At 53.1% G+C, this 461373-nt stretch carries 436 protein-coding genes, 5 tRNA genes, 4 pseudogenes and 1 other annotated feature (1 of these 446 only partly in view); of the genes and pseudogenes, 193 read left to right on the forward strand and 252 right to left on the reverse strand.

Features of this window, described 5'->3' with window-relative positions; genetic code table 11:
* Nucleotides 1-89 precede the first annotated feature (89 nt).
* Nucleotides 90-560, reverse strand: a complete 471-nt coding sequence (locus tag LBW88_RS04890) for a phenolic acid decarboxylase (protein ID WP_224932003.1) — start codon at nucleotides 558-560, stop codon at nucleotides 90-92.
* Nucleotides 561-1375: 815 nt separating this feature from the next.
* Here LBW88_RS04890 and LBW88_RS04895 point away from each other — a divergent pair.
* Entirely contained in the window at nucleotides 1376-1585 is a 210-nt protein-coding gene (locus tag LBW88_RS04895; RefSeq protein WP_224932001.1) for a CsbD family protein, read from the forward strand.
* A 1023-nt stretch (nucleotides 1586-2608) separates the two neighbouring features.
* Here the strand turns inward: LBW88_RS04895 and LBW88_RS04900 are convergent.
* Nucleotides 2609-3205 carry a helix-turn-helix transcriptional regulator gene (locus LBW88_RS04900; RefSeq protein WP_224932000.1) on the reverse strand — a complete coding sequence of 199 codons (597 nt, stop codon included), beginning with the start codon at nucleotides 3203-3205 and terminating at the stop codon, nucleotides 2609-2611.
* A gap of 43 nt (nucleotides 3206-3248) precedes the next feature.
* On the opposite strand from LBW88_RS04900, the gene LBW88_RS04905 reads away from it, so the two are divergent.
* The gene (locus tag LBW88_RS04905) at nucleotides 3249-3938 is read left to right on the forward strand and encodes a B3/4 domain-containing protein (protein WP_224931999.1); all 690 of its coding nucleotides are present in this window, start codon (nucleotides 3249-3251) and stop codon (nucleotides 3936-3938) included.
* Between the two features lie 562 nt (nucleotides 3939-4500).
* On the opposite strand, the gene LBW88_RS04910 is transcribed toward LBW88_RS04905, so the two are convergent.
* Nucleotides 4501-5055 carry a TetR/AcrR family transcriptional regulator gene (locus tag LBW88_RS04910; RefSeq protein ID WP_224931998.1) on the reverse strand — a complete coding sequence of 185 codons (555 nt, stop codon included), beginning with the start codon at nucleotides 5053-5055 and terminating at the stop codon, nucleotides 4501-4503.
* A gap of 132 nt (nucleotides 5056-5187) precedes the next feature.
* Between LBW88_RS04910 and LBW88_RS04915 the strand changes: the two genes are divergently transcribed.
* The 6 genes and pseudogenes from LBW88_RS04915 to LBW88_RS04940 all read left to right on the forward strand — a co-directional run.
* Complete coding sequence (locus LBW88_RS04915; protein ID WP_265112688.1) at nucleotides 5188-6273, forward strand: alkene reductase; 1086 nt, start codon at nucleotides 5188-5190, stop codon at nucleotides 6271-6273.
* A 72-nt stretch (nucleotides 6274-6345) separates the two neighbouring features.
* Nucleotides 6346-7128: an SDR family NAD(P)-dependent oxidoreductase gene (locus LBW88_RS04920; protein WP_224931997.1), complete on the forward strand. Its 783-nt coding sequence runs from the start codon at nucleotides 6346-6348 to the stop codon at nucleotides 7126-7128.
* 134 nt (nucleotides 7129-7262) lie between these two features.
* Nucleotides 7263-8081, forward strand: a complete 819-nt coding sequence (locus LBW88_RS04925) for an oxidoreductase (protein ID WP_224931996.1) — start codon at nucleotides 7263-7265, stop codon at nucleotides 8079-8081.
* Nucleotides 8082-8083: 2 nt separating this feature from the next.
* Nucleotides 8084-8494 carry a hypothetical protein gene (locus LBW88_RS04930; RefSeq protein ID WP_224931995.1) on the forward strand — a complete coding sequence of 137 codons (411 nt, stop codon included), beginning with the start codon at nucleotides 8084-8086 and terminating at the stop codon, nucleotides 8492-8494.
* Nucleotides 8491-9513 carry an NADP-dependent oxidoreductase gene (locus tag LBW88_RS04935; RefSeq protein WP_224931993.1) on the forward strand — a complete coding sequence of 341 codons (1023 nt, stop codon included), beginning with the start codon at nucleotides 8491-8493 and terminating at the stop codon, nucleotides 9511-9513. Before LBW88_RS04930 ends, LBW88_RS04935 begins: the two co-directional genes overlap by 4 nt.
* A gap of 957 nt (nucleotides 9514-10470) precedes the next feature.
* Nucleotides 10471-10614 (forward strand): annotated as a pseudogene (locus LBW88_RS04940) (IS110 family transposase); the annotation flags it as partial.
* A gap of 46 nt (nucleotides 10615-10660) precedes the next feature.
* Here the strand turns inward: LBW88_RS04940 and arsH are convergent.
* Nucleotides 10661-11359 carry an arsenic resistance NADPH-dependent reductase ArsH gene (arsH, locus tag LBW88_RS04945; protein ID WP_224931992.1) on the reverse strand — a complete coding sequence of 233 codons (699 nt, stop codon included), beginning with the start codon at nucleotides 11357-11359 and terminating at the stop codon, nucleotides 10661-10663.
* 85 nt (nucleotides 11360-11444) lie between these two features.
* Between arsH and arsR the strand changes: the two genes are divergently transcribed.
* Genes arsR through arsC form a run of 3 tightly spaced genes read left to right on the forward strand, consistent with a single transcriptional unit; the run spans nucleotide 11445 to nucleotide 13538 of the window.
* Nucleotides 11445-11765: an As(III)-sensing metalloregulatory transcriptional repressor ArsR gene (gene arsR / locus LBW88_RS04950; RefSeq protein ID WP_224931991.1), complete on the forward strand. Its 321-nt coding sequence runs from the start codon at nucleotides 11445-11447 to the stop codon at nucleotides 11763-11765.
* A gap of 45 nt (nucleotides 11766-11810) precedes the next feature.
* Nucleotides 11811-13103, forward strand: coding sequence for an arsenite efflux transporter membrane subunit ArsB (gene arsB, locus LBW88_RS04955; protein WP_224931990.1), 1293 nt, complete (start codon nucleotides 11811-11813; stop codon nucleotides 13101-13103).
* A 9-nt stretch (nucleotides 13104-13112) separates the two neighbouring features.
* Entirely contained in the window at nucleotides 13113-13538 is a 426-nt protein-coding gene (arsC, locus tag LBW88_RS04960) for a glutaredoxin-dependent arsenate reductase (RefSeq protein ID WP_224931989.1), read from the forward strand.
* A gap of 106 nt (nucleotides 13539-13644) precedes the next feature.
* Here arsC and LBW88_RS04965 read toward each other — a convergent pair whose 3' ends face one another.
* From LBW88_RS04965 to LBW88_RS04975, 3 genes are all read right to left on the reverse strand, one after another.
* Nucleotides 13645-15225 (reverse strand): DnaT-like ssDNA-binding domain-containing protein, encoded by a 1581-nt coding sequence (locus LBW88_RS04965; RefSeq protein WP_224931988.1) that lies wholly within the window; start codon nucleotides 15223-15225, stop codon nucleotides 13645-13647.
* A 94-nt stretch (nucleotides 15226-15319) separates the two neighbouring features.
* Nucleotides 15320-15655: a hypothetical protein gene (locus LBW88_RS04970; RefSeq protein ID WP_224931987.1), complete on the reverse strand. Its 336-nt coding sequence runs from the start codon at nucleotides 15653-15655 to the stop codon at nucleotides 15320-15322.
* 83 nt (nucleotides 15656-15738) lie between these two features.
* Nucleotides 15739-15978: a helix-turn-helix transcriptional regulator gene (locus LBW88_RS04975; RefSeq protein ID WP_224931986.1), complete on the reverse strand. Its 240-nt coding sequence runs from the start codon at nucleotides 15976-15978 to the stop codon at nucleotides 15739-15741.
* 105 nt (nucleotides 15979-16083) lie between these two features.
* Here LBW88_RS04975 and LBW88_RS04980 point away from each other — a divergent pair, with 105 nt between their 5' ends.
* Both LBW88_RS04980 and LBW88_RS04985 read left to right on the forward strand, forming a co-directional pair.
* Nucleotides 16084-16722, forward strand: a complete 639-nt coding sequence (locus tag LBW88_RS04980) for a helix-turn-helix domain-containing protein (RefSeq protein WP_224931985.1) — start codon at nucleotides 16084-16086, stop codon at nucleotides 16720-16722.
* A 378-nt stretch (nucleotides 16723-17100) separates the two neighbouring features.
* Complete coding sequence (locus LBW88_RS04985) at nucleotides 17101-17337, forward strand: hypothetical protein (RefSeq protein WP_224931984.1); 237 nt, start codon at nucleotides 17101-17103, stop codon at nucleotides 17335-17337.
* Nucleotides 17338-17381: 44 nt separating this feature from the next.
* On the opposite strand, the gene hchA is transcribed toward LBW88_RS04985, so the two are convergent.
* Nucleotides 17382-18230 (reverse strand): glyoxalase III HchA, encoded by an 849-nt coding sequence (gene hchA, locus LBW88_RS04990; protein WP_224931982.1) that lies wholly within the window; start codon nucleotides 18228-18230, stop codon nucleotides 17382-17384.
* 363 nt (nucleotides 18231-18593) lie between these two features.
* Here hchA and LBW88_RS04995 point away from each other — a divergent pair, with 363 nt between their 5' ends.
* The 9 genes from LBW88_RS04995 to LBW88_RS05035 all read left to right on the forward strand — a co-directional run bounded on the left by LBW88_RS04995 (nucleotide 18594) and on the right by LBW88_RS05035 (nucleotide 24859).
* Nucleotides 18594-18857 carry a CRISPR-associated protein Cas4 gene (locus LBW88_RS04995; protein ID WP_224931980.1) on the forward strand — a complete coding sequence of 88 codons (264 nt, stop codon included), beginning with the start codon at nucleotides 18594-18596 and terminating at the stop codon, nucleotides 18855-18857.
* Nucleotides 18858-19048: 191 nt separating this feature from the next.
* On the forward strand, nucleotides 19049-19333 hold the full coding sequence (locus LBW88_RS05000; protein WP_224931978.1) for a hypothetical protein: 285 nt from the start codon (nucleotides 19049-19051) through the stop codon (nucleotides 19331-19333).
* 571 nt (nucleotides 19334-19904) lie between these two features.
* A complete protein-coding gene (locus LBW88_RS05005; protein WP_224931976.1) occupies nucleotides 19905-20261 on the forward strand; it encodes a pentapeptide repeat-containing protein in 357 nt (118 codons plus the stop codon).
* A gap of 341 nt (nucleotides 20262-20602) precedes the next feature.
* Nucleotides 20603-20896 carry a host nuclease inhibitor GamL gene (gene gamL / locus LBW88_RS05010; RefSeq protein ID WP_224931974.1) on the forward strand — a complete coding sequence of 98 codons (294 nt, stop codon included), beginning with the start codon at nucleotides 20603-20605 and terminating at the stop codon, nucleotides 20894-20896.
* Complete coding sequence (locus LBW88_RS05015) at nucleotides 20893-21717, forward strand: PD-(D/E)XK nuclease-like domain-containing protein (protein ID WP_224931972.1); 825 nt, start codon at nucleotides 20893-20895, stop codon at nucleotides 21715-21717. Before gamL ends, LBW88_RS05015 begins: the two co-directional genes overlap by 4 nt.
* Nucleotides 21710-22819 (forward strand): RecT family recombinase, encoded by a 1110-nt coding sequence (locus tag LBW88_RS05020; RefSeq protein WP_414004077.1) that lies wholly within the window; start codon nucleotides 21710-21712, stop codon nucleotides 22817-22819. The genes LBW88_RS05015 and LBW88_RS05020 overlap by 8 nt, the downstream gene beginning before the upstream one ends.
* Nucleotides 22819-23073 (forward strand): ANR family transcriptional regulator, encoded by a 255-nt coding sequence (locus tag LBW88_RS05025; RefSeq protein WP_224931970.1) that lies wholly within the window; start codon nucleotides 22819-22821, stop codon nucleotides 23071-23073. Before LBW88_RS05020 ends, LBW88_RS05025 begins: the two co-directional genes overlap by 1 nt.
* Before the next feature lie 151 nt (nucleotides 23074-23224).
* Complete coding sequence (locus LBW88_RS05030) at nucleotides 23225-23500, forward strand: hypothetical protein (protein WP_224931967.1); 276 nt, start codon at nucleotides 23225-23227, stop codon at nucleotides 23498-23500.
* A gap of 165 nt (nucleotides 23501-23665) precedes the next feature.
* On the forward strand, nucleotides 23666-24859 hold the full coding sequence (locus tag LBW88_RS05035) for a YadA C-terminal domain-containing protein (protein WP_224931965.1): 1194 nt from the start codon (nucleotides 23666-23668) through the stop codon (nucleotides 24857-24859).
* A gap of 191 nt (nucleotides 24860-25050) precedes the next feature.
* Here LBW88_RS05035 and LBW88_RS05040 read toward each other — a convergent pair whose 3' ends face one another.
* Together LBW88_RS05040 and LBW88_RS05045 are read right to left on the reverse strand one after the other, a co-directional pair.
* Nucleotides 25051-25308 (reverse strand): YrhK family protein, encoded by a 258-nt coding sequence (locus tag LBW88_RS05040; protein WP_224931963.1) that lies wholly within the window; start codon nucleotides 25306-25308, stop codon nucleotides 25051-25053.
* Nucleotides 25309-25321: 13 nt separating this feature from the next.
* Nucleotides 25322-25996: an SOS response-associated peptidase family protein gene (locus LBW88_RS05045; RefSeq protein WP_224931961.1), complete on the reverse strand. Its 675-nt coding sequence runs from the start codon at nucleotides 25994-25996 to the stop codon at nucleotides 25322-25324.
* Nucleotides 25997-26293: 297 nt separating this feature from the next.
* Here LBW88_RS05045 and xisR point away from each other — a divergent pair, with 297 nt between their 5' ends.
* Nucleotides 26294-26509 (forward strand): excisionase family protein, encoded by a 216-nt coding sequence (gene xisR, locus LBW88_RS05050; RefSeq protein ID WP_224931959.1) that lies wholly within the window; start codon nucleotides 26294-26296, stop codon nucleotides 26507-26509.
* Between the two features lie 2 nt (nucleotides 26510-26511).
* Nucleotides 26512-27750, forward strand: a complete 1239-nt coding sequence (locus tag LBW88_RS05055) for a site-specific integrase (RefSeq protein ID WP_224931957.1) — start codon at nucleotides 26512-26514, stop codon at nucleotides 27748-27750.
* A gap of 77 nt (nucleotides 27751-27827) precedes the next feature.
* On the opposite strand, the gene LBW88_RS05060 is transcribed toward LBW88_RS05055, so the two are convergent.
* Together LBW88_RS05060 and LBW88_RS05065 are read right to left on the reverse strand one after the other, a co-directional pair.
* On the reverse strand, nucleotides 27828-28886 hold the full coding sequence (locus LBW88_RS05060; RefSeq protein ID WP_224931955.1) for a DNA cytosine methyltransferase: 1059 nt from the start codon (nucleotides 28884-28886) through the stop codon (nucleotides 27828-27830).
* A 25-nt stretch (nucleotides 28887-28911) separates the two neighbouring features.
* Nucleotides 28912-30747 carry an ATP-dependent nuclease gene (locus LBW88_RS05065; RefSeq protein WP_224931953.1) on the reverse strand — a complete coding sequence of 612 codons (1836 nt, stop codon included), beginning with the start codon at nucleotides 30745-30747 and terminating at the stop codon, nucleotides 28912-28914.
* Between the two features lie 306 nt (nucleotides 30748-31053).
* Between LBW88_RS05065 and ttcA the strand changes: the two genes are divergently transcribed.
* Nucleotides 31054-31992: a tRNA 2-thiocytidine(32) synthetase TtcA gene (gene ttcA / locus LBW88_RS05070; RefSeq protein ID WP_224931951.1), complete on the forward strand. Its 939-nt coding sequence runs from the start codon at nucleotides 31054-31056 to the stop codon at nucleotides 31990-31992.
* Nucleotides 31993-32043: 51 nt separating this feature from the next.
* On the opposite strand, the gene LBW88_RS05075 is transcribed toward ttcA, so the two are convergent.
* The 3 genes from LBW88_RS05075 to LBW88_RS05085 form a co-directional block, all read right to left on the reverse strand.
* Nucleotides 32044-32190: a hypothetical protein gene (locus LBW88_RS05075; RefSeq protein WP_224931949.1), complete on the reverse strand. Its 147-nt coding sequence runs from the start codon at nucleotides 32188-32190 to the stop codon at nucleotides 32044-32046.
* A 308-nt stretch (nucleotides 32191-32498) separates the two neighbouring features.
* On the reverse strand, nucleotides 32499-33482 hold the full coding sequence (gene zntB, locus LBW88_RS05080) for a zinc transporter ZntB (RefSeq protein ID WP_034821343.1): 984 nt from the start codon (nucleotides 33480-33482) through the stop codon (nucleotides 32499-32501).
* Nucleotides 33483-33693: 211 nt separating this feature from the next.
* Nucleotides 33694-35313, reverse strand: a complete 1620-nt coding sequence (locus LBW88_RS05085; protein ID WP_224931947.1) for a peptide ABC transporter substrate-binding protein — start codon at nucleotides 35311-35313, stop codon at nucleotides 33694-33696.
* A gap of 209 nt (nucleotides 35314-35522) precedes the next feature.
* Here LBW88_RS05085 and mpaA point away from each other — a divergent pair, with 209 nt between their 5' ends.
* Complete coding sequence (gene mpaA / locus LBW88_RS05090) at nucleotides 35523-36236, forward strand: murein tripeptide amidase MpaA (protein ID WP_224931945.1); 714 nt, start codon at nucleotides 35523-35525, stop codon at nucleotides 36234-36236.
* On the opposite strand, the gene ycjG is transcribed toward mpaA, so the two are convergent.
* Nucleotides 36205-37191: an L-Ala-D/L-Glu epimerase gene (gene ycjG / locus LBW88_RS05095; RefSeq protein WP_224931944.1), complete on the reverse strand. Its 987-nt coding sequence runs from the start codon at nucleotides 37189-37191 to the stop codon at nucleotides 36205-36207. The genes mpaA and ycjG overlap by 32 nt on opposite strands.
* Before the next feature lie 154 nt (nucleotides 37192-37345).
* On the opposite strand from ycjG, the gene tpx reads away from it, so the two are divergent.
* A complete protein-coding gene (gene tpx / locus LBW88_RS05100) occupies nucleotides 37346-37849 on the forward strand; it encodes a thiol peroxidase (protein WP_224931943.1) in 504 nt (167 codons plus the stop codon).
* A 74-nt stretch (nucleotides 37850-37923) separates the two neighbouring features.
* Here the strand turns inward: tpx and tyrR are convergent, their stop codons facing one another.
* From tyrR to pspA, 7 genes are all read right to left on the reverse strand, one after another.
* On the reverse strand, nucleotides 37924-39489 hold the full coding sequence (tyrR, locus tag LBW88_RS05105; RefSeq protein ID WP_224931942.1) for a transcriptional regulator TyrR: 1566 nt from the start codon (nucleotides 39487-39489) through the stop codon (nucleotides 37924-37926).
* A gap of 213 nt (nucleotides 39490-39702) precedes the next feature.
* On the reverse strand, nucleotides 39703-40776 hold the full coding sequence (locus LBW88_RS05110) for a YcjF family protein (protein ID WP_224931941.1): 1074 nt from the start codon (nucleotides 40774-40776) through the stop codon (nucleotides 39703-39705).
* Nucleotides 40773-42170: a YcjX family protein gene (locus LBW88_RS05115; protein WP_224931940.1), complete on the reverse strand. Its 1398-nt coding sequence runs from the start codon at nucleotides 42168-42170 to the stop codon at nucleotides 40773-40775. Before LBW88_RS05115 ends, LBW88_RS05110 begins: the two co-directional genes overlap by 4 nt.
* A complete protein-coding gene (gene pspD / locus LBW88_RS05120) occupies nucleotides 42151-42399 on the reverse strand; it encodes a phage shock protein PspD (RefSeq protein ID WP_224931939.1) in 249 nt (82 codons plus the stop codon). The genes LBW88_RS05115 and pspD overlap by 20 nt, the downstream gene beginning before the upstream one ends.
* A gap of 57 nt (nucleotides 42400-42456) precedes the next feature.
* On the reverse strand, nucleotides 42457-42804 hold the full coding sequence (gene pspC / locus LBW88_RS05125; protein ID WP_224931938.1) for an envelope stress response membrane protein PspC: 348 nt from the start codon (nucleotides 42802-42804) through the stop codon (nucleotides 42457-42459).
* On the reverse strand, nucleotides 42801-43028 hold the full coding sequence (pspB, locus tag LBW88_RS05130; protein ID WP_224931936.1) for an envelope stress response membrane protein PspB: 228 nt from the start codon (nucleotides 43026-43028) through the stop codon (nucleotides 42801-42803). The genes pspC and pspB overlap by 4 nt, the downstream gene beginning before the upstream one ends.
* Before the next feature lie 59 nt (nucleotides 43029-43087).
* The gene (gene pspA, locus LBW88_RS05135; RefSeq protein WP_224931934.1) at nucleotides 43088-43753 is read right to left on the reverse strand and encodes a phage shock protein PspA; all 666 of its coding nucleotides are present in this window, start codon (nucleotides 43751-43753) and stop codon (nucleotides 43088-43090) included.
* Between the two features lie 163 nt (nucleotides 43754-43916).
* Here pspA and pspF point away from each other — a divergent pair, with 163 nt between their 5' ends.
* The 8 genes from pspF to LBW88_RS05175 all read left to right on the forward strand — a co-directional run bounded on the left by pspF (nucleotide 43917) and on the right by LBW88_RS05175 (nucleotide 53158).
* Nucleotides 43917-44915, forward strand: coding sequence for a phage shock protein operon transcriptional activator (gene pspF / locus LBW88_RS05140; protein ID WP_224931932.1), 999 nt, complete (start codon nucleotides 43917-43919; stop codon nucleotides 44913-44915).
* Nucleotides 44916-45553: 638 nt separating this feature from the next.
* Nucleotides 45554-47176 (forward strand): ABC transporter substrate-binding protein SapA, encoded by a 1623-nt coding sequence (gene sapA / locus LBW88_RS05145; RefSeq protein WP_224931929.1) that lies wholly within the window; start codon nucleotides 45554-45556, stop codon nucleotides 47174-47176.
* A 2-nt stretch (nucleotides 47177-47178) separates the two neighbouring features.
* The gene (gene sapB / locus LBW88_RS05150) at nucleotides 47179-48144 is read left to right on the forward strand and encodes a putrescine export ABC transporter permease SapB (RefSeq protein ID WP_224931927.1); all 966 of its coding nucleotides are present in this window, start codon (nucleotides 47179-47181) and stop codon (nucleotides 48142-48144) included.
* Nucleotides 48131-49021 carry a putrescine export ABC transporter permease SapC gene (sapC, locus tag LBW88_RS05155; RefSeq protein WP_224931926.1) on the forward strand — a complete coding sequence of 297 codons (891 nt, stop codon included), beginning with the start codon at nucleotides 48131-48133 and terminating at the stop codon, nucleotides 49019-49021. The genes sapB and sapC overlap by 14 nt, the downstream gene beginning before the upstream one ends.
* Nucleotides 49021-50016, forward strand: coding sequence for a putrescine export ABC transporter ATP-binding protein SapD (gene sapD, locus LBW88_RS05160; protein ID WP_200570279.1), 996 nt, complete (start codon nucleotides 49021-49023; stop codon nucleotides 50014-50016). Before sapC ends, sapD begins: the two co-directional genes overlap by 1 nt.
* 2 nt (nucleotides 50017-50018) lie before the next feature.
* Nucleotides 50019-50822 (forward strand): putrescine export ABC transporter ATP-binding protein SapF, encoded by an 804-nt coding sequence (sapF, locus tag LBW88_RS05165; RefSeq protein WP_224931924.1) that lies wholly within the window; start codon nucleotides 50019-50021, stop codon nucleotides 50820-50822.
* Nucleotides 50823-50962: 140 nt separating this feature from the next.
* Nucleotides 50963-51751 carry an enoyl-ACP reductase FabI gene (gene fabI / locus LBW88_RS05170; RefSeq protein WP_007892455.1) on the forward strand — a complete coding sequence of 263 codons (789 nt, stop codon included), beginning with the start codon at nucleotides 50963-50965 and terminating at the stop codon, nucleotides 51749-51751.
* A 285-nt stretch (nucleotides 51752-52036) separates the two neighbouring features.
* Complete coding sequence (locus LBW88_RS05175; protein ID WP_224931922.1) at nucleotides 52037-53158, forward strand: CMD domain-containing protein; 1122 nt, start codon at nucleotides 52037-52039, stop codon at nucleotides 53156-53158.
* Here LBW88_RS05175 and LBW88_RS05180 read toward each other — a convergent pair.
* Both LBW88_RS05180 and LBW88_RS05185 read right to left on the reverse strand, forming a co-directional pair.
* A complete protein-coding gene (locus LBW88_RS05180; protein ID WP_224932035.1) occupies nucleotides 53155-54051 on the reverse strand; it encodes a LysR family transcriptional regulator in 897 nt (298 codons plus the stop codon). The genes LBW88_RS05175 and LBW88_RS05180 overlap by 4 nt on opposite strands.
* Before the next feature lie 251 nt (nucleotides 54052-54302).
* Complete coding sequence (locus LBW88_RS05185; RefSeq protein WP_224931920.1) at nucleotides 54303-55892, reverse strand: PTS transporter subunit EIIC; 1590 nt, start codon at nucleotides 55890-55892, stop codon at nucleotides 54303-54305.
* Between the two features lie 246 nt (nucleotides 55893-56138).
* Between LBW88_RS05185 and LBW88_RS05190 the strand changes: the two genes are divergently transcribed.
* The 5 genes from LBW88_RS05190 (at nucleotide 56139) to pdeR (ending at nucleotide 65191) form a co-directional block, all read left to right on the forward strand.
* The gene (locus LBW88_RS05190) at nucleotides 56139-58448 is read left to right on the forward strand and encodes an FdhF/YdeP family oxidoreductase (RefSeq protein ID WP_224931918.1); all 2310 of its coding nucleotides are present in this window, start codon (nucleotides 56139-56141) and stop codon (nucleotides 58446-58448) included.
* Nucleotides 58449-58574: 126 nt separating this feature from the next.
* Nucleotides 58575-60509, forward strand: coding sequence for an exoribonuclease II (locus tag LBW88_RS05195; RefSeq protein WP_224931916.1), 1935 nt, complete (start codon nucleotides 58575-58577; stop codon nucleotides 60507-60509).
* Between the two features lie 184 nt (nucleotides 60510-60693).
* The gene (locus LBW88_RS05200; protein ID WP_224931915.1) at nucleotides 60694-62760 is read left to right on the forward strand and encodes a carbon starvation CstA family protein; all 2067 of its coding nucleotides are present in this window, start codon (nucleotides 60694-60696) and stop codon (nucleotides 62758-62760) included.
* The gene (locus tag LBW88_RS05205; protein WP_224931913.1) at nucleotides 62753-63049 is read left to right on the forward strand and encodes a YbdD/YjiX family protein; all 297 of its coding nucleotides are present in this window, start codon (nucleotides 62753-62755) and stop codon (nucleotides 63047-63049) included. The genes LBW88_RS05200 and LBW88_RS05205 overlap by 8 nt, the downstream gene beginning before the upstream one ends.
* Nucleotides 63050-63205: 156 nt before the next feature.
* Complete coding sequence (pdeR, locus tag LBW88_RS05210) at nucleotides 63206-65191, forward strand: cyclic di-GMP phosphodiesterase (protein ID WP_224931911.1); 1986 nt, start codon at nucleotides 63206-63208, stop codon at nucleotides 65189-65191.
* 12 nt (nucleotides 65192-65203) lie between these two features.
* Here the strand turns inward: pdeR and LBW88_RS05215 are convergent, their stop codons facing one another.
* The 3 genes from LBW88_RS05215 to araD all read right to left on the reverse strand — a co-directional run bounded on the left by LBW88_RS05215 (nucleotide 65204) and on the right by araD (nucleotide 68122).
* Nucleotides 65204-66070: a crotonase/enoyl-CoA hydratase family protein gene (locus LBW88_RS05215; protein ID WP_034821448.1), complete on the reverse strand. Its 867-nt coding sequence runs from the start codon at nucleotides 66068-66070 to the stop codon at nucleotides 65204-65206.
* A gap of 140 nt (nucleotides 66071-66210) precedes the next feature.
* Nucleotides 66211-67194 carry a 2-keto-3-deoxygluconate transporter gene (gene kdgT, locus LBW88_RS05220; protein WP_224931909.1) on the reverse strand — a complete coding sequence of 328 codons (984 nt, stop codon included), beginning with the start codon at nucleotides 67192-67194 and terminating at the stop codon, nucleotides 66211-66213.
* Between the two features lie 229 nt (nucleotides 67195-67423).
* Nucleotides 67424-68122 (reverse strand): L-ribulose-5-phosphate 4-epimerase, encoded by a 699-nt coding sequence (gene araD, locus LBW88_RS05225; protein ID WP_224931907.1) that lies wholly within the window; start codon nucleotides 68120-68122, stop codon nucleotides 67424-67426.
* Between the two features lie 316 nt (nucleotides 68123-68438).
* On the opposite strand from araD, the gene osmB reads away from it, so the two are divergent.
* On the forward strand, nucleotides 68439-68657 hold the full coding sequence (gene osmB / locus LBW88_RS05230; protein ID WP_034821457.1) for an osmotically-inducible lipoprotein OsmB: 219 nt from the start codon (nucleotides 68439-68441) through the stop codon (nucleotides 68655-68657).
* 68 nt (nucleotides 68658-68725) lie between these two features.
* Here the strand turns inward: osmB and yciH are convergent, their stop codons facing one another.
* From yciH to pgpB, 5 genes are all read right to left on the reverse strand, one after another.
* A complete protein-coding gene (gene yciH / locus LBW88_RS05235; RefSeq protein ID WP_224931905.1) occupies nucleotides 68726-69049 on the reverse strand; it encodes a stress response translation initiation inhibitor YciH in 324 nt (107 codons plus the stop codon).
* On the reverse strand, nucleotides 69049-69756 hold the full coding sequence (pyrF, locus tag LBW88_RS05240; RefSeq protein ID WP_224931903.1) for an orotidine-5'-phosphate decarboxylase: 708 nt from the start codon (nucleotides 69754-69756) through the stop codon (nucleotides 69049-69051). The genes yciH and pyrF overlap by 1 nt, the downstream gene beginning before the upstream one ends.
* A 196-nt stretch (nucleotides 69757-69952) precedes the next feature.
* Entirely contained in the window at nucleotides 69953-71122 is a 1170-nt protein-coding gene (gene lapB / locus LBW88_RS05245; RefSeq protein ID WP_224931901.1) for a lipopolysaccharide assembly protein LapB, read from the reverse strand.
* Nucleotides 71123-71128: 6 nt separating this feature from the next.
* A complete protein-coding gene (locus LBW88_RS05250) occupies nucleotides 71129-71434 on the reverse strand; it encodes a LapA family protein (protein ID WP_038646699.1) in 306 nt (101 codons plus the stop codon).
* A gap of 127 nt (nucleotides 71435-71561) precedes the next feature.
* Nucleotides 71562-72326 (reverse strand): phosphatidylglycerophosphatase B, encoded by a 765-nt coding sequence (gene pgpB, locus LBW88_RS05255; protein ID WP_224931899.1) that lies wholly within the window; start codon nucleotides 72324-72326, stop codon nucleotides 71562-71564.
* 229 nt (nucleotides 72327-72555) lie between these two features.
* Here pgpB and ribA point away from each other — a divergent pair, with 229 nt between their 5' ends.
* Entirely contained in the window at nucleotides 72556-73149 is a 594-nt protein-coding gene (gene ribA, locus LBW88_RS05260) for a GTP cyclohydrolase II (RefSeq protein WP_034821474.1), read from the forward strand.
* A gap of 39 nt (nucleotides 73150-73188) precedes the next feature.
* On the opposite strand, the gene acnA is transcribed toward ribA, so the two are convergent.
* The 4 genes from acnA to topA form a co-directional block, all read right to left on the reverse strand.
* Entirely contained in the window at nucleotides 73189-75870 is a 2682-nt protein-coding gene (gene acnA, locus LBW88_RS05265) for an aconitate hydratase AcnA (RefSeq protein ID WP_224931897.1), read from the reverse strand.
* 619 nt (nucleotides 75871-76489) lie between these two features.
* A complete protein-coding gene (locus LBW88_RS05270) occupies nucleotides 76490-76648 on the reverse strand; it encodes a YmiA family putative membrane protein (protein WP_071845610.1) in 159 nt (52 codons plus the stop codon).
* Nucleotides 76649-77140: 492 nt separating this feature from the next.
* Entirely contained in the window at nucleotides 77141-78115 is a 975-nt protein-coding gene (gene cysB, locus LBW88_RS05275) for an HTH-type transcriptional regulator CysB (protein ID WP_034821485.1), read from the reverse strand.
* Nucleotides 78116-78307: 192 nt separating this feature from the next.
* Nucleotides 78308-80905: a type I DNA topoisomerase gene (gene topA, locus LBW88_RS05280; protein WP_224931895.1), complete on the reverse strand. Its 2598-nt coding sequence runs from the start codon at nucleotides 80903-80905 to the stop codon at nucleotides 78308-78310.
* 370 nt (nucleotides 80906-81275) lie between these two features.
* Between topA and LBW88_RS05285 the strand changes: the two genes are divergently transcribed.
* On the forward strand, nucleotides 81276-81524 hold the full coding sequence (locus LBW88_RS05285; RefSeq protein WP_224931894.1) for a DUF2498 family protein: 249 nt from the start codon (nucleotides 81276-81278) through the stop codon (nucleotides 81522-81524).
* A 27-nt stretch (nucleotides 81525-81551) separates the two neighbouring features.
* Here LBW88_RS05285 and sohB read toward each other — a convergent pair whose 3' ends face one another.
* A complete protein-coding gene (gene sohB / locus LBW88_RS05290) occupies nucleotides 81552-82598 on the reverse strand; it encodes a protease SohB (RefSeq protein WP_224931893.1) in 1047 nt (348 codons plus the stop codon).
* A 174-nt stretch (nucleotides 82599-82772) separates the two neighbouring features.
* On the opposite strand from sohB, the gene LBW88_RS05295 reads away from it, so the two are divergent.
* Both LBW88_RS05295 and cobO read left to right on the forward strand, forming a co-directional pair.
* Nucleotides 82773-83537: a YciK family oxidoreductase gene (locus LBW88_RS05295; protein ID WP_224931892.1), complete on the forward strand. Its 765-nt coding sequence runs from the start codon at nucleotides 82773-82775 to the stop codon at nucleotides 83535-83537.
* Nucleotides 83534-84121 (forward strand): cob(I)yrinic acid a,c-diamide adenosyltransferase, encoded by a 588-nt coding sequence (gene cobO, locus LBW88_RS05300; protein ID WP_224931891.1) that lies wholly within the window; start codon nucleotides 83534-83536, stop codon nucleotides 84119-84121. The genes LBW88_RS05295 and cobO overlap by 4 nt, the downstream gene beginning before the upstream one ends.
* 35 nt (nucleotides 84122-84156) lie before the next feature.
* Here cobO and rluB read toward each other — a convergent pair whose 3' ends face one another.
* Nucleotides 84157-85245, reverse strand: coding sequence for a 23S rRNA pseudouridine(2605) synthase RluB (rluB, locus tag LBW88_RS05305; protein ID WP_224931890.1), 1089 nt, complete (start codon nucleotides 85243-85245; stop codon nucleotides 84157-84159).
* Nucleotides 85246-86065: 820 nt separating this feature from the next.
* Here rluB and LBW88_RS05310 point away from each other — a divergent pair.
* Nucleotides 86066-86722 (forward strand): serine protease, encoded by a 657-nt coding sequence (locus tag LBW88_RS05310; RefSeq protein WP_224932033.1) that lies wholly within the window; start codon nucleotides 86066-86068, stop codon nucleotides 86720-86722.
* Here LBW88_RS05310 and LBW88_RS05315 read toward each other — a convergent pair whose 3' ends face one another.
* Both LBW88_RS05315 and rnm read right to left on the reverse strand, forming a co-directional pair.
* Complete coding sequence (locus LBW88_RS05315; RefSeq protein WP_045814395.1) at nucleotides 86723-87343, reverse strand: L-threonylcarbamoyladenylate synthase; 621 nt, start codon at nucleotides 87341-87343, stop codon at nucleotides 86723-86725.
* A gap of 12 nt (nucleotides 87344-87355) precedes the next feature.
* Nucleotides 87356-88240: an RNase RNM gene (rnm, locus tag LBW88_RS05320; protein ID WP_224931889.1), complete on the reverse strand. Its 885-nt coding sequence runs from the start codon at nucleotides 88238-88240 to the stop codon at nucleotides 87356-87358.
* Nucleotides 88241-88394: 154 nt separating this feature from the next.
* Nucleotides 88395-88499: a sequence feature (Trp leader region), on the forward strand.
* Between the two features lie 24 nt (nucleotides 88500-88523).
* Between rnm and LBW88_RS05325 the strand changes: the two genes are divergently transcribed.
* The 5 genes and pseudogenes from LBW88_RS05325 to trpA all read left to right on the forward strand — a co-directional run bounded on the left by LBW88_RS05325 (nucleotide 88524) and on the right by trpA (nucleotide 95090).
* Complete coding sequence (locus LBW88_RS05325; protein WP_224931887.1) at nucleotides 88524-90086, forward strand: anthranilate synthase component 1; 1563 nt, start codon at nucleotides 88524-88526, stop codon at nucleotides 90084-90086.
* Nucleotides 90086-91679 (forward strand): annotated as a pseudogene (gene trpD, locus LBW88_RS05330) (bifunctional anthranilate synthase glutamate amidotransferase component TrpG/anthranilate phosphoribosyltransferase TrpD). Before LBW88_RS05325 ends, trpD begins: the two are co-directional and overlap by 1 nt.
* 1 nt (nucleotide 91680) lies before the next feature.
* Nucleotides 91681-93048, forward strand: a complete 1368-nt coding sequence (gene trpCF, locus LBW88_RS05335; protein ID WP_224931885.1) for a bifunctional indole-3-glycerol-phosphate synthase TrpC/phosphoribosylanthranilate isomerase TrpF — start codon at nucleotides 91681-91683, stop codon at nucleotides 93046-93048.
* Nucleotides 93049-93093: 45 nt separating this feature from the next.
* Nucleotides 93094-94287 carry a tryptophan synthase subunit beta gene (trpB, locus tag LBW88_RS05340; RefSeq protein WP_224931883.1) on the forward strand — a complete coding sequence of 398 codons (1194 nt, stop codon included), beginning with the start codon at nucleotides 93094-93096 and terminating at the stop codon, nucleotides 94285-94287.
* A complete protein-coding gene (trpA, locus tag LBW88_RS05345; protein WP_224931881.1) occupies nucleotides 94287-95090 on the forward strand; it encodes a tryptophan synthase subunit alpha in 804 nt (267 codons plus the stop codon). The genes trpB and trpA overlap by 1 nt, the downstream gene beginning before the upstream one ends.
* Before the next feature lie 45 nt (nucleotides 95091-95135).
* On the opposite strand, the gene LBW88_RS05350 is transcribed toward trpA, so the two are convergent.
* Nucleotides 95136-95465, reverse strand: coding sequence for a hypothetical protein (locus LBW88_RS05350; protein WP_224932031.1), 330 nt, complete (start codon nucleotides 95463-95465; stop codon nucleotides 95136-95138).
* Nucleotides 95419-95880: a hypothetical protein gene (locus LBW88_RS05355; RefSeq protein ID WP_224932041.1), complete on the reverse strand. Its 462-nt coding sequence runs from the start codon at nucleotides 95878-95880 to the stop codon at nucleotides 95419-95421. Before LBW88_RS05355 ends, LBW88_RS05350 begins: the two co-directional genes overlap by 47 nt.
* Here LBW88_RS05355 and LBW88_RS05360 point away from each other — a divergent pair.
* Nucleotides 95825-96139, forward strand: coding sequence for a BON domain-containing protein (locus LBW88_RS05360; protein ID WP_224931879.1), 315 nt, complete (start codon nucleotides 95825-95827; stop codon nucleotides 96137-96139). The two genes, LBW88_RS05355 and LBW88_RS05360, sit on opposite strands and share 56 nt — an antisense overlap.
* 60 nt (nucleotides 96140-96199) lie before the next feature.
* On the opposite strand, the gene ompW is transcribed toward LBW88_RS05360, so the two are convergent.
* Nucleotides 96200-96832, reverse strand: a complete 633-nt coding sequence (ompW, locus tag LBW88_RS05365; protein ID WP_097116991.1) for an outer membrane protein OmpW — start codon at nucleotides 96830-96832, stop codon at nucleotides 96200-96202.
* Nucleotides 96833-97172: 340 nt separating this feature from the next.
* Between ompW and LBW88_RS05370 the strand changes: the two genes are divergently transcribed.
* The 3 genes from LBW88_RS05370 to yciA are packed head-to-tail and all read left to right on the forward strand — an operon-like array spanning nucleotide 97173 to nucleotide 98976.
* Nucleotides 97173-97907 (forward strand): YciC family protein, encoded by a 735-nt coding sequence (locus LBW88_RS05370; RefSeq protein ID WP_100700643.1) that lies wholly within the window; start codon nucleotides 97173-97175, stop codon nucleotides 97905-97907.
* 59 nt (nucleotides 97908-97966) lie between these two features.
* Nucleotides 97967-98506, forward strand: a complete 540-nt coding sequence (locus LBW88_RS05375) for a septation protein A (RefSeq protein ID WP_224931877.1) — start codon at nucleotides 97967-97969, stop codon at nucleotides 98504-98506.
* 53 nt (nucleotides 98507-98559) lie between these two features.
* Nucleotides 98560-98976, forward strand: a complete 417-nt coding sequence (gene yciA / locus LBW88_RS05380) for an acyl-CoA thioester hydrolase YciA (protein ID WP_224931875.1) — start codon at nucleotides 98560-98562, stop codon at nucleotides 98974-98976.
* A 53-nt stretch (nucleotides 98977-99029) separates the two neighbouring features.
* On the opposite strand, the gene tonB is transcribed toward yciA, so the two are convergent.
* The gene (gene tonB, locus LBW88_RS05385; protein WP_224931873.1) at nucleotides 99030-99752 is read right to left on the reverse strand and encodes a TonB system transport protein TonB; all 723 of its coding nucleotides are present in this window, start codon (nucleotides 99750-99752) and stop codon (nucleotides 99030-99032) included.
* A gap of 205 nt (nucleotides 99753-99957) precedes the next feature.
* On the opposite strand from tonB, the gene LBW88_RS05390 reads away from it, so the two are divergent.
* Both LBW88_RS05390 and LBW88_RS05395 read left to right on the forward strand, forming a co-directional pair.
* Nucleotides 99958-100254, forward strand: a complete 297-nt coding sequence (locus LBW88_RS05390; protein WP_039334626.1) for a YciI family protein — start codon at nucleotides 99958-99960, stop codon at nucleotides 100252-100254.
* A gap of 3 nt (nucleotides 100255-100257) precedes the next feature.
* On the forward strand, nucleotides 100258-100428 hold the full coding sequence (locus LBW88_RS05395) for a hypothetical protein (protein ID WP_166936081.1): 171 nt from the start codon (nucleotides 100258-100260) through the stop codon (nucleotides 100426-100428).
* Between the two features lie 16 nt (nucleotides 100429-100444).
* On the opposite strand, the gene LBW88_RS05400 is transcribed toward LBW88_RS05395, so the two are convergent.
* Complete coding sequence (locus LBW88_RS05400; RefSeq protein ID WP_224931870.1) at nucleotides 100445-100618, reverse strand: YciY family protein; 174 nt, start codon at nucleotides 100616-100618, stop codon at nucleotides 100445-100447.
* A 163-nt stretch (nucleotides 100619-100781) separates the two neighbouring features.
* Between LBW88_RS05400 and cls the strand changes: the two genes are divergently transcribed.
* On the forward strand, nucleotides 100782-102242 hold the full coding sequence (gene cls, locus LBW88_RS05405; protein WP_224931868.1) for a cardiolipin synthase: 1461 nt from the start codon (nucleotides 100782-100784) through the stop codon (nucleotides 102240-102242).
* A 37-nt stretch (nucleotides 102243-102279) separates the two neighbouring features.
* Nucleotides 102280-102609, forward strand: coding sequence for an HI1450 family dsDNA-mimic protein (locus LBW88_RS05410; protein ID WP_196761379.1), 330 nt, complete (start codon nucleotides 102280-102282; stop codon nucleotides 102607-102609).
* 53 nt (nucleotides 102610-102662) lie between these two features.
* Here the strand turns inward: LBW88_RS05410 and oppF are convergent, their stop codons facing one another.
* The 7 genes and pseudogenes from oppF to LBW88_RS05445 form a co-directional block, all read right to left on the reverse strand.
* Nucleotides 102663-103667, reverse strand: coding sequence for a murein tripeptide/oligopeptide ABC transporter ATP binding protein OppF (gene oppF, locus LBW88_RS05415; protein WP_224931866.1), 1005 nt, complete (start codon nucleotides 103665-103667; stop codon nucleotides 102663-102665).
* Complete coding sequence (locus LBW88_RS05420; protein WP_224931864.1) at nucleotides 103664-104683, reverse strand: ABC transporter ATP-binding protein; 1020 nt, start codon at nucleotides 104681-104683, stop codon at nucleotides 103664-103666. The genes oppF and LBW88_RS05420 overlap by 4 nt, the downstream gene beginning before the upstream one ends.
* A gap of 11 nt (nucleotides 104684-104694) precedes the next feature.
* Nucleotides 104695-105602, reverse strand: a pseudogene (gene oppC, locus LBW88_RS05425) (oligopeptide ABC transporter permease OppC).
* A gap of 15 nt (nucleotides 105603-105617) precedes the next feature.
* Nucleotides 105618-106538, reverse strand: coding sequence for an oligopeptide ABC transporter permease OppB (gene oppB, locus LBW88_RS05430; RefSeq protein WP_038646657.1), 921 nt, complete (start codon nucleotides 106536-106538; stop codon nucleotides 105618-105620).
* Between the two features lie 81 nt (nucleotides 106539-106619).
* Nucleotides 106620-108257 carry an oligopeptide ABC transporter substrate-binding protein OppA gene (gene oppA, locus LBW88_RS05435; protein ID WP_224931860.1) on the reverse strand — a complete coding sequence of 546 codons (1638 nt, stop codon included), beginning with the start codon at nucleotides 108255-108257 and terminating at the stop codon, nucleotides 106620-106622.
* Nucleotides 108258-108416: 159 nt separating this feature from the next.
* On the reverse strand, nucleotides 108417-110051 hold the full coding sequence (locus LBW88_RS05440; RefSeq protein ID WP_320442530.1) for an ABC transporter substrate-binding protein: 1635 nt from the start codon (nucleotides 110049-110051) through the stop codon (nucleotides 108417-108419).
* A gap of 575 nt (nucleotides 110052-110626) precedes the next feature.
* Nucleotides 110627-111274 (reverse strand): YchE family NAAT transporter, encoded by a 648-nt coding sequence (locus LBW88_RS05445; protein ID WP_034828826.1) that lies wholly within the window; start codon nucleotides 111272-111274, stop codon nucleotides 110627-110629.
* 444 nt (nucleotides 111275-111718) lie between these two features.
* On the opposite strand from LBW88_RS05445, the gene adhE reads away from it, so the two are divergent.
* Nucleotides 111719-114397 (forward strand): bifunctional acetaldehyde-CoA/alcohol dehydrogenase, encoded by a 2679-nt coding sequence (adhE, locus tag LBW88_RS05450; protein WP_224931859.1) that lies wholly within the window; start codon nucleotides 111719-111721, stop codon nucleotides 114395-114397.
* 51 nt (nucleotides 114398-114448) lie between these two features.
* On the opposite strand, the gene tdk is transcribed toward adhE, so the two are convergent.
* Entirely contained in the window at nucleotides 114449-115069 is a 621-nt protein-coding gene (tdk, locus tag LBW88_RS05455) for a thymidine kinase (RefSeq protein ID WP_224931857.1), read from the reverse strand.
* A 415-nt stretch (nucleotides 115070-115484) separates the two neighbouring features.
* On the opposite strand from tdk, the gene hns reads away from it, so the two are divergent.
* Entirely contained in the window at nucleotides 115485-115892 is a 408-nt protein-coding gene (hns, locus tag LBW88_RS05460; protein WP_224931855.1) for a histone-like nucleoid-structuring protein H-NS, read from the forward strand.
* A gap of 97 nt (nucleotides 115893-115989) precedes the next feature.
* Here the strand turns inward: hns and LBW88_RS05465 are convergent, their stop codons facing one another.
* The 5 genes from LBW88_RS05465 to rssA form a co-directional block, all read right to left on the reverse strand.
* Complete coding sequence (locus tag LBW88_RS05465; RefSeq protein ID WP_224931853.1) at nucleotides 115990-116997, reverse strand: NAD-dependent epimerase; 1008 nt, start codon at nucleotides 116995-116997, stop codon at nucleotides 115990-115992.
* Nucleotides 116998-117011: 14 nt separating this feature from the next.
* Nucleotides 117012-118352, reverse strand: a complete 1341-nt coding sequence (locus LBW88_RS05470) for a UDP-glucose dehydrogenase family protein (RefSeq protein ID WP_224931851.1) — start codon at nucleotides 118350-118352, stop codon at nucleotides 117012-117014.
* Between the two features lie 23 nt (nucleotides 118353-118375).
* Nucleotides 118376-119284 carry a UTP--glucose-1-phosphate uridylyltransferase GalU gene (galU, locus tag LBW88_RS05475; protein ID WP_224931849.1) on the reverse strand — a complete coding sequence of 303 codons (909 nt, stop codon included), beginning with the start codon at nucleotides 119282-119284 and terminating at the stop codon, nucleotides 118376-118378.
* Between the two features lie 193 nt (nucleotides 119285-119477).
* On the reverse strand, nucleotides 119478-120494 hold the full coding sequence (rssB, locus tag LBW88_RS05480; RefSeq protein ID WP_224931847.1) for a two-component system response regulator RssB: 1017 nt from the start codon (nucleotides 120492-120494) through the stop codon (nucleotides 119478-119480).
* Between the two features lie 102 nt (nucleotides 120495-120596).
* The gene (gene rssA / locus LBW88_RS05485) at nucleotides 120597-121502 is read right to left on the reverse strand and encodes a patatin-like phospholipase RssA (protein ID WP_034828813.1); all 906 of its coding nucleotides are present in this window, start codon (nucleotides 121500-121502) and stop codon (nucleotides 120597-120599) included.
* Between the two features lie 96 nt (nucleotides 121503-121598).
* On the opposite strand from rssA, the gene LBW88_RS05490 reads away from it, so the two are divergent.
* The 5 genes from LBW88_RS05490 to xthA all read left to right on the forward strand — a co-directional run bounded on the left by LBW88_RS05490 (nucleotide 121599) and on the right by xthA (nucleotide 124248).
* Nucleotides 121599-122054 carry a YchJ family protein gene (locus LBW88_RS05490; RefSeq protein ID WP_224931845.1) on the forward strand — a complete coding sequence of 152 codons (456 nt, stop codon included), beginning with the start codon at nucleotides 121599-121601 and terminating at the stop codon, nucleotides 122052-122054.
* Between the two features lie 57 nt (nucleotides 122055-122111).
* Nucleotides 122112-122960 carry a formyltetrahydrofolate deformylase gene (gene purU / locus LBW88_RS05495; protein WP_034828882.1) on the forward strand — a complete coding sequence of 283 codons (849 nt, stop codon included), beginning with the start codon at nucleotides 122112-122114 and terminating at the stop codon, nucleotides 122958-122960.
* Nucleotides 122961-123104: 144 nt separating this feature from the next.
* Nucleotides 123105-123189: transfer RNA gene (locus LBW88_RS05500), tRNA-Tyr, on the forward strand.
* Nucleotides 123190-123234: 45 nt separating this feature from the next.
* Nucleotides 123235-123319: transfer RNA gene (locus tag LBW88_RS05505), tRNA-Tyr, on the forward strand.
* A gap of 116 nt (nucleotides 123320-123435) precedes the next feature.
* On the forward strand, nucleotides 123436-124248 hold the full coding sequence (gene xthA, locus LBW88_RS05510) for an exodeoxyribonuclease III (protein WP_224931843.1): 813 nt from the start codon (nucleotides 123436-123438) through the stop codon (nucleotides 124246-124248).
* A gap of 32 nt (nucleotides 124249-124280) precedes the next feature.
* Here the strand turns inward: xthA and LBW88_RS05515 are convergent, their stop codons facing one another.
* The 4 genes from LBW88_RS05515 to LBW88_RS05530 all read right to left on the reverse strand — a co-directional run bounded on the left by LBW88_RS05515 (nucleotide 124281) and on the right by LBW88_RS05530 (nucleotide 128270).
* Nucleotides 124281-124577 (reverse strand): YnjH family protein, encoded by a 297-nt coding sequence (locus tag LBW88_RS05515; protein WP_224931841.1) that lies wholly within the window; start codon nucleotides 124575-124577, stop codon nucleotides 124281-124283.
* Nucleotides 124577-126499: a DNA topoisomerase III gene (locus LBW88_RS05520; protein ID WP_224931839.1), complete on the reverse strand. Its 1923-nt coding sequence runs from the start codon at nucleotides 126497-126499 to the stop codon at nucleotides 124577-124579. The genes LBW88_RS05515 and LBW88_RS05520 overlap by 1 nt, the downstream gene beginning before the upstream one ends.
* Before the next feature lie 22 nt (nucleotides 126500-126521).
* A complete protein-coding gene (gene selD / locus LBW88_RS05525; RefSeq protein ID WP_224931837.1) occupies nucleotides 126522-127565 on the reverse strand; it encodes a selenide, water dikinase SelD in 1044 nt (347 codons plus the stop codon).
* A gap of 153 nt (nucleotides 127566-127718) precedes the next feature.
* On the reverse strand, nucleotides 127719-128270 hold the full coding sequence (locus LBW88_RS05530) for an NAD(P)H nitroreductase (RefSeq protein WP_100700669.1): 552 nt from the start codon (nucleotides 128268-128270) through the stop codon (nucleotides 127719-127721).
* 169 nt (nucleotides 128271-128439) lie between these two features.
* Between LBW88_RS05530 and sppA the strand changes: the two genes are divergently transcribed.
* The 3 genes from sppA (at nucleotide 128440) to pncA (ending at nucleotide 132023) form a co-directional block, all read left to right on the forward strand.
* On the forward strand, nucleotides 128440-130299 hold the full coding sequence (gene sppA, locus LBW88_RS05535) for a signal peptide peptidase SppA (RefSeq protein ID WP_224931835.1): 1860 nt from the start codon (nucleotides 128440-128442) through the stop codon (nucleotides 130297-130299).
* Between the two features lie 85 nt (nucleotides 130300-130384).
* Nucleotides 130385-131398, forward strand: a complete 1014-nt coding sequence (gene ansA / locus LBW88_RS05540; RefSeq protein WP_224931832.1) for an asparaginase — start codon at nucleotides 130385-130387, stop codon at nucleotides 131396-131398.
* 16 nt (nucleotides 131399-131414) lie between these two features.
* A complete protein-coding gene (gene pncA, locus LBW88_RS05545) occupies nucleotides 131415-132023 on the forward strand; it encodes a bifunctional nicotinamidase/pyrazinamidase (RefSeq protein WP_224931830.1) in 609 nt (202 codons plus the stop codon).
* A 35-nt stretch (nucleotides 132024-132058) separates the two neighbouring features.
* Here the strand turns inward: pncA and LBW88_RS05550 are convergent, their stop codons facing one another.
* Together LBW88_RS05550 and msrB are read right to left on the reverse strand one after the other, a co-directional pair.
* On the reverse strand, nucleotides 132059-132340 hold the full coding sequence (locus LBW88_RS05550) for a YeaC family protein (protein ID WP_200570059.1): 282 nt from the start codon (nucleotides 132338-132340) through the stop codon (nucleotides 132059-132061).
* A 2-nt stretch (nucleotides 132341-132342) separates the two neighbouring features.
* Nucleotides 132343-132753 carry a peptide-methionine (R)-S-oxide reductase MsrB gene (msrB, locus tag LBW88_RS05555; RefSeq protein WP_224931828.1) on the reverse strand — a complete coding sequence of 137 codons (411 nt, stop codon included), beginning with the start codon at nucleotides 132751-132753 and terminating at the stop codon, nucleotides 132343-132345.
* 338 nt (nucleotides 132754-133091) lie between these two features.
* Here msrB and gapA point away from each other — a divergent pair, with 338 nt between their 5' ends.
* On the forward strand, nucleotides 133092-134090 hold the full coding sequence (gene gapA, locus LBW88_RS05560; RefSeq protein ID WP_034828788.1) for a glyceraldehyde-3-phosphate dehydrogenase: 999 nt from the start codon (nucleotides 133092-133094) through the stop codon (nucleotides 134088-134090).
* 74 nt (nucleotides 134091-134164) lie between these two features.
* Nucleotides 134165-135040, forward strand: coding sequence for a D-hexose-6-phosphate mutarotase (locus tag LBW88_RS05565; RefSeq protein ID WP_224931827.1), 876 nt, complete (start codon nucleotides 134165-134167; stop codon nucleotides 135038-135040).
* Nucleotides 135041-135061: 21 nt separating this feature from the next.
* Here LBW88_RS05565 and LBW88_RS05570 read toward each other — a convergent pair whose 3' ends face one another.
* Entirely contained in the window at nucleotides 135062-135910 is an 849-nt protein-coding gene (locus LBW88_RS05570) for an aldo/keto reductase (protein WP_224931826.1), read from the reverse strand.
* An 84-nt stretch (nucleotides 135911-135994) separates the two neighbouring features.
* Nucleotides 135995-136744, reverse strand: coding sequence for a MipA/OmpV family protein (locus LBW88_RS05575; protein WP_224931825.1), 750 nt, complete (start codon nucleotides 136742-136744; stop codon nucleotides 135995-135997).
* Between the two features lie 407 nt (nucleotides 136745-137151).
* On the opposite strand from LBW88_RS05575, the gene yeaG reads away from it, so the two are divergent.
* The 6 genes from yeaG to LBW88_RS05605 all read left to right on the forward strand — a co-directional run bounded on the left by yeaG (nucleotide 137152) and on the right by LBW88_RS05605 (nucleotide 145881).
* Nucleotides 137152-139086, forward strand: a complete 1935-nt coding sequence (yeaG, locus tag LBW88_RS05580; RefSeq protein ID WP_224931824.1) for a protein kinase YeaG — start codon at nucleotides 137152-137154, stop codon at nucleotides 139084-139086.
* A gap of 91 nt (nucleotides 139087-139177) precedes the next feature.
* Nucleotides 139178-140455 carry a YeaH/YhbH family protein gene (locus LBW88_RS05585; protein ID WP_224931823.1) on the forward strand — a complete coding sequence of 426 codons (1278 nt, stop codon included), beginning with the start codon at nucleotides 139178-139180 and terminating at the stop codon, nucleotides 140453-140455.
* Between the two features lie 230 nt (nucleotides 140456-140685).
* On the forward strand, nucleotides 140686-142413 hold the full coding sequence (locus LBW88_RS05590) for a potassium/proton antiporter (RefSeq protein ID WP_224931822.1): 1728 nt from the start codon (nucleotides 140686-140688) through the stop codon (nucleotides 142411-142413).
* Nucleotides 142414-142490: 77 nt separating this feature from the next.
* Entirely contained in the window at nucleotides 142491-142724 is a 234-nt protein-coding gene (locus LBW88_RS05595) for a DUF1480 family protein (protein ID WP_224931821.1), read from the forward strand.
* Nucleotides 142725-143102: 378 nt separating this feature from the next.
* The gene (wbaP, locus tag LBW88_RS05600; protein ID WP_224931819.1) at nucleotides 143103-144569 is read left to right on the forward strand and encodes an undecaprenyl-phosphate galactose phosphotransferase WbaP; all 1467 of its coding nucleotides are present in this window, start codon (nucleotides 143103-143105) and stop codon (nucleotides 144567-144569) included.
* Nucleotides 144570-144687: 118 nt separating this feature from the next.
* Nucleotides 144688-145881 (forward strand): multidrug effflux MFS transporter, encoded by a 1194-nt coding sequence (locus LBW88_RS05605; RefSeq protein WP_224931817.1) that lies wholly within the window; start codon nucleotides 144688-144690, stop codon nucleotides 145879-145881.
* Here the strand turns inward: LBW88_RS05605 and dadX are convergent.
* Together dadX and LBW88_RS05615 are read right to left on the reverse strand one after the other, a co-directional pair.
* On the reverse strand, nucleotides 145874-146944 hold the full coding sequence (gene dadX / locus LBW88_RS05610) for a catabolic alanine racemase DadX (protein WP_224931815.1): 1071 nt from the start codon (nucleotides 146942-146944) through the stop codon (nucleotides 145874-145876). The two genes, LBW88_RS05605 and dadX, sit on opposite strands and share 8 nt — an antisense overlap.
* Before the next feature lie 21 nt (nucleotides 146945-146965).
* Nucleotides 146966-148267 carry a D-amino acid dehydrogenase gene (locus tag LBW88_RS05615; protein WP_224931813.1) on the reverse strand — a complete coding sequence of 434 codons (1302 nt, stop codon included), beginning with the start codon at nucleotides 148265-148267 and terminating at the stop codon, nucleotides 146966-146968.
* A 501-nt stretch (nucleotides 148268-148768) separates the two neighbouring features.
* On the opposite strand from LBW88_RS05615, the gene LBW88_RS05620 reads away from it, so the two are divergent.
* Entirely contained in the window at nucleotides 148769-150304 is a 1536-nt protein-coding gene (locus LBW88_RS05620; protein ID WP_224931811.1) for a SpoVR family protein, read from the forward strand.
* Nucleotides 150305-150341: 37 nt separating this feature from the next.
* Here the strand turns inward: LBW88_RS05620 and fadR are convergent, their stop codons facing one another.
* Entirely contained in the window at nucleotides 150342-151061 is a 720-nt protein-coding gene (gene fadR, locus LBW88_RS05625) for a fatty acid metabolism transcriptional regulator FadR (RefSeq protein WP_045816077.1), read from the reverse strand.
* A gap of 316 nt (nucleotides 151062-151377) precedes the next feature.
* On the opposite strand from fadR, the gene dsbB reads away from it, so the two are divergent.
* Entirely contained in the window at nucleotides 151378-151911 is a 534-nt protein-coding gene (dsbB, locus tag LBW88_RS05630) for a disulfide bond formation protein DsbB (protein ID WP_224931808.1), read from the forward strand.
* 39 nt (nucleotides 151912-151950) lie between these two features.
* On the opposite strand, the gene LBW88_RS05635 is transcribed toward dsbB, so the two are convergent.
* The 3 genes from LBW88_RS05635 to LBW88_RS05645 all read right to left on the reverse strand — a co-directional run bounded on the left by LBW88_RS05635 (nucleotide 151951) and on the right by LBW88_RS05645 (nucleotide 153664).
* The gene (locus tag LBW88_RS05635) at nucleotides 151951-152397 is read right to left on the reverse strand and encodes a YcgN family cysteine cluster protein (protein ID WP_224931806.1); all 447 of its coding nucleotides are present in this window, start codon (nucleotides 152395-152397) and stop codon (nucleotides 151951-151953) included.
* A 65-nt stretch (nucleotides 152398-152462) separates the two neighbouring features.
* Nucleotides 152463-153122, reverse strand: coding sequence for a fumarylacetoacetate hydrolase family protein (locus tag LBW88_RS05640; protein ID WP_034828748.1), 660 nt, complete (start codon nucleotides 153120-153122; stop codon nucleotides 152463-152465).
* 266 nt (nucleotides 153123-153388) lie between these two features.
* Nucleotides 153389-153664 (reverse strand): YcgL domain-containing protein, encoded by a 276-nt coding sequence (locus LBW88_RS05645; RefSeq protein WP_058959843.1) that lies wholly within the window; start codon nucleotides 153662-153664, stop codon nucleotides 153389-153391.
* Nucleotides 153665-153817: 153 nt separating this feature from the next.
* Here LBW88_RS05645 and minC point away from each other — a divergent pair, with 153 nt between their 5' ends.
* Genes minC through minE form a run of 3 tightly spaced genes read left to right on the forward strand, consistent with a single transcriptional unit; the run spans nucleotide 153818 to nucleotide 155647 of the window.
* Nucleotides 153818-154528 (forward strand): septum site-determining protein MinC, encoded by a 711-nt coding sequence (gene minC, locus LBW88_RS05650; RefSeq protein WP_224931804.1) that lies wholly within the window; start codon nucleotides 153818-153820, stop codon nucleotides 154526-154528.
* 33 nt (nucleotides 154529-154561) lie between these two features.
* Complete coding sequence (gene minD / locus LBW88_RS05655) at nucleotides 154562-155374, forward strand: septum site-determining protein MinD (RefSeq protein WP_084934493.1); 813 nt, start codon at nucleotides 154562-154564, stop codon at nucleotides 155372-155374.
* 3 nt (nucleotides 155375-155377) lie between these two features.
* Complete coding sequence (minE, locus tag LBW88_RS05660) at nucleotides 155378-155647, forward strand: cell division topological specificity factor MinE (RefSeq protein WP_100700693.1); 270 nt, start codon at nucleotides 155378-155380, stop codon at nucleotides 155645-155647.
* Nucleotides 155648-155701: 54 nt separating this feature from the next.
* Here minE and rnd read toward each other — a convergent pair whose 3' ends face one another.
* The 5 genes from rnd to LBW88_RS05685 form a co-directional block, all read right to left on the reverse strand.
* Nucleotides 155702-156823 carry a ribonuclease D gene (gene rnd / locus LBW88_RS05665; protein WP_224931803.1) on the reverse strand — a complete coding sequence of 374 codons (1122 nt, stop codon included), beginning with the start codon at nucleotides 156821-156823 and terminating at the stop codon, nucleotides 155702-155704.
* A 98-nt stretch (nucleotides 156824-156921) separates the two neighbouring features.
* Nucleotides 156922-158598: a long-chain-fatty-acid--CoA ligase FadD gene (fadD, locus tag LBW88_RS05670; RefSeq protein ID WP_224931801.1), complete on the reverse strand. Its 1677-nt coding sequence runs from the start codon at nucleotides 158596-158598 to the stop codon at nucleotides 156922-156924.
* Nucleotides 158599-158805: 207 nt separating this feature from the next.
* A complete protein-coding gene (locus LBW88_RS05675; protein ID WP_224931799.1) occupies nucleotides 158806-159402 on the reverse strand; it encodes a Slp family lipoprotein in 597 nt (198 codons plus the stop codon).
* A 59-nt stretch (nucleotides 159403-159461) separates the two neighbouring features.
* On the reverse strand, nucleotides 159462-160160 hold the full coding sequence (gene tsaB / locus LBW88_RS05680; RefSeq protein ID WP_224931797.1) for a tRNA (adenosine(37)-N6)-threonylcarbamoyltransferase complex dimerization subunit type 1 TsaB: 699 nt from the start codon (nucleotides 160158-160160) through the stop codon (nucleotides 159462-159464).
* Between the two features lie 52 nt (nucleotides 160161-160212).
* Nucleotides 160213-162123: an ATP-dependent DNA helicase gene (locus LBW88_RS05685; protein ID WP_224931795.1), complete on the reverse strand. Its 1911-nt coding sequence runs from the start codon at nucleotides 162121-162123 to the stop codon at nucleotides 160213-160215.
* A gap of 123 nt (nucleotides 162124-162246) precedes the next feature.
* Here LBW88_RS05685 and LBW88_RS05690 point away from each other — a divergent pair, with 123 nt between their 5' ends.
* Nucleotides 162247-162591, forward strand: a complete 345-nt coding sequence (locus LBW88_RS05690) for a RidA family protein (protein ID WP_224931793.1) — start codon at nucleotides 162247-162249, stop codon at nucleotides 162589-162591.
* Between the two features lie 12 nt (nucleotides 162592-162603).
* Here the strand turns inward: LBW88_RS05690 and LBW88_RS05695 are convergent, their stop codons facing one another.
* The gene (locus tag LBW88_RS05695; protein ID WP_224931791.1) at nucleotides 162604-162795 is read right to left on the reverse strand and encodes a YoaH family protein; all 192 of its coding nucleotides are present in this window, start codon (nucleotides 162793-162795) and stop codon (nucleotides 162604-162606) included.
* Between the two features lie 110 nt (nucleotides 162796-162905).
* On the opposite strand from LBW88_RS05695, the gene pabB reads away from it, so the two are divergent.
* The 4 genes from pabB (at nucleotide 162906) to LBW88_RS05715 (ending at nucleotide 168172) form a co-directional block, all read left to right on the forward strand.
* Nucleotides 162906-164264, forward strand: coding sequence for an aminodeoxychorismate synthase component 1 (pabB, locus tag LBW88_RS05700; RefSeq protein WP_224931790.1), 1359 nt, complete (start codon nucleotides 162906-162908; stop codon nucleotides 164262-164264).
* Nucleotides 164265-164834: a CoA pyrophosphatase gene (locus LBW88_RS05705; RefSeq protein ID WP_224931789.1), complete on the forward strand. Its 570-nt coding sequence runs from the start codon at nucleotides 164265-164267 to the stop codon at nucleotides 164832-164834.
* A gap of 191 nt (nucleotides 164835-165025) precedes the next feature.
* Nucleotides 165026-166390 (forward strand): L-serine ammonia-lyase, encoded by a 1365-nt coding sequence (locus LBW88_RS05710; RefSeq protein WP_224931788.1) that lies wholly within the window; start codon nucleotides 165026-165028, stop codon nucleotides 166388-166390.
* A 219-nt stretch (nucleotides 166391-166609) separates the two neighbouring features.
* Complete coding sequence (locus LBW88_RS05715) at nucleotides 166610-168172, forward strand: EAL domain-containing protein (RefSeq protein WP_224931787.1); 1563 nt, start codon at nucleotides 166610-166612, stop codon at nucleotides 168170-168172.
* A gap of 499 nt (nucleotides 168173-168671) precedes the next feature.
* On the opposite strand, the gene LBW88_RS05720 is transcribed toward LBW88_RS05715, so the two are convergent.
* Nucleotides 168672-170237 carry a TerC family protein gene (locus LBW88_RS05720; RefSeq protein ID WP_224931786.1) on the reverse strand — a complete coding sequence of 522 codons (1566 nt, stop codon included), beginning with the start codon at nucleotides 170235-170237 and terminating at the stop codon, nucleotides 168672-168674.
* 511 nt (nucleotides 170238-170748) lie between these two features.
* On the opposite strand from LBW88_RS05720, the gene manX reads away from it, so the two are divergent.
* The 4 genes from manX (at nucleotide 170749) to LBW88_RS05740 (ending at nucleotide 173983) form a co-directional block, all read left to right on the forward strand.
* Nucleotides 170749-171714: a PTS mannose transporter subunit IIAB gene (manX, locus tag LBW88_RS05725; RefSeq protein WP_224931785.1), complete on the forward strand. Its 966-nt coding sequence runs from the start codon at nucleotides 170749-170751 to the stop codon at nucleotides 171712-171714.
* Between the two features lie 57 nt (nucleotides 171715-171771).
* Complete coding sequence (locus LBW88_RS05730) at nucleotides 171772-172572, forward strand: PTS mannose/fructose/sorbose transporter subunit IIC (protein ID WP_224931784.1); 801 nt, start codon at nucleotides 171772-171774, stop codon at nucleotides 172570-172572.
* A gap of 14 nt (nucleotides 172573-172586) precedes the next feature.
* Nucleotides 172587-173432 (forward strand): PTS mannose transporter subunit IID, encoded by an 846-nt coding sequence (locus tag LBW88_RS05735; RefSeq protein ID WP_224931782.1) that lies wholly within the window; start codon nucleotides 172587-172589, stop codon nucleotides 173430-173432.
* A 92-nt stretch (nucleotides 173433-173524) separates the two neighbouring features.
* Nucleotides 173525-173983, forward strand: coding sequence for a DUF986 family protein (locus tag LBW88_RS05740; protein ID WP_224931780.1), 459 nt, complete (start codon nucleotides 173525-173527; stop codon nucleotides 173981-173983).
* On the opposite strand, the gene rlmA is transcribed toward LBW88_RS05740, so the two are convergent.
* The 4 genes from rlmA to LBW88_RS05760 form a co-directional block, all read right to left on the reverse strand.
* On the reverse strand, nucleotides 173980-174786 hold the full coding sequence (gene rlmA, locus LBW88_RS05745; RefSeq protein ID WP_224931778.1) for a 23S rRNA (guanine(745)-N(1))-methyltransferase: 807 nt from the start codon (nucleotides 174784-174786) through the stop codon (nucleotides 173980-173982). The genes LBW88_RS05740 and rlmA overlap by 4 nt on opposite strands.
* Before the next feature lie 139 nt (nucleotides 174787-174925).
* Complete coding sequence (gene cspE / locus LBW88_RS05750) at nucleotides 174926-175135, reverse strand: transcription antiterminator/RNA stability regulator CspE (RefSeq protein WP_034828712.1); 210 nt, start codon at nucleotides 175133-175135, stop codon at nucleotides 174926-174928.
* Between the two features lie 83 nt (nucleotides 175136-175218).
* Entirely contained in the window at nucleotides 175219-175293 is a 75-nt protein-coding gene (locus LBW88_RS05755; RefSeq protein WP_128599124.1) for a DUF2627 domain-containing protein, read from the reverse strand.
* Between the two features lie 1003 nt (nucleotides 175294-176296).
* Nucleotides 176297-176572, reverse strand: coding sequence for a YebO family protein (locus LBW88_RS05760; RefSeq protein WP_224931775.1), 276 nt, complete (start codon nucleotides 176570-176572; stop codon nucleotides 176297-176299).
* A gap of 217 nt (nucleotides 176573-176789) precedes the next feature.
* Here LBW88_RS05760 and LBW88_RS05765 point away from each other — a divergent pair, with 217 nt between their 5' ends.
* Entirely contained in the window at nucleotides 176790-177026 is a 237-nt protein-coding gene (locus LBW88_RS05765) for a YobH family protein (RefSeq protein WP_224931772.1), read from the forward strand.
* 36 nt (nucleotides 177027-177062) lie between these two features.
* On the opposite strand, the gene kdgR is transcribed toward LBW88_RS05765, so the two are convergent.
* Complete coding sequence (gene kdgR / locus LBW88_RS05770) at nucleotides 177063-177854, reverse strand: DNA-binding transcriptional regulator KdgR (RefSeq protein ID WP_224931770.1); 792 nt, start codon at nucleotides 177852-177854, stop codon at nucleotides 177063-177065.
* Between the two features lie 193 nt (nucleotides 177855-178047).
* Here kdgR and LBW88_RS05775 point away from each other — a divergent pair, with 193 nt between their 5' ends.
* Complete coding sequence (locus tag LBW88_RS05775) at nucleotides 178048-179430, forward strand: MFS transporter (protein ID WP_224931768.1); 1383 nt, start codon at nucleotides 178048-178050, stop codon at nucleotides 179428-179430.
* A gap of 53 nt (nucleotides 179431-179483) precedes the next feature.
* On the opposite strand, the gene htpX is transcribed toward LBW88_RS05775, so the two are convergent.
* The 4 genes from htpX to LBW88_RS05795 form a co-directional block, all read right to left on the reverse strand.
* Nucleotides 179484-180365: a protease HtpX gene (gene htpX / locus LBW88_RS05780; protein WP_038646563.1), complete on the reverse strand. Its 882-nt coding sequence runs from the start codon at nucleotides 180363-180365 to the stop codon at nucleotides 179484-179486.
* A gap of 219 nt (nucleotides 180366-180584) precedes the next feature.
* Nucleotides 180585-182624, reverse strand: a complete 2040-nt coding sequence (gene prc / locus LBW88_RS05785) for a carboxy terminal-processing peptidase (RefSeq protein WP_224931766.1) — start codon at nucleotides 182622-182624, stop codon at nucleotides 180585-180587.
* 19 nt (nucleotides 182625-182643) lie between these two features.
* Nucleotides 182644-183324 carry an RNA chaperone ProQ gene (gene proQ, locus LBW88_RS05790; protein ID WP_224931764.1) on the reverse strand — a complete coding sequence of 227 codons (681 nt, stop codon included), beginning with the start codon at nucleotides 183322-183324 and terminating at the stop codon, nucleotides 182644-182646.
* 96 nt (nucleotides 183325-183420) lie between these two features.
* Nucleotides 183421-183921, reverse strand: coding sequence for a GAF domain-containing protein (locus tag LBW88_RS05795; protein WP_224931762.1), 501 nt, complete (start codon nucleotides 183919-183921; stop codon nucleotides 183421-183423).
* Between the two features lie 217 nt (nucleotides 183922-184138).
* On the opposite strand from LBW88_RS05795, the gene yebS reads away from it, so the two are divergent.
* The 3 genes from yebS to rsmF all read left to right on the forward strand — a co-directional run bounded on the left by yebS (nucleotide 184139) and on the right by rsmF (nucleotide 189485).
* On the forward strand, nucleotides 184139-185383 hold the full coding sequence (gene yebS / locus LBW88_RS05800; RefSeq protein ID WP_224931761.1) for a membrane integrity lipid transport subunit YebS: 1245 nt from the start codon (nucleotides 184139-184141) through the stop codon (nucleotides 185381-185383).
* Nucleotides 185352-187985 carry a PqiB family protein gene (locus LBW88_RS05805; RefSeq protein ID WP_224931759.1) on the forward strand — a complete coding sequence of 878 codons (2634 nt, stop codon included), beginning with the start codon at nucleotides 185352-185354 and terminating at the stop codon, nucleotides 187983-187985. Before yebS ends, LBW88_RS05805 begins: the two co-directional genes overlap by 32 nt.
* A 75-nt stretch (nucleotides 187986-188060) precedes the next feature.
* A complete protein-coding gene (gene rsmF, locus LBW88_RS05810; RefSeq protein ID WP_224931757.1) occupies nucleotides 188061-189485 on the forward strand; it encodes a 16S rRNA (cytosine(1407)-C(5))-methyltransferase RsmF in 1425 nt (474 codons plus the stop codon).
* A 2-nt stretch (nucleotides 189486-189487) separates the two neighbouring features.
* On the opposite strand, the gene LBW88_RS05815 is transcribed toward rsmF, so the two are convergent.
* Nucleotides 189488-190135, reverse strand: coding sequence for a metallophosphoesterase (locus LBW88_RS05815; RefSeq protein ID WP_224932028.1), 648 nt, complete (start codon nucleotides 190133-190135; stop codon nucleotides 189488-189490).
* Between the two features lie 464 nt (nucleotides 190136-190599).
* Here LBW88_RS05815 and LBW88_RS05820 point away from each other — a divergent pair, with 464 nt between their 5' ends.
* Together LBW88_RS05820 and LBW88_RS05825 are read left to right on the forward strand one after the other, a co-directional pair.
* Nucleotides 190600-190860, forward strand: coding sequence for a DUF3761 domain-containing protein (locus tag LBW88_RS05820; protein ID WP_224931755.1), 261 nt, complete (start codon nucleotides 190600-190602; stop codon nucleotides 190858-190860).
* Between the two features lie 62 nt (nucleotides 190861-190922).
* A complete protein-coding gene (locus LBW88_RS05825; RefSeq protein WP_224931754.1) occupies nucleotides 190923-191201 on the forward strand; it encodes a DUF6388 family protein in 279 nt (92 codons plus the stop codon).
* A 42-nt stretch (nucleotides 191202-191243) separates the two neighbouring features.
* Here the strand turns inward: LBW88_RS05825 and LBW88_RS05830 are convergent, their stop codons facing one another.
* From LBW88_RS05830 to copC, 5 genes are all read right to left on the reverse strand, one after another.
* Complete coding sequence (locus LBW88_RS05830) at nucleotides 191244-191411, reverse strand: hypothetical protein (RefSeq protein WP_167540447.1); 168 nt, start codon at nucleotides 191409-191411, stop codon at nucleotides 191244-191246.
* Between the two features lie 108 nt (nucleotides 191412-191519).
* A complete protein-coding gene (locus LBW88_RS05835; protein ID WP_224931753.1) occupies nucleotides 191520-191846 on the reverse strand; it encodes a hypothetical protein in 327 nt (108 codons plus the stop codon).
* Nucleotides 191847-192316: 470 nt separating this feature from the next.
* Nucleotides 192317-192664: a YebY family protein gene (locus LBW88_RS05840; RefSeq protein WP_224932027.1), complete on the reverse strand. Its 348-nt coding sequence runs from the start codon at nucleotides 192662-192664 to the stop codon at nucleotides 192317-192319.
* Nucleotides 192665-192693: 29 nt separating this feature from the next.
* Nucleotides 192694-193575 (reverse strand): copper homeostasis membrane protein CopD, encoded by an 882-nt coding sequence (gene copD / locus LBW88_RS05845; RefSeq protein ID WP_224931752.1) that lies wholly within the window; start codon nucleotides 193573-193575, stop codon nucleotides 192694-192696.
* 3 nt (nucleotides 193576-193578) lie between these two features.
* Nucleotides 193579-193956 (reverse strand): copper homeostasis periplasmic binding protein CopC, encoded by a 378-nt coding sequence (gene copC / locus LBW88_RS05850; RefSeq protein WP_034828681.1) that lies wholly within the window; start codon nucleotides 193954-193956, stop codon nucleotides 193579-193581.
* Between the two features lie 153 nt (nucleotides 193957-194109).
* Between copC and LBW88_RS05855 the strand changes: the two genes are divergently transcribed.
* The gene (locus LBW88_RS05855; protein WP_084934460.1) at nucleotides 194110-194340 is read left to right on the forward strand and encodes a DNA polymerase III subunit theta; all 231 of its coding nucleotides are present in this window, start codon (nucleotides 194110-194112) and stop codon (nucleotides 194338-194340) included.
* Between the two features lie 7 nt (nucleotides 194341-194347).
* Nucleotides 194348-195016 carry an exodeoxyribonuclease X gene (exoX, locus tag LBW88_RS05860; RefSeq protein WP_224931751.1) on the forward strand — a complete coding sequence of 223 codons (669 nt, stop codon included), beginning with the start codon at nucleotides 194348-194350 and terminating at the stop codon, nucleotides 195014-195016.
* Here exoX and LBW88_RS05865 read toward each other — a convergent pair.
* Both LBW88_RS05865 and LBW88_RS05870 read right to left on the reverse strand, forming a co-directional pair.
* Nucleotides 195010-197073, reverse strand: a complete 2064-nt coding sequence (locus LBW88_RS05865; RefSeq protein WP_224931750.1) for a prolyl oligopeptidase family serine peptidase — start codon at nucleotides 197071-197073, stop codon at nucleotides 195010-195012. The two genes, exoX and LBW88_RS05865, sit on opposite strands and share 7 nt — an antisense overlap.
* A 117-nt stretch (nucleotides 197074-197190) precedes the next feature.
* Complete coding sequence (locus LBW88_RS05870) at nucleotides 197191-197832, reverse strand: tellurite resistance TerB family protein (RefSeq protein ID WP_224931749.1); 642 nt, start codon at nucleotides 197830-197832, stop codon at nucleotides 197191-197193.
* A gap of 161 nt (nucleotides 197833-197993) precedes the next feature.
* On the opposite strand from LBW88_RS05870, the gene purT reads away from it, so the two are divergent.
* Entirely contained in the window at nucleotides 197994-199172 is a 1179-nt protein-coding gene (gene purT, locus LBW88_RS05875) for a formate-dependent phosphoribosylglycinamide formyltransferase (protein ID WP_224931748.1), read from the forward strand.
* Between the two features lie 102 nt (nucleotides 199173-199274).
* Here purT and LBW88_RS05880 read toward each other — a convergent pair whose 3' ends face one another.
* From LBW88_RS05880 to zwf, 3 genes are all read right to left on the reverse strand, one after another.
* Nucleotides 199275-199913 carry a bifunctional 4-hydroxy-2-oxoglutarate aldolase/2-dehydro-3-deoxy-phosphogluconate aldolase gene (locus tag LBW88_RS05880; RefSeq protein ID WP_034828669.1) on the reverse strand — a complete coding sequence of 213 codons (639 nt, stop codon included), beginning with the start codon at nucleotides 199911-199913 and terminating at the stop codon, nucleotides 199275-199277.
* 196 nt (nucleotides 199914-200109) lie between these two features.
* Nucleotides 200110-200553, reverse strand: a complete 444-nt coding sequence (locus tag LBW88_RS05885) for a hypothetical protein (protein ID WP_224931747.1) — start codon at nucleotides 200551-200553, stop codon at nucleotides 200110-200112.
* Nucleotides 200554-200735: 182 nt separating this feature from the next.
* Entirely contained in the window at nucleotides 200736-202211 is a 1476-nt protein-coding gene (gene zwf, locus LBW88_RS05890; RefSeq protein ID WP_224931745.1) for a glucose-6-phosphate dehydrogenase, read from the reverse strand.
* Nucleotides 202212-202584: 373 nt separating this feature from the next.
* On the opposite strand from zwf, the gene LBW88_RS05895 reads away from it, so the two are divergent.
* The 3 genes from LBW88_RS05895 (at nucleotide 202585) to LBW88_RS05905 (ending at nucleotide 206320) form a co-directional block, all read left to right on the forward strand.
* Entirely contained in the window at nucleotides 202585-203430 is an 846-nt protein-coding gene (locus tag LBW88_RS05895; protein ID WP_224931744.1) for a MurR/RpiR family transcriptional regulator, read from the forward strand.
* 117 nt (nucleotides 203431-203547) lie between these two features.
* Nucleotides 203548-204990, forward strand: coding sequence for a pyruvate kinase (gene pyk, locus LBW88_RS05900; protein ID WP_224931742.1), 1443 nt, complete (start codon nucleotides 203548-203550; stop codon nucleotides 204988-204990).
* Between the two features lie 94 nt (nucleotides 204991-205084).
* Nucleotides 205085-206320, forward strand: a complete 1236-nt coding sequence (locus tag LBW88_RS05905; protein ID WP_224931740.1) for an MFS transporter — start codon at nucleotides 205085-205087, stop codon at nucleotides 206318-206320.
* A 24-nt stretch (nucleotides 206321-206344) separates the two neighbouring features.
* Here the strand turns inward: LBW88_RS05905 and lpxM are convergent, their stop codons facing one another.
* The 3 genes from lpxM to znuA form a co-directional block, all read right to left on the reverse strand.
* Nucleotides 206345-207322, reverse strand: coding sequence for a lauroyl-Kdo(2)-lipid IV(A) myristoyltransferase (gene lpxM / locus LBW88_RS05910; protein WP_224931738.1), 978 nt, complete (start codon nucleotides 207320-207322; stop codon nucleotides 206345-206347).
* Nucleotides 207323-207449: 127 nt separating this feature from the next.
* Nucleotides 207450-208778 carry a murein DD-endopeptidase MepM gene (gene mepM / locus LBW88_RS05915; RefSeq protein WP_224931736.1) on the reverse strand — a complete coding sequence of 443 codons (1329 nt, stop codon included), beginning with the start codon at nucleotides 208776-208778 and terminating at the stop codon, nucleotides 207450-207452.
* 14 nt (nucleotides 208779-208792) lie between these two features.
* The gene (gene znuA / locus LBW88_RS05920; protein ID WP_224931734.1) at nucleotides 208793-209764 is read right to left on the reverse strand and encodes a zinc ABC transporter substrate-binding protein ZnuA; all 972 of its coding nucleotides are present in this window, start codon (nucleotides 209762-209764) and stop codon (nucleotides 208793-208795) included.
* A gap of 77 nt (nucleotides 209765-209841) precedes the next feature.
* Here znuA and znuC point away from each other — a divergent pair, with 77 nt between their 5' ends.
* Entirely contained in the window at nucleotides 209842-210597 is a 756-nt protein-coding gene (gene znuC / locus LBW88_RS05925) for a zinc ABC transporter ATP-binding protein ZnuC (protein ID WP_224931732.1), read from the forward strand.
* The gene (gene znuB, locus LBW88_RS05930; protein ID WP_224931730.1) at nucleotides 210594-211379 is read left to right on the forward strand and encodes a zinc ABC transporter permease subunit ZnuB; all 786 of its coding nucleotides are present in this window, start codon (nucleotides 210594-210596) and stop codon (nucleotides 211377-211379) included. Before znuC ends, znuB begins: the two co-directional genes overlap by 4 nt.
* 80 nt (nucleotides 211380-211459) lie before the next feature.
* Here the strand turns inward: znuB and ruvB are convergent, their stop codons facing one another.
* From ruvB to aspS, 6 genes are all read right to left on the reverse strand, one after another.
* On the reverse strand, nucleotides 211460-212464 hold the full coding sequence (ruvB, locus tag LBW88_RS05935) for a Holliday junction branch migration DNA helicase RuvB (protein ID WP_224931728.1): 1005 nt from the start codon (nucleotides 212462-212464) through the stop codon (nucleotides 211460-211462).
* Between the two features lie 8 nt (nucleotides 212465-212472).
* On the reverse strand, nucleotides 212473-213087 hold the full coding sequence (gene ruvA / locus LBW88_RS05940) for a Holliday junction branch migration protein RuvA (RefSeq protein WP_224931727.1): 615 nt from the start codon (nucleotides 213085-213087) through the stop codon (nucleotides 212473-212475).
* Nucleotides 213088-213293: 206 nt separating this feature from the next.
* Nucleotides 213294-213821 carry a crossover junction endodeoxyribonuclease RuvC gene (ruvC, locus tag LBW88_RS05945; protein WP_224931726.1) on the reverse strand — a complete coding sequence of 176 codons (528 nt, stop codon included), beginning with the start codon at nucleotides 213819-213821 and terminating at the stop codon, nucleotides 213294-213296.
* Between the two features lie 37 nt (nucleotides 213822-213858).
* Entirely contained in the window at nucleotides 213859-214602 is a 744-nt protein-coding gene (locus LBW88_RS05950) for a YebC/PmpR family DNA-binding transcriptional regulator (RefSeq protein ID WP_224931725.1), read from the reverse strand.
* 325 nt (nucleotides 214603-214927) lie between these two features.
* Nucleotides 214928-215359 carry a dihydroneopterin triphosphate diphosphatase gene (gene nudB / locus LBW88_RS05955; protein WP_224931724.1) on the reverse strand — a complete coding sequence of 144 codons (432 nt, stop codon included), beginning with the start codon at nucleotides 215357-215359 and terminating at the stop codon, nucleotides 214928-214930.
* Nucleotides 215359-217140 carry an aspartate--tRNA ligase gene (gene aspS, locus LBW88_RS05960; RefSeq protein WP_224931723.1) on the reverse strand — a complete coding sequence of 594 codons (1782 nt, stop codon included), beginning with the start codon at nucleotides 217138-217140 and terminating at the stop codon, nucleotides 215359-215361. The genes nudB and aspS overlap by 1 nt, the downstream gene beginning before the upstream one ends.
* A gap of 233 nt (nucleotides 217141-217373) precedes the next feature.
* Between aspS and LBW88_RS05965 the strand changes: the two genes are divergently transcribed.
* The 3 genes from LBW88_RS05965 (at nucleotide 217374) to cmoB (ending at nucleotide 219966) form a co-directional block, all read left to right on the forward strand.
* Nucleotides 217374-218195: a DUF72 domain-containing protein gene (locus tag LBW88_RS05965; RefSeq protein ID WP_224931722.1), complete on the forward strand. Its 822-nt coding sequence runs from the start codon at nucleotides 217374-217376 to the stop codon at nucleotides 218193-218195.
* A 77-nt stretch (nucleotides 218196-218272) separates the two neighbouring features.
* Nucleotides 218273-219001: a carboxy-S-adenosyl-L-methionine synthase CmoA gene (gene cmoA / locus LBW88_RS05970; RefSeq protein ID WP_224931721.1), complete on the forward strand. Its 729-nt coding sequence runs from the start codon at nucleotides 218273-218275 to the stop codon at nucleotides 218999-219001.
* The gene (cmoB, locus tag LBW88_RS05975) at nucleotides 218998-219966 is read left to right on the forward strand and encodes a tRNA 5-methoxyuridine(34)/uridine 5-oxyacetic acid(34) synthase CmoB (RefSeq protein WP_224931720.1); all 969 of its coding nucleotides are present in this window, start codon (nucleotides 218998-219000) and stop codon (nucleotides 219964-219966) included. The genes cmoA and cmoB overlap by 4 nt, the downstream gene beginning before the upstream one ends.
* 3 nt (nucleotides 219967-219969) lie before the next feature.
* Here the strand turns inward: cmoB and LBW88_RS05980 are convergent, their stop codons facing one another.
* Nucleotides 219970-220590: a LysE family translocator gene (locus LBW88_RS05980; RefSeq protein WP_224931719.1), complete on the reverse strand. Its 621-nt coding sequence runs from the start codon at nucleotides 220588-220590 to the stop codon at nucleotides 219970-219972.
* 175 nt (nucleotides 220591-220765) lie between these two features.
* Here LBW88_RS05980 and LBW88_RS05985 point away from each other — a divergent pair, with 175 nt between their 5' ends.
* Nucleotides 220766-221863 carry a glycerol dehydrogenase gene (locus LBW88_RS05985; protein WP_224931718.1) on the forward strand — a complete coding sequence of 366 codons (1098 nt, stop codon included), beginning with the start codon at nucleotides 220766-220768 and terminating at the stop codon, nucleotides 221861-221863.
* Between the two features lie 41 nt (nucleotides 221864-221904).
* Here LBW88_RS05985 and LBW88_RS05990 read toward each other — a convergent pair whose 3' ends face one another.
* Entirely contained in the window at nucleotides 221905-222765 is an 861-nt protein-coding gene (locus LBW88_RS05990) for a hypothetical protein (RefSeq protein ID WP_224931717.1), read from the reverse strand.
* A gap of 169 nt (nucleotides 222766-222934) precedes the next feature.
* Nucleotides 222935-223687: a copper homeostasis protein CutC gene (gene cutC / locus LBW88_RS05995; RefSeq protein WP_224931716.1), complete on the reverse strand. Its 753-nt coding sequence runs from the start codon at nucleotides 223685-223687 to the stop codon at nucleotides 222935-222937.
* 85 nt (nucleotides 223688-223772) lie between these two features.
* Here cutC and LBW88_RS06000 point away from each other — a divergent pair, with 85 nt between their 5' ends.
* On the forward strand, nucleotides 223773-224912 hold the full coding sequence (locus tag LBW88_RS06000) for a MalY/PatB family protein (protein WP_224931715.1): 1140 nt from the start codon (nucleotides 223773-223775) through the stop codon (nucleotides 224910-224912).
* Here LBW88_RS06000 and LBW88_RS06005 read toward each other — a convergent pair.
* On the reverse strand, nucleotides 224909-225463 hold the full coding sequence (locus LBW88_RS06005; RefSeq protein ID WP_224931714.1) for a VOC family protein: 555 nt from the start codon (nucleotides 225461-225463) through the stop codon (nucleotides 224909-224911). The two genes, LBW88_RS06000 and LBW88_RS06005, sit on opposite strands and share 4 nt — an antisense overlap.
* Before the next feature lie 319 nt (nucleotides 225464-225782).
* Here LBW88_RS06005 and LBW88_RS26480 point away from each other — a divergent pair, with 319 nt between their 5' ends.
* Complete coding sequence (locus LBW88_RS26480) at nucleotides 225783-225905, forward strand: hypothetical protein (RefSeq protein ID WP_007889544.1); 123 nt, start codon at nucleotides 225783-225785, stop codon at nucleotides 225903-225905.
* Between the two features lie 168 nt (nucleotides 225906-226073).
* Nucleotides 226074-227804 carry an arginine--tRNA ligase gene (gene argS / locus LBW88_RS06010; protein WP_224931713.1) on the forward strand — a complete coding sequence of 577 codons (1731 nt, stop codon included), beginning with the start codon at nucleotides 226074-226076 and terminating at the stop codon, nucleotides 227802-227804.
* A gap of 36 nt (nucleotides 227805-227840) precedes the next feature.
* Here argS and flhE read toward each other — a convergent pair whose 3' ends face one another.
* The 10 genes from flhE to LBW88_RS06060 form a co-directional block, all read right to left on the reverse strand.
* Nucleotides 227841-228245 carry a flagellar protein FlhE gene (gene flhE / locus LBW88_RS06015; RefSeq protein WP_224931712.1) on the reverse strand — a complete coding sequence of 135 codons (405 nt, stop codon included), beginning with the start codon at nucleotides 228243-228245 and terminating at the stop codon, nucleotides 227841-227843.
* Nucleotides 228246-228247: 2 nt separating this feature from the next.
* The gene (flhA, locus tag LBW88_RS06020; protein ID WP_224931711.1) at nucleotides 228248-230335 is read right to left on the reverse strand and encodes a flagellar biosynthesis protein FlhA; all 2088 of its coding nucleotides are present in this window, start codon (nucleotides 230333-230335) and stop codon (nucleotides 228248-228250) included.
* Nucleotides 230328-231479, reverse strand: coding sequence for a flagellar biosynthesis protein FlhB (gene flhB / locus LBW88_RS06025; RefSeq protein WP_224931710.1), 1152 nt, complete (start codon nucleotides 231477-231479; stop codon nucleotides 230328-230330). Before flhB ends, flhA begins: the two co-directional genes overlap by 8 nt.
* Before the next feature lie 87 nt (nucleotides 231480-231566).
* Nucleotides 231567-232388 carry a uroporphyrinogen-III C-methyltransferase gene (gene cobA / locus LBW88_RS06030; RefSeq protein ID WP_224931709.1) on the reverse strand — a complete coding sequence of 274 codons (822 nt, stop codon included), beginning with the start codon at nucleotides 232386-232388 and terminating at the stop codon, nucleotides 231567-231569.
* Nucleotides 232389-232399: 11 nt separating this feature from the next.
* The gene (locus LBW88_RS06035; protein ID WP_224931708.1) at nucleotides 232400-235003 is read right to left on the reverse strand and encodes a nitrate reductase; all 2604 of its coding nucleotides are present in this window, start codon (nucleotides 235001-235003) and stop codon (nucleotides 232400-232402) included.
* Nucleotides 235000-239067: a nitrite reductase large subunit NirB gene (gene nirB / locus LBW88_RS06040; protein WP_224931707.1), complete on the reverse strand. Its 4068-nt coding sequence runs from the start codon at nucleotides 239065-239067 to the stop codon at nucleotides 235000-235002. Before nirB ends, LBW88_RS06035 begins: the two co-directional genes overlap by 4 nt.
* 10 nt (nucleotides 239068-239077) lie before the next feature.
* Nucleotides 239078-239866 (reverse strand): ABC transporter ATP-binding protein, encoded by a 789-nt coding sequence (locus LBW88_RS06045; protein ID WP_224931706.1) that lies wholly within the window; start codon nucleotides 239864-239866, stop codon nucleotides 239078-239080.
* A 10-nt stretch (nucleotides 239867-239876) separates the two neighbouring features.
* Complete coding sequence (gene ntrB / locus LBW88_RS06050; protein WP_224931705.1) at nucleotides 239877-240752, reverse strand: nitrate ABC transporter permease; 876 nt, start codon at nucleotides 240750-240752, stop codon at nucleotides 239877-239879.
* A gap of 11 nt (nucleotides 240753-240763) precedes the next feature.
* Complete coding sequence (locus LBW88_RS06055; protein WP_224932026.1) at nucleotides 240764-242017, reverse strand: CmpA/NrtA family ABC transporter substrate-binding protein; 1254 nt, start codon at nucleotides 242015-242017, stop codon at nucleotides 240764-240766.
* A gap of 267 nt (nucleotides 242018-242284) precedes the next feature.
* Nucleotides 242285-243505 (reverse strand): nitrate regulatory protein, encoded by a 1221-nt coding sequence (locus tag LBW88_RS06060; RefSeq protein ID WP_224931703.1) that lies wholly within the window; start codon nucleotides 243503-243505, stop codon nucleotides 242285-242287.
* A 479-nt stretch (nucleotides 243506-243984) separates the two neighbouring features.
* On the opposite strand from LBW88_RS06060, the gene LBW88_RS06065 reads away from it, so the two are divergent.
* From LBW88_RS06065 to LBW88_RS06100, 8 genes are all read left to right on the forward strand, one after another.
* Entirely contained in the window at nucleotides 243985-244476 is a 492-nt protein-coding gene (locus LBW88_RS06065; RefSeq protein ID WP_224931701.1) for an SH3 domain-containing protein, read from the forward strand.
* Between the two features lie 85 nt (nucleotides 244477-244561).
* A complete protein-coding gene (gene icmH, locus LBW88_RS06070) occupies nucleotides 244562-245776 on the forward strand; it encodes a type IVB secretion system protein IcmH/DotU (protein WP_224931699.1) in 1215 nt (404 codons plus the stop codon).
* The gene (tssM, locus tag LBW88_RS06075) at nucleotides 245776-247890 is read left to right on the forward strand and encodes a type VI secretion system membrane subunit TssM (protein ID WP_224931697.1); all 2115 of its coding nucleotides are present in this window, start codon (nucleotides 245776-245778) and stop codon (nucleotides 247888-247890) included. The genes icmH and tssM overlap by 1 nt, the downstream gene beginning before the upstream one ends.
* A 13-nt stretch (nucleotides 247891-247903) precedes the next feature.
* Nucleotides 247904-248602: a type VI secretion system-associated protein TagF gene (gene tagF / locus LBW88_RS06080; protein WP_224931695.1), complete on the forward strand. Its 699-nt coding sequence runs from the start codon at nucleotides 247904-247906 to the stop codon at nucleotides 248600-248602.
* A 33-nt stretch (nucleotides 248603-248635) separates the two neighbouring features.
* Entirely contained in the window at nucleotides 248636-249751 is a 1116-nt protein-coding gene (gene tagH, locus LBW88_RS06085) for a type VI secretion system-associated FHA domain protein TagH (protein ID WP_224931693.1), read from the forward strand.
* Nucleotides 249748-250524, forward strand: coding sequence for a PP2C family protein-serine/threonine phosphatase (locus tag LBW88_RS06090; protein ID WP_224931691.1), 777 nt, complete (start codon nucleotides 249748-249750; stop codon nucleotides 250522-250524). The genes tagH and LBW88_RS06090 overlap by 4 nt, the downstream gene beginning before the upstream one ends.
* 14 nt (nucleotides 250525-250538) lie before the next feature.
* Nucleotides 250539-251489, forward strand: a complete 951-nt coding sequence (locus LBW88_RS06095; protein ID WP_224931689.1) for a hypothetical protein — start codon at nucleotides 250539-250541, stop codon at nucleotides 251487-251489.
* A 65-nt stretch (nucleotides 251490-251554) separates the two neighbouring features.
* On the forward strand, nucleotides 251555-252976 hold the full coding sequence (locus tag LBW88_RS06100) for a serine/threonine protein kinase (protein ID WP_224931687.1): 1422 nt from the start codon (nucleotides 251555-251557) through the stop codon (nucleotides 252974-252976).
* Here the strand turns inward: LBW88_RS06100 and LBW88_RS06105 are convergent, their stop codons facing one another.
* Together LBW88_RS06105 and chaB are read right to left on the reverse strand one after the other, a co-directional pair.
* Nucleotides 252977-253645, reverse strand: a complete 669-nt coding sequence (locus LBW88_RS06105; protein ID WP_224931685.1) for a gamma-glutamylcyclotransferase — start codon at nucleotides 253643-253645, stop codon at nucleotides 252977-252979.
* A gap of 238 nt (nucleotides 253646-253883) precedes the next feature.
* Complete coding sequence (chaB, locus tag LBW88_RS06110) at nucleotides 253884-254114, reverse strand: putative cation transport regulator ChaB (RefSeq protein ID WP_038646446.1); 231 nt, start codon at nucleotides 254112-254114, stop codon at nucleotides 253884-253886.
* A 367-nt stretch (nucleotides 254115-254481) separates the two neighbouring features.
* On the opposite strand from chaB, the gene chaA reads away from it, so the two are divergent.
* Complete coding sequence (chaA, locus tag LBW88_RS06115; protein WP_224931683.1) at nucleotides 254482-255573, forward strand: sodium-potassium/proton antiporter ChaA; 1092 nt, start codon at nucleotides 254482-254484, stop codon at nucleotides 255571-255573.
* Between the two features lie 68 nt (nucleotides 255574-255641).
* Here chaA and kdsA read toward each other — a convergent pair whose 3' ends face one another.
* The 6 genes from kdsA to hemA are packed head-to-tail and all read right to left on the reverse strand — an operon-like array spanning nucleotide 255642 to nucleotide 260953.
* Entirely contained in the window at nucleotides 255642-256496 is an 855-nt protein-coding gene (kdsA, locus tag LBW88_RS06120) for a 3-deoxy-8-phosphooctulonate synthase (protein ID WP_100700770.1), read from the reverse strand.
* 27 nt (nucleotides 256497-256523) lie between these two features.
* Nucleotides 256524-257333, reverse strand: coding sequence for an invasion regulator SirB1 (sirB1, locus tag LBW88_RS06125; RefSeq protein ID WP_200569818.1), 810 nt, complete (start codon nucleotides 257331-257333; stop codon nucleotides 256524-256526).
* Complete coding sequence (locus tag LBW88_RS06130) at nucleotides 257330-257728, reverse strand: SirB2 family protein (RefSeq protein WP_224931681.1); 399 nt, start codon at nucleotides 257726-257728, stop codon at nucleotides 257330-257332. The genes sirB1 and LBW88_RS06130 overlap by 4 nt, the downstream gene beginning before the upstream one ends.
* Nucleotides 257729-257742: 14 nt before the next feature.
* Nucleotides 257743-258573: a peptide chain release factor N(5)-glutamine methyltransferase gene (gene prmC, locus LBW88_RS06135; RefSeq protein ID WP_224931679.1), complete on the reverse strand. Its 831-nt coding sequence runs from the start codon at nucleotides 258571-258573 to the stop codon at nucleotides 257743-257745.
* Nucleotides 258573-259655: a peptide chain release factor 1 gene (gene prfA, locus LBW88_RS06140; RefSeq protein ID WP_224931677.1), complete on the reverse strand. Its 1083-nt coding sequence runs from the start codon at nucleotides 259653-259655 to the stop codon at nucleotides 258573-258575. Before prfA ends, prmC begins: the two co-directional genes overlap by 1 nt.
* 41 nt (nucleotides 259656-259696) lie before the next feature.
* Entirely contained in the window at nucleotides 259697-260953 is a 1257-nt protein-coding gene (gene hemA / locus LBW88_RS06145) for a glutamyl-tRNA reductase (protein ID WP_224931675.1), read from the reverse strand.
* Between the two features lie 217 nt (nucleotides 260954-261170).
* On the opposite strand from hemA, the gene lolB reads away from it, so the two are divergent.
* The 4 genes from lolB (at nucleotide 261171) to LBW88_RS06165 (ending at nucleotide 265133) form a co-directional block, all read left to right on the forward strand.
* Nucleotides 261171-261794: a lipoprotein insertase outer membrane protein LolB gene (gene lolB / locus LBW88_RS06150; RefSeq protein WP_224932025.1), complete on the forward strand. Its 624-nt coding sequence runs from the start codon at nucleotides 261171-261173 to the stop codon at nucleotides 261792-261794.
* Nucleotides 261791-262648 (forward strand): 4-(cytidine 5'-diphospho)-2-C-methyl-D-erythritol kinase, encoded by an 858-nt coding sequence (gene ispE / locus LBW88_RS06155; RefSeq protein ID WP_224931673.1) that lies wholly within the window; start codon nucleotides 261791-261793, stop codon nucleotides 262646-262648. Before lolB ends, ispE begins: the two co-directional genes overlap by 4 nt.
* Nucleotides 262649-262785: 137 nt before the next feature.
* Nucleotides 262786-263733, forward strand: a complete 948-nt coding sequence (gene prs / locus LBW88_RS06160) for a ribose-phosphate diphosphokinase (protein ID WP_034824282.1) — start codon at nucleotides 262786-262788, stop codon at nucleotides 263731-263733.
* Nucleotides 263734-263957: 224 nt separating this feature from the next.
* Nucleotides 263958-265133, forward strand: a complete 1176-nt coding sequence (locus LBW88_RS06165) for a sensor domain-containing diguanylate cyclase (protein WP_224931671.1) — start codon at nucleotides 263958-263960, stop codon at nucleotides 265131-265133.
* Here the strand turns inward: LBW88_RS06165 and ychH are convergent.
* Entirely contained in the window at nucleotides 265130-265405 is a 276-nt protein-coding gene (ychH, locus tag LBW88_RS06170; protein WP_034824286.1) for a stress-induced protein YchH, read from the reverse strand. The genes LBW88_RS06165 and ychH overlap by 4 nt on opposite strands.
* A gap of 259 nt (nucleotides 265406-265664) precedes the next feature.
* On the opposite strand from ychH, the gene pth reads away from it, so the two are divergent.
* From pth to LBW88_RS06190, 4 genes are all read left to right on the forward strand, one after another.
* Nucleotides 265665-266252, forward strand: coding sequence for an aminoacyl-tRNA hydrolase (pth, locus tag LBW88_RS06175; protein WP_100700780.1), 588 nt, complete (start codon nucleotides 265665-265667; stop codon nucleotides 266250-266252).
* A gap of 111 nt (nucleotides 266253-266363) precedes the next feature.
* Nucleotides 266364-267455, forward strand: coding sequence for a redox-regulated ATPase YchF (ychF, locus tag LBW88_RS06180; RefSeq protein ID WP_224931669.1), 1092 nt, complete (start codon nucleotides 266364-266366; stop codon nucleotides 267453-267455).
* Between the two features lie 406 nt (nucleotides 267456-267861).
* Nucleotides 267862-268839 (forward strand): DUF1852 domain-containing protein, encoded by a 978-nt coding sequence (locus LBW88_RS06185; RefSeq protein ID WP_224931667.1) that lies wholly within the window; start codon nucleotides 267862-267864, stop codon nucleotides 268837-268839.
* Between the two features lie 27 nt (nucleotides 268840-268866).
* Nucleotides 268867-269895, forward strand: a complete 1029-nt coding sequence (locus LBW88_RS06190; RefSeq protein WP_224931665.1) for a methionine synthase — start codon at nucleotides 268867-268869, stop codon at nucleotides 269893-269895.
* Between the two features lie 100 nt (nucleotides 269896-269995).
* On the opposite strand, the gene LBW88_RS06195 is transcribed toward LBW88_RS06190, so the two are convergent.
* From LBW88_RS06195 to LBW88_RS06215, 5 genes are all read right to left on the reverse strand, one after another.
* Entirely contained in the window at nucleotides 269996-271414 is a 1419-nt protein-coding gene (locus LBW88_RS06195) for a 6-phospho-beta-glucosidase (RefSeq protein ID WP_224931663.1), read from the reverse strand.
* A gap of 202 nt (nucleotides 271415-271616) precedes the next feature.
* On the reverse strand, nucleotides 271617-273050 hold the full coding sequence (locus LBW88_RS06200; RefSeq protein ID WP_224931662.1) for a 6-phospho-beta-glucosidase: 1434 nt from the start codon (nucleotides 273048-273050) through the stop codon (nucleotides 271617-271619).
* A 30-nt stretch (nucleotides 273051-273080) separates the two neighbouring features.
* Nucleotides 273081-273413, reverse strand: coding sequence for a PTS lactose/cellobiose transporter subunit IIA (locus tag LBW88_RS06205; protein ID WP_224932024.1), 333 nt, complete (start codon nucleotides 273411-273413; stop codon nucleotides 273081-273083).
* Nucleotides 273414-273421: 8 nt separating this feature from the next.
* A complete protein-coding gene (locus LBW88_RS06210) occupies nucleotides 273422-274738 on the reverse strand; it encodes a PTS sugar transporter subunit IIC (protein ID WP_224931660.1) in 1317 nt (438 codons plus the stop codon).
* On the reverse strand, nucleotides 274738-275058 hold the full coding sequence (locus LBW88_RS06215; protein ID WP_224931658.1) for a PTS sugar transporter subunit IIB: 321 nt from the start codon (nucleotides 275056-275058) through the stop codon (nucleotides 274738-274740). Before LBW88_RS06215 ends, LBW88_RS06210 begins: the two co-directional genes overlap by 1 nt.
* A 294-nt stretch (nucleotides 275059-275352) precedes the next feature.
* Here LBW88_RS06215 and LBW88_RS06220 point away from each other — a divergent pair, with 294 nt between their 5' ends.
* The 3 genes from LBW88_RS06220 (at nucleotide 275353) to gap (ending at nucleotide 278493) form a co-directional block, all read left to right on the forward strand.
* The gene (locus LBW88_RS06220; protein WP_224931656.1) at nucleotides 275353-276375 is read left to right on the forward strand and encodes a LacI family DNA-binding transcriptional regulator; all 1023 of its coding nucleotides are present in this window, start codon (nucleotides 275353-275355) and stop codon (nucleotides 276373-276375) included.
* Between the two features lie 51 nt (nucleotides 276376-276426).
* Entirely contained in the window at nucleotides 276427-277404 is a 978-nt protein-coding gene (locus tag LBW88_RS06225) for a GlxA family transcriptional regulator (RefSeq protein WP_224931654.1), read from the forward strand.
* 78 nt (nucleotides 277405-277482) lie between these two features.
* Nucleotides 277483-278493 carry a type I glyceraldehyde-3-phosphate dehydrogenase gene (gap, locus tag LBW88_RS06230; RefSeq protein WP_224931652.1) on the forward strand — a complete coding sequence of 337 codons (1011 nt, stop codon included), beginning with the start codon at nucleotides 277483-277485 and terminating at the stop codon, nucleotides 278491-278493.
* 66 nt (nucleotides 278494-278559) lie between these two features.
* Here the strand turns inward: gap and phoA are convergent, their stop codons facing one another.
* Nucleotides 278560-279966 (reverse strand): alkaline phosphatase, encoded by a 1407-nt coding sequence (gene phoA / locus LBW88_RS06235; protein ID WP_224931650.1) that lies wholly within the window; start codon nucleotides 279964-279966, stop codon nucleotides 278560-278562.
* A gap of 243 nt (nucleotides 279967-280209) precedes the next feature.
* Between phoA and LBW88_RS06240 the strand changes: the two genes are divergently transcribed.
* Nucleotides 280210-280297 (forward strand) — tRNA-Ser (locus LBW88_RS06240).
* A 62-nt stretch (nucleotides 280298-280359) separates the two neighbouring features.
* On the opposite strand, the gene LBW88_RS06245 is transcribed toward LBW88_RS06240, so the two are convergent.
* A complete protein-coding gene (locus LBW88_RS06245; protein WP_224931649.1) occupies nucleotides 280360-281235 on the reverse strand; it encodes a LysR family transcriptional regulator in 876 nt (291 codons plus the stop codon).
* Between the two features lie 92 nt (nucleotides 281236-281327).
* On the opposite strand from LBW88_RS06245, the gene LBW88_RS06250 reads away from it, so the two are divergent.
* From LBW88_RS06250 to LBW88_RS06270, 5 genes are all read left to right on the forward strand, one after another.
* Entirely contained in the window at nucleotides 281328-282332 is a 1005-nt protein-coding gene (locus LBW88_RS06250; protein WP_224931647.1) for a nitrilase family protein, read from the forward strand.
* A 108-nt stretch (nucleotides 282333-282440) separates the two neighbouring features.
* On the forward strand, nucleotides 282441-283319 hold the full coding sequence (locus tag LBW88_RS06255; RefSeq protein ID WP_224931645.1) for a retroviral-like aspartic protease family protein: 879 nt from the start codon (nucleotides 282441-282443) through the stop codon (nucleotides 283317-283319).
* A gap of 360 nt (nucleotides 283320-283679) precedes the next feature.
* Nucleotides 283680-284933, forward strand: coding sequence for an MFS transporter (locus tag LBW88_RS06260; RefSeq protein WP_224931643.1), 1254 nt, complete (start codon nucleotides 283680-283682; stop codon nucleotides 284931-284933).
* On the forward strand, nucleotides 284920-285972 hold the full coding sequence (gene allD / locus LBW88_RS06265) for an ureidoglycolate dehydrogenase (protein WP_224931641.1): 1053 nt from the start codon (nucleotides 284920-284922) through the stop codon (nucleotides 285970-285972). Before LBW88_RS06260 ends, allD begins: the two co-directional genes overlap by 14 nt.
* Nucleotides 285973-285982: 10 nt before the next feature.
* Nucleotides 285983-286813, forward strand: a complete 831-nt coding sequence (locus tag LBW88_RS06270; RefSeq protein ID WP_224931639.1) for a bifunctional allantoicase/(S)-ureidoglycine aminohydrolase — start codon at nucleotides 285983-285985, stop codon at nucleotides 286811-286813.
* Between the two features lie 60 nt (nucleotides 286814-286873).
* On the opposite strand, the gene phoH is transcribed toward LBW88_RS06270, so the two are convergent.
* The 5 genes from phoH to putP all read right to left on the reverse strand — a co-directional run bounded on the left by phoH (nucleotide 286874) and on the right by putP (nucleotide 293577).
* Complete coding sequence (gene phoH, locus LBW88_RS06275; protein WP_224931637.1) at nucleotides 286874-287662, reverse strand: phosphate starvation-inducible protein PhoH; 789 nt, start codon at nucleotides 287660-287662, stop codon at nucleotides 286874-286876.
* 575 nt (nucleotides 287663-288237) lie between these two features.
* Nucleotides 288238-289518, reverse strand: a complete 1281-nt coding sequence (gene efeB / locus LBW88_RS06280) for an iron uptake transporter deferrochelatase/peroxidase subunit (protein ID WP_224931636.1) — start codon at nucleotides 289516-289518, stop codon at nucleotides 288238-288240.
* Nucleotides 289519-289520: 2 nt separating this feature from the next.
* Nucleotides 289521-290639: an iron uptake system protein EfeO gene (gene efeO, locus LBW88_RS06285; RefSeq protein WP_224931634.1), complete on the reverse strand. Its 1119-nt coding sequence runs from the start codon at nucleotides 290637-290639 to the stop codon at nucleotides 289521-289523.
* A 54-nt stretch (nucleotides 290640-290693) separates the two neighbouring features.
* Nucleotides 290694-291527, reverse strand: a complete 834-nt coding sequence (gene efeU, locus LBW88_RS06290) for an iron uptake transporter permease EfeU (RefSeq protein ID WP_224931632.1) — start codon at nucleotides 291525-291527, stop codon at nucleotides 290694-290696.
* 565 nt (nucleotides 291528-292092) lie between these two features.
* Complete coding sequence (gene putP, locus LBW88_RS06295; RefSeq protein WP_224931630.1) at nucleotides 292093-293577, reverse strand: sodium/proline symporter PutP; 1485 nt, start codon at nucleotides 293575-293577, stop codon at nucleotides 292093-292095.
* A 443-nt stretch (nucleotides 293578-294020) separates the two neighbouring features.
* Here putP and putA point away from each other — a divergent pair, with 443 nt between their 5' ends.
* A complete protein-coding gene (putA, locus tag LBW88_RS06300) occupies nucleotides 294021-297965 on the forward strand; it encodes a trifunctional transcriptional regulator/proline dehydrogenase/L-glutamate gamma-semialdehyde dehydrogenase (RefSeq protein ID WP_224932023.1) in 3945 nt (1314 codons plus the stop codon).
* A gap of 90 nt (nucleotides 297966-298055) precedes the next feature.
* Here the strand turns inward: putA and LBW88_RS06305 are convergent, their stop codons facing one another.
* From LBW88_RS06305 to LBW88_RS06360, 12 genes are all read right to left on the reverse strand, one after another.
* On the reverse strand, nucleotides 298056-299138 hold the full coding sequence (locus tag LBW88_RS06305) for an acyltransferase family protein (RefSeq protein WP_224931628.1): 1083 nt from the start codon (nucleotides 299136-299138) through the stop codon (nucleotides 298056-298058).
* A gap of 409 nt (nucleotides 299139-299547) precedes the next feature.
* Nucleotides 299548-300636, reverse strand: a complete 1089-nt coding sequence (locus LBW88_RS06310; protein ID WP_224931626.1) for an acyltransferase family protein — start codon at nucleotides 300634-300636, stop codon at nucleotides 299548-299550.
* A 236-nt stretch (nucleotides 300637-300872) separates the two neighbouring features.
* Nucleotides 300873-301625: an L-cystine ABC transporter ATP-binding protein TcyN gene (gene tcyN / locus LBW88_RS06315; RefSeq protein ID WP_224931624.1), complete on the reverse strand. Its 753-nt coding sequence runs from the start codon at nucleotides 301623-301625 to the stop codon at nucleotides 300873-300875.
* Complete coding sequence (tcyL, locus tag LBW88_RS06320; RefSeq protein ID WP_224931622.1) at nucleotides 301622-302290, reverse strand: cystine ABC transporter permease; 669 nt, start codon at nucleotides 302288-302290, stop codon at nucleotides 301622-301624. Before tcyL ends, tcyN begins: the two co-directional genes overlap by 4 nt.
* A complete protein-coding gene (gene tcyJ, locus LBW88_RS06325; protein ID WP_224931620.1) occupies nucleotides 302290-303090 on the reverse strand; it encodes a cystine ABC transporter substrate-binding protein in 801 nt (266 codons plus the stop codon). Before tcyJ ends, tcyL begins: the two co-directional genes overlap by 1 nt.
* 201 nt (nucleotides 303091-303291) lie before the next feature.
* Nucleotides 303292-304278, reverse strand: a complete 987-nt coding sequence (locus tag LBW88_RS06330) for a D-cysteine desulfhydrase (RefSeq protein WP_224931618.1) — start codon at nucleotides 304276-304278, stop codon at nucleotides 303292-303294.
* Between the two features lie 131 nt (nucleotides 304279-304409).
* Entirely contained in the window at nucleotides 304410-304913 is a 504-nt protein-coding gene (gene fliZ, locus LBW88_RS06335; RefSeq protein WP_224931616.1) for a flagella biosynthesis regulatory protein FliZ, read from the reverse strand.
* A 49-nt stretch (nucleotides 304914-304962) separates the two neighbouring features.
* The gene (locus LBW88_RS06340) at nucleotides 304963-305685 is read right to left on the reverse strand and encodes an RNA polymerase sigma factor FliA (RefSeq protein ID WP_058959860.1); all 723 of its coding nucleotides are present in this window, start codon (nucleotides 305683-305685) and stop codon (nucleotides 304963-304965) included.
* Between the two features lie 143 nt (nucleotides 305686-305828).
* A complete protein-coding gene (locus LBW88_RS06345) occupies nucleotides 305829-306797 on the reverse strand; it encodes an HNH endonuclease signature motif containing protein (protein ID WP_224931614.1) in 969 nt (322 codons plus the stop codon).
* Nucleotides 306798-307054: 257 nt separating this feature from the next.
* A complete protein-coding gene (locus LBW88_RS06350; RefSeq protein ID WP_224931612.1) occupies nucleotides 307055-307417 on the reverse strand; it encodes a cell envelope integrity TolA C-terminal domain-containing protein in 363 nt (120 codons plus the stop codon).
* Between the two features lie 34 nt (nucleotides 307418-307451).
* Nucleotides 307452-308150 (reverse strand): hypothetical protein, encoded by a 699-nt coding sequence (locus LBW88_RS06355; protein WP_224931611.1) that lies wholly within the window; start codon nucleotides 308148-308150, stop codon nucleotides 307452-307454.
* 42 nt (nucleotides 308151-308192) lie between these two features.
* Entirely contained in the window at nucleotides 308193-308552 is a 360-nt protein-coding gene (locus LBW88_RS06360; protein WP_224931609.1) for a hypothetical protein, read from the reverse strand.
* A 550-nt stretch (nucleotides 308553-309102) separates the two neighbouring features.
* Between LBW88_RS06360 and LBW88_RS06365 the strand changes: the two genes are divergently transcribed.
* The 7 genes from LBW88_RS06365 to LBW88_RS06395 all read left to right on the forward strand — a co-directional run bounded on the left by LBW88_RS06365 (nucleotide 309103) and on the right by LBW88_RS06395 (nucleotide 316463).
* Nucleotides 309103-309813 (forward strand): hypothetical protein, encoded by a 711-nt coding sequence (locus tag LBW88_RS06365; protein WP_224931607.1) that lies wholly within the window; start codon nucleotides 309103-309105, stop codon nucleotides 309811-309813.
* 331 nt (nucleotides 309814-310144) lie between these two features.
* A complete protein-coding gene (locus tag LBW88_RS06370) occupies nucleotides 310145-310678 on the forward strand; it encodes a fimbrial protein (protein WP_058959866.1) in 534 nt (177 codons plus the stop codon).
* 48 nt (nucleotides 310679-310726) lie between these two features.
* Nucleotides 310727-311410, forward strand: a complete 684-nt coding sequence (locus LBW88_RS06375) for a molecular chaperone (RefSeq protein ID WP_224931605.1) — start codon at nucleotides 310727-310729, stop codon at nucleotides 311408-311410.
* A gap of 56 nt (nucleotides 311411-311466) precedes the next feature.
* A complete protein-coding gene (locus tag LBW88_RS06380; RefSeq protein WP_224931603.1) occupies nucleotides 311467-314019 on the forward strand; it encodes a fimbria/pilus outer membrane usher protein in 2553 nt (850 codons plus the stop codon).
* 12 nt (nucleotides 314020-314031) lie between these two features.
* Nucleotides 314032-315087 (forward strand): fimbrial protein, encoded by a 1056-nt coding sequence (locus LBW88_RS06385; RefSeq protein ID WP_224931601.1) that lies wholly within the window; start codon nucleotides 314032-314034, stop codon nucleotides 315085-315087.
* 526 nt (nucleotides 315088-315613) lie between these two features.
* Complete coding sequence (locus LBW88_RS06390; RefSeq protein WP_224931600.1) at nucleotides 315614-315943, forward strand: type 1 fimbrial protein; 330 nt, start codon at nucleotides 315614-315616, stop codon at nucleotides 315941-315943.
* A 160-nt stretch (nucleotides 315944-316103) separates the two neighbouring features.
* On the forward strand, nucleotides 316104-316463 hold the full coding sequence (locus tag LBW88_RS06395; RefSeq protein ID WP_224931598.1) for a hypothetical protein: 360 nt from the start codon (nucleotides 316104-316106) through the stop codon (nucleotides 316461-316463).
* A 609-nt stretch (nucleotides 316464-317072) separates the two neighbouring features.
* Here the strand turns inward: LBW88_RS06395 and fliB are convergent.
* Both fliB and LBW88_RS06405 read right to left on the reverse strand, forming a co-directional pair.
* The gene (gene fliB / locus LBW88_RS06400; RefSeq protein ID WP_224931596.1) at nucleotides 317073-318275 is read right to left on the reverse strand and encodes a flagellin lysine-N-methylase; all 1203 of its coding nucleotides are present in this window, start codon (nucleotides 318273-318275) and stop codon (nucleotides 317073-317075) included.
* Nucleotides 318276-318442: 167 nt separating this feature from the next.
* Nucleotides 318443-320158, reverse strand: a complete 1716-nt coding sequence (locus LBW88_RS06405; protein ID WP_224931594.1) for a FliC/FljB family flagellin — start codon at nucleotides 320156-320158, stop codon at nucleotides 318443-318445.
* Between the two features lie 336 nt (nucleotides 320159-320494).
* Here LBW88_RS06405 and fliD point away from each other — a divergent pair, with 336 nt between their 5' ends.
* The 3 genes from fliD to fliT are packed head-to-tail and all read left to right on the forward strand — an operon-like array spanning nucleotide 320495 to nucleotide 322701.
* Entirely contained in the window at nucleotides 320495-321925 is a 1431-nt protein-coding gene (gene fliD / locus LBW88_RS06410; protein WP_224931592.1) for a flagellar filament capping protein FliD, read from the forward strand.
* A gap of 15 nt (nucleotides 321926-321940) precedes the next feature.
* Nucleotides 321941-322348 carry a flagellar export chaperone FliS gene (fliS, locus tag LBW88_RS06415; protein ID WP_224931590.1) on the forward strand — a complete coding sequence of 136 codons (408 nt, stop codon included), beginning with the start codon at nucleotides 321941-321943 and terminating at the stop codon, nucleotides 322346-322348.
* The gene (gene fliT, locus LBW88_RS06420) at nucleotides 322348-322701 is read left to right on the forward strand and encodes a flagella biosynthesis regulatory protein FliT (protein WP_166932217.1); all 354 of its coding nucleotides are present in this window, start codon (nucleotides 322348-322350) and stop codon (nucleotides 322699-322701) included. Before fliS ends, fliT begins: the two co-directional genes overlap by 1 nt.
* Nucleotides 322702-322773: 72 nt before the next feature.
* Here fliT and yedD read toward each other — a convergent pair whose 3' ends face one another.
* Nucleotides 322774-323241, reverse strand: coding sequence for a lipoprotein YedD (gene yedD / locus LBW88_RS06425; RefSeq protein ID WP_224931588.1), 468 nt, complete (start codon nucleotides 323239-323241; stop codon nucleotides 322774-322776).
* Nucleotides 323242-323389: 148 nt separating this feature from the next.
* On the opposite strand from yedD, the gene LBW88_RS06430 reads away from it, so the two are divergent.
* Nucleotides 323390-323713: a DUF6388 family protein gene (locus LBW88_RS06430; RefSeq protein WP_224931586.1), complete on the forward strand. Its 324-nt coding sequence runs from the start codon at nucleotides 323390-323392 to the stop codon at nucleotides 323711-323713.
* 197 nt (nucleotides 323714-323910) lie between these two features.
* On the opposite strand, the gene iraP is transcribed toward LBW88_RS06430, so the two are convergent.
* Nucleotides 323911-324204 (reverse strand): anti-adapter protein IraP, encoded by a 294-nt coding sequence (gene iraP / locus LBW88_RS06435; RefSeq protein WP_058959875.1) that lies wholly within the window; start codon nucleotides 324202-324204, stop codon nucleotides 323911-323913.
* A 172-nt stretch (nucleotides 324205-324376) separates the two neighbouring features.
* On the opposite strand from iraP, the gene LBW88_RS06440 reads away from it, so the two are divergent.
* The gene (locus LBW88_RS06440; protein WP_038646364.1) at nucleotides 324377-324616 is read left to right on the forward strand and encodes a DinI-like family protein; all 240 of its coding nucleotides are present in this window, start codon (nucleotides 324377-324379) and stop codon (nucleotides 324614-324616) included.
* A 19-nt stretch (nucleotides 324617-324635) separates the two neighbouring features.
* Here LBW88_RS06440 and LBW88_RS06445 read toward each other — a convergent pair whose 3' ends face one another.
* The 4 genes from LBW88_RS06445 to LBW88_RS06460 all read right to left on the reverse strand — a co-directional run bounded on the left by LBW88_RS06445 (nucleotide 324636) and on the right by LBW88_RS06460 (nucleotide 326324).
* Nucleotides 324636-324902 (reverse strand): hypothetical protein, encoded by a 267-nt coding sequence (locus LBW88_RS06445; protein ID WP_224931584.1) that lies wholly within the window; start codon nucleotides 324900-324902, stop codon nucleotides 324636-324638.
* A gap of 127 nt (nucleotides 324903-325029) precedes the next feature.
* A complete protein-coding gene (locus LBW88_RS06450; RefSeq protein WP_224931583.1) occupies nucleotides 325030-325542 on the reverse strand; it encodes a hypothetical protein in 513 nt (170 codons plus the stop codon).
* A gap of 82 nt (nucleotides 325543-325624) precedes the next feature.
* A complete protein-coding gene (locus tag LBW88_RS06455; protein WP_224931581.1) occupies nucleotides 325625-325954 on the reverse strand; it encodes a hypothetical protein in 330 nt (109 codons plus the stop codon).
* Nucleotides 325935-326324, reverse strand: a complete 390-nt coding sequence (locus LBW88_RS06460) for a hypothetical protein (RefSeq protein ID WP_224931579.1) — start codon at nucleotides 326322-326324, stop codon at nucleotides 325935-325937. The genes LBW88_RS06455 and LBW88_RS06460 overlap by 20 nt, the downstream gene beginning before the upstream one ends.
* Before the next feature lie 144 nt (nucleotides 326325-326468).
* On the opposite strand from LBW88_RS06460, the gene LBW88_RS06465 reads away from it, so the two are divergent.
* Nucleotides 326469-327116, forward strand: coding sequence for a helix-turn-helix domain-containing protein (locus LBW88_RS06465; protein WP_224931577.1), 648 nt, complete (start codon nucleotides 326469-326471; stop codon nucleotides 327114-327116).
* A 57-nt stretch (nucleotides 327117-327173) separates the two neighbouring features.
* Here the strand turns inward: LBW88_RS06465 and LBW88_RS06470 are convergent, their stop codons facing one another.
* The gene (locus tag LBW88_RS06470; RefSeq protein ID WP_224931575.1) at nucleotides 327174-327422 is read right to left on the reverse strand and encodes a hypothetical protein; all 249 of its coding nucleotides are present in this window, start codon (nucleotides 327420-327422) and stop codon (nucleotides 327174-327176) included.
* Nucleotides 327423-327667: 245 nt separating this feature from the next.
* Between LBW88_RS06470 and LBW88_RS06475 the strand changes: the two genes are divergently transcribed.
* Nucleotides 327668-328879: a diguanylate phosphodiesterase gene (locus LBW88_RS06475; RefSeq protein ID WP_224931573.1), complete on the forward strand. Its 1212-nt coding sequence runs from the start codon at nucleotides 327668-327670 to the stop codon at nucleotides 328877-328879.
* 461 nt (nucleotides 328880-329340) lie between these two features.
* Here LBW88_RS06475 and LBW88_RS06480 read toward each other — a convergent pair whose 3' ends face one another.
* Both LBW88_RS06480 and fliE read right to left on the reverse strand, forming a co-directional pair.
* The gene (locus tag LBW88_RS06480) at nucleotides 329341-330048 is read right to left on the reverse strand and encodes a YnfC family lipoprotein (RefSeq protein ID WP_224931571.1); all 708 of its coding nucleotides are present in this window, start codon (nucleotides 330046-330048) and stop codon (nucleotides 329341-329343) included.
* A 109-nt stretch (nucleotides 330049-330157) separates the two neighbouring features.
* Nucleotides 330158-330469, reverse strand: a complete 312-nt coding sequence (gene fliE / locus LBW88_RS06485; protein WP_224931569.1) for a flagellar hook-basal body complex protein FliE — start codon at nucleotides 330467-330469, stop codon at nucleotides 330158-330160.
* A gap of 358 nt (nucleotides 330470-330827) precedes the next feature.
* On the opposite strand from fliE, the gene fliF reads away from it, so the two are divergent.
* The 15 genes from fliF to LBW88_RS06560 all read left to right on the forward strand — a co-directional run bounded on the left by fliF (nucleotide 330828) and on the right by LBW88_RS06560 (nucleotide 344740).
* Nucleotides 330828-332552: a flagellar basal-body MS-ring/collar protein FliF gene (fliF, locus tag LBW88_RS06490; protein ID WP_224931567.1), complete on the forward strand. Its 1725-nt coding sequence runs from the start codon at nucleotides 330828-330830 to the stop codon at nucleotides 332550-332552.
* Nucleotides 332549-333541 (forward strand): flagellar motor switch protein FliG, encoded by a 993-nt coding sequence (gene fliG / locus LBW88_RS06495; RefSeq protein ID WP_058959881.1) that lies wholly within the window; start codon nucleotides 332549-332551, stop codon nucleotides 333539-333541. The genes fliF and fliG overlap by 4 nt, the downstream gene beginning before the upstream one ends.
* Nucleotides 333534-334235 (forward strand): flagellar assembly protein FliH, encoded by a 702-nt coding sequence (gene fliH / locus LBW88_RS06500; RefSeq protein ID WP_224931565.1) that lies wholly within the window; start codon nucleotides 333534-333536, stop codon nucleotides 334233-334235. Before fliG ends, fliH begins: the two co-directional genes overlap by 8 nt.
* On the forward strand, nucleotides 334235-335599 hold the full coding sequence (gene fliI / locus LBW88_RS06505) for a flagellar protein export ATPase FliI (protein ID WP_224931563.1): 1365 nt from the start codon (nucleotides 334235-334237) through the stop codon (nucleotides 335597-335599). Before fliH ends, fliI begins: the two co-directional genes overlap by 1 nt.
* 23 nt (nucleotides 335600-335622) lie before the next feature.
* Nucleotides 335623-336066 (forward strand): flagellar export protein FliJ, encoded by a 444-nt coding sequence (gene fliJ / locus LBW88_RS06510; RefSeq protein ID WP_224931561.1) that lies wholly within the window; start codon nucleotides 335623-335625, stop codon nucleotides 336064-336066.
* Nucleotides 336063-337337, forward strand: a complete 1275-nt coding sequence (locus tag LBW88_RS06515) for a flagellar hook-length control protein FliK (RefSeq protein ID WP_224931560.1) — start codon at nucleotides 336063-336065, stop codon at nucleotides 337335-337337. The genes fliJ and LBW88_RS06515 overlap by 4 nt, the downstream gene beginning before the upstream one ends.
* Nucleotides 337338-337467: 130 nt before the next feature.
* Nucleotides 337468-337953, forward strand: coding sequence for a flagellar basal body-associated protein FliL (gene fliL / locus LBW88_RS06520; protein ID WP_224931557.1), 486 nt, complete (start codon nucleotides 337468-337470; stop codon nucleotides 337951-337953).
* A gap of 4 nt (nucleotides 337954-337957) precedes the next feature.
* On the forward strand, nucleotides 337958-338965 hold the full coding sequence (fliM, locus tag LBW88_RS06525; RefSeq protein ID WP_200569675.1) for a flagellar motor switch protein FliM: 1008 nt from the start codon (nucleotides 337958-337960) through the stop codon (nucleotides 338963-338965).
* The gene (gene fliN, locus LBW88_RS06530; RefSeq protein WP_200569673.1) at nucleotides 338958-339365 is read left to right on the forward strand and encodes a flagellar motor switch protein FliN; all 408 of its coding nucleotides are present in this window, start codon (nucleotides 338958-338960) and stop codon (nucleotides 339363-339365) included. Before fliM ends, fliN begins: the two co-directional genes overlap by 8 nt.
* 2 nt (nucleotides 339366-339367) lie before the next feature.
* On the forward strand, nucleotides 339368-339763 hold the full coding sequence (gene fliO / locus LBW88_RS06535; protein ID WP_224931555.1) for a flagellar biosynthetic protein FliO: 396 nt from the start codon (nucleotides 339368-339370) through the stop codon (nucleotides 339761-339763).
* A complete protein-coding gene (fliP, locus tag LBW88_RS06540) occupies nucleotides 339763-340494 on the forward strand; it encodes a flagellar type III secretion system pore protein FliP (protein WP_224932022.1) in 732 nt (243 codons plus the stop codon). Before fliO ends, fliP begins: the two co-directional genes overlap by 1 nt.
* A gap of 40 nt (nucleotides 340495-340534) precedes the next feature.
* Complete coding sequence (gene fliQ, locus LBW88_RS06545; RefSeq protein ID WP_100700840.1) at nucleotides 340535-340804, forward strand: flagellar biosynthesis protein FliQ; 270 nt, start codon at nucleotides 340535-340537, stop codon at nucleotides 340802-340804.
* Nucleotides 340804-341592, forward strand: coding sequence for a flagellar biosynthetic protein FliR (gene fliR, locus LBW88_RS06550; RefSeq protein ID WP_224931553.1), 789 nt, complete (start codon nucleotides 340804-340806; stop codon nucleotides 341590-341592). Before fliQ ends, fliR begins: the two co-directional genes overlap by 1 nt.
* Before the next feature lie 629 nt (nucleotides 341593-342221).
* The gene (rcsA, locus tag LBW88_RS06555; protein WP_224931551.1) at nucleotides 342222-342857 is read left to right on the forward strand and encodes a transcriptional regulator RcsA; all 636 of its coding nucleotides are present in this window, start codon (nucleotides 342222-342224) and stop codon (nucleotides 342855-342857) included.
* A 176-nt stretch (nucleotides 342858-343033) separates the two neighbouring features.
* The gene (locus LBW88_RS06560; protein WP_224931549.1) at nucleotides 343034-344740 is read left to right on the forward strand and encodes a methyl-accepting chemotaxis protein; all 1707 of its coding nucleotides are present in this window, start codon (nucleotides 343034-343036) and stop codon (nucleotides 344738-344740) included.
* 81 nt (nucleotides 344741-344821) lie between these two features.
* On the opposite strand, the gene dsrB is transcribed toward LBW88_RS06560, so the two are convergent.
* Nucleotides 344822-345016, reverse strand: coding sequence for a protein DsrB (dsrB, locus tag LBW88_RS06565; RefSeq protein ID WP_224931547.1), 195 nt, complete (start codon nucleotides 345014-345016; stop codon nucleotides 344822-344824).
* Nucleotides 345017-345083: 67 nt separating this feature from the next.
* Nucleotides 345084-345242, reverse strand: a complete 159-nt coding sequence (locus tag LBW88_RS06570) for a YqaE/Pmp3 family membrane protein (protein WP_100700845.1) — start codon at nucleotides 345240-345242, stop codon at nucleotides 345084-345086.
* A 318-nt stretch (nucleotides 345243-345560) separates the two neighbouring features.
* Between LBW88_RS06570 and yodD the strand changes: the two genes are divergently transcribed.
* The 3 genes from yodD to LBW88_RS06585 all read left to right on the forward strand — a co-directional run bounded on the left by yodD (nucleotide 345561) and on the right by LBW88_RS06585 (nucleotide 348198).
* A complete protein-coding gene (gene yodD / locus LBW88_RS06575) occupies nucleotides 345561-345794 on the forward strand; it encodes a YodD family peroxide/acid resistance protein (protein WP_200569665.1) in 234 nt (77 codons plus the stop codon).
* A gap of 362 nt (nucleotides 345795-346156) precedes the next feature.
* Nucleotides 346157-346954 (forward strand): mannosyl-3-phosphoglycerate phosphatase-related protein, encoded by a 798-nt coding sequence (locus tag LBW88_RS06580; RefSeq protein WP_224931545.1) that lies wholly within the window; start codon nucleotides 346157-346159, stop codon nucleotides 346952-346954.
* A gap of 23 nt (nucleotides 346955-346977) precedes the next feature.
* Nucleotides 346978-348198 carry a glycosyl transferase gene (locus LBW88_RS06585; protein ID WP_224931543.1) on the forward strand — a complete coding sequence of 407 codons (1221 nt, stop codon included), beginning with the start codon at nucleotides 346978-346980 and terminating at the stop codon, nucleotides 348196-348198.
* Here the strand turns inward: LBW88_RS06585 and dgcQ are convergent.
* The 6 genes from dgcQ to LBW88_RS06610 all read right to left on the reverse strand — a co-directional run bounded on the left by dgcQ (nucleotide 348195) and on the right by LBW88_RS06610 (nucleotide 352255).
* Nucleotides 348195-349847 carry a cellulose biosynthesis regulator diguanylate cyclase DgcQ gene (gene dgcQ / locus LBW88_RS06590; RefSeq protein WP_224931541.1) on the reverse strand — a complete coding sequence of 551 codons (1653 nt, stop codon included), beginning with the start codon at nucleotides 349845-349847 and terminating at the stop codon, nucleotides 348195-348197. The two genes, LBW88_RS06585 and dgcQ, sit on opposite strands and share 4 nt — an antisense overlap.
* Nucleotides 349848-349978: 131 nt before the next feature.
* The gene (locus LBW88_RS06595) at nucleotides 349979-350158 is read right to left on the reverse strand and encodes a YodC family protein (protein ID WP_034824498.1); all 180 of its coding nucleotides are present in this window, start codon (nucleotides 350156-350158) and stop codon (nucleotides 349979-349981) included.
* Between the two features lie 180 nt (nucleotides 350159-350338).
* The gene (locus LBW88_RS26485; protein WP_255253243.1) at nucleotides 350339-350473 is read right to left on the reverse strand and encodes a hypothetical protein; all 135 of its coding nucleotides are present in this window, start codon (nucleotides 350471-350473) and stop codon (nucleotides 350339-350341) included.
* 36 nt (nucleotides 350474-350509) lie between these two features.
* A complete protein-coding gene (locus LBW88_RS06600) occupies nucleotides 350510-351421 on the reverse strand; it encodes a DUF808 domain-containing protein (protein WP_224931539.1) in 912 nt (303 codons plus the stop codon).
* 11 nt (nucleotides 351422-351432) lie between these two features.
* Nucleotides 351433-351708, reverse strand: a complete 276-nt coding sequence (locus LBW88_RS06605; protein ID WP_034824504.1) for a hypothetical protein — start codon at nucleotides 351706-351708, stop codon at nucleotides 351433-351435.
* A 70-nt stretch (nucleotides 351709-351778) separates the two neighbouring features.
* On the reverse strand, nucleotides 351779-352255 hold the full coding sequence (locus tag LBW88_RS06610; RefSeq protein ID WP_224931537.1) for a very short patch repair endonuclease: 477 nt from the start codon (nucleotides 352253-352255) through the stop codon (nucleotides 351779-351781).
* Nucleotides 352256-352382: 127 nt separating this feature from the next.
* Between LBW88_RS06610 and dcm the strand changes: the two genes are divergently transcribed.
* Both dcm and LBW88_RS06620 read left to right on the forward strand, forming a co-directional pair.
* Nucleotides 352383-353783, forward strand: a complete 1401-nt coding sequence (dcm, locus tag LBW88_RS06615; protein WP_224931535.1) for a DNA (cytosine-5-)-methyltransferase — start codon at nucleotides 352383-352385, stop codon at nucleotides 353781-353783.
* 122 nt (nucleotides 353784-353905) lie between these two features.
* Nucleotides 353906-355507, forward strand: a complete 1602-nt coding sequence (locus LBW88_RS06620; RefSeq protein WP_224931533.1) for a methyl-accepting chemotaxis protein — start codon at nucleotides 353906-353908, stop codon at nucleotides 355505-355507.
* Nucleotides 355508-355553: 46 nt separating this feature from the next.
* Here the strand turns inward: LBW88_RS06620 and LBW88_RS06625 are convergent, their stop codons facing one another.
* Both LBW88_RS06625 and LBW88_RS06630 read right to left on the reverse strand, forming a co-directional pair.
* Nucleotides 355554-355802, reverse strand: coding sequence for a hypothetical protein (locus LBW88_RS06625; RefSeq protein WP_200569651.1), 249 nt, complete (start codon nucleotides 355800-355802; stop codon nucleotides 355554-355556).
* 76 nt (nucleotides 355803-355878) lie between these two features.
* Nucleotides 355879-356577, reverse strand: coding sequence for a phosphohydrolase (locus tag LBW88_RS06630; protein WP_224931531.1), 699 nt, complete (start codon nucleotides 356575-356577; stop codon nucleotides 355879-355881).
* Nucleotides 356578-357166: 589 nt separating this feature from the next.
* Between LBW88_RS06630 and LBW88_RS06635 the strand changes: the two genes are divergently transcribed.
* The 7 genes from LBW88_RS06635 to LBW88_RS06665 all read left to right on the forward strand — a co-directional run bounded on the left by LBW88_RS06635 (nucleotide 357167) and on the right by LBW88_RS06665 (nucleotide 361985).
* Nucleotides 357167-357847, forward strand: coding sequence for a hypothetical protein (locus LBW88_RS06635; RefSeq protein ID WP_224931529.1), 681 nt, complete (start codon nucleotides 357167-357169; stop codon nucleotides 357845-357847).
* Nucleotides 357848-358016: 169 nt separating this feature from the next.
* On the forward strand, nucleotides 358017-358784 hold the full coding sequence (gene mtfA, locus LBW88_RS06640) for a DgsA anti-repressor MtfA (RefSeq protein ID WP_224931528.1): 768 nt from the start codon (nucleotides 358017-358019) through the stop codon (nucleotides 358782-358784).
* A 103-nt stretch (nucleotides 358785-358887) separates the two neighbouring features.
* A tRNA-Asn gene (locus tag LBW88_RS06645) sits at nucleotides 358888-358963 on the forward strand.
* Nucleotides 358964-359234: 271 nt separating this feature from the next.
* Nucleotides 359235-359579 carry an XRE family transcriptional regulator gene (locus LBW88_RS06650; protein WP_224931526.1) on the forward strand — a complete coding sequence of 115 codons (345 nt, stop codon included), beginning with the start codon at nucleotides 359235-359237 and terminating at the stop codon, nucleotides 359577-359579.
* Nucleotides 359564-359875, forward strand: a complete 312-nt coding sequence (locus LBW88_RS06655) for a HipA N-terminal domain-containing protein (protein ID WP_200569643.1) — start codon at nucleotides 359564-359566, stop codon at nucleotides 359873-359875. The genes LBW88_RS06650 and LBW88_RS06655 overlap by 16 nt, the downstream gene beginning before the upstream one ends.
* Nucleotides 359872-360894: a type II toxin-antitoxin system HipA family toxin gene (locus LBW88_RS06660; RefSeq protein WP_224931523.1), complete on the forward strand. Its 1023-nt coding sequence runs from the start codon at nucleotides 359872-359874 to the stop codon at nucleotides 360892-360894. Before LBW88_RS06655 ends, LBW88_RS06660 begins: the two co-directional genes overlap by 4 nt.
* Nucleotides 360895-361091: 197 nt before the next feature.
* A complete protein-coding gene (locus LBW88_RS06665; RefSeq protein ID WP_224931521.1) occupies nucleotides 361092-361985 on the forward strand; it encodes a sugar phosphate isomerase/epimerase family protein in 894 nt (297 codons plus the stop codon).
* A gap of 28 nt (nucleotides 361986-362013) precedes the next feature.
* Here LBW88_RS06665 and LBW88_RS06670 read toward each other — a convergent pair whose 3' ends face one another.
* The 12 genes from LBW88_RS06670 to LBW88_RS06725 all read right to left on the reverse strand — a co-directional run bounded on the left by LBW88_RS06670 (nucleotide 362014) and on the right by LBW88_RS06725 (nucleotide 375660).
* Nucleotides 362014-362931: a 2-hydroxyacid dehydrogenase gene (locus LBW88_RS06670; RefSeq protein WP_224931520.1), complete on the reverse strand. Its 918-nt coding sequence runs from the start codon at nucleotides 362929-362931 to the stop codon at nucleotides 362014-362016.
* Nucleotides 362932-362966: 35 nt separating this feature from the next.
* Nucleotides 362967-364289 carry an MFS transporter gene (locus tag LBW88_RS06675; protein ID WP_224931519.1) on the reverse strand — a complete coding sequence of 441 codons (1323 nt, stop codon included), beginning with the start codon at nucleotides 364287-364289 and terminating at the stop codon, nucleotides 362967-362969.
* Between the two features lie 144 nt (nucleotides 364290-364433).
* Nucleotides 364434-365270 (reverse strand): sugar phosphate isomerase/epimerase family protein, encoded by an 837-nt coding sequence (locus LBW88_RS06680; protein WP_224931517.1) that lies wholly within the window; start codon nucleotides 365268-365270, stop codon nucleotides 364434-364436.
* Nucleotides 365271-365500: 230 nt separating this feature from the next.
* Nucleotides 365501-366178: a PKHD-type hydroxylase YbiX gene (gene ybiX, locus LBW88_RS06685; RefSeq protein WP_224931515.1), complete on the reverse strand. Its 678-nt coding sequence runs from the start codon at nucleotides 366176-366178 to the stop codon at nucleotides 365501-365503.
* A gap of 47 nt (nucleotides 366179-366225) precedes the next feature.
* Entirely contained in the window at nucleotides 366226-368505 is a 2280-nt protein-coding gene (locus tag LBW88_RS06690; RefSeq protein WP_224931513.1) for a catecholate siderophore receptor Fiu, read from the reverse strand.
* Nucleotides 368506-368866: 361 nt separating this feature from the next.
* On the reverse strand, nucleotides 368867-369034 hold the full coding sequence (locus LBW88_RS06695) for a hypothetical protein (RefSeq protein WP_224931511.1): 168 nt from the start codon (nucleotides 369032-369034) through the stop codon (nucleotides 368867-368869).
* 135 nt (nucleotides 369035-369169) lie between these two features.
* Nucleotides 369170-370582: an EmmdR/YeeO family multidrug/toxin efflux MATE transporter gene (locus LBW88_RS06700; protein WP_224931509.1), complete on the reverse strand. Its 1413-nt coding sequence runs from the start codon at nucleotides 370580-370582 to the stop codon at nucleotides 369170-369172.
* Between the two features lie 120 nt (nucleotides 370583-370702).
* The gene (locus tag LBW88_RS06705; protein WP_224931507.1) at nucleotides 370703-371452 is read right to left on the reverse strand and encodes an ABC transporter ATP-binding protein; all 750 of its coding nucleotides are present in this window, start codon (nucleotides 371450-371452) and stop codon (nucleotides 370703-370705) included.
* Nucleotides 371445-372320 carry an ABC transporter ATP-binding protein gene (locus LBW88_RS06710; protein ID WP_224931505.1) on the reverse strand — a complete coding sequence of 292 codons (876 nt, stop codon included), beginning with the start codon at nucleotides 372318-372320 and terminating at the stop codon, nucleotides 371445-371447. Before LBW88_RS06710 ends, LBW88_RS06705 begins: the two co-directional genes overlap by 8 nt.
* The gene (gene livM, locus LBW88_RS06715; protein WP_224931503.1) at nucleotides 372313-373596 is read right to left on the reverse strand and encodes a high-affinity branched-chain amino acid ABC transporter permease LivM; all 1284 of its coding nucleotides are present in this window, start codon (nucleotides 373594-373596) and stop codon (nucleotides 372313-372315) included. The genes LBW88_RS06710 and livM overlap by 8 nt, the downstream gene beginning before the upstream one ends.
* A 10-nt stretch (nucleotides 373597-373606) precedes the next feature.
* Nucleotides 373607-374521, reverse strand: coding sequence for an ABC transporter permease subunit (locus tag LBW88_RS06720; RefSeq protein WP_045832249.1), 915 nt, complete (start codon nucleotides 374519-374521; stop codon nucleotides 373607-373609).
* Nucleotides 374522-374601: 80 nt separating this feature from the next.
* Nucleotides 374602-375660, reverse strand: a complete 1059-nt coding sequence (locus tag LBW88_RS06725) for a branched-chain amino acid ABC transporter substrate-binding protein (RefSeq protein WP_160868152.1) — start codon at nucleotides 375658-375660, stop codon at nucleotides 374602-374604.
* 402 nt (nucleotides 375661-376062) lie between these two features.
* Here LBW88_RS06725 and LBW88_RS06730 point away from each other — a divergent pair, with 402 nt between their 5' ends.
* A complete protein-coding gene (locus tag LBW88_RS06730; RefSeq protein WP_224931501.1) occupies nucleotides 376063-377511 on the forward strand; it encodes an AMP nucleosidase in 1449 nt (482 codons plus the stop codon).
* Nucleotides 377512-377559: 48 nt separating this feature from the next.
* Here the strand turns inward: LBW88_RS06730 and LBW88_RS06735 are convergent, their stop codons facing one another.
* Both LBW88_RS06735 and LBW88_RS06740 read right to left on the reverse strand, forming a co-directional pair.
* Entirely contained in the window at nucleotides 377560-378117 is a 558-nt protein-coding gene (locus LBW88_RS06735) for a hypothetical protein (protein WP_224931499.1), read from the reverse strand.
* 258 nt (nucleotides 378118-378375) lie between these two features.
* The gene (locus LBW88_RS06740) at nucleotides 378376-379674 is read right to left on the reverse strand and encodes an NCS2 family permease (RefSeq protein WP_224931497.1); all 1299 of its coding nucleotides are present in this window, start codon (nucleotides 379672-379674) and stop codon (nucleotides 378376-378378) included.
* Nucleotides 379675-380092: 418 nt separating this feature from the next.
* Between LBW88_RS06740 and LBW88_RS06745 the strand changes: the two genes are divergently transcribed.
* Nucleotides 380093-380839, forward strand: coding sequence for a response regulator (locus tag LBW88_RS06745; protein WP_224931495.1), 747 nt, complete (start codon nucleotides 380093-380095; stop codon nucleotides 380837-380839).
* Here the strand turns inward: LBW88_RS06745 and LBW88_RS06750 are convergent.
* The 6 genes from LBW88_RS06750 to LBW88_RS06775 form a co-directional block, all read right to left on the reverse strand.
* On the reverse strand, nucleotides 380776-381828 hold the full coding sequence (locus LBW88_RS06750; RefSeq protein WP_224931493.1) for a carbohydrate kinase family protein: 1053 nt from the start codon (nucleotides 381826-381828) through the stop codon (nucleotides 380776-380778). The two genes, LBW88_RS06745 and LBW88_RS06750, sit on opposite strands and share 64 nt — an antisense overlap.
* A gap of 1 nt (nucleotide 381829) precedes the next feature.
* A complete protein-coding gene (locus LBW88_RS06755) occupies nucleotides 381830-382690 on the reverse strand; it encodes a ketose 1,6-bisphosphate aldolase (RefSeq protein WP_224931491.1) in 861 nt (286 codons plus the stop codon).
* 11 nt (nucleotides 382691-382701) lie between these two features.
* Entirely contained in the window at nucleotides 382702-383385 is a 684-nt protein-coding gene (locus tag LBW88_RS06760; protein WP_224931489.1) for a D-lyxose/D-mannose family sugar isomerase, read from the reverse strand.
* Between the two features lie 51 nt (nucleotides 383386-383436).
* Nucleotides 383437-384375 carry an ABC transporter substrate-binding protein gene (locus tag LBW88_RS06765; protein WP_224931487.1) on the reverse strand — a complete coding sequence of 313 codons (939 nt, stop codon included), beginning with the start codon at nucleotides 384373-384375 and terminating at the stop codon, nucleotides 383437-383439.
* Between the two features lie 81 nt (nucleotides 384376-384456).
* Nucleotides 384457-385440 (reverse strand): ABC transporter permease subunit, encoded by a 984-nt coding sequence (locus tag LBW88_RS06770; protein ID WP_224931485.1) that lies wholly within the window; start codon nucleotides 385438-385440, stop codon nucleotides 384457-384459.
* A 10-nt stretch (nucleotides 385441-385450) separates the two neighbouring features.
* Complete coding sequence (locus LBW88_RS06775; RefSeq protein WP_224931483.1) at nucleotides 385451-386956, reverse strand: sugar ABC transporter ATP-binding protein; 1506 nt, start codon at nucleotides 386954-386956, stop codon at nucleotides 385451-385453.
* A 145-nt stretch (nucleotides 386957-387101) separates the two neighbouring features.
* Here LBW88_RS06775 and LBW88_RS06780 point away from each other — a divergent pair, with 145 nt between their 5' ends.
* Nucleotides 387102-389687, forward strand: a complete 2586-nt coding sequence (locus LBW88_RS06780; protein WP_224931481.1) for an ATP-binding protein — start codon at nucleotides 387102-387104, stop codon at nucleotides 389685-389687.
* Here LBW88_RS06780 and phnE (LBW88_RS06785) read toward each other — a convergent pair.
* The 14 genes and pseudogenes from phnE (LBW88_RS06785) to phnF form a co-directional block, all read right to left on the reverse strand.
* A complete protein-coding gene (gene phnE / locus LBW88_RS06785; RefSeq protein ID WP_224931479.1) occupies nucleotides 389641-390525 on the reverse strand; it encodes a phosphonate ABC transporter, permease protein PhnE in 885 nt (294 codons plus the stop codon). The two genes, LBW88_RS06780 and phnE (LBW88_RS06785), sit on opposite strands and share 47 nt — an antisense overlap.
* Nucleotides 390522-391385, reverse strand: coding sequence for a phosphonate ABC transporter, permease protein PhnE (gene phnE / locus LBW88_RS06790; RefSeq protein ID WP_224931478.1), 864 nt, complete (start codon nucleotides 391383-391385; stop codon nucleotides 390522-390524). Before phnE (LBW88_RS06790) ends, phnE (LBW88_RS06785) begins: the two co-directional genes overlap by 4 nt.
* A 259-nt stretch (nucleotides 391386-391644) precedes the next feature.
* Nucleotides 391645-392571, reverse strand: coding sequence for a phosphonate ABC transporter substrate-binding protein (gene phnD / locus LBW88_RS06795; protein WP_224931477.1), 927 nt, complete (start codon nucleotides 392569-392571; stop codon nucleotides 391645-391647).
* A 26-nt stretch (nucleotides 392572-392597) separates the two neighbouring features.
* The gene (phnC, locus tag LBW88_RS06800; protein ID WP_224931476.1) at nucleotides 392598-393428 is read right to left on the reverse strand and encodes a phosphonate ABC transporter ATP-binding protein; all 831 of its coding nucleotides are present in this window, start codon (nucleotides 393426-393428) and stop codon (nucleotides 392598-392600) included.
* A gap of 78 nt (nucleotides 393429-393506) precedes the next feature.
* Nucleotides 393507-394277 (reverse strand): annotated as a pseudogene (gene phnP / locus LBW88_RS06805) (phosphonate metabolism protein PhnP).
* Nucleotides 394274-394810: a ribose 1,5-bisphosphokinase gene (gene phnN / locus LBW88_RS06810; RefSeq protein ID WP_224931475.1), complete on the reverse strand. Its 537-nt coding sequence runs from the start codon at nucleotides 394808-394810 to the stop codon at nucleotides 394274-394276. Before phnN ends, phnP begins: the two are co-directional and overlap by 4 nt.
* Nucleotides 394810-395946: an alpha-D-ribose 1-methylphosphonate 5-triphosphate diphosphatase gene (gene phnM / locus LBW88_RS06815; RefSeq protein WP_224931474.1), complete on the reverse strand. Its 1137-nt coding sequence runs from the start codon at nucleotides 395944-395946 to the stop codon at nucleotides 394810-394812. The genes phnN and phnM overlap by 1 nt, the downstream gene beginning before the upstream one ends.
* Nucleotides 395943-396647 carry a phosphonate C-P lyase system protein PhnL gene (phnL, locus tag LBW88_RS06820; RefSeq protein WP_224931473.1) on the reverse strand — a complete coding sequence of 235 codons (705 nt, stop codon included), beginning with the start codon at nucleotides 396645-396647 and terminating at the stop codon, nucleotides 395943-395945. Before phnL ends, phnM begins: the two co-directional genes overlap by 4 nt.
* 18 nt (nucleotides 396648-396665) lie before the next feature.
* Nucleotides 396666-397427, reverse strand: coding sequence for a phosphonate C-P lyase system protein PhnK (phnK, locus tag LBW88_RS06825; protein WP_039332167.1), 762 nt, complete (start codon nucleotides 397425-397427; stop codon nucleotides 396666-396668).
* The gene (locus LBW88_RS06830; protein WP_224931472.1) at nucleotides 397417-398265 is read right to left on the reverse strand and encodes an alpha-D-ribose 1-methylphosphonate 5-phosphate C-P-lyase PhnJ; all 849 of its coding nucleotides are present in this window, start codon (nucleotides 398263-398265) and stop codon (nucleotides 397417-397419) included. The genes phnK and LBW88_RS06830 overlap by 11 nt, the downstream gene beginning before the upstream one ends.
* The gene (locus tag LBW88_RS06835; protein WP_224931470.1) at nucleotides 398258-399334 is read right to left on the reverse strand and encodes a carbon-phosphorus lyase complex subunit PhnI; all 1077 of its coding nucleotides are present in this window, start codon (nucleotides 399332-399334) and stop codon (nucleotides 398258-398260) included. The genes LBW88_RS06830 and LBW88_RS06835 overlap by 8 nt, the downstream gene beginning before the upstream one ends.
* Nucleotides 399334-399909, reverse strand: a complete 576-nt coding sequence (gene phnH / locus LBW88_RS06840) for a phosphonate C-P lyase system protein PhnH (protein ID WP_224931468.1) — start codon at nucleotides 399907-399909, stop codon at nucleotides 399334-399336. Before phnH ends, LBW88_RS06835 begins: the two co-directional genes overlap by 1 nt.
* Nucleotides 399909-400355: a phosphonate C-P lyase system protein PhnG gene (phnG, locus tag LBW88_RS06845; RefSeq protein WP_224931466.1), complete on the reverse strand. Its 447-nt coding sequence runs from the start codon at nucleotides 400353-400355 to the stop codon at nucleotides 399909-399911. Before phnG ends, phnH begins: the two co-directional genes overlap by 1 nt.
* On the reverse strand, nucleotides 400352-401068 hold the full coding sequence (gene phnF, locus LBW88_RS06850) for a phosphonate metabolism transcriptional regulator PhnF (protein ID WP_224932021.1): 717 nt from the start codon (nucleotides 401066-401068) through the stop codon (nucleotides 400352-400354). The genes phnG and phnF overlap by 4 nt, the downstream gene beginning before the upstream one ends.
* A 311-nt stretch (nucleotides 401069-401379) precedes the next feature.
* On the opposite strand from phnF, the gene LBW88_RS06855 reads away from it, so the two are divergent.
* Nucleotides 401380-403545, forward strand: coding sequence for a putative bifunctional diguanylate cyclase/phosphodiesterase (locus tag LBW88_RS06855; protein WP_224931463.1), 2166 nt, complete (start codon nucleotides 401380-401382; stop codon nucleotides 403543-403545).
* Between the two features lie 121 nt (nucleotides 403546-403666).
* On the opposite strand, the gene LBW88_RS06860 is transcribed toward LBW88_RS06855, so the two are convergent.
* From LBW88_RS06860 to LBW88_RS06965, 22 genes are all read right to left on the reverse strand, one after another.
* Complete coding sequence (locus tag LBW88_RS06860; protein WP_224931461.1) at nucleotides 403667-404512, reverse strand: oxidoreductase; 846 nt, start codon at nucleotides 404510-404512, stop codon at nucleotides 403667-403669.
* A gap of 85 nt (nucleotides 404513-404597) precedes the next feature.
* Nucleotides 404598-406577 (reverse strand): hydantoinase B/oxoprolinase family protein, encoded by a 1980-nt coding sequence (locus LBW88_RS06865; RefSeq protein WP_224931459.1) that lies wholly within the window; start codon nucleotides 406575-406577, stop codon nucleotides 404598-404600.
* Between the two features lies 1 nt (nucleotide 406578).
* Nucleotides 406579-408627 (reverse strand): hydantoinase/oxoprolinase family protein, encoded by a 2049-nt coding sequence (locus LBW88_RS06870; protein ID WP_224931458.1) that lies wholly within the window; start codon nucleotides 408625-408627, stop codon nucleotides 406579-406581.
* A gap of 18 nt (nucleotides 408628-408645) precedes the next feature.
* Nucleotides 408646-409092, reverse strand: coding sequence for a GNAT family N-acetyltransferase (locus LBW88_RS06875; protein WP_224931456.1), 447 nt, complete (start codon nucleotides 409090-409092; stop codon nucleotides 408646-408648).
* Nucleotides 409093-409415: 323 nt separating this feature from the next.
* The gene (locus LBW88_RS06880; protein WP_045815175.1) at nucleotides 409416-409928 is read right to left on the reverse strand and encodes an Lrp/AsnC family transcriptional regulator; all 513 of its coding nucleotides are present in this window, start codon (nucleotides 409926-409928) and stop codon (nucleotides 409416-409418) included.
* Nucleotides 409929-410069: 141 nt separating this feature from the next.
* Entirely contained in the window at nucleotides 410070-411386 is a 1317-nt protein-coding gene (gene gabT / locus LBW88_RS06885; RefSeq protein WP_224931454.1) for a 4-aminobutyrate--2-oxoglutarate transaminase, read from the reverse strand.
* Nucleotides 411387-411501: 115 nt separating this feature from the next.
* Nucleotides 411502-412635: a M20 aminoacylase family protein gene (locus tag LBW88_RS06890; RefSeq protein WP_224932020.1), complete on the reverse strand. Its 1134-nt coding sequence runs from the start codon at nucleotides 412633-412635 to the stop codon at nucleotides 411502-411504.
* A 7-nt stretch (nucleotides 412636-412642) separates the two neighbouring features.
* On the reverse strand, nucleotides 412643-413569 hold the full coding sequence (locus LBW88_RS06895; RefSeq protein ID WP_224931452.1) for a 2-hydroxyacid dehydrogenase: 927 nt from the start codon (nucleotides 413567-413569) through the stop codon (nucleotides 412643-412645).
* Nucleotides 413569-414414 carry a GNAT family N-acetyltransferase gene (locus LBW88_RS06900; RefSeq protein WP_224931450.1) on the reverse strand — a complete coding sequence of 282 codons (846 nt, stop codon included), beginning with the start codon at nucleotides 414412-414414 and terminating at the stop codon, nucleotides 413569-413571. Before LBW88_RS06900 ends, LBW88_RS06895 begins: the two co-directional genes overlap by 1 nt.
* Nucleotides 414415-414527: 113 nt before the next feature.
* Nucleotides 414528-416192, reverse strand: coding sequence for an ABC transporter ATP-binding protein (locus LBW88_RS06905; RefSeq protein WP_224931448.1), 1665 nt, complete (start codon nucleotides 416190-416192; stop codon nucleotides 414528-414530).
* Nucleotides 416189-417040, reverse strand: a complete 852-nt coding sequence (locus LBW88_RS06910) for an ABC transporter permease (RefSeq protein WP_224931447.1) — start codon at nucleotides 417038-417040, stop codon at nucleotides 416189-416191. The genes LBW88_RS06905 and LBW88_RS06910 overlap by 4 nt, the downstream gene beginning before the upstream one ends.
* A complete protein-coding gene (locus LBW88_RS06915) occupies nucleotides 417040-417993 on the reverse strand; it encodes an ABC transporter permease (protein ID WP_224931445.1) in 954 nt (317 codons plus the stop codon). Before LBW88_RS06915 ends, LBW88_RS06910 begins: the two co-directional genes overlap by 1 nt.
* A gap of 27 nt (nucleotides 417994-418020) precedes the next feature.
* Entirely contained in the window at nucleotides 418021-419625 is a 1605-nt protein-coding gene (locus LBW88_RS06920) for an ABC transporter substrate-binding protein (protein ID WP_224931444.1), read from the reverse strand.
* A gap of 104 nt (nucleotides 419626-419729) precedes the next feature.
* Nucleotides 419730-421007 carry an NAD(P)/FAD-dependent oxidoreductase gene (locus LBW88_RS06925; RefSeq protein ID WP_224931442.1) on the reverse strand — a complete coding sequence of 426 codons (1278 nt, stop codon included), beginning with the start codon at nucleotides 421005-421007 and terminating at the stop codon, nucleotides 419730-419732.
* 10 nt (nucleotides 421008-421017) lie between these two features.
* Nucleotides 421018-421686: a haloacid dehalogenase type II gene (locus LBW88_RS06930; RefSeq protein ID WP_224931440.1), complete on the reverse strand. Its 669-nt coding sequence runs from the start codon at nucleotides 421684-421686 to the stop codon at nucleotides 421018-421020.
* A gap of 32 nt (nucleotides 421687-421718) precedes the next feature.
* Nucleotides 421719-423188 (reverse strand): aldehyde dehydrogenase family protein, encoded by a 1470-nt coding sequence (locus LBW88_RS06935; RefSeq protein ID WP_224931438.1) that lies wholly within the window; start codon nucleotides 423186-423188, stop codon nucleotides 421719-421721.
* Between the two features lie 396 nt (nucleotides 423189-423584).
* Nucleotides 423585-425042, reverse strand: coding sequence for an NAD-dependent succinate-semialdehyde dehydrogenase (locus LBW88_RS06940; RefSeq protein WP_224931436.1), 1458 nt, complete (start codon nucleotides 425040-425042; stop codon nucleotides 423585-423587).
* 310 nt (nucleotides 425043-425352) lie between these two features.
* Nucleotides 425353-426312, reverse strand: coding sequence for an HTH-type transcriptional regulator Cbl (gene cbl, locus LBW88_RS06945; protein ID WP_100700908.1), 960 nt, complete (start codon nucleotides 426310-426312; stop codon nucleotides 425353-425355).
* Between the two features lie 187 nt (nucleotides 426313-426499).
* Entirely contained in the window at nucleotides 426500-427417 is a 918-nt protein-coding gene (nac, locus tag LBW88_RS06950; protein WP_224931434.1) for a nitrogen assimilation transcriptional regulator NAC, read from the reverse strand.
* A 680-nt stretch (nucleotides 427418-428097) separates the two neighbouring features.
* Entirely contained in the window at nucleotides 428098-429120 is a 1023-nt protein-coding gene (locus LBW88_RS06955) for an ABC transporter permease (RefSeq protein WP_224932019.1), read from the reverse strand.
* A 23-nt stretch (nucleotides 429121-429143) separates the two neighbouring features.
* Complete coding sequence (locus LBW88_RS06960) at nucleotides 429144-430628, reverse strand: sugar ABC transporter ATP-binding protein (protein WP_224931433.1); 1485 nt, start codon at nucleotides 430626-430628, stop codon at nucleotides 429144-429146.
* Nucleotides 430629-430660: 32 nt separating this feature from the next.
* Nucleotides 430661-431584 carry a sugar ABC transporter substrate-binding protein gene (locus tag LBW88_RS06965; RefSeq protein ID WP_224931431.1) on the reverse strand — a complete coding sequence of 308 codons (924 nt, stop codon included), beginning with the start codon at nucleotides 431582-431584 and terminating at the stop codon, nucleotides 430661-430663.
* Nucleotides 431585-432091: 507 nt separating this feature from the next.
* On the opposite strand from LBW88_RS06965, the gene LBW88_RS06970 reads away from it, so the two are divergent.
* Nucleotides 432092-432167, forward strand: a tRNA-Asn gene (locus LBW88_RS06970).
* A gap of 205 nt (nucleotides 432168-432372) precedes the next feature.
* Here the strand turns inward: LBW88_RS06970 and LBW88_RS06975 are convergent.
* From LBW88_RS06975 to LBW88_RS07010, 8 genes are all read right to left on the reverse strand, one after another.
* Nucleotides 432373-433704 carry an MFS transporter gene (locus LBW88_RS06975; RefSeq protein ID WP_224931429.1) on the reverse strand — a complete coding sequence of 444 codons (1332 nt, stop codon included), beginning with the start codon at nucleotides 433702-433704 and terminating at the stop codon, nucleotides 432373-432375.
* A gap of 628 nt (nucleotides 433705-434332) precedes the next feature.
* Nucleotides 434333-434635, reverse strand: coding sequence for a helix-turn-helix domain-containing protein (locus LBW88_RS06980; RefSeq protein WP_224931427.1), 303 nt, complete (start codon nucleotides 434633-434635; stop codon nucleotides 434333-434335).
* Nucleotides 434636-434639: 4 nt separating this feature from the next.
* A complete protein-coding gene (locus LBW88_RS06985; protein WP_224931425.1) occupies nucleotides 434640-434993 on the reverse strand; it encodes a type II toxin-antitoxin system RelE/ParE family toxin in 354 nt (117 codons plus the stop codon).
* 171 nt (nucleotides 434994-435164) lie between these two features.
* Nucleotides 435165-436469 carry an NtaA/DmoA family FMN-dependent monooxygenase gene (locus tag LBW88_RS06990; protein ID WP_224931423.1) on the reverse strand — a complete coding sequence of 435 codons (1305 nt, stop codon included), beginning with the start codon at nucleotides 436467-436469 and terminating at the stop codon, nucleotides 435165-435167.
* A gap of 11 nt (nucleotides 436470-436480) precedes the next feature.
* A complete protein-coding gene (locus LBW88_RS06995) occupies nucleotides 436481-437680 on the reverse strand; it encodes a M20 family metallopeptidase (RefSeq protein WP_224931421.1) in 1200 nt (399 codons plus the stop codon).
* Between the two features lie 276 nt (nucleotides 437681-437956).
* Nucleotides 437957-438613, reverse strand: coding sequence for a methionine ABC transporter permease (locus LBW88_RS07000; protein ID WP_224931419.1), 657 nt, complete (start codon nucleotides 438611-438613; stop codon nucleotides 437957-437959).
* Nucleotides 438594-439721 (reverse strand): methionine ABC transporter ATP-binding protein, encoded by a 1128-nt coding sequence (locus tag LBW88_RS07005; RefSeq protein WP_224931417.1) that lies wholly within the window; start codon nucleotides 439719-439721, stop codon nucleotides 438594-438596. The genes LBW88_RS07000 and LBW88_RS07005 overlap by 20 nt, the downstream gene beginning before the upstream one ends.
* A 9-nt stretch (nucleotides 439722-439730) precedes the next feature.
* Complete coding sequence (locus tag LBW88_RS07010; RefSeq protein ID WP_224931415.1) at nucleotides 439731-440558, reverse strand: MetQ/NlpA family ABC transporter substrate-binding protein; 828 nt, start codon at nucleotides 440556-440558, stop codon at nucleotides 439731-439733.
* A gap of 212 nt (nucleotides 440559-440770) precedes the next feature.
* Between LBW88_RS07010 and LBW88_RS07015 the strand changes: the two genes are divergently transcribed.
* The 3 genes from LBW88_RS07015 to LBW88_RS07025 all read left to right on the forward strand — a co-directional run bounded on the left by LBW88_RS07015 (nucleotide 440771) and on the right by LBW88_RS07025 (nucleotide 443716).
* A complete protein-coding gene (locus tag LBW88_RS07015) occupies nucleotides 440771-441412 on the forward strand; it encodes a TetR family transcriptional regulator (RefSeq protein WP_200538234.1) in 642 nt (213 codons plus the stop codon).
* 74 nt (nucleotides 441413-441486) lie between these two features.
* Entirely contained in the window at nucleotides 441487-442869 is a 1383-nt protein-coding gene (locus LBW88_RS07020; RefSeq protein ID WP_224931413.1) for a D-arabinono-1,4-lactone oxidase, read from the forward strand.
* 19 nt (nucleotides 442870-442888) lie between these two features.
* Entirely contained in the window at nucleotides 442889-443716 is an 828-nt protein-coding gene (locus LBW88_RS07025; protein WP_224931411.1) for a glycosyltransferase family 8 protein, read from the forward strand.
* Between the two features lie 38 nt (nucleotides 443717-443754).
* Here the strand turns inward: LBW88_RS07025 and LBW88_RS07030 are convergent, their stop codons facing one another.
* Nucleotides 443755-444783 (reverse strand): LLM class flavin-dependent oxidoreductase, encoded by a 1029-nt coding sequence (locus tag LBW88_RS07030; protein WP_224931409.1) that lies wholly within the window; start codon nucleotides 444781-444783, stop codon nucleotides 443755-443757.
* 217 nt (nucleotides 444784-445000) lie between these two features.
* Between LBW88_RS07030 and LBW88_RS07035 the strand changes: the two genes are divergently transcribed.
* Nucleotides 445001-446050, forward strand: coding sequence for a fatty acid desaturase (locus tag LBW88_RS07035; protein ID WP_224931407.1), 1050 nt, complete (start codon nucleotides 445001-445003; stop codon nucleotides 446048-446050).
* Entirely contained in the window at nucleotides 445947-446732 is a 786-nt protein-coding gene (locus LBW88_RS07040) for a phosphate/phosphite/phosphonate ABC transporter substrate-binding protein (RefSeq protein ID WP_414004076.1), read from the forward strand. The genes LBW88_RS07035 and LBW88_RS07040 overlap by 104 nt, the downstream gene beginning before the upstream one ends.
* Nucleotides 446733-446852: 120 nt before the next feature.
* Here the strand turns inward: LBW88_RS07040 and LBW88_RS07045 are convergent, their stop codons facing one another.
* From LBW88_RS07045 to fusA, 8 genes are all read right to left on the reverse strand, one after another.
* On the reverse strand, nucleotides 446853-448193 hold the full coding sequence (locus LBW88_RS07045; protein ID WP_224931404.1) for an LLM class flavin-dependent oxidoreductase: 1341 nt from the start codon (nucleotides 448191-448193) through the stop codon (nucleotides 446853-446855).
* A gap of 12 nt (nucleotides 448194-448205) precedes the next feature.
* Nucleotides 448206-449810: a dipeptide ABC transporter ATP-binding protein gene (locus tag LBW88_RS07050; protein ID WP_224931402.1), complete on the reverse strand. Its 1605-nt coding sequence runs from the start codon at nucleotides 449808-449810 to the stop codon at nucleotides 448206-448208.
* Complete coding sequence (locus LBW88_RS07055) at nucleotides 449807-450640, reverse strand: ABC transporter permease (protein WP_224931400.1); 834 nt, start codon at nucleotides 450638-450640, stop codon at nucleotides 449807-449809. Before LBW88_RS07055 ends, LBW88_RS07050 begins: the two co-directional genes overlap by 4 nt.
* A complete protein-coding gene (locus LBW88_RS07060) occupies nucleotides 450637-451629 on the reverse strand; it encodes an ABC transporter permease (RefSeq protein ID WP_320442532.1) in 993 nt (330 codons plus the stop codon). The genes LBW88_RS07055 and LBW88_RS07060 overlap by 4 nt, the downstream gene beginning before the upstream one ends.
* Before the next feature lie 13 nt (nucleotides 451630-451642).
* Nucleotides 451643-453256: an ABC transporter substrate-binding protein gene (locus tag LBW88_RS07065; RefSeq protein ID WP_224931396.1), complete on the reverse strand. Its 1614-nt coding sequence runs from the start codon at nucleotides 453254-453256 to the stop codon at nucleotides 451643-451645.
* A gap of 29 nt (nucleotides 453257-453285) precedes the next feature.
* Complete coding sequence (locus LBW88_RS07070; RefSeq protein ID WP_224931395.1) at nucleotides 453286-453801, reverse strand: GNAT family N-acetyltransferase; 516 nt, start codon at nucleotides 453799-453801, stop codon at nucleotides 453286-453288.
* A 218-nt stretch (nucleotides 453802-454019) separates the two neighbouring features.
* Nucleotides 454020-455633 carry an ABC transporter substrate-binding protein gene (locus tag LBW88_RS07075; protein ID WP_224931393.1) on the reverse strand — a complete coding sequence of 538 codons (1614 nt, stop codon included), beginning with the start codon at nucleotides 455631-455633 and terminating at the stop codon, nucleotides 454020-454022.
* A 259-nt stretch (nucleotides 455634-455892) separates the two neighbouring features.
* On the reverse strand, nucleotides 455893-457992 hold the full coding sequence (fusA, locus tag LBW88_RS07080) for an elongation factor G (protein ID WP_224931391.1): 2100 nt from the start codon (nucleotides 457990-457992) through the stop codon (nucleotides 455893-455895).
* A 213-nt stretch (nucleotides 457993-458205) separates the two neighbouring features.
* Here fusA and LBW88_RS07085 point away from each other — a divergent pair, with 213 nt between their 5' ends.
* Nucleotides 458206-459117, forward strand: a complete 912-nt coding sequence (locus LBW88_RS07085) for a ketopantoate reductase family protein (protein ID WP_224931389.1) — start codon at nucleotides 458206-458208, stop codon at nucleotides 459115-459117.
* A gap of 105 nt (nucleotides 459118-459222) precedes the next feature.
* On the opposite strand, the gene LBW88_RS07090 is transcribed toward LBW88_RS07085, so the two are convergent.
* Nucleotides 459223-459993, reverse strand: a complete 771-nt coding sequence (locus tag LBW88_RS07090; protein WP_224931387.1) for a YdcF family protein — start codon at nucleotides 459991-459993, stop codon at nucleotides 459223-459225.
* Nucleotides 459994-460092: 99 nt separating this feature from the next.
* Between LBW88_RS07090 and LBW88_RS07095 the strand changes: the two genes are divergently transcribed.
* The gene (locus tag LBW88_RS07095) at nucleotides 460093-461160 is read left to right on the forward strand and encodes a LacI family DNA-binding transcriptional regulator (protein ID WP_224931385.1); all 1068 of its coding nucleotides are present in this window, start codon (nucleotides 460093-460095) and stop codon (nucleotides 461158-461160) included.
* 55 nt (nucleotides 461161-461215) lie between these two features.
* Here LBW88_RS07095 and tmaR read toward each other — a convergent pair whose 3' ends face one another.
* On the reverse strand, nucleotides 461216-461373 hold the 3' portion of the coding sequence (tmaR, locus tag LBW88_RS07100) for a PTS system regulator TmaR (protein WP_034824689.1). Its footprint extends 163 nt past the window's final position; only the last 158 of its 321 coding nucleotides appear in the window; its start codon lies beyond the right edge, outside the window; the stop codon is at nucleotides 461216-461218.

Here is a 461373-nt window from a genome sequence, read left to right on the forward strand (position 1 = left end):
CTGCGAAATTCAGGGGAATGCTGTTTACGGGGCTTTTTGCTGGTTGATACTGTTTTTGTCATGTGAGTCACCTCTGGTTGAGAGTTTACTCACTTAGTCTCGTGTCCACTATTCGCGGGTAGGATCACTCTGGCAAATTCGGGAATAACAACGTAAGGATAAGCCGGCCCCTCGTCACGGAATCGATGCATATCTTCAATGAATTCATTCTGGTAACAAATTGTTTTTTCGGGATGCTGTCCTTCTCCAGCTATCCATTGCGGGAAGAAAATTGTGCCATGAATGACCTTCCTTTTGATATCGAACAGCAAACTTACGCAGGTACCCGTGGGCTCGTGCCAGTCAACTTTGAAAATACCTGGTGCAAACTGGACTGCATTCATTTTTTGATTCGTTACCCAGCGCCCCCCTACAAGTCCCTGATGAATGCGGTAGTCGCAGGTATTGTTATTCCGCGCGTACCACTCATATTTCCAGCCGTTGTCATAAGTATAAACAAAATGAGTTCCAACAAATTCAGACAGGTCTTCAGAAACATCTTCATATACTTGTGCAGTCATTTATAAGCCCTCCAGTCTGTAGATTGTTAACATTAGACCTGATAGTTGATACTTTCCAGGCTTTGAAACGTAAGAATGCCTCTGCTTCGTGAGTATTACATTTATTCTGCTGGGAAATTTCGCTCTCCACAGCGCTAGTCAATGCGTAAATGTCACCCAACACTAGCGTGCTAGTCTCCGTTCGTAACAACCATCAGGCGGGTCAGATAAGTAAAAGTTAAAAAATGGCCTGCCCTCAGTGTCAAGTGCAACGATCGCCAGTAACATTGAGAACAATATGTAGACGACGCGGTATAGATAGAGGGGTTAACATAAGACATTATCAGCAGATATGACAATCAATTGACAGTAAATGAGTTTGCCGCATCGTTTTGGTGCTCGTTGTCGCTGATTTTCCAGTTAGGGGGCCAGTATTTTCTCCAACTGATTTGGTCAGTACTCCACCCTATCCACTACCATAAGAGTGACAAATTCATTCAGACTGTATTGATATGGGATACAGTAAAGTCAGATACCGATCATGCTGACCACACTGCGTAAGCTTATTGATGTTTCCCAGTCAGCGAACATAACAAATTTTTCCGAGCAGTCCACTGCCACGTTGGTAATCTGTTTCCGCCGTTCCCCGATTTAACGTGCATTTATTCACCCCTTCTGCAGAATTAGTGATGAACATAACTTGCTGTTCGTAATTTGCGATTATTCTGTAAATGTGAGCGGGGATAAAACAGGATGCCCTATATGAACAATACTGATATCTGGATAGGCTGTCCGACGGCAGTCAGTGCGAAAGTAAAAATAATAGGGTGACCTGCATGAACGAAGATCGCATCAGTGGTAACTGGAAGCAGTTCAAAGGTAAAGTCAAGGAACAATGGGGCAAACTCACCGATGACGACATGGACGTAGCTGAGGGGAAACGCGACCAGCTCGTAGGCCGTATTCAGGAACGCTACGGCTATGGTAAGGACCAGGCAGAAAAAGAACTCAAAGACTGGGAAGACTCAAACCAGTTTAAATGGTAGACACTTTTATCTTCATAAAAAACCGGCTATTTACCGGTTTTTAATGCAAACTTTACAAGTTGTAAGCCATTTTATTTTTGATCTAAGATGAGGCGTCACAGCCGTCTATTAGATAAATCATTCTGCATATGTTTAATATGTGCCGACCGATGGCTGCGGAAGTGAAGTCGGCAGCGCGCTGCAGCGCGAGCATGAGGATGTTGCAGGTTGGTGTATCCGGGCGACGCTAAGCGCCTGGCCGGAGGTATACATGGTACCGATAAATATACGTCCCACTGTAGCAGACATATCGCCGCATCCCTTTGCATGAAGTAGCCAGTTTCCAATTGGGGCAGGACAAACGTAATAGAATTTTGGCTCAGGCATAACCTATCCTTTTGCTGTGTGTAAAAGATAATCTTCTGCGTTCTGGATTCTGACGCATACGGTCATTTTCAGAATACCCGCATAAAGGTTGTGCGCAAATGCTGTAGGTAGTCATTTCGGAATCACACGTACTGAATACTCAAGCACTAGCCTTGTAAACGTGCTGCCTTTCGCCTGTAAAGTTTAATAATATTGATGAGATATAGCTGATTCATAGATTCAAAGGTAAAATACTATGATGATTAACCTTTACATTCATATATATAGGTTTAAAAGATAGGATTCTGGACTTAAAGCGATGGTTATCTTAGATTAATTATCTTCTAGTGCTATTATCAATCTCTTAATTCATCATCAATGAATATCTGGTTAGATTTTCACTTGAAACTGAATTCAGCCCTTCCGGTGGTTATCAGTAATTGCCATGCAAGGTTGGCCTGAATTATCAGATAAATTCAACTCATTGATTTAATGAAATAAAAACACGAAACATCTCCCTTATTCAACTTTCTGACGGGCACTTTCTGCCAAATGAGGGCACTGAGGAGCCGGCTTAAAAAGGCTTGCTACACAACATTACCCAACTGCTAAGTTTGATGAGTTGCTCAGATGAAGAAGCCAGAAGAGTTAGTGCTAAGGGTAAGTGATCGAAGCATCTCATCTTATTTTCTCGCTCACTGTCATGGTGAACCTGAGCAGATCGCTTCCTACACATCCGTAGCTATGCGGCAAATCAGTTCTGGCTATAACTGAACATCCTTCTTTAACATTATGATGTTCCTCCCCTAAGGTGAGTAAAAGAGCCCCTTTCACAACGTGTATCAGTTCGCACGTGCCGTCAGAATGCCCCGGTGAGTCGAAAATCTCACCAGGATACATCTTCCACTCCCATAACTCGATCATTTCCGGCCCGCTTGTACCAGCTAGCAAACGTGCGGTTCCTCCGTTGTCTCCCTTCCAGAGGCAGGGAATATCCTCTGAAGCAATAAGATGCGCGTTGGGTTTGCTGGCGACATTGACGATATCTGCCACTGAGACACCCATCGCCGCTGCCAGCTTGCAGAGTATTGCGATGCTGGGGTTAGCCCTGCAGGCTTCAATTTCAACGAGCATTCCCTTGCTCACACCTGCGAGACGTGAGAGTTCATCAAGTGACATTTTTTTCTGACTACGGTACTGCTTCAGCGAAGTTGAAAGCGCCTCATTTATTTCGGAAGCATCTGTGCCGGTCGTTATATTGACTTTTTTGTTCATTGGTCATTATTATGTTCTAAAGCGGTCATTACAGGATTATCCAATGTTTAAAGCTCATCCGTCAATCAGTCCCGACATTGCCCTTCTGGCTCCCGGCTTCCGCGCTCTTAGCATCAGCGTAACTACTGCACCGCTGATTAACGCCAGCTATGGAGAAGAAGCGCTTTCTAGAGCCTGTGAAGATGTACTCAACGGACTACCTGTGTGGGCTGAATCGCATCTCAATGCATGGTCTGAAACATTCCGCGCCTTCGGCGCAAAGCCCAACCGTACGCCTTGTTCTGCCGAAGCCCTGCGAAAGCGTGTTTTACGCGACAGATCAATGCCAGCGCTGGACCCGGTAGTCGACCTGTATAATGCCGTCAGTCTGCGCTATGCCATTCCTGTGGGGGGGGAAAATATAGGACGCTATTCTGGCGCACCGCGTCTTATTATTTCAGACGGCAGTGAGCGCTTTGACACGTTAAAAGACGGTGCTCCATTTGTAGAAACCCCCGAAGCTGGAGAGGTTATCTGGTGTGACGATATTGGCGTCACCTGTCGTCGTTGGAACTGGCGTCAGGGAATAAGAACGCGTCTTAGCTCTTCAGATAAACATATGTGGTTTATCCTTGAAAGCCTGCCTGAAATGCCGATTGAAGCCCTGCACGAGGCTGGAAAAATGCTCACAGACGGATTGGAAGTTATGATGCCGGGAATAAGGTTTAATGTTTCGTTAATTGAAACGTTTTAGGCTAACGGTTAAATCTCGCGCGGCAGTTAAGCTGCATTCAATGAGTTATCATTGGCGAACGCGTGCAATTGCTGGATGGAAGAAAAGCGGAGAGCTCACATGATTCTCGCTAAATAATCGAATCCATTATGTGCATCTGCCTTCAAAATCTCCAAGTTTAAGTCCGGGGTGTCTATGACTTAATTTCGCTCATGGTGAAATCCTGCACTTCGTCCAGGTTGGCTACGAGTGCAAAAAGCCTATTTAGCAATTAAAGCAGCCACACCATTGCCATCACCAATAACATGACTACCAAGCGGATTGGGGATGCTCCACATGCTCATCACGTTATGTTATCAAGGCCAGCGTAAGTTATGAGTGGTTGAACCTGGACTTTCTGCACAAAGTGAATGCGAGAGAAATCACCTTCCGTTTTTCACTTACTGCGGAGCTTGTCATACGCACAAGTCTGCTCAGTGCCAAAGCCAGGATTAATCAGGTATTACGGCTACTCTGCAACTCTTCACGCGGGATGTCTTTTATGTTTGGGCCGTTTAAACGTGAACGGCTCAGTCAGATAAATTTATTTCTCCGGGCAGAATGAATCCTTATGGAGAAGACGCATGCGGCACACGTCCAGAATTTCATCAGCAAGAGCGGAATTATCTGGGCAGGCTCGGGATAGTACCAAGGCACCGACAAGATGCGCCATAGTATTTATCAGGTCTGCACGCGTTTCACGTTCACTTTCTAAGACTGCCAGCTGACGTTCAATTCCTGCCGCATACGTCTCCCTGATTGATTCAGACTGCCTGGCTGTATCTGCACCCAGTGCCGACATGACACAGCCCCCTCCCATGTCATCGCGATGAGGTCGTGAGAGGTAGTATTCAACAAATTTATCCCGGTCCACGCCTGTTGTGCTTTTAGCAGAATGCATGAAACCGCAGCTCATCGCCTCCGACATCAGGTCAGCCTTGGAACCAAAGTGTTTATAGAACCCGCCATGGGTTAAGCCGGCCGCAGACATAAGTTCAGCGACACCAACTCCATCGAAACCGCGCTCACGAAAAAGTTCTGAAGCCGTTTCGACAATACGTGTCCGGTTTTCCCGAACCTGTTCTTTTGACACTTTCATGCTTTGCTTCACCTCTCAAAAATAGGATCTAAGTATACATTGATGATGATCATAATCAAACCAGTTGACTTTATAGATTATGATCATCATCATTAAGTTGACTTCTACCCACCACTTAGCAAGAGAATAAATATGACGACATTGTTTCAACCTTATGATCTTGGGCCAATAACACTTGCCAATCATATCGTGATGGCACCGCTGACGCGTAACCGGGCCGGAGCCGGTTTGGTTCCCAACGAACTGACGGCGACGTACTATGCCCAGCGCGCAACAGCAGGCTTATTGATTACTGAAGCCACGCAGATTTCAGCACAGGCGCAGGGCTATCAGGACACGCCGGGCATCTACACACAGGCTCAAATTGACGGCTGGCGCAAAGTGACTGATGCGGTGCATGCAAAAAGTGGGCGCATATTTGTACAGTTATGGCACGTAGGACGAATTTCACATGTCGATTTACAGCCGGGTGGCGCTGCGCCGGTCGCCCCGTCCGCAATCCGTGCCGAGACTAAGACCTTTGTGAACAATGGGTTTGCTGACGTCTCTGAACCACGAGCGCTCGAACTGCATGAAATACCGGGAATTATCGACGATTTCCGAAAAGCTGCTGCCAATGCCATTGCCGCCGGGTTTGACGGCGTTGAGATCCACGGTGCGAATGGTTATCTGCTGGAACAATTCCTGAAAGATGGCGCAAACCAGCGTACTGATGAATACGGTGGCTCTGTCGAAAATCGTGCACGCTTGCTGCTGGAAGTCACGGCGGCCGTAAAGGATGAGATCGGTGCAGAACGCACTGGTGTACGCATTTCACCGGTTTCACCTGCTAATGCGATTTCGTGCAGTGATCCGCAGCCACAATATGACTACCTCGCTGAACAACTTAATGCCTTAGGTATCGTGTATCTCCATGTGGTTGAAGGTGCTACGGGCGGCCCGCGTGATGTATCACCGTTCGATTACGACTCCTTGCGTCTGCGCTTTAAAAACACCTGGATCGGCAACAATGGCTATGACCTGGCGCTGGCGTCCACTCAACTTGAGCAGGGCAAAGCCGATTTGTTCGCGTTTGGCCGCCCGTTCATCTCCAATCCGGATCTGGTCGAAAGGCTGAGGACGGGCGCACCTCTGGCCCCACTCAATCCTGAAACACTTTATGGCGGTGGCGCGCAAGGGTACACCGATTATCCGTCGCTTGCCGAGGCAAGCAAGTAGATCTGTGGGTGTCACGGTTCTACATACATCGCACGTTACGAATTCTTTTTACAATTAATAGAGAAGATCAACATGACTAAAGCTTCAGCTCTCATTACAGGTGCATCCACGGGTATTGGTGCTGTTTACGCTGAACGGTTTGCCCGTCGGGGGCACGACCTTGTTCTGGTTGCTCGAGACACAACGAAGTTAGAAATGCTGGCCGATCGTCTGCGACAGAAAAATGGCATTTCTGTTGATGTTTTGCCTGCCGACCTTACACAAGCGAGTGATTTAGCCCTGGTCGAAGCCCGCCTGCGTGAAGACACGCAGATTGGCATTCTTATTAATAATGCGGGTATCGCGCAGTCCGGCAGTTTTACAGATCAGACGCCTGAATCGATTGAAAGCCTTATCGCGCTTAACGTCATCGCCCTGACGAGACTTGCCAGTGCTGTGGCACCAAGGTTTGTGCAAGCGGGTAAAGGCTCGATCGTAAATATCAGTTCCGTCGTAGGCCTGGCCCCGGAATTTGCAATGACGGTTTACGGCGCAACCAAAGCCTTTGTGCTTTTCCTGTCCCAGGGAATGAATGTGGAACTGTCGTCAAAGGGCATTTATATCCAGGCGGTGCTCCCTGCAGGCACTTACACTGAAATCTGGGACCGCGCGGGGATCGATATCAGTAACTCGGCAAGATTTATGGAAGTGGGCGAGTTAGTGGATGCCGCACTGGTTGGTTTTGATCGCCGCGAGCTCGTCACCATCCCGCCGTTACACAATGCTTCACGCTGGGACACCCTCGATGCTTCGCGTCAGGCTCTGCTTTCTGACATCAAACAAGATGAAGCTGCCGAACGATATAAAACACTTTAGTCAATGAGATGCACTCTGCAGGACGGTCTTTTGGCTGTTCTGCAGAGAAGTAAACCCGTTAAAAATCCCCCTTACAACGTGTCGTCTCATCAGCGATGAGAAGCCTCAAACACACCATGAAGGCCCTATTCAGCATGACAAAAAAACGTGTGGCGCTGGTTACCGGCGCGTCCTCAGGTATCGGCGAAGCGTCGGCTATAAAACTTTTAGCGGCGGGATATACGGTATATGGCACAAGCCGGCGTGGCTCCCTGGCGGGAAAGCATCCGTTTCCGTTACTGACGCTTGATGTGACAGACGACGCTTCTGTCAGGGTCGCCATTGAGGAATTGTTGCGTCTGGAGGGGCAAATCGATCTTCTCGTGAACAATGCAGGCTTTGGGATCGCGCCAGCGGCTGCGGAAGAAAGTTCTGTCGAACAGGCCAGGCATATGTTCGACACCAACTTTTTGGGCATGGTCAGGTTGACGCGGGCTGTGATCCCTCACATGCGCCGTCAGGGCAGCGGACGCATTATTAACATTGGCTCGATACTTGGGGTCGTTCCGTTTCCGTATGTGGCACTTTATGCTGCCAGTAAGTATGCGGTCGAGGGGTATACGGGGGCGCTGGATCATGAATTGCGCACGCAGGGTATCCGGGTGTCTGTCATCGAACCTGCTTACATGAAAACACAGTTTGAAGCCAATAATATAGAGCCAGATGCCAGGCTTGAAGAGTATGACCAGATCCGGGCTAAGCTGGCTAAAGTGCTTAACAAAGCAATGGCCGAAGCGGAAAGCCCGGAGGTGGTGGGTGACGTAGTGGTTAAAGCGGCTCAGGCTTTACATCCGAAGGTGCGCTACACAGCGGGAACACTGGCCGGAAAATTGAATTTTATCCTCAGGTTCGCGCCTGCCTCATTACTGGATAGGGTCGTGCGCAAAAGTCTTCAGCTGGATGCGAAGGAGTAAAAATGAAATTTTCTCAACTGGCTGTTCTGACTGCAGTGTTGTTTTTCATCTTTGCCACGGTATGGATGTTTTTCCCGGAACAGCTTTTAACACAGTGGGGAATTGAACCAAAGCCGGGTACTCGCGTTATTTGTCGCCGCTCGGCCGCATTTTTTGCAGGAATAAGCGTCATGTGTTTCCTGGCAAGAAACGCCGGGCCTTCCCCTGCCCGTTATGCTCTGGCTGCGGGTATCAGCACAATAGCGATTATTTCAGCCGTGCTGGGCATCGCTGAATGGCGTGAAGGGCATGTTAGCGGGAAGATCCTTTTTGCCGTGTTAATCGAGCTGTTTCTGGGCGCCGCCTTTTTACTCAGCAACAGGGCTCCTGTGAAAAATATTACTGGCAAATACCAAAGGGTAAAGAACAAATGAAAAACAGGACGATGAAAGCCTTTACGTTTAAACGTTATGGTAAATCCCCTAACCCGGGATTCGACGACGTAGATTATCCTTCTCCCGGCGCTGATGAAATCCTGGTAAAGGTACACGCGGTTGGCCTTAACCCGATTGACAACATGATCCCCACCGGAATGTTTAAGCCGGTATTGCATTTTCAGCTCCCTGCAACGCTGGGCAGTGATTTGGCCGGGGTCGTCGTTGCAGTGGGGGCTCGCGTGACCCGTTTTACCCCGGGCGACGAAATTTTTGCCAGTATTTTCGATACGGGAATTGGCTCCCTGGCCGAATTTGTTGTGGTTCCTGAAAGTCTCGCGGCCATTAAACCGGCAAATCTGGATTTTGTTCAGGCAGCTTCACTTCCGATGGTGAGCCTCACATCCTGGCAGGCGTTCACAGAGCGAGCGAATCTGCAGCCTGGACAGAAGGTTTTCATCCCGGCAGGTTCCGGAGGAATTGGGAGCTTTGCGATCCAACTGGCTAAGCACCTTGGTGCGAAGGTAGGAACAACAACAAGTTCAGTGAATGTCGAGTGGGTAAATCGTCTTGGCGCAGATGAAGTAGTCGACTATAAAAATCAGGAATTTGAAAACCTACTGAGTGGCTACGATATTGTTCTGGGCACTGTCAGAGGGGATGTAATTGAAAAGTCCACTCAAATTCTTAAACCTGGCGGAAAGATTATTTCTCTCATCGGGCCGTTAGATCCCGCGTTCGCACAGGCCCGGGGATTGAACTTTTTACTGCGTTTTGTGTTCGGGCTGATGAGTCGTAAGATTGTACGTCTTACGAAAAAACGAAGCCTGACCTATTCATTTCTCTTCGTTCGACCTGACGGCGCTCAATTAACTCATATTAGCAAACTCACAGAAGCGGAACACATCATCCCTGTGATCGACAAGGTTTTTCCCTTTGCAGCGACAAAGGATGCTCTTGACTATCTTGCCCGGGGACATGCGAAGGGCAAAGTGGTCATTAAGATCCAGGAATCATAACAAGTGAGATTTGAATCACTTCAAAGTGTAATTCTCAGGGTGCGAATGACTATATTTTACTCATGGCTGATCTTATCCAGCGCGCATATTTGTTCATTCTCATATTGAGCTTACTAGCGTTTAAAGCAGCCACACCATAGACACTCTTAAAAAAAAATCAGTGCCAAGAGGATGTGGCTGATTCAAAGCCGCAGCCCCGGGTGCCTCCCGGTAAGCCCTTGAATGGTCAAACCGACTTGTGATGATTACACACAGCGATAGCTGAGAGAACCATTTGCACCCCACCGCTGAGGGGGATTAGCTGCAACATGTAGACACTATCATCAAAGCCAAGCGGGAAAATCCTAAAAGACAGATTTTGCTGTTGCTTAAATTATTTGATGAGTTTTCATTGCTTATATTCCCCCCCGCTTTTCTGCTAAACCTGAGCAGTCCTGTCTGCATATGCGGGTTGGAAGGCTATTGCTATTCGCTTACGTCGAACATCGCCTAAATGCCTGTCCGCTCTTTCTAAAAGGAAGCGCATAATCCTTCCCTTGACCCATCCGGTATTTGATAATCTGCACTGGGCATGATGGTGATGTCGCGTTGTGATGAGGAGCCCTTGCGCCCTCGCCTCTCCAACAGCGAACATTACCAAGCCTGAGTAATTATTGACGCTGAATGTGGTTATATTTCTTCAGATATATAATCAGTCGGACAACTGCGCTTCCGCTTTGTGCCAAATATAGTCATTCGAGCCCTGAGAGTTACACTTCTAAGTGATTCAGGGTATGCGCTTATTGGTTACGAATATTGTGCCAGAATCATGTGATTTGATGATTGCCGCTTTGCTTTCGAACCAGTAAGTGCTCCACGTTCGCTAACGAATACTCAGGGCATGCAGAACAACTGCTGACTATATTTCTTTCGAAGAATGTGGAATGCATACCATTCCCCGGTTAAAAGGAGTTGGTGATGACTGCTGTAGATCAGTTTGCTGCTCATGTTGGTCTGGACTGGGCGGATAAAAAGCACGATGCCTGCGTTCAGCTCAAAAACGGTGAGCGCACGTTCCATGTGATTAACCATTCGCCGGAAGCTCTTGATACCTGGCTTAGCGGACGTTGTTGAGTTCACTCAGGAGGGGGGCACGATACAAGCAACTCTATATTTTCTCCTGATTGACGCGGGCTGACAGTTCCTGATGGCTTTCCTTGCGTTCGCTGTAACGATCGGCAAGGTACTCCGTATGACCTTTCAGCAGCAGCGTGATTTTAAACAGCTCTTCTGCCACATCCACGATGCGGTCATACCAGGATGATGGTTTCATTCGCCCGTTTTCATCAAATTCCTGCCAGGCTTTCGCCACGGAGGACTGATTCGGGATGGTGAACATGCGCATCCAGCGTCCCAGAATACGCATCTGATTGACGGCATTGAAGGACTGAGAACCGCCACATACCTGCATGACCGCCAGCGTTTTTCCCTGGGAAGGACGAACAGCGCCCTCTGACAAAGGGATCCAGTCAATTTGCGCCTTCATTATTGCGCTCATCGCCCCGTGACGCTCCGGGGAACTCCAGACCATACCATCACACCATCTCACCAGTTCGCGTAGCTCCTTCACTTTAGGGTGAGTTTCTGGTGCATCATCAGGCAGAGGCAAGCCGGACGGGTTAAACGTTTTGACCTCAGCACCCATAGCAATAAGCAATCGACCCGCTTCCTCGGCAGCAAAACGGCTGTATGAACGTTCACGTACTGACCCATACAGAATCAGGATACGTGGTGGTGTCGGATGCTGAAGCCGCTCAGCGATCTGCCTGTCGAAACACTCAGCATTCAGGGCTGGAAACTGATCCATTTTTTCTTCCTCTCTAAAATCGATAATGTTTAAACCAATACATATGTTTTATCATATGTGTATTCTAAGTTTACCGGAAAAGAAAATGCTACAGCCTGTTCAGCTTTTCAAAATTCTGTCAGACGAAACCCGTCTGGCTATCGTGATGCTTCTCAGGGAATCGGGCGAGATGTGCGTGTGTGACCTTTGCGGGGCCACCTCCGAGTCGCAGCCCAAAGTTTCCAGGCATATGGCAATTCTGCGGGAGGCTGAGCTCGTTCTGGACCGTCGGGAAGGGAAATGGGTCCATTACCGACTTTCTCCACATATGCCCGCATGGGCAGCAGAAACCATCACGACATCCTGGCACTGCCTGCGGGAAGACGTTCGTCAGTGGCTGGATAAATCAGCGCCATCATCCTGTTGAGATGAATCGAACACATTCTTTTAATCATATGTGATGGAGTCGGAAATGTTACTGGCAGGGAGTATATTTTTACTGACATTGATCCTGGTTATCTGGCAACCCGGGGGACTCAGTATTGGCTGGAGCGCCAGCATTGGTGCTGCGCTGGCCTTGGTATTTGGTGTTATCCATATGGGTGATATTCCGGTGGTCTGGAATATCGTCTGGAACGCAACCGCGACTTTTATCGCGGTAATTATCATCAGCCTGCTGCTTGATGAGTCAGGTTTTTTCGAATGGGCTGCGCTGCATGTCTCCCGTTGGGGCAACGGACGTGGTCGTCTGTTGTTTATCTGGATTGTCCTGTTGGGTGCAGCTGTAGCGGCACTGTTTGCTAACGATGGGGCTGCGCTTATCCTGACCCCCATCGTCATCGCCATGTTGCTCGCGCTGGGGTTCAGCAAACGGACAACGCTGGCCTTTGTCATGGCCGCCGGGTTTATTGCCGATACCGCCAGCCTGCCGCTTATCGTGTCGAATTTGGTGAACATCGTCTCTGCTGACTTCTTCCGGCTTGGCTTTACGGAATACGCATCCGTCATGCTTCCCGTTGATATTGCTGCCATCGCCGCCACTCTGGGTATGCTGCATCTGTTTTTCCGCCGGGATATTCCTGCAACCTACAACGTCACTCTACTGAAAACACCTGCCAGTGCGATTAAAGATCCCGCAACCTTCAAAGCCGGTTGGGTTGTTCTGGTTCTGTTGCTTGCCGGGTTCTTTGTGCTTGAGCCTCTGGGGATCCCCGTCAGCGCTATTGCAGCCGTTGGCGCTGCAGTGCTGTTCGCCGTTGCGAAAAAGGGTCATGCCATTAATACCGGAAAAGTGCTGCGCGGTGCGCCGTGGCAGATCGTTGTGTTCTCACTGGGTATGTACCTGGTGGTCTACGGCCTGCGCAATGCTGGCTTAACGGAGTACCTTTCCGGGGTTCTGAATATGCTGGCAGATAAGGGACTGCTGGCGGCAACGTTTGGCACGGGTTTCCTGACTGCATTCCTGTCATCAGTCATGAACAATATGCCAACCGTTCTTGTTGGAGCACTGTCGATTGACGGAAGCACGGCGTCCGGCGTCATCAAGGAAGCGATGATTTACGCCAACGTGATTGGCTGCGATTTAGGCCCCAAAATCACGCCAATAGGCAGTCTGGCGACCCTTTTGTGGCTGCACGTCCTGTCGCAGAAAAATATGACCATCAGCTGGGGGTATTACTTCCGCACGGGTATCATCATGACCCTGCCTGTGCTTTTTGTCACTCTGGCCGCGCTGGCGCTGCGGCTCTCTGTCACTTTGTATTGAGATACTGATATGTGCAACATAACCATCTATCACAACCCGGCCTGTGGCACGTCACGTAATACGCTTGAGATGATCCGCAACAGTGGCAATGAGCCCACCATTATTTATTATCTTGAAACGCCCCCGGCTCACGGTGAACTGGTTAAACTTATTGCAGATATGGGGATCACAGTCCGTGCTCTGTTGCGTAAAAACGTGGAGCCTTACGAGCAATTAGGACTTTCAGAAGAGACTTTCAGCGATGAGCAACTGATTGGTTTTATGCTCGAACACCCCATTTTAATTAACCGTCCCATCGTCGTGACTCCTCTTGGAACCCACCTGTGCAGACCTTCCGAAGTCGTACTGGATATACTGCCGGAGCCTCAGCAAGGAGCATTCACGAAAGAGGATGGTGAAAAGGTCACTGACGAAACGGGGAAGCGGGTTAAGTAATCTATTCACTTCATATCAGCGGGCACCTGTTTACTTGATGCAGGCGTCCGCTCTTAGCTCCGAGCGGACATCCAGTTCAATTCTTCACGAGGCTTTATCCAAAAGTTCAGCCCCCTCTGAAACCCTCTGGTATCTCATAATCAGCACTGGGAATTATGGTGATGTCGCGCTGTGCTGAGTAACGCTTACGCCCTCGCCTCCGCCCTACTGACAGGCAACGCCCAAGCTTGAATTCCCATTGCTGCTGGGTGTGCTCTGCCTGCCCTGCGGCCCAGTAGCCGACAAACTCAGTCAGCTCAGCTTCGTCGGGGTCAGATTTAAGCTCAATACCAATCCGCTGTACCGTACTCAAAAAATCTGCTGAGGGTTTCCATCCGGGGTGCATCGGGAAGGCAGCCATTGGGGGGGCGGTACGCGCTGGCTGCTGCGGAGTGTTTCGGCTGAACTGCTTGCGGGTCAGGCAGACGGATTCATTGCCAAGTCTTAGGAGCGTCAGGCTCTGCGTGACGCTTAGCTTCGCGTTGAACTGATTTTCTCTCAGCCGTTTCTTTGCCTGCCCTACCCGTTTCCGCTGCGGATTGGGATGGGTTGCGCCAGTGAAAATTTTACCTGTCTGGCAGCAAGTGGTTTTGGTCTGGAGGTTATCCACAGGGCGGAAATTTTCCTCGCGCGCGGTGTGTGTTTTTTTAGGTTTAGATTTTAATATTTTAGATCTTAAAAAACCAAAACGGGTGTGTGCGCGCGAAGGTATAACACGCGAGGAAATTTCCGGCCGCGTGAAGCGGTTTTGGCTAAGCGTTACGGCAGAATCACGCGGCGTTATGCCCCGCGTTACGCTGTCCGTTATGCCCTGCGTTACGCTCGAATCGTGAGCCGTTACGCTGTCCGTTATAGCCTGCGCTACGCCTGAACCCCGCGCCATTGCAGGTTCCGTCAGGCCTGCCGTTAAACCTGAACTTACTGACATATCGGTGGCCTTATTGCTCTGCGTAACACCTGAACCCACTACCGTTACGGTCTCCGTTATGCTTTGCGTTACGCCATGCGTTACGGTTTTCGTTACGTTACGCGATGAGTCCGAGCGCATGGTGTTATGGTTGCATGTGACCTCGTAGGCAACACCTTCGATAACAATCGAACCGAAACGGGTTATGCCATTATCCTCACGAACCAGGTTAGGTATGGCGATTGCGCGAGTCCGTTTAGTGCAAGGTGAGCGATACCCGACCGTAAGACATCCGGAGAGGCATTTCTTCATTTTCAGTCTCTCCCTGTACGCTTTCTGCCTTCTTGCACCTGGGGACTTTTTTACGTCCACCACCTTTTGATCTTCAGAGATTCCCGCCAGAGTGATGCACTTTTTCTTCTTGTTATAAACAGCCCAACCCGACGCAATCATGGCTTCGCCAAAACCAGGGTAATCAGCCAGGCTGTCCAGATAGCTGGGGTCTGCATTATGAAATACCCCCTCATGCGCGAACTCCTTCGCCGCGTTCCAGATGATAATGAGTGAGGTGATAGCAACAGAACGCGATATGTTTCGCGTCATCATCGCAGATTGCTGGCTGCCGACCGCAACTGCCAGCCCAGCACTTCCATCGGTGGGGTTTTCAAGCAGGGAAGCTAGTTGATTAATCTTGGGATGCGTTTTTAACGTAGATGTCATCTTAATGAGTGAACTGGACATGGCGGACCTCTGGTTTCAAAACTGTTTTACACTGCCGGTGCCACCCGGCATAATTGATTTGGCTTTAGTGAAAGCTAAGCTATGTAGTTCTGCACTAAACCCCGGTACTGTTCCCGCAGTCCGGGGTTTTCCCTTTTGTGCGCTCAAGTTCGAACTCCGCAAACTGGATGGCAACTGTTAGCAACCATCTGTACTGTTCAAGCGGCACCTTCATTTCCCCATTCAGAACGAAGTCCTCCACCCCGCTGGCCGCAAGAGTTTCCATGATCTCTGGGTATTTCTCCGTACGCCTTAAAACTGTTGAATCAGCAACATTCAGTCGTCGGGCCACTTCTGTCTGACGAGTGTTTAATAATGCTTTATGTGCTGAAGTCAAAAGGCGCCTGCTGGCACACAAGTAGATTGTGTTTTTGCTTGAGTTTGCATTCATGGTTGGTTTATTTTCTCCATAGAAATCACATAATTAAATTTAAAAATTTAGTTTTGCCCGTGTAACAAAAAGTAAATATTTCATTAGGTTATGTTCGCTTCAATTGAATTGCTTGCATCTGAGGGAGGTGGAAATATGTCATCAATCGAACACTCACACCCAAGTTTGGTTAGTCCATTAACAATTTTTCTGCAGTCGTTAAGGCTAGGTGTACGAATACTTAGCTCATAATTAGCCAAACGAGATGTCCCCCAACCTATAGTCTTTGCGAGCTGAGCTTGGGAAACTCCAATTTGTTTTCGCATCGTTGCGATCTGGTTCATTTTAGATCCTATGATTAAAAAACACACTCTCATTAGACACAATTCGTGACCATTGGTCAAATCGATCCTATACTGAGTTCACGATATGTGAATAAGCGGAATACCATGTCAAACAACATTGGTGAAAGAATAAAAGAAAAGCGTGAAGAGCTTGGGGTAAGTCAGGCTGAGTTGGCGAAACTATGTGGTTGGCCTACTGCCTCAAGGCTAGGTAATTACGAATCTGGAACAAGGAGAGTTAGCGCAGAGGATGCGGCAGTTCTAGCAGAAGTGCTCAAAGTGACCCCGTCATATCTTTTGTTTGGCGACGCTGGTTCAGTTATCTATAGTAATTTTGAGTATCCAATATGTAACGCTGTCAACCTACTCAGTCCAGCAGACTCAACTTTTAACAAGTCTAATTTAGAGAAACTACAATCGACAGTGAAAGCTGGACAACAGGCTTTTTGGTTTGAGGTCACGGGGCATTCAATGACATCCCCTCTTGGACTGAAACCAAGCTTTCCTGATGGAATGATGATTCTTTGTGATCCAGACATTCCACCTACTCACGGAGACTTCTGTTTGATTGAACTCAAGCAAGAAAGGGAAATTGCGTTTAAAAAGTTTTCCAAGGAGGATGGTCAAGTTTGGCTTGAACCTCTCAATACATCACCGCGTTACCAGACATTGCCTTTAAGTGATTCCATAAGAGTTATTGGTAAAATTCTTTCAGCATGCTGGCCCCCCAGATTCTTCATTTAACTATCCCAACATCAAAAATCGGTCCTAAATGGCCGATTTTTTTTTGATCAAATTCAATGGCATACACAGATTAAGTCAAATGATCACATTTATTCTTTATTTTAGACCACGATATGTGTATATTAACGCTCATGGTGAAATTATCACCATTAGTGATAGTCACCCTTTCTGTCGCTATGAGAATTTAAATGACGTTTTATCTGACCGGCGCGGTTTTACGCCGGACTCAAGCGCACGGAGCTGCTCGAGTTGAACGGCACGTAATTGTCGGGCGGGAGGAGTGCAGGAGCGCGAGATCCCGAAGCGGAAAAACCCACCTTCATCTCAACAAACGAGATGGCATTGTTCAGTGCCATTCCCTTTGTTGACGGAGGTTTCATGAAAAAGACCAAAGTGAAATGCCCTGTGTGCGGGATTGAGTTTGATCCACGCATTCCTTTTAAACACATCAACGAGCACCACCAACACGCCAGCGACCACGAACTTGCCCGGATAAGGGATGCGCGGCGCAGCTGCTATGGCCAGCCCAAACCAGCCAGGCAGGTGTCGGCTAGTCTTCGTCCTTCCTCGATGATTATTAAGCGCCATCAAATTAAAAAAATTACAGCGCGTTGATAAGCTTGGCTGCCCTGACTTCGGTAGAGGACAGCCTTTTAATATTATTTATTTGATTTTAACAACTCCTCAGCAGCCAACTTTCCAAGGGCATTAGCAGCATATGGGCTATCACCTGTAAGTACTTTTCGGTCCTTATGAACCGCACCCTTAATATCGTCGTTAATTATTTTCAACCCTAACTGCTTCAATCTGTCTCCGAAATACCACTTGAGGTGCCCTGGCATGTAACCCATATCCGGTGTCTGTTTGTCGGTGGCATCCGGAAAGGCGCAGATTTCATACCCCGCTAACGGGTTGGCACCATCAGCCAGAGACATAAAAGCGGCGGGTCCATGGCAGATGGAAATCAAATGCTTGTCTTTATTTAACGACCATTTGATCAGCTCAGCGACATCTTCACTTTCCGGTAGGCCAATCAAAGCGCCATGACCGCCGGGTATGAAGATTGCTGCATATCTGTCTTCTGCATCGAGAGTTCTCATGACCTCTCTTAGTTTTAATGGTGAGCGGAACTTAGACAGGTATCGATTGTAAAATCCCATTACCGCCACATCTTCCTCAGGCATTGCCCAGTGTTCAAACTTAACCATCTGACCTGAGAGAGTCGCGATATCGCATTCGAACCCTGCTTTATGCAGATGATACATAGGGAGCAGCGTCTCTACGGGATGGTTGCCTGTAGAAAATAGCGTTTCATTATCCAGAGGCAGGTAACGTTCATCAGCGCAAATAACCAGTACCCTCTTTGAGCCGCTATAGGGCGTGTCGTAATCAGCATCGCTTAAGTCTGACGTAGAACTGGTGAACTGGTCTCGCGAAAAAGAAGAAGGGAAAAATGCCCCCTGCTCTGCTACATCCGGAACGGGATATTTACTGAGTTCTGCTGACATATTAATCACCTTTTCAATCAAAGAAGAATTAAGTCTAGGCTAAGCACCATCTTTCCCGATAAGGGGATTCTGAAAAACATGCTGTGCTGCATAACCATGTATTGATGCATTTATTCAGGAAACTGAAAACCATTATGAATAAACTTGTTTATGCAGTGTATCCGAAGGACCCTAATATGTTGTCTTTAAGTGCGGGGCCAACCTGACTGGTCCATTATCTGGTTAGTAACCAGGTATTTTGCACCAATCCCGCCTCGTGCGGGATTTTTTTTGATATTACCCCACCCACCAAACGTCATGAGTACACAGATCCAGCCCCTCATCACTCATTGCCACTTCATTCAGTCATCGTAGGAGATTTGTATGGAACATAAAGAAGCAGCCGTTTGCATTTTACAGGGTGTCGAAAATATCGAATGCTCTATTGGGTCGATGATGAGACATCTCGAACTATTTATTCAAATGGGACTTCTTAGTGAAGATGAATACGAAAAGGTTGCGAAAATCATCAATAAAATTCTAAAAGAATTGATTACTGAATTAAGCGACCCGGAACTTAACCAGCACCCGGAATTTATCCCACACTGTGCGTCGTGCTCTTATCATGAGGACGAGCAACCCACGTGACATAGTTCATTGCCACCTCCTGGCTTCAGGAAAAAACATTCCAGCCCCACCACCGTGGGGCTAATTAATTTTGTTAAGTAAAAAATAAGGACATCTCAACCCCCTCCCTGAAACATTTCGTGACATTCCACGCGCGCCATTATCTCCGGGAATGAATATAAAAGCCTGTAATTCAACAAGGAGAACATAAAGTGAAACATCGAAACGCCGCGGTGCAGATTATGAACTCAATCAGTGAAATTGAGAGGGTTTGCAAAGATTTAATGGTGAATCTAGCAGTGTATAAGAGTAATGCAAAAATCAGTGAGGATGAATCCAATCTGGTTACAAAAACGATTCTCGCCACCCTCAACATATTGCATTCAGAATTAGTGGAGGCAGTAGTTAAAGAACACCCTGACCTTATCCCTGCATGTAAAGAGTGCTCAGGCCAGGACTACTTTGAGGGTGATGCCACTGATAAGGAGACTAATTAATCTGAGTAAACCCACCTTTTAAGCCGCTAATAGCGGCTTTTTTCAGGGAGTTATACATGAAACAAGAACGACCGCCGAAACATATAAGAGAAAAGGCCGATATCCTGATTTCAAAATATCGCGATCATTCGGTCACTCCCAGAAAGACTTACAGGCGAGGTTATCTGACTCTGAATGTTACACCTGGGTGGCGACTGCTATCTAAAGATAAAGGTCAGACGTGGTTGTTATTAAGTCACGCAGACTACGACAAGATACTTTAATTGCCACTCCATTAACTGAGACTTACGATGAAAAAAATAAATTTGCAATAACGGAAGATATACAACACTTACGATAGTGAACTCATTTTTTTACCTCAAAAGACATGCTGATAGTGCTATTGCCGCAGTAAATACTGCTCCTAATGCAATTGTTAACACAGCAGGTTTATTTGTTTTACGCACCACACTTGAGGGAGAAACTGACGAGATAAGGAAGGCTAGCGTCAAAGCGCATGAGGTCGCTGAAAAGTATCACAGAATGTTCTAACAGATTTAGCCCCATAAACTTTCAGATTAAAGGTGATAATATGGACTCAATTAAATTATTGAAAATTTTAAACTCACACGAAAGCTGGCTTAAAACTCGCGGTCGGCAGGGTGTCAGAGCCAACCTTAGCTTCCAGAACTTACAAAGCATGTCCTTAGAAGACAGAAATCTGACAGGAGCGCTAATTATCGGCTCTAACTTGAAGGCGGCAAACCTCAAAAACGCAGTGATGAAATATGCTTTTATCTCTCATACAGACATGAGAGGTGCAAAGTTAACAAATGCAGACTTTAGCCATGCAGCACTAATTAAAATAAAAGTCTTTTCTGATGAACTGGAAAAAGCAAAACTTTCTGGCGCTCATCTGTGCCATCTGGAAGCTGAGGATACTAACTAAAAGTCGTTTGAAAAAAAACAAAACGACTTTCATCGTTCTCACGAATGTCCAATTTTGTGAAAAGTAATCTCCCCATATCTTATTCCAACGTTTTTATCAGCAGACGTTAACATTCCAATTAAAAGGTATGAACCCATGTTGCCAAGTCATTTAATTGAAGGCAGCGTCAAGGCTCACCCGTTTGACGCAATACGTTCAATTGAATTCGCCAATCAAAATATTCTGACAGGGGACAATATCAGAATCTCTCCTCTGCCAGCCCTCACCTCTTCACCACATCGTCCGCTCTTACAGAGAGGTTTAGATCGCCTAGTTGAAATTATCCTTCAGGAAGGTCAACCATGATTCCTTATATCCAGCTCGAACGTCACAAAGATAAGCTCGACCAGGAAGAGCAAGCTGCCATCAAAAAAGAACAATGGATTGATGATGAAACCGATCGCTTGATGCAGCATTTCCCGGGCGCTCTGACTGAATTCTGCCACTGGCGTTTACATCCCGACGTCATGATTTGTTGCTATGGGTCTAAGGCAGATGAAGTTTTTAATGACTTTATTTACCAGTTAGCCCATTTGCAGGCGATTGAGAATTATATCCTACAGGTAGAACTACGTTGGGAGGAATCTGACAGATGACACCCGGCATTTATCATGGCCTCAGTAATGAGGCCTATCACTCAGGCCCGGGCGTGAGTAAATCACAACTGGATGACATCGCTATAGACCCGTCCTTTTATCGCTGGCGACAAAAGGCCCCAATAGATGATGACAAGAAATCTGCGCTCAACATGGGCAGTGCTCTTCACTGCCTGCTGCTGGAGCCTGATGAGTTCGACAAACGCTTTATCATTGCTCCGGAGTTTAATCGTCGGACAAATCAGGGAAAAGCAGATGAGCAGGCGTTTCTAAAGGAAGTTAGCAACATGGGCATGACCGTTTTAGATGCTGAGCAGGGTCGAAAACTCACTTTGATGCGTGAAAGTGTTCTGGCGCACCATGGTGCCCTTTTCTTCCTGGAGTCTGAGGGCCACTGTGAGTCGTCAATCTATTGGAATGATCCGGAGACTGAAGAGCTCTGTCGCATACGACCTGATAAATTTCTGACAAACACTCCAACCCTGATTGATATAAAAAAAGTCTGCGATATGTCGCGCTTCTCCAGACACATCGAAGAGTTCCGTTATCACGTTCAGGATGCGTTTTACAGAGAAGGGTTTCTCAAACACTTTGGGGAATATCCAGAGTTTGTCTTTATAGCCGTCAGCGAAAGCATCGACTGTGGCCGCTATCCGGTCCACACCTACGTTCTGGATCAGCATGACATTGCTGTAGGTCAGGCGCTCTTCCGTAAAAATCTCAACACCTACCATCAGTGCCGCCTCACTAATGAATGGGGTGGCATCGAAATAATCAGTCGCCCTGACTGGGCCCGTAAACAGGATAACTTCAATGACTAATCAAACGACTTCCCAGAAAGATAGCGCTCCTGTCATGGCGGGAACCGCCGCCACCATTTTTAGCCCTGATGCTCTGGACAAGTTACTTCGCTTTGCTGAAGTCATGGCTAACGGCAGAGTAACTGTCCCAGCTCATCTGGCTGGCAAACCTGCTGACTGTCTGGCGGTAACCATGCAGGCTGCTCAATGGGGTATGAATCCCTTCGCCGTCGCGCAGAAAACTTTCACCATCAACGGCACACTCGGTTATGAAGCCCAGTTAGTAAATGCGGTGGTGACGACGATGGCTCCTACTCGTGACCGTCTCCATTACGAGTGGTTTGGCTCATGGAATAACATTATTGGGAATTTCACTGAAAAAACCTCTACTAAGGGCAATAAGTATATCGCTCCTGCATGGAGTCTGGCCGATGAAGCAGGTTGCGGTGTGCGTGTCTGGGCCACGATGAAGGGTGAAGACGAGCCCCGCGTGCTTGAGCTCTTGCTTTCTCAGGCACAAGTGCGGAATTCCACGCTGTGGGCTAGCGATCCGAAGCAGCAGCTCGCCTATCTCGCGGTTAAGCGCTGGGCCCGCCTTCACTGTCCAGATGTCATTTTGGGTGTTTACACACCTGATGAGCTGGAACACGTATCTCCTGCAGAGCGCGATGTAACACCTGATAAAGCCTCCAGTCTAAACACCCTTATTAACCAGTCTGTAAATATTGGTGAAACACAAGTTAAGGGGAACGAGAAAACGGACAAGTTATCTGCAACACCAGGCGAACTGCTATCCGGACAGGGTGCAGATTCTTATAAATCAGAGAGTGTGGGTCCCTTGAATTCGCATGAGTTACATGGAGAAGCTTGCAATCAGTCTGGCAAGCCCCCTTCTCCTGGTGAATCCGATCAATCTAAGCGACTAAGAACACCTGATGAGCTACTTGCGGACTTTAGTGAAGCGGCAATTAAAGTATCGACGATTGATGAACTGGCCAGGTGCTATGCCTATGCATCGAAAGTTCTGGAAGGTTCCCCTTCGATTCTGGAGAAGGCAACAGAAGTTTTTCTTATCCGCAAAGCTGAGCTGGACGAAGCCAAATCTAAATCAATGAAACAATAATGTTCATCGATGAGGTCAGCATGATCACAAAGTATACGCATTTTCGTCGTTTCAGAATTATCAAATACAAGAATGTTGCCGAAGCCGCTGCCAGGTCTGAAAGAAACGGTCTCTACGCCCAGGCAGCAAAATTATGGCTACGGGCAGCGAGCATGGCATTAAATCAGGTAAATCGTATGTGGGCAGAAAACAGAAGTGACTTTTGCCTCAGAAAATCACTTAGTGATTTATCTGAAAAATCAGCCCCCCAATAAAATCACAATTCTATTAAATTTAAAAAATTCAGTTTAATGACTTCACCCACCATATAAGTGATGTTAGGTTTCACTCTGCAAAGCAATTAGAAACTAATGACACAATAGATTTGCCACGCTATTGAATTATCGCTCATAATCGGAAAAAATCATGAAGAACGAATTACTGCATTATATAGAAAAGCGTTTCATGGATGAAACAAACAACCCTATGGAGCACTTGGTTTATTTTATAGCAAAGCTGTCTCTGACGGCTAAACCGGTCGCATGGCGAGTGAGGCGACCGGGAAGTGAAGACATGATTTTTAATTGCCATAAAGGTGCCATTAATTTCATGAAAAAGCATGGCAATAACAATGACAGTATAGTGCCACTTTTTGAGGCGCTCAAAATTGACACCTCTGACAAAAACGCAAACTCGAGGTGACAGCATTTTATGCAGCACCTAGGGTAATGTAATAAATCGATGATAGCAATTATCAACAACACACAAGGTAATTTTAAAATCATTAGAAATTACGTAACAAATCACCAAATACTACACACGTCATACCAATAGTTCTCACCCATTTTATAATAGGGAAATCAAACCATGCCAGTAATGAACCCGAAATTAGCCTCAGGCGTAAATTACTCAATGAATAATATCAGGAATATTATAACATTAATGGGAGGTGTATTTTATCTAATTCCTTTCCATTTACAAGCTTACGAAATACACATAGATTACAGTCATAAATCAGAAATAGAAAAGATAAACAAAAACATCAACGAGATTTCGAACAATAAATCCCTGATAGATGGCAATAAGAAACTAATAAGCAATAACAATAATTTAATAAAACAAAACAACAATGACATTAGGGAAAACGCATCCAACATCGCCAATAATCTAACGATCACTGACGCAAACGGACATAGAATAATGGAGAACCTAAAACTGATTAGCGATACAATTGATCAAGTCAACAAAAACCAACAGAACATATCTTCAAATTTCAATCACACCACTGAAAATCGTCAAATGATTGATAAGAATTCCAATAGCATTAGCGACAACCGAAACGCTATAAATTCTAATACTAATAGCATTATTGAAAACCACAAACTCATTGATTCAAATGCAATAAACATGACTAAAAATAGAAAAAAAATCAACAACAACATTCTTGATATTAGCAACAATCGTAAACTAATCGACTCCAACACCAACGACATCAATATCAATCAAAGAAAGATCGCACATAACAAATTGAATATTGATAAAAACCGCTCCGATATTGACGCCCATTCCAAAACTTTGAAAGAGCATGATAAATCCATTCTTTCTAATAAAAAGGACGCAGCAATTAATCGTAAAAATATTGTAAGAAATAAGAATAGAATAGAAATGAACACTCATGACATCATCAAAAACAGAGATGATATATCACATGCTGATGGGCTAATATTTGACAACACGCAGAGAATAGATGAGCTTAGACATTCTCATCATATATTTGAACAAAAAACAGAAGCAAAATTTGCGGCTGTGGATAAGCGTATTGGAGAAAACCATCACAAGGCAATGGCGGGAATAAGCTCAGCGATGGCCATGTCTGCAATACCTTTTGTGGAGGGTAGGCGATTCAGCCTTGGGCTGGCCGGAGGAACCTATGGCGGTCAGGGTGCAACAGCCATGGGAGTGAAATTAAGAGTCAACCAGCGTTTTAACGCCAGCACATTTGCCAGCCTGGACACTACAGGCCATATGGGTATGGCAGCGGGTGTTTCATATGGCTGGTAACACATGAACAAAAGCCCCCTCCCGGGGAAGGGGGCTTCGACCTGACCAGCAAAATGAATGATTGAACTGGATTTGAAAAAACCTGTCAGGTAAATTAATTTTATGCAGGTAAGGTTGCGGATCAATATCATTTTTTTATTAAAAACGCTCCCTTTATTCTGCAACTCTTGTCGCCAGTATAACAATGTGGCTCAGTAAGTACGCTTGCGCACTCGATCAACATGTATCAGTTCAATCAGTGTGATTGCTGGCCGGAGAAGTAACTGCAAGCTCCCGGCAACAAACAGCCAGGTACCGTCTGTCATCATTGACTCATAAAAGAAGAAAATGCTACCCGTTAAAAACCATAACGCGATGAGCAGGTCATTGAATGCCCCCAGCGCGCGATAACGCCTTTCAATGATGATGTGATCTGGACCTATGTCTATTTCTGCTGCTCGCTTTAGCATCCCCTCTCCGGCGTTAGCCTGTTTCAATCTGTCTGATAAGCGTAGCACCCTGATTGTGAACGTTACCGACTCGGGTTGTAACAGGATGCCAGGTAAATTCCTTTTCTGGCAGAGCGGCATCATGCGCGATTTCCTGCGCTCGCTCAGGCGTGGTTCCTTTGCTTAACCATTCGCATACAGCATCAGCCGTCAGGACCAGTGGCCGCCTGTCATGGATATCCACCATGCCTTTGTTGCTGGCGGCAGTTACGATGACGAACCCCTCATTTCCATGGTCTTTATCGTAAGGCGCTTTACCGATGGCGGCGAAGAACAGGGGTTCTTTCTTCTTGTGATAAATCAGGTAGGGCTGTTTCTTTTCCCCGTCCCGTTTCCATTCGTACCAGGCATCAGCAGGCACAATGGCACGGCCATGGTTCCAGAGCGGTTTGAACATGCGCCCCGTTGCAGCGGTTTCACCGCGGGCGTTGATGAGCGGCTGCTTGTCCCACCATTCGGGACCGTAGCCCCAGTAAACCGGATCAAAGTGCAACTCGCCTTCTCTTTCGTTGAGCAGCAATACCTTAGTCCCCGGGGCAACGTTAAACCGCCCTATCGGCTCCGGATCATAGAGAATTTCCTCAGGCGTCAGCCCAAGGGATTCAAAATACTCGTCTCTGCTGCTGTACTGCGCAAATCGTCCACACATAAGCACCTCCAGTTTTAAGGATAGGCGTTATTGCCTGTGGTAGTGAATACCACAGCAGATTTGCTGATCACTAAGGAGAATGGGCTGGCTGGATATGATGTTTACTGCATTAGATATAATCCTAAATTTTCTATTGATATTCAGAACACAACTGACTCATCTTCCTTTACTCATTTCTGAATTTTTTCATTCCGGGGGATAATAGCGGCCTTTTTGTCCTCCCTTCCCCAAATCACTTTTCCTTAATGCTAGTTGCTGCGGGTAATGGCAAATATCAAAAATCCATTGAGATATCGTATGACTCAGATCGTATTTAATGAAGAGTGGGTAGTAGAAAAGAAACTCACTGAACGCACCGGGCTTGGAAGCCGTCAGATTGAAAATTATCGTCAGGAGTGTTGGATAGAAGGTGTCCATTTCAAACGCGTTTCGCCGAAAGGCAATCATGCGAGTAAGCGCGGGACAACCTGGTACAACTATCCCCGGATTAACAAATTTATTCAGGATTCATGATAATGGCTGCTTTACCTACCGGCGTGGAAATCAGAGGTAAAAGTCTCTGCATCTGGTTTATGTACCGTGGTAAAAGATGCCGGGAGCCTCTGAAAGGCTGGACGAACACGCCAGCCAATATCAAAAAAGCCGGTAGTCTTCGCGCCATTATTGTCAGTGAAATTAACTTAGGAGAATTCGATTACCACAGACGCTTCCCCTCATCGCTTAGAGCGCGCAAGGTCGTTACCACACTCTCGATAAATACGATGGGTGAGCTGTGCGATGCCTGGGTCAGAATTAAAGAAACGGAACTGACCGCCAACACCATGCGTAAAACCAAATCGCAGCTGAAGACGTTATTGCACATCGTAAATGCTGACACGCCCATATCTGCCATAAGACACAGCGACATCCTGAATTACCGCCTTGAACTTCTGAACGGCACAACTTTATACAACCACAATAACCGTTCCAACAGGATCGGCCGCTCCGTGCGTTCGGTAGATAACTATATCTCCCTCCTAAATTCGATTCTTCGCTTTGCCTATATCTCGGGTTTCATCAAAAATAAACCATTCGAGGGTATTAAGAAGCTGCAAAAGTCCCGACCTAAGCCTGATCCTCTTTCCAGGGCAGAGTTTGATCTGCTGATGCAAAGCGAAACGGGACAAAGCCAGAACATGTGGAAATTCGCCATTTTCTCTGGCGTTCGCCATGGTGAGCTGGCCGCACTCGCCTGGGAGGATGTAGATTTCGAGAATGGGACGATTCACGTACGCCGCAACCTGACTTCCATGGGGCTTTATGGTCCGCCCAAAACGCGTGCCGGCATCCGCTTGATAAAGCTTCTGCAACCCGCAATTGATGCGTTAAAGGCACAACGTCCCCTCTCTGAGCATCAACCTAAGACTACAATTGTGATCCATCATCGTGAGTATGGTAAGACGGAAAAGCAGAAAGTGCGTTTCGTTTTTATCCCGCGAGTGAAGAACGGAAAGCAAAAACCGGGATATTCCTTATCAAGCATTGGCGCGCGCTGGGAAGCCGCTGTAAAACGTGCTGGAATTCGTCGCCGTAATCCGTACCATACGCGACATACTTTTGCCTGCTGGCTTCTGTCAGCTGGCGCTAACCCGTCATTCATAGCGAATCAGATGGGGCATGAGAACGCGCAGATGGTGTTTGAAATCTACGCGACATGGATTGAAGAGATGAATGGTGAGCAGGTTGATATGCTTAACAGCAAATTGGTATTTTGAAGCACAGCGCCATTAGAAACTTGAGTAAAAGACTCTATAGTTAAGGCTCGAAAACTCTTAAAAATCCCAAGTCTTATCTACTCATATTTATTTTTATTTTTTTCAACCAATTGGAGAATGTGCTTTCCTATTGCTTCTGACATTTTTGGCGGTACAGCATTGCCAATTTGTCTTGCTTTAGATTGCATTCCTCCTACAAATTTATAATGATCAGGAAATGTTTGTAAACACGCAGCTTCACGAACAGTCAAAGCCCTGTTTTGGTCTGGATGTCCAAAACGCCCATTTGAATAGCTAATACACTTAGTGGTTAATCCGCTTGCCGGTTTGTCCCAACTTAAACGCCCATATACATCAGTATGACCTTTGTGCTTCTTATGGCATTCAAGTAATAAATGTGCTGGCCATGACTCCCTCCCACCACCTTCAGGGGTACATTGAATGCGTTGGAGGTTTTTTTCAGATAGTTTTGCCGCAATATGGTCTTTAATATGAGCGTGACTCTCTCCCGCCCCAATGGGCGGTAGATGGCTAATCCATTCTCTAACTGTTGAATAAGGATTTTTGCCATCACCATGAGTTTTTTCAGGCAAAGACACCTCATAATCTTTTGCAGCTAATAAAACCAGACGTTCCCTAGTTTGAGGCACTCCAAACCAAGAAGCGGGTAGAACCTTATAGTCAAAATTATAACCAAGGTAACTTAGCGTTTTCAGAAAATCATTAAAAGTGCCTTCGCTTTTGTCAAATTTTTGCATACCAGGTACATTCTCAACAAAAACGAAATCTGGAACATTTTTTTTGACGAATCGTGCAAACTCTTTCAAGAGGTCTAATCTAGGATCATCATTCTTTTTATTAGAGTTTTGTCTTGAGTATGGTTGACATGGTGCACAACCTGAAAAAAGCACTGGACAATTTTCTGCTACTTGCTCTTTAAATCTTGCTAATATGTCTTCATCTACACTTCTGATGTCTGCATTAATAAATGTTGAGTTTGGAAAATTTTCACTGAATGAAGCGGCTGCGTCTGCATCAAAATCGAGCCCAAAAACCACATCAAAACCAGCCTGATGAAAACCTTGACTTGTTCCGCCGCAACCTGAAAAAAAATCGAACACTTTGATTTTATTCATTTTATTGTCCTCTGCACTTCGAAATCTATTCAATAATACCACGGTCTAAAGCTTGTGCCAGCGACTTTCTAATCTGCTTGAAAACCACATGTTCATAATCAATTGTTGTGAGCAAAATGTTTTGAACAGCAAACACATCTGCGCCTGATATTTCATCTTTTTCTTTACCTATAATTTTCTGGCTTAAGAATTCTATTTTGTTTTTATTGACATCTTTATCTTCTAAATCCCATTCATTTTCATTGATTATAGATAAATATTGTTGATTTTCACATTCTGATATTAAAAACTCTTCAGGAGTGTTCACAGGTAAATAATGAACTTTTTTGAAAGCATATTCCAGCACTGCACGCTGACTCTTTTTAAGCTCGTCTTTATTTACCCCATCCCTGTTTCCACTTGCATTAACTGTAAGTTCACAGTCAAAATACTGCTTCATTGTTGTTACTAAGTCTCGATCAGAAATCTCTTCAATTTTCTTCGGTTTTAATTTCTTGTTCTTATCACCATCGAGTAGAAATAAAATATCCTTCCTGTCAACTAAAGAATAAGTCGGCAAATGCTTGCTTAAAATAGTTTCTGCACCACCAGGTATATATATGATGTTGAATGATTTCCTTAACCGTTCATCATTCCTTATGGCGCGTTTAACTAATTCTGCCGCAATTTTATCCTCTGTAATTATCGTTCTACATGACAAATCATGGCCAAGTTCGACAAACGCTTCGTCTGCAGAAATATTTTGTGCAATTTTAGATGTTTCAGTTTTCAAATCATATATAAAAAGCTTGATGGATTCCTTAGGTAAGAAATTCACTATAGTTGGAGAGTGTGTTGAAATAACAACCTGATGTTTCTTTTCGGAGACTATTTCGAAAATAATTTCCATTGCTCTTTTCTGAGCCCCTGGATGTAATGACACTTCTGGCTCGTCTAACAAAACAAGGGAATTAGGCTTTGCATTAAAAAGACTGATAATTAGAGAAACCACTGCAAACTCACCACTACCTGCATATGCTTCTGTATAGCTCAGTTGATCTGTGGATAATAAAGCAGTACCACCTCTAGCGCCCCAAAACCGATGCTCCAGGAATCTTATGTTTTGATAATCACGACCTAAAACATAAGATACTGCTTCAATCATCTTTGGATTTAAAGTGATATTTCTAACAATTGTTTCTTTATTCCACAACTTTAATGACTTAAGATTTTCATCGAAAGCTTTTTTAATATATTTAGACTTCCCTCTTATAAACTCTTGCTTGGTAATTAACTTCCCACTTTTTTTCTTCCGCACCTTATAATCAGAATGATACATGCATCTATCATAAGCACTTAGTTCGGATCTAAAGTCTAGAAATACCAATGGTTTTCTAATTTTATTAAATCTAGTAGCATTGCCCGTTTTCAATGCAACTTCGGCTTGGCTCTCCATGTCATCACCTACCAACGGCCTGCTCGTCTCCCAATAATCCAAAGTTTGTTTAGTAGCATTTACCCGAGTCTGCAGAATTTCAACCTCTTTATCAAATTCATTTTTATAACCATATATATATCTAGGTTTTAAAGATGAGCCATCTGTAAGTTGCAATTCAGGAAATACGTCTGTTTCAGTTGTAAACCAATATCGAGTAATGTTTTTACCATTTGGGCATCCAAACAGCGCTTTGATTACTGAACTTTTGTTGGTTCCATTTTGCCCAACCAATACAGTTATCGGAAATTGAAAATCAATCCTTGCATTACGTTCTAAATTTTTGAAATAAGGAAATCTGACATGAGTAATAAAGGATTCAAACTCTCCATTAGCAAAGCTTTTTTTTAATTTTCTTACCATGTCCTTATGATCTTTATCATTCATATGTAAATCCTTGATAAGTATTCAAATGAAAAAAATTGAGCAATAAGAATAATTGCAGTTAGAATTCCGTTTGTCTGATGAGCGATGATTATTTCATCAATTTGAGAATTGTGCTTCATAAAAGACAATTGACTAGAATTTACTCGAGGTTTATCGCTCAGGCAAGATGTCAACATCATGTAATTATGACTGACAACTGTCAAAGTAAAACGTACTATATGTTCAATGATTCGCTTATAGACGCTCATCGCCACTACCTAGGGCGTGTTGCCCTTTAGGTGCCCCTTAAGCAATGCAAAATCCAAAATGATCGATATAAATCAAGAAGTAACGAAGAAAGAACAATATAACCTGAACAAGCTTCAGAAGCGTCTGCGTCGTAACGTGGGCGAAGCCATTGCTGATTTCAACATGATTGAAGAAGGCGATCGCATCATGGTTTGCCTGTCAGGTGGTAAAGACAGCTACACCATGCTGGAAATTTTGCGCAATTTGCAGAAGAGCGCGCCGGTGAACTTCTCACTGGTGGCGGTCAATCTCGACCAGAAACAGCCAGGATTCCCGGCGCACATTCTGCCCGCGTATCTGGAAGAACAGGGTGTCGAGTATAAGATCGTTGACGAAGATACTTACTCCATCGTTAAAGAGAAGATTCCGGAAGGCAAGACCACCTGTTCGCTCTGTTCACGTTTGCGTCGCGGGATTCTTTACCGCACCGCCACCGAATTGGGCTGTACCAAGATTGCGCTGGGCCATCATCGCGACGATATCCTGCAGACAATGTTTCTGAACATGTTCTACGGCGGCAAAATGAAAGGCATGCCACCGAAATTGATGAGTGATGATGGCAAGCATATCGTCATTCGTCCGCTGGCCTATTGTCGCGAAAAAGACATCATTCGCTTTGCCGAAGCGCGTCAGTATCCGATCATTCCGTGCAACCTGTGCGGATCACAGCCGAACCTGCAGCGTCAGGTCGTTGCCGATATGCTGCGCGATTGGGATAAACGTTATCCTGGCCGTATTGAAACCATGTTCAGCGCGATGCAGAACATCGTGCCATCGCACATGGCGGACATTAATTTGTTCGACTTTAAAGGCATTCAACACGGTGATGAAGTGGTCGACGGCGGTGATATTGGCTTCGATCGCGAAACCCTGCCGGTCAAACCCGCTGGCTGGCAGCCGGAAGAAGAGGATGCATCCGCATCAAGCGTGCGCCTGGATGTGCTAGAAATTAAGTAATCATCAGTGATTCAAATTAAGGCGCAGCGCTTCGGCTCTGCGCCTTTTTTATTACCGATGCGGAGGTGGATCGATAATGGGCGGAAACTCAGGATCGTGTGGAGGATCCGGTTCCGGAATCGGCTGCGGATGAGGAATCGGCTCTGGAATCGGTGGCGGATCGGTTGGGATAGGTTCGCTGGCAATAAATGCTTGCATGCCCTGCTCCTTGTCGCTGAATGTCCTTTAAGCATAGGAAAGGAAAAGCGACCAAGCCAAGCGGGCAAAAAAAAAGCCGGCGGATTAGCCGGCGTTGTACGAATCAAATGTGCTATGCAGTAATTCTAAAAAAGGAAGTAAGACAATATGGAGCGCAACGCCCATCGCTTGACGTTGCATTCACCTGCGAGAGAGAGTTTGCCCCTGTTAGGTGATCCACTTATTGATATCGATCAGGTTTTTCCCGCTTTTCTACTTGTGGCATCTTATTTAACAGCGGGTTTACGCTTTATAACGTAGTACTTACACTACAACCAGTTACGCCGTTTGAGCCATATCGCCACGCCCACTACCATCACCAGCAGCAACACGCAGAAAGCCGTAAAGCCCAGCGGCCAGCTACCACCGGGAATACCGCCAAGGTTGACGCCAAATAAACCGGTCAGGAAAGTGGCAGGCAGGAAAATCATCGCCATCAGCGACATGGTATAGGTACGGCGGTTCATTGATTCAGCCAGCAAAGACGCGACTTCATCGGCCAGAATGCCGGTACGCGCCACGCCAGCATTCAGATCGTCCAGCCCGCGCCCCAGACGATCGGCCACGTCCTGCATACGGCGGCGATCGTCATCATTCATCCACGGCAGCTTTTCACTCGCCAGTCGGGCATAAACGTCACGCTGCGGCGCCATATAACGGCGCATTACAATGAGCTGTTTCCGCAGCAGCGCCAGTTCACCGCGTGCAGGCACCTGCTGATCCATTAACGCATCTTCCAGCTCAATGATTTTATCGTGCATTTCTTCGATAAACTCGCTGGCGTGATCGGTGAGCGCATCACAAACATCCACCAGCCAGCTGCCGCCATCCACCGGACCATTGCCGTTTTGCAAATCGGCCAGCACTTCATCAATGGCGTAGACTTTGCGACGGCGCGTAGAAACAATCACTTTGTCGTTGATAAACACGCGCATGGCAACGAGTTGATCAGGTCGTGAATCGGCGTTGTGATTGACGCTGCGCAGCACAATCATAAAACCGTCGCCTAAGCGCGTCACGCGAGGACGCATGCTGTCGCCCGCTAACGCATCGCGCACGGAATCGGGGATCAAAGGGGTATTTTGCAGCCACTCGGCACTTTGGCGTTGCGTGTAGTTCAGATGCAGCCAGCACGGACGTTCACAGTTGATGACATCTTTATCTTCAATCGGGATAACTCCGCCTTTACCATCCAACTGGCAGGAGATAATCGCATCCGAAACTTTTAATGCTTTTCCTTCAATGACGTTCACTGACTCGCCTCACTATCAAAATCAATACGATACAGTCTAGCGTGGCGCAGACGAGTTGCAATCATCAGGCTGTGAGCAAAGATGACAAGGAAGCGGCTAGCGCCAGAGAAACATGAGCAGCCGCGGTGCAATGGAATGCGCCTCCTTACCCGTTGAACCGGTTAAGAAGCACGCACTCAATCACGCCGCTCTGCTGATGTACGCGGTTAAATCAATGCTTTTCGATCCACAGCTCGCGGCTGTAGGCGACATCTTCCGGGTTAGTGATTGGATATCCTTTCACAAACGGCTTGATTAGACGTCCGTTGGTGTATTGATAGATCGGTGCGATAGGCGCCTGATCGGCAATGATCTGCTCCGCTTTGTTGTAGTCGGTGTTCCGCGCAGCCACGCTGGTTTCCATACTGGCCTTATTCAGCACCGCATCATAATCCGCGCTGTGAAAACGGGCGATATTACCAGTGTGTGTTGAGGTCAGCAGACTCAGGAAAGTGGAAGGCTCATTGTAATCCCCGACCCATGACGCGCGAATCACGTCAAAGCTACCGCTGTTACGGCTGTCAATGTAGGTCTTCCACTCCTGGTTTTGCAGCGTAACGTCAACACCAAGATTTTTCTTCCACATTGAGGCCACGGCGATCGCGATCTTCTGATGGCTTTCCGAGGTGTTGTACAGCAGCGTCAAATGCAGCGGTTTGCCAGGACCGTAGCCAGCGGAAGTCAGCAGCGCTTTTGCCTGTGCGTTCAACTCCTGCTGGCTGTGCTGTTGCAGATAACTTTGCTGTGGCGTAAACCCTGCGGTGACGTCCGGTGTAAAGTGCCAGGCCGGTTTTTCCCCCGTTCCTAACACTTTCTCAGCGATGATGCGGCGATCGATACTCCATGACAGCGCTTTACGCACGCGCACATCGGCGGTTGGACCCTTTTCCGTGTTAAAGGCGTAGTAATAGGTGCCCAGCTGATCCGGCGTATACACCTGGCCCGGCAGCTCTTTTTTCAGCAGCGCATACATATTTTTCGGGAAGGATTCGGTGATATCGATATCGCCCGCGCGGTAACGTTTTGTGGCGCTGGACTCTTCGTTAATAGGGATGAAGGTCACTTTGGTCAGGACAGAGTGGCTGTTATCCCAGTAGTGTTGATTACGCACCAACACGATTTTTTCGTTCACCACACGGTCCTGCAATTGATAGGCCCCGTTGCCCACTAATTTACCAGGTGCCGTCCAGCTATCAGGATTTTGCTCAATCACCTTTTGCGGCACCGGATACATCGCGGCATTCGCCACCATGCTCGGGAACCACGGCACTGGGCGTGACAATGTCACCTTCAGATGATTGGCATCGGTGGCTGTGACACCCAGCTTATCGGCACTCATTTGCCCTTTCGTAATGGCATCCGCGTTTTCGATGCCACTTAGCGCGGCAAACCACGCAAAGGGAGAACTGTTTTTGGGTTCGACCAGGCGTTGCCAGCTATAGACAAAATCCTGCGCGGTGACCGGTTCGCCATTAGACCAGCGCGCATCTTTACGCAGCGTGAAAATCCAGGTTTTGTTGTCGTTGCTATGCCAGCTTTCGGCCACGCCCGGCACGATTTTGCCGTGTGCGTCCTGATTGGTCAGCCCTTCGAACAGATCGCGCATCACCTGAATTTCCGGCAGGCCCACGGCTTTCATCGGATCTAGCGAGGCGGGTTCGTCTTTGATATGGCGAACAATTTCCTGTGTCGGCGCTAACTGTGCGCCCGCTGGTACATTTGCGGCGAACACCGGTGAGAAAACGCCAGCAATCATTACGACGGCCAGCGTCTTGCGGAAAGTTAATGTCATCACCACTCCTTTACCCAAAAAAATGGCGACTGCGAAGAGGTCTGCGTCGCCAGCGTCTTTGGTGACTCTATCGCAAATTGCTGATTGATATATAGCTATTTCCCTGTCTGCTGTTTACCGTTATGTTGAGGCTGAATTATCGGTCACATTTTTAATCCTGAACGCCAACCCGATTCAGGCTCTTTTGCACGATTTCAGAGAGGAATGTCATGTCGTCACATCATCCCCGTACGCTGCGCGGCAAACTCGACGCGGTCTGGCAACAATATGGGCAATCGGTGCTCGGTGCACCGTTGCTGTGGTTTCCGGCCCCGGCGGCCGATGCCGACAGCGGATTGATTATTGCCGGCACGCACGGTGATGAAAATGCCGCCATCGCGACCTTATCCGGTGCGATGCGTACGCTGCCTGAGTCGCTGCGTCGCCATCATGTGGTGCTGGCGGTGAATCCCGATGGTTGCCAGTTGGGGCTGCGTGCCAATGCGAACGGTGTCGATCTCAACCGCAATTTCCCGGCCGCCAACTGGCAAAATGGCGACACGGTATATCGCTGGAACAGCGCGGCGGATGAGCGTGATGTGGTGTTGTCGACGGGCAGCAGCCCCGCTTCCGAGCCGGAAACGCGCGCGCTGTGCCAGCTAATCCACCAAATCAAGCCGCGCTGGGTCGTTTCCTGGCATGAACCTCTGGCCTGCATTGACGATCCGCACCACAGTCACCTCGCGCAGTGGCTGGCGGAACAAACCCAATTACCGGTGGTAAGCAGCGTCGGGTATGCCACGCCAGGCTCTTTTGGCAGCTGGTGCGACGATCTCGGCTTGTTGTGCATTACTGCCGAGATGCCGCCTATTTCGGTGGATGAAGCCACCGAAGTTTATCTTGATGCGATGATTAACCTGCTGCGCTGGCAGCCGCAGGCTTAAGCACGCCGTGTGAGAAATGCAGCGACGGCTCAACATCGGCAGCCAGCCAGGTGGGGCCGTCAAGATCGGCAAATTTTGCGATCGGTGTCAGCGGTAACGCCGCGCGGATCGCACGCGAAGTACACAGCATACAGCCGAGCATCACCGCAAACCCTTGCTGACGTGCCTCTTTTGCCAGCGCCAGAGCCTCCGTCAATCCGCCGGTTTTATCCAGCTTGATGTTCACCATCTCATAGCGCCCTTTTAACTGCGGCAACTGGTCCCGTGTATGACAACTCTCGTCAGCGCAGATGGGCAATGGGTGCACAAAATTCTCCAGCGCGGCGTCTTCTGCTGCAGGCAGCGGTTGCTCTAGCATGGCGACGTTGAGATCCGCCAGCAATTGGCAGCGTGCCGCCAACCCCTCTGCATGCCATGACTCATTGGCATCGACAATCAAAGTGGCTTCGGGAACAGCGGTGCGAATCGCCACCAGGCGCTCGCTGATCAGGTGGTTATCAAGTTTGATTTTCAGCAGAGTGGCGCCATGCTGCCACAGCGCCAGCGCACTGCTGGCCATGGCGTCTGGCGTATCAATACTGATGGTGTGCGCAGTGGCAATCTCCTCCGCCAACTGTACGTCGCACAGCGCCTGCAACGTTTTGCCCTGCTGCTGACGCTCCAGGTCCCACAAAGCACAGTCCAGGGCATTACGCGCGGCACCCGCGGGTAATGCCTGCTGTAACGCTGTACGCGTCATGCCGTTTTGTATTGCGGGCAGTTGACTTGCGATTTGCTGCATCACCGAAGCTTCATTCTCCCCGTAGCGTGCATAGGGCGTGGCTTCACCGACGCCTTTAAGTCCGTCCTGTTCGATTTCCACCACCACGACATGGGCTTCCGTTCGACTGCCGCGTGAAATAACAAACGGCGAATGCAACGGCCAGGCTTCCGGATAACTCTTCACTGTTCTCATTATTTCTCCTTAAATCCGCAGCTTAAATGCGAGCCGCCTCGGTTTTCACTACGAAATGCGCTCGTAAACCCTTCAAAATTATGTCATAAACAAACGCTATATCTGCTCTGGTAGGCTTAATGCCAGACTTATTCTTCGCTAAAAAGGAAATCGTATGTCTCAGAATGTTCACTTCCAGGGTAACCCGGTCCCGGTTGCAGGTCACTTCCCGCAAGCAGGCGAACAAGCTAAACCTTTCAATCTGGTGGCTAAAGATCTTAGTGACGTATCCCTTTCTCAGTATGCAGGTAAACGCAAAGTTCTGAACATTTTCCCAAGCATTGATACCGGCGTATGCGCCTCATCGGTTCGTAAATTTAACGAGCGTTCAGGTGAAGCGGATAATACCGTGGTGCTGTGCATCTCTGCTGACCTGCCTTTTGCCCAGTCACGTTTCTGTGGTGCAGAGAACGTGAGCAATGTGGTTACGCTGTCGGCTCTGCGCGGTGCTGAGTTCAAAGAAGATTACGGTGTGGCGATTGCCGATGGCCCACTGAAAGGCCTGACTGCACGTGCTGTGGTGGTGCTGGATGAAAACGACAAAGTGATTTACAGCGAATTGGTGAACGAAATCACCGAAGAGCCAAACTACGATGCGGCGCTGGCTGCACTGAAGTAAGCATTTTTGATGTGATAAGGGCGCACTTCACGAAGTGCGCCCTTTTTTATGGCAGTAAGATGAGCGCTATGAAATTACTCGCTTTCACCGCGCTTTTGACCCAGCCCGTATTCACGCAATTTATTGGCAATCGCGGTATGTGATACACCAAGGCGTTTCGCCAGTTTGCGCGTACTTGGATAAGACAAATAGAGCCGCGTCAGGACCGAACGTTCGAAGCGGCTGGTGATGTCATCCAGCGAACCTTCCATCGCTTCCTCGCCTAGCGTCACATCTAATGCCTGCTCGGGCAGAATGATGTCCTGAGGACGCAACTCGTACCCTTCTAGCTGCGTCAGAGCGCGGTAGAGCGCATTTTTCAGCTGTCGCACATTACCTGGCCAGTTATAGCGCGTCAGGAACGGTGTCAGCTGCGCGGACAGACGCGGACGCGGCAGACCCTGCTCATCGGCAAAGCGTGCCACAAACATCTCCGTCAGCGGCAGAATGTCCAGTGGGCGTTCACGCAAAGGCGGCAAATTCAGCGTCAGCACATTGAGGCGATAAAACAGATCTTCGCGGAACTCGCCACGCTGCACCAGCTCAATCAGGTTCTTCTGCGTGGCACAAATGACGCGCACATCCACATGCACTTCATGTTCTTCACCCACGCGACGGAAAGTGCCATCGTTGAGGAAACGCAGCAGCTTTGTCTGCATGCGCGGCGACATCTCACCGATTTCATCCAGCAGCACTGAGCCGCCGTTGGCCTGTTCAAAGAAGCCTTTCTTGCCTTCCAGCGCATTCGGGTAAGCCCCAGCCGCGTGACCAAAGAGTTCGCTCTCAGCCACATCATCCGGTAAGGAGGCACAGTTGAGTGCCAGGAAGGGCTTCTTACCGCGTGCGCTGCGTAAATGGCAGGCACGCGCCAGCATGTCTTTGCCGGTGCCGGTATCGCCCACAATCAGCAGCGGCGCATCATGCATTGCCAGTTTACGTGCCTGATCGATCACCTGACGCATTTTCGGCGTCACCGCCACGATGTGGTCGAATTCAGACTCATCCGTCACGGTGAGATTTTGCAACTGACGGCCCATGCGGGCGGTGGATTTCAGCGTGATCATTGCGCCCACCGGCTGATCGCTCTGCCCTTCTTCTTCCGCCAGATAAATTGGTCGCGCTTCCATCAGGAAATCACGCCCCTGAATCACAACGTGATGTGCCTGTGCTTCCACACGCTCATTCTCGATCCAGCGCTGGAAGTTGAAACCGGTGATCAGGGTCGCGGCGTTTTGGTTACGCAGTTTCTGTTCATCAAGATTGAACAGGTTTTGCGCTGCCGGATTGGCGAGTTCCACTTTGCATCTAAGGTCGATTGAGAACACCGGTTCCGGCATAGCGATCAGTAATGCACTTAACGCGCGATGTTCACGCTCAGAGGGCATGTAGCTCACAGTGCGCACATCTGTTACGCCAGGTGTACGACGGATTTCCGCCATCAGCGTACTGAAGGGTTCGAATTCAAGGGCAGAAAAGTTGAGATAGATGCGACCGAGCGGCGCAATTTCAATACCGCGCAGGTCGATGTTGCGCGCAACCAGCAGGTCGAGTAGCTCGCGCGCCAGACCGATGCGGTCCTGGCAGAAAACTTCCAAACGCATTGCGATGAGCCTTAGTCAGGTTTTGATTTTAGTGATAATACGCTAACTTGCAGCGCCTCAGAAGGGGGCTGTCATGAAAAGTTGACAGTTTGAGGCAGGTGACGCGAAGAAGTGTAGCGGAACGACCCCTAATAATCCCGCCAAATATCACATTTAACAAAGATAATTTCACCTTTCACCCGGTTTGCAGCGTGAAAGGTGAACAAAGAGAGATTATTTAGCAGCCTGCCCTGGTTTACCCCCACTCTTAGACAGGGATTCTTTCAGCTGAACCAGTAATTCCCGACGGAAATCCCCGAGACGCGGCTTATCATCTTCCAGCCATGGCAGCGGACGACACAATTCCATGGCTTTGATGCCTAGTCGCGCGGTCAGTAAACCGGCGCCAATGCCCTGAGCGGCGCGCGCCGAGAGGCGTGCCGCGATGTCCTGCGACATCCAGTCCATCCCCACTTCACGTACCAGCTCGGAGGCACCGGCAAAAGCCATGTTCAGCAATACCAGGCGAAACAGGCGGATGCGGCTGAAATAGCCCAACTCAATGCCATAAATAGCCGCAATACGATTAACCAGCCGCAGGTTGCGCCAGGCAATAAATGCCATGTCCACCAGCGCCAACGGGCTCACCGCGATCATCAGCGTGGATTCTGCTGCGTGGCGGCTGATCTCGCGATGCGCCTGACGATCCAGTACCGGTTGCACCAGCTGGGCGTAAAGCATCACAATTTCGCGATCGTTATGGGTTTCATGCAGCGCCGCGTGCCAGCGCTGCAGAGCCGGGTGTGCCTGATCGAGCTGCGCCTGCTGAGCCAGCTTTTCGCAAAAAGCGCGGCCTTTACCGATACCGTGGCTGTGCAGTAATTCCCGCCCGATATCGCGCTCCTCGGCTCGCTGGCGCAGTCGGTAAAGACGACGCCATTCGCCGATTAATGCCCCGGCTCCGGCAATCACAATCAGACCTCCAGCCACGCCGGTGCCGAGTGAAAACCAATCGCGCGTAATCCAGGCATCATGCATCCACTGAGCGCCCTGCGCGACCACGCTGATACCAAAAATTCCCAGCCCCGCCCCCACCATCTTGCGCCATAAACTGCGTTTGGGGCGCAGCGCGGCCTCAACCACCTTTTCGCCTTCGCCCTCTGCCAGCGGCTCCGACTCTGGTGTAGCAAGAAACGCGCCCTCGCTTTCCTCACTGAAGGTGTGTGCCGCACGCAGCGGTGGTTGCGCATCAGCTTCCAGCGGACGGGCAAAATCAATGCGCGGTTTTATAGGGGTTTCGTCGCTCATCGCAATTTATCTCCAAGTAAAAATTCCAGCGCGGCATCCATGCGAATGTGCGGCAGCGGCCGATCGACATCCAACTGCTGCGGCTGGAACTGTTCAAACTGAAATCCTTGCTGCTGCCAGAACTGATGTCCGGGCAAACGTGGCGGCACTTCGCCGGGATAAAAGGTCAGTGCTTCACCATCATTAAGACGATGGCCGCGCAGTGCTGGCATTTTCTCACCACGATGATCCACCAGCCCACTTTCTGTGGCCTGCACCGATGCCAGTCCAAGGCAATCCATGCTGATTCCTTCAAACGCCGCGTTTTGCCAGGCATCCTGAACCAATTGCTGTAACAGCGACACCATATTGGCGTGCTGATCGGACGTGATATGGTCGGCTTTGGTAGCGGCAAACAGCAACTTATCGATCACCGGGGAAAACAGACGACGGAACAGCGTGCGCTGCCCATAATGGAAGCTCTGCATCAACTGCGTGAGTGCCAGCCGCATATCATTGAACGCTTGCGGTCCGCTGTTTAACGGCTGCAAACAATCCACCAGCACGATCTGGCGATCAAATCGCAGAAAATAATTTTTGTAGAAACCTTTCACCACGTGCTGGCAGTAGTAGTTAAAGCGTTGCTGCAGCACGGCAAAGTTACTGCCTGCGGGGGCCTGCAACAGCTTGCTGGCGTGAATCTCATCCACCTGTGGCCACGGGAAGAACTGCAGCGCCGGGGCGCCTGCCATATCGCCCGGCAGCACAAAGCGGCCTGGCTGAATAAAGTGCAACCCCTCGGTTTTGCACTGATGCAGATAATCCGTCCAGGCAGCAGCAATCTCCGCGAGACGATTTTCATCCGCTGTTGCAAAAGGATCGAGATCCTTTGACAGACTGTGCCAGCGCGCTGCCCACTGCTGGCGATCGCCCTGCAGTAAACCCATCATCTGTCGTGACCAGCTGAGGTAATCGTGCGCCAGCATCGGCAGATCGAGCAGCCATTCACCGGGATAATCAACGATTTCAAGATACAGCGTGGCGGTATCTTTGAAGTGGCGCAGCAGTGATTGCTCAGGACGATAACGCAGCGCAAGACGCATTTCGCTGACACCACGCGTCGGCGTTGGCCAGACGGGAGGCGTACCGTAAAGTTGTGCCAAACCTTCATCATAGGTAAAACGTGGCGTCCCCAGTTCACGCTGCGGCACACGTTTAACGCCCAGCAGACGCTCTTCGCGCACCACGGAAAACAGCGGCAATCGGGCGCCGCTGTGAACATTAAGAAGTTGGTTCACCAGTGAGGTGATAAAGGCGGTTTTCCCGCTGCGGCTCAGGCCGGTTACTGCGAGGCGCAGATGGCGGTCAACACCGCGGTTCATCAACGCCGACAATTCATTTTGCAGTCTTTTCATCGTTTTCCCTGATGAAACGTGCTGACAGGCGATTAAATACCTTACTCAGCAACGGTTCCAGGGCGGCCGCCAGTAACAGGCGCAACGGGCGACGCGCCACCGATTTTACTGCCCAGCCAGCCAAGCCGCCGGGCCCATAGGTTACTGCACTGATAATGATAAATTTCCCCGCCGACTTCAACGCAGGTGTCGCGCGGCGGCGCAGAGCAGTGATACGCGGATTGTACATGTCCACTCCTTAAGAATATGCGGTGAAGCGGACCCGCAATGGGTCCGGCGAAAAAAATCAGATTTGACGGAAGCGACTGCGCACGCTGAAGGTCTCAGAGGTGACGTAGCGTTCAATATCTCGCACGTTACGCTCATCACTTTTCAACGATGTTTCCAGCTCATCCAACAAATCTCGAGCAGTAGGCATGTGCTGGTCAGGTGCATCAGCCGGCTTTTCGTCCAGCACAAAGCCAAGAATGAAATACGCCACCACGGTAAACATAAACAGCCCGAGGAACAGCGATAGCACCACAATCACACGCAACAGTCGCACCGGAATATCAAGATACTCCGCCAGACCGGCACAAACGCCGCGAACCTTGCCCTGCTGCGGGATACGCCACAGCTTGCGGCCATTCATCATGGTTGCCTCCAGCCTGGATGCTCTGCATCCAGAATGGCTTCGAGTGCTTCCACACGTTCACGCATGCGACGCGCGTCTTGCGTCAACTGTTGCAGACGCTGCATATCGCCTGACGACAACTCCGCGCCACCGTTGCGTTTGTTGCTGTAGTGCAGCCATAACCAGATCGGCGCTACGAAGAGCACGAAGATCGTCAGGGGTATGGCGAGAAAAAGTGCGCTCATTGACTCTCCTTAATCATTAACACTCTGGTCGAGGGGCTCAGCGTCGAGCCCCACACCCTTCACTCGCTGCGGTTCATTTTGGCTTTCAGCGCGGCCAGCTGCTGGCTGATTTCGTCATCGGCTTTCAGCTCGGCAAACTCCTGGTCGAGGCCTTTTGGCTTACCAAAACGCTGACTTTCCGCTTCCGCTTCCATATGGTCGATACGACGTTCAAAGGACTCAAAACGCGCCATCGCATCATCCAGTTTGCCACTGTCCAGTTGACGGCGCACATCGCGGGAAGAAGATGCCGCCTGATGGCGCAGCGTCAGCGCCTGCTGGCGTGCACGGGTTTCGCTGAGTTTTTTCTCCAGCTCACCAATCTCACCTTTCATCCGATCAAGCGTCTCTTCCACCTGAGTCGCTTCCTGCTTGAGTGCTGCAATCAAATCGGTCAGTTTCTGTTTTTCAATCAGCGCAGAACGCGCTAAGTCTTCTTTTTCTTTGCTGATAGCCAGTTCGGCTTTTTCCTGCCATTCAGCCTGCTGAATTTCGGCCTGCTCGATACGGCGCAGCAGCTGTTTCTTTTCAGCCAGCGCGCGCGCTGAGGTGGAGCGAACTTCCACCAGCGTGTCTTCCATTTCCTGAATCATCAGGCGTACCAGTTTCTGCGGATCTTCGGCGCGTTCCAGCAGGGAATTAATGTTAGCGTTCACGATGTCGGCGAAACGAGAAAAAATACCCATAATGATGTTCCTCTATTTGTCATGTGGTTGTGCGGTGCACGGTTTCTTAATACAAATGCCGTGCCAACTTTTAATATATTGATTTTAAACAGTTTGCATATTTTACATTCGCGCAGGCATCCATTAAGGTAGTGAAATTGATTAACCAGTGGCGAAATTCATCATGGCAAACGGCAACGATAATCTGTTAGGCGAGTCGAATAACTTTCTTGAGGTGTTAGAACAGGTCTCGCGTCTCGCGCCGCTGGAAAAACCGGTGCTGGTGATTGGCGAGCGCGGAACCGGTAAAGAGTTGATTGCCAGCCGCCTGCATTATCTCTCCGATCGCTGGCAAGGGCCCTTTGTGTCGCTTAACTGCGCGGCGCTCAATGAAAACCTGCTGGATTCCGAACTGTTCGGTCATGAAGCCGGGGCGTTTACCGGGGCGCAAAAACGTCATCTTGGTCGCTTTGAGCGCGCTGATGCCGGCACCTTATTCCTCGATGAGCTGGCGACCGCGCCGATGCTGGTTCAGGAAAAGTTGCTACGCGTCATTGAATACGGACAGCTGGAACGTGTGGGCGGCAATCAGTCGTTGCAGGTCAATGTGCGTCTGGTGTGTGCCACCAATGAAGATTTACCCGCGCTGGCCGCGGCAGGAAAATTCCGCGCCGACCTGCTCGATCGTCTCGCCTTTGACGTGGTGCAACTGCCGCCGTTGCGTGAACGCCGCAGTGACATTCTGGTGATGGCCGAGCATTTTGCTATTCAGATGTGTCGCGAGCTCGGCCTGCCGTTATTCCCCGGTTTCAGCGAGCGCGCTCAGCTCACGCTGCTCACCCACAACTGGCCGGGCAACGTGCGTGAATTGAAGAATGTGGTGGAACGCTCGGTGTATCGCCATCACAGCGCTGAAGAAGAACTGGATAATATCATCATTAACCCGTTCGCTCCGCGCAGCGCCCCGCCCGAAATAATCCCCGATCCCAGCACCAGCTGCTTACCCGCCCTGCCACTCGATCTGCGTCAGTGGCAAAACCAGCAGGAGCGCGATTTGGTCGAAGCCAGTTTACTACAGGCTAAATACAACCAACGCCGCGCCGCCGAACTGCTGCGCGTTACCTACCATCAACTGCGCGCCATGATGAAAAAGCACGGCATTCAGGCACGTGATGAGGATTGAACAACTAAGCGCGTGCTGCAAACGCTGCGCCGCAGAGTTACTGCGGGTGACGCACCAACAATTACGAGCAATGATAAGAGCACGGCATCCGGCACGTGATAAGGATTAGCCTTTAAAATGCACCCTGGTGATTATTAGGGCGTACATCGTGGCTTTGCTGCTAGCGGAGAAATCCCCACATCATCATTTAACTTTTTCAACGGCAGCTCAGGTGTGGGTCGGTTTTCCCTATAGCTTTTGCGCTGATGCAAGGCGGCAAGTGCGCTAATCCCCGGGAGCATACTTCAGTATGTGACCGGGGTTAGTGCGCGCAGCCAACGCAGCAGCAGTGCAAAAGATGACGGGAAAAACGACACACAAAAAAAAGCCCGCATTAGATGCGGGCAACTTAATACTGGAAGCAATGTGAGCAATGTCGTGCTCTTCTTCGGTAGAGCCACCGTCGAAGCGCAGATGAATAATAATCATTCCTATTATCATCTGTAAAGCCCTAATTGAGAATTTTTCTCATTTCCACACTAACATTGTGATTACCTCGCCCCCACTTTGGCGAAAAACAACACAGAATCATCGTGAATTTGGGGAGTGCGCAAGCTTTGCGATACACTCACGCTATTGCCTCAAAATCGTTGAGTTCTATGCCCAAAATATTAACTTCGCTGCTGCTTGGTCTCAGCGTATTGAGTGCGTCTGTGCTGGCCGCGCCAACCAATAACATCCGCAACAGCGGCTTTGTGTATTGCGTGAATGGCACGGTGAATACCTTCAACCCGCAGATGGTCAGCAGCGGTCTCGTGGTCGATACCCTCGCAGCACAGTTATACGATCGCCTGCTGGATGTCGATCCCTACACTTATCGCTTAATTCCCGACCTGGCACAAAGCTGGGAAGTGCGCGATAACGGCGCCACATACCGTTTCCATCTGCGCAAAGACGTTTCGTTCCAGCACACCAACTGGTTTAAGCCCACGCGAAAGATGAATGCCGACGATGTGGTGTTTAGTTTTGCGCGTATGTTTGACCGTCACCATCCGTGGCATAACGTCAACGGCGGTAGCTATCCCTACTTCGATAGTCTGCAATTTTCGGACTCGGTACAAAGCGTTAAAAAACTGGACAACGACACGGTAGAAATCCGTCTCAACAGTCCGGATGCCTCTTTCCTCTGGCACATCGCCACGCATTACGCGCCCATTCTTTCTCAGGAATACGCCGACAAACTGACGGCTAAAGGACAGCAGGAGCGTCTGGATCGCGAGCCGGTAGGCACTGGACCGTTTCAGCTAAGCGAGTACCGCACCGGGCAGTATCTGCGTCTGGCACGTAATCCGCAGTACTGGAAAGGGGTACCGCGTCTGCAACAGGTGGTGATTGATCTCGGCGTGGGCGGAACGGGACGTCTTTCGAAACTCCTCACCGGCGAATGCGATGTGCTGGCCTATCCTGCGGCCAGTCAGCTCTCCATTTTGCGCGATGATCCACGTCTGCGCATGACGCTGCGCCCCGGCATGAACATCGCCTATTTAGCTTTCAACACGCGTAAACCGCCACTGGATCGCCCGGAAGTGCGTCACGCGCTGGCGTTGGCGATCAATAACGAACGCCTGATGGAGTCGATCTATTACGGCACCGCCGAAACCGCCGCCTCCATTTTACCGCGTGCTTCCTGGGCGTATGATAATGACGCGCGCGTCACCGAATACAATCCGGCGAAAGCCCGTGAAGAGCTGAAAGCGCTCGGGCTGGAAGATCTACACTTGCGACTCGTCGTGCCTACGACTTCACAATCCTGGAACCCCAGCCCGCTGAAAACTGCTGAGTTGCTGCAAGCCGATCTGGCTCAGGTGGGTGTCCGCGTCACCATCGCCCCGGTGGAAGGCCGTTTCCAGGAAGCGCAGCTGATGGCGATGAATCACGATCTGACGCTTACCGGCTGGGCGACAGACAGTAATGACCCGGATAGTTTTTTCCGGCCGCTGTTGAGCTGTGCAGCCATCCGTTCGCAAACCAACTTTGCGCACTGGTGTTCACCGGCGTTTGATGAGTCACTGCAAAGAGCGCTGTTATCGCAGCAGCTTTCGGCGCGCATCGACAGTTACGATCAGGCGCAGCTGATTCTGGCGCAGGAGCTTCCGGTATTGCCGCTCGCGTCATCGTTGCGCTTGCAGGCATATCGTCACGATATTAAAGGTCTGGTGCTGAGTCCGTTTGGTAATGCCTCGTTTGCCGGGGTTTACCGCGATGAGAGCAGCGAGGAATAAGCATGATCATCTATATACTGCGTCGCCTGCTGTTGCTGCTGATCACCCTGTTTTTACTGTCGCTGGTGAGTTTTAGTCTCAGCTACTTTACGCCGAATGCACCGCTGGAAGGTGCCTCGCTGTTCGATGCGTGGTGGTTCTGGTTTAAAGGCCTGCTGCAATTCGATTTCGGTGTTTCCAGCACCAACGGTCAGCTGATCGACGTGCAGCTACGCGAAGTTTTCCCCGCCACGCTGGAGCTTTGCATACTGGCCTTCATGCTGGCGCTGCTGGTCGGCATTCCGCTGGGGATTTGCGCGGGCGTGATGCGCAAAAAATGGCAGGATAAACTCATCAGCGCGCTGGCACTGCTCGGCTTTTCCATGCCGGTTTTCTGGCTGGCGCTGCTGTTTACTCTGTTCTTCTCTCTGACGCTGGGTTGGCTACCGGTTTCGGGACGCTTTGATCTGCTCTACCCGGTGCAAAACATTACCGGCTTTGCGCTGATTGATGCCTGGCTGAGTCCTTCCCCCTGGCGCCATGAGATGCTGATGAGTGCTCTGACACATATGATTCTGCCGGTAGTGGTACTCGCCGTCGCGCCGACCACCGAGGTGATTCGTTTACTGCGCAGCAGCACCAGCGATGTGATGGATAAAAACTACGTTAAAGCGGCGGCCACGCGCGGATTATCCCGCTTCACCGTGATTCGCCGCCATGTGCTACACAACGCGTTGCCGCCAGTGATCCCCCGTCTGGGTTTGCAGTTTTCCACCATGCTGACGCTGGCGATGATTACTGAAGTGGTGTTTAACTGGCCGGGCATTGGCCGCTGGTTGATTAACGCCATTCGTCAGCAGGATTATGCTGCCATCTCTGCCGGTGTGATGATGGTAGGCGGTCTGGTGATTCTGGTCAGTGTGCTGTCAGATATTCTGGGTGCGGCGCTTAATCCGTTGAAACACAAGGAATGGTATGCCTTACGATAATATCTATGCAGAGACGAAGTTACCCAGCCCGTTTCGTCTGTTCTGGCAGCGTTTTTATCGTGATACCAGTGGCATGATTGGGTTGTACGGTTTCGGCGCCCTGCTGTTCCTGTGCCTGTTTGGCGGCTTGTTGTCGCCTTATGGCATCGACCAGCAATTCCTTGGTTATCAATTGTTGCCGCCTTCCTGGTCGCGCTACGGCGATGTCTCCTTCTTCCTCGGTACCGACGATTTGGGCCGCGATGTGCTCAGTCGTCTGCTGAGTGGTGTGGCTCCGACCGTGGGCTCGGCCGTGCTGGTCACGGTGTTGGCCGCAATCTGCGCGCTTATTCTCGGCATTCTGGCGGGCATTACCCATGGTCTGCGCTCTGCGGTGATGAATCACGTGCTGGATACGCTGCTCTCCATTCCGTCACTGCTGCTGGCGATTATCGTGGTGGCCTTTTTAGGCCCGCGCCTTGAACACGCCATGCTGGCTGTTTTGCTGGCGATCATCCCGCGTCTGGTGCGAGAGATCTATACTGCGGTACATAACGAGATGGAAAAAGAGTATGTGGTGGCGCTGCGGCTGGATGGCGCGCGTAACCTGAATATTCTGTGGAATGCGGTGTTGCCCAATGTGCTGCCGCTGCTGGTAAGTGAATTTACCCGTTCGCTATCCATGGCCATTCTCGACATTGCCGCCCTCGGTTTCCTCGATTTAGGGGCGCAACTGCCCTCACCAGAATGGGGAGCGATGCTGGGTGACGCACTGGAACTGATCTATGTGGCTCCTTGGACGGTGATGCTGCCCGGCGTAGCCCTGATGATCAGCGTATTGATCGTTAACCTGCTGGGCGACGGCGTCCGTCGTGCTGTAGAAGCGGGAGCTGAATAATGCCGCTACTTGATATTCGCAATCTCACTATCGAGTTTATGACTTCAGAAGGTCCGGTGAAGGCAGTGGATCGCATTAACCTGACGCTCAGTGAAGGCGAGGTGCGTGGGCTGGTGGGTGAATCCGGCTCTGGCAAGAGTCTGATTGCTAAAGCGATTTGTGGAGTAACCAAAGACAACTGGCGCGTCACCGCCGATCGCATGGTGTTTGACGATATCGATTTGCTACGCCTGTCACCACGCGAACGACGCCGCATTGTCGGTCATAACGTGTCGATGATTTTCCAGGAACCACAATCCTGTCTGGATCCGTCCGAGAGTATTGGCCGCCAGTTGATGCAGGCTATCCCGCGCTGGACCTTTAAAGGACGCTGGTATCAGCGCTTATGGTTCTGGCGTAAAGCACGTGCCATCGAACTGCTGCATCGTGTCGGTATTAAAGATCATAAAGACATCATGCGCAGCTTCCCGTACGAACTGACCGACGGGGAGTGTCAGAAGGTGATGATTGCCATCGCGCTGGCCAATCAGCCTCGTCTGCTGATCGCCGATGAACCCACCAATGCCATGGAACCGACCACGCAAGCGCAAATTTTCCGTTTGCTGAGTCGTCTCAATCAGAATAACAACACCACGATTCTGCTGATTAGCCATGACCTGCGCACCATGAGTCAGTGGGCCGATCGCATCAACGTGATGTATTGCGGTCAGACCGTCGAAACCGCGCAGAGTGAAGATTTAATGGATACGCCGCATCATCCTTATACCCAGGCGCTAATCCGCGCGATGCCCGACTTTGGCAGTGCGCTGCCGCATAAAAGTCGCTTGAATACGCTGTCCGGGGCGATTCCCTCACTGGAACATTTACCGATTGGCTGCCGTCTGGGCCCGCGTTGCCCGTATGCGCAGCGTAAATGCATTGAGACACCGCGCCTCACTGGCACTAAATCGCATCTGTTTGCCTGTCACTTCCCGTTAAATGTGGAGGGGCAATAAGCATGGAAACGCTGCTGGAAGTGCGCAATCTCAGTAAAACCTATCGCTACCGTACCGGGCTGTTTCGTCGGCAACACGTCGAAGCCGTTAAAGGGGTAAGTTTCACCCTGCGGGAAAAACAGACGCTGGCAGTGATTGGCGAAAACGGCTCAGGCAAATCGACGCTAGCCAAGATGCTAAGTGGCATGGTGGAGCCCACCGATGGCGAAATGCTGATTGATGACCATCCGCTGGAGTATGGTGACTACGGCTATCGCAGTCAGCGCATTCGCATGATTTTTCAGGATCCTTCGACCTCACTTAACCCGCGCCAGCGCGTCAGTCAGATTCTCGATTTCCCGCTGCGCCTGAATACCGAACTGGCTGATGAAGAGCGGGAGAAGCGCATTATTGCCACGCTGCGCCAGGTGGGTTTGCTGCGCGATCACGCCGGTTACTATCCGCATATGCTGGCACCCGGTCAGAAACAGCGTCTGGCACTGGCTCGCGCATTGATCCTGCAGCCAAAAGTGATTGTCGCCGATGAGGCCCTCGCCTCACTGGACATGACCATGCGTTCGCAGCTGGTGAATCTGATGCTGGAACTGCAGGAGAAGCACGGCATCGCCTATATTTATGTGACGCAACATATCGGCATGATGAAGCACATCAGCGATCAGGTGCTGGTCATGCATCAGGGCGAAGTGGTGGAACGTGGCGGCACGGCAGATGTGCTGGCCTCGCCGCTGCACGACCTCACCAAACGCCTGATCACCAGCCACTTTGGTGAAGCCTTAACCGCTGAAGCCTGGCGTAAAGTTCGTTGATTGATCATCACATCGCGAAAACGCGGTGCGATTTACCGCATTTGAGAGAGACGTGCTAGAATCCGCACGTCGATTAACGTCGGTCGCCTACTATTTAATCATTGCGACCGCCAACAACAATGACCATAAGGATTACAGCTATGGGTTTTCTTTCCGGTAAGCGCATTCTGATTACTGGCGTTGCCAGTAAACTCTCCATTGCCTACGGTATTGCACAGGCGATGCACAAACAGGGCGCAGAACTGGCTTTCACCTACCAGAACGACAAATTGAAAAGTCGTGTGGAAGAGTTCGCTAAAGATTTGGGTTCTGACATTGTTCTGCCGTGCGATGTGGCAGAAGACGAGAGCATCACTGCGCTGTTCACCGAACTGGCAAAAACCTGGCCAAAATTTGACGGTTTCGTTCACTCAATTGGTTTCGCACCTGGCGATCAGCTGGATGGTGACTACGTGAACGCCGTGACCCGTGAAGGCTTCAAAATCGCTCACGACATCTCTGCCTACAGCTTTGTAGCGATGGCGAAAGAGTGCCGTGCGATGCTGAACCCAAATTCAGCCCTGCTGACCCTGTCTTACCTGGGTGCAGAGCGCGCGATCCCGAACTACAACGTGATGGGTCTGGCTAAAGCGTCTCTGGAAGCCAACGTGCGCTACATGGCGAACGCAATGGGTCCTGAAGGTACGCGTGTTAACGCCGTATCTGCGGGTCCAATCCGTACCCTGGCAGCATCAGGCATCAAAGATTTCCGTAAGATGCTGGCTCACTGTGAAGCCGTTACCCCGATTCGCCGTACCGTGACCATCGAAGACGTGGGTAACTCTGCGGCCTTCCTGTGTTCTGATCTGGCAGGTGGTATCACTGGTGAAGTGGTACACGTTGATGGCGGCTTCAGCATTGCCGCGATGAACGAGCTGGAACTGAAATAAGTTCTGAAGGCGAGCCTGGTGCTCGCCTTTTTTATCTGCGCGGATGTAGGCCGTTCCCGCCGGTATTACTCTTCTCTTTCGCCTGCCATCTAGCGTATCCGCTCCCCTGTCTGCTTGCTACCGCTTGAATTCTCTGACGTATAGATTCATTCGATCTTAATTATTCCCCTTCATTCTTTTGCCTCAGCCAGTGCTTCAGCGACGATAAGCTAGCCCTTTGGTGGCGATGTGCTTTTAAGATTTGCCCGTCGTGCGCCAAGTCCGTTTTTTGCGCAAGGAATGACCATGGAACAACGCCGTTCTCCCGGCCATGATCAGTGGTTTTATGAAAGCCAGACTCGTCCGCACACCCAGGCCACCGCGCCGCTGGTGCCTGAGGCGGCCTACATTGAAGATCGTTTTTTATTAGGATTGCAACAGGAGGCCACGGCGCTGCAGCCACTGTTTAGCCGCTTCCAGCCAGCATTGCTGGCAGCACGAGACATCAGCCAGATCCTGTTACCCGACAACCTCACGATTTCGTTAACCCATACTTTAACGCTCTACGATCGCTTGAGCACCGCGTTAACCGTGGCGCAGGTTGCGGGCGTGCAGCGGCTTTGCAACCACTACTCTGCGCGGCTGAACCCGTTGCCAGGCCCGGATTCATCACGTGAGAGCAATAACCGCCTGACGCAAATTACCCAATATGCGCGCCAGTTAGCGATGCAGCCTGCCTTAATCAATGCAAACAGTATCAGCGCGCTGGATGCCGTCGGACTGACCGAGCCGGATATTGTTACGCTCAATCAGTTAGTGGGTTTTGTCAGCTATCAGGCACGCGTCGTTGCCTCTCTGCAGGCGTTGATGGGCTTGCCGGTACGTTGGATCCCCGGCGTCTCTCCGCCAGCGGATGCTGACGTAGCGTTCTTTGCTCGTGACGCTGCATGGCAGCACGCGTTTAAGCCGGTTGAATTGCGCTATGCCAGTGCCGATCAACTGGCGGCGATGACGTTTTGTCAGGGTATAGAAGGTTTGGACGAGGCGGTTTGGTTGCTGGTGCATGACGCGCAGGCGCTGTATGGCTGGGCAACCTTGCATCAGCGCATCGGCGAACATCATGACGAGGAAGCCGCGTTGGCGCAGGCAACCAGTGCGCGCATCCTGGGCTGTCAGCGCCAGTTCGCGCGCCATGCCGGCAGCCAGCGCAAAGCGTTGCTGGCAGATATTGATAAAGCGGGAGAAACACAGCCGTTGATTGGCGTCAGCGCTCAGTTGGTTCGCATGCCAGAGCGCTTTAGCGCGGCGCACCTGCAACCCTTGCTGAATGCGGGTTGGGGTACCGAGCGCATTTTCACGCTGTTGCAGGCAGTGGCGTTTGCCAGTTGGCAGGATCGGTTATGGATGGCACTGGGAGAAACGCGTTAATCCGGCAGATGCCGTCGCGCTTCGTCAAAGAAATGTTGAGCCAGCGGCGATGCCCTGCCCGGCTCAGCAATCACTAATGCCGCCTGGCGCCCCATGGGCGCCATCTCAATCGGGCGCCGCGCCAGATCCTGCAGCAGCTCCGGCAGCAAATGGCCGTGAGGTGAAATCATCACGCCTAATCCCACCTGCGCACTCTGCAACAGCTGCATAATCGACGCACTTTCGACGATCACTCTTGGCAGCAGGCCGGTTTCTCGCAGCTGTCCATCCACATAACGTCGGAAATAGCGCGTAGGCTCGGCGAGGCACAACGGTTGTTGCGCCAACAACGTGAGTGAAAGGGTTGAGTGTTCCAGCAATTCCGGAAAATGTTGAGGATTAAAAATTGCTTCGACGCCTGGATCTTTCAACAATGCGGTCTGGAAATGCAGTTCGCGCAGTGCGGTCAACTCAAAAAATCCAATCCCGCCATCCACGGTGTGGCTGTTGAGCGCTTCCAGCAATTGATCGGCGCTCATGGCTGACACGCGATAGTCCAGCTGCGGATAACGAGCTTCCACTGCTTTCAACAGCGCGGGCAGCGCGACGCTGCATTGCGGCATCACGCCCAGCCGTAAGGTGCCGTTGACGCCATGCTTCAGCGATTCAACTTCCAGCTTCAGGCCCGAGTAAACCGACACGATCTCACGCGCCCAGGTCAGTACGCGTTCCCCTTCCGGCGTAAAGCCATCGAAGTTGTTGCTGCGATTGATCAGCGATAAGCCCAGCTCGCGCTCAAGATTTTTTAACCGCATCGATAAAGTCGGCTGACTGACAAAACTGGCCTCTGCGGCGCGGCCGAAATGGCGTTCACGCTCTAAATTGCAGAGGTAGATCAATTGCTTAATGTCGATGTTAATATCCGCCCTGAAGTCACGATCGCGCTATGTTAGCAAACCCGCGCGGCTTTATCCGGTTCACAATGCAAAAAGCACAAAGGCCGCCGTTCGGCAGCCTTCGGTTGAAAGTTAATGCCCCACCCGGCGCTTATCTCCGGCACTCTTAATGGCTTAGCTCTTGAAGGGGGAAGTCATCATCCCCGATCTCAGCGTTGGGCATTTAACATTGATTGCTAAATTTATTATTAGCGTGGTAACTAAATGTATTAAGCCACGCCCAGGGCACTTTTCACATCGTTGGCAATCTTCTCGACCTGCGGGCCATAAATCACCTGAACATCATGTTCACTGACACGGTTAACCCCATTCGCGCCGGTGGTCATCAACGTCTGTTCGACCACTTCATTCATCTGTTTCACACGCACCCGCAGACGAGTGAAGCAGCAATCGATGTCCTCTATATTGGCCTCGCCGCCCAGCCCGCTAATAATCACTTTGGTGCGTTCATCGGCGGCGACCTGCGCGGTTTGTGGCTCTTCATCGGATTCGCGACCTGGCGTTTCCACCCGCATCCGCGTGATGACAAAACGAAAACCGTAATAATAAATCGGCACATAGATTACGCCGAGCGCGACCGTCCACCACCAGTGAGTTTTGCTGCCGCCAAGGATGCCAAACACCACGAGGTCAATAGCACCACCTTGCACATTGCCGATCATCAGATGCAGCATCGACATCAGCATAAACGACAGACCAGTCAACAGCGCATGGAGGATGTAGAGCACCGGAGAGACAAAGATGAAGCAGAACTCCAGCGGTTCGGTGATGCCCGTGGTGAATGACGTCAGCGCGCCCGCTAGCACCAGTGCTTTAACACGCTGCTTATGTTCCGGACGCGCGGTGTGATAGATCGCCAGCGCGGCAGCAGGTAAACCAAACATCATGACCGGGATTTTGCCTTGGGCAAGAAACTGCGTGGCGCTGCGCACCGTGTCATCAGGAATCGCGCCGGGATGGGTCAGCGAGCTATTGAAGATGTTTAAAGCGCCCACGATGGTTTGTCCATCCACCGTCGCCATGCCACCGATTGGCGTAAAGCGCACAGTTTCATTAAGAATGTGGTGCAAGCCAGTCGGAATCAGCAGGCGTTCTCCGGTGCCCAACAAAAACGCGCCGTACTGTCCACTTTTGCCAATCATCTGCCCTACCCATGCAATCCCCTGGCCAATGGTCGGCCAGACCATCGCCAACAGCACGCCAATCAAGGGCAGTACCACCACGGTCACGATGGGTACAAAGCGCCGTCCACCAAAAAAACTGATCGCAGTCGGCAATTGCTGAGTGTAGAAACGGTTGTGCAATGCCACAGTGATCAGCCCGGCAATCACCCCACCAAGCACGCTCATGTTGTAGGTGAAAATGCCCAACATCTCGATGTATTCGGCCGAAGTCATCATGGCCGTGGTTTGATCCATGCCCGCTTGCTGTAAGGCAGCCGGCGTGGCGGTGACTGCAGTCAGCCCTTTCGCCGCCAGCGTGGCGTTGATCCCCACGTTCATGGCGATATAACCAATCACTGCCGCAAACGCCGCGGTGGGTTTCTCCGCTTTTGCTAAGCCAATCGCACTGGCCACCGCAAAGAAAACCGGCAGATTGGCAAAGAGCGCCGCTGCAACTTTACGGATAAAGTCGATGATCAGTTGCGGCACCTGCATATTGGCGAAAGCATCGCCGGTCACTGCGGGGTTCTGCATTGCCGCCGCCAGTCCGAGAAAGATACCCGCGGCGGCGATGACCGAAATCGGCATCATCAACGCTTTACCAAAGGCGTGAATTTGACTGGCCAGATTCTTCATGAGTGCGCCCTTTCCTCAATTGAAAGAGCAATTATTAGCCAGTTATTGATATTGCACGTCGCCACACGTCTGATCAGCCAGCAAAATTTGAAGTGCATCACACTTAACGGGCGTTCATCGCGATAAACGCCGCCTATCGCACCATTAAACCAATCAATTAGACAACTTTTGCAGTCAGTCGCACACTTTCCCTCAACAGAAGTCATATTCTGATAACAATTCATAAACAATAAGCCTGCAACGACTATGAAATTTAAACGTAAGATTCAGCCTTATCGTGCCGCTGCTGGCGGCTGGGGCTCTTTGGAAGCAACCACCCGTTTTGTCCTTGATAGTAAAGCTGCCCTGAAAAACATGCGTAATTTGATGCGCATGAACAAAGCTCGCGGCTTTGACTGCCCAGGTTGCGCGTGGGGTGATGACAATAAAAGTACCTTCAGCTTCTGTGAGAACGGCGCGAAAGCCGTGACCTGGGAAGCAACCCGCCGCGTGGTGGAGCCTGAGTTTTTTGCGCAGCACAGCGTGAGTACGCTTTACCAACAGAGCGACTATTTCCTTGAGTATCAGGGACGCCTGACGCATCCAATGCGCTACAACAGTGCCACCGATCACTATGAACCGATCAGCTGGGACGATGCGCTGGCGATGATTGCCCGTCATCTTAAAGCGATGGATCATCCCGACCAGATGGAGCTTTACACTTCCGGTCGCGCCAGTAACGAAGCTTCATGGCTTTATCAGCTGTTTGGCCGCGTGATGGGCACCAATAACTTCCCTGACTGTTCCAACATGTGCCACGAAGCCAGCGGCACCGGCTTGAAACGCAGTATTGGCGTCGGTAAAGGCACCATCCGCCTTGATGACTTTGACCACGCTGACGCGATTTTCGTTATCGGTCAGAATCCGGGGACTAACCATCCACGTATGCTGCACAGCCTGCGCCACGCGGCCGATCACGGTGCGAAAATTGTCACGTTTAACACCCTGCGCGAGCGCGGGCTGGAACGTTTTGCCGATCCGCAAAAACCGCTGGAAATCGTTACCTCTAAAGCAGGTACGATTAGTTCTGCCTATTACCAGCCAAATCTTGGCGGTGATATGGCGGCAATTCGTGGCATGGTGAAAACCCTGCTGGAAGTTCAGCGTGAGCGTTTAGCGGCGGGTGAACCGGGTATCTTTGATCAGGCGTTTATTGATGCCAATACCCATGGTATCGAGAGCTATCTGGCTGCCGTAGACAACACACGCTGGGACGATATCGTGCGTCAATCGGGTCTGAGCGAAGCACAGATCCGGGAAGCGGCGGCAATCTACCAGAGCGCTGAGCGCATCATCATCACCTGGGCGATGGGCGTGACTCAGCATAAACATTCGGTTGATACCGTCCGTGAAATCACCAACCTGCAGCTGCTGTTTGGCCAGCTAGGTAAAAAAGGTGCCGGCCTGTGTCCGGTGCGTGGTCACAGTAACGTGCAGGGCAACCGCACCATGGGGATCGATGAGAAACCCAATAAGCCGTTCCTTGATGCGTTAGGTAACCATTTCGGCTTCGAACCGCCGCGTGAACACGGCCATAACACCGTTGAAGCGCTGGGCGCGATGCTGCGTGATGAAGTAAAAGTGCTGATCGCCCTGGGCGGCAACCTTGCTGCCGCCGCACCCGATTCACCGGTGACGGAAGAAGCGCTGCAGCATTGCGGTCTGACCGTGCACATCAGCACCAAGCTCAATCGTAGCCATTTAGTGCCGGGTCACGAAGGTTTGATCCTGCCGACGCTGGGCCGTACGGAACGCGACCGTCAGGCCAGCGGTAATCAGTTCATAACCGTTGAAGACTCTTTCAGCATGGTGCACGCCTCAGAAGGCGTTGGAATCCCACTGGCAGACACGCAGCGCTCTGAAACCGCGATTGTTGCCGGTATTGCTCACGCCACGCTAGGCAGTGACAAGATTGACTGGCTGGGCATGGCGGATGATTACAATGTGATCCGCGATCACATTGGCGCCACCATTCCAGGCTTTGCCGACTTCAATATCAAATGCGATATTCCGGGCGGATTCTACCTTGGTAGCGCCGCGGCAGAGTTGCGATTCAACACGCCAAGTAAACTGGCGGAATTCAGCGCGGCAGCCCTGCCAACCTCGCTGTTCCCGCAGTTGGGCAATGATGTTGAAGTGCCGTTCACGCTGCAGACGCTGCGTTCGCATGACCAGTACAACACCACGATTTACGGCCTCGATGACCGTTATCGTGGCGTGTACGGTCAGCGTGAAGTGGTGTTTATCCACCCGGACGATATGGCGTCACTCGGCTTCAGCGAAGGTCAGTTGGTGGATATCGAAACGCTGTGGAATGATGGCCTGACGCGTCGGGTGAGTGGCTTTAAACTGGTGCCGTATAACATTCCGCGCGGTAATCTGGCGGCGTATTATCCGGAAACCAACCCGCTGGTGCCGCTCTCCAGCTATGGTGACGGCAGCGGGACGCCGACCTCGAAATCGGTGCCGGTGAAACTGGCATTAACCGCTGCTCTTCCTACGCAGCGCATCGCCTAAGTCCTCTGCGCTATCAGAAGGTAAAAAGCCGCGTAATGCGGCTTTTTAGCCTGTTTTGGCCTTGCCGCGCGCCCCTGATTCGCGTAAAACTGTCCACCGCTCTTAGGCCACGAAACTAAATACATTATGTTCCAGGATAACCCGCTGCTCGCGCAGCTTAAAGAGAAGCTTCACGCGCAAACTCCGCGCGCCGAAGGTGTTGTGAAAGGCACAGAAAAAGGCTTTGGCTTCCTCGAAGTCGATGCTCAAAAAAGCTACTTCATTCCCCCTCCGCAGATGAAAAAAGTGATGCACGGTGACCGTATTTCTGCGGTGATCCACACTGATAAAGATCGCGAGAGCGCCGAGCCGGAAACCCTGATTGAGCCGTTCCTCACCCGCTTTGTTGGCCGCGTACAGAAGAAGGACGATCGTTTGTCGATTGTGCCTGACCATCCGCTGCTGAAAGAGGCGATTCAGTGCCGCGCTGCCCGTGACGTCACCCATGATTTCCAGAATGGCGACTGGGCCGTGGCTGAAATGCGCCGCCATCCGCTTAAAGGCGATCGCGGATTCTATGCTGAACTCACCGAATTCATTGTCACTGCGAACGATCACCTCGCGCCGTGGTGGGTCACCCTGTCACGCCATAATCTGGAACGTGAAGCCCCTAACGTTGGCTTCGGCGAGATGCTGGATGAGCAGTTAGAACGCGAAGACCTCACCGCGCTGAACTTCGTGACTATCGACAGTGCCAGCACGGAAGATATGGATGATGCGCTGTATGTTGAAGAACAGGCTGACGGCCATCTGCTGCTGACCATTGCCATCGCCGATCCGACCGCTTATGTAGCGGAAGGCAGCGAGCTGGATAAACTGGCTTCTAAACGCGCCTTTACCAATTATCTGCCTGGTTTCAACATCCCCATGCTGCCACGCGAACTGTCTGATGACATCTGTTCGCTGCGTCCAAATGTGCGTCGTCCTGCGCTGGCTTGCCGCGTGACGCTTGCGGCAGATGGTAGCGTGGCAGGGGAAGTGCACTTCTTCGCCGCATGGATCGAATCCAAAGCCAAGCTGGTTTACGACGAAGTGTCGGATTGGCTGGAAAACGCCGGTAGCTGGCAGCCAGAGAACGACGCGATTGCCGAGCAGATTCGCTTGTTGCATCGTGTGTGCCTGGCGCGCAGCGAGTGGCGTCAAACCCATGCATTGGTATTCAAAGATCGTCCTGATTACCGTTTTGTACTGGGTGAAAAAGGCGAAGTGCTGGATATCATTTCTGAGCCACGTCGCATCGCCAACCGCATCGTGGAAGAGTCGATGATTCTGGCCAACGTCTGTGCGGCCAAAGTGCTGCAGGAGAAGCTGGGCTTCGGTATCTATAACCTGCACACCGGTTTTGATCTGGCGAATGCCGAGCAAGCCGCTGGCGTGCTGGCCGGTCACGGTATCACCGTGGATCCTCAGGCCATCACCACACTGGAAGGCTTCCGTCAGCTGCGCCGTGAACTGGATGCCCAGCCAACGCAGTATCTCGACAGCCGCATTCGTCGCTTCCAGAGCTTCGCTGAAGTCGGCACCGAACCGGGTCCACACTTTGGTCTGGGTCTCGAAGCCTATGCGACCTGGACATCACCGATTCGTAAATTCGGCGATATGATCAACCATCGCCTGCTGAAAGCTATTGTGCGTGGCGAAAGCATTGCGCGTCCAAAAGACGAGTTCACCACCATTATGAGTGAGCGTCGTCGCCTGAACCGTATGGCCGAGCGTGACGTGGGTGACTGGCTGTATGCGCGCTTCCTCTCGCCGTCTGCGGGCACTGATCGTAAGTTCAGCGCCGAGATCATTGATGTCTCTCGCGGCGGTATGCGCGTGCGTCTGCTGGAAAATGGCGCGGTTGCCTTTATTCCTGCCCCATTCATCCACGCGGTGCGTGATGAGATGGTGTGTTCACAGGAGAGCGGCACCGTGCAGATCAAAGGCGAAGTGGCCTACCGCGTGACCGACATCATCGACGTGACCATCGCTGAAGTGCGTATGGAAACCCGTAGCGTTGTGGCGCGCCCGGCTGCCTGAGCATGAATATCCGCGGGATAACAGCCGTTATCCCGCATTTTTCCCCCTAAGTTTTATCCGATATTAAATTTGCCTTCCGCTTCACACTTCTGATTCGATTCCCTGTCGTTAACAATTCATTACATTACTTTTAACTTGTTGTATCCGATCGCCTATTTTCCCGGTCTCTACAAGGAGTTAACTCATGAACAACGTCAAAACCAGATTGATCTGGTTAGCGGTGGCGTTAATTGGTGCGGGTGCGTTTGCCATGCTTGCGCTCAGCCGTGGCGAACACGTCAACGCTGTCTGGCTGGTGATTGCGTCCGTTGCCTGTTACAGCATTGCTTATCGCTTCTACAGCCTGTTTATCGCTGAACGTATTTTCGAGCTGGATGATCGTCGCCGCACGCCTGCCGAGCGGCTAAATGATGGTCTCGATTATGTCCCCACCAACAAATGGGTGCTGTTCGGCCACCACTTCGCGGCGATTGCCGGAGCCGGTCCTCTGGTTGGCCCAATCCTCGCGGCGCAAATGGGCTTCCTGCCCGGCACCATCTGGATTCTGGTTGGCGTGATGATGGCCGGAGCGGTGCAGGATTTCCTGATTCTGTTTATCTCCACGCGCCGTGATGGCCGCTCGCTCGGTGAGATGGCACGTCAGGAGTTGGGTTCCTTTGCCGGTGTGGTCACCATGCTCGGTGCGCTCGGCGTGATGATTATCATCCTGTCCGCGCTGGCGCTGGTGGTAGTGAAAGCGCTGGCTAACAGTCCGTGGGGGCTGTTTACCATCGCCGCGACGATTCCTATTGCCTTGTTTATGGGCGTGTATATGCGTTTTCTGCGCCCGGGTAAAATCGCAGAGGTGTCCATCATTGGTTTTGTGTTGATGATGGCAGCGATTATTTACGGCGGTGATGTGGCTGCCGATCCCTACTGGGGACCGCTGTTCACGCTGAAAGGCACCGAACTGACGTGGGTGTTGGTGATTTACGGCTTTGTGGCTTCTTCTCTGCCGGTGTGGCTGCTGCTGGCCCCCCGTGATTACCTGTCAACCTTCCTGAAAATCGGCGTCATTATCGGGCTGGCGGTAGGCATTCTGTTCGCCATGCCGGAACTGAAAATGCCGGCGGTGACCAAATTTATTGACGGTAGCGGACCGGTGTTCTCCGGCGCACTGTTCCCGTTCCTGTTTATCACCATCGCTTGTGGTGCGATTTCCGGCTTCCACGCGCTGGTCTCCAGCGGTACCACACCAAAGTTGGTGGAGCGCGAAAGTCATATCCGCTTTATCGGCTATGGCGCGATGTTAATGGAATCCTTTGTGGCGATCATGGCGCTGATTTGCGCCTCAGTGCTGGATCCGGGCGTCTATTTTGCGATGAACTCACCCGCAGCGCTGATCGGCACCACCGTTGAGAGCGCTTCGCAGGTGATTAACGGTTGGGGCTTTGTGGTTACGCCCGAGATGCTGAGCGGCATTGCGCGCGATGTCGGTGAAAGCACCGTGCTGTCACGCGCGGGCGGCGCGCCCACATTTGCAGTCGGTATGGCGCATATCATCACAGAAGTGTTTAACAGCCGGGCGATGATGGCCTTCTGGTACCACTTCGCCATTCTGTTCGAAGCGCTGTTCATCCTGACGGCAGTGGATGCCGGTACCCGTGCCTGCCGTTTTATGGTGCAGGATTTGGTCGGCACCGTGGTGCCATCGATGGCCAACAACCGTTCGTGGCTGGGTAATATGGCGGGCACCACCGTGGCGGTGGCCGGCTGGGGCTTCTTTGTATATCAGGGCGTGGTCGATCCGCTGGGCGGCATCAATACCCTGTGGCCGCTGTTTGGTATTGGTAACCAGATGCTGGCCTCAATGGCGTTGATTCTGGGTACCGTGGTGTTGTTCAAAATGAAAAAGCAGCGCTATGCGTGGGTCACCATCGTGCCGACCGCCTGGCTGTTCATCACTTCGATGACCGCGGGCTGGCAGAAGATTTTTCATGAGAAACCCTCGATTGGTTTCCTTGCGCAGGCCAACAAGTTCCGTAAAGGCATTGATGAAGGCATGGTCATCGCACCGGCGAAAACCGTGGCGGACATGCAAGCCATCGTGTTTAGCAATCAAATTAACGCGGCCCTGTGCGGCTTCTTTATGCTGGTGGCTGTCACCATGTTGATTGCGGCCTTCTTTGTCATCCGCCGTGCACTGCGCAGTGACGTGCCCACCACCCACGAATCCGAAGTCTCCCTGCGTAAGGAGGTGCGAAATGTCTGAGTCCATTCATCGCTGGAGAAAACCGGTCGGCGCGTGGCAGATTCAGCAATGCTTACCGATCGCAACCCAGGCCCTCGGGCAAAATCTTAATCGCTGGCAACGCCTCTGGCAGGGATTGAAGCAAAGTTTTCGCTTAATGGTTGGCGTTCACGACTATCAAACTTATCTGAAGCATATGCGCGAGCACCATCCCGAGCAGATGCCTATGGATGAGCGCGCGTTTCATCGCTACTGCCTCGAAGCCCGTTTTCCCAGCCAGGCAGGCAAGCTCGGCAAGTGTCCTTGCTGACATTTTTAAGCCCCGATTTTCGGGGCTTTTTCGTGCCATTCTTTAGTGAAAACAAAAATATATTTGGTTTGCATCTTGTGCTAACGCAGGAGGTTGAATACTGTTGCTAAAATAATGAGATACCGCCTGCTCAGCATTTCCCCGGAGGAAGTTTCCATGACCGATGAACAAGGGCAAACGTTGCTATACACCCTGTTTGGCACAACCAGCCCTCATTGGCGTTTAACTTCAGATAGCGATGCTTTGCATTTTGCCGAAGACGAGAATGCCAATACCAATTTGGCGGTTCCATTAACCCCTGCACAAGCCAGTTTGCTGCGTGCAATGACGGTGATCACTTCCAGTATCAATCTGACCCTATCCCTGCGCGGTGCCCCGGTGCCAATGCACTTTGTCGGCCGTAAGGTGAACCAATCAACATGGGCCGGCACCTCTTCCGCCTGGGGTGATACTTCCTCTGTGGCTCGCGATTTGACGCTGGGTTTATCCTTCGCTGAACAAGTGGTCTCTGAGGCCAATTCTGTGATTGTGATTCTGGACCAGCGTGGCAACATCCAGCGATTCAACCGCTTAAGCGAAGAGTACACCGGGCTCAAAGAGCAGGAAGTGATCGGCCGCAACGTGTTTCAGCTGTTTATGACCAAACAGGAAGCGCAGGCTTCACGGCGCAACATTTCGGGCTTCTTTCGTGACGGCAATTCTTATGAAGTGGAACGCTGGATCAAAACCAAAAAAGGCCAGCGACTGTTTCTGTTTCGTAATAAGTTTGTGCACAGCGGTAGTGGGAAAAATGAAATTTTCCTCATCTGTTCTGGAACCGACATCACAGAAGAACGACGTGCTCAGGAACGCTTACGCGTCCTCGCTAATACCGATACGGTAACCGGCTTACCCAACCGCAATGCCATCCATCAACAGATTAGTCTGGCACTGGAATTGGCCAATGGCAGTCAAACTGGCGTGGTTTACCTCGATCTGGACAATTTTAAGAAGGTCAACGACGCCTACGGCCATATGTTTGGCGACCAACTGCTGCAAGCAGTGTCGCTGGCCATTCTCAGCTGTCTGGGCAAAGACCAGACGCTGGCTCGTCTCGGTGGCGATGAGTTCGTCGTACTGGCAGAACATACCAGCCAGGCTGCGCTGGAAGCCATGGCATCGCGTATTCTTGAGCGCCTGCGTCAACCGTTCCGCGTCGGTCTGATCGAAGTCTACAGCGGCTGCTCGATTGGTATCGCCCTCGCCCCGCTGCATGGTGAGGATCGTGAAAGCCTGATCCGCAATGCCGATACCGCCATGTATCACGCCAAAGAGAATGGGCGCGGTAAATTCTGTGTTTTTGCCAACGAGATGAACCAACGTGTTTTCGAATATCTCTGGCTCGATACTAACCTACGCAAAGCACTGGAGCTGGAGCAGCTGGTGGTGTATTACCAGCCCAAACTAGACCGTGACGGTGAAGTACGCAGTGCAGAAGCGCTGGTACGCTGGAACTCTCCGGAACGCGGTCTGGTCCCCCCTGGCGATTTTATCTCTTACGCCGAAGAGTCGGGCTTAATTGTTCCGCTTGGGCGCTGGGTGATGCTCAATGTGTTACAGCAAATTGTTCAGTGGCGTAGTGAAGGCATCTACCTGCGCGTTGCCGTGAACGTCTCGGCCAAGCAATTGATTAACCAAAGTATCTATACTGATTTAAAGCAGGCATTGACCGAGGCCGGTCTCACTGATTGCCCGATTGATATTGAGCTGACTGAAAGCTGCCTGATTGAGAACGAAGCCGGTGCACTGACGTTGATGAAACAATTCCAGGAACTGGGCGCTCAGGTTCATCTTGATGATTTTGGTACAGGTTATTCCTCGCTTTCGCAGTTAGCTCGTGTACCCATTGATGCGATCAAGCTGGATCAAAGCTTCGTGCGTAACATCAATAAGCAGCCAGTAGCGCAGTCGCTGGTGCGTGCCATTGTGGCCGTGGCCAAAACCCTCGATCTGCAGGTGATTGCGGAAGGCATTGAAACCAAAGCCGAAGAGAAGTTTGTTATGACCAACGGTGTCGATGGGCGTCAGGGTTATTATTATGCAAAACCAATGCCCGCAGAACAGCTCGGGCATTGGCTGGCTAAGCATCCTGCCCGCGTTTAACGCTGGTCTCGGTTATCCGGCTTTGCGCAGGGATGCGCTATGACGGTTCTGTAGCTGTACCAGTCGTTCCATATAAGCAATGTCTTTAGGCTCCAGTGTGAAGGCGTAATCCACCCAATCTTCCGTGATGTCCATCAGCTCGGCTCGTGAGAGTTGTAGCACGCGCTGACGCGCCTTCAGCATGGCACGCACACCATTCAGCTTCGGACGCAAAGTATCGATAAAGGTGCGTGTGGTACGGTAGGCATCGCCCGGCTGGAAGACTTTATCCACCAGACCCCGCGTTTCATACCACTCTGCACTGTGCGATTCCCCTTCACAAATCAGCTCTTCAGCCAGCTTCATGCCGGAACGACGCGCCACCAGGGAGTAGCCACCCATGCCAGGGAACAGGTTAAACGCAATCTCCGGGAACCCCATACGTGCAGAGTTCTGCGCCAGAATGAAGTGATGCGCCAGCGCGGCCTCGAAACCGCCACCTAATGCACTGCCCTCAATCATCGCCAGCGTCACCGCACCGGTATCAAAGCCACGTGCGGCCGAATGGATGCAATCCACGCAGGCGCGCGCATAAGCCCGCAGCGCTTCACGACGGTTGTTGCGAATGCACTCGACAAAGAATCGCAAATCGCCTCCGGCGTTGAACATCTGCGGAACCAGAGAGCCTGTCACCCAAAAATCAATCGGCAGACCCGAACGCTGTGCGGCATAGCTCAGATTCATGATCTCCTCAATTAATTCGTGGTTGAAACTGGGGCGCGGTTGGGCACGAAGCATCATCCACATGGTGTGACGACCCTCTTCATAGTAGGCCGCCAGCTGGGTGGTTTGTCCGACTTCGGTAAACAATCTGCAAGTTGGTTGGTTAATTACTGTCATAGTCTCATCCTCTAGTTATGTGATGCGTTAAACGCAACATCAGCGTAATCCAGAGTGAGGCCAGACCAAATGAGAGATTGATTTATAAAGTAAAATCCAGAGATATCCCCGACCATAAGGTCGGGGAAAGATAAGCAGGCTTACTTGATGGCAGCGCGCTGTCCCACCGCCACATGAGAACGCTTAACGCGTTTTGAATAGACGGCGGTGATAATCGGCACTAATACAGAAGTCACGATTACTGAAGTGGCAACCAGTGCGGTGGCTGCGGGTGCGACCGGTTTAAACTGTGGCAGCATCTCGGCAATCAACACCGGTGTCGCCACGGCCGCGCCTGCGGTGCTTGAAGCGGCAATCCCTGCGGTACCATCACCGCCACCAATCAAACGGTCGGCAATAATCAGTGGAATACCGGTGATGATGATCACCGAGACCCCCAGCAATACGCCCAGTAAACCGGTTTGCGCGATCACCGCCAAATCGATGGTGTTACCCAACGCAAAAGCAAAGAAGGGAATCAAGGTATGCACGGCTTTGCCAAAGAACTCGCGTAATTCAGGGTCGAGATTGCCGAGCGCGAAGCCGACAATGAATGGCAGCACTGCGCCGACAAACACGTGTGGCTCAAACGAAGCAATGCCAGCGGTCCCCAAAATCACCATGGTCATCAGCGGACCCGATTCCAGCGACATCAGCACAAAGGCGCCTGCTTCTTCTTTTGACCCGTATTGCTGCATGATCGAGGCATACAGTCCGCCGTTGGTCATATCCATGGCGGCAACCAGGGCCAGCGTGGACAACCCGGCGAACATACCAACTTCTACGCCATTTTCCGGCATCATGCGCGATGCCACAGCAGCAATTACCCAGGCCACGGCGATTTTGGTTAACACCAGAGTGCCGGATTTACGCAGCACAGTCCCGGTGGCGCTGAGTTTGATCGACGCGCCCATACAAAAGAACCATACCGCCAAAATAGGCACTGTGCCGGTCATTAAGCCGTTAGTGAAAGAGCCAAAGTATTTACCTGCGCCGGGTGAAAACGTGTGGCAAAGCGCGCCCAGAAATAGCGGGATTAACATCATACCGCCTGGAATTTTATCGATTGCACGTTTGATATGCATAGTTGTGTCACCTTTACTGAGTCAGAGGGAGGTGCGTTATCGTTTGCCTGTTGGCATGACAGACAAGATAACCACTAAGATTCAGGAAAAAAGTGATCAGAGCGATAATAATGAAACGGTGTTTTAATTTTAAATATAAGCCATTTCTATTTTATGATCGGCATCGCCATACTAGTTGTTCCAGCCAAAAAATAAAGGCGCCTTCAGGCGCCTCTGCAATCGTTAATGTTTAATTCTGCCCATACCAAGCGTTCTTACCATGCTTTCGTAGATAATGCAGATCGAGCAGATTTTGCGAAATCGGAGGCAGTTCGCTGCGCAGTTGTTCCGTGTGTAGCGCCATGTAGGCAACCTCTTCCAGCACCACCGCACTGTGTACAGCAGCATCCGCATCTTTCCCCCAGGAAAAGGGGCCGTGCGAGTTGACCAGTGCAGCGGGAATATCGCCCGGCTTGATACGGCGCTGAGCGAAACTTTCGATAATCACCTGCCCGGTATTCCACTCGTAATCCTGTTGAATCTCCTCGCGCTTCATCGCACGCGTGCAGGGAATGGTGCCGTAGAAGTCATCCGCGTGCGTGGTACCCAGCGCAATAATATCGCGCCCGGCCTGCGCCCAAATCGTGGCGTGGCGCGAGTGGGTATGCACGATGCCACCAATCTCTGGCCAGGCAAGGTACAGCGCGCGATGGGTTGCTGTATCTGATGACGGACGTAGCGCCCCTTCCACCACTTTGCCACTCGCTAACTCCACCACCACCATATCGTCACGCTGCATCTTCTCGTATTTCACGCCTGACGGCTTGATCACCAGCAGGCCACGTTCGCGATCGATGGCACTGACGTTACCCCAGGTAAATGTGACCAGGTTATAGCGCGGTAAATCCAGATTGGCTTCCAGCACCTGCTGCTTGAGCGATTCCAGCATGATTATTTCTCCTGCGAACTGTGATAGCTGAATTGTGCTGAACGAGCGGAGAAAACGTTATGGAGCGAATCGCTGTAAACGCAGCGGAAAGTCGCTGAGACCGAAGAAGTGTGGCGTGAATTAAGAATATTCTATCTTCACCTAATTTTGCTGTGGTTCATCAGGCTAAAGTCAGGAACGGTACGGTTTGCACAGGATCAACCGCCGCAAGTGGTCACGATGGAGAGCATTGAATGACACACTGGGATGAAGTACTTCGTTGCGCAACATCTATACTTAAAACGTTGCCTCTGTACATACAATCAAGGAGAAAGAGATGACGACAACAATGAAACGTATGACCGTTGCGGTATTAGCTGCCACTCTGGTTGTTGCCTTGAGTGGTTGTTCGAACTGGTCAAAACGCGACCGTAATACCGCCATCGGGGCGGGTGCGGGTGCAATCGGTGGTTCTGTCCTGACTAACGGAAGTGCACTGGGTACAGTAGGTGGTGCAGCCGTTGGCGGTATTATCGGCCATCAGGTTTCTAAATAACGATAAAGATTCAGGCTACGCAGCGCATCTACAGCATCACGGGCCGCACAGTGTGCGGCCCGTATTTTTTAGCCGCCGGCTAATTTCACCTTCATGCCTTTGGCCTCGAGCAGTGCTTTTAATAAATCGCGTTTATCGCCCTGAATCTCGATCACGCCATCTTTGAGTGACCCACCACAGCCACATTTTTTCTTTAGTTCTGCTGCCAATTTGTTGAGCGCATCGTCATCGAGATCGATACCAGTGATCAGGCAAACACCTTTGCCTTTTCGACCGCTGGTCTGGCGCTGAATGCGCACAATGCCATCGCCTTTCGGGCGCGGCGCTTTTTCTTCTTCCTGTGCGATGCGACCCGTTTCAGTGGAGTAAACCAGTCGGTTGTCCTGAGCCATTAGACCTCCTGTAAACTTTGCAGGATAGTGTGCAGCGTTGCCGCCGGATCATTGGATTGGGTGATCGGACGCCCAATCACCATGTAATCCACGCCAGCCAATTTTGCCTGCTGTGGCGTCATGATACGGCGTTGATCGCCTGCGTCACTGCCTGCAGGACGAATACCTGGTGTTACCAATGCGAAATCCTGGCCAATCACCTGTTTAAAGTGTGCGGCTTCCTGCGCTGAACAGACCACGCCGTGCAGGCCACACTCGCGCGTCAGGCGAGCCAGACGTTCCGCTTGCTGAGCGGGTGAAAGCGTAATGCCGAGACCTCTAAGGTCGTCTTCATCCATGCTGGTTAATACGGTAACCGCAATCAGCAAGGGCGCATCGTTGCCAAAAGGCAGCAGCGCTTCGCGTGCCGCATTCATCATCCGCGCCCCGCCACTGGCGTGGACATTGACCATCCACACACCGAGGTCAGCTGCAGCAGCTACTGCGTGTGCGGTGGTATTTGGGATGTCATGAAACTTCAGGTCGAGAAAAACGTCAAACCCACGCGACTGCAGTGTTTTCACCAGCGACGGGCCAAATAGCGTAAACATCTCTTTGCCGACTTTCAGGCGGCATTGGCTTGGGTCAATGCGGTCCACAAACTGCAGTGCGCTGTCGAGATTATGATAGTCGAGTGCCACCAGAATCGGTGAAGTGGTTACAGGCATAACGTTTCCTCAGAGGCAGGCACCCGCAGGCGCAATGGACAAACGGCAAGCATTCTACCCGTGCATCTCCTTCCGGACAATCTCACTGTGCGCCTTAGACCATTGATTGACGGATAGCCGCACAATGCCACGGCTTATGTTATGATTCAGGGTTATAGTATGTTGTAACTATGACGGGTTATAATAAAAACGGCCGTTACTGGCCGTCAAGTCCGCGGATCGGTTTCACGGAAGACCATGCGCGACAAGATGGGCAATGCCAGTAAAGTGCATGCGCGGTAAATCCGCACTTCTGGCAGCGATAGCGCGGCTTGGTACGAATCTGTTCACCGACCATATCACGCAGCACCATCAGGCTCTCTTTAGCCCTACCGTCCTCGGCTTCGTGCAGGTGGAAGTCCATTAAGCGATGGAACACGCGCATGGTGGGATGGCGTTGCAACTGACGATTGATGTACAACTGCGCCGCTTCAGGCCCCTGCTGCTGCTCGAGGATATCAGAAAGGTACAGCTCAGCAGCCGCGCCGGTATTCTCTTCCACACAGCGCTGTAAAAACTGAGCCCAGTCTTCAGGCTGATTCAGACGCTGATAGCAGGTTTCGAGCATCGATAAGGTTTCGCTCACCAGCTCTTTATCTTGATCCAGCACGCGCTGCAGGCGAGCCGTTGCTTTGGCATACTCGCCCTGCTCCATAAAGATGCGGCCCATCATGATGGAAACGCGTGCGCTTTGATGATCGGCCGATTCACCCTTCTTCAGCAAGCTCATGGCGCGATCGAGATCGTCACTGCTCAGTGCCTGAAGCGCGAGTTCGCAGTAGAAATGGGCAATTTCGCCCTTCTGCTTGTCTTTGCCGAGCTTAACCAACCTTTCCGCCACTTCGATGGCTTTGTGCCAGTCACTGGTTGCCTGATGTATTAGTAACAGCTGTTGCAACGCACCGATGCGGAAGTCGGTTTCATCAATCAGCTGGCTAAACATGTCTTCGGCGCGGTCGTACAACCCGGCAGCCATGTAATCGCGTCCTAACTGCTGAATCGCCAGCAGCCGCTGTTCATAGCTCAGGGAAGCGCTTTCCATCAGGGATTGGTGAATACGGATGGCGCGATCAACTTCGCCGCGTGAACGGAACAGGTTGCCAAGCGTCAGGTGAGCTTCGACTGTGCCGCTGTCCTCCTTCAGCATATCCAGAAAGAGATCGACAGCTTTGTCCTGTTGATTGGAAAGCAGGAAGTTAACCCCGGCAACGTATTCACGTGACAGGCGATTAGCTTCCTGTTGCTTATCCTGATGGGCACTACGGCGGCCCATGTACCAGCCATATGCCGCAGCAACAGGAAGAAGCAAAAACAGCAATTCAAGCATCGAAACTTAATCCCGACGACCAGCAGTAGAAGAATTTGTCACAGCCGTTGATTGTTCGTTCTGTGCCTGCATGCGTTTCAGCTTGCGCTGCGCATGGGCCAGAGAAACACGTATCCGCAACCAGAAAAGACCGCAAATTGCCCAACCGAGCAGGAATCCAGCGCCAAACAAGCTCGCCAGCAATGTGGAGATGCGGAATTCACCCTGCGCCAGCAGATAGTTAAAAGTGACGATTTGGTCGTTATGCGCTCCAAGCGTGACGGAGATGATAAAAATGACCAAAACCACGAGAAAAATCAGCAAATATTTCACAATGCGTCCTGTCGTGAGGTTATCCAGTAGAAGTATGCCAAAAAAGTGCCGCCGATGCTGCTTATCAGCACATCACTTAGCGCATTTTCCGTAAGCGCAATCAATCATATGGGGGCGCGCGCAGAAATTACAATCCATCATCACGCTGCTCGATCTCCCGCTGCTCTTCGCGCGGCACCGTAAGCGGACCACAAAAACGTTGTGCCAGCCAGGTGGCAACCGTAACCAGCAGCCAGGAAATCAGGGTGGCGACCACCAAATCACGCGGCCAATGCATGCCCAGTAACAAACGACTGCCCATCACCATGGTGGCCCAGGCAAACAGCACGACTACGGTGACAATATGGCGCCGTGGCCACAGTAGGCCAATCACCAGCAGCGCCCAACTGGCAGCAAACATGGTATGTCCGGAAGGAAAGGCAAAGCCGGTTTCAAACGCCCAGTGGTTTTTCAGCCATTGCGGCAGCTGAGTGTCGTTAGCCACTAAAGTCGATACCAACTGGCTGCGCCCCTGACGGTTCTGCTGATAAAACTCCCCTTCATCAATACCGTAACTCTTCTCCAGCCAAACCACATAGGGCCGGGGTTCCTGCACCTGCTCTTTAATGAAAGATTTGGTGTACTGGCCGGCAAGAATAGCGCCGTTCATGAAGATGATCAGTAAAATGGCGGGCTTAAGTCGGAAGCGTAAGCACCATAAAACCCAGGCACTGAGGATAAGGCTTGTCAATATGCCCCATGGGCTGGTGACGGTCTCGGTCATCCAAAAGAGTACCCGCAAAAATGCGCTACTCTCACCTGGCTGCCATTGCCAGCCAGAGAGCCAGACAGCGACCGGCATGATCAATAACAAAAGCATTCCCAGGGTGGTGCGCTGCGCAATTTTTAACATCCGTTTCCTTTTAGATCCGCTGGTATCAGCGTGGCTGGCATAACTTTAGCTGAAAAAAGAATAACATACCCGTTGCAGCTTAGATAATTGTGCTTTATCACTACAATAACTCTGACTGATTAACGGCCCGGGTACAGGTTGTGGCACAATATTGTCAGTTTTGTCGGGCCAATCGGGCCCGTGCGTTATCATGATGATAGCGCATCCTCTGAAGGTTCTGGAGAGTCACATGCAGCTTAAACGGGTAGCAGAAGCCAAACTGCCCACGCCATGGGGAGATTTCCTGATGGTTGGTTTTGAAGAACTGGCAACCGGCCAGGATCATGTCGCGCTGGTTTACGGTGATGTGAGTGACCATAATCCAGTGCTGGCACGCGTTCACTCCGAGTGTCTAACCGGTGACGCACTGTTCAGCCTGCGCTGCGACTGTGGTTTTCAGCTCGAAGCGGCACTCACCGCTATCGCTGAAGAAGGTCGTGGCGTGCTGTTATATCACCGTCAGGAAGGCCGTAATATCGGTCTGCTAAACAAGATCCGCGCCTATGCCCTGCAGGACAAAGGGTACGATACGGTGGAAGCGAATCATCAATTGGGCTTTGCCGCTGATGAGCGTGATTTCACCCTGTGTGCGGATATGTTTAAACTGCTGGGCGTCAATGAAGTCCGCCTGCTGACTAACAATCCTCGCAAAGTCGAGATTCTGAGCGAAGCGGGAATTAATATTGTTGAGCGCGTGCCGTTAGTGGTTGGACGCAACCCCAAAAATGCCCACTACCTTGATACCAAGGCAGAAAAAATGGGCCATCTGCTGCCAAAAGCGTAAAGCAGACAGAAAAAAGCCGGGAAATCTCCCGGCTTTTTTTTAGTTCAGCATATTACGAATCACATAGTGCAATATGCCATCGTTCTGATAATAGGTCAGCTCATTACCGGTATCGATACGGCACCGCGTTGCCAGCGTCTCTTTTTTACCATCGACGCGCGTCAGCGTGACATTGACTGTGCAACCTGGTTTCAGTTGGGAAAGGTTTTCAACATCAATAAACTCTTCCCCGGTTAATCCCAGCGTTTTACGCGTGACGCCAGCGGGGAATTCCAGTGGCAGGATCCCCATCCCGATCAAGTTTGAACGATGTATACGCTCGAACGACTCTGAAATAACGACTCGCACACCTTGCAAACGCGGGCCCTTCGCTGCCCAGTCGCGGCTGGAACCTGAGCCGTACTCCTTCCCGGCGATGACTGCCAGCGGCACACCTTCGGCCTGATACTTCATGGCCGCATCGTAAATCGCCAACTGTTCTTTGCTGGGGAAATGTTTGGTGTATCCCCCCTCCACACCCGGCACCATTTCATTACGAATACGGATGTTGGCAAAGGTGCCGCGCATCATGACTTCGTGGTTACCACGACGCGAGCCATAGGAGTTAAAATCGGTGCGCTCGACACCATGCGACAGCAAGTAGCGTCCAGCGGGACTTTCCGCTTTGATGCTGCCCGCTGGCGAGATATGGTCGGTGGTGACAGAGTCACCCAGCATCGCCAGAATGCGCGCGCCTTTAATATCCTGGACCGGCTCCGGTGTTTTACCCATGTCATCGAAGAACGGCGACAAGCGGATGTAAGTTGAGCCCTCATCCCAGTCATAAGTTGCGGCTTCACTGACTTTGATTTGTTGCCACTCAGGCGTACCGTCAAAGACCTCGGCATATTCCTTGTGGAACATATCGCTGGTCACTTTCTGCACCGCTGCGGCGATCTCCTCTGGAGATGGCCAGATATCCTGCAGGAAGACATCGTTACCCTGCCTGTCCTGCCCGATAGGCTCACTCTGCAGGTTTAATTTCATATTACCGGCCAGTGCATAAGCCACCACCAACGGCGGCGATGCCAGCCAGTTCGTTTTCACTAGCGGATGGATACGTCCTTCGAAGTTTCGGTTACCCGATAACACCGCACCCACGGTTAGATCACCTTCTTTAATGGCACTCTCGATTTCATCTGGCAATGGACCCGAGTTACCGATGCAGGTGGTACAGCCGTATCCCACCAGGTTGAAACCTAATTCATCCAGATAAGGCGTGAGCTGAGCCACCGCGAGGTAATCAGACACCACTTTTGATCCCGGTGCCAGCGAGGCTTTCACCCAGGGTTTGCGCATCAAGCCACGCTCAACGGCATTTTTCGCTAACAGGCCCGCCGCCATCAAGACGCTGGGGTTAGACGTATTGGTACAAGAGGTGATGGCTGAAATGACCACAGCACCGTCGTCCAGCTGATAGCTGTCTCCGGTCTCGCTGTCGCGATAAGTGACGGTCTTGTGCGCTTTCTGTGCATGATTGACTTCGAGTTCGTTGCTGGCATCAAAGGCTGCTGGCACATCCCCCAGCGAGACGCGATCCTGCGGACGTTTGGGACCAGCAAGGCTGGATTCAACTTCAGCCATATCCAGCGCCAGTGAACTGGTAAAGCGGGGTTCATCACCCGGATTACGCCACATCCCTTGTTGCTTCGCATAAGCTTCCACTAATTCGACTTGTTCAGCATCGCGCCCGGTCAGCGTCATGTAGCTCAGCGTGATCTCATCGATAGGGAAGAAACCGCAGGTGGCACCATATTCCGGCGCCATATTAGCGATAGTCGCGCGGTCTGCTAAGGGGAGATCGGCGAGGCCATCACCGTAGAATTCGACGAATTTACCTACCACACCGTGCTTACGCAGCATTTGCGTCACGGTTAACACCAAATCGGTCGCGGTGATGCCGGGGCTTAGTTTTCCAGTGAGTTTGAAACCGACAACGTCAGGGATCAGCATAGATACTGGCTGCCCTAACATGGCTGCTTCGGCTTCAATACCACCGACACCCCAGCCTAATACGCCGAGCGCGTTGATCATCGTGGTGTGAGAATCCGTACCCACTAAGGTGTCGGGGTAAGCGACTTCCTTACCCTCCTGCGTTTCATGCCAGACGGATTTTCCCAAATACTCCAGGTTGACCTGATGGCAGATACCGGTGCCTGGTGGCACCACGCGAAAACGGTTGAAAGCTTTTTGCCCCCAGCGCAGGAAGACGTAACGTTCGTGGTTACGCTCCATCTCCAGACGCACGTTTTCTTCGAAAGCGTCCTCATCACCAAAATGGTCAACGGTCACCGAGTGGTCTATCACGAGATCGACCGGCGATAAGGGATTAACTTTGGCTACATCGCCGCCGAGGCGATTAACCGCTTCGCGCATCGCCGCCAAATCTACCACCGCTGGCACGCCGGTGAAGTCCTGCATCAATACGCGCGCAGGTCGATAAGCAATTTCCCGATCGGCGTGGGCATCTTTCAGCCAGCCAACTAACGCCTGAATGTCTTCAGCTGTCACTGAATCCTCATCCTGCCAACGCAGCAGATTTTCCAGCAACACCTTCATTGATTTGGGTAAGCGATCGATATTGCCCAGTTGCTGGGCGGCTTTAGGCAGGCTGTAGTAATGATATTTTTTTGCCCGAACGTCCAGCGTATCCTGACTTTGCTCCCGTAACGTTAACGACATAACTCCTCCTTTAATGAGCCTCTCTTTAAACCTCAATAACCGCAAGGTTTAGCTTAAAGATAGACCACATTTTCGTTAACGATTTGATAACAACACGAAATGACACATAAAGGCACAAACAAAAATGCCCCGACGTTTGTCAGGGCATTAATAAAAGTCAGTACAATTTGAGTTATTGGATTACATCATAGCCCACACGGCCGTAGCCCAAAATGCAATGGAAAAGGCATAAACGCTAAACCATGAAAAAGTCGTTGTATTCATTGAGTCACTCCCTCCCAGATTTCGGGCAAAAAAAGTCCACCGTCTTCAGCTTTGTACTGATGACACCGTTTTTTTAATGCTGAGTGTTAAAGGACGGGCTTTTAAAATGCCCACCGGATAATCCGGTAAAGAGAGGTATAAATTCTATATATAGAACAGAACGCAGACAGCGTTATTTCGACTTCGGATCCATGAAAGATTCGATAAAGTTGCGCTGGTTTTCACTCAGTTCCCATGACGCAGGAATCGCCACAGGCTGTTCAGCGCTCTTGACTTCTTTCGCTTTGCACGTAGACGTGTTCGGCTGACGCGCAGAAACCGGAGACTTACGGCTGAGTGTATTTGCCCACATGGCTTAACCCCACATACGCCAGATCATCAATGCCACCACTACCCAGAACAGAGCTGAAGCAGCGAAGACGGTCAACCAAGCCTTGCGACGCACGTTACCAGAGCGCTCAACCTTGGCGGTTTTAGTACGGAAATCTTGTTGAACAGTCAGTCTAGTATTCATAGTTTTTGATAATCACTCTCAATAAAACGATTGTTGATAACGATTAAGATTTAGGACGAATCCTAAACTTGTTAAGTCCGAAAATCCAGTTATTTTTATTGAGTACAACGATTAACGCTATTTATCAAAACCCAAAAGATTGATGAGATAAATTTAATTACTGATCAAACTATTTATCTAATACAAACATTGTAAATTTGGGTTAAAACAAATTTAGTACCATTCTAAATTTGAGTTTAATTTAAAGAGCCTGACTAAAAGGCCTTTCTCATCAGTTGATAACTGGAGTATGGGAATATTCCTGGTGGTCCGCAAAGCAGCAGCGTAAATTTTGTGTACTGTTTCTCATTTAAGATATAACAATGAAAAAACATGTGATCGATGTTTCATTTACAAAAAAATAATGAAAATTTTTGAGATTCTTGTGGCGCTAACGAGGAGGGATTCACAAGATGCCCACTGGACACCTTGCGAAAATAATGAGTTAGGGGATTATTTGAAAGGTAACTTGATATCGCGGAACATCGCTTCGATATCTTCATTAGAACGTAATGCGACCGCGGCATCCACGACATCACGGGTCAAATGCGGTGCAAAACGTTGAATAAAATCATACATATAGCTACGCAGGAACGTGCTGCGTCTAAAGCCAATCTTGGTTGTACTATTGGTAAAAATTTCTGATGCTTCAATGCGCACCAAATCCGGATCGGAAACCGGGTCCACCGCCATACTGGCAATTACACCCACACCTAAGCCCAGACGCACATACGTTTTGATGACATCAGCATCGGTGGCCGTAAAGACAATACGTGGCGTTAATCCTGCACGGTTGAATGCGGTATCCAGCTCTGAGCGGCCGGTAAAGCCAAAGGTGTAGGTCACGAGCGGGAAATCAGCCAGCTCTTCAATCGTCACATTCGATTTGCCTGCTAACGGATGGTCTGGCGTCACAACAATGGCGCGGTTCCAGTGATAGCACGGCAACATAATCAGGTCGTCGTACAAATGCAGGGCTTCGGTCGCAATCGCAAAGTCAGCATTCCCCTTTGAAACGGCTTCAGCAATTTGCGTGGGCGATCCCTGATGCATATGCAGTGATACGCGTGGGTAACGCTCAATAAACCCTTTAATCACACCAGGCAAGGCATAACGCGCCTGTGTGTGGGTTGTCGCCACGTACAGCGAGCCTTTATCCGGCCAGGTATGCTCACCTGCGACGGATTTAATCGCATCCACCTTCGATAACACTTCGCGTGCAATCCGGATGATTTCTTCACCCGCAGGGGTTACCTGAGTGAGATGCTTCCCGCTACGCGCAAAAATCTGCACGCCGAGTTCATCCTCCAGCATGCGCACTTGCTTACTGATACCTGGTTGTGAGGTATAGAGACCTTCGGCGGTAGAGGAGACGTTGAGGTTGTGATTGACCACTTCGACGATGTAACGCAACTGCTGCAATTTCATAGTTATATCTTCCCGGTAGCGACAGAGGAGCAATCCCTGAAAGCGTGTTTCCGCCTTAATTAAGGGTTGAGGAGGGAAAGCATGTCAGCGAAACGAAAAATGCTATAACCACTATATCAGTTAAAGGAAGAATGTAGAACGATTAGCTATAAGGATGGTGAAAAGGCCAGCAGATGCTGGCCTTGAGGGGAATTACTTTTTCGCTTCCTGCCACTTACCGTCAATGTAGAACATCGACCAGCCTGTCGCTTTACCCTCTTTTTCAGAGGAGACGTACTGTTGCTTGGTTTTACGGCTAAAACGTACCAACGTTTTGTTGCCTTCCGGATCGGCAGCAGGCGCTTCCGCCAGGTACTTCAGCTTTTCAGGGAGACGATCGGCAAAGCGTTGCAACTCTTCCACCAGCGGCGCACGTGTTTCGCGCGATTTAGGGAAGGTGTTTGCTGCAAGGAAGACGCCCGCCGCACCATCACGCAGTACGAAGTAAGCATCCGATTTTTCACACGCCAGTTCTGGCAGTGGAACCGGATCCTCTTTTGGTGGCGCAACGTCACCATTTCGCAGAATCTTACGCGTATTTTTGCACTCATCGTTGGTACAAGCCATGTACTTACCAAAACGCCCCATTTTCAGGTGCATTTCAGAACCACACTTCTCGCACTCCACGACAGGACCGTCATAGCCCTTGATGCGGAATTCACCCTGCTCGATTTCGTAACCATCACATTCCGGGTTGTTCCCGCAGACGTGCAGCTTACGCTGGTTATCGATCAGATAGCTGTCCATTGCCGTGCCGCATTTCTGGCAACGGCGACGGGCGCGCAACGCATTGGTTTCAGCATCATCGCCTTCCAGAATGTTGAGCACTTCGTTTTCCGGGATCAGATTGATGGTTTGCTTGCAGCGCTCTTTCGGCGGCAATGCATAACCAGAACAACCCAGGAATACGCCGGTACTGGCGGTGCGGATACCCATTTGGCGGCTACAGGTCGGGCAGTCAATCGAGGTCAGCACCATCTGGTTCGGCTGCATGCCGCCCTCTTCCGGATCTTTCTCAGCCTGGCCTAACTGCTGGCTGAAATCGCTGAAGAAGGAATCCAGTACCGCTTTCCACTGCGCCTCATTATTAGCAACCTGGTCAAGGCTGTCTTCCATGCGCGCGGTGAAGTCATAGTTCATCAGCTCACGGAAATTCTGTTCCAGACGATCGGTGACGATTTCACCCATCTTCTCAGCGTAGAAACGGCGGTTTTCCACTCGCACGTAACCGCGATCCTGGATGGTGGAAATAATCGAAGCATAGGTCGATGGACGACCAATGCCACGTTTTTCCAGCTCACGGACCAGTGAAGCTTCGCTGAAGCGGGCTGGCGGCTTGGTGAAGTGCTGGCTTGGCAACAGCTCTTTCAGATCAAGCATATCGCCGACATTGACCGGTGGCAGCGTCAAGTCTTCATCGTTTTTACGCAGGGCTGGCATCACTTTAGTCCAACCATCGAAACGCAACGTACGGCCTTTCGCCTTCAGTTTGAAGTCTGCTGCACCGACCGTCAGGGTGGTGGAATCATACTGCGCTGGCACCATCTGACAGGCCACAAACTGACGCCAGATAAGCTGGTACAGTTTCTGCGCATCAGCTTCCATATCTTTCAGCGATTCTGCCTGAATGTTGACATCCGAAGGACGGATCGCTTCGTGCGCTTCCTGGGAATTCTCTTTATTGGCGTAAGTGATCGGTGATTCTGGCAAATACTTCTTACCAAAACTCGTCTCGACAAAGCCGCGCGCCATCGCCACCGCATCCTGACTCAGGTTGGTGGAGTCAGTACGCATATAAGTGATGTGACCCGCTTCATAAAGACGTTGCGCCATCATCATGGTTTTCTTCACGCCAAAACCGAGACGTGTACTCGCCGCTTGCTGCAGCGTCGAGGTAATAAAAGGCGCAGAAGGTTTGCTGCTGGTCGGTTTGTCTTCACGATCCAGCACTTCGTAACGCGCTTTTTCCAGCACGGATACCGCAGCATGAGTTTGCTCGCGATTAACCGGACGGAAGGCTTTATCGCCCTGATGCGTAACCTGCATCGCCAGCGCGTCGCCTTTCGGGGTAGAGAAATCCGCGTCGATTTCCCAGTACTCTTCCGGCACGAACGCTTTGATTTCGTGCTCGCGCTCGACCACCAGACGGACAGCTACAGACTGAACACGACCGGCCGATAAACCACGGGCAATTTTCTTCCACAGCAGCGGGGAAACCATGTAACCCACAACGCGGTCCATAAAGCGACGCGCCTGCTGTGCGTTGACACGTTCAATATTCAGTTCGCCCGGCTTGTCAAACGCCTGACGAATCGCATTTTTGGTGATTTCGTTGAACACCACGCGGCTAAAACGCTTGTCATCGCCACCGATCACTTCCCGCAGGTGCCAGGCAATGGCTTCCCCTTCGCGGTCAAGGTCCGTTGCGAGATAGATGTGGTCGGCGTCTGCGGCGAGGCTTTTCAGTTCGGCAACGACTTTCTCTTTGCCCGGCAGAATCTGATAGTCCGCTTCCCAGCCATGCCACGGGTCGACACCCATGCGACTGACCAGAGCGGCCTTCTCATCTTTCTTAACCTTCTTTCCTGTTTTCGCCTTTTCCCCGTCGGCACTTTTACGGGCAGTTGAACCGCTGGTCGGCAAATCACGGATATGACCGACACTGGATTTCACCACGTAGTCATTACCGAGGTATTTATTGATTGTTTTGGCCTTTGCCGGGGACTCAACGATTACGAGTGCTTTACCCATATGTACCTTTACCTAATTGAAACGTCCTGATAAACGGGAGAGGATTCGATGCCCCAAAACCCAACGGGTTCAATATTGCTGCCAGCTTTTCACTTTTCAAGGCAGCGGGGATAATCTCAGGTCAGATTGCATCGACTTATGCAACTTTATGATTAGAAGCGGGTTTTCCATCTGACGGCATCACACATCCGGGTGTGATCTCCCTGAAAGCTGAATCGCCCACACTCTACCTGATAAAATCCGTTACGCAACTTAATTAGCATTCTGATTAATTTTGCGCCAGTTTTGCTGGCAGGCGTTGATTTGATGAACAGCGCAACTCGCTAGTAATATAGAAGGAGAACGATTGCTGTCAAAAAAGAGGTGAACAATGTCAGTAAAAACGGAATCCATTTCACGCCAGGCGTTGCTGGAAATAGCCAATCAAATGATCAAACAGCACGACGATTATTTAGCCGGGATGGAAGTGAATGACGTGATTCAGCAGGGCGAGGTATTGGTGTTCCGTGGACCCTGGTTCTTAGATGAAGAAGGCCTGCCGAGCGCAAAAACCACCGCTGTGTTTAACGTGTTTAAATTCCTTGCCGTTGAGCTCTCCTCTCGTTATCACCTGGCATAGAAAAAGCCCGGCATTTGCCGGGCTCGCTTACATCAGCGGTTTATCACCCCGCTGCCATATTTTCAGAATTAACCGCTCGGCCGCCATACTGGCGCTGTTGGTGAAGCGATCCATCATTTTCTTCTTACGCGCATAGTGCACGCCCAGCACATTGAACTGATCCATTTGTTTGATAATCAGTGCATCGCTGGTGCCGATCTCATCGATTAGCCCCAAATCCAGCGCCTGGCGTCCGTACCAGTGTTCACCGGTGGCCACTTTTTCCAAATCCAGTGTCGGACGCATCTGTTGAACAAACTCTTTGAACAGCAGGTGGGTTTCGTTGAGATCTTCCTGGAATTTTTCACGTCCCTCATCGGTGTTCTCACCAAACAAGGTCAGCGTGCGCTTATATTGACCCGCAGTATGCAGTTCAACGTCGATGTCATTGCGTTTCAGCAGACGGTTGAAGTTGGGGATCTGCGCGACCACACCAATTGAGCCAATGATAGAGAATGGCGCCGCGACGATACGATCCGCGACACAAGCCATCATATAACCCCCGCTCGCCGCCACTTTATCGACAACGGCGGTTAACTGCAGGCCCGCATCACGCAGACGCTGCAACTGAGAAGCGGCCAGGCCATAACCGTGCACCACGCCACCCGGACTTTCCAGACGCAGCAAGACTTCATCACCCGGCACCGCCACCGCCAGCACCGCGGAGATTTCCTCACGCAAAGAACTCACTTCGCCCGCATCCATGCTGCCTTTAAATTCCAACACATAAAGTGTCGGTTTAGCGGCCTCGCTCACACCGGCTTTGGCATTGCGCTTCTCGGTTTTGGCTTTTTGCTTCTCTTCTTTTTTATGCTGCTTCAGCCACACTTTTTGCGCCTGCGGCTTCATCTTCGCCAGCTGCAGACCTTCCTTCATTTCACGATAATCATCGTCGAGGTGAGTTAAGCGCAGTTGACCACCGCTGTGGCGTTTACGCATCGCGGCATTCAGCACAATCAGAACAATAGCTGCGAACGCCACCACCACGGTGACGGCCTTGGCCAGAAATAATCCATAACTGGAGAGTAAATCCATTCTGCCGCCTTATTAAACAGTGAATTACAAACAATGGCTGAGTTTACCCGCTTTAGCGACTTTCGTCGCCTGAAATGCCCGCAGGCGGCACAGAATGCGAGGCGCGGTGATTGCACCGGGCGCCAAATTGAGGCATAAAGCCCAAAACCCTCTGACTTGCCAAAGGACATCGCTGTGCATTATCAACCGAAAAGCGATCTGCTGGAAAATCGCATTATCCTCGTCACCGGCGCTTCAGACGGCATTGGTCGCGAAGCGGCGCTGACCTATGCGCGCTATGGCGCACGCGTCATTTTGATGGGCCGCAACGCCGAGACACTGCAGCAAACTGAGCACGCCATCAATCAACTGAATAAGCAGCCCGCCTCACATTTGCTGCTGGACTTGTCGCATGCCACGCCTGAAAGCTGTGCCGAGGTAGCCGACCAGATCGCTGCTCTGGTGCCACGGCTCGATGGCGTATTGCACAATGCCGGGATTCTGGGTGAAATCGTCCCGCTGGCGGAACTCGATCCTGCTATCTGGCGCCAGGTGATGCAGATCAATCTCGATGCTACTTTCTATTTAACTCAGGCATTGCTGCCACTGCTGCTGAAATCAGATGCCGGTTCACTGGTGTTTACCACGTCGAGCGTGGGCCGTACCGGCCGTGCAGGCTGGGGAGCGTATGCGGTATCGAAATTCGCTACCGAAGGCATGATGCAGGTATTGGCCGATGAGTATAAAAATCGTCATCTGCGGGTAAATTGCATCAATCCTGGTGGCACTCGCACTAAAATGCGCGCCAGTGCCTTCCCGGAAGAAAATGCCAATTTGCTTAAAACGCCTGCCGATTTGATGCCGCTTTACCTTTACTTGATGGGCGATGACAGCCGTCGTAAAACCGGGACAAGTTTTGATGCGCAGCCGGGACGCAAACCGGGGCCTGCCAGCGCATGAGTGACCGTCATCAGCAACGACAGCAGCGTTTAAAAGAGCAGGTTGATGCACGCATTGCTGCCGCGACTAAAACCCGCGGCATTTTGATGGTGTTCACCGGCAATGGCAAAGGTAAAACCACCGCCGCCTTCGGTACGGCTTTGCGCGCTTGTGGCCACGGTAAAACCGTTGCCGCCGTGCAGTTTATTAAAGGTGAGTGGCCTAATGGCGAACGCAATTTGCTGGAGCAGCATGGTGTGGAATTTCAGGTGATGGCCACCGGCTTTACCTGGGATACCCAAAATCGGGAAACTGACACCACCGCCTGCCAGCTGGTGTGGCAGGAAGCTCGCCGCATGCTGGCAGACCCGCACATCGATTTAGTGATTCTGGACGAAATCACCTACATGGTAAGCATGGATTATTTGGATCTGGATGAGCTGGTGCAGGCTTTGAATCAACGTCCTGAGCAGCAGAGCGTGATCATTACCGGACGGGGTTGTCATCGCACATTATTAGATTTAGCCGATACCGTGACGGAGATGCGCCCGGTGAAACATGCCTTTGATGCAGGCATTCAAGCACAGCAGGGAATTGATTGGTAGAGATTGACGCCGCATCATGCGGCGTCGAATCGACATCAGGAACCGCGTTTCTTACTGCTGCCGCCGCTGCGACCGGTAGAAGTACCAGCGCGTCCGGTCGAGGTACCAGCACGGCCGGTGGAAGTACCAGCACGTCCGGTAGAAGAACCACCGCGACCTGCAGAAGTACCCGCGCGGGTAGCGGCAGGGCCGCTGCGGCTGGTAGAGGTGCCACTGCGACCGGTAGTCGTGCCACTGCTGTCCTTCGTGCGGCTACTGCTGCTACCACCCGTGCGACGCGGGCTACCGCTCACATTGCTATGGCGTTTTACTGCACGACGGATCTGATTCGCATTAGTGCGACGACGATCTTTTTCAACCGAAATTTTGGTCACGGTCTCTTCTGGCAGGCCTACCAGCGTACGCAGGTAGTTCACCGCAGGTAATTCCATTTCCATCCAGCCACCACGTGGTAAGCCTTTAGGCAACTGAATATCACCGTAGCGCACGCGCATCAGACGGCTAACCTGCACACCCACGGCTTCCCACAGGCGACGCACTTCACGGTTACGACCTTCAGTCAGCGTGACGTTGTACCACTGGTTGATCCCTTCGCCGCCGGCAAATTTAATGGTTTTGAACGAGGCAGGACCATCTTCTAACTGCACGCCTTTACTCAGTTGACGAATCTTATCGTCATCCACTTCGCCGAATACGCGCACCGCATATTCGCGCTCAACTTCACGGCTCGGGTGCATCAGGCGGTTCGCCAGTTCACCATCAGTGGTGAACAACATCAGTCCGCAGGTGTTAACGTCCAGACGGCCGACAGCAATCCAGCGTGAACCCACCAGACGCGGCAGACGATCAAACACCGTCGGGCGCCCTTCTGGATCATTGCGGGTACACAACTCACCTTCTGGTTTGTAATAGGCCAGTACGCGACACACTTCGGTCGCTGACTCAGCAATCGAGACCTGATGGCCATCAATACGAATTTTCAGGGATTTATCACTTTCGATGCGATCGCCCAGCGTCGCAAGCTTGCCATCAACGCTGACGCGCCCGGCTGAAATCATGGTTTCGATTTCGCGGCGTGAACCGTGACCGGCACGCGCTAATACTTTTTGTAGTTTCTCACTCATGGAGATGCCTCGTTGTCGCCTTCCCAGGCGTCGTGGTAAGAAGAGGTACGATACAGGGATTACCAGTTCCCATATCAGAATCTGTTACCGCTGAGCTTAGCCCATGCCAGGTCAGGCGGCCCGCGATTTTACACTAACGCAAGTTTCGTTAACACCTTTTCCTTTGCTGCCGATAATAAAGGCCAAAGGCTGCGTCGTGCAATCAGGGCCAAGCGCCTAAACATTTACGCCACTGATAGATACACCAACCACCCCTCTCTTCAAATTGCGTTAAGTCACTGAATTTTTAACAGATGCCATCAACATTATTTATCAGGTGATTATCCCCACTTTAGGCTTGTGATACATTAGCGCTTTTCAAGACTGGTCTGCTAGCATTGCGCACCACGCTTAAGGATAATCCCAAACATAAAATCTAAACCCAAACTACAAAACAGCATAAAAAACTAATTAACCGGGATAAATAAGGTGCATTAAGCCAGTAAATTTAAATTATCAGTTAATTGGCGCTGCAGGTTGGATTAAGTCTGTATTTTCACATTATTTGATTCAGATTAAATTTCATGAATTGTTCTGATAAAAAAATTGTGTAAAATTTAAGCCTGAAACAGAGTGTGCCGTATTTATAAAAGCGTAACCTTTACTATTTACACTCGTTTCTCTGACAGGCCATTAACGAAGTTACTGTGGCATTGTTGATAATATAAACCGGCGCACGCAGGAATTGAGGCGTTTATTCATTCACGGAATGAATTTAATTTGCATGTCGAAAGTCTTCACCAGGGATTTTCCTGACATGCTTAAAAAGAAGATCATTATCATGAAAACCACTCTGCTTTGGCCTGCGCTCGCGGCGCTGGCACTGAGCGGTTGTTCCGTGGGCCATACTGAGTATAGTCGAACGGCGCTTGAACACGTGGATATGAGCGTGACAGGCATCCCGACGGTACTGGGTTTGGGCATCCTTGGCACAACCATCCCTCTCACGCCTGAATACAGCCTGACAGCTGCGCACGTCGCAACAACTGCTGTTCAGCGGGTGAAGGCTTATCATCCTTATTGTGACGTCGCAATTATCTATCATAAAAACAGCCCGGAAACGTTAGCGAAATTCCGCACCAGTAAAGTGGGTGAGCCCATTAAGATGTACGGTTACAGCTTTATTTCAGCGATGCCGGTGGAATCAAGCGGCGTTAATTTAGCGCGCACCGCAATTACTAATAAATGGAATAAAAAGCCGTGCATGGCAATGGCATCAAATGCTGGGGTTGTGCAGGGAATGTCAGGTGGCGCGGTATATAATGCTGACCAGACAATTGGCGGAGTGATTGTGGGTTACAGCCATGAAATTTCCAATGTGCGCAGCAAGCAAGTCATCCTGAAAGATGTTTCGCTGTATATTCCCTACGGTGATTTTAAACGTTGGCTGGAACAAAATATTGGCCAGACGACGCTAACGCCGCCTGACCGCGCGTGATCACAGGAACGGGCGCGTGTCGCCGACCCCTTCACGAACCACAACCGGTACATCGCTGGTGAGATCGATCACGGTGGTTGGCTGCTGGCCTAAAGTGCCGCCATCAATGATCAGATCCACCAGCTTGCCAATGCTGTGCTGAATCTCTTCCGGATCGGATTCGGTGAAGTCATTACCCGGCAGCATCAGCGAGGTGGACATCATCGGCTCATTTAACCGCTCCAGTAACGCCAGCGCCACCGGATTGGACGGCACGCGCAGCCCAATGGTTTTACGCTTGTCATTCATCAAACGACGCGGCACTTCTTTGGTCGCCTTGAGAATGAAGGTATAACTGCCCGGCGTATTGTTTTTCAAAATTCGAAACGCGGTATTGTCCACCTGCGAATACGTCGAAAGCTCAGACAGATCGCGACACATCAACGTAAAATTGTGGTTACCATCTAACTGCCGGATACGGCAGATACGCTCCATCGCGTTCTTTTCTTCCAGTCTGCAGCCCAGCGCGTAACCCGAATCGGTGGGATAGACGATCACGCCACCTTTATTGAGATAATCGACCGCCTGATTGACCAGACGCGGTTGCGGGTTATCTGGATGAATGTGAAAAAATTGACTCATAAAAACCTCATGTCACCTATCTGCAATAGCCACGGCGGGCGCTAACGCGGGAAAGCGTTCCCAGATGGGTTCAACGCCGCCCGGCAGCCATAATTTGCGCCCCAGTTCTATCCACGGACAGGGTTGGTGAAAATCTGATCCCTGCGATCCCGCCAGCTTATTGTCGCGTGCATAGGTCGCGAGCTGCGTTCGTTCGTTTGGTGCCTGCTGACACTGCGCCACTTCCATTGCATCACCACCGACTTCAGCGAAATGGGCAATCAGTCGTTTGAGCCACTTCGCGGACAAACCATAGCGACCCGGATGCGCAAGTACCGCCACGCCACCAGAATGATGAATGGCATCAATAGCTTGTTTAATTGTACACCATTGCGGCGGCACGTAGCCGGTTTTCCCCCGGGCAAGGTAGTTCTTGAACACCTGTGCCATGTTATCGGCTTTGCCGATCTCCACCAGGTAGCGGGCAAAATGACCGCGGGTGATCACACCGCCCTGTGCCAGACGTTGCGCCCCCGCTAGCGCATCAGGAATGCGCGCCCGGTCGAGGCGCTCTGCGATCAGCAGCGCTCGTTCAGCACGGCATTGATGCTGTTGGGCCAGAAACGATGTCAGCGCAGGGTGCTGGCAATCTACATTCAAACCCACGATATGAATTTCGTGATTTTCCCACAGCGTAGAAGCTTCTAATCCGGCCAAAATGCGAATCGGCAGATCCTGTTGCACTGCGGCGGCTTGCGCTTCGGCTACGCCAGCGATGGTGTCGTGATCGGTAATCGCCAGTACCCCAACGTTCATCTCGACGGCACGTTGCACCAGCGCGGTAGGGGTTAGCAAACCGTCAGACGCCTGGGTATGACTGTGTAAATCGTAAAGGGGAAAACGGGCAATATCCGACAAGGTAACTCCAGCAGCAACTTAACTCGGCTGGCATGATAACGATTTTGCTCCTGACTGAAAAAGAGTATTGACTTTTTTCACCTGAACCAGTTAACTAGTACACAAGTTCACACGTAACGGGTATTTCATCATGGCTATTTTTGGTACGCATGCAAAAGGTTGGTGGCGCGATAATCCCTTTAACGGGCGACGTCGTCGTGCACAACATGCGTAACCGCTGTGCAGATACCTGAGCCCGCCACCGAGCGGGCTTTTTTTTGAGCGAAATTCAGAGATGACAATAATGGCTAATGCGAAACCTACATTGAAGTTGATTACCGGTACCGCGCCCTACCGCGAAGATCCGGCCGCTGTGTTCCATCAAATTTGCGGCGCACGTCCAGCAACGTTGTTGCTTGAATCTGCTGATATCGACAGCAAAAAGAATCTGAAAAGCTTACTGATTGTGGATAGCGCTCTGCGCATCAGCGCACTGGGCAACGTCGTGACGTTGCAGGCGCTGTCTGAAAACGGTCGTAGCGTTCTGCCACTGCTGGATGAGGCATTGCCGCAGGATGTCAGAATTGAAGCGCGCCCGGATGGCCGAGTGCTGCATTTCCCGCTGCCTCAGGGGTTGCATGATGAAGATTCACGTCTGAAAGCATTGTCTGTTTTCGACGCGCTGCGCCTGATCCCGCAACTGGTGAACAGCCCAGAGGAAGAGCGTGAAGCAATGTTCCTCGGCGGCCTGTTTGCTTATGACCTGGTGGCCGGATTTGAAGATTTACCCGAACTGCGTAATGAGCAGAGCTGCCCGGACTACTGCTTCTATCTGGCAGAAACCCTGCTGGTGATTGATCACCAGACACGCAGTGCTCGCCTGCAGGCGAGTCTGTTCAGCCCATCCACTAGCGAATTCCAGCGCTTGCAGAGTCGTATCGAGCAGTTGCGCGGCCAGATGACGCAGCCGGCCCCTGCTTTGCCGGTGCAACGTGTTGAGCAAATGGCGCTGAGCACCAACCAGAGCGATGAAGAGTATTGCAGTGTGGTGCGTGAGATGCAGGAAGCAATTCGCATCGGTGAAATCTTCCAGGTGGTGCCATCACGCCGCTTCTCCCTGCCGTGCCCTTCTCCACTGGCCGCTTACGATACGCTGAAACACAGCAATCCTAGCCCGTACATGTTCTTTATGCAGGATCAGGATTTTGCACTGTTTGGCGCATCACCTGAAAGCTCACTCAAATACGATGCCACTTCACGTCAGATTGAGATCTACCCCATTGCCGGTACGCGTCCACGCGGTCGCCATGCCGATGGTTCACTGGACCGTGATCTCGATAGCCGTATCGAACTGGAAATGCGCACCGACCACAAAGAGATGGCGGAACACCTGATGCTTGTAGACCTGGCGCGTAACGATCTGGCTCGCATCTGCGTGCCTGGCAGCCGCTATGTCGCGGACCTGACCAAAGTTGACCGTTACTCCTTCGTGATGCACCTCGTTTCTCGCGTGGTCGGCACGCTGCGTAACGATCTCGATGTCCTGCACGCCTATCGCGCCTGTATGAACATGGGCACCTTAAGCGGCGCGCCAAAAGTGCGTGCCATGCAGTTGATTGCTCAGAAAGAAGGCACGCGTCGCGGCAGCTACGGCGGTGCGGTCGGCTATTTCACCGCGCACGGCGATCTGGATACCTGCATCGTGATTCGTTCCGCATGGGTGGAAGATGGCGTTGCCACGGTACAAGCCGGTGCCGGTGTGGTACTGGATTCTCAGCCTCAGGCTGAAGCGGATGAAAGCCGCAACAAAGCGCGCGCAGTATTACGTGCCATCGCCACAGCCCATCATTGCAAGGAGATTTTCTGATGGCCGATATCCTGTTGCTCGATAACATCGACTCCTTTACCTATAACCTCGTTGATCAGCTGCGCACCTTTGGTCACAACGTGGTGATTTACCGCAATAACGTGCCCGCTGAAGTGCTGATTGAACGCCTGCAGCAGATGGAAAATCCGGTGCTGATGCTCTCACCTGGCCCTGGCGCACCGAAAGATGCCGGCTGCATGCCTGCGTTGCTGCAAGCCTTGCGTGGTCGTTTGCCGATTATTGGTATCTGTCTCGGTCATCAGGCGATTGTTGAAGCCTATGGTGGTCACGTAGGCCAGGCCGGAGAGATTCTGCACGGCAAAGCTTCATCGATTAATCATGATGGTGAAGCGATGTTTACCGGCCTGAGCAATCCACTGCCGGTGGCTCGTTATCACTCGCTGGTGGGCAGCAACACGCCAGCCGAATTGACCGTTAACGCCAGCTACAACGGCATGGTGATGGCCGTTCGTCACGATGCTGACCGAGTGTGCGGCTTCCAGTTCCACCCCGAATCCATTCTCACCACCCAGGGCGCACGTTTGTTAGAGCAAACGCTGGCCTGGGCGCTGGCGAAATAATAGGGAGATTATGATGCAAACTATTCTGGAAAAACTCTATCAGGCACAAACCCTGAGTCAGGCGGAGAGCCATCAGCTGTTTAGCGCCATTATTAAAGGTCAGCTTGAGCCGACCCAATTAGCCGCCGCGCTGATTGCGATGAAAGTCCGTGGCGAGCGCCCGGAAGAGATTGCTGGCGCTGCCACCGCGCTGCTGGAAGATGCGAAACCCTTCCCGCGTCCGGATTACACCTTTGCCGATATCGTTGGCACCGGCGGTGACGGCAGCAACAGCATTAACATCTCCACTGCCAGCGCCTTTGTCGCGGCAACCTGCGGGTTGAAAGTGGCCAAGCACGGCAATCGCAGCGTCTCGAGCAAATCCGGCTCCTCCGATCTGCTGGCGGCTTTTGGTATCGATCTGGATATGCCCGCTGAAAAAGCGCGTAAGGCACTGGACGATCTTAACGTCTGCTTCCTGTTCGCACCGCAATATCACAGCGGGTTCCGTCACGCGATGCCGGTGCGCCAACAGTTAAAAACCCGCACCTTGTTTAACGTGCTGGGTCCCCTGATCAACCCGGCGCGACCACCGCTGGCAGTGATCGGCGTGTACAGTCCGGAACTGGTGCTGCCGATTGCTCAAACCCTGAAGGTGCTCGGCTATCAGCGTGCGGCCGTGGTGCATGGCGGCGGTATGGATGAAGTGGCGTTGCACAGTCCGACCCAGGTCGCTGAGCTGCGTGACGGTGAAATTACCAGTTATCAGCTAACACCCGAAGACTTCGGTTTTGGCTTCCATGATAAAGAGGCATTAGCGGGCGGCACGCCGGAAGAAAACCGTGACATTCTGGCGCGTTTGCTCCAGGGTAAAGGCCAGCCGGCCCATGAGCAGGCCGTTGCGGTGAACGTCGCAATGTTGCTGAAAGTATTCGGAAATGAAGATTTGCGCGACAACGCTCAGCGCGCCATCACCGCAATTCGCAGTGGTCAGGCTTACGAGCGCGTTGTTGCTCTGGCAGCGAGAGGATGAGATGAGTATCAAGGGCACCGTTTTAGAGAAAATTGTTCAGGATAAAGCCGTCTGGGTTGAAGCACGCAAGGTACAACAGCCGCTGGAGACCTTCAAGAACAGCTTGCAGCCTGCAGGACGCCACTTTTACGATGCGCTGCGCGGCACGCGCACGGTGTTCATCCTGGAATGCAAAAAAGCCTCCCCTTCTAAAGGTCTGATTCGTGAAGATTTTGATCCTGCGACCATCGCCGGCGTTTATCGTCATCACGCCTCAGCTGTTTCGGTCTTAACTGACGAGAAGTATTTCCAGGGTGATTTTGAATTTTTGCCGATCGTCAGCGCCGCGATTACTCAACCGGTGTTGTGCAAAGATTTCGTTATCGATCCCTATCAAATTTACCTGGCGCGCCACTATCAGGCGGATGCCATTTTGCTGATGCTGTCGGTGCTGGATGATGAGCAATATCGCCAGCTCGCCGCGGTAGCGCACAGCCTGAAAATGGGCGTACTGACTGAAGTCAGTAATGAAGAAGAGTTGGAACGCGCCATTGCGCTGGAAGCGAAAGTGGTCGGCATCAATAACCGCGACCTGCGCGACCTGTCCATTGATCTGAATCGCACCCGCCAGTTGGCGCCACGTTTAGGCCACGGTGTGACGGTCATTAGCGAATCGGGCATCCATAATTATGCGCAGGTGCGTGAATTGAGCCACTTCGCCAACGGTTTCCTGATTGGCTCCGCACTGATGGAAGAAGCCGATCTCGATGCCGGTGTGCGTCGCGTCTTACTCGGTGACAATAAAATCTGCGGCCTGACCCGCTCTGAAGATGCGCGCATTGCGCACGAAGCAGGCGCGATTTATGGCGGTGTAATTTTCGCAGAAGGTTCACCGCGTAAAGTCAGCGCCGAACAAGCCCAAACCGTTATAGCGGCTGCACCACTTAAGTATGTCGGCGTATACCGCAACAATCGTGTAAGTGACATTGTCACGCACGCCAGTTTACTCCAACTCTCCGCTGTGCAATTGCATGGTGATGAAGATCAGGCGTTTGTCGCAGAACTGCGTAGCGCCCTGCCAGAAGAGGTGAAAATTTGGAAGGCGCTGAGCATTCGCGGCAGCCTTCCAGCCCGCGATTGGCCGCATGTGGATCGTTATGTGTTTGATAATGCCCAGGGCGGCAGCGGACAGCGATTCGACTGGTCACTGCTTCAGGGTGAAGATCTCAGCAACGTGCTGCTGGCCGGCGGATTAAGCGCAGACAACTGCGTAGAAGCTGCCCAACTTGGCTGCGCCGGGCTGGACTTTAACTCCGGCGTTGAATCTGCGCCTGGCATCAAAGATGCCAGTAAAGTCGCGGCTGTATTCCGCACGCTGCGCGCCTATTAATTTCGCTCGCCCGCCGATGTGCGGGCCGCATAAGGAAGATGAAAGATGACTACGTTATTGAATCCCTACTTTGGCGAGTTTGGCGGTCAATATGTGCCGCAGATTCTGATGCCTGCTCTGCGCCAGTTGGAAAGCGCCTTTGTCGAAGCGCAGCGCGATCCTGAATTTCAGGCTGAATTCACCGATTTGCTGAAAAACTATGCCGGTCGCCCTACCGCATTGACGCTGTGCACCAATCTGACCAAAGGCACGAAAACCCGCCTGTATCTGAAGCGTGAAGATCTACTGCACGGCGGTGCCCACAAAACTAACCAGGTGTTAGGTCAGGCACTGCTTGCTAAGCGCATGGGCAAAAATGAAATTATCGCTGAGACCGGTGCCGGTCAGCATGGTGTGGCTTCAGCATTGGCGTGCGCGCTGCTCGGCATGAAATGCCGCATTTATATGGGTGCAAAAGACGTTGAGCGTCAGTCACCTAACGTGTTCCGTATGCGTTTGATGGGCGCGGAAGTGATTCCGGTGCACAGCGGTTCAGCCACGCTGAAAGATGCCTGTAATGAGGCGCTGCGTGACTGGTCTGGCAGCTACGAAACCGCGCACTATATGCTCGGCACCGCGGCAGGTCCGCATCCCTTCCCGACTATCGTGCGTGAGTTCCAGCGCATGATTGGCGAAGAGACCAAAGCCCAGATTCTGGAACGCGAAGGTCGTCTGCCAGATGCGGTGGTGGCCTGTGTGGGTGGCGGTTCGAATGCCATCGGCATGTTCGCTGACTTTATTGATGACACCAGTGTCGGTTTGATTGGCGTTGAACCTGCGGGTCACGGCATCGAAACTGGCGAACACGGTGCGCCACTCAAGCACGGCCGCGTCGGTATCTACTTTGGTATGAAAGCGCCAATGATGCAGACTGAGGAAGGCCAAATTGAAGAATCCTATTCGATCTCGGCTGGCCTCGATTTCCCTTCTGTTGGCCCACAACACGCCCATCTCAACAGCATTGGTCGCGCCGAATATGTGTCGATTACCGATGATGAAGCGCTGTCAGCCTTCAAAGAACTGTGTCGTGCAGAAGGCATTATCCCGGCTCTGGAATCCTCCCATGCTCTGGCATATGCGCTGAAAATGATCCGTGAAAATCCGGAAAAAGAGCAGTTGCTGGTGGTCAACTTGTCCGGTCGCGGCGACAAAGACATCTTCACCGTTCACGATATTTTGAAAGCTAAGGGAGAGATCTGATGGAACGTTATAATCAGCTGTTTCAACGTCTGTCGGCGAAGAAAGAAGGCGCCTTTGTTCCTTTCGTCACCCTTGGCGATCCGACCCCTGAACTGTCGCTGAAGATCATCGACACGCTGGTAGAAGGCGGAGCCGATGCGTTAGAGCTTGGCATTCCATTCTCCGATCCACTGGCGGACGGCCCAACGATTCAGGGCGCAACCTTGCGTGCCTTCGCAGCGGGAACCACCGTTGCGCAGTGTTTCGAGATCCTTGCTGCCGTGCGTCAGAAGTACCCTGAACTGCCGATTGGATTGTTGATGTACGCTAATCTGGTGTTCAGTAAAGGCATCGACAACTTTTACGCGCAGTGTGAAGCCGTAGGCGTTGATTCCGTGCTGGTGGCGGATGTACCGGTAGAAGAGTCTGCGCCGTTCCGTCAGGCTGCGATGCGTCATAACGTGGCACCGATCTTCATCTGCCCGCCGAATGCGGATGATGATTTACTGCGTGAGATTGCCTCACACGGCCGCGGTTATACTTATCTGCTGTCGCGCGCGGGCGTCACTGGCGCAGAGAATCGCGCCAGCCAGCCGCTGAATCATCTCATTGATAAATTGCGCGAATACCATGCGGCGCCACCGTTACAGGGCTTTGGTATCTCAGAAGCCAGTCAGGTGAAAGAAGCCATCGCAGCGGGCGCAGCGGGTGCCATTTCAGGCTCGGCGATTGTGAAGATCATCGAACGTAATCAGAACGATCCCGCCACATTGTTAGCTGAACTGAAAGCGTTTGTCAGCGATCTGAAAGCCGGCACGCGCTAAATCCTCAAGACCCTGTTCGCTATAGCGAATAGGGTCTTCTCTTGATTATTCCAGCCTGAACGTCTGCTCATCTCCCGAACCATCAGGATACGTCAGCTTCATCATTAGCTTGTCGTTTCTGATTTGCCATGTCAGCTTCTCGTCTTCGGGGCCATCGCGCCAGCGTCCACTACTATCCGGATTATCTGACATCCAGATCACTCTATCGCCCTGAAGTCGGCAGCGTACGGCCCAGCGTGACTGATCGGATGGTCGGATATAATGCACCCACGCGACGCCCTGCTCATCCACTTTGTCCAGTTGCATAATTTTGAAGTTGCGGCCAAAGCTAATTGCGGCAGCAGCCTTGCACAGGGTGCCTAGATGCGGATTCATTATCGGTTCTGCCTGCGCACTGGGCATCGGCAAGTTCTGTGAAGCAAATAGCTGAAGATAAGACAGATAGCTGATTGTGGCTATCGCCAGAATGGCACGCTTTTTCATTATTATTTTCCCTGCCTGTGGTGCCTGTACCGGCACGCATCGGCTCTTTGTCTTGTTGTTTTAATATCAGTTTTGCCCTGCTGTTCCAGCTTACCGTTTGCCCCGCTGCCGTCATTGGATCAATAAGTGGTAAAAGTGGCGTATTTCCAACTTTTTCACTCTCCGCGATTTGCCGATTTGCAAAGCGCATACCACAATTAATCGCACCGTCTCGTTGCGGTGAAACATCATCTAAGACAGGGAGATAACCAATGAATTTTTTTAAAGTCGTTGCAGGAATATTAATGGCTGCGGTTATGGCGATCACACTTAGCGCCTGCGCACCGACAGCCACAAAGGAAGGGACCGGGGGCTATCTCGATGATACGGTGATTACCACTAAGGTTAAGGCGCAGTTGTTGAATGACGATTCGCTGAAATCCACCGAAATCAACGTCGAAACCTTTAAAGGGAAAGTGCAGTTAAGCGGCTTTGTCAGTTCTCCGCAGATGGCGAACCGTGCTGTCACGGTCACCCGCAGCGTGGAAGGGGTTAAATCTGTGGTTAACAATATGCAGATTAAGTAATAGCGTATCGATACTGCAGCGGGCGGCCTTTGGGTCGCCCGTTGTTTTTCGGTTGTTGCCTCAGAAACGGTAACCCACACCAAAGAAGAATACCCACGGATCGATACGCGTATTAATATTTTGTTGTTCACCGTTGGCTTTAAATTTCACTTCAGTATCAATGTCCATGTACCAAAGTGAGGCGTTCAGCATCCAGTCACGGTTGATTTGATAATCCATCCCTACCTGACCCGCCACGCCCCAGGAATCTTTGACGCTTAAATCACTTAAGCCCGCATCCTGACCGGTTTGATTAAATTTGGCATCGTAGAAGGTGGTGTAGTTGATACCTACCCCAACGTACGGACGCACCGGGCTGCGGCTATCAAAGAAATAGTATTGTGCCATCAGCGTCGGTGGCAGCTGGCGCACGGTCGCCAGATTTCCAGTGGCACCGAGGCCAACCTTGTGACGGAACGGTGTCGCCGCCAGCAGCTCCACGCCGATGTTGTCCGTCGCCATATAGGTGAAGGTGAGTCCAAGCTGGGTGTCGTTGCTGACGTTAAAGCCGCCCATACCCAGCACATTGTCAGAGCCTTCGGTTGGACGAACAGTCGCGCTACCGGCACGCATGAAAAAATCACCCGCCTGATGAGCCAGCGCCAGCTGGGGAATAGCCAGAGCCATGAGCAATGCGCATTTTGCCAGTTTCATAATCACTCCTTTGCATAAAAGTAGGGTCTTAATCGGGATTGCGGCACAAGATCTAACCCTTTTTTGGTAAAAGATCATCTGCATCAGTTCAGATTAATCACTTAAAAAACAATGGATTGATTCAGATCAATTTTCGGCATTCCGCCTGTGGAAGAAAAAACGTTAAGGAGGGTTTTCAGGCTAATGAAAAGGCTTTGCTGCTTTTATGAACCAGGAACGAAGTCTAATTCCCCATTCTTTACCAGAGATGACACAAAGTTATGGTCTTCCGGGTGCCAGCCTGCCCGCAGAACATGTACAATCGCCGGGTTAATTAACCCGGTTCCATCAAGGAGAGTACATGTCTATCACGGCAAGCTCGTTATACCGTGACACAGGAAATTTTCTGCGTCATCAGCTGGTTACTATTTTGCTGATGGCGTTGCTGACGTCGTTCATTACGGTGATTGTCGGTCATGCATTAACCCCAGGCGAAGACCAGTTATCCCTGCTTAGTCAGGCTGACGACAGCGCGACATCACTGTTTGAATTGGTACAGAATATGTCACCGGATCAGCAGCGCATCTTGCTGCGTGCATCGGCAGCCGGCACCTTTGCAGCGCTGATCGGCAATACGCTGTTGCTCGGCGGTATGCTGTGCCTGATCCCGCTGGTCTCCAATGGCCAACGCGTGAGTGCCCTGCGAGCGATCGGTGCCTCCGCGCCACTGCTGCCAAAACTGCTGCTGCAGACCTTCCTGATTACCTTGCTGGTGCAAATCGGCTTTATGGTGCTGATGGTGCCTGGCGTGATTCTGGCGATTCTGCTGTCACTGGCGCCGGTGATGCTGGTCAGCGAGAAAATGGGTGTGATTGGGGCAATGCGTGCGAGCATGAAGCTGGCATGGAAGAACATGAAACTGATTGCCCCTGCCATCGTGCTGTGGCTGCTGGCCAAAATTGTGCTGATGTTCCTTATTTCATCGCTTACCGTTTTGCCGGTCAATATTGCGTCAGTGGTGATGAATGCGCTGGGTAATCTGGTCTCTGCCATTCTGATTATCTATTTGTACCGTCTGTATATGCTGTTACGTTAACAGCGATGGCGCTCTGCGGAGCGCCTTTATTGAACGCTCCTGCCCTAACTGGAAACGCTATGAAGCAGTTACTCGATTTTCTTCCCCTGGTAGTTTTCTTTATCTTCTACAAGCTATACGACATCTTTGTCGCTTCAGGCGCCCTGATTGTCGCCACGGGCCTGGCGCTGGTGGTCAGTTGGGTGCTGTATCGCAAACTGGAAAAGATGACTATTTTCACCTTCGCGCTGGTGACGGTCTTCGGCACATTAACGCTGGTGTTCCATAACGATGAGTTCATCAAATGGAAAGTCACTGTGATCTATTCCCTGTTCGCGTTGGCTCTGCTTTACAGCCAGTTCTTTATGGAACAGCCGCTGATTCAGCGCATGCTGGGTAAAGAGTTGCAGTTGCCTGGTGTGGTGTGGCGTCGCTTGAATATTGCCTGGGCAATCTTCTTCTTCGTCTGCGGCCTGGTGAATATCTATGTTGCGTTTTGGTTATCACAAGAGTTTTGGGTTAACTTTAAAGTGTTTGGTCTGACTGGCCTGACCCTACTGTTTACTCTGTTAAGCGGCGTGTACATCTGGCGACAGATGCCGCAACAAGAACAAAAATAAGCTACTCCGCCCGGCACAGTCGGGCTTCTCTTCACCTGCAGAAGAACTGAGCAATGGACGAAAAACATAAATTGCCGCAAGGCGAGATGGTATCGCGCACCCTGGCGATGCCGGCGGATACCAATGCCAATGGTGATATTTTTGGCGGCTGGTTGATGTCACAGATGGATATGGGCGGCGCCATCATGGCCAAGGAGATCGCCGAAGGTCGTGTGGTCACCGTACGCGTTGATGGTATGACGTTCCTGAAACCGGTGGCAGTAGGCGATGTGGTGAGCTGCTATGCGCGTTGCATGCACACCGGTAACAGTTCGATGACCATCAATGTAGAAGTGTGGATCAAAAAGGTGTCGTCTGAGCCAATCGGTCAGACGTATTGCGCCACCGAAGCGGTATTTGTCTACGTTGCCGTGGATAACACCGGAAAATCCCGTCCGCTGCCCCCCGGCAAAGCTAATCTTGCCGATTAACAGCGATAAAAAAAGCGGTCAATGACCGCTTTTTCTTTGCCTTCAACGCAGGTTTACTCGATGTTAGCGCCACCGTTAATACGGAATACGATGTTCATGGTCAGGCCTTTTCCAGGACGACCAGGCTGATAACGCCACTTTTTCATCGCCTGCTTCACTTCACGCTCGAACATGTTGCGCGGTTCGGCGGAGAGAACTTCCACATTATCGACACGACCGTCACTATCCACATCAAACTGCACGCGTACACGGCCTTCCACGCGTAACGCAAACGCACGCGCCGGATAGGCAGGTTTGCTCACGTTCATCGCCTTCGGCCCGTCAGAGACGGTTTGCGTTGGCGCTGGGTTACTCTTCGGCGCCGTGGTCGGACGCGTCTGGGTGGTCGGGATGTCCTGCTTGACCGGATTCTCCTGCGGCTTCACTTCCTTACGCGGCTTAGGCTCGACCTTTTTCTCTACCTTCGGCTTGGGTTTTGGCTTGGGCTTCGGTTCAGGTTTTGGAATCGGCACGGGCTCGACTTTTGGCGGCTCAGGTGCGACTTCCGGCTCAGGTTCGGGCTCTGGCGGCGGCGGTGTCACCACCGCGGGGGCCGGCTCTGGCTGCACTTCAGGCGCCACCATGGTCACGCTGATTGGCTGGGATGCTTTCGGAACCTCAATGGTCTGATGAAACGATGCATAGAGAATGCCCGCAATCAACGAGCCGTGGAGCACCACGGACAAGATCATAGCTACGGGGGTACGTGTAGGAAGAGGCGTAATCAACGTCGTCATATCAGTCATATTCATTGAGTGAAGCGCAGATTTTAAATGCAAATAGCAATCAGTTTCAATAAGCGATGTGTAAGGCACCCGCAGAAAGGCGTTTTTTAGCGGGAGTTGCGCTAAATGACGGTGGTTTTATCTTTCATTTGCACTCTGATTAACGATCACTTAACGTGTCTCGCAATTTCGGCAAGTCTATCGGGAGTACCCCATCGTGCTTTACGTCATTTATGCGGAAGATACCGCAGATTCACTGGAAAAACGCAATTCCGTACGCCCGGCGCATCTCGCGCGCTTGCAGTTACTGCAGGATGAAGGTCGACTGATCGCCGCAGGCCCTCTGCCCGCTGTGGATAGCAACGATCCGGGTCCCGCAGGTTTTACCGGTTCAGTGATCATTGCTGAGTTTTCCTCGCTGGAAACCGCACAATCCTGGGCCAATGACGATCCCTACATTGCCGCTGGCGTGTATGAGAAAGTGGCGGTCAAACCGTTCAAACGCGTATTTTAATCGATGTGGCAGTCTGTTTTACTGCTGGTAGCGGTTTTGACGTTAATTGGCAGAGCTTTATGGATTTGGCGTCAGCAAGGCTGGCGCCAGGCCCGACAGCACATCGTGATGTTAGTTGTGCTGGCGGCCGCATTACAGATCGTCAATGTCTCTCTGGTGTTACGCGGCGCTTAAAGGCCGCGTAAGCCATTTACATATTCTGTGTGATGAACAGGATTGAGCGGCGATGCTGCTGCGCGACCTGATGACGAATGGTATGGATACGTTTATAACGACGCGACTGCCCTTCCAGCCAACGTGCACGACGGCGGTGTACCTGACGTAACATTCTCCAGCGCGCCACTTCATTTCTGCTTCGTCTCATCACATCCTCATCAGACAGGCTAAACTCGCCAGGCATTATAAAGATCTGATTGAAAATGCCAAATCGAAAGCTTCATTGAACTGTCATTCACGATTAAAGGTTTCACTAGTGCTATTCAGCACGTAAACTTTCCTCATCAAAGCGCGAACAGGATGTCCACTTAATGACTACATTTTATACCCTAATCAGTTGGTTGCTGCTGTTCGGCTACTGGTTGCTGATTGCGGGTGTCACGCTGCGTATTCTGATGAAACGCCGCGCAGTGACGTCCGCCATGGCCTGGTTGCTGATCATCTATATTCTGCCGCTGGTGGGTATTATCGCGTATCTGTCGTTTGGTGAACTCCATCTGGGTAAACGCCGGGCTGAGCGCGCGCGCACCATGTGGCCTTCTACCGCCAGGTGGCTAAACGATCTCAAACAGTGCCGGCACATCTTCGCCACTGAACACAGTGACGTTGCACGCTCATTATTTGAACTCTGCCACCATCGCCAGGGCATTGCGGGTGTCAAAGGCAATCAGCTACAGCTGCTCACTAACTCTGATGACGTGATGCACGCGCTAATCCGTGACATCCAATTGGCACGCCACAATATTGAGATGGTGTTTTACATCTGGCATCCCGGCGGGCTGGCGGACGAAGTGGCAGAATCGCTCATGGCCGCCTCGCGCCGTGGCGTGCATTGCCGATTGATGCTGGACTCGGCGGGCAGCGTGACATTTTTCCGCAGCCCGTGGGTGAATATGATGCGTAACGCGGGCATCGACGTGGTTGAGGCGTTACAGGTGAGCCTGCTGCGTGTATTCCTGCGCCGGATGGATTTGCGACAGCATCGCAAAGTTGTGCTCATCGATAACTATATTGCTTACACCGGCAGCATGAATCTGGTCGATCCACGCTACTTTAAGCAGGATGCTGGCGTGGGCCAGTGGATCGATCTGATGGCGCGTATGGAAGGGCCGGTCGCGACCACCATGGGCATCGTTTACGCTTGCGACTGGGAGATCGAAACCGGCAAACGCATTCTGCCGCCTGCGCCTGATGCCAATATCATGCCGTTTGAGCAGGAAAGCGGTCATATCATCCAGGTGATCGCTTCCGGGCCGGGCTTCCCGGAAGATATGATTCACCAGGCGCTGTTAACGGCGGTCTATTCCGCACGTGAACAACTGATCATGACTACCCCCTATTTCGTCCCCAGTGACGACCTGCTGCACGCAATCTGCACCGCGGCACAACGCGGTGTGGAAGTCAGCATTGTGGTGCCACGTCATAATGATTCGCTACTGGTCGGCTGGGCCAGTCGCGCGTTCTTCACCGAGTTGCTCGAAGCAGGCGTGAAAATCTACCAATTTGAAGACGGTTTGCTGCACACCAAAAGCGTGCTGGTCGATGGGCAGCTGAGTCTGGTTGGCACCGTGAACCTGGATATGCGCAGCCTGTGGCTCAATTTTGAAATCACACTGGTCATCGATGATGATGGATTTGGCAGCGATCTGGCCACGGTGCAGGATGACTATATCGCCCGCTCACGCTTGCTGGATGGCGCGCGCTGGGCTAAACGTGCGTGGTGGCAGCGCATCGTTGAACGACTGTTTTACTTCTTTAGCCCTTTACTGTAAAACGAGCGAAAATATTACCGCCTCAGAGCAAGCAGGAATGACTATGGATTTAAATAATCGCCTTACCGAAGATGAAACGCTGGAGCAGGCTTACGACATTTTTCTGGAGCTGGCTGGTGATAACCTCGATCCGGCTGACATCATTCTGTTCAATCTGCAGTTTGAAGAGCGCGGCGGCGCAGAGCTGTTTGATCCGGCTGAAGACTGGCAGGAGCATGTTGATTTTGATCTCAATCCGGACTTCTTCGCCGAAGTAGTGATTGGTTTGGGTGAAGCGGATGGCGAGCCGATTACCGATGTGTTTGCCCGCGTGCTGCTGTGCCGCGAGAAAGACCACAAGCTGTGTCACATTCTCTGGCGTGAATAATCGCTAACGAATAAAACAACGCCGGGCAATTGCCCGGCGTTTTCTTTTCGACCTTACAACGGGTCGACCTTCAGGCAAGATACCGCATGGCGGAAACTGCCCTCCAGCAACGGACGCGTTTTTGCACATTCAGGTCCGGCAATCGGACAACGGGTGCGGAATACGCAGCCTGATGGCGGATTGATTGGCGAAGGTAACTCACCCTCCAGCAACTGAATCTGTTTGTTTTTCTCCAGATCGGGATCCGGAATCGGCACCGCAGACATCAGCGCACGGGTGTACGGGTGCTGTGGATTGTTGTACACCGAATCATAGGTGCCCAACTCAACCGCATGACCAAGATACATCACCAGTACACGATCCGAGATGTGCTTCACCACCGCCAGATCATGCGCGATGAAGATCAGCGACAGCCCCATTTCACGCTGTAATTTCTGCAGCAGATTCACCACCTGCGCCTGAATCGACACGTCCAGCGCCGAAACCGGCTCATCGCAAATAATCAGCTTGGGTTCAAGGATAAGCGCTCGCGCTATGCCAATACGCTGACACTGACCACCGGAAAACTCGTGCGGATAACGGTTGATGAGGTTTGGCAGCAGCCCGACCTTCATCATCATGTTTTTCACCTTATCCTTCACTTCCTGCTTTGGCATCTTCGGATAATAGGTGCGCAGCGGCTCGGCAATAATGTCGCCGATGGTCATGCGCGGGTTCAGCGAGGCCAGCGGGTCCTGGAAAATCATCTGGATATCGCTACGCGCCTGGCGCCACTCATCCTGACTCTGTCCCAGCAGATCGCGTCCCAACCACGCCACACGGCCTTCAGTGGCTTTTACCAGGCCAATGATGGCGCGCGCCAGGGTGGATTTACCACAGCCCGATTCGCCGACTACGCCGAGCGTTTCGCCCTCATATAAGCGCAGGCTGACGCCATCCACCGCCTTCAGCGTTTTTGGCGGCTGCCAGAACCACTGTTTGCCGTCTTTGATCTCGAAATGCACTTTGAGATCGGCGATTTCCAGCAAGACTTTCTTCTCTTCGATGATGGTACTCATGCTAATTCCTCCACCGGTTTGAAGCAGGCACGCAAACGACCTTCAGCGAAAGGTTCCAGCGGCGGTGATTTAGCACACACGTCCATCGCAAAAGCACAACGTGGCTGGAATGGACAGCCCTGCGGCAGGCGCAACAGGTTAGGCGGGTTGCCAGGAATGGTGGTGAGTGATTCGCCCTCTTCCGCATCCAGGCGCGGTACCGCACTCAGTAAGCCAATCGAGTAAGGATGCGCAGGCTGATAGAACACATCGCGTGCACGGCCATACTCCATGGTACGCCCGGCATACATCACCAGCACCTTGTCACAGATACCGGCAACTACCCCAAGATCGTGGGTGATCATGATGATCGCGGTGTTGAATTCGCGTTTCAGCTCGTTCAGCAGCGTCATGATCTGCGCCTGTACCGTCACATCCAGCGCCGTGGTGGGTTCATCGGCAATCAGCAATTTAGGACGACACAGCAGCGCCATAGCGATCATTACACGCTGACGCATGCCACCGGAAAACTCATGCGGGAACATCTTCATACGCTTACGCGCTTCCGGCATTTTCACCGCATCCAGCATGCGCACGGATTCTTCAAACGCCTGCGCGCTGCTCATCCCTTTATGCAGTTTCAAGACTTCCATCAGCTGCTCACCTACACGCATGTAAGGATTGAGCGAGGTCATCGGGTCCTGGAAAATCATCGCAATCTGCTCAGCACGCAGCTTGTTCAGTTTGTTCTCCGGCAGATTGAGAATCTCATTGCCGTTGAATTTTGCCGAACCGCCAATGCGACCGTTTTTGGCCAGCAGCCCCATCAGGGCGAAAGCGGTCTGTGACTTGCCCGATCCCGATTCGCCAACGATCCCCAGGGTTTCGCCGGCACGCAGTGAAAAGTTGAGGTCGTTGACCGCGGTGACATCACCATCGTGGGTGCCAAAGGTGACGCGCAGGTCTTTTACTTCCAGTAGCAGGTTACTGTTTCCCGCACGTGCAGCCATCGCTGGCTGAAATTCATGTATGGTCATCGGGAAACTCCTTAACGATCTTTCGGGTCGAGGGCATCACGCAGGCCATCGCCGATAAAGTTGAAACAGAACAGCGTGACCACAAGGAAACCCGCCGGGAACATCAGCAACCAGGGCGAAACTTCCATTGAGTTGGCGCCATCACTCAGTAGTGCGCCCCAACTGCTCAGCGGTTCTTGCGTACCCAACCCGAGGAAACTAAGGAAGGACTCAAACAAAATCATGCTCGGCACCAGCAATGAGGCATACACCACCACCACACCCAGCACGTTCGGGACGATGTGGCGCAGTACGATATTGAAGGTCGAAACTCCACCCACCTGTGCCGCTTCAATAACTCTTTGCGCTTCAGGCCCAGCGTCTGGCCACGCACGATACGCGCCATATCCAGCCACGACACCATGCCGATCGCCACAAAAATCAGCAGGATGTTACGACCAAAGAAGGTCACCAGCAGGATCACGAAGAACATGAACGGGAAGGAGTTGAGGATTTCCAGAATACGCATCATCACGGAGTCGATTTTACCCCCGAGATAGCCCGCCAGTGAGCCATATAGCGTGCCCACCAGCACCGCAATCAACGCGGAGGCAATGCCGACCATCAATGAGATACGACCGCCAATCGCCACGCGCACCAGCAAGTCACGTCCGGACGAATCGGTACCAAACCAGTGGCCTGATACCGTATCCGGAGCGGCTGACATCATGGCCCAGTCCGTATCGTCATATTTGAACTGCGACAGCACAGGTGCCAACACCACAAACAGGGTAATCACCAGCAGCACCAGCAAACTAATAAACGCGGCGCGGTTATGAATAAAGCGGCGACGCGCATCCTGCCACAGGCTGCGCCCTTCGACTTCCAGTTTTTCACTGAAGGCATCCAGAGCTTCGCTGTTTTTCTTACTTAACATCATGGGCGAGCTCCACAATCAGTAACGGATTTTCGGATCGATCACGGCATACAGCACATCAACGATCGCGTTAAACAGAATGGTCAGCACACCGACCAAAATGGTCAGACTCATCACCAGAGAATAGTCACGGTTCAGAGCACCGTTAACAAACAGCTGGCCGATACCCGGCAGACCATAAATCGATTCAATCACCATTGAACCCGTGATGATGCCGACGAATGCCGGTCCCATATACGAGAGCACGGGCAGCATCGCCGGCTTGAGCGCATGACGCAGCACGATGCGGCGCAGCGGTAACCCTTTGGCGCGCGCGGTGCGGATGAAGTTAGAGTGCATCACTTCAATCATCGAGCCACGAGTAATACGCGCGATGCTGGCGATATACGCCAGAGACAGCGCCACCATCGGCAACAGCATGTAATTCCATTGGCCGCCGTTCCAGCCACCGCCCGGCAGCCAGCGCAAGGTAATCGCGAAGACCAGCACCAGCAGCGGCGCGACGACAAAGCTGGGTATCACAACGCCCGTCATGGCGACCCCCATCACCGCGTAATCCCACAAACTGTTCTGTTTGAGCGCGGCAATAACCCCAGCCGTCACGCCCAGGATCACCGCAAGGAAGAAGGCCGCGAGGCCGAGTTTGGCCGAAACCGGGAAGGCGTGGCCGACCAGATAGTTAACCGAGTAATCTTTGTACTTAAACGATGGACCAAAGTCGCCGTGCGCAAGCTGCACTAAATAGCTGACGTACTGTTTACCGATCGGATCGTTCAGGTGATATTTGGCTTCGATGTTCGCCATCACTTCAGGCGAGAGCGTGCGCTCGCCGGTAAACGGACTGCCGGGTGCCAGTCGCATCATAAAGAAGGAGATGGTGATCAGGATGAAGAGTGTCGGGATCGCTTCCAGAAGCCGACGCAGGATGAATTTTAACATTGCCGTACCTACCAGGCTGTTGCTTCACAAAGTCAAAAAGGCGGCGCTACAGCGCCGCCACTGTCGATAGCCTGAGTGCTATTAATGTTTAATGATATACAGGTTTTTATCGAGGGTTTTATCCAGCGGATCATTACCGGTGTAACCACCCACATACGGCTTAACCAGACGAGCGTTGACGTAGTAGTAAACCGGCACAATGGTGCTGTCTTTATCCAGAATCTGCTCAGCTTTCTGGTAATCCGCTACACGGGCTTTATCGTCTACCGCTTTCACCGCATCGTGGATCACTTTATCGAAGTCCGCGCTCTTATAGTGCGAGGTGTTACTGCTGCTGTCAGACAGCATGATGTTCAGGAACGAAGTTGGCTCGTTATAGTCTGCACACCATGCCGCGCGGGAAACATCGAAGTTGCCTTGATGACGGGTATCCAGGAAGGTTTTCCACTCCTGGTTTTCCAGCTTGATGTTCACGCCAATGTTCTTTTTCCAGATCGAAGAAGCGGCGATAGCCAGTTTCTTATGCAGATCTGAGGTGTTATACAGCAGGTTGAAGGTCAGTGGCTTATCCGCCGTGTAACCTGCTTCGGCCAGCAGTTTTTTCGCTTCTTCGTTACGCTTGTTCTGATCCCACTTGAACCAGTCTGGCGGCAGCAATTCCATACCGTCAGTGGCTGGCGGAGTGAAGCTGTACGCCGGTAACTGACCCTGCGCCAGCACCTTGTTTACCATGATGTCACGATCCAGACCCAGCTTCAGCGCAGTACGTACGCGCGGGTCGGTGAATGGCGCTTTCTGGTTGTTGATTTCATAGTAGTAGGTGCAGAGATACGGCTTCACCATCAACTCTTTACCATTGTCGCGCTGCAGTTTTTTGAACAGCTCGATCGGCATGTTGTTATAGGTGATGTCGCTACCGTTCTCAGAGAAGTAACGGTTCACGTCACTCACTTCTGAGTTGATCGGCAGGAAGGTCACTTTGTTCAGCACGGTGTGCGCGTTATCCCAATATTCCGGGTTACGTACGATGGTGACACGTTCGTTGATGACGTGTGATTCCAGTTTGAAAGCACCGTTGCCAACCCAGTTCTGCGGCTGCGTCCACTGATCGCCAAATTTCTCAACTGCAGGCTTATACACCGGTGACATCACGGAGTTGATCAGCAGCTTATAGAAGTAAGGAACCGGCTCGCTGAGGGTGACTTCCAGCGTATGGTCATCAATGGCTTTCACACCCAGATCGGTGATCGGTTTTTTACCGGCGATGATGTCATCGACATTCAGGATGTGGCCGTACTGCGGATAGCTGGCGTAAGGAGAAGCGGTTTTAGGATCGACTAAACGTTCCCAGCTATACACGAAATCTTGTGCCGTTACCGGCTCGCCATTGGACCATTTGGCGTTTTTGCGCAGATGGAAAGTCCAGACTTTAAAGTCTTTGTTTTCCCAGCTTTCCGCCACGCCCGGAACCGGTTTGCCATCGCTGTCGCTGATGATCAGACCTTCGTACAGATCGCGTGCGATGTTGTCTTCCGGCACGCCTTCAATCTTATGCGGGTCGAGCGATTGCACTTCATCGCCATTACCACGTACCAGCTCCTGTTTTGCTGCCAATTCAACGCCTGCTGGCGCTGCTGCCAATGCGGCATTCCCTGCCAGCGCGCCGATTGCTGCAAGAACGCCTGCGGCAATCAGGCTTTTTTTCGTGATGTTGTTCATTACTTAGCTCCAGTTTTATTATCGTCACCAGGTCAGTTAACCGCCCGGCGTACCCCGTTTCCGGGAGATCTCTGCCTGTCTGAACAGAGACCACTACCACCCTTCAGGGTTTACCACGTTAATGTGCCGTCCGACTGTAGCGCCGGTTCAACACATTACTCAATGTTTCTTTATGTAATAGTATTTCAATGCCAGCATATCCTGCGGGTCTTTACCGGTAAAACCGCCTACCCAGGGCTTCACCAGACGCACACTGACGCGATAGTAAACCGGCACGATAGGCGAGTCCTTGTCCAGTTGCGCTTCCGCCTGCTGATACAACGCGGCACGCTGGGTGTTCTCGGCAACCGTCAGGGTTTGCGCCATCAATTTATCGAAGGCATCGCTGTGATAGAACGCGGTGTTGATTGATGAACCGCTCAGCAGCATGTTGAGGAAGGTTGAGGGCTCGTTATAGTCCGAGCACCAGGTGGCGCGCACCACATCGTATTGCGCCTGATGACGCGTCTCCAGCAGCGTCTTCCACTCCTGATTTTGCAGCGTCACTTCGGCACCGAGGTTCTTTTGCCACATCGAGGCGGCGGCAATTGCCTGGCGTTTATTCTGCTCAGAGGTGTTGTACAACAACGTGAAACGCAGCGGATGCTGTGCATTAAAACCGGCCTCTGCCAGCAGTTTTTTCGCACTGGCGTTACGCTCGGCCTGGGTTTGCTTCGACCAGGCAGGCGCTTCTGGCGAGATACCGTGAGTGAATGGCGGAGTCAACGCATAGGCGGGGATCTGACCTTGCCCCATGATCTTGTCGGCGATAATGTCTCGATCGAGCGTCAGCTTCAGCGCTGTGCGGACTCTTGCATCATCGAACGGCGCTTTTTTGTTATTCATTTCATAGTAGAAGGTGCAGAGCACAGGGCTGACTTTGACCTGTTCACCCAAATCCTGCTGCAACTTCTTGAATAAGTCCGGTGGCACCACGCTGTTGGTCATGTCCGTGCCACCGCTGCGATAGCGGTTGATATCACTGTTCTCGGAAGTGATAGGCAGAAAAACGCCCTCATCAATCACGCTACGCGCATTATCCCAATATTGCGGATTACGCTTCAGGACAATCTTTTCATTCACCACCCAATCAGCCAGCGTGTAAGCACCATTTCCCACATAGTTCTGTGGCTGCGTCCACTGCTCGCCCGATTTTTCAATCGCCGCACGATACACCGGCTTCATCGCGGTGTGTGCCAGCATATCGATAAAATAGGGAACGGGCTCAGTGAGCGTCACCTCCAGGTGATGCGCATCGATCGCTTTCACGCCCAGTGATTCAGGTGAGGCTTTGCCCGCCAGAATGGCGTTGATACCGGCGAGATGCGCTGCCTGTAAATAACTTGCATAGGGTGATGCCGTTTTAGGGTCGGCCAGGCGCTGCCAGCTGTAGACAAAATCTTGTGCGGTGACGGGTTCACCGTTGCTCCAGCGGGCATCTTCTCGCAAGGTGAATGTCCAGATACGCCCTTGCTGGTTGCTCCACTTCGATGCAACGCCGGGCACAATCTGACCATTGTTATCGGTCTCAACCAGCCCTTCCAGCAAATTGCGAATGACGTTGGATTCCGGCACCCCTTCCGTTTTTTGCGGATCGAGCGAAGACACTTCACTACCGTTATTGATGACGATGCGCTGTGTTGCTGATAATTGCGTACCCGCCGGGATTTCAGCAGCCTGACTGTGAGTGATAAAACCTGCCAGACAAAGCGCCAGAGACGTGCGCGCAGCCTTTTTCGCTACCATGCTTTTCATCAACAAATATCAACCTTAAATAAAAACCTGATAGCGAGTAAGCAAGAAGCGTACACATTTGTCGCTAACAGGGAAAAAATTTGTGATGAGCCGAAAATTATCAGAACCGATGCCCGCACGCCAAAGCTAAACACCAAAAATGTTAGCTAATTCTCTTTTATCATGTAGATCGCGACAGGAGAAGTGTTAATTTTTATCCTGAAATATTACTCAAATAGATGTTTTATAAGCAATAAACCAGTATTCCGTCGGAATTTTCGCCAAAAACGCCCTGCAATCCTTTATTTTATCGTTATTGCTACCGATCCTTAGGAAAACAATATGAAACGTTATTTGAAACGATAAAACATCCGAATAGTTATTGGATTAAACGAATTAGGTAGTGAATTATTCTGTGATAATTATCACATATATTTATTGATGAACTGGCGAAGAGAGAGAAAGTAGTAGCAAAAGTGATGATAGCCCAATCATATTAAGCAAGCCGAATAACTTCACCATATTGGTGCAAAAAACTCATTCGCTGCACCAATATGGATCACAAAAGTTATTTTTTAACTGAAAATACGACCAGATTAATTCAGTAAACCCGGAAATATCGCTTTCATGCCGGTGACAACAAACTCAATGCCCAGCGCCATTAATAGTAGCCCCATGATTCGGGTAATCACGTTAATGCCTGTCTGCCCTAAAATGCGCACCATTAATGGGGCGGCACGAAACAGTAACCAACAGCAGAAAGCAAAAATCGCAATGGCGACGGTGAAACCGAGCAGGTTTATCCAACTGTGGTAACGCGTGCTCCAGACGATAGTCGAACTGATGGCACCCGGCCCGGCCATTAAAGGCAAGGCCAGCGGCACCACACCAATACTTTCACGAATCGCGGTCTCTGATTTTTCTTGTTTATTTTGCTTATCCTCGCCCAGCTTGCCGCTGATCATCGACATCGCGATAGTCACCACCAGAATGCCGCCAGCGATACGGAATGAGTCAATGGAGATGCCGAAAAGATGGAGAATGGCGTCCCCGAGAAACAGTGAGGTCCAGAGAATGATTGCCACAGCCAGATTTGCCGTGAAGTTGGTTTTATTCCGCTCAGCGACGGCCTGGTAGCTGGTCATGCTGATGAACACGGGAATGATCCCCACGGGATTGACCAGGGCAAATAAACCGACAAAAAACTTAATGTAGCCGGAAAAATCAAGTAGCACGGGGTTCACTGTGAGCTCCACGAAGGTAGTGTTTCAAATCGCGCTTAATGTAGTGCATAAGCCGGGCGGAAAACCAGTGGGTTAAGCGGAAATATATGCTGCTGTTTCCACTCCTTTCCAGTGTATTCCTCTGTGCAGAGTTGGACACCCTCCACCCAGCTGCATCCCTGCCAACTAAAACCGACCTAAGACTTACTTTAGTTGCTAAAGTCGGTGCTGAAAGGTGTCAGCTTGGCCTCAAATTGATCCATATCAAAATTTGCCTACCTCATCAGGGGTAATCTTACCCCATCGAAATTATTGAGAAGTGAGTCAGTATCTAATCCTGGAAACCCTTTTAGTAAGCAACGGCGATCAACTCGCCACTCTGACCAACGTACAAGCTTAGCGCGGCTATACTTTCGAACTCAGGCTTGCTTACTAAAAGAGTTTAACTTCCTTCAGGAGAGCACTATGGCCGTTACAAATGTTGCCGAACTTAATGCACTGGTTGAGCGTGTAAAAAAGGCACAGCGTGAATACGCCAACTTTAGTCAGGAACAAGTTGATACCATTTTCCGCGCTGCTGCACTCGCCGCTGCTGATGCCCGCATCCCCCTCGCTAAAATGGCCGTTGCCGAATCCGGCATGGGCATCGTTGAAGATAAAGTGATTAAAAACCACTTCGCTTCTGAATATATCTACAACGCTTATAAAGATGAGAAAACCTGCGGTGTGCTGGATACCGATGACACCTTCGGCACCATCACCATAGCTGAGCCGATTGGCCTGATTTGCGGTATCGTCCCGACCACTAACCCAACCTCCACCGCCATTTTTAAAGCACTGATTAGCTTAAAAACCCGTAACGGTATTATCTTCTCACCGCATCCACGTGCTAAAGATGCCACCAATAAAGCGGCTGACATCGTGTTGCAGGCAGCCATTGCCGCCGGTGCGCCGAAAGACATCATTGGCTGGATCGATGTCCCTTCAGTGGAGCTGTCCAACCAGTTAATGCATCACCCTGATATCAATCTGATTCTGGCCACCGGTGGCCCAGGCATGGTGAAAGCCGCATACAGTTCCGGTAAACCGGCGATTGGTGTGGGTGCAGGTAACACGCCAGTCGTTATCGATGAAACCGCTGATATCAAACGCGCGGTAGCTTCTATCCTGATGTCCAAAACCTTCGACAACGGTGTGATTTGTGCGTCAGAACAGTCCGTCATCGTGGTGGATTCTGTCTACGATGCGGTTCGCGAGCGTTTCGCCAGCCACGGTGGCTATCTGTTAGAGGGTAAAGAGTTAAAAGCCATTGAGGACATCATCCTGAAAAATGGCGCACTGAATGCCGCTATCGTAGGTCAGCCTGCAGCAAAAATTGCCGAACTGGCCGGCATCAGCGTCCCTGCGACCACCAAAATTCTCATCGGTGAAGTGAAACTGGTGGATGAATCTGAACCCTTTGCCCACGAAAAACTGTCGCCAACCCTGGCGATGTATCGTGCAAAAGATTATTACGATGCGGTGGATAAAGCAGAGAAACTGGTGGCTATGGGCGGTATCGGCCATACCTCCTGCCTGTACACTGACCAGGATAACCAACACGAACGCGTGCACTTCTTCGGCGACAAGATGAAGACGGCCCGTATTCTGATTAACACACCAGCTTCGCAAGGCGGTATCGGCGACCTGTATAACTTCAAACTTGCGCCATCGTTGACGCTGGGTTGTGGATCCTGGGGCGGTAACTCCATTTCTGAGAACGTCGGACCTAAACACCTGATCAACAAGAAAACCGTGGCCAAGCGAGCTGAAAATATGTTGTGGCATAAACTTCCGAAGTCTATCTACTTCCGTCGTGGTTCACTGCCCATTGCCCTTGAAGAAGTTGCGACCGACGGTGCTAAGCGTGCCTTTATCGTCACCGACCGCTTCCTGTTTAACAATGGCTACGCCGATCAAGTCACTCGCGTGTTAAAAGCGCACGGCATCGAAACTGAAGTGTTCTTTGAAGTGGAAGCGGACCCAACACTGAGCATCGTACGTAAAGGTGCTGAGCAGATGAACAGCTTTAAACCTGATGTGATTATCGCGCTGGGTGGCGGTTCCCCGATGGATGCCGCGAAAATCATGTGGGTGATGTATGAACATCCTGAAACCCATTTCGAAGAGCTGGCGCTGCGTTTCATGGATATCCGTAAACGTATCTACAAGTTCCCGAAAATGGGCGTGAAAGCGCGCATGGTGGCAATCACCACCACTTCCGGTACTGGTTCTGAAGTGACGCCGTTTGCGGTAGTGACAGACGATGCCACAGGCCAGAAATATCCGTTAGCGGATTATGCACTGACGCCTGATATGGCGATTGTGGATGCCAACCTGGTGATGGATATGCCGCGCTCACTCTGTGCGTTTGGTGGTCTGGATGCCGTCACTCACTCACTGGAAGCTTATGTCTCTGTGCTGGCAAACGAATACTCGGATGGACAGGCACTGCAGGCACTGAAACTGCTGAAAGAGAACCTGCCTGCCAGCTATCGTGAGGGGGCGAAGAATCCGGTGGCGCGTGAACGTGTGCATAATGCGGCAACTATCGCCGGTATCGCCTTCGCCAACGCCTTCCTTGGTGTGTGTCACTCCATGGCGCACAAGTTGGGCTCTGAGTTCCATATTCCGCACGGTTTGGCCAACGCCCTGCTAATTTGCAACGTCATCCGTTACAACGCGAATGACAACCCAACCAAGCAGACCGCCTTCAGTCAGTACGATCGCCCACAGGCACGCCGTCGCTACGCTGAAATTGCCGACCATCTTGGACTGAGTGCTCAGGGTGACCGCACTGCCCAGAAAATTGAGAAACTGCTGGCATGGCTGGAAGAGATGAAAACTCAATTGGGTATTCCAACCTCTATCCGTGAAGCAGGCGTGCAGGAAGCTGATTTCCTGGCGAAAGTCGATAAACTGGCAGACGACGCGTTTGATGACCAGTGTACCGGTGCTAATCCACGTTATCCGCTGATTGCTGAATTGAAGCAAATCATGCTGGATACCTTCTATGGCCGTGAATTCTCTGAAGCTGAAGGCGCAGTAGCCGAAGCCGTCGATGATAAAGCGGTGAAAATCGAGAGAAAAACCAAAAAAGCTTAATCGGCTAAAAACAAAAAACCCGCTGCGGCGGGTTTTTTTATCGCTAAATAATCAAGCGTGCGGCGATTGAGAACCATAAATGGCTTTTAACGATCCTTCATCAATTGCCTGTTTATAGTGTTTACGGCAGACAGAAATATAACGCTCATTGCCACCAATGACGACCTGCTCCCCTTCGCTGAACGGTTTACCGTTGGCGTCAAGGCGCAATACCATGCTGGCTTTACGTCCGCAATGACAGATGGTTTTAAGCTCAACCAGTTTATCTGCCCACGCCAGCAAATATTGACTACCGGTAAAGAGTTCGCCGAGGAAGTCTGTGCGTAATCCATAACACAATACGGGAATATCCATATTGTCGACCACATCCGATAACGCTCTGACTTGCTCTCGCGTCAGGAACTGGCTTTCATCCACCAGCACACAATGAACCGGCTGCTTCGCATGTTCATCTGCTATTTCCTGACTTAGTTGAGTCTCGGCGTTATATAAAAACGCAGGAGACGAAAGACCAATCCGTGAGCTCACCTTGCCCGCACCAAAACGGTCATCAATCTCGGCGGTATACACCAGGGTCCGCATGCCGCGCTCCTGATAGTTATAGGAGGACTGAAGCAAGGCAGTGGATTTACCCGCGTTCATCGCGGAGTAATAAAAATAAAGTTGGGCCATATGCAGAATCTCATCGCAGCACAAATCTGATGGCGCGCAGTCTACCATAAACAGGTAAACCTGTAGCGATGCATTATTTTTATCATTTGCTCAAATTAACAACAATGATAGATAAGGGATTCGTTACCGAACTTGAATAGCACGTTTTGGCAAAGAACAATCTATGCTGAGATTTTATTCAGAATTATTACCGCCAAAGTGTAAGGATTAGCACAACGTCGTGGCTGCAAACGCGGATAATCAAGGCTTCCGGTTTTAAAGCGAGCGGGGAATATATTTGTAAATCGTTATAAATGCGATTTCTGGCTTTTACTTTAGGTTTTACTTTTTAATCTGACTATTGCAGTTATTTTTTAGCCCCACTATTATGAGTCGGCAGAACAACTCCCATTTATTATATTTTGAGATTAGGACAATGAGCGAAGCACTTAAAATTCTTAATAATATCCGTACATTGCGCGCGCAAGCTCGGGAATGCACTCTGGAAACACTGGAAGAGATGCTGGAAAAACTCGAGGTTGTCGTCAATGAGCGCCGTGAAGAAGACACGCACGCGCAGGCTGAAAATGCTGAACGTAACCGTAAACTGGAACAATACCGTGAAATGCTGATTGCTGACGGAATCGATCCAAACGAACTGTTACAGGCCCTTTCAGAGACTAAAGCACCGGGCAAAACCAAGCGTGCTGCTCGTCCTGCCAAGTATTCTTACGTCGATGAAAACGGTGAAAACCGCACCTGGACAGGCCAGGGTCGTACACCAGCTGTGATTAAAAAAGCGATTGAAGAACAAGGTAAACAACTGGACGATTTCCTGCTGTAATTTTCCAGTGCTTCGAATTGTGAAAAACGTTGCCGTTATTTCACTTTACACCGGGTAAGAAAAAAGGAAGCCGCTGGCTTCCTTTTTTAATGCATCGTTATTGCTGATAAAAGTCGCGATACCAATCAACAAAATTCTGTACGCCCTGCTCAACTTTGGTTTGCGGACGGTATTGAATCGCGTCATATAACGGCTGAGTATCTGCGCTGGTGCCTGGCACATCACCCGGCTGCATTGGCAGCATATTTTTCATCGCTTCAATACCCAACGCCTTTTCCAGTGACTCAATGTAGGTCATCAGGCTGGTTGGCTGGCTGTTACCGATATTGTATACGCGATAAGGGGCAGAACTGGTGGCCGGCGATCCCGCTTCCACGGTCCAGTTTTCATCAGCCTGCGGAATTACATCCTGCAAACGTACGATGGCTTCAGCAATATCATCAATGTAAGTGAAGTCACGGGTCATTTGCCCGCGGTTATAAACATCGATTTGTTCGCCCGCCAGCATCGCGCGGGTAAATTTAAATAACGCCATATCCGGACGTCCCCACGGGCCGTAAACGGTAAAGAAGCGCAGGCCTGTGGTCGGTAACTGGTACAAATGAGAGTAGGTATGCGACATCAATTCGTTGGCTTTTTTGGTGGCCGCATACAAAGAAATAGGATGGTCAACGGAGTCGTCCGTTGAGAAAGGCATTTTGCGGTTAAGCCCATAAACCGAGCTGGATGACGCATACAGCAGGTGGCCGATTTTATGATGGCGGCAACCTTCGAGAATATTGAGGTGGCCAATCAGATTGGCGTCAGCATAAGCATGTGGGTTTTCAATTGAATAACGAACGCCCGCTTGTGCACCTAAATGGATGACGCGTTCAAACGCATGTTCTTCGAATAAAGAAGAAATGGCCTGGCGATCTGCCAGGTCCATTTTCAGGAAAATAAACTCGGGATGCTGAGCGATCTGGTCCAAGCGCGCTTGTTTCAGGCTAACATCGTAGTAGTCATTCAGGTTATCAATCCCAACAACCTTGTGACCGGCGGCCAGCAAACGCTGACTCACGTGAAACCCAATAAAACCTGCCGCGCCAGTAACCAGAAACTTCATACATCCCTCATTTATTACACAATTTGAATTGATGCTCCGCGACCGATAGCGTAATACGTGAAGCCGCGTTTGCTAATACGCTCCGGATCATACAGGTTACGACCATCAAAAATCACGGGTTGTTTTAACGCGGTTTTGATGACGTCGAAATCTGGCGCACGGAAATTCTGCCATTCAGTACAGATGACCAGGCCATCAGCACCCTGCAACGCCGCTTCTTTGGTACCGGTCAGCTTCAGATCGTCGCGGTGGCCATAAATACGCTGCGCTTCTTCCATTGCTTCCGGGTCAAATGCCTGAATGGTCGCACCCGCTTCCCACAGCGTTTCCATCAGCACACGGCTGGAGGCTTCACGCATATCGTCGGTATTAGGTTTGAACGCCAGGCCCCAGAGGGCAAAGGTTTTGCCGCGCAGGTCGTCGCCATAGTGACGCTTGATGAAACTCGGCAGTTTGTTCTTCTGCGAATCATTCACATCTTCTACCGCCTGTAACAGACGCGGCGTGTAACCAATCGACTCAGCAGTGCGAATCAGCGCCTGCACGTCTTTCGGGAAGCACGAACCACCGTAGCCGCAGCCAGGGTAGATGAAGTGATAACCAATGCGTGAATCAGAACCAATCCCCTGGCGCACTTTCTCAACGTCGGCTCCCAGACGTTCTGCCAGGTTAGAGATCTCATTCATGAAGCTGATTTTGGTCGCGAGCATGCAGTTCGCTGCGTACTTGGTCAGCTCTGCACTGCGGATATCCATCAGAATCATACGATCGTGATTGCGATTGAATGGCTCATAGAGCTCACGCAACAACTCAACCACATCGTCGTTATCGGTACCGACTACGATGCGCTCAGGACGCATGCAGTCATTTACTGCAGCCCCTTCCTTGAGGAATTCAGGGTTAGAAACCACATCAAACGGGATGTTGACATCACGTTTTTGCAGCGTCTCGGTCATCACTGCACGCACACGATCAGCCGTTCCAACTGGGACGGTTGATTTGTCGATCACAACTTTATGATCGTTCATGTGCGCAGCAATTGTCCGCGCAACCGCAGTCACATATTTCAGATCGGCAGAACCGTCTTCATCCGGCGGCGTTCCCACAGCAATAAATTGCATCACACCGTGGTTAACACCCTCTTCTGCATTGGTGCTGAATTTAAGGCGCCCCGATTCATAGTTAGACATCACCAGCGGCGTCAAACCCGGTTCGAAAATCGGAATATTACCTTTTTTCAGGTTCTCGACTTTCTTTTCATCGACATCAATACAGAGAACGTCATGTCCGACTTCGGCCAACACCGCAGCCTGAACCAGACCGACATAGCCGATACCAAATACAGTGACTTTCATTGAATTATCCTGTGTTTAATGAATTACTTTTTGTTGCCTACAGCGCCTTCCAGCCATTGGGTAAAGTCTTTACCCAGTACTGGATGACGAACGCCATACTCAACGAAAGCCTGCATATAACCCAGTTTGTTACCGCAGTCATGGCTCACACCGGTCAGGTGGTAGGCTTCAACGGTCTCTTTTTCCATCAGCATCGCGATGGAGTCAGTCAGCTGAACTTCGCCGCCAGCGCCTGGAGGGGTTTTCGCCAGCAGAGGCCAGATGTCAGCAGACAGCACGTAACGACCCACTACCGCGAGGTTGGATGGCGCTTCAGAAGCTTTAGGCTTCTCAACCACACCGACCATTGGCGCGCTCTGGCCTGGTGCCAGGTCAGCACCTTTGCAGTCAACCACACCGTAAGCGGTCACATCAGCAACCGGCTCAACCATAATTTGGCTGCGGCCGCTTTCTTCGTAACGCGCCAGCATCTCTGCCAGGTTGTCTTTGGTTGGGTCAGATTCGTACTCATCGATGATCACATCAGGCAGAATCACGGCAACCGGCTCATCACCGATCAGCGGATGTGCACACATCACTGCGTGGCCAAGACCTTTCGCAATACCCTGACGCACCTGCATGATGGTCACGTGTGGCGGGCAGATAGACTGGATTTCATCCAGCAGCTGACGCTTAACGCGTTTTTCCAGCATTGATTCCAGTTCGAAACTGGTATCAAAATGGTTTTCGATGGCGTTTTTAGAGGAGTGCGTAACCAGCACGATCTCGTTAATGCCCGCAGCGATACACTCATTCACGACATATTGGATCAGCGGCTTATCGACCAGCGGTAACATCTCTTTTGGAATTGCTTTAGTAGCAGGCAGCATACGCGTACCCAGACCTGCAACAGGGATTACCGCTTTTCTTACTTTAGACTTATGGGCAGACATCTAAATACCTCTCTTAATAGGCCGTTCAAGTTAATACTTGATATGTCGGTTTAAAAACGAAATGAGTATATCAGTTACTATCAGACGGATTTATCCTGGATGGAGTTAATCCGCGGAATTTAAGACTATTACCCAAGTGTAAAGCTTACCCCTGGCCCTGTCTTCAGCCCGCAAAAAATATAAATCCAATCGCTTATTCTTCAGCCGATAGCATCAGCCGGAGTCTGCCACCCGCGCCCCACACATGGCACTGCCAGGCATCGGCGCGTTGACTGATTTGATTGAGGTGCGTACTGCCCATAGTACCAAGCGGCACGCCATTACTGAGTTGAATCTGATGGGTATTGATGTGCAATGTGGCGTTGAGACCAGCGGAGACCAGAATCAGGTTTTTTAACTGGCGATGGTAGTACCCCACCAGCAAGGGGAACTGACCACTGAGATTGGCCTGACGTAACAGCATGTTGACCTGCCGCAGTAGGCCGTTTAGCTCTGGCAAGCGCTGGTTTTGCCCGGAAAGTTGTTCCTGTAACAAACCATTGAACAGTGCGCGCAACAGCAAAGCCGCTAACACGCCATTGTCACCAGCGCGCGTCACATCCAGACAGTAGAAAGCCAAATCCTTATCGGACAACGCGGCAATATCCAGCACCAGTCCCGGCTGTTCTGCCATGGTTAGTTGGCGATAGTTAATGCGGCAATTGGCGATGGTTTGCTGAACCGGTGGTTGCAGCTGCTTGAGTAGCTTGGCAGCAGCCAGTGGATCGCGAACCAGAGCATCCCAGTCCTGAAACAGCTGTTCATCTTCTTCCACTTTGGACGTGAACATCGAAGGATAAAGGCACTCATAAACGGCTTCACGAAAACGTTCGAGGTTTCTTAACGGCTTAAGCAGGACATCCTGAACCCCAAGGCGCAGGACATGAGCAATGTCGGCCATGTTCTGCGTCGCGGAGATGATTAAAATCGGCACTGTGTTGCCGCGGCTGCGAATACGTTCGACGAACTGAAGCCCACCCATGCGCGGCATCTCCAGATCGCAAATCACCAGGTCGACGGCTTGAGCCGACAGCAAAGTTAAGCCGTCAAGACCATCTCCCGCTTCCAACGTACTGGCTCCTAACCCCGCCAGCATCGTGTCTAACATTGAACGGAAAACGACCTCATCTTCGACAATGAGTATCTTTTTGCCGATTAGTGGCTTTTCCATTCTCTCCCCCTGTGTACCAGATATTTCAATAGTGGTTCATAAAACGCAGTTGCGCCTTTCAGAATTGACTGAAGTCGCACTGCCTGTGAATGAACAACCTGATTATCTGCCACGGACCAGCGGTAATAGTTCATCCATTTTTTTCTCGACTGCGGCTTTACCTGCCGCGATGGCTTCTTCTGCACGATGGAAATCCAGTGTGGATATCTGCGGACAAAACGGTTGAATCAACACATCCGGTGGATCGCCCGCCATACGGTTACGTTTAAGACGGTTTTCCAGAATCTGGATGGATGTGGACATGATCTCCATAGCACCCGGCGTCTGATTTGCACGACGGTGCGTCAGTCCCAATATGCGCTGGCGCAGTTTTTTGCCCCAGCTTAATGCTTCTGCCGCGGCCTCTTCTTCGCCGCTTTGGGGTGTCACCGATAATAAATCCTGCTGCATTAAATGCGCGTCGTGCTGTAAGTCGACCGCGATGACAATGTCAGCGCCCAGCGCACGCGTCAGGGAGATCGGCACCGGATTAACCACGGCTCCATCCACCAGCCAGTAACCATTGTAGCCAACAGGTGGTAATAAGCCTGGCATACTACAGGAAGCTCGCACCGCCTGATGCAGATCGCCCTCGGTTAACCACAACTCACGACCGGTACTTAAATTTGAAGCCACAACACCAAAAGGTTTGTTGCACCCTTCAATAAATTCATTCGGGATCAACTGACGGATGTGGCTGAAAACGCGGTCACCGCGTAACAACCCGCCTCGCTGCCACGACAGATCCATCAAGCGGATAACGTCCCAGTAGCGGAATGCGCTTACCCACTTTTCCATCACGCCCAGCCGATTATTGACGTACGCCGATCCCACCAGCGCGCCGACTGAGCAGCCTGCAACCACATCAATTTCAATGCCGGCACGCTCCAGTGCATTAATTACACCGATGTGCGCCCAACCCTTAGCGGCACCTGACCCCAGGGCCAGCCCGATCCTCACCTTTCTCATCGCACCTCGTGATTAGTCTGGTACGTAGCATCCCGCTCAGCAGTCGGCTACCATAGCGCACACTTTAATTAACTTTAATCACTCACAGGAGATGACGTGTCTGAAAAGTGCCCCTGCTGCAGCGGAAAGCAGTATAGCTTATGTTGCCAGCCCTTTCTGAACGGTCAGGCATTCCCTGCCAGCGCTGAACAATTAATGCGTTCGCGCTATACCGCCTATGTTGAAAAGAATGCTGGCTATCTGGCTTCGAGCTGGCACTCCAGTAAGCGTGTGGCCGACCTTGAGACGTTATTATCTGAAAGTTTTTCCGGCACTGAATGGCTGGGCTTGAATGTAACCCGTTGTAATCATGGAAGCCATGAGAATGAAGCCTTTGTGACCTTTTTTGCGCGTTACCGCGAAAAAGAGCGCACTTCGGCCATCTATGAATGTTCACGCTTTCTTCGTGAGGATCAACGCTGGTACTATATCGACGGAACGGTGCCCGAGCTGGGGCGCAACGATCGCTGTCCTTGTGGCTCCGATAAAAAATACAAAAAATGTTGTGGTTAATCTGGACAGATGCACAACGGCTTTACCATTCATCGCTTTGACAGGACTCTGATCGAGATGCAAGCGCAAAACACGCAACGAAAAGTTTTACGGACCATTTGCCCAGATGCGAAAGGTCTGATCGCCAAGATCACCAACATTTGCTACAAGCATGAACTCAACATTGTGCAAAACAATGAGTTTGTCGATCACCGTACCGGGCGCTTTTTCATGCGCACAGAGCTGGAAGGGATTTTCAACGACAATACTCTGCTGGCCGATCTCGACAGCGCGTTACCGGTGGGTTCCGTACGTGAACTGCAGAGTGCCGGCCGCCGTCGCGTGGTGATTCTGGTGACCAAAGAGGCGCACTGCCTGGGCGATTTACTGATGAAATGCGCGTTTGGTGGTCTCGATATGGAGATTGCCGCCGTCATCGGTAACCATGAAACGCTGCGCTCGCTGGTTGAACGTTTTGATATTCCGTTTGTGCTGGTCAGTCATGAAGGCCTGACGCGTGAAGAGCATGACAACCGCATGGGCGATGAAATTGATCGTTATCAGCCTGATTACGTCGTGCTGGCAAAATACATGCGCGTGCTGACACCGGCTTTCGTTCAGCGTTACCCAAATCAGATCATCAATATTCACCACTCGTTCCTGCCTGCCTTCATCGGCGCGCGCCCTTACCATCAGGCTTACGAGCGTGGCGTGAAAATTATCGGCGCTACCGCGCACTACGTGAATGACAACCTTGATGAAGGTCCGATCATCATGCAGGACGTGATCAACGTTGATCACAGCTACACCGCAGAAGAGATGATGCGTGCCGGTCGTGATGTCGAGAAGAATGTTCTGAGCCGTGCGCTCTACAAAGTGCTGGGACAGCGCGTATTCGTTTACGGTAACCGCACCATCATTCTGTAAGCTTCCTGGCGCTGAATTGTGCAACTCTTCAGCGCCACGGATGAAAAGTGGGCAAACGATTCATATTTTTGTTTTCAGCGCTTTACAGTCAGAGCGCATTTGATATGATGCGCCCCGCTTTCAGGCATATTAATTCAGGCCAGTGGCGGGATTCCCGAGCGGCCAAAGGGAGCAGACTGTAAATCTGCCGTCATCGACTTCGAAGGTTCGAATCCTTCTCCCGCCACCATCTGAATTATCTCCTCGCCTGAATCTTCAAGAGCTTTATATCCCTGGCGGGATTCCCGAGCGGCCAAAGGGAGCAGACTGTAAATCTGCCGTCATCGACTTCGAAGGTTCGAATCCTTCTCCCGCCACCATCTCTCGTCATTCCCCTATTGCTTCTATCGCTGTTTCTTCCCAATCCAACCCATGACTTTTTAACGAAAACTCGTTACCATCCCGGCATACTTTTGCGGATAAAAATGGCAGCGAAATGAAATTCATCTCTTTCAACATCAATGGTTTGCGCGCACGCCCTCATCAACTAGAAGCCCTCGTCGAACAGCATCAGCCAGATGTTATCGGCTTGCAGGAAACCAAAGTCCACGATGACATGTTCCCGCTCGAAGACGTCAGCAAACTGGGTTACAACGTGTTTTATCACGGTCAGAAAGGCCATTATGGCGTCGCGCTGCTGACCAAAGCGCAGCCTGTCTCCGTTCGTCGTGGATTTCCCGGTGATAATGAGGAATCACAGCGCCGTTTGATCATGGCGGAAATCCCCAGCCCGATTGGCGACATCACCGTAATTAACGGTTACTTCCCGCAGGGTGAGAGCCGTGACCATCCGACCAAATTCCCGGCAAAAGAGAAGTTCTACCGCGATTTACAGGATTATCTGGAACAGCAGCTGGCAATCGATAAGCCGGTGCTGATCATGGGTGACATGAATATCAGCAGTACCGATCTCGATATCGGCATTGGCGAAGATAACCGTAAGCGCTGGCTGCGCACCGGTAAATGCTCATTCCTGCCAGAAGAGCGTGAGTGGATGGATCGTCTGCTGCAGTGGGGACTGGTGGATACCTGGCGCGCCAAATACCCGGAAACAGCTGACCGCTTCTCCTGGTTCGACTACCGTTCAAAAGGCTTTGATGATAACCGGGGTCTGCGTATCGACCTGTTGCTGGCCAGTCAGCCGCTGGCCGCACGTTGCATTGAAAGTGGCATTGATTACGAGATCCGCAGCATGGAAAAACCGTCGGATCATGCGCCGGTCTGGTCGACGTTCAATCTGGACAAATAATGAAACAGCGTGGCGTGAAAACGCCACGCTGTTTATTTGATGATTTTCCAGATAAGCGGGTTAGTGCCCATCACTTTTTCATCACGCCCACACTGCAGCAGTACGCCTTCCGCTTTGACGACCGCCCCTTCAGAATAACTGCGATTCTCATAGGTGCAGCACTGCAGGCAGTTGCTCTGCTGATTATTCTGGCCCTGTGTCCAGACTTCAGGTGGCATATCAACCACCACATCCGTATTGCCCATGCGACTGTTTTCCGGCTGGCGGTTTGCCAGCGCCGAATTCGTGCACAGCAGCAGCCCGCTAAGCGCTAATAGGATATAACGCATCACTCTGTCTCCTTGGTTTTACGCCGGGTCGATTTCGGTTTTGCTTTACGTTTAGCGGCCGGTGCGGCAATGCCTCTAAATGATTGCAACGAGGGTCGCTGACGCGCTTCGCCAATTAACCCGATCAGCGTGGAGACCAGCGGCTGCATAAACTCATCATAGCGGCAGGCCTTTTCACTGATGCGCGTTAATGTCGATTCCCACTGAGCCGTCATATCTGGCCGGGCCGCCATTTCAGGTAATGCATGGATCAGCGCCCTGCCCGCATCCGTAGAATGAATATAGCGGCCTTTCTTCACGAGGAATGTCCGGCGGAACAATAATTCGATGATGCCGGCTCGCGTCGCTTCCGTCCCTAAACCATCGGTCGCACGCAGCACTTTCTTTAATTCTTTATCCTGAACAAAGCGCGCGATGCCGGTCATGGCGGATAACAGAGTGGCATCGGTAAATGGGCGCGGCGGCTGTGTCTGCTTGGCGAGCACTTCACCGCACTCACACAGCAGCTCATCGCCCTTTGCCACGACAGGTAAAGGCGTGCCATCGTTCTCTTCATCACGCTCTTTACTGCCGAGTAAGGCACGCCAACCCGCTTCTGCCAGAAAGCGTGCTTTCGCAACAAACTTGCCACCGCCAATCTCGAGATCGATAACGCATTTGCGAAACACTGCATCAGGGCAGAATTGCATCAGATACTGACGTGCCACCAGGCCGTAAATGTTGGCTTCATTTTCCGTCAGATTCACTTTGCTGGAGCGGGCGGTGGGGATGATGGCGTGATGCGCATCGACCTTCTTATCGTCCCAGCAGCGGTTCTTCTTATCGGGATTAAAATCCGTCGGCGGTTTCAGATTAGGCTGATGCGCCTGAATCGCATTCAGCACCGCATGGCGTCCGGCGAAATGTTCGTCCGGCAAATAACGACTGTCAGAACGCGGATAGGTAATCAGCTTGTGGGTTTCATACAGACGCTGGCAGCAGTCCAGTACGTTTTGCGCGCTGAGACCAAAACGCTTCGCTGCTTCAATCTGCAGGCTGGAGAGCGAAAAAGGCAGCGGCGCGGTGTCAGATTCCCGTTTGTCGTTATAGCCGGTGACCATAGCCGGCTTACCGTTGATACGCTCCAATACGTGATCGGCCAGCGATCGGTGTAACAGGCGGCCTTCTTCATCCTGCCAGGGTTCGCAGGCATCGCTGGGTATCCAGCTGGCAATGAAACGCTCATCCTTCGGCGTCACGATGTGCGCTTTCACTTCGAAGTAATCTTTCGGAATGAAGTTTTCGATCTCTTCATCGCGACGCACCACCAGGCCGAGCACCGGTGTCTGAACGCGTCCTACCGACAACACGCCATCGTAACCGGCATTGCGCCCTAACAGCGTAAACGCACGGGTCATATTGATGCCGTAGAGCCAATCTGCGCGGGCGCGGGCCAATGCGGAGACGCACAGTGGGATAAACTCGCGGTTCTCACGCAAACGGCTTACGGCACGTTCCACGGCGGAGGGATTGAGATCGTTAATCAGACAACGCTGCACTCTCTGCCGCTTTTCCGGCGCGAGTTGCAGGTAGTCCAGCACTTCATCGACTAACAATTGACCTTCACGATCCGGGTCACCGGCATGCACCACTTCGCTCGCCTGCTGCAGTAAACCTTCAATCACTTTAAGCTGTTTCGCCACCGACGGACGCGGCTGTAAACGCCACTTTTCCGGGATAATCGGTAGATCGGCAAGATTCCAGCGCGCATAGCGGCTGTCATAGCTGTCCGGCTGCGCCTGCTCCAGCAAATGCCCGACGCACCAGGTAACCATCTGATCGTTGCCACAGGCAATAAAGCCGTCACCACGTCGATGTGGTTTCGGCAGTACATCAGCAATGGCGCGCGCCAGGCTGGGTTTTTCAGCAATAAACAAACGCATGTCTGGCGTCGTTCCTTCTACGTCAACTCACAACGGTAATTAATGGGCAGGCGGGATCGGCAGCCAATAGTTCACCAATCGCCGTCGCCTGCACGCCTGCCAATGTTGCGCAGTGCTGGAAGGCTTCAACTTCGCTGGGTTGCACTGCTACCAGTAAACCGCCCGAGGTTTGCGGGTCGCAGAGTAACGCACGCGTGGCATCATCCATCGCGGAAATATGGGCACCATAGCTGGCAAAATTGCGCTGAGTGCCACCGGGCACTGCCCCCGCAGCAATATAGTCATCGACTCCCGGCAAGCGCGGAACCTTCTCAGCATTGATTTCAGCGCGCAAGCCTGAGCCCTGGCAAATTTCACTCAGGTGTCCAAGTAAGCCAAACCCGGTCACATCGGTCATGGCACTAACACCGTCCAGTTTAGCGAACTCGGCACCGGCTTTATTCAACTGACACATCACCTCAGCCGCCAAAGATTGGTGCTCTGGCAACAGAAGACCTTTTTTCTCGGCCGTGGTCAGGATGCCAATTCCCAGCGGCTTGGTGAGAAACAACTGGCTCCCCACCTGCGCGGCGCTGTTCTTTTTCACCCGCGCCACATCAACGATGCCGGTTACAGCCAGGCCAAAAATCGGCTCCGGTGCATCGATCGAGTGCCCACCCGCCAGCGCAATACCGGCAGCCTGGCACGCCGCACGGCCACCTTCAATCACCTGCTGCGCCACTTCCGGGCTCAGCACGTTGACGGGCCAGCCTAAAATGGCAATCGCCATGATCGGTTTACCGCCCATGGCATAGATATCACTGATAGCGTTGGTAGCGGCGATACGGCCAAAGGTATGGGGATCATCGACAATCGGCATGAAGAAGTCTGTGGTACTTACCACCGCCGTGCCGTTGCCAAGATCGTAAACAGCGGCATCGTCACGGGTTTCGTTGCCCACCAGCAGCTGCGGGTCGTGAAAAGGAGTCAGCTCACTATGAAGAATGGTTTCCAGTACCTGCGGCGAAATTTTGCAGCCGCAGCCAGCTCCATGGCTGTATTGCGTCAGACGAAGAGGTTCACTCATGGCGGGTTCCTTATGCGCTGAACAGAAGGCCGTATGTTAGCCTGGCTGTCAGCCGGTGGTAAGTGTTGCGCGACCTAAGCTCGATCTTTCGCACACGTGGTGTGCAATCTTTGCAACACGGCTCACCCTGCCGAAGAAACCCGCCGATGTCTGTCAGAAATAACTGACAAATTGCGCGGTGTCCGGTGCGACCACTGTCGTATTCGCTTTGAGTTGCGGTGTACCGAGATACAGGAATCCGACGATCGCATCCTGCTCGCGGCAACCAAAGGCTTCACGCACTGAAGGATGGTCAGTCCATGGGCCGCTGCGCCAGATACCATTAAAGCCCTGTGCAACCGCGGCCATTTGCATCGCCATTACCGCACAGCCGGCGGAGACTAACTGCTCCCAATGCGGGACTTTGGCATGCTCTTCACAGTGTGCCACTACGGTGATAATCATCGGGGCACGAAACGGCGCGGTGGCGGATTTTTCAATCGCTTTTTCATCGAGGTTACTGTCACGCGCCGCTTGTTCAAGCAATTTACCAAAACGCTCGCGCCCTTCATTCTCCACAATGACAAAGCGCCACGGCTGCAACGTGCCATGATCCGGCGCACGTAAGCCTGCGTGCAAAATGTTCTGCAAGACTTCGCCCGCTGGCGCCGGTTCGGCCAGACGTGATGCCGAACGGCGGTTAATTAATAAATCCAGTGCATCCATCATTATTCTCCCGTGAATAAAAAGCGTGGGCTAATCCTGGCACAGCAAGATCTTTTGTAACAGTCTGGCGCGATTTCCTGCTGACATTTCGCACGCTGCTCATTAGGATGAACCCGACATCGGGGCAGACCGCGTGGCGACTGCCCTGTTACGTGAATATGGAGAGTTTATGCGCACATTGTGGCGAATTATTGCTGGCCTGTTCCGCTGGAGCTGGCGGGTGTTGAATTTTATTCGGGAATTTATTCTTAATTTATTCCTCATCGTCTTAATCCTCGCGGGCGTCGGTATCTGGATGCAGCTTTCCAGCGCTAACAGCAGCGAGCCGGTGCAACAAGGTGCACTGAAAGTGGATTTAAGCGGTGTATTGGTGGATAAACCCTCCGTCAGTAATCGCCTGAGTCGTATCAGCCGTGAGTTGCTGGGCGCCAGCAGCGACCGTCTGCAAGAGAATTCATTGTTCGACGTGGTGGATGCGGTTCGTCAGGCGAAAACTGACAAAAACATCACCGGGATCGTGCTGGATCTGCGTGAATTCGCTGGCGGCGATCAACCTTCATTGCAATATTTAGGTAAATCGTTGCGCGAGTTCCGTGATGCGGGCAAGCCGATTTACGCCATCGGTGACAGCTACAGCCAGGCGCAATATTACATCGCCAGCTATGCCACCAGGATCTATCTGTCACCGCAGGGCACCGTCGATCTGCACGGTTTTGCTACCAATGGCTTGTATTACAAATCCCTGTTAGAGAAGCTCAAAGTTAATTCTCATGTCTTCCGCGTGGGCACCTACAAATCCGCTGTCGAGCCTTTCCTGCGTGACGATATGTCACCGGAAGCGCGTGACGCTGATGGTCGCTGGATCGGCCAACTGTGGCAGAATTACCTGAACACGGTCTCCGCGAATCGCCAGATAACGCCGGATCAGCTGTTCCCGGGGGCAGCTGGCGTCATCAGCGGGTTGCAGGCCGTCGATGGTGATACCGCAAAATATGCGCTGAACAATAAATTAGTCGACGTGCTGGATAGCCGTGCGGCCGCAGATCAGGAGTTGGTGAAAACCTTTGGCTGGGATAAAGCCAATAACGATTACCGCAACGTCAGCATTTACGATTACACCGTTAAACATCCTCAGCAGGATCAGGATGGCAATATCGCGGTGATTTTCGCTAATGGCGCGATTATGGATGGTGAGGAAACTGCCGGTAATGTCGGTGGCGATACCACCGCTTCACAGATTCGCGATGCGCGTCTCGATCCGAAAATCAAAGCCATCGTGCTGCGCGTCAACAGCCCTGGCGGTAGCGTGTCGGCATCGGAAGCGATTCGCGAAGAATTAGCCGCAGCGCATGACGCGGGCAAGCCGGTGGTGGTTTCGATGGGTGGTATGGCGGCCTCAGGTGGCTACTGGATCTCTACGCCAGCAGACTACATTGTGGCAGCCCCCAGCACCTTGACCGGTTCGATCGGGATTTTTGGCGTCATTAACACCGTCGAAAACAGTCTGGGCAGTATTGGTGTGCACACTGACGGCGTCGCCACTTCGCCACTGGCTGATGTTGCCACCACCAAAGCCCTGCCAACGGAAGTGCAGCAGTTGATGCAACTGACCATTGAAAACGGCTATCGCAACTTTGTCGGGCTGGTGGCGAAATCACGTCATAAAACGCCTGAACAGATCAATGATATTGCTCAGGGCCACGTCTGGACCGGTAGCGATGCCAAAGCCAATGGTTTGGTGGATGCGTTGGGTGACTTTGACGATGCCGTGGCGAAAGCTGCCGAATTGGCAAAAGTCGCTAAACCGCAACTTAGCTGGTATCAGGACGATCCTGGCATGATTGATCTGCTGTTAAATCAGATGAATGCTTCCGCACAGGCGATGCTGCCAGCGGCACTGAAAGTTTGGCTACCCGCGCCAATGCTGGACGTGATGAGTGCCGTGAAAGATCAGCCTGGCCTGATGAATAATCTTAACGATCCGCAAAATCGCTATGCCTTCTGCCTGAACTGCGGCAACGTACGCTAATCTTTACAGCCCGGCCGCTGGTCGGGCTGCTTTTCGCTGTTAATCCCCTTATACTGCGCGTTTTACGGCAAGTCTGAGTTCATTCATGCAAAAGAAAAATATCTACGTAGCCTACACCGGCGGTACCATCGGTATGCAGCGCTCCGCACAGGGCTACATTCCGGTTTCCGGTCACCTGCAGCAGCAACTGGCTAACATGCCAGAGTTCCATCGGCCAGAAATGCCGAATTTCACCATTCACGAATATCAGCCGCTGATGGATTCGTCAGATATGACGCCGTTGGATTGGCAATCGATTGCTGATGATATTAAACAGAATTACGACAGCTATGATGGCTTTGTGATTCTGCACGGCACCGACACCATGGCGTTTACCGCTTCGGCGCTGTCATTCATGCTGGAAAACCTCTCGAAGCCGGTGATTGTGACGGGCTCGCAGATTCCACTGGCAGAATTGCGCTCAGATGGCCAGCAGAATCTGCTTAATTCGCTGTACGTTGCCGCTAACTACCCGATCAATGAAGTGGCGTTATTCTTTAATAACACGCTGTTCCGTGGCAATCGCACGACTAAAGCGCATGCTGACGGCTTCAACGCCTTTGCTTCACCGAATCTCCCGCCTTTGCTGGAAGCCGGTATTCACATTCGAAAACTCAATACGCCACCAGCGCCTCAGGGCAGCGGTGAGCTGATTGTGCACCCGATTACCCCGCAGCCGATTGGTGTGGTTACCATCTATCCCGGCATTTCTGCCGATGTGGTACGTAACTTCTTACGCCAGCCGGTGAAAGCGTTGATTCTGCGCTCTTATGGTGTGGGTAACGCGCCGCAGAATGCGGAGTTCCTGGCGGAGCTGCAGCAGGCAAGCGAGCGCGGTATTGTGGTGGTGAATCTGACGCAGTGCATGTCCGGTAAAGTGAACATGGGCGGTTATGCCACCGGCAACGCGCTGGAGCATGCGGGCGTAATCAGCGGCTTTGACCTTACGGTTGAGGCAACATTAACAAAACTGCACTTTTTGTTGAGTCAAAACCTTACCAACTCGGAAATTCGTGCCAGAATGCAACAGAATTTACGTGGCGAACTGACCGACGACTGATACGGAGCGAGATGTAATGAAGCGGGCATTGATAATCATCGATATTCAAAACGATTTTTGCCCCGGCGGCCCAATGGCGGTGCGCGAAGGCGACCAAACGGTTGCCGTTGCCAATCGCTACGCACGCGAGTTCCGCGATCGGGGAGAATGTGTAGTGGCATTACAGGACTGGCATCCGGCAGATCATGGCAGCTTCGCGTCCGTCTCTGGCGAACCGGTTTATACATTGGGCGAATTGAACGGTCTGGCGCAAATCTGGTGGCCCGATCACGGTATCGAGAACTCAGTGGGTGCGGATTTTCACCCCGGACTGGATCGGACACTGATTGATGCGGTGTTCCACAAAGGCGGAGATGTTGACGTGGATAGTTACAGTGCCTTCTTCGACAATGGTCATCGCCGCAAAACGGAGCTGGACAGCTGGCTGCGGGAGCGCGGTATCAGTGACCTGGTGATGCTGGGTATCGCCACCGATTACTGTGTAAAATACAGCGTATTAGATGCGCTGGAGCTGGGCTACAACGTTGAAGTGGTGAAAGAAGGTTGTCGCGGCGTCAATCTCAACCCCGATGACAGCGAAATCGCCATCCAACAGATGGAAGCGCAGGGTGCGGTAATAATCTGAAAATGAGGGCTGGCGAAAACCAGCCCTTTGGCATTTTAGTGCAGGTTAATACGCGTCACGTCCGGTTCGATACCAAACTCTTCCTTAAGCTGCTTCTTCGACTTCATCACCATCTCACCACCTTTACCAATGGTCATATGCTGTGGGTCGTCGTTATGGCGCGCCTGCCACAGCATCACCAGCTGCAGGCTATTGTCACGCTGTTCCTGCGTGAGCGCGACACCGTCCGGCCATTTGCCGGTTTCCACTGCAGTGGCGAGCCGCTCGTACACTTCCGGCGTCATTGCCGCCAGCATCGCTTCCAGTTCTTGCTTCATGCTCAGCCCTCTTGTTGCTTGCCCTGCTCATCGGTAAAGCTCAATGAGGCAGAGTTAACGCAGTAGCGCTCACCGGAAGGCTGAGGGCCATCCGGGAACACATGGCCAAGATGCGCATCACAATTGCCACAGCGAATTTCCACGCGGTGCATGCCATGGGAATCATCTTCCAGATAACGAATCGCCTCATCGCTGTAAGGCTGGTAGAAGCTCGGCCAGCCGCAGCCTGAATCATATTTGGAGTCGGAGAGGAACAGCGGTGAATTGCACACTAAACAGTGGTAAATGCCTTCCTGCTTGTTATGCAGTAGCGCGCCACTGAAAGGAGGTTCCGTGCCGCGATGCTGTGTAACGTAACGCTGCATCTCGGAAAGTTGCGCGATTTTTGCCTCGGGTGCGGTGTCTTTAGCCATTTTGAGTTCCGGAGTGTCATTCTGTAAAAATCGACTAGTATTCTAACAAACGAACAACATCTTCATGGTCTTTTTTCGTGCGAACCCGTTCGCCACGACTCTCATAGCGCAAAATTGTGACATCGATCACCCTTTGCAAAAGTCATCCCTTTTCGGCCGCCATTCGGCGTAACATAGGCGCGCTATAAGGGTGCTGCGTAAGCGATTGCGCAACCAATTATTCCTGGCGTTGGAATTGACCTGTCGCAACAATTGACACGATTCCGCTTGACGCCTGGTAAGGTTTTTGTAATTTTACAGCCAACCTTTTATTCACTAACAAATAGCTGGTGGAATATATGACTATCAAAGTAGGTATCAACGGTTTTGGCCGTATCGGTCGCATCGTTTTCCGTGCTGCACAGCAGCGTTCTGACATCGAAATCGTTGCAATCAACGACCTGCTCGACGCGGATTACATGGCTTACATGCTGAAGTATGACTCTACGCACGGTCGTTTCGACGGTACCGTAGAAGTTAAAGACGGCGCGCTGATTGTTAACGGCAAAAAAATCCGTGTTACCGCTGAGAAAGACCCGGCTAACCTGAAATGGGATGAAGTGGGCGTTGACGTTGTTGCTGAAGCAACCGGTATCTTCCTGACCGACGAAACCGCACGTAAACACATTCAGGCTGGTGCGAAGAAAGTGGTTCTGACCGGTCCTTCTAAAGATGCGACCCCAATGTTCGTTCGTGGCGCTAACTTTGAAAAATATGCTGGCCAGGACATCGTTTCTAACGCGTCTTGCACCACTAACTGCCTGGCACCACTGGCTAAAGTGATCAACGACCACTTCGGTATCGTTGAAGGTCTGATGACCACTGTTCACGCCACCACCGCTACCCAGAAAACTGTTGATGGCCCGTCTCACAAAGACTGGCGCGGCGGCCGCGGCGCAGCTCAGAACATCATCCCATCTTCTACCGGTGCTGCTAAAGCAGTGGGCGTGGTTCTGCCAGAGCTGAACGGTAAACTGACCGGTATGGCGTTCCGCGTTCCTACCCCGAACGTGTCTGTTGTTGACCTGACTGTACGTCTGGAAAAACCAGCAACTTACAAAGAAATCTGTGCCGTGATCAAAGCTGAATCTGAAGGCAAGATGAAAGGCGTTCTGGGCTATATCGAAGACGATGTTGTATCAACCGACTTCAATGGCGAAACCCTGACTTCAGTATTCGATGCTAAAGCCGGTATCGCACTGAACGACAACTTCGTGAAACTGGTTTCATGGTACGACAACGAAACTGGCTACTCACACAAAGTTCTGGATCTGATTGCACTGGTTGCTTCTAAGTAAGCAACTGGCGAAACAGACAAGGGGTGACTTCGGTCGCCCCTTTTTTTTCATTTGGAAGAAGAGAAGGTCTGACGATGCAAGATACGCTTTATGGTTTACCGGTGGTGAATCAGATCACCCCTTACCTGTCTCAGCGCCAGATGGGCGATTTGCCGATCGTGGTTGTGAGCCATCCTAAAGTTCGTGCGGCGATCGCGCTACAAGGGGCGCATCTGCTCTCCTGGCAGCCCAGCGGCCAGCAGCCGGTGATTTGGTTGAGCGATAAGACACCGTTTGCCACAGGTAAAGCAATTCGTGGTGGTGTGCCGATCTGCTGGCCATGGTTTGGTCCTGCAGGTGAACCGGCGCACGGTTTCGCCCGTAATCAGTCCTGGACACTGACCGCACACGATGAAAACGAAGATGCGGTCATGCTGACGTTCACGCTGGAAAGCAACGCACAAACCAAAAAGCTATGGCCTCATGATTTCACCCTGCTTGCCCGTTTCCGTCTCGCCGAGCATTGTGAAATTGAGCTGGAAGCCTGGGGTGATTATGAAGCCACCGCTGCCTTACACACCTACTTCCAGATCGCCGATATTGCTCAGGTTGAAGTCAGTGGCTTAGGAAACAGCTATATCGACAAGGTCAATGCCAATACAGTGGGCAGTTCAGCTGATGGCAAGCAAACCTACCCTGATCGCGTCGATCGAATTCACACCGCTGCCGAAGATTGCAGTGTGATTCACGACATCGCAGGAAAACGACAGATTGAAGTGTACCATCACTACCAAAGTGACGTTGTCACGTGGAATCCTGGTCCTGAATTGTCCTGCAGCATGGCGGATATGCCTAACGAAGGCTATAGAACCATGGTCTGCGTGGAAACGGCTCGCATCAACAAGCCGATGAAAAGCGCCGGTGAATCCCCTGCCCGCCTCGGAACCACGCTGCGCGTGCGAAATAAGTAAGTTTGCGGCGCTGATGCGCCGCTAAACCACGTCCAGGGCCGTTTTATGCTGCGGTGCCGGGAATGCCCGGTCGATGATCGCTAATTCCTCAACGCTCAAATGCAGGTTTAACGCGGCAGCATTTTCCGTCACGTGTTGTTGGCTGCTGGCTTTAGGAATGGCGATCACGCCAGGTTGACGAATCACCCAAGCGAGTAGCAATTGCGCCACGCTGATGCTCTTCTGTTGTGCAATCTGCTGCAAATGGGGATCATCAAACAGCGATTGACGCAAACGTCCCGCCTGCGCCAGAGGGCAATAGGCCATTATCGGCGTATCACGTTGCTGGCAGGCGGCTAATAAATCGTATTCGATTCCTCGTGATGCCAGGTGATACAGCACCTGATTGGTTGCACAGTTTTCACCGCCTGGCTCACTCCACAGTTCTTGCATATCGTCCGTGTCGAAGTTTGATACGCCCCAATGCCGAATTTTTCCCTGCTGTTGCAAGGTTTCTAAGGCACGAATCGTCTCCTCCAGTGGCACATTGCCGCGCCAGTGCAGCAGATAAAGATCAAGATAATCGGTCTCTAAGCGCTTCAGGCTTCTCTCGCAAGCCTCTATTGCATCCACTTCCCCGGCATTCCACGGATAGACTTTTGATACCAGCCAGGCCTGATGGCGGCGTCCGCGTAACGCTTCGCCCACCACCTTTTCCGCCCCGCCTTCGGCGTACATTTCTGCGGTATCAATCAGTTTCAGACCCAGATCCAATCCAGCCTGTAACGCGGCCACCTCCTGATGATGCAGCGCTGCATTCTCCCCCATATACCACGTGCCTTGACCAATAGCGGGTAATGCTGATTCTCCACGGAATTGAACAGTCTTCATCACGCCTCCTCGTGCGCCACGATGGGGCGCGTTATTGGTGCAATGTCAAAAAAACGCCTCATTAAGAGGCGTTATGCAAAATCATCAGAAGCTGTAACTGATGCCGGTCCAGAGGGTGAACTGACCGCTTTTGTCCACCATCGGACTGTCTTTGATTTCACTATCAAAACGGGTGTAACGCCCGGACAAACTGGCGTTCCAGCTATCGCTAATCTGGTAGCTGACATTCATTTCCACATAAGGTGACCAGCTGTCGTCCGGCTGGTATTCGGCAATACCTGTCCGTGCACTTTCATGTGAAGACACACCATAGTAGTAGCGGTTTTGATTGGCGCTGTTCCACATAGCACCGATGCCTGGCGTCAGGCTGAACGCGCCAAAATCGAAGCGATACAGATAAGTAAGATCCCAGATGATGCCATTGCTGTTGTTCAGCACATCGCCCAGCAGAGCGGTGCGCACGATGCCCCAATCTGCAACATGACGATAGCTGGCACCCGCCATCAGGGTCATCCGGCGCTTATCCAGTGCCTTCATGTCACCCAGGTCGTTATCCTTAGGATCGTACTGCTGTGGTGAACCCAGCAGGGTTAATGACAGTTGATTCTGCTGGTCTTTCCACAGGTAGTAGCCACCTTGCAGGCTACGGAACCAGAAGTTTTCGCCTTCATAATTGATGACCGGAATCGGGATGTATCGGTCCTGTCCACCGCGATAAGGTGACTGGGCATAAATAACCGAAGCCCCAAGAGATAAGGGTTCTGCATGAGTGCTGAACGCCGCAAAATAACAAGGAACAGCACAAGCAAGCGCTTTAAGTTTGAATTGGTTCACAATTTAATCAGTCCATTAATATAACAATCACACGCAGAGTCTAACTAATTTTTCGTGCTGGGTTAACGTTAAATCAGGGATGTTTATCACCCATGCGGAATAGTCTGAGGCAGGCTGCAGTGGTCGTCTTGCAAACTGAATGCCTTAGTGCTTATGAGACTTTGTTATTGATATATCGCTAAATAAGGAGAAATGTGCCTGCAGATTTTCTGAATGCCTTCTACAGTTAAAAGTAAGACGAGACTTTTTGTACGAGCAGAGTAACCATAAGAATTGTGTATCCCGATAAAAAATCGTCAGGTTGGCATAAGGGTTGCTGTACTCAATAAAGAATATCTTCCGGGAGCTGCAAACGTATCTTATTTCGCTCCTTTACCTGTGCTAAAAACGAAAGGACGGGCATCGCTATGAATATATTCGATCACTATCGTCAGCGTTATGAAGCTGCCAAGGACGAAGAGTTCACACTGCAGGAATTTCTCGCAATCTGTAAACAGGATCGCAGTGCATACGCCAACGCTGCAGAGCGACTATTGATGGCTATCGGTGAGCCGGTGATGGTTGACACGGCGCAGGAGCCACGCCTTTCCAGAATCTTCTCTAACCGCGTCATGGGGCGCTATCCCGCCTTCGAAGAGTTTTATGGTATGGAGGAAGCGATTGAGCAGATCGTCTCCTACCTGAAACATGCTGCGCAAGGCCTGGAAGAGAAGAAACAGATTCTCTATTTATTGGGGCCCGTCGGTGGCGGTAAATCCTCTCTTGCAGAGCGTTTGAAAGCTCTGATGCAGCGCGTTCCAATTTACGTGCTGAGTGCCGATGGCGAACGCAGCCCGGTAAACGATCATCCTCTGTGCCTGTTCAACCCGCAGGAAGACGCCAATATTCTGGAAAAAGAGTATGGCGTACCGCGGCGTTACCTCGGCACCATTATGTCGCCGTGGGCGGCAAAACGTCTGCATGACTTTGGCGGCGATATCACCCGCTTCAAAGTAGTTAAAGTCTGGCCTTCTATACTGGAACAAGTGGCCATTGCCAAAACAGAACCAGGAGATGAGAACAACCAGGATATCTCTGCGTTAGTCGGTAAGGTGGATATCCGCAAACTGGAAAATCACGCGCAAAACGATCCCGACGCCTACGGTTACTCGGGCGCTCTGTGCCGCGCGAACCAGGGCATCATGGAATTCGTCGAGATGTTTAAAGCACCGATTAAAGTGCTGCATCCATTACTGACCGCCACTCAGGAAGGTAACTACAACGGTACTGAAGGGATTTCTGCCCTGCCGTTTAACGGCATCATTCTGGCGCACTCCAACGAATCAGAATGGGTGACTTTCCGTAACAACAAGAACAACGAAGCGTTCCTTGACCGTGTTTACATTGTCAAAGTGCCCTACTGCCTGCGTGTGTCGGAAGAGATCAAAATCTACGACAAACTGCTTAATCACAGTGAGCTGACAACAGCGCCATGTGCACCGGGCACACTGGAAACCTTAGCGCGCTTCTCGATCCTGTCACGTTTGAAAGATCCGGAAAACTCCAGCATCTATTCAAAAATGCGCGTCTATGATGGTGAAAGCCTGAAAGACACCGATCCTAAAGCCAAGTCATGGCAGGAGTATCATGACTATGCGGGCGTGGATGAGGGCATGAATGGCCTTTCAACCCGCTTCGCGTTCAAGATTCTGTCGCGCGTATTCAACTTTGACCATGCCGAAGTGGCGGCCAACCCGGTACATCTGTTCTACGTGCTGGAGCAACAAATTGAGCGTGAGCAGTTCCCGCAGGATCTGGCAGAGAAATACCTTGAACACCTGAAAGGCTATCTGATCCCGAAATACGCGGAGTTTATTGGCAAAGAAATTCAGACCGCCTATCTGGAATCCTATTCTGAGTATGGTCAGAACATCTTTGACCGCTACGTGACTTACGCCGACTTCTGGATTCAGGATCAGGAGTATCGCGACCCGGATACCGGACAGCTGTTTGATCGCGAATCACTCAATGCCGAGCTGGAAAAAATCGAGAAACCTGCCGGGATCAGTAACCCGAAAGATTTCCGTAACGAGATCGTCAACTTTGTGCTGCGTACCCGGGCACAAAATAGTGGACGTAATCCTAACTGGACCAGCTACGAAAAACTGCGCACGGTTATTGAGAAGAAAATGTTCTCAAACACCGAAGAGTTACTGCCGGTGATTTCGTTTAATACCAAGACCTCAACGGACGAACAGAAAAAACACGATGATTTTGTCGATCGCATGATGGAGAAAGGCTATACCCGCAAACAGGTGCGCCTGCTGTGCGAATGGTATCTGCGTGTGCGTAAATCGTCTTAATCGTTACCTGTAAGCTACGCGGCGCCGTGACGCCGCAACAGGAGGCCGGAGTGGTTCCGGCCTGGCTTGCACTGTAGTTTGGGGGATATGTATGGCCTATTTTATCGATCGGCGTCTGAACGGTAAAAACAAGAGCGCGGTCAATCGGCAGCGTTTCCTGCGCCGTTACAAGTCGCAAATCAAGCAGTCGATCTCCGAGGCCATCAATAAGCGTTCGGTCACCGACGTGGATAGCGGCGAATCTGTCTCGATTCCTATCGACGACATTAATGAGCCGATTTTCCATCAGGGACGCGGCGGGAGTCGCCATCGCGTGCATCCGGGGAACGATCATTTTGTACAAAACGACCGCATTGAGCGCCCGCAAGGGGGCGGCGGTGGCGGAGGCAGCGGTCAGGGCAACGCCAGTCAGGACGGAGAAGGTTCGGATGAGTTTGTCTTCCAGATATCCAAAGATGAATATCTCGATCTGCTGTTTGAGGATCTTGCCTTACCAAATCTGCGTAAAAATCAGCATCGGCAGTTAAATGAGTATAAAACTCACCGCGCGGGCTTTACCTCAAATGGGGTACCGGCCAACATCAGCGTTGTGCGTTCACTGCAAAATTCACTGGCGCGTCGCACCGCTATGACGGCCGGTAAACGCCGTATGCTGAACGAACTGGAAGCCACGCTGACTGAAGTGGAAAACAGTGAGCCGGCTCAGCTGCTTGAAGAAGAACGGCTGCGTAAAGAGATTGCCGAACTGCGCGCCCGCATTGAACGCGTGCCCTTTATTGATACCTTCGACTTACGCTACAAAAACTTTGAGAAGCGCCCCGAGCCTTCCAGCCAGGCGGTGATGTTCTGCCTGATGGATGTGTCTGGTTCAATGGATCAGGCCACCAAGGACATGGCGAAGCGTTTTTATATTCTGCTCTATCTGTTCCTGAGCCGAACCTATAAAAATGTGGAGGTGGTGTATATCCGTCATCACACCCAGGCGAAGGAAGTCGATGAGCAGGAGTTCTTTTACTCGCAGGAAACCGGCGGCACCATTGTTTCCAGCGCATTGAAGTTAATGGATGAAGTGGTCAAAGAGCGTTACGACCCGGCGCAGTGGAATATTTATGCGGCGCAGGCCTCTGATGGCGATAACTGGGCGGATGACTCTCCGTTATGCCATGAGATTCTGGCCAAACATATTTTACCGGTTGTGCGTTATTACAGCTATATCGAAATCACGCGACGTGCGCATCAGACGCTGTGGCGTGAGTATGAACATCTGCAGGCCATGTTTGATAACTTCGCGATTCAGCACATCCGCGAGCCGGAGGACATCTATCCGGTATTTAGAGAACTTTTCCACAAACAGGTGGCAGAAGCCTGAACATCAAGCCGGTCAATGACCGGCTTTTTCTTTTCCGCGCCACCGCTCATTCGCCTGAAATCCCCGCTGATTTATCACACAATTTTAACTATCTATGGGATAGCGCTCCGCAGATTGAAAAAATATGCAATTAAGCGCTGACAAGCTATTGATAAGGCATTATCTTTTCACCTTGTCTGTGTGAATCCCCCGCAGTTTGTCTTTTTCGCTCGTACCGCAGGAGAACGCCGTTGAATGCCAGCATGATTTACAGTTTGTTTATTATTGGTTCAGTGCTGGTCGCAGCAAGTATTCTTCTGAGTTCATTCTCTTCACGGCTTGGCATCCCTATTTTGGTGATCTTCCTTGCGTTAGGCATGTTGACCGGCGTTGATGGGATTGGCGGCATCGCTTTTGACAACTATCCGGTGGCATATCTGGTTTCAAACCTCGCGCTGGCCATTATTTTGCTGGATGGCGGTATGCGCACCAAATCCAGCTCATTCAAGGTCGCGCTGGGGCCTGCGCTGTCGCTCGCCACAGTTGGCGTGATGATAACCGCCGGTTTAACCGGTTTGGCTGCTGCCTGGTTATTTAAACTCGATTTGATGCAAGGTTTCCTGATCGGCGCGATTATTGGTTCTACCGATGCCGCCGCCGTCTTCTCGCTACTGGGCGATAAAGGGCTTAACGAGCGTGTCAGTTCCACGCTGGAGATTGAGTCCGGCAGTAACGATCCCATGGCGGTGTTTCTTACCATCACCCTGATTGACATGATCCAGCAGGGGCAATCCGGATTAAGCTGGATGTTTGTGGTGCATCTGGTGCAACAGTTCGGTCTCGGTATTGTACTGGGGCTGGGTGGTGGCTGGGCTCTCCAGCAGTTGATTAACCGTATTAATCTGGCGCAGGGTCTCTATCCGCTGCTGGCGTTGAGCGGTGGCATCATTGTGTTCGCGCTCACCACGGTCATGGAAGGCAGCGGTATTCTGGCGGTTTATCTGTGTGGTTACCTGCTGGGTAACAGCCCGATCCGCAACCGTCACGGTATTCTGCAAACCTTCGATGGTATGGCGTGGTTGAGCCAGATCGGCATGTTTATCGTGCTGGGCCTACTGGTCACGCCATCCGACTTATGGCACATCGCCGTACCTGCCATGATTTTATCCCTGTGGCTGATTCTGGTGGCACGCCCGCTTTCGATTCTGGTGGGTTTAATGCCGTTCAAGGGCTTCACCGGTCGCGAGCGCATCTTCATCAGCTGGGTAGGTTTGCGTGGTGCAGTGCCGATTATCCTCGCGGTGTTCCCGATGATGGCCGGGCTGGAAAACGCCAAGCTCTACTTCAATATTGCCTTCTTTGTGGTGTTGGTCTCACTGATGTTACAAGGCACTTCATTGGGTTATGCGGCCAGGCGCGCCAAAGTTGTGGTACCGCCCACCGCATCGCCCATTAGCCGCGTCGGACTGGATATCCATCCGGAGAATCCGTGGGAACAGTTTGTTTACCAGCTCAGCGCTGACAAATGGTGTGTCGGTGCTGCGCTGCGCGATTTGCAGATGCCGCGAGAAACGCGCATCGCTGCCCTGTTCCGCGATAACGCCCTGATGCACCCGAATGGCAGCACGCGTCTTAAAGAGGGCGATGTGCTTTGCGTGATTGGACGTGAACGTGACTTACCCGCACTGGGTAAAATGTTCAGTCAGTCGCCACCCGTCGCGCTTGATCAACGCTTCTTTGGTGACTTCATTCTGGATGCTGAAGCGCGCTTACGCGATGTGGCGCAAATTTATGGGCTGGAACTTGATGATAACACCAACGATCAGCAATCCCTTGGCCAACTGGTGATGAGCCTGCTGGGCAGTACGCCGGTGGTGGGCGATCAGGTGGAATGGAACCAGCTGACCTGGACGGTGGCGGAAAAAGAGGACAACCAAATCGTTAAAATTGGCGTACGCGTGATGGAAGACAAGGAGTAATCCGAACCGCGAAAGCGCCAAAACTGCGTGTGAGCGACTATGATCACTATTCCACCCAGCACAAACGGGAGAAAAGTATGGGTCACGTGGTAAAGATTGGTCGTTACGAGATCGTTGATGCAGAACTGAATGCTGAGAACATCGATACCATCAGTATTCCCTGCCATACCAACCCTGGCCTGAGTTACCAACTCGATGGCTGGGATCATGAAACCAGTGTGCCAGCGTGGATTGATGGCGAACCCGTTGATCTACAGATCGGACACTATGACAAGCAGCAAGACCGTTGGGTATTAAAAAAACCTGCCTGATATTCCCCCGCCGCCATCCGCTTCGTATGGCGGTCATTCCTAAAAGCAGTCTTAAAATGAAGCGTTATATCAGCATTTTTTTTGCTTTTAACCTTACATTTCAGTTAGCTAGCTCACTATTTCGCGCAGCATTTATTTCCTTTTAAGACTATTTCCATATTAACTCTGTCAAACAACTCCTGCATACTCTTAAACGTTGCTGCAGCTTTTTGTGATGTTTATCACGTCTCAAACGGCCCTTTCCATGCAGCGCTTATGGCAGCATTGATTTATATCGCACTGAAAAATCATTTCTTTTTTATTTTCGGTGGACGACTCCTGAGCGCGTACTTGATTCTGGTCAGGCCATCTTTTACTTAAGAAAAGAGAGCAGGTTTTATGGCAAGTACATTGGTAATGAATGATGCAACCCGCTCGTGGAGCGGATTGCGTAAAAATCTCATCGCAAAAGTCGCATTAAGCTTTTCAGATTTAATTGCTCTGAATCTGGCTTTATTTTTATCTGCGGCGACCGTTCAGGGTATTTGGGGAGAACTGGACACCTTTATTCCGCCGCAGCAGATTGAATACCGCTTTATCGCTCAGTTAGGGCTTTCTGTACTTTGCACCGCCTGGTTTTGGGTGCGTATGCGTCATTACACTTATCGCAAACCGTTCTGGTTCGAGTTGAAAGAGATTGTTAAAACCCTGTTTGTGTTTTCGCTGCTGGATTTGGCGCTGATTGCCTTCTCCAAGTGGGATTTCTCACGCATGGTTTGGGTATTCAGCTGGACTTATGCACTGCTGTTATTGCCGCTAATGCGTGCTCTGGTCAAACGTGCCATCAACCGTGCAGGGCAATGGCAAAAAGAGACCATCATTATTGGTTCAGGCAAGAATGCCATGGAAGCTTATGCAGCGCTGCAGAGTGAAGAAATTCTTGGCTACAACGTACAGGCATTTATTTCACTGGAAGATGAAAATCGCCCTGAAAACGTTAATGGCGTACCGGTGATCACATGGAAAGACATCAACTGGCAAACCATGGATCGTGACAACACGCAATTTATCGTCGCCACAGAGTTTGAACAGCAGGTGGTGCGCGATAAATGGCTGAAGTTCCTGTCTAAAATGAAATGCCGTTCGATTTCGGTTATTCCTACCCTACGCGGCGTGCCGCTGTATGGCACTGATATGTCCTTCATCTTCAGCCATGAAGTGATGATCCTGCGCGTCAGTAACAATCTGGCTAAACGCTCATCTCGCTTCCTCAAGCGTACCTTCGATATTGTGGTGGCCTCGCTGCTACTGCTGTTCCTGGGGCCGGTATTTGGTCTGCTCTGCGCGATGGTGAAACGCGACGGTGGCAATGCCATCTATGGACATGAACGCGTTGGACAAGATGGTGTGAAGTTTAAATGCCTCAAGTTCCGCTCTATGGTCACCAACTCGCAGGAAGTGCTGCAAAATTTACTGGCGACCAGTGAAGAAGCACGAGCCGAATGGGACCGTGATTTCAAACTGAAAAACGATCCGCGCGTGACCAAAATTGGCGGATTCCTGCGTAAAACCAGCCTCGACGAGTTGCCGCAGCTGTGGAACGTCATTCGTGGTGAGATGAGTCTGGTGGGGCCACGTCCGGTTATCGAAGCCGAATTGGAACGCTATGCCGGTGATGTCGATTATTACCTGATGGCGAAACCGGGCATGACAGGTTTGTGGCAGGTGAGTGGTCGTAACGATATCGACTACGATACCCGCGTCTACTTTGATTCCTGGTATGTGAAGAACTGGGCGCTGTGGACCGACATTGCCATCCTGTTTAAAACCGCAGGCGTTGTTTTACGCCGCGACGGTGCCTACTGATCCTACCCTCAATGCGATGTCTGTGCAGGCTCAGCAGACATCGCTTTTTTATTCCTTTCTTTTTCTCTGCTAAGTCTTTACCCTTCCCGCTTGTTTAACAGGACGTTTCTGGTCACAGATGCAAAAATTTACCCTGCTGCTTTTAAGCCTGGTGCTGCTGGCACCGCTCGGCATCGATCTCTACCTTCCCACACTGCCGCAAATCGCTGAAGGCCTGAACAGCCCGGTCAGTTTAATTCAGATCACCATCCCGCTGTTTTTACTGGTGATGGGCATCGGTCAACTGGTGACCGGTCCGCTGGTGGATAATTATGGCCGTAAGCCGATCGCGCTGATTGGTCTGGCGCTCTACATTGTTGGCAGCGCGGTAGCGGCGACTGCCACCGAATGGCCAGTGTTCTTCCTTGCTCGCTTGATTCAGGGCTGTGCAGTCTGTTGCAGTGCCGTCGTGGCGTTCAGTGGAGTACGCGATCGTTTAAGTGGCGATGAAGCCGCACGCGCCTATGGTTTCCTGAATGGTGCTCTGAATATTGTGCCGGCATTAGCCCCACTGCTGGGCGGCATCCTCGCTGAAGCCTACGGCTGGCGTGCGCCTTTCTGGTTCCTGTGTGGTTATGCCGCAGTGATTGGCTTGATTGTGGTGTTCTTCCTGCCGGAAACCCGCCCTGCCGATACGCTGCGCGTCAAAGGTTTACCGCTGGCGCAATATGCCGCGATTGCACGTGAACCCCGTTTCCTCGCCTTTGCGTTTGCCAACGCGGGTGCGCTCGGCATGGTGCTAACTTATGTGTCACTGGCACCACATGTGTTGATGACCGAAGGCGGTCTGACGCCCCTGCAGTTCTCCTTTGCCTTTGGTGCCAACGGCTTTTGGATCATGCTGGTAAGTGCGTTTGTAAATAAGACCATCCGTAAAGCCGGACGCCCTTTCTGCCTGGCGATGGGCTTTGTTACTATGCTGTTAGGTGCCATTCTGCTGCTGGCGGGGATGACGCTGTTGCCTGCCGCATGGCAGACACACTGGGCGCTGTATATGATTCCGGTGGCGGTGTCGGTTGCGGGACTGGCCTTTACCGTTGGCCCGGCCACCAGCTATGCGTTAGAACCCTATCAGCAGCAGGCAGGCGTAGCCGCAGCTTTGCAGGGATTTATTCAGATGGCGTGTGGCGCAGGGGGCAGTCTGATGATTGTCGCGCTGCCGGTCGCGGAGAAATCAGCACTGGCTTTGATGATGCTATTAGGTGCAGCGCTGGCCCTGATCGCCTGGCGCTGCAGTAAGAAGATGCACGGTAGCGTCACCGCGCTTAAATAACCTCAACCGGCACACGGGGCGCGAGCGCGCACATTAGCTCGTAGCCCACCGTGCCGGCGGCTTTCGCCACCTCATCAATTTTCACCTGATTGCCCCACAGCTCCACTTTGGAACCAATTCCGGCCTGCGGACAAGGTTCAAGGTCAATCATCATCATATCCATCGAAATCGCGCCCAGCGTCTGGGTACGGATGCCGTCGACGCTCACCGGCGTGCCGGTAGGCGCATGGCGCGGATAGCCGTCGGCATAGCCACAAGCCACAATCCCGATGCGCTGCGATGAGGATGCATGATAGCGATAGCCATAACCCACGCCGTCTCCAGCACTGAGTTGCTGCACACCAATAATTTCACTGTTTAGGGTCATTACCGGCTGCAATCCGGTACTGGCAATATCCTGCCAGTCTCCGCTTGGCGATGCGCCATAAAGAATGATACCCGGACGCACCCAGTCAAAGTGCGCTTCAGGATGCCACAAGGTGGCGGCGGAGTTGGAGAGCGAGCGCGGGCAATCCAAACCTTCGGCAGCCAGTTCAACGCGCTTCATCGGCTCGATCAGACCTTCCGGATTTTCTGCGTCCGCAAAGTGCGCCATCAGCGTCATCTCGCCGACGTTGGGCAACGCACGCAGTTTCTGCCACACTGCCTGAACCTGTTCCGGGCGAAAACCGAGACGGTTCATGCCGCTGTTCATCTTCACATAGATATCAACCGGTGCAGAGAGCGAGGCTTTGGCCAGTGCCTGAATCTGCCAGTTACTGTGCACGCTGGTGGTCAGGCGATAGCGATCGATCAGCGCCAAATCTTCTGCATGGAAAAAACCTTCAAGCAGCAGAATCGGTTTTTTCCAGCCCTGCTCACGCAGCAGAATGGCTTCTTCCATATTCAGGAGCGCGAAACCATCGGTTTCTGCCAGGCTTTGCCAGACGCGGTTAATACCGTGCCCGTAAGCATTGGCTTTGACCACTGACCAAACACGCGACTGCGGTGCAGCCTGCCGCACAATCGCCAGATTGTGGCGCAGCGCCTGTTGATGAATGGTAGCGCCAGTAGGACGTGACATGCTTGTGCTCTCCCTGAGGTCTCAACGCGCCGCGTTAGCATTACGCAACGGCGAAGAATGGGGCTCGAATCCCGGCAGGTAACGCAGCACTGACAAATCGTCTGCGGCAATTGCCGGTTTCTGACCGGAAATCAAATCGGCCAATAGCTGACCGGATCCACAGGCCATGGTCCATCCCAGTGTTCCGTGACCGGTGTTGAGATAGAGATTAGACAGCGGGGTACGCCCAACAATCGGCGTGCCGTCCGGCGTCATCGGACGCAATCCCGTCCAGAACGTGGCCTGTTCAACAAAACCGCCTTCAGGATAAAGATCGCTGACCACCATCTCCAGCGTTTCACGTCGTGCAGGCGTGAGTTTGGTGTTAAAACCAACAATTTCTGCCATGCCGCCCACGCGAATGCGATCGTCAAAGCGGGTAACCGCCACTTTGTAGGTTTCATCGAGGATGGTGGACACCGGTGCAGCTTTCGGATCCTTAATCGGAATGGTGAGGGAATAGCCTTTGAGCGGATAAACCGGAATCGATACGATATCTTTTAACAGTGCGGTCGAATAGGAACCAAATGCCACCACATAGGCGTCCGCCTTAATCACTTCTTCACCACACTTCACACCGTAAATGCGATTGCCTTCACGCAGCAATTGATCAACCGAGGTGTCATAGCGGAAGGTAACGCCGGCAGCGGCCGCCATCTCCGCCAGGCGCTGGGTAAACAACTGGCAGTCGCCGGTTTCATCATTGGGTAAGCGCAGACCGCCTGTCAGCTTGTGAGCCGTAGCGGCCAGCGCAGGTTCAACGCTGTGGAGCTGATGTGCTTCCAGCAGTTCATAAGGCACACCGGCTTCTTTCAGCACGGCGATATCTTTGCTGGCACTTTCAAACTGTTGCTGGGTGCGGAACAGTTGCAAGGTACCGCCCTGACGTCCTTCATAGGCAATACCGGTGGAGGCGCGCAATACTTTCAGGCAATCACGGCTGTATTCAGCAATACGCACCATGCGCCCTTTGTTTTCCTGATAATGCCGCATGTCGCAGTTACGCAGCATGTTCCACATCCACTCCAGCTGGAATTTGCTGCCGTCGAGGCGAACGGCCAATGGCGCGTGACGCTGAAACATCCATTTTACCGCTTTAAGCGGCACGCCCGGTGCTGCCCAGGGCGCTGCATAGCCTGGAGAGATCTGGCCAGCGTTACCCGCGCTGGTTTCCAGCGCTGCGCCAGGCTGGCGGTCGATGACCGTTACCTCATGTCCAGCCTGCGCCAGATACCAGGCACTCGCCACTCCCACTACACCACTTCCAAGAATTACTACGCGCATAAGCCCCTCGCCGCGGCAAAAGCATAATCAACCATGAATGCTGTCTGTATCAGCATAACCAGACAGCACTTCTCATCTTACATTCGACAGACATATTTCACATGTTTTTCACCTTTCTGCACACAGAAATCATGAGGTAGTGCAAAAATCAGGATTTTTTATGCCATAAAACCATTAACCAGCAATTTATTATGCGCAAGGCAGTGCTTTTCTCTTTTTTCAGGAGAAAGCGCCGTAGTCATACAATGTGCTTATAAACAGAATTTTGTTCTGCCAATCAATTAAAAACCAACAGTTGTCATCAGTAATGACTTAAGCGCTGATTTTTGAATGATTTTCTGCCAAAAGAATTCGATTGAGTTCCGGTTTCGGATAAGCGACAGTGGACTATCATTGAAGTGTTCGCTCAGTTTTATTGGGCCGTCTTTCTCAGGATGAAGCCTTAAACGATCGTGACAGGTGACAATCCGTTGCCTGCCGCTTGCAAAACAGAGGTGCGCTATGACGACAATCTTTGACGAGCCAACCCGGAGCAGTAAACGACTCAGTGATGGACCCGACTGGACCTTCGAACTGCTTGATGTCTATCTGGCGGAAATTGACCGTGTAGCGAAAAGCTACGGGCTTGATACCTATCCGCATCAAATCGAAGTCATCACCTCCGAACAAATGATGGATGCCTACTCCAGCGTGGGAATGCCGATTAACTACGCACACTGGTCGTTCGGTAAAAAATTCATTGAAACCGAACAACGCTATAAACATGGCCAGCAGGGTTTAGCGTACGAAATCGTCATTAACTCCAATCCTTGTATTGCCTATTTAATGGAAGAGAACACCATGACCATGCAGGCGCTGGTGATGGCGCACGCGTGCTATGGGCACAACTCTTTCTTTAAAAATAACTATTTATTCCGCAGCTGGACCGATGCCAGCTCCATCGTCGATTACCTGTTATTCGCGCGGAACTACATCACTGATTGCGAAGAGCGATATGGCGTGGAAGAAGTGGAACGACTGCTCGACTCCTGTCATGCGCTGATGAATTACGGCGTCGATCGCTATAAACGTCCGCAAAAGATTTCGCTGCAGGAAGAGAAAGCCCGGCAAAAAAGCCGTGAAGAGTATTTGCAGAGCCAGGTGAACACCTTATGGCGCACCCTGCCGCGCAAAGAGAAGGAATCCGTGCACGTTCAAGCGGCGCGTTATCCTTCGGAACCTCAGGAGAACCTGCTCTACTTTATGGAAAAAAACGCCCCGCTGCTGGAATCCTGGCAACGTGAGGTGCTGCGTATCGTGCGTAAGGTCAGCCAGTATTTCTACCCGCAGAAACAGACGCAGGTAATGAACGAAGGATGGGCGACGTTCTGGCATTACACCATCCTCAACCATATGTACGACGAAGGGAAAGTGTCGGAACGCTTTATGATGGAGTTCCTGCACAGCCACACCAATGTGGTCTATCAACCGCCGTATAACAGCCAATGGTATAACGGGATAAATCCTTACGCGTTGGGCTTCGCCATGTTCCAGGACATCAAGCGTATCTGCCAGTCACCGACGGAAGAAGATCGCTACTGGTTCCCGGACATCGCCGGTTCCGACTGGCTGAAAACGCTGCACTTTGCCATGCGTGAATTTAAGGATGAGAGCTTCATCAGCCAATTCCTGTCGCCCAAAGTGATGCGCGACTTCCGCCTGTTTACGGTAATGGATGACGATCGCAATAACTTCCTGGAAATTGCCGCGATTCACGATGAGGCCGGCTACCGTGCGATTCGTCAACAGCTGTCGGCGCAGTACAACCTGAGCAATCTGGAACCTAATATCCAGGTCTATAACGTGGATCTGCGCGGAGACCGTTCGCTGACTTTACGCTACGTGCCACAGCAACGCGCACCGCTGGATAAAAGCCGCCGCGAAGTGCTGAAGCATGTGCATCGTCTGTGGGGGTTCGATGTGATACTTGAACAACAGAATGAAGATGGCAGCGTCGAGTTGCTGGATCGGTCGCCACCGCGCGGACCGGCACTTTAAGCATAAAAAAACCGGACTGTGAAAGTCCGGTTTTCTTTTAGCGCTTGCTGGCTAAATCATCTGGCATACTTTTTTGCATGCTATGCCAAATCTCTCCGCTGCGACGCCCATACTCACGTACGGTATCGACAATCTGATCCTGTGTGGGATTCGCACTGCACAAATCCGCCAGTTGACGGTAGAAGCTGCGAGCCTGATGACGCGCCTCAGGATTAGAGAAGTAGTGACGACCCACTCGGGTATATAACCCTTTTAAGCCATTCAAAATCAAACCGTAAATCGGGTTACCGGACGCAAAGGCCAAACCACGGAACACACGATAATCCAGTTCAGTGTAAGCTTCCGCTTTGTCCTCTTCGCTCAGTGCGGTTTCCAGCACTTCACGCGCTTTGTCCGGATGGTGGCGCAGTGCACGGCTGATAAAGATCGACGCGATGTTAGTGCGCACCGACAGCAGATTATCAATTAGCTGCGGTACGCTATCGTGATCGAGGCGGGCAAGCGTTTCGAGAATGTTGAGGCCTGAAGTTTCCCAGAAATCGTTCACACGCGTAGGTTTACCATGCTGAATGGTTAACCAGCCATCGCGGGCCAGACGCTGTAAAACTTCACGCAAGGTCGTGCGCGTGACACCAATCAGTTCAGAAAGCTCACGTTCAGCAGGCAGGATAGATCCCGGCGGAAAGCGACTGTTCCAGATGCTTTCAATAATATACTCTTCAGCAAATCCTGCGGGGCTTTGCGCCTTAATCACCATAGCATTTATTTCTCATTGCTTTCTTTGTCGTAATGGCACTCATCATACCAGAGCGGCTATAGCGTAAATAGACTGACAACCGATTAAAAGCGCGCGCTGGCGCAAAATTCAGCGGTGTTTTTGAACAGTCACACATCAACGCACTCGTTTGCGTACTACTGACCTTTCGTAACATCCGCTTGATCAGTAAATGCGATTTTTATGGCCTGGATCAGACTTAAGTCATTTTTGTACATGATTTTTTCCCGTTACCTGGCTGGCACGGTTACGCTTTTGGTTTACACTGCGAAGCATTAATGGTTACAGGATAAGCAATATGTTGCGATATTTGAATCAATGCTCACGTGGACGTGGAGCATGGTTATTACTGGCTCTGACAGCACTGGCTTTTGAACTGGCTGCACTCTTCTTCCAACACGTCATGGGACTGAAACCCTGTGTGATGTGCATCTACGAACGCTGTGCGCTGTTTGGCGTCATGGGCGCAGGCATCGTTGGCGCCTTCGCCCCAAAATCCCTGCCCATTCGTTGGGCCGCAATCCTGATTTGGCTGTACAGCGCTTATAAGGGCTTGATGCTTTCGATTGAACATACGGATATTCAGTTGCACCCGAATCCGTTTGTCACCTGTGACTTTGCTGCGCGTTTCCCCACCTGGCTGCCGCTGGATAAATGGCTGCCATCGGTGTTTGTTGCCAGTGGCGATTGTGCAGAGCGCAGCTGGACATTCCTGACCTGGAGTATGCCGCAGTGGATGATCGTTATCTTTGCCGCGTATCTGCTGGTCGGCGCGCTGGTGCTGATTGCCCAGCCGTTTAAGCCAAAACGCCGCGATTTATTTAGCCGTTAATCAAAACAAAACAGGCAGCTCTCGCTGCCTGTTTTCACTTCACCCGTTACGATCGGGTCGATCGATAATGTGATCTTCCCAGTCGCGCACTTCACTTTCCCGCACCGCAATAAAACGCACCGAGATACGCTGCGCATGCATCGCCTTTTTCGAACCGGCCACCAGTGGATGCCATGCAGGCAATGTCCCGCCTTCGCCTAACAAACGATAAGCGCAGGTGCGCGGCAACCAGTTAAAGGTGGTGAGGTTTTCACGCGTGAGCTTGATGCAGTCCTCTTCATACTCAAACCGGCGCTCATAGTTACGGCACTGGCAGGTTTTGATATTCAGCTGATTGCAGGCCACATTAGTGAAATAGATTTCATCGGTATCCGCATCCTGCAACTTGTTCAGGCAGCACTGGCCGCAGCCGTCGCACAGTGATTCCCACTCTGCATCGTCCATTTGGTCAAGGCGTTTTGTCTGCCAGAAAGGTTGTTCAGTCATGATCGCGGTCCGGGTTGTGCAATAAGACCGCACCTTATAAAGGGTTAGGTGCGGTGATGCAAGTTTTACAGTACGCGGGTGGTAATACCGTGACCGGCCAGCGAAATTTCAAGCTTGTCGCCAGAACGCATTGGGCCCACGCCTTCCGGGGTGCCCGTCAGGATCACGTCGCCCGCCCGCAGCGTAAAGTACTGGCTCATGTAAGCAATCAGCGGCAGGATTTTGTGAATCATATCCGCTGTACTGCCATGCTGGCGCACTTCGCCATTCACTACCAGCTTCAGTTCGGTATCTTGCGGGTCACCGCTGAATTCAGAAACCGGGATGAAGCCTGACAGCGGGCAAGAATTATCGAACCCTTTGGATTTTTCCCACGGCTGGCCGGCTTTTTTTAAGCCCGCCTGCACGTCGCGCAACGTCAGATCCAATGCCACGCCATATCCGGCAATCGCTTTGACCACATGCTCTTCCGTTGCCTGTTTCAGCGTTGAGCCAATCAGCACCGCCAGTTCCACTTCGTGATGCACTTCGCCGAAGTTGGCTGGAATCGAGAGCGGCTGACGCAGATCGCACACCGCCGTTTCCGGTTTGATAAACACCACCGGCTCTGTCGGCGTGGCACTGCCCATTTCCTTGATGTGCTTCGCATAGTTGCTGCCCACGCAAACCACTTTGCTGACGGGATAATCCAACAAAGCGCCCTGCCAGTTACGATGCTGATACATGCTGTTCCCCTGCATTAGTTGTGTTTGATGCCAGTCTGACTGGCGGATAGGTCAGGTTCAGTGCCGGAACGCGGCAAGCTGAGGAGGATTATATTAGCGGTTTTATGGCGGCAGACGTGGCGGAAATTGTCAAAAGTCGTTAATCATGCTCAACAAACAGGATCACCGCCTGAAATTATTGCCCGCAATAATGCTTAAAGCGGGCGAATAATTAATGCAAATAACACTGAGGATATTTACAGGGCATATTTACAGAGGAATCCGAATTAAACTTTTTTACTCTGATCAAGGTGAATGTTGAGCAGACTTTCAACCGGTGGTGGGATCTGTAAATAATAGCCTTGATCGCTCAAACCTTGCTTAACTTTATTGATATCTGCATTAGCCAGTTTGTCGCGTTTGTCCAGTGATAGCACCATGGCCAGCTGGGGTTTACCAAAGCCGCGCAGCAGTTCTTCAGGAACACGTGAAAAATCGTCTTTTTTTTCAACATAAAGATAAGTTTGTTCACGTTGCGGGCTTCTGTAGATCACACAAAACATATTTTTTACTCGAATTAACCTGTGGCGTCACTTGCCTGAATATAGCAGTAACTATAACATGCTTGCAGAACTTCGAATATTGACCGTTTGATGTTAATGATGATTTTATCGACGTACATCTTAGGGTCGTAAAACAGGACTGAGTCAGGACAGATGTCGCAAACGCCAATCGAATTCAAGGGAAGCAGTTTTACCCTGTCAGTGGTTCATCTGCACCATTCGCAACCCGAGGTGATTCGTCAGGCGCTGCAGGACAAAATCGACCAGGCACCTGCGTTTTTGCAGAATGCACCGGTGGTGCTCAACGTGTCAGCACTGAACGGTGACATCAACTGGAAGCAGATGCAGCAGGCGGTCATCGCCACCGGTTTACGCATTGTCGGTGTCAGCGGTTGTAAAGATGAAACCCTGAAAAAGATGATTGCCCGTGCAGGCTTGCCGGTGCTGTCAGAAGGCAAAGAGAATCGCAAGCGTGCGGAAGCGCCAGTGGTAGAAGAAGCCCCGCCCATTGTGGCGCCGGTCGCTGAAACCACCAGTAAAACCCGCATCATCAATACGCCAGTGCGCTCAGGCCAACAGATTTACGCGCGTAATGCCGACCTTATCGTCACCAACAGCGTCAGCGCCGGTGCCGAACTGGTGGCAGACGGCAATATTCATATTTACGGCATGATGCGCGGTCGTGCGCTGGCCGGTGCCAGCGGTGAACGCGACAGCCAGATTTTCTGCACCAACCTCGCAGCCGAGTTGGTCTCTATTGCCGGGGAGTATTGGATGATTGATCAGATTCCGGCGGAATTCTTTGGTAAAGCTGCGCGTCTGTGTCTTAAAGACAACGCGCTCACCATTCAGACACTTTATTAGGCCCCTTTTCTTTCGTTAAGGAAATCAACATTTATGGCACGCATCATTGTAGTTACATCGGGTAAAGGGGGCGTTGGCAAGACCACGTCAAGCGCGGCCATCGCAACCGGTTTAGCGCAGAAAGGCAAAAAAACTGTCGTCATCGATTTTGATATCGGTCTGCGTAACCTCGACCTGATCATGGGCTGTGAACGCCGTGTGGTTTATGACTTCGTCAACGTCATCCAGGGCGATGCAACACTGAACCAGGCACTGATTCGTGACAAGCGCACGGAGCAACTCTATATTCTGCCTGCTTCACAAACACGCGATAAAGATGCGCTGACCCGCGAAGGCGTAGAAAAAGTATTAAACGACCTGGCTACGATGGAATTTGACTTCATCGTCTGTGATTCGCCAGCGGGTATCGAAACCGGTGCACTGATGGCGCTGTACTTCGCGGATGAAGCGATTATCACCACCAACCCGGAAGTCTCTTCCGTGCGTGACTCCGATCGTATCCTCGGCATCATTTCTTCTAAATCGCGTCGTGCTGAAAACAGCCAGGACCCGGTGAAAGAGCATCTGCTACTGACCCGTTACAACCCAGGCCGCGTGACGCGTGGTGACATGTTGAGCATGGAAGACGTGCTGGAAATCCTGCGCATTCCACTGGTGGGTGTGATCCCGGAAGATCAGTCGGTACTTCGTGCCTCGAACCAGGGTGAGCCGGTCATTCTCGACGCTAACTCTGACGCCGGTAAAGCTTACGCTGATACCGTAGATCGCCTGCTTGGCGAAGAACGCCCCTTCCGCTTTATTGAAGAAGAGAAGAAGGGTTTCCTGAAACGCCTGTTCGGGGGATAACCAATGGCATTATTAGATTTCTTTTTATCCCGTAAGAAGAACACAGCCAACATAGCCAAGGAAAGGCTGCAGATTATCGTAGCCGAACGCAGAAGGGGCGACAGTGAGCCCCACTATCTGCCACAACTGAAGCGCGATATTTTGGAAGTGATCTGTAAATACGTGAAGATTGATCCGGATATGGTGACCGTTCAGCTGGATCAGAAAGGGGACGATATCTCCATCCTGGAGCTTAACGTCACTCTGCCGGAGACGGAAGACGAGCCTAAATGACAGTAGCGGGTTCCTGATTTTCCCCTGCGTTGTGCGCAGGGGAAAACCTTCGGCTTATAAGGCCTGCAGGATCTCGTCGATACGTTTTTGCAGCAATTCACCACGCCAGCCGGTCAGCAATTCGGGTGTGCGGCATCCGCTTTTCAAGCCCCAGTAAACGCTCAGTACCTGATTAATCTGGCGACGTGAAGCCAGCAATTCCTGACTGAAACCCGTCTCTTCGCTTACCTGTAACACCAGGGCTTTGATCGCTTTAAATGCCTGTTTGTAATGCGGATGGTCAATCAGATTGGGCAGCGGCTGTGGCAAGGTGGATTCATCCTGTGCCTGCGCTTCGGCTACCAGCGCCACCATCGCTTTCCCGTGGAAGCGAATTTCGTGACCATTCAGACCCAGATGATCCAATTCACCTAAGCTACCCGGCATAAAGCGCGCGACTTTCCACAAATTCTCTTCACGCACCACAAAGTTCACCGCCATATCTTTCTGACGGGCAATGTTCAAACGCCACGCAGCGAGGCGCTGCAGTGCAGCCAATTGGCGCGGACGCAACTGCCATGCGTTGGTGATGTCACGCCATGCATCCTCTGGCTGCAAAACGTCAAGACGACGCTGGCACAGATTATCGCATTCACTCAGCGCAGCAGCCATGTTGCCCGCGGCTTCGGTCTGCTCCACTAACTGATGCGCAATCGGCAGCAAGTAAGCCACGTCTGCTGCGGCATAAACACACTGGCGCTCAGTGAGCGGGCGCGCCAGCCAGTCAGTGCGGGATTCACTTTTATCCAGTTCAATCTGATTAAAGTGGTTCACCATTGAGGCAAAGCCCCACGACAGCGGTTGCCCTGCAAATGCGGCTAAAACCTGCGTATCCACCATCGGATTGGGCAAGCATTTAAAGCGATGCAGGAACACTTCGAGGTCTTCGCCACTGGCGTGCAGGAACTTGGTGACGTGGGTATCTTGCAACAGCGCGACAAACGGCGCCCAGTCGCTGATATTCAGCGGATCGATCAGAACCAGTTGTTCACCATCGAACAGCTGGATCAGACCCAACTGTGGATAGTAAGTGCGGGTGCGCACGAATTCAGTGTCCAGCGCAACGGCGTCATGCTGGCGCGCTTGTTCGCACACGGCAGCCAGCTGGCTGTTTTGGTCGATCAAAGTGTAATTCACGTATTCATTCTCGCTGCGGCACACTTCGCGCAGCGCTCCATGTTAAAAGCAATAAAAACGCCGGACTGAGCCGGCGTTAACCTTGGGAGAGTGGCAGCTTACTGCCCTTCTCGCTTCGCCTCGTCACGCAATTCGCGGCGCAAAATTTTGCCGACGTTGGTCTTCGGCAGCTCATCTCTAAACTCGATAATCTTCGGCACTTTATAGCCGGTGAGCTGACGGCGGCAATGATCCAGCACTTCTTCTTTGGTCAGTGATGGATCCTTTTTAACGATGCACACTTTCACCGCTTCGCCTGAAAGGTCGCTGGGAACACCGATTGCCGCGGCTTCGCGCACTTTCGGATGCTGCATCAGCACATCTTCGATTTCGTTAGGATACACGTTAAAGCCTGACACCAGAATCATGTCTTTCTTGCGATCGACGATGCGAATAAAACCTTCGCCATCAACGGTAACAACATCACCGGTGTGCAGCCAGCCATTTTTCAACACTTCTTCGGTGGCATCCGGTCGTTGCCAGTAACCCACCATCACCTGCGGACCACGAATACAGAGTTCGCCCGGCTCGCCTGGCGCCACATCGTTATCTTCGTCATCAACGATGCGCACATCCGTTGAGGGTACAGGAAGACCAATGCTGCCGGTGTGGCAGGTGATGTCATAAGGGTTCACCGACACCAGCGGTGAACACTCGGTCAAACCGTAACCTTCGAGCAGATAATGCCCGGTGAGTTTTTCCCAACGCTCGGCCACGGCTTTTTGCACAGCCATGCCGCCACCCGCGGATAAACGCAGCGTAGAGAAATCGAGCTTATTGAAGTTTTCGTCATTCAGCAGAGCATTGAACAGCGTGTTAACGCCGGTAATCGCCGTGAACGGGAACTTGCTCAGCTCTTTAACAAAGCCGGGAATGTCACGCGGATTGGTGATCAGCAGGTTGGTGCCGCCGAGATCGAGGAACAGCAGGCCGTTTACCGTTAACGCAAAGATATGGTACAGCGGCAGTGCCGTGACCACCTGCTCTTTGCCAGGCCGCAGCAGTTTGCCGTAGGTAGCTTTGGTCTGCTCCAGGTTAGCCTGCATGTTACCGTGGGTCAGCATCGCGCCTTTGGCCACGCCGGTGGTTCCGCCTGTGTATTGCAGGAAGGCCAGATCGCTATTGGTCAGCGTCGGACGCTGGTAACGCATCTGCGCGCCCTGCTGCAACGCGCTGCGGAATGGCACCGCACCGGGCAGATGGTATTTCGGCACCAGCTTCTTAACATACTTCACCACGAAGTTGACCAGAGTGGCTTTGACCGGGGCAAGTTGATCGCCCATACGCGTCAGCATCACATGCTTGATCGGCGTTTCCGCAACCACTTTTTCCAGCGTGTGAGCGAAGTTGGACACAATCACAATCGCGCTGGCGCCACTGTCATTTAGCTGATGTTTGAGCTCACGCGGCGTGTACAGCGGGTTAACGTTGACCACCACCATCCCCGCACGCAGCACGCCAAACAGCGCCACCGGATATTGCAGCAGGTTGGGCATCATCAGCGCTACGCGGTCGCCCTGCTTCAGGCCCAATCCTTGCTGCAGCCAGGCCGCAAAGTCACGACTTTGCTTATCCAGCTGACGGTAAGTCATCGGCTGGCCCATGTTAATAAACGCCGTTTGATCGGCATACTGCAATGCTGCGTGTTCGAAAAGTTCGACCAAAGAGGTATAACGGTCCGCATTAATCTCCGCAGGAACGTCTGCCGGATAGCGTTTAAGCCAAACCTTATTCAAAGAATCACCCCGATATTCTTGTTGAGTAGCCATCGCCGCCTCTGCAATCAGTGTTGTTAACAATATTTTAACTGATTGTACCAGTTTGCCTGTTTCGGCATTTTCAGGTTGCGAAGCGCATCACTAAATTTCGCGCATCGGTTGCGCATCCAATAAAAAAGCCCGGTCGCGAGCACCGCGACCGGGCCGTTAAATAATGAAGATGGATTACTCGGTAAGAATGGTTTCCACCTGCGCGGGGCCGGTGTTCATGTTCATCCCCCAATAGGGATTGGGTCCCCAATAACCCGGATGACGACGCGTCGGTCCGTACCAAATCCAGGGATCGATAGGCTGCGGTGGGGTCATCACCTGCTGTGTCAGGTGCCAGCGCTGATAGCCGCGCACATCCACCACCACGAAGTTGTAACTGGCTTTCCCAATCTCACCCTTTTCGGTGCCTTTAATATTGCCGAGCACCGTGATGTATTGGTTGTTCAGATCCACTGGATCAACAAATCCGCGAATATCGGCAAAGATCCGGCCTACGGAGGCAGAGCCTAAACGCGGTCGCGCACTGTCATCCAGCGGTTGGGTGGCAATCTCCACACGCGTGATGCCGGTCAGATTCGTGACCTTCACCACTTTACCGCCGAAGCGCGACTCCTGGCCGACATACAACTGCGGCGCATTCATCACACGTAATAAATCTTGCTGTGGAAGTTGAGAACTCCCTTTAATGGAATCTGGCACCGAAACGCAGCCGCTGAGCAACAACGCGCAGGCTAACAGAGCGCCAGACATCCCTTTACGACTTATTGGCATAGCACTTCTCCTGTTATTTCTCAGTTAGACTGGGCGCTTACGGAATAGTTGCGTGGCGCTTATCGGCCTGGCAACTTTTTCCATGCCACTTCATTACGCAGGTAAACCGGCTCGGCATTTTCCACCGCCACTGACTCATCGCGCTGCCAGGCACTCAGTGCCAGTGGCAGCATGTCCTCTGCTGCCGGCAAGATCACTTCGGTAGTCACTAAGGTTGCGCCGGTCGAGCTTAACAGATGTGGATAAGCCGCCCAGCCGGTGCCGACCGTTGCCCACTCGCCGCTTAGCTGGGCGATACGCGCCTGTGCGTCTTCAGGCTTTAATACGGCTTCCGAATCTGCACCTTGCCATTCACCGTTAGCATCACGTTGGTATTCAGCCCAGTAAACTTCGCCCATACGCGCGTCGATGGCGGCCAGCACGCGTTCAGCACCGGTTAAACGCCATGCGCCCTGAGCCATGGTGGCAAGGGAAGATACGCCGATCATCGGCAAGTTCGCGCCCAGCGCCAGCCCTTGCGCAATACCAATGCCAATGCGCACGCCAGTGAAACTGCCCGGTCCACGGCCGAACGCCAGCACGTCAAGCGCAGTCAGATCCAGCTGCTGCGCCTGCAACAGCTCCTGGACCAGCGGTAAGATGCGTTGGGTGTGATCGCGCGGGGCGATTTCAAAGCGGGCATCGATCTGCTGATCGTTGAGCAGCGCGGCAGAACAGGCTTCTGTCGCCGTGTCCAGAGCTAAAATTCGGGCGGACATAACAACCTCTGAAAGTCAAAATGGCGCGCATCTTAACACAGCCTGGCACAAATTAGTGCTTCTCAGGCTGACGTACGAAGGCGATGGCGCGCTGTAGATCGCGGGTGCGCGGCGTGGGTGGCAGGCTATTGAGGAACAAGCCGCCATAGGGACGCGACACCAGGCGCTGATCGCAAATCACCAGTACGCCACGGTCGTCCGTGTCGCGAATCAAACGGCCAACGCCCTGCTTCAGGGTGATCACCGCATCCGGCAGTTGCACATCATTAAAAGGATCGCCGCCGCGCAGGCGGCAATCTTCCATGCGCGCTTTAAGCAACGGGTCTTCCGGTGAGGTAAACGGCAGCTTATCGATAATCACCAGTGACAGCGCATCACCACGTACATCAACCCCTTCCCAGAAGCTGCTGGTCGCCACCAGCAAGGCATTACCGGCTTCAAGGAACTGCTTCAGCAGCTGCCCTTTACTGGTTTCTCCCTGCAACAACACCGGTAAGGTCATGGAGGCACGAAATTCGGCGGCCAGTTCGCGCATCATCTTGTGCGACGTACAGAGGAAGAAGCAGCGTCCTTTATTGGCATCGATCAACGGTTTCATCATCCGTGCCAGCTGACGGGCACCGCCGGGTTGATTGGGTTCCGGCATATTGCGTGGCACACACAACAGCGCCTGTTGCGTGTAATCGAAGGGACTGTCGAGAATCATGGTGGTGGCTTTATCGACGCCCAATCGGCTGGAGAAGTGGCTCATTTGCTCATTCACCGCCAGCGTGGCCGAGGTGAATACCCATGCCGCTTTACGGTTATCCATCACTTCACGGAAACGTTCTGCCACCGACAGTGGGGTTAACGCCAGCGTGAAGTGGCGGCTGGTGCACTCATACCAGTAGCTAAAGCCCGGTTCATCAATGGCACGCAGACGTTTGAGCCGGGTGCGATACAGCGCGGCACGCTCGAATGCCGCATCCAGCAGCGCCGAGCGCCCCAGCGACAATTTAATCACGTCGTAGCAAAGTTCCAGCGCATCATCCAGCAGGGTCAACATACGCATGATGTTGTTGTCGCTCAGCAGGTCGCGCAGGTTGCCGCGAAAGCCAGGCTCGCCCAGTGTTAAACGGAAATCCTGGGCGCATTGCGCCAGGCGATCGGCTGATTTCTGCAACTGCTGCACGTCACGCACCTCAGTGCGATAAGCAATAATGATGTCTTTGGCGAGATCCTGCAGTTGGCGGCTCGAAAGTTGCTGACCAAAGTATTGGCTGGCGATATCGGGTAACTGATGCGCTTCATCGAAGATCATCACATCGGCCTCTGGGATCAGCTCGCCAAATCCGCCCTCTTTAACCACCAGATCGGCAAGGAACAGATGATGGTTCACCACCACCACATCGGCATCCATGGCTTTTTTACGCGCTTTCACCACAAAGCAATCTTTGTAGAGCGGGCAGTCGCTGCCGAGGCAGTTATCGTTGGTGCTGGTGACAAACGGCCAGATTGGGCTGTCTTCGGCCACGCCGGAACAGCTGCTGACGTCGCCATCCGACGTTTGATTCGACCAGCTGCGCACGTTGATCAAATCCCCGAGGGCCTGCACAGTGAGATCGCCACCGGTTTGATTTTGCTGCTCCAGACGTTCGAGGCATAAATAGTTGGAACGCCCCTTCAGCAGAGCGGTTTTACCGCTGAACTTCAGGGCACGGGCAATGGTGGGCAAATCGCGGTTATACAGCTGATCCTGCAAAGCTTTAGATCCGGTTGAGATGATGACCTTTTTTTTCGCCCGCAGTGCGGGTGCCAGATAGGCATAGGTTTTACCGGTACCGGTGCCGGCTTCAACCACCAGCTCACCGCTCTTCTTCACCGCTTCCATGACTGCCTGCGCCATTTCACGCTGCGCGGCACGCGGTTTGAAACCTGGAATAGCCTGCGCCAGCGCGCCATCAGCTGCAAAATCGTCTGCCACACATCCTCACCGATTGGTCAAAAACACTGTAATTATGTCAGGATTCCCCTGAGGCGACCACAACAGATGACAGCGGCCTACAGGATATGGCAGGCTAGCGCAGCGAAATTACAGGAGAACACCATGACCATTACGCGTATTGATCCCGCACCCCGCATGTCAGAAGCCGTTGTGCATAACCAGACCGTCTATTACACCAGCGTGCCAGAAAATCTGGATGCCGATGCCGAAGCGCAAACCGCTGACGCGCTGGCAGTGATTGACGCGATTCTGACTCGTGTTGGATCAGACAAAAGTAAGATCCTCGATGCCACGATTTTTCTGGTCGATAAAGCCGATTTTCCGGCCATGAATCGTGCATGGGATGCGTGGGTATCACCTGATAACGCGCCGGTACGTTGCACCGTGCAAGCTGGCCTGATGAACCCCAAATACAAAGTAGAAATCAAAATCATCGCTGCGCTGTAACCCTTTCGGGCGTTATTCGTTTTCTTCGTCTTCGTCGTCTTCGAACATCGCCCGGATCCTTTCACCCTTGTAGTTCTGACGGATCTCTTGTGCCACCTGCGCAATCGCCTGACCACTCGCCATGCCACCCGCCATCAATTCCTGGATACGTTCCACAGCTTGCTGTTGCTGTTCATGAGATAAAGCTGGAAGACCTGTAAACATTATTTGCTCCTGATGCAAAAGGGGACGCATTATTCCACGCGGAACAAACAGGTGCCAGCGACAAAAAAATATGCCAGGCTACGCGCCTGCTTGTTGGATTAATTAGCCCGATGATCGTAAAAACCCTTAATTTGAAGTATACGCCGGATGCGCTGTTGCACCGCTTTTCTGCGCTTGCTCATCGTCCCTGGGGGATGCTGCTCACCTCTGGCCATGCTGATCACGCCGATAATCGCTTTGACATTTTAACGGCCGATCCGCGTGCCACGCTCACCACGCGCGGTGAGATGACAGAAATCGACTGCGACGGCAAGGTGATCCTCTCCGCTGACGACCCGCTGCGTCTGGTGCAGCAGCAGTGCGAAATACTTGGCTGCTCACCCGCGTTTAACGCCGACCTGCCTTTTCAGGGCGGTGCGCTGGGTTTGTTTGGCTATGATCTCGGGCGGCGCTTTGAAACCCTGCCGCAGCGCGCCGATCAGGATCTCGCCACGCCGGATATGGCCGTAGGCATCTACGATTGGGCTTTGATCGCTGATCATCATCAGCAAAAACTCACCCTAATTTCGCTCACTGATGCCGGGCAACGCTGGCAGTGGCTCCAGGCACAGGCGATTCCGCAGCCTCAAGGTTTTGCGCTGACCAGCGACTGGCAATCAAATCTCAGTTTTGAAGAGTACGCCGCGCGTTTTGATCAGGTTCAGCGCTACATTCAGGCCGGTGACTGCTATCAGGTGAATCTGGCACAACGCTTTAAGGCTAGTTATCACGGCGACGAATGGCTGGCCTTTTTACGACTCAACCGCGACAACCGTGCGCCTTTCAGTGCGTTTATCCGTTTGCCTAAAAGCGTCATTCTCAGTCTTTCACCGGAACGCTTTCTCTCGCTTCAGCAAAAGGAGATTGAAACCCGTCCGATTAAAGGCACCCTGCCACGCTTAGCCGATCCAGAAGCCGATCGCTTGCAGGCAGAGAAACTCGCCCATGCGGAAAAAGATCGCGCTGAGAATCTGATGATTGTCGATTTACTGCGTAATGACATCGGCCGCGTGGCTGAACCCGGCAGCGTCAATGTCCCTGAGCTGTTTGTGGTGGAACCTTTCCCGGCGGTGCATCATCTGGTAAGCACCGTGCGAGCCCGATTACCTCAGCACCTCACCGCGACCGATCTGCTGCGCGCCTGTTTCCCCGGTGGCTCGATCACCGGCGCACCAAAAATTCGCGCTATGGAAATCATTGAGGAGCTGGAACCGCAACGGCGAAATGCCTGGTGCGGCAGCATTGGTTACATCAGCCTGTGCGGTCGCATGGATACCAGCATCACCATCCGTACGTTAATCGCTGAAAATCAACATCTCTATTGTGCGGCGGGAGGCGGTTTGGTGGCGGATAGCGATGTCGAGCTGGAATATCAGGAGACCTTCCACAAGGTCAATCGTATTTTACCCAGTCTGAGCAACGAGGTTTAAATGAGCCTGACGCTCGATCAGTTCCTGAACCGCTTTGTGATGCAGCCGCCGCTGAGCGCGTCCAAAAGCGTCATCAGCGGCCGGCGAGCGGCCGTGCTGGTGCCGGTGATTGCAGGTGCTGAACCGGGTTTGCTGCTGACGCGTCGCTCGTCACATTTGCGTAAGCATGCGGGCCAGGTGGCGTTCCCCGGCGGCATGCAGGATGCAACGGATGATTCGCTTATTCACACCGCACTGCGTGAGGCCGAAGAAGAAGTCGGCATTCAACCTGCGCAGGTCAACGTTGTGGGTGTCTTACCGCCCGTCACCAGCAGCACCGGTTTTGCCGTCACGCCGGTGGTTGGTATCATTCCCGCAGGTCTGTCCCTCAATATCAATCCCGATGAGGTGGAAAGCACCTTTTCGATGCCGCTGGCTGAAGCACTGCGCCTCAGTCGCTACAGTGGACTCACCTTACGCCGCGGTCATCGTCAGCATCAGGTGTGGTTGTCGTGGTATGAGGATTATTTTATCTGGGGCATGACCGCCGGAATTATTCGCGCATTGAGTCAACAAATCGCCCTTCCCTGAGTTCCGCACTGCTTGATACTTCGGCCATAAACTCGATCCACTTCACACCAGCACAATGGGATAACTATTTCTGTGGCTTATAATTAGTTTATTTCATGCGAAAAGCTGCTCGCTGAGTCACGCGGACGATTACTATTAGCCGCATAAACGGCCTCAGCCGTGCAGAATAAGATTTGTGAGGAGTGTCACCGGTGATTAGTGTTTTTGACATGTTCAAAGTGGGCATTGGCCCATCCAGTTCACATACCGTAGGTCCGATGAAAGCGGGCAAGCAGTTTGTTGATCTGCTGGCCGAACAGGGCAAGCTGCAAGACGTGACGCGCGTTGCCGTCGACGTTTATGGCTCGCTGTCGCTCACGGGCAAAGGTCATCATACCGATATCGCCATCATTATGGGGCTGGCCGGCTTTGAACCTGCCACAGTGGATATCGATAGCATCCCCGCCTTTATTAAAGACGTAGAACAGCGCGAGCGCCTGCTGCTGGCGAACGGTGCACGTGAAGTCGACTTCCCACGCGAAGGCGGCATGGTGTTCCGCAGTGAAAACCTATCGTTGCATGAGAACGGCATGACGGTCTTTGCCTTCGCTGGTGATCTGTTGATCCTGTCCAAAACTTACTACTCCATCGGCGGCGGATTTATCGTTGATGAAGAGCATTTTGGTCAATCCGTGCTGGATGAAGTCTCGGTGCCGTATGCGTTTAACTCTGCCAAAGAGTTGTTGAGCCACTGCCATCAAAGCGGGTTGTCGCTTTCCGGTTTGGTGATGAAGAATGAACTGGCGTTGCACAGCCGTGACGACATTTATGCCTATTTCGGCAACGTGTGGCAAACCATGCAGGCCTGTATCGATCGCGGTCTAAATACCGAAGGCGTATTGCCTGGCCCTCTGCGCGTGCCGCGTCGTGCTGCCTCACTGCGTCGTTTGCTGGTTTCTTCTTCCAAGCACTCCAATGACCCGATGAACGTGATTGATTGGATCAACATGTTTGCCTTAGCGGTGAATGAAGAAAATGCCGCCGGTGGACGTGTGGTCACTGCGCCAACCAATGGCGCCTGCGGTATCGTGCCTGCCGTGCTGGCCTACTACGATCATTTCATCGAGACCGTGACGCCGGACATTTTCATTCGTTATTTCCTCGCTTCAGGCGCTATCGGCATTCTGTATAAAATGAATGCTTCTATTTCCGGCGCTGAAGTGGGCTGCCAGGGTGAAGTTGGCGTAGCCTGTTCGATGGCCGCTGCAGGTCTGGCGGAATTGCTCGGCGCCAGCCCGGAGCAGGTGTGCGTTGCGGCTGAAATCGGCATGGAACACAATCTGGGATTAACCTGCGATCCGGTGGCAGGTCAGGTGCAGGTGCCGTGCATCGAGCGTAATGCCATCGCTTCAGTGAAAGCCATCAATGCCGCGCGCATGGCGCTGCGCCGTACCAGTGAGCCTCGAGTCTCGCTGGATAAGGTGATCGAAACCATGTACGAAACCGGTAAAGACATGAACGCCAAATATCGTGAAACCTCACGCGGCGGTCTGGCGATCAAAGTTCAATGTGACTAACCAGACATGCTGAAAAAATAATCAATTAGATATTTTTCTGCATCTCACGCTACCTCCACGTGAGTAAACCAGATACATTAATTTGCGCGCGGCCCTTAGTGGCCGCGCTGTTTTTTAGTGCCGCTTTTTTTCTCTGCGCTGCGCTAAACCTGGCCGCCTCCATGCCGATAACCTACACGTTAATTTGGCTTCAATTTTTGTTTTCCAAGGTGGTTACTGATGCTCATTCCCCAGCAATTTGTCGGTCAATTTCGCCGTAAGCGTTTGCTTATTGCGATGGTGATCGCCGCGCTGGTTCTTATTCTCACGCTGACTTTTCGTTATATCGAAGAGAAATCGCGTATTGAGCAGCAGTCCCTGAATTTTGCCAGCCGCGCCATTGAGCGCTTTGACCGTATGTTCTCTCCGCTGGATGTCTCCGCCAACAACACGCTGGGGCTGGTCGGTGTACCTTGCGCGCAGGTGCGCTATCCGTTGATCGAAAAGATTTCATCATTACAGACCGTGCGCACCATCCTGCTGGTGCAGGACGACAGTATTTACTGCTCCAGTATTTACGGTCCGCGCAACATTTCCTTTAGTCAGACCTATCCGGAACTGGCGATTAACAATCAACGTATGATTCTGACCACGGATAATTACCTGCTGAAGGGCTCACCGGTATTGCTGCTGTGGACGCCCAAATCACTGGATAATCGCGATGGTCTGCTGCAGGTTATCAATGTCGAGTTGATGACCAACTATTTGCTGGAGCCGCAGTTACCCTGGGTTGAACGGGCTATTTTTAATGTCGGCGGACAGAGTCTGGAATACGGCAATCCGTTGATTGAAGAGACAGAGCCATCGGAAGATGAAGTGGCTTTCGACCAGTCTTCACTGCGTTATCCGTACAGCATTACCTTGTATGGCCCTTCTCCGGCGCGTCTGGCGCTGCACACGCTTCCTTCCCAGTTACCGCTGGCGGTGCTGCTGAGTTTGCTGATGGGTTATATCGTTTGGTTAGCCACAGCGAACCGCATGAGCCTCAGCTGGCAAATCAGTTATGGCATTACTGCGAATGAATTTATGGTGTATTGCCAGCCGTTGATCAATGCCAAAAGCGGCGAGTGTGATGGCATCGAGCTGCTGTTGCGCTGGCATAATGCGCGTCAGGGATGGGTTGCGCCGGATGTGTTTATCCCGTTAGCCGAGCGCCAGAACCTGATAGCGCCACTGACGCGCTTTGTGTTAGCCAAAGTGGTGGATGAGTTGCCTAATCTACCGCAATGTTCCTCTTTCCATATTGCGATTAACGTTGCTGCCAGTCATTTCCGCGATCGGGCGATTGTCGAGGATCTGCAAAACATCTGGTGGCCGGCAAACCCACTGCCTAAGCTGGTGGTCGAGTTGACCGAGCGCGATGCATTGCCGGTGATCGACCAGTCTGTGGTGTCGCAACTGCATGAGATTGGCGTGCGCCTGGCCATTGATGATTTCGGTACCGGACACAGTTCACTGGCTTATCTGAAAGACCTGAAGCCCGATGTGCTGAAAATTGACAAGATTTTCACTGCGGCCATTGGCACCGACGCGATTAATGCCACGGTGACAGATATGGTGATTTCACTGGCGCAGCGTTTGAACATTGCGTTGGTGGCCGAGGGTGTGGAAACCGCAGAGCAGGCGCACTATCTGCGTGAGCGCGGCGTGGATCATTTACAGGGCTATTATTACGCCCGTCCAATGCCAATCGAAGATTTTCCTTTGTGGCTGGAACAGCATCAGGCGCATTTGAGGGCCTGATGGTGGGTTGCTGTGTCTGGTGGTGCGTTCCAGCCGGTAAAGGGGGATGTTCCGTAAAGACGGCGTGAATACATCCCTGTAGCCTCGGACGCCGCATCCATGCGGCGTACGCTTTACTCCTCATCCCCCTTTACCGGCTTCATGTGGCGTTTTTGCGGTCTGCATAACGCTGTACCATGAATGGGTCAATCGCGTTGAGCGTTTAGCATACTGGTTCATTGCCTATTCCTCAGTGTGAGTGTGAAAGTTTTCAACGCCATTCAGGGCGAAACACATAGTGCTTAATCACATCTTCCCCGGTGAGTGAGTAAAATGTGCCAACGTTATTTAGGACGGGTCAGATAGAGGATAATCACGCTGGGTGCGTTTAACGTACTGACTCATCACATTCTCCTCAGAAAACTGAGAAAAAGTGTCAACGCTATTCAGGTCGGGTCACAGGAATAAAAAAGGCCGATATCATGGATATCGGCCTTTTTGGTGACAATCAGCTTAGCGCTTACGCGTCATGCTCTTCATCTTGATGCGGCTTATCTTTGGTTACGCGTACCAGGTCGATACGGTAATCGGTAGCCTCAATGATCTGGAAGTGCAGCGGCGGCAGGTCGATGATCTCACCGGGCTGCGGCAGCTGGCCTTTCTGGGCAATCAGCAGACCCGCCAGCGAGGCATGATCCTCCTCCCGGTCAACCAGATCATGATGGTCAAGCAACTGCTCCAGAGAGTGCAGATCGGTACCGCCCTTCACTAACCAGCCATCGCCATCCGCAATAATATCTGGCGTTTCGTCTTCATCCGGGAACTCACCGGCAATCGCTTCCAGCACGTCCAGCGGGGTAATCAGACCTTGTACGACACCAAACTCGTTGGTGACGATGACAAAGCTGCCCTTGGCACGACGCAGCACGCCCAGCAGGTTGATCGGGTCCAGCGTTTCAGGCACCACAATGGCTGGCGTGTTTGCGGCAAAGGTCGCCACATCCATACCGTGCTCCAGCGCCACCAGCAGTTCTTTAGCTCGCACCACGCCGATGATTTCATCCAACTCACCGCGACATACCGGGAACAGACTGTGCGGCGTGTCGAGAAGCTGAATACGAATTTCATCCATCGGACGTTCGGCATCCACCCAGGAGATATTGCCGCGCGGCGTCATGATGCTACGAATGGAGCGCTGTGACAGCGTCAACACACCGTTGATCATGTAACGCTCTTCATCTTTAAACGCTTCCTGTGGCATCGCTTGAGTCAATGCAGCTTCTTCAGTAGTTGTCGCCTGATTACGCTGGCGACCGCCCATCAGACGCAAGATAGCTTCGGCCGTACGTTCACGCATCGGACGATGTTCCTGATGGCGAATGAAGTTACGGCGCGCTATCTGGTTGAACAGCTCAATCACAATCGAGAAGCCAATCGCGGCGTACAGGTAACCTTTCGGAATGTGGAAACCAAAGCCTTCGGCCACCAATGACAAACCGATCATCAGCAGGAAGCTTAAACAAAGCACCACTACCGTAGGGTGGGCATTCACGAAGTTGGTCAACGGCTTCGAGGCCAATAGCATCACACCCATGGCGATCACCACGGCGGTCATCATCACCGGCAGATGGTTGACCATACCTACGGCGGTAATCACCGCATCGAGCGAGAATACCGCGTCCAGCACCACAATCTGGATCACCACAGCCCAGAAGCTGGCATAACCTTTATTGCCCTGTTGTTCCATGCCGCGGCTTTCCAGCCGTTCATGCAGTTCCATGGTTCCTTTGAATAACAGGAACAAACCACCAAACAACAGAATTAAATCTCGTCCGGAAAAACTGAAATCGCCTACGCTGAATAGGGGTCGCGTCAATGTCACGATCCAGGAAATCAGCGACAGTAAGCCAAGTCGCATAATTAAGGCGAGTGACAGACCGATCAGACGCGCTTTATCACGCTGTTTCGGTGGCAGCTTGTCCGCAAGGATGGCGATGAACACCAGGTTGTCGATGCCGAGAACGATCTCCAGCACGATCAGCGTCAGCAAACCCGCCCAAATTGAGGGGTCGAAGAGAAATTCCATCAATGACTCCTTGCAATACAGAGGGGCGAACGAGATTGAGCCTGAGCCGTGAAGCGAGACGAGAGTTCGTTAGCAAATGAGGTCACGCTGAAGAGCGTTGTAGTGTGCGCCAGAAAGCGCTGAGAACATGTTGAGCGACGTCGGTGACGGTCCATATAGGTGAGCTGAAGCCCGATACTCCTGAATATTAAACAGATCGCTAATGTATCAGTTACATCAACGGCGTCAAAAAATTTTATTACATTTACAAATAACTGCACAAACGCAGGAATAACGAACATAAATGCAATTTTGCAGCGTTACGCTCGAAATAGCTGACAAACATCACATAAATTATTTTTTCGCGCACTAAAATAAATCGCGACCTTACTGCTGTGCAGCGGACAGTTGCGGATTATTGAATGATGGCTTTCTTCATCCTAGACCAAAACGATCCACCTGAATCAACAACGGTAATTCTCAATGATTCCCGGCAATGCCAGAGAATCTCTCATGCGAACGGAGGTAGCAAGTGACCATTGCTATTGTAATTGGTACACATGGCTGGGCGGCAGAACAGCTGCTTAAAACAGCAGAAATGTTGTTGGGTGAGCAGGAAAATGTCGGATGGATTGATTTCGTGCCCGGCGAAAATGCAGAAACGCTAATCGAAAAGTATCAGGCGAGACTGGCAGAACTCGACACGTCGAAAGGCGTGCTGTTCCTCGTGGATACCTGGGGTGGCAGCCCATTCAACGCGGCCAGCCGCATTGTAGTGGACAAGCCGGATTATGATGTCATCGCCGGCGTAAATATTCCGATGCTGGTGGAAACCCTGATGGGCCGCGATGACAACCCATCCTTTGAGGAATTGATTCACATTGCCGTGGAAGCCGGCCGCGAAGGTGTTAAAGCCCTTAAGACCGAAACCCCTACCCCGGAAGCTGCAGCACCCGTTGCCGCAAAAGCCCCGGCGCAACCGCAAAAGCCTCTGGCTCCGGGCGAGCACATGAAGATCGGCCTTGCCCGTATCGATGACCGTTTAATTCACGGCCAGGTGGCAACCCGCTGGACCAAAGAAACCAATGTTAATCGCATCATTGTGGTGAGCGATGAAGTGGCAAACGATCATGTGCGTAAAACACTGCTGACGCAGGTAGCACCCCCGGGTGTTACCGCGCACGTGGTGGATATCGCCAAGATGATCCGCGTGTGGAACAACCCGAAGTATGGTCGTGACCGCGTGATGCTGCTGTTCACTAATCCCACCGATGTAGAACGGGTTGTTGAACAAGGCGTGGATATCAAGTCGGTTAACATCGGCGGCATGGCATTCAAACAGGGTAAAACCCAGGTCAATAACGCAGTGTCAGTGGATCAGAAGGACATTGAAGCCTTCCGTAAACTGAACGACCGCGGCATCGAACTGGAAGTGCGTAAAGTATCAAACGACCCAAGACTGAAAATGATGGACCTGATTGCGAAGGTCAATCAGTAGTTCGCTTTTGCCTGCGCTGGCGGGCGAATACTTGAGACCTTGCTGAGGAGAAAAGCAATGGAAATAACCATGCTACAAATCATCCTGATATTTATTGTGGCCTGTATTGCCGGGATGGGATCGATTCTTGATGAGTTCCAGTTCCACCGTCCATTGGTGGCCTGTACCTTGATTGGTGCGGTTCTGGGTGACATGAAAACCGGTATCATTATCGGTGGTACGCTGGAAATGATCGCGCTGGGTTGGATGAACATCGGTGCGGCGGTTGCACCCGATGCGGCTCTGGCCTCCATCATTTCGACCATTCTGGTTATCGCCGGTGGCCAAAGCGTTGGTGCCGGTATCGCACTGGCGATTCCACTGGCAGCAGCCGGTCAGGTTCTGACCATCATCGTACGTACCATCACCGTTGCCTTCCAGCACGCTGCCGATAAGGCCGCCGAGAAAGGCAATCTGAGCGCTATCAGCTGGATTCACGTCTCTGCCCTGGTATTGCAGGCGATGCGTATCGCGATTCCAGCCCTGATCGTGGCGATTTCAGTGGGTACCAGCGTGGTGCAGGAACTGCTGAGCTCAATCCCAGAAGTGGTCACCAACGGTCTTAACATCGCCGGCGGTATGATCGTGGTGGTTGGTTACGCGATGGTCATCAACATGATGCGCGCGGGCTACCTGATGCCGTTCTTCTATCTGGGCTTCGTGACTGCAGCCTTCACCAACTTCAACCTGGTCGCGCTGGGTGTCATTGGTGTGGTAATGGCGGTGCTGTATATCCAGCTGGCGCCTAAATATAACCGTACAGCAGGCGCTGCCGCTGCCGGTCCTGCACACAATGACCTCGACAACGAACTCGACTAGGAACAGGTGAAATCATGGTTGATACAACGAATACTCAAAAGAAACTCACCCCAAGCGACGTCCGTGCTGTGTTCGTCCGCTCTAACCTGTTTCAGGGTTCGTGGAACTTTGAACGTATGCAGGCGCTGGGATTCTGCTTCTCCATGGTGCCGGTGATTCGTCGCCTTTATCCTGAGAACAACGACGATCGTAAACAGGCAATTAAGCGTCACCTGGAGTTCTTCAACACCCATCCATACGTGGCGGCTCCTGTGCTTGGCGTCACCATGGCGATGGAAGAGCAACGTGCTAACGGCGCGGCGATTGATGATGCCGCGATCAACGGTATCAAAGTCGGCTTGATGGGTCCGTTGGCTGGCGTAGGTGACCCGATCTTCTGGGGTACGGTGCGTCCGGTGTTTGCTGCACTGGGTGCGGGTATCGCGATGAGCGGCAGCCTGCTGGGCCCACTACTGTTCTTCATTCTGTTTAACGCCGTGCGTATGCTGACGCGTTATTACGGTGTGGCGTATGGTTATCGCAAAGGCGTGGATATCGTTAGCGATATGGGCGGCGGCTTCCTGCAAAAACTTACGGAGGGGGCGTCGATTCTCGGCCTGTTTGTTATGGGGGCCCTGGTCAACAAGTGGACACACGTGAACGTGCCGCTTGTGGTGTCGCGCATTACCGATCACACCGGCAAAACCACGGTAACCACCGTTCAGTCGATCCTCGATCAGCTGATGCCGGGCTTAATCCCGCTGTTGCTGACCTTCGGCTGTATGTGGCTGCTGCGCCGCAAGGTTAACGCACTGTGGATTATCGTGGGCTTCTTCGCCCTGGGTATCTTTGGTTACTGGATCGGCCTGCTCGGTCTGTAATCATCTCGCCGGGGGCTTCGGCTCCCGGCCGTTTTCAGCGAGGTTACCTGAGCGCCAACGTTGAGGTAAATTCGGTTGAGGAAGAAAATGTAATGTCACTGACTGACGCCCTGATTGCCCTGTTGATCATCGCTTTTGCCGCTTTCGCCATCTATGACGATGCCATTCTGCCGCGCCGCAAAGGGCCGACCCGGCTGCGCGTCGCGTTGCGTCGTCGCCATAAAATCGACAGTGGTATCTTTATCGTTTTGCTGTTGATTTTGCTGTGGAACAACGTCAGTAACCATGGCCCGCAGTTGAGCACAACGCTCCTGATGGTGCTGTGCTTTATGGCAATCTGGCTGTTCTGGTTACGTACGCCAAAACTGTTGATGAAGACCGAAGGACTGTTCTTTGGCAGCGTGTGGATCGACTACCGTCGCATTCAAAGCATGAATTTGTCTGAGGATGGCATCTTAGTGATGCAACTGGAGCAGCGTCGCCTGCTGATTGCGGTGAAACAGCTCGACGACCTGGAGCGTATTTACAATACGCTGGTGGAAGCGCGTTAAGCGCGCTGCCAAAGCGTCAGCATGAAATCGGCGTCGCAGCTAAAGGTATCGGCCGCCGCCAGCTGTTGCCAGACTTCTTCGCGCGCGCGCCAGGCAAAGGGCGTCATCTGCAGCAGGCTCACCGCTTCGGCCCCGTTTAACGTCATCTCGTAACGCAGATTGTGTTGCTCGACCTGAGTAAAACCTTCGTACGCTTTTTCTTCTGCCGCGTGCAGCTGCACTTCACGGTAAATGAGCGCTTTGAACTGCTGCAGATGATGTGGGCCCGGTGTCACCGTCAGCAGATAGCCACCTGCTTTTACTACGCGACTCAATTCCGCTTCGTTGCAAGGAGCGTAAATGCGCACAATGCCATCCAGCGATGCGTCGGCGAAGGGTAAACGCTGGCTGGAGGCGACACAGAACTTCACTGCACGATAGCGTTTGGCCGCCATGCGAATGGCCGCTTTCGCCACATCAAGGCCAAACAACTGCGCTTGTGGAAGGGCTTCCGCCATTGTTGCAGTGTAATAACCTTCACCACAGCCAATATCCAATACCTGAGCAGCCAGTCCATTCAGGCGCTGCGCCAGATGTTGCGCCACCGCATCGCGCAATGGCTGATAGTGTCCGGCATCAAGAAACGCTCGACGTGCCAGCAGCATTTCAGCGCTGTCACCCGGTTCTTTTGAGCCTTTGTGCTGCACCGGCAGCAAATTGACGTACCCTTCTTTCGCCTGATCGAATTGATGGCCTGCATCGCAGCGGAAGCTATTGGCTTGCTGGTGCAAATTTTGCTGGCAAAGGGGACAAATCAAAGACATAGACAACTCCGGGTTCACGATTCGCGCGCAGTTTACCCTGATCATCTGGCAACAGAAAGGATAAAAGAAAAGCCCCGGTCAGAGACCAGGGCTTTACGATTCGTGTCAGCGGTGCATGGCACCGAGTCTGAGAGCGAAATCAGATAGCAGTAACGTTTACTGCAGCCGGGCCTTTCTGGCCGTCCTGAATTTCGAACTCTACAGCCTGGCCTTCAGCCAGAGTTTTGAAGCCGTTACCCTGGATTGCAGAGAAGTGTACGAACACGTCTTTGCTGCCGTCAGCAGGAGTAATGAAACCAAAACCTTTAGACTCGTTGAACCACTTAACCTGACCTTTAATCTTTGCCATTTTTGCAAATTCCTTTGATTGTTTATATTGCCCGAAGGCAGTCTTACAGATAAACCAGAGACGTTACTGAATGAGGCACTAATTTAAGGTTCGGCAAGGAAGCGGAATTCAACGTCAACGTCTTTACTCGTAACTTCTTTACTGAAGATGCCATACATAAACAGAACTGTACCTCGTTTGACCCAAGAGTCGTTATCACATATTCGCAAATTAATGGCAAGCCATTTTTAAACGGTGAACGACATGACGCACATAATTGGCGGTTGCCCCGCATTCTTCTACCACTGGCATATTGACAGATGACTGAATAACTGCGCAAATAATTGTTATATGTCAGGGTAGTTAGCGCCACTGCAGACGTTAGTCAAGCGTAGCGGCGCAAAACAAACCAGCACAATTAAAGCGGTCTAAGGTACGCAAAAAGTATTGCATTAATATGGCATTAATAAAATATTCCGGCAAAAAATTAACCTTTAATGCAACAATCGTGCGCCGCGCAAAACTTGTACAATGCGTTTAATTAAGTACAAGTCATTAATTGTTTTGCACCAAAATCAGGAAAATATAAGCGGCATTGCCCCAAATATATGCACGACCATTTTGGCGGTTATCTTATTTTTATCTAACGACGCTACAATTAAATGTTAAAAAAACGCACCACGTCACTTGATTTAACAAAACGGGCTTAGGACTCATCTGAACCGCTATTCTGCAGGGTTAAGCTTGAACCTATTCTCCACGGCATAGCGTGTGTCAGATTCAACCGTTGGTAGCAATGATTGCGCCAAATCGACAGGAAGCCCATTCATGGGAACATCTGCCAGTGCAAATACGCTGCAGTGGATCGGCAGCGTTAACGCGCGCGCCATCATTTGCCATAAATTACCGTCTGACCGGGATCCAGATGATGCCCATGCATGAGCCATTTTGGTGCATAAGGGCAAATCGACAAAGCAGCAAGATTGAAGGGCTGAAAGCGTTAAGATTGAAGCCCAAAGCAGCAGCGGCAAATTGTCTGCTTTACGCTCACGTCACCAGCGCTGCACATCCCCTGGCTGGCGCAATTCTGGTTCCGGGTTGCGGAATCCGCCTGGCGTGTGATGCGCCAGCGTTGCGTCGTGCCAGGGGGTGTTGCCAAACCATTACTGCTTAATTTTTCGCTTAACGTTCTGGAATCATACGGATGAAGTCGCGTTGTTCGACGGCGTCCTCTTCCTCCTGCTGTTTTGCTGTGGCAGGTTGAGCATCCGCCAGGCGGCGCAACAACGCATTTTGTTTTTTCTGCTCTTCCAGCAAGGCTTCCAGTAAGCGGATCTGCTCACTGGCGCGCACGCTGGCCCGGTTAACGAAGAACCAGGCTATCAGGGCCACAACGATAAGGATGGCCAGTACGCCATAACTCAACAACGGACTGGTATTTGCGGCTAAATCGTTCATCACTGCCTCTATTGTCAAACGTAAAACACTACACCGCCGCCGATTCTACTCGTTGTGCGCGGAAAAGATAATGGTTGCCAGTCGAAAGCAGATTATCCCGCATCTTGATGGCTTTCAGTTATCTCTGATCGCTTTACTCAGCAGGACGCGGCATGCTGCTACTATAGAAATGGCAGCGACTTCAGGATAGCTGCGTTGTGTATCACAAGGAGAAAAAATGCAACTATTCATTCGGGCGATAATCGTGGTGGCAGTGGTCTGGTTAGGGATGCTGTTAACCGGCTATGGCGTGCTTACCGGCAGCAATAAAAACGCGGCAGGGCTGGGCTTACAGTGTAGCTACCTCACTGCACGCGGCATGATCACCGCGCAATATCTGCATACCGACAGCGGTATCGTGGGTGTGACGGATTGTCCACTGCTGAAGAAAAGTGGTGAAGTGGTCGATAATTAATCATTAAAACGGGCTGGCGACAGCCCGTTATACTATTCAGAATGGGTAGCTGTGGTAGCCCATTTGATCGGAAATATTGCGCGCGGCACGATGCAGCATCGCCACATATTCGTTTTTCGCTTCTTCGGAAAATCGAATGGTCGGGAACGAGATGCTCAATCCGGCAATCACTACGCCGAAGCGGTCGAAAACCGGCACAGCGATACAGCGCAAGCCTTCTTCCTGTTCTTCGTTGTCTTCACCAAACCCCTGCACTTTCACCTGATCTAACACCTCAAGCAACGCTTCTGCACTGACGATGGTATTCGCGGTGCTACGACGAAACTCGACGTCGCTCAGGATCTCCTGCACCTCAGTGCGATCGCGCCATGCCAGCAATACTTTTCCGATGGCGGTGGTGTGCAGCGGATTACGACGACCGATGCGCGAGTACATGCGCAGGTTATACAGCGAATCGATTTTATGGATGTAGACAATGCTGTCTTCTTCCAGCGCACCAAGGTGAATCGTCTCTTTAGTCAGGCGTGACAGTTCGCGCATTTCGACATCGGCACTACGAATCAGGTCGACGTTTTGCAGTGCCTTGGCACCCAATTCAAACAGCTTGAGCGTCAGCGAATATTTTTCACTTTCCCCTTCCTGCGCCACGTAACCCAACGATTTCATGGTCTGCAGAAAGCGGTATACCGTGCTTTTCGACATCATCACCCGTTGCGACAGCTCGGTGATACCATGATCGCGATCTTCGCCCAGCGCCTGTAAAATGCCGAACACTTTCATTACCGAAGAAACGGAGTCTGGCTGTTTATCGTTATCACTGCTCGCCATTGCGCGTATCCTTTTTTGACGGTGTTTCAAAAAAAACGGAACATGAGCGTCAGTATATGCGTTTCAGACCAGTGGCAGCAATGACTGGCGTTCAGCGACACATTCCTTCGTAATTTTATGTCAATCAATGCGGTGCTTTCCGACACGAAATTGATTAGCATGATGATATTCACTTCCTTCACTTATTCCCTATATGTCTCCTACAGTTTCTCAGGATGGATTACCTGTTCCGCAGCGATACGGCGCGATTATCACTATTGCGCTAGGTATCATGATGGCGGTGCTGGATGGCGCCATCGCCAACGTCGCTTTACCGACTATTGCGCGTGAACTGAACGCCAGCCCCGCTGAATCAATCTGGATTGTTAACGCCTATCAAATTGCGATTGTTATCTCGCTGCTGTCGCTCTCGTTTCTGGGGGATATGCTGGGTTATCGCCGTGTTTATCAGGTAGGCCTGGGGTTGTTTATCGCCACTTCACTCTTTTGTGCCCTCTCCTCTTCTCTCAATATGCTCACCGTGGCGCGCATTCTGCAGGGATTTGGTGGCGCAGCATTGATGAGTGTGAATACAGCTCTGATTCGCATCATCTATCCACAGCGTTTTCTTGGCCGCGGTATGGCGATCAACTCGTTGATTGTCGCGGTGTCGAGCGCAGCGGGTCCAACGGTGGCTGCCGCGATTCTCTCCATCGCCAGCTGGAAATGGTTATTCCTGATCAACATCCCTTTAGGGATTGTTGCCCTGTGGCTGGCGCTGCGTTTCCTGCCCGACAACACGCAAAAAGCCAAACAGCAGAAGTTCGATATTCCCAGCGCCATCATGAACGCCCTGTTCTTCGGCCTGCTCATTTCGGCACTTAGTGGCTTCTCTCAAGGGCAGGACCGCTGGTTGATTCTGGCTGAAGTGGTGGCATTGGTGCTGGTAGGCGTGGTGTTTGTTCGTCGTCAGTTGGCGATGCCAGTGCCGCTGTTGCCGGTTGATTTGCTGCGCATTCCGATCTTCTCGCTGTCGCTCTGCACCTCGATTTGCTCATTCTGCGCGCAGATGCTGGCCATGGTTTCATTGCCGTTCTTCCTGCAGAACGTGCTGGGTCGGGATGAAGTCGCGACCGGACTTCTGCTCACGCCATGGCCGCTGGCCACCATGGTGTTGGCACCAATTGCGGGACGGCTGATTGAAAAAGTCCATGCAGGTTTGTTAGGGGGGCTGGGGCTGGCGATGTTCGCGGCAGGCCTGTTCCTGCTGGCGCTGCTGCCTTCGCAGCCATCCGACATTGATATCATCTGGCGCATGATGCTATGCGGTGCGGGCTTTGGTTTGTTCCAGTCACCAAACAACCACACTATCATCTCCTCTGCACCACGTCATCGTAGCGGTGGCGCCAGCGGGATGCTGGGGACGGCGCGTTTAGTCGGGCAGAGCAGCGGTGCCGCGCTGGTTGCGTTGATGTTTAACCTGTTCAACGACAGCGGAACGCATGCGTCACTGATTTTAGCGGGAAGTTTCGCTACGGTAGCGGCCGTTGTCAGCATGTCGCGTATGACGCAATCGAGTCAGACTGCTGAGTCTTAAAAAACAACAAGGGTGCCCAATTGGGCACCCTTGTTCATTGCAACAGCCAATCATTATTTCAGATAGTCGCCGTTACGCAGCGCTTCGATACGCTTATCGAGCGGCGGGTGCGACATAAACAACTCGCTCAACGATTTGCTTTTACCGTTGATACAGAACGCCATCATGCTGCTTGGCTCCTGCGGCTCGTAGCTGGTTTTCAAACGCTGCAGAGCGGCAATCATCTTCTCGCGGCCCACCAGTTTGGCTGAACCTGCATCCGCGTGGAATTCACGGTGACGTGAGAACCACATGGTAATGATGCTGGCGAGAATACCGAACACCAGTTCCAGTACGGTCGCGACCGCAAAATAGACCAGCGGGTTGCCGTTGCTGCTCTCTTCACCGTCGCGGTTACCTGACAGGAAGCCCGATGCCACCTGCGCGATAATACGCGAAATGAAGATCACGAAGGTGTTCACCACACCCTGAATCAGCGTCATGGTGATCATGTCACCGTTAGCGATGTGGGCGATTTCGTGCGCCAGCACCGCTTCCGCTTCATCACGGCTCATGTTCTGTAATAAACCGGTAGAAACTGCGACCAGTGAGGCATCACGGCGTGCACCGGTAGCAAAAGCGTTAATGTCTGGCGCGTGATAAATCGCCACCTGCGGCATCGCAATGCCGGACTGTTGAGCCTGGCGACTGACGGTATCCATCAGCCAGCGTTCTGTCTCGTTACGGGGTTGTTGAATCACTTCACCGCCGACGGAGCGTAACGCCATCCATTTAGACATCAGCAGTGAAACAAACGCACCGCCAAAGCCAAACAGACCTGCCATAATCATCAGACCCTGAACACTGCTTGACTGAATTCCTGTCAGACTCAGAATCAGTCCGAATACCAACATCACCGCCAGGTTGGTGACCAGGAAAAGCGCAATACGCATCATAAACGTTAATCTTCCTCAGTTGTGCTCGCGCTCATGCGCGGATATACATCCTATGTCCATTGCGCAGGTTTTCAAGCAACCTTAATCTTTAAGTGTCTAAAAAGACATAACTTTACATTTGGTAATGATGTGCGCAAATCGGCCCATAAGCCGCAATGAACAATATCTCTGGTGCAAAAAAAAACACCGCCGGAGCGGTGCTTTTCATTCAGCGAAAATTTACTTCGCGCCTTCTGCAGCAGGCTGGGTTTTCTCCAGCTGCGCCATGTCATTGGCGATTTTCACCGTTTCGTCCAGATACGGGTCCGGCTCTTTATAGTCTTTCGGCAAATCTTCGATGCTCTTCAGCGGTGCTTTGCCTTCTGCCTGATAGCGCGCGTTAATGCGTTCCAGACGCAGTGCATCATCTTCATGGTTCTCTTTCTCACGCTGGCCGAGATTGAGCGACACGATATTGCGTTTGTCTTTCATCGCGTCAAAGCGCGCAATATCTTTCATGATGTACTGGAACTCGCGATCTTTAGCGATACGATCGGCGTGCTCTTTGGTCAGCTGCGGCACCAGCGCGGTGATATCACCGGTTTTGGTGTAAGTCGCGGCATTCACGCTATCCCATGGCAGCGCGTTGTCCTCAAACTTCTCACCGGTTTCCGCCGCTTCTACGCCGGTTGGCATCAGCAGATCCGGCGTCACGCCTTTACGCTGAGTACTGCCACCGTTGATACGATAGAACTTCTGGATGGTGTATTGCACTGAGCCCAGCGCCGGCCATTCAGGACGCAGCATCTGATCGTAGATGCGGTTCAGCGAACGGTACTGCTGAACGGTGCCTTTACCAAAGGTCGGTTCACCGACAATCAGTGCACGGCCGTAATCCTGCATCGCTGCAGCAAAGATTTCAGATGCGGAAGCACTGAAGCGATCGACCAGCACCACCAGCGGACCTTTGTAATAAACGATGCCGTCGTTATCACTGTCCTGGCGCACGCGACCGTTGTTGTCACGCACCTGCACCACTGGGCCACTTGGAATAAACAGACCAGACAGTGATACCGCTTCGGTGAGCGCTCCGCCGCCGTTGGTACGCAAATCAATCACGATGCTGTCGACGTTCTGCTTCTGCAGTTTTTGCAGCTGTACTTTCACATCATCAGTCAGGCCAACGTAGAAACCTGGAATATCCAGTACGCCAACTTTCTCTTTACCGACGTTGTGCACGGTGCCTTTAACAGCACGGTCTTCCAGACGGATCTTCTCACGCGTCAGCGTCACGGTACGGGTTTTGGTGCCCTTACCGGCTGGCAGGATTTCCAGGCGCACTTTGCTGCCTTTCGGTCCTTTGATTTTGGAGACCACATCATCCAGACGCCAGCCAATCACATCTTCCATTGGCTTGCCGGGCTGGGCAACACCGACAATCCGGTCGCCAACACTGATGGATTTACTCTTAGCAGCCGGACCACCGGCGACCATGGAGTTGATTACGGTGTAATCGTCGTCCATTTGCAGCACCGCACCGATACCTTCCAGCGACAGGCTCATTTCGGTATTGAACTGTTCGGTGTTACGCGGTGACAGATAGTTGGTGTGCGGATCGATTTCATGCGCGAAGGCGGTCATCGCCAACTGGAACACATCTTCGCTGTTGCTCTGCGCCAGGCGGCGGATTGCAAAGTTGTAACGCTTGGTCAGCGTTTCGCGGATCTCTTTGTCATCTTTGCCAGCCAGTTTCAGGCTCAGCTCATCATATTTAACTTTGGCATCCCACAGCGCATTCAGCTCATCGCTGCTTTTTGGCCATGGCGATTTTGCACGGTCAATGTCGATGGTGTCATTGCCGCTAAAGGTCATCGGGCGGCTCAGCACGCTCAGCGCATATTGATAGCGCTCAAAGCGGCGTTTCTGCGCCAGATTATAGAGATCGTAGAACACATCCAGCTTACCGCTGCGCAGTTCATCACCGAGGGTGGTTTTCTTGTCGGCAAATTGGGCAACGTCCGAGGCCAGCAACACATTATGGTTATAGTCGAGCAGATTCAGGTAGCGATCAAAAATTTTCGCGGAGAAATCCTGATTCAAATCGAACTGACGATAGTGTGAGCGAGTAAAACGCGAAGTCACGCGTTCACTGACGGTAGGATGCTGCGGGTCTTCATGTAACTGTGGAATCTGATCAGCGCGAGTAATGTTATCTGCGCCAAAGGTGGGGCCTGCTAACAGCAGGCCCGCGATCATACCGATCTTTAAAATGTTGTTCATGCCGAGGTCAGCCTCCGTTTCAGAACTGCAAGTGTTCTGCGCGCACAATCATAGCCATGCCGGAAGCGAGTTGCACCCGAACGCCATCCTTGGTGATTTCAAGAATGGTGGCGTCCATTGCACTTTTCCCTGCTTTAACTTTGATGTTCTGGCCGAGCTGCAAAGTTGAGGTGTCAGTGACAGGTACGGCTCGCGGTGGGCGCGGTGCAGCAGTACGTTCTGCAGATGCGGCACGCGGGGCCTGTGGACGAGGCTTGCGTGGTGCGTCGCCTTCAGCCGGCTTGCGAGGAGCAGGTTTGCGCGGACGACGTTCAGCGGTCTCTTCACCGGCTTCACGTTTCTTCGCTTTTTGCTGCTCACGCTGCGCCTGAACGCGCGCTTTGGCTTCTTCCAGCTGCTTGCGTGCATGTTCGACGTGTTGCTCGTCCAGCACGCCACAGGCGTTGCCATCAAGATCAACACGGATTGCACCCGCTTTAATGCCGTACAGATAACGCCAGCTTGAGGTATAAAGGCGCAAGGCTGAACGCAGTTGCGTCTTGCTCAGGTTGTTTTCACCCTGAACGCGCTCAACCAGATCCTGGAAGATACCGATTTTAAGCGGACGCGCTTCACCTTCGGCGCTAAAACATTGCGGAAAACGTTCCGCCAAAAAGGCGATCACTTCTTTACTGCTATTCAACTTAGGTTGATTTTCCATGAAATTTCCTGATTACTACGGGTTTGCCGACCAGAGCAGGCATGAACAGGCGACATTATAATGACAACATCGCCAAATGCTATGTGATCCAGTCGATTAGCTGCGTGACAGTTGAATAAATTTTTCGATGTCACTGCCCGCCAGCACTTCACAAAGCCCGTCGGTAAGGGCCACCAGCCCCGTTTGATCCTCATTATCGAAGCGAGAATAAACCGTACTATCAATGTCTAAAACACCCACTAAGGTGCCGTTCACTTTCAGAGGAATCACGATTTCGGCGTTGCTGGCCGCGTCACAAGCGATATGGCCTGGGAACGCATGCACATCCTCAACGAGCTGTACTTTATCCTCTGCAATCGCTGTGCCACAAACCCCTTTGCCCACCGGAATACGAACGCAGGCAATTTTGCCCTGGAACGGGCCCAGCACCAGCGTATTCGGCTCGGTCAGCAAGTAGAATCCTGCCCAGTTCACGCCTTCCAGACGTTCAAACAACAGCGCACTGCAATTACCCAGTGCCGCCAGGAAAGAGGTTTCGCCCGCTAATAGTGCACGGACATCGCGATTTAAATCCTCGTAAAAGGCTTTCTTGTTCATTGTTTAACCATAACTCGTCACTGTCGTGAGCTTGTTGTCACTCAGTTGTTAAAATAAGCACTAATAATCCAGCCCCATCAGGTGAATCATTGTGTTAGTTACTATACCCTTAGCAGTCGGTGGTTAAGACTATTCTTGTACCACTCCCTATTGCAGTCAGAATGCTCTGAACAGCATGCCGGTAAACGTAACGAACGATGGGCCACTTGCGTCACCTATGAAAATTCACGCTATCAGCCAGACGTTGCCCCACGCACGTTATCAGCGTTGTCCGCAATGCGATACCCTTTTTTCCTTACCGGATGTGAAATCGCATCAGTCGGCGCATTGCCCGCGCTGCCATGCAAAAATTCAAAGCGGCCGCGACTGGTCAATGACACGACTCACCGTGATGGCGGTGACTATGATCGTGCTGATGCCCTTCGCCTTCAGCCTGCCATTGGTAGATATTCGCTTGCTCGGCATGCGTATTAACGCCAGCCTGGTGGAAGGCGTGATACAGATGGCGCAACAGGGCAACGTCCTGACGGCCTCAATGGTGGCGTTCTGTACAGTTGGCGCGCCCGTAACTTTAGTCGCGGGCATCTGCTATTTATGGATTGGCAACGCCCTCGGGATGAACCTGCGTCCGGTGCTGCTGATGCTGGAGAAGCTGAAAGAGTGGGTGATGCTGGATATCTATCTGGTCGGTGTGGCGGTCGCTTCTATAAAGGTGCAGGATTACGCCGCGCTGGAAGTGGGCTATGGTCTGGTGGCCTATATCGCCCTCACGGTGCTGAGCCTGCTGACGCTGATTCACCTTAATGTTGAAGAGCTGTGGGAACACTATTATCCGCAGGCGATACCGACCTCACCTCCTGAACAGTGGCAGGTGTGTCTGAACTGTCATCAAACCGGCGTGCCGGACGATCGCGGGCGCTGTATGCGTTGCCATACGCCACTGGATTTTCGTCGCCGCCACAGTTTGCAGAAGTCCTGGGCTGCATTGATTGCTTCGATTGTCTTGCTGATCCCCGCTAACCTGCTGCCAATTTCGGTGGTGTACGTTAATGGTGCTCGCCGGGAAGATACCATTTTCTCCGGTATTCTGGGCTTGGCTTCAGGCAACGTGCCGGTGGCGGCGGTGGTGTTTATCGCCAGTATTCTGGTGCCATTTACCAAAGTGTTAGTGATGCTGACTTTGCTCATTAGCATCCATTTTAAATGCGAACAGGGCATAAAAACCCGTATTCGATTGCTGCGTGCCATCACCTGGGTGGGACGCTGGTCGATGTTGGATCTGTTCGTGATTGCGGTCACCATGTCATTGGTGAATCGCGATCAACTGCTGGCTTTTACCATGGGACCTGCCGCCTTCTATTTCGGTGCGGCAGTCATCCTGACCATTATGGCTGTAGAGTGGCTTGACAGCCGCCTGATCTGGGATGCACATGCAACAGGAAACGCAGACTACACCGACTAACGCGAATCTGCGTAACAAACGCAAGATTTCGCCGTTCTGGCTATTGCCCATTATTGCCCTGCTGATTGCTTGCTGGCTGTTGTGGACCAATTATCAGGAACGCGGTACCACGATAACCATCAACTTCCAGACCGCGGATGGCATCGTGCCAGGCCGCACGCCGATTCGTTATCAGGGCGTGGAAGTGGGAACGGTTCAGGGTATTGTGCTGAGCGATGATTATCACAGCATCCAGATCAAGGCCAGTATCAAGAGTGATATGCGCGATGCGCTCAAGGATGACACACAGTTCTGGCTGGTGACGCCAAAAGCCTCTCTGGCGGGTGTTTCTGGTTTAGATGCGCTGGTAGGCGGTAACTATATCGGCATGATGCCGGGCGGCGGCAACCCGCGTGAGCACTTCACCGCGCTGGATACGCAGCCAAAATATCGCGTCAATACCGGAGAGCTGCTAATCCACCTGCACTCCCCCGATTTGGGATCGCTGAATACCGGTTCGCTGGTCTATTACCGCAAAATCCCGGTGGGACGCGTGTATGACTACAGCATCAATGGCAATACCGAGGGCGTGACGGTCGATGTGTTGATTGAGCGTCGTTTCGTCAATCTGGTGAAAAAACAGAGCCGCTTCTGGAACGTGTCCGGTGTGGACGCGGACGTCAGCCTGAGCGGTGCCAAAGTGAAGCTGGAAAGCCTCGCCGCGCTGGTCAATGGTGCCATCGCCTTCGATTCTCCTGAGGAAGGCCAGCAGGCCAACAGCGACGAAAACTATCAGCTTTACCCCGATCTGGCACGCAGCCAGCGTGGTGTGCAGATCAGCCTTGATTTACCCAACGGCAACAATCTCAAAGCGGATAGCACGCCGCTGATGTATCAGGGTCTGGAAGTCGGCACCCTGACCAAACTCAATCTGCTGCCGGGCGGTAAAGTCACTGGCGAACTTACCGTTGATCCTTCGGTGACTGGCCTAATGCGCAGCGGCACGCGCATTGAGATGCGCGCGCCTAAACTGAGCCTGACTGACACCAATCTCAGCAGCTTGCTGACCGGTAACACCTTCGAACTGGTGCCAGGCGAAGGTGCCGCGCAGGATCACTTCACTGTATTGCCTGCCAGCGAAACCCTGCTGCAGAAACCGGATGTGTTAACAGTGAAACTCAGCGCGCCGGAAACCTACGGTATTGATGGCGGTCAGCCGGTGATGCTGTACGGCATGAAGATCGGCCAGGTTATTTCGCGTCAACTGGATGAGGATGGCATCAGCTTTGCGGTGGCAATCAATCCGGAGTATCGCCATCTGGTACACGCAGACAGCAAGTTCATCGTGAATAGCCGTCTTGATGTGAAGTTTGGCCTGGATGGGATGCAAGTGCTGGGTGCCAGCGCCCGTGAATGGGTTGACGGCGGCATCCGTCTGGTGCCGGGCGCGAAAGGTAACCCTTCCGCACGCTATCCTTTATATGCAGATGCTGAACGTGCCCAGGAAGGCATTATCGGTGACCAGCCGCCGACCACACTGAAACTCACTGCCAATAGCTTGCCGGATGTGCAAGCCGGATCGGTGCTGCTGTATCGCAAATTCCAGGTGGGTGAAGTGGTGGACGTGGTGCCTCGCGCCGATGCCTTTGAGATCGCCATCCACATTGAGCCGCAATACCGCAAGTTGCTGACCAACGAAAGCGTGTTCTGGGCCGAAGGTGGCGCGAAAGTGCAGCTGAACGGCAGCGGCTTAACGGTGCAGGCTTCGCCGCTCAACCGTGCGCTGAAAGGGGCGATCAGCTTCGACAACCTCACTGGTGCGCAAGCGGCGAAAGGCGTGAAGCGCGTGCTGTATGCCTCTGAAACGGCTGCCCGTGCGGTGGGCAGTCAGATTACCCTGCATACCTTCGATGCCAGCAAACTGGCCGCGGGCATGCCGATTCGCTATCTCGGCATTAATGTCGGTCAGGTTGAATCGCTGGCGTTGAGTCAGGACAACAATCAGGTCGTGGCGAAAGCGGTGCTCTATCCTGAGTATGTGCAGGACTTCGCACGTATCGGCAGCCGCTTCTCGGTGGTTTCACCTGAAATCTCCGCTGCGGGCGTCAACCATCTGGAAACCCTGCTGCAGCCTTACCTTAACGTTGATCCTGGTAAAGGTGCGCAGGCGCGTAGCTTCGAGTTGCAGGAAAGTACCATCACCGATTCGCGTTACCTCAACGGACTCAACATCTATGTCGATGCCACCGAAGCGGGTTCGCTGTCGCTGGGTACGCCGGTGCTGTTCCGTGGTGTAGAAGTGGGCACGGTAACCGGCACCTCGCTGGGCAACATGGCGGATCGCGTGCAGATCGCGCTGCGCATCAGCAAGAAATATCAGCATCTGGTGCGTAACAACTCGGTGTTCTGGCTGGCGTCTGGCTATAACCTCGACTTTGGTCTGATTGGCGGCGTGGTGAAAACCGGGACCTTCCAGCAGTTCATTCGCGGTGGCATCCAGTTTGCTACGCCACCGACGGTGCCGCTGGCGCCACAGGCGGGTGCTGACAAGCACTTCCTGCTGCAGGATGAAGCACCGAAAGAGTGGCGCAGTTGGGGAACGGCGATTCCGTCCTCCAATTAACCTATCGGGCAGCCTGCGGGCTGCCCGTTTTATTTGCACGTGTTACACTTCCCCCCTAATTTCATACCCCGGTAAATGTCCGTGTCCGATCGCTTTCCTGAAGATTTCCTTGCGCTGATGCGCGCCAGCCTTGCTGATGAAAATGAACTGCAGCGTTTCCTGACCATCAGCCAGCAGCCGCTGCGCCGTAGCCTGCGCGTCAATACGTTGAAAATCAGCGTGGAGGCGTTTTTAGCACGCACTGCGCACTACGGCTGGCGCCTGACGCCGGTTCCCTGGTGCGCCGAAGGATTCTGGATCGAGCGGGAAGATGAGACATTGCCGCTGGGCAGTGTGGCCGAGCACCTGAGCGGTTTGTTCTACATTCAGGAAGCCAGCTCCATGCTGCCGGTCACCGCATTATTTGATGCTGCGCCAGAAGCACGCAAGGTGATGGATGTGGCCGCTGCACCGGGCTCCAAAACCACGCAAATGGCTGCGTTGATGCGCAACGAAGGCGTGATCCTTGCCAATGAATATTCAGCCAGCCGCGTAAAAGTGCTGCATGCCAATATCAGCCGCTGTGGCGTCAGTAACGTGGCGCTGACACACTTTGATGGCCGCGTGTTTGGCGCTGCCCTTCCCGAACAGTTTGATGCCATCCTGCTGGATGCGCCCTGCTCCGGCGAAGGTGTGGTGCGCAAAGATGCCGATGCCCTGCGCAACTGGACGCTGGCCAGCACCGAAGAGATTGCCGCGACCCAGCGCGATCTGCTCGACAGTGCGTTTCATGCCTTACAGCCAGGCGGCACGTTGATCTATTCCACCTGCACACTAAACCAGATTGAGAATCAGCAGGTGATTGCCTGGCTGCAGCAGCGCTATCCCGATGCAGTTGAAATTGTGCCGTTGCGCGATTTGTTTGATGGTGCCGAGCGTGCATTGACGCCAGAAGGCTTCCTGCACGTCTTCCCACAGATTTTCGACAGTGAAGGCTTCTTTGTCGCGCGCCTGCGCAAAACCGCCAGCATCCCGGCGCTACCTGCTCCCACTTATAAAGTGGGTAAACTGCCCTTCTCGCCTGCCAGCCGCAAGCTGATCGCCGAAGTGCAGCAAGCGGCAGCCAAAGTGGGCATTGAGTGGGATGATCAGCATTCGTTGTGGCAGCGCGATAAAGAGCTGTGGCTATTCCCGGCCGCACTGGAAAGCTGGCTCGGCAGAGTACGCTTTTCACGTATTGGATTAAAATTGGCGGAAACCTTCCCGAAAGGCTATCGATGGCAGCATGAAGCCGTGGTTGCCCTGACGCAACCTGGCAGCGCACTGGATTTTGAACTGACGGAAGCCGAGGCAGAAAGCTGGTATCGCGGCCAGGATATTCGCCCTGAAACCGCACCGCCGCGCGATGAAATGATCGTAACCTATCAGCAACAGCCATTGGGGTTAGCTAAGAAGGTCAGCAACCGCATCAAGAACAGCTATCCACGCGAACTGGTGCGCGACGGGCGTTTATTCCGCTAAAGCTATTGAAGCTGAACCAGCGTTAAGCGATTACCGAATACAGCGCCGGTGTCGATGTAATGCTGGTTCGCCACATTGAGCGGCTGTTCCAGCGGCGTGTGGCCAAAATAGAAATCGCTCGCGCCGTCGATACTGGCGGAAGCGCCGCGATGATGACGTCCCAGCCGATCGCGGCTCCACACCACCTGATGCCAATCCACATCCTGACCCAACTCATAATGGCTGGATGGATAGTCGGCATGAGCAATCACCACTACGCGATCGGCTAACTCAAGGTGCAGAATCAGCGGCAGATCGGCACAGCGTTTCAGCGCATGGCGCGCCGCAATTAGGTCTGCCCCTTTTAACTGCCAGAACCAGTCACCGCCGTTCATCATCCACAGCATGGGGTCTTGCCCTTCCAGCGCCGACAACGCCATCTGTTCATGATTACCGCGCACGCAGCGAAACCACGGCTCCTGCAACAGTTGCAAGCAGCCAGGGCTGTCGGGACCGCGATCGATCAAGTCTCCAACCGACAGCAGCAGGTCTTGTTCTTTATCGAAGTCATGCAGAATCAGCTGCGAATCCAGTTGAGCGCGGCAACCGTGTAAATCACCGACCACCCAAATGTTACGCCACGTTTTGGCACTTACCGTTTGGTAAAACATGTAATCTTCCCCGGTTGACTGGAAGTTTAGTGAACCCGGCATAAAGTATAGTCCGGTGAGATGAAGCCAGGGGAGGGAGCAACGTGAGCAGCCGTAAACAATTTGTTGGCGTATTGGTGTTTATATTCATTGGCAGCCTGTTGCTGCTGGAATCGCTGGCGCGTTTGGTGCATCTGCTGTTTGTGGGCTGAAGGATTTTACATCTCAGAAGTTTCAACAGTGGCTGCGTCCTGCAGCCCTGATGAAAGTCCCGTCCGGCGCTTATCTCCGGCGCTCATTGAAGGCGTTAGCTCTGTGCGGGACGGCGGTCACTTTATCAACTCAGACAATTCCGAACAAGTTAAATGATATTAACTATCATTCTCATCATTAAGATTTACGCTTCGCTTACACTAGTGATGGTAATTTAAGCTTTCGTCCTTCCTGCCGATAACGTCCTATCCCTTCTCCACCTCAATGAGAATATGAAAACGCTTTCTTTTATCACACTGATGCTGTTGCTGGTCAGCATGCCCACTCACGCCAAAAAGCATGTTGAACTGATCGAGCAAGGCAGTTACATCAACAGCGAAGGACAATCGATTCATCGTCCCGCACACACGCAAAATAATGACATCCCCGATGGCGCAACCGCTCGCTGCCGCGATGGTTCCTATAGTTTCAGCACCCATCATCGTGGAACCTGTTCTCGTCATGGCGGTGTTGCGGAATGGCTGGCATCTTAAGCCACACGCAATAAGCAGTATGTGCCAGGCTTAAAGGACAGTATTTTCTTAAGGAGTGAGCAATGAAAGACTATTATAAAATCGATCTTGAGCTTTTTATGCAAAATAACGCGGACTTGATCCGCGAAATAAAAAGCAAAGCGCCGGTTTATGCGGATGAGTTGGGATTAGAGGTGGTGCAATATATTAACCGTGAAGTGAAACAAGCTCATCTGGATTATATCGAAAGCCTTGGCGTGCGCGATCCCTATGAATATTACGTGTCGCAACATGAAGAAGATCGCCACCTGGCTGACACGCTGATTGCTCAGCATCGTGCCGCTTTACACCACACCGCTTAACTGACTGATTTGCCACACTAGCCGTGTGGCAAATGGTGTTCTCTAGCGCGAGAGAAAGAATATCGCCAGCAGGAAGAAAACCCACAATCCGGCAAAGGTCGCAAAGCCGACACGAGGCGTTTTCGTCCGGCCAACCACGACACCGATAAAGAGGCTCAGCAACGTTAAGGTGCCAATCATTACCCAGAGAAGATATTGCGCATTTGCCATGAAGGATCCTTATTAATCGGCAATAAAAACAGTGCGCACTCTTATACCATTTTTCACGCTAACTGGCTGCTGTTAAATGTCCGCATCTTTCGTGCTGGCTTGAATTCATTACGCCGTTGGATGACCACAACGCACGGCTTTTAATTGTTCCAGCTCATTTAACCGTGTCGAGGCATGCTTGTTGGCGCTAGCCTTAGCGATACCGTTGCCGATGCCAAAATCGCCGATGAAACCAATCACCGTCAGCGCATCAAACTCACCGGTTTTGTCGATCTGCTGTTGGACACTGTGGGATTTGGCGATCTCTTGATCCAGTGCCGCACAGTTGTAGGTTTGCGCTTCTTCATCACTGACTTTGGGTGATTGCGGGTATTGCTTCAGAGCGCAGCTGCTGAGCAGCAGGATAGTGGTGAACAGTACAGCAGGTTTGAACATCTCAAGACTCTCGTTTTGGCTGGCATGGTGGGTATGTGGCTGAGAGGAAATGTAGCACGTGAAGCGAGGCGCGATTGGGTGAATAACTGGGCGAGTTGCGGGTATTTTGCGCAAAGATTGCGGTAAGGAATGCGGGAGTGGAGTTTGATTCGGATATAAAAATTTCGGACAAATTTCGGGAAATTAAGGCGAAGAACTAAATTTAACTATTAAAATCAATCATATAAAAAAAGACCCAATACGATTCCTGTATCGGGTCCAGGGAAATGGCTCTTTGAGAGCCGTGCGCTAAAAGTTGGCATTTTTGAAGGCGAGTTCGCCTTGCCATTTAAAGGTAGCCCAAGGGTGATTATTTTCCAGCCAACGGTCACGATGCGGTAAGGAAGCTGCCAACTCTGTGATCGTGCTGACACACCGGGAAAGCAAGCGTAGCGGCAAAACTGTGCGCTACGCCCGAATTTTTGCAGGGACTACTTACCGCACAGCTGTTGCGCGCGATCGACGATCGGCTGCAGGCTCATCTTCTGGCCCGGATGTGCTTTATCTTCCGCCACGATGGTATCGATGGATTGCTGAGTGCCTTTACCCGCGCCGGCGCGTGCATGCGCTTTATCATTTAACGGATACTGCAACAAGGTGCTGGGATTGATGGCAAACAGCGCGCCGTCTTTCTCACAGGTCAGCATCACCTCTTCGCGGGTGAACGGCCATTTGTCTTTGCCAATCTCAAAGCGGCTGACGGTAATAATCTGCGCGGCCATCGCCTGGCTGCACAGTGCCATCAGAATGCAGGCTGGAATCAATTTCTTCAGCAAAATATCGACCTCATTTTCTCTTTAATTACAATTCAGGCCGGAGACAGCGTAGCAAACACGCTGACCAATCCGACAACAACAATGGCCAGCAGCAGCTCAAGCTGCGTCAGGCGAATAAACTGCTGCGGCGCGTGACTACCCGCGACGCGAAAACCTGGCACCAGAACATAGCGATTGATCAACGCAATGCCCACCATCATCATCACCAGCATCACTTTGACCACCAGCATCGCACTCCACAACGTGGTGCCCCAATTGAGCGGCGTGCCACCAATCATCAGGCTGTTGATCAGCCCGGTGAGCAGCGCCAGTGCGACAGCCAGATGCCCGTAGCGCGAAAAGCGCATCATGCAGCGAATCGCATCGGTGCGATACGCAATCTGTCGGGCCTCACGCATCAGCAACAACAGGGGCAGTAAACCGCCGGTCCAAAACGCGGCGGCAATCAAGTGAAGCGCATGATTGATCTGCTGCAGCAAGCCGGGTAAACCATCGCGCATGGCGGCGTGCCCGACGCCTGCCAGCGCCACCAGCTGTAACAAACCACTCACCAGCAAAAGCTGCTGGCGCAGTGTGCCACGCATCAGCAAGGCCAGCGTGCTCAGCAGTGCGAAGCCCAGCTCCCAACGCCACACTGCGCCGAAGCGCGTCGCTAAAACCGCCTGCCAGGTTTCCACGTCACCGACATTGCGCCAGTCGCCGCTCATCAAACCGGTTTGCGTGGCCAGCATCAACACCGCGCTAAGCAGGCTTAACAGCGCCGTCGTGACTAAAATTTTGTGCAAACGTTGCACCAGCACCGGGCGATAACGCCGCGGTGCCAGCAGAGCCGTATAGAACGCGCTGCCAGCCAGCAATAGCACCGCAATAAAATGCAGGGCGCGCAGGACGATCCACAACGTACTCAGACCCATGGATTACTTCACGCTGAACGCGTAGCTTCCCTTGGTTTTGTGTCCATCAACGGACAACACATGCCAGTTCACCTGATAGTTGCCGGATGGCAGCGGTTTGCTGATCGGTACGATCAACTGATCATGCTGCTTGTCGTTAAGTTTGGCTTTTTCCACGGCCATCGGCTGATTCTGTGCATTGAGCACTTCTACACCGCTGAAGGCAGGCTCAACATCTTCTGTGAAGGTCAGCGTAAGATTTTGTGGCGAGCTGTCGATCACCGCTTTGTCAGCGGGAACCGGCGTTTTCAGGTGAGCATGTGCCAGTGCAAACTGACTGAAGACCAACGTGGATGACGCCAGCAACAGCGCCACAATCGGGTTTAACGCAGTTTTCTTCATCACTTCTTCCCTTTGCAATGCGGCGCTCTGCCGCAAACGTGGCAGCAGGATACGCCGCTGGCAAAGACGTGTCGAGACTTGCGGTGCGATCCAATTTCCTTGATCCGTAAAGGGGAAACCATTACTTTTGCCCCTGTTTATCAGGAGAAATGCATGAGCCAAAACCTTGCCCTGTTGTCGCAGGAAGAGAAAGACAAAGTGAATGTCGATCTGGCCGCCGCAGGCGTGGCCTTTAAAGAGCGCTACAACATGCCCGTGATCGCGGAAATGGTCGAGCGCGAGCAGCCGGAAGCCCTGCGCGAGTGGTTCCGTCAGCGCTTGATGGGCTACCGTCAGGCATCGCTCAGCCTCTCTCGCCTGCCCTACGAACCTAAACAGAAGTAATTAATCTATGTTACGCGTTATCGATACCGAAACCTGTGGCTTGCAAGGCGGCGTGGTCGAAGTGGCGTCGGTGGATGTGATCGACGGCCAGATCGTCAATCCAATGAGCGATTTGATTTGCCCGGATCGCCCTATCAGCCGTCAGGCCATGGCGGTGCATCGCATTACGGAAGCAATGGTCGCCGACAAGCCGACGATTGAAGAAGCGATTGGTCGCTATCATGGCAGCCCACATTACGTGGCGCACAATGCCAGCTTTGATCGTCGTATGTTACCGATCATGCCCGGTGAATGGATTTGCACTATGACGCTGGCGCGCCAGCTGTGGCCGGGCATTAAGTACGGAAACCAGGCACTGCGTCACAGCCTGAAGCTGGACGTCACGCCACCCTCTGAACTGCATGCGCACCGTGCGTTATATGACTGCTATGTCACTGCCGCACTGCTGATCCGCATCATGGAGACTTCCGGCTGGAGCATCAGTGATATGGTCGGCCGCTGCCAACCTGCTGAAGTGAGCGGCGATGTGTTTCCGTTTGGCAAATATCGTGGTCAGAGCATTGGCAGCATTGCGCGCAAAGATCCCGGCTATTTACGCTGGGTGCTGGAGAACGTGAGGGATTTGCGCCCACCGTTACGGCAGGCGCTGCGTAAGTACGTGAAGGTCGATCAGTAATCGACGCGGTCTGGCAAGCTACCCTGCGCCAGGCCGATCAGGAAAGTAAACTCCTGCGCCACCCCTTCATATGCTTTGAAACGCCCCGATTTACCGCCATGCCCGGAGTCCATCTCAGTGCATAACAGTAACAACGTGTCGTTAGTTTTCAGCTCACGCAGTTTTGCCACCCACTTGGCCGGTTCCCAATACTGCACCTGGGAATCGTGCAGCCCGGTTGTGACTAACAGATGCGGATAGGCTTTGGCCTCAATGTTGTCATACGGGCTGTACTGCCGAATGGTGTGGTAATCCTCTTCATGTTCCGGATTGCCCCACTCATCATATTCGCCGGTGGTCAGCGGGATCGATGGATCCAGCATGGTGGTGACCACATCCACAAACGGCACTTGTGCCACTACGCCGTTGAACAGGTCGGGCGCCAGATTGATCACGCCGCCCATCAGTAAACCACCGGCGCTGCCGCCCATCGCATACAGCTGTTGCGGATCACCCAAACCTTTCGCCACCAGCGCCTGCGTCACATCGATGAAGTCAGTAAAGCTGTTCATTTTATTTTTCAGGCGACCATCGTCGTACCACTGCTGACCCAGCTCGCCACCACCGCGCACATGGATAATCGCGTAGACAAATCCGCGCTCTAGCAGGCTAATGCGACTGGTGCCGAAACTGGCATCCATGCTACTGCCGTAAGCGCCGTAGCCGTAAGCCAGCAGTGGATTGCTACCCGGTTTGAAGTGTTTGCGATGATAGACCAGCGATACCGGCACTTCAGTGCCATCACGCACGGTGATCCAGTGGTGTTCGCTTTTGTAGTCGTCTGAGTTGAAGCCCGGCACCGGCGTCTGTTTCAACACCCGGCGATCGCCCGTCTCCATATTGAGTTCAAACAGCGTGGTCGGCGTGGTCATGGATGAGTAGCCATAACGCAGCGTGTCACTTTCCGGTGAAGGATTGTATGCCAGCCAGGTGACGTAAGCCGGATCGTCAAAGGCGATCCCGATGCTTTCTCCACTTTCCCAGTTGATCTGGCGCAGCGTGTTGACGCCGCGCTGGCGCTCTTCCACCACCAGCCAGTGGCGGAACAGTTGGAAATCCTCCAGCACCACGTTATCGCGTGCCGGAATCAACGCCTGCCAGCGGTTCTCGGCCAGCCATGCGCTGCGATACAGGCCAAAGTTTTTGCCATCACGATTCGAGCGGATATAGAACTGATGATTGTAGTGGTCGATGCTGTACTCATGATCGCGGCGACGCGGGCAGAACACCTGCGGCTGAGCATCCGGATACTCGGCATCAATCAGCTGTATCTCACTGGTAGTAGTGCTGTACATCGCAATCAGGATGAAGTGTTCGGAGGTGGTTTTGTGCACGCTGAGGTGGAAGCTCTCATCCTTCTCTTCATACACTAGCTGATCGTCGGATTGCGGATGGCCCAACTCATGGCGCCACACCTGATAGGCCAGCAGCGTTTTTGGATGCTTGCGCACATAATACAGTGTACGTGAATCATTGGCCCACGCCACGCTGGATGAAGCATCACTCAGCACTTCCGGATACCAGCTACCACTCTCTAAATTACGAAAGCGGATGCCATACTGACGGCGCGACAGAAAATCTTCCGCCAGCGCCATCACCTGGTTATCGGGCGCGATCGCCAGTGCGCCCATGGTGTAAAAATCGCTGTGTGAGGCACGCTGATTACCGTCGATCAGCAGCTGCCAGGGCTCATCAGCTGGCGCTTCGACCGGCTGGCGAAAATAGAGCGGATATTCGTTCCCCACTTCATAGCGGCTTTGATAGCGATAGCCGTTCTTCACATAGGGCACGGAGTGATCCTGCGGCGGGATGCGATCCACGATCTCTTTTAACACCCGTTCCTGCAGGTTATCTTGCGATGCCATCATCGCTTTGCCGTACGCGTTCTCGGCGTGCAGATGTTCCAGAATCTCTGGGTTTTCACGTTCGTCATCGCGCATCCAATAGTAGTTATCGGTGCGCGATTCGCCGTGCAGATTCATAACATGAGGGATTTTTTTCGCTTGTGGCTGATGCATTCTGGCTCCTTTCCCTGAAAGACAACATTCAGCAAGCGTGGCACTTATCACGCGGGAAGCCAAGCAGCAGCGCACAGGAAGTGTAGTTAAGGGCCCCTGACAAGGCCCTCTGTTCAATTACGCCGCTTTCTCCGCCTGAATATCGCGCTGAATCCCGTCGCGCACATCCTGTGGGATCTTCAGGGCATCACCCAGTGCAGAGAGATAGCTACGCTCCATAAAGTGATCCACATCGATAGCGGCACAGCTGAGGAAGTACAGTTCCAGCGCCTCTTCTTCGTTTTTGACATCTGCCGCCAGCCACTGCGGATCGAGTGGACGGTTCATCGCTTGCTGAATCAGCGTTTCCGCCTGTGAACCATAACCCGCCTGGTGGATGTTCTGCTCAATAGCGGCGCGTTCACGATCGTCAATATGGCCGTCACTCTTGGCAGCAAACACTAACGCAGCCACCAGACGTTCAGCGCGCTGGTCAACGGGCGTCTGCAGCTGACCAAATCCCGGCTCATCCTGATGGGTTTCACGCACGCGCTGCTTGTACTTATTCCACAGCACAGCACCTGCTGCCGCACCGCCGCCGACCAGCAAGGCTTTACCACCATATTTGGTCAACAGGCTTCGCGTGGACTTGCTGGCCACCAGCAATCCCGCTAAACCACCCAGCGCGCCGGGTGCCAGCATATCGCTCAAACCGCCAGCTTTGCCGTCGCCGCCCTTTTTCGCCAGCACCGACTGGATTTGCTGCAACCAATTGCTCATCGTTTAACTCCTGTTTAAGTTTCCGCGTTCCATGCTGCCGTAGCGAGTGTCAGGTAACGTCAGAGCGGGAAAAGTATGGCAAACCTGTTTAAGCCGAATGCGTGAGTACGCAAACGTTTTCGTATATACTGCGCGCGCATTTTGACTGCTAAGGTGAAATTATGACGACTCTCGGAACCGCGCTGCGCCCTGCCGCAACGCGTGTGATGCTGTTAGGTTCAGGCGAACTGGGCAAAGAAGTGGCGCTGGAGTGTCAGCGTCTGGGTGTGGAAGTGATTGCAGTGGATCGTTATGCCGATGCCCCTGCGATGCACGTTGCGCACCGTAGCCATGTGATCAATATGCTGGACGGTGATGCGCTGGCTGCGTTAATCGCGCAGGAGAAGCCGCACTTCGTGGTGCCAGAAATTGAAGCTATCGCCACCGAAAAACTGCTGGAACTCGAAGCGCAAGGCCAGAAAGTGGTGCCTACCGCCCGTGCTGCGCGCCTGACCATGAACCGCGAAGGTATTCGCCGTCTGGCGGCAGAAGAGTTGTCGTTACCGACCTCGACCTATCAGTTTGCTGACAGCAAAGAGAATTTCGTTGCGGCCGCCAATGAAATTGGTTTTCCGTGCATCGTTAAACCGGTGATGAGCTCATCGGGTAAAGGTCAGAGCTTCATCCGCGAAGCCAGCCAGTTGGATAAAGCCTGGGACTACGCGCAGCAAGGTGGTCGTGCCGGTGCAGGTCGTGTAATCGTTGAAGGCGTGGTGAAGTTTGATTTCGAAATCACCCTGCTGACCATCAGCGCAGTGGATGGCATTCATTTCTGTGCGCCGATCGGTCATCGTCAGGAAGATGGCGATTACCGTGAATCCTGGCAGCCGCAGCAAATGACCGATTTGGCGCTGCAGCGCGCACAAGACATCGCATCTAAGGTGGTGAAAGCCCTGGGCGGATACGGTCTGTTTGGCGTTGAGCTTTTTGTCTGCGGTGATGAGGTGGTATTCAGCGAAGTCTCTCCCCGCCCACACGATACCGGCATGGTGACGCTGATTTCACAGGATCTGTCAGAATTTGCGCTGCATGTGCGCGCGTTCCTTGGCCTGCCAATCGGCGGTATTCGCCAGTATGGCCCTGCAGCCTCGGCGGTAATCCTGCCACAGCTGGACAGCAACAACGTGCAGTTCGTTAACATCGAAGCGGCATTGGGCGCGGGACTGCAATTGCGTCTGTTCGGCAAGCCAGAGATTGCTGGTCAACGTCGTCTGGGCGTGGCGCTGGCAACCGGTGACAATACCGATGAGGCGATTGCACGTGCCGTGGCGAGTGCCGCAGCCGTGAAAGTTGAGGGCTAATCCCCTCGCCTGCTATTCGTCTGTAGAGACAACGTATAAGGGCGGCTACCAGGCCGCCCTTTCAGTATGCGTAATTCGCACCCTGGCAAATCTGCAAATGCGTTACTTCGCACCTTCGACGGCTTCACGCGCCAGACGTGTAATACGATCCCAGTCACCGCTTTCCAGCGCATCGTTCGGCACCAGCCACGAACCACCAATACACAGCACGCTTTTCAGCGCCAGATAGTCACGGTAGTTGGCCGGTGAGATACCGCCGGTTGGGCAGAAACGCACCTGCGGGAACGGACCGCCAATCGCTGACAGTGCTTTCACACCACCGTTAGCTTCCGCCGGAAAGAACTTAAACTCACGCAGACCGTAATCCATCCCTAACATCAGTTCAGAAACGGTGCTGATGCCCGGAATCAATGGCACCGGACCTTCAACCGCGGCTTTCAGCAACGGCTCGGTTAAACCTGGGCTGATCACGAACTGCGCACCGGCATCGGTGACTTCTTTTAACTGCTGGGTGTTGATCACCGTGCCCGCACCGACAATCGCTTCCGGCACTTCTTTGATCATCGCACGCAGCGCATCCATCGCCACCGGGGTACGCAGCGTCACTTCCAGCACGCGCACGCCACCCGCCACCAGCGCTTTGGCCATCGGCACGGCGTGTTCCAGTTTGTTCACCACAATCACCGGCACAACCGGGCCCGTTGTCATGATCTGTTCAGCAGTGGTTTTCCAGTTCTTCATCAGGTTTCCTTAGTGGCATCAGCCCGACTCACATCCGGCTGTCAATGTTTGGGCTCTACCATACAAGATTGGCTGGAGCGGCGTCTATCGGATATCAAAAATTATTGAAACTCTGGTTCAATTTTAAGAAAAATGAATTTTCCAATGAGAGTTTTTTCCCTTCCGCACCATGAATCCCATTGCCTGACATAAATCTCTATCCAAAAAAACCAGATATCAATGACAACACGATAAGTAGCAGGATAATCGCGTAAGCGAATGCCATGCCCAGCAAAATGGCATGGAATGCGAGCGTTCCGCAGCCAAATATCAGCGCGCCCCTGACACTCCATTTGTTCTCTTTACGCATACCACCAACGAAGGCCATGAGTAAGGCCGCCGTAGCGATGCTAAGAACAACGGTAGTTAGTATTTGATCGATATTTATTTTTCTAACGGGTTCACTTGAGGAAGGAGCTTTGCCTTTCAATCCGTCGATGACACCTTTTTTAATCTCGCTAACGTGTCTGGCGACGACATTCTCAAGCGAAGGAGGTGCCGAGTAAGGCCCAGTCGAGAAGTGGATAAGGCTGATAATTAGAGCTATCGCTCCCAATATCATACCGGCTGAACTCCATGCATTTTTTACTAACGTATTCACACAATATTCCTTTATTTGAACAACCTGCTCCGTGCAGCAAATACTGTTACACGCTTTCTGACCCGTCAACGCTTACATTTTATAGAAATAAAAAAACGCTTTCGGTGATCATCATCGAAAGCGTTTATCAGTTGTATATAATACAAAACCAGCCGTTAGATCACTGGCTGTGCCATCACAAATTATTCAAACTCATTCCACGAACGGCCATCACGGGTAATCATTGCAACGGAAGCCACCGGGCCCCAGGTGCCGGCCTGATAAGGCTTAGGCGCTTCGGCATCGGCGTTCCACGCATCAATGATGGAATCCACCCAGCCCCATGCGGCTTCCACTTCGTCACGGCGTACGAACAGCGCCTGAATACCGCGCATGGTTTCCAGCAGTAGACGCTCGTAAGCATCCGCCAGATGTGACTGGTTAAAGGTCTCGGAGTAGCTCAGATCCAGCTTGGTGGTCTGCAGTTTGTGCTTGTGATCCAGACCCGGCACTTTGTTCAGGATCTCGATATCCACACCTTCGTCCGGCTGCAGACGAATGGTCAGCTTGTTCTGCGGCAGTTCAGCGTAGGAGTCTTTGAACAGGTTCATCTCTGGGTTCTTAAAGTACACCACAACCTCAGAGCATTTGGTCGGCAAACGCTTTCCGGTACGCAGGTAGAACGGCACGCCCGCCCAGCGCCAGTTGTCGATATCGACACGAATCGCCACAAAGCTCTCGGTGGCGCTCTGCTTGTTAGCGCCCTCTTCTTCCAGGTAGCCTGGCACTTTTTTGCCCTGGACGAAGCCCGCAGTGTACTGGCCACGCACGGTTTTTTCGCGCACGTTGGTCTGGTCGATACGGCGCAGTGAACGTAGCACCTTCACTTTCTCATCACGGATCGCATCCGCGCTGAGATCGGATGGCGGTGACATGGCGATCATGGTGAGGATCTGCAACAGGTGGTTCTGGATCATGTCGCGCATCTGGCCAGCTTTATCGAAGTAACCCCAACGGCCTTCGATACCCACCTCTTCCGCCACAGTAATCTGCACGTGGTCGATGGTGCGGTTGTCCCAGTTATTCACGAAGATGGAGTTAGCGAAACGCAACGCCAGCAGGTTCAGTACCGTCTCTTTACCGAGATAGTGGTCGATACGGAACACCTGACTCTCTTCGAAGTACTTGCCAACGCTGTCATTGATCTCTTGCGAGGTCGCTAATGAGGTGCCGAGTGGCTTCTCCATCACCACGCGCGCCGGTTTGGCATTCAGCTTGGCTGCGCCCAAACCGTCACAAATCGCCCCAAAGGTGCTTGGCGGCATCGCGAAGTAGTTGATGGTGACACGATCTTTCTGGTCAAGCATCTTGCCCAGCTTGGTGAAATGCGAGGTGTCGTTAACGTCGAGGTTGCAGAAATCGAGACGGCTGCTGAGTTTGTCCCACAGCGCTTCGTCGATTTTCTCCTTCATGAAGGTTTCCAGCGCTTCACGGACCACTTTGGTGTACGCGTCTTTGTCCCACTCCGCGCGCCCCACGCCGATAATGCGTGTGGTTTCGTGAATCTGACCGGCTTTCTCCAGCTGATACAGTGAAGGCAACAGTTTCCGGCGAGCAAGATCGCCTTTGGCACCGAAAATAACCAGATCGCATGCCTGGGCTGTTTGTGTTACCGCCATTTTCCTCTCCTCGTTGCAGGATATACCCGGTTTGAGCGTCCTCATCATCCCAGGTCCTTATTGTAATTTTCTTACAGCACAATGTACTTTTTTCCCCGCATCGGAACAACCCAGACGCGGTGTGGCATTAGCCATTACTTTGAACATGATGGCGAACAAAGGTGTGTTGTCGTGTGCGCTTTCGGCACTTTTTCTGTTTCGATGTTTGTCGGAGTAAAACCCGGCAACGATCAAAGTATGACAAAAAAAACGTGCTTACATTTGTCCGCTGCTGCGTGCGAGGGCGTATTACACGGTATATTCTTGTGAATTGGCAGCGTTTTATCATGTGATGAACGCGATAAAAGTAATTGAGGCGCATCAGGTTAACGACATGCTGGAACATATTCAGGCGCAACTTGACGCGCTGAGCAAATCTGAACGAAAAGTGGCAGAACAGATTCTGGCTGCTCCGCAGCAGGCGATGCACTCCAGCATTGCCACTCTGGCCCGTGCTGCCGACGTCAGCGAACCCACGGTGAATCGTTTTTGTCATCGCATGGGCACACGCGGCTTCCCCGACTTCAAATTACGCCTGGCGCAGAGTCTGGCGAAAGCCCCAAACTGGGTCAGCCGCGATGTGGAAGAAAATGACAGCGTCGAAAGTTACAGCCACAAGATTTTTGATTCAGCGCTGGCCGGGCTAAGCCATGTGCGCCAGCAGCTGGATATGCAGGTGATCGATCAAGCCGTTTCAGCACTCACTCAGGCTAAAAAAATTGCCTTTTTTGGTCTCGGCGCTTCTGCTGTGGTGGCTCACGATGCGACCAATAAATTCCTGCGCTTTAATCTGCCGGTCATCTGGTCAGAGGATATTGTGATCCAGCGCATGAGTTGCATAAATAGTGGACCAAATGACGTTTTTGTTCTCATATCACATACTGGTCGAACCAAAAATATGATAGAACTGGCTCGCCTGGCGCGTGTAAACGCTTCCACAGTTCTGGCTATCACCTCTCCGGGTTCACCCCTTGCGGCAGAAGCAACCCTCGCACTGACGCTCGATGTACCTGAAGATACGGATATCTACCTGCCGATGGTTTCCCGCCTTGCGCAATTAACCGTGGTTGATGTTTTGGCGACAGGTTTTACCCTTGAGCGCGGCGCGGCATTCCGCGAAAATCTGAAACGAGTAAAAGAAGCGCTCAAAGATTCGCGCCTGGAAAAGCGGGTGCTGTAAAATAGTTAACATCACATTCACAATGTGAGTCGAATCACAGCCCATCGATCATATAGAATATGCGATTACACCGTGTCCCCTTGAGAGTGACACGAACCTTTGTCAACGGAGTCCTTCATGTCAAGACGTCTCAGAAGAACCAAGATCGTAACTACCCTCGGCCCAGCCACCGATCGCGACAATAACCTCGAAAAAATCATCGCGGCGGGCGCGAACGTGGTGCGACTCAATTTCTCCCACGGCACCGCGGAAGATCACCAGATGCGCGCCAACAAGGTGCGTGAGATTGCCGCCAAGCTTGGTCGTCACGTGGCGATTCTGGGCGACCTGCAAGGTCCTAAAATTCGTGTTTCTACCTTCAAAGAAGGCAAAGTCTTCCTGAATGTCGGCGATCGCTTCCTGCTGGATGCGGATATGAGCAAAGGCGAAGGCGACAAAGAGAAAGTCGGTATCGACTACAAAGGCCTGCCAGAAGACGTGGTGCCAGGCGACATCCTGCTGCTGGATGATGGTCGTGTGCAGTTGAAGGTGCTGGAAGTTCAGGGCGTAAAAGTGTTCACCGAAGTCACCGTTGGCGGCCCGCTCTCAAATAATAAAGGCATCAATAAACTCGGCGGCGGTCTGTCTGCAGAAGCGCTGACTGAGAAAGACAAAGTGGATATCGTCACCGCTGCGAAAATCGGCGTGGATTACCTGGCGGTATCCTTCCCGCGTAATGGCGAAGACATGAACTATGCCCGCCGTCTGGCGCGCGATGCAGGTTGTGATGCCAAACTGGTGGCCAAAGTCGAACGTGCAGAAGCCGTTGCGTCACAGGAAGCGATGGATGATATCATCCTCGCTTCTGACGTGGTGATGGTGGCACGTGGTGACCTCGGCGTTGAGATTGGCGACCCAGAACTGGTCGGTATTCAGAAGGCACTGATTCGTCGTGCGCGTCAGCTGAACCGCACCATCATTACCGCCACGCAGATGATGGAGTCGATGATCACCAACCCGATGCCAACCCGTGCCGAAGTTATGGACGTGGCGAACGCCGTGCTGGATGGTACTGATGCCGTGATGCTGTCCGCTGAAACTGCTGCCGGTCAGTATCCTGCCGAAACCGTGTCTGCGATGGCGAAAGTGTGCCTCGGCGCGGAAAAAATTCCTAGCGTCAACGTGTCTAAGCACCGCCTTGAAGTGCAGTTCGACAACGTTGAAGAAGCGATTGCGATGTCTGCGATGTATGCTGCTAACCACCTTCAGGGTGTTTCCGCCATCATCACCATGACCGAATCGGGCCGTACCGCGCTGATGACTTCACGTATCACATCCGGTCTGCCGATCTTCGCCATGTCACGTCACGAACGTACATTGAACCTGACCGCGCTGTTCCGTGGCGTGACGCCGGTGTTCTTCGATAGCAACAATGATGGTGTTGCCGCCGCGCATGATGCAGTGAACCTGCTGCGCGACAAAGGTTTCCTCGTCTCTGGCGACCTGGTGATTGTCACCCAGGGCGACGTGATGGCGACCACCGGCACCACCAATACCAGCCGAGTCCTGCGCGTAGACTAAACGCTCACGCACTACCGACAGCGGCTGTAACAACATGGACAAACGCGACTGCCTGGCAGTCGCGTTTTTATTTTTTCTCTGACAAGGAGGCCAGATGGCCCGCTTTCAACCGATTACGCAACTCACCGGACGGGTGCTGCTGTTTCCGCTCGCCCTGGTACTGTTTGAATTCGCGACCTATATCGCCCATGACATGATTCAACCCGGCATGCTGCTGGTGATCACAGAGTTCAATGTGGGCCCGGAGTGGGTCTCAACCTCACTGACCGCTTATCTGATGGGCGGCGTGGTGCTGCAGTGGCTGCTTGGCCCGCTCTCGGACAAATATGGCCGCCGTCCGGTCCTACTGTTCGGCATTTTATTCTTTGCCGCGGCCTGCATTCTCACCACCTGGGTGAGCAACATCGAACAGTTTGTCACGTTGCGCTTTATTCAAGGCATCAGCCTGTGCTTTATCGGCGCAGTGAGTTACGCGGCGGTGCAGGAAGCGTTTGATGAGGCTTTAGCCGTGCGCATGATGGCGCTGATGGCAAACGTAGCGCTCCTGGCTCCTCTCGCCGGTCCGCTGGCAGGTGCCGCCTGGTTAACGGTGGGTGAATGGCGCAGCATGTTCTGGTTATTTGCAATTTGCAGCGTGGTGGCTTTCGTGGTGCTGTGGCGCATCATGCCGGAAACCGCCGGCGATCGTAGCCACTCCATCGCCCTGCCCAACCTGGCGCGCGCTTATGGCCGTTTAGCACGCGATCGTCAGGTGATGTACGGATCATTCGCTATTGGTCTGGTGTTTATCCCGATTCTGACCTGGGTTGCGCTGTCACCCGTGATCCTGATGCACGATGAAGGTTTATCACGCATGGAGTATGCGCTGCTGCAGCTACCGGTATTCCTCGCGATGATTGCCGGAAACCTGACGCTGGGCAAACTGGCGGGACGCGTGCCGATTGAACAACCGGTGAAATTCGCTGCCTGGCCGATTCTGATCGGTTTAAGCATCTCGCTGCTGGCTAACCTGCTCGACAGCCATACCTACCTGCTGCTGACCGCGGGATTAAGCCTGTACGCCTTTGGCGCGGGCATGGTGAATGCGGGACTCTATCGCCTGACGCTTTATTCCAGCAATGAAGGTAAAGGCAGTGTGGCGGCGATGCTGGGTATGATCAGTATCTTAACGTTAGCCATCGGCATTGAGCTGGCGAAAGCAGGCTATTTCAGTGGTGGCACACCGTGGTTTAGCGGTATTAACTTTGTGGCAGGCGTGTTGTGGTTTGGCCTGGTGATTCTGTTCCTGCGTGAACGTAAACGACGCAGTCATGTTCAAGCGGTAGAATGAATAAGGGGCCAATCGGCCCCTTTATTATTTCTTACGTGGATAAAGCTCGTCACGCGAATAGGGTTCAATGTCGCCCTCTTTGCGCGTTTTCAGTAGCTTCAGAATCCAGGTGTATTGTTCCGGATGCGGCCGGACAAACACCTCAACTTCCTCGTTCATACGTCGTGCCAGGGTGTTGTCATCGGCATCCAGCAAATCATCCATCGGCGGACGCACATAGATTTCCAGCCGATGTGTCTCGCTGTTATACACCGGGAACAGTGGCACCACGCGAGCGCGGCAGACCTTCATCAAACGTCCGACGGCGGGCAATGTCGCTTTATAGGTGGCAAAGAAATCCACAAACTCACTGTGCTCCGGGCCATGATCCTGATCCGGCAGATAGTAACCGTAATAGCCCTGACGCACCGAGGCGATAAACGGTTTAATACCGTCATTGCGCGCATGCATGCGTCCACCAAAGCGGCGGCGCACGGTGTTCCACACATAATCCAGCAGTGGATCGCTCTGATTATGGAACATCGCCGCCATCTTCTGCCCTTCCGAAGCCAGCAACATCGCCGGAATGTCCACACCCCAACCGTGTGGCACCAGGAAGATCACATTCTCCTGGTTGGCCTGTAACGCTTCAATGATTTCGCGACCGTGCCAGTCAACGCGCTGACTCACACGTGCCGGATCGCGCATCCCCAGTTCAGCCATCATCACCATCGCCTGCGGCGCGGTGGCAAACATACGATCAGCAATCTCTTCGCGCTGCGCTTCGCTCAACTCCGGCAGGCAATAGTAGAGATTGATCAGCGCACGACGACGCGCACTTTTTGCCAGCTTACCGGCAAACCGACCTAATCCGCCCAGAATCGGATCGCGTACTTTGGCAGGCAGCATTGCCATACCCGCCAGCGCACCAATCGCCAGCCAGTTGCCCCAGTATTTCGGTTTTAAAAAAGAACGTTGAAAAACGGGAATAAATTCACTGTTATTTTTCTTTCGGGTTTCCATGCACTCGCCTCTGACAATCACGGGACAATGATAGTGACGGTGGTTAATTTTGCAATCATCATGCGTCAGATAGCAAAAAACCGACGAATAATTCGTCGGTTTTTTCACTATTAGCTACCGAATTAAGCTATTTCAGTGCCAGTTGTGGCAGATAGCTCTTCACGTCCGCCAGATAGTTGCTGCGATCTTTACCGGTCAGCCCTTCCATGCGCGGCAGTTTTGCCGTGAGTGGATTGACAGCCTGATTGTTGATCCACACTTCATAATGCAGATGCGGGCCCGTAGAACGCCCGGTATTGCCAGACAGTGCAATACGGTCACCGCGCTTCACTTTCTGTCCTGGTTTCACCAGCGCCTTACTCAGGTGCATATAACGGGTCATATACTGACGACCGTGACGAATCGCCACGTAATTACCAGCCGCCCCGCCATTTTTCGCCATCACCACTTCACCATCACCGACGGCAAGCACCGGCGTACCGATAGGTAGTGCGAAATCGACACCCTTGTGCGGCGCGATACGACCCGTCACCGGGTTAAGACGACGCGGATTAAAGTTAGAGGAAACACGATACTGTTTCACCGTCGGGAAGCGCATGAAACCACGCGCAAGGCCCGAGCCATTACGATCGTAGAATTTGCCATCTTCCGCGCGGAACGCGTAATAATCTTTGCCACCGGTACGCAGACGTACACCCAGTAGCTGGCTCTGTGCACTTTTACCATCCAGCATCTCACGGGACATCAGCACACTGAAATCATCACCGGCGCGCAGTTTGCGGAAATCCATCTGCCACTGCATCGCTTTGATGACATTGCTGGTTTCAGCACTGGTCAAGCCGGCACGCTGAGCACTGGCACCAAAGCTGCCACGCACTTCACCTTTCAGCACGCTATTCTGCCACTCACCTTTTTGCATCTCCTGCTGCATCTTGAAGCTGCCATTCGGCTGACGCTCGTAGGTGCGGGTTTCGCGACGATCCACTTCCCAGGTAAAGTTTTGCAGTTGACCATCCGCATCCAGCGTCCAGCTGAGTTGCTGGCCGACACGCAGATTACGGAAGTCTTTATCGCTGCTGACTAAGGCGTTGATATCACCGAGATCAATACCGTACTGGTTAAGCGCGCTGCTTAAGGTATCGCCAGAGGAAACGGTGTAATCGTGTTGATTCGGGTTGTCCTGCACATCTTTATCGATGTCATCGGCCGGAATCTCTTCTTCCGGTTCAACCGTGGTCTGATCGATCGGCTCACTGGCTTCGGGCAACAGCGTGCGCAGTTCGTTTTTGTCCAGCGTGATGTCTTTCACGATGGGGGCAACATCATGGGGATGGTAAACGTAAGGCCGCCAGACAGCGACGGCCAACGTAATAACGGTTAATGAACCCAACATAACGCGGTGGGGACGCGGCAAATTATTAAATGCGAGGGCGACAGAGCGGGCTATCTGCTGCACTTTTACCTATTCCTCTATGCTCCATTCAGGCAGCTCGCATACTGGCTCGACAACTGTGAGAGGAATTTCACATAGCTGTCTTTGGTTAAGCTGATTCCCATGCCAAGCGGGTCAAGTGTGCCTTTGCGCACGTTGGTTCCGCGAGACACGGCATCGATGACGGCCGGCCTGAATTGTGGTTCAGCGAAAACGCATACGGCTTTCTGCTCAACCAACTGTGTTCGTATTTGATGTAAACGCTGGGCGCCCGGCTGGATCTCAGGGTTGACGGTAAAGTGTCCGGCTGGGGACAAACCGTAGTGTTTTTCAAAGTAGCTGTACGCATCGTGAAAAACGAAATAACCCTTATTCTTAACCGGGGCAAGCTGCGCGCCAATATGCTTATCCGCATCTGCTAATTCTGCTTCAAACTGCTGCAGGTTTGCGTCAAGTTTGGCTCTGCTTTGCGGCATAAGTTCCAATAATTTTCCATGGATTGCAACCGCAGATTGTCTCGCAATCTCTGGGGACATCCACAGGTGCATATTAAATTCACCATGATGGTGGTGTTCATGAGCCGAGTCGTCGCCTTCAGATTTTTCTGAGTCGTGGTCATGATCGTGACCGTGCTCATGTTCATCCTCATCTTCACCGCCACGAATCAACAGCGGTTTAACGCCGGGCATGGCCGCAATTTCAAGATTTTTAGCTTCAGGTAACCCCGCCGCTGACTTAGTGAGGAACGCCTCCATTTCTGGACCCACCCATACCACTAAGTCCGCGTTTTTAATACGTTTTACATCCGAAGGACGCAGAGCATAATCGTGCTCTGAAGCGCCATCTGGCAGTAAAACTTCCACCGGCGTAACGCCATCGGCAATCGCCGCTGCGATAAATCCGATCGGTTTGATTGAAGCCACTACGGCTGAGTGCGCGGGCATCGCGCAGGCGGCGGCGAGAGCCGCAGCAGGAAGAGTGAAAGCGAAGCGCTGCTTAATGTGTAACATAATGCGTCATTCCATCGTGACCTGTTGATGGAATGTGATATTATAACATTCGAAATTCAATGCAACCCGTAAATAATATGTCGTCACTTGTTACACTTGAAAACATTTCAGTGAAGTTCTCCCAGCGCCCTGTGCTATCAGGCATTAGCCTGACGCTCGAGCCGGGAAAAATACTCACGCTGCTTGGGCCGAACGGCGCGGGCAAATCGACGCTGGTACGGACGGTGCTCGGCCTTCTCGCGCCCACGGGCGGCACGGTCAAACGCGTCCCCGGTTTACGCATCGGCTATGTGCCACAGAAATTGCACATTGACCCGACACTGCCGATCACCGTTGAACGGTTTATGCGCCTGACGCGTGGCAGCAAACGCGATGCCATTCTGCCGGCCTTGAAACGCGTGCAGGCAGGCCATCTGCTCAATGCACCCCTGCAAAAACTCTCGGGTGGTGAAACCCAGCGCGTGCTGCTGGCGCGAGCCCTGCTCAATCAGCCGCAGTTGCTGGTGTTGGATGAACCCACGCAAGGCGTTGACGTAAATGGGCAAGTGGCGCTCTACGATTTAATCGATCAGCTGCGCCAGGAGCTTAACTGTGGCGTGCTGATGGTTTCACACGATCTGCATCTGGTGATGGCAAAAACTGATGAAGTGTTGTGCCTCAACCATCACATTTGCTGTTCCGGTACGCCGGAAGCGGTGTCTCAGCATCCAGAATTTATCGCCATGTTCGGCCCACGCGGCGCGCAGCAACTGGCTATTTATCGCCATCATCACAATCACCGTCACGATTTACAGGGACGCATTGTTCTGCGCAAAGGAAATAGTCCGTCATGATTGAACTGCTATTACCCGGCTGGCTCGGTGGTGTACTGCTGGCGCTGGCGGCGGGTCCGCTAGGCTCGTTTGTGGTCTGGCGTCGTATGTCCTATTTCGGCGATACCCTGGCACACGCTTCTCTGCTCGGCGTGGCCTTTGGCCTGCTGCTGAATGTGAATCCCTATTACGCGGTGATACTGGTGACGGTATTTCTGGCGCTGGGTTTAGTATGGCTGGAACGTCGTCCACATCTGGCGATTGATACCTTACTCGGCATTATGGCACACAGTGCGCTGTCGCTCGGTTTGGTGGTGGTCAGCCTGATGCAGGGCGTGCGCGTCGATTTAATGGCGTATCTGTTTGGCGATCTGCTGGCGGTCACACCGGATGATTTGTGGATGATGGGTGCGGGTGTGGCCATTGTGCTGGCGGTGATGGCATGGCAATGGCGTTCGCTGCTGTCGATGACCATCAGCCCGGAGCTGGCGCAGGTGGATGGCGTCAACATTCAGCGCACGCGCCTGATGCTGATGCTGGTCACTGCATTGACCATTGGCGTGGCGATGAAGTTTGTCGGTGCGCTGATTATCACCTCGCTGCTGATTATTCCCGCCGCCACCGCACGTCGTTTTTCCCGTTCACCGGAACAGATGGCCGGTTTTGCGGTGATTATCGGTATTCTGGCGGTCACCGGCGGACTGACGTTCTCCGCCACTTACGACACACCCGCGGGTCCTTCCGTGGTGCTGTGCGCCGCTGTGCTGTTCATCTTCAGTATGGCGAAAAGGCCAGCGGCGTAATAAAGGGGCCTGAAATGGCCCCTTAGCGAATACCCCATCGCGATACTGCGCATCCGAACATAGGATGTCGTAACGCTGGATTACTCTTCGCGGCTGATGCCGAAGTGCTTATAAGCATGCTGCGTGGCCATACGGCCGCGCGGCGTGCGCTGAATGAATCCTTGCTGAATCAGGAAGGGTTCAATCACATCTTCGATGGTTTCCCGCTCTTCGCCAATCGCCGCCGCCAGGTTATCCAGACCCACCGGACCACCGGAAAACTTGTCGATGATCGCCAGCAGCAACTTGCGGTCCATATAATCGAAACCCTGATTATCGACGTTGAGCATATCCAGCGCGCTGGCAGAGACTTCACCACTCATCACGCCATTAGCACGGACTTCGGCGTAATCACGTACACGACGCAGTAAACGGTTGGCGATACGTGGCGTACCACGAGCACGGCGCGCGACTTCTAACGCACCCTCTTCACTCAACGCCAAGCCTAAGCACGCTGCGCTGCGGCTGACGATATGTTGCAGATCCGGTACGTTGTAAAACTCAAGACGCTGCACGATACCGAAGCGATCGCGCAGCGGCGATGTCAGTGAACCCGCGCGAGTGGTGGCACCAATCAAGGTGAACGGCGGCAAATCGAGTTTTATCGAGCGCGCCGCTGGGCCTTCGCCAATCATAATATCCAGCTGATAGTCTTCCATCGCCGGATACAGCACCTCTTCCACCACCGGTGACAGACGGTGAATCTCATCGATAAACAGCACGTCGTGAGGTTCAAGGTTGGTCAGCATCGCGGCCAGATCGCCCGCCTTCTCCAGCACCGGGCCAGAGGTGGTTCGCAAATTTACGCCCATCTCATTCGCCACAATGTTAGCCAGCGTGGTTTTGCCTAACCCCGGCGGGCCAAAAATCAGCAGATGATCCAGCGCATCGCCACGCAGTTGCGCCGCTTTGATGAATATCTCCATCTGCTCACGCACCTGCGGCTGACCGACATATTCCGCCAGGAGCTTAGGACGAATGGCACGGTCGAGGCTCTCTTCTTCGATAATAGAGCCGCCCGAGACCAGGCGATCGGCTTCAATCATGCATTACCTCAAATAGCTGCGCGCAGAGCTTCACGGATCAGGGTTTCACAGTCCGCATCAGGTTTGCCAACTTTACTGATCATGCGGCTGGCTTCTGCCGGTTTATAGCCCAGAGCCACCAGCGCAGCAACCGCTTCAGCTTCAGCGTCATTCGCTGCTGGCGCTTCAGACGGCGTGGTCAGCGTAAAGGTCGAGTCGCTGCCAAACAGATCGCCGTGCATGCCTTTGAAGCGGTCTTTCATCTCCACCACCAGGCGCTCTGCAGTTTTCTTACCCACGCCAGGCAGTTTGATCAATGACACGATCTCTTCTCGCTCGACGGCGGTGACAAACTGCTGTGCGGACATGCCAGAAAGGATTGCCAGTGCCAGCTTTGGACCCACACCATTCACTTTCACCAGTTCACGGAACAGCGCACGCTCTTGCTTGTTATTGAAGCCAAACAGCAGCTGCGCATCTTCACGCACCACAAACTGGGTAAAGATAATCGCTTCCTGATTGATCTCCGGCAGCTCGTAGAAGCAGGTCATTGGCATGTGCACTTCATAACCGACACCGTTCGCCTCAATTAACACCAGCGGCGGCTGTTTTTCCAGAATATTGCCTCGTAAGCGACCAATCACCTGAGCAGTTCCTTATGTAATTCTATCAACACCGAATAGATCTCCGCTGACGATAGAGTGTCGCGCGCACGAATCCCAATCAGCTCACATATGTCAGTGATTCGGGTGAACAAGGGCGGCCAATGCATCAGTCAGTGAAAATATGACGGGTATTTATATCATAAAAAAGGCTGGATCAATATCCAGCCTTCAATGTTTGGTTTTCATCAACCAGACCGCAATCGTCCACGCGTCATCACCAGCTTAGTGTCACTCAATCGTGCCGTATTCTGGCTCAAATGACAGTGGGTAATGGCGATCGCCAGTGCATCGGCGGCATCGGCTTGCGGGTTAGCGGGCAGTTTCAGCAAAGTACGCACCATGTGCTGCACCTGACTTTTCTCTGCCCCACCGGTGCCGGTTACCGTTTGTTTGACCTGCCGCGCGGCATATTCAAACACCGGCAAATCGAGGTTCACCGCCGCCACAATTGCGGCACCACGCGCCTGGCCTAGCTTCAATGCAGAGTCAGCATTCTTCGCCATAAATACCTGCTCAATAGCAAAATAGTCTGGCGAGAATTGGGTGATGATTTCAGTCACCCCGGCGTAGATCAATTTGAGGCGAGAAGGCAGATCGGTAACGCTGGTGCGGATACAGCCGCTGCCCAGATAAGTGAGCTGGCGGCCAACCTGACGAATCACACCGTAACCGGTGACGCGCGAACCGGGGTCAATCCCGAGAATGATCGCCACTACGCGCCTCCGGTTGTCGGGTTAATGGAAAACGCCATTACAGCGTTTCCGCGACCTCATCAGAAATTTCACCGTTGTGGTAAACCTCCTGCACATCGTCGCAGTCTTCCAGCATGTCGATCAGACGCAGCAGTTTCGGTGCAGTTTCCGCATCCATTTCCGCTTTGGTTGATGGGATCATGGCAACTTCAGCGGTATCCGCTTTCAGACCACCGGCTTCCAGTGCATCACGCACGGCGCCCATCTCTTCCCACGCGGTAAACACATCAATCGCACCGTCGTCGTAGCTCACCACGTCTTCAGCACCGGCTTCCAACGCCGCTTCCATTACAGCATCTTCATCCTGACCTGGAGCATAAGAGATCACGCCCTTCTTGCTGAACAGGTAAGAAACGGAGCCGTCGGTACCCAGATTGCCACCGGTTTTGGTGAAGGCGTGACGCACTTCGCCCACGGTACGGTTACGGTTGTCACTCAGACACTCGATCATCACTGCTGAGCCGCCAGGACCGTAACCTTCATAGATGATGGTTTCCATGTTGGAATCATCTTCGCCGCCCACGCCGCGTGCAATCGCACGGTTCATGGTGTCACGGGTCATGTTGTTGGACAGGGCTTTGTCCATTGCAGCACGTAGACGCGGGTTGGAGTTGGCATCGCCGCCACCCAGTTTCGCTGCGGTCACCAGCTCACGAATGATTTTGGTGAAGATTTTGCCGCGCTTAGCATCCTGCGCCGCTTTGCGGTGCTTGGTGTTTGCCCACTTACTGTGTCCAGCCATCTTGAGTATTTCTCCGATCTTTTATTTCGCACGAGCTATCTTACTGGCGATCTCGATTCCCGGCAGTGCTCGCAATCCTCACGTACAAAAGTACGCTCCGGTTGCTGCGCGCTGGCGGTAACCGACCTCGCTGCGCCGATTACGCCCGACTGTTCAATATTGGGCGGCGTAGAACTGAAAATCTGTGCCGATTACGCCCGTCTGTTCAATTTTAGCGGTGCGAGATGAATGCCTGGCACCGGATTTAAACACGAAGGAAACTCGCTTCGTCGAATTCGTGGAATCTACCTTAATCGTCGCCGGAAAAACGCGCGGCGGCGGGCATTCAGGTAAATTCTTCGATTGCCTGGCGGTTACTCCAGGACTTCGTCAGGGCTGCGGCAGCGGCAGGGTCGAGCCAGCACGCGGCCAGATGCTCGGTGAGCAGCAGGTCGCGCTCTTGCGGGAGTGCCAGCCGGAACCAGTGTTCACGGTTGTGCGTGGTACCGGGTGCGTAGCGATGGCGATAGTGCGGAAAGATTTCAAACTCAATGTGTTTGTGGCAATCATCCAGCACCAGCTGTTCGCCCGCAACGTCGATACCCAGCTCTTCTGACACTTCGCGCTGTGCCGCCTGACGCGGGCTCTCACCCGCTTCGAGGCTGCCGGTCACGGATTGCCAGAAGCTTTCATCATCCCGTCGCTGCAGCATTAACACCCGGCCAGTATCTCGCGCAAAAATCACCACCAGCACTGAAACCGGATGTTTATAGCCCATTACTTGTTCTCTGACTTTTCTTTCTTCGGTGCCACCAGAATACCGAGATCCAGCAGTGCCGCCGGGTTGGCTTCACTCGGTGCTTCGGTCATCAGGCATGCCGCTGCGGTGGTTTTCGGGAACGCGATAACATCACGGATGTTGTCAGTGCCCGTCAGCAACATCGTCAGACGATCGAGACCAAATGCCAGGCCCGCGTGCGGTGGTGTACCGTATTTCAGCGCGTCGAGCAGGAAGCCAAATTTCTCACGCTGCTCTTCTTCGGTAATACCGAGAATGCTAAATACGGTCTGCTGCATTTTACCGTTGTGGATACGCACGGAACCGCCGCCCACTTCGTAACCGTTGATCACCATATCGTAGGCATTGGCAACTGCCTGCGTGGGATCAACTGCCAGCTGTTCTGCGGTCAGCTCTTTCGGTGAGGTAAACGGGTGGTGCATCGCTGCCAGGCCGCCCTCTTCATCCGCTTCAAACATCGGGAAGTCCACTACCCACAGCGGCGCCCACATGTTCTCATCGGTAATTTTCAGGTCGCGGCCCACTTTCAGACGCAGTGCACCCAGCGCATCTGTGACGATTTTGGCACGGTCAGCACCAAAGAAGATCAGATCGCCATCTTGTGCCGTGGTGCGGTTCAGAATCGCTTCGACGATTTCTGGCGTCAGGAACTTAGCCACCGGGCTCTGAACACCTTCAAAACCTTTCGCACGTTCGTTAATCTTCATCCACGCCAGACCTTTGGCGCCATAGATCTCTACAAATTTGGTGTACTCATCAATCTGCTTACGCGTCAGCGCTGCGCCGCCTGGCACACGCAGTGCGGCAACACGACCTTTCGAATCGTTAGCCGGGCCAGCGAACACCTGGAACTCCACGTTCTGCAGCAGGTCAGCGACATCGACCAACTCCATCGGGTTACGCAGGTCAGGCTTATCCGAACCGTAGCGGCTCATCGCTTCGGCAAAGGTCATCTGCGGGAAGTCACCGAGATCCACGCCTTTCACGTCGATCCACAGTTCACGGATCAAACGCTCCATCTTTTCACGCACCTGCTCGGCGGTCATGAAAGAAGTTTCCACGTCGATCTGGGTGAATTCTGGCTGGCGGTCAGCACGTAAGTCTTCATCACGGAAGCATTTTACGATCTGATAGTAGCGGTCAAAACCGGACATCATCAGCAGCTGTTTGAACAGCTGAGGTGACTGCGGCAGTGCGTAGAATTTGCCTTTGTGCACACGGCTTGGCACCAGATAGTCACGCGCACCTTCTGGCGTGGCTTTGGTCAGCATCGGGGTTTCGATATCGAGGAAACCTTCGTTATCCATAAAGCGACGCACGAAGCTGGTGATTTTCGCACGGGTTTTCAGACGCTGGGCCATTTCCGGACGACGCAGGTCCAGATAGCGATAGGTAAGACGCGCTTCTTCGCTGTTGACCTGATTAGAGTCCAACGGCAGCGGTTCAGCACGGTTGATAATGTTCAGCGCGTGGGCAAACACTTCGATGTCGCCGGTGGCCATATCACTGTTGCGGTTCTTCTCATCGCGCGCACGCACGGTGCCGGTGATCTGGATGCAGAATTCGTTACGCAGTTCAGAGGCCAGCTGGAAAGCGTCCTGATGATCGGCGTCGAAGAATACCTGAGCGATACCTTCACGGTCGCGCATATCGATAAAAATCAGGCTGCCCAGATCGCGACGGCGGTTAACCCAACCGCAGAGAGTGACTTGCTGACCCACGTGAGACAGATTGAGCTGTCCGCAATATTCTGTACGCATAACGTATCCTTTTAACTTCGCCGCTGCTGCCAGACAACATCAGGCCGCGTAACCTTATGAGATGCTGTCGCAAAAAAGGCGGCTATTATAATGGAAAAACCCAGGCAGGATAAGTAGAGCCAGATCAAAGCGGACAAAACATTGTGGTTTATCGCGCGGTTTTTCCTGCCAACATCAAAACAGGGTACATTACCCGACACATTCCCGCCCGCAAAAGGATTCAGGAGTCGCGTTTGACACTTCGCATTGGATTACCGCAATGGCAACATCCCCGCTGGAAGCAGTATGGCCTGGAAACGCTGGCGGATTATGCCCAGTTGTTTGACTGCGTCGAAGGCAACACTACGCTGTATGCGCTGCCCTCCCCGGAAGTCGTGATGCGCTGGCGTGACATGACACACGATGACTTCCGCTTCTGCTTTAAATTTCCCAAAAGCATCAGTCATACCGCCGCATTACGGAACTGCGATGAACTGCTGAATGAATTCTTACGCTTACTCGATCCGTTAAGCCATCGCATCGGGCAGTATTGGCTGCAACTGCCAGCGACCTTTTCACCCGCACAACTGAAAGACTTATGGGTGTTCCTTGATAGCCTGCCGCGCGGATTCAGCTACGGTGTAGAAGTACGCCATGAACAGTTTTTTGCCAAAGGCGAAGCCGAGCGCGCCTTCAATCGCGGCCTGCTGGAGCGCGGTGTCAATCGGGTAATACTCGACAGCCGTCCCGTCCACGCCTCGACTTCGCAAACCGCCGCCGCCGTGGATGCCCGTGCGAAAAAACCACGCGTGCCACCGCATGCCGTGCGCAGCGGTTCGCAACCGATGGTGCGCTTTATCGGCAGTGACAGCGTTGAAGAGAGCGTGCCGCTGTTTCAGCCGTGGCAAAACAAACTGGCGGAGTGGCAGGTAGATAGCGATCCGATGCTGTTCATCCATACACCGGATATGGGCGAGGTGTTTCCCTTACTGCAGGCGCTGTGGCCTCAGTTGCTGCAGCTTGAGCCTTCGCTGCGCAATCTGCCCGACTGGCCGCAACAATCCAGCCTGTTCTAAACTCAAAGCGGGTGCAGCCTGCGGGACTTTCTGACAGAATAGCGCCCTTTCCGATTCCTCTCTCCGGACTTTTCATTATGTCTGACCGCGATACGCTATTTTCCGCACCCATCGATAAGTTGGGTGACTGGACCTTTGACGAGCGCGTGGCTGAAGTCTTTCCCGATATGATTCAGCGCTCGGTGCCGGGTTATTCCAACATCATTTCGATGATTGGCATGCTGGCAGAACGCTTTGTACAGCCTAACAGCCAGGTTTACGATCTCGGCTGCTCGCTGGGCGCGGCTACGCTCTCTGTCCGCCGCAATATCCATGTGCCGGGCTGCCAGATTATTGCCGTGGACAACTCACCCGCGATGGTGGAACGCTGCCGCCGCCATATTGATGCCTTCCGCGCGGATACGCCGGTGCAGGTGATCGAAGCGGATATTCAGGACATCCACATTGAGAACGCTTCAATGGTGGTGCTGAACTTTACCCTGCAATTCCTTGAGCCCCCTGCGCGTCTGGAATTGCTGAAAAAGATCGCCAAAGGTTTGAACCCTGGCGGTGCGCTGGTGTTGTCAGAAAAATTCAGCTTCGAAGATGGCGAAGTCGGCGAACTGCTGTTCAACATGCATCACGACTTCAAGCGCGCCAACGGTTATAGCGAACTGGAAATCAGCCAGAAACGCAGCATGCTGGAAAACGTCATGCTCACCGACAGCGTAGAAGCGCACAAGGCGCGGTTGAAAACCGCCGGATTTGCCCACGCGGAATTGTGGTTCCAGTGCTTTAACTTTGGTTCTTTGGTAGCGTTGAAATGATTGATTTTGGCCGTTTTTATCAGCAAATCGCCACTGGCCCGTTGGCGAGCTGGCTGGAAGTTTTACCCGCACAAGTGGCAGCCTGGCAGCGCGAAAATCTGCACGGTAAATTCCGTGACTGGGAAAAAGCGGTGGATTACCTGCCGCTGCTGAACCCGCAAACGCTGGATCTGGTCAACGGCGTCACGGCCACGGCTGACGATCTCACCGATCGCCAACGCCTCGGCATTGAAAACCTGCTGCGTAACCTGATGCCATGGCGCAAAGGTCCTTATTCACTTTACGGCACCGAGATTGATACCGAATGGCGCTCGGATTGGAAGTGGGATCGCGTACTGCCGCATATCTCGCCGTTGACCCATCGCACGGTGTTGGATGTCGGTTGCGGTAGCGGCTATCACATGTGGCGCATGATTGGCGCGGGCGCAAAGCTGGTGGTCGGCATCGATCCAATGCAGCTGTTCCTGTGCCAGTTCGAAGCGGTGCGTAAGCTGCTGGGCGACGATCGCCGCGCGCATCTGCTGCCGCTCGGCATCGAACAGCTGCCGGCATTACAAGCATTCGATACCGTGTTTTCCATGGGTGTGTTGTATCACCGCCGTTCGCCGCTTGATCATCTGCTGCAGCTGAAAAACCAGTTGGTGAGTGATGGCGAACTGGTGCTGGAAACGCTGGTGGTGGAAGGCGATGAAAATACGGTACTGGTGCCGGGTGAACGTTATGCCCAGATGCGCAACGTCTACTTTATTCCGTCTGCCGCCGCATTGAAGGGCTGGCTGGAGAAGTGCGGTTTTGTCGATGTGCGTATTGCGGATTATGCAGTAACGTCAACGGATGAGCAGCGCCGTACCTCCTGGATGACCAGCGAATCGCTGGCTGAGTTCCTTGATCCTAACGACAGCAGCAAAACCATTGAAGGTTATCCAGCACCGCTGCGCGCGGTACTGGTGGCACGTAAGCCGTAATACTTAACGCCGCGACAGCGCCAGCTTCGCGGCGAAACCAATAAACACGCAGCCGGTTAAACGATCCATCACTTTCAGCACCGTCGGACGACGCAGATGCGCCGCAAAATACTGGCTGCCGCCAATCAACACCGCATTCCATACCAGACCAATCAGCATGTGGGTTAACGCCATCAAGGTACACCACAGCGCCACTGACGCACCGGCCGGAATAAACTGCGGCAGGAAAGTGACATAAAATACGCCGACTTTTGGATTTAGCAGATTGCCGAATAATCCTCGCGAGAAGCAGGCGAAATAGCTCTGCTCTTTGCCTTGCACATTCTGGCTCTCCTCCGCCTGGGTGCGGGGATTCAGCAGCAGTTTGACCCCGAGATATAACAGATATGCTGCGCCGACCCACTTCAGCAGGTTATAGGCCATTTCAGAAGCCAGCAGCAGCGCGCCGAGCCCCAGCCCCACAGCAACGCCCCACACCAGACAACCCATGGTGACGCCCAATGCGGTGGCTGATGCCCGTTTCCAGCCCTGTGCGGCTGCGGATCGTAGTACCAGCGCGGTATCGAAGCCTGGCGTCAACGTCAGTATGGTAATGGCAAAAAGAAAAGAGAAAATCAGTGTCATAGCAAGCTCCCTGTCAGTTCGCCGCTATCTTAACCTTGCTGCAACATCCTGACGATAGTTACCTTCCGTCATCAATTGATAATAATTCTCAACTTGCCAGTAATGGTTAAATCTCCGTCATTTTTCTGTGTCACTTTATCGGCAACGGCTTTTCTCACATCAAGGAGTTGTCGCTATGAGTAAATTCATTTTTTCTTCTCCGCGTAAATATGTTCAAGGCGCCGGTGTATTAGATGAACTGGGAACCTATGTGGCCGAACTGGGTCAGCATGCGTTTCTGGTCGCCGATGACATCGTCTGGAAGCTGATCGGTGAACGCACGCAGAAAACGTTAAAAGCGGCGGGCATTGAGTTCAGCTGGCAGCAGTTTAATGGTGAAGCCTCCAGCAATGAGATCAATCGCTTAACGCAACTGGCTAAAGCGCAAGGCAGTAACGTGGTGGTGGGACTTGGTGGTGGTAAAACGCTGGACACGGTGAAAGCCATTGCGGATGAGCTTAAGCAACCGGTCGCCATCGTGCCGACCGTGGCCTCAACCGATGCGCCCTGCAGCGCCTTGTCCGTGATCTATTCCGACAGCGGCGTATTCGAAAGCTATCGCTTCTACAGCAAAAACCCGGATCTGGTGCTGGTGGATACCGCTGTTTGCGCCGGTGCGCCAGCACGTTTGTTCGCCTCAGGCATTGCCGATGGTCTGGCAACCTGGGTTGAGGCTCAGGCCGTGCTGCGCTCGCACGCCAAATCGATGGTCAATGGCGATCCCACCATTGCAGGCACCGCGATTGCGCGTGCCTGCGAAGAGACATTACTGACCTGGGGTTACAGTGCGTACACCGCGGTGAGTGAAAAACGCGTGACGCCAGCCGTGGAAGCGGTGGTGGAAGCCAATACCCTGCTTTCAGGTCTTGGCTTTGAGAATGCCGGATTGGCTGGCGCGCACGCCATTCATAATGGCTTCACCGCGATTGATGGTGATATCCATCATCTGACGCACGGCGAGAAAGTCGCTTACGGCACGCTGACGCAAATGGTGCTCGAACAACGTCCGGATGAGGAGATTGCGCGCTATATCCGCTTCTACCGTTCCATCAAAATGCCAACCACGTTGAAAGAGCTGCATTTGGAGAACGAATCCTGGGAGAATCTGCTGCGCGTCGGGGCGCTGGCGAACAGCGAGGGAGACACACTGAAAAACCTCAACCCGAACCTGTCGCCAGAAGACATTGCCAACGCGATTGTGGCAGTCGATGCCTTCAGTAGAACTGTGCAGTAAAAGAGGTTGGGCGCACCACGGTGCGCCCGGATCAACTGCGTTTACTCCCCGTCATCCGCTACGGCGGGCGGGCGATCCCAGTACTGATATTTGTACGCAGAGCTCAGGTGGCGCTCGATTGTGCCTTTGGCAAACACCTCGGTTTCATGCAGGTAACTCAGCGTGCAGTTACCGACCTCATCCCATAACTGACACTCATCAACTGAACTCAAAGTACTCACCGGCGTGGTGGCGAAGCCGTTAAGTCTTAACTCGCGCCACTGCTTATCGTAACTGTAGGTATCTTTGCCGCGTGCGCTCGATGATGAAGTCACCAACCCTTGTGGATTCCAGCGCCAGCGGCTCTCGCCGTTAGTCATCACATCACTGCCGCGCGCGACGCTTTTCTCCAGGCGAAAATGTTTGTCATAGCGGTAAGTGGTATCGGTAAAGCCATCTTTCCCCATGCTGGTGAATTTATCGGAAGAGCTGATGATGTTGCCATGCTGACCAATTTGCCAGCTGATGGTGCCCTGACGGTTGTCCACCACTTCCTCTTTGCCCGCTCTCACCACTTTGACCAGATAGGCATACTCCGCCACCCAACCACGCTGCACGCGGGCGATGTGTTGTTCCATAGTCAGCACCACGTTGCCTTCGTTCTTGTCATACGTGATGTCGGCAACCATCAGATCCCCGCACTGATCGAACTGTCCCAGCACGCGTTTTTGCGAATCAACATCTTTACCGAATTCCCCCGCCACCACCTGGCGTACCGCGCCTTTGGCATCACCACCCAGCATGATCCAGTTGTTGCTGCTGGTAATATTTTTGCTCATAGGCGGACAGGCAGTGCTCACCGCCAGCGCTGAACCAGACAAGGGGAACAACAGCACTAAAACAGCACAAGAGTAGGATTTCATGAATGTTATCCGCGCTAAGCCATAGAGTAATCAAAGCATCTTTTTTAACAATGCGCTATCAACGGCTATACGGCAGACAAAAAGAACCCCAGCAAAATTCACTGGGGTTTGGTACTTGCAAACATCACGTCAGAGTTTTGGCGTGCTGCGCGGCAAAAGGAGTGCGAACTCAGGCGACACGAACAGCGGTCATTTCCAGCATACTTTTCATCGCTTCGACCACATCGCCGTCGACACAAGTTCGGCTAAATTCATCGACTTCTGCTTCGGAGCACATGGAGACACCGGCTTTACGGTAGCGCATCGGGGAAGCAACAAGTCGGCTGGCGGAGCTGTGTACTTCCTGCAGACCACTATCGATAAATTTCTGCAAATTGCTCAAGCGTACACCCGCACCGGCCATAATAATTGGACCCGTACTGACTTCATTTAGTTCCCGCAACAATGCAATTCCGGTCTCCGCACTTTGCTGCTGACCGGAGGTCAAAATACGGGCAACACCTAAATCTGACAACATGTCCAGCGCGCGTTTGGGGCTGTGGCACAAATCAAACGCGCGATGAAAAGTCACCGCCATGCCATCGCACAGCGCCATAATCTGCCGCATCCGCGTGATATCAACGTGGGCATCTTCATCCAGCATGCCAATCACCACGCCAGGGAAACCTAATTCACGCATCAGCGCGACATCGGATTTCATCACCTCAAATTCCTGTGCGGTGTAACAAAAATCGCCGCCACGGGGGCGAACAATCGGGTGAACCGGGATAGAGAGTTCACGTTGGGCGGCTTCCAGCAAGCCAGCCGACGGCGTCAGCCCGCCTTCACGTGGGGCACTGCACAGTTCCACGCGATCGGCACCGGACTGCTGTGCAGTCATTGCACAGTCGATGCCGTAACAACAAATTTCCAGTTTCGTCATACCTTGCTCCTTTTCATGACTTCTGGCTCGGGAGGATGGCTTAAGTTAGTCTGCTTAATGGGACAGTTTACGTGGAAACCTCACTATGGCATTCGATTTTGATCAATGGATAGACCGTCGTCACAGCGATAGTTTGAAATGGCACAAATATGGTGATCGCGATGTGCTGCCATTATGGGTTGCAGATACGGATTTTCGCTCGCCAAACTGCATTATTGAGGCCATTAAAAAACGCGTTGAGCACGGTGTTTTCGGCTATGGCGGCACGCCCACGGGATTGATTGATATCACTGTTTCCCGCCTGGCGCAGCGCTACCACTGGCATATTCAACCGGAATGGATCGTCATGCTGCCTGGCGTTGTCAGCGGCCTCAATCTTTCGGTCCGGGCATTTACTGAAGCCGGCCAGCGCACGGTGGCACCGACGCCAATTTATCCGCCGTTTCGCGCCGCCTCTAAACTCGCCGAGCGCGAGCAGGTCAATTTGCCGCTGCGTTTACAGCAAGACCGTTGGGTCGTCGATTTCGAAACGGATGCGCTGCAGGGTAATGAACGCCTGCTGATGTTGTGTAACCCGCAGAACCCCGGCGGCACCGTCTATCGCCGTGAGGAGCTGGAAGCGCAACTGGCTTTTGCTCAGCAACACGATTTGATCGTTTGTTCTGACGAAATTCACTGTGATTTGATTCTGTCGCCGGATGCACACCATATTCCCTTTGCGGCATTAAGTGATGATGCAGCACAGCGCAGCATTACGCTGATATCACCGTCGAAAACCTTCAACATTGCCGGTCTGGGCGCCTCGATGGCGATTATTCCCAATCCTGAGTTACGCAAACGTTTTAAGCAGGTGCGCGAAGGCATTGTGCCTGGGGTCGATATCCTGGCGTTAGTGGCAGCAGAAGCGGCCTGGCGTGATGGTGATGCGTGGCTGGAGGCGCAAATCCATTACCTGCGAGCGAATCGCGACTGGCTGGTGGCGCAAGTCAATGCGCTTCCCGAACTGCAGATGAACTTGCCGGAAGCCACCTATCTCGGTTGGATTGACGCCAGCCAGCTGGATGTGGCCAGTCCCGCTCTTTATTTTGAGAAACACGGCCTCGGTTTTTCACCCGGCCGCGATTTCGGCGATGACAACTTTGTGCGCTTTAACTTCGGCTGTACGCGCGCCCTGCTGGAACAGGCGGTAAGCCGATTGCACAGCGCGGTCATCGCACGACGTTAGCCTTGTTCACTGGCGACAATCTCTTCCAGTCGCCACGGATGAAACTTGATAGTGGTTTGCCCGTCCGTCACCGCCAGAGTCGGGTTGGGCAGACGCTCATTTTCCCCTTTCGGCGCGCTGGTTTTGAAGGAGATGCCTGGCTGTGTCAACGCCTGGTCGGAGAGCAGCGCCATCGCGCGCATGCCCAAGGTTTCTGGCTCACCGCGCAAGACAATTTCCACATGTTCCCAACCTTCATGACGATACAATTTCTCACCCGGCCAGGGTAACTCAATCACATCGACCTGTCTGCCCGCGAGGCTCAGCGGCTGATGCAGTTTGAATAAGCAAATGGGGCGTCCATTGATCATGGCCTCGGAAAACAGCTGCCCAATTTGCTGTAAACCCGCTTTCCAGCGTTCGGCAGTGGCGAACTGATGGCAACGAACGGCAATATGGTCAACCTCATGTTCTGCCCATTCCAGCCCTAATCGTTCAGCAAATTGCTGCAAAGCCAGCTCAAAGCGAGTCAGGTCTTTTTCTAAATCACTCAATTCCGAAGGAAAATGCATCCTTTAACTCCATAAACGTCGATATCAGTTCAGTTATTTTAATCAATGAATTCGTGGGTCAGCCGCGGATTACGCTTGACAAAATTGTCGGATTCCTCCGATTAAGCCTCAGAAAGCGCCTAAAACCGCCTAAACACCCCCTCTAATTAGGATTAATCCCCCAATCAGGGCCAGAAGTTACTTTATGAAAGTGGGTTAAACCTCTGTTATTATTAACGATAATTAATACAATGAGATAAATCTTATTTCAGTTGCAAACAATTGCAGCTTGATACCCTTTCTTATAAATTTGTGTTTCACAACTACAAGGAATGGCTCTATGTCTATGCTCATTGTTGTCGCGGTCCTGATTGCATTGATGGGATTTGCAATTTCCCGCCACTGGAAGGTGCGTGAAGACAAAAGCGTTAAAAATCCTCGTCGTCACCCGCGTCGCCGTTAATCGGCGCGCGGGTTGCTCTTACCCACCATTGCGCATGCTAAAAGCTGACGCACTTTAACATTTCACGTATACTTCCCCTCTTATTTTTCCGTCCCGCCGCGCTGTTGCGGGATGAAGGCATCGGCTCGCCGCCCGTGGCGGGCCTTTTCAGCATATGAAGGTAACGCGGTGAATATTCAGGCTCTTCTATCCGATAAAGTCGGTCAGGCAATGGTAGCGGCGGGTGCGCCAGCGGATTGTGAACCTCAGGTTCGTCAGTCGGCTAAAGTGCAGTTCGGCGATTATCAGGCGAACGGTATCATGGCTGTAGCGAAAAAGCTTGGTCAGGCACCGCGCCAGCTGGCTGAACAGGTGATTCAGCATCTGGATCTCGCCGGCATCGCCAGCAAAGTCGAAATCGCCGGTCCCGGCTTCATCAATATTTTCCTCGATCGCCAGTGGCTGGCTGCACAAACCGCGCAGGCCCTGCAGTTGCCGCGCCTTGGCGTCAGCAGCCTCGAACCGCAGACTATCGTGATCGATTACTCGGCGCCCAACGTGGCGAAGCAGATGCACGTCGGTCACGTCCGCTCCACCATCATCGGTGATGCTGCGGTACGTACGCTGGAATTCCTCGGCCATAACGTGATTCGCGCTAACCACGTCGGTGATTGGGGTACGCAGTTCGGTATGCTGATTGCCTATCTGGAAAAGCAGCAGAACGAGCATCACGAAGACATCGCGCTGGCTGACCTGGAAGAGTTCTACCGTGAAGCCAAAGTCACCTATGATGCGGACGAAGCCTTCGCCGAACGCGCCCGTGGTTACGTGGTGAAACTGCAGGGTGGCGATGAGTATTGCCGCGCGATGTGGAAGAAGCTGGTCGATATCACCATGAGCCAGAATCAGGAAGTCTATGACCGCCTGAACGTAACTCTGACGCGCAAAGACGTGATGGGTGAGAGCCTGTATAACGATATGCTGCCTGGCATCGTGAGCGACCTGCGTGAAAAAGGCCTGGCTGTGACCAGCGAAGGCGCGACCGTGGTATTCCTTGAAGAGTTCAAAAACAAGGAAGGCGAAGCGATGGGCGTGATCATCCAGAAAAAGGATGGCGGCTATCTCTACACCACTACCGACATCGCCTGTGCGAAATATCGCTATGAGACGTTGAAAGCCGACCGCGTGCTGTACTACATCGATTCACGTCAGCATCAGCATTTGCAACAGGCATGGACCATCGTGCGCAAAGCTGGTTACGTGCCGGAGTCTGTGCCACTTGAGCACCACGCGTTCGGCATGATGCTGGGCAAAGATGGCCGTCCATTCAAAACCCGTAGCGGCGGCACCATTAAGCTGGCCGATCTGCTGGATGAAGCCGTTGAGCGAGCGCATGCGCTGGTCAGCGAGAAGAACCCGGAAATGTCAGCGCAAGAGCTGAAAGATCTGGCGGAAGTCGTCGGTATCGGCGCCGTGAAATATGCCGATCTGTCAAAAAGCCGCACCACCGATTACATCTTCGACTGGGATAACATGCTGGCGTTTGAAGGCAACACTGCGCCTTACATGCAGTATGCCTACACGCGCGTGCTGTCGGTGTTCCGTAAAGCCGGCATTGATGCCGAGAGCCTGAGCGGTGACATTGTGCTGACAGAAGAGCGTGAAGCGCAATTAGCGACCCGCCTGCTGCAGTTTGAAGAAGTGATCACCCAGGTTGCACGTGACGGTACGCCACATGTGATGTGTGCTTACCTGTACGATCTGGCTGGCCTGTTCTCTGGCTTCTACGAGCACTGCCCAATTCTCTCCGCTGAGGACGAGCAGGTGCGTAACAGCCGTCTGCAGCTGGCGGCACTGACCGCTAAAACGCTGAAACAAGGTCTGGATACGCTGGGTATCAAAACCGTCGAGCGTATGTAATAACAAAAAAACCCGCCTCGGCGGGTTTTTTATTGGCTATTGGTAATTCACCGTCACTTCACTGCTCACCACCCGTAACCCCGGCGGTAACGCGCCCTTCCCCTGAAAACCAAACGCCAGATGCAACGTCTCGTCAGCCGGGATATTCGCCAGGCTACGCGTTGAACCACTGCCGCCTTCAATCTCTACGCAACGCTGCGTCGCACATAAGCGCACGATCAATCCTGACGGAGCGGGACGGCTCAGCTGATAACGCCAGTTCACCACCGTGATAGCACCCACGGCAGGCGACGGGGCTTTTAACCCGGGCGTCGTGTGCCAGTTGCCGCGCGCGCCGAGGCTTGGACCGCTGGCACTGTCATTCCAGGATCCTGCCGCATCAACACTCAGCGGCAGCGCCATCATCGGTAACATCATTAATGCCCAGCACCAGCGACGCATGGTTACTTGCCTCCAATGGTGGCGGTCATACGGATCTGGCGATTGTCGGTCAGCTCCATATTCGACAGCACCACCAGCTGCGGCAGATTGCGGCGCAGGAAGCGCGCCAGCAACGCACGCAGCGGATGGTTTACCAGCAACACCGGTGGTGCACCGGTCATCTCTTGCTGTTGTAGTGCGCCCTGCGTCTGCACCAGTAAGCGGTCTGCCAGACCTGGCTCCAGACCGCCGCCGCCTTGCAGGGCTTGCAGCAGCAGGCGCTCTAAGGTGGCATCCAGTCCAATCACCTGCACTTCACCGTTACCCGGGAACCACTGCTGGGTAATCGCGCGGCCCAACGCTACACGCACCACGCTGGTCAGCTCTTGTGGATCGGTTTGCACCGGCGCATGTTCCGCCAGCGTTTCAATGATGGTGCGCATATCGCGAATCGACACACGCTCAATCAGCAGGTTCTGCAGCACTTTATGCAGCGTGGTCAGGGTGATGACGCCCGGCACCAGATCTTCGGTCAGCTTCGGCATCTCCTGGGTCACGCGATCCAGTAGCTGCTGCGCTTCCTGACGACCAAACAGCTCGCTGGCGTATTGACCGATCAGATGGTTGAGATGTGTCGCCACCACGGTACTGGCTTCCACCACGGTGAAGCCCTGAATCTGTGCCTGCTCTTTCAACGCACTATCGATCCAGATGGCCGCTAAACCGAAGGCAGGATCAACGGTCGGTTCCCCCGGCAGCGAACCGGCTGCGGTGCCTGGGTTAATCGCCATCCAGCGTCCTGGATAGGCATCACCGCTGCCAATTTCCACGCCCTTCATCAGGATGCGGTAACGCGCTGGCGGTAGATCCATATTGTCGCGGATATGCACCACAGGCGGCAGGAAGCCCACCTCCTGTGCAACTTTTTTACGGATACTGCGGATGCGACCCAGCAGCTCACCGTTTTGCAGATGATCGACCATCGGAATCAGGCGATAACCAACTTCCAGACCCAGTGAATCTTCCAGCTGCACGTCTTTCCACGAAGCTTCCACCGTGGCGGGCGTCTCCTGCGTTTTGGTCAGACTGGTAGGTTCAGCAGATGTCTTCGGTTTCATTTCCCGGCCGCGCAGCCACCAGGCGAGGCCCAGCAGGCCTGCGGTAAACAGCAGGAACACAAAGTTTGGCATCCCCGGCACCAGGCCGAGCAGACCAATAACACCGCCGCTCAACATCAGTACGCGTGGGTTGCTGAACAGCTGGGAGACCATCTGATCGCCCACATCCTGATCGGTGCCAACGCGCGTCACGATGACACCCGCTGCGGTGGAGATCACCAGCGCCGGGATCTGTGCCACCAAACCGTCACCGATGGTCAGCAGCGTATAGGTTTCACCTGCGTGTCCCAGATCCATACCGTGCTGCACCACGCCCACCAGCAGACCGCCGATGACGTTGATCACCATGATCAAAATACCGGCGATGGCGTCACCACGCACAAACTTACTCGCACCGTCCATTGAGCCGTAGAAGTCAGCTTCCTGGGTCACTTCGGTACGACGACGCTTGGCTTCCTCTTCGCCTATTAAACCGGCGTTAAGGTCAGCATCGATTGCCATCTGCTTACCGGGCATCCCATCCAGCACAAAACGCGCGCCCACTTCGGCGATACGTCCGGCACCTTTGGTGATAACCATAAAGTTGATGATAACGAGGATGATGAACACCACAATACCGATGGCGAAGTTACCGCCCACCAGGAAGTGGCCAAAAGCTTCGACCACGCGTCCGGCGGCATCAGCACCCGTATGCCCTTCCAACAGGATGATACGGGTAGAGGCGACGTTCAGCGCCAGGCGCAGCAATGTAGAGAACAGCAGAATGGTCGGGAAGGCGGCAAATTCCAGCGTACGCTGGGTGAACATCGCCACCAGCAACACCATGATCGACAAAGCAATGTTAAAGGTGAACAACAGGTCGAGAATGAAGGCCGGAAGCGGCAGCACCATCATCGACAGGATCAACATGATCAGTATCGGCCCAGCCAGCACCTTCCACTGCGTGTCTTTAAAGTTGCCCGGTAAACGCAGCTTTTCGGCCATATTAGCCATCGTTTCTGTTCTCTCCTGCAAAGTCCATGTCTGCCGGAACCGGCAGCTGTTTTGGTTTGGTTGGGATCAAGCCGCCTTCACGCTTCCAGCGTCGCAGTTGCCATACCCATGCCAGTACTTCCGCCACCGCCGCATACAGCGCGCCGGGGATGAACTGACCAATTTCCGTATGTCGATACAGTGCACGCGCCAGTGGCGGTGCTTCTAAAATCGGTATGCGATGCTCTTTTGCCAGCTCACGAATTTTCAGTGCAATATCGCCGGCCCCTTTCGCAATCACCTTTGGCGCGCTCATCTTGCCTTCCTGATACTTCAGCGCCACCGAGTAGTGCGTCGGGTTGGTGACGATCACGTCGGCTTTTGGCACATCCGCCATCATGCGACGACGTGCCGCCGCACGCATGGCCTGACGAATACGCCCTTTGACGTGCGGGTCACCTTCGTTTTGCTTGTGCTCGTCACGGATTTCCTGACGCGACATTTTCAGCTTTTTGAAGTGGCTGTAGAGCTGCCAGAACACATCGAAACCCACCATCGGCACCAGGCCCAGCATGATCAACGCGCAGCTAATGGCGATCATGGTTAAACCATGGTGGAGCGCATTGACCGGTGATTCACTGATTAACCGCAGCATCTCCTGCCAGTGCGACCAGATGTACCAGCCGCCCACCAGCCCCACCAGCACCGCCTTCAAAATGGCTTTTAGCAGTTCTGCCCAGGTTTGAGATGACACCATGCGCTTCAGGCCGCTCAGCGGATTGAGCTTGGTGAAATCCAGCTTGATGGATTTGCCGCTGATGTTGATTCCACCGAGCAGCATGGGCGCGGCAATCGCAACAATCACCAGACCCGCCATCAGCGGCAGCAGCGCCATCACCGCCTGACCAATCAGATTGCTGATGTGGGCGATGATCATCTTGTCATCGGTCACCATGGCATGATCAAAGCGAAAACCGGTGGCCAACATGCTGGCCAGTCGTTCAGCCATCAGTTCGCCGCCCAGCCACAGGATCAGCAAGCCCGCCAGCAGCATCAGTACCGATGTCAGCTCGCGCGATCGCGGAATCTGCCCCTCTTCTCGCGCCTTCTCTAGTCGGTGCGCCGTGGGCGATTCTGTTTTGTCCTCGTCGCTCTCTTCAGCCACGACATACCTCAGCTGGCAGGAATTCTGAGCATAGGATGCCAAAACCCGCCAAGGCTAAAGCGTGGATTAAGGGGGGAAAATACGAGTTTATTTAGCCATAAGTGAAATTGCGCTGAGATCGGCGGTGTGAGGCTGGCGATAAAAGCGTACCACCTCGCCCACCAGCAGCAGTGCGGGAGATTGTGCCTGCTCACGCGCAATGGTAATGGTCAGGTCCGCCAGGGTGGTCACCATCACGCGCTGATCAGGGCGCGTGCCATTCTCAATGATCGCCACCGGCGTATCGGCAGCGCGACCGTGCGCCTGCAACTGGGCGCTGATGCTGGCGCTCCATTTCAATCCCATGTAAAACACCAGCGTCTGATTGCTGGCGGCTAAACTGGCATCATCCAGCTGTGGCTCACCGCTTTTGCCGTGCCCGGTGATTAGCCGTAAAGACTGCGCACAGTCGCGATGCGTCAGCGGAATGCCGCTTGCTGCCGCACAACCGGCTGCTGCAGTGATGCCGGGCACTATCTGGCAGGTAATACCCGCCTGCTGCAGAAACAACATCTCTTCTCCGCCGCGCCCAAAAATAAAGGGATCGCCGCCCTTCAACCTCACCACCCGGCGCCCACTGGCCGCCAGATCGGCCAATAACTGATTGATCTGCGCCTGCTTCAGGCCATGGCTGCCGGGCTTTTTACCGACATCGATCGACAGCGTCGAGGACGGCACTTCAGCCATGATCTCGTCGCTTACGAGGCGGTCATACACCACCACATCAGCGCTTTTAATCAGGCGTAGTGCTTTCAGCGTCAGTAATTCGACATCACCCGGCCCTGCCCCCACCAGCCACACGCAGCCCGGCGCCGAATCCCCACTTTGGAAATTGAACAGTTTTTCAAGACGCTCAATGGCCTGAGTCATGATGTTCTCCGCTACTGCGCCACACGCAGGGTTGCCAGTAAGTTTTTAAGTTCCGGAATACAGGAGCCACAGTTGGTGCCGCACTTTAACGCGGCACCGAGTGCCGCTGGCGAGTCGCAGCCCTGCTCGATCGCCCGACGGATCGCCACTTCTCCCACGCCGAAACAGCTGCAAATTGTCCGGCCCTGGCTTTCCCCCTGAGCCGGACGCCCACCCAATAGCGCATGACGCAGCTGCGGAGACGTTGGCGTCTCCGTGAAGGCTCGCGCCACGAAGCCATGATCAATCTCTGGCAACCAGGGCGCGGCATAAAACGCACACACTAAACGTCCGCTGCGCCAGCCCAGCATGTGTAACTGCTGTCCCGCCTGCGCCCGTTGCCACTGCACTTCCTGCATAGCGGGTAACTGCATCAACCAATCTGCTGCCTGCGCCTCACCCGCCAGCACATACCGCTGTGCTCCCTGTTGCGGCGCACGCGACCAATACAGCAGTTTCGGTGGTGTTATCACCTCAGGCATGAACAACCATCCCTGCCACGACGGACGCAGCGGTTGCAAACGCACTGCGGTCTGCTTCAACGCAGGTTGCCCCGAGTCAGGACAGCAGTGAGCCGCCACTAAGCCGTCGACATTTGCCTGCGCACTAAACTGACGCGTCCAGTGCATCGGGACAAACAGCTGCCCGCGCGTTAATCCACTGTCGATCATCACGCGACCACTCCACCAGCCCAATGCCGACTGCACGCGGGTGAGTTCGCCCTGACTTAAGCCGTGTGCCGCCGCATCAAGCGGGTGCAGCGCGACAAAAGGCTCATCGTAATGTTGCATCAGGCGCGGCACGTTGCCGGTGCGCGTCATGGTGTGCCACTGATCACGAATGCGCCCGGTGTTCATCAATAAGGGATATCGCGAACTGGTCAGCGTCTTAACCGGAATGGCCGGCGGCAACAAACGCGCTTTGCCATCCGCGTGGAAGAAACGACGATCGGCAAACAGCCGTGCGGTGCCACTCGGTGCGCTGTCATTGAGCGGCCACTGAACGGGCGCGAGCTGGTCATATTGCTCACGAGTGATCTGCGCCAGGGCGCTAATATCGAAGGCGCGACGGCCTTGATTTTCAAAGCCAGACAGCGCGGCATGTTCGGCAAAGATTTCGCTGGGATGCTGCCAGGCAAAGGCTTCGGCATATCCCAGACGCTGCGCCACCTGCGCCAGTAACCACCAGTCAGGTTTCGCTTCGCCGGCCGGGGCAATAAAACTGCGCTGGCGTGATATGCGCCGCTCGGAGTTGGTTACCGTGCCGTTCTTCTCGCCCCACCCTTGTGCCGGTAGCAAAACATCAGCCAAATCAGCGGTATCACTGCGCGCACTGACTTCGGACACCACCACCAGTTGGCACCTGGCCAACGCCTGAGCAACACGATTCCCTTCAGGCATCGACACCGCCGGATTGGTGCCCATGATCCACACTGCTTTGACTTCGCCGCTATCAATCGCATTGAACAGATTAACCGCGGTTAAACCGGGCTGACGTGCCACCTGCGGGCTGTTCCAGAAGCGACTCACGCGGTCCACCTCCTCTTCACTGAACCCCATGTGCGCCGCCAGCTGATTGGCTAAACCACCGACCTCACGCCCGCCCATGGCGTTCGGCTGTCCGGTTAATGAAAAGGGACCCGCGCCTGCATAGCCGATTTTTCCGCTGAGCAGATGGGCATTGATGATGGCGTTATTGTTGTCACTGCCGGTTTGCGACTGGTTGATTCCCATGCACCACAACGTCACCACGCGGGGTTGCTGGGCAAACCGTTGCCAGAAAGCCACAATATCTTGCTCGCTGAGCTGGCAGGCGGCGGCGACTGTGGCCAGATCCCAGGCTTTGCAGGCCGCCAGCGAGGCTTCGACGTTGGACAGATGGGGCAGCATGCTTGCATCCACCGCATCATTGTCGCTCAGCCAGTTAAGCAGCCCGGAGAACAGCGCACTGTCCGACCCCGGCTGCAGGGCCAGATGCAGATCGGCGATATCACAGCTGGCCGTGCGACGTGGGTCGATCACCACTAGCTGCATCTCGGGTCGATCGGTTTTCGCCTGCACCAGCCGCTGCCACGCCACCGGATGCGCCCACGCCGCGTTTGAACCGACCAGCACCACCATATCCGCCTGCTCGATATCTTCATAACAGCAGGGCACTGCATCGGCACCAAACGCCCGTTTGTAGCCCACCACCGCCGACGCCATACAGAGCCGTGAATTGGTATCGATATTGGCGGCGCCGATAAAGCCCTTCATCAGCTTGTTGGCGGTGTAGTAGTCCTCAGTCAGAAGTTGGCCAGAGCCATAAAACGCCACTGCCTGTGGGCCATGCTGATCGATGATACGGCGCAGCCCTTGTGCGACATGATCCAGCGCCTGATCCATGCTGACGCGTTCACCGTGGATCTTCGGCCACAACAGACGCCCTTCATGAGACAGGGTTTCACCCAGCGCAGAGCCTTTCACGCACAGGCGGCCAAAGTTCGCCGGGTGCTGACGGTCCCCGCTCACCGGCTGTTCGGGCGCGTGGATTTCTACGCCACAGCCCACGCCGCAGTAAGGACAGGTGGTTTTCATGATGCTGCCGCGAGCGCGAGAATAGGTTGATGACCGAGCCACACTTTGCCGCCATCGACGCGTACCGGCCAGCAGCGCAGTTGGTGCTCGGCATTATCCAGACTCTGTCCATCGCGCAAACGAATCCGCTGCTTATATAGCGGAGAGATCACCACCGGTTCGCCCGCCACATCACCGAGAATCCCGCGCGACAATACGCTGGCCTGCGTGCCCGGCTCAATATCCTCCAGCGCGTAGATTGCTTCACCAAAACGGAACAGCGCCACACGCTGGCCACCCAGTCGCGCACCCATCCCTGCGGCCTCAGGAATTGACGCCACATCACAAATGGCGCTCCAGGGTTCAGCAGGCAGCGTTGTCACTGGAATGATGTCCATGGCCGCGGGTTGTCGCTGGTCGCGCACGCGCACATAGTTCAGGGTTTCATCCGCTTGCTCACTGTTGACTGTTGCACTGAACAATGCACGACGTGAAGGATCCTGCAGCGTGCTTTGCCACTCGCACTGGTAGCGATCCACCACCAATTGCATCTCCTGCTCCAGCATGTCGCCGATACCAAGGGCATCCTCGATGATCACGCTGCGCAGGTAATCCAGTCCGCCCTCCATGTTGTCCATCCACACGCTGGTGCGCTGCAGACGGTCGGCGGTACGCACATAAAACATCAGAATGCGATCCACATAGCGCAACAGCGTTTCATCATCCAGATCGCTGGCGAACAGGTCAGCGTGACGCGGCTTCATGCCGCCATTGCCGCACACATAGAGGTTCCAGCCTTTATCGGTGGCGATCACCCCAATGTCCTTGCTCTGCGCTTCAGCACACTCGCGGGTACAGCCCGACACCGCCATTTTGATTTTGTGTGGCGCACGAAGCCCTTTGTAGCGATTCTCCAGCGCGATAGCGAAAGCGGTGGAGTCCTGCACGCCATACCGACACCAGGTCGAGCCGACACAGGACTTCACGGTGCGCAGCGATTTGCCGTAGGCGTGGCCGGTCTCGAAGCCAGCGGCAATCAGTGTTTCCCAGATGTCCGGCAGCTGATCCAGCCGTGCGCCAAATAGATCGATACGCTGTCCGCCGGTGATTTTGGTGTAGAGATCGTAACGGGCCGCTACTTCGCCGATGGCAATCAGCCCTTTAGGCGTGATTTCTCCGGCTGGCACGCGCGGCACCACGGAGTAAGTGCCGTCTTTCTGGATGTTGGCAAAGTAGCGGTCATTGGTGTCCTGCAACGGCAGATGCTGGGGTTTGAGCAGATACTCGTTCCAGCACGATGCCAGCAGCGAGCCCGCCAGCGGCTTGCACACTTCACAGCCGTGACCTCGACCATGCTGCTGGATCAGGTGATCAAAGGTGGTGATATTGCCGACGCGTATCAGGTGATACAGCTCCTGCCGTGAGTAGGCAAAGTGCTCGCAGATATCCTTTTTGACCACCACACCCTGGTTCGCCAGCTCCAGCTCCATCACCTGTTTCACCAGCGCACTACAGCCGCCACAGCCGGTGGCCGCTTTGGTGCAGCTTTTGATTGCGGCCATATCGCCGCAACCGCCCTGCACGGCTGCACAAATATCCCCCTTGCTGACGTTGTGGCATGAGCAGATCTGCGCGGCTTCCGGCAACGCCGCTACCCCCAACGCTTTGGATGGCGCCCCTGCCAGCTGCGGCAGGATCAGGCTTTCTGGTTCACTCGGCAGCGGCATCTTGTTGAGCATCATCTGAAGCAGACTGCTGTAATCACCGCTGTCACCCACCAGCACACCGCCGAGCAAGGTTTTGCTGTCTTTGCACACCACCAGTTTTTTGTAGATGCCTTTGGGATTGTCAGTCCAGTGATAGCTTTGACTGTCAGCGGTGCGGCCATGCGCATCCCCAAACGAGGCCACTTCCACACCGAGCAGTTTAAGCTTGGTGCTCATATCCGCGCCGCCGAATGCCAGCTCCTCCTGCGCCAGCTGCGCTGCCAGCACGCGCGCCATCTGATAGCCCGGTGCCACCAAACCAAAAACCTGCCCTTGCCACAGCGCACACTCGCCAATCGCATACACGCCGGCCACGTTGGTTTCACAGCCGTCGTTAATGGCAATGCCACCCCGCTCACCGAGTTGGATGCCCGCCGCACGCGCCAAAGTATCGCGTGGTCGGATACCGGCGGAGAACACAATCAGATCGGTTTCCAGTACGCTGCCATCGGCAAAGCGCAGCAGCACGCTGCCGTCCGGCTGGCTTTCAATCGCTTCGGTCTGTTTGCTGGTGTGGATCTGCACGCCCAGCGCGCTGATTTTGCCGCGCAGCATTTGCGCCCCGCCGTCATCCAGCTGCACCGCCATCAGACGCGGGGCAAACTCCACCACGTGGGTTTCCAGCCCGAGTTGCTTCAGGGCGTTGGCCGCTTCCAAACCCAGCAAACCGCCGCCGATCACCACGCCGCGCGTGGCCTGTTTGGCGCAGGCGGCAATCGCATCGAGATCGACCAGGGTGCGATAGACAAAACAGCGCGGATTCTCACGTCCTGGCACCGGCGGCACAAACGGCATCGATCCGGTGGCCAGCACCAGTTTGTCCCATGCCAGCTCCGCACCGCTGGCATCGCGCAGGCTGCGCTTGTCGGTATCAATCGCCAGCACTTCGCAACCCGTGCGCAATTCAATACCATGTTGCGCGAAGAAGTTTTCGCTCACCAGAGAGAGATCGTCGGCACTTTTGCCGGTGAAGTACTCGGTGAGGTGCACGCGGTCATACGCCATCTGCGGCTCATCGCCATACACCACGATGTGATAGTGCTGGTGCAGTTCACGACTCACCAGCTGCTCAAGAAAATGGTGGCTGACCATGCCGTGGCCCACCACGGCGAGAAGAGGTTTGCTCATCACATTGCTTCCTGCAGCACACGGCTGCGTTAAGGGATTCTCCAGACCAAACAGCGCGTGAATGTCCACGTGTTCTGCCTGTTGTAATTGGGTTAGCAGCGAACTGGCGCCCTGACTGTCGCCAAACAGCAGCACGCCGCGCAGGGCGCCATCGCGTAAGAACAGACGGCGATAGTGGCCGTCGAAAGGATCAAAACTGGTGATAGAGTCGCCTTCACGGATGTCGCCCGCGCTGAACATCTCAATGCCGGTGACTTTGAGCCGCGTACCGCTCTCCTGATGGTAAAAATCCGCCACCGGTTCATCAGCAAGCTGTGCCGCCAGCACGTCGGCCTGAGCCAGGCACGGCGCTACCAGGCCAAAGGTCTCACCGTCGATTTCACAGCATTCGCCCAGCGCATAGACGTTAGCGACCTGGGTTTGCAGCTGACGGTTAACGATGATGCCGCGCTGGCATGGCACGCCAGCCTGCTGCGCCAGGGCGATTTCCGGCACCACGCCAATCGCCATCACCACCTGCTGCGCGGGCAGTAACGTGCCATCGGTGAGCGTCACATGAGCGCAATGGATCGATTGCAGCGATACGCCGAGGCGACAGTGGATACCGCGCTGAGTGAGATGCTGTGTCAGTAGTGCACCCGCCTGTTGATCCAGTTGGCGATCCAACAGCCACGGACGATGATGCAACAGCGTGACGTCGCGACCGCGCAGACGCAGCGCCGCAGCCGCTTCCACCCCAATCAATCCACCGCCCAGCACCACCACGGGGCCATCCTGCGCCAGCATGGTGTCGACATCGCGCAAGGTGCGGAACCCCAACACCTGCGGGCGTTCAACACCCGGCAGATCCGGCATACGCGGTTGTGAACCACAGGCAAACACCAGCTGGTCCCAGTGCAGCGTGCGTTGATCGGTGAACACCGTCCGTGCGGTGAGATCCACTTGCAGTGCTTCTTCCCCCATCAGCAGTTGTACGTCATGTGCGACATACCATTCAGGCGTGTGGATCAGCGTGTCCGCGAAGGCTTTTTCCCCAGACAGCACCGGTGACAGCAGCACTCGGTTGTAATTGCCCTGTGCTTCACGGCCAATCACCGTGATGGCATAGCGGCCCGGCGCACGTTGCAGCAAGGTTTCCACCATGCGCATCGCCGCCATGCCATTACCAATCACCACCAGTTGCTGAGTCATCGCCCGCTCCTTACGCCACTGCCGTCTGTTTTTCGTAGAGGAAATGCAGGATCTGCTGGCGTAGCTGGTGATAGCGCGGCTCATCGGCCAGCGCCACGCGCGAACGTGGGCGTGGCAGATCGATAGCGAGGATCTCGCCCACCTGCGCCGCCGGGCCGTTGGTCATCATCAGCACGCGGTCCGACAGCAACACCGCTTCATCCACGTCATGGGTGATCAGCACAATGGTGGTTTTCAGCTCCTGCTGGATGCGCATCACGCTGTCTTGCAGGTGGGCGCGCGTTAAGGCGTCGAGCGCGCCGAACGGCTCATCCAACAGCAGCACGCGCGGTTTCATCGCCAGCGCACGCGCAATACCGACGCGCTGTTTCATGCCGCCGGAGATTTCCGAGGGGCGCTTGTGCATCGCGTGGCTCATCTGCACGCGATTGAGGTTGTGTTCGATCCACTCGCTCATCTCGCGCTTGTCCATCTGCCCTTTAAACACCTGCTGCACCGCCAGCTCAACGTTCTGATAGGCGGTGAGCCATGGCAGCAGCGAGTGGTTCTGAAATACCACCGCACGCTCGGGGCCGGGGCCGCTGATTTCGCGGTTCTCACATAGCAGTACGCCGCTGCTCGGTTGAGTTAAGCCAGCGATCAAGTTGAGCAAAGTGGATTTACCGCAGCCGGAGTGGCCAATCAGGCTCAATGTTTCACCCGCGTGGATATCGAAGCTAACGTTATCGAGTGCCAGAAATTCACCGCTGGCGGTGTTAAAACGCTGACTCACCTGCTGTACGCGAATAATCGGATTCATCATCGGCCCCTTATTTATCCCAGCTAAAACGACGTGCCAGCAGCATCAGTGCCTGCTCCAGCAACAGCCCAATCACGCCGATCACCACGATGGCGATCAGGATGTTTTCCACGTTGAGGTTGTTCCACTCGTTCCAGATCCAGAAGCCAATCCCGAGACCGCCGGTCAGCATCTCGGCAGCAACGATCACCAGCCAGGCGATGCCCATCGACAGGCGCATCCCGGTGAGCACGGCGGGCAATACCGCCGGGAACAAAATGCGGCGCATCACCGTCCATTCGTTGAGTTGCAGCACGCGGGCGACGTTGAGGTAATCCTGCGGGATGCGCTGCACGCCCTCGGCGGTGTTGATCACCATCGGCCAGATTGAGCAGATGAAAATGGTCCAGCTGGAGGCCGGTTCCGCACGCTGGAACAGCAGCAGACCAATCGGCAACCACGCCAACGGGCTGACCGGACGCAGCAGCGCGATGATCGGGTTAAACATGCGCGCCACAAAGGTGAAGCGGCCAATCAGGAAACCGGCTGGGATGCCCACCAGCGCTGCCAGACCAAAGCCCACCGCCACGCGTTGCAGCGAGGCGACGATGTTCCAGCCGATACCCTGGTCGTTTGGCCCATTGTTGTAGAAAGGGTCAGCAAACAGCGTGACGGCCGCCTGCCAGGTGGCATACGGCGTAGGGAAGCCTTTGCTCGACATCGATGCCAGCTGCCAGACAAACAGCAGCAGAATGACGCCGCAACTCGCCGGGATCAGTCGTTGTAGCAGCGGTTGCAACCAGCGCTGACGAGCGCGCGGTTTCTGTGGCACGTTAAGCGCAATCACCTGCGCCGGCTGAGCGACGACAGGCGTCGCGGGTTTTAGCGTGCGGGCTTCAGATTTCATGCTGACCTCACTTAACTGCGTTTAATGGCAAAACTGTCGGCATAAGCGGCAGGGTTACTGCCGTCCCACACCTTGCCGTCGATAAGGGTGCTGCTGCGCATTTCACTGGACGGCACGGAGACGCCTCCCACTGCGCTGGCGGCTTGTTTGTAGATGTCGATACGATTGATTTGATGGGCAACGGCAGCGTAATCGGGAGCGGTCTTCACCATGCCCCAGCGCTTCATTTGCGTCAGGAACCACATGCCATCAGAGATCCATGGGAAGCTCACTTCGCCATCGTGGAAAAAGCGCATGGCATGCGCGTCCTGCCATTTCTGGCCGAGACCGTTTTCGTACTGGCCGAGCATGCGCCCTTCTAAGGTTTCAACTTTGGTGTTGATCCATGCGCGCCCGGCTAATACGGCGGCGGTCTCTTTGCGGTTTTCATCAGAAGCATCGATCCAGCGTGCGGCTTCCAGCACCGCTGCCGTCATGGCGCGCGCCGTGTTAGGGTTCTCTTGCACCCATTGCGCGCGAGTGGCGAGGATTTTTTCCGGATGATCGGGCCAGATTTGCTGCGTGGTGGCGGCGGTAAAACCGATGTTGTCGCTGATGGCGCGCTGATTCCATGGCTCGCCCACGCAGAAGCCGCTCATGTTGCCCATCTTCATGTTCATCACCATCTGCGGCGGCGGCACCACCACGGTGCGCACATCCTCAAAGGGATCGATACCGGCGTTTGCCAGCCAGTAATAGAGCCACATGGCGTGGGTGCTGGTCGGGAAGGTGTGCGCGAAGGTGAACGTGCCTTTGGCCTGGCTGGCGATCAGCTTTTGCAAGCTAGTGGCATCGGTGACCTTCTGCTCTTTCAGTTGATTGGCGAGCGTGATGGCCTGACCGTTGTTATTCAACGTCATCAGGTTAGCCATGTCGTGCTGTGGGCCTGCTACGCCCAGCTGTAAGCCGTAGATCATGCCGTACAGCGCGTGCGCCGCATCCAACTCGCCCGCAGTAAGTTTGTCACGCACCGCCGCCCAACTGGCTTCTTTGCTCGGTTGCAGCGTCAGACCGTACTTCTTATCAAATCCTTTCACCGATGCCATCACTACCGGAGCGCAGTCAGTGAGTGGAATAAAGCCCACGCGCACGCTGCTTTTTTCGGGCGCATCTGATCCGGCAGCCCAAACCGCGTTACGTAAGCCCGGCAATAAATAACTGCTGCCTACCACTGCGCTACTCAGCAGGAACTGACGACGTGAGACTGAAAACCGCGTTTTACTCATCATGCGCTTCCTGAAAAAAAGAAATAAAAAAAGGCGTCCTCCCGCATGTCGTAAAAACATGGGGTCGGACGCCTTTATCCAAAGCACTCGCTTCACCGCCGTTGGCGAAACAAATGCGCAATGTCAGTGGAATATTGCAAAGCCTGTGCCAGAAAATTTTTTACTGCAAAATCAATATTAGCGCGCCATTGAGCCGTGAATCTGACTCCGCTTTGCACTGCCAGGACGCATAATACGCACAAGCTTTGTGCAACTACCTCCTTCGGGTTATGGCTTCAGCGTGGCCGCGACGGCGAGGATCGCCTGAGCAATATCCAGCATGCGTTTGTTCTGATTCATGGCACTTTTGCGCAGCGCTTGCCACGCATCCTGCTCGCTAAAACCGTGCTGCTGCATTAGCCATCCTTTGGCCTGGTCGATGACTTTTCGCTCATCCAGAGAAGCACGCATGGTGGCAAGTTCATCCGCCTGTGCCTGTAACCGTTGCGCCTGCTCGCGAATCAGTGACAGCACAGAGCGGCCGAGTTGGGGGGCGAGACCGTTACTGTCGAGTGTTGTTTCCTGCTCACCCAGCCAGCTGGCGCCAGCGACATACAATGAGAAACTCGCGTCCTCATTGATCGCTGAAAGCTGCGGTTCAGCTTGTTCGCTCGCCGCAATGGCACGCTGGCAACAAGCTATTAATGTGCTGCACAGTGCATCCTCAATCTGTTTCATCTGATCGAGACGTTGGCTGAGCAGCGTGAACCACTGCAACACGCCATTTTCGCCGCACTGCGCGCCGGTGCAGGCAATGCGGCGCAGACGCTCAATCTGGCTGTCCGCATCCGCCATCATTAACCATCGCTGCTGATTTTGCGCATCCGCGAACTGACTGAAGGTCGCGAAGCTTTGCTCCTGAGCGGCGATCAACAGTTGAATCCGCTGGCGCTGTTGCGCAGTGAACTCCCCAGCAGCGAACCCGGCAGAACCGGTGGCTCGCTCCTGCCCCGCCAACTCCTTACCCTGCATAAAGCTAAAGAGCGCGATGAGCGCACGGGAAATATCCGGTTCACTGGCCGTATCAGTGGCTTCGAAGACCAGGTTAAGCAGGGTGCGGATGATGTCGTTAAAGCCATTCATCGCTTCCGTATGGCTGCATTGCCCTGCCCGTATTTGCTGGCGTAATGTCGGCAAACTCTCTAAGGACTGCAGCGCTGCGGCTATCAGCATGCAGAAACGGCTGTAACCCGGTTGCGCCACCGCTTCCGGCAGGAGCTTAAGGGCATTTTCCTGCCGTTGCGCGACCTCACGCGCGCGCGCATCCAGTTCCTCGCCAAACAGCCGTCCCGCTGAACAGATCCAGATGTTGCTGGCACCACGCTCACGCTGCAGCACGTGAATGAGTTCACTCAATGCCAGAATCTGTTCGCCCGTGCGCATTAATCGTTTCAGGCTGGCAACTTCGCTGGCGCGACTGGCGCGCAAATACTCTAAAGCCCGGCTCATAATGCTCTCTGCGTAAAATAACAATACTAATGTTAAGCAAAAGCCGTGCCGGACTGGCTTTAAAGATGGTGGAAATGTACGCGGAAATTCCGAAAGTAAGAAAATTGTTTACTCGCGCAATCTTTTTTTAACCTTAAGGAAAGATTAAGAGTGCTTACTATTAATCAGGCACCTTTATGGGTAACTTCGGCTTTATCGCCTGCGTTATACGCTTACGTGGGTAAATAAGTAAATTCAGCTTATCTATCACTAAAGGCACGCGTTTTTTATCACCGGGCTATGAGCTATTTTCGCCCGTTAGCACGGGATTTCTCGCGATGCAATGGATTGAATTCTCAAAAGTCTTAGGTAGACTGAGCACAGCACTATCTTTCTGTAATCTGACTGTTTTTTGATGGCTTTCCTGCTGCATACTCTGCCCGCCTTAAATGCGTGTGCCACACATTAATCTGCAGCTAATCTGATGAAATTTGAGGTTCATGGTGAATAAGAGTCTGTTGCTAACTCTGCTGGCGGTATTAACGTTGGCGGGTTGTAAAGCGCCACCCCCGGCGGTGACTGATGACACATTGGTCACCAGTGAGGTTAATGGCGTCAAGCTGATCCACCGTAATGCGGTGGCCGCACCAGGCGAATTTACGCCAGTTAATGAGAGTTTCCGTGCGCTTTACGCAGCATCGGTGATGACCACGCCAGATTATGGCGGCAAGATAGTACGTTATCTCGATAACGCTAAACCTTTTGAAGTGCTGGGACGTGTTGAACATAGCTGGTTAGCGGTTGCCGATGAACCCAATGGACAGCTGATTGGTTACATCCCTCCGAAAGCTGGGGTTGAAAGCAGCCGTTATGACGCCACCGTGCGCAGCGATCGTCCGCGTCCCCGCCGCACTAAACAGGTCTGCGTGGCTGTTGGCGGCGCCAGTAAGGCTTGCCGTACCAACGATACCGCGACCTGGATCTTAGACTGATAATGCAATACGGCGCAGATTGTCCACAGCAAGGTTGTACTCTGTGGACTGCCAATAGCGCGATTGCCAGGAAATACGATATTTAATGACCCAGGATTCTGTTGCCCGCGATGGCATTGTCGCGGGCAATGATAACCTTTTGCTTAATGCCGCAGCACCGATCCTGAATGCCGTTGTCCGTATACGGCAGGCTGCCACGCATGACGATCCCGCCGGTTTACGCCAGTTGCTGATTGAAGAAATCCGCCATTTTGAACAACGCTGCAAGCAAGCCGGTTTGCCGTTCGAGATGATCATTGGTGCGCGCTACTGTTTATGCAGCGTACTGGATGAAGCGGCCGCACAAACCCCATGGGGTACGCGCGGTGTGTGGTCAGGGAATGGGATGCTGGTCACTTTCCATAATGAAAGCTGGGGCGGCGAGAAAGTGTTTCAGCTGCTTTCCCGCGTCTCGCAAAGCCCGCAACAACACCTGTGGCTGCTGGAGCTGATTCATTACTGCCTGCTGCTGGGCTATGAAGGCCGTTATCGCGGCAGTGACGCTGGCCGTGCGCAGTGTGAAGGCATTCGTAAACGGCTCGCTCAACTGATTCAGGAAACACGCCCATCGACCGCTAACCCGGCCGCCCCGCTGGTGGAAGTACATCCCTTAGTCAGTCGCCTGACCCGCCCGATGGTGCCGTTATGGGCCTGTGCAATGTTAGCGGCCCTGATTGCCTGCCTGATTTATAGCGGCCTGAACTGGCGGCTGGGCAACGCGGCCGAACCGCTGCTGCGTGCCATCTATCAAACCCCGTTGCCGCAAATTATGCCTGGGCGTCGCCCTACCTCACCGCAGGCGTTGCTGGATTTACATCAGCGTTTGAACGATGTGATCGCCGCCGGTCAGCTGGAAGTCAGCGATGGGGCATTTGGCAGCAAGGTGATTATTCCCGCCGATAAACTCTTCTCCCCGGACGGAACCGTGGTCAATCAGGTCGGTCGCGCGCTGCTGGCGCACGTTGCCAGCGCTATGAAAACCGTTAAAGGCACGGTGCTGGTATCCGTGTATACCGATAACAGCCCTGTTGATGGGCGGTTTGCCTCGAGCTATGAATTCTCCTTTGCGCGCGCGCGCGCCGTGACGCAGTTGCTGAATCCGCAACTGGCTGAAGGGCACAGCGTGAAAGCGGAAGGTCGCGGCGACAGCAATCCTCTGCTGCCTAATGACAGCAATGAAAACCGCGCGCGCAATCGCCGTGTGGAAATCACCCTGTTTGCCGCACCGGAAACCCTTGGCAATCATCCGGGAGGTGAGTGATGCGCGCATCGCTGCAACATCTGTTAACCCACCGCCTGCTGTGGAGCCTGATTGGTGTCACGGCCTTAAGCTGTGTGCTGTGGATGCTTGGGCCGCTCTGGACCTGGGGAGACACGCGCCCGCTTGAGCCGGTGTTTCCTCGTCAACTGCTGGTCGGTTTGCTGTTCTTCTGCTGGGTGTTGTTCCAGTTTATCCCTGCGATTTGGCGTGGCTGGTTTAACAGCAAACTCCTGAACCGTTTGCAGGAGATGAGTCAGGAGGAGCTGTCCGATCGCCAGGCTACCGATACGCTGCTGTCTCAGCGATTCAGCGAAGCCGCCCTGCGCCTGAAACGCACGCAGTTTGGCCGCCGCCATCAGCAGAGCTGGCTGGCACGTTTTCAGAGCCACTATCTCTATCAGCTTCCCTGGTACGTGATTATTGGTGCGCCTGGTGCGGGAAAAACCACCGCCCTGCTCAATGCCGGACTGGAGTTTCCACTGACCGATAGCCTCGGTAAAGCGGCCATTCGCGGCGTCGGCGGCACTCGTCACTGCGACTGGTGGTTCACTGACAGCGCGGTGATGATTGATACTGCAGGGCGTTATGCTTTGCAGGAGAGCCAGCGCGCACGTGATGGCGCCGAGTGGCAGAGTTTCATCAACCTGTTAAAACGCTATCGCACCCGACAGCCGATCAACGGTGTGATCATGACCATTAGCGTCGCCGACCTGCTCACCGATTCCGCGGAAGCGCGCCACGCGCAGGCCAGCGCATTGCGTAGCCGCATGCAGGAGTTACACCAGCAAACCGGTATCCATTTCCCGGTGTATGTGATGGTCACCAAGACCGATCTTCTGAAAGGTTTTTTAAGCTTTAACGAAGGCCTGAGCAAACCGCAGCGCGACGCCATCTGGGGATTCACCTTCCCCTGGGAGCCCGGCAAACCGCACAAAGATGACTGGCATAATAGTTTTAGCCAGCAATATCAGCGATTAGAACAGCGCCTGCAGCAGCAACTGCCCACGGTGATGGCGAATGAACGCGATCTCACCCTGCGTGCTGACTGTTTCCTGTTCCCACAGGAGTTCAGTTCATTACGACCGTTGCTGAACGAGTACCTGGATGTGGTGTTCTCGCGCCACGAGGATGAGATTGCCTGGTCAGCGCGCGGCTTATTCTTTACCAGCGGGACTCAGGAAGGCTTACCGTTTGATCGCATCATGGGCGAACTGAACCGTAAGCTGCAGTTGCCGCATACCGGTGAAAGTAGCCTCTCCACCTGGGATAGCGTCACCCGTAACAACCCCATACCCGGAAATAAAGGTCAGAGCTTCTTTATACGCGACCTGCTGAGCGATTTGGTGTTCCGCGAAAGTGGCCTGGCGGGCAGTAACCGTCACTGGGAGTATCGCAACCGCCTGTTCCACTGGATTGGCTACGGTGCATTGACCGGCGCACTACTCTTGCTCTCCGGTTTATGGCTGGCCAGCTATTTCCAAAACCAGCATTACCTTGACCAGGTCACTGCACGTATCGAGCCGATTACCCGCCAGAGTCAGCAGGTGATCCATCAGCCAGCCGATAATATCTTTGATCTGCTACCCTTCTTAAATAACCTGGTGAAGTTGCCGTTGTCGGAGCGCTTTTCCCTCGACAATCCACCGCTTAGCATGCGCGTGGGACTCTATCGTGGTAACCAGGTAAGCGATGCGGCATGGGTGCTTTATCAAAATGCGCTTAAGTCTTTGCTGCTACCGCGCGTCGCCCAGCAAATCACCAATTTGCTGCGTAACGACCCCGGTAATGACAATGAATACAGCCGTAACGCGCTGCGTGCTTACCAGATGTTGTATCAGCCGCGCAATTACGACGGCGAATTCCTGCGTGGCTGGCTGATGCAGAACCTGCAACGTAACCTGCCTGATGATGTCAGCGCACGGGATTTGCAGCAGCTTGACTGGCACCTCAGCCAGCTGCTGGATCAGCAGATTCAGTCGTCTCCCTATGCGCGAGATAACGCATTGATGATGCGCAAGCTTGCAGAAAATCTGAAAAATGCCGGTGAGAATGGCAGTTCGCTGGCGATCGCGCCTCAGCGGGTTTCGCAGCGATTGACCGGACACAGTGAGTAATGGTGAGGTAACAATGGCGACGCACACCGCGCCGGGTTGGTACGGCAAATTGCCGGCCACCGGTGATTTCCTGCGCCAGCGCCTGAGTGAGAATACCGTGACGCCCTGGAGCCATTGGTTTCAACAGGGGCTCATGCACTGGCATCAGCAACCCGATGCCACCACTCAGCTGTTTCTGCGCGCACCCGTCTGGAATTTTGTTTTGCCGCTGTCGCCGCTGCGTCAGCAGGTACAGATGGGCTGTTTGCTGCCCTCGTGTGATCGCGTGGGGCGCACCTGGCCGTTGCTGGCACTGCGCAGCTTTCCGATCAGCCACTGGCACAGCGCGCAACTGGCGATGTCGGGTGAATGGTTCCAGGATCTGGGCTCGCTGCTGTTGCGCGGCGTCCGTGACCGGCTGAATCCCGATGCGATGGAGCAGCAGATGCAGCGCGTGACGCCGCTGATGGTCCCGGAAAATCAGCGCAGCGACATTATGGATGTGATTGGTTTTGATGATCTGCCCTGCACGCTGAGCTGGCGTGAAGTGGCGGACAAATTTGATCCTCAGCAGCACATTAGCTACTGGTGGAGTAATCGCAGTGACGGTTTTGCCCACGCCACACATAAACACAGTGGGCCGCTCACCGCGCAACTTTTTGCGTTACTGTTTAACCCGGCGGCAGGTGCACAGCCGGGACGCAACGGCCTCTATCCACCCATGTTTGAATAGGCCGCAGCGTTTTCCTTGTTAACAGGATGACTCATGCAATTTACCATTGTGCAGTGCAATACGGATGTGCCAGCAAAGACGGTCGCTTTTAAGCCGCCTGGGGGAACCATTGGCCGCAGCCAGGATAACGATCTGGTGTTGCCTGACGAATCACGTGCTATTTCTCGCTTGCAGGCGTTGGTGCATATCTCCCCGGAAGGCGAGTGCCGCCTGACCAATCAGGGTAGCGTGACCTCGGTAGTACTGAACGGCGTGGCACTGCAGCGCGGTTCACAAGTACAACTCCAGCATGGTGATGCGCTACAAATCGGCGATTATGGTCTTGAAGTGCGCGATCCTGCCTGCCAGAGCACCCAGCAGGATGACCCGCTTGCGTTCTTCGCGGACAGCGCTGCCGATCCTCTCGGCATGCAGCAGCCATTCGAGGTTGTGCCGGAAGCCACTGCGGCGCGTCAGGAGCGCCGAACTGACCCACGACTGGGCATCGATCCGCAAAGTGATGCACCTGCCGTACCCGCCACCTTACCTCAAGCCGATCAGGACAAACTGCTGGCCGCACTGCTGGAAGGTATGGGGCTGAATAATGGCCACCACACGCCGATCACCGAAGAGCAAATGCGCGTGACTGGTCGCATGCTGAGCCTGTTCTCGCAAGGCACAGTTGCCCTGCTCTCTTCGCGCTCGATCCTCAAACGCGGCGTGAAAGCCGACATGACGATGATCCTCAATGAGGCGAACAATCCGTTTAAGATTTTGCCTTCGGGTAAAACGGTGTTGATGCAGATTTATCAGAGTCAGATGCCCGGTTTTATGCCGCCAGAAGCCGCGGTGCGTGATGCACTGGTGGATTTGCAGGCGCATCAGCTGGGGATGATTGCCGGTATTCGCGCCATCATTGCGGCGATGCTGCAATCCTTCAATCCGCAACGCCTGGAAGAAGAAGCACGCAAAGATGGCGTGTTGCCTAAGCTGCCCTTTAACAGTGGACGCAAAGCCGCATTGTGGGATTACTTCTCACGCCACTACCAGCGCACCGCAGGCGAAATTGAAGATGACTTCCACACCCTGTTCGGGGAAGCCTTCCTGCATGCCTATGACATGGAAGTGAATCAGTATAAAGATTCCCAGACACGGACTGAAGACGCATGAAAATGATGTTTGCCAGCCGCTGTCAGCAAGGATTGCGCGATGAAAATCAAGACCGCACCGGTGCTGAACTCGATGAACACAAAGCCTGCTTTTTAGTGTGCGATGGTGTGGCTGGATTACCTGGTGGTGATAAAGCGGCACAACTCGTACGGGATACATTGCTGAAGCAGTTGCACAACATTTCGACGTTTACTCCCGAAAGCACCCGCGCAGCGATTGAACACTGCCAGCAGGTGCTACTTGAGGCGCAGGGAAAGAATCCGAAATATGCACGCATGAGCACCACGCTTGCCGCGCTGTTTATTGACCGCGAGACGCAGCGCGCATGGTGGGCGCATGCTGGTGACAGCCGGGTTTATCACTTCCGCCACGGGGTGTTAAGCCAGGTGACACGTGACCATAGCCTGGCCCAGCAACTGCGTGAAGCAGGCTATGAAAATACCGGAATTAACAGTAATTTACTCTATAATGCACTCGGCGTTGAGCCTGCACGTCCAGCCACCTTTAGTGAAGTGATTTCATTAACCGATGGCGATGCGTTTCTCGTCTGCACGGACGGGTTTTGGCTCAATCTGACCACTCACGAGATGGAACAAGCCCTGCGCATGGTCAATGCCTGCGAAGAGTGGCTGACGTTGATGGAACAAGCCGTTAACCGCAGTGTAAAAAGCGACAATCTTAGCGCTCTGGCAATCTGGATTGGCGAACCGCAGGAAGCGACGCTGCTTTATTCCCAGGCTGATGCGGCACGTTTTCTGCCGACACGTTATTGATCCCAAGGACCCTTATGAAAGTGTGGTTGCCGGGCTTAGCGACCTTGTTGCTGGCTCTAAATGCGCAAGCTGATGATTATCGCGTGGTCTATTCGCCGAGTTTGTCGCTTGAAGTCTATATCGATAATGTGGCCAGCAATTCACCCAACGACTGGTGCAAAGAGACTTTGCCGTTGCGTATTGTTTCCGGCAAAAGCACCGATTCCAGCATTCTGACCAGCTTCCTGCCGCGCGTCGGCACGCTGCTGGCGAATCAATGCGGTACGCTGGATGAAATCCCGTGGCAGATGACCAATAAAGACGGCAGCGTTCTGGCCAACGGCAGCGCAGCAAAACTCCAGAACTGGCGGCCAATCGTGATTAACGATGCCACCGCCAGCGCCAGTGCCAGCAATGCCGCCCCGCTGGATCTCTCGCGCCCGGCAGATAACACCCCGTTGCAGCACTTCGCTTTACCGGCGGGTTGCCATTTCCGTACCTCCTGGGACGAAAACGGCGACTCGCTGTTTATTCCGGATAACCCGCAGCAACACTGCTCCACGGAGGGCTGGCTGGAAGGCCCAAGTGAATTAACCCTGATGAGCGGTGACAAAACGCGCTCTCTGGCGGTGAATTTCTATCAGGGCTATCCAATTGCTAACCTCAAGCTCAGCGGCCCGGCACTGGAAGTGGTGGCGGTGAATAAACAGCGCATGATTGTGACGCGTCCGGATGCCGAGGATAGCTGGTTAGTGCTGCCGTTTGACAGCCAGCAACATGTGTGGCGATTCACTGGCAACCTGCTGATCAAAATGGATAAGACAGCAGGTCAGGATAGTGATGCGGTGAAGAGTCGGGTTGAAACTTTACGCGGCGCATGGTCGTCGCAGTTTATGCCACAGCAAAAAGTGACTGTGTTACTGATTGACACCCTGCATGCGGATCTTGCCGATCCGGCGATTGGTGCCTGGCGTAACATTAATTAATTAGCGGTCGTCGCCTGACGTCAACAGACTGCCAGGCGCTACAGGACGTGTTCAGAGAGTTCACTATGTCGGCAAACGAAAACCACACACCGAATGCCCTGCCTGCGGGTTACCGGTTTAATGAATTTGAAATCAAGGAAGTGATTGGCGGCGGCGGCTTTGGCATTGTTTATCGTGCCTGGGACCATCAGCTTGAACGCACCATCGCCATCAAAGAGTACATGCCGGTTTCGCTCGCGGTGCGTGGCGCGGATCTGTCACTGGAGTTGCGCGGCGAGCGCTTCCAGAAACTGTTTAACGCTGGACGTAATAGCTTTATTCAGGAAGCCCGTCTGCTGGCGCGCTTCAATCATCCTGGCCTGCTGCACGTGCTGCGGTTCTGGGAAGAGAACGATACCGCCTACATGGGCACGCTCTACTACAGCGGGATGACGCTCAAAGAGTGGCAGGTGACCAGCCCGGACAGTATCGACGAGTCCTGGATTCGTCGCCTGTTACCGCCGCTGTTTGGCGCGATTAACACCATTCATGCCGCCGGTTATCTGCACCGTGATATTTCGCTGGATAACATCCAGATTCAGGAAAATCAGCTGCCGGTGTTACTCGATTTTGGTTCAGCGCGTAAGGAGATCGGGAATCTCTCCGATGAAACCGAGATCATGCTGAAGCCTGGCTTTGCCCCGATTGAGCAATACAGCGAAGAAGGCGAAGTTGAGCAAGGCCCCTGGACCGATATCTATGCGCTCGGCGCGGTGCTGCACAATCTGATTACCGGCCATGCGCCTCCTGTCAGCGTGGTGCGCTGCATCGAAGATAACTATCAGCCACTGGTTGAACGCAAGCCAGCAGGCTATTCGCTGCCGCTACTGCACGCTATCGACTGCGCGCTGGCAATGAAACCCGGCGATCGCCCACAGAGTATTGATGCGTTTGCCAGCCTGATCGATTTGCCGGTGAGCGATGTTGAAGCGCTGGTGACCACCTTCCCGGTGGCGGTTGAAGCTCCAGCTCCAGCGCCTGAACCCGTCGCCGCTCCGGTGCCTGAACCACAGGTAATGGCGGTGAATCACGCGGCTGCCGCGATTGAACCCGTCACGCCGCGCAACGTGCGCCGCCTTTCACCCGGCCTGGTGGCCGCTGCTGCCATTGCCATTTTGGCCGTCGTGGTGGTGGTGTGGAAAACCAATCGCCACAGTGAAACGGCACCGATCGCCGCAGCGCCTTCTGCATCAGCGCCGGTGGCCAATACTAGTGCAGCAGGCAGCGCGCCAAGTCTGGCGACCGTCTATCTGCGTTTACAGGATGGCGAAAAAGTGCTGCTAAACGGCGAAGCGAAGGATGTGAAACCCGCCAGCAGTGGTTTTGCTTCACTCAACCTGGCGGCGGGAAAATATCGAATTGAAGTGCACAGTGGCAGCCAGGTGATGAGCCAAACACTGACCATCGACAAACCCGGAACCTGGCTGATTAATCCGGGTAAGCCGTAATTAACGCGCTGCGGATTGCTGCAGCGCCCTCACCTCAGCGGCCAGACGCGTCAAGGCATCTTCCTGCATGCCGCGTTTACCCAACTCTTGTTCAAGCGAGTAGAGATACTGAGCATTGGTGCCGAGCGGTCCGCTGGCCTGAGCAATCAGCGGTGCGATAGTGCTGCGACAGGAATCCGCTTCATACAGCGGGTGGCGCGGATCCATGATAAACACCAGCGCCGTCACTTTGCGTGCATCATCCAGTTCCAGTTCACACCAGGTTGGCAGATAGCAGCCGGTGATCATCTCGCGCTTCCACAGCAATTCCAGCTCGTCATGCAGGCGCGATTCGGGCAAACGAAAAGCCAGACCGCTGGTTGCACCGCCCTCTTTCAGCGCCAGCATGCGACCCGGCGTAGAGACTGTACCCCTGCCAGCCGTCAGACGGAGACAGAAAGCACGATGCCAGCCTTCCAGTCGACCGGACGCCACTTCTTCCGCCTCAAAAACCGGGTTCCACATCAGGGAGCCATAACCAAAAATCCACACCGGGCTTTGGTCAGGGCGACAAGCCAGCGTGGCAGCGAGCGACGCGGCACGCTTTTCACAGCTCCACAGCAGCGCTTCGTCGATATCACCAAACGATGTTTTACAATCCGCTTTTAATAGAAATTCCCGGGTTAACAATGCGACCTCCTCTACTGCACTGACATCCTGTCGGTTCGGCTCCTCAAAGATGATGTCTTACAGGCAACACGCGTTGCGTCGACTTAAGAGAAGACATTAATGCATTTTTAACAAAAGTTTCAAGATTGACCCCGATCACAAAGGGGAAATTCTTTGTAAATAGCATCGGCTGCCTGGTAGATAACTTGAATAAGGGAATGAAAAGCGTGAAGCGGGTCGACATGACCCGCGAGAGAGGTTAATGCTTAGGATGCCATTTGTCGTCATCGCCTTTGGCGTACTCATGCTTAACGGCTGCCCAGGCAACTTTGTGCGCAACCTGCTCACGTGATTCATCACCACGGCGGTCTTCTTCATCTTTATACTGATCCCAGGCGCTGTTGAACGCCTTTTGATAAATGGTCTGAGCGTGATTTGGCAGGACATGGCGCACGCTGTCAGGCAATTCACGATTGGATGAATACGGCATAATTCCTCCTGATTTAAGGTTCTTATTAAGTCTGGAAGAGCGCAGAAAAATTGCAAACATGTACTTTAGTTACACAAGATTTTTTTAATCATCAAAGCGCCAATAAATCGCATTCAAATCAGATAAAAATAGGCATTATTTTGTCAAAGGAATGAGATTATCGATTTTCAACAAGATGAATAATAGATGTTATTGAATGATAAGTTACTCTTTTAACGCATTAGCATCAAAAATATGATTAAGTAAAGTCGCGTAAAAAGCCTGAAACACAACTGTTGAAAAGTTACACTGCGCTGCGTCAGAAAAGTCATTATATTTATCAGGCACTGATCGCCTGTTTTGTTCTTTTTGCCGGAGAGGATGGTGAATGCCTACACATGAGAAAACCCGACACACCGAGTACTCACTGATTTTCCCGATTGTCGCGCTGACGGTGCTGAGTTTCTTTGGCAGTCAGACGGCATTATTGCCGGTTATCGGCATCAACCTGTTGGCACTGGTGGCGATTCTTTTCAGTGCCTTTAGCGTCGTGCGCCACGCCGACGTGCTGGCACACCGCCTGGGTGAACCCTATGGCTCGCTGATTCTCAGTTTGTCCGTGGTGATTCTGGAGGTCAGCCTGATCTCCGCTCTGATGGCCACCGGCGATGCTGCCCCAGCGCTGATGCGCGACACGCTTTACTCCATCATCATGATTGTGACCGGCGGTCTGGTGGGCTTTGCGCTGCTGCTCGGCGGACGCAAATTCGCTACCCAGTACGTTAACCTGGCGGGCGTGAAGCAATACATGATCGCCATCTTCCCGCTGGCGATTCTGGTGTTGGTGTTCCCCAATGCGCTACCAGGCGGCAATTTCACCACCGCGCAGGCGCTGATCATTGCCGCGATCTCCGCTGCCATGTACGGCGTGTTCCTGCTGATTCAGACCAAAACGCATCAGAGCCTGTTTGTTTACGAGCACGAGGATGACGGGGATGATGGCGATCCTCATCACGGTAAACCTTCTGCGCATAGTTCGCTGTGGCATACGGTCTGGTTGATCATTCATCTAATCGCGGTGATTAGCGTCACCAAAATGAACGCCAACCCGCTGGAAAACCTGCTGACCGAACTGAACGCGCCTCAGCAGTTTACCGGTTTCCTGGTTGCGCTGCTGATTCTGTCACCAGAGGGCTTGGGAGCAATTAAAGCGGTATTGATGAATCAGGTGCAGCGTGCCATGAACCTGTTCTTTGGTTCGGTGTTAGCGACGATTTCACTGACCGTGCCTGCTGTAAGCATTATCGCGACGCTGACGGACCAGCAATTAGTGTTTGGCCTTGAGCCACCGCAGATGGTGATCATGAGTGCCGCGCTAATCCTGTGCCATATCTCGTTCTCAACCGGACGTACCAATGTACTGAATGGCGCCGCGCATCTGGCTCTATTTGCGGGTTATTTACTGACGATTATGCTGTAACCCTTCTACCCCGTTCGAAGCAAAAAAAAGGCGCCCATCGGCGCCTTTCTTACATCTGGATAGCGCAATTAGTTGCTGGTATCCAGCTCAGGGAAGTTCTTCACCAAATCATCAATCGCTTTCATCTGTGCCAGGAATGGCTCCAGCTTATCCAGCGGCAGCGCGGATGGACCGTCGCATTTCGCGCTGTTCGGCTCTGGGTGCGCTTCAATAAACAGACCGGCGATGCCTACGGCCATACCGGCGCGAGCCAGTTCAGCTACCTGCGCACGACGTCCACCTGAAGCCGCACCGAACGGATCGCGCGTCTGCAGTGCGTGGGTCACGTCGAAGATCACCGGGCTATTATTGGTGACGTTCTTCATCACGTTGAAGCCCAGCATATCGACAACCAGGTTGTCATAACCGAAGTTGCTGCCACGGTCGCACAGGATCACTTTGTCGTTACCGCCTTCCGCGAATTTATCGACAATGTTACCCATCTGGCCTGGGCTGACGAACTGAGGTTTCTTGATGTTGATCACCGCACCGGTTTTCGCCATCGCTTCCACCAGATCGGTCTGACGCGCCAGGAAAGCAGGCAGCTGAATCACATCCACCACATCCGCTACCGGCTGCGCCTGAGAAGCTTCATGCACGTCAGTGATGATTTTCACGCCGAAAGCCTGTTTCAGCTCCTGGAAAATCTTCATGCCCTCTTCCAGACCCGGACCACGGTAGGATTTGATGGAAGAGCGGTTAGCTTTGTCAAAAGAAGCTTTGAACACGTAAGGGATACCGAGCTTGTCGGTCACTTTTACATAGTGTTCGCAAATACGCATGGCGAGGTCGCGCGATTCCAGCACGTTCATACCGCCAAAGAGAACAAATGGCAGATCGTTTGCGACCTTGATATCGCCGATATTTACAACTTTCTGAGTCATGCCCTTTCCTTATTGTCGAGATGACGCTTAGTGCAGCGTCACCTGTTTCTGTTCAATTGCGTGAATCTGCACTTTAATCATTTCGCTGACCGGGTCTTCTGGACACTGTTCAACGAAATAGGTCAAATCGGTCAGCGCGATGTGTTCACACTCAAGCTGAGCGTAGATTAAACCCCGATCGCGGATTTCATACGGGTCATCGGGATCAATCTGCAGTAAAACCTGGCTGACATTCAGCGCCAGCTCCATCTGCTTCTCTTCCATCAGCGCCGCCTTCAACGTATCCAGCATTTTACGCATCACGTTGATGGTTTTGGCTTCATCCAGATCGTCATTGTAGAGCTTTGCGGTTGGGCTGATGTTGCCCTTGAGCCACACTTCCAGCGTATGCGTATCCAGCGTTTCGCCGTTGAAAGGGTTGATCAACCACATTTCACCGTCCAGCCAGTCTGCGCGCAGAATCAACTGGGTAGGGAAAATCACCGGGATCAGCGGCAGCTCCAGTTCATCGGCGATGTGCAGCAGAATCACACCCAGCGACACCGCGGTGCCCTGTCGGCTCTTCAGTACTTTATCGATCCACAGCGCGTCGGACAAATTGTAGACGCCGCTAGCGCCCCCAAATCCCCATTGACGATAAAACAACTCAAGCAGCTTACTCAGCTGCAAGTCGGCATCCTGTTCGCTGCTGACGTAATCCCGTGCTTCTTCAACTAATGCCGCCAGCTGCTGCTGGACGGAAGGCGCAGAAAAATCATTGCGTATGGCGCAGGTCGCACCAATCACCGCTTCACTCAACGGTGTTTCACTGTAATCAACTAGCTCTGGCGAGGTCATACTATCCCCATTAACGGCATTTTGGTCATCGCCAGCTTAATCACAAACAGCAATGCTACGATTGCAATCAGGCAAGCGATCCAACGTGTCCCCATCTTGCGTGGGCGACGGCTCAATGCCACGGAACCTAAGGCGATGTAGATAATAACCCCTAACAGCTTCTCCGTCAGCCAGCTTCCTTGCGGTGAGAACGGATAAAAGTGCGTAATCACCACCAGCAATACGCCACTGAGCAGTAAAAAGGTGTCATTAATATGCGGCGCGATGCGTACCCAGCGGCGCTGAAGCATCGCCGAACCTGTGGTTAGCCAGTAGAAACGCAGCAAAAACAAGCTGATGGTGAGGGCAACGGTGAGGAGGTGGAAATGTTTAATCAGCGGATACCAACTTGCCATCATGCTTCCTTAAATCAAAAAAATTGCCCAAGTGTGACGCGCGGATTGCCGCCATAATCGTTAATGCTGCTGACCTGCTGATAGCCGTGCTGCGTCATGATCTCGCGCACCGCTTTATCCTGCTGCCAGCCGTGCTCCAGCAACAGCCAGCCACCGGGCTGCAACCACTGCAGAGCGCTTTGAATAATCAAACGTAGATCGGCCAGCCCTGCCTCATCCGCAACCAGCGCGCTGAGCGGTTCAAAGCGCACATCTCCCTGCTGCAGATGTTCATCGGCGGCATCAATGTAAGGAGGGTTACTGACGATGAGATCGAAACGCTGGGCGGGAATGTCATTGAACCAGTGGCTGAGCTGGAAACGCGCATTGCTGATGTGCAGACGCTGGGCGTTCTCTTCCGCCAGCGCCACGGCTGCTGGGATACGGTCGCAGCCCAACACCTGGCAGTCAGGACGTTCACTCGCCAGCGCTAACGCAATGGCTCCGGTGCCAGTGCCAAGATCAAGCAATGAAGATGGTGTTGCGGGAATGCGTAAGAGCGCCTGTTCCACCAGCACTTCGGTATCCGGACGGGGAATTAAGGTGGCATCATTGACGCGCAATGGCAGCGACCAGAATTCCCGCTCGCCCACCAGATGCGCAATCGGCTCGCCTTTCACCCGACGCGCCAGCAGCGCATCGAGTTGGGCAAGCTGAGCAGCGTCGAGTTCATGATCGTCAAACGCCACCAGCCAGCTGCGTGATTTTCCGGTGACAAATCCCAGCAAAATCTCCGCATCCCGTTTCGGGCTATCTCCACCACAGAGCGCGACCACTGCGTGCTTAAGCCAGTGGCGAATCAACATCAGTCTTGTCCAGCCAGCGCGGCCAGCTGATCGGCCTGATACTCCTGCACAATCGGCTCGATCAGCGTATCCAGTTTACCTTCCATGGTTTCATCCAGGCGGTACAACGTCAGGTTGATACGATGATCGGTAACACGGCCCTGCGGGAAGTTGTAAGTGCGGTTACGATCCGAACGATCGCCGCTGCCCAACAGGTTACGACGGGTTGAGGCTTCGGCAGCGTTACGTTTGGCAGTTTCGGCGGCATGAATACGCGCACCCAATACGGCCAGCGCTTTGGCTTTGTTTTTGTGCTGAGAACGTTCGTCCTGGCACTCAACCACAATACCGGTTGGCAAGTGAGTAATACGAATCGCCGAGTCGGTGGTATTAACGTGCTGACCACCCGCGCCTGAAGAGCGGAAGGTATCGATTTTCAGATCGCCCGCGTTGATTTCCGGCATTTCTGCCTCTGGCAATTCCGGCATTACCGCCACGGTGCAGGCGGAAGTATGAATACGACCCTGTGATTCGGTTTCCGGCACGCGCTGTACGCGATGGCCGCCCGACTCGAACTTTAAGCGCCCGTACGCACCATCGCCGATAATACGCGCGATCACTTCTTTGTAGCCGCCGTGTTCGCCTTCGTTGGCGCTGATGATTTCTACCTGCCAGCGGCGTGCTTCGGCATAACGGCTGTACATACGGAACAGATCGCCCGCGAAGATCGCCGCTTCGTCACCGCCGGTTCCGGCGCGCACTTCAACAAAACAGGAACGCTCATCATCGGGATCTTTTGGCAGCAGCAGTACCTGAAGCTGCTGCTCCAGGACTTCACGTTTCTCACGCGAAATCTTTAACTCTTCGTTAGCCATTTCACGCATTTCAGGATCGTCGAGCATCATTTCAGCTGTTTCGATATCTTCCTGCACCTGCTGCCAGTCGCGGAAGCAATGAGTCACATCGGTCAACTGTGCATATTCGCGTGATAACGCGCGAAAACGTTCCTGATCGCCAATTACGCCGGCATCGCCCAGTAACGCTTCCACTTCTTCGTGGCGTTCCTGGAGGGCTTCCAGCTTGGCAACAATAGAGCTCTTCATGTAATAGAGGGTATCCCAGTGATAGGTCGTGACAGACCAGATTACTCTAAACCGAGGCTGTCACGTAAGATCTGCAGGCGTTCGCTATCGCCATCGCGCGCGGCCTGCTGCAGTGATTTGGTTGGTGCATGAATAAGACGATTGGTCAGCTTGTGCGCTAACTCCTGCAATACTTTTTCTGCATCCGCGCCCTGGCGCAGTGCGGCTAACGCACGCTCCTGTAACTCAGCGCGAACGTCATCGGCCTGCGAACGGTATTCACGAATGGTGTCACCGGCGCTTTGTGCCCGCAGCCACGACATAAACTCGCCACTTTCCTGCACCACAATGCTTTCCGCTTGAACGGCGGCGGCTTTGCGCTGCGCCATGTTCTGCTCAATGATCGCTTGCAGGTCATCGACGCTGTACAAATAGGCGTTCGCCAGCTTGCCCACTTCAGGTTCGACATCACGCGGTACGGCGATATCCACCAGCAGCATCGGCTGATTGCGGCGTGCTTTCAACGCACGTTCCACCATCCCTTTACCGATAATCGGCAGCGGGCTGGCGGTAGAAGAGATGATAATGTCCGCATCGGCAAGACGCGTCTCAATGTCGCCCAAACCAATCACTTCGGCGCCCACTTCATCGGCCAGCAACTGCGCACGTTCGCGGGTGCGGTTAGCAATCATCAACTTCTGCACTTTATGCTCGCGCAGATGACGTGCCACCAGTTCGATGGTTTCACCGGCACCCACCAGCAACACGTTGACCGTGCTGAGTGATTCGAAGATTTGACGTGCCAGAGAACAGGCAGCGAAGGCAACAGAGACCGCGCTGGCACCGATTTCGGTTTCAGTACGCACGCGCTTGGCGACGGAGAAGGTTTTCTGGAACATGCGCTCCAGCTCACTGCTCAGCGCATGGTCGCGAGAGGAGTCAGCATGGGCTTTTTTAACCTGACCAAGAATTTGTGGCTCACCCAACACCAGTGAGTCGAGACCACTGGCAACGCGCATCAGATGGCTGACGGCGGCGTTGTCCTGATGCCAGTATAGGCTGGCACGTACATCCTCTTCGCGCAGATCGTGATACTCACATAACCAGCGCACCAGTCTCTCCTGCAAATCCGTCTGCTGCTCCACGCTGAGGTAGAGTTCAGTACGATTACAGGTAGAGAGTACCACACCACTCTGTACCATCGGCTGGGACAACAGGCTATTAAGTGCCTGATCCAGCGTGTCTGGCAGAAACGCAACGCGTTCGCGCAGCGCAACAGGTGCGGTTTTGTGGTTGATTCCGAGAGCTAGCAGCGTCATGGTGATTCGGCTTGGGATGTCCCAATGATTGTCAGGGCTTTGTGAAGCGCATTCTACAAGATGCCACAGATCAAGAAAAGCCATACAAAGGCTATGACTGTAATAAGATTAAACTGATCGTGCGCAATTATCCTTACATCGGCATTGACGGCGTAGTATTGGATGGTTAGCGTTATCGGTTACGAAGTAAAAACGTGTCTGAGGAGACGACCACGTGATGCATTTGCCCCCGCGCAAGCTGTTGCGCCTTTTACCCCTTGCCAGCGTATTGCTGGCTGCTTGTAGCATCAACAAACCACAAGGTCCTGGCCCCAGCATCACCTCACCACAATGGCAGCAGCATCAACAAGCCGTTGAAAAAATTACCCAGTATCAGACGCGCGGCGCGTTTGCTTATCTCTCTGATAAGCAAAAAGTCTATGCGCGCTTTAACTGGCAGCAAACCGCGGCCGATCGTTATCGCCTGTTGTTAACCAACCCGCTTGGCAGCACCGAGTTGCAGCTGGATGCGCAAGGTTCGGTGGTGCAAATCGTCGACAACAAAGGCAAGCGCTACGTGAGCAATGACGCTGAGAAGATGATTTCACAGCTGACTGGCATGGATATCCCGCTGGCGAACCTGCGTCAGTGGATGATGGGTTTGCCGGGTGATGCCACGGATTATCAGCTCAACAGCAGCTATCAGTTGCAGAGTGTGAACTACAGCCGTAATGGTCAGCAATGGAAAGTGAACATCTCTGATTACGACAGCAAAGTGAATCCACCGCTGCCGGCCAATCTTGAACTGACTGAAGGTGGTCAGCGAATCAAACTGCGCATGGATAGCTGGACCACAAAATGATCACCACCTGGCCCGCTCCGGCTAAATTGAACTTGTTTCTCTACATCACGGGCCGTCGTCCTGACGGCTACCACAACCTGCAAACGCTGTTTCAGTTTCTTGATCATGGCGACACGTTGGAAATCACACCTGACAGCAGCGGCAAGATTACGCTGCTGACGCCCTTAGCGGGCGTAGCAGATGACGAAAACTTGATCGTGCGGGCGGCGCAGGCATTGAAACAGGCTGCTGCCGTACAGGGTACGCTGCCCGATAACGCCGGCGCGCAGATTGCGTTAGAGAAACGTTTGCCGATGGGCGGCGGCCTGGGCGGTGGTTCATCTGATGCCGCCACCGTGCTGGTGGCGCTCAACCACTTGTGGCAAACCGGGCTGAGTGTAGACGCGTTAGCCACGATTGGGGTGAAACTCGGCGCGGATGTACCGGTGTTTGTGCGAGGTCACGCTGCGTTTGCCGAAGGGGTTGGCGAGCAAATTGTTCCAGCCGAACCGGCAGAGAAGTGGTATCTTGTTGCTCACCCTGGCGTCAGTATCGCCACGCCGGATCTGTTTCGTGATCCTGACCTGACGCGCAATTCACCGATACGCACATTAGATGAACTGTTACAGCGTCCTTTTCACAATGATTGTGAAGCTGTGGCAAGAAAACGTTTTCGCGAGGTTGATGCGCTGCTTTCCTGGCTGCTAGAATACGCGCCGTCGCGCCTGACCGGGACCGGAGCTTGTGTGTTTGCTGAATTTAACACCGAGTCCGCTGCTCGTCAGGTGCTGGAGCTTGCCCCGAAATGGATTTGTGGATATGTGGCGCGCGGGCTTAATATCTCGCCGTTGCAACGCACCCTTTCCGGGCTCTAAGCGTATGCGTGACAGTGCCACCCTGTTCCAGGCACTGCACGACGCGCATTAACACACCCGTATGAACAGCTTCAAAAGTATTCGCCGGTTACTTTTGAATCGTTCATTCTCTGGACGCCAAGCCTGAGGTTCCTCTCGTGCCTGATATGAAGCTATTTGCTGGTAACGCCACCCCGGAACTAGCACAACGTATTGCCAACCGCCTTTACACTAGCCTCGGAGACGCCGCCGTTGGCCGTTTCAGTGATGGTGAAGTAAGCGTACAGATCAACGAAAATGTACGCGGTGGTGATATTTTCATCATCCAGTCCACCTGTGCCCCCACCAATGATAATCTGATGGAGCTGGTTGTGATGGTCGACGCCTTGCGTCGGGCTTCTGCTGGTCGTATTACTGCTGTAATCCCTTACTTTGGTTATGCCCGTCAGGACCGCCGCGTGCGTTCTGCCCGTGTGCCAATCACCGCCAAAGTCGTTGCCGATTTCCTCTCCAGCGTGGGTGTTGACCGTGTTCTGACGGTTGATCTGCACGCCGAACAGATTCAGGGCTTCTTCGATGTCCCGGTTGATAACGTGTTCGGTAGCCCTATACTGCTGGAAGATATGCTGCAGATTGGCCTGGAAAACCCGATTGTGGTTTCTCCAGACATCGGTGGCGTAGTGCGTGCTCGTGCTATTGCTAAGCTGCTCAATGACACTGACATGGCTATCATCGATAAGCGTCGCCCGCGTGCGAACGTTTCTCAGGTGATGCACATCATCGGTGACGTGGCAGGTCGTGACTGTGTACTGGTCGACGATATGATCGACACCGGCGGTACGCTGTGCAAAGCAGCTGAAGCGTTGAAAGAGCGCGGCGCGAAACGTGTCTTCGCTTACGCGACCCACCCAATCTTCTCTGGTAACGCGGTTGAAAACCTGCGCAAGTCAGTGATCGATCAGGTTATCGTGTGCGATACCATTCCGCTGTCAGACGAGATGAAAGCGCTGCCAATCGTGCGTACCTTAACGCTCTCTGGCATGCTGGCCGAAGCGATTCGCCGTATCAGTAACGAAGAGTCCATCTCCGCAATGTTCGAACATTAATACATTGCATGAAACCGGGCCCCGTGCCCGGTTTTTATTCCCAACAATCCGCTTCATTTACCGATTAAGCCGCTCTCGCCACGGATATTTTCGCGATAAATTTCGTTAAAACTCGCTATTCTCCCTGCCTTACACTCTTTTCAAACGACATGCGATGCTGCGCTTTAGCGGGCCATTGATTAGTGGTATTTTCTCCACACTTTTTTTTGAGAACTCCGACCACTATGACTCTCGACATCTACACGCTGTTTGTTTGCGAGCTCTATGTGCTGGGGTTTTTAAGCATTATTCTTGTTTTCGCCTGGGTGGGTGCGCAATACGATCGCGTGCTCGGATTCACGACGCTGGCGCTCATCTTGACCCTGATGGCGGTGTTCCTCAGTAGTCTGCGCAGCGCGGGATTTGTCTTCCTTCCCATCGGTGTGGGCAACGTCGTGATGTTGCTGGCCTACGGCAATCTGTTGAATGCATTCCGTGCTTTTTGCCATAAACCCTTGGGGTTCAGCTGGTTAGCCGGCGGGCTGCTATGGGCGATTCTTTGCGCATTCCCTGCGTTTTACGCCAGCCAACCCAAACGCGTTTTAGTGCTTTGCCTGCTGTGCATCATTTACACCGGTGCGCTAATTCGTTTGTTATGGCAATCTCGCGATGCACTGCAAGTGACCTTTTGGCCGGCGCAAATGTTGCTGTGGATCCATCTGCTGTTTCACGTGGCACGTATCTTCCTGGATGATGCCATCGCCACACCGGTACGCGGCGCCATAGCCGGTTCCAGCTTTTCGGTGTACGTGATTCTTGAATCCATTCTATTTGTGATTGGCCTGACTTTTACCATTCTGGCAATGGTCAACGAGCGCACACAGATCGCCCACAAACGAGCATCGCTTCACGATCCTCTGACCAGCGTCTGGAATCGCCGCGCTCTGTTCGAGCAAGCCGACAGATTAGTGGTGCGTAACACGCGTAGTTCGCAACCGCTGGTTTACACTGCTGTGCTATTTGATCTCGACCATTTCAAAGGCATTAACGATCGTTACGGCCATCTGCAAGGTGATCGCGTATTAATCGATTTTTGTCACGTGGTACAGGGTTTGTTGCCTGCTGGGGGGCATTTTGCCCGTCTGGGCGGCGAAGAGTTTGCGGCGATTCTGCCGGGCAATAGCGAGGATGCGGAACGGGTGTGCGAGCGTATCCGATTGGCGACACAGCTGTCGCAGCCCAACGATGTTTGCTACACGGTGAGCATTGGCTTTGCCACCGCTAACCATCGCGATCATACCTTCCCGATTTTACTCGGCCTGGCGGATGAAGCGTTATACCGTGCAAAAGCCAGTGGCCGTAACCGCGTCGAACGTTATTTCGTGCAGTTACAGCCTATACAGGAAGCGGCACTCTCTTAATGCGAGGAGTGATTGCGGCGACAGCGTTTGTCACCGTAATGGCGTAACCAGAAGTAGCGGTCTTCAACCCGCTCACGTCCACTGACGCGTGCACCCACCAGCCACAGCAGCGCACCAACAAAGATGCTGAACATGGCACCATGCGCGAGGAATTGCGGCAGGTTTAACGCAGGCAGCTGATTAATAATAGAATATCCGACGCCAAGTACCATCGTCAGTAAACCCAAACACATCAGTCCATTACCTAAATAGCGGCATTGTTGACGTTTCATGATTCACCTCCATCCTTATGAAAAAGCAAAACAGCACGTATGGTTAACTTGTCATAAGTTTAGGCAATGACGGCGGGTTAAGTTGCGGACAGGATCACACATCCTTCACAATCTCTGACATTTCTTTACGGCCAGAGGCTTGATTTCGATAGAAATTGATAAGTCACGCAGAGGTATCATCTGTGCTCAGCACCCTTTGTCATCGCCGCTTGCAGGCAGTAAACTATCGCCCTTTCCGCAGCAAGACAGGATAAACATCGTGAGCAGCATTAAACTGATTGTGGGGCTGGCCAATCCCGGCGCTGAATACGCCGCAACGCGTCATAACGCGGGTGCCTGGTATGTGGATTTGCTGGCCGACCGGAACAATCAGTCATTGAAAGAGGAGCCGAAATTCTACGGCTACACTGCACGCCTGTCGCTGGCAGGTGAAGATGTCCGTTTGCTGGTGCCCACCACTTTTATGAACCTGAGTGGCAAAGCGGTCGCGGCAATGGCGACGTTTTATCGCATCACGCCTGAAGAGATTTTAGTGGCGCATGACGAATTGGATCTGCCACCGGGTGTGGCGAAATTTAAACAGGGTGGTGGTCATGGCGGACACAACGGCCTGAAAGACATCATCAGCAAACTGGGCAACAATAATAATTTCCACCGTTTGCGGGTTGGTATCGGCCATCCCGGCGATCGCAATAAGGTCACCGGCTTCGTATTGGGTAAACCGCCGGCCAGCGAGCAAAAGCTGATTGATGATGCGGTCGATGAAGCGGTGCGTTGCACTGAGCTGTGGCTGAAAGAAGACAAAATTAAGGCGATGAACCGCCTGCATGCGTTCAAGGCTGGCTAAGCCCAATTCCCGCGCCGCAGAAGGCAATTCTGTGTATAATGCGCGAAATTTTTTGAATCTGTCGTCGCTGCCTGTCAGCGCCGCACACTCAGTGATAAAGGTAATCAGACCATGGGATTTAAATGCGGTATTGTGGGCCTGCCGAACGTCGGTAAATCCACCCTGTTCAACGCGCTGACCAAAGCGGGTATCGAAGCAGCCAACTTTCCGTTCTGCACCATCGAGCCAAACACCGGTGTGGTGCCAATGCCCGATCTGCGCCTCGATCAGCTGAGCGAAATCGTTAAGCCACAGCGTGTTGTTCCTACCACCATGGAATTCGTGGATATCGCCGGTCTGGTGAAAGGCGCCTCCAAAGGTGAAGGTCTCGGCAACCAGTTCCTGACCAACATCCGTGAAACCGAAGCTATCGGCCACGTGGTGCGCTGCTTCGAGAATGACAACATCATTCACGTTTCAGGCAAAGTTAACCCAGCGGAAGATATTGATATCATCAATACCGAGCTGGCGCTGTCAGATCTCGACACCTGTGAACGTGCGATTCAGCGCTGCCAGAAGAAAGCCAAAGGCGGCGATAAAGATGCAAAAGCTGAGCTGGCTGCGCTGGAGAAATGTCTCCCGCACCTGTCAGAAGCAGGCATGTTGCGTGCCCTGAAGCTGGATGCTGATGAGAAAGCGGCCATCCGCTACCTGAGCTTCCTGACCCTGAAGCCAACCATGTATATCGCGAACGTGAACGAAGACGGTTTTGAAAACAACCCGTTCCTCGATCAGGTGCGTGCGATTGCGGAAGCCGAAGGTTCTGTGGTGGTGCCGGTGTGCGCAGCAGTAGAATCAGACATCGCAGAGCTGGATGACGAAGAGCGTGAAGAGTTCATGGCGGAGTTGGGTCTGGAAGAGCCGGGTCTGAACCGCGTGATCCGTGCCGGTTATGCGCTGTTGAACCTGCAAACCTACTTCACCGCTGGCGTGAAAGAAGTACGCGCCTGGACCATCCCAGTGGGTGCGACCGCGCCACAGGCTGCCGGTAAAATCCACACCGACTTCGAGAAAGGCTTTATCCGTGCACAGACCATCGCGTTTGATGACTTTGTCGCCTACAAAGGTGAGCAAGGCGCGAAAGAAGCCGGCAAGATGCGCTCAGAAGGTAAAGAGTACATCGTGAAAGATGGCGACGTGATGAACTTCCTGTTCAACGTCTAATCTTTAAGTCGATGATTTGCTCATGTTGAATTAATTTCAGCTAAAAAAATCCACGCCTGGCGTGGATTTTTTATTTTTCATTAGGTAAATTCTTCCGCGACGCTTCCAGGCATATTAGCCATCACTTCGCTTTTGTCGCTAGCCTAAGCCACAAACACCGCTCGCTTTTCCGCATGAAATCTCTCTTCTGACCACCCTGCTCCACAGTGTGAAGCCGATCATGAAATTGGCTCATGCAGCTTTGAAGTTTAATCACTTTCAATCACTGAGTGACTCTGGCATAAAATTCGCATTGTTATTGACTTAAGACAATGTGAAATCTTCCGCAGGTGATAGGCCGCAGCATCAGGTCTACCCACCTAAAGCCGGAAAGGTTTTGCAGCTGAAATCAGGATACCAGAGCATCATGAGCAACGATTTTGCATTTTCCATTAAGAGCAGTGTTTTCGATGAGCATTACAATCCTTCTGAAAGCACGCGTATCACCACGAACTTCGCTAACCTGGCACGTGGAACCAATCGCCAGGAGAATTTGCGCAATGCCTTAATGATGATGAACAATCGTTTCAATTCTCTGGCGCACGCGGACAACCCGAAAGGCGATCGTTATGCCGTTGAGCTGGAAATCATTTCTGCGGAAATTGATATTGAAGGCAATGGCAAAACCTTCCCGGTTATCGAAATCCTGAAAACCAACATTGTTGATCGCCACACTCAGCAGCGTACCGACGGCATCGTAGGCAATAACTTCTCATCCTACGTGCGTGATTACGATTTTAGCGTTCGTCTGCTGGCGGCCAATAACAACCAAGCCGGTTTCAGCCTGCCGGAAGGTTTCGGTGATCTGCACGGCAATATCTTTAAAAGCTTCGTCAACTCGGCGGCTTATCAGGAACGCTTTAATAAAAAGCCGGTGATCTGCCTGAGCGTATCGAGCAAGAACACCTATCACCGCACCGACTATCAGCACCCAGTGTTGGGCTTTGAATATCAGCAAGATGAGCTGTCCCTCACCGACCACTACTTCGGCAAAATGGGATTGCAGGCTCGCTATTTCATGCCTGAAAACAGCGTCGCGCCGTTAGCCTTCTATTTCACCGGTGACTTGCTGAATGATTACACGGATCTGGAACTGATCGGCACCATCAGCACCATGGAGACGTTCCAAAAGATTTACCGCCCTGAAATCTACAATGCCAACTCTGCCGCAGGCCAGTGCTATCAGCCGAGCCTGGCGCATGGCGACCATTCCTTAACGCGCATTGTTTACGATCGAGAAGAACGCAGCCAGTTGGCAATTGAGCAGGGGAAGTTTACGGAAGAGCACTTCATCAAACCCTATCAAGAGATTCTTGAGCAGTGGTCCGCACATTACGTTCTTTGATTAAGCCAAAATAAAAGGTTATTGATTATGAAATTGTTATTGCCTACTTCAACGGCAGGAAGCTTACCGAAACCGGCCTGGCTTGCTCAACCTGAAACGCTGTGGTCGCCATGGAAATTGCAGGGTGATGAATTAGTCGAGGGCAAAAGAGATGCTCTGCTGTTATCCCTGCAGGATCAGCAATTAGCGGGCATTGATATCGTCAGTGATGGCGAGCAAACGCGCCAGCATTTCGTCACCACCTTTATTGAACATCTCAGCGGCGTTGATTTTGAAAAACGTGAGATTGTGAAAATTCGCAATCGCTATGACGCCAGCGTGCCGAGCGTGATCGGTGAAGTGGTACGTAAAAAGCCGGTGTTTGTTGAAGATGCTAAATTCTTGCGCCAGCAAACCAAACAACAGATTAAGTGGGCTCTGCCTGGCCCAATGACCATGATCGATACGCTTTATGATGGTCACTACAAAAGCCGTGAAAAACTCGCCTGGGAATTTGCCAAAATTCTGAACCAGGAAGCCAAAGAGTTAGAAGCAGCCGGTGTTGATATTATTCAGTTTGATGAACCCGCATTTAACGTGTTCTTCGATGAAGTAAATGACTGGGGCATTGCCGCACTGGAAAGAGCCGTTGAAGGCCTGAAGTGCGAAACCGCTGTGCACATTTGCTATGGCTACGGCATCAAAGCGAATACTGACTGGAAAAAGACCCTCGGCACTGAGTGGCGTCAATACGAAGAAGTGTTCCCTAAACTGCAAAAGTCTTCTATCGATATCATTTCACTGGAAGCCCAGAATTCGCGCGTGCCAATGGATCTGATTGAGCTGATTCGCGGCAAAAAAGTGATGGTCGGTGCGATTGATGTGGCGACCAACACCATTGAAACCGCAGAAGAAGTGGCTGACACCCTGCGTAAAGCGCTGAAGTTTGTCGACGCCGATAAGCTTTATCCTTCTACTAACTGCGGTATGACGCCACTGTCGCGCCGCGTTGCCAGAGGTAAGCTGGAAGCCTTGAGCGCGGGTGCAGCTATCGTTCGTAACGAACTCACCGCGTAATGCTGATCCACTCACCGCCCAACAGGACGGTGAGTGCTTTTCCTCGGTGCCCAGCGATGTTCAAACGGGCACCGTCTTCTGCCTTCCTGAGAAAACTTCATCACGCCTTATTGGCATGCGCTTGCCTGTCGGCCAGCAACTGATCGACAAAAGCGGCGATCTCCGGTTTGGTCTGCTCAATCTCTGCAATTTTACTGGCGAACTTCGGCAGATAGTCCTTGTGGGCATACAACAATTGATCCAGCACTTTTATCGCCGTGTCGCCCGCCGGAATCAGCGGATTAATGGTGAAAGCGTGTAATGCCGCACCGTAATCTCCGCTAACGGCAGCTTCAAGCACCGTTTCCTCCATCGCTTTCATCAACTGAATCATGCCGCGCGCCGCAGGCGGCAATGCCCCCCAACGCAGCGGTTCTGCACCATGTGAAGTAATCGCAGCGGTGACTTCTACCACGCAATCAAATGGCAAGTCAGCAATTGCGCCGTTATTACGCGTGGAGACCACCATCAATTTACCGCTGTTATTCTGGATAGAGGCAATGAGATCGCAGGCGGCGTCGCTATAATGCGCCCCGCCCCGCTGGCTTAACTCTTCAGGCTTGTAGTTAAGATTGACGTCTTTATACAACTCGAACAGCCGCGCTTCGGTCTTCTTAACCACTTCCGCACGCGTTTCATAGTTTTCGAACTCTTCGATGGCATGAGCCAGCATCGGTTCCTGCAAATAGTAATAGCGGTGATAACCACAGGGCAGCAGGCCGAGATGTTTCACCTGATCGTGGTTGAAAGGAATCTGATGAATATTTTTTAGCCCTTCATCGCTTTTTTCCTGCTGGTCTGGGGAATAGATTTTATCAATCAGTTCGGCGGTGCGTTCATTGCCCTGCTGATCCCAGACGCGATGCCAGTGGAAATGGTTAAGCCCGGCAAATTTGAAATAGAGATCTTTCTCTTCCGCACCGAGCACGCTGCATGCCTGAGTAATATGGCCGAACGGCACATTGCACAGACCGACCGTTTTTTCCCACTTGCCATATTTAATCGCCGCTTCTGTCACCATGCCTGCCGGATTGGTGAAATCCACCAGCCAGGCGTTGGGGCACAATTGACGCATATCCTCGATAATATCGAGAATCACCGGAACCGTGCGAAACGCCTTAAATATCCCGCCCGGGCCGTTGGTTTCCTGACCCAGCAAACCATTGGCCAACGGAATCACTTCATCTTTCAAGCGCGCATCCAGCAACCCCACACGGAACTGTGTGGTCACGTAATCCGCATCCTTTAACGCTTCCTTGCGGTCGAGAGAAAGATGAACCTGCCAGTCGAGTTTGGCGGCCGCGATCATGCGCTTTGCCATACTGCCAACGATTTCCATCTTCTCTGCGCCATCCTCAATGTCCACCAGCCACAACTCCGCAATCGGCAACTGCTCCTGCCGCAGGATAAGCCCTTCAATCAACTCTGGCGTATAGCTGGAACCACCACCGATAGTGACAATCTTGATCTTATTTGGCATAGGAAATAACTCCGTTTGGTTGCAATCAGGTGAGCAGAAGCGCCGTTTCAGGCAGCATCAGGCCTCACCGCATGGATGATATTTATTCCTGGTTTGGGTTCATGTTATTTATTCAGCCTGCCTGCGCAGGCTGGAAAGGATATTAACTGCCGGGGATATGACATATCTATTTTACCCGGGCATCCTGCCCGGGTATCACGAATTAAAGCGCTTCACCTTGCGTAGCGATAACCTTTTTATACCAGGCAAAACTCTTCTTTCTCGATCGTGAAAAATCGCCGGTTTGATCGTCATTACGGTTTACGTAAATAAAACCGTAGCGTTTGCTGTATTGGCCGGTACCAAAAGAGACACAGTCGAGGCAGCCCCAGGGCGTGAAGCCCATTAAATCCACGCCATCTTCCAGTACGGCTTTTTTCACTTGCTCGATGTGTTCACGCAGGTAGGCAATGCGATAGTCATCATTCACCTCACCGTTGGCTTCACGTTGATCGACCGCGCCAAAGCCATTTTCCACAATAAATAGCGGCTTCTGGTAACGCTCATACAGTGCGTTCAGCGTGTAGCGCAAGCCGACCGGATCGATCTGCCATCCCCAATCTGACGCCTGCACGTGCGGATTTTTTCGGCTGCCGGGGAAAGCTTCGAGTGCACTGTCCATACGCGTCGCGCTGGCATACTCCACGGCGTTACTCATGTAATAGCTGAAGCCGAGATAGTCGGTGCAGCCTTCACGCAGCGTTTGTGCATCCTCCGGCGCCATCTCAATGTTGAAACCGCGCAGTTCCCACTCTTTTAAAATGTAGGAGGGATAGGCACCGCGCATGTGCACGTCGCCAAACAGATAGCGTTCCTGCATCGATTTTTGCGCATACATTACGTCGTCAGGGTGACATGACCAAGGATAGAGCGGCACCATCGCCAGCATGCATCCAATCTTAAATTCAGGATTGATTTGATGCCCCAGCTTCACCACTTTGGCACTGGCCACAAACTGATGATGCAGCACCTGATACATCACCTCTTCCGGATTTTCATGATCGGTGAAAATCACGCCTGAGTTGCTGTAGCCGAACAGCGGTCGGCGCCAGTTACGCTGGTTGTTGATCTCGTTAAAGGTCATCCAGTATTTCACTTTGCCTTTGTAGCGCTTCATCACCACTTCGCTGTAGCGCACAAAGAGATCGATCAACTCACGATTCAGCCAGCCGCCATATTGCTGCACCAGATGCAATGGCATCTCGAAGTGCGACAGCGTAATCACCGGTTCGATGCCATATTTGAGCAGCTCATCGAACATGTCATCGTAAAACTGCAGGCCCGCTTCGTTAGGTTGTTGCTCGTCGCCTTTCGGGAAGATGCGTGTCCAGGCAATCGAGGTACGGAAGCACTTAAAACCCATCTCGGCAAACAGCGCGATATCGTCTTTGTAGTGATGATAAAAATCGGTGGCCTGATGATTGGGATAGTGTTTTCCCTCGACAATGCCATCGGTAATTTCACGTTCTACGCCATGTGCACCACCCGTCAATACATCGACGATGCTGGGCCCTTTACCGCCTTCGTTCCATCCACCTTCAACCTGATGCGCGGCAACGGCGCCACCCCATAAAAAATCAGCCGGTAACTGAGACATAATCCATCCTTTAATGTGATTAACAGCGTCTTACTGCAAGTGGGTTTTCGACAACTCCTGCACCTGACGATGCAGATAAATCAGCTCTTCAACTAGATCGCGGCACAGCATGGCGTTCATCAGATGATCCTGCGCATGCACCATAATCAGGTTGACCGGAATTTTGCCGCAGCCTTCATCCGCACCGATTAAGGCGGTTTGAATTTTGTGGGCTTCGCGCGCGGCATCTCGTGCACTCGCCAGCAACGCATCGGCTTCCTGCCAGTTCTGTTTTCGGGCCGCTTGCAGTGCCTGCATCGATGATGAGCGGGCTTCCCCGGCATGAATAATCAGCTCCATTACCGTACTTTCCATTTCCTGCATCTCTTGCATTACTTCATCTCCTCAGCCAGTTGTTCCTGCGCCATCTCTTCTTCCTGCGCAAGCAGTTGGCGTTCATACATTTTGAAGAACGGGTAATAAATCAGCGTGGATAAACAAATCAGGAACGCCACCAGCACCACCGCACGCCAGTCCCATCCGGTTGACCAGGCCGCACCAATCGGTCCCGGCGTGGTCCATGGCGCCAGAGAAATGACATGATTAACAAGATTGGTACGCGTGGCTGTCCAGGCGATAACCGCGTTGATCAATGGCGTAGTAATAAAGGGAATAAACAGCAGCGGATTCATCACCACCGGCGAGCCGAAAATAATCGGTTCATTGATGTTGAACATGCTCGGCACCAGGCCTAGACGACCGATGGAACGCAAATGCGCTGAGCGGCTGCGCAGATAGAGAATCACCAGACCCATGGTGGCGCCTGAGCCGCCTACGGTGATGAAAAATTGCCAGAACGGCTCGATAAAGATTTTGGGAATCTCTTGCCCGGCATTTAACGCTTCCTGGTTCAGTCCAAGATTACTCAGCCAGAAGGCCTGCAAAATCCCGCCGACAATCGCCGCGCCGTGAATACCGGCAAACCACAGCAGATGACATAGCAAGACGGCGATGAGCACCGCAGGCAGTGAATCGGCTGCGGAGATAATTGGCGCGAACACTGACATGATGGCCTGAGGAATCAACAGACCAAAGTGGCTCTCCATAAACAGGTTCAGCGGATAGAGCGTCAGGAAAATCACCATGATGGGGATCAGCAGGTCAAATGACTGACGAATCTTTGGCGGCACCTGCTCCGGCAGTTTGAAACCAATGTTGTATTTCACCAGCCAGTGCATCACTTCCGTGCAGTACAGGCTGATCAGGATGGCGGTGAATATCCCTTCCCCGCCCAGCGATGCAACGGACAATGCACCATTCTTTTCCGGTGCAGCCACCACCAAAAAGGTCATCAGCGACAGCAGCGCCGCCATCAGGCCATTGAGTTTGTAGCTTTGCGCCAGGTTGTAGGCAATCGCGCCGGTAATAAATACCGCCATGATGCCCATCGTCATGTTGTAGGGCATCATCAGCTGGTCGTTGTACTGCTTCACCATACCCAGCCACCACTGAGCGAAGCCCCACTGGCTGTCCTGACTGAAAGGAGGATGTGAGAAAAGCAGCATAAATGAACCGACAATCAAGAACGGCATCGAGGCAATAAACCCGTCCTTGATGGCCACCACATGCCGTTGCGAGGAGAGTCGCGCAGCAATCGGACTGATGCGGTTCTCAATCACGCCAAATAAAGAGTCAGCCAGTGTGCTCATCATGCCCCCTTATTGGCATCAATCAGGGCGAGCGCCGACTTCAGGATTTTTTCGCCATTCAACATGCCGTAATCCATGGTGTTAATGACGGTAACCGGTTTGTGATATTCCTGCGCCTGACATTCGAAATCTGCCAGCTTGTATTTGATCTGTGGGCCTAGCAGACAACAGTCATACTCCGCGATCTTTTCACTGAATTCTTCCATGCCAACGGCATCAATTTTGGCTTCTAAACCCAGCTGCGTAGCGGCTTTCTGCATTCTTTGTACGACCATGCTGGTTGACATACCTGCGGAACAACACAATAGAATTTTCACCATAACACCCTCCGTTTTTTTTAAATAATTACGCGCTGAGAATCGTTTCTGCAACCGGTTACAGATTCAATTTGTTCTTTTTGTGATCCATAACTCAAACCGCTAAACCTTATTTAAATTGTGAAAATATGATTAATCTGAGACCGGTTTCATATTATTTTTAGGTTATCCTTTTAAATATGTGATGAAATCGGATGATAATGAAAAAAAACGTTACCGGTTAGAAGAGCCGCACTCTGCGGTTTTCAGATTGAGCTTTTGCGCTACAATGCGCGAGAACGTTGAGAAGGAAGATAAATGACTACAATGCTTGATGTCGCAAAACGCGCAGGTGTGTCCAAAGCCACGGTGTCACGGGTGCTGGCTGGCCACGCTTATGTGTCTAAAACGGTGCGGGATCGGGTGATGCTGGCCATTGATGAGATGGATTACCGTCCTAATCTGCTGGCTCGAAGTCTTGCGACCAACCGTTCGCACAGTATTGGTCTGATGGTGCCCAATACGCTTTACAACGGCCCATTTTTTACCGAGCTGTTATTCCAGGCCGCGACCATGACGGAAAAACTCGGTTCACAACTGGTGCTGGGCGATGGTAAACACAATGCGCAGCAAGAGCGCGAAGCCATAAACTTTTTAATAGATAGCTATTGCGATGCCGTGATCATCTATCCCCGCTATTTAAGCGTGGAAGATATTGATGCGCTTATTCCCGGCATGAGTAAGCCGTTAATCGTTTTAAACCGCCGTTTGAAGCAGCATCCGCAATATTCAGTCTGCGCCGATCACGAAAATGACACCCTTAACGCTGTAAATCATTTGATTGCTCAGGGGCACCGCGGGATCGCTTTTATCAAAGGGATGGGCAGTTCGCACACCGGATTAAGTCGCCTGAAAGGCTATATTTCAGCATTGATGGAAAATGGCATTGAATACGACGAAAACCTGATGCTGGATGGCTGCTGGACCAGCGCCAGTGGGCAACTGGCCGTTGAAGCACTGTTACGTCGCAAAGTATCGTTTTCCGCGATTGTCGCCAGCAATGATGATATGGCGATTGGTGCCGCATGCGCCTTGCACAACGCAGGTTTGCGCATCCCCCATGACGTCTCATTGCTGGGCTTTGATGATATCCCGGTTGCGCCCTATCTCCTGCCCGCGTTAACCACGGTGCATGTTCCGGTTGCTGAGATGGTGTCGAGCGCGTTAACGCAACTGTCTAAAATGCTGGATGGTGAAAGCGTTACAGCGCAGCCACTGATGCCGGGCCGACTGGTGCTGCGCAATTCGATCACCCAGGGACCGTATTACCAGCAAAAATAACGGCGCCGTGCGATAATCTGGCTTATTTTGACGCGATGAGCATTTTACGCCATGAAGCATTTCCTCGTTATCGTTCCCGATGGCGGCATGCTGTTTGAAGCCGCCGGTATTGCCGACATCCTGATGCATGCGAATTTGCACCTGCCAGTCGGCGTTGATCAGCCACGTTATCGCGTCAGTATCGCCACTACGCAATCTCATCAGGTGATTCATGGCCAGTCGGGCCTCAACCTGCTGGCTGACCTGAAGCTGGCTGAATTAGATCCCCGTACCGCCTGGGACACCATCATGATTACCGGACGCGGTGACAGCGTTGAAGAGGGTAATATGGTGGTGGATTTCATCAGGCTGGCGGCCCCGCAGGCCCGTCGCGTGGTGTCCATTTGTGGCGGTGCGATGCTGCTCGCCGAAGCCGGTTTGCTCGATGGACGCCGCGCCACGTCACACTGGCGCCTGCTGGAAACCCTGCAAACCCGCTTCCCTCGTGTTCAGGTGGAAGGGGGTCCGTTGTATATTCAGGATGGTCCGATCTGGACCTCCGGCGGCGTCAGCTCCGGCTTTGACCTGACGCTGGCGCTGGTTGAAGAGGATTTTGGCTTCAGCGTGGCACGCGACATTGCTCAGGATATGGTGATGTATCTGCGTCGCCCCGGCGGGCAGATGCAGTTCAGCCGCTACCAGCTACAGCAAACCAGCACCGGCCCGATTCACGATCTGCAAAGCTGGATCCGCGCGAACCTGGCGGAAGATCTCTCCGTTGAAAAACTGGCCGAACGTGTCGCCATGAGCCCCCGCAATTTCACCCGCGTATTCACCCGTGAAACCGGCGCGTCACCGGCACGCTTTGTTGCAGAAGCCAGACTGGCCGCCGCACGTGAACAACTGGAGCAAAGCCGCGCTACGCTGGAACGCATCGCCATCGAAACCGGTTTTGGCAGCAGCATCAACCTGCGCCGCAGTTTTGAGCGCCAGTTGCATCTCACACCCGGTGAATATCGCCAGCGCTTTCACTGCCGCAAAATGGCGTAAAGTGATCCTTTTTTGTCGTTTACGCCAATCGCGCATCGTCCTACATTGACTGCAACCACTTCGGATAAGGAGTCAATGATGATTAAGGTTGGCATTAACGGTTTTGGCCGTATCGGACGTAACGTGTTCCGCGCCGCGCTGGGCAGCAACGATATTGAGATTGTGGCGATTAACGATCTCACCGACAGTAAAACGCTGGCACATCTGCTTAAACACGATTCACTGCTGGGCAGACTTCCTGCAGAAGTTGAGGCCGGTGAAGGTGAGTTGCGTATCGATGGTAAGCCGGTGCGAGTGTTCAGCGAGCGCGACCCGGCCAATATCCGCTGGCGTGACCAGGGTGTTGATATCGTGATTGAAGCCACCGGCTTCTTCACAGAGCGCGAGAAAGCGGAAGTGCATATCACGCACGGCGGCGCAAAACGGGTGATCATCTCTGCGCCCGGTAAAAACGATGACCTGACGATTGTGCTGGGCGTAAATGATGATCGTTACGATCCCCAGCAGCATTTCGTGGTGAGTAACGGCAGTTGCACCACCAACGGTCTGGCACCCGCCGCGCAGGTATTGCATCAGGCATTCGGCATTGAACATGGCTTGATGAACACCACCCATGCTTACACCAATAGCCAGGTGCTGCACGATCAGCCTGAGAAGGATCTGCGCGGTGCGCGTGCCGCCGCCCTATCGATTGTGCCTTACTCCAGCGGTGCGGCGAAAGCATTAGGCCGCGTCATTCCGGAACTGGATGGCCGTCTGACGGGGTATTCCCTGCGCGTGCCGGTGCCAGTGGTGTCGATTGTGGATCTCACCGTGACGCTGAAGCGTGATGTGACGGCAGAAGAAGTCAACGATGCGTTTAAAGCTGCCGCTGCCGAAGGTCCCTTAAAAGGCATTCTGGGATACAGCGATGAGCCGCTGGTCTCCAGCGATTATCAGGGCGATCCGCGTTCATCGATCATTGATGGGCTCTCTACCCTGGTCATTGGTGGCAACCTGGTCAAAATCCTCGCCTGGTATGATAACGAGTGGGGCTTCTCAAATCGCCTGGTGGATTTAGCACGGTTGATGGCGCAGCGCGGATTGTAATCCGACCCTCTTTTCAGACAAAAAAATCCCCGCTGTTGCGGGGATTCTTGTTGCTGCCGGGCGCGGTTACTTAATGCCCATCGCATCCTTCAGCGTAAAGAACAAGTCCGTCTGATCGGTCAGCCCCACCACGTTAGCGGCATAAGGACCATAAGCCGCGATGCGCAACTGTGTGCCGGTATGCCCCTGAGAATCGTCTTCAGAGTTACCGTAGCTGATGGTCATGACCGCACCATCTTTGGTGTTCACCGCCTGCGTCAGGCCCGGCGCTTTGCTGCCATTCTCAATAATCTGGCTACTGTGCGCATGGTCAGCCGTTACCACCACCAGCGTGTCACCGTGTTCACGCGCAAAGGCCAGTGCCTGTTGCACTGCCTCGTCCAGATCCACCGTTTCGCCAATCTGACCGCACGGGTTAGCCGCGTGATCCTGCTTATCAATTGACGCGCCTTCCACCTGCAGGAAGAAACCTTTTTCATTGGTGCTCAGCAAATCAATCGCTTTCCTGGTCATCTGCGCCAGTGTGGGTGCTGATGCCGGGCGATCTTTATTCACTTCACAGGTCACCACGGGTTTGTCGATATTACCGTGATAGCTGGCTTTCGGCCCCTGCCAGCGAACCGGCATATTGCCTTCGGAGAACAGCCCCAGCACCGGTTTAGTTTGGTCAGCCTGTTTGATTGCATTCATGCCATCAAGGTTATCGACCAACTGGAAGCCCAGCGCCTGAGCCTGCTCGCGCAGGGTTTTGCCCTGGTACTCACCCGCTTTGGCGCTTTCAGAGAACGATTTCGCACCGCCGCCGAGAGTGACATCTGGACGGGTTTTCAGCATCTGCTCGCTGATAGATCCTTTACCGCCCTGCTCCAGCGCATTGGTCGGACACAGTTCGCTGGTTTTCTCCGGGCCATAACATTTACGTGAAGTGACATGCGCCATCAAAGCGGCGGGCGTGGCATCCTGCAATTCTGCAGTGGAGACGTTACCGGTGGCTTTCCCGGCGGCTTTCGCCAGCTCAAGAATGGTGGCCTGATCCTTGCCATTGACGTCTACGCCGATGGCACCGTTGTAAGATTTGGTGCCCGTTGCCCAGGCGGTGGCGGAGGCAGCCGAATCCGTCACGTAATTGGGTTTGTGGGTTTTCTTGTCTAACGAGTAGTGGGTGTACTGGCCGGTTAACGGCAGCGCATCAATGCCCGGGAAGAAACCACCCGCGCCCATCGCCTGATTTCGTGCGGCGGTGATTTCCGAGTCGCCCATGCCATCGCCGATCAATAAGATGACGTTTTTGGCCGTGGTATTGATTAATGAGGCTTTCAGCGCTTCTGTCTGGTCGCTGCTGAGGCGGCGTGCGCCACCGTGTTCGGTGATATCACCGGTGGCGGCGCGAGTATAAGTTGTTGACTCTGCCACTGCTGACGTCGCAATTAATGAAGCCAGCAGAGAAACCGTAAAAAGAGGTATGTGTTTCATTTATAAGCATCCTTATCAGTAAATATAACCAAATGTTTCCGCAGACAAGTCTGCGACAGTCTGGTGACACTTTTGTGGCAGAGAAGGAATAATTTGATGACAGAACACACAGTTCGGCGAGAGATGCAGCAAGCTGCACAGAGCTTAAGCGGATAGAACAAAAGGAGAAAATAGGGCTTGACCGTTTTCAGGTAACTCCCTATAGTAGCGCCCCGTTGACCCAGCGCGGTTAGCAAAAAATTTGGTGAGGTGTCCGAGTGGCTGAAGGAGCACGCCTGGAAAGTGTGTATACGGCAACGTATCGAGGGTTCGAACCCCTCTCTCACCGCCATCTTTGAAGAAGAGCCTGAACGAAAGTTCAGGCTTTTTTTTGTCTTCAGATCGGCCAAAGCACTAACTCATCTGGCCATCGCCCATTACCATCGCTAGAAACTTGTCTCTGAGCGGGTCCTTGATCCCGGCATTCCACGCCAAACCGGTTTGCCATTGGGTATGCTCGCCCTCCAGCGGCAATAGCCTGACGCCAGCAGGCAGGATATGTTTCACACTCGCTGGCAGTAACGCCACGCCATCACCGGCCGCAACCAGCGCCAGTAACGTCTGAATATCGTCAGCAGCCGACACCGTGCCCGGGGTGAGACCTCTCGCGGTCAGGAATTGATCGGCCTGCGCAGTGAGCCCTTCGCCCCTCTGAGGTGCTAACTGCAAGAGTTGATGATTTTCAATAATCTGAGTGGTCTCTACAGGACTCGACAAATGATCAGCTGCTACCGCCAGCACCAATTGTTCCGTGTCCAGGCTCTGACTTTGTAGTGGTTCAGGCACCGGTAAGCGCACAAATCCTACTTGCAGTCGTCCTTCCGCAAGCAGTTGGGTCTGAACCGCCGAAGGCATATCGTTGAGCGAGACTTGTACGCCAGGATAGCGTACGCGAAAGGCGGCGACGTGTTTGGGAGCTAAAAGAAAAGAAGAGATGCCAAAACCCAGGGTGAGTTTTCCTGAATCCCCTTTTTGGATCGCCGCCACATCAGCGAAGAAATCCGCATAGCGCTCCACCACCTCGCTGGCAGCCGCTAATAACTGCTCTCCCGCCACCGTCAACCGCGCGCCATGCCGTCCACGCTGGAAAAGCGTTACACCAGAAAGGTGCTCCAGTGTCTGAATCTGTTTAGATAATGCGGGCTGGGTGATGCAGAGAACACTCGCCGCCGAGTGATAAGTCCCTTCATGCGCCAGCGTCACAAACGCGCGTAACAGTTTAATATCCATTCCAATCGGTTATCAAAGTGGGAGAAGTTGTGATTATACACGGTGGATTTCTCTCTGGTGAAATAGCGACCTATTTCCTAAGGAGAATCACCATGGAACATTCACTTCGCGTTGCCACCGTGCAGTTTTGCCATCGCGCCAGCGACAAAGCTTACAATCTTTCCGTGATGGAGCGCTTTATCGCGCAGGCCGCACAAGAAGAAGTCAAAATTTTAGCCTTTCCGGAAATGTGCATCACCGGTTACTGGCATGTACCTGATCTGCCGATTGCAGAGGTCGAAGCCCTGGCCGAGCGCACAGATAACAGCCCATCTCTGGCGCGCATCGCTCGCCTGGCGGAAAAGCATCAGATGGCGATTGGTGCTGGCTACATCGAAAAGCATGATAATGGGCAGCTCTACAATGCCTATATGGTCTGTATGCCGGGCGGTCAACGCCATGTGCATCGTAAAATTCATGCCTTTGAACACGCTGGCATTGCCCAGGGAAATGAATTCACCGTGTTTGACACGCCATGGGGCGTGAAAGTCGGGATACTGATTTGCTGGGACAATAATTTAACCGACAACGTTCGCATTACCGCGCTGATGGGAGCCGATATCCTGATTGCCCCGCATCAGACAGGTGGCACCCATTCACGTAGTCCCTTTGGTATGAAACCCATTCCGGTGAGCCTGTGGGAAAACAGAGAAAGCGATCCCGCCGCACTGGAAATGGCTTTGGCAAGCGACAGCGGTCGAGCATGGTTGATGCGCTGGCTGCCTTCGCGTGCGCATGATAACGGGCTCTTCGTCCTGTTCAGTAATGGCGTCGGATTAGATAACGGCGAAATACGAACCGGCAACGCGATGGTAATTGATCCCTATGGCCGCATCGTCAACGAAACCACGTCATTCAGGGATACGTTGGTGAGTGCCGATTTGGACCTTTCGTTACTGGCGATGTCTACCGGACGTCGCTGGATCCATGGACGTCGCCCTGAACTTTATCAACTCCTGTGTGAACCTCAGGGCTATGAGCGTGATGCGCGCACCGCGCGGTTTTCTGAAGATATTCCCTGCTTCGGCTCACAGAATTCCGATAAAAACACTTTCTGATAAAAAATTAATTTCATGCGGTGTAAATCATTAGCGGTTTTTTAATTAAACGTTTATGAGGGAGTGATGCCCGATAATTAATCACACGCATTAAAGGAAAAATAATAAATGAAAGGATTATTACGTTGCGGAATATTTATCTGTTCGCTGAGCGCCATATCATCAGCGCAAGCAATCATAGAGATCCCCTTTACACTGGATGAAAGTGCAGTTCCCGTCGCTACGCTAAATATCAACGGCCAGGACGGCGAGTTTATGCTGGATACCGGCTCGCCGTATGCTTTCCATTTTACCCAGCAGTTTATGCGTCAGGTCCCGTGGTTAAAAAGACTTAAAGAAAAGGCACGTAGCACCGATCTCACCGGCGAGGTTTATATGAATGACCGTTTCATGTTCCATCATGTCTCTGTCAATGGCATGAGCTTCGAAAATGCAGAAGGTGTTTCGCTGGCGCCATGGGGATTGACGCTGATGCCTGACGGTCAACGCCCTCAGCATATGGTGATTGGTTTAGGTTTGTTTCAACAAAAAGCGCTGATGATAGATTATCAGCGCTCGTTATTTTCTGTCGCCAGACAGATTACCGAATTTAATATCGATGCTAACCAGTGGCTTTCACTACCCTTAGCGATCAGCCATGAAGGTATCGTCATTGAGGTAATGAATAACGACAAAACTTATAAAATGGTGTTGGATACCGGCGCCACAATTTCCATGATGTGGAAACAACGCGTTAACGAATCACCTAATAATATGACCTGTATCGAAGTCATGGCCGAACTGGATAATGAGCGCTGTGAAGCCATACAACTTCATATTAAAAATGCCACACCAGGGGATTTTAATGTCGATGCGATTCTGCTTGAAGGGGATTTTAAACATATGGAGACGGATGGTTTAGTCGGTCAGAACTTCCTGCAACAACACATAGTTATCATCGATTTTCCTAATAATCAGATGCTGCTTAGGCCAATTGAGGAAAGTTAACCGGCGCATCCGGAGTTACCGGTCACTGGAGACCCTAAGGATTCCAGTGACTTTCCTTAGTTATCGCTGAAACTTTTCATTCGCTGCCCTTCAACACCTTCACCACCTTCAACACCTTCACCACCTTCACCACCTTCACCACCTTCACTTTGCGACATCGATCCCACTTTGTGAAACTTTAGTTTCTTCGTTTCAATCTAGCGACAGCCTTTGATATCCCACATAAAAACCGCTCAATTTCATTGCTATGCAGACCTTTCTGAGCACTAAAAGGCCTTTATGTTAATTTTTTGTCAATGCATGATGTCGCCACTGCAACTAAAGTTTCACTCACTGCCATTTCATGCAACAGAGGATTCAATGATTACGGAAGAGCAAAAAAAGCGCCCCGCATCCTACTGGAAAATGCTGACCGCGCTATTGTGTCTGGGCTGGGTGGTCATCTGGATCTATCGTTCCATGCTGACGCCCATTTATCCGCAGGTGATGCAAACGTTAGATCTGCACAGTAACCAGCAGATTGGCATCATCGCCAGCATCTACTTCTTCGCTTACGTCCTACTGCAAGTGCCGGCCGGCATGATCTCCGACAAGTTCGATAAGCGGTTAATTCTGTCTTTTGGATTTTTGGTTTTCGCCCTCGCGACATTTCTCATGTCCTCTTCACAAAACCTGATGGTGATCTATATCGCCAGTGCACTTGCGGGACTTAGCGGGGCATTTTTCTATGGCGCAGCGTTCTCACTATCAGGCCAGGAAATTCCCGCAAATAAACGTAACGTTGCTACGGCAATCATTAACAGTGGTTCTTCCGTGGGGATGGTCATCGGGCTAAGCGGATCGTCCTGGCTGGTGCTGAGCCAATCCCTTGACTGGCAGGTGATGCTCAAAGGCGTAGCGCTTATCATGCTGCTGACTTTCGCGCTTTATTATTTCCTGATCCGCCGTGACAGCGCCCGCCCGGCATCAACAGCAACTGAATCATTACATGAAGAAGACCATGGGCAATCCAGCTTCTTCACGCTAAAGAAATTTGCAGTCTATTTTATTCTGTTCTGTAGCTGCTACGCCTACTTCCTGGTGGTGTCGTGGCTGCCCAACTTCCTGCAAACAGAGCGCCACTTTTCCGGCAGTAGCGCAGGCATCATTGCCTCACTGGTGGGATTGGCCTCTATTCCCGGCGCGCTGATTTTCAGCATGGTGGCGGACAAATTCCGCCACTTCAAATACCGCATCATGCTGATGCAACTGGTGTTAGCTGCCGTGATGTTGCTCATCGCCGTTCATGCGCAGGATGCCTTTATCATCATGCTGGGGCTGATTGGCTACGGCCTGCTGGGTAAGCTGGCACTCGATCCCCTGCTGATTTCCACCATCTCCGAACTCTCTAACAAAAAGAAGCTCGCCACGTCGCTGAGTATTTACAACTTCTTCGGCATGACGGCCTCCTTCATTGCACCGTGGTTGACCGGCAATATCGCCGACCGTACCGGTAGCACGCTGGACGCCTTTAACTTAGCCAGCATTATCCTCGCCGCAGGCGCGGTGGTGCTGGTCGCTGTGTTCATTTTTACAGGAAACAAACAAAACAGGAGTCAGTATGAATATCGATAAGGCCACCTTGCATACGCTGATCGCGAATAAGCTAAAGCTTGCCGGATTACCTTCAGACTATGCCGCAGTGATGGCTGATGTGCTGGTGTTTGCTGAAGCGCGTGGCATTCACTCGCACGGTACGGTGCGCGTGGAATACTACTCTGAACGTATTCAGAAAGGTGGAATGACCTGCCAGCCAGAGATCCGCCTCGAAACTACCGGCCCCTGCAGCGCCATCCTGCACGGCGATAATGGCCCCGGCATGGTGCTGTCGAAACAAGCGATGGAAGTGGCCATCGACATAGCAAAAGAGAAAGGGATTGCCGTGGTTGGCGTGAAGAAGATGAGCCACAGCGGCGCGATCTCCTATTACACGCAAATGGCGGCTGAAGCGGGCCTGATTGGTCTGGCGATGTGCCAGTCAGACCCGATGGTGGTGCCTTTTGGTGGTGCCGACATCTATTACGGTACCAACCCCATTTCCTTCTCCGCGCCGGGCCGCGACAACATTATGACCTTTGATATGGCGACCTCCGTGCAGGCGTGGGGAAAAATCCTCGACATGCGCTCGCGTGATAAAGCGATCCCGGATAGCTGGGCGGTGGATGCCAGCGGCAAACCCACGACCAATCCGCATGATGTGCGCGGATTACTGCCGATTTCCGGTCCCAAAGGATATGGCCTGATGATGATGGTCGACATGCTGTCCGGCGTGTTAATGGGATTACCGTTTGGGCGCGGTGTCAGCTCGATGTATGCCGACTTAAGTAAAGGACGCGATTTGGGCCAGCTGCATATTGTGATCAATCCGGCCTTCTTTGGCGATCAGCAGACCTTCCTCGATAACGTGCAGCAGGTTATGGCCGAGCTGAACCAGATCCGTCCGGCAGAGGGCGTTGAACGCGTGATGTATCCGGGGGAAATTGCGGATATCGAGCAGTTGCGTACCGACAAAGAAGGCGTCGATATCGTCGACAGTATTTACGACTACCTGATTTCGGACCATGTCTGGATTAACTCGTACGATCACAAAGACCCGTTTGCTGAAAGCCATTAAGGAGACAACCATGGAATATGGCAGCTATTACGCACCGCACGGTGGCCTGGATGGACAGAAAAGTCTGTTGACTGGCCGCTCTATTTTCACCGAGGCCTATGCGTTTATTCCACGCGGCGTGATGTCGGATATCGTCACCAGCCAGTTGCCGTTCTGGCAGCACACGCGTTTATGGGTGCTGTCCCGGCCAATGAGTGGTTTTTCGGAAACCTTTTCCCACTACATTATGGAAGTCGGCCCACAGGGCGGCAGTGAACGACCGGAATCCGATCCCGCCGCGCAAAGCGCCCTGTTCGTGCTGGAGGGTCATCTGCAGTTGACCGTTGAAGGCACGCAGCACGACCTGGTGCCAGGCAGCTTCGCTTACATTCCGGCTGGCGCAAAATGGCAAATCAAGAACAGCCATACCGCAGCCGCGCGCTTTAACTGGATCCGCAAAATCTGGCAGCCGCTGGAGGGTTTGGAAAAACCACCGTTTATGATTGTCAACGAACGCGATATCACCCCCACAGCCATGCCAGATACCGGCGGACGCTGGGCCACCACGCGCTTTGTTGACGTGAATGATATGCGCCATGACATGCATATCACCGTCGTCACTTTCCAGCCAGGTGGCATCATTCCCTTCATGGAAACGCATGTGATGGAGCATGGGCTGTATGTGCTGCAAGGCAAAGGCGTTTACAAACTCAACGAGGATTGGGTGGAGGTAGAGCCTGGAGATTACATGTGGCTGCGTGCGTTTTGCCCACAAGCTTGTTACGCCGGTGGCGATGAGCCCTTCCGTTATCTGCTGTATAAAGACATGAACCGTCATGCCGATTTGCACTTGTTGAAATGAAAAAAACCCGGCTTGCGCCGGGTTTTGCTTCGCTACACTCTCAATCTACTTCTCAATAGGTCAACCGTAAGCATGGAGCGTGCGCTGGCAGAGGGCCGAGCGGACGCAGTCGTCTTTGCCGAAACGCACCACACCAATCATCTCGTCTTCTTCGAAGCGCGCCAGCGCATCGGCCAGACCGGATTTGACGTGGGACGGCAAGTCACACTGGGTGATATCGCCGTTGACGATAACCGTCACGTTTTCACCTAAGCGTGTCAGGAACATCTTCATTTGAGCAGCGGTGACGTTTTGTGCCTCATCAAGGATCACTACCGCATTTTCAAAGGTACGTCCGCGCATATATGCGAAGGGCGCAATCTCTACCTTGGCAATTTCAGGCCGCAGGCAGTACTGCATAAAGGAAGCGCCGAGACGTTTAACCAGAACGTCGTATACCGGTCGGAAATACGGGGCGAACTTCTCGGATATATCTCCGGGGAGGAATCCAAGATCTTCATCCGCCTGCAGAACCGGGCGCGTCACAATGATCCTTTCGATGTCCTTATTGATCAGGGCCTCAGCCGCTTTGGCTGCGCTAATCCAGGTTTTACCGCAACCGGCTTCACCGGTGGCGAATATCAGCTGTTTCGATTCTATGGCATTAAGATAGTGCGCTTGAGCTTCATTTCTGGCTTCAATCGGACCACGGTCGCGTGAATCACGCGCCATACCAATGGAATCCAACCCACCCATCTGCACCAGCGAAGTGACCGATTCTTCTTCGCGCTGACGGTGACTGCGAGAATCACTACGAACGACTCTTCTGGCTTCACGACGCGCTTTGATCACTGCTTTCTGTCTTCCCATAGTGGCACCTTACAGTTGGTTTCATTTATCGCGGCGGCTCACCCGCGGCGATGACTTGAACGCTTTAGAGGTTACTTTGGCTTCCTTGTAAGCCGAGTCTAGCCATTGAGAATAGTGTGCAACAACGACGAAGCGCTGAAGCGCACCGGTAAAGAATTGGCGTTAGTTCGGAAACGGTAATTGAAAAGTGAAGAGGATACTTTGGAGGGAAGAAATCCCCCGCAGTGTACTGCGCTAGCTGAAGTGTATTTAACTGTCCAAAGAAGGACCGGGTCATGCGCGAACTCCAGTGGACTTAGCCACACAACTGACAACGCTTATGAGTAAAATGCATCAAATTAACCGGGGTTTGCAACAGTAATTTTACTTCACGTTGAAGAAAAAGTGTTAAGCGAAGCATGAGAATTTTCGTCTTAAATTAAATTTTTCAATTTTTTCAGTCAGATGGATAATTCAGCCCTGGCTGAACTTTTTCGGAACATTCGGAAGCGGTTACGGCCGGAGGAAAGTTAGCGGTGGGGTTAATAAAACGCCTGCGCCGCCATCATGCCGCGCAGGCGTTGTGCATTTATTAATCAGGCCTGTAGTAAAGGCTGGCCGAGATAATGTTTTTCATCTGGAACGCCGGGCAAAACGAAAAAGTATCCGCCGCCGATGGGGCGAATATATTCTTCCAGCGCTTCACCATTGAGGCGCTTCTGCACGGTGATAAAGCCTTTCGCTAAATCATGTTGATAACAGACGAACAATAATCCCATGTCCAGCTGACCAGCACCGGTAATCCCTGATGAGTAGCTGTAGCCCCGGCGCAGCATCAAACTGCTGTCGGTTTCCGGCGTGCGTGGATTGGCGAGGCGAATGTGGGCATCCAGCGCGATAACATCCCCATCCGGATCTTTCGCGTAATCCGGTACATCGTGCTCCTCTTTCATCCCCAAGGGAGCACCGGAAAGTTTCTCACGACCGAATATGGTTTGCTGTTCACCCAGCGGCGTGCGATCCCACATCTCCACATGGAAACGAATAATGCGCACCGCCTGATAGCTGCCGCCCTGCGTCCAGGCTGGCTCTTGCTGGTTCGCCGTGACCCACAGTAGCTGATCCATTAATGCAGGATTATGCGTATCTGGATTGGCAGTACCATCTTTGAAGCCCAGCAGGTTGATCGGCGTTTCTTTACCGTGACTGCGTGCAGCGTGATCGGCGATAAAGCCATCACGTCGCCAGCGAACGGCCAGCAGATCGGGCGTGTACTTGATGATGTCGCGCAGTGCGTGGATCACCGTGTCTTGCGTATTGGCGCAAATTTGCAGCAGCAGATCACCGTGACACTGTTCGGCGTCGAGTGAATCATTCGGAAAGCGCGTCATGCTTTGCAGCTGGGCTGGTTTATGTGCGCTTAACCCAAAGCGTTCATCAAACAACGAGGTGCCCACGGACAGCGTCATGGTGAGATTATCGGGTGCGATATCCGCGCCAAGAATACCGGAATCCATCGGCGGCAGCTGCGGATTCGGGACCGTTGGCGCAGTGCCCCCTTTTGTCAGAAAGGCAAAGCGCTCGGTCAGCAGACGGAACAGGCGCTCTAAATCGGTTTTATCGCTGGCTAAGACGTCAAAAGCCACCAGCATCATTGAAGCTTGCTGCGGGGTAATGATGCCAGCCTGGTGAGTGCCGTAGAAAGGTTGCGCCTGCTGGCGTGCATCGGGTGCAACCGTGCCGGGAGAGAAGCTGTCAGTCGCGGCTGCCGTATGAAACGGACAACCGCCACTCAGGGCGGCCGCGCCGCCCAACATACCTAATCCCTGCAATAAACGACGACGCGACGGCTCTGCCGCGTCATTTTTATAGCTCATGATTAGTCGAGGCCTAAAGTTCCGCGCAGCAGGGAGAGATCTTCCGCCAGAGTGGTGATCGGCCCTTTCAGCGCATTACGGTCAGCGGTGGTGAGTTTCTCATAGGACTCAAAACCGTCTTTAGTGCGGTATTTGCTAAGAATACCGTCCACTTTTTTGAAGTTGGCATCGATTTTCGCCAGCAGTTGCGGGTTGGCTTTTTGCAGCTGTGGACGCAGCAGATCGACAATTTTCTGAGCGCCATCAATGTTCGCCTGGAAGTCAGACAGGTCTGTACGGCTGTAACGATCTTCTTCACCGGAGATTTTACTCGCCGCGACTTCTTCGATCAGGCCTGCTGCGCCACCGACCACTTTCGCCGGTGGGAACGCCAACTCGCTGATGCGTGTTTGCAGATCCAGCACGTCCTGATTCAGCTTAGTGGCGAACTCTTCAGCACCTTTGGTGGTTTTGTCGGCCCACAGAATTTTTTCGATGCGGTGGAAGCCGGTGAATTTCGGGTCTTCGGCTTTTTTCTCGAAGTCGTCTTCACGGGCATCGATGCTGCTGTCCAGATCGGAGAAGAGTTCGGCAATCGGTTCGATACGTTCGTAGTGCGCACGCGTAGGTGCGTACAGCGCTTTGGCTTTTTCCAGATCGCCCGCTTTAACCGCATCGGTAAAGGCCTGAGTGCCTGCAACCAGCTCTTTGACTTCGCTCATCACATAGGTTTTGTAGTCAGTGATTGGGCCAGCCAGCTGCATGATGTCGGTTTTGCCTTTTGCAGCGGTTTTCGACTCGCCGGTGACAACCAGCTTACCTTTCGGGTTGGTCAGCAAACCACAGGTCATGTCGTATTCGCCCGCTTCAAGATTCGCGGTGAGTTTCTGGCTGAATCCTGGCGCGATGTTTTCACGCTCTTCCACCACCATCACCCCTTTCAGGATTTCCCACTCCAGCGCTTTCTGGCTGTTGTTTTTGATGATGAACTGGGTTTTACCTGCCTGCACATTGAGTGACATCGGCTCACACTGTTTGTCAGTGACGGTGACCGTGACTTGCGGGATGGATGCAGCAGATGCGGCGCCTGAGAGAGCCAGCATTGAAACCAACAGCGCCTTACGGCGGAAGCGAATCGTCATAGTGATATCCCTGTTACATGGAAGAACAGGCGCGCAATCGCGCCTGATTTAATTTCAGCGAGTGGTGCGTGCGGTGTTAGCCGCGGGGCGAGCCGGGAAGAAGAACAGCAGCAGCGCCGGAATCAGATAGATCAACCAGGCCGCGACTTCGCTGACGCTTGGTGTTTCCTGATAGCCGAGTATGCCTTCCAGCAGCGTGCCGACCACCGAGTGGGTGGAGAGCGTGTTACTAAGGTCAAAGGCGATGTCCTGGAAGTGGTTCCAGAGTCCAGCCTCGTGGAAGGCACGGATTGCGCCCGCTGCCAGGCCTGCGGCAACAAAGAGGATAAACAAGCTGGTCCAGCGGAAGAAGCTCGCCAGGTTGAGGCGAATACCGCCGTAGTAGAGCAGCATGCCCAATACAATCGCCGTTAACAGACCGAGTACCGCGCCAATCGGCGGTGCATAACCGACATCCTGAGTAAAGGCAGCTAGCAGGAAGAAGACGGATTCGAGGCCTTCACGCGCCACGGCCAGAAAGACCATGAGGACCAGCGGGAAGCCACCGCCGCCCTGTTTTTGCAGCGCCTGATCCACTGAGCGTTCCAGCGTGGCTTTGATGTTGCGCGAGACTTTGCGCATCCAGAACACCATGGAGGTGAGGATGACCACGGCCACTACCGCCACGATGCCTTCAAACAGTTCTTGCTGTTTTTGCGGGAATTCGCCGGTGGTTTCGTTGATGAAGATGCCAAGACCTAAGCAGAGAGCAGCCGCAGTGAAAACACCTGCCCACATCGCGGGGAACCACTGTGTACGCTGAGTGCGTTTCAGGTAGCTGGCAATCAGGCTGACGATGAGTGCTGCTTCAAGACCTTCACGCAGCATAATGAGAAACGGTACGAACATCACCAACCTCTTGATTGTTAAGGAGGGTAAACCTTAGGTAAAAATACGTAAAGTGTAAACGATATCGATTATCATTATCGCGGTTAAAATTACAAGTCACTTAATGAAATTATTTCTCATTTGCGGAGCGGGTGGCGGATTCTGTGAGAATGGGTGGTGGGGTTTCAGCGATCCGGGAAATGTTCAGTGCTAGGGGGATTGCCGCAGGTTTAGTGCGGGAATATCGCTGCGGGTTGAGTGCGGGGGGATCGCTGCAGGTTCAGTGCACTGTCCACTAAAGGCCATCCCGATCGCGAAGAAACCCCGCATCCCTGCAGATCGGCCGCGCCGTCCATGCCGCGGACGCTTCGCTCCTCGGAATGGCCTTTATTGGACGTTTAGCTGTGGTATTGCTTTGAATTGAAGATTTAAGCATTGCCGATTTTAATGACACGCACAGAAGCTTCAGAACAGAAAGGCACCAGACTGCGTTATCACCCGTTGTTTTAAATTGAGTGTTCTACCCTGGTCGATTCCATAAAAAAGCCCGCCGTTTAACGGGCGGGCTTGATGTATCAGAGACAAATTACTTGGTGTTGAATTCCGCTTCTGCTGCCTCGAAACGCGCTTGTGCTTCTTCTGATGGGCCTTTGCCGATCAGGCTGAACACCACAATCGCGATACTGGCGAAGATGAAGCCAGGGATGATTTCATACAGTTCGGTGTAGCCATATTGCTTCCACAGCAGCACAGTCATTGCACCAATCACCATACCGGCCAGCGCGCCGTTGCGTGTCATGCGTTTCCAGCACACACCGAACAGGACAACCGGACCGAAGGCTGCACCGAAGCCCGCCCAGGCATAGCTGACTAAGCCGAGCACGCGGTTTTCCGGGTTAGCCGCCAGCGCGATAGCGATCAACGCAATCAGCAGCACCATCAGACGCCCTACCCACACCAGCTCTTTCTGGCTGGCATTTTTACGCAGGAAGCCTTTATAGAGGTCTTCTGTCAGGGCGCTTGAACACACCAGCAGCTGGCAGCTCAGGGTGGACATCACTGCGGCCAGAATCGCTGACAGCAAGATGCCGGCAATCCACGGGTTAAACAGGATACGCGCCAGTTCAATGAACACGCGCTCGCCGTTCTGGCTCACACCTGCCGCTTGTTCAGGGTGATTCTGGAAGTAAGCGATACCAAAGAAGCCGACCGCCACTGCACCCGCCAGGCACAGGATCATCCAGGTCATGCCGATACGGCGCGCCGCACGGATAGAGCGGTGTGAATCTGCCGCCATAAAGCGCGCCAGAATATGCGGTTGTCCAAAGTAGCCCAAGCCCCAGCCGAGTAAGGAGATCACGGCAACAAAATTGAGCCCTTTCAGCATGTCGAGGTTTTCGAGGCTTTTCGCTTCGATGACCGCCAGTGAATCATCCAGCCCGCCAACGGCAATAATCACAAACACTGGCGTCAGGATTAGCGCGAAGATCATCAGGCTGGCCTGCACGGTATCGGTCCAGCTCACCGCCAGGAAACCGCCCACCAGCGTATAAAGGATGGTGGCAGCAGCGCCGGCCCACAGCGCGGTTTGGTAATCCATGCCAAAGGTGCTTTCAAACAGACGAGCACCGGCAACCACGCCTGAGGCGCAATAGATGGTGAAGAAGATGAGGATAACCACAGCGGAGATGACGCGCAGCAGTTTGCTTTTGTCTTCGAAACGGCTGGAGAAGAAATCCGGCAGGGTTAAGGCGTTGTCGTGATGTTCGGTCTGCACGCGCAGACGACCCGCCACAATTTTCCAGTTTAGCCAGGCACCGATGGTGAGGCCGATGGCGATCCAGCTTTCAGAGATACCAGAAAGGAAGATGGCGCCGGGCAAGCCCATCAGCAGCCAACCGCTCATATCCGATGCGCCCGCTGACAGTGCGGTCACCACGCTGCCTAAACTGCGTCCGCCCAGAATGTAGTCGTCAAAGTTTTTGGTTGAACGGTAGGCAATAAAACCAATCAGCACCATTCCCAGGATATAAATTACAAAGGTCACCAACATCGGTGTGCTTACACTCATACTCTCTCCACTTATTATTTAATCCGTTAAGAGAAATCTTTTTCCTGCGTCATCGGAACGTGATAACGCAGGGCTTTACCGCATCCAGAGAAAGCGATTCCTCTTAAGGCGCGGTATCCTGCCGCAAAGGGGCGGCGCGCACAATGCATTTAACACAGCTGTCACAATGGTTTCACCTGACTTCGATGATTTAATGCCAATAGGTTGCACACGCTCACACTTTGAGTTGCACCTTAATCAACGTGAGAGTGCTCTCGTTGACAGGAGTTGCAACTTTGGCGAGCTTCTTGCAGCAAGTTCTGTGCCGCTTTTTCACCAGCCCGGTTTTAAACGGTGATAAACGTGCAACTCAGGTCACATTTAACACGGTTGCACAAAGTTGCAACATGAGTGATAGTGCAGCCCACGCTGATGTCGATTCATTTTTTGAGGAAGAGGAAATCATGGGAACCACCACCATGGGGGTGAAGCTGGATGAAGCCACCCGCGATCGCATTAAACTGGCGGCAGGCAAAATTGACCGCACCCCACACTGGCTGATTAAACAGGCGATTTTTAACTATCTTTCGCAACTGGAAGCCGGTGAAGGGCTGCCAGAAATTCCTCTACAGCTTGCTGATGCCGCCAGTGAAGAAGGTGCGCCAGACGAGTCATTCCAGCCTTTCCTCGACTTCGCAGAACATATTTTGCCGCAGTCGGTCACGCGTTCGGCCATCACCGCTGCATGGCGTCGTCCGGAAACCGATGCGGTACCGATGCTGCTGGAGCAGGCGCGTCTCCCTGCCCCGCTGGCCGAGAAAACGCATCAGCTTGCTTACAGCCTGGCGGATAAGTTGCGGCACCAAAAAGGTGCAACCGGACGCGCCGGCATGGTGCAAAGTCTGTTGCAGGAGTTCTCTCTCTCCTCACAGGAAGGCGTGGCATTGATGTGTCTGGCGGAAGCATTATTACGTATTCCGGACAAGCCAACCCGTGACGCGCTGATCCGCGATAAAATCAGTAACGGCAACTGGCAATCACATTTGGGTCGCAGTCCATCAATGTTTGTCAACGCTGCCACCTGGGGTCTGCTGTTCACCGGTCGTTTGGTGTCGACTCACAATGAAGCCAACTTATCGCGCTCGCTTAACCGCATTATCGGTAAGAGTGGCGAACCGCTGATCCGCAAAGGCGTGGATATGGCTATGCGCCTGATGGGCGAGCAGTTCGTCACCGGTGAAACCATTGCTGAAGCGCTGGCGAATGCGCGCAAGCTGGAGGAGAAAGGTTTCCGCTACTCCTATGACATGTTGGGTGAAGCGGCACTGACCGCCAGCGATGCTAAAGCTTATCTGCTCTCCTATCAGCAAGCGATCCATGCGATTGGCAAGGCCTCCAACGGTCGCGGTATTTATGAAGGCCCCGGTATCTCCATCAAACTGTCTGCACTGCATCCGCGCTATAGCCGTGCGCAGTATGAGCGCGTGATGGAAGAGCTTTACCCGATTCTCAAATCCCTCACCTTGCTGGCCCGCTCTTATGACATCGGTATCAATATTGATGCCGAAGAAGCGGATCGCCTTGAGCTGTCACTCGACCTGTTAGAAAAGCTGTGCTTCGAGCCAGAACTGGATGGCTGGAACGGTATCGGCTTCGTGATTCAGGCATACATGAAGCGCTGCCCATTTGTTATCGATTCACTGGTGGACTTAGCGCAGCGCAGCCGTCGCCGTCTGATGATCCGTCTGGTGAAAGGCGCGTACTGGGATAGTGAAATCAAGCGTGCTCAGGTGGAGGGTCTGGAAGGTTATCCGGTCTACACTCGCAAGGTTTATACCGATATCTCTTATCTGGCCTGTGCGCGTAAGTTGCTGGCGGTGCCGAATCTGATTTATCCGCAGTTCGCGACCCACAATGCTCACACGCTGGCAGCAATCTATCAGCTGGCGGGCAATAACTACTATCCGGGCCAGTATGAGTTCCAGTGTCTGCACGGCATGGGTGAACCGCTGTATGAGCAGGTGGTGGGCAAAGTCGCTGACGGCAAACTGAACCGTCCTTGCCGCATTTATGCGCCAGTGGGCACGCATGAAACCTTGCTGGCTTACCTTGTGCGTCGCCTGTTGGAAAACGGTGCAAACACCTCGTTCGTCAATCGTATTGCGGATAACACCCTGCCACTGGATGAGCTGGTGGCCGATCCGGTGACAGCCGTCGAGAAGATGGGCGCGATCGAAGGTGCTGTAGGTCTGCCACATCCGAAGATTCCGTTACCGCGCGACCTCTATGGCGACAAGCGCGTGAACTCGGCTGGTCTGGATATGGCTAATGAACATCGTCTGGCTTCGCTCTCCAGCGCCTTGCTGAATAGCGCCAGTCAGCCATGGGTAGCAAAACCTTTGGTTGAAGGTGAGCTGGGTGAAGGCGTCAGCCGCCCGGTGCTCAACCCTTCCGCGCCAGCCGATGTGGTGGGCAGCGTGCGCGATGCCAGCGAAGCGGAGGTTTCCGCCGCACTGGATGCGGCAGTGAATGCCGGTCCGATCTGGTTTGCCACCCCGCCGCAAGAGCGTGCCGCCATTCTGGAGCGTGCTGCCGAGGCGATGGAAGGCCAGATGCAGCAGTTGATTGGCTTACTGGTTCGTGAAGCAGGCAAGACCTACAACAATGCCATTGCCGAAGTGCGCGAGGCGGTGGATTTCCTCTATTACTACGCTGGCATGGTGCGTGACGATTTCGATAACGAAACCCACCGTCCGCTGGGTCCTGTGGTATGCATCAGCCCGTGGAACTTCCCGCTGGCGATTTTCGCGGGTCAGATTGCGGCTGCACTCGCGGCAGGGAACAGCGTGCTGGCAAAACCGGCTGAGCAGACGCCGCTGATTGCCGCCCAGGCGGTGCAGATCATGCTAGATGCGGGCGTGCCTGCAGGCGTACTGCAACTGTTGCCGGGTCAGGGTGAAACCGTCGGTGCACAATTGACGGGCGATGATCGCGTACGCGGTGTGATGTTCACCGGTTCCACCGCCGTGGCTACGCTTCTGCAACGTAACCTCGCTGGTCGTCTCGATCCGCAAGGTCGCCCTACCCCGCTGATTGCAGAAACCGGCGGCATGAACGCGATGATCGTCGACTCTTCCGCGCTAACGGAACAGGTGGTGATCGATATCGTGGCCTCCGCTTTCGACAGTGCCGGACAACGCTGCTCGGCGCTGCGTCTGCTGTGTATTCAGGACGATGTCGCGGATCACACGCTGAAAATGCTGCGCGGTGCGATGGCCGAATGCCGCATGGGCAATCCGGAACGCCTGTCGACCGATATCGGTCCGGTGATCGATGCTGAAGCCAAAGGCAACATTGAGCGTCACATCCAGGCGATGCGCAATAAGGGCTTCACGGTGTATCAGGCGGCGCAGGATAATCCACAAGACAGTAAAGAGTGGAACAACGGCACCTTCATCAAGCCAACCCTGATCGAGTTGGGTCAGGTGAGCGATCTGGACAAAGAGGTGTTTGGTCCGGTACTGCACGTGGTGCGTTTTGCGCGTAACAGTCTGCCACAGCTGATCGATCAGATTAACGCCTCTGGTTACGGTCTGACGCTGGGTGTGCATACCCGTATCGATGAAACCATCGCGCAGGTTACAGCGGGTGCGAAGGTCGGCAACCTGTATGTGAACCGCAACATGGTTGGCGCGGTCGTGGGCGTGCAGCCATTTGGTGGCGAAGGTTTATCCGGCACCGGTCCAAAAGCCGGCGGCCCGCTCTATCTCTATCGCCTGCTGGCAAACCGCCCGGATAATGCACTGCGTAAGACCTTTGATCGTCAGGATGCTGAGCGTCCGGTCGACAGTTCCGTTCGCACCGAGTTGATGAGTGCTCACCAGGCATTACAGAGCTGGGCGCAGGATAAACCTGAACTGCTGGCACTCTGCCAACGTTATGACGAACTGGCCCAGGCGGGTACGGTGCGACTGCTGCCGGGCCCAACCGGTGAACGCAACACCTTCACGCTTCTACCGCGCGATCACGTTCTCTGTATTGCGGATAACGAGCAGGATGCGCTGACGCAACTGGCGGCAGTGACCAGCGTCGGTAGTCAGGCCATCTGGCAGGATGATGAGTTGCATCGTGCGCTGCGCAAATCCCTCCCCGCCGCCGTGCAAAAACACGTGCTGCTGGTGAAAGATGTGCTGGCCGCCGGGTTTGATGCGGTGATCTATCACGGTGATGCGGATCAGTTACGCGGGCTGTGCGAGCAGGTTGCTGCGCGTGACGGCGCGATTGTTTCGGTGCAGGGCTTCGCACGTGGCGAAACCAATCTGCTGCTGGAACGTCTGCTGATAGAGCGCTCACTGAGCGTGAATACCGCCGCAGCGGGTGGTAACGCCAGCTTGATGACCATTGGTTAAAAAGGACAAGGGCCCGCAAGGGCCCTTTTTCATGGCGCGCCGCGACGAGTTGATTCACTCGTTGCGGCGCGCTTGTTTTGCACTTTGCCCTTACGCCGCAGACTTGTTGCGCTTCATGCCAATCAAGGTCGGGAAGACAAACAGCGACTGCCCCAACCCGCGATTGGTCACAGACCAGACCGCCACCGACAGCAGTGAGCAAATCCCCACAATCGCAATCGGATACAAACACGCCCACAGCATCGAGAACCAGGCATATTCAAACAGATGATGGCGCTGAGCGAACAGAATCGCTGACATGCCAAAAAACTCAATGAAGATGCGGTGGATAACGTAGATCTGCAGGGTATTACGACCAATCCAGTTAAAATAGCTCATCTTAAAGTGCGCGTTGAGCCAGCGGCAGGCCGCCACACTCGCCAGCACCGCGATAATGCACAGGAACAAACTCTTATCCAGACCGAAGATAATGTGGATCCCTGAAACCGCCGCTAACAACGCCCATGGCACGAGATTTTCACGACGCCATTCGCTCATGCGCAGCATCAATGGGCTCCAGAACGCGCCCAGCAAGAAGAACAGGAAGTACTGCGCCACGCTTTGCGGTCCCCAGTATGGAATGATCTTCTCCACCGCCAGATAGTTAAGCGCAATAGCGACCACCAGCAACGCCACTTTCTGTTTGTGGAAGATCTTCGCACACAGGAAATACAGTGCCAGTCCGTACAGATACCACGAGGTACTCATCGCCATAAATGTCAGCTTCAGGAACTCAAACAGTGAACCCGCATAGGCGGCATTCAGGTTGTGTGAGATGCGCTGACCGGTAATCTCTGTGGAGATGCCCACAATCGACCACCACTGAATAAAGCCCCACAAAATATACAGATAGAACAGATTGGTAATACGGCTGGTAAAGACCTGCTTCCACGGACGATTCAGAATACCGTTGGTTGCCAGCAAGCCAGAAACAAAGAAAAAGGCTGGCATACGCAGCGGAGATAAAACGGTATTAAATTGCACCCATATTTCTGCCGGTATCCAACCAGCCGTCAATAATTTCACCGTTCCTTCAAATCCGGGTAATACGGTGTGATACAACACCACCAGCAATATGCAGGCCCCTTTCAGGGTATTGACCCATGCAATATCTTCTTTCCTGGCGTTATTCATATGATTAACTCCCGCTGCTGTGTAGGTCTAAAAGGAGAAGTATGAGGAAATAAACAATGATGCATTTCTGGTTATTCAACGATTATTAAACAAGCTGGCGCGGGATGACTCTAGCGAAAGTCCTAAATTTTTTTTGCTGGCCCTGATATAACAATACTTTACAGTTCCAGACATTAATTGAATGCTAAGCAGGCTAACAATATCTTCCCAAAATAGAGTGACTAAGGGCATGGCGAGGGAAATAAGGTGAGCAATTAATACAGGGAAATTAAGAGCATTCCACCACTATTAAACCAAATTAAAATCAAATGATGTTCGGATTATTATTAAATGTGGCAGATGGATAAGCGCGGATATTAATATTGTGCTAGATAAAAACAATTAGGGCCAGCGAACTGGCCCAATTTGATTATTGCAGCGGAGCTGCTTTTGTCTCTGGAGCGGGTTTTCGCAGCAGCCGTGGATAAAGGAATAACATTCTGCCTGGACCGCGATTGAGCAATGACCACACCAACAATGAGACCGTCACACAGAGCGCCACGCCCGTGATCGGCATCAGTAACGCCCATGCCCAACTAAACACTGCATTGCCAAACCAGCCGTAATGCAGCGCCAGTGCGATTGCGCTGAGTCCCAGTAATTCAATGAAGATACGGTGCAGCACGTAAATCTGCAGCGTGTTACGGCCAATCCAGTTAAGCCACCCCATGTTCAGGCGCTCATTGAGGAAACGGCACGCGACGATGCCAAACACGATGGTCAGCAGGCTATAGAACGGATTTTTATAGATGCCGCCCACATGATGCACCACGCCAATCACCGCGATGCCTGCCAGCAGCAGCCAGTGTTGACGCTTAAGTTGGCTGATCTCAATCAGTGACTGACTGAAGAACACCCCAAGCAGGAAGTAGAGATAGTTTTGCGCCACGCTGGCCGGTCCCCAACCGGGGATCAGGCTAAACTGTGCGGCGTAGGTCGCGACAATCGCCAGTGCCATCAGCGCCATTTTCTGACGATGGAACAGCTTGGTGAACAAGAAGAAACCCGCCAGCGCGTAGAGATACCACAGGCTGGTCATTGAAGTCAGCAGCAGCTTAAGGAACTCAAACGGCGAGTCCGCATAGGCGGCGTTTTTGGTGCTGGATAGCCGCTCACCGAGATGGGTGGAGATATAGTGAATGCTCAGCCACTGAATCAGGCCCCACAGCAAATAGAGATAGACGATATTGCTGAACTTTTTGGTGAACACCTCCTTCCAGCTTTTCTTCACGATCGAACTGGCCGCCAGTAAACCCGAGACAAAGAAAAAGGCGGGCATACGCAGCGGTGAGAGGTAGGTATTAAAGGTCACCCACCAGTGCGCAGGTACGATGCCGGCAGTGAGATGATGCAGGGAAGGAGCGAAGGTGGTGATGATCGAGTGGTGCAACACCACCAGCAAGATGCAGGCACCTTTTAGCGTGTTGATCCAGAGGACTTCATTTCTGGCATTGCTCATTTTATGATCCTGATTGCGCCATGAATTTGTAAAGAATTATTAAGATTTACAAAGATGTCACAATCAGGGGCGTCCTAAAAAAGCGCTCGACCCTTGCGAGGTATTTTGAGCACTGAATAAAACACCGTTTTTCAGCGGGTTATTAAAATGTCGTTTGACAATTTTCGGACGAAACTTAGAGGAGAAATTGAGGGAATTAACGAGAAAGCGCCGTCATTTTCAGACGACGCTTGAGGCTATTGGTTAAGAAACTTGTCAAGAAATTGCCGGGTACGAGCCTGCTGCGGATTGCTGAACAGTTCTTTCGCTGCGCCCTGCTCCACGATACGGCCCTGATCCATAAAGATCGCCCGATCGGCCACGTCACGCGCAAAACTCATCTCATGCGTCACGATCACCATGGTGCGTTTCTCCTGCGCCAGTGCGCGAATGGTATTCAGCACTTCACCCACCAGCTCCGGGTCCAGCGCTGAAGTCGGTTCATCGAACAGAATCACTTCCGGTCGCATTGCCAGCGCACGCGCAATGGCGACACGTTGCTGCTGGCCGCCCGATAAACGGCGTGGGAAGCTCTCTTCTTTGCCATGCAGACCGACTTTCTCCAGCAGGCTCCGTGCGCGCGCAACGGCTTCCGCTTTCGGTTCACCCTTCACGATCACCGGCCCTTCAATGATGTTCTCGAGTACGGATCGATGCGGGAACAGATTGAAGTTCTGAAACACGAAGCCCACCTGCTGACGCAAACGGCGCACCTGCTCTTTCTGCTTGTTGAGCCCGATGCTGGCATCAATGGTGATATTGCCCACCGTGACGCGACCGCTATCCGGCACTTCCAGCAAATTGATACTGCGTAGCAAGGTGGTTTTACCCGAACCGCTTGGGCCGATAATTGCCACCACTTCGCCCGGCGCGACATCAAGGTCGATGCCGTGCAACACGGTCTGGCCGTGGAACTGCTTGACCAGCTGACGTACTTCTATTGCACTCATTTCCCCTCCCGATCCTGTCGATTCACATGCGCTTCCAGGCGGTTTTGCAACGCCGACAGCACCGTCGCCATCACCCAGTAAATCAGTGAGGCAGCCAGATACATGGTGAACACTTCCAGCGTACGCGAGGTGATCAATTGCGCCTGACGGAACAGCTCCGGCACCTGAATGGTGGCCGCCAGCGAGGTGTCTTTCACCAGACTGATAAAGCTGTTACCAAGCGGGGGTAAAGCAGTACGTGCCGCTTGTGGCAAAATTACACGGCGCAGAGTTTGCCATGGCGTCATGCCAATACTCGCGGCCGCTTCCCACTGTCCGCGTTCAATGGCAGCAATCGCGCCACGCAGGGATTCAGAAGCATAGGCTGCGGTATTTAGTGACAAACCGATCATCGCGGAAGGGATAGGATCCAGCTCAATACCGAACTGCGGCAAGCCGTAGTAGATCATAAACAGCTGGGCGATCAGCGGCGTGCCACGGAAAATCGACACATAGATACGCGCCAGCCAGTTTATCGGCCAGAAATGCGACAGGCGCATTAGCGCCAGCACGAAGCCGAGTACCAGACCGAAGAACATCCCGCCGATACTCAGCTGCAGCGTGAACAGCGCGCCTTTCAGTAAAAATGGTGCTGAATCCAGCACCAGTTGTAAGCTTTCCTGCATTATTTAGTGACGTCCGCGCCGAACCATTTCTCAGAGAGTTTGCTCAGCGAGCCATCTTTCTGCATATCCGCAATCGCGGAATCAATGGCTTTCAGCAGGTCGTCATTGCCTTTACGCACTGCCACGCCCGATTCCAGACGAGAGAAGGCCGGACCCGCTACCGCCATGGTATCGCCGGTTTTCTTCACCAGATCCAGTGCCGCTAAACGGTCAACCAGAATGGCGTCGAGACGGCCAGAACGCAGATCCTGGTATTTGGTTGGGTCATCATCATAAGTACGGATATCAACGCCTTTGACGTTGTCGCGCAGCCACTGCTCATAGTTCGAGCCCAGGCCAACACCGACTTTCTTACCTGACAGATCGTCTGGCTTGGTGATGCTGCCAGCGTTTTTCTTCATCGTCAGCGCCTGTACGCCAGAGATGGTGTACGGCGTGGAGAAGTCATACTTCTTCTTACGCTCAGGTGAGATGGTCACCTGGTTGATCACCACATCGATGCGCTTGGAATCCAGCGCCGCCAGCATGCCGTCCCACTTGGTCGGCTTCAGATCCGCTTTAACGCCGAGGTGCTTTGCCAGCTCTTGCGCGAACTCCACTTCGAAACCGGTCAGCTTGCCGCTTTCATCCTGGAAACTGAACGGCGGATAAGTGCCTTCCAGACCCACGCGCAGCTCACCTTTGCTCTTAACCTGTGCCAGCAGATCTTCTGCGGCGAACGTTTTGACGTTAACGCCCGCGACCAGCGCGACCGCCATCATGCCCATCACCAGTTGGCGACGAATAGGAGAGAAAGCCATGTTTACCCCATTTATTGTGATGTGTTTGTTGTGTCTCAGTGCGCATAAAGCCGCACCCTACGAAAACTGCGCGGCGCCGAGCTGTTTCGAACAGAACCTTGCTCGGTGAGTCCAGACAAATGTGAACCTTCGTAGGGTTGCCATTTATGGCGACCTTTTATGCAATAACCGCCGGATTATAAACTTTTTTTTGGTGCTGTCTCAGACCGAAGGATGATAAGCAAATAACGCAGGCGCGCCGCCAGTGTGAATAAACAGCAGCGGCCCTTCGCGTCGGAAACGGTTCTGCGCAATGCCATCGATCAATCCAGCCATCGCTTTGCCGGTATAAACCGGGTCCAGCATGATGCCCTCAAGACGCGCCAGCAGTTTCACCGCTGCCATGCCTTCATCATTAGGTTCGCCGTAGCGCGGCGCAAAGTAGTCGTCCCACAAGGTAATTGGTGCCTGCGTCTGCACTTCCAGCTGTTCCGCCAGCGCGGTGCGGATACGCTCTACCACTGGTAACTGCGCCTCGACTTTGCGCGAAACCGTCACGCCGACCAGCTCTGTATCGGGTAGCAACTGCTCCAGCCCCACCGCTAAGCCCGCATGGGTGCCGGCGCTACCTGATGCCACTACCACGGCAGCGAAATCCACCACGCCTTCGCTTTGATGAGCAATCTCCTGCGCACACTCCACATAGCCGAGCGCACCCAGCGCGTTGGAACCGCCAACCGGAACGATATAAGGACGGAAACCCTGGGCTTCGAGATGCTCAGCCTGCTCGGCCAGTTGTTCAGTGGGATTGTGAAGCGCATCGACCATCACCACCTCGACGTCCATCAGGTCGAGCATCAGGCGGTTGCCGTTGGTGAGATAGTTTTCAGAAGTGGTGCCAATTGGATTTTCCAGCAGCGCCACACACCTGAGGCCAAGGCGCGCCGCCACTGCCGCCGTCTGGCGCACGTGGTTGGATTGAATCGCGCCCGCAGTCAGCAGAACATCCGCGCCTTCACGCAGCGCATCGGCCGCCAGGAATTCAAGTTTGCGAAGTTTATTGCCGCCCATGGCCACAGGCGTGAAGTCATCGCGCTTAATAAAGATATCGCGACCGAGATAATCAGAAAGCCGTGGCAGATGCTCAAGCGGCGTGGGTGCACCGAGTAATTCAAGACGTGGGAACTGGTGCAATAGATGTAAGGACAATGCAGCCTCCATTCGGGCAATGTGCAATTATCCATACAGTGTTGCAGAAGATGAGAAAAGTCGCACCCGGAATTCTGCGAGTGCGGCCCCTGTTGCTGCTATGCTCAGCAACAACAAGGGCGGGATCACAATCAGCCCTGCTGCCAGCCTAAAAACTGGTCATATTTACGCAACGCGATGCGGTAATTGTTATTACCGGCATCCGGCAAATCGTTTTCCAGACACTCATGCCAGCTATTGCCCCGTAATCTGTCGGCCGGGAAATTTTTCGCTTTCAGCATGTCATCAAGACGACGCAGCCGCACCACATACTCGCGAATGGTGCTGTGACTCATCTCGGTTTGCTCAAACAGATATTGTTTGAACGCCATAATGTCGAAGTAATTAGGATGGGTATTACAAAAAATATCGCTGCAAAAACGGCATAACGCGGTCAGTTCCGGCTGGAGTTTCACCCATACCTGTTCATCAATCATCTGGTCCATCCGTGCGATGGCCTCTTTATTGATGATCTGTCCGCGAAACACTAACGCCATACGGTCTAAAACTTTGCCACAATGTGAACAGTTGCTTTGGCTGTGTTTATAGTCTTTAAGATAACGACTTAAAGGTCTGGCTTTGGCTTTGGCTCCCATTGCTGAGTCCCCGGTATTTTTATTTTTTCGATGCCAGGAACTGAGTCTGTCAGCGCGCCCCCGCTAACCGGGCACGCAGGCGTTTAATCGCCTGACTGTGCAGCTGACTGACGCGGGATTCCCCCACTTCCAGCACTGCGCCAATCTCTTTCAGGTTCAGTTCTTCCTGGTAGTACAGTGTGAGCACTAATTTTTCACGATCGGGCAGTGCCTCGATGGCTTCAATTACGCGATCACGCAGGTTTCCTTCCAATAACTGATGAAGCGGGTTGGCTTCTTCATGCCCTTCCGTCACCAGCTCCGCACTATCACCGTGCTCTTCCCGATACTCGTCGTAGGAGAAGAGTTGGCTGTTATTGGTATCGAGCAAAATCTGCCGATACTCTTCCAGCGAAACATTCAACTGTTCAGCCACTTCCTGCTCAGTAGCCGAGCGCCCCAACGCTTGTTCTACTTGATGCATAGCACCGGCCACTTCGCGCGCATTACGACGCACGCTACGAGGTGCCCAGTCGCGGCTGCGCAGTTCATCCAGCATCGCTCCCCGGATACGCTGCACGGCATAGGTGGTAAAGGCAGTGCCTTGCAGCGCGTCGTAGCGCTCCACGGCATTCAATAAACCAATACCACCCGCCTGCAGCAGATCGTCAAGCTCAACGCTGGCTGGCAGACGTACCTGCAAGCGCAACGCTTCATGTCGCACCAGAGGAACGTAGCGCTGCCAGAGCGAATGTTTATCCATCACGCCTTCGGGCGTATAGAGATCGTTCACGGTGACTACCCTGCGTTAATAAAGTTATCGGCATGATTATCCAATTCTGTAGGGGTTTCGATTGGCAGAATAGGCGGGCAAAAGCGAGGTTATTTCAAATTTGTTATGGATGGCGGTGGAATGCACCGCCATCGGTGGTGTCTTTAGCGCAGGTTTTTCAGCCGTAGCCGCGTGCCAGGCGGCACCGCGTCCCACAGTGCACAGGTTTTGCCCTCAAGTGTCTGATAAAAATCGCTAATCGGGGCTTCTGTTTCCAGCGCCGGATTAAACAGCACCTGCCCGGTTTCGGCGTTAATGCTTATCATTTTGTTGATAAAGAGACGCTGTAAGTCGCTGCGCAGGAATAAACCGTTATCGACGCTGTTATCGGCAAGAAAACCTTCTTCATTTTCCTGTGTATCGATATAGCAGGCCTCCACCCACGGCCAGCTGTGACGTTCCGTGAGTTGCGTGCCGGTGATAATACAGGCGCCATAGCGCGCTTTAACCGCCGAGCTGAACTCTGCCTGGCTGGCACGCTGGAACACTTTCGCCTTCACGCGGCGTCCCACTTCTAAGCCCGGCATCACCGCTGTCGGCACTTTATGCTGCGGCGTACTCAGCACCACCAGAAACTGGATTTTACGCGACAGTGGGAAACAAGGGTGCGCTTGCGGGTCGAACAACTGCCAGTACTCCTCCTCTTCCGTCTGACGCATCAGCACCAGTTTGAAGCCCCGGCTGTTGAGCAGATTCTGCGCTTCCGCCGAGTTAGGATCGAGCATGGCGTAAACCTGAGTCTCACCCACCACCTTCCAGCGCCCTTCCTTCTTTATTTCATCGTTACGGCGGAAATAAAGGAAAGCCTGCTGGCTTTTTAAATAGTGTTCGAAACGGCGCAGATAGTTTTTGCGCTCGTTATCTTCCGAGACGAACAACAGATCCTCCAACGGACTGTTGATCTCCTCCTGCGCGAACACCGCGCGGATCACCAGATTGCGAAAGCTGGTCGACGGGCTCAGCAACCCGCGTGCGGTAAGCTCTTTCTCATCAGGATGCTGCTGCGCATAGCGCAACGCAATCTCTTCGAAGGTCAGTAGCTCACCCGGTAACAAGTCATAATTGAAGCGCATAGACACCCCAGAAATAGAAAAAAATCGTGCGTAAAAATTGGAATGATTCTGGGGAAGTTATCGGCAATTCTGTGCGGGACTGTAACAGGATGGTTACTTTTCTTGCCTTATAGGGTGCTGGGGGAAATCGTGATGGCTGGTGTGACAGAATTTGGTTTAGGACAGAAGGAAATACCTGAAATTGTTAGGTGGGTTGCAGGGTTGCGCGATAAATTGCATCGCGCTTTAATCGTATCGGTGAGATTCATCGCACATCCTTACTGAGGAGCAAATACTATCACCATACTTTTGGTCTTCTCATGCACTTCTGCCGAAGGCGGAGCGGGCAACTCGGCATGCTTTACCGCGTACATCGCTTCGGTACAGAGAGATAAATCACCGCTCAGTCCATGCATACCGCTTACCTGACCTTTTGCATCAAGATCAATACGTAAATTGCAGGTTTTGCCAACGTAGTGGTCAGCGTCAAAAAACTGGGTCTGGATAGCAAAATGGACGGCGTAATAGTAGCTTTTGAGATCGGTCACCACGGGCGCTGGAGGTTTATCAACGTGGTTGCGAGGATGTTTAATGGGTGCACAACCCGCGAGTAGCAGAACAGCCAGAGGAAGAATTTTCATCGATCACGTCCTGTGAAAAATAATCAATTGTCATTTATAACAGATTTGCCGCCAGATCGAGCACATGATGATGTCTGGCGAGATAACGGTCGGAATCAGACTTCTGCACGCGCTGAAAATCATTCATTTGATTGAATGAATAATGTGAATTCATCATTGCAGCCAGAGTAATAAAGTCCAGGTCTTTGTTGTACTGAGTCACATTGTCGCTTTCGGTAAAATTTTTAAGTGGATTGCCAAGGCACTTAATACATTGGCCAAAACGCCGTAAACCATATTCTATTTCACCGTGATAGTTAACAGTAAGCCAATGCCCCGAAGAATGGGTTATCTGACTACCTCTATGATTGCAGGTAAGCACAGTATTGTTAGTTATCAGTGTTTTCTCCACCAGTGATCCTAACCCTGGCAGAGAGTAGTCAACATCGGTGCCATTCTGATGGATCATTTTTAGGCTGCGCTTCTGTGCAAGCATGGCGGATTTGGTTTGCGGAGTGAAGCTTAACAACTTGAAAATATTAGTTATTTCATCATGCCACACGTAAGAAAGCTTACGCCATCGCGGCCCATCTGCGATGAGCAATGTATTTTTTAATTTCCCTTTTTCAGGGGGCGTCAATAAAAAGACATTAGATTGAAAATGTATTACTACGTGATGGATATAAAAATGTAATTCAGTATTTAAAATCTCACTCTGATAAAAATAAGATCGAGTTAATTCTATATCACGCACAGGTGCAGCCTTGTCCTAAAATAAATAAAAACTTAAATATAATTATAATTCATTATAAGAAATATCATTTAAATCTGAACATCTTACTGATGCCACATACTTCCTCACCATTCTTCCTGTTATGGTGAAAAACACTGAATAATGCGTCCCCTGCTCAAGTTGAATACTTTCACTATCGATATGCAGAGCACCAATAGTAATTCGACTTTTATGGAAAAAGGCTTCAGCTGGTTTGTTTAATAGATCACGTTCAACGCTACCCACAATTTGTTCCGGCTTGATTAATGGGCACGTTAATCGGTCTTGCTGAATCTGGTTATTTTGGTCCCAGCCGCTGTAACTGGCGAATGCCAATCCCAGACCGGCAACGGCCACCAAAGGAATAAATACTTTCTTCCCCATCACAAAGTCCATTTATTTAAATTTTTCAGGATTCTAACGCTAACTGTGGAAAAAAAGGTTTAGCAAAAAGTGCTGATTGTAAAGGTCTAAACAATTTGAAATGTTAGCCACGATAAACTTCCCCGCTTAAGAAATCTCAAACAAACTCAATAACCATGCGCCCTGACATGCTATTTTCCTTCTTTAAAATCATCCAAAACTGATGAAATACCCCCTTGCACCACCTACTAATATTAGTAGGTAAAATACAATTCCTTTACGTTTTCAATTGACATTGCGGACACTGCGCAGGCATTTTAAAAAAAGACGCGCAGGACGAAACCTTTTTCACCATGAATTTCTGGATATTTCTAGCCATTGAATCACTTACGGTTAGCTAATTCCGGGGCATATTCAATTGCTTTTTATCTCTTCGTCACTGTTACGCAACCTGTATTCTCCCCTTCTCTGAGAAAGCAGAAAAGTAATCTAATTATAATTTCAAATCATAAGGTTAGCCTGCCATTCGGCCAGGCTTACCCTTGGCAGTTGGTTAAGGATTGATGCAATTATGGACAACGCAAGTTACAAGGAAGTCACGAAATCCGATCGCTTTGAAATACTGGCAATGCTGCGTGAGGCGAAAAAACGGCATGGCAGCGTAGAATTTCTCCATGACGGTAAAATTATTAGCAGTAATTTTATCGATCTCGACCTAAATGGTTTTCAGATCATCGCCGAACTCGATGAAGTTGCGACAGGCAGCCCCTTTGTTATGGTGATTCAGGGGACCACCGAGAAAATCGCATTTAATTCTCAGCTCATTGCGCGTTCATCGGCGCTCCATCGTCTGACGTTTTCCTTTCCCTCGGAAATTGCTATCACCCAACGCCGCAGCAGCGTTCGTGTCACAATCCCAGAACAGTTCGGTTTTATTTGCGAAGGGCGTTTTCGTGACGGTTATGTTCACCGGATGGCAATCAAAGACCTTTCGCTAAGAGGTGTGCAATTAATCTGTTCCGGCACGCTTCCGACGCTGACTAAACCCGGCATGCTACTCAAAAGCATGGTGTTGAATCTGCAAAATTATGGCCAATACCCTGTTGATTTGACCTTGCTAAACCTGAAAGAAATTACGCATTTTGATGCCGCCAGTGCTCAGTCAAACTACTTCTCCCTGTCATGTGCCTTCGCAAAACCCAGCATGATGTTTACTCGTCGTATGGAGGAAGTGCTGATGGAGCTGATCCTCGATATTAAACGCTTACAGCGAACTCGCTAACTTAGCCGCACGCCCCCGAAAAAACCAACATAATCTATTGATTAATAGCGTTTTATACTGAGTTTTTGCCAGCTGAATTTGGTTTAAATAAGCAAATAGATTTGGTACTTATCGCAAATGTAAACACGCTAAAAATGTTTTTACCGATAGTTTATTGAAAATTAAGTGTTAACAACTATCAATCACGCAGGGCCAGATATTTATAGTCATCGGCAGTTAAGAGTTTTCCTAATGACTATCACGAATCACTGGCCACGCGCTGATTGAATGCAGCGAAGTCGGAATCGGGATAACAAAAATCAACTGAATTCCCACTTTGGAGTAGTACCTGATGAAAAAGATTCTTTTGCCTCTGGCTTCAGCTGCACTGGTTCTGATGACCATGAACGCTCACGCAACTAACGGCACCGTAAAATTCACCGGTAGCATCGTGAAATCTACCTGTACCGTGAATTCAACGGATGCCAACAAAGAAGTTTTCATCGGTAAATACCCTACCACCGCTTTCAGCAAAATTGGCGATGTGACGGCTTCCAAAGCCTTCTCCATCAACCTGGCAAACTGCGACAGCGGCAGCTACACCCTGCGTTTTGACGGCCCAACGGTAGCCGGCAATCCTAACCTGTTGGCAGTCAGCGCAGCGACGGGTGTTGGTATCGAAATTCTGGATAATAACGAGAAAGTGTTGCCAATTAACCAGACTGCTGATGACAACACCGCCTGGGTTACAGCATCTAGCAGCAATACCACCACACCTAACGGTACTGCGGTATTTAACCTGAAAGCGCGTTACAAATCGTTCAACCAAACCGTAACGCCGGGCGAAGCCAACGCCAGCTCAAGCTTCACCATCGAATACAAGTAATTTAAATCAGCAATCGCCAGGGATGGCATGCGTCCAGTGAGTGAAACCATGAAAAAGTTATTTGCAGCAGTACTCTTTGTTTATTCTGCGAGCGCCGCTGCAGGTATTCAGGTTGATGAAAGCCGTGTTATTTACAACGGTAATGCAAAATCTGCCTCACTGGACATCCGCAACGATCAGAATGACACCTATATGGTGCAAACCTGGTTGGATCGCGGTGACGCCAGCAAAACCCCCAAAGACATTCCGATTCAGGTTATCCCGCCCGTTTTAAAACTCGCGGGCAATAAAGAAGCCATTCTGCGTTTTATTTATGCAGGACAAGGTCTGCCACAGGATCGTGAAACGGTGTTCTGGGTCAATGTGCAGGAAATCCCCCCTGCGCCTAAAGAAGCTAACACGCTCCAGATCGCCGTGCGTACGCGAGTCAAACTGTTTTATCGCCCCGCCAGCCTTAACACCTCTTTGGAACAACAGGTGGAAAATCTTAAATGGCATAAGCAAAACGATACGCTGGTGGTTGATAACGCGGGTCCACTGAACATCACCTTCTCCGTACTGAAAGTAAAAAACGCAGCGGGCAAACAGTGGCAAGTGAATGCGGATATGGTGAATGCCTTCGGCAAATTGACGGTCAAACTGCCCGCTGGCGCAGAATCAGCAAACAGTGTGCAGGCAAGTTATATCAACGACTTTGGCGGCAACAGTACCGCAAAGCAAAACGCTTTATAAGAAAGATGACGCACAGCAATTCTTCTTTGGTGCATGAAAGCGCGAAACCATGATTAATGAAAACCAATAACAATCATACCGTTAAGCTATCCCTTCTCACCATTGCATTACTCCAGGCCTTTTCTGTTTCAGCAGAAGAGGCTTTTAACACATCCTTTATTCACGGTGACGCGGCAACGGTATCTGAGTTGGCAACCGGCGATGATATTTTACCTGGCCGTTATCCCTTCGATATCTACTTAAATGGGCAACGTGTTGACCATCGTGATGTTGTGTTCCGCAAACCTTCGCCTGAAAAAGCCATTGCTCCTTGCTTATCCGCTGAGCAGTTGATTGCTTATGGTGTCGATCTCACGGCGACAACCTCTGCGGAAAGCTGCGTTGATTTAGCCAATACCTTTAAAGATGCCAGCGTCAGTTATGACGCCGCAGTGCAACGCGTTGATCTCTCGGTTCCGCAGGTATTTTTGATTCCCGTGCCAAAAGGCGCGATTTCCCCGCTGGTGTATGACAACGGCATTAATGCTGCTTTCGTCAATTACAACTTTAATAGCTCCGATAATCGTCTTCATGACAACGGCAGCCAGAGCAGCAGCCAATATTATTATTTGTCGTCACGCAGCGGCGTGAACCTTGGCCGCTGGCGCGTACGCAATACCTCGACGTGGCAGAAACAGAGCGGTGAGCGCAGCCACTGGACACCGATTTCCACCTGGGCTGAAACCGACATTATCGCCTGGCGTTCTCGCTTACTGCTTGGGCAAAGCAGTACCAGCAACAGCGTGTTTGATAGCTTCCAGTTCCGGGGCGCGCAACTCTCCAGCGTGTCCGAAATTCTGCCAGACAGCTTGCGCGGCTATGCACCGGTGATTCGCGGCGTGGCACGCACCAATGCACGCGTTGACGTGCAGCAAAATGGCTATACCGTTTACAGCGCAACGGTCGCACCTGGGCCATTTGCCCTGAACGATGTCTATCCCAGCACCTTAAGTGGTGACTTGCAGGTCACCATTTATGAAGCTGACGGATCGCGACAGCATTATGCCGTGCCCTTCTCTTCCGTGTCGAACATGCTGCGCGAAGGGATTTGGGATTACGCTTTTACGCTGGGTCGTTATCAGGATGGATCCACCACCTATCATCCTCAGTTTGTGCAAGCCACGCTATCGCGCGGATTGCCGTACGAGATTACGCCTTATGGCGGTGTGCTGTTTGCCGATCACTACAGCTCGGCGGTGCTCGGAATGGGGAAAAGCCTGGGGATGTTTGGCGCGGCATCTTTTGATACCGCGTGGTCAAAAACTGATTTAGCCAACGGCGATCAGAAACAAGGTGCCAGCTTCCGTTTTCTCTATTCCAAATCGCTCAATACCCTGGGTACTGAGTTGCAGATTGCGGGTTATCGCTACTCCACTTCGGGCTATTACGATTTTAGCGATATGGTGGCCGAGCGCGCCAACTATGAAAATGGCCGCTATCGCAACGACTATACCGACACCAGCGAAGTGAGCAATGGCGTGCCGTCATGGGCAGATACCCGGCGCAATACTTATTACACCAACCAGTACAACAACAAACGCCAGCGTCTGGAACTGACCATTAATCAGCATATCGGTCCGGTCTCGGTGTATGCCTCAATGACCAATCAAACCTATTGGGGATCCGATAACCGTGACCGCACGCTGCAAACTGGTCTCAACAGCAGCTGGGGAAAAGTGAATTACGGAGTATTCCTGCAGGACACGCAAAGCAACTATGGCGAGCACGATCGCAGCGTATCCCTCACGCTCTCGGTGCCATTTAATGCCTTTGAAAACCAACCGGTCACAGCCACCTTTAACCTGGCCGACAGCAAACAGAGTGGCAGCAGCTATAACACCGGTCTGAGCGGCAGCCTGCTGGATGACAATCGCCTCAACTATTATGTGCAGACCGGTAAGGCCAGCCATGCCGGACAGACCAGCACTGCCGATGTCGGTTACATGGGCAGCATGGGCAATGCAGAATTGGGTTATACCTACAGCGATGCCTATCAACAAACCAACCTCAACTTGTCGGGCGGCGCACTGCTGCATTCTGGCGGCTTAACACTCACGCAGCCACTGCAAAACACCGTGGTGTTAGTGGAAGCCAAAGAGGCGCAAGGTGTCCGTCTGGAGAATCAGCCGGGAGTGGCGATCAACCGTTCCGGCTATGCGGTGATGACCTCGGCCACCGCCTATCACCACAACCGTGTGGCGCTGCGCACCGATGATATCGGCGCCGATTTGGATATTCCTCTGGCCGTCAAAGACGTGGTGCCGACCTATGGCGCCATCAGCCGCGTGACCTTTGAAACCCGCAGCGGCAAAAGTGCGCTGATTCATGCGCAGTTACCGGATGGTGATGTCCCGGCGATAGGTGCTTCGGTGTTTAATCAAAACGGCAGCAACCTCGGTGTGGTCGGCACCAATGGCAGCACATTTGTGTCCGGTGTGGCCAGCGGTGAACGCCTGCAACTGCGCTGGGGCAGTTCGGATAACGAACACTGCTGGATCACATTGCCGGAATTAGGGAACGGTTCACAAGCGGGTTATCAGGAATTCACTCTGCGCTGCACGCCCAATTAAAAGGAAGTATTGATGCGTTTTCTTCATTTTCGCGGCGTGATCCGCGCCTGTTTAACGCTGCTGGCGTTGAGTGCAGCACTGTTTTCTCAGAGCAGTTTTGCCCTGTCTTGCAAAGAAGCGGCATCGGGAAATATCCGTCAGGTCATCTCCATCGCCGATCCGATTCAGGTTTCCACCGCCACACTAAAAGCCGGCACCATTTTGTGGCGCTCACAAAACTACACCTCGACCTTTCGCTGCGAAGACACTAACGGCTATCCCAATGGTGAAGATGCTTACCTTTATTGGGATCCGCTGAGCCAAATGCAGTCTATCCACCCTTCAATTGAAGTGGGTGTAACTTATAACAGTGTTGACATCAAACCGGTTACAGCTTCGCGTACTGATGTCGGCCAGGGTACGGTATGTCGCAGAGTTTCCAGCTGGGGGGGAAGTTATTGCCAGTCTCCGGCGCGAGCGCAAACCGTGACGGTAAACTACTCCATCTATATAAAGGCCACCGGCAGCGCGCCACCGTCCAGTGGTAAGATTACCAACACGGGCCAATATGCAATCTTTCAGGTGGATGGCGTTTTAGGACTCAACAGCACGCCAGACAGCAACTTCCGCGCCTTTATTACCGGACTGGGCAATATCCGTTTTATCTCCTGTTCCCCGCAGGTCAATATCTCCTCTAACAACGGTTCGACGGTGAATTTCGGCAGCCTGCCATCACGTAATGCCAGCGCGGGTGTGATTGAAAAACGCGTGCCTTTCGCGGTGGTCGCCAACCTGACCAATGCAGGGCAAGATTGTCAGGGACAGACGTTCGTTGCCAGTTTTAGCACCACTTACCCGACCAGCGGTACGGATATCATCATGCCGAGCACTGACAGCGGCTTCGGTATTTCAGTCGCCACAGCAGATAATCAGGACAGTTTCATCCCGATGAACACCAGTGTGGCATTGGGTTATGCCAATGGTCAGGTGGTGCAAAATAACTTTATTGCCACGCTGCGCTGGCTTAACAGCAACCCGAAGATTGGTGATTTTTCCGCTTCAGCGAATGTGGATGTGACCTTTAAGTAGACTCTATCGAACAGTGTTTGATCTCAAAGCCGGTGCCATTGTGCATCGGCTTTTTGCTTTCTACCGTTCATAAAATTTCACGGCAGGTTTTATTTAACGCATCAAATCTCAAAGTACATGAATTAACCCCCCTGCAAAAACTCACCCTATCCTCTGTAAGGTCGTCATTTATGGCGACCAAAACACCAACTTGGCTCAATATGCTTACGCCATATTCCTTTGCTCATATTGCAACCATCCCTCACTTCAGTATTTTTTCAGCATTCCTTGCTACTGCACCCACTTAACAAACGTTAAAAATCCTGCAGCCAAAAAAATTTGCGATAAAGCAGTCAACTATCCCTTCATTGTTTATGCGAATTAATTATCGATAATTGATCGGAAAAAACATCGGTCACTTAAGTCAAAGTATGCTGTGCAGATCAATCGCTTAGGCTATGCTCCTCATTAATGACACAGCTTCGGATGAATCCTAATCCGGATTGCACATCTTGATACGGCAACGTAGAGCATAAGGAAGCGAACAATGATGAAAAATATCGGTACTCTCAGCAAGGTTGCGGTATTTGCTTTATTGATGGGTGCAGCGAGCACCGCTTCTGCCAGCGAGCAGTTTGGTGTGGTGGGCAAGGGCCGCGTGCACTTCAGCGGTGAAATTTACCAACCTGCCTGCCGTATCAATGTGAATCAAGCCGCGATCACCAGTCGCTGCTTCGAACAAGGCGAGTATCATCAGCAATCTCTTTCCACTTCAGATGTGCAGACCATCGCCTTTAACAACCGCCGTTCGGAAGCCCAACTCGATTGGTTGAGTGATGCGAAACGCGAAGGAATTTTAACGGTGAACTACCGCTAAATTCATGACGAATTGATTAAGGCCGCGATTTACCATCGCGGCTTTTTTATTTGTAAAGCGCCAGTTCGCGCTTAATTCAGCCTGAACCATAGGCAGAACCCATTAACTGGCTAATTGCATTGATTATGATTTCCGGTGTCACTAATAAGGAAATCAAACGATGCACAGCAAATTTGGCAGTCAACTTTTCTCACTGCTGGTTTTAGGATTGGGTGCCGCTGGCTTTTACGCTTATGCCAAGAAAACCGACTTTCAGCAGGACCAGCTTGCGTGTATGAATATTGATCATCAGCGTGTGCAGAATCAGGTTGAAGATGACCTGTTGAACCATGCGAACCCTGCATTTTTTGGCACGTTTCAGGTGCAGATTGGCTCGCTGTATATTCACCCGACAACGCTAAATGCGACTAGTACACATATTGTGGTGCCGTTTTCGCTGGAAAATAATGGCAAGACGACGGAGTTTGAAGCGAAGGTGCGGTGCTCTGACTTAAGGGATATTGGCTATAGCCGGATTTGATTTTCAATATCAAGAAATCCCCCCGTCTCCTTATTTGTAGCAATGCTATTAGTTTTTGCTGTTGCAATGTTCTCAATCTCTTCGGCATTTCAAGCGGACTGTAGATTTTCTTCTAGGCAAACATCGCACTGATCAACAGATTGTGAAATCTAGTCGAGTGAATTCTTTCTCATCGGGATCCTGCTGCGCATAACGCAGGGCGATCTCTTCAAAAGTCAGCTGCTCATCCGATAACAAGTCATAGTTGAAGCGTACAGACACCCCAGAAAAATGGAAAATTGCTGCGTAAAACAGGAATCATTCTGTGGGGGAGTTATCGGCAAAATTCATGCGGACTGTAACAGGCAGGTTACTTTTCGGCGCTTGCAGGGCTCTGGGCTAAATTGGGATTGGCGGTGCTTGGGAGATTTGGCTAAGGGCGGGAGGAATTAGTGAATATAAGTTACTGCTGGATCTGTGCAAGGTTAAAAAACGCCAAACCTGACCGCAAAGGAACAAGGCATCCATGCCGATCGCCCTCGCCACCCTAGCTCGGACGCTTTACTTTTCGGGCTGGGCGTTTCTTTCCCGTCTACAATCAGTGCTGCTGTATTTCGTACGCTGTTAACGTTATCTCAACAAATAAATCAGCGAGAGATCGTCATTAACTTTGGAGCGCTCAATCTCAGCTAAAAAAGCATCGTCAGAATGTGTGTCGTGTTTGGTTACCGCGTGATAACTGTAAATAATGTTCACGATGTCTTCTTCTTCAATATTCTCCACCAGCTCAGCGCAGGCGGAGAGCAAGGACTTCAGCAAGAACCATTCCGCCACCAGCAAATATAGATTCGCCAGATTACTGATTTTTTTCTTGCCGGGGAAATCATCGTTGTACATGCGATATTGCAGATAGTTGCTCATGATGTGCGGACGTTCCGCGAGCCATGGCATCATACGGTTATGCCATGCCGCGTCTAAACGCTGCATGGAAGAATTGACCTCCTCATTTGCAGCACCATCACCTTGAATGAATATTAATTTATTAATGTAATGTTGTAGGGTTGACCAGCCACGCACGCCAGGTCTTTGAGATAAATGCGTTTGTATACGCAATAACAATCCCCATTGCAGTTGGTAATCAGGTTTTACATCATAAATTTTACTTTTGATTTGGCCATTATTGATGGATTCAACAATACTAAAATAATACTCTTCCAGTTTCTCATGTTTTTGTTCAACGTCCACAATCTTATCAAGGTAAAGAAATAATAGCGCGATGCCATAAAAACCCTCTTCCAAATTAACCCCACTGCAAAGTAATATATTTGTACACATTAGATTAATTAATCGTGATTCCTGATCTACATCTGCAACTTTGAAAGTTTGGGGCTGTAAAATTTTCTTATATTCTAGAAGCATAGAGTCAGCACGCATTAATAATTGCTTAGCTGCTTCCGGACAAGAGAGAGTTAAGCTCTGACGTAATTCTATTTTATATTTTTTTTGCACTCGAGGATAAGTTGCACAGGTTGCACTTAATGCACTAGCGCCGAGTGACTTATGAATTTTGCACAGGCGCTCTTCATCCATAAAAGCACACTGCCCCTGTTCCGACATTTTCATTTTTCCCCAGTTATCATAACTGGATTTTGTCGTAATAATATTTTCAGTTGCGATACTGCGAATATCAATCTCACCACTTTTCAAATAGCGATTGACCGTAGGTTTATCAAGAGTAACGACCCAGCCTTTGCAACAGTGCTCACGGCATTCCCCCCCAATGCATTTGAAAGTATCAAAAAAAACCGGCGAAACTACGGAGATTTCTTTCATAATTTATCTACTTCTTATATCGATAATACGTCCAAGGAATAAATTAAAGTAATAATAACAAGTCATTATTGAATCAATCTGATTAACAACCGAGCAAAACTAGGCTTTTCTTAGCCATAAAAAAACCCCGCCGAAGCGAGGTTTTACATGCTTGAAGCTTAGAGCAATTAGCCCTGAAGCAGAGACAGAACCTGCTGTGGAACTTGGTTAGCTTTCGCCAACACTGAGTTACCCGCCTGCTGGATGATCTGCGCTTTAGACATGTTTGAAACTTCAGTTGCGTAGTCAGCATCCTGAATACGAGACTGTGCTTCAGACAGGTTGGTAGTGGTATTGTTCAGGTTAGTCACCGCTGAATCCAGACGGTTCTGAATCGCGCCCAGTGAAGAACGGAACTTATCAATGCTGCTGATAGCTGAGTCCAGTGCTGCCAGTGGATCTGAAGTAACAGTACCTGCGCTGGTGGTTTCGGTGGTCAGTTTACCTGAAGCGCTAACATATGCTTGTGATCCGACGTTTGCTGCGTATTTACCTGTGCCAGTACCACCCGTTACGCTTACTGCCCCAGTATCTTTATCAACTGAATATTTAGTGTCATAAGATGCTGTAGTTGTCAGGGCTCCGTCACTATCTACATACGCAGGATTAGAGGCTGTAGCACTTGAAACACCAGATTTGAAGCTCGCAGTGAAAGTAAGAGGACCGTTATTGAATTTAATTTTAACATCATCAGCAGTTGCATCGGCGTTAACCTTTGCCAACAGAGCATCCGATGAGATTGAATCTTTATAACTTACACCACCGCCAACAACTGGTGCACCTGCTCCGCCGTCGAAACTATATGTTTTACCGCCAAAATCAACAGATGATGCGATTGCTGCACCAGCATTGTTATTAGTATCTGCAGCACCAAACAGGCCTTTCATTGTAGCTGCAGTTGCTGAACCGGTTGGGTTGTTGGTTGTCAACGCACCACTAACAATATAAGCGGCCTGACCACCAATAGTAATGTTACCACTGGCATCTACATCAAAGTTTACTTTACCTGAAGTAGAGGTGTAGGTTCCTGACTGGGTCTGACCAGCCGCCGCTTTCAGAGAGTCACCTAGGTTTTGAGTATCGGTACCAGTTGCAACGACAGTGTTAGTAGTGAAATTTTTGTTGGTTGCATCATATGAATAGCTCTGAGCACCAATTGAAACGGTGTCCCCATCATTCAATTTGCCGAAAGCTGTTTTTGCATCAAGTGCATCAAACTTAGTAGTAACAGTGATAGCGCTTGAATTAGATACATCTGCACCAGTTGCCGCTAAGTCACTGATGGTCGCTGCTTTGTTAGCAATAGTACCAGTACCATTAACGTTAAAACCGTTCAGGCCCAGAGTAGAAGAGTCAATCTTCTTCAAGTCGATATTGATGGTCTCTCCATCATTCGCGCCAACCTGAATTTTCAGAGTGCCGTCTTTAGACAGTACATTCACGCCGTTGAACTGAGTCTGACCAGATACGCGGTCAATTTCGTCCAGACGTGATTTGATTTCGTCCTGAATTGAGTCCAGGTCAGACTGGCTGTTGGTGCCGTTCTGAGACTGTACAGTCAGTTCACGAACACGCTGTAAGTTGTTGTTGATTTCAGACAGTGCGCCTTCAGTAGTCTGCGCAGCAGAAATACCGTCGTTGGCGTTACGAGCAGCCTGAGTCAGACCAGTAATGTTTGACTGGAAGCGGTTGGCAATTGCCTGACCAGCAGCGTCATCTTTAGCGCTGTTGATACGAAGACCAGAAGACAGGCGCTCGATAGAGGTAGACAGAGCAGACTGGTTCTTGTTGATGTTGTTTTGGGTGATCAGCGAGAGGCTGTTGGTGTTAATTACTTGAGCCATGGTTTAAGTTCCTATTAATCAAGTCTTTGGTTATGGTTTGGGCTTCAACCCGCCGGCTTCAGCGCCGTCAAAGTTGTTATCGTCTGTGCTTAAACAACCTTTAGAGATTTTTTAGTACCAGGCGAAAATTTTTCCCTTCAACCTGTCACGCTTATCTTTATCGCCCTCTTCCCGCACTTCTTTAGTGCAGCTTGATCATTTTTCTAGCGCCAGAAATACCCTTCTCTATAGCTCTTATTCGCTTTATCAGTGGCTGGTAAATAATTCTAAACTTTGCCTCAGAAAAGCCGATAACCGCGGTATTCACTCTCCGTGTCGACATGAAAAGGAAACAACATGGCTAGTATCTCTACCCTCGGTGTCGGTTCAGGCCTCGACTTAAGTAGTATCCTTGATAGCTTATCTACGGCAGAGAAATCTGCGTTAACGCCGATATCGACTCAACAGACAGCGTATACCGCCAAGTTGAGTGCGTATGGCACACTTTCTAGCGCGCTCACCACCTTTCAGACCGCCAATACGGCTTTAGCCAGTGCCGATCTTTTTACCGCCACTACAGCTGCCAGCAGTACTACTGCTTTTAGTGCTACCACTTCTGGTAACACTATCGCGGGTAAGTACACCATTAGTGTGACTCAACTGGCGCAGGCACAAACGCTGACTTCCGGAGTGCAGACCAGTAACACCACTGCATTAGGTGATAGTTCTGCTGCCAGCCGTACCATGTCTATTAAACTGGCCGACGGCACCAGCAAAGACATTACTTTAACCAGCGATCAGACCTCTTTGACCGGTATGCGCGATGCCATCAACAGCGCAAACGCAGGTGTTAGTGCCAGCGTGATCAAAGTTGCAGATGGCTCTTATCGCCTGTCGCTAACAGCATCGAAAACTGGTGAAGCGAATGCGGTGTCCTCAATCAGTGTGACTGGCGATGACACTCTTAACGGCATCGTAGGTTTTGACTCAACTAAAACAGATGCCGATAACCCATTGGACGTCAGCGTTACGGCACAGGACGCAGAATTAACCGTCAATAACGTTGCGATCACCAGCAGCACCAATACCATCAGTGATGCACTGGAAGGAATTACGCTCAATCTGAATGATGTCACATCGGGCAACCAGACGCTGACAGTGACCCAGGACACATCAAAAGCCACTACGGCAGTATCGAATTTTGTAGACGCCTATAACACCCTGCTGGACCAATTCAATTCACTGACGAAATACACTGCAGTGGACGTCGGTGCAGATGCGCAGGACACCAGCAACGGTGCACTGGTAGGCGACAGTACGCTGCGCACCATTCAGACCCAGATCAAAAGCATGCTGACCAATAGCGCCAGCTCTTCAACCTATAAAACGCTAGCGCAAATTGGCGTTACCTCTGACCCGACAACGGGTGAACTGACGTTAGATTCTGACAAACTGAAAACCGAGCTGGCGAAAGATCCAACCGGTGTTCAAGAGATGATCCAGGGGGATGGTAAAACGACTGGTATTACCACTAAGCTGGGTACCAATTTGACCAGCTGGCTCTCCTCAACTGGCAGCATTCAGTCAGCAAAAGATGGCGTAAGTAAAACGCTCAACAATCTGACTGAGCAGTACAACGACATGAACACGCGAATCAATAATATGATCGCGCGCTACAAAGCGCAGTTCACCCAACTGGACGTCACAATGAGCAAGCTGAACCAGACCAGTAGCTATTTGACGCAGCAGTTTGAAACAACCAGCAGCTCAAGCTCTAGCAGCTCTTAATAAACAGGAGTGAACATGTACAGCGCAAATGGCACGCAAGCCTATGCAAAAATTGGTGTGGAAAGCTCGGTGATGAGCGCCAACCAACAGCAGCTGATCACCCTGCTGTTTGACGGCGCGACCAGTGCACTGATTCGTGCCCGCCTGTTTATGCAGGATGGCAATATTCAGGGTAAAGGTAATTCAATTTCCAAAGCGATCAACATCATTGAAAGCGGACTTAAACAGGGTTTGGATGAGCAGTCTACGGATGAACTCACCGTCAATCTTTTAGGGCTTTATACCTATATGGTCCGCCGCTTGATTCAGGCGAATCTGCGTAATGATGTTGAAGCCCTCGAAGAAGTAGAAGGTCTTCTGCGTAATATCGCGGATGCCTGGAAAGAAGTCGCACAACCTCAACACCTTCAGGACGCCGTTTAATGAATAACGCACCGCAACTGATAAACGTTTACCAACAGCTACTCGATCTCAGCCATGGAATGCTGCGCCTGGCCGCAGACGGCGAATGGGATGACCTGATTATTAAGGAAGTGGATTACGTCAGTGCGGTGCAAACTTTGGCCCGCTCGACTGAGGCCTCGCCACCGTCCAACTATTTGCAAGAGCAACTGCGTCCGGTACTGCGCCATATCCTAGACAATGAGAGTGAAGTCAGACGTCTACTACAGGCGCGCATGGATGAACTGTCGCAGTTGATTGGTCAATCCACGATGCAAAAGTCGGTGATGAGCGCTTACGGCAAGCAAGGCAATGTCTATCTGCCACAGAATTAATTCGCGGTGGGCTGAATGAGAAACGGGTGAGCATATGCTCACCCGTTTTTGTTTTGTTCTGTGCTTAGGAAATCACTTCTGCGCAGGCACCGAAACCGGCTGCATGATCTCAGGTGTAATATCCTGAATCACCGCGTCCTTCGGACGCTTCGCCACTTCTTCCAGCGCCTGCTGGCACTCAACGGTTGGACGATCGACCTTGCGCATGCGCAAGCCATCGTAGCGCAGCTCACCGTTCTCCAGCGTAATCGGCATCACGCGCACCTGGCGCGTCACGTTGACCCACTCATCGCTCAGGCGGGTTAGCTTGCCCGGCTTGGCAATCACGCGCTGCCACTGACGACAGTCCAGCGTATCGCCTTCTGCGCCAATGATCAGGCTGCCCATCGCCTGGCCACTGATCAACTTGCTCTGCGGTCCGACGGTTTGCCAGTTACCTTGCAGTTCCACTGGTGCCGGCGTTTTTACCGCTTCATCATAATTGCTGATTTGCGCACATCCGCTTAAGCTCAGCGCGGCCAGTATCATCCACTTTTTCATTCTTGGTCCCTACACTCGCATCAATGGCGGCTACGTTATAATTTTTCGCGTAAGTTACGCAAGGAATCTCGGTGAAAACCCGGCTGAGCCTGACAATACGGCGCGCGCACGTTACACTAGCGCGCAAGTCGATAAGCAGGAAATTCGCATGAAAACCCCAGAAGAGTATTATGCCCAGGCGCGCACGATGTTTTTTACTGCGCACGCCGATTTTCAAGCCGCGCTGGATGAACTAACCGAGAGCGATGCGCGCGCGGCTAACCTTTCACTGCGTCAGCTGCGCGAATGGCATGCTGAACGCATTTATGCGGCGTTCATTCGTCAGAAGAAGCTGGATGGCATGCTGTTTTCCATTCAACTGGCAGAGCCCGACAAAGCGGTTGCCGCTGAAGCCATTGAAACTTACCTGAAATCTCATGCGGAAGCGCTGGGAATGACGTGGGAAGAGTTCTGCATCAAAAACGAACTTTAAGCGAAGCGGCCCTAAAAATACATCTCAAACACACCTCCAACTACACAAATCGGCAAGGAAAAAGTTGTACAACTTCGAATAAGTTGTATAACTTATATCTGACGGCTTCGGTCGTAGATTGTCCTTGAACGAAGGTGCTTTTGCGCCGCCTCTGGAGGTGTTGCTGGATTTCCCCTCCAGAGGTTGTATTTTTTTGCTTACCCCTCGCGCTCAATCCCCTTCACTTCCACATAACTTGCCACCGCCAACAGACGATTAATGTGCGTCAGCAGCAGATCCACATCTGACTGTAAAAATTGTTGCCCGGCTCGCGATGCGGTCAAAATGGCATCCTGAACCGTGTCGCTAATCGTTAAGTTGTTATCCTGCTTCGCCTGAATCAATAAGGCCGCAATCAGTAATGACTGTGCCTCAACCTGCGCCACCAACTCTTTTGCTTCCGTATCCATTTTTGCCATTTTCAACAAAATATCGATCACCAGTTGACGCATGTTTACCCCCCTAAATAAGCCAATTCCCTGTTTAACGCTGTCGATTATCACCGCAAATCACGCTAGCCGCATCTCAGAAAGAAAAATATTCTTCCCTACAGGGCTTCGAGTCTTGCCACTGTTTTTATTTACAGTAATATGACGCACCCTCTTTAAAGAATGGACTGCCCTGATGTTTGTGGAGTTGATTTACGATAAGCGCAACGTCGCCGGTTTACCGGGCGCACGTGAGATGATATTGCAGGAATTGGAGAAGCGCGTGCAACGCGTATTTCCCGAGATCGAGGTACGCGTCAAGCCAATGGAGCGAAACGCCATTGATACCGATCTGAGTAAGAATGATAAAGCGACGGTGGCACGTATTGTCGAAGAGATGTTCGATGAAGCTGAGATGTGGCTGGTGGCCGATTAAGCCACCAGCGCGGGAGAACTTAGCTTTCTTGCTCGCTGTGATTGATGGCGATCTCCAGATCCTGAATCGCCTGTTCAATATCATCTAACAGCTGTCCCTGCTTGTTGAGCAGCGTGTCAAAACGTCCTGCGTACTCTTTGTCTTTGTACTCGCCTGCATCAAATGCCAACCAGTGGCTGGATAGCGTCTCAGTATTGGTTTGCGCATAGTGACGCATCTCTTTTAACTGGGAGGTGACATCACGCAGGTAGTCAGTTTTGGTTTTGATTGCCTCTGTATCACTCATGCTATCTTCCTTTTCGCTAATTAAACCCGTTTAAATAACGTCTGAATGATTAAATTTAGTTGAAAATAGCGAGACCGCACTAAGAATAATCGGAAGATGAAAAGGCGACCCGAAGGCCGCCTGAGCGTTACATGTACTTCCGTGCAAGTGCGATCAGCTCATCCTTCGCCGCTATACCTAATTTCTCAACGCCACTTTCGACAAAGTTAAACGCCTGAACAAAGTCCTTAACGCTGGCACTCATATCCTGACTGACAGCATCCGTACTGGCTCCCGTTACTGGCGGTTCAGCGCGAATCCCCGCGCCGGAAGCCGAGGAAGGCCCGGCGCTGGCAGAACCGTTTGCGAGTGTGTCCGGCGTGGCCAACTGCTGGGTGAGATCCGGCGCAGTTGCAGCAACTGACGCAGGTTGTGCCTCGCTGGCAGTACTTACCGCTGGCGTTGAGGTATCCAGGACGGGCGCACTGCTTACGGCCGGCGTTGCGGCATCCGGTGCTTCCACACTACTCACCGCAGGCGTTGTGGCATCCTGCCCCGTCGGCACCGCCACCTCATTAGCAAAACTCTCTAACGGTGATAGCGTGCTGGCATCCGGTGTTGCTGTTGCTGCACTATTTTCGATTACAGTTTGGTCGCTCATAATTTTCTCCTTCTTGCTTAATAAAGACCACAGTCGGCCGAAGCTGGCTGCAATCCGCTCGGTAATACTCATCATGGCCTCCTTAATGCGTCGATTCGGGTGGCACGTCTTCCCCCACAACCTGCTTCACTTTGTCCGCCGTTTTGTTGGCGGTGCGATCCGGCAAGCCGTCGAGCTTTTTCTGCAGCGTGACTAACTGGCTGGTCAGTTCGGCCACCCGCGCTTCCCGTCGATCGGAGATCGTGCGGTACTGCTGGCGAATATCTTCCACCCGGCGGTTTGCGCTGTTGTTAACGAAAACGAACATGATGGTCATCGCCACACACAGCAGCGACAGCATCAACAGCAGACCGCCTAGCAGTAACTGCCGCCGATGCCCTCTCACTGAAAACTCACTGTTTATCTGCACCATCGCGACTCTCCTCCAGGGTGGTGATCAGTTGATTGATCTGAATACGGAATTTTTCGCTGTGATCAGATTCCGTGGTGGCTAACAGAATGCCCAATGCGTTCTTAATCAGCCGTAAATCGGTTTCCAGCGAAGAGATGCGCCGCAGGTTTCTATCGTGCCGCACTCGCAGGTCATCGTTTTCCTGACGCATCAACGTGTGGCTTTCTTTGAGAAGCATCACCTGCTCTTTATAACTGGTGATGATCTCGCCGCCAGCGCGATTGCTGGTCACAATGGCCGCGATGCCGGCCATTAAGGGTTTCCAGAACACAGCTGCCGCACCGCCACCGAGAAGCAGCGCACCGACGCTGGTCACCAAACTACTTTCCATGCTGCACCTCTCTTCACTGGCAAGGGACCCGCCCGAGAAACATGTTGTCCGCCCTTGCCAGTTGCGCGGCCAACATCAGAATTTAAGTTTACTTTAATTAATGAATTTAAGTATACTTAAGTAAAACACAGCGGAGTTGTCAAGATGATGAAAAAAGAATCTGCGGGTGGACGCATCCGCAACCGTCGGAAAGCGCTGAAGCTCACGCAGCAAGCGGTAGCGAGTGGCATTGGCGTGTCACATGTTGCTGTTTCGCAATGGGAAAAGGATGAGACCGTCCCACGTGGAGAGAACCTGTTACGGCTGGCAGAATGGCTGCAATGCACAGCCGCCTGGATTATTGATGGTGAGGGTGAGGTGTTTACCGCCCCGCTTAATGTCAGTGACGTCAGCGCCTTGCCCTTGATCAGTTTGACGCAAGCGGTTGCCTGGATGCAGGAGGAACGCTTATTGATTCAGCAGCAGGCGACCCGCTTTCTGTATAGCAATAGCAAACTGAGTGAATCAGCGTTGGCGATCACCCTCGAGGATACCGCGATGCAACCTGACTACCGGCCTGGCGATACGCTGATATTTGATCCTGCCGTTGAACCGCAACCGGGTGATGTGGTGCTGGCGCAAATTAATGGTATGGCGCAGGTGCGCATTTACCGCCTGACGGCTGAACAGCACGACGAACAAATTTTCTCGTTACGCCCGTTAAATGATGATTTCCCCGTGCAGATATCATCGGAGAAAAAGATTGAATTGATCGGAACTATGATGGAAATGCGCCGCTATCGTGCAAGATAATCAAACGCAAAAAACCCGCCTATGAGCGGGTCAAAACAAGCAAAACTACGGCAATTATTACAATACATCGGTCAACTGATCGACGACAACCCTCCCGTGCACATCCTTCTGCGTAATACGATAGTTAACGTTATAAGAGCGGCGGTTGCAGAGCTTATCGAACAGCGTCACGCTGCCTTTTTGCCTGCCGTCTACGCTCACAATATGCCATTCAGTGACATCTTCCTGACCGCGGTTGTTGAGTCTTAACACGCTCTGTTCAATTAAACGGTCGCTATCATCAATCTTTAAATAGTCGCGTAACATTATGCTCACCTCTGGTTAACGAGGGCCAAGATACGCTTTTTATTAATCCATTCAATCGAAAATATTTATCGTAAATACTACCCTGCTGCGATTAATTAACAATCCGATTTGACGCTGGCCGCTAGCCGTTTCGGTTAACAGTTTATTTGGAAAATAGTTTACGGATACCCGCGTTTTTTTGAATAGATCGTGGCTGAAGCCTGCTAATGTAGGCCCCACAATAAATAGATGTTCGGACAGTCGTTATGCTCACCACCATCCTCTATCGCAGCCATCTTCACGACCACGTGCCGGTCAGGACTCTTGAAGACATGGTTGCTAAGGCCAATAAGAAAAATAAATTGTCGGATGTAACGGGCATATTGTTGTTTGACGGCCTGCACTTCTTTCAATTGCTGGAAGGTCCTCGCGACACCGTCCAGGGTATTTACCAGCGTATTTGTGCCGACGCGCGCCACCATAATTTAGTGGAACTGATGCATGACTTTGCACCCGCGCGTCGCTTTGGCAATCTGGGGATGGAATTGTTCGATCTGCGGGAACATGATAAAGACACGGTACTGCAAGCGATACTGGATAAAGGCACTTCCCGTTACCAGTTGACCTACGCCGATCGCGCATTACAGTTCTTGCGTACCTTTGTGATTGCGCGCGACAAAGAAAATTATTTTGAAATTCCGGCGGCGAATACTTGGGAATTTATTGCGGAGGAACCCGCACGCACAGTGCCCGACGAATGGGTGGCTCCATTGCAAGACTGTCGGTTCGCCTTCCAACCGATTATCGATCCCTTTGCCTGTCGCGTAGTGTCGTACGAAGCACTGATCCGCACGGCCAAAGGCGGTTCTCCCGAGGAGTATTTCTCCTCCTTCGAGGGTGATGCCATCTATCACGCCGATATCCAATCGAAAACGCTGGCGTTCAAACTCGCTAGCCTCTTAAACATCGGCGATCACAGCCTGTCTATTAATCTGCTGCCCATGTCGCTGGTCACGGTGCCGAATGCCGTGGAGATCTTGCTGGCAGAGATTGAAGCCAACGGCTTAATACCGGAGCAGGTGATTGTAGAGGTCACTGAGAATGAAATTATTTCTCGCGCTGACGAATTTGCCATTGAAGTCAGAAAACTTAAGGCTGCGGGAATCAGTCTGGCCTTTGATGATTTTGGCGCGGGTTTTGCCGGTCTGTCACTGCTGTCGCAATTTCAGCCAGATAAAATCAAAATTGACCGCCAGATTATTTGCGATGTGCACAAGAGTGGACCAAAACAAGCGATCCTACTTGCCATCATCAAATGCTGTTCGTTGCTGGAAATTGAGATCATTGCTGAGGGTGTTGAGAAAGCTGAAGAGTGGATGTGGCTGGAAGCGGCGGGGATTAGCCAGTTCCAGGGATATCTGTTCGCACGTCCGCAGTTAAATGGTTTCCCGGCTATCGCCTGGCCGGAAATCAAATAGCGAGCTGCGAGAGAGAATAAAAAACCGCCATAAGCCGGCGGTTTTTAAATTTAAAGCGGGAAGTAACCCGGTGGTAATAATCGATCGCTGATGACCTGGTAGTTCATCAACTTAAAAGAACTTAACGTGATGGGCACGGCAACGCAGGGTCGGTACCAGCCAAACTGCCTTATATATCGCCATACTTCAGGCGGATTATCTTTATCGCGAACCCAGTAATAACCTTCTTTCATTCTTACACGCTTCTTGTTGCTGCAACCATTACTCAACATTCCTCAACGCGTTGCGTGATGCGCATGTTGCACACCGAGTTCCCTGCTCTGAAGAATGCTTACCTAACGGGCACACTTTATCATACCGAAGTGCATTTGATCAGTAAGTGGTTGTTTTATTTAGCGCTTCGCTTATCGACTCACGATTTTCTGGCATAAAAAAAGCCGCATCAGCGGCTTTTTCAGACATCAATAATAAGCGACTTCAATGGTGCCATACTGCTTATCCGTGACTTGCCCTTCGGCATCGGTGGTCAGGGTATCGCAACGGTAAGGGACATCCTTCTTATACTGGCATTGTGTGGTGATCGTTTTACTCTGGCCGTTTCTTTGCACCGTCGTTACCACGTCGGATATTTTCTTCGCGCCCGCATCATGTTTGGCACTGGCACGCGAGACTTCCTCATCACCCTTCTTAATACTCAGCAGCGTCATATCGCCAGCGTTATTGTAAGTCAGACGAAATTTAACATCGGAGGCGGGAGATGAGATTTGATCGACCCATCCCTGATCGTTATAGCCAATATCCACCGTCATGGTCGGCGTGACTTTCTTTATTAGCGCGCACTGTTTATTCAGCGTCACCACCACATCCTGACCGTTCTCGATACCGGTGAGCTGATCGCCTTCGCGCGTCACTTCGGTGATCTCCCCTGCCTTATCAATCGATTTCACATGAGAAACACAGCCTTGTGCATCGAAGGCAATATCGACATCGAAGATTGGCGTGCCGTCGGCGCTAAACAGACGTTGATGGGTGCTTTTGACTTTGCCTGGAATGGCTTCGAACTGATAGAGGTAGGCGTAATTTTTCATCTGCGGCGCAAAGTCCGCATTTTTATTATCACAGCCGGATAGCATTATCATTGCCATCGTCAGCAGCAGGGTGTGCTTCACGTGAGAATCCTCTTCCCGATATAAGCTGTGTGTCAGGCCAGCATCATGCCGCTGTTACTGAAAAAGATAAATGCTTTCCCGCCTGACACCGCAACAATCTGTGCTGCCACTACACCTGCATATTCATGATGTCTGTATAGGCCGACACCAGTTTGTTACGCACCTGAATGCCCATTTGCATGGAAATTGAGGATTTCTGCAGATCGACCATCACATCATTCAACTGGATGCCCGGTTTGCCCATTTCAAAATCCTGCGCCTGGGTGCGCGCCGTGGTCTGCGTTTCACTGATCTTATCCAGTGCTGCTTTCATGGTGGCGCCAAAATCCACCTGACTGGTTGACTCTGCCTGCTTGCCGCTGGCCTGCAGTGACGTTAACTGCAGCTGCTGCAACACACCATCAATTGCCTGAATCGACATTGCCTGTACCTCATGGAAGAAGGGTTTAAATTTTCACGCTGCAAAAGTTAACACACTGTCAATAGGACAAAGGCGCTAAATAAACGTAAAAACCCCGGCTTATCCAGCCATCGAAGTGACCCAATTCATCAATAATGCCAGCCATAAGATTGGAAATTAATTTTCATTTGTTCCTCAAAACAGTTCGCATTGCTGCAAGGCGGCAAGTTCGCGAATCCCCAGGAGCTTACTCAGGTAAGTGACTGGGGTGAACGAACGCAGCCAACGCAGCAGTAATGCGAAATGTGAAGAGGAAAGTCAGGGAGTCTGTTTTGTCACCACAACTTACCCGGTCAATTATGTCAGGCAGGAATCGGTCATGAATGCGAGTGCAGCCGCCACACAAGATACCGCAAAGAAAGGTTTCAACGACCTTCTGGCCCGCCTGCGCGCCAATCCGCGAATTCCACTCATTGTTGCTGCCGCTGCCGCTATTGCAGTGGTTTTTGCGTTGGTGCTGTGGGCCAAAGCGCCGGACTATCGCGTCCTTTATAACAACCTCTCTGATGAGGATGGCGGCGCGATTGTCACTCAGCTGACGCAAATGAACATTCCTTACCAGTTCGCCGAGAACGGCGGTGCCTTGATGGTACCCGCCGATAAGGTACATGAACTGCGTCTGCGCCTGGCGCAACAGGGGCTGCCGAAAGGTGGCTCTGTTGGCTTTGAGCTGATGGATAAAGAGAAGTTCGGCATCAGCCAGTTCAGTGAGCAGATCAACTATCAGCGCGCGCTGGAAGGCGAACTGGCCCGCACCATTGAAACCCTCGGTCCGGTAAAGAGCGCGCGCGTGCATCTGGCGATGCCGAAACCGACGCTGTTCGTGCGTGAGCAAAAGGCCCCTTCTGCCTCCGTAACGCTGAACCTGCAACCGGGCCGCGCGTTAGATGAAGGCCAGATTCAGGCGATTCAGCACATGGTGTCGAGCAGCGTGGCCGGTCTTCCGCCGGGCAACGTGACCGTAGTGGACCAGGCCGGACGTCTGCTAACCCGTTCTGACAGCGAAGGTCGTGACCTGAATGATGCGCAGCTGAAGTACGCGTCTGAAGTGGAAGCACGTTATCAGCAACGTATCGAAGCCATCCTGAATCCGATTGTTGGCCAGGGCAATGTGCATGCGCAGGTGACGGCGCAGATCAACTTTGACCGTAGCGAACAAACTGACGAGAAGTATCAGCCGAACGCCGATCCGAACAACACCGCGATCCGTTCACGCCAGACTAATACCAACCAGCAGAACGGCAGCCCATATCCAGGCGGCGTGCCGGGTGCGTTGTCGAATCAACCTGCTCCAGCGAATACCGCGCCGGTTAACAATCCGCAGCAGCAAAACAACGCCAACGGCCAGAATGCCAATGGCCAGAACAACGCAGCGAACAACAACGGCACGACGACCAGCACACAGCAAAGTAGCGGCCCGAGCAGCTCAAGTCGTAATGACACCGTGAACTACGAGCTGGATCGTACCATTCGCCACACCAAGGTGAACGTGGGCGATGTGCAGCGTCTGTCGGTGGCCGTGGTGGTGAACTACCGTGATGATGGCAAAGGCAAAGCGGTTGCACTGAACGATCAGCAGATCAAGCAGATTGAAGACCTCACTCGTGAAGCGATGGGCTACTCGCAGAATCGTGGCGACAGCGTCAACGTGGTGAACTCGCAGTTCAACATCACCGAGCCGACTGGCGGTGACCTGCCGTTCTGGCAGTCGCAAGCCTTCTTCGACATGTTGATGAGCGGCGGTCGCTGGCTGCTGGTGGCACTGGTTGCCTTCATCCTGTATCGCAAGCTGGTCCGTCCACAGCTGATGCGTAAGAAAGCGCAGGAGCAAGCGGCAGCAGACGCTGCGGCAGCACGTGCCGAAGCCGTGGAGTCTGAAGAAGCCTACAGCGTGCAGCTCAGTAAAGATGAGCTGGATCAAGAGCGTAAATCGAATAACCGCATGAGCGCCGAAGTGATGAGCCAGCGCATCCGCGATATGTCTGAAAACGATCCGCGCGTTGTAGCGCTGGTTATCCGCGAATGGATGAGTAAAGAACTATGAGTCTGACCGGTACTGAAAAAAGCGCCATTCTGATGATGACCATTGGCGAAGAGCGTGCGGCCGAGGTGTTCAAACACCTCAACCAGCGTGAAGTGCAGCACCTGAGCGCCGCGATGGCGGGCATGCGTCAGGTGTCGCATAAGCAACTGACCGAAGTGCTGCGCGAGTTTGAAGCGGATGCCGAGCAGTTTGCTGCGCTGAGCCTCAACTCCAATGACTACCTGCGTTCAGTGCTGATCAAAGCGCTGGGCGAGGAGCGTGCTTCAAGTCTGCTGGAAGATATTCTCGAGAAAAACGAGACCACCAGCGGCATGGAAACGCTCAACTTTATGGAGCCACAAGCGGCAGCAGACCTTATCCGCGACGAGCATCCGCAGATTATCGCCACCATTTTGGTGCACCTCAAACGTGGCCAGGCCGCGGATATTCTGGCGCTGTTCGACGAACGTCTGCGTCACGATGTGATGCTGCGTATCGCCACCTTCGGTGGTGTTCAGCCGGCGGCGCTGGCAGAACTGACCGAAGTGCTGAACGGCCTGCTGGATGGCACCAACCTCAAGCGCGCGAAGATGGGCGGCGTGAGAACCGCGGCCGAAATCATCAACCTGATGAAGACGCAGCAGGAAGAAGCGGTTATCGAAGCGGTACGCGACTTCGATGGCGAACTGGCACAGAAGATTATCGACGAGATGTTCCTGTTCGAAAACCTGGTGGAAGTGGACGATCGCAGCATCCAGCGCCTGCTGCAGGAAGTGGAGTCCGAGCAGTTGCTGATCGCCCTGAAAGGTGCAGAGCAGCCGCTGCGCGAGAAATTCCTCAAGAACATGTCGGCACGTGCGGCCGATATTCTGCGCGACGATCTGGCCAACCGTGGTCCGGTGCGTATGTCGGCAGTGGAAAACGAACAAAAAGCGATCCTGCTGGTGGTCCGTCGCCTGGCAGAATCCGGCGAAATGGTAATTGGTGGTGGCGAGGAAACCTATGTCTGATGCCTTTTCCGCCCGTGCGTGGCAGCGCTGGCAGCCTGATGATTTAGGCAGCACCTTCAAAGTGGCAGAAGAACCGCAGCAGGAAGAGCCGGCCGCGGATGTCGAAATGAGCGCTGAAGAAGAGCAACAGCAAATGCTGGAGCGTATGCAGCAGCAGATGCGTAAAGATGCGCAGACGCAAGGCTACAGCGAAGGCTATCAAAAGGGCTTTGCCGAATCTCAGCAGAATGGCTATGACGCTGGATTTCAGCAGGGGCTGGCCGATGCCCAGCAGCAGCAGGCTCCGCTACAGGCGCGTATGCAGCAGTTGGTGACCGAGTTCCATCACACGCTGGAAGCGCTGGATAGCGTTATCGCCTCACGTCTGATGCAGCTGGCGCTGGAAGCGGCGCGCACGGTAATTGGCCAGGCTACGCAAGTGGACGGCACCGCCCTGCTGCGTCAGATTCAGCAGCTGATCCAGCAGGAACCGATGTTCAGCGGCAAACCGCAGCTGCGCGTGCACCCTGATGATTTACAGCGTATTGAGCAGACACTGGGTCCGACGCTGGATCTGCACGGCTGGAAACTGCTCGCCGATAACTCTCTGCATCCGGGCGGTTGTAAGCTCAGCGCCGAAGATGGTGATCTTGACGCCAGCGTGGCAACCCGCTGGCAGGAACTGTGCCGTCTGGCCGCGCCGGGGACACTGTAATGACCTCGTCACGTCTTTCACGCTGGCTTGGCGCACTCGATGCCTTCGAAAATCGTATTTCGCAGGTACAGACCGTGCGCCGCTACGGTCGCCTGACCCGCGCCACCGGTTTAGTGCTGGAAGCGACCGGGCTACAACTGCCGCTCGGTGCCACTTGCATCATCGAACGTCACGATGGCAACAACATCACTGAAGTGGAAAGTGAAGTGGTGGGCTTCAACGGTCAGAAACTGCTGATGATGCCGCTGGAAGAAGTGGATGGCATCTTGCCTGGCGCACGCGTGTATGCGCGCGTCAACGGCGATAGCGCCCACAGCGGTAAACAGTTACTGCTGGGCCCGGAATTGCTGGGCCGTGTGCTGGATGGCGCGGGCAAACCCCTTGATGGCCTGCCCGCACCCGACACTGGCTATCGTGCCCCATTGATCACCGCGCCTTTTAACCCGCTGCAACGTACACCGATTGAAGACGTATTAGACACCGGCGTACGTGCGATCAACGCCCTGCTCACCGTCGGGCGTGGTCAGCGAATGGGCCTGTTTGCTGGTTCCGGCGTAGGTAAGTCAGTGCTGCTTGGCATGATGGCGCGTTACACCAAGGCCGATGTGATTGTGGTCGGCTTGATTGGTGAACGTGGCCGTGAAGTCAAAGAATTTATTGAGAACATCCTCGGCGCAGAAGGTCGTGCGCGCTCGGTGGTGATCGCCGCACCGGCGGACGTTTCGCCGCTGCTGCGTATGCAGGGTGCCGCTTATGCCACGCGCATCGCGGAAGATTTTCGCGATCGTGGTCAGCACGTGCTGCTGATCATGGACTCCCTCACCCGCTATGCGATGGCACAGCGTGAAATCGCCCTCGCCATCGGTGAACCGCCGGCCACCAAAGGTTATCCACCGTCGGTGTTTGCCAAACTGCCAGCGCTGGTAGAACGCGCCGGTAACGGTACCCATGGCGGCGGTTCGATTACTGCTTTCTATACCGTCCTCACCGAAGGCGATGACCAGCAAGACCCGATTGCCGACTCGGCGCGTGCCATTCTTGATGGCCACATCGTGCTGTCGCGTCGTCTGGCTGAAGCCGGTCACTATCCGGCAATAGATATAGAAGCGTCCATCAGCCGTGCGATGACCTCGCTGATTGATGACACCCACTACGCGCGCGTGCGCCAGTTCAAACAGTTGCTCTCGAGTTTCCAGCGCAACCGCGATCTGGTCAGCGTCGGCGCGTATGCCGCCGGAAGCGATCCGATGCTGGATAAAGCCATCAAGCTTTACCCAGAAATGGAAGCCTTCCTGCAACAGGGGATTTTCGAACGCAGCGACTACGACGACGCCAGCCTGCATCTGCAGGCGATGTTCGGCTAGCGCGAGCTAAAGCGAGGTAAGCCATGAAAACTGCCAATGCTATCGACAAGCTACGTGACATGGCGGAGCAGGATCTGGAACAGGCCGTGATTCATTTAGGCGATATGCGCCGTGGCGTGAAGCAGGCAGATGAACAACTCTCCATGCTGCTCGATTATCAGGATGAGTATCGCAACAAGCTCAACACCGATATGTCAGGCGGCATTTCCAGCCTGCGCTGGACCAATTACCACCAATTTATTCAGACGCTGGAAAAAGCCATTGAACAGCATCGGCAGCAGCTTAATCAGTGGAATCAGCGCCTGGATCAGGCGTTGAGCAACTGGCAAGAGAAGCATAAACGCCTGAATGCCTATCAGACGCTGATCACCCGCGCTGAAGAGAACGCATTACGACAAGAAAACCGTCTCGACCAGAAACGGATGGATGAATTTGCCCAACGGGCCGCAATGAGGAGAGGCGAATGATTACGCTGCCAAATTTGGTTACGCAAACCTCTAAAGTTAGCGATGCAGGCAGTGCTGTAGCATCGGACAATTTACTGGGTACAGATGCGCTGCCACAGGGTTTTATCACTGAACTGGGTAACCGCTTACTGACGCTGGCTCAGCAACAAGGTGTTAACACGCAATCGACTGATCTGTCAGCAGAAGTCGATGGAAAAGACGTCACAAAAGCGTCATTAAGCGCGTTATTGCAGGCACTGGACAAACCAGAGGCGTTAAACGCACTTTTACAACCGGAAAACACTAAAGCCACGCTGAAATCAGCCGATGATAAAGACAAGACTGAGGCAAGTTCGTTAAGTGCCAGCGACTTACAGAATGTGCAGGCGCTGTTCGCCATGTTACCGGTTGCAGTAGAAGCGCGTAACAGCCAGAGCGCCAGCACCGATAAGACATCAGCTGAAGCAGGCGCTACGCTCAACGGGACATTGTTAAGCCGAACGCTGCAGAGCGCAGTGAAAGATGAGCAAGAGGCGCAGACAGACAGTACGTCTCACAAAAAATCCAGCGATGTGCTGAGCGGCGTCAGCCGAGATGCCAGCACCACGCAAACCAGTAGCAGTGCCGCTGCCGCCAGCAATACGGCCAGTACCACGGCCAGCAATAGCGCACTGTCACTGGATGAAAGTTTTAAGCAGGTGCTGAGCACGCTCAGCAAACCGGAAGAACGTCGTGATAGCCAAAGCGACACGGTAACGGCATTAACCAGCGCCCCGGTCAGCAGCAGTAGCACACTGACCAACAGTACGGCGACGGCCAGCACTACCCCGTCGACGCCGATGCTGAATGCCCAACTCGGCAGCAATGAGTGGCAGCAGGCGTTAAGCCAGCAAATCGTGATGTTCAGTCGCAACGGACAGCAAAATGCCGAATTGCGCTTACATCCCGAAGATTTGGGTGCAATCCAGATCAACCTGACCCTCGACAAGGATCAGGCGCAGTTAAGTATGGTTTCCAGCCACAGCCAAGTGAGGGCCGCGCTGGAAGCGGCTCTCCCTCAGCTGCGTACAGCGCTGGCGGAGAGCGGTATAAACCTGGGACAGAGTAATGTCAGCAGCGACGCCTTCGCACAAAGCCAGAATTATCAGGGCCAGCAGGAAGGACGTCGTGATGGCCAGCACGGCAGCTTTACCCTCTCCCAGGACAGTGAAAACGAGATAACGCCTATTGCCGTCCCGGCAGCCCTACAGGCGCGCGTGACAGGTAACGGCGCTGTCGATATCTTTGCCTGACAGCGGCTAAACGCTGAAGGTAAGCGTAAAACCCGCGTCTTTTCTTCCCATTGTTTGACTTAAGACGCGGGATAATCTGTCCAGGCGAGCCGAGAGGCTTGCCCATAATTCACAGGAAGTAACTGCAAACATGTCTGATAACGCGAAAGCTAAAGGCCGCAAACGTTCACTACTAATACCGGTGTTACTGATTGTAACTCTGGCCGCTTGCAGCGTGGCAGGCTATGCAGTCTGGCGAATGATGAATAAACACGAGGGTGACAAACCGGAAGCGGCGAAAGTTGAGCCACCGGCCGCCCCCGTATTTTTTGCAATGGATACGTTTACGGTTAACCTGGTCAATCCTGACAACGATCCCGATCGTGTGCTGTACGTAGGCTTTACGCTGCGTCTGCCGGATGAGGATACCCGACGTCGGTTGAACGATTACCTGCCTGAAGTGCGCAGCCGTTTGCTGTTGTTGCTTTCGCGTCAAAATGCCGCGCAGCTTGCAACCGAACAAGGCAAACAGGCCCTGGTTGAGCAGATCAAACAGGCGCTGGCACCTCCACTGGTAAAAGCTCAACCCCCGCAGGTGGTCAGTGACGTGCTGTTTACCGCCTTCATTTTGAGGTGATTTAATGGGCGATAGCATTCTCTCCCAGGCTGAGATTGACGCGCTGCTTAATGGCGACAGTGACAGTGCGGAAGTAGAGAACAGTTCCAAAGGGACCGATGGCGATATCCGTCCTTATGATCCTAATACCCAGCGTCGCGTGGTGCGCGAGCGTCTGCAGGCGCTGGAGATCATTAACGAGCGTTTTGCCCGTCATTTTCGTATGGCGCTGTTCAACCTGCTGCGCCGTAGCCCGGATATCAGTGTCGGTGCGATCAAGATTCAGCCTTACCACGAGTTCGCACGCAACCTGCCGGTGCCAACCAACCTGAACCTGATCCACCTGAAACCGCTGCGCGGTACTGCGCTGGTGGTGTTTTCACCGAGTCTGGTGTTTATCGCCGTAGATAACCTGTTTGGTGGTGATGGCCGTTTCCCGACGAAAGTGGAAGGCCGTGAATTTACCCATACCGAGCAACGTGTCATCCGCCGCATGCTGAAGCTGGCGCTGGATGGTTACAGCGATGCCTGGAAAGCCATTTATCCGCTGGATGTTGAGTACGTCCGTTCGGAAATGCAGGTGAAATTTACCAACATCACCACCTCACCGAACGATATCGTGGTCAATACCCCGTTCCAGGTGGAGATTGGCAACCTGGTCGGTGAATTTAATATCTGTATTCCGTTTTCAATGATTGAGCCGCTGCGCGAGCTGCTGGTCAATCCACCACTGGAAAACTCCCGTCAGGAAGATACGCACTGGCGCGACAATCTGGTGAAACAGGTGCAGCACTCGGAGCTGGAGCTGATTGCCCACTTCGCAGAAACATCGATGCGCCTGTCACGTATTTTGCAACTGAAACCTGGTGACGTCCTGCCCATTGAGAAGCCGGACCGCATTATTGCTCACGTCGATGGCGTACCGGTACTGACCAGCCAATATGGCACCATAAATGGCCAGTACGCGCTGCGTGTTGAACACCTGATTAACCCGATTTTGAATTCGCTGAACGAGGAACAGCCCGATGAGTGACAGCAAAAAACCGTCCGATGATATTTCTGCGGACGACCTGTGGGCTGAGGCAATGAACGAGCAGACAACCACCAGCACGCCTGATCCAACAGAGAACGTTTTCAAATCGTTTGAAAGCAACGGTGCCAGTGGCTCGCTGCAGGACATCGATCTGATTATGGATATCCCGGTCAAACTGACCGTGGAACTGGGTCGCACCAAGATGACCATCAAAGAGCTGCTGCGCCTGACGCAGGGTTCCGTGGTGGCGCTGGATGGCCTGGCCGGTGAACCACTGGATATTCTGATCAACGGATACCTGATTGCTCAGGGTGAAGTCGTGGTCGTGAACGACAAATATGGCGTGCGCATCACCGACATTATTACGCCATCTGAACGTATGCGTCGTCTGAGCCGTTAAGCATGTTAAAGAACGCGCAAATCGGCCAGCCGGTGCATAGCCAGCCGGTGGTCTCTACCGGTTCGGTGATTGGACAAGTCAGCAGCGTGCTGGCAGTGATTGTTCTGCTGATTCTGGCTTGTGGCTGGCTGGCAAAACGCCTCGGCTTTGCCCCGAAAACCGTCAACACCCAGGCGCTGAAAATCAGCGCCAGCGTGCAGGTGGGCCGCCAGGAACGTGTGGTGATTGTTGATACCGCCGATGCGCGTTTAGTACTGGGCGTCACTGCCCAGCAAATTACCCATCTGCATTCACTGCCACCGGTGCCACCTGAAGAGTTGGTGAACAAAGCCGTGGCGCCGCAGGATTTTCGTCAGCTGTTTCAGAATCTGGTTAAACGTCCCGGAAAACCCCAATGATGCGTCGATTGCTTCCCCTTTTGCCGCTGCTGTTGCTGGCACCGGTTGCCCATGCGCAGTTGCCAGGTCTGGTCAGCCAGCCGCTGGCGAATGGCGGCCAGAGTTGGTCGTTGCCGGTGCAGACGTTGGTGTTCATCACCTCACTGACCTTCCTTCCAGCCATTTTGCTAATGATGACCAGCTTCACCCGCATCATCATTGTTTTCGGTTTGCTGCGTAATGCTTTGGGTACGCCCTCGGCGCCACCGAACCAGGTGCTGTTGGGGCTGGCGCTGTTTTTAACCTTCTTTATTATGGCGCCGACCTTCGACAAAATTTACAGCGATGCCTATTTGCCGTTCAGCCAGGACAAAATCAGCATGGACGTGGCGATAGATAAAGGCGCCCAGCCGCTGCGCGAATTTATGCTGCGCCAGACGCGTGAAGCAGACTTAGCGTTGTTTGCTCGTCTTGCCAATACCGCGCCGATTGAAGGTCCGGAGGCGGTGCCGATGCGTATTTTGCTGCCGGCTTACGTTACCAGCGAACTGAAAACCGCCTTCCAGATTGGCTTCACCGTGTTCATTCCGTTCCTGATCATCGACCTGGTGGTTGCCAGCGTGTTGATGGCATTGGGGATGATGATGGTGCCGCCAGCGACCATTTCCCTGCCGTTCAAACTGATGTTGTTTGTGTTGGTGGATGGCTGGCAGCTGCTGGTAGGTTCACTGGCGCAGAGTTTCTACTCCTGAGTGGCTTCCGCCCTCGCCCTTTTTCTTACAGGAGCGCAGCATGACACCCGAATCGGTCATGGTCATCGGCCAGGAAGCGATGCGAATTGCCCTGATGCTCGCCGCCCCGCTGTTGCTGGCGGCGCTGGTCAGCGGTTTGATCATTAGTCTGTTACAGGCGGCAACGCAGGTAAACGAACAGACGCTCTCCTTTATTCCTAAGATTCTTGCCGTTGCCGCCACCGCGGTGATTGCCGGTCCATGGATGCTGAATCTGGTGCTGGATTACATGCGTAATCTGTTTACCAACCTGCCTTATATCATCGGCTGATGATTAATCTCGATAGCAGCCAGCTGGTCCATTGGGTCGCACAATTTTTCTGGCCGATGGTACGTTTGCTGGCACTGTTTGCCAGCGCGCCGGTGCTGAGTGAGAAATCCATTCCCAAACGCGTGAAAGTGGGCCTGGCGGTGTTGACGACCTGGATTGTCATTCCCGTGCTGCCCCCGGTAGAAGTCACGTTATTTACCCCAGCGGGTTTCTGGATCCTGTTACAGCAATTACTGATTGGTGTCGGGATCGGCCTGACCATGCAGCTGGCGTTTGCCGCTGTGCGCATGGCCGGTGAAGTGGTGGGTTTACAGATGGGCTTATCTTTTGCCACCTTCTTTGATCCTGGTAGCCGCCTCAACATGCCGGTGCTGGCCCGTTTTCTCGATATGCTGGCGATGCTGCTGTTTCTCACCTTCAACGGACACCTGTGGCTGATTTCGCTGCTGGTGGACAGTTTTCATACCCTGCCGATTAGCGATCAACCACTCAACGCCAATGCTTTTATGGCGCTGGTGAAGTCCGCCGGTTTAATTTTCCTTAATGGCATGATGTTAGCGCTGCCCTTAATTGTTTTATTGCTCACGCTAAACATGGCACTAGGTTTGTTAAACCGTGTTTCACCACAACTGTCGGTTTTCGCGATTGGCTTTCCGATTACCTTAACGGTGGGGATCCTCAGCCTGGGTATGATGATGCCGCTGCTCGCCCCCTTCTGTGAACATCTGTTCGGCGAAGTCTTTGATTTACTCGCGCAGTTTGTGTCAGAACTCTCCCGCGCACGCTGATTAACCATTCTGTAGTAGTTCTTATGCAATAGTTAAGTATTCAAAATCAATCTGTGCATTTTTCGAACCATATTTCTCAGAAATCAACTGAGGTTATTCTGATAAATGCGCATTTCAGGTGAAAATTATTCTTATTAAACGGCGCTTCGCGTATTTTAGTCAGACGATTCCTAAGGCGATAAACCTTGTGAATTGGTTGAATAAATGCTCAAAGGGCTGTTTTTAAACAAAAAAAATATTACAGCGATTTTTCTTGTCTAAATCCCTTTTTTCCGGCATTGTCAACACTCGCTGAAACGTCACACTTTCGCGATTCAAATGTTTTTAAGAATTGTCCTATCAGATTTGTCTGTGACTTGCGCGATAGTGACAGGGCTCTCAAAAACAGAGCGAATTACACACTTAATGCAAACTCCCGGCGATTCCCACTATCGCGGGGACAAGAGTGACGTGGAAGTAACACAATAAACTTCGCAGAAGGGTTCAGGGATAGAGTCATGATGGCGCACGGATATCATTCGCCAATCTGCCGAGCAGAATAAAAAAGTGTCTTTGGAAATCTCTCTCGTACCGCAAACGCGTATTCATCGTTGATTTAAACGGATAACAAATTGGTGAGGGTCGCTATAATGCCAACGATTATTATGGATTCATGTAACTACACACGCCTCGGATTATCAGACTATATGTCGGCCAAAGGAGTTAAAAAGAAAAATATCACTCCGGTCTCTGATATTGAACAACTGCAACAAAGATGTGAACAGCTTAAACCTGGTGTCGTCTTTATTAATGAAGAATGTTTCATTCATGAAGCTGATTCCAGCGATCGTATCCGCGCCATTATTATGCAGCATCCAGATACGCTATTTTTTATCTTTATGGCGATCTCGAATATCCATTTTGAGGAATATCTCTACGTTCGTAAGAACCTGATTATTACATCAAAATCGGTAAAAACTTCGACGCTGGATTCACTGCTTGGCACCTACCTGCAAAAGAAACTCAACGCTACCCCGCGTATTTCTGCAGGATTGGATATTCATCCACTGACATTAAGTCAGACTGAATCAAATATGCTGAAAATGTGGATGTCAGGACATGGCACCATTCAAATTTCAGACAAGATGCAAATTAAAGCCAAAACGGTATCGTCACACAAAGGTAATATTAAACGCAAAATTAAGACACATAATAAACAGGTTATTTATCATGTGGTGCGCCTTACCGATAACGTGACCTCCGGTATTTATGTCAACGTGCGATAGTCTTGCCTGTAAACAGTTTGAGTAAATAGCCGTAGCCGACAAAGGGCCAATCCGCAGATTGGCCCTTTGTCGTTTTGCTGAGATTTGCGAGCCAGGTCTCACTTCGCTGCCTAATCCTTTGCCGTTAACTGCCGATGCTTGTTCTCAGAACACCTACCCAAAATGAGAGCAAGGATATGAAAACAGCATCGATTGATGAGCAATATAAGCTCAGCATCTGGCAGAACCTGCGCCTGATGCCTCTTTTCAGCATGATCTTTGGTGGCATTCTGCTGCTTTTTGCCCTGTGTATCGGCCTCGCCAGCTATTTTTTAATCCAGAGTAATAATTCCCTCAATGATGCCACGGATGAAATTCAAATCCGTATGGGTATCTCTAATAGCTCAAACCATTTACGTACTGCTCGCCTTAACGTATTGCAATCAGGTGCCGCCGCCCGTATTGGCGAGATGGATGGCTATCGCGCCGACCTGGCGCGCACCGAAACTCGCATCAAACAAGCGCGCGACGGTTTTAAAATCTATATGGACCGCAAAGCGAAGACGCCAGAGGATATCGCGCTGGATACGCCGCTCACGGCGGCCTTTAATGACTATATCGATAAGGGCCTGAAGCCGATGATTGAATCGGCGAAGCAAGGCAGCTTTGAAGGGATTGTGGCGCAGGAAACCGACGTCACACGTAAGTTAGATGATGCGTATAACGCGGTGTTACTCAAAGCCATTAAGATTCGTACCGACCGCGCCGAGGCAATCAACGCTGAAGCCGCGCATCAGTCACGTGTGGGCTTTATTGCCATGGTCGTGGCCTTTGCTGCCGCGCTGCTGTTGGTGCTCCTCACCTTCGTCTTCCTGCGTCGTGTGGTGATCAGCCCACTGCGTCAATCGGTTGAGCGCATTGAGCGCATTGCTCAGGGCGACCTGACAGCACCGGAACAAGCTTATGGCCGTAGCGAGATCGGCAGCCTGTTACATAACCTGCAGCTGATGCAGGCTGCACTGGTGCGCACCGTCGGCACTGTCCGCGAAGGCGCTGTCGCCATCTATCAGGGGTCGAGTGAGATTTCGGCCGGTAACACCGATTTGTCTTCACGTACGGAAGAGCAGGCTTCCGCGCTGGAGCAAACCGCTGCAAGCATGGAGCAGCTCACCGCGACCGTGAAGCAAAATGCGGAGAACGCCCATCACGCCAGCCAACTGGCTGCGGATGCTTCCGGTAAAGCCCGCAGCGGTGGCGAACTGGTGCATGGCGTAGTGAAAACTATGACCAATATCTCCGGCAGCTCGAAGAAGATTGCTGAAATCACCAACGTGATTAATAGCATCGCCTTCCAGACCAATATTCTGGCACTGAACGCGGCGGTAGAAGCGGCACGTGCCGGTGAGCAAGGCCGTGGTTTTGCCGTGGTGGCGAGTGAAGTGCGCAATCTGGCTCAGCGCAGTGCTCAGGCTGCAAAAGAGATTGAATCGCTGATTGCTGAGTCGGTCGACCTGATTAATAACGGTTCACATCAAGTAGGCGAAGCCGGTACGACCATGGGAGAGATCGTCGAAGCGGTACGTCGCGTGACCGATATTATGTCGGAAATCGCGGCAGCCTCTGATGAGCAGAGCCGTGGCATTCAGCAGGTCAGCCTGGCAGTCACCGAGATGGACAACGTCACGCAGCAGAACGCCTCGTTGGTAGAAGAAGCGTCTTCAGCAGCAGCGTCGCTGGAAGATCAGGCAGGCCGTCTGACGCAGGCGGTATCCGCGTTTAAATTGAATGACTCGCCAGCCTCGCGCGTAATGGCTTCAAGCGCAGGAACGTTGAAAGCCCCTACGCTGACACCGCGTCCCGCTCTGTCGGCTGCGAGCAGTAATGATAACTGGGAAACGTTTTAATTCATCCGGCCACCCAGGATGACCTTCACTTAATACACATCAGGTGCACATCAATGTGCACCTGATTTTTTTATGCCGCTTTTAGGCTTCCTCGTAGGGTTCAACAAAGACCCCTTCCGCATGGTCGCTTTCATTGAAGAACCAAATTCCCAGCGGATAATCCTCCAGCGCCACCAGATACATGACCCCTTCGTTAAAACCTTCCACTGCCAGTACCGTACCCACGCGACGTGGGCCGCCATCGGTTTTTACCGTTACACGGTCATTCACCTGCATTGATTACTCTCCAGATATTGTCCTGAATACAGTGTAACGGAAGAAAATGGCAGCCGCCTGATCCGGATCAGCGTCGGGCGATTACCCATACCGCATGCACAATGCCCGGAATATAACCGCACAGCGTCAGCAGAATATTCAGCCAGAAGGCGCCGCCGAAGCCCACCTGCAGAAATACGCCCACTGGTGGCAGTAAAATCGCAATCACAATTCGAATAAAATCCATACTAACTCCCTGATATCACTTATTTATCGTCAAGCTCTAAGCATAGTCGCTGATTCCAATAATGAGATGACAGGCGGGTAAAGTTCTGTCAGACCTCAGCTTTTCACTTTCTTAACACTACGCAGAGAGACTTCTGACGCGGGCAGCCCGTACACTTCTTCGTACTGCACCAACCCCAAAGGCGCAGTCAACCTAAAAGTAACAAGGATTTTTGCCCGCGCAGCGCGGGCTTTTTTTTGCCTGCCATTTGCCCCACTCTGCCCCTTCTCCCTGTTGTCTATACTGAGTAAGTATCTCATCGCCTCTGGGAGGCCCATTATGACCACCGCAAAAGAGTACAGTGACAACGTACAGCGCGAAGTGAATATCGACGTTGATGCATTGCTGGAAGCGATTCAGAAGAAAACCTCGGGCGAGGTAAAAGAGTTTATGGAAGCGGAACACGCTCATCGGGTAAAAGTGAATGGTGAAGCTTATGACTCTTATACAGAACTGGCTGAGGCATTTGAACTCGATATCCGTGACTTCTCGATCACTGAAGTTAACCGTTGAAATCGATTTCATAAAAAAATACCCGGCGGGATGGCCGGGTTAAATAAATCAGTGAATTCGTTACACCAGGAAATTCTTAACACCTGATTCAGACTACGCTTTAGTCAACACAAGACAAGTCTCAATCTTGTGCGTATAACGAACAAAAATGCATGACCTTCCCCATTTGTTACCGAAAACACCCTGTGCCTGCTGTGTTTCTTATATGCGCAATTTGTGCACGTTCCATTTCGTTACCGACTTGTTTTAAGATTTATCCTGGAATTTGACGTGGCAGGCTCACAAAAAAGTGTGATCGTCATAACGCTATTATACTGATTACTCTCTGCTTTACGGACGCGCCTGGCGTAAGGAGTGTGTAGATGCTCAGACTTAACTCGTCGCTGATGATTGTGACCGATCTCGATGGCTCGCTATTGGATCATCATGATTACAACTGGGATGCCGCCAGTGAATGGCTGGCGCGCCTGAAACAGCAGGCGATTCCTGTGGTGTTTTGTTCCAGTAAAACCGCCGCAGAAATGATCCCCTTACAAAAACGCCTGGGTCTCTCCGGAACCCCTTTTATCGCTGAAAACGGCGCCTTTATCGCTTTCGATGGCGAGCAGATTGCGGCTGAAGAACCGGGCGAAAGCTATCTGGCGCTGTGCCACTCGCTTAAAACTTTGCAATCCACTTTCCGCTTCAGCGGTTTTCACGACTTTAGCGATGCGGAAGTAGCCCGCTTCACCGGCTTAACGTTAGCCGAAGCCAGCCAGAGCCGACTGCGCGATGCTTCAGAAGTCATACTCTGGCGCGATGATAGTGAAAAGCTGGAGGATTTTCGCGCTGCGCTGGCGGAACACAACCTGGCGCTCACTCAGGGCGGACGATTCTGGCATGTGATGCCAGCGGGCTGCGGTAAAGGCATCGCACTGCAACAGTTGCAGCAGCATCTCGAACAGCGCAGCGGGGAGAAGCGCACCACTATCGGCCTCGGCGATGGCCCCAATGATGTGCCGATGCTGGAGCAGGTCGATTATGCCGTCGTCATTAAAGGATTCAGTAAAACTCCGGTGATCCTCTCACGCCACGATCAACAGAATGTTTATCACACTGCGCATGTTGGCCCGCAAGGCTGGCGTGAAGGGCTGGACTATTTTCTCGCGCAACCCGATTAACCGCCTGACCTAAGGATGAGAAAATGAGTGATTTTTACCAAAATGGCGTCATTACTAACTTTCATAATCTCACCCAACGCAGCGTCGAGTCGCTGGAAAAAGAGATGGTGCGTTTCGCGCGTAAACGCAAAATGGGGCTGATCCTGCCTTCCCTGTTCTCCGAACTGGAAGGTCCGGCGTTGGATAACATCGTCAATGAACTGGCCAAAGTGCCTTATCTGGATGAGATCGTCATCGGTCTCGATCGTGCTGACCGCGACCAGTTTCTCTTTGCTCGCGAGTTCTTTTCCCGTCTGCCACAACGCCATCGCATCCTGTGGAATGATGGCCCACGTTTAAAGGCGCTGGATGCTGAACTGGATAAAGAAGGGTTGTCGCCCAGCCAGCCGGGTAAAGGGCGCAACGTGTGGTTCTGTACCGGTTATACGTTAGCCTCGGATCGCACCCAGTGTGTGGCGCTGCATGACTGCGATATCGTCACCTATGATCGCAGCATGCTCGCACGTTTACTGTATCCGCTTGCCAACCCCGCGTTTCAATATGAATTCTGCAAGGGATTTTATGCCCGTGTGGCCGATGGCAAGCTGAATGGCCGCGTCGGTCGTTTGCTGGTGGGCCCGTTACTGCGCTCGCTGCAAAAAGTGTATGGCCACTCTGAATACCTCGATTACCTCACCAGCTTCCGCTATCCGTTGTCTGGCGAATTTGCCATGCGCACCCATGTGCTGAACGGCATTAAAATTCCCGGCGACTGGGGGCTGGAAATTGGCGTGCTGTCGGAGATTTACCGCAATTACACCACGCGACAAACCTGTCAGGTAGAGATTGCCGATAACTACGATCATAAACATCAGCCGCTGGCAGAAGAGGACGGCACTGGCGGCCTGAAGCGCATGAGCAATGATATTGTGCAGTCGCTACTGCGCAAGCTGGCAACCATGGGCGTGCCGCTCACCAGCGACTCGTTCCGCGTGCTGAAAGCCACTTATTATCGCAATGCGCTGGATATGATGGAGATTTACAACCACGAAGCGACAATGAACGGCCTGAAGTTTGATCAGCATATTGAAGAAGCGGCGGTCGAGATGTTCACTCAGGCGATACTCGACGCCGGGCAATCCTTTATTGAGCGCCCCAATGAGAAGCCGTTTATTCCCAGCTGGAGCCGCGTGCAATCGGCTTTCCCGGATATCCTGCAGCGGATTTATCAGGCGGTCGAAGAGGATAACGAAGGCAAGGTTTAATCTTCTGCCACCACGCGGTTGCGACCGCCGGTTTTCGCCAGATACAGGCGGCGATCGGCGGTGGCTTGCAGGCTCTCTGCATGATAATCGCCCTGCTCTTCACTGCCAGTCACGCCGGCCGACAGGGTGATGTTGAACGTCGAATTACAATTCACCAGGATGGTTTTTGCCGCCAGCCGGACACGGATGCGCTCCGCTACCGCCTGGGCATCCGCTAAGGTGGTTTCTGGTAACACAATACAAAATTCTTCACCGCCGATACGCCCCGCCACGTCATACTTGCGCAGTGTCCGACTGATCACCCCCGCTACTCGCATCAATGCCTGATCGCCCGCCGCATGCCCCCAGGTATCGTTCACGTTCTTAAAGTGGTCGACATCCAATTGGATCACCGCAATCGGCTTCTTCTGCTGCTGGCTGTGCGCAGCCAACGCGACAAACTGTTCAAAGAACGCATTGCGATTGAGTAGTCGCGTCATTCCGTCGTAATTGGCGCGCCAGGTGAGCTTGGCGGAAAGATCGGCCATGCGCCGCACTAGACGAATAATAACCTGATGCGCCACCAGTAGCAGCAGCACGAACAGCAACCACATGCTGAGTAAAAACAGCGATACGCTGCCTAACTCCTGTGACATTCCCTGTTTCAGGCTCTGAATGTTAACGATATACGCATCCACATTTTTTAATTTGCTCCAGCTGGCAAACTGGGTGCCTAGGCGCATCACACCAGCGGGCTGCTCTCTGATTTGCGCTTCCAGACGCGCCTGCTGTTCAGACGTTAGCGTCTCATCGTCAGGTGCATGCAAGCGGGTGATTTCATTCAGCGAGCGGTCGACCATCAGCAACTTGCCTTGTAACAAGCTATGGCGTGCTTCGGTCATCAACGTATGTATTCGCGTTTGAGTGAAATCCATCGACAGCACACCGTACCAATAACCATGACTGACGATCGGCGTACTCACCGTCATCATCAACCCTTCCTGAAATTCGCCCTGATAGGCTTCACTCCAGTGCAATCGGCCGCGCTGCGGATTGTCCGGTGCCTGATCGCGAAAATAGGGGCGCTCCGTCATGGTGGTATAGCTTTCTATCAGCTCTTGCGGGCTTTGCGGTGGCCTTGAACTGATAAAAAAACCGGCGCGCGAGATATACCAAAAGCGTGAGTGAAAATCCTGTCCTGGATCGCTGAACTGCATGATGAAGCTGAATTCCATTGCGGCGCGCAATTCCGAATTAATGTGATCGCTTTTACGCTGCAGCAAAGGATCGCGCATCAACCAACTGTCACTCACGCCATTCAGCGGCATACTGCGCAGGCTGGCCAATTTTAATTGCCATGTCGTTTGCTGGCGCAACTGTTGAAACAGGGTAATGGCTTCGCGCGTTTGATTGGAATCCAGCGGATGCATCAACGCATAGTTGAGCATTCTCTCGTAATACGTCAATTCATCGATGCTTTCCTGAAACCGGCTGTCGAGGTTTTTCTGTATTTCCGCGAGCTGCGCGCGCTGACGCTCTTCATAGTTATTCTTCAGTTCAATCGCTTCATGCACGGTAAGAAATGCAGAGAATAAAAAGACCGCCAGAAAGCAGAGGTGCACCGGCAAGAACGGATTACCTGCGCGTTGCGGCAAAAGCGAAGTGGGCATTGGCAACCGTATGCGAAGAGAGGGGGAATGCGAAAAGTGTAGTCAGTTGGAGATAAGTCGTACAGGCAAGGATCAAAGGAAAATCAGATAGGTAATAAGACAACGGGACGGATTAACCGTCCCGCAGGCTGTTAGCTGGCCAGCTGGCGCGCTCCGGATAAATGACTCAGTTCGTCACTGCGGAACGCCTCGCGGCGCACACTATAGCCATCATACCAACGACACTCTACCATTCCGCTGGCATAGCCGGTCACCACCATCGTGGGTCCGCCCTCTTTATGCTGAACTTCGTCACTGATCGCAAAGGTCATACCGCGCCCTCCCTTTTTCCGTTGAATGAACGGATAAAGTTATAGCAGCTGTGCAGCTTTTACGCCTATAGGATAATGCTATTACTGTGACGAAATCGGAATAAGCAGTGTAAAATATTGTTTATAAAAAAAGCCGATAAAAATTATTATCGGCTTTGAAACACTTTCCCGGGTGGGAAATCAGATTTTGCAACCTTCGCAGTCCGCTTCGTCGCTGATATCAGCCGGGACTTCATTGGCTTTTTCAGCCGCTTTCGCTTCAGCCTGTTCCAGCTGCGCATCGATATCAAATTCAAACATATCGTCGTTCATCATCGTTCTCCTGACCCGTGATTGATAAATTCCTGCGCTTTATACCGATTTACCGCGTGCTTTCGCAACCAGATTTACCGCTAACAGCACGATCGACCCAATGATGAAGCCGAGTACCAGATTGGCACCGTTGCTCAGCAAAGCGGAGACCACGCCATGGAAGCCGCTGCTGTATTCCTCGATGGCGTGATGCAACGGCGCGATACCGTGCACAATAATGCCGCCGCCGACCAGGAACATCGCCACCGTGCCTACCACTGTTAACACTTTCATCAGCCAGGGTGCCAGCGCAAGTAACGCCCCGCCAGTCGCTTGTGCCAGGGTGGAAGATTTTTCTCGCAGCCAGTATCCGAGGTCGTCGATTTTCACGATCATCGCCACGATGCCGTAAACACCAATCGTCACCAAAATCGCGATTCCCGCCAAAATCAGTACCTGATTCAACAGGGGGGCTTCAGAAACAATCCCTAAGGTGATCGCCACAATTTCAGCTGAAAGAATAAAGTCCGTGCGCACCGCACCTTTGATTTTATCCTTCTCGAACTGTCGTGGATCCTGCTGCGCCAGCTTGTCGAGACGCTGCTGACGTGCCTCCGGGCTGCTTTCGGCTTTATCGTGATTCAGGCTATGCAGCACCTTTTCCACGCCTTCATAACAAAGGTAAGCGCCGCCCAGCATTAACAGCGGTGTGATCAGCCAGGGCGCAAATGCCGAAATAATCAGCGCCAGCGGCACCAGGATTAATTTATTGAGAAAAGAGCCTTTTGCGACACTCCAGACCACGGGTAATTCACGGTTGGCTTTTACGCCGGTGACCTGCTGCGCATTCAGCGAGAGATCGTCACCCAATACGCCAGCGGTCTTCTTTGCCGCGACTTTGCCCATCACTGAAATATCATCAAGCAGCGTCGCAATATCATCCAGAAGTGTGAGTAAACTAGTTCCTGCCAAAATTGTTATCCTTATTCCGGTTCGTGATCCTGACAACAGGGGCAACGCTCAACAGCCGTCACTGACATATCTGCGATGCCCGCACAGTCCCATTCAACGCGAAGTGTTTGCCCGGCAAGATCGCCGGCGTGCACATATTTGCTCACCGGACTTTCCGTCATCCCGCTGATCTCCTCGGTGGCCACCAACTGTTCGCCCAAATAAATGCGTGCCGTTGCGTGGGTGTTCACCATCCGCTCATCACGGAGTTGATACAGGCGTTTGACCGTCAGTTTGATACTGCTCATGGCTCGATTCCGCGTCCCAGAGAAAGAGATGATCTAAACCGTTATGGCGGCTAAAAGCAACAATCACCAGCTATTCAACGCGATAGTGATGCAAGCCCTGATGATCGATTTCGCCACTGTGCAGGGCGGCCAGCAGCCACTCTTCCAGCCGTTCAATCAGCGCCCCATCTTCGAGACGCAATTTACCGCGTAGCGCGCATTCCCAGACAATCAGCACCTTCCAGCCGCTCTCTTGTAATTGTCCGATGTAACGCCGATCGCGCTCAACGTTGCTGTTAATTTTGCCATTCCAGAACTCAGTGCGCGTGGCAGGCATCTTAAATAAATAGCAGTGATGGCGATGCCAGAAACAACCATGGACAAAGATAATCGCCCGTTCCTGTGGCAAAACAAAGTCTGGCCGTCCCGGCAACGCTTTATCCTGCACACGGTAGTTGAAGCCACGATCTTTCAAAATCAACGCTATACGCTGCTCAATCGCCGTGTCCTGATTGCGAATGGCACGCATATTTTTGCTGCGAATAGCTTGCGAATGGACGTCGACCATGGCGTCTCCTTTTTATTGGGGCTTCTTCAACTTTAGCGGTTTGGCGTAAAAGCGAAAGGCACGCGCAACAAGTGTGTGAAGACGCGAGGAGTGATAGCATAGCGGCTTCACTGTTAAGGAAAAACGCATGCTTGCTATCGATCCCGCCGCGACGGTTTCACCCTCCTCATTTTCTGCCCCTTCGAATGACGCCACATCGCTGTTAATGCAGGTTCTCGATATCTATGCCGCACGCGATGTGGTGCAAACCTTAACCGAAGCGGGTGGATGCGACTGGAGCGTGCCGCGTCTGAATCGTATTCGTCAGGGCAAAAGTGCGGTCCCTGCCCTTTCCAGCGGTGAAGTCAGCAGTCTGCAAGCGTTATTGCCTTCACGCCCTGCGCATTACGCCGCGCCCAAATTTCAATTTGTCGATCTGTTTGCCGGCATCGGCGGGATTCGTCGTGGCTTCGAGCAGATTGGCGGCCAGTGCGTGTTCACCAGTGAATGGAATAAAGAAGCGGTCCGCACTTATAAAGCCAATCACTATAGCGATCCGCAACGACATCAGTTCAACAGCGATATTCGTTTGGTGACGCAGCCCGCAGGACTTACTGACGAACAGGCGATTTATCAGCACATCGACCAGACCATCCCCGATCATCAGGTACTGCTGGCGGGCTTTCCCTGTCAGCCGTTTTCACTGGCCGGGGTCAGCAAAAAAAATGCGTTAGGTCGTGCCCACGGTTTTGAGTGTGAAGCGCAAGGCACCTTGTTCTTTGATGTGGCGCGTATTTTGGCTGCCAAAAAGCCGCCGTTTTTCGTGCTGGAGAACGTGAAAAACCTGAAGAGCCACGACAAAGGACGCACCTTCGCCATCATAATGGCGACGCTGGATGAACTTGGCTACGACGTCGCCGATGCGGCCGACAGCGCGACACCGGATGCGAAAGTGGTAGATGCGCGCCATTTCCTGCCGCAACATCGCGAACGCATTGTGCTGGTTGGTATTCGCCGTGACACAGGATTGAGCGACGGCTTTTCGTTGCGCGCGCTATCACAGCTCTATCCGCAACAAGTGCCATCGCTGCAAAGTTTGCTGGAGCCAACACCCGACGCGAAGTACATCCTGTCACCGACACTGTGGAACTATCTCTATCAGTACGCCAAAAAGCACAAAGCCAAAGGCAATGGCTTCGGCTTTGGCCTCAACGACCCGCGCAATCCCAACGTGTGTGTCCGCACCCTGTCAGCGCGCTATTATAAAGACGGCTCGGAAATTCTGATCGATCGCGGCTGGGATCAGGCGCAAGGTGAAGCGGATTTCCAGCACGCCAGCAATATGGCTCAGCGGCCGCGTCGTTTAACGCCTCGGGAATGCGCCCGACTCATGGGATTTGAGGCGCCGGGTAAAAGCCAGTTCCGTATTCCGGTCTCAGATACACAGGCTTATAAGCAGTTTGGTAATTCCGTGGTGGTACCGGTTTTTGCTGCTGTGGCAAAGCTACTTTCGCCGCTGATTGAACAACACCTTAGCCAAAACGCTTAGCGCCACAGGTCCACAATTTCCTTTATGGACGCGTATTATGCTGTTTTGCGCTGAATCGCGTCTATTGTCACCAAACTGTCACGCCCGCTCCCAATACTCCTTTTTATTTTTGGGGGCGTTAGATGTCACTCCTTTCCGTAATCTCGTTACCGCTGCGTTTACGTACACGTCTTAACTGGCGTATGCCACTTTGGCTTACCAGTCTTCGTAGTCAATTCCTGCTGTTTATTGTGCTGTTTTGCTTATTGCAATTCGCTGGCGTATTGCTACTTAACAATCACGTTAATCAGACGCAAATTTCACTGCAGCAAGCTAACCAACTGCGGGAAAGATTGGCCCTGCTGGATAAAGCACGTATCGAATTGTTAACCTCCAGCGATAATAGTCACCGCGCCGGTATCTATTTAATGCAGGACCAACAAAGCGGTTCGGTCGATAGCTGGAAAAGCCTGGCCGCCGCCTCCGAAGATTCGCTAAAAAAAGCCCAGGCGCTGTTCACCGCTTACCATGCTAAAGCAGACAGCCCATTGGCTCAGGGCTTTGCGATGTTAGCGGAAGGTTTGCAAGAGCAGCTGAAAGGATTATCAGCCAATGACATCAACGCCTTCTTTATGGTGCCGATGCAGGCATTTCAGCAGCAGTTTAACGATGCCTGGTTTAGCGAGATTGAACAAGCCAACCACCAGCTTAGCAGCGTGAATCAAAACACCCTCAGTACGTTGAAGCAAAGTCGCAATATGTCGCTGATCGTGAGCGCCATTCTGATGGCAATGCTGGTTCTCGCCTCCAGCTTGTTGATGCGCGGCGTGCTGTTGCCGCTGCGTCGTGCCAACCAGCAGCTGGAGCAGATTGCCACGGGTGACTTAGTTCCGAGCCATGATACGCCGCGCCGTCAGTGTTTAGAGACGCGCCAGCTGTTTCAGTCGATCGAATCGATGCGCTTTGGCCTGCAACAGATAGTCAGTGACATTAATACCGTTGCTGTCAGCGTGGCGGCGGGTGCAGAAGATATGCAGCAGCATAATGAACAGGTGATGCAACAACACCAGACGCAAAATGCCAGCTTCCATCATCTGTCACAGCGTTTGCACCGTGTTTCTGAGGAAGTCGAAATTGGTGCGCAATTCTCGCAGCAGGCCACGCAGGAAGCTCAGTCAGCCGATGCCCTGATGCGCAATTGCGCCACGGAAGTCGATAACATGGAACTCAAAATGCAGCAGATCGTCAGTGCCTCAGGCGATATCGCCGGGATTGTCGGCATGCTGGATAGCCTGTCGATGCAAACCCGCCTGCTCTCGTTGAATGCCGCCATTGAATCAGCACATGCCGGATCGTACGGCCGCAGTTTCTCGGTAGTCGCGAAAGAGATGGGGCTGCTCTCGCAAAAGAGTGGCGAATCAACACGTCAGATTGATGGTTTGATTCAGCATACCCAGCAGCATGTGAATGATGGTTTTGACAAAGTGAAGGCGTTGGAAGTGCTGTTTACGCAGATCAGCGGCGCGGTATCGGGAGTGGTCACGCAGTTGGATGAGTTGCAGCAAAACACCACAGCACAAAGCCACCGCGTCAGCAAAATTGCTCACGAAGTGGTGGAAATGAGTAATCAGCTACAGCAAAACGAAGCGTTAAACGCCCATCAGGTCAATTCTGCCACGCAATTGCGCGAACTGTCCGATCGGCTTGCGCAGCGGGCACAGCAATTCCGCATCAACGCCGCTTAACTGTCGAAATAAAAAAACCCGTCAATGACGGGTTTTTGAATATCGCTTACTTCTTCTTTTTGCCTTTCTTCAGCAGCGTACGCACTTGCTTCAGTTCAGACGCGGAGAGCTGCTCAGTCACCGCTTCTTCCGTATTCAGACTATCCACCGCCGGTTGCTCAACAGCATGTAAACTGGCCTGCAGGCGGTTAACGATCTCCTGACTCATGGAGATTTGGTTATCGGCGGCTAACTGTTTGATGTGCTCTTTCAGTGCCGGGTCAATTTTAATGGTTAAGTTAACGGTCTCGGTCATCTTCATACTCCCTTTTGATTTACAACAACGTAGCGGAAGAAGATGAAAGTTAACAGACTGTCATAAAAATTTAATATTAAGAGTGTATAGGGCTGAAATCCCTTAATACTGATTCATCAATGCTGGTCAGGTTACCCTGTAATTCCGCGCACAGCTTGCCCATATAGTGCACCAGAAAATCGGCATTATGCTCCGCCAGCAAGCGTCCCGCTTCGGTTTGCATCGTTTCAGGCAGGCGCAAAAGTTTCTTCTGAAAATGATCCAGCGTCCATTTCACATCGTCCAATTCGCGTTCTTTTCCTAATGGATCTTCGCTATCAAACAGCGGGCGGCCCAAAGCCCCGGCAGTGTAGAAAACACGAGCGAGGCCGATAGCACCTAAAGACTCGAGGCGATCGGCATCCTGAACAATTTTTGCTTCCAGCGTCAGCGGCGTGATACGTGCGCTGAAGCTGTGCGCCTGGACTGCATGGGCGACGCCCTCCAGCAGTTCCTGCGGGAAATCGGGGAAGTCTTGCTGCAGAATACGACGTGTTTCTTCAGCGGCATACGTGGAGGCCAGATGGCGCTCTGGGTGGTTTTTGGGCAGGTTGACCACGTCATGGAAGTAACAGGCGGTCAGTACCACCATCGGATCGGCTGCACTGTGCTGCATGATGCGCGTGGCGCTCATCCAGACACGGCGCAGGTGCGCGATATCATGGGCTTTATCATCGTGCAGCCAGTTCTGCTGCAGCCAGTTCTCGTAGCGTTGTTGCCAGCGGGTGAGTGACATCGTGCTTCTCCTTATTGCTGTTATAAAAGCACCGCCAATTCAGGGTGCTGCTCCTGGGGACATCATAGCGGTCTGGTCGTGACACTTTTTTTACATCCTTCCTGGATGTGCAAAGCGTAAAAATGCGATCCCGATCTTGTTATAACGTTGTTAATGCCGCTTTCCTAGCGGAGATCACGTTTTAGGCATTTCCTTAGTGTCATTTAAGTTAAATAACTCTGTTAAACAGGAGTAATCTATTTCATCCATCAACAATATTCACGCTTTTGAATTATTCCAGTTAAACATGCTGAATAACTCAGGGTAAAAGCGATAAACGCCCATGGAGAAATCTGAAAAGTTTCCCATCCAGGCCGTTATAACGTACTGTATAGGGAATATTTCTGGCTCTCTCTCACCTGCAAAGGTACTTACAGCATGGATTTTGCTTAAGAGCCATTTTTAAAACCGGAATACGCAGGAATTGCCTGATAGTAAGGCGACAAATTATTAAGCAAATTGATTCAAACCCATTATGCTAATTCTCTCATCTGCGGTTGCAGGTGATTGTCGGAGTTCTCCGGGTGAGTAAAACTACATGAGGTACGTAATGAAAGAACGGCCGATTCTTTTTTCCGAACAGCGGGTCCGCGCCCTGTTGGTTGGCCAGCAAACGCAAACCCGGCGCATCATGAAAACTCAGGCCTTTGGTCCGGGTCAGGATCATCACGAAGGCGTCCATGCGTTTGACGTTAGCGCCAACCATCTTCATGGCTACAAATTGATGTCGATGGCAGATGTCAGCTCACACTGCCCGTTTGGTCAGGCTGGTGACCGATTGTGGGTGCGTGAAACCTGGCGCGGCCCTATCGTGCCTGAAGAGCAACTCGCCGACTATGAACGCGATCCTTTGCCGTTCCGCAGCCCCGCTTTCTGTCAATACCGTTCTGACAGCAACGAACTGGGTCAGTTGGATGAGGATGTCGAACATGCCGAGCAGTTTGGCTGGCAAACGGCGATTCATATGCCGCGCTGGGCCAGTCGTATCGATTTGGCAATTACCTCGGTGAAGGCTGAAAAGATTCAGGATATCAGTGAAGATGACATTATGGCTGAGGGCGTGCAGACCGATACGCACTTCCTGAATAACTTCTTCACCATGAACATGAATGCTGAATCTCCGAAAGAAGCCTATCGTAAAGCGTGGCAAAAGCAGTATGGCGCCACCAGCTGGGAAGTGAACCCGTGGGTCTGGGTGATCGAATTCCAGCGCGTTGAACGCGAGAGTTAACTGTCTCCAGCCCTCGCCCGCTCGGGTGAGGGTGATTTTCCTGCTTTGCCATCTTAATCACAGAAAAATCCTGTAGTAACTGATTGAATATACGGCTTTGATTCTGCGCTGGCATTTATCTCTTTGCCGCGTCAGGATACCCCTTCCGCCCTGCAGAGTGAGTCGCGCGATGTTTAAATGGCCATGGAATGCGCAGGTAGATGCAACCGTCACAGCGCTTCCCTGGCAACAGGCGCTGGCGCAACCGATCTTTTCGCTGCTGACGCCTGAAGAGCAAAGCGCTCTGATCGTGCTCTCTCAACGTTTTCTGCAACAAAAAAAAATCTCGCTGCTAAACGGATTGCAACTTAGCGAACGGCAGTTGGCTCGCCTTGCCTTACTGTTTTGCCTGCCGGTATTGAAGCTCGGTCTGGAGTGGCTGGATGGCTTTCATGAAGTGTTAATTTATCCCGAACCGTTCAATGTCGATGACCGTTGGGAAGACAGCAGCGGCTTAGTCCACCAGGCTCCAGCGGTGCATGCCGGCCAAAGCTGGACGCAAGGCCCAGTAGTATTAAACGCGTTGGATATTCAGGACTCTTTCGATCTTTCCGGCTACAACCTCGTCATCCATGAAATCGCGCATAAACTGGATGCACGCGGCAGTGGCTACACCAGCGGTATTCCCGCCATTGCCTTACGAGAGGTCGCCCAATGGGAGAAAGACCTGCTCCAGGCGATGGAAGAGATTGAAGCAGAGGTTGAATTGGTCGGTGAACAGGCGGCAACCATCGATCCCTACGCCGCCAGCGACCCCGCCGAATGCTTTGCCGTGTTGTCTGAGTACTTTTTCAGCGCCCCAGATTTGCTGGCGAATCGCTTTCCTGCGATGTATCGCCACTTACAGCAGTTTTATCATCAGGACCCGATGGCGCGTCTTGCAGCAGGTTCTGCTTAAATCGCGATCGCTTTGTACTATTGCTAGCCAGTTGAATACAAATGTATTTTTAGCTGTTGACACATTAATGAGGTGCCATTAATATTCGCCTCGTTCAAACGATTCCTCTGTAGTTCAGTCGGTAGAACGGCGGACTGTTAATCCGTATGTCACTGGTTCGAGTCCAGTCAGAGGAGCCATATTTAGAGAAGCCCGCTCAGGGAAACCTGAGCGGGCTTTTTGCTTTTCATCTCGTTGCAATCCTCTATCCTCTAAAAATCCTGGCAACAATATTACGTATCGAACTTTGAGCGCTAAAGGTTCATTTTTGAACCTTTAGTTAGAGATAAAAGCAGTCTATCCCCATCTTTTCAGTAAAAATGCCAAAAAGGTTCAAAAATGAACCTTTCCATCCTATAATTGGCGATAAATGCAGCTCTTAGAGAGCGTATCTGATGGAAAGTGTCAAAAATGAACCCCGATGAAATTCAATTCTTCATTCAAAATCTTTCTAAAACTGACAAACAACAGATGATGCAGCAGTTAATTGCGGATGCACAAACTCAAGGTGGTTTCATTAAAGACTTAGCTGATAAAGACAAGTCGCTGATGAGCACCTTAACATTCTCATCTCTGCCACAAATGTTGGCGCGTGAGCTGAAGCAGCAAAATATCACTTTTGAAGAGATGTCCATGCAAATTGGCGTGTCACTCTCGACTTTTAAAAGATTGATGGCCAATCCCTCCGCGGCCAAAGCGAGCAATGTTCATGCACTACTGAGAGAATTGGGGCTAAAGGTATGGCTCGAAAAATAGCCGTATGGCTATATAACCAACCAATAGGGACATTAAGTGAAAATGATTCGGGCTTCGTCTTCTGTTATCAGGCGAACTACAGTGGCCGGGCGCTATCGCTTAGTATGCCGGTCAGGCCGGAACCTTATCTCAGTGAACAACTCCACCCTTTTTTCAAAGGGCTGGCTCCAGAAGGATGGTTGCGAAAGCGGTATTCTGAAATTCAAAAAATTGACGATACAGACTTGTTCGGCTTACTAATGGAAAATGGTAGCGACTTGCTGGGTGCCGTCTTGCTGAAAGAGGTCATCGAATGAATCCACAACGTTGCCTGATCAATCTGAGCCAACTGAAAGAGCCTGAGTTGCAAACGGGCTATTCTAAAAAAGGGATTCTACACCTCTTCGGACAAGTCAAAGTGGTGCCACATCTTCCTTTCACGCGTAGCCAGTTTATTCAGGAACTCCCTGAGCGTCAGAGAGGAATGAGTATATCTGGCTATCAGCCTAAGCTATCTCTACGTCAGGAAAGAAATGAGTTGGTGGTAGTGAGTAACCACGGTAACTATATTTTAAAGCCCTCACCTGAGGCGTATCCGCATCTGGCTGAAAATGAGCACGCAACAATGTGCGTAATGCAGCGTCTTAAATTTGACGTGCCGCCCTTTGGACTGATGCCCTTCAGGCAAATCGACGATCAACCCGTTGAGCTGGCATTTGTCATTAAAAGGTATGATCGTTTAGGGCCTGACAACGCGCGACTCCATCAGGAGCAGCTGGATGGCGCAATGGGTTTGAATGATAAGTACGGAAATATTAACAACAAAAAAGCGGTGAGTTATGAAAGGGCCGCTAAATTTTTACATGATTCAGTGAGCAGCAGCCTGAAGAGCCAGCGTGATGTGTTTTTGCGAATTGTTTACGCTTATGTGCTGGGCAATAATGATTTCCATCTGCGAAATATTGGGATAATTCTCCCAGAGCAGGGGTCATCATACCTTGCTCCAGTTTATGATTTTATCAGTATTGTCCCTTATGCATCTGCTTTCAGGGAATATCTTGCCCTTCCACTGTTAGAACTTGAAGAGAATGATGGGGAAAACGCACCTGGCATTGATTCCGCATATGGGGAATACCTGGGTGCAGACTTCATTCTCCTGGCGCAAGGCATGGGCATCAACCCAGCACTGGCCAGGAAATGGCTTTCAGATGTCGTTAAGCTTCACCCTTTAATCGTAGAAACTTATACAGAAAGCCACATGCCAGTCGATCATAGAGAAAACGTGTTGGCATACGTTGCGCGCCGGATGACATTATTGGCCGTGCACAGCTATTAAAGCCTGAGATTTAGACAAGCCCGTTCGGGAAGACCCGAGCGGGCTTTTTTGCATCTACCGCAAAAGCGAGATCTCCATCATATTGCCAACGCGATCATAAGAACATTTATTGTTCATATGTTCATTGAGACCTATTCTTTTGTTATTGCCCGCTTACCTTTAAAAGCGGCCCATTCGAACAGGAGGCTGGTAATATTATGGCGACGACTCTTTATCCTTCGGCACACCTTGCTGAACTCTTTTTCCCCATCACAAATGACGAAGAAGCACTATTGCAAGTCATCAGGAAAATCGCCCAAAGCGGCTATTATCAAGGCTTCGAGACCGGGATTTTTCACCAATCCGCTATAGCCGGCAAGATTCATGACATCGCTCAACAGCATGCTCTTCGTGTCACTCAATGGCTTACCTTCGAGCTGTTGAAAGACAATCTGAATCTAAGCAGTCTTGATCAGTCATTACGTGAGAAATCGATACGGCGTGCCTGTGAACTTGTCCATTTGGCCGCAGAGTGCGGTACGACAAAACTGTCATTAGTTAGCGGCAGCGATCCTGGCGATGCTCATCGAGCTGATGCCATGAAAGGATTCAGTGAAGCGGTAGTGCGTATTGGTGAAGAGATGAACCAATACGATGGGATGTTGTTGCAGATTGAGCCTCTTGACCGCTATGCACACAAATGCCAATTAATTGGCCCAACGGATGAAACAGTCGCGTGGATGAAGAGGCTACGCTCTGACTGTCCTAAACTTTATCTCGCCTGGGACAGCGCTCACGTAGCATTAAATCAGGAGGATCTGGTGGAATCACTCACTCTTGCCGCCCCCCTTATCTCGCAGTTGCATCTCGCAAATGCCATCCTCGATCCCCTGGCCACTGGCTTTGGAGACTATCACATGAAGTTTGGCGAGCCCGGTTTTCTTACCCGCGATGTCGCCGCGCAAATTATTGATACCGCTCGTCATCTGCCCCTTCCCGCTGAAGTTGGGGCAATATCCATCGCTGTGGAAATGCGTACCACTGATCAGGACGACCTATGGGACAATGAGTTGCAGTGTCGAACGTTTTTGCAAAGCGCATGGCAAGCCTAAAATAGCCGGGGGCGCATGGCCCCCGGCTTTATACCACCGGCGTAAGCAGAGGGTGTCCCGCCTGATAAGCCGAGATGTTGTCCATTACCAATTTAGCCATGGCCGCGCGTGTTGAAGACGTTGCACTGCCAATGTGTGGGGTCAGCACCACATTATCCCGATTGAAAAGCGAATTGGGTACCAACGGTTCATTCGCAAAAACATCTAATCCTGCCCCCGCAATTTGCTCCGTTATGATGGCCTGAATCAATGCATCCTCATCAACCACACTCCCCCGCGCGACGTTAATTAAAATACCTTTAGGGCCAAGCGCATTCAGCACATCCTGATTGATCAAATGCCGCGATGTTTCTCCGCCGCTGGCACACACAATCAGGAAATCGCTGTTTTGAGCTAACGACATCAGCGAAGGATAATAAGTAACGCTCTGGCTTTGTGGGTCAGAACGATTGTAACACCCCACTTGCATTGAGAATCCTTCAGCACGCTGTGCTACCGCTCGCCCGATACGACCAAAACCCACAATACCCAGCCGCTTGCCAGTGACCTTAATCGCAGGAGGAAAAGCGCCTCCCTGCCAGTCACCACGCTCAATAAACCGTTGTGCGCCATTAATACGGCGTGCAACGCTTAACATTAACGCGATGGCTAAGTCAGCCACGTCTTCGGTTAATATATCCGGCGTGTTTGTCACCGAAATATCACGTTGCCGGGCGGCGTGGATATCCACGCCGTCGTAACCCACACCAAATACAGTGATCAGGCGTAAATTTGGCAATCTATTGATTAACGCAGCTTCAACTATTGACTCACCGCTGGCCAATATAATCTCAACTTCTTTTTCACGCTCTGATGTAAAATCGTTAAGATCAATAATGTCATTACCTAAAGACAAGGTATCAACCAGCGACTGTGGAACTTTAGACGCTCTCAGTATGACGGACATATTCCCTCCTGAATTCAACTCAATGCTGAAATATCCTATTTTTGCAATGAAAGCTGCCCAGCCTTGACCGGAGTTTTGTTAAAGTTAATACACAAAGTCCCCAGGGTGTAACACCCTGCACAGATAGCAAAATAAACCAGCACACTTTCGTAACTACCCGTCAGTTGCAGAATGACACCCACTAAAATCGGCACCAGAATACCTGCACAACTGTTAGCCATATTCATAAAGCCGCCCACCATACCCACACGGTCTTTGGGCGCCAAAATAGCCGGGAAACTCCAGTACAGACTGCCAAACATCATAAAGAAGGCGGCCACCGATAGCAGACCCACCGCGAGATTTGGGTTTTTCACTGTGGCGAGTGCATATAGCACTCCTAGCCCTACCAGACCTGATAATGACAGTAATCCTTTTAAGGCAACGTTATGACTCACACCGCGTTTCACCAGGAAATCGGCAAAAAAGCCACTGAATAGGCAACCTGCCGTTCCCATAATAAAAATTAAAAAGGTCGAGTTACCAATTGCAGCAAGTTGCAGTCCCTGGGCCTGCGCCAGATAACTCGGCCCCCACGTCAATAATCCCCAGTACACCATGCCCCACGAGGCGCGTCCCAGCATGATGGCAATCATGGTAAACCAACTGATACCAAGCCCTTTTGTTGGCACAATGTCTGTATCCACGGCGGAACTGTTAACATTTCCAGCGGCAATATAATCCACTTCCTGCTGGCTAACTTTAGGATGCTCTGCAGGCCGGTCACGTAGCATACGCCAGGCAAAGAAGCCTAATAACATCGTGAACAGACCTACAATGACAAAGGTTACGCGCCAGGAATCCAGAACCACGATCAGATGCGCGACAAGAATTCCGCCGATTGCCACGCCAAGCGGACTTCCCGAATCCATAATAACCGCACCACGCCCTCGTTCTGATGAGGTCAACCAGGTTGAACTCAACTTTGCACCGCTAGGTGATACGGGAGCTTCCATCGCACCCAGACCAATACGCGCCAAAATCAGGCTAAGGCCACCGCTCGCCAGGCCAATAATGGCCTGGAAAAATCCCCAGCCAAATAAAGCTCCGGTGATCACTTTTCGCGGCCCGAAACGGTCTAATAACCACCCTCCCGGTATCTGTAATAGTGCGTAGGACCAGAAAAAACTACTGAGAATTAACCCTTGCATGGTAGGTGAAAGATTGAATTCATCTTTGATATAAGGCATACCAATAGACAAGGTAATACGGTCCATGAGATTGACGGCTAATAAAAAGAACATCGTGGCAAATATTGCCCAGCGAAACTGTGTTGGTTTGCCTGATTTTGGTGCTGTATTCAAGGTAGAATTAGACATGATTAACCTTCAGCTTAAAATCGTTAAACAACGGGATTAATGGTTGAAGCTCAAATCCTTCGAAAATATTCTGCAGAAACGTTCAGTAACCCTTCGGTCATTTGACCAAGGGTGACTTGAACAATATCACTCAGAAAGACGAGACTAACCGAATTGCTTTTCCAGATACTCCCGTGACTGAATTAATACCTCCAGACTTCGGGAAACATCCACCGGCACGGCATCTCGTATCGGATAACTATCGCGTTGGCGATGCATGCGTAATGGAATTTCAAGACTACAAGGAATCTTGCGTGCTTCCAGGGCTTTGAGCATTGGCGCGTAATTTAATTGGCCATTGCCCATTGGGGTAAAATAGACCTCGCCGTCTTTAACCTGTAAATCTTTTAAATGGCAATGCTGTGCGCGAGGAAGCATCTTAATGGCTTCGTCAATAGCATCGCTATCCGGGCAGAGCGAGACAATATTTCCGGCGTCAACATTGATAGAGATTGCTGGGTGATCAATCGCATCCAATAATGCGAAGCCATCATCAACTAAACGAAATACGTCATAGTTGGGGTCACCCCCATTTTCCAGGCATATTACACAGCCATTATCGCTGGCAATGGGCGCGAGTTTATTTAGATTTGTGATGATTTGCTGGCGATCCGCCATGCGTCCAACACAAATATTGATCCATGTGGCACCAATCAAATGGGCAAATCGAATTCGACGGGTAAATTGTTCAACCGCATCGGATGCGCCCATGTTCATGGTCGCGCCAAAAGAGCGCGTGCTCAACTGATGTTTTTCCAGCAATGTATTGATATGTTTCGCATTTTCATCACTAAACAGCTCGGGAGGCATGTCCCCTACATAACCCTGGTTGTAAGCAAGTTCGATATACTTAAATCCCGCTTTTTTGATCGTGCGGAAAGCACTATCCGTATCCACGCCGTCAAACATTGCCGTGTTAACACCGATCTCAAGCATGCTCATACTCACTCTCCCTTAGATGAACTAAAGTTCAGTTAATGACCGTATGAACACTTTTAGCAAATAAAATGATGACTAAACGGCGACGCGATCACGAAAGGACACTTTAGTCAGCGATTTAAGAGGTACATCACAATTTCGTTGGATAAAAAATACATGAACCAAACATGGTGGGCTCAGTAGGTGGGAGTTTTGGCGAGGAGAAGAACCGCGCATCGCGCGGTGAGAAAGCGTTAAACTTCTGTCCAACCGCGCAGCAGGTTGTGATACATGTTCAGCAGGGACAGCAGTTCCTCGCTATCGCCATGACGCGCTTTAAGGCTTTGGATATTACGATCCAGTTCGAACAGCATGGCGCGTTGTTTATCATCACGCACCATCGACTGAATCCACAGAAACGAAGCGACGCGCGCACCACGCGTAACAGGTGTAACGCAATGCAGGCTACTTGAAGGATAAAGCACCAGATGGCCGGCAGGTAATTTCACCTTGTGCTGACCATAAGTGTCTTCAATGACCAGTTCACCGCCGTCATAACTGTCGGGTTCACTGACAAAGAGTGTGGCCGAAAGATCGGTTCGCATCCACCCTGCCGCGCCGTTATGCCTCACCGCGCCATCAACGTGAAAACCGTAGGTTTCACCCTGTTCATAGCGGTTAAACAGCGGTGTAGAAATAGAACGCGGTAGCGCAGCAGAAAAGAACAGCGGGTTATTGTTCAAAGCCTGCATCACTGCGGCTTGCAACCGATCGTAAAGCGGCGTGCGCGTATCGATCTGCTGATTATTTTTAACCGTTGCGCCCTGGCTACCCACCGTGGCGCGTCCGTCAATCCAGTCGGCCTGTTGCAGCAGCGAACTGAAATTCGCCACTTCTTCTGGTGTCAGCACTGCAGGAATGTGATACATCATCGCGGTGTTCTCTCATAAATAGGGGCGCGAACGCCCCACGTTGAATCTTAGAAATGGACGTTTGCCGTCAACAGGAAAGTCCGCGGCTCACCTGGATGGTAGCGGTAACCACTCTTATTGATGGAAGCAACATAGTTGGTATCGAAAATGTTGTATACGTTCAGCTGCAGATCGAGGTTGTTGTTGACCTTGTAGCCCATTTTCGCATCCGCCACCCAATAGCCTTCAGTATGGTCTGGTGTCCCCACTGCACCATCGCTGCCGCGGCGCAGGCTGCCCACGTAACGCGCACCCGCACCAACGGAAATCGCATCAGTGGCCTGATACTGCGTCCACAAGGTGAAGGCGTGTTTTGGTGTGTAAGCGATAGCAGATGAGCCATCCTGAGCGACCGCAGCCCCCTCTTTCACCGAAGCGTGCTGCTGGGTGTAGCCGGCAATCACTTCCCAATCTGGCGTGATGTTGCCGGTGGCTGAGAGCTCATAGCCCTCAACGCGTTTTTTACCGGTTTGCGAGTAAGTGCCGTCGTCGTTAGCGTCCACTTCATTCTCGATATCGGTGCGGAACAGCGCAGCATTCAGCAGCAGACGTTTATCCAGAATCTGCCATTTGGTCCCCACTTCGCTTGATTTAGCTTTCTGAGGCTGGAAATCAGTACGGTTTGCACTGTTACCGGTGCCACCCGCCGCCAGCGCAAAGCTGCTACCGCCCGGAGGCTGCTGAGAAATAGCATAGTTGACATAAACATTGCCTTGCTCGGTCAAACGATACAGCGCACCGGCTTTCCAGTTCACCAGGTTGCCAGATTTGGCCGTATCAACCGTGGTAATTGGCGTGTCGGGTGCGGTGCCCGTCGGACACGCCAGTGCCCCGCGCCCGGTGCCGCCACAAGCGGTGGCACTGTCATAATCGGTGTGATAGCTATCAAGACGAATGCCGCCGTTCAGCTCGAAGTTTTTGGTAATAGCCAACGTATCGAAGGCATAAATACCGGTGGTATCGGTCTGCCCATTGGCATTGGCGCCGTTGCGATCCAGCCCACCCACGGAAATGCTGCTGATCGGATGGTAGATATTAACCGCAGGTGCAGTGATGGCATTGACGCCGTAGTTGGTCTGGTTTTCACGTGTGAATTCCACGCCAGCACTAACATCGTGACCCACTGAACCGGTATAGAATTTCGAGGTGATATTGGTCTGGTTGGTGAGGATACGATTGCTGACATCCTTCAGGTTAGCGTTGCGCGTCCAGGTCCAGGTGCCAACGTCATTCGGATTTGGCGTGGTGATAGTGCTGCCCATCACCGCAGTCAGCAGATACTCCTGCTTCACTCGCGACCAGCGCGTGGTGTTGCGAATCGTGGTGCTGTCGCTGAGATCGTGCTCGAAGCGAATGGTGCCGCTATCAGTGGTGGATTTATCGAAATCGGAATCGGTGCCGTAATAGTTACTGGTCGCCACTTTGCCAGAATGATTAAGTGCAGAGGTAGCTGCAGTCGGCGAAGAGTATCCCGGCAGACCAATGGTCGGGATGCCACCATCTGGCGTATTGTTCTGATGCACATGCAGATAGTTCAGATATAAACGCGTTGAGGTATCCAGGCCGAATGCCAGTGAAGGCGCCACGCCATAGCGCTCATTTTGCACGTTATCACGTGCGGCATCGTGGGTCTTCTCGCCCATAAGATTGAGGCGGAACGCGCTGTTATCGTTGATGGCCTGGTTATAGTCCAGCGTACCGCGACGCATCCACGCGCTGCCCACACTCACCGATCCATCCAGGCCCGTGTCCAGACGCGGCTGCTTACTGATCATGTTGATGGAACCCGACGGCGCGCTGCGACCGTAATCGGTGCCCGACGGACCTTTAATCACTTCAATTTGCTGAGTATTGAAGGTATCGCGTGTCACGCTGCCAATATCGCGAATGCCGTCCACATAGATGCTGTTCGAGGTATCCATGCCGCGCATATATACGGCATCACCGGTCGAAGAACTGCCATTTTCCCCGGCATAAAATGCCCCCACGCCCGGCACATTTTTCAGCGCATCGGTCAGGTTATTAACGCCTTGATCTTTCATCACCTGATCCGGAATCACCGTCATGGTGCGGGTGGTATCCACCAGCGGACGGGTAAATTTGGGGTCGGCAGAAGCATTAGGCGCATACAGTGAAGGCGTTTGCGCCGTCACCACTAAAGTATCGTCAGATTTTTTATTGGTATTGTCGGCGGCCAGAGCAGCTGCAGGGGAAATACCAATGCAAAGCCCGGTGAACAGGGTCAGCGAATTGAAGCTGCCAAACGGCAAATTGCGATTGTTATCCATTTTAAGAGAGTAAGTTTCTTATCGTTATTGAAGGATTCATTGCATCCGGCAAATCACCGCAATTAACTTGCCATGAAATCCACTGCCTCAGAATGCAACACCCAAATGATAACGCCAATGGTTATCATTTACCTTTTTATTCTTGCATGAGCGAAGCGGCTTGGGAATACATTTCTTTACGGAGGTCTTACATAATTAATACAATCAGAGCCAACAGGAAGGTTATGTCAGGGTTTACTTATAAAGTGGTCAGAAAGGGTCAAAATTCAGGCACAAAAAACCCGCTGGACATGGCAGCGGGTTTTTGAGGAAAGCGCACAGTTCATTCCAGTAACTGTATCGCATGACGTGATGCAGGCGTTCATCGCTCATAGTAGCGATACACCGACGGATGAAACTCAATGCCATAAAGCTGGCTGACTGGAATCAGCAAATCAATATGATTGCTGAGATCGAATTCACGCTCTTCAGCGGGTTGTGATGTGGCGTTGATCAGGCGATGGAACCACTGTGACAGCATCGTTTTCATCGTCAGGCTCTCCAGTAATGGTTGACCCTGACAGTAAAGCGCAACCTGCTTTATAACCAAAACGATTAGATATGCGATGGAATCCCAATTAATGCATATATCAATGGCCGCCCACTGCTACGGCGGCCATCTATGTTATGCCCTGCTCTTCGCCAGCATACGGCGATAATTATTAAGCCACTTGCCGCTGGTCAAACGCAGCCAGAAGAAAACACCGCGCACCGTCCAGTCAAGGAACATACCAAGCCACACCCCGACCACGCCCATACCGAACATGATGCCCAGCACATAGCCGGCAACCACGCGCGCACCCCACATGCTGAACATCGACACGTACATGGTATAACGGGCATCGCGTGCACCTTTCAATCCGGCAGGCAGCACCCAGGAGGCGGTCCAGATCGGCATAAAGGCAGCATTGAGCCAGATAAGATGTTTGGTGACTTCAATCACTTCCGGGTCGCGGGTGTAGAATTTGGCCAGCGTGCCAGCCAGCGGCACCGTTATCAATGCCAATGTGCAAAGCCCGATCATCGCCAGCCAGAACACATGTTTAATCTGTCTTTCCGCCTGCATCACCTGATTTTTCCCCAGCCGTTTGCCGGTGATGATGGTGGAAGCCGAACCGAGGGCATTGCCTGGCAGGTTAATCAAGGTGGCAATCGAGAAGGCGATAAAGTTACCGGCAATTTCATTGGTACCCATGCCTGCCACAAAGATCTGCGTCAGCAATTTACCGCCGTTAAACAGTACCGATTCAATACTGGCCGGCACCCCGATCCCCAGCACCTCCATCAGGATGTTGCGATCCCAGCGACGGAAATAGCTGGCGATGCTGATTCTTAACGCCGGAGTAATGCCGCGATATAGCACATAAATGGCTGCCGCCGCACCGATATAGCGTGAAATGGTTAAGCCCAATCCTGCGCCGACAAACCCCATCCCTTCCCAGCCCATGGCACCATAAATCAGCACACTACTGATCACGATGTTGAGGATGTTCATACCGCCATTAATCAGCATGGGAATTTTGGTATTACCTGCTCCACGCAGCGAGCCGCTGCCGATCAGGGCAATCGCCGCCGCCGGGTAGCTCCACGCCGAGGTTTGCAGGTAGCTGAGCGCCAGCTCTTTCACTTTAGGGTCTGCGCTGCCTGCGATGACATCAATAATCAGATGCCCCCAGATCTCGATCACGATGACCAGCACAAACGCCAGCACCGTCATTAAGCCCAGTGATTGCCGTGTGGCGGCGCGGGCGCGTTTTCCGTTCCGTTTGGCGAGACTAAACGCCACCACCACGGTAGTCCCGAGGTCGATCGCCGCAAAGAAGGAAATAATCACCATATTGAAGCTGTCGGCCAGACCGACGCCCGCCATCGCCTCTTTCCCCAGCCAGCTCACGAGGAAAGTACTCAGGACGCCCATCAGCATCACACACAGGTTTTCAATAAAGATGGGCACGGCTAATGGGGTAATTTCACGCCACAACAGCGTGCGATAAGATTGACGTTTCGGATACCACGCCGTATTTCTGACCGCCCGCATCACTGCTACGCCAGGATTTTGCAAGGGAGTACCAAATCACTTTGGAGAGGAAGAAGAGTAATAATGATGATAGGCCACTGAGAAATATGCAAAGTGTTTCCCATCACCATTTAATCATTATTACAAACTTTTTGTCGCCACCACCGCAGGATCCGCTGCACCACCGAGATAAGCACTGCGCACCTCTTCGTTATTTAAGAGTTCTTCCCCACTGCCGCTCAGTTTGATCTCGCCGTTGACCATCACATAGCCGCGATCGGCCAGCCTCAACGCATGCCTTGCATTCTGCTCCACCAAAAACAGCGTCATACCTTGCTGGGTGAGTTCGCGTAGGATGTTGAAGATCTGCTTCACCACAATCGGTGCCAGACCGAGACTCGGTTCGTCAAGCAGCAGCAGTTTTGGGCGACTCATCAGCGCACGCGCAATCGCCAGCATCTGCTGCTCGCCACCGGAGAGCGTCATCGCACGCTGTTTGCGGCGTTCGAGCAGACGCGGAAACAGTTGGTACATGCGATCTTTATCCTCTTTAACAAAGCGATCGCCCACCGCGATCGTGCCCATCAGCAGATTCTCCTCTACCGTCATATCGGGAAAGATGCGGCGGCCTTCGGGGGCCTGCGCAATGCCGCTAGCCGCAATGAAATGGGTGCTGCGGTGGCTGATTGACTCACCACGCAAGCGGATGTCGCCACTGGCGATGCGCGGCTGGCCAAAAATCGACATCAGCAGCGTCGATTTCCCCGCACCGTTCGCGCCAATCAGTGCCACTGTTTCGCCTTGATTCACTGTCAGGGAAACCTGCCTGAGCGCCTGTACCGGACCATAAAACACATCCACCTGTTCAAAACTCAGCATCGGTTCAGTCATGGTCGCTCTCCTCATCTGCGCCGAGATAGGCGGCGATAACTTTGGGATCGTGGCGAATTTGCTGCGGCGTACCCTGCGCGATGACATCGCCATGATCGAGTACCACGATGTGATCGGAAATACGCATCACCATCGGCATGTCGTGTTCAATCAGCAACACGCTGATACGGTGATCGGCGCGTAAGCGATGAAGTATTTGACTGAGGGCATCGGTTTCGACAGGGTTCAATCCCGCGGCCGGCTCATCCAGACAAATCAGTTCCGGTCGCGTGCACATGGCGCGCGCAATCTCCAGTCGGCGCTGCTGGCCATATGAGAGCGTGCCCGCCAGTCGATTGGCGCAGGAGACCAAATCCACACTCTCCAGCCAATAAAAAGCGCGGTCTAAGGCGCGGTTTTCCGCTTCGCGATAACCACGGCTATTCAGGACGCCCGCCAGCAGTTGGCGATTAACTTGCATATGCTGCGCCACCAGCAAATTCTCTACCACCGACATTTCCCTAAACAGGCGGATATTCTGGAAGGTGCGCGCCAGACCGGCCCGATTAACCAGATGCGCGCCACCGAACATTTTGTACCAAACTCGCGAACCCAGCCGCGCCGGATTGAGCCAATCCTGCGGATGAATTTTCTGGCCTAAAATCTGGATGACATCGGTACTGCGCTGATTGGCATTGAGCATAATTCGCCCACCGGTGGCGCGATAAAAGCCGGTCAGGCAGTTAAATACGGTGGTTTTACCGGCGCCGTTCGGGCCAATAAGTGATGTCACCGACCCCCGCTCAACGGAGAGACTGACATCATTCAGCGCTTTAATACCGCCAAAACGCATCATTAAATTATCCACTTGCAGGATGGCATCACTCATGGCGATCTCCTTTTCGCAGCGGAACACCCACACGTGCGGTACGAACCAGTCCGCGCGGTCGCCAAATCATCATTAACACCATCAACATGCCAAACAGCAGCACGCGGTATTCGGCAAAACTGCGCAGCAGTTCCGGCGCGACCGTGAGCACAAAGGCGGCAAGGACGACGCCGAGCGTCGAGCCCATTCCACCCAATACCACAATCGCCAGGATTAACGCCGATTCAAAGAAAGTGAAGGAGGTGGGATTCACAAACCCCTGATAGCTGGCAAAAAACACCCCGGCTATCCCGGCCGTCGAGGCACCCAACATGAAAGCAGAGAGTTTGACCAGCACATGGTTAAGCCCCATGGCGCGGCAGGCAATTTCATCTTCACGTAACGCTTCCCAGGCCCGGCCAATTGGCATGCGCGTCAACCGATGCTTAATCAACAGCACCAGCAACACCACTAGCACCAGCACGACATAGATGAAGATGAATTTCATATTGGGGTTGTAATCGAGATGAAAAAACTCGTGATACGGCACACCGCCGTCTTTGGCTCGCCGGGCAAATTCAAGGCCAAAAAAGGTCGGTGAAGGTATCGAGACCCCATTGGGTCCACCCGTGAATGACACCCAGTTGGTTAGCACCAGACGGATGATTTCACCAAAGCCAAGGGTCACAATGGCCAGATAGTCGCCGTGCATCCTGAGCACCGGAAAACCCAGCAGCGCGCCCGCAAAAGCGGCCAGCAAAGCCGCAATAGGCAACATACTCCAGAACCCGAGGCCAAGGTACTCGTAGCCCAGAGCCAGACCATAAGCCCCGATAGCGTAAAATGCGACATATCCCAGATCGAGGAGTCCGGCCAGCCCCACCACAATGTTGAGTCCCAGCCCCAGCAGCACATAAATCAGCCCAAGAATGGCCACCGTTAGCAGGTATTTACTCGATATAAATGGAAAGGCAAATGCAGCAATCAACAACAGCGGCAATACCCAGCGCATCCGCGAACGATAGCCCGGCTCACGGACATAAACACCGTCATCATTGCCTTCAAATTTTCGCCTGAAGCGCTGCCCGTAAGGCGTAGTGGTAAACAGGCTCATCAATAAACGTCCTGCCATGACCAGCCCCACCAACAGCGCTACGCGTTGCGGCGACAATTTGAAGCTGTAACCATCCAGCACCACACCCACAATCGGACCAAACACTACCAGCGCAATCACTCCCGCCAGCAGCGTGTCGAGCAATGCTTCACGCATGCCCGCTTTTTGCGTCATTGCATTCATCGTGGCTTCCTCACACTTTCGCGACCAGCGGACGCCCCAGGAGCCCCTGCGGACGGAAGATTAAAATCACCACCAGCAGCGAAAACGAGAACACATCTTTATAGTCAGAGTTCACCAGCCCCGCGAATTGAGCTTCCGCCACGCCCAGCAACAAGCCACCCAACATCGCGCCCGGCAGTGAGCCAATGCCGCCTAACACTGCGGCTGTAAAGGCTTTGATACCGATGATAAATCCGGCATAGAAATCAAAGGTGCCGTAGTTCATGGTCACCAGCACACCCGCCAGTCCAGCCATGGCTGCACCGATGACAAACACCAGCGAAATCACGCGGTCAGTATTGATGCCGAGAATAGACGCCATGCGCCGATCCTGCTGAACGGCACGGCAGATGCGGCCAAGTTTGGTGTACTGAATGATCCAGGTGAGCAACGCCATGCCACAGAACGCGGCAATCAGAATAAAGACTTTGGTCCAGGTGATTTGCACAATACCGCCATCCACTTCCATGCGCAGCACACCCGTCAGCAACGTCGGAATACCCTGCTGATTGGGGCCCTGGCTAAGTTGCACGTAGTTTTGCAGAATCAACGACATGCCGATGGCGGAAATCAGCGGCGCAAGGCGTGTGGAATTGCGCAGGGGCCGATAAGCAATACGCTCGATCGCCCAGCCATAAGCCGCCGTGACGATAATGGTGAACAGCAAGGTGCCGAAAATCAGTAATGGAAAAGAGTGAATACCAAAGAAACTCAGTAGCGCTAAGCCTATCGCGCATAAATAGGCGGAGATCATATACACCTCGCCGTGCGCGAAGTTGATCATGCCGATAATGCCGTAAACCATGGTGTAGCCGATGGCGATCAACCCATACACCGCGCCCAGCGTCAGGCCATTGATCAGTTGCTGTAAGAAGAAGGCGTCCATAAATCCATCCCGCGCGTAGAGGGAGCGCACACATCGCGCCCAATGGCGAAAGGCCCCGTGATGCGGGGCCGCGTGTCGAATTACAGTTGGTGATACTTGCCTTTGTCATCCCACTGATAAACTACATAATCCGAGACTTTCAGATCGCCTTTGCCATCCCAGGCTTTTTTACCCATCACGGTATCGACGCTGTTCGCTTTTAACCAGTCACTGGCTTTGGCGTTGTCTTTACCCGCGGCTTTGTAAGCCGCCGCAATAGCCTGCACAGAGGCGTATGCGTACAGGGTGTAACCTTCCGGTTCGAAGCCGCTGGCGCGGAACTTCTCAATTACCGCTTTGCCATCCGGAATGGTGCGCGGGTCATTACCGAAGGTCATGTAAACGCCTTTGGTGTACTGAGGCCCACCTGCCGCCGTCACCATCTCTTCTGTCACGATGCAGTCCCCGGAGAAGAAGGCTGCATTGACACCCTGTTCACGCATCTGACGCACCAGCGGGCCGGCTTCTGGATGACAACCACCGAAATAGACCACGTCGGGTTTCACCGCGCCAATCTTAGTGACCAACGCATTGAAGTCCTTCTCACCGCGAGAAAGCCCCTCATACAGCACCTCTTTCACGCCACGTTTTTCCAGCGCGGCTTTGGTGGCATCGGCCAGCCCCTGACCGTAAGTATCCTTGTCATGGATCACCGCCACCTTTTTCGCTTTCAGTTTGTCGATAATGAAGTCCGCTGCAATCGCACCTTGCTGATCGTCACGGCCACACATGCGGAACATGGTTTTCATACCGCGCTCGGTGATTTGCGGGTTGGTGGATCCGGGGGTAATCGCCAGCACGCCAGCTTCGTCATACACTTCCGACGCGGGCATGGTGGAGGAGGAACAGAAGTGACCCACCACGGCCATCACTTTGTCCTGATCGACTAATCGGTTTGCTACCGATACCGCCTGTTTGGGTTCGCAGGCATCATCGCCCTGCACCAGCACAATTTTTTCGCCGTTTATACCACCAGCGGCATTGATATCATCGGCAGCCTGACTGGCGCCCTTCCAGTATTGCGCCCCGTAGGTCGCATTAGGTCCTGAGAACGGGCCGGCCACACCAATCTTGATATCCGCCTGAGCGTAAAATGCCATGCTCAGGCAACCTGCAAGTACCACCTTCACTGGGTGTTTCATGAATTTCAAAGACATGCTTTCAATCCTCAACGGGTCAGGAACGGAGCCATACCACGGCCTGGGAGAAATCAATTTCTGAAACTTTTGCAGCACTGTATGTAGCCGATAGGGCCACGATTTAGGATCAAGCAAGAAACTCGCCAAAGAAGACGGTCGGTGGCAGCTTTTTGCAGTGGCATCGCGCCAGGGCAGACGAGGCGCGTGGTGACATCCCTGCTAATCATAAACATAGCCAGAGTTAAGCTGCATACCAGCACCGTGATGGTGCAGAATGCGGTCGATCACAGATTATTCATCGTGCTGGGGTGTTTATCCGCTATGCTCTGGTCAAATCGGTCCACGTTTCCTGAAGGAGAATCTATGAATACGCAACGGAACGGATTGAGCAGCCAGCAGGCACTGGATGAACTGGAACGCCTGTATGAAAGCGCGGTGGAAGCACTGCGCAACGCGATTCGCGATTTCACCACACAGGGCACGCTGCCGGATGAAGATGCGCGTCAGAAAGGCCTGTTTGTTTACCCGGAACTGCGCATCACCTGGTTAGGTGAAGGTCCTCAGCAGAACCGCACCCGCGCATGGGGACGCTTTACTCACACCGGCAGTTACAGCACCACCATTACCCGCCCGGCACTGTTGCGTCACTACCTGAGTGAGCAATTACAGATGCTGGAGAAAGAGTACGACGTTCTGGTTGAAGTGGTGCCTTCACAGCAGGAGATTCCCTACCCGTACGTGATTGACGGCCTGACACTGGATCGTTCGATGAGCGCCAGCATTGCGCGCCATTTCCCTACCACCGAGCTGTCGCAGATTGGCGATGAAACCGCAGATGGCCTGTTCCATGCCAATGCGATTTTCCCGCTGTCACACTTCGATGCGCTGCGCACTGATTTCTCCCTCGCACGTCTGCGCCATTACACCGGCACAGCCGTCGAGCATTTTCAGCCGTTTGTGCTCTTCACCAACTACACGCGCTATGTCGATGAGTTCGTTCGCTGGGCAATTGAGCAGGTCCAGGATCCTTCCACACCTTATGACAGCCTTGCCTGTGCTGGTGATGTGGTGATCACCGCTGACACCCAGGATCCTACTGCAATGATGTCCGATCTGGCCTGGAAGAAGCATCAAATGCCCGCCTGGCACCTGACATCACCCAATCGCCGTGGCATCACGTTGGTGAACATTGGTGTGGGTCCTTCCAATGCTAAAACGATTTGCGACCACCTGGCGGTGATTCGCCCGCACGCCTGGCTGATGATTGGTCACTGCGGCGGTCTGCGCGAAAGCCAGACCATCGGTGATTACGTGCTGGCACATGCTTATTTGCGTGACGATCATGTATTAGATAGCGTGCTGCCGCCGGACATTCCTATCCCAAGCATTGCTGAAGTGCAGCGTGCGCTGTATGACGCCACCAAAGCCGTGAGCGGCATGCCAGGAGAAGAGGTAAAACAGCGCCTGCGTACCGGCACGGTAGTGACCACGGATGACCGTAACTGGGAGTTGCGTTACTCCGCTTCTGCATTGCGTTTTAACCTGAGTCGCGCGGTGGCGGTAGACATGGAGAGTGCCACGATTGCTGCACAGGGTTATCGCTTCCGTGTACCTTACGGCACCTTACTGTGCGTCTCGGATAAGCCACTGCACGGCGAGATTAAATTGCCGGGACAGGCGAATCGTTTCTATGAGGGGGCGATTTCTGAGCATCTGCAGATTGGCATTTGCGCGGTAGAACTGCTGCGTGCTGAGGGCGATAAGTTACATTCAAGGAAGTTGCGCACCTTTAATGAACCCCCCTTCAGGTAAAGGTTTAACTCCGGTCCCAATGGGGCCGGAGTCACATTGGATTTCAGATCAAACTTTAACTAGCAGATCTTTCACAAACCAGGCCAGGACAGCCAGAATAGCGGGCACCATAATGGACCAGGTGAGTCGGTCATTCAGCTTTTCAAATTTCACGTCAAGCTTTTCAAACTTCTCATCGATCCTGACAAACTTCTTCTCAAATTTTTCATCCATGCGTTCAAACTTCACATCGATGCGTTGTTCCATTTTGTCTAGCTTGTCGTCGATGCGCAGTTCCAACTTTTCCAATTTACCGTCGAAATGCAGCGCCATTTTCCCCAGTTTATCGTCAAAGTGCAGCGCCATCTTTTCGAACTTACCATCGGTACGCTTTTCCGACTGCCCCATTTCTCCCAGCAGTTCGGTACGCAGCGTGCCGATATCGGCCTTGGTCGCGAAATTCTCTGATCGCGCGGTCAGGACGGCAACATCCTGTTGAATTTGATGCGTGGTTTTTTCCAACAACCCGACTCGTTGAGTTAATTCTTCCATTTTTGAATCCTCAATATTCCTGACGACGTAGATAAGAGGTGGAAGAAACGGGGCAGCACGCATGGCGTATTCCATTACAAACCTCCAGATAGACCCGGCTATCTCTTCACCTTGCAGATTAGTGAAACAGATTCGAGCCGATTAAACATTCCACGAACCCGCCATTCACGGCAAAAAAAGATCAGGCAGGCATCAATACGCCGCACAGGCTAAAACTGGCAGAGAAATAACAGAAGGAGCCTTAGTGAAGGATTGCGAGAGGTCGCACAGAGAATATTTGCGGAGATGAAACAGAAAACACGGAAGCCCGAGCGGGCTTCCGGAAACCAAAACTTAAGCGCTTAACCAGCCCAGTTTGATCACGAACAGAATCGAGAGAATCACCAGTGCAGCATTGATCTCTTTAGTACGACCACTCAGCAGTTTTACCACGGTCCAGGTAATGAAACCGAAGGCGATACCGTTGGCGATGGAGTAAGTCAAAGGCATGGTCAGCGCGGTGACGGTTACTGGCGCAGCCGTAGTGATGTCTTTCCAGTCAATTTCGGCCAAACCAGAGGCCATCAACACCGCCACAAACAGTAATGCCGGTGCGGTAGCGTAAACCGGAACACTACCCGCCAACGGCGAGAAGAACAGGCTCAGCAGGAACAGCACAGCGACCACAATAGCCGTCAAACCGGTACGACCACCGGCACTGACACCTGCAGCAGATTCGACATAGCTGGTGGTGGTTGAGGTTCCCAGTAATGAACCAAACAGCGCAGCAGCACTGTCAGCGATAAGCGCACGGCCCATTTTCGGCACATTGCCCTGCTCATCCGCCAGACCCGCACGCTTCGTCACGCCCAGCAGCGTACCGGTATTATCGAACACATCCACAAACAGGAAGGCGAAGATAACGCTCACCAGACCTACGTTAAATGCACCGGAGATATCCAGTTGCATAAAGGTCGGTGCAATCGAAGGTGGCGCTGAGAAAACGCCACCAAATGGCGTCAGACCAATGCCCATCGAAATAAAGGTGACGACCAGGATACCAATCAGCACTGCGCCGGTCACGCGACGTGCTTCCAGCGCCACAATGATGAAGAAACCTAACAGTGCCAGCAGTGGGCCCGGTTTGGTCAGATCGCCCAGGCCAACCAGTGTTGCCGGGTTATCCACCACGATGCCCGCGCCTTCCAGCGCGATCAGTGCCAGGAACAAGCCAATACCCGCAGCGATACCCGCGCGCAGCGGCAACGGAATACTGGCAATAATCCACTCACGGATTTTGAAAATCGACAGCGCAAAGAAGATGACCGCTGACAGGAACACCGCGCCGAGTGCGATCTGCCAGGTGTAGCCCATGTGCAGCACAACGGTATAAGTGAAGAAGGCATTGAGACCCATGCCCGGAGCAAGCGCGATCGGGTAGTTGGCGATCAGCCCCATCAGCACACAGCCAATTGCCGCCGCTAAACAGGTGGCCACAAATACCGCGCCTTTATCCATGCCGGTCGCACCGAGAATGCTCGGGTTAACAAACAGGATGTAGGCCATGGCCAGGAAGGTAGTGATACCCGCAATGATTTCTGTGCGCACGGTGGTGTTGTGCGCTTTAAGTTTGAAGAGTTTTTCTAACATCATCATCTCTCATGAGCGGAGACGGCACGGGTGCACGTTCTCTCTTGCCAATGTGGTTGAAACACTAGTTATATTTTTGATGAAAGCGATTTGAGCCGGACGTAAGGCAAGAGCACCTTCCGCTTTCCCCTGTCCATATAGCAATAGCTATGCCATCACCGTACGCAATCGTTTACGTTTACGAATAGCGCGACGGTTAAGATAATTCCGAACCAGAATGAGGCGCGATTATGGTGCATTGCACTATTGCCGCGCAATCGTTTTCCCTACGGTCAATGGTCTCGGTAGAAAATATTGCGGCAACGCACGATTTCGCACACTGCCTGGCGATGGCGCTCACGTTTCTGCAGCATAGGGCAGCAGCTTAAAAACATCGGGTTACACTGCTTTTTAACCCTTTCGCAACATGTGAGAAAGCGCAATGAAGCCCGCGATTTTAGTCGTTGATGATGATCGTGCCGTGTGTGAATTGCTGCACGATGTATTAAGTGAACATGTGTTTACTGTTTACAGCTGCCATCAGGGCAAAGATGCCCTTGCGCTACTCAACCTGCACCCCGAAATTTCATTGGTTATGCTGGATATGATGCTACCGGACACCAACGGCTTACTGGTGCTGCAACAGATGCAGCGGCAGCGGCCGGATCTGCTGGTCATCATGCTAACCGGGATGGGATCGGAAGCGGATATGGTGGTGGGATTAGAGATGGGTGCTGATGATTACATTGCCAAACCCTTTAATCCCCGCGTGGTTGTGGCCCGCGCGCGCGCTGCATTACGCCGTTGCGGGCGTCTGACACAAGCCGATACACAGCAGGATGAAGGATGGCAATTTAATGGCTGGCGGCTGGATGATGCGCGTTGCCAGCTGTTTAATCCTCAGCGCGAAAGCGTTGCCCTCACCCAAGGCGAATATACCCTGTTGCGCGCTCTGGTGGCGCACGCACGCAAAGTGCTCACGCGCGATCAACTGCTGGAACTGACCCACAATGAAAGTCTTGAGGTGTTCGACCGAACGATAGACGTGCTGATTATGCGACTACGGCGCAAGATTGAAGCCAATCCGCATCAGCCAAGTCTGATCCGTACCATCCGCGGCCTGGGTTATGTCTTTTCCGCTGATGTACTGCGTCCCGCTTCGGCCGCCCGCGAAACACAGATTGCATGATCCATCCAGCGCTGCATCTCGGCCAATGGCCGCGTGCCGTCCAGCGCATTTGCTGCATGCAAATTGAAACAGGCGCAGGTATGTGCCAGCTTCAATGTCTCCAGCAAGGGCAGACCTTCGTGACTGGCATAGAGCACCCCAGCACAAAACGCATCTCCCGCTCCAACGCTGCCCACAATCTCTTCCGGTTTCAGGCACCATGCCGGCTGCCATAACCCTTCTCCACCGCTCTCTTGTCCCCATGCCCCCTCTGGTGCATGGATCACCACACGTTGACGCACGCCCTGTTCAATCAACCAGGCAGCGGCGTCGGCGAAGGCGCTGGGCACCGCCAGCCCTGAAGCACTGCGCAGGGTTACACCGGTAAGTGATTGCGCCTCCAGTTCGTTAATCACCAGATAGTCCAGCCAGCGCAAAGCCGGCATCACCAGCGGGCGATATTCTCCTGCCCGCGACACCAAATCCAGTGAAGTGAGATAGCCGCGTTGCTGCATCTGGGCCAGCAAATGTGCACTGCGTGTGCCAAATTCCTCATCGGGCTGATCGAGACTATCCAGCAACAGCAAGTAGCCGAGATGGAAAATACGGTGTGGCGTGGCAACGTCAGTGAAATGGGGCAGATCCAGCTGTGCGTTGGCACCGCGCGCATGGAAAAAGGTGCGTTGCCCATCGGGTGTGGTCATCACTTGCGTCATTGCCGTTCTGACACTCTGGGTGCGATGCACAAACTGACGATCGATCTGGTGGTCGTCTAACAGCTCAACTATGTAATTGCCGTCACTGTCCTCGCCCACCATCCCTACACCCGCCAGCGGCAAATTCACCTGCATGCGCGCTAAGGTGAAAAGCACATTGAGCGCGGCACCACCACTGCACTTCTCGCTGTGCGTGATCTCGGCTAACCAGCCTTGTTCCGGCCAATGCGTGATCCGCTGCACATGGTCAACCAGCATACTGCCCGCACCAAGAATGCCGTTGCGTTGCACCATGTCAGGCCCTCCCGGCGCTGCCAAACACCTGCATCTGCTGTGCCACTACATTGGCAATATCCTGTTCTACCGCCATCAACAGTTCGGCAAAGGAGTCGTAGCGGGCATCACGCTGAGTAATTTGCTTTTCGATCGCGCCCAGAGCGGCTTGCGACATGCCGGTGTAGAAATTGATCTTATGGATGCCCAGACTAATCGCGTGGCGGAAATCGGCATCACTGATCCCTGAACCGCCATGCAGCACCAGAGGTATGCCTGCCGCCGCGCGAATTGCCGCCAGACGATCAAAGTCGAGTTTCGGCTCTCCTTTATATTTGCCGTGCGCGTTGCCGATGGCCACGGCCAGACAATCGATCCCCGTTGACTGAACAAACTCCGCCGCCAGAGCAGGATCGGTAAACTTATTGCTATCAGCCTCACCAAACAGCGCCCCACCCTCGTCGCCGCCTACCGCACCGAGTTCCGCCTCCACCGACACGCCGATCGCATGGCACATTTTCACCACTTCGCGCGTCTGCCGCACATTCTCCTCGTAGCTGAGGGTCGATCCGTCAAACATCACCGAAGTGAACCCGAGGCGTATCGCCTGCATCACCGCTTCAAAATGCAAACCATGGTCGAGATTGAGCACTACCGGAATATCGTGCAGTGCCGCTTCAGTGCGAACCGCCGCAATCAGATGTTCCAGACTGACATACTTAAAATGCACTTCCGCGATGTTGATAATAAACGGTGAGCGCTGTTGCTCAGCCGCCTGGAACAGCGCACGCAGGAAATGGGTATCCAGCACGTTAAATGCGCCGAGTGCGTATTGGTGCTGCTGCGCATGGGCCAGGCCCTGCGCCAGAGAAATCAGTGCCATCGTGAACTCCTTTATGCCAGCCAGCGGTGATATTCGTTACACAATAGCCAGCGCGGATCTTCATCCTCATCAATCGGATTGAAGCGCGCCAGCGGAGTAAGAAACACGTTGTCGTGCTCGTCATCGTTGGGCATCGAGACTTCGCCAACCAGCACATCGCCATAGCCCTCTTCGCCCCAGAAGCTGTGCCAGATACCGGGCAGCAAGGTGACGCTTTCACCAGGCGACAGACGCAGTTGCGATCCCGCCGCATGAGTCTGGCGGATGCCATCTAAAGTGACATTTACCGGTGAGTCATCAAGCCGGTCGCCCGCGCGGTTATGCAGCGTGACGATCAGATTTCCGCCGCCGCGATTGATGATGTCTTCCATCTTTTGTGGATGGTAGTGCATCGGCGTTACCTGCCCCTCGCGCACGTGCATGATTTTCTCAGCGTAAGGTTTTCCCCACGGCTGCCCACCACGCGAGCCGTTGCGCAGGGTAAACAGGGTTAAGCCGGTCTGAGAGAAATCATCAGCGCCGAAACTGGTGACATCCCAGCCCAGATGCAGCGCCAGCAGCTCTTCCGCGCTCTGTTTGTCCAGCGCACGCCACTGGCTGAGGCCATAGTCGGCCCAGGGCGGCAGATGCACGTCCTGACGCATAAAGAATTCGCGGGTGAGTTGCAGAATGGCGTTCACTTCGGATCGATGCATAACTCCCTCTCCCAATGCGGGCGGCCCAGAGACCGCCTCAAGAAACCAACCTTATTTCACCGTCCAGCCTTTGTAGTTGCTGACGGTATTACGATCGATCATGGTGACCGGGATCAGCACCGGTTTGTCAGGCGCCGGTTTGCCCTGCAGGATGTCGTAGCCAATCTCTACCGCTTTTGCCGCCATCACCTGCGGGTCTTGCGCTGGGGTGGCAACGAACAGCGAACCTTTACGCTTCAGCGCTTCTTCGCCGTCTGGCGATCCATCGACGCCGACAATAAAGAACTCACTGCGCTGGGCCTGCTTAGCGGCCAGATCGGCGCCAATCGCAGTAGGATCGTTAATCGCAAACACCGCATCGATTTTCGGATTGGCTGACAGCAGTCCGGTCATCACTTCCAGGCCACCATCACGGCTGCCCTTGGCGTTCTGGTTATAGGAGAGCAGCTTGATATCAGGATGGGTTTTCAGCTCGGTCATGCAGCCTTCAACACGGTTTTGCACCGCTGACACCGGTGGTCCGTTGATGATCACCACGTTGCCTTTGTTTTTCAGACGGTCAGAGATGTATTTACAGGCCATGGCGCCTGCCTGGGTGTTATCGGAAGTAATGGTGGCATTAGCACCGTCAGCCGCCACGTCGACAGCCACCACCACGATGCCCGCATCACGCGCACGTTTCACCGCGGGTGCGATACCTTTGGAGTCGGCAGCGTTGAGGATAATCATGTCCACTTTGGCGGCGATAAAGTTATCAATCTGCGCCACCTGCTGACCAAGATCGTATCCGCTGGAGACCAGCGTCACGTTGACCTTATCGCCCGCCAGTTCCCGCGCCTTCAGCTCTGCCCCTTTGGTGATCTGCACGAAGAACGGGTTGGCGAGATCGCCGACGGTGACACCAATGGATTTCAACTCTTTGGCCTGCACCAGTGGCGCACTCAACAACGTCGCCGCCAGCAGTCCGGTAATAATCGGATTAAAACGCATAGTCGATGTTCTCCTGCTTTTATGATTATGTTGGCGACCCAGCAGATCGCCGTGGTATGACAGCCTGTTGCAAATACACCCTTAACCCACGTGATGACGTGTGCGGTACTTATCGATGAGCACAGCGATAATGATCACTGCGCCCTTGATGACCAACTGCCAGAAGTAAGAAACGCCCATCAGCGTCATGCCGTTATTCAGCGTGGCGATAATGAGCGCACCAATCAGCGTCCCGGTGATGGTGCCGATACCCCCCACAAAGCTGGTACCGCCCAAAATCACCGCGGCTATCGCATCCAACTCGTATCCCACACCCAGGTTACCGTTGGCGCTATAGAGACGTGAGGCACTCATCAATCCGCCCAGTCCCGACAACATGCCGCTCATGGCATAGACAAACACCAGCACCATGCCGACCTTGATCCCGGTGAGGCGCGCGGCCTGCACATTGCCGCCTACGGCGTAGATGTGCACACCCAGTGTGGTGCGGCGCAGAATGAACCAGCACAAAGCTATCACCGCAAAGGCAATGATGATCAACCAGGGCACTGACCCGAGATAGCCATTACCGATCCACTCGAAATTGATGTCAGAGTTAATCACCGTGGTGCCATCTGCCAGCAGATACGCCGCACCGCGCAATGCGGTATAGGTACCGAGCGTGACGATAAACGGCGGCAAACCGGCCCCCGCCACCAGAATGCCGTTGAACAGCCCCATAATCAGACCCGCACCCAGCGCTGCCGGAATGGTTAAGCTGGCAAAAGCCGGATCCAGCGATACCACCATCGCCACCACCGCTGTGGTACCCAGCATCGATCCTACTGACAGGTCGATCCCGCCGGTGAGGATCACGAAGGTCATACCCGCCGCCAGCACAATGTTGATTGACGCCTGACGGGTGATGTTCAGTAGATTTCCTTCGGTAAAGAAGTTCGGCGCAACAAAGCCAAACACCGCCACAATCAGGATCAAAATTGGCAGAATGCCCACCGTTTGCAGCAGATCGCTCATCAAGGCGCGTTTGAGCGTAGGACTTTTTACGCGTGCAGTTTCACTGGTCATTGCGGTCTCCTCAGGCCTGTACCGGCTGTGCGCCGGTGGCCAGTGTCATTATGTTTTCCTGGCTGATCTCTGCGCCGCTCAGCTCTCCGGCAATACTGCCCTCGCGCATCACGTACACGCGGTCACTCATCCCGACCACCTCCGGCAGTTCGCTGGAGATCATCAAAATCGCCACGCCCTGTTGCGCCATCTGATTCATCATGCGGTAGATTTCACTCTTGGCACCGACATCCACGCCGCGCGTGGGCTCATCCAGCAGCAAAATGCGCGGTGCAATCGCCACCCAGCGTGAGATCAGCAGTTTCTGTTGATTACCGCCCGATAGCCCGCCGGCCCGTACCTGGGCGTGCGGCACACGAATGTTGAGTGATTCAATGGCATCGCCGGCAATCTTCTGCCCTTTGCGCCGATTAAGCAGACCGTAACTGGCATCGCGTTCCAGCGTCGCCATCACGATGTTTTCCTGCGCTGCCATCTCAAGAAACAGCCCCTGCTCTTTACGGTTCTCGGTGAGGAAGCCAATGCCACGTGCTATGGCATCACGCGGTGAATGGATTTTGACTTTCTCGCCATCTATCCAGATTTCGCCGCCCCTGGGCTGATGCACGCCAAAAATCAGCTGCGCCAGCTCACTGCGTCCGGCACCGACCAAACCCGCCAGCCCGACAATTTCTCCGGCGCGCACTGCCAGACTGCTGGGATGCACTTTGCGGTTATCGGTCAGGTGATTGACGGCGAGGCGGATCTCACCAAAGGGAATGTTGCGGTCTTTGTTGAACAAATCGCTCAGCGGACGCCCGACCATCGTGCGCACCAGTTCGGTGGCATTGAGTTGGTCGCGCGTCAGGCTGCCAACATACTGCCCATCACGTAATACGCTGACGCGATCGGAGAGCTCATACACTTCCGCCATGCGATGGCTGATATAGATAATGGCCATGCCTTCACTGCGCAGGCGTTTAATCAGCGCAAACAGCTGTTCGGTTTCGCGATTGGAGAGTGCCGCCGTGGGTTCGTCCATCACCAGGATGCGGCTGTTGCGATGCAGCGCGCGGGCGATCTCCACCTGCTGCTGTTCAGCGATACTGAGTTTGCTCACCAGATCGTTGGCACTGAATTGGGCACCCAGACGGTTAATAACCTGCTGTGCCTCTTCCGCCATCTGCCGCCGTTTCACCAGTCCGCCACGGGTAATCTCACTGCCGAGAAAAATGTTCTCTGCTACGGTGAGATTGGGGGCCAGATTGATTTCCTGATAAATCAGCGTGATGCCTGCCGCCAGCGCCTCTTTTGGGCCCTTGATGGCGTAGGGTTTACCGTCGATAAGAATTTCCCCGCTGCTGGCGGTATAAGCGCCGGCCAGAATCTTCATCAGCGTACTTTTCCCGGCACCGTTTTCGCCCATCAGCGCATGGACTTCACCTGGCCACACGGTCAGATCCACGCCCTTTAACGCGTAGAAACTGCCAAAGCGTCGGGTGATTTCGCGCATTTCTAATATCGGTGTCGCCGCCATCGCCAGGCTCCTGCTGTCTGAAGTTGTCGCCGAGTGTTGCAACACCAGATAAATGGAAAATGTCAGCGGCCATTCATATTTGTCATATTGCGCCCCGGTCACGCTTTTATACTCGCCGGGAATTGAGAGGTAAGGAGTGGCCGTTATGAGTCAGAGTCTGCACTGGCACGCTGGCGCGCGGGGTCGCCTGCTGCTGTTTAACCTATTAGTGGTGAGTGTCACGCTGGCAGTGAGCCTGGTGGCTATTTTTGGATTTCGCCACGCCGGTCACATTCAGGAGCAGGCACAGGCGCAAACCCTGGCCGATATGAACGGTAGCCTCGCGCTGGCGCGGGATACGGCCAATGTGGCCACTGCCGCCGTGCGGCTGGCGCAGGTAGTGGGTGCGCTGGAGTATCAGAGTGAGTCGGCACGCCTGCAGCAGACGCAGCAAGCGTTACAACAATCCTTATCCCTGCTGGCAAACGCGCCCCTGGCCGCACAGCAACCTGAACTGCTGGCGCGCATTCGTGAACGCAGCCAGATGCTGGAGCAGAGCATCAATCAGCTGTTACGCGTTGGCCATCAGCGCCATTTACAGCGCAACGTGATGCTGAGCGGCCTGTGGCAGGCGCAATTACTGCTGAATCGCATTGATGTGCTCGCCAGCGACGGCGCTTTCATGCCGCTGCGCCAGCAAACGGATGCCCTGTTAAAGGTGGCGATCCAATCCACTGCACCGCAAGCCGCTGAACAGCAATTACAGCAGGTACTGCCGATCTGGTCCGCCTTGCCGTTACAGGATGCGCTGGCAATGCAGCGTGACCGATTGGTGGAGACGACGCGCAGCCTGCAGCCGGTTGCTGAACAACTGGAGCAGAGCGATATCGCGATTGCCTACGCGACCTATCGCATCAAAGCGCTGGTTGCTATGCTCAACAGCAATATCACTCATTATGTGCAACTCGTCGCGCAGCAGAGCGATGCGCGCAGTACCGCCACGCATCAGGAACTGGACTCCATCATCGGTTTTATTGGTCTGTTTATGCTGCTGGCACTGCTGATCACCGGTTACGCGGGTTATTACATCTATCGCAACCTGGGTTCCAGCCTGACCGCTATCGCCCACGCCATGACGCGTCTCGCCCAGGGTGAGAAAAGCGTCAATGTGCCGGGATTATCCCGGCGTGATGAGTTGGGTGATTTGGCGCGGGCTTTCAACGTCTTTGCGCGCAATACCGCTTCACTGGCCCACACCTCCCGCCTGCTAAAAGAGAAAAGCAACCAGCTGGAATCCACTTTCCTCGCGATGCGTGATGGCTTTGCGCTGTTCGATAACAGTGGGCAACTGGTGGTGTGGAACGCGCAATATGCTGAGTTACTTGGCATTCCGGCGCGCGATCTGCATCGCGGCCTGCATTATCAACGTCTGTTAGAGCGGATGGATGTGCAACTCACCAGCCTGCACGATGCGCAGGAAGTTCGCCTGCCCGACGGTCGCACGCTGGAGTTACGTTTCAGCCCGGTGCCGCGCCGTGGCATGGTCAATACCGTACTGGAGCGCACCACGCGTAAAGCGCTGGAAGAAGCGCTACTGCACAGCCAAAAAATGAAAGCCGTGGGCCAACTCACCGGCGGTATCGCCCACGACTTTAACAATCTGCTGGCCGTCATTATTGGCAGTCTGGCACTCACCGTGGGCCAACTCCCCTCCGGTTCGCTGGCCAGCCGTATCGAGCGGGCGCGTCTTGCAGCAGACCGTGCGGCACAGCTGACCCAGCGGCTGCTGGCTTTCTCGCGCAAACAGGCACTTTATCCGCGAGCGGTATCGGTGGTTGAGCTGGTCGATAACCTGCACTCACTGTTGCAGCACTCGCTGCTACCCGGCCAGCATCTGGTGGTTGATGCGCAACGGCCCGGCTGGCCGGCGTGGATCGATGCCGGGCAACTGGAAAATGCCCTGATGAATCTGGTGGTCAACGCGCGCGATGCGATGGAAAAGCAAAGCGGTGAAATTCGCCTGCGCATCTGGAACCAGCGTATGCAGGGGGCGGATGGCAAGCGCGATCGTGTGACCATTGAAGTCATCGATCACGGATGCGGCATGTCGGCCGAGGTGCGTGAACAGGTGTTTGAGCCATTTTTTACCACCAAAGAGACCGGCAGCGGCAGCGGGCTTGGGTTGTCGATGGTGTATGGATTTGTGCGTCAATCCGGTGGTCAGATCGAGGTGGAAACCGCTCCCGGTCAGGGCACTACCGTACGCCTGCTGCTGCCGCGCGCACCGGAAGCGGTCCAGCCCGCGCCGACTCTTCCCGAGTTTACGCCGGGTGCCAGCAACGACCGGTTGGTGTTGGTGCTGGATGATGAACCCGCTGTCAGACAAACATTATGTGAGCATCTGCATCAACTCGGCTATCTCACCTTAGAGTGCGGCGATGGCGAGTCCGCACTTACGCTGCTGCGGCAGACGCCAGATATCGAGTTGCTGATCAGTGATTTGATGTTGCCCGGCGCATTAAACGGCGCGGATGTGATTCGCCAGGCACAGCAGCAGTGGCCAGAACTGGCCACACTGCTGATCAGCGGTCAGGATTTGCGCCAGAGCCAGGTCACTTTGCCGCTGTGCGAACGGCTGGCAAAACCCTGGCAACAGGCGCAGTTGGCGCAAGCGCTCGAGCGCGCCTGGCAACGCAGTGAACGGCTCAGTCGCGCACGGCAGGCTGCCACAGCGGCAACGGTTTCCCCGTGATGTAGCGTTTACGCAGTTTGCTGGAGATGACATCCATGATCATCACCACACCGACCAGAAGGATGGTCAGGAACATCACCACATCCCAGTTCCACAGGCGCATGTTTTCAGCATAAACCAGTCCGACGCCACCCGCGCCGACGAAACCAAGCACCGCTGCCGAGCGTGTATTGGACTCGATCTGGTACAGGCTCAACGCCAGGAAGGTCGGAAACGATTGAGTAAAGATGCCGAAACGATGTTTCTGCAGACTGTTGGCTCCCACGGCACCTAATCCACGGCTGGGTGAACGCTCCACGGCTTCATGCCCTTCCGCATACAGTTTGCCCAGTAATCCCACATCCTGCACCACGATAGCCAGCACACCCGCCAGCGGTCCCATGCCAACGGCACGCACAAAGATCAGGCCCCAAATGGCCATATCAACACCGCGCATAATATCCAGCAGACGACGAACCAACAGGGAGATGGGTCGGGCAATCGGATCGTGCATCACGTTGCGGGCAGCAAGGAAGGAGACCGGCAACGCAATCAGAGAAGCGGTCAGCGTACCGGCAAACACAATCGCCAGCGTGATGCCAATCTGGGAGAAGTAGTAACCAAATGGCCAGTTCATAAAGTCTTGCCACACAAACATGCGCAGGAAGTAACGGCCCAGCTGCTGGCAGCCTATCAGGAACCGACTCCACTCAATGCCAAAAAACTCAAAGAAGAACAGGTAATAGAGCACCACGGCAAGGGCCACGATAGCCACGCGGCGCAGATAACGGTTTTGCGCAGCGAACAGAGCAGGATGTTCCTGCTTCAGCTTCGCCACATCCGGCGCTAATGCAATCATCTTACATTTCCTTCTACCACACGGCGGCGCAACCAGCCTGAGACCGTATCCAGCAGCGACACCACTACGATAATCAACAGCAGCGTCATGCTGACCTGATCATAGCGATCCAGTTTGATATTGGTCATCAGCTCCTGGCCGATGCCGCCCGCCCCCACTAATCCGAGGATGGTAGAAGAGCGGAAATTCACTTCAAGGCGCATAAAGCTGTAGGAGAGAAACGTCGGTTTCACCTGCGGCCAGAAGGCAAAACGCATGCGCTGCAGTTTGCTGGCACCGCACGCCGCAAGGCCGCGCACCGGTTTGTCCGAGGCGCTTTCAATCGATTCATAAAACAGTTTGGTCAGGCTGCCCACCGTGTGCAGTGCCAGCGCGAGGAAGCCGGGAATGGCTCCGATGCCAAACGCCATCACGAACATCACCGCCCACGCCAGCTCCGGCATGGTGCGCAGGAATGCAACGAAGGCGCGAATCGCCATGCGCACGCTGCGCGGCGTTTGGGTATTGTCGGCGGCGAAAAACGCCAGAACTCCAGCCACCATCACCGCCACAATGGTCGACGACAGCGCCAGCTGTAAGGTTTCCCAGATCAGCGGCAGCTGGAAATGCAGGCGGTAGCCCCAGTAAGCCAGCGAGCCCTCGGTTTTCACATCGGAAAACAGCACTGGCAGATGCAACACCGGCACGGTTTCGCCGATGTAATCGAAAAAGTGTGGCAGTGATTGCCAGACGGTAACCAGGTTAAATTCCGCCATCTTGCCCGCAGCGAGATAGAGCGCCACCAACAGCAGCGACCAGAGCACAGTATCGCGCTTTTGCTGGCGGCGAATGCGTTGGTAGTAGTGTTCGAAATCGGTCAAGGGGGATGTCCTGTGGTCGAGGGTGCGGGGATGAATCAGGTCGCCATAAATGGCGTCATCAACCGGGTGCGATATTTGGCCGGGTCGCCATAAATGACGTCATCAAACCGGTGCGATATTTGGCCAGGTCGCCATAAATGACGTCATCAAACCGGTGCGATATTTGGCCAGGTCGCCATAAATGGCGACCCTACGGGGAGCGTTATCCTGTAGGGTGCGCATTTATGCGCACCGCTGCCGATAACCGCACCCAGCTAAATTAACCGCGCGAACCTTTCATCAGATCACGTTTCATATCAATGATGTTCTGATAATCAGCTACGGTGGCTGGGCCGATATGCTGGGCTCCGCCTACCGCTTTAATAAAGCAGCTGTGGTCTTCTTTATCCAACTTCTTGATCGCCGCCACCAGCTTCTGCTTGAAGTCAGCGGGCAGGTTATTGCTCACCAGAATTGGGCCATTCGGGATCAGCGGAGACTGCCAGATGATGCGAATTTTCTTCATCAGGTCAGGCTGGTCCATACGCATCATGCGGCCAAAGGCACCTGAGGTGTAACCCTTGTCATAATCACCGATCAACGAGGTCCAGGTCACTGCGCCTTCGAACTGACCGTTCAACACGCCAAGGATGTCCTGCTCGTGGCCGCCAGAGAAGGTCACGCTAGAGAAGGTGTTGTTGTACTTGTCGTCAACTGTGCCGCCGAACTCTTTCTTGAACGCCTGGTTTGGCATCAGGAAGCCAGAAGTTGAATCTGGATCGGCCATACCGAATGATTTGCCTTTCAGGTCTTCCAGCTTTTTGTACGGGCTGTCTGCTTTTACGATCACTACAGAGTGGTAACCCTGTGAACCGTCTTTGTCATCCACCACGATACCGACGATGTCTACGGCTTTCGGGTTCTGCAGATAGACTGAAGCGTAAGATGCCGGAGACATGCTCAGCACCATATCAATTTTGTTACCCAGCAGACCCTGAATCACGCCTGAGTAATCAGACGAGTTGCGCATTTTGGTATCGACATTCAGCTCTTTGTCGAAGAAATCTTTCACGCACTGGTTATCGCCGATCTGCTGAGTGGCGTTCTGTCCACCCAAAATCCCGAGGTTCAATTCTTTTGGTGCATCCGCTGCGTTAACGCCAAAAGTCATTGCAACAGTCAATAAAGCTAAAGAGGTCAGTTTCATTCGTCGTTTTTCTCTTGCCGTGGGAGTTAGTGGAGCTGGTTAATTTCGTCGCCGTACAGCTCGTGCAGCAAGCCGTCGGTCAACTGAGAAGGGTTTCCGTCAAACAGCACTTTGCCACGCTGAATACCGATCACGCGGGTGCAATACTGTTTCACCAGTTCAATCGAGTGCAGGTTCACCATCACACTGATGCCCTGCTCGCTGACCTGGCGCAGCACATCCATGATGCGCTTGGTGTTTTTAGGATCGAGTGAAGCCACCGGCTCGTCCGCCAGCAGAATGCGCGGGTTTTGCATCAACGCACGGCAAATCGCCACGCGCTGCATCTGTCCGCCTGACAGGTTCTCCGCACGCTGCAGCGCCTGAGGCAGCATGTTCATCCACTGCAGCAGCTCAATCGCCCTTGCGCGGTCCGCTTCAGAGAACACTTTGAAGAAGGATTTCAGCGTCGAGGTTTGGCTCAAACGACCCAGCAGTACGTTGGTCAGCACATCGAGGCGCGGCACCAGGCAGAAGTCCTGGAAGATCATGCCGCATTCGCTGCGCCACTCGCGCATCTGGCGGCTGTTGAGCGTCACCACATCACGATCGACTTCGCCCGCATGGTTGCTGAGAATCGCGCCTTGTGAAGCACTGATAGTGCCGTTCAGCATATGTAGCAGTGTCGATTTGCCTGCGCCTGAGCGACCAATCACGGCCACCAGCTCGCCCGCATGCAGATCGAAGCTGACATTATCCAGTACACGGTTTTCACCGTATGCCTTGCACAGCCCCTGTACCGACAGCACCTTGTTGCCCTGTCCAGCGTGTGGGACGTAAGGATTATCGATAACGGTTTTCAGTAATGCCTGTGCCATGGTGCACTCCAGTCTCTGAGGTCTTGATTGCCCGTTATTACGGGCAAATCCGATGAAGACTTGATGACAGTAAAGTGATTAAACAGTGACAGCGTGTGAAGAACCGACGGTGATGCTCTGCCCATCCATGGCGGCCAGTACATTGTCTGGTAAGCGATTATTGAGTAATCAGCTGTCCATCTCATGACTGAGATGAATCAACCACGCCTGGCGCGGCGCCAGCTGTTCAATAATCTGCAATGCGCGCATCACATCGTTATGATTGCGAACGCTTTCTCGTGGGGGATCGTTGCAGTCAATCACCAGTTGGTCGAGCGGTTGACCATCAAGAAAATCTGCAGTATCGGGTGGCAATCCGCAGGTATCACACAGCCACGCAAGGCGCGTACCGTGCCAGTCGAACAGGTAACCATAAGTGAGTTTTGAGTGCTGTAACGGCAGCGGAGTGACCTGCAGCGCGCCAAAGCTGTGTGGCACAAAAGGGGTGAGCGCGGAACGGAAATCCAGCAGGCCAGGATGTTTAAACAGGTCATCACATCCCTTCTCGTCCGGCGGCGCCCACACCGGAATCGGCTCACCTAATCCCCAACGCAGGCTGAACAATCCGGCCACGTGATCCATATGAAAATGGGTAAGCAATATTCGGCTCAATTCACCAGGGCGGAAACGCTGATGCAGATCGTGGCGACCGGCATCCAGCAAAATACGCTCGCTGCCGGTGTCGATCAGCGCACTGGTCGCCCCCCGCGCAAAACGCGGTTCCAGGCGCGCACGTTCACAGGCGTAGCAATCGCAGCCGAACAGCGGCGCAGACTGCACGCCCCCCGTGCCGAGAAAAGTCAGTTTCATGGTGGATGCTCCAGCAGCTGGCGCAGCCTGTTGAGCGTGTCGCTCAGTGCGCCATCGTTATTAAGCGGATGGCAGTGCGCGGGCAGCGGTTCTGCCGCACGCGCCAGCCGTTGGCTAATCTCTGCTTCACTTTCACGTCCACGCTGTCGCAAGCGCGCTTCCAGCACCGCAGGTGAGACTTGCAGCACCAGCGGCAACAGCTGTGCGCCGTAATGCTGCTCGACAATCGGCAGATGCAGACGTGAACCATTCACCAGCACGTTCAATCCCCGCGCCAGCCAGTGATCGATCTCTTCTCCCAGCCCGTAACACAGGCCATGCGCCTGCCAGCTGATGGCAAACAACCCCAGTGCCTGACGTCGCCGAAATTCTGCCTCGCTCAGCGCCACATGATTTTCGCCCCCGGCATCGGCCGGGCGCGTAATGTAACGATGGGCAATCACCAGGTTATCCGGCGGCACCTCACGCAGCGCGTTTAACAAACTGTCTTTACCCGAGCCCGAAGGCCCGGTTAGCCAGATCAGGCGCGCCATCAGAACACCAGCCTGCCCTGTGACCAGACGTGGCGAATGTGTGGATGTCCATGTTCGGTATGCGCCAGCACCAGGTCGGCACGCATGCCTTCAGCAATCACACCGCGATCGTGCAGGCCAATCGCGCGAGCCGGATTACGGGTCACCAGCGCGGCGGCTTGTGGCAGCGTCAGGCTGTTGCGTTCATCGGCCACTAAGCGGAACACCGCATCCAGCAGGCTCGCCGGATAGTAGTCGGATGACAGGATATCCAGCAGGTCATGGCTGGCCAGCTCCGCTGCCGCCACGTTGCCGGAGTGCGAGCCACCCCGCACGATATTCGGCGCACCCATTAACACCTGCATACCGCATTCGCGCGAGGCGCGTGCCGCCTCCAGCGTGGTAGGGAACTCAGCAATGGTGCTGCCGACGTCATGTGATTCGGCAACGTGTGCCGCCGTGGCATCATCGTGGCTGGCAATCGGAATGCCGCGCGAACGGCACAGACCGGAGATGGCATTGCGGTTCGGCGTTGAAAACTCGGCGGCCAGCGCCAGTTGCTCACGCTCGAACTGATCCATCTGCTCATCATTCAGCGAATATTTGCCCTGATAATAGAGGCGATACATTTCCAGCGAGGCGTACTGGCGCTGACCTGGCGAATGGTCCATCAGCGACACCAGTGACAGCTCCGGCGTGCTCATCAGCTTTTCAAACAGCGGGAGCGTGGTGTTATGGGGCAGCTCACAGCGCAGATGCAGATGGTGATCGACACGGTTGATGCCTTTGCGGTTACTGTCCTGAATCGCGCTGATCATCTTGCTTAGGTTTTCAATGCGATGTCCGCCATCACGCACATCACCAACACCAATCGCATCCAGCACGGTGGTAATACCACTGGCGACCATCAGCGCATCGTGGCTGCTCATGGCCGAGTGCGCCGGCCAGTCCACTTTCGGACGCGGTGTGAAGAACTTATCGAGGTTATCGGTGTGCAGCTCGACGAGCCCCGGCAGCAGGAAGGCATTTTCGCCATCCAGTGCGCCCGCTAATTGACTGGTACTGTCACTGAAGCTGGCAATGCGACCCTCGCGGATCTCCAGCGAACCGGTGACAACCTCATGCTCCAGCACCAAACGGACGTTATTGACGATCATGCTTCTGCTCCTGTTTTAACCGGCTGCATGACGTGCAGGCGATCGGCCACGCGTGCGCGCACCGCTTCGTCATGGAAAATACCCACAATGGCGGCACCACGGGTGCGCGCCTGTTCAATCAATTCCACTACCGCCGCGCTGTTAGCGCTGTCGAGTGAGGCGGTAGGTTCATCCAGCAGCAGCACCGGATAGTCGGCGATAAAGCCCCGCGCGATGTTGACGCGCTGCTGTTCACCGCCGGAGAAGGTCGAGGGCGCGAGTGACCACAAACGCTCCGGCACATTGAGGCGTGTCAGCAGCTCTTTGGCGCGCTTCTCACAGAAAGCGCGCTCCACGCCGCGCTCCAGCAGCGGTTGCATCACGATCTCCAGCGTCGGTACGCGAGGGATCACCCGCAGGAACTGGCTAACCCAGCCGACGGTTTCGCGGCGAATCGCCAGAATCTGGCGCGCCGGGGCCTGCGCCATGTCGATCCACTCACCCTTATGTTGCAGCCAGATGTGACCGCTGTTGGCCTGATAGTTGCCATACAGCGCGCGCAGTAAGGTGGATTTTCCGCTGCCGGAACGACCGTGCAGCACCACGCACTCACCGGCGCACACTTCAAGATTGGCATCCTGCAGCACCGGCAGCTCGGCGCTGCTCTGGTTGTGCAGCACGAAAGTTTTGCTGAGTTTCTCTACGCGCAATAAAGGTTGCATGTTGATGTCCTGATGAAATTAAGCCAGCACCGATGAAACCAGCAGTTGGGTGTAAGGATGGTGCGGATCGTCCAGCACCCGGTCGGTCAGACCGCTCTCCACCACTCTGCCCTGCTTCATCACCAACAAACGATGCGCCAGCAAGCGCGCCACGCCGAGATCGTGCGTCACAATCACTACCGCCAGGTTCAGTTCACGCACCAGGGTACGCAGCAGATCCAGCAGTCGCGCCTGCACTGATACATCCAGCCCACCAGTCGGCTCATCCATAAACACCAGCGTCGGCTGGGTCACCAGGTTGCGTGCAATCTGCAAACGCTGCTGCATGCCGCCAGAGAAGGTGGTCGGCAGATCGTCGATGCGATTGGCCGGAATCTCCACGTCCTGCAGCCAGCGCATCGCCTCTTTACGGATATCGCCGTAATGGCGCTGGCCCACAGCCATCAAACGCTCGCCGATATTGCCGCCTGCCGTCACCTGCGGACGCAATCCATCTAATGGATGCTGATGCACCACGCCCCACTCGGTGCGCAGTAAGCGGCGGCGGTCGCTTTCACTCAGCTGATAGAGATCCTGTGCGCGATAGAGAATGTTGCCCTGCTGCGGCGCCAAACGTGCCGACAGGCTGCGCAGCAGTGTGGTTTTACCCGAGCCGGATTCCCCAACAATGCCCAGTACTTCGCCCGGATAAAGCTCAAAGCTGACATCTTCAAAACCTTTGCCTGGCGCATAGAGGTGCGTCAGATTGTTGACCGCAAGCAGCGGCTGTTCACTGTGCATGCTGTTGTTCCTGCTGCTGGTGGCAAAAATCGGTATCGGAGCAGACAAACATGCGCGTACCGGCATCATCCATTACCACCTCATCGAGGTAGCTGTGGCGCGAACCGCACAGCGCGCAGGGTTCATCCCAGCTTTGTACGGTGAACGGGTGATCGTCGAAGTCGAGGCTTTCCACTTTGGTATACGGCGGCAGCGCGTAGATGCGCTTTTCACGCCCGGCACCAAACAGCTGCAGCGCAGGCATCATGTGCATCTTCGGGTTGTCGAACTTGGGGATCGGCGATGGATCCATTACGTAGCGATCGTTAACCTTCACCGGATAGGCATAGGTGGTGGCGATATGGCCGTAGCGAGCAATATCTTCATACAGCTTCACCTGCATGATGCCGTACTCCTCCAGCGCGTGCATGGTGCGCGTTTCGGTCTCACGCGGCTCGATAAAGCGCAGCGGCTCAGGGATCGGCACCTGGAAAATCAGCACCTGATCTTCCTGCAGCGGCGTCTCCGGAATGCGGTGGCGCGTCTGGATCAGCGTGGCATCTTTGGTGGCTTCGGTGGTGTCTGCCCCGCTGACGCGCTGGAAGAAGCGACGGATCGATACCGCATTGGTGGTGTCATCCGCGCCCTGGTCAATCACCTTCAGTACGTCGCTGTCGCCAATAATACTGGCGGTGATCTGGATCCCGCCGGTGCCCCAGCCGTAAGGCATCGGCATTTCACGTCCGGCAAACGGCACCTGATAACCTGGAATCGCTACCGCTTTGAGGATCGCGCGACGGATAGTGCGCTTGGTCTGCTCATCCAGATAGCCGTTGTTATAGCCGGTTAACTCACTCATCGTTTTGCTCCTGAACCTGTTCACGCAGGCGTTTCAGCAACTCCAGCTCCGCCTGGAAATCGACGTAGTGCGGCAGTTTCAGATGCGAAACAAAGCCCGCCGCTTCCACGTTGTCAGCATGCGACAGCACAAACTCTTCGTCCTGCGCCGGACCGGCAATTCGCTCATCGTATTCCGGGGCCTGCAGGGCACGGTCAACCAGCGCCATCGCCATGGCTTTACGCTCTGAGCGGCCGAACACCAGACCGTAACCACGGGTAAAGTGCGGTGCGCTGTCGGTTTGTGTGGTAAAGCCGTTGACCATTTCACACTCGGTCAGCAGGATTTCACCGATATCAATCTCGAAGCCCAGCTCTTCCGGGCAGATCGACACGCTGAGATAGCCGGTACGGATTTCGCCAGCAAACGGGTGGTTGCGCCCGTAGCCACGCTGGGTGGAATAACCGAGTGCAAGCAGAAAACCTTCATCACCACGCACCAGTTGCTGTAAGCGGGCAGCGCGCGTCGCCGGATAACCGGGCGGCTCGCGAGTGATATCGCACGGTTCGCTGCCATCATCCTCTTCACGCGCCGCCAGACCCTCTCTGGTCATCATGCTGAACACATGCGGACAGCGCTCAGGAAGTGCCTGATCGTCACGCGGTGCCGCCGGAGTCTCGCCATTGGCCAGCAGAGTGAAATCGAGCAGACGATGGCTGTAATCGTAGGTAGGGCCAAGCACCTGGCCGCCCGGCAGATCTTTATAAACCGCTGAAATACGGCGTTCGATGCGCATCTCATCGGTTTCCAGCGCCAGGCTGTCAGCCAGACGTGGCAAGGTGGTGCGATAGGCGCGCAGCAGAAAGATCGCTTCCACCATATCGCCGCTGGCTTGCTTGATGGCGAGCGCGGCCAACTGAGGATCATAAATGCCGCCTTCGGTCATCACGCGATCCACCGCCAGGCCCAACTGCTGCGCCACCTGATCGCAGCCAAGTTCCGCCACGTCGCGGTCGCCACGGCGCAAATCGGCCTGAAGCTCATGGGCGCTGGCTATCGCCTTCTCGCCCCCTTTAACCGCAACGTACATCAGCACACCTCCACGTCGGTGGTGCGTGGCAAGGCCATCATCGCTTCACCGCAGGTGAAAATCAGATCCACGCCCAGTGGGAATGGATGAGGACGCTCGCGCAGATAAGTCAGAATCGCTTCCGGCAGTTGCGGTGCGATGGCGCGGGATTCACGCAGGCCAGGACCGGACAGGCGCAGCGTTAAGCCGCCGTTCAGCGCCGGCACTTCGATGATCAGCGTGGTGCTTTTTTCCGGTGACATATTGTCGCCTGGTGCGAACTGCGCAGGGTCAGGATTGGATGCCGCATGAGTCAGAGCAAATGGCGCATGGCGGTCTTCTACAATCGGTACGCCGGTGTGGAAACGCAGGTTGCTGCGTACCACTTCGCTGTCTACGCGGCTATCCAGCCACAGCGCACTCTCTTGATCCACCAACGTCAACAACACCGCGGTGGCGGCTGGCGATAAGTCGCCCCAGCCCTGTTCCAGCGGCAATGAGACCATCACGCCTGGCTCGCTCATGGCTTTCAGGATACGGCGAAATGCACGCTGTGAATCGGCAACCGGATGGTTAAAACTGGCCAGTAATGTCATTAGTTATCTCCGCGTACCAGCGTAAAGAAGTCCACTTTAGAGCTGGCGATTTCACGTGCGCGCAGCTGACGCTGCTCTTCACGCAAGGCCGCCAGCGGGGCAATGAGTTTTTCCTGCAGCAGCGCATGGGTTTCTGGCTGTTGCAACAGTGCATCAATTACGGCGCAGCGTTCGGCGTGCGCTTTATCGCGGCCCAGCACATAGCTGAAGCCGAGGGTGCCATCGTGCAGTTTCACCACCGCACGCGTGACGGTGGCATCACCCATCACAAAGCGTTTACCGCTGCCGCCCATGCGCGCCTGCAAACGGGTTAAACCAGTTTCGGCAGGACGAATCGCTTCAAATTGCGCATTAAGGTGCAGCGACTGCCAGTGGGCATCAAGCTGGCTGGCGTCGCTATGCGCGAGTACCGATAGCCAATGCTGGCGAGCGGTTTGCTGTTTCATTCATGCTCCAGGGTCAGTTCAATCATGTCGCCACGCGTCAGGCTGACGGAGTATTCCGCTACCAAACCGTCGCTGTGTTTATTCAAGGTACGCACGCACAGCAGCGGCGACTGCAGCGCAATCTCCAGCTGTTTGCACTCTTTGGCCTGTGCGCGGCGCGTGCTAATACGGGTTTGCGAACGGGTTAAATCGAGGCCCAGTTGTTGCTGCATAAAGTCGTGCAGCGAACCGTTCTGGAACTGTTGCAACCTGGGCCACCAGCTCAGATCCGGCAGGAAGTGATTAATCACACACACCGGCACACCATTGACGCGGCGCAAGGTACGCAGATGAATCACGTTATCGCCTTCATTAATAGCCAGTGCGCTGGCCACGTCACTGCTGGCCGGACGCAGCACCGCCAGCAGACGTTCGCTGGTGGGATGGCTGCCCTGCTCCAGCAGGTTCTGGCTGAAACGGGCCTGTGCATGCAGGGGGTAATCGTAAGGACGCATCAGCACCAGGATGCCGACGCCATGACGACGTTGCAGCAACCCTTTATTCACCAGTTCGTCCACCGCGCGGCGCAACGTATGGCGGTTCACTTCATAGTGATCGGCTAACTGTTGTTCGGAAGGCAGATAGTCACCGCAGCGATAACGCTCTTGCAGTGCCTGCTCCAGTTGGGCGGCGACCGCCTGATAAACAGTGGTCGGATGTCTGGATATCTCCATCACGTTCAATACCTCATTCGCTACAGGTTGAGGAACGCAGCGAAGGTTGCTGCGGGATGGCGACTACAGTGCGGGAGCCAGATGACAGCGCCGTGACGGCTCAGTGACGCAAGGATGAATTTGCTTTAGGGCAGCAGGATCCAAGCGAAACGGCTGTGGTTTTAATAAAATATTTTTAACTGTTGCCTTTGTGACAGTGTTCAAAAAATTATCGCTTATTTTCACCGCTTTATCGTTGCCCTTACAGGGTGCAGCTTGTACAAACTCTGCTAACGTTATTAATGAGCCCTTCTTGTTACGCGAATCCTGAAATGATTAATACAATAAAACTGTCCGACGGTTTCCGCCGCAATTTTGTGCGGGAAGTGATTTTGCCTTTGATGGCGATTTTGATTTTGACCTTTGCCGGAGCAGGTGTTGGCTTGTTCTGGGGCACATCGCTGAGCAATGAACAGGCGCGCGATCAACAGCAGCGCATGATTGAGGCCTCCTTTACCCAGAGCCTTAACGAACATTTGCGCCAGTTGCGCAGTTTGACTCGCTGGTCACCGCTCGCGGATCAACTGGCATTGGGCGTGCCAGATCAGAGCTGGTTAGATCAGAATATCGGGGGGTGGTTGTTCGATATGTTCGATCACCAACTGATCCTTCTGTTAGATCGTAATAACCAACCGCTGGCCGTGTGGCGTAATGGACAGCGTGTGGCAGGCAATTCACCCGACCGTTATGTACAAGACATGCTCAATAGCTCACTGGTGAAAAGCAGCGATGAGGTGGCGGGCCCCACGGATCGTGCTGACTTTGTGCGTATTGGGCAGCGTGCGGCCGCACTGGCCGTGGGCGATATCAGCAGCACGCGCCAGGCAGGACGTTATCGATTGGTGAGCATTAAATTCCTCGATGACGGCTATTTGCGCAATCTGGCGGATCGAAGCCAACTACGCCAGTTGCACTTCAGTGACGGTGCGCCTGAGAAGGGAAAAGATGCGCTCTATCAGCTGAAGTCCCAGCAGGAGGATGCCGTCGGTTACCTCTCCTGGCAGCCCGATAAACCCGGGGCGCAAATGCTGCGCATGCTGGGTCCCTCAACCCTGATATCAGTCCTACTGATCACTTTATTGTGTCTGTTTATGGTGCGGCGCATCTGGACCTCATCATTGAACCTGTCGCAGTCGCTTCTGAAATTGGGCGCCAGTGAAGCTCAGGCACAGCATCTGGCCTTTCATGATGTGCTGACCGGTCTCCCCAATCGTGCGCTGGTAGAGGAACGTTTATCGCAGGCGCTGGCGGTGTCGGCACGTCACGATGAACGTGTGGCGCTGCTGTTACTGGATCTCGACCGATTCAAAAATATCAACGACACCTACGGCCACCATGCAGGTGATGAGCTGATCATTGAGGTCGCACGGCGTCTTACTCAGATCCTGCGTCACACTGACACGGTCGGACGCATCGGCGGGGATGAGTTCATCATTGTGATGCCGGAAGTGGACAACATCGGACAGGTACAAGCGCTGGCAAAACGCATCATTAGTGAGCTGAGCGAACCCTACGAACTTCAGGGCAACGAAGTCTGGGTGGGCGTCAGCGTTGGCCTCGCGCTGGCACCAAAAGATGGGATTGATCGCCTGGAGCTGATGCGCAAAGCCGATATCGCACTGTATGAAGCCAAAAATGGTGGTCGGGGCCAGTACCGTCAGTTTGAAAAGGTGATGGATGAATCGCTGCGTACACACCAGCAGATGGCGACGGATTTACGTCAGGCGTTGGTGAATTTCGATGGATTGCGGGTCTGGTATCAGCCACTGATGGAGATCAGTGGGCAGCGCGTGGTGGGATTAGAAGCCCTGCTGCGCTGGCACCATCCGGTACGCGGTGATGTCTCACCGGGTGATTTTATCGCCATCGCCGAAGAGACCGGCATGATCATTCCACTGGGCGAGTGGGTGTTACGGGAAGCCTGCAAAACCTCCCTGAAACTGCCGCAGGTGATTGTGGCGGTTAATGTGTCTCCGGTGCAGTTCCGGGCCAGTGGTTTCGTGGATCGCATCATTGAAATCGTGCGTGAAGAGGGAGCCAACCCATTGCATATGGAACTGGAGATCACCGAAGGTGTGTTGATTGAAGATGAGCATGAAGCACGTAATAACATCATCGCACTGCGTGAAGCCGGTTTCCGCATCGCACTGGATGATTTCGGTACCGGCTACTCCAGCCTGAACTATCTCAGCACCTTCCCGGTGGACAAGATCAAAATCGACCGCTCGTTTACCCAATCGCTGGGCGTGGCGCAAAACTCCACTGCAATTGTCGAATCCGTGGTACGCCTGGGGCATGCTATGGGGTTAACGGTTACCGCTGAAGGGGTCGAAACCGAAGGCCAGAAAATGGCGCTCGCTGATGCAGGGTGCAATCAATTGCAGGGCTATTTGTTTAGTCAGGCCGTGCCGTTTGAAGAGATTGAGAAGATGATGTAAGGACTCGACCCTGGGTGTTGCAGAAACGGTACGCTCCTGCTGTCATCGCGCAATAAATTGCGCCGCTACAATGACGCACCTATCTGTAGCGACGCGATTTATCGCGTGATGTTATCTATATTTATGATGTTGGAAAATCCGTATCAATCGACGTTTGCTTCCATGCTTCGATCTGCGCGAGGCGCTCCTTCAACTTGTTAGTCACCGCATCATAACCCCATGCGCCCATCACCAAATGGCGCGGAGGATTGTCATGTTCAGTGATAGCAATCATCGCCGCGGCCGCGCGTGCCGGATCGCCTGCCTGGGTGCCGCTGTATTCCGATGTCGCTTTCATACGTGCAGCAGCGGTGTCAGCGTACTCAGGCAGCTTGCTGGGCGTCTGGTGCAGTGAACGCCCTGCCCAGTCAGTACGGAACGGACCAGGCTCAACACAGGTGACGTGGATGCCCAAAGGCGCGGTTTCCAGCGCCAGTGAATCAGACCAGCCCTCTACCGCGTGTTTACTGGCGGAGTAATAACCCGAGCTGGCAAATCCGATCAAACCGGCCACTGATGTAATGTTGATGACATGCCCACGTCGCTGTTTGCGCATGGCAGGAAGCACGGCGCGGGTAAGCGCAAACAGGCCAAAAACGTTGGCATCAAACTGCGCGCGGATTTCGCTTTCATCGCCCTCTTCCACCGAACTTTGATAACCGTACCCCGCATTGTTGACCAGCACATCAATCGTGCCGAATTTCTCCAGCGCCGCGTGAACCGCGCTATCGATACTGCTTTGATCGGTGACATCCAACGCCACCGCAAGGGCATTATCGTGTCCTGCTACTAAATCCTGCACCTTCGCAGGGTCGCGCGCGGTGACCACCGTATGAAAGCCGCGCGCAATGGCTTGCTGCGCCAGTTCCCGGCCAAAGCCGGTTGAACAGCCAGAAATAAACCAAACCGGAGTGTTAACTGAAGCCATCGTGACATCCCCTCAAAGAGGCCCGATGAACCGCCATCGGGCAAGGTCAATAACTATGGCAAAGCAGCAACAGGCCGATTAGCGCTTAGTGCGACCTGTTCATCATCGCCGGATAGCGCTGTTGCAGATTTTGAAAGATAGCCTGCATCTGCGCTTCAAGGGCGGCTGGTTGGGCATCAGCTGCGACCGCCGCAAACACCTGCTGCTTGAGGAAGTGTCGCCAGCCGATCGGTACGGCAGCCAGAAACGCCGTGAGCAGTGCATAGCGTGCCGGTGTCCATAGCTGTTCAAATGCCGTGCGGGCCGGGCCGTGATCAAAGTGCTGTCGGGCTTCAGTGCGCATCCCGGCACGCAAACGTGCTGTCGCAGCCTCATCCACTTCACCCTCAACAATCGCCACGCCATAACTATCACGCGCCACTTGCACTGAAACAAATCCGCAGCGCACATCCTGCAGCACTGCCGCCGGATCGCGTTCCACCGGCAGACCATAACCCCCCGCGCCCGGGCCGCGCACCTCAACGATGTCACCCGGCTGGCAACGGATCACATCGGTGTTGCCGTGCTCGATCGCCTCGCCGTCACGCAGCGTGCGGAAGTGCGACAATGCCCCCGACTCACCGCCCAGCACGCCGGCCGAAGCAAACACCGATCGGTTGCGATTGCGTGCCGTTACCGTGGTATTGGGCGCGGTGACTTCAAACGCCATTTCCGTTGCCAGGCCACCGCGATAGCGCCCGGCACCGGCACTGTCTGCCGCCAGCCCATAGCGATGGAAATGGATCGGCACTTCTGCCTCGTTGATTTCAATGGGCGTGTTTTTCAGAAACGCCGATAACCCACCTGAACCATCCGGGCCATCATGACGTGGCGTACCGCCCGCACCACCGCCGACCGGACCGAGCGAAGCCACCACGCTGCGGTTCTGGCTGTCGCTGGTGCGAATATTCATGATCGAGTTGCCGCCGGGTGAGTTAGCCGGTAAGCGATCGGGCAACGCCTGGGAGAACACGCCGATGGTGGCAATCTGCGACAGCGCACAGGTCAGCGAACGCATGCCCACCGCTGCCGGGGCTTCACAGTTCATTACGGTGCCCGGAGGGAGGATGGCGCGCGTCGGGCGTAAGGTGCCCGCATTAAGCAGCAGATTGCGATCCAGCGTTGAGAGCACATAAGTCACCCCCACCAGCGCCAGCGGATGTCGTTCACGGCCGCCGGTGGGCATATTCAGTGAGGAGGCCAGCTGTGGATCGCTGCCGGTATAATCAAGTTCCAGCGTGTCACCAGTGATACGCAGCGTGATCGCTACGCGGCACGGATAGCCGCCTTCACCATCCTCGTCAGCAAAGTCGGCATAGAAGTATTCACCATCCGGAATGGTGGCGATAATGCTGCGCGCCTGGGCTTCGGCGTAGTCCAGAATGCCTTCGATACCCTGCAGGAAATCCTCAACACCAAAACGCGCGATGATGTCATGGATCTTGCGCTCGCCGACGTTTACCGAGGCAATCTGCGCTTTAAAATCGCCCCAGTTTTGGTCGGGCACGCGCACGTTGAGGCGCATAATGCTGGCGACTTCTTCATTCAATTCACCGTTGCGCACAATCTTCAACGGTGGAATGCGAATCCCTTCCTGCACGATATCGGTCAGCGATCGTGACAGCGAAGCCGGCACCGCGCCGCCCACGTCGGTATTGTGGATGTGCCCCACGACAAAACAGACAATCTCGCCGCTGTGGAACACCGGCTTCCAGATGTGAATATCCGGTGAGTGTGTTGCCACATTGCCCGCATAGGAATCGTTGGTGATGCAGATATCACCCTCTTCATAATGATCGATTAACGCTAGTACCGGGCCGTAGTCGATGCCGCTGTACCAGGGCGCGCCAAAGCTGCGCGGGGAGGCGAACGCCATGCCGTCACGGCTGACAATCTGGCAGGAAAAATCCTCGGTCTCTTTGACGAAGGTCGAGTGTGCGGTGCGCATCAGGGTAAAGGCCATGGCATCCGCAGCGGCGGCACAGTAGTTCGCGAGAATTTGCAGGTTACGTCCGTCAATCGCCATATTAGTGCGCCTCCACAGGGGTGATCAGCAGGTTGCCAAAGGTATCCACGTCCACCTGCATTTTCGGCGGGACGCAGGTGGTGCAGTCGTCCTGTGCGATGATCACTGGGCCGCTCAAATGATGTCCGGCACGCAAGCTGGCGCGCAATACCACATCCACCTGATGTGATGCGCCATCGATCCATGCGCTGACGCGTTTCGCAACGTCAACGGCCGCCGTCGCGGCGGGTAAATGGTTCAGCGTGGGCTTCGGTGTCGGTGAGGCGATAACTAAACGCAGGTTGATAATCTGCACCGGCGCACTGGCATCAAAGTGACCAAACAACTGCTGATGCTGGCGATCAAAAGCCTGATGTAACGCAACCCCATTCGCCTGCGCTAACCACTCCGGCTCCAGCGCCACTTCAATCTCAAACGACTGGCCGCGATAGCGCATATCCGCGCTGTAGTGCAGGCTAAACGGCATCTGAGCGCCGTGTTGTTCACTCAGCCACGCTCGCGCACGCTGGCTCAGCGCCTCCGCTTCGGTCGCCAGAGTGTCAGCCAGCGCGGCATCAAGATCGCTGTAGAGCGTACGAATAAAATCATTGCGGATATCGGCTACCAGGCCACCCAGCGCCGACAGCACGCCCGGCGTAGGTGGCACGATCACCCCTTTCATATTGAGTTCACGCGCAAGGAAACAGCCCATCATCGGGCCCGCGCCGCCAAAGGCGAGGAACCAGAATTCACGCGGATCCAGCCCAAAGCGCGACAGCAATCCGCTGGTATCACCGTACATACTGGAGATCGCCAGTTCGATAGCGGTTTCCGCCGTCTCTTCCACCGTGATGCCCAGTTGATCCGCCAGCGGCTGCCAGGCAGCACGCGCGGCAGCAACATCGACTTTCACCGCGTTGTAACCAAGATCGCCGTGGCCGATCATCCCGCAGGCTGCAAAGGCATCGGTCGCCGTCGGTTGCGTTCCTCCGCGCTGGAAACACACCGGTCCGGGCAGCGATCCGGCGCTATCTGGGCCCATCTGCAGCACGCCCTGATTATCGACCCACGCCAGCGAACCGCCGCCCTGGCCTACTGAGGTCACTGCCACTGACGGAATATAGATCGGGAAATCACCGATGATTTCACCGTTGCCCTGCGCCACTTGACCATCAACGATCACCGCCACGTCCGCGCTGGTGCCACCAATATCGAGACTCAGGATCTTGTCGAAACCACAGGCGCTGGCGAGGAAGCTGGCACCGATCACACCCGAAGCCGTGCCGGACAACACCATCTGCACACATTCACTTTTTGCCTGCTCCACGCCCATCACCCCGCCGTTGGACTTGGTGATACGCGGCGGCGGCTTCACGCCCATGGTGCGCAACGCCCGCTCAAAGGATTCCAGATAGTGAATCACCATCGGCTGCACGTAAGCATTGATGGTGGCGGTTATGGTGCGCTCATATTCCCGGATGATCGGCCATATGTCGGCGGAGCAGGAGGTGAGGAGTTCAGGCGCCACCTCATCGATAATGGCTTTGACTGCCGCTTCGTTGTGACGGTTGCGATAGCTGTGCAGCAGCGACACCACGATTCCCTGGCAACCTGACGCACGCGCCTGTTCGATGGCTTCCAGCACGCTTTGCCGATCCACTGGCTGCAACACGGTGCCGTGGCGGTCCGTGCGCTCTTTGATGGCGTACACCCGATCGCGGGTAATCAACGGTGCCGGACGTCGCGAATAGAGATCGTGAATATGGGGAATTTTAAGACGCGCCAGCTCCAGCACATCGCAAAATCCCTCGGTGGCAAACAGCGCCAGCCGCACGCCACGTCGCTGGATGACCGCGTTGATCCCCACGGTGGTGCCGTGGGTAAAGTAGTCAATATGCTGCGGTTCAATACCGTCACGCTGCTGCAACTGCGACAATCCGGTGAGGATTTCGCTGCCCGGCTGATCCGGTCGCGACAGCACTTTTAAGGTATGAATCTGATTGGTTTGTTCATCCAGCACGGCGAAATCCGTAAAGGATCCGCCAATATCAACGCCAACGCGGTAACCCATGGTGTGAAAACTCCGTTATCAGGAGAGAGGAAATTCCATCAGTTTTTGGGGATCCTGCACCACTCGCCAGCCAAGGCGTTGATACAGCTGATGGGCATCATTAGTGGAGAGCATCCAGCGGTGCACGGTGGCGAGTTCCGGGTGCGCACGCACACAGGTCGCCAGCCAGCTACCCAGACCATGACCCCGCCAGTTTTCATCAATCATCACATCACACAGCCAGCCGAAGCGGGTGTAATCCGTCACCAGTCGCGCGAAGCCAATCTGCTGTTGCTGATGGTAAACACCAAACGGCAACGAACCGGCAAACGCGCGCTCGGTTTTGGCACGGGGCTGTGCGTTGGCCCAGTAAGACTTCTCAGTCAATTGCTGGTGAATGTAATCCATATCAAGGCGCTGACGTTCGGTAGAAATGGTGAACTCGTCGCGCTGCCATTGATGATCGACAAGGGTTAATGTGGTCATGGCAACTCCTTGTAAAGCGATAAATTGAGTGTACGGATATGCAGGAAGCGGGCGCGCGTGAAGCCACGACCTGAACAGTAAAGATAAAGGGAATTTACGGCAGAGAAGAAATTTTATGCTGTAGGGTCAAGCCACGTGTTTCCGCCCTCTCCCACCCGCGAGCAACCGCGCCAATCGATGCAGCGGGCTACATTCCAATGGCGAGGTTAGCTGACACGAAAAATAGGATCTGAGGGGTGCGGAGAATCACATTCCAGTATCGTCAGTGCAGGGGCTTAGTGGATCCCTCCTCCCACAGCGGGAGAAGGTCTCATGAGGGGACATCAGACACTAAAATCAACTGAGTTATGCTTAGCAATCAGCGATCGCAGGGGGACCGTGCTTTTCATGATCGGGGATTTGATCACGATATAACTGAAGTATTTATCGATGCCGATCTGCGCGTCGAGCATCTTCTCAATCACTTCCTGGTAATGCTCAATACTGCGGGTAATAAAGCGCAGCAAATAGTCGTAGCCGCCGGTGATCAGGTGACACTCCATCAGCTCATCCACATCGCGCACGGCGTTTTCGAATTTCATAAAGTCTTCGCGGCGATGGCCCGAGAGCGTCACTTCGGTGAACACCGTGACGGAATCGGTAATTTTGGTCAGATTGATGTGGGCTTCATATCCGGTAATGAACCCAGCCTGCTCCAGGCGTTTCACCCGTTGTAAACAAGGGCTGGGCGAGAGTCCTACGGCGTCGGCGAGATTGACGTTACTGATACGGCCATCTTTTTGTAATTGCACCAGAATGTTGATGTCGATGCGGTCGAGTTTCATTAAGCCGTTCATAGCACCCCTCATTGTTGACCAATCGCGCAGGCTGTTACGATGGTATATCACGCTTTGACGTGGCGGCGCTAGCGTCAGCGCGCACCACGTTTTATTTTGGTCCAGTGAATAATTCCAGAAATATCAATGAGGAAGCAGGATTTATCCTAAGCGACCGCTCGCCCGTGCCAGAGCAATATCAAAGATATGTAACGCTTCTTCCAGTTGAGAATCCGTAGTCACCAGTGGCGCGAGGAAGCGCACCACGTTGCGGTGTAAGCCGCACTTAATCAGCAACAGGCCTTCCTGGCAGGCGCTATCGAGAATCTTTTGCGTCATCGCTGCGTCAGGGCGTTTAGTTTCGAAGTCGATGATCTCCACGGCCTGCATAAAGCCGACGCCACGTACCTCACCGATGCAGGCGTACTTTTCCGCCAACTGACGTAACCGCGCGTTGAGCTGTTCACCCAGTTGATTACTGCGTGCCAGCAGATTGTCATGCTCCAGCAGATCGAGCACCGCCAGTGCCGCAGCACAACCCAGCGCGTTACCGCCGTAAGTGCCACCCAGACCGCCAGGGAGTGGCGCATCCATGATGGCTGCTTTGCCTACCACGCCGGAAATCGGCAGACCGCCACCGAGGCTCTTCGCCACCGTCACTAAATCTGGCGTGATGCCCAGCTGTTGGAAAGCAAACATGGTGCCGGTGCGACCAAAGCCGGTCTGCACTTCGTCGAGAATCAGCACAATGCCGTGTTTTTCGGTGATGCGACGCAGCGCCTGCATAAAGTTCGCGCCCGCTGGCAGGAAGCCACCGTCGCCCTGAACAGGCTCAATGATGATCGCGGCCACACGCTCCGGCAGGATCTGCACCGCAAACAGCTGCTCCAGCGCTTGCAGGCAGTCATCATCGCTCACGCCGTGGTAAGCGTTTGGATAGGGTAAACGGTAAACCTCTGACGCGAAGGGTCCGAAGTTCTGTTTGTAAGGCTGGCTCATACCGGTCAGCGTGCAGCCCAGCAATGTACGGCCATGGAACGCGCCATCAAAGGCGATAATGCCACTGCGATTGGTGTGCGCACGGGCAATCTTCACCGCATTCTCTACCGCTTCCGCACCGCTGGTGAAGAACACGCTTTTAAAGGCTTCGCCGTTACCAACCAGCGCATTCAGGCGCTGTGCCAGTTCGATGTAACCTGGATAGGCGACAACCTGGAAACAGGCGTGTGATACCAGCCCGAGCTGTTTCGTCACCGCATTCACTACCGCCGGGTGATTGTGCCCCACATTGAGCACGCCAATCCCGCCGACAAAATCGAGATAGCGATTACCCTCGACGTCCCACACTTCACTGCCTTTCGCCCGCTCAATCACCAACGGATGCGCGGTGACCACACCACGTGGCACGTTCTTCTCACGTGCATCCAGTAACAGGCCGTTATCGGTATAGGTTTGCTGCTCCGCCATGACATTCTGCATTGTAAAAATCCTCATCCACGTAACGTTCGGTTGGCTCAAGTATCGCAACCCGTTGGTTTCTCACGCTGCCGTAATCGGTATGGCAGCAGCATTTCGTTTCAAAATCATCTGCCAATCAGCAGGGAAATTCTGCACGCAGCGCGTGGCGGGCGATGGCCGTCAAAGTCTGAATACCGTGCGGGATCAGTGCGTCGTTAAAGTCGTAGGAAGAGTGATGCAGCGGCTGGCTCGGTGCCGAGCCGACCCACAGATAGGCACCGGGTTTAGCCTGCAGCATAAAGGCAAAATCTTCGGAGGTGAGTGCGGGTTGTCTGGCTTGTTCAGCAGGGATGCCCGCCTCACGCAGGGCATCCAGCGCCACTTGTGCAGCACCCGCATGATTGACCGTGGCCGGGTAATAACGCAGATAGCTCACCTCTGCCTGCAGACCGTGTGCCGCCGTGACATGTTGCGCCATTTCACGCAGGCGGCTTTCAATGATGTCCTGCGCCGCCGGGCTGAATGTACGTACCGTGCCGGTGATACTGGCTTCCGCTGGAATCATATTGTGTGAGAAGCCGCCCTGCATGCGCGTCACCGTGAGCAAACCCGGCTCGCACGGATCAAGTGCGCGCGCCACCAGCGTGTTGAGCTGTACCACCAGCTCACTGGTGGCCAGCAAAGTGTCACGCGTCAGGTGCGGCTGTGCCGCATGCCCGCCACCGCCTTTCACCGTGATATCAAAACGATCCGCCGCCGCCATGATGGCACCCGGCCGCGTCTGCACTTCGCCCAGAGGCAGTTCAGGCCAGTTATGCAGGGCAAATACGGCATCGCAAGGGAATTGCTGGAACAGACCGTCATCGATCATCGCTTTCGCGCCGGATAAACCCTCTTCCGCTGGCTGGAAGATAAACACCAGCGTGCCGTCAAAATCGCCCTGCTGGGCCAACTGGATAGCCGCGCCCAGCAGCATCACCGTGTGACCGTCGTGTCCACAGGCATGGCAGACATTGGCATGCACACTTTTCCACGCCTGGGTGCCGTTATCCTGCATCGGCAGCGCATCCATGTCCGCACGCAAACCTATCATGCGTGGGCTATTCCCACGTTTGAGTACACCCACCACTCCGGTTTTCCCCAGGCCGCGATGCACCTCAATACCGTGCTCCTGCAGCACCTGCGCCACAATGCCACTGGTGCGCGCTTCCTGATAGCCCAGCTCGGGATGGGCGTGCAGATCCCGTCGCAGAGCGACTAATTGATCCAATTGCATATCAGTATCCCCGGTTGCGATCGATAAGGCCGACCATCGGTTCGCCGCGTTGATAGCGACGCAGGTTATCGAGTAGTGCCGCCACGGCACTGTCAGTTTGCGTCTGGCTGGCAATGTGCGGTGTCAGCCAGATAGCCGGATGCTGCCAAAAAGGGTGTTCAGGTGGTAAAGGTTCAGGGTCAGTGACATCAATCACCGCTGCGCTGAGTTGCCCGCTGCCCAACGCCGTCAGCAGAGCGGCATCGTTCAACTGCGGACCGCGTCCGACCTGCACCAACGCGGCGCCGGGTGGAAGCTGTGCAAACAGTTCGGTATTGAGTAAGCCCCGGGTGCTGTCAGTGAGCGGTAGCAGGCACACCAAAATGTCACTGTGTGCGAGAAACTCACCGAGCTGCTCTGCGCCATGCCAGCAACGCACGCCATCGAGTTCACGAGGTGTGCGGCTCCAGCCTGCGCAGTCAAACCCCAGCGACGCCAGTTGTTTCAACGATGCCTGACCGAGTTCTCCCAGGCCCATCACACCAACACGACGCTGGTTAGCGGTGCGAATCGGGTGGGTTTGCCATTGTGCCGACCGTTGCTGCTGGAAATAGCGCGGCATGTCGCGATGTAATCCCAGCACCGCAAAGGTGACGTACTCCACCATGCCCTGCGTCAGACCGGGTTCAATCATGCGCACCACCGGCAGGTCTGGCGGCAACTGGCTGAGATCAAACTGATCGGCACCGGCCCCGACTGACAGCAATGCTTTCAGGTTGGGGAAGGTGTTCATTACCTCTTCGGGCGGCTGCCAGGCCACCAACAGTTCGACCTGCTCGGCGTCACCGACATCCGGCCAGATATGCATCTGCACATCCGGCGCATGTTCGGCCAGCCAGCGCTGCCAGTGCGCACCGCGCGTGGCTTCAGATTTATAAACGATATGCATCAGGCCATCGCCTGGGTCATCAACCCAAACGCCTGCATCTCACCGTTTTGCGGTGACCACGGCATTCCCCGATACATGGTGGTCGGCGCATCTACCCTGACCAGCCCTAAACTCTCCAGCCAGTTTGCCAGTGGCAGCGCGCTGTCGGTGTCGATGCGGATAAACTCACCGCCCAGCCCTTGCATCAGCGCGGCCACCAGCGCCTGCGCGACCTCAATGTTGCGCGCAATCACCGGGCCAATCGCCCAGCCGTGACCAAAACGGCGCAGGCTGGCAAAGCCCTGCACCTGCTGCTGCGGGTCTTGCAGTAATACCGTCTGGTGATCGGCAACGAGCGTTTGCATCAATTGCGGGCGCCACATGCCGTGCGCCTGATGGTCCAACTCAGTGAGCAATTCGACGTCATTGGCCTCAGCATTACGCAGCGTCAAGCCCGTCGGGATGTTGACGGCGGGCACCGCTGCCAGCTCACGCGTCTGGTGCTGCTGAATGGTGCCTTTCACCACAAAACCCAGCTTTTCGTACAGCCCCTGGCCCATTTCGGTAGCATGCAGGCGAATCACGCAATCCGGGAATTTCTCCATCACCGCCAGCATCAGCTGCTTGCCGATGCCGCGTCCCTGGCATTCAGGATTCACCACCACCAACCCAATGGTTGCCGCGCTGTCGCCCCAGCGCCAGCCAAAGGCACTGCCGACAAATTTACCCTGCTCTTCCGCCACCACACCTTCACCCAGCGCCAGCGCCTGCTGCCAGTCTTCGCGGCGGTGCGGCCATTTCAGCTGTTGGGTGATGGCATAGCCATGTTCAATATCATCCTGCGTCATGGCGCGTAATGTGATCATTTGCTGCTCCTTTCTTGTAAAACACACCAGCAACGTAGCGGCGCAATTTATTGTGCGAACGGTTTCGCCATTGAGATGCGCGATGAATCGCGCCGCGACTCATGCCGGGATTTTTATTCTGCCTTCAACACTTCTTCATGCTCATCCAGCCAGCCTTGACGCAATTCCGGTACGGCCCGCTTCAGGCGTTCGAAATAAAGCTCACTGGTGGGTTTATCATAATCAGCACGGGAAATCTGCGTCACGATGCGACCGGATTTCATCACTACAATGTCGTCACAGACGGCGCGTACCGCGTGCATGTCATGACTGATAAACAGCACCGACAATCCCAGCTCGCGGCGCAGTTCGCTGATCAGATCCAGCACGGCAGCGGCAACCACGGTATCCAGTGCCGAAGTCACTTCATCACACAGAATCAGATCCGGCTCCGCCGCCAGCGCACGCGCCAGATTGACGCGCTGCTTCTGACCACCCGACAACGCCCAGGGACGTCGCCACAATACCGTGCGCGGCAGTTTCACCAGATCCAGCAGTTGATGCAGACGGCGCTGCAGTTCCGGCCCTTTCAATCCGTGGAACAACGCCAGCGGACGAGAAAGAATACGCTCGACGCTGTGTGCCGGATTGAGCGCGGTGTCTGCCATCTGGAACACATACTGGATACGACGCAGTTCGTTATCCGGGCGCTTATGCATATCGCCGTTGATGTAGTGACCATTAAACAGAATATGACCGTGGCTGGGCGCATTGAGCCCGGCAATGGCATGTGCCAGCGTGGTTTTACCGGAACCCGACTCGCCGATGATGCCAATCGCCTGCCCTTTCCACAGCTTGAGGTTGATGTCCTCGAGAATCAGCGTTTTCGGTTTCCCTTCACTGTCACGTGGGCCATAGCCGGCACTGAGGTCGCGCACTTCCATTAACGGTTGCGCATCGGCTTCCGCGCAGGTCCAGCTGCTTTCGCGCTCATTCTGACGCGCCGCGGCCATCAACAGTTGGGTATATTCGGCTTGCGGTGCGCCAATCAGCCGCTCAGTGGTGCCGTACTCGGCCATTTTGCCGCGCAGCAGCACCAGAATGCGGTCGGCCATCTGAGCCACCACTGCCAAATCGTGACTGACATAGATAGCTGTGACGCCGCGCTGTGCCACCACTCGACGAAACGCTTTCAGCACTTCTACCTGTGTCGTGACATCCAGGGCAGTAGTCGGCTCGTCGAGGATCACCACGTCAGGATCGCCAATCAGCGCCATCGCCGTCATCAGGCGTTGCAGCTGACCGCCGGAAACCTGATGCGGGAAGCGATCGCCAATGGTGTCAGGATTCGGTAATGCCAGCTCACGAAACAGCGCAATCGCCTTCTCTTTCGCCGCTTTGCGCTTCATGGTGCCGTGAATCACCACCGGTTCGATCACCTGATCGATAATACGCATACCGGGGTTAAACGACGCCGCCGCACTCTGGGCGATGTAGGCCACCTTGTTGCCACGAAATTCACGCAGCTGGCCCGGCGATAAGCTGCGCACATCGGTGCCCGCCATATGGATGATGCCGTCAGCGATGCGACAACCGTGGCGTGCGTAGCCCATCAACGCCATCGCGATGGTGGTTTTGCCCGATCCCGACTCCCCAATCAGTGCCAGCACTTCGCCTTTTTGCACGGTAAAACGGATGTCTGAAACCAGATCGATCTCTTCACCTTTGTCGGTCTCCGCGGTGACGCGCAGGTTTTCGACCGAAATCACTGGCATAGCAGTATGTGGTGTCACGTTCATGCTCCCTCCTTCGCTAGCGTCAACGGGCGCATCTGCTGCAGGCTGTCGATAAACAGGTTGGCACCTATGGTCAGGCTGGCAATGGCGACCGCAGGCATCAGCACGGCGGGCGATCCATTAAACAGGCCCTGCAGATTTTCGCGCACCAGCGTACCCCAATCGGCATACGGCGGTTGCACGCCCAGGCCCAGGAAGCTCAAGCCACTCAGCAACAGCACGATGTAAACAAAGCGCAGGCCAAAATCGGTCAGCATCGGGTGCACCATGTTCGGCAGAATGTCGTGAATCGCCACGTACCAGCGACTTTCACCGCGCAGTCGGGAGGCGCGCACATAATCCATGCTGCGCAGATTACTGGCCATGGCGAAGGCGATACGGAACGCGCCCGGCCAGTAGGTGAATATCGCCGTCAGGATCAGCATCGGCAGCGATGAACCAAACACCGCCACAATCATCAGGGACAGCACTTTGCCCGGCAGCACCAGCATCGCATCGTTAATACGGCCCAGCAGCTCTTCCAGCCAGCGTCCGGCTACTGCCGCCAGCAGAGCCAGCAAGGTGCCGATCAAACTGGCACCCAGCGCCGCAGTTAACGCCAGGCCGATCGAGAACTTGGCGCCATACAAGATACGACTGAGGATATCGCGTCCGAGATAATCGGTGCCGAGCAGGTTGTCCGCGGTCATGCCACCGAGCATCGGACCGCCACCAATATCGTCGATGTTATGCGGTGCCAGCTGGTTGCCCAACAGCGCCATCGCCAGCCAGAACAGCGAGATCAGCAGGCCGATACGGCCCGAGATCGATAGCGCCTGAAAGATTCGTACAGGAAGCAGCAAGCTATTCATCAGCTCCTCCATTTCGGGTTAAAGGCGATGGTCAGCACATCCGCTATCAGCAGCAGCACCAGATAGCAGGCGGCAAACATCATCACGCACAGTTGCACCACCGGCAGATCGCGGTTACTCACCGCATCCACCAACGCACTGGCGAGGCCGGGATAGCTGAAGATGGACTCGATAATGATCACGCCGCCAAACAGGTAAGACAGGCTGAGCGAAATGGCATTGGCAATCGGACCCACCGCGTTAGGCAGTGCGTGACGCAGCACGGCACGCAGGGGTGACACCCCTTTCAGCAGTGCCATTTCAAGATAAGGGCTGTCGAGCTGGTTGATGATGGCGGCGCGCGTCATGCGTGCCATCTGCGCCACCAGCACGCAGCACAGTGTTAGCACTGGCAGTGCGTAGGCTTTCAGGTAACTGATCAGATCCATATCGGGGCTGCCGAACGACATCGCCGATACCCAATGCAGTTTTACCGCGAAGATCAGTACGGCCACCGTGGCGACCAGAAATTCCGGTACCGCCACGGTCGCCATGGTGGCAATCACCAGGAAACGGTCCAATGCCGAACCCCGGTTCATGGCCGCAAGAATGCCGATCACCAGCGCCAGGGGCACACAGATCACCGTGGTGATGCCCGCCAGTTCCAACGTGGCGGGAATACGCTGCCCCACCAGCTGCGTCACTGGCAAATGACTGGCAAACGAGGTGCCGAAGTCACCGTGAAGCATCCCACCAAGCCAGCTGAAGTAGCGCATCAATAACGGCTGGTCGAGACCCAGCTGCTGGCGTAACGCCGCCACCGTTTCCGGCGTGGCGTTTTGCCCCAGAATCATCTGCGCGGCATCGCCGGGCAGCAGGCTGGTGATAAAAAACACCACCGCCGAGACGATAAGCAAGGTCAGGATGCCCGCGCCTGCGCGCCGGGCAATCAGAAACAACATGTATCGGTTCATCGGCGTTCTCCTCTGACAGATGACGGATTAGGCTTTCAGCCAGGCAAACTCATGGAAGCGGTAACCCATCATCATGCCGCTTGGCCAGGCCTCAACACCGCCCACCTTTTTGCTGTAACCGTCGAGGGTACTAATAAAGGTTGGGATGATGGTGCCACAGTGGTCATAGATCAGCTTCTGCATGTCACCATACATCTGCTTGCGTTTGCCCTGATCGCGCTCGCCGCGTGCTGCTACCACCAACTGGTCAAACTGATCGTTCTTCCAGCCTGATTCGTTATTGGCGGCGCTCGACATATAGAACTGTGAGAACAGCATATCCAGCGTTGGACGTGGGTTGATCGAGCCATAACCTATCGGGTCTTTGGTCCAGTGGGTCGACCAATAGCCGTCATACGGCACACGACGCACTTTAATGTTCAACCCGGTGTTACGTGCCACCTGCTGAATCAACTGACCGCCTTCTACTGCACCTTCGATGTTTGGCGTGGTGATGATCTCCACCGTCGCGCCTTTCATCCCGGCTTTCTCAATGTGGAATTTGGCTTTTTCGGCATCCAGTGGACGCGGTTTGAGATCGGCATTAAACAGCGGATGCCACGGCGGTACTGGTGTATCGTTACTGATATCGCCATAACCCTGCAGCACCGTTTTCAGCACGATGTCGCGCGGTTGCAGATATTTCATCGCCAGCACGAAATCTTCGTTGCTGCCCGGCTTCATGTCGGTGCGGATGATCAGGTTGGTGTACATCCCCGCCTTGCTTTCCAGCACGGCAAAATCCTGAGTGGCTTTGAGGCGATTACTGTCGGCGGCGCTCAGAGTGGAGACGATGTGCAGATCACCTGACATCAACGCATTGACGCGGGCTGCCTGATCGGTCACACCCAGCAATTCGATCTCATCCAGATGCGGCAGGCCCGGTTTGTAGTAGTTCGGATTCTTCACGCCGACTGATCGCACGCCCGGTGAGAACTCTTTCAGCTTAAACGGCCCGGTGCCAATGCCTTTGCTGAAGTCTTTGGTGCCATCCTGCACGATCAGGAACGGGGCACTTGCCAGCATGTAAGGTACGTCAAAGTTGGCGCCACTCAATTCGAGCGTGACCTCATTTTCATTCACGGCGGTGAAGGTTTTGAACTGATCGGCCAGCTTAAAGGCGTTGGAGGCGACGGCAGGGTCTTTGTGGCGGCTGAGTGAGTAAATAACGTCTTTGGCGGTAAGCGGTTTGCCGTCGTGGAAGGTGACCCCTTTGCGCAGTTTGATGTGCCAGGTGACACCGTCAGTGGACTCCACCGATTCCGCCAGGCCAGGTTGAATCGCCAGCTTTTGGTCGAGTTCAGTCAGGCCGCTATAAACCATAAACTGACGGGTGTAGTCACCGCTGTTGTTGCCTTTGGCCGGGTCGAGTGTGTCGGTCGCGGAGGCGTTCGACATAGCTGCGCGCATCTTGCCGCCTTTCACCGGCGTTTCAGCCGCAAAACTCATCTGCGGAAAACCTATCAGGCCGCTGCTCATCACTGCACCGGCAGACAACAACTTCATCAGGCCACGGCGAGACATTGACCCTTCGGTCAGCATCCGCGTCAGGGCCGGATTCACAGCGTCAGACTCTTTATTGAATTTACTCATCTGCACACCCTCAATATGAAAAGTTGTTTATTTCAAAATCATCACTGGTTCCGTGCGACCTGAGGCAATGCGCAATAAATTGCGCTTCTGGTCGCAGCCAATGATCAGGAGAGCCGATCCTTAGCCTTGTAATACAGCCCCGCGAGAGGCAAAAACCAGGGTTTCCCGTGGTAACCGGGCAGTGCAGGCCATGCATCGCGCTGCCAGGGATTTTCGTTACGTTTTTCGGTCAGTAAATCGGCCATCACCCGTCCCATCCACACCGACATCTGCGTGCCGTGGCCGCTGTAGCCGAGTGAATAGAACACGCCATCGTGCTCACCCGCATGCGGCAGGCGATCGGAAGTCATGTCCACCATGCCGCCCCAGCAGTAATCGATGCGCGATTTGCCCAGCTGCGGGAACAGTGCGGTCATTGCCGCACGCAGCACTTCGCCGCTGCGCGTATCCGAGGTCGGGTTGCTCACCGCGAAACGCGCACGCCCACCAAACACCAACCGACGATCGGCGGTGGTGCGGAAGTAGTTGCCGATATTCAGTGATGTCACGTAAGTGCGATCGTTGATCAGCACCTGGTTAAGTAACTCATCACCCAGCGGTTCGGTCACCACGATGAAACTGCCCACCGGCACGATACGGCGCTGGAACCATGGGAAAGGCCCCTCATTCGACACGCCGGTGGCCATCATCACTTTTTCCGCGATAATTTCGCCTTGTGCGGTGGTGACACAATGGCGATAGCCATCCAGACGCGTTAAGCCGGTCACCGCGTGATGCGGGAAGATCTTCGCCCCGGCTCGGGCCGCAGCATTGGCGAGACCAATACCGAACTTGCCCATATGCATCTGGCCGCCGCGTTTTTGCAGTAAGCCGCCATGGAAGGCATCGCTGCCTACTTCACGCCGAATCTCATCTTTGCCGATCAGCTCGATTTCCGGATCGACGGTGTCGCGCATCAGTTGCCAGGCACTGCGTAAGCTCGGGAAGTGCGACGCTTTGCTGGCGAGTTTGAGCTTGCCGCACAGGCGAAAATCGCAATCAATCTGCTCTTCACGCACCAGCTGCTGGACGTAACTCACGGCGTCATCAAAAGCACGGTAGAAACGACTGGCCTGCTCGATCCCCTGACTGGCCACCAGCGAGGCAAAGTTTTGCGACACGCCGGTATTGCAGTGGCCGCCATTTCGCGCGGAGGCCTGGCTCATCACGTTGCCACTTTCCAGCACCACCACGTTGATGCCCTGTCGTGCGAGGTTCAGTGCGGTTGAGATGCCGGTAAAACCGCCGCCAATCACCACGACGTCGGCAACCGATGGCAGCGCTCCACTCGCTGCGCCGGTAAACACCGGTGCAGTGGCTTGCCAGAATGATTCGAGTTTCATCGTGTCTTCCTTACAGTCCAACTAGCGCAGGTAAACCACCAATGTCTTTCAGCTCGGTGTAACCGTAATAAGGATTGGCCGGCTCGTGGCCGCGATTGATCCAGGCTTTGTGAGTAATTCCCAGATCGTGAGCCGTCATCAGGTCATAACGGAAACTGGAGGAGACGTGCAGAATTTCATCCGGACGGCAGTCGAGTTTTTCAAGCATGTACTCGAAGCCCTTCATCTGCGGTTTATACGCGCCCACTTCCTCAGCGGTGATCGCTAAATGGATTGGCGCACCCAAACGCGGAATATGGTGTGGCAGCAGATCGTTCATTGAGTTGCTCAACAGCACCAGAGGGAACTCTTTTGCCACTTTTGCCAGACCGGCGGGGACATCGGGATGCGGTCCCCAGGTTGCACAATCGGTGTAGATAAAGTCGCTGTCCGCTTGCGTCCACGACACGCCCCATTTGTTGCAGGTGCGCTGGATGGCGTTGCTCACCACATCGTAATAAGGTTTCCATGCCCCCAGCACTTCATCCATGCGGTAACGGGAGAAATCAGTGGTGAAGGCGCTCATTTCAGCCTCCGCGACACGGTCTTTGAAACAGCGTGCGGCTGCGCCTGCCATATCGAAGTTGATCAGGGTGCCGTAGCAGTCAAAGGTGATGAATTTCGGTTTAAACAGTGCCATGAAGCGACCTCGTCGTTGTCTGAAATGTGGAATTAGAAATCGATTAATACGCTCTTCTGGCGCTGACAGGCCTGAAATGCCTGACGTCCCAGATCCTTGCCAATACCGGAGCCAAGGAAGCCACCGGTAGGAATAATGAAATCGCCGGATCGACCGTAGCGGTTGATCCATACGGTGCCGGATTCGATAGCGCGCATGGCTCGCATGGCACGTGGCAGACTCAGCGTATGAACGCCCGCGCACAGACCGTAGGTTTCATGTGCCGCCAGCGCTAAGCCCTCTTCTTCGCTATCGAATTCCTGCACGGTCAGCACCGGACCAAAAATCTCCTGCTGCACGGCCGGGTTATCAGCCGCCACACCGCACAGCAGCGTGGGTTGCCAGAACCAGCCTTCCGCGGTATCCGCAAAGCGCTCACCGCCCACTAACACTTCTGCGCCCTGCGCTTTGGCTTCGGCGATCACTGAAGCCACCTTCTGGCCCTGACGCTCATCAATCAACGGTGCGTAACGGCTGCTGTCCTGCCAGGTGACCCCCGGCTGCGGCTGCTGGCAGAGCGCCACCAGTCGATCCAGCAGCGGTTGGGCAATGCCGCGCTGTACGATCAAGCGGGTGCCTGCGACACAGGCCTGGCCACCGTTGGCGGTGAATCCCCGCAGAATACGCTGGGCCAGCACATCAATATCGCCAGCATCATCGAATACCAGCTGGGGGCTTTTACCGCCCAGCTCCAGTGTCACGGGCTTCATACCGTGCTGAGCCACATCACCCATAATGCGGGCGCCGGTGGCGGTGGAGCCGGTGAACGAGACTTTACGCACCAACGGATGTGTGACCAGCGCGCTGCCGGTCACCGCACCGCTGCCTTGCACAATGTTTAATACGCCAGCCGGTAATCCGGCCTGCACCGCCAGTTCAGCCATGCGCACGGTGGAAAACGGGGTCAACTCAGACGGCTTCAATACCACCGCATTGCCTGCTGCCAGCGCCGGGCCGCATTTCCATGACGCCATCGACAGCGGGAAATTCCACGGAGTAATGGCGCCAATCACGCCGTACGGCTCCGAAATCAGCATGCCGAGGCTGCTGTCCTGCGTCGGGAACAGGTCGCCGCTGTATTTGTCTGCGCACTCCGCGTAGAAACGAATCGCCTCAGCGGTGAACGGAATTTCATGCTGTACCACATCGCTAATGGGGCGCGTTGACCCCAGCGCTTCGAGCTGAGCGAGTAACGCATCGCTTTCAATCAGATCGGCCCAGCGGCGCAGTACCTTGCCGCGTTCACGGGGTGGGCAGCTGCGCCAGCCGCTGGTTTTCAGCGCCTGATGCGCAAGGGTAACGGCACGATCCACATCTCCAGGCTGCGCTTCGCTCAGTTCGGCATAGACTTTGCCATCGGAAGGACGTTTTACGGCGAAACGCGCCCCCTGGGTAGTGACATGCTGACCACCAATATAATGGCCAGCAGGAAGGGAAACTTTTTCAGGGTCGAAACTTAACATGGAAAATTCCTTATTTGTTACACCCATCACATGTGCGCTTATTAACGATTTGCACCACATTTATCTGTCACGTAAATAAGCTAATGCAGAAAGTATGCCAGCCCAGTGAAAAATTAAAATGCGTAAAAAACAGCCCAAAAAAATTTTCTGCCGTATTGAAGAGCGAAATTTTGCGGAATTGCCGAAGGAATAAACAGATGATTTACTTCACAAAATTCGTGCATCGCGGCGGTGCAGCTCGCATGAAACTTGCACTAAAACGGTGACAGGTGAGAAAAGCATGACGTAGCGCACAAAATAAAACAGCGCCGGTCACCTGAGGTCACCGACGCTGTTGTTAATACGGCACGCAAAATGTGTACCCTACCGAAGGGCCGCCATTAAAGGCAGCGGTGATTATAAACTGCCAATATGGAACGTTTTCTGCTCAAGATACTCTTCAATTCCATAACGCGATCCTTCACGACCTAATCCGGATAATTTAATTCCGCCAAAAGGCGCGGCATCTAATGAGATTGCACCAGTATTAAATCCGACCATACCAAACTCTAATGATTCCGCTACGCGCCAGGCACGACGTATATTCTCGGTAAAGAAATAGGCCCCCAATCCGTACGGCGTGTCATTCGCCATTTGAATGGCTTCCTCTTCGGTATCGAAAACAAATAGCGGTGCCACGGGTCCGAAAGTTTCTTCATGCGCAATACGCATACTGCTGGTGACGTTGCCGAGTACGGTGGGTTCCACAAAGGTGCCGTTGGGGGCGCTGACGCCGCCACGCAGCAGGGTCGCCCCCTGACTGAGCGCATCATCAATATGGCTATTCACCTTCTCAACGGCGCGTTCGTTAATCAACGGCCCGATGGTGCTACCCGGCGCGAAGCCGTCACCCACTCTAAGGGTCTCCACCGCTGCCAGCAGTTTTTCGCTAAAACGCTCATAGATACCGCGTTGCACCAAAATACGGTTGGCACAAACACAAGTCTGCCCGGCATTACGGAACTTACTCGCCATCACGCCGGGAATGGTGATATCCAGATCGGCATCATCAAACACAATCAGTGGCGCATTACCGCCCAGTTCGAGGCTGAGGCGCTTAATACTGTCGGCACTTTGTTGCATCAGCAGCTGGCCGACGCGCGTGGATCCGGTAAAGGAGATTTTGCGCACCGTGCGGCTGGCAGTCAGCGTGCTGCCGATTTCGGTGGGCAGACCGGTAAGCACTTGCAGTACGCCAGCGGGGAAACCTGCCCGTTCTGCCAGCACCGCCAGTGCCAGAGCCGACAGTGGCGTCAGTTCAGAAGGTTTGACGATGATCGGGCAACCGGCGGCCAGCGCGGGTGCCACTTTGCGGGTGATCATCGCAATCGGGAAATTCCACGGCGTGATGGCAGCCGCCACACCCACCGGCTGCTTCAATACTAAAATACGACGATCTTCACTCGGCGCCGGAATGGTATCACCATAAATGCGACGCGCCTCTTCAGCGAACCACTTCACAAAGCTGGCGCCGTACAGCACTTCACCTTTGGCTTCAGCCAGCGGTTTACCCTGCTCGGCGGTCATGATGATCGCCAAATCGTCAGCATTATCGAGAATCAGCTGATGCCACTTGTCCAGTAGCGCTGCGCGTGAGGCGTTGGGGGTTTTGCCCCAGCTGGCACGTACTGATTCGGCATAATCTATCGCCTGCTCTGTTTCGGTAGCGCCCAGTGCCGGAATGGTGGCTATCTGCTGCTGGGTCGATGGATCGATAACCGGGAGCGTGGCCCCTGCATGCGCATCCTGCCAGCGTCCGCCAAACAACGCCTGCTGGCGTAACAGTTCTGCATCTTTGAGTTGAATCCGCGACATTATCATCCCCTTTATCCTGTTCATTTCACTGTAACGTGACGCAGCAGTGCAGGATGTTTTTCTGTGGGGTGGAAACCTTTCAGGTGTGTGTTTTGCGGCGGGAAAAGAAATTTTATGCTGCACGGGAATGCATCATTGCTTAAGGTGCGGGTTGTGGTCGGGTGCGCATAAATGCGTCATTGACTACGCTGCGGTAAGTGGCCAGGTACGCATGAATGCGTCATTGACTACGCTGCGGTTTGTGGCCAGGTGCGCATGAATGCGCACCCTACGGGGGAATGTAAGGTCGCCATTTATGGCGACCACTGCATCAAATCTGGAAATCAATAGCCGGTTCAGACTCCGTTTCATAGGAGAGCGCCTGACGTTTAATCTCCTCCAGCGACAGATTGGCATTACACAGTTCCAGGAACTGCCAGACGTAATTTCGTTGCAACTGGCCGCGCTTCAATCCCAGCCATACGGTATTGGCATCAAACAGATGATGGGTGTCGATTTTCACCAAATCTTCACCTTCATAGATGTCGCACGCCTGATCGGCCAGGATGCCGACGCCAAGACCCAGCTCAACATAGGTTTTCACCACGTCGGAATCCTGCGCGCTGAGCACGATATCTGGCTTAATGCCCGCCGCCTGAAACGCACGGTCAACACGCGAGCGCCCGGTGATCCCCTGACGATAGGTGATCAGTGGATAGCGGCTCAGACTGGCCAGCGTGACCGGTTGATGTTGCAGCAATTCATGGTCATGCGGCACCAGTAATGAGTGATGCCAGCTAAACCACGGGAAAGCTGCGAGGCTGCTGTTGTTCACCAGCTGCTCGGAAGCAATACCAATGTCAGCTTCACCCGCCAGTAACATCGCCACAATCTCCTGTGGCGATCCCTGATTGAGTTCAAGACGCACATTCGGATAGAGCTGACGAAACGCTTTTATCACGCGCGGCAGGCTATAGCGTGCCTGGGTATGCGTGGTGGCAATCGTCAGCACGCCGCTGGTTTCATTGGTAAACACATCCGCCAGGCGACGTACTTTGCCAGCTTCATCAAGGATGCGTTCAGCAATGGTCAACAGCGCCTTGCCGGGTTCTGTCATGCCTAACAGTCGCTTGCCACGACGAATAAAGATCTCGACGCCGAGCTCATCTTCCAGATCGCGAATATGACGACTTACCCCAGATTGGGAGGTAAACAATGTGTTCGCCACTTCTGTCAGGTTGAATTCGCAACGTGCTGCTTCACGTATAATTTTAAGTTGCTGGAAATTCACACCCTTTCTCCTGTTCCCTGCCCTGTTTCGTCTATGTTATGAAGTTGGTGTCATTGCAGGAAATAATAAAAAACGGTGTGTTATGCGGAATAGTAATAAGGAGGATTGAACATTTGCGTGTAGAGAGGGGTATTTAAGCTTGATGAGTTTGCCCCAGCCTTTGAGAACTGGGGCAGAGAAGAGGTGATTAACCGACCAGCATCAATTCACGCTCTTCCGCCATCGGCTTATTCAGCAGTGACAGCAGGATATTTTTCACTGCCTGCGCCGATGGTGACAGCGGCAGACGCGCTGAGATATTCAGCGACAACGGCAGATTCAGCGATGGGCTGTTAATGCGCGCCATCCACGCGTGAGTTGAACTCACCAGTGCGCGAGCCGCTGATTCTGGCAATACGGTCACGCCCATGCCGCTGGAAACCGCTGCGGTCAGGGTTGAGATAGATTCAATTTCACCGATGATTTTGGCACTCAGGCGACGCAGCGAGAATGCTTCATCCACACGTTTACGCACGGCGCTGTAGTCACGCGGCAAGAACAGGTTCATCTGCGCCACGTCAGCGAGATCGATAGTGGCGCCTGGGCAGGCGGTGGCCCCAACCAGATACAACTCTTCTTTCATCAACGGAATACTGTTAATGCCAGCAGTCGGCGCACGATCATACAACACCGCCATATCCAACTGTCCGTTCATGACTTTTTCATTTAAAGACGTGCCGCTGTTCTCATGCAGATACACCAGCACATCCGGGAACTGTTCACGTACGGTCTGCAGCAGCGGCATGGTGAGCGAAGAAGCCGCGGTGCCTGGCGCCAGACCAATCGATACCTGGCCATTTAATGCCTGACCTGCGTTGATCACTGCGGTCTGCGCCTGCTCGCACTGGCGCAAAATGGTACGAGCGTGAGCATAAAGAATTTTGCCCGCTTCGGTTGGCGTCACGCCGCGCTTGGTGCGGATCAGCAATTGCTGATCGAGTTCGTTTTCCAGCGTCGCAACTTGCTGGCTGAGCGCAGGCTGCGCGATGTGCAGCACTTCTGCTGCCTGAGTCAGGCTGCCGATATCGACGATTTTTACAAAGTACTTCAGTCGTCTTAAATTCATATTGCCTCCGTCAATCCCCGAATGCCCAGTATCTGGGTGTCTCAGCCTGCTGGCTTGTGTTCATGAAGTTGCAATATGCAGGCCAGGTTTATTCGAGCCGTGAAAAAGCAGTGCCAGAATATTCCTAACGGCACGGAAAATAAGCCTTTCTGATTACCTCTTAAGAGTTAATAAGCTGAGCACATGACGCAGAGTGATTAAAAACAAATCGAAATGCACCACTGTGGTGCGCAGTTTGCGTGGCAGATGTGCAAAAAAGTGATGACCGAAAGCGTCGCATTGGTGCATAACTCACAGAAAATGACCTAAAACGGTCAGAACGAAAGCAAACGCGGGGAAAGGAGCAGGATCAACCAGTGGGAAAACTTATTGTGAGGAAAGGCAGCTAAAGCTTGGCAGGAACGAATAAGCGGGGGTTTTGATTTCAACACGTTCAAGGCGATACGCTAAGTCATTCGCGCTGTAACAAGGCGGCAAGATTGTTTAGCCATGGGAGCATAGATAACAGATGGACATGAATGTAAAAATGAATTGTTGCACAACCTACTCAAAGCAGATACGCGAAATAATTCGCGCTGTAGCAAGGCGGCAAGCCCGTTTAGCCCTGGGAGCATAGATTACTATGTGACCAGGGTAAACGGGCGCAGCCAACGCAGCTACAGTGTGAAGTATGAAGCGTATCAGCGCTTTTTACGGTTACGATGCATATCGATGGAAACTGCGGCGACGATGATGATGCCTTTAATGATGTCCTGCACGTAAGCATCCACACCGACGAAGGTGAATCCGCTCTTAATCAGACCCAGAATCACCGCACCAATCAGCGTGCCGGTAATACGACCCACGCCGCCCATCAGGCTGCTACCGCCGATAACCGCTGCGGCAATCGCATCCAACTCGTACGCCATACCCATGCTTGACTGACCGCTGCTCACACGTGCCGCCAGCACCACACCCGCCAGGCCAGAAAGCGCGCCCGCGATGGTATAAACGATGATCAGATACTTATTAACGTTGATCCCTGACACTTTGGCCGAGGTCATGTTGCCGCCAATCGCGTACACATATTTACCGTAACGCGTATGTTTCAGAGCGATATGGAACAGGAAGGCCACCACCAGGAAGATAATCACCGGCATTGCACCCTGGCCGATGGAGGTAAAGCCATCTGACAGGAAGCTGATCGGGTTACCTTGCGTGTAGTACTGCGCCAGACCACGCGCCGACACCATCATGCCCAGTGTGGCGATAAATGGCGGGATACCGGTTTTAGTAATCAGGAAACCGTTCATCACCCCACACAGCAAGCCGACACCAATACCGGCCACAATCGGGATCACGGCAGGCAGGTTAACCAGGGAAGGATACATCGGTGTCAGGCTGTCAGAAGTTTGTGCCAGACTGGCCGCCACCACTGCGGTCAGCGCAATCACCGAACCAGACGACAGGTCAATCCCCGTGGTGATAATGACCTGGGTCACGCCCACCGCGATGATGCCGATGATCGCCACCTGCAGCACAATCAACACTAAGCGGTTGGTGTTAAGCAAGAAGGATTGGTCACGCACGTACCAACCCGCAATTTCAAAAATCAGTGCAATACCTAACATCACCACAAAGATGCCGGTATCTTTCGGCAACTTGTGGCGCAGGTTGCCAAAGAAGGAAGTCGATTCCGCGGCTTGTGGAGCCGTAATTTTCACGTTACTCATAGATGTCTCGCGCCTCACTCGGATGCCAACGACAAAATGGTTTCCTGATTGGCCTCTTCTTTATCGAGGATGCCAGTTATACGTCCGCCGTGCATAACCATCACGCGGTCGCTCATGCCCAGAATTTCCGGCAACTCAGACGACACCATAATGATGGCGACGCCACGGTTAGCCAGTTCGCTGATTAAGCGGTAAATCTCGGCTTTTGCCCCGACGTCGATACCGCGCGTCGGTTCATCGAGGATCAGGATCTTCGGTTGCGCCAGCAGCCAACGCGCAATCAGCACCTTCTGCTGATTCCCGCCACTGAGGTTGTTGATGATCTGATCCATGGTCGGCGTTTTAATATTGAGTTTGCGGATCTGCTCCATGCAGTCCTGCGCCATCTTCATGTGGCTAACGAAACCGGTTTTACTGACATAATCCGGCATGTTGACGATGCTCATGTTCTCCATCACCGACAACACCAGGAACAACCCGGACTTTTTACGATCTTCAGTCAGGAACGCCATGCCCTTCTCAATTGCCGTTGAGGGCGAATCGATTTTGACCGGCACGCCATCGATCAGCACTTCCCCGCTGTCGAAGCTTTCCATACCGAATAAACTTTCCATTACCTCACTGCGCCCCGCTCCCACCAGTCCGGCAACGCCCAGGATTTCACCCTTGCGCACCGTAAAGTTGATGTCGGTAAAGCGATCTTTGCAGGTGAGATTACGCACCGTCAGCACGTCTTCACCAATTTCACCGTTGAATTTCGGGAACAGCTGGGTCAGTTCGCGACCCACCATCTGGGTTATCAGCGACTGACGGGTAAACTCTGAGGTGCTGTTACTGCCCACCCAGGTTCCGTCACGGAAAATACTGATCTCATCGGTGATCGCAAAAATCTCATCCATTTTGTGGCTGATATAGATGATGGCTTTACCCTGCTCGCGCAAATCACGGATGATGGTGAACAGATGTGCCACTTCGGTTTCCGTCAGGGCCGAGGTCGGTTCATCCATAATCACGATGTCGGAGTTCCATGACACCGCTTTGGCGATTTCCACCATTTGCTGGGAGGCGATACTGAGTTCGCCCACCATGCGATCCGCCTTAAGTCGGATATTCAATCTGTTCAGTAACTCCTGCGTTTGCTTGTTCAGCAACGCATGGTCAACAAAGCCGTACTTCATCGGTTCGCGACCGAGCCAGATGTTTTCAGCCACGGTCATGTAAGGCACCAGATTCAGTTCCTGGTGGATCATGGAGATGCCAGAACGCAGCGCGTCCATGGTGTCCTGAAACTGCACCGGCTCCCCTTTAATGCGAATGGTGCCCTTATCGGGACGATACATCCCGATAAGGCATTTCATTAAAGTGGATTTGCCCGCGCCATTTTCACCCATCAGGGCATGTACCGACCCCGGTTTAATACGCAGTGAGACATTGTCGAGTGCCTTCACTCCGGGGAAGAACTTGCTGATGCCTTCGGCTTCAAGCGCAAAAGCGGTCATACATCACCTCCGTACGGCTTTGTCGGGAACGATTATTTCTGGTTACGTGCTTCGAACTGCGCCATATTCTCTTTGGTGATCAGCTGGTAAGGGATGTTAATCACCTTCTCAACTTTCTCGCCATTAGCCAGTTTCACTGCGGCCTGTACGGCGCCTTCACCCTGGCCTTTTGCGTCCTGGAACACGGTGGCCACCATCTTGCCGTTCTTCAGCATCTGCAACGCATCCGGCGTACCATCCACACCCGCGATCAGGATGTGGTTCGGGTTTTTGCCCAGCGCCTGCAGCGCACCAATCGCCATCTCATCGTTGTTAGACGCAATCGCCTGAATGTCATCGCCTGCGGTCATCCAGTTACTCACTACGTCTACTGCGTCATTACGGGTGAATTTCGCAGTCTGTTTCTGAACCACTTTGATACCCGGATATTTAGCGACGACCGCTTCAACACCTTTGGTACGGTCACGGGTTGATTCGTTAGCCAGGTCGCCCATCAGAATCGCGACGTTGCCTTTACCGTTCATGGCTTTTGCCAGCGCTTCCATCTGCAGACGGCCCGCCAGCTCAGAATCGGAACCGACGTAAGCCATTTTGTCGGTCAGTTCACCTGCCGGTTTGCGGTTAACGAAGATCAGCGGCACACCGGCTTTCTTAGCGGCATCCATCAGCGGTTTAACCGCATTGGTATCCACCGGGTTGACGATGATGGCGTCAACGCCCTGACCGATGAAGTTTTGAATTTGTTGCAGCTGTTGGGAAACGTCGCCTTTCGCATCTTCGACCTGACCTTTAACGCCATCTTTGGTCATTTCTTTCTGCATCGCCGTGCGCAGAATGGTGAGGAAGTTATCGTCAAACAGCGCCATAGAGACGCCCACCTGAAGGTCTTTTGCCATAACAGCGGCAGGTAACATGCAAGCTAACAGGGAAGTCACTAACGCTTTTTTGAATTTCATAGGTAACCCTTCTTATTCGTTAACATTCGCAGGTTGGCTGATACGACGAATGAAAAATATTTTTTACATTCACTCAACGGCGCTGGCGTTATTTATCTGGTTGTAGAGGTAAGGCTTCTGGTCTGACGCTATCGTTTCGGCACTGCTTTTTCCTGCAACTATCTACTTATCAAAAGGTTATTTTCAAAATACCGTTTCAGATGCCAAAACTGATTTCCTTCGTGATGATAAGCAGTTCATTTGTTTCATCTGATCTTCATTTGAAATTTTCATCATAAAAGCACTGAAATGATTGTTTTAAAATCGGCAAATAACAAAACTTTGACACGCATCTAACATCTCAAAGGAAATGCGCTTAAAGTGAGATCTTGCTGGCAGTTTGAAATCTGAACGTTCAAGGCAGAAAAACAGCATTCCGCTGCTTTTACGCGCACTTAAACCAGAAGTGTGCGATCGGGCTTTGACATTGGGGATCGGCATCGCTAATATGCGCCTCGTTCACACGATTCCTCTGTAGTTCAGTCGGTAGAACGGCGGACTGTTAATCCGTATGTCACTGGTTCGAGTCCAGTCAGAGGAGCCAAATTTAGAGAAGCCCGCTCAGGGAAACCTGAGCGGGCTTTTTGCTTTTCTGATTTGTTGATGACAAACGATGACGCCCGATCATTAATTATTCGGCCAGATTTCCTTAGGGCTCATTGCTTGTTGTATTGCAGAACGCTCAATACGAAAAGGCCGCTCAGAATTCACTGAGCGGCCTTAGCATTTCTGTTTTTATCTTCTTTATATTACCGTGCCAGCGAAGCCGCCTGACTCAGCGTCATGTTACGCGTTTCCGGTGCCAGCCATACCGAAACCAGCAGACCAATAAAGGAAACAATCGCGGCAGCATACATTGTGTATTCGATGCCCAGGCTTTGCAGGGAAATCGGCACCAGCCAGGTTCCTGCGGCAGAACCGATACGTGACATGGATGAGCCCATACCGACGGCAAAGGCACGTACTTCTGTTGGGAACAGTTCGTTGGGATATACCAGTTCCAGCACCTGCGCACCGCCGATAAACACCGCGTAGGCACCAAACATCACCAGCACCAGCATTTCTGAACCGTGCGAGAACATCCCTAGCGCCAGCAGTGCAAGGCTTGACCACAAGAAGCTGTGAATGATCAAACGGCGGCGGCCCATGGTATCAATCAAGCGGGTGGCGATTATGCAGCCCACCACAAACAGCAAGGTGATGGCGATTGAACCCAGTGATGCCCATTCGCCGTCCAGATTCAGGGCTTTCAATACCACCGGTGCGAACGAATACACCGCAAACATCGGCACAACGGCAGCACTCCAGAACACCGAGACAAACAGCATGCGTTTACCGTAGCCAGAGCGCACCAGATCTTTCAGCGTAACTTTGGCTTCCACCGACTCCGCTGGCATATTTTTCAGCGAGAATTCTGGACCGTAGACTTTCTTAATGATCTGCTCAGCCTCATTGAAACGACCTTTGCTGACTAACCAGCGTGGCGATTCCGGGGTGCCGATACGCAAAACGAACAAGAGCACACCCAGCACGGCCGGGCTGGCCAACACCAAACGCCATGCTGCATCACCGCCAAAGGAGAGGATCAGGTTGCCCACGATGTAAGCCAATGCCGCACCGGCAAACCAGAGAATGGTTAAACCAGCCAAACGTTTACCGCGATGTTTTTGCGGCAAGAATTCGGTCAGCAGCGAACCGGCGACGGGATATTCCAACCCGACTCCGACACCCACCAGGAAACGCAGGATAAACAGCGTGAGCGCCGATTCCGCCCAGAAGGTGCCGACTGAGCCGAGGATAAACAGAATAGGTCCGACGAAGAACAAGCGACGACGGCCAACAATATCGGTCAGCCATCCACCGAGAAAGCCACTGCAGAAGGTACCGAGCATCGCAGAAGCGGCCACCATGCCCTGCCAGAAGGTATCAAGTTGCAGATGTTGGGAAAACTGCACGATCGCCACGCCAATGATGCTCAGCACGTAGCCATCAAGAATCCAACCGCCGCCGGCGCGCAGTGACATCAACTGGTGAAAATTATTAAGTGGGACATCTTCAATAGATATATTGTTGTTGCTCATAACAGGGTCTCTCCTGAATTATTCATTTCTCTGCAGGCGCAGCGATCTGTCCAAATCAAAGCTGATTTGGCGGAACGTTAAAGAAATAGAAAAAACATCATTGACTGCTTTAGGTATTTCCCTGAACAGGAAATCGACCTCGAAATTGAAAAACCCTGCGTTTAATCCCTGAACTTAAATAATGAAATTAAGGATGGCCCACTTACAGGTCGTCTGCTTTCATCATTGATTAGCGGTGTGCTTACCCAAAACGCATTTGTTCGCTTTTGTCTGTTAATCACAGGTTAACTCCATGTTCAAACTATGCTGATTTTCAGGTGGTGTAAACATGCCCGGGACACCCAAAAGTTGAGATTGTGATCATCTCCAAAATTCATCTGGAAAAATAATTGGAAAAAGTTATACGTGCAACTTACTGATATTAAATAAATTAATTTTAATACTGGGTAAAAACATACTACTTAATTGTATTTCCTTTGTATTTTTCATGTATGCAAAAAGTTACGCAATGGGATGGTTTTTCGTGGGAAGGGAAGCTAGAAAGGAGGCGTTACTCGGTGTGGATGTGTGCGAAACAGTGCGTCAGATCGCACTGCTTTATTCGCGGATAGAGAGTCAGGAAAGGGAATTAAACGACAAACTCGTAATGTGAGCCGTCGGGGAGCTCAATGTTGAGGCGTAGTTTTCCGCCAGCGGCTTCAACATAGCGCTTAAGCGTCGAGAGTTTTAAATCCCGACCAGGTTTTTCCATTCCAGCTACAGTGGGTTGTTTAATATTTAACTGCTGAGCCATCTCCACCTGAGTTTTTTTTACTCTTTCACGCAATTCTGCAAGGTGGATATTTAACAATACTTCTTCAGCCATGGCGTTAGCTTTAGCCACCACCTCAGGCTTCTCAGCCGCAAGAAGCTGTTCGAGTGTTCTGCCCATGCCGTTACTCCTTTCTCTCTTCGCGTTGAAGATGATGGGTAAATTCTTTATCTGCGAGCGGGATCAGCTCAGCATAAAAACGCTTTTCATTGCCACATTTATGACCCGCACAAAGCACTACACCGCTGCGCCGGGGATCGAATGCGTAAAATGCCCGAATAGGATCACCTTTGCTCTGAATACGAAGCTCTTTCATATTGCTAAAACGAGAACCTTTGAGCGTGTCTGCGTAAGGCCTGCATAACGCTGGGCCTGCTTGTTGCAATACGATCAATGCGGACAAAACGCATGATCTATCAGTGTCGTCTTGCGCCACAAGCCAATCATCAAACGTGTCCGTTGTTATTATCTGCCACATGATACGCTCCTTGTAATATAGGTCAAATGCTATATAGGTTAAAGGCGATAATCAGTGTGGCGAAGCATCGTGAATCACGCACTTAATCTGTTAAAACATGTCGATACGCATTCCAATAAAAAATGCCCGCTCAGTTATCCTGAACGGGCATGATCTGCATCCACGTCGATGTTAATCCACGGCAGGCGGTAAAGGAGCCAACTCCAGGCTGCTGCGGAAATCACTGCCTTGATAGTCGCTATCCAGCAGATTACGGCGGCGTAGTTCAGGGAGCAGTCCATTGAGCAGCAAATCTTGCTGGTCGGGGCTACCCAGCCCGTGCAGGGAAATCACGTCCAGTACGCCCGCCTGGTAACGCTGTTCAATGGCATCGGCAAGTTGCTCTGGCGTGCCTGCCACAAACCAGTGGCCGGTCTCCTCGGCTTTGATGATCAGTTCACGTAGCGTCAATCCCTCCAACGCATACTGCCGGAAGATGGCAGCACGGCCCTGCCGGCGATGCACCTGTTCCAGTTGCGGAATCAGCGAAGCGGGCAATGGCTGATCGAGCGGCAGGTCAGACAGATCCACTTCACCGCCCAGCATATCCGTGACGCGCAATCTACCTGTTTCATAATTGATGCGCTCATGTTTGTCTCGCAGGCGACGTGCCACATCCGCGTCGCTGTCGCCAATGATGGAATGGAATGAGTTCATGATCAGCGGTGGATTCTGTTCGCGGCCAAAGCGTCGTGCACGCTGCTGCACATCTGCCACAAACGTCTGTGCCGCCTCAAAGGTCGGCTGCGAAGTGTAAATCACTTCGGCATAGCGCGCGCCCAGCGTCACACCCGCCTCAGATTGACCGGCCTGAAACTGCACCGGACGACGCTGTGGCGGTGGCGGTACGTTGAGCGGTCCGGCGACCTGGAAGAAATCACCACGATAGTGGATAGGATGCAGTTTGCGATGATCAACACGAATGCCACCGCTTGCCGTACGCTGCACCGCCGCACGTTCGTTGGCGTCATACAGCGCGTTCATCACCTCGATAAATTCTGTAGCGCGTGCATAACGTTCCTGCGGCGGTGGCAGCTGGCTTTCACCGAAATTCTCCTCACCGACTGAGGAAGTTACCGCATTCCACCCTGCTCTGCCGCCACTGATGTGATCCAGCGTAGCGACCTGGCGCGCCAGATTATAAGGGTGCAGCCAGCTGGTGCTGACCGTAGCGATCAAGCCGATCTGCGATGTGACCTGGCTCAACGCCGCTAAGGCAATCAGCGGGTCCTGTGTGCCGGTGGTGCCCGCCAAACCGGCCGGATCGGCCTGCAGCAAATCGGCGGTGAACAGCCCGGTAATCTTCTCGCGCTCCGCGATTTTCGCCAGCTCAATCGCGCGCGCGATACCCACGCCTGGTTGGCTGTCATTGCCCGCGGAAATCACACTGCTGGCACCTACTAATGTTTTGAGTTTTCGACGATACGTTTGCGACACCACAATCTCCTTTAGGCCTGGCGTGTGAAATCCGCTTTAACTGCTTGTAGCGCGTCTGCATCAATCAGCAGACGCAACCCGGTGCGTGCCAGCACCCGTGCGCCAATCAGTAACGCCTGATAGCCGCGATCAGAATTGGCGGCTTCGCGGAACGGCACGGTGTGAAAAATCAAATCATCTGGACCGATTTTCAGCCAAGGGTGCGCCGTGGGCACCGCATGGCTAATGTCCCCGGCATCGGTTGAGACTTTATTACGCTGGGGCGAGAGATCGACCTGCTCACCTGCCGCACGAAACTCTTCCAGCAGCACCGCATCCAGTGCAGGATTAAGTTTGAAATCACGCGGACCGATTTGATGATCAATCTCCACACGTGCACCGGTCGCCAGCGCCACACCTTCTGCAATCGCTCTTAATTTAGGCTCCAGGGATTCCACCAACTCGCGGCTATCAGCGCGAATGTAGTAGTGCGCCGAAGCGTATTCCGGGATCACGTTCGGTGCCTGGCCGCCATTGGTGATAATCCCGTGCACACGCACGCCATCCGGCAGCTGCTGGCGCAATACGCTGATGCCGTTGTACAGCAGCACCAGCGCATCCAGCGCGTTGATGCCTTCATGCGGCGCGCTGGCAGCGTGTGAGGGTTTGCCATAAAAGTGGAAATAGAGATGATTGTTCGCCAACGTTGATTCAGTGAGGCGCGTTTTACCGGATGGATGCACCATCAGCGCCACATCGACATCATCGAGCAGTCCGGCTTCAACAAACCGTTTCTTCACGTTGCCTTTTGGCCCGCCGGGACCGGCTAAACCGCCCTCTTCGGCTGGCGTTCCTAACACCACGACACGGCCGCCGGTGTGTTCCAGCACCTGAGACAGCGTGATGGCCGCCGCGACACTGGTGGTGCCGATCAGGTTGTGTCCGCAGGCATGGCCGATGCCGATCAGCGCATCGTATTCCGCCAGGAAGGCAATGGTCGGGCCCGGTTTACTGCTGGCTTTAACCGCGTAAAACGCGGTTTCATGTCCGGCGACGTTGCGCGTGACTGCAAAGCCCTGCTCAGTGAGCAACTGCGTCAACTGCTCACTGGCAAAGTATTCGTTGTTACCGGTTTCCGGCTTAGCAAAAATCGATTTCGCCACCGCAATATACGAGGCGCTGTGCTGTTCGAGATGGTTTTCCAGCGTAAGCTGAAGCGTGTTCAGCGGCATAACGGATTCTCCTGAATCAGGGCAAGTCAATGCCATCACTCTAAGCGCGTTAGCTGCTGATGTTTATCAAGAAATAGTGATAAGGATTGCGGGAAAAGGCACAACTGATTTACGGCAAAAATGCGCCATAAATTGCCCCGCGACGGTTATTTTGCCGCGGGCGATCCCGTATTGGGCGACCTGAAGGCTACCCCTGTAAAGGCTTGATGTGCTGGACATTCACTACGGTTGGCCACGCCTGTAAAACCACTAGCGACGCGAGTTATCGCGCGAAGTCTAGTGCCGCTTATCGATGTGCTGCACCAGTCGATCGCCAACCCACTGAATGCCACACACCAGCACAATCAACACCGCAATTACAGCGATCATCACTGAGGTTTCAAAGCGTTGATAACCGTAGCGGATCGCCAGATCGCCTAATCCGCCCGCACCAATCGCTCCGGCCATCGCTGATGCGCCGATCAATGCCACCAGCGTCACCACAAACCCCGAGAGAATGCCGGGCAGCGCTTCTGGAATCAGGACATCCCAGACGATCCGTAGCTTGCTGGCGCCCATCGCGCGTACCGCATCAATCAGACCACGATCCACATCGCGCAATGATACTTCGGCCACGCGTGCGAAATACGGCGTTGCGGTGATCGACAGCGGAACTATCGCCGCCCACGTCCCCAGTGAAGTCCCCACCAGGAAACGGGTAAACGGAATCAGCGCCACCAGTAAAATAATGAACGGCAGCGAACGAAAACCGTTGATGATCAGCCCCAGCACCCGGTTAATGCCGCGATGTTCCGCAATACCGCTTGGGCTGGTCATCACCAGAATCAGCCCCAACGGTAAACCGGCCACCAGCGAAAACAATCCTGAAATCAGCGTCATCAACACCGTTTCACCCAACGCGTTGAGCAATAAATCAATCATCACTGGCGACATAGCCCACTAACTCCACTTGCGCCTGCTGCCCGCGCAGCCAGCTGAGAATCTGTTGCTCATCGGCCACGTTGGCGACCGAAAGCGCGATAAAGAAACGCACGACGGCGTAGTGCTGAATATGGTCGACGCCACCCTGCAGTAAGCGGAATTTGCCCGGCAACGCCGCGGCAAAACGGGTTAACAGATCGCCCTGCACATCCTCGCCAGCAAAGTGCACGCTGTAGATGGCCTCCCCCTGCCGCTGCTGTGTCATCCGTGCGGCCAGCGCTTCCGGCAGCTGCGGCAATAAACCACGCAACAAGGTGCGTGTTAGCGCGGATTGCGGATGCGCAAACACCTGCCACACCGGGCCTTGCTCAATAATCTCACCTGCGTCAATCACCGCCACGCGGTGCGCCACAGACTTGATCACCTCCATCTCATGGGTGATCAGCAAAATAGTGATGCCCAGCTTTTGGTTGAGCGATTTCAGCAGTGCGAGGATGGAACGGGTGGTCTCAGGATCGAGCGCAGAGGTCGCTTCATCACACAGCAGCAGTGCCGGGCTTGCCGCCAGCGCGCGAGCAATGCCAACTCGTTGCTTCTGTCCGCCCGACAGCGCGGCTGGATAGTGATGTGCCTTATCCGCCAGCCCCACCAGCTCCAGCAATTCCGCCACGCGTTGGGCACGTTGCACCTTATCCAGACCGGCAATTTTCAGCGGCAGCGCCACGTTCTGCGCCACGGTTTTCGCCGACAGCAGGTTGAAGTGCTGGAACACCATGCCAACCCGACTGCGCACGGATTGCAGCTGTTTTTCTGACAGGCCGGTGATTTTCCGGCCTTCGATTTCAATGACGCCTTCGTCAGGTTGCTCCAGCCCGTTCAGACAGCGAATCAGTGTGGATTTGCCTGCGCCACTACGGCCAATCAGGCCAAGGATCTCGCCCTTTTGCACCGTCAGTGAGATATCGCGCAGCGCCTGGGTTTCACCAAACCGACGGGAAACGCCCTGTAAGCGCACCACACTGCCGCTTTCGCGAGCAAGACGTTCGCGGTCTTGCGCATTCTCCACCACACCACGTGTCAACACGCTATAGGGCGCTTCGGCTCCTGAGAAAATCGTCATGCTATTTCCTTACCAGGCCGTTTCGCCGGTGCCTTTATAGACCTTATCAAAAACACTTTTCACAGCGTCGTTCTGATACGAGGACACCAGCGTTTTCACCCACGGCGCGCTCACGTTCTCTTTCTTCACGGCGATAAAGTTGTTGTAGGGATTATCTTTGACCGGCTCCTGCGCAATACGATCGGCAGCCGTCAAACCACTTTTCAACGCCCAGTCGGTGTTCACCACCGCCGCGTCCAGATCCGGTACTGAACGGCCAATGATGCCGGAGTCGAGCTCTTTAATTTGCAGGTGATGAGGATTGGCGGTGATATCTGCCGTCGTGGCGGCAATGCCGACGCCAGGCTTCAGCTTGATCAGACCTTGCTGTTCCAGCAGCACTAAGCCACGCGCTTCGTTGGAAGGATCGTTAGGCACACCAATTACTGCACCGTCTTTCAGCTCAGCCGCCTTCTTCACTTTTTTCGAGTAAAGACCAATCGGCCACACTGCGGTATCGCCCACGCGCACGATATCGTAATGATTCACTTTGATTTGGTTGTTGAGGAACGGCTGATGCTGGAAGGCATTGGCATCCACCTCGCCGTTTTGCAGTGCCTCATTCGGCTGGTTGTAGTCGTTAAAAATCACGGTTTTCACCGTCAATCCTTTAGCAGCGGCTTGCTTGATCACTTCACGCCAGACGTCTTCATCCTCCCCGCTCATGATGCCGACTTTGACTGAGGTTTTATCGGCGGCGTGCGCCAGTGACAGCGGTGCTAATACGGTGCTCGCCAGCAGCAAAGCGCCAGCGGTTAACAAGAATTTATTTTTGGCAGAGGCCAGGCGTGTGTGCATAGTTATTTCCTAATCGTTATTATTGCGTCAGGTAAAATCGACTGTTGTGATGAACAGTTAGCCGCAGTATACGCAGATGCTTATTCCTGCATTATGATTTATCTGGGAATGCTATTCCTGAAAAGAATAAAGACGCACAGCCGCTCGCATCGCCACAAGTGAGAGAGTGGCTGTGATACCATGCCGTTTTGATTGACCTGTTATTGAGCGCTATGTCGGACACTACAACGAAACGTAAAAATGACCCGGAAGGGCTAAAAAAACGCATCCTTGCCGGTGCCCTGAAAACCTTCGCCGAGTTTGGTATGCAGGGCGCACGCCTGGAGCAGATTGCTGAACACGCGCAAACCACCAAACGCATGGTGGTGTATCACTTCGTCAATAAAGAGAAGCTGTATATCGAGGTACTGGAGCAGGTCTATCAGGCGATTCGTGAACACGAAACCGGGCTGAATCTGGCTAAGATGGAGCCCGAGCAGGCGATGATTAAACTGGTCGAAGCCAGCTTCGATTATCACGCCACCCATCAGGATTTTATGCGCCTGGTGTGTACGGAAAACCTGTTGCGCGGTCGCTACATTGTGCAGTCCGAGCGCATTAAAGCGTTGAACAAAAGTACGCTGGATCTGCTTGATGACATTCTGACGCGCGGTCAGCAGCAAGGCATCTTTATTGATGGCCTGAACACCGTGGACGTGCACCGCTTATTGAGCAGTATCTGTGTGCACCACGTCGCCAACCGCTACACCTTCCACTTCTTGTTTACCCCTGAGGATACGGAAGAGGACAGCATCCGTCGTAACCGCCAACTGGCCGTGACCGCAACGCTGCGCTACATCTGCAAGGCGCCTTAAACCTGGGCAGTGCTGTGATGGTCTACGCTTAAAGCTTTGGGACCGTCACAGACCTCAGTATAAGGAACGCCGTAGTGAACAGAGATTCCCTCCTTTATCCCCTTCGCAACCCGCAAAATACCGAGCACGACAGTGCCTTGTGGAACTGGGCGCAAAACACCGTGGTGGGCCAGCGTGAGCAAGTCCATCAGCCGCAAAACGAAGCCGAACTGCAACAGCTGCTGAGTTCGTCAACAGGCAAAGTGCGCGTCATCGGCAGCCGTTTATCACCCGGCCGCATGCTGTGTGTGAATGCCGACGATCTGTTACTCGACCTCAGCGCCATGCAAGGCGTATTGGGAGAGGATGACGACAGCATCACTTTCGCGGCAGGCACGCTGCTGCAGCAGGTGTTCGACGCACTCACCGCACGCAATCGCATGTTAGGCTGTTCGCCAGGCGTGATATCCGTTCAGACGCTGGCGGGCGCGATAGCGACGGGCACTCATGGCCAGGGATTGGATCAGAGTTCACTGGCGGATGAAGTGATAAGCATCCGCATGGTTATGGCCGACGGCAGCGTGCGGGAGTTTCAACGTGGCGATAGTGATTTCCCTGCGGCGCAAACCTCATTAGGTTCGCTGGGGATTGTGACCGCCGTGACGATGCGCACCGAGCCGTTTCGCCTGTTCACCTGCCATAAATTTGCCGAGTCTGCTGATACGCTGGAGCAGGATCTGCCGCGCTGGAATCAGCAGTATGAACTGAGCAAAGCCTGGTGGTTTGTGGATGACAACCTGATGCACGTCTGGAATGCCAACCCCGCCAGTGAAGCAGATGTCCAGGCGTGGCACGCCAATGGCGGCGAGGTGATCGAGCATGGCGATGACACTGACAGCAGTCTGAATGACACCATCGATCAGACGCTGGCGCACATGCATCGTGATACGCAGATTGAAGGCAAAGGCGGTAAACAATTCCGTACGGTCACGCGATTCCGCGATTTCACTGACCTCAGCGGCGACATCTACCAGCTGTTTTGTCGCGGTATTGCCGTGCCGCAAATCAACGTGGAAATTGGCGTGCCGTTAGAAAAAACGCCACTTATCATCAGCAAAATCAAAGCCTGGTACGCGGAGAATCATCCGCACATGCACTACCCCATCATCCTGCGTTGCACTGGCGCGTCGGAAGCCTGGCTCAGTCCGGCTTATCAACACCCCACCTGCTTCTTTGGCTTTGTGGTCTATTACGCCGATGACGGTTCGCTGTCTCAGGACGGTCTGCATTTCCTTACCGAAGTGGAGAAGCTGCTGGCGGCAGAGGGCGGCCGACCGCACTGGGGCAAATATTACGATCCGCAGCGCTACAGCTGGCGTGACATCTATCCGCAGTGGGATGCGTTCCGCGCGGTACGCGAGCGGCTGGATCCGCAGCATCGTTTTAGCAATGACTATATTACGGCGCTATTTGATTGAATTTTACGGGGGAGAAATTATGTATGCATGGGTAACACTGCTGACGCAGCCGGACTATTTTATCGGCGTAAAAGCACTGCACCGATCGCTAAAACGCAGCGAAACCGCATGGCCCTTAATTGTCATGGTCACTGATGCGATTGATATCGAAACGCGTGAAGCCCTACAGGAATTGGGATGTGTGATTCACCCGGTTGAACCGTTGCTGCCCAGCGCCGACCTGGAGCAGCACTACGCTTCTGCTCAATTCGGCGAAGTGTGGAGCAAACTGCGCGCATGGGAATTGACCGGCTGCGATCGCGTGGTGTTTCTCGATGCCGATATGCTGGTGCTGCGCAATATGGATGAGCTGTTTACGCTGGATTTGGGCGATCACGCTTTGGCCGCCTGCCACGCCTGCCGCTGCAATCCCAACAAGATCGCCAGTTATCCTGCCAGCTGGCAGCCTGAGAACTGTCACTATACCTGGCAGGATCGCGGTGAGCCGGCGCCCGCCAGTCTTGACCGTTATCTGAATGGCGGCTTTTTGGTGCTCGAACCGGATGAAGAGGTGTTTAACTGGCTACAGCAAAAAGTCGCCGCCATCACTGATTTACGCCGCTATCCGTTCTCTGAACAGGATTTGCTTAATGAAGTGTTTGAGAATCGCTGGCTGCCGCTGCCGTATATTTACAACGCACTGAAAACGCTGCCGTTCCAGCACAGCGCTATGTGGCAAGAGGATGAAGTGAAGAATCTGCACTTTATTCTGGCTAAGCCATGGAAACGCGACCTCAACCAACCCGAAAGTGAGCGCGACCGCTACTACGCATTGGATAAGCTGTGGTGGGAGTTAGGGGTTAATTAAGAAAAGAGGCGCACTTTGTAAAGTGCGCCTCTTTAATTTTAACGCCAGCCCAGCGCCGGTGCCGGTGCCACGTGGGTCAGGATGCTTTCCATCACGTGCGCACAGTAATCCACGCCTAACTGGTTCGGGATGGTGAGCAGCAGCGTATCTGCCTCTGCAATCCCTTCGTCCTGCGACAGCTGTTTGATCAGCTGCTCTGGCTCGGCTGCGTAGCTACGACCAAAGATGGCGCGGGTTTTCTCATCGAGGAAGCCTACGGAATCCTTATCTTGTCCGCTGCGACCAAAGTAAGCACGGTCGGTGTCATTGGTCAGCGCAAAGATGCTGCGGCTCACTGAAACGCGCGGGGCACGTTGGTGTCCAGCCGCTTCCCAGGCTTCACGGTAGGCGCGGATCTGCTTCGCCTGCTGGATGTGGAACGGTTCGCCGGTTTCATCATCTTTCAACGTCGAGCTTTGCAGATTCATGCCCTGCTGAGCTGCCCAGATGGACGTCGCATTTGAACCTGAACCCCACCAGATACGCTCACGCAGACCTTCTGAGAACGGCTCAAGACGCAGCAGTCCCGGCGGGTTTGGGAACATCGGCTGTGGATTCGGTTTAGCAAAACCTTCACCGCGCAGCACTTCCAGCAACTCTTCGGTGTGACGACGTCCCATATCGGCATCGGTTTCACCCTCTTTTGGGTTAAAACCAAAGTAGCGATAGCCTTCGATCACCTGCTCCGGGGAGCCACGGCTCAGACCGAGTTGCAGACGACCGTTAGAAATCAGGTCTGCCGCACCGGCATCTTCCGCCATATACAGCGGGTTTTCATAGCGCATATCGATCACGCCGGTACCGATTTCGATGCGATTGGTTTTCGCGCCGACCGCTGCCAGCAGTGGGAACGGTGAACTCAGCTGGCGAGCAAAGTGGTGAACACGGAAGTAAGCGCCATCCGCCCCCAGCTCTTCCGCCGCCACTGCTAAATCAATCGATTGCAGCAACACGTCCTGAGCGGAACGGGTGGCTGACTGTGATGACGGGGTCCAGTGACCAAAGGATAAGAAGCCAATCTTTTTCATGGTGAAATTCTCCAGGGGGACCGCACTGGCCCGCATATGATGCATTAGGTTTCGATGAAGAAAGGTTACGCCAGCCTTGAGGTGACTGATAGCCAATAGTTTTCGCGCGCTTCATCAACATTTTTGTATAAGTCATAAAAACACGGTCTTTGTGTTTATCACGGTGATCAATCATCGTGCGGAGCATTCATCCGTTTCGCAGGTTTATGGCATCCTCATGGCAAACGACTATATCCACGCACAGCAGCGTGAAGTGGTGCATCAACTGGGCCGCAGCTGGCTGTGGCGCAGTGAGCTACCCACCTGGGCTTTAATGGTGACGGTGTACAGCGGCTGGTTCGCCTGCGTGATTTACTGGCAAACGCTGGGACTGTTCGCCACCACTCTGCTGCTGATTGTGTTGACCACCTGGTATATGTCGCTGCAGCATGAGCTGATCCATGGCCATCCCACGCGTTTCCCTCGGCTCAACCAGCTGTTTGGCACCCTGCCGCTGGCGGTGTGGTATCCCTATGGGCTGTATCGCGATTCGCATCTGGCACATCACCGCAATCACACCCTGACCGACCCGGATGAAGATCCGGAAACCTATTACCTTTCACCGGAACGCTGGGCGCAGCTCAAACCGTGGCAGCAGCGCGTGATTCATCTGCGCAATACTTTTCCCGGCCGTTTACTGCTGGGTCCGCTACTGGATATCGCGGCCACGTTGAAGATGATGCTGCTGGCGCGGGACCGTGTAGCTATCAGCATGTGGGTGATTCATCTCGCACTACTGGCGGGGCTTTTTTACTGGATGCAGCAGCAAGGATTGTCGCCGCTGTGGTTCGTGGTTGCCGTCAGTTATCCGGCATTGGCACTGACCAAAATACGTTCTTTCTACGAACATCGGGCAGAAGAAGCGCCGCTGGCACGCTCCGTGAATAACGAAGCCGCGTGGCCGTGGCGTTTGCTGTTCCTGAATCTCAACTATCATTCTGTACATCACGATCTGCCCGGTTTGCCATGGTACGGTTTGCGCAAAGTCTATCTGCTGTATCGCGACGGCTACCATCAGCGCAATCATGGTTTCCGCGTCGCCGGTTATGGCGAGTGGTTGCTGCGCTTCTGGCGCAAACCGGTCAACGTTAACGCCCATCCGGGAACGCACAAGGATGCACAGCATGCCGATCATTTCATTGCCGATGTACGACATTCACCCTCCGACGACGCTTGGCCTGACCGCAGCGCTAACGACGCTGCTGAAACAACGCGGCGTGCAGGCTGAGGTTGAGTGGCACACCGATCTGTTACCACACTGGCGCGACGATAATGTGCTGTTAAGCCAGACCTGCGGTTATCCGCTGGTGAAATCTTTGCCTGACGTTCAGCTGGTCGGCGCGTTTCAATCCAACGCGCAAGGCTGTGAGGGACTGCGCTATCGCAGTTGGTTGGTGGCACGCAAGGAGGATGAAAATCTTACCCTGAGCGATTTTCGTGGCCGCCGCGCCGTATGCAACAGTGATGACTCGCACTCGGGCTACAACTCGCTGCGCTACGTGATAGCGCCACTGGCACACGATGGCGCATTTTTTAGTGATACGCAGTTAAGTGGCAGCCATCGTCAATCGCTGGCCGCGTTGCGTGAACAACGTGCGGATATCGCAGCGATTGACTGCATCACCTGGGCGCTGTTGCGTGCTCATCACCCTGAAGAACTGGCCGGGCTAGAGATTATCGGCGAGACCCCGCTGTGTGCGGCACTGCCGTTAATTACTTCAGCGAAAACCGACCCCAAAACGCTTGAGCATCTGCGCAGCGCACTGACCGAACTCACTATCGATAAGAAGTATCAGCAGCTGCTGCTAGCGAGTCTGATCAGCGGTTTTGCGATACCAGAACGGGCATTCTACGATGAGGTGAAAGCGTGGGAAGATCAGGCTGCGGAGTATGGTGTGACGGCACTTTGATTGCCTCTGCAGTTTTTTTGACGATGCGAGCCTGCAGTCCACAGCACCTTTGTTGATGAAAAGATGCTGTGGCCAGAACGTGGGTGCTCCTTTTGTTCACCTAAGCTTAGGATTCTCCGGTTAAGCCACGATTTGTTGACGGCGCTGTGCGGCAAACTGGTTTTCCGGTTCGGCTAATCCCAGATTCTCACGCAGGGTATCGCCCTCATACTCGGTGCGATAAATCCCGCGCGCCTGCAATAGCGGGATCACCTGCTCAACGAAATCATCAAATGCAGTCGGTGTTCCACCGCGTACGATAAAGCCGTCGGTCGCGCCCTCCAGGAACCACTGCGCTAATCCGTCTGCCACCTGCTGTGCAGTGCCGAGGAAACTCGGACGCGGAGTGGCTTCCTCCAGCGCGGCCTGACGCAAGGTTAAACCGTGCTCACGCGCATTCTGCTTAATCTTATCGGTGGTGCTGCGGAAGCTGTTTGCTCCGAGATCGCCAATCTCCGGGAAGGGTTCATCCAGTGCATACTGACTGAAATCGTGATGCTCGAAGTAGCGCCCCAAATACTCCAGCGCTTTATCAATGGTCACCAGCTCGGCGGTTTGCTGATAACGGCGCTCGGCGTCCTGTTCCGTGTCCCCAATGATCACGCTAATGCCCTGGAACACGCGGATATCATCGGCATCACGGCCACGCGCCACCAGGCGACGTCGCACGTCTTCACGAAACTCACGCGCCTCTTCCAGCGTCTCCTGGCGGGTGTAAATCGCATCCGCGGCTTCAGCAGCAAAAACTTTACCCGCCTCAGAAGCCCCAGCCTGGAACACAATTGGCCGTCCCTGCGGTGAGCGGCCAACATTTAACGGCCCCTGCACGGCAAAATATTTTCCCTTGTGGTTGAGGGTATGCAGCTTGTCTGCATCAAAGAATTGTCCGCTGGCCTTATCACGCACGAAGGCATCCTGTTCCCACGAGTCCCACAGCCCTTTCGCCACCTGCAAGTATTCGCTGGCAACGCGGTAGCGCTCATCGTGCTCCGGATGGGTAGCGCGTGAGAAGTTTTTCGCTGAGCCTTCCAGCGGCGAGGTCACCACATTCCAGCCAACCCGCCCACCACTCAGTTGATCGAGGCTGGCAAACTGACGCGCCACGGTAAACGGCTCGCTGTATGAGGTGGAGAGCGTTGCCACTAACCCAATTTTCTGCGTCACCAGTGAGAGTGCGGAGAGCAAGGTGATCGGCTCAAATCGGTTAAGGAAGTGGGGAATCGACTGCGGCGTGATGTACAGCCCATCGGCAACGAACAGGAAATCGATCTTCGCCTGTTCGGCTTTACGCGCCAGATCCAGCACGTAATCGACGTTGATGCTGGCATCGGCCACCGCATCTGGATGACGCCATGCCGACATGTTGCCGGAGACACCTTGAATAATCGCCCCCAGCCGCAGCTGGCGTTGTGTTTGACTCATAACATGCTCCTGTTAAGCGTGTGCGGGCTGCCAGTCGGGTATCACCGGCAACGCCTGAAGTAGTTTTTGTGTCCACGGATGCTGCGGTGCGGCAAACACCTGGGTTAGCGCCCCGCTCTCTACGATGTGACCGTTTTGCATCACCAGCACGCGATCCGCCAGATGCTGGATCACACCGAGATCGTGAGAGATAAACAGCAGTGCGGTGCCATGTTCGGCCTGCATCTCTGCCAGCAGATCCAGCACCTGCGCCTGCACCGAGACATCCAGCGCACTCACCGGCTCATCAGCCACCAGCAGTGCCGGATTCGGCGCAAAGGCGCGCGCAATGGCGACACGTTGTCGCTGCCCGCCGGAGAGTTGTTGCGGGTAGCGCTGCAGGAAGCGGTCACCAAGCTGCACTTCATCCAGTAACTGGCGCACGCGCTGACGTCGTGCATCGCCATACATACCGACGCTGTCGAGGCTCTCGCCGATAAGTTTCTCTACCGTGTAGCGTGGATCGAACGAGCTAAACGGGTCCTGCGCGATCAGCTGCAGCCGGGCACGGCGTGCTCGACGCGCCTTCTCTGGCAAGCGATCCCAGCGTTCACCTTCCAGTTGCAGCGTGCCGCTGTCGGGTTCGGTTAAGCCCATCACCACTTTCACCAGCGAGGTTTTGCCCGAGCCGGATTCGCCGACCACCCCCAGGGTTTCTCCGGCGTGCAGGGTGAAATTGATATTGTTGAGCACCTGACGGTCGCCGTAGGCTTTATTCAGGTTGATGCCCTCCAGCAGCGGTGTTTTGCCCGGCTTTGGGCGCGCGGGTAACGGTGTGGGTTCGGTGGCACTTAAGCGCAGCCCGCGCGTGGCGGGGGTTGGCACCGCGCGTAGCAGGCGCTGTGTCCAGGCATGTTGTGGGCGATTGAGCAGCGGCCCGCTCGCGCCCTGCTCCACCACTTCGCCATCGCGCATTACCAGCACGCGGTCCGCCAGCTCCGCCACCACTGCCAGATCGTGACTGATCAGCAGTAAGCCATGCCCGTCACGGCGGCGCTGAGCCAGCAGTTGCAGGATCTGGCGCTGCACGGTCATATCCAGTGCGGTTGTCGGCTCATCGGCAAGCAATAACGTTGGACTGCCCGCCAGCGCGGTGGCAATCAGCGCACGCTGGCGTTGGCCGCCGGAGAGCTGGTGCGGATAACGCGCCAGGCGACTCTCAGCATCATGAATACCTGCCGCTTTTAGCAGAGCCAGGCTCTTTTCCTCAATCGCATCACGATGTCCTGCGGCATTGAGCGCATCGCTGAGTTGCTGCCCAATACGGCGTAAAGGATCGAGGGAGACCAGCGCATCCTGCAACACATAGCCGATGCGACGCCCGCGCAGCGTGAACCAGTCCTGCCGAGTGGCCTGACGCATATCACGTCCATCAATGGTGAAACGATCGGCGCTCAGCACCGCGCCGTCGGGCAATAAACCCAGCAAACTGCGGGCGGTCAGGGTTTTACCCGAACCAGACTCACCGACTAACGCCACTGACTCACCCGGCAAAACCTGTAAGTTGAGGTTTTTCACCACCTGCTGTGGACCAAAGCGGATGCTGAGATTTTGAATATCGATAAAGGGTTGGCTCATGCGCTTCTTCCTTCAAAACGGGCCTGCCAGTGGCGGCCTAACGTATTCACCGCAATCACGGTCAGGGTGATAAACACGCCGGGCCACACCGCGATCCACCAGGCGTTGCGCAGATAGTTACGCCCTTCCGCCAGCATCAGGCCCCATTCGGCGGTCGGCGGTTGCGGTCCCATGCCGAGGAAGCTCAAACCGGCGGTGCCGATAATGGCAGTACCCAAGCCGAGCGTGGCTAAAGCGGGCACCTGGGCGATGGCGTGCGGCAGAATATGGCGGGTGATTAACGTGAAGCGTGACAAGCCAAAGGTGCGCGCCTGCTCAACGTAGCCGGAGGTCATTACGGTGTAGGTTTGCGCACGCACCACGCGGGCGAAGCGCGGCACGGAGGCCACACCTAGTGCGATAATCAGGTTATTGGTGCCGGGCCCGGTAAACGCGATCAGCATCAGTGCCAGCAGCAGATCCGGGAAGGCGGAGATCACATCCACCGCGCGGCTCAGCAGCTCATCGATCACGCCACGTGCCAGCGCGGCAGCCAGACCTAACAACGTGCCAAACAGCACCGCCAGCGCCATCGCGGCTACGCTGATCAACAGCGAGTAGCGGCTGCCGTAAATCACACGCGTCAGCAAATCGCGCCCCAGCTGGTCGGTGCCGAGCCAGTGGGCAGCAGAAGGTGCCAGCTGCGCATTAACCGGATCGGCCAGCAGTGGATCGTTATGGGTCAGCACGCCTGGGGCGATAACCGCGATGGCCAACAGCACCAGATAGGCTATCGCCAGCCACACGGCAGTGGGCAGTGATGAGGGAAGACGTTGCAATACCGCAATCATGATTTGTTCTCCCCACGCAGACGCGGATCGATCCACAGCGACAAAATATCGACCAGCGTACTCATCACCACGTAGATCAGTGCTGAGAGAATCGCCACCGCCAGCACCACCGGCAGATCTTTGGCCAGCACTGCATCGACGGTGAGTTTGCCGAGGCCAGGGCGACCAAATACCTGTTCAGTGATCACCGCACCACTCAGCAATCCGCCCACCAGCCAGCCGGTTAGGGTCACAGCGGGGAGCGCCGCATGCCGCAAGGCGTGGCGTAAACGAATGGTGGTTTCGCCCACGCCCCAGGCACGCAGCGTCAGTGTGAACGGGGCTTCCAGCGCACGCTCCAGCTCACGACGCAGCAACTGCGCCATCACCGCTCCTTGTGCCAGGCCCAGCGCCAGTGCCGGTAACACCAGCGCTGAAAACGACCGGTCGCCCGCCACCGGGAACCAGCGCAGCGTGAAGCTAAAAATAAACAGCAGCACAATGCCCATCCAGAATGACGGCGTAGAAGCCAGCAGCAGTTCAACGCTGTTGGCCACTCGACGCCCAACGCGAAGATGGGCCGTTGCAACAGCCATCACCACCGCAAACAGGATGCTTACCAGCAGAGCCGCCAACGTTAACTTGATGGTTGGCCACAGCTGCGTGGCCAGCAGATGGCTCACTTCGGTGTTGAGCATGTATGAGCGACCAAAGTCGCCATGCAGCACGCGCCAGATGTAGTGCAGGTACTGCCACCACAGTGGCTCATTCAAGCCCCACTCGGCGCGGATCGCTGCTTCAATAGCGGGTGTCCGCAGCTGTTCACCGATCAGCAGACTGACGATATCGCCGGGTGCCAGATGCACGCCGAGAAAAGCCAGCGATACTGCGGCCCACAGCACCAGCACGCCGCCGAGCAGGCGGCCGACAATGCGGCGCGACAGCTCACTGCGCCAGACAGCAGGCCGAGGCGGTCGCGGGGTGCGGGTTACGATGCTTTCCAGACTCATCTTCGCCTCCTGGTTAATGGTCACTGAGCCAGATGTCATACGCGTTCTCCGGCATCTGCTTGTAGCTGCGGAAACCCGCGCCATGCACATAGCTGGCGGCGGCAATTTGGTCTTCCGGTTCATATAACGGAATCGCCAGCGCCTGCTCGACTAAGGCGTAGTGCTGAAGCTGGCTGTAGAATTTACGGCGCTGGTTGATATCCAGCGTGGTGGCGGCCTGATCGAGCCAGCCGTTGATTTCCGGGCTGTTGACGCGGCTGTAGTTGATTGCGCCACCGGCTTTCACCGGACGGTAGTGGTTCTCGATGTCGATGCCGTCGGTTTCAGTATTCGAGTTGGCAATCGAGCCAAAGTGACCGCTGTTGCGCACGTCGGCATAGGTGCCGGAATCGACATAGCGCAGTTTGATCTCCACGCCGAGACGCTGGCGCGCCTGGGCTTGCACCGCCTGTAACAGCACATCGCGTTGGTCGCGTACCGTGGCCTGCGCCTGAATCACTTCAATGCTCAGTCGCTGGCCGTCTTTGCTGCGAAAGCCTTCTGCGTCACGCGTTTGCCATCCGGCTTGATCCAGCAGTTTGTTCGCCGCCGTCGGGTTATTGCCGTACTGGCCTTCCAAATCATTGTTGTAGAGTGGATCGACCGGTGAGGTGATGCCCCATGCGCGGGTGCGTTCGCCGCGATACACCGATTTCAATAGTGGATCGATATCCAGCCCTTGCAACAGCGCCTGACGCACCTTCACATCTTGCGTTGGGCCATATTCCACGTTGAGGAACAACGAATAAGGTGTGCCGGTATTCAGCGCGTGCTGATAGGTAAAATCTGCGCTGTCATTAAACTCGCTGGCATCATTGCCGGAGATCCCCTCAATGATATCCAGCTGGCCGGAAAGCAGCGCGCCGGTGCGCACCGAGGATTCCGGCAGGAAGCGATAGGTCACCCGCTCCAGATACGCCGGGCCTTGATGATGTGCGGTGGCCGGTGCCCAGTGGTAATGCGGATTGCGCACCAGTGTTAGCTGCTGGCCCTTTTCGTAGCTTTCGATGATGAAAGGGCCGGTGCCCGCGATCTCTTTGCCGCCGGCTTTGAGCTGCGCTGAGTGCCAGCTGGCGGGAGCCAGAATCTGCAGCTTTGCAGCAAACGACAGGAATGGCGCATAGCCCTGTTTTAAGGTGATCACCACAGTGTCGTTATCAGGTGTTTCAACGCTGGCAATGCGCGCGCTCAGGGCGCAGATGCTGGTTCCGGCGCAATATTTCGGGTCCTGGACCTGGCGGAAGTTCTCCGCCACCGCGTTGGCATCCAGTTTCTCACCGTTCGAGAAGGTGACATCGCGACGCAGCGTAAAGCGATAAACTTTGCCGTCCGGGCTGACTTCGTAACCCGTCGCCAGCCACGGCACGAAGCTGCCATCGGTGCGACGTGCCAGCAGGGATTCCCACACATTGCGCAGCGTGACCTCTGCCTTAGACTGCCCGTTAAGCTGCGGGTTTAACGGTGCCGGTTCTGTCTCCACACCATAGGTCAGTGACCCGCCGCTGCGCGGGGATTCTGCGCCAGGCGTGGCCGAGGTGTTCAGCAGGCACGCCAGCCCCAGCGCCAGCGTGATTGAATTCGCTTTCATAATGTCCCTGTTGTTTTTGAAAGGGTGAGTCAGGCAATTTTGGCAATCGGCTGCGGGTGGAATTCCTTTTTCAGGAACACCAGCGCTTCGCCCAACGCATTGGTACGGTGATGAAAAGGCTGATAGCCGCGACGCAAATAAAGCTCGCTCAACCAGGGATGTTTGGTGGCGGTTGCCAGATAGACGCCCGGCGCTTTAAGCGTCTCTTTCAACAGGCTGTCTTCGGCGTAGCTAATGATTTCACGGCCATAGCCCTGCCCTTTGTAATCGGGATCCACGGCAAACCAGTGGATAAATGGCAGCGATGAGGGCGCATCAGTTTCCTGCTGCCACGGAAAGCGCACCGTGACCGTTGCAACAGCGCGCTTCCATTTGCGCAGCACCAGCACCGTTTCCTGTTCAATGACGCGGCGTACCTGCTCGACGTTGCCCTGCGAAATGGTGAAATGCACATCCAGCGCCACCAGCGAGGCATACGCACGCTGTAACAGGGCAAATATCTCTTCGGCATCGTCGGGTTTGGCGATTTGGATGGATTGGCTCATGTTCGGGTTTCCTGAATTTATCTTCAGGGAATTATTGAAATCCGGGGAATTAAAGTAAAACGAGAATAGTGGCAATGGATTTGTTAATTGTGGGAAATAACAGAATCGTTTTATTCGGCACATAGCATAGCGGCAAAATTTATCGCGCGCCCATGAGCAATAAAGTTGCTTCTCATGCACGCGCAATAAATCATGCCGCTACAAATATTTTTTACAGATTAGTGTTTGCTTAACCATACATCGTAAACACTTTCCGGCATCTGTTTATAACTGCGGAAGCCGTAATCGTGCACGTAGCTGGCGGTGGCGAGCTGATCTTCTGGTTCGTACAACGGAACCGCTAAGGCCAACTGAAGCAGTGCACGCTGCTGCAACTCGCTGTAATACTGACGGCGTTGCTGCAAATCGAGCGTGGCAGCGGCCTTATCCAGCTGTGCATTAAGGCCAGCATCGTTAACACGGCTGTAGTTAATCGCGCCGCCCTGAGCGATGGGCCGATAGTGGTTCTCAATATCTACGCCATCGGTCGGCGTGTTGGAGTTGGCGATGGTGCCGAACTTGCCGCTTTTGCGCACATCCGCGTAGGTGCCGGAATCAACGTAATTCAGCTTAAGATCGATGCCCAAACGCTGGCGCGCTTGTGCCTGAATGGCCTGCAATAACACGTCACGCTGGTCGCGCACCGTGGCCTGAGCCTGAATCAACTCAATGCGCAGCCGCTCGCCATTTTTGCTGCGGAAGCCTTCGCTATCACGGGTTTGCCAGCCTGCTTCATCCAGCAGTTTGTTGGCGGCATCCGGGTTATTGCCGTATTTTCCTTCCAGCTCGTTGTTGTAGAGCGGATCAATCGGTGAGGTAATGCCCCACGCGCGCGTACGCTCACCGCGATACACTGATTTCAAAAGCGGGTCGATCTCCAGCCCCTGCAACAGCGCCTGGCGCACTTTAACATCCTGCGTGGGACCATACTCAACATTGAGAAACAGCGAATATGGCGTGCCGGTATTCAGCGCGTGCTGGTAGGTGAAATCGCTGTTGTCCTTGAATTCACCGGCATCATTGCCCGAGATTCCTTCTATGGCATCCACCTGACCGGACAGCAGCGCCCCGGTTCGCACCGAGGATTCCGGCAGGAAGCGATAGGTGACGCGGTCAAGATAGGCCGGCCCCTGATGTTTCGCCGTGGCAGGCGCCCAGTTGTATTTCGGGTTCCTGACGTAAGTGACCTGCTGACCCTTTTCGTAGCTTTGCAGGATAAACGGGCCGGTGCCGGCAATCTCTGTACCGCCCGATTTCAGCTGCGATGACTTCCAGCTGGAGGGGGAGAGAATTTGCAGCCCTGCGGCGAATGAAAGGAACGGCGAATAAACCTCTTTCAACGTAATCACTACCGTGTGATCGTCTGGCGTTTCAATCTTGTCGATGTGTGAACCCATCAGGCACAGGCTGGTGCCGGCGCAGTATTGCGCCACCTGAGTTTGACGGAAGTTTTCGGCCACCGCGTTGGCATCAAATTTTTCTCCGTTGGAGAAGGTGACATCGCGACGCAGGTTGAAACGCAAGGTTTTGCCATCCTCGCTGACCTGATAACTTTCGGCCAGCCAGGGCACAAAGCTGCCGTCCGGACGGCGTGCCAGCAGCGATTCCCAGAAGTTACGCAAGGTGATTTCGGCTTTGTCCTGCCCGTTCAGTTGCGGGTTAAAGGTAGTGGGTTCGGTTTCGACGCCCACCGTTAAACTGCCGCCCGTGACCGGTTTGTCGGCGGCAACAGCGTGAAACGCACCGCCAAGCAAACTTAAGCCCAGCGCCAGAGAAATCGCATTAATTTTCATATTATCCTTGGTGATAGCAGGTGTTATTTTAATCAGCCCGAATTCCGGCCTGTTTTTTAATTTCCGCTAAAGTATTAAAATCCAGATAAATAAATGTAAAACGACAATAGTGGCAAAGGTTGTGATGAAATGATTTAAGGCGGGAAATAAAATAGTCGCGCCACCCTTTATGGCGGCATGCAGCCCTCCGCATTAATGCGAATATGACGAATGGATAGATGAAATGGTATTAAGTGGCGGCATCCTTGCCGCCCCATCATTACTCGGCGCGTGACGCAATAATGGCTTCGGCCACATTGCGTGGCGCTTCAGCGTAATGCGCAAACTCCATGCTATAGGTCGCACGGCCTTGAGACATGGATCGCAGCGTGGTGGCGTAACCAAACATCTCTGACAACGGCACTTCAGCGCGAATGATGCGTGCACCAAAGCGCTCATCCATGCCCTGCAGCGAACCACGACGTGAGGACAGATCGCCCATCACACCACCGGCATACTCCTCTGGCGTCTCCACTTCCACCTGCATCACCGGCTCAAGGATCACCGGGTCAGCCTGTTTCGCGGCCGCTTTGAAGCCAAAAATCGCTGCCATGCGGAAGGCCATCTCCGATGAATCGACGTCGTGATACGAACCGAAGGTCAGGGTGGCTTTCAGATCCACCACCGGATAACCCGCCAGCACACCGCTGTTCAGCGCCTCACGAATCCCCTTCTCCACTGAAGGAATAAACTCGCGCGGCACCACACCGCCCTTGGTGGCATCTTCAAAGGCAAAACCGGCGCCTGCCGCCTGCGGTTCCAGCGTCAGCACCACATGACCATACTGACCTTTACCGCCCGACTGGCGCACAAACTTGCCTTCCACATCGCGCACCGTTTTACGGATGGTTTCGCGATAGGTCACCTGGGGTCGACCAATGTTGGCTTCGACGCCGAATTCACGCTTCATGCGATCAACGATGATTTCCAGATGCAACTCGCCCATGCCGGAGATAATCGTCTGGCCTGACTCCTCATCGGTGTGCAGGCGGAACGACGGATCTTCCGCCGCCAGACGCTGCAGCGCCAGCCCCATTTTCTCCTGATCCGCCTTGGTTTTCGGCTCAATCGACAGCGAGATTACCGGGTCCGGGAACTCCATGCGTTCCAGCGTGATCACTGCATTGGGATCGCACAGTGTTTCACCGGTCGTGACCTCTTTTAAGCCGACACAGGCGGCAATATCACCCGCACGAATCTCTTCGATTTCGATGCGATCGTTTGCCTGCATCTGCACGATACGCCCGATGCGCTCCTTGCGCCCTTTCACCGCATTCCACACGCTGTCGCCTTTGCGCAGCACGCCGGAGTAAACGCGGACGAAGGTCAGTTGACCGACGTAAGGATCGCTCATCAGCTTGAATGCCAGCGCCGAGAATGGCTCATCGTCATCCGCATGACGTTCATCGTGCTCGCCCTTTTCATTCACGCCTGAAACCGCTGGAACATCCAGCGGTGACGGCATCAACTCAATCACCGCATCAAGCATGCGCTGTACGCCTTTGTTTTTAAACGCACTGCCGCACAGCATCGGCTGGATCTCGCCAATCAAAGTGCGTTGACGCAATCCGGCGATCACCTCTTCTTCGCTCAGGTCGCCCTGCTCCAGATAGCGATCCATCAGCGCTTCACTGGCTTCGGCCGCAGCGGCCACCATATTTTCACGCCACTCAGCGGCCAGCGCCTGCAGCTCCTCGGGGATTGGCGCATAGCTGAACGTCATGCCCTGGCTGGCCTCATCCCAGTAGATGGCGCGCATCTTGTTGAGATCCACTACGCCTGCGAAATGCTCTTCCGCACCAATCGGAATCACAATCGGGACCGGATTGGCATGCAGACGATCTTTCATCATCTGCACTACGCGGAAGAAGTCCGCACCCTGGCGGTCCATCTTGTTAACAAAGGCAATGCGCGGTACGTGATACTTGTTGGCCTGACGCCACACGGTTTCTGACTGTGGCTGAACGCCACCGACCGCGTCATATACCATCACGGCACCGTCCAGCACACGCATGGATCGCTCCACTTCGATGGTGAAATCGACGTGTCCGGGGGTATCGATGATATTGATGCGGTGTGGCGTGAAGCTGCCATCCATGCCCGGCCAGAAGCAGCTCACTGCCGCCGAGGTGATGGTAATGCCACGCTCCTGCTCCTGCGCCATCCAGTCTGTGGTTGCCGCGCCATCGTGCACTTCACCCAACTTGTGGCTCATCCCGGTGTAAAACAGAATGCGCTCAGTGGTGGTAGTTTTGCCGGCATCGATGTGCGCGGAGATGCCGATATTGCGATAACGTTCGATAGGTAGGGGTCGGGGCATGATGCGTCCTTAGTCTGTTCGACTGGATAAATGGGCGAGCACCATTGCCCGCCGCTGCGCAACAGCATAGACCTATTGTACGAGTAAATACGAACAGTTTGAGCCTTTTTTAGCCATCGGAAAAATCTTGTGACGGTTTCAGCATTTACGGGCTGGCAAGCTCAGCCCTTCCCGATTTATGGTAAGGCTTCACTCTCAACGGGAAATCTAACCATGCGCATTCTGGTTGTCGGCGCCGGTGCCACCGGCGGGTATTTCGGTGCACGTCTGGCGCAAGCAGGACGTGATGTGACATTTCTGGTGCGCGAGCGCCGTTTTCAACAGCTGCAACAAAACGGCTTAGTGCTGAAGACGCCGGGCAGCACGGAAGTGATTCAGCCGCAGCTGGCGCAAACCGGCAAGCTTACCGGCCAGTTTGATCTGATTATCCTGACGGTGAAAAGCTTTGGTCTGGATCAGGCGATTGAGGATATTGCCCCCGCCGTCGGGCCAGAAACGCTGATCATGCCGATCCTTAACGGCATGCGCCATATCGATACGCTGCGCGCACACTTTGGCGACAAGGTGATAGGCGGCCTGTGCAAAATCAACACCACGCTGGGTGAACAAGGTGAAGTGGTGCAGATGACACCGCTGCATATTCTCTATTACGGTGCGCTGGATGGGCATAATGATGCACGTCTGCAACGTGTCGATGAAACGCTGAACGTGGCACAGTTCGACAGCGTTTTTGCTGACAACATCATCAGCGAGCTGTGGGAAAAATGGCTGCTGCTGAGCACGTTGGGTGCGGTGTGCTGCATCGCGCGGGGAAATACCCAGCAGGTGTTGCGATCTCAGGGTGGTGAGGCATTGTTGCAGGGGATTTTTGCTGAAGTACTTTCCGTGCTAAAAGCAGATGGCTATCAGGAACGCCCAGCGGTAACAGCGAAGATCTATGAAACGCTGAATAATCCGCAGGTAGCGATGACATCTTCAATGTATCGCGACTTAACCCAGGGTTACGAGATTGAGGCGGATCAGGTGATTGGCGATCTGCTGGTGCGCGGTGCACGCAGTGGCCTGGTGACGCCGTTGCTGAATGCGGTGTATGTGAATTTGCAGGTGTATTTGCAGAATCGTTAAATCGCGGGTTAATACCGTTGCGGCGCGATTTGTCGCGCGAACCTGAAAAGGTTAAATCGCTGATTAATGAGCAATAAATTGCGCCGCTACGGGATTATGCGCGTTTTATCCAAGACGCGACTTTACACCTGGCAGCTGCATCAATCGCTGCCAGCCGGCTTCCACCTCATCCGGAATATCCACATGCCCGAGGAAGCCTTTACCTCGCGGGCCATAGCCGTTTTCATCATCGCGCAGGCGCTGAATCTCACCCATCAGCAGTGAGAGAAAACGCTCCATTGACCATAATCCCTGCGGCGGCGCGCCGATAATGCGCAGCATGCCAGCATCCATCATCACCTGCGGGACGAACACCGGCCAGCTGATAAATTCGGGGGCGTCGGCACGGTCGCGCCACTGGTGGCGGAACGTTTCCCAGGTGCGGCGCTGCATCAGAGGGTCCTGCACCAGCAGCACATGCTGCGGCTGCCACTTCTGCTCATCCAGCAGTTTTTGACTGAAGGCGGCATTCTCACCACAGTTGCGTGAGGCGGTTTCCAGCAGCAACTGATCGTCTGGCAGTGCGGCAAACATCTTTGCCATGTCGCCCAGCAACTCTGCTTCGCTTTTGCCTTGAGTAGGAATCTGACGATAGAGCGGATGATTAGCGATCATCTCCGCCAGTAGCACTGTGGAATGGCCGATACCGCCGCTGATCAACAGTGGCAGTTGATACTTCTTCGCTAGCGCAATCACGCCTTCAACATTCGGCAGTACCGCGTGACCGGCAAGAATCGCCAAATCAACCTCCAGCGTGCCGTCCGCCGGCATATGGTCAAGCGCCAGCCAGGCCGCAAGCGTATTGATATCCTGAATCTGTTGGCTATTGAGCTGCATCGCATTCTCCTCGCATTAACACTGGCAGTGTAGCGGCTTAACTCCGCGACAGCAGAGAAAAATTTGCTACACTCGCCGCTATCAGATTCAGGAGAGTTTATGACAGCGCGTTCCGTTACCCTCGATGATGTCGCCGAACTGGCGGGGGTTTCCTATCAGACCGTTTCCCGTGTGCTTAACCATTCCGTGCAGGTCTCGCCGCGCACGCGCGCCAAAGTCGAAGCCGCGATGCAGCAGCTTAACTATGTGCCTAACCGCGTGGCACAACAGCTGGCCGGTAAAGCCACGCGCACGCTCGGGCTGGCCACCAGCGATCTGGCACTGATGGCGCCCGCGCAGATCGCCTCGGCGATTCATGAACGTGCCGCTGCACAGGGTTATCATCTGGTGATCGCCATGGCGAACGCGACCGAAAACGCCCAGGATACGGTGAATGAATTGCTGGCGCAGCGCGTGGATGCGCTGCTGATCAACCTGCCGTTGGATGCCGAACAGGCCGCGCAGGTGCAGCAGCAGTGCGGCAGCAAGCCTGTGCTGTTTCTGGATGTTGAACAGCATGCCGCTGTCGCCCAATGCCAGTATCAGAGTGAATCGGGTGCGCAGCAGGCGGTGGAGCATCTTGTCGCGCTGGGTCATCGCCAGATTGGCGTACTGAACGGGCCAGAAAGTTCGGCGTCGGCGCGGGCACGCTTTACCGCATGGCAGCAGGCATTGGCATCGCATCAGCTGCAGCCGATATGCGTACTGCACGGCGACTGGAGTGCGGCATCCGGCTATCAGGCATTATTGCAGCTGTTGCCCGATCGCTTACCGCAGGCACTGTTGGTGGCGAACGATCAGATGGCACTCGGTGCGATGCGTGCACTGCATCAACATGGCGTGAAGATCCCCGGCGAGATGTCGATTATTGGCTACGACGATACCGCCGAAAGCGCGTGGTATCAGCCGCCGCTCACCACCGTGCGTCAGGATTTGCAGCAGTTGGGTGCGGTAAGCGTGGATCGCTTGCTGGCAGAGTTAGCGGGGGAAGCGGTGCAGCCCATGCCGCTGAAAACTGAATTGGTATTGCGTGAGACCACGGCAGAGCCGATGCAGAATGGTGTAGATGTGGCGGAGATTGCGCAGCAGTTGCAGGCACTCGCGCGGGCATTAAAAAAGTCGCCATAAATGGCGACTCTATAGGCAGAAAACGTGAGGTGCGCTTTGATGCGCACCTGGAAAATCACTGTGGCTTTGGCTCGCCCATCGCTTTCAACTTCTTCGACAGCTCGCGACGCTCTTTAGAGAGATCAGCGTTTTTGATGATGTACTCATCAACGCGATCTTCATAGTCCACACGCATTGACGCAATAATTTCCTGAATCGCTTCAACGCTCATGC

Origin of the sequence: Pantoea sp. alder81, assembly GCF_020179835.1 — a bacterium.
Taxonomy (GTDB): Bacteria; Pseudomonadota; Gammaproteobacteria; order Enterobacterales; family Enterobacteriaceae; genus Pantoea.

Bases quoted from the DNA above. Each gene is read 5' to 3' on its own strand.
- LBW88_RS04890 (WP_224932003.1), bottom strand. From the start codon at position 560: ATGACTGCACAAGTATATGAAGATGTTTCTGAAGACCTGTCTGAATTT.
- LBW88_RS04895 (WP_224932001.1), top strand. From the start codon at position 1,376: ATGAACGAAGATCGCATCAGTGGTAACTGGAAGCAGTTCAAAGGTAAA.
- LBW88_RS04900 (WP_224932000.1), bottom strand. From the start codon at position 3,205: ATGAACAAAAAAGTCAATATAACGACCGGCACAGATGCTTCCGAAATA.
- LBW88_RS04905 (WP_224931999.1), top strand. From the start codon at position 3,249: ATGTTTAAAGCTCATCCGTCAATCAGTCCCGACATTGCCCTTCTGGCT.
- LBW88_RS04910 (WP_224931998.1), bottom strand. From the start codon at position 5,055: ATGAAAGTGTCAAAAGAACAGGTTCGGGAAAACCGGACACGTATTGTC.
- LBW88_RS04915 (WP_265112688.1), top strand. From the start codon at position 5,188: ATGACGACATTGTTTCAACCTTATGATCTTGGGCCAATAACACTTGCC.
- LBW88_RS04920 (WP_224931997.1), top strand. From the start codon at position 6,346: ATGACTAAAGCTTCAGCTCTCATTACAGGTGCATCCACGGGTATTGGT.
- LBW88_RS04925 (WP_224931996.1), top strand. From the start codon at position 7,263: ATGACAAAAAAACGTGTGGCGCTGGTTACCGGCGCGTCCTCAGGTATC.
- LBW88_RS04930 (WP_224931995.1), top strand. From the start codon at position 8,084: ATGAAATTTTCTCAACTGGCTGTTCTGACTGCAGTGTTGTTTTTCATC.
- LBW88_RS04935 (WP_224931993.1), top strand. From the start codon at position 8,491: ATGAAAAACAGGACGATGAAAGCCTTTACGTTTAAACGTTATGGTAAA.
- arsH (WP_224931992.1), bottom strand. From the start codon at position 11,359: ATGGATCAGTTTCCAGCCCTGAATGCTGAGTGTTTCGACAGGCAGATC.
- arsR (WP_224931991.1), top strand. From the start codon at position 11,445: ATGCTACAGCCTGTTCAGCTTTTCAAAATTCTGTCAGACGAAACCCGT.
- arsB (WP_224931990.1), top strand. From the start codon at position 11,811: ATGTTACTGGCAGGGAGTATATTTTTACTGACATTGATCCTGGTTATC.
- arsC (WP_224931989.1), top strand. From the start codon at position 13,113: ATGTGCAACATAACCATCTATCACAACCCGGCCTGTGGCACGTCACGT.
- LBW88_RS04965 (WP_224931988.1), bottom strand. From the start codon at position 15,225: ATGTCCAGTTCACTCATTAAGATGACATCTACGTTAAAAACGCATCCC.
- LBW88_RS04970 (WP_224931987.1), bottom strand. From the start codon at position 15,655: ATGAATGCAAACTCAAGCAAAAACACAATCTACTTGTGTGCCAGCAGG.
- LBW88_RS04975 (WP_224931986.1), bottom strand. From the start codon at position 15,978: ATGAACCAGATCGCAACGATGCGAAAACAAATTGGAGTTTCCCAAGCT.
- LBW88_RS04980 (WP_224931985.1), top strand. From the start codon at position 16,084: ATGTCAAACAACATTGGTGAAAGAATAAAAGAAAAGCGTGAAGAGCTT.
- LBW88_RS04985 (WP_224931984.1), top strand. From the start codon at position 17,101: ATGAAAAAGACCAAAGTGAAATGCCCTGTGTGCGGGATTGAGTTTGAT.
- hchA (WP_224931982.1), bottom strand. From the start codon at position 18,230: ATGTCAGCAGAACTCAGTAAATATCCCGTTCCGGATGTAGCAGAGCAG.
- LBW88_RS04995 (WP_224931980.1), top strand. From the start codon at position 18,594: ATGGAACATAAAGAAGCAGCCGTTTGCATTTTACAGGGTGTCGAAAAT.
- LBW88_RS05005 (WP_224931976.1), top strand. From the start codon at position 19,905: ATGGACTCAATTAAATTATTGAAAATTTTAAACTCACACGAAAGCTGG.
- gamL (WP_224931974.1), top strand. From the start codon at position 20,603: ATGATTCCTTATATCCAGCTCGAACGTCACAAAGATAAGCTCGACCAG.
- LBW88_RS05015 (WP_224931972.1), top strand. From the start codon at position 20,893: ATGACACCCGGCATTTATCATGGCCTCAGTAATGAGGCCTATCACTCA.
- LBW88_RS05020 (WP_414004077.1), top strand. From the start codon at position 21,710: ATGACTAATCAAACGACTTCCCAGAAAGATAGCGCTCCTGTCATGGCG.
- LBW88_RS05025 (WP_224931970.1), top strand. From the start codon at position 22,819: ATGTTCATCGATGAGGTCAGCATGATCACAAAGTATACGCATTTTCGT.
- LBW88_RS05030 (WP_224931967.1), top strand. From the start codon at position 23,225: ATGAAGAACGAATTACTGCATTATATAGAAAAGCGTTTCATGGATGAA.
- LBW88_RS05035 (WP_224931965.1), top strand. From the start codon at position 23,666: ATGCCAGTAATGAACCCGAAATTAGCCTCAGGCGTAAATTACTCAATG.
- LBW88_RS05040 (WP_224931963.1), bottom strand. From the start codon at position 25,308: ATGCTAAAGCGAGCAGCAGAAATAGACATAGGTCCAGATCACATCATC.
- LBW88_RS05045 (WP_224931961.1), bottom strand. From the start codon at position 25,996: ATGTGTGGACGATTTGCGCAGTACAGCAGCAGAGACGAGTATTTTGAA.
- xisR (WP_224931959.1), top strand. From the start codon at position 26,294: ATGACTCAGATCGTATTTAATGAAGAGTGGGTAGTAGAAAAGAAACTC.
- LBW88_RS05055 (WP_224931957.1), top strand. From the start codon at position 26,512: ATGGCTGCTTTACCTACCGGCGTGGAAATCAGAGGTAAAAGTCTCTGC.
- LBW88_RS05060 (WP_224931955.1), bottom strand. From the start codon at position 28,886: ATGAATAAAATCAAAGTGTTCGATTTTTTTTCAGGTTGCGGCGGAACA.
- LBW88_RS05065 (WP_224931953.1), bottom strand. From the start codon at position 30,747: ATGAATGATAAAGATCATAAGGACATGGTAAGAAAATTAAAAAAAAGC.
- ttcA (WP_224931951.1), top strand. From the start codon at position 31,054: ATGATCGATATAAATCAAGAAGTAACGAAGAAAGAACAATATAACCTG.
- LBW88_RS05075 (WP_224931949.1), bottom strand. From the start codon at position 32,190: ATGCAAGCATTTATTGCCAGCGAACCTATCCCAACCGATCCGCCACCG.
- LBW88_RS05085 (WP_224931947.1), bottom strand. From the start codon at position 35,313: ATGACATTAACTTTCCGCAAGACGCTGGCCGTCGTAATGATTGCTGGC.
- mpaA (WP_224931945.1), top strand. From the start codon at position 35,523: ATGTCGTCACATCATCCCCGTACGCTGCGCGGCAAACTCGACGCGGTC.
- ycjG (WP_224931944.1), bottom strand. From the start codon at position 37,191: ATGAGAACAGTGAAGAGTTATCCGGAAGCCTGGCCGTTGCATTCGCCG.
- tpx (WP_224931943.1), top strand. From the start codon at position 37,346: ATGTCTCAGAATGTTCACTTCCAGGGTAACCCGGTCCCGGTTGCAGGT.
- tyrR (WP_224931942.1), bottom strand. From the start codon at position 39,489: ATGCGTTTGGAAGTTTTCTGCCAGGACCGCATCGGTCTGGCGCGCGAG.
- LBW88_RS05110 (WP_224931941.1), bottom strand. From the start codon at position 40,776: ATGAGCGACGAAACCCCTATAAAACCGCGCATTGATTTTGCCCGTCCG.
- LBW88_RS05115 (WP_224931940.1), bottom strand. From the start codon at position 42,170: ATGAAAAGACTGCAAAATGAATTGTCGGCGTTGATGAACCGCGGTGTT.
- pspD (WP_224931939.1), bottom strand. From the start codon at position 42,399: ATGTACAATCCGCGTATCACTGCTCTGCGCCGCCGCGCGACACCTGCG.
- pspC (WP_224931938.1), bottom strand. From the start codon at position 42,804: ATGATGAATGGCCGCAAGCTGTGGCGTATCCCGCAGCAGGGCAAGGTT.
- pspB (WP_224931936.1), bottom strand. From the start codon at position 43,028: ATGAGCGCACTTTTTCTCGCCATACCCCTGACGATCTTCGTGCTCTTC.
- pspA (WP_224931934.1), bottom strand. From the start codon at position 43,753: ATGGGTATTTTTTCTCGTTTCGCCGACATCGTGAACGCTAACATTAAT.
- pspF (WP_224931932.1), top strand. From the start codon at position 43,917: ATGGCAAACGGCAACGATAATCTGTTAGGCGAGTCGAATAACTTTCTT.
- sapA (WP_224931929.1), top strand. From the start codon at position 45,554: ATGCCCAAAATATTAACTTCGCTGCTGCTTGGTCTCAGCGTATTGAGT.
- sapB (WP_224931927.1), top strand. From the start codon at position 47,179: ATGATCATCTATATACTGCGTCGCCTGCTGTTGCTGCTGATCACCCTG.
- sapC (WP_224931926.1), top strand. From the start codon at position 48,131: ATGCCTTACGATAATATCTATGCAGAGACGAAGTTACCCAGCCCGTTT.
- sapD (WP_200570279.1), top strand. From the start codon at position 49,021: ATGCCGCTACTTGATATTCGCAATCTCACTATCGAGTTTATGACTTCA.
- sapF (WP_224931924.1), top strand. From the start codon at position 50,019: ATGGAAACGCTGCTGGAAGTGCGCAATCTCAGTAAAACCTATCGCTAC.
- fabI (WP_007892455.1), top strand. From the start codon at position 50,963: ATGGGTTTTCTTTCCGGTAAGCGCATTCTGATTACTGGCGTTGCCAGT.
- LBW88_RS05175 (WP_224931922.1), top strand. From the start codon at position 52,037: ATGGAACAACGCCGTTCTCCCGGCCATGATCAGTGGTTTTATGAAAGC.
- LBW88_RS05185 (WP_224931920.1), bottom strand. From the start codon at position 55,892: ATGAAGAATCTGGCCAGTCAAATTCACGCCTTTGGTAAAGCGTTGATG.
- LBW88_RS05190 (WP_224931918.1), top strand. From the start codon at position 56,139: ATGAAATTTAAACGTAAGATTCAGCCTTATCGTGCCGCTGCTGGCGGC.
- LBW88_RS05195 (WP_224931916.1), top strand. From the start codon at position 58,575: ATGTTCCAGGATAACCCGCTGCTCGCGCAGCTTAAAGAGAAGCTTCAC.
- LBW88_RS05200 (WP_224931915.1), top strand. From the start codon at position 60,694: ATGAACAACGTCAAAACCAGATTGATCTGGTTAGCGGTGGCGTTAATT.
- LBW88_RS05205 (WP_224931913.1), top strand. From the start codon at position 62,753: ATGTCTGAGTCCATTCATCGCTGGAGAAAACCGGTCGGCGCGTGGCAG.
- pdeR (WP_224931911.1), top strand. From the start codon at position 63,206: ATGACCGATGAACAAGGGCAAACGTTGCTATACACCCTGTTTGGCACA.
- LBW88_RS05215 (WP_034821448.1), bottom strand. From the start codon at position 66,070: ATGACAGTAATTAACCAACCAACTTGCAGATTGTTTACCGAAGTCGGA.
- kdgT (WP_224931909.1), bottom strand. From the start codon at position 67,194: ATGCATATCAAACGTGCAATCGATAAAATTCCAGGCGGTATGATGTTA.
- araD (WP_224931907.1), bottom strand. From the start codon at position 68,122: ATGCTGGAATCGCTCAAGCAGCAGGTGCTGGAAGCCAATCTGGATTTA.
- osmB (WP_034821457.1), top strand. From the start codon at position 68,439: ATGACGACAACAATGAAACGTATGACCGTTGCGGTATTAGCTGCCACT.
- yciH (WP_224931905.1), bottom strand. From the start codon at position 69,049: ATGGCTCAGGACAACCGACTGGTTTACTCCACTGAAACGGGTCGCATC.
- pyrF (WP_224931903.1), bottom strand. From the start codon at position 69,756: ATGCCTGTAACCACTTCACCGATTCTGGTGGCACTCGACTATCATAAT.
- lapB (WP_224931901.1), bottom strand. From the start codon at position 71,122: ATGCTTGAATTGCTGTTTTTGCTTCTTCCTGTTGCTGCGGCATATGGC.
- pgpB (WP_224931899.1), bottom strand. From the start codon at position 72,326: ATGTTAAAAATTGCGCAGCGCACCACCCTGGGAATGCTTTTGTTATTG.
- ribA (WP_034821474.1), top strand. From the start codon at position 72,556: ATGCAGCTTAAACGGGTAGCAGAAGCCAAACTGCCCACGCCATGGGGA.
- acnA (WP_224931897.1), bottom strand. From the start codon at position 75,870: ATGTCGTTAACGTTACGGGAGCAAAGTCAGGATACGCTGGACGTTCGG.
- LBW88_RS05270 (WP_071845610.1), bottom strand. From the start codon at position 76,648: ATGAATACTAGACTGACTGTTCAACAAGATTTCCGTACTAAAACCGCC.
- cysB (WP_034821485.1), bottom strand. From the start codon at position 78,115: ATGAAATTGCAGCAGTTGCGTTACATCGTCGAAGTGGTCAATCACAAC.
- topA (WP_224931895.1), bottom strand. From the start codon at position 80,905: ATGGGTAAAGCACTCGTAATCGTTGAGTCCCCGGCAAAGGCCAAAACA.
- LBW88_RS05285 (WP_224931894.1), top strand. From the start codon at position 81,276: ATGTCAGTAAAAACGGAATCCATTTCACGCCAGGCGTTGCTGGAAATA.
- sohB (WP_224931893.1), bottom strand. From the start codon at position 82,598: ATGGATTTACTCTCCAGTTATGGATTATTTCTGGCCAAGGCCGTCACC.
- cobO (WP_224931891.1), top strand. From the start codon at position 83,534: ATGAGTGACCGTCATCAGCAACGACAGCAGCGTTTAAAAGAGCAGGTT.
- rluB (WP_224931890.1), bottom strand. From the start codon at position 85,245: ATGAGTGAGAAACTACAAAAAGTATTAGCGCGTGCCGGTCACGGTTCA.
- LBW88_RS05310 (WP_224932033.1), top strand. From the start codon at position 86,066: ATGAAAACCACTCTGCTTTGGCCTGCGCTCGCGGCGCTGGCACTGAGC.
- LBW88_RS05315 (WP_045814395.1), bottom strand. From the start codon at position 87,343: ATGAGTCAATTTTTTCACATTCATCCAGATAACCCGCAACCGCGTCTG.
- LBW88_RS05325 (WP_224931887.1), top strand. From the start codon at position 88,524: ATGGCTAATGCGAAACCTACATTGAAGTTGATTACCGGTACCGCGCCC.
- trpCF (WP_224931885.1), top strand. From the start codon at position 91,681: ATGAGTATCAAGGGCACCGTTTTAGAGAAAATTGTTCAGGATAAAGCC.
- trpB (WP_224931883.1), top strand. From the start codon at position 93,094: ATGACTACGTTATTGAATCCCTACTTTGGCGAGTTTGGCGGTCAATAT.
- trpA (WP_224931881.1), top strand. From the start codon at position 94,287: ATGGAACGTTATAATCAGCTGTTTCAACGTCTGTCGGCGAAGAAAGAA.
- LBW88_RS05350 (WP_224932031.1), bottom strand. From the start codon at position 95,465: ATGAATCCGCATCTAGGCACCCTGTGCAAGGCTGCTGCCGCAATTAGC.
- LBW88_RS05360 (WP_224931879.1), top strand. From the start codon at position 95,825: ATGAATTTTTTTAAAGTCGTTGCAGGAATATTAATGGCTGCGGTTATG.
- ompW (WP_097116991.1), bottom strand. From the start codon at position 96,832: ATGAAACTGGCAAAATGCGCATTGCTCATGGCTCTGGCTATTCCCCAG.
- LBW88_RS05370 (WP_100700643.1), top strand. From the start codon at position 97,173: ATGTCTATCACGGCAAGCTCGTTATACCGTGACACAGGAAATTTTCTG.
- LBW88_RS05375 (WP_224931877.1), top strand. From the start codon at position 97,967: ATGAAGCAGTTACTCGATTTTCTTCCCCTGGTAGTTTTCTTTATCTTC.
- yciA (WP_224931875.1), top strand. From the start codon at position 98,560: ATGGACGAAAAACATAAATTGCCGCAAGGCGAGATGGTATCGCGCACC.
- tonB (WP_224931873.1), bottom strand. From the start codon at position 99,752: ATGACGACGTTGATTACGCCTCTTCCTACACGTACCCCCGTAGCTATG.
- LBW88_RS05395 (WP_166936081.1), top strand. From the start codon at position 100,258: ATGTGGCAGTCTGTTTTACTGCTGGTAGCGGTTTTGACGTTAATTGGC.
- LBW88_RS05400 (WP_224931870.1), bottom strand. From the start codon at position 100,618: ATGAGACGAAGCAGAAATGAAGTGGCGCGCTGGAGAATGTTACGTCAG.
- cls (WP_224931868.1), top strand. From the start codon at position 100,782: ATGACTACATTTTATACCCTAATCAGTTGGTTGCTGCTGTTCGGCTAC.
- LBW88_RS05410 (WP_196761379.1), top strand. From the start codon at position 102,280: ATGACTATGGATTTAAATAATCGCCTTACCGAAGATGAAACGCTGGAG.
- oppF (WP_224931866.1), bottom strand. From the start codon at position 103,667: ATGAGTACCATCATCGAAGAGAAGAAAGTCTTGCTGGAAATCGCCGAT.
- LBW88_RS05420 (WP_224931864.1), bottom strand. From the start codon at position 104,683: ATGACCATACATGAATTTCAGCCAGCGATGGCTGCACGTGCGGGAAAC.
- oppB (WP_038646657.1), bottom strand. From the start codon at position 106,538: ATGTTAAAATTCATCCTGCGTCGGCTTCTGGAAGCGATCCCGACACTC.
- oppA (WP_224931860.1), bottom strand. From the start codon at position 108,257: ATGAACAACATCACGAAAAAAAGCCTGATTGCCGCAGGCGTTCTTGCA.
- LBW88_RS05440 (WP_320442530.1), bottom strand. From the start codon at position 110,051: ATGAAAAGCATGGTAGCGAAAAAGGCTGCGCGCACGTCTCTGGCGCTT.
- adhE (WP_224931859.1), top strand. From the start codon at position 111,719: ATGGCCGTTACAAATGTTGCCGAACTTAATGCACTGGTTGAGCGTGTA.
- tdk (WP_224931857.1), bottom strand. From the start codon at position 115,069: ATGGCCCAACTTTATTTTTATTACTCCGCGATGAACGCGGGTAAATCC.
- hns (WP_224931855.1), top strand. From the start codon at position 115,485: ATGAGCGAAGCACTTAAAATTCTTAATAATATCCGTACATTGCGCGCG.
- LBW88_RS05465 (WP_224931853.1), bottom strand. From the start codon at position 116,997: ATGAAGTTTCTGGTTACTGGCGCGGCAGGTTTTATTGGGTTTCACGTG.
- LBW88_RS05470 (WP_224931851.1), bottom strand. From the start codon at position 118,352: ATGAAAGTCACTGTATTTGGTATCGGCTATGTCGGTCTGGTTCAGGCT.
- galU (WP_224931849.1), bottom strand. From the start codon at position 119,284: ATGTCTGCCCATAAGTCTAAAGTAAGAAAAGCGGTAATCCCTGTTGCA.
- rssB (WP_224931847.1), bottom strand. From the start codon at position 120,494: ATGGAAAAGCCACTAATCGGCAAAAAGATACTCATTGTCGAAGATGAG.
- rssA (WP_034828813.1), bottom strand. From the start codon at position 121,502: ATGAGAAAGGTGAGGATCGGGCTGGCCCTGGGGTCAGGTGCCGCTAAG.
- purU (WP_034828882.1), top strand. From the start codon at position 122,112: ATGCAAGCGCAAAACACGCAACGAAAAGTTTTACGGACCATTTGCCCA.
- xthA (WP_224931843.1), top strand. From the start codon at position 123,436: ATGAAATTCATCTCTTTCAACATCAATGGTTTGCGCGCACGCCCTCAT.
- LBW88_RS05515 (WP_224931841.1), bottom strand. From the start codon at position 124,577: ATGCGTTATATCCTATTAGCGCTTAGCGGGCTGCTGCTGTGCACGAAT.
- LBW88_RS05520 (WP_224931839.1), bottom strand. From the start codon at position 126,499: ATGCGTTTGTTTATTGCTGAAAAACCCAGCCTGGCGCGCGCCATTGCT.
- selD (WP_224931837.1), bottom strand. From the start codon at position 127,565: ATGAGTGAACCTCTTCGTCTGACGCAATACAGCCATGGAGCTGGCTGC.
- LBW88_RS05530 (WP_100700669.1), bottom strand. From the start codon at position 128,270: ATGGATGCACTGGATTTATTAATTAACCGCCGTTCGGCATCACGTCTG.
- sppA (WP_224931835.1), top strand. From the start codon at position 128,440: ATGCGCACATTGTGGCGAATTATTGCTGGCCTGTTCCGCTGGAGCTGG.
- ansA (WP_224931832.1), top strand. From the start codon at position 130,385: ATGCAAAAGAAAAATATCTACGTAGCCTACACCGGCGGTACCATCGGT.
- pncA (WP_224931830.1), top strand. From the start codon at position 131,415: ATGAAGCGGGCATTGATAATCATCGATATTCAAAACGATTTTTGCCCC.
- LBW88_RS05550 (WP_200570059.1), bottom strand. From the start codon at position 132,340: ATGAAGCAAGAACTGGAAGCGATGCTGGCGGCAATGACGCCGGAAGTG.
- msrB (WP_224931828.1), bottom strand. From the start codon at position 132,753: ATGGCTAAAGACACCGCACCCGAGGCAAAAATCGCGCAACTTTCCGAG.
- gapA (WP_034828788.1), top strand. From the start codon at position 133,092: ATGACTATCAAAGTAGGTATCAACGGTTTTGGCCGTATCGGTCGCATC.
- LBW88_RS05565 (WP_224931827.1), top strand. From the start codon at position 134,165: ATGCAAGATACGCTTTATGGTTTACCGGTGGTGAATCAGATCACCCCT.
- LBW88_RS05570 (WP_224931826.1), bottom strand. From the start codon at position 135,910: ATGAAGACTGTTCAATTCCGTGGAGAATCAGCATTACCCGCTATTGGT.
- yeaG (WP_224931824.1), top strand. From the start codon at position 137,152: ATGAATATATTCGATCACTATCGTCAGCGTTATGAAGCTGCCAAGGAC.
- LBW88_RS05585 (WP_224931823.1), top strand. From the start codon at position 139,178: ATGGCCTATTTTATCGATCGGCGTCTGAACGGTAAAAACAAGAGCGCG.
- LBW88_RS05595 (WP_224931821.1), top strand. From the start codon at position 142,491: ATGGGTCACGTGGTAAAGATTGGTCGTTACGAGATCGTTGATGCAGAA.
- wbaP (WP_224931819.1), top strand. From the start codon at position 143,103: ATGGCAAGTACATTGGTAATGAATGATGCAACCCGCTCGTGGAGCGGA.
- LBW88_RS05605 (WP_224931817.1), top strand. From the start codon at position 144,688: ATGCAAAAATTTACCCTGCTGCTTTTAAGCCTGGTGCTGCTGGCACCG.
- dadX (WP_224931815.1), bottom strand. From the start codon at position 146,944: ATGTCACGTCCTACTGGCGCTACCATTCATCAACAGGCGCTGCGCCAC.
- LBW88_RS05615 (WP_224931813.1), bottom strand. From the start codon at position 148,267: ATGCGCGTAGTAATTCTTGGAAGTGGTGTAGTGGGAGTGGCGAGTGCC.
- LBW88_RS05620 (WP_224931811.1), top strand. From the start codon at position 148,769: ATGACGACAATCTTTGACGAGCCAACCCGGAGCAGTAAACGACTCAGT.
- fadR (WP_045816077.1), bottom strand. From the start codon at position 151,061: ATGGTGATTAAGGCGCAAAGCCCCGCAGGATTTGCTGAAGAGTATATT.
- dsbB (WP_224931808.1), top strand. From the start codon at position 151,378: ATGTTGCGATATTTGAATCAATGCTCACGTGGACGTGGAGCATGGTTA.
- LBW88_RS05635 (WP_224931806.1), bottom strand. From the start codon at position 152,397: ATGACTGAACAACCTTTCTGGCAGACAAAACGCCTTGACCAAATGGAC.
- LBW88_RS05640 (WP_034828748.1), bottom strand. From the start codon at position 153,122: ATGTATCAGCATCGTAACTGGCAGGGCGCTTTGTTGGATTATCCCGTC.
- LBW88_RS05645 (WP_058959843.1), bottom strand. From the start codon at position 153,664: ATGTTTTGTGTGATCTACAGAAGCCCGCAACGTGAACAAACTTATCTT.
- minC (WP_224931804.1), top strand. From the start codon at position 153,818: ATGTCGCAAACGCCAATCGAATTCAAGGGAAGCAGTTTTACCCTGTCA.
- minD (WP_084934493.1), top strand. From the start codon at position 154,562: ATGGCACGCATCATTGTAGTTACATCGGGTAAAGGGGGCGTTGGCAAG.
- minE (WP_100700693.1), top strand. From the start codon at position 155,378: ATGGCATTATTAGATTTCTTTTTATCCCGTAAGAAGAACACAGCCAAC.
- LBW88_RS05675 (WP_224931799.1), bottom strand. From the start codon at position 159,402: ATGCCAATAAGTCGTAAAGGGATGTCTGGCGCTCTGTTAGCCTGCGCG.
- tsaB (WP_224931797.1), bottom strand. From the start codon at position 160,160: ATGTCCGCCCGAATTTTAGCTCTGGACACGGCGACAGAAGCCTGTTCT.
- LBW88_RS05690 (WP_224931793.1), top strand. From the start codon at position 162,247: ATGACCATTACGCGTATTGATCCCGCACCCCGCATGTCAGAAGCCGTT.
- LBW88_RS05695 (WP_224931791.1), bottom strand. From the start codon at position 162,795: ATGTTTACAGGTCTTCCAGCTTTATCTCATGAACAGCAACAGCAAGCT.
- pabB (WP_224931790.1), top strand. From the start codon at position 162,906: ATGATCGTAAAAACCCTTAATTTGAAGTATACGCCGGATGCGCTGTTG.
- LBW88_RS05705 (WP_224931789.1), top strand. From the start codon at position 164,265: ATGAGCCTGACGCTCGATCAGTTCCTGAACCGCTTTGTGATGCAGCCG.
- LBW88_RS05715 (WP_224931787.1), top strand. From the start codon at position 166,610: ATGCTCATTCCCCAGCAATTTGTCGGTCAATTTCGCCGTAAGCGTTTG.
- LBW88_RS05720 (WP_224931786.1), bottom strand. From the start codon at position 170,237: ATGGAATTTCTCTTCGACCCCTCAATTTGGGCGGGTTTGCTGACGCTG.
- LBW88_RS05730 (WP_224931784.1), top strand. From the start codon at position 171,772: ATGGAAATAACCATGCTACAAATCATCCTGATATTTATTGTGGCCTGT.
- LBW88_RS05735 (WP_224931782.1), top strand. From the start codon at position 172,587: ATGGTTGATACAACGAATACTCAAAAGAAACTCACCCCAAGCGACGTC.
- LBW88_RS05740 (WP_224931780.1), top strand. From the start codon at position 173,525: ATGTCACTGACTGACGCCCTGATTGCCCTGTTGATCATCGCTTTTGCC.
- rlmA (WP_224931778.1), bottom strand. From the start codon at position 174,786: ATGTCTTTGATTTGTCCCCTTTGCCAGCAAAATTTGCACCAGCAAGCC.
- cspE (WP_034828712.1), bottom strand. From the start codon at position 175,135: ATGGCAAAGATTAAAGGTCAGGTTAAGTGGTTCAACGAGTCTAAAGGT.
- LBW88_RS05760 (WP_224931775.1), bottom strand. From the start codon at position 176,572: ATGAACGATTTAGCCGCAAATACCAGTCCGTTGTTGAGTTATGGCGTA.
- LBW88_RS05765 (WP_224931772.1), top strand. From the start codon at position 176,790: ATGCAACTATTCATTCGGGCGATAATCGTGGTGGCAGTGGTCTGGTTA.
- kdgR (WP_224931770.1), bottom strand. From the start codon at position 177,854: ATGGCGAGCAGTGATAACGATAAACAGCCAGACTCCGTTTCTTCGGTA.
- LBW88_RS05775 (WP_224931768.1), top strand. From the start codon at position 178,048: ATGTCTCCTACAGTTTCTCAGGATGGATTACCTGTTCCGCAGCGATAC.
- htpX (WP_038646563.1), bottom strand. From the start codon at position 180,365: ATGATGCGTATTGCGCTTTTCCTGGTCACCAACCTGGCGGTGATGTTG.
- prc (WP_224931766.1), bottom strand. From the start codon at position 182,624: ATGAACAACATTTTAAAGATCGGTATGATCGCGGGCCTGCTGTTAGCA.
- proQ (WP_224931764.1), bottom strand. From the start codon at position 183,324: ATGGAAAATCAACCTAAGTTGAATAGCAGTAAAGAAGTGATCGCCTTT.
- LBW88_RS05795 (WP_224931762.1), bottom strand. From the start codon at position 183,921: ATGAACAAGAAAGCCTTTTACGAGGATTTAAATCGCGATGTCCGTGCA.
- yebS (WP_224931761.1), top strand. From the start codon at position 184,139: ATGAAAATTCACGCTATCAGCCAGACGTTGCCCCACGCACGTTATCAG.
- LBW88_RS05805 (WP_224931759.1), top strand. From the start codon at position 185,352: ATGCAACAGGAAACGCAGACTACACCGACTAACGCGAATCTGCGTAAC.
- rsmF (WP_224931757.1), top strand. From the start codon at position 188,061: ATGTCCGTGTCCGATCGCTTTCCTGAAGATTTCCTTGCGCTGATGCGC.
- LBW88_RS05815 (WP_224932028.1), bottom strand. From the start codon at position 190,135: ATGTTTTACCAAACGGTAAGTGCCAAAACGTGGCGTAACATTTGGGTG.
- LBW88_RS05820 (WP_224931755.1), top strand. From the start codon at position 190,600: ATGAAAACGCTTTCTTTTATCACACTGATGCTGTTGCTGGTCAGCATG.
- LBW88_RS05825 (WP_224931754.1), top strand. From the start codon at position 190,923: ATGAAAGACTATTATAAAATCGATCTTGAGCTTTTTATGCAAAATAAC.
- LBW88_RS05830 (WP_167540447.1), bottom strand. From the start codon at position 191,411: ATGGCAAATGCGCAATATCTTCTCTGGGTAATGATTGGCACCTTAACG.
- LBW88_RS05835 (WP_224931753.1), bottom strand. From the start codon at position 191,846: ATGTTCAAACCTGCTGTACTGTTCACCACTATCCTGCTGCTCAGCAGC.
- copD (WP_224931752.1), bottom strand. From the start codon at position 193,575: ATGGGTCTGAGTACGTTGTGGATCGTCCTGCGCGCCCTGCATTTTATT.
- copC (WP_034828681.1), bottom strand. From the start codon at position 193,956: ATGAAGAAAACTGCGTTAAACCCGATTGTGGCGCTGTTGCTGGCGTCA.
- LBW88_RS05855 (WP_084934460.1), top strand. From the start codon at position 194,110: ATGAGCCAAAACCTTGCCCTGTTGTCGCAGGAAGAGAAAGACAAAGTG.
- exoX (WP_224931751.1), top strand. From the start codon at position 194,348: ATGTTACGCGTTATCGATACCGAAACCTGTGGCTTGCAAGGCGGCGTG.
- LBW88_RS05865 (WP_224931750.1), bottom strand. From the start codon at position 197,073: ATGCATCAGCCACAAGCGAAAAAAATCCCTCATGTTATGAATCTGCAC.
- LBW88_RS05870 (WP_224931749.1), bottom strand. From the start codon at position 197,832: ATGAGCAATTGGTTGCAGCAAATCCAGTCGGTGCTGGCGAAAAAGGGC.
- purT (WP_224931748.1), top strand. From the start codon at position 197,994: ATGACGACTCTCGGAACCGCGCTGCGCCCTGCCGCAACGCGTGTGATG.
- LBW88_RS05880 (WP_034828669.1), bottom strand. From the start codon at position 199,913: ATGAAGAACTGGAAAACCACTGCTGAACAGATCATGACAACGGGCCCG.
- zwf (WP_224931745.1), bottom strand. From the start codon at position 202,211: ATGGCGGTAACACAAACAGCCCAGGCATGCGATCTGGTTATTTTCGGT.
- LBW88_RS05895 (WP_224931744.1), top strand. From the start codon at position 202,585: ATGCTGGAACATATTCAGGCGCAACTTGACGCGCTGAGCAAATCTGAA.
- pyk (WP_224931742.1), top strand. From the start codon at position 203,548: ATGTCAAGACGTCTCAGAAGAACCAAGATCGTAACTACCCTCGGCCCA.
- LBW88_RS05905 (WP_224931740.1), top strand. From the start codon at position 205,085: ATGGCCCGCTTTCAACCGATTACGCAACTCACCGGACGGGTGCTGCTG.
- lpxM (WP_224931738.1), bottom strand. From the start codon at position 207,322: ATGGAAACCCGAAAGAAAAATAACAGTGAATTTATTCCCGTTTTTCAA.
- znuA (WP_224931734.1), bottom strand. From the start codon at position 209,764: ATGTTACACATTAAGCAGCGCTTCGCTTTCACTCTTCCTGCTGCGGCT.
- znuC (WP_224931732.1), top strand. From the start codon at position 209,842: ATGTCGTCACTTGTTACACTTGAAAACATTTCAGTGAAGTTCTCCCAG.
- znuB (WP_224931730.1), top strand. From the start codon at position 210,594: ATGATTGAACTGCTATTACCCGGCTGGCTCGGTGGTGTACTGCTGGCG.
- ruvB (WP_224931728.1), bottom strand. From the start codon at position 212,464: ATGATTGAAGCCGATCGCCTGGTCTCGGGCGGCTCTATTATCGAAGAA.
- LBW88_RS05950 (WP_224931725.1), bottom strand. From the start codon at position 214,602: ATGGCTGGACACAGTAAGTGGGCAAACACCAAGCACCGCAAAGCGGCG.
- nudB (WP_224931724.1), bottom strand. From the start codon at position 215,359: ATGGGCTATAAACATCCGGTTTCAGTGCTGGTGGTGATTTTTGCGCGA.
- aspS (WP_224931723.1), bottom strand. From the start codon at position 217,140: ATGCGTACAGAATATTGCGGACAGCTCAATCTGTCTCACGTGGGTCAG.
- cmoA (WP_224931721.1), top strand. From the start codon at position 218,273: ATGTCTGACCGCGATACGCTATTTTCCGCACCCATCGATAAGTTGGGT.
- cmoB (WP_224931720.1), top strand. From the start codon at position 218,998: ATGATTGATTTTGGCCGTTTTTATCAGCAAATCGCCACTGGCCCGTTG.
- LBW88_RS05980 (WP_224931719.1), bottom strand. From the start codon at position 220,590: ATGACACTGATTTTCTCTTTTCTTTTTGCCATTACCATACTGACGTTG.
- LBW88_RS05985 (WP_224931718.1), top strand. From the start codon at position 220,766: ATGAGTAAATTCATTTTTTCTTCTCCGCGTAAATATGTTCAAGGCGCC.
- LBW88_RS05990 (WP_224931717.1), bottom strand. From the start codon at position 222,765: ATGAAATCCTACTCTTGTGCTGTTTTAGTGCTGTTGTTCCCCTTGTCT.
- cutC (WP_224931716.1), bottom strand. From the start codon at position 223,687: ATGACGAAACTGGAAATTTGTTGTTACGGCATCGACTGTGCAATGACT.
- LBW88_RS06000 (WP_224931715.1), top strand. From the start codon at position 223,773: ATGGCATTCGATTTTGATCAATGGATAGACCGTCGTCACAGCGATAGT.
- LBW88_RS06005 (WP_224931714.1), bottom strand. From the start codon at position 225,463: ATGCATTTTCCTTCGGAATTGAGTGATTTAGAAAAAGACCTGACTCGC.
- LBW88_RS26480 (WP_007889544.1), top strand. From the start codon at position 225,783: ATGTCTATGCTCATTGTTGTCGCGGTCCTGATTGCATTGATGGGATTT.
- flhE (WP_224931712.1), bottom strand. From the start codon at position 228,245: ATGCGTCGCTGGTGCTGGGCATTAATGATGTTACCGATGATGGCGCTG.
- flhA (WP_224931711.1), bottom strand. From the start codon at position 230,335: ATGGCTAATATGGCCGAAAAGCTGCGTTTACCGGGCAACTTTAAAGAC.
- cobA (WP_224931709.1), bottom strand. From the start codon at position 232,388: ATGACTCAGGCCATTGAGCGTCTTGAAAAACTGTTCAATTTCCAAAGT.
- LBW88_RS06035 (WP_224931708.1), bottom strand. From the start codon at position 235,003: ATGAAAACCACCTGTCCTTACTGCGGCGTGGGCTGTGGCGTAGAAATC.
- nirB (WP_224931707.1), bottom strand. From the start codon at position 239,067: ATGACTCAGCAACTGGTGGTGATTGGTAATGGCATGGCGGCGATGCGC.
- LBW88_RS06045 (WP_224931706.1), bottom strand. From the start codon at position 239,866: ATGAATCCGATTATTCGCGTACAGCAGGTGAGTCAGCGTTTTAACACC.
- ntrB (WP_224931705.1), bottom strand. From the start codon at position 240,752: ATGAAATCTGAAGCCCGCACGCTAAAACCCGCGACGCCTGTCGTCGCT.
- LBW88_RS06055 (WP_224932026.1), bottom strand. From the start codon at position 242,017: ATGAGTAAAACGCGGTTTTCAGTCTCACGTCGTCAGTTCCTGCTGAGT.
- LBW88_RS06060 (WP_224931703.1), bottom strand. From the start codon at position 243,505: ATGAGCCGGGCTTTAGAGTATTTGCGCGCCAGTCGCGCCAGCGAAGTT.
- LBW88_RS06065 (WP_224931701.1), top strand. From the start codon at position 243,985: ATGGTGAATAAGAGTCTGTTGCTAACTCTGCTGGCGGTATTAACGTTG.
- icmH (WP_224931699.1), top strand. From the start codon at position 244,562: ATGACCCAGGATTCTGTTGCCCGCGATGGCATTGTCGCGGGCAATGAT.
- tssM (WP_224931697.1), top strand. From the start codon at position 245,776: ATGCGCGCATCGCTGCAACATCTGTTAACCCACCGCCTGCTGTGGAGC.
- tagF (WP_224931695.1), top strand. From the start codon at position 247,904: ATGGCGACGCACACCGCGCCGGGTTGGTACGGCAAATTGCCGGCCACC.
- tagH (WP_224931693.1), top strand. From the start codon at position 248,636: ATGCAATTTACCATTGTGCAGTGCAATACGGATGTGCCAGCAAAGACG.
- LBW88_RS06090 (WP_224931691.1), top strand. From the start codon at position 249,748: ATGAAAATGATGTTTGCCAGCCGCTGTCAGCAAGGATTGCGCGATGAA.
- LBW88_RS06095 (WP_224931689.1), top strand. From the start codon at position 250,539: ATGAAAGTGTGGTTGCCGGGCTTAGCGACCTTGTTGCTGGCTCTAAAT.
- LBW88_RS06100 (WP_224931687.1), top strand. From the start codon at position 251,555: ATGTCGGCAAACGAAAACCACACACCGAATGCCCTGCCTGCGGGTTAC.
- chaB (WP_038646446.1), bottom strand. From the start codon at position 254,114: ATGCCGTATTCATCCAATCGTGAATTGCCTGACAGCGTGCGCCATGTC.
- chaA (WP_224931683.1), top strand. From the start codon at position 254,482: ATGCCTACACATGAGAAAACCCGACACACCGAGTACTCACTGATTTTC.
- kdsA (WP_100700770.1), bottom strand. From the start codon at position 256,496: ATGACTCAGAAAGTTGTAAATATCGGCGATATCAAGGTCGCAAACGAT.
- sirB1 (WP_200569818.1), bottom strand. From the start codon at position 257,333: ATGACCTCGCCAGAGCTAGTTGATTACAGTGAAACACCGTTGAGTGAA.
- LBW88_RS06130 (WP_224931681.1), bottom strand. From the start codon at position 257,728: ATGGCAAGTTGGTATCCGCTGATTAAACATTTCCACCTCCTCACCGTT.
- prmC (WP_224931679.1), bottom strand. From the start codon at position 258,573: ATGTTGATTCGCCACTGGCTTAAGCACGCAGTGGTCGCGCTCTGTGGT.
- prfA (WP_224931677.1), bottom strand. From the start codon at position 259,655: ATGAAGAGCTCTATTGTTGCCAAGCTGGAAGCCCTCCAGGAACGCCAC.
- hemA (WP_224931675.1), bottom strand. From the start codon at position 260,953: ATGACGCTGCTAGCTCTCGGAATCAACCACAAAACCGCACCTGTTGCG.
- lolB (WP_224932025.1), top strand. From the start codon at position 261,171: ATGCATTTGCCCCCGCGCAAGCTGTTGCGCCTTTTACCCCTTGCCAGC.
- ispE (WP_224931673.1), top strand. From the start codon at position 261,791: ATGATCACCACCTGGCCCGCTCCGGCTAAATTGAACTTGTTTCTCTAC.
- LBW88_RS06165 (WP_224931671.1), top strand. From the start codon at position 263,958: ATGACTCTCGACATCTACACGCTGTTTGTTTGCGAGCTCTATGTGCTG.
- ychH (WP_034824286.1), bottom strand. From the start codon at position 265,405: ATGAAACGTCAACAATGCCGCTATTTAGGTAATGGACTGATGTGTTTG.
- ychF (WP_224931669.1), top strand. From the start codon at position 266,364: ATGGGATTTAAATGCGGTATTGTGGGCCTGCCGAACGTCGGTAAATCC.
- LBW88_RS06185 (WP_224931667.1), top strand. From the start codon at position 267,862: ATGAGCAACGATTTTGCATTTTCCATTAAGAGCAGTGTTTTCGATGAG.
- LBW88_RS06190 (WP_224931665.1), top strand. From the start codon at position 268,867: ATGAAATTGTTATTGCCTACTTCAACGGCAGGAAGCTTACCGAAACCG.
- LBW88_RS06195 (WP_224931663.1), bottom strand. From the start codon at position 271,414: ATGCCAAATAAGATCAAGATTGTCACTATCGGTGGTGGTTCCAGCTAT.
- LBW88_RS06200 (WP_224931662.1), bottom strand. From the start codon at position 273,050: ATGTCTCAGTTACCGGCTGATTTTTTATGGGGTGGCGCCGTTGCCGCG.
- LBW88_RS06205 (WP_224932024.1), bottom strand. From the start codon at position 273,413: ATGCAGGAAATGGAAAGTACGGTAATGGAGCTGATTATTCATGCCGGG.
- LBW88_RS06210 (WP_224931660.1), bottom strand. From the start codon at position 274,738: ATGAGCACACTGGCTGACTCTTTATTTGGCGTGATTGAGAACCGCATC.
- LBW88_RS06215 (WP_224931658.1), bottom strand. From the start codon at position 275,058: ATGGTGAAAATTCTATTGTGTTGTTCCGCAGGTATGTCAACCAGCATG.
- LBW88_RS06220 (WP_224931656.1), top strand. From the start codon at position 275,353: ATGACTACAATGCTTGATGTCGCAAAACGCGCAGGTGTGTCCAAAGCC.
- LBW88_RS06225 (WP_224931654.1), top strand. From the start codon at position 276,427: ATGAAGCATTTCCTCGTTATCGTTCCCGATGGCGGCATGCTGTTTGAA.
- gap (WP_224931652.1), top strand. From the start codon at position 277,483: ATGATTAAGGTTGGCATTAACGGTTTTGGCCGTATCGGACGTAACGTG.
- phoA (WP_224931650.1), bottom strand. From the start codon at position 279,966: ATGAAACACATACCTCTTTTTACGGTTTCTCTGCTGGCTTCATTAATT.
- LBW88_RS06245 (WP_224931649.1), bottom strand. From the start codon at position 281,235: ATGGATATTAAACTGTTACGCGCGTTTGTGACGCTGGCGCATGAAGGG.
- LBW88_RS06250 (WP_224931647.1), top strand. From the start codon at position 281,328: ATGGAACATTCACTTCGCGTTGCCACCGTGCAGTTTTGCCATCGCGCC.
- LBW88_RS06255 (WP_224931645.1), top strand. From the start codon at position 282,441: ATGAAAGGATTATTACGTTGCGGAATATTTATCTGTTCGCTGAGCGCC.
- LBW88_RS06260 (WP_224931643.1), top strand. From the start codon at position 283,680: ATGATTACGGAAGAGCAAAAAAAGCGCCCCGCATCCTACTGGAAAATG.
- allD (WP_224931641.1), top strand. From the start codon at position 284,920: ATGAATATCGATAAGGCCACCTTGCATACGCTGATCGCGAATAAGCTA.
- LBW88_RS06270 (WP_224931639.1), top strand. From the start codon at position 285,983: ATGGAATATGGCAGCTATTACGCACCGCACGGTGGCCTGGATGGACAG.
- phoH (WP_224931637.1), bottom strand. From the start codon at position 287,662: ATGGGAAGACAGAAAGCAGTGATCAAAGCGCGTCGTGAAGCCAGAAGA.
- efeB (WP_224931636.1), bottom strand. From the start codon at position 289,518: ATGAGCTATAAAAATGACGCGGCAGAGCCGTCGCGTCGTCGTTTATTG.
- efeO (WP_224931634.1), bottom strand. From the start codon at position 290,639: ATGACGATTCGCTTCCGCCGTAAGGCGCTGTTGGTTTCAATGCTGGCT.
- efeU (WP_224931632.1), bottom strand. From the start codon at position 291,527: ATGTTCGTACCGTTTCTCATTATGCTGCGTGAAGGTCTTGAAGCAGCA.
- putP (WP_224931630.1), bottom strand. From the start codon at position 293,577: ATGAGTGTAAGCACACCGATGTTGGTGACCTTTGTAATTTATATCCTG.
- putA (WP_224932023.1), top strand. From the start codon at position 294,021: ATGGGAACCACCACCATGGGGGTGAAGCTGGATGAAGCCACCCGCGAT.
- LBW88_RS06305 (WP_224931628.1), bottom strand. From the start codon at position 299,138: ATGAATAACGCCAGGAAAGAAGATATTGCATGGGTCAATACCCTGAAA.
- LBW88_RS06310 (WP_224931626.1), bottom strand. From the start codon at position 300,636: ATGAGCAATGCCAGAAATGAAGTCCTCTGGATCAACACGCTAAAAGGT.
- tcyN (WP_224931624.1), bottom strand. From the start codon at position 301,625: ATGAGTGCAATAGAAGTACGTCAGCTGGTCAAGCAGTTCCACGGCCAG.
- tcyL (WP_224931622.1), bottom strand. From the start codon at position 302,290: ATGCAGGAAAGCTTACAACTGGTGCTGGATTCAGCACCATTTTTACTG.
- tcyJ (WP_224931620.1), bottom strand. From the start codon at position 303,090: ATGGCTTTCTCTCCTATTCGTCGCCAACTGGTGATGGGCATGATGGCG.
- fliZ (WP_224931616.1), bottom strand. From the start codon at position 304,913: ATGGGAGCCAAAGCCAAAGCCAGACCTTTAAGTCGTTATCTTAAAGAC.
- LBW88_RS06345 (WP_224931614.1), bottom strand. From the start codon at position 306,797: ATGCGCTTCAATTATGACTTGTTACCGGGTGAGCTACTGACCTTCGAA.
- LBW88_RS06350 (WP_224931612.1), bottom strand. From the start codon at position 307,417: ATGAAAATTCTTCCTCTGGCTGTTCTGCTACTCGCGGGTTGTGCACCC.
- LBW88_RS06360 (WP_224931609.1), bottom strand. From the start codon at position 308,552: ATGGGGAAGAAAGTATTTATTCCTTTGGTGGCCGTTGCCGGTCTGGGA.
- LBW88_RS06365 (WP_224931607.1), top strand. From the start codon at position 309,103: ATGGACAACGCAAGTTACAAGGAAGTCACGAAATCCGATCGCTTTGAA.
- LBW88_RS06370 (WP_058959866.1), top strand. From the start codon at position 310,145: ATGAAAAAGATTCTTTTGCCTCTGGCTTCAGCTGCACTGGTTCTGATG.
- LBW88_RS06375 (WP_224931605.1), top strand. From the start codon at position 310,727: ATGAAAAAGTTATTTGCAGCAGTACTCTTTGTTTATTCTGCGAGCGCC.
- LBW88_RS06380 (WP_224931603.1), top strand. From the start codon at position 311,467: ATGAAAACCAATAACAATCATACCGTTAAGCTATCCCTTCTCACCATT.
- LBW88_RS06385 (WP_224931601.1), top strand. From the start codon at position 314,032: ATGCGTTTTCTTCATTTTCGCGGCGTGATCCGCGCCTGTTTAACGCTG.
- LBW88_RS06390 (WP_224931600.1), top strand. From the start codon at position 315,614: ATGATGAAAAATATCGGTACTCTCAGCAAGGTTGCGGTATTTGCTTTA.
- LBW88_RS06395 (WP_224931598.1), top strand. From the start codon at position 316,104: ATGCACAGCAAATTTGGCAGTCAACTTTTCTCACTGCTGGTTTTAGGA.
- fliB (WP_224931596.1), bottom strand. From the start codon at position 318,275: ATGAAAGAAATCTCCGTAGTTTCGCCGGTTTTTTTTGATACTTTCAAA.
- LBW88_RS06405 (WP_224931594.1), bottom strand. From the start codon at position 320,158: ATGGCTCAAGTAATTAACACCAACAGCCTCTCGCTGATCACCCAAAAC.
- fliD (WP_224931592.1), top strand. From the start codon at position 320,495: ATGGCTAGTATCTCTACCCTCGGTGTCGGTTCAGGCCTCGACTTAAGT.
- fliS (WP_224931590.1), top strand. From the start codon at position 321,941: ATGTACAGCGCAAATGGCACGCAAGCCTATGCAAAAATTGGTGTGGAA.
- fliT (WP_166932217.1), top strand. From the start codon at position 322,348: ATGAATAACGCACCGCAACTGATAAACGTTTACCAACAGCTACTCGAT.
- yedD (WP_224931588.1), bottom strand. From the start codon at position 323,241: ATGAAAAAGTGGATGATACTGGCCGCGCTGAGCTTAAGCGGATGTGCG.
- LBW88_RS06430 (WP_224931586.1), top strand. From the start codon at position 323,390: ATGAAAACCCCAGAAGAGTATTATGCCCAGGCGCGCACGATGTTTTTT.
- iraP (WP_058959875.1), bottom strand. From the start codon at position 324,204: ATGCGTCAACTGGTGATCGATATTTTGTTGAAAATGGCAAAAATGGAT.
- LBW88_RS06440 (WP_038646364.1), top strand. From the start codon at position 324,377: ATGTTTGTGGAGTTGATTTACGATAAGCGCAACGTCGCCGGTTTACCG.
- LBW88_RS06445 (WP_224931584.1), bottom strand. From the start codon at position 324,902: ATGAGTGATACAGAGGCAATCAAAACCAAAACTGACTACCTGCGTGAT.
- LBW88_RS06450 (WP_224931583.1), bottom strand. From the start codon at position 325,542: ATGAGCGACCAAACTGTAATCGAAAATAGTGCAGCAACAGCAACACCG.
- LBW88_RS06455 (WP_224931581.1), bottom strand. From the start codon at position 325,954: ATGGTGCAGATAAACAGTGAGTTTTCAGTGAGAGGGCATCGGCGGCAG.
- LBW88_RS06460 (WP_224931579.1), bottom strand. From the start codon at position 326,324: ATGGAAAGTAGTTTGGTGACCAGCGTCGGTGCGCTGCTTCTCGGTGGC.
- LBW88_RS06465 (WP_224931577.1), top strand. From the start codon at position 326,469: ATGATGAAAAAAGAATCTGCGGGTGGACGCATCCGCAACCGTCGGAAA.
- LBW88_RS06470 (WP_224931575.1), bottom strand. From the start codon at position 327,422: ATGTTACGCGACTATTTAAAGATTGATGATAGCGACCGTTTAATTGAA.
- LBW88_RS06475 (WP_224931573.1), top strand. From the start codon at position 327,668: ATGCTCACCACCATCCTCTATCGCAGCCATCTTCACGACCACGTGCCG.
- fliE (WP_224931569.1), bottom strand. From the start codon at position 330,469: ATGTCGATTCAGGCAATTGATGGTGTGTTGCAGCAGCTGCAGTTAACG.
- fliF (WP_224931567.1), top strand. From the start codon at position 330,828: ATGAATGCGAGTGCAGCCGCCACACAAGATACCGCAAAGAAAGGTTTC.
- fliG (WP_058959881.1), top strand. From the start codon at position 332,549: ATGAGTCTGACCGGTACTGAAAAAAGCGCCATTCTGATGATGACCATT.
- fliH (WP_224931565.1), top strand. From the start codon at position 333,534: ATGTCTGATGCCTTTTCCGCCCGTGCGTGGCAGCGCTGGCAGCCTGAT.
- fliI (WP_224931563.1), top strand. From the start codon at position 334,235: ATGACCTCGTCACGTCTTTCACGCTGGCTTGGCGCACTCGATGCCTTC.
- fliJ (WP_224931561.1), top strand. From the start codon at position 335,623: ATGAAAACTGCCAATGCTATCGACAAGCTACGTGACATGGCGGAGCAG.
- LBW88_RS06515 (WP_224931560.1), top strand. From the start codon at position 336,063: ATGATTACGCTGCCAAATTTGGTTACGCAAACCTCTAAAGTTAGCGAT.
- fliL (WP_224931557.1), top strand. From the start codon at position 337,468: ATGTCTGATAACGCGAAAGCTAAAGGCCGCAAACGTTCACTACTAATA.
- fliM (WP_200569675.1), top strand. From the start codon at position 337,958: ATGGGCGATAGCATTCTCTCCCAGGCTGAGATTGACGCGCTGCTTAAT.
- fliN (WP_200569673.1), top strand. From the start codon at position 338,958: ATGAGTGACAGCAAAAAACCGTCCGATGATATTTCTGCGGACGACCTG.
- fliO (WP_224931555.1), top strand. From the start codon at position 339,368: ATGTTAAAGAACGCGCAAATCGGCCAGCCGGTGCATAGCCAGCCGGTG.
- fliP (WP_224932022.1), top strand. From the start codon at position 339,763: ATGCGTCGATTGCTTCCCCTTTTGCCGCTGCTGTTGCTGGCACCGGTT.
- fliQ (WP_100700840.1), top strand. From the start codon at position 340,535: ATGACACCCGAATCGGTCATGGTCATCGGCCAGGAAGCGATGCGAATT.
- fliR (WP_224931553.1), top strand. From the start codon at position 340,804: ATGATTAATCTCGATAGCAGCCAGCTGGTCCATTGGGTCGCACAATTT.
- rcsA (WP_224931551.1), top strand. From the start codon at position 342,222: ATGCCAACGATTATTATGGATTCATGTAACTACACACGCCTCGGATTA.
- LBW88_RS06560 (WP_224931549.1), top strand. From the start codon at position 343,034: ATGAAAACAGCATCGATTGATGAGCAATATAAGCTCAGCATCTGGCAG.
- dsrB (WP_224931547.1), bottom strand. From the start codon at position 345,016: ATGCAGGTGAATGACCGTGTAACGGTAAAAACCGATGGCGGCCCACGT.
- LBW88_RS06570 (WP_100700845.1), bottom strand. From the start codon at position 345,242: ATGGATTTTATTCGAATTGTGATTGCGATTTTACTGCCACCAGTGGGC.
- yodD (WP_200569665.1), top strand. From the start codon at position 345,561: ATGACCACCGCAAAAGAGTACAGTGACAACGTACAGCGCGAAGTGAAT.
- LBW88_RS06580 (WP_224931545.1), top strand. From the start codon at position 346,157: ATGCTCAGACTTAACTCGTCGCTGATGATTGTGACCGATCTCGATGGC.
- LBW88_RS06585 (WP_224931543.1), top strand. From the start codon at position 346,978: ATGAGTGATTTTTACCAAAATGGCGTCATTACTAACTTTCATAATCTC.
- dgcQ (WP_224931541.1), bottom strand. From the start codon at position 349,847: ATGCCCACTTCGCTTTTGCCGCAACGCGCAGGTAATCCGTTCTTGCCG.
- LBW88_RS06595 (WP_034824498.1), bottom strand. From the start codon at position 350,158: ATGACCTTTGCGATCAGTGACGAAGTTCAGCATAAAGAGGGCGGACCC.
- LBW88_RS26485 (WP_255253243.1), bottom strand. From the start codon at position 350,473: ATGATGAACGACGATATGTTTGAATTTGATATCGATGCGCAGCTGGAA.
- LBW88_RS06605 (WP_034824504.1), bottom strand. From the start codon at position 351,708: ATGAGCAGTATCAAACTGACGGTCAAACGCCTGTATCAACTCCGTGAT.
- LBW88_RS06610 (WP_224931537.1), bottom strand. From the start codon at position 352,255: ATGGTCGACGTCCATTCGCAAGCTATTCGCAGCAAAAATATGCGTGCC.
- dcm (WP_224931535.1), top strand. From the start codon at position 352,383: ATGCTTGCTATCGATCCCGCCGCGACGGTTTCACCCTCCTCATTTTCT.
- LBW88_RS06620 (WP_224931533.1), top strand. From the start codon at position 353,906: ATGTCACTCCTTTCCGTAATCTCGTTACCGCTGCGTTTACGTACACGT.
- LBW88_RS06625 (WP_200569651.1), bottom strand. From the start codon at position 355,802: ATGACCGAGACCGTTAACTTAACCATTAAAATTGACCCGGCACTGAAA.
- LBW88_RS06630 (WP_224931531.1), bottom strand. From the start codon at position 356,577: ATGTCACTCACCCGCTGGCAACAACGCTACGAGAACTGGCTGCAGCAG.
- LBW88_RS06635 (WP_224931529.1), top strand. From the start codon at position 357,167: ATGAAAGAACGGCCGATTCTTTTTTCCGAACAGCGGGTCCGCGCCCTG.
- mtfA (WP_224931528.1), top strand. From the start codon at position 358,017: ATGTTTAAATGGCCATGGAATGCGCAGGTAGATGCAACCGTCACAGCG.
- LBW88_RS06650 (WP_224931526.1), top strand. From the start codon at position 359,235: ATGAACCCCGATGAAATTCAATTCTTCATTCAAAATCTTTCTAAAACT.
- LBW88_RS06655 (WP_200569643.1), top strand. From the start codon at position 359,564: ATGGCTCGAAAAATAGCCGTATGGCTATATAACCAACCAATAGGGACA.
- LBW88_RS06660 (WP_224931523.1), top strand. From the start codon at position 359,872: ATGAATCCACAACGTTGCCTGATCAATCTGAGCCAACTGAAAGAGCCT.
- LBW88_RS06665 (WP_224931521.1), top strand. From the start codon at position 361,092: ATGGCGACGACTCTTTATCCTTCGGCACACCTTGCTGAACTCTTTTTC.
- LBW88_RS06670 (WP_224931520.1), bottom strand. From the start codon at position 362,931: ATGTCCGTCATACTGAGAGCGTCTAAAGTTCCACAGTCGCTGGTTGAT.
- LBW88_RS06675 (WP_224931519.1), bottom strand. From the start codon at position 364,289: ATGTCTAATTCTACCTTGAATACAGCACCAAAATCAGGCAAACCAACA.
- LBW88_RS06680 (WP_224931517.1), bottom strand. From the start codon at position 365,270: ATGAGCATGCTTGAGATCGGTGTTAACACGGCAATGTTTGACGGCGTG.
- ybiX (WP_224931515.1), bottom strand. From the start codon at position 366,178: ATGATGTATCACATTCCTGCAGTGCTGACACCAGAAGAAGTGGCGAAT.
- LBW88_RS06690 (WP_224931513.1), bottom strand. From the start codon at position 368,505: ATGGATAACAATCGCAATTTGCCGTTTGGCAGCTTCAATTCGCTGACC.
- LBW88_RS06695 (WP_224931511.1), bottom strand. From the start codon at position 369,034: ATGAAAACGATGCTGTCACAGTGGTTCCATCGCCTGATCAACGCCACA.
- LBW88_RS06700 (WP_224931509.1), bottom strand. From the start codon at position 370,582: ATGCGGGCGGTCAGAAATACGGCGTGGTATCCGAAACGTCAATCTTAT.
- LBW88_RS06705 (WP_224931507.1), bottom strand. From the start codon at position 371,452: ATGACTGAACCGATGCTGAGTTTTGAACAGGTGGATGTGTTTTATGGT.
- LBW88_RS06710 (WP_224931505.1), bottom strand. From the start codon at position 372,320: ATGAGTGATGCCATCCTGCAAGTGGATAATTTAATGATGCGTTTTGGC.
- livM (WP_224931503.1), bottom strand. From the start codon at position 373,596: ATGAATGCAATGACGCAAAAAGCGGGCATGCGTGAAGCATTGCTCGAC.
- LBW88_RS06720 (WP_045832249.1), bottom strand. From the start codon at position 374,521: ATGGACGCCTTCTTCTTACAGCAACTGATCAATGGCCTGACGCTGGGC.
- LBW88_RS06725 (WP_160868152.1), bottom strand. From the start codon at position 375,660: ATGGCATTTTACGCTCAGGCGGATATCAAGATTGGTGTGGCCGGCCCG.
- LBW88_RS06730 (WP_224931501.1), top strand. From the start codon at position 376,063: ATGAATACGCAACGGAACGGATTGAGCAGCCAGCAGGCACTGGATGAA.
- LBW88_RS06735 (WP_224931499.1), bottom strand. From the start codon at position 378,117: ATGGAATACGCCATGCGTGCTGCCCCGTTTCTTCCACCTCTTATCTAC.
- LBW88_RS06740 (WP_224931497.1), bottom strand. From the start codon at position 379,674: ATGATGTTAGAAAAACTCTTCAAACTTAAAGCGCACAACACCACCGTG.
- LBW88_RS06745 (WP_224931495.1), top strand. From the start codon at position 380,093: ATGAAGCCCGCGATTTTAGTCGTTGATGATGATCGTGCCGTGTGTGAA.
- LBW88_RS06750 (WP_224931493.1), bottom strand. From the start codon at position 381,828: ATGGTGCAACGCAACGGCATTCTTGGTGCGGGCAGTATGCTGGTTGAC.
- LBW88_RS06755 (WP_224931491.1), bottom strand. From the start codon at position 382,690: ATGGCACTGATTTCTCTGGCGCAGGGCCTGGCCCATGCGCAGCAGCAC.
- LBW88_RS06760 (WP_224931489.1), bottom strand. From the start codon at position 383,385: ATGCATCGATCCGAAGTGAACGCCATTCTGCAACTCACCCGCGAATTC.
- LBW88_RS06765 (WP_224931487.1), bottom strand. From the start codon at position 384,375: ATGCGTTTTAATCCGATTATTACCGGACTGCTGGCGGCGACGTTGTTG.
- LBW88_RS06770 (WP_224931485.1), bottom strand. From the start codon at position 385,440: ATGACCAGTGAAACTGCACGCGTAAAAAGTCCTACGCTCAAACGCGCC.
- LBW88_RS06775 (WP_224931483.1), bottom strand. From the start codon at position 386,956: ATGGCGGCGACACCGATATTAGAAATGCGCGAAATCACCCGACGCTTT.
- LBW88_RS06780 (WP_224931481.1), top strand. From the start codon at position 387,102: ATGAGTCAGAGTCTGCACTGGCACGCTGGCGCGCGGGGTCGCCTGCTG.
- phnE (WP_224931479.1), bottom strand. From the start codon at position 390,525: ATGATTGCATTAGCGCCGGATGTGGCGAAGCTGAAGCAGGAACATCCT.
- phnD (WP_224931477.1), bottom strand. From the start codon at position 392,571: ATGAAACTGACCTCTTTAGCTTTATTGACTGTTGCAATGACTTTTGGC.
- phnC (WP_224931476.1), bottom strand. From the start codon at position 393,428: ATGGCACAGGCATTACTGAAAACCGTTATCGATAATCCTTACGTCCCA.
- phnN (WP_224931475.1), bottom strand. From the start codon at position 394,810: ATGGCGCGCCTGATCTGGCTAACCGGGCCTTCGGGCTCGGGTAAAGAC.
- phnM (WP_224931474.1), bottom strand. From the start codon at position 395,946: ATGATCGTCAATAACGTCCGTTTGGTGCTGGAGCATGAGGTTGTCACC.
- phnL (WP_224931473.1), bottom strand. From the start codon at position 396,647: ATGCAACCTTTATTGCGCGTAGAGAAACTCAGCAAAACTTTCGTGCTG.
- phnK (WP_039332167.1), bottom strand. From the start codon at position 397,427: ATGCACAGTGAACAGCCGCTGCTTGCGGTCAACAATCTGACGCACCTC.
- LBW88_RS06830 (WP_224931472.1), bottom strand. From the start codon at position 398,265: ATGAGTGAGTTAACCGGCTATAACAACGGCTATCTGGATGAGCAGACC.
- LBW88_RS06835 (WP_224931470.1), bottom strand. From the start codon at position 399,334: ATGTACGTTGCGGTTAAAGGGGGCGAGAAGGCGATAGCCAGCGCCCAT.
- phnH (WP_224931468.1), bottom strand. From the start codon at position 399,909: ATGACATTACTGGCCAGTTTTAACCATCCGGTTGCCGATTCACAGCGT.
- phnG (WP_224931466.1), bottom strand. From the start codon at position 400,355: ATGAAACAGCAAACCGCTCGCCAGCATTGGCTATCGGTACTCGCGCAT.
- phnF (WP_224932021.1), bottom strand. From the start codon at position 401,068: ATGGAGATATCCAGACATCCGACCACTGTTTATCAGGCGGTCGCCGCC.
- LBW88_RS06855 (WP_224931463.1), top strand. From the start codon at position 401,380: ATGATTAATACAATAAAACTGTCCGACGGTTTCCGCCGCAATTTTGTG.
- LBW88_RS06860 (WP_224931461.1), bottom strand. From the start codon at position 404,512: ATGGCTTCAGTTAACACTCCGGTTTGGTTTATTTCTGGCTGTTCAACC.
- LBW88_RS06865 (WP_224931459.1), bottom strand. From the start codon at position 406,577: ATGGCGATTGACGGACGTAACCTGCAAATTCTCGCGAACTACTGTGCC.
- LBW88_RS06870 (WP_224931458.1), bottom strand. From the start codon at position 408,627: ATGGGTTACCGCGTTGGCGTTGATATTGGCGGATCCTTTACGGATTTC.
- LBW88_RS06875 (WP_224931456.1), bottom strand. From the start codon at position 409,092: ATGACCACATTAACCCTTGTCGATCATCAATGGCAGCGCGACGAGTTC.
- LBW88_RS06880 (WP_045815175.1), bottom strand. From the start codon at position 409,928: ATGAACGGCTTAATGAAACTCGACCGCATCGACATCAACATTCTGGTG.
- gabT (WP_224931454.1), bottom strand. From the start codon at position 411,386: ATGCAGAATGTCATGGCGGAGCAGCAAACCTATACCGATAACGGCCTG.
- LBW88_RS06895 (WP_224931452.1), bottom strand. From the start codon at position 413,569: ATGCATATCGTTTATAAATCTGAAGCCACGCGCGGTGCGCACTGGCAG.
- LBW88_RS06900 (WP_224931450.1), bottom strand. From the start codon at position 414,414: ATGATCACATTACGCGCCATGACGCAGGATGATATTGAACATGGCTAT.
- LBW88_RS06905 (WP_224931448.1), bottom strand. From the start codon at position 416,192: ATGAACGTGACACCACATACTGCTATGCCAGTGATTTCGGTCGAAAAC.
- LBW88_RS06910 (WP_224931447.1), bottom strand. From the start codon at position 417,040: ATGAATAGCTTGCTGCTTCCTGTACGAATCTTTCAGGCGCTATCGATC.
- LBW88_RS06915 (WP_224931445.1), bottom strand. From the start codon at position 417,993: ATGAACCGATACATGTTGTTTCTGATTGCCCGGCGCGCAGGCGCGGGC.
- LBW88_RS06920 (WP_224931444.1), bottom strand. From the start codon at position 419,625: ATGAGTAAATTCAATAAAGAGTCTGACGCTGTGAATCCGGCCCTGACG.
- LBW88_RS06925 (WP_224931442.1), bottom strand. From the start codon at position 421,007: ATGAAACTCGAATCATTCTGGCAAGCCACTGCACCGGTGTTTACCGGC.
- LBW88_RS06930 (WP_224931440.1), bottom strand. From the start codon at position 421,686: ATGGCACTGTTTAAACCGAAATTCATCACCTTTGACTGCTACGGCACC.
- LBW88_RS06935 (WP_224931438.1), bottom strand. From the start codon at position 423,188: ATGTTAAGTTTCGACCCTGAAAAAGTTTCCCTTCCTGCTGGCCATTAT.
- LBW88_RS06940 (WP_224931436.1), bottom strand. From the start codon at position 425,042: ATGTCGCGGATTCAACTCAAAGATGCAGAACTGTTACGCCAGCAGGCG.
- nac (WP_224931434.1), bottom strand. From the start codon at position 427,417: ATGAATTTAAGACGACTGAAGTACTTTGTAAAAATCGTCGATATCGGC.
- LBW88_RS06960 (WP_224931433.1), bottom strand. From the start codon at position 430,628: ATGACCGCTTTTGCGCTTGAAGCCGAAGGCATCAGCAAGTTCTTCCCC.
- LBW88_RS06965 (WP_224931431.1), bottom strand. From the start codon at position 431,584: ATGAAATTCAAAAAAGCGTTAGTGACTTCCCTGTTAGCTTGCATGTTA.
- LBW88_RS06975 (WP_224931429.1), bottom strand. From the start codon at position 433,704: ATGAGCAACAACAATATATCTATTGAAGATGTCCCACTTAATAATTTT.
- LBW88_RS06980 (WP_224931427.1), bottom strand. From the start codon at position 434,635: ATGGGCAGAACACTCGAACAGCTTCTTGCGGCTGAGAAGCCTGAGGTG.
- LBW88_RS06985 (WP_224931425.1), bottom strand. From the start codon at position 434,993: ATGTGGCAGATAATAACAACGGACACGTTTGATGATTGGCTTGTGGCG.
- LBW88_RS06995 (WP_224931421.1), bottom strand. From the start codon at position 437,680: ATGCCGCTGAACACGCTTCAGCTTACGCTGGAAAACCATCTCGAACAG.
- LBW88_RS07000 (WP_224931419.1), bottom strand. From the start codon at position 438,613: ATGTCGCCAGTGATGATTGATTTATTGCTCAACGCGTTGGGTGAAACG.
- LBW88_RS07005 (WP_224931417.1), bottom strand. From the start codon at position 439,721: ATGACGATTTTCTCAGGAGCCGAAGCGCCCTATAGCGTGTTGACACGT.
- LBW88_RS07010 (WP_224931415.1), bottom strand. From the start codon at position 440,558: ATGCACACACGCCTGGCCTCTGCCAAAAATAAATTCTTGTTAACCGCT.
- LBW88_RS07015 (WP_200538234.1), top strand. From the start codon at position 440,771: ATGTCGGACACTACAACGAAACGTAAAAATGACCCGGAAGGGCTAAAA.
- LBW88_RS07025 (WP_224931411.1), top strand. From the start codon at position 442,889: ATGTATGCATGGGTAACACTGCTGACGCAGCCGGACTATTTTATCGGC.
- LBW88_RS07030 (WP_224931409.1), bottom strand. From the start codon at position 444,783: ATGAAAAAGATTGGCTTCTTATCCTTTGGTCACTGGACCCCGTCATCA.
- LBW88_RS07035 (WP_224931407.1), top strand. From the start codon at position 445,001: ATGGCAAACGACTATATCCACGCACAGCAGCGTGAAGTGGTGCATCAA.
- LBW88_RS07040 (WP_414004076.1), top strand. From the start codon at position 445,947: ATGCCGATCATTTCATTGCCGATGTACGACATTCACCCTCCGACGACG.
- LBW88_RS07045 (WP_224931404.1), bottom strand. From the start codon at position 448,193: ATGAGTCAAACACAACGCCAGCTGCGGCTGGGGGCGATTATTCAAGGT.
- LBW88_RS07050 (WP_224931402.1), bottom strand. From the start codon at position 449,810: ATGAGCCAACCCTTTATCGATATTCAAAATCTCAGCATCCGCTTTGGT.
- LBW88_RS07055 (WP_224931400.1), bottom strand. From the start codon at position 450,640: ATGATTGCGGTATTGCAACGTCTTCCCTCATCACTGCCCACTGCCGTG.
- LBW88_RS07060 (WP_320442532.1), bottom strand. From the start codon at position 451,629: ATGAGTCTGGAAAGCATCGTAACCCGCACCCCGCGACCGCCTCGGCCT.
- LBW88_RS07065 (WP_224931396.1), bottom strand. From the start codon at position 453,256: ATGAAAGCGAATTCAATCACGCTGGCGCTGGGGCTGGCGTGCCTGCTG.
- LBW88_RS07070 (WP_224931395.1), bottom strand. From the start codon at position 453,801: ATGAGCCAATCCATCCAAATCGCCAAACCCGACGATGCCGAAGAGATA.
- LBW88_RS07075 (WP_224931393.1), bottom strand. From the start codon at position 455,633: ATGAAAATTAATGCGATTTCTCTGGCGCTGGGCTTAAGTTTGCTTGGC.
- fusA (WP_224931391.1), bottom strand. From the start codon at position 457,992: ATGCCCCGACCCCTACCTATCGAACGTTATCGCAATATCGGCATCTCC.
- LBW88_RS07085 (WP_224931389.1), top strand. From the start codon at position 458,206: ATGCGCATTCTGGTTGTCGGCGCCGGTGCCACCGGCGGGTATTTCGGT.
- LBW88_RS07090 (WP_224931387.1), bottom strand. From the start codon at position 459,993: ATGCAGCTCAATAGCCAACAGATTCAGGATATCAATACGCTTGCGGCC.
- LBW88_RS07095 (WP_224931385.1), top strand. From the start codon at position 460,093: ATGACAGCGCGTTCCGTTACCCTCGATGATGTCGCCGAACTGGCGGGG.